Raw genomic sequence first — 418,115 nt, forward strand, 5'->3', positions numbered from 1 at the left:
GCCGTCGCCATCGTTTCACTCGACGACCACAAAAGCCTGCAACTGACGACCAACATCGTCGGCTGTGCGCCCGAATCGGCCTTCATCGGTCAGCGGGTACGTGTGGTTTTCGAAGCGATCGAGGATGTTCACTTACCTCTGTTCACGCCTGTCTGAGAGAGCCCGCATGCAAGAAGAACACGCCGAAAGTCTCGCTTCGATCCGCGAACAGGCCAGGCGCCTGCTAAAGGATCAAGCCACCCCGGAACACTTGAAGTCGCTCCTGGATACACCCGCCAGTTTCGATCGACACTTGTGGGGCCATGCCGTCGACCAGGGTTGGCCGAGTGTCGCGGTAATCGAGCAATCGGGGGGATTGGGTCTGGGCTGGAGCGGCCTTGGCGTGCTTTGTGAAGAAACCGGGCGCCTGACCGCGTCATTGCCGCTGATTGGCAACGCCGTGGCTGCCCATGCCCTGCAGTTCGCCAAAGGCGACTGGAGTACCTTGATCGAAGCTTTGGCCAACGGAGGCAAGATCGCCTGCCTGGCCTTGGCGGATCCAGAGGACAGCGGCTTGGCGACAAGCCCGTCATTGTTGGCAAGCAACGGCATATTGCAAGGCGAAAAGGCCCTGGCCGCCTTTGCCAGCGTTGCCGATATTGCACTGGTTCAGGCGCAAGGCGAACAGGGCAATGCGCTCTATCTGGTCGATCTTGCACATCCCGGTGTCACCCGCCATACATTCAATACCCTCGACAACGCCCGTGCCGCGGCTGTCCTGCAGTTCAAGCAGGTCCCGGCCACACGACTAGGCGGTCTCGACCTCATTCTGGATATCGCCAGCCTGGCGGCCCTCGCCTGCACCAGCGAGCAGATCGGCGGCGCCCAGGCCAGCCTGGATCTGGCCTGTGAATATGCCCGCGAACGCCGCGCCTTTGGCCAACAGATCGGTAGCTTCCAGGGGATCAAGCACAAGCTCGCCGAAGCTTACTGCTTGCTGGAAATCGCCAAGGGCTGCACCAATGACGCACTCAATGCTTGGGAAAACAGCCTGGTAGAGAGTCGCCAATTGAGCGCAGCAGCACGTATCGCAGCAACCAAAGCCTACGACTACATCGCCCAGGAAGGACTGCATATCCACGGCGGCATGGGTATGACATGGGAAGCCATGCCTCATCACCACTACCGTCGCTCACGCACGCTCGCCCTGGAACTGGGCAGCATCCACTACTGGCGTGAATGTCTGCTGAACGAAATCGGGCTGGAAACGGCGAATCATGGATAACGGCGGACCCATCATGAGCAATACACTCGAACGCTATCGCGAACGCGCCAGATCCTGGCTGGCAGAGCACGCCCCTCTTTACGCTGGACAAGCAAGGCGCGGGCTGAGCTTCAAAGAGGACCTGGACCTGGCTCGCGCCTGGCAAGCCCTCAAGGCCGAGCACGGCTACGCCTGCATCACCCTGCCAACGGAGGTCGGTGGCGCAGGTGGCAGCGAACTGGAAAAAGTCGTCTTCAGCGAAGAAGAGATGCGTTATGACCTGCCACTGGTCTACTTCAGCATCAGCCTGAACAACCCCCTACCGATTTTCCTGCGCTACGCCCCGTCCTATTGGACCGAGCGTCTGGCCAGGCCCACTGTCCGTGGCGAGTTGATCTGGTGTCAGCTATTTTCCGAACCTTCGGCAGGTTCGGACCTGGCGTCACTACGCTTGAAGGCTGTTGCGGTGGAAGGCGGCTGGCGCCTGAGCGGGCAAAAGGTCTGGACCAGCTGGGCACAAATCGCCGATTGGGGAGTGATCGTCGCCCGCACCGATCCGAGTCTGCCCAAGCACGCCGGGCTGACCTACTTCTTTGTCGATATGAAATCCCCTGGCGTGAGTGTCGTGCCGATTCGACGTCTGGGCGAGGAAAGCGACCTTAACGAAGTGTTCTTCGATGATGTTTTCGTTCCCGACGATCAACGCTTGGGTGAAATCAATGGTGGTTTCAAGGTCGCAGTCGAAACGCTGATGATCGAACGCTACTCGGTCACCGACGAATCCGGCTACGCCCCCAGCCTGGAGAAATTCATCGCATTGGCCGAGCAGTCGAAAATCAATGGCAAGCGCTCGCTTGATGACGCTGAGATCCGCGCCAGCATCGCCGATGTATTCGTCCAGCGCCAAGGCCTGCGCGCCATCCATCGCCAAGCCCTGGAGGCATTTGCCAAGGGCGAGGCTCCGGGTCCTGAGGGCGCCATGCGCAAATTGCTGTTGGGGCGCACCCGTCAATCCTTGAGTCGGATGGCGATGAACATCCAGGGACCGAACAGCCTGGTCCTGAATGAAGACTCTCAGGCGAAGACCGACTTCACCAGTGCCTGGCTCGACCCCAGTTTGCGTATTGCCGGCGGTACCGACGAGTTACTGCTCAACACCTTGGCCGAGCGTGTGCTTGGCCTGCCGCAGGATTCACGGCCAGACAAGGGCCAGCCTTTTAACGCCAACAAATAAACGCCCCGGGCGGCCTTGGTCGCCCGCCACCGAAGGATCTCGCTCATGCATTTCACTCTCGATCAGGAAGACGAGCGCTTCCGTCAGGAAGTCCGTGCCTTCCTCAAGGCCAAGCTGCCCCAGGATCTGGCTGAACGCAATCGCCGGGGTTACCACCCCTTGCGTGAAGACACCCGCCAGTGGACCAAGATCCTTCACGCCCAGGGCTGGTCCGGCGCCAATTGGCCGACATCCTGGGGCGGCACCGGATGGTCGCCCGTGCGTCAGTTCATTTTCGAAGAGGAAAGCATCCTGGCCGGTGCGCCAGCGGTCGATACCGCTGGATTCAAGATGATCGGCCCGGTAATCATGACCTTTGCCAACGACACCATGAAGGCACAGTACGGCCCACGGATCCTCAGTGGCGACGTCTTTTGGGGCCAGGGTTTTTCCGAGCCCAATGCTGGATCGGATTTGGGCTCATTGACGACGCGTGCCGAACGCGACGGCGATGAATATGTCATCAACGGGCAGAAAATCTGGACCTCGTTCGTTGAAACCGCGGACATGATTTTCATCCTCGCCAAGACCGATCCGCAGGCTCGTCAGCGGGGTATTTCGATGATTCTTGTCGACCGCCAGGCGCCGGGCGTGACCATTCGCCCGATCTATGACATCGGTGAAAGCCACAGCCTCAACGAAGTCTTCTTCGATGACGTACGGGTACCGGTCAGCAATCTGGTCGGTGAGGAAGGCATGGGGTGGACCTACGCCAAATTCCTGCTGGAAAACGAGCGCGCGTTCAGTGCCGAATGGCCACGCAACAATGCCCACCTGGCCCGACTACGGACTTTGCTCAATACACCGCAGCACGATGGTCGGCGATTGATCGACCGACCTGGCTTTGCCAGTCGCCTGGCACAACTGAATACTGACTTGCTGGCACTGCGCTGGTTGAGTCTGCGCGCCCTGCACGAAAAAGCAGGAGGCCATGTTCGTTTGCCGGTGGGCTCGCTGCTGAAAATCCGCGGTTCGGAACTCCTGCAAAAAATCGGCGAGCTGCAAGTCGAAGCCCTCGGCAGCCACGCCAGCTATGTCTACCCCGACCCATTGGGCGACGCCCAGCGCCAGCGAACCTGGCCACCGGGCCCAAACACGGCGCCCGGAATCATGGCGGATTATTTCTACCGTCGCGCCACCACTATTTACGGTGGGGCAAATGAAGTTCAACGCACGATTATCGCCCGTTCGTTCCTGGAGCTCTGAGCATGGATTTTCAACTCAATGAAGAGCAAAACATGCTCAAAGACAGCGTTCGCCGGTTCATGGAGGACAATTGCTCCTTCGAACAGCGCGGTGCAACCGTCGATAACGGCGCCTTCGATGGCGGTCATTGGCTTCAGTTGGCCGAACTCGGCCTCCTGGCCCTGGGCCTGCCGGAAGATCTGGGTGGAATGAACTGCTCAGCCATCGAAAGTGCCTTGGTGATGGAAGAGCTCGGCCGTGTGCTGTGCGTCGAACCTTACTGGGCAGTGGCCATCCAGGCGGCGCAAACTCTGCTGGCCAGCAACGACCCGAAAGCTCGTGCGGTGCTGCAGGCCATGGGTGAAGGTATGGCACTGCCTGTGCTGGCCCACGAAGAAGCACCGGCACGCGGAGAGTTAGCCTATGTCAAGACCCGCGCCTTCGAGACCGGGCAAGGTCGCTGGCGGTTGAACGGGGAAAAAATAGCGGTGATCGGTGGCAATATCGCCGAGCTGTTCATCGTTTCGGTACGTACCTCTGGTGCGGCAGGGGATCGCGACGGCATCACACTGTTTTTGCTCGACGCAAATACGCCTGGCATCGCCAAACATAATGTTCGCCTGATCGATAACCGTTGGGCCAGCCACCTGGTGCTCACTAACGTTGAGGTCACCCAAGCCCAGGTTCTGGGCAAGGTCGGCGACGGCTACGCAGCGTTGAGCCACGCCAACGCGCACGCCATGGTAGGGCTGTTCGCCGAAGCGGTGGGTGTGATGGAACAGTCGCTGTGGATCACCCGTGACTATCTGAAAATTCGCAAACAGTTCGGCCAGACGCTCTCGAACTTCCAGAGTCTGCAGCACCGCATGAGCGAAATGCTCATCGAACTGGAACTCTCGCGCAGCATGCTGCACCTGGCATTGGCCAGCCTCGATCTCGATGCAGCACAGCGCGACCGGGCACTGTCGGCAGTCAAGGCGCACATCGGTAAAAGCGGTCAATTCGTTTGCGGCCAGGCCATTCAGTTGCATGGCGGCATTGGGGTGACCGAGGAGTACGTCATCGGTCACTACTTCAAACGCATGACACTGATCAACGCAGCGCTCGGCACCAGCATGCATCACTACGAGTTGCTGGCAGAAGCAGAGCGCGCGGCCTGAGGGGTTTCGCCCTGCCCTGTTCGCCATAAAAATCCGGACTCTGCATAAGGCTCCGGATTTTTCAACGCTGCTTCATACGCCCCAAGGGGCACCCATGACAACAAACACACCGCTATAACAAAAACCAAGAGGACCGTGTGATGTTGAACCTATCCATGAAACCGACCGGTTGGTTCCAGATCGGCTGGAGCGATGAACTGGCTCCAGGCTCAGTCAAGCCGATGAAATACCTTGGGCATGACCTGGTGGCATTCCGTAGCGAAGCAGGCGAGCTTGCCGTACTCGATGCCCACTGCCACCACATGGGTGCGCATTTGGGTTATGGCGGCAAAGTCAAAGGCGACTGCATCGCCTGCCCTTACCATGGCTGGCAGTGGAACACCAAAGGTGAGAACGCCTTGATTCCCTATCAGGACCATCCCATTCGCAAAAAGCTGCGCAAGTGGGACGTGGTCGAACAGCACGGCATCATGTTCCTGTGGCACGATCCGGCCAGTGGTCCACCCCGCGACGGCTGGTTGCCCGACGTATTCGATCACCCCGAACACCCGGCAGATCCCGCCGATTATTACCCGTGCTATCCCCATGCCGTGGTCTTCGCGCCTGAAGAGCCCATCCATCCGCAACTGATTACCGAAAACGCTGCCGATACCATGCACTTCCGCTTTGCCCACAATGCCCCCGAAGACCCGGTCCTGCTGGCCTTCGATACCAGCACGGCGATCTGGAAGTCGACCATGGGCTTTCGCTCAAAAGTCACCAAGGAAGTCGCGATGCTGTTGCATGCGCGCAATGCCGGGGTCGGTCTGAACTTCTCAATATTCGATCATCCGGTACTGGCGCGCCGCCTGGTGCTGTCATGCACGCCCGTCGACGATGAAAAATCAGACCTGCGCGTGAGCTACTACTTCCGGCGCGATCCAAAGTCTCCTGAGCACATGCCTGAATCCGTTCGACAAATGGCACGGCATACCCGCGTTCTTTTCGAAGAGGACGCGGTGATCTGGAGACACCAGAAGTTTGTGCAAAGGCCGATCTATGCCAGACAGGACGTCGCGGGTTATACCGCGCTGCGGACCTGGTGCGAGCAGTTCTATGAGGCGACAGGCAGTAACCAGGGACCGCTGAAAGTCCTGGAAGACACTGGCGAACCGGTCAACTGCAGTCTGCTGTGACATCGCGCAAGGCGTTGCTCTGAGTCCTGGCGAAATCAGTTGTTTCGCCGGGTTCCTTGCGGGATTTCCCCGCAGAAAATATCGACGTTGCCATCGGACGGCGCGGTTCTCACGACGATCGAGTATTCGCCTGACAGTAGTTCTGACAGGGCGACAGGCACGCTTCTTGAGTAGGTCCAGCCGCGTACTGCGGCACGCTCGGTATTGACCTGATCATTCACCGAGAATGCGATTGGCCCCGGCTGCTGGCAGCTGCCTTTATAGATGAAGGTGTAGAGACGCAAGGGCAGAGAAACGCCACCTGGAATGCCACTGATGATAAAGCTCAATCCCGTTTGTGTGCCCCGGCTTGCCAGTGTCACGTTGGCAATCTGACCGGCGTTGCGTTGAGTGGCGAGCAAAGGAACGGTCATCACTTGCTCGGTTGACGTGGTGCAAGCACAGAGGGAGGCAGCGATCATGAAGACTGCCAATGGGTTTGTGACGTTCATCATTCACTCCGTCGACCCTATCAATGGTGCCGCTGGCCAATGGTCGCCTTTGAGCCTGGGCAGGACGCAAAAGCCTGGAATCCAGCACGGATTCCAGGCTTTCCTTTCAAGTCGCGTCAGAGGTCAAGGGTAGACTTCAAACAGCCCTGCCGCGCCCATACCGCCCCCCACGCACATACTCACCACGACGAAGCGTACGCCGCGTCGACGCCCTTCCAGCAAGGCACTGCCCACCAGGCGCGAACCGGTCATGCCGAACGGATGACCAAGGCCGATGCCACCGCCATTGACGTTGAATATTTCCGGATCGATACCCAAGTGGTCGCGGCAATACAAGGCCTGGCAGGCAAATGCCTCATTCAACTCCCAGAGGCCGACATCGCCGATGGTCAAACCATGTTTACCCAGCAGCTTCGGAATGGCTGTTACCGGGCCAATACCCATTTCTTCCGGTGCACAGCCAGTGACGATCAATCCGCGATAGGCACCCAGCGGATTCAACCCGCGTTGTTCAGCAACACGCGCTTCCATCAGCAAGCAGGCCGAGGCACCGTCGGACAGCTGACTGGCGTTGCCAGCGGTAATACTGCCACCCTCCATGACTGGCTTGAGTGCCGCCAGACCTTCGACGGTTGTGCTCGCACGCAGGCACTCGTCTTCGCTGAACAGGAAACGCTTGTAACTGATCTCCCCGCTCTGTTTGTCGACCAGCTTTTGCGAGACCTGTAGGGGTGCGATTTCTTCGGCAAAGACGCCCCTGGCCTGGGCCGCGACGGCGCGCTGCATGGCCTGCAGGGAAAATTCATCTTGGGCCTGACGGGAAATACCGTACTGCCGAGCGACATATTCGGCGGTCTCGATCATCGGCATGTAGGCAGAGGGTACCCGCTCCACCAGATCCAGATCCTTGTCGCGTATCGCCCACTCAAGGTAGCTGGGCGTCAATGCGCTGACATTTTCTGAGCCGCCGCCAATGACGATGTCCATGCCATCGACCAGGATCTGCTTGGCGGCCATGCCGATAGCCATCAATCCCGAGGCACACTGCCGATCGACGGTAGCGCCGGCGACACCGACGCCAAAGCCGGCCCGCAACGCCGCTGCGCGAGCCAGGTTGCGCCCTGCGGTCCCGGCCCCCATGGCTGCGCCAATGATCACATCCTCGACCTCAGTGGGATCAACCGCTGCACGCAAGGTGCTATGCAACAAGGCATGCGCTGTCAGGCTCGGCGACTTGATGTCGTTCAGAGCACCTCGATGGGCCTTGCCGATCGGTGTGCGTGCAGTGGAAACAATGACCGCTTCTCTCATGATGTAATCCGGTTGTTCACGGTGGCTCGGGCCTCAGGTGCGAGGGGCACTGGGCAGTTTCAGGACAGCCTTGGCCAGAATGTCGCGCTGGACCTCATTGGCGCCGGCATAGATCGATACGGGTCGCGCCATCATCAACGGCCAGTGCAAATCGGTGAGCAGCGAGCCGATCTGTACGTCGCCAACGATGCCGCCAAAATCACCGGCGATTTCCGCGCAAAATTCAGTGATGCGTTGCAACAGCTCCGAGATGTAAACCTTGAGCATCGAAACCTCCGGCCCCGGTTGTTCATCGGCTTCGGCGATGCGATCGCAGATTTGCGCATAAAACAGTCGGTAGTCATGCAGGTCTGCTTGCAAACAAGCCAGTCGATCGAGCACGCCACGGTCATTGGCCAGGCCCAGTTCCGTCACAAGCCGCCCAGCCAGTTCCAGCGCACTCCCAGCCATTGCCGCGCTGCCCAGCCAGATCCGTTCATGGCCCAACAACGCTTTGGCCAGGCTCCAGCCCTGATGCAGTTCACCCAGCAGGTTGCTGGCCGGAACGCGAACGTTGTCGAAGAACACTTCGCAGAACTCGTCTTCGCCTGCAATGTTGGCGATCGGCCGGACGCTGACGCCCGGAGCACTCAGGTCGATCAACAGAAAACTGATGCCCTGCTGTTTCTTCTCAAACTTGCCAGTGCGCACCAACGCATAGATATGGCTGCATTCAGCGGCGTGAGTGGTCCAGATTTTCTGTCCATTGACGACGAACTCATCGCCGTCGAGATCTGCGCGGGTACGCAGGCTGGCCAGGTCGGAACCGGCGCCTGGCTCGGAGTAGCCCTGGCACCACATATCGTCGCAGGCCAGGATCCTTGGCAGGATGCGTGCACGTTGCTCCTCGGTGCCACCTTTGATGATGGTCGGACCGAGTTGGGTTTCACCGTTGTCGATAATCCGCCCGACACCCGCGCGTTCCATCTCCTGCTGGTAAATCAGCTGCTTACGAAAGGAAATGCCCATGCCACCGTATTCACGAGGCCAGGCAGGCGCACGCCAGCCGTGATCGTTGAGCAAGCGCAGCCAGCCGGTCAGGTCGTCGCCGCGCAGGCGCAGGAATGGCCGGCGATCGTTCTGCCGCAAATGTTCGGGGTAAAACTCCGTCAGCCAGACCCGCAGGCGCGCCCGAAACTCCTCGTCGCTCCACTCCCGAGGATCACTGGAGCTCGACGCTTCGAAGGGCGCCAGCGTCGCTTCAATCGGGTTTTCGTCAGTGAGCTTCGCAAATTGACGGCGGTGATCCCAGACCGCCCCTAACCAGGCCGATCCGAACATCGCTGCCCGCAAGTACAGACCGATGTCCACTTCCTCGGCAAAGCCCATTGCGCCATGCAGTTGCACAGCTTGCTTGCCGGTCAGGATGGCGGCTTGAGCACATCGCGCCTTGGCGGCACTGATAGCGGCCTGACTGGCCTGCGTCAGAGGTGCCTGCTCATGGCAGGTCAGCGCATGCTGCAAACTGGCCTTCGCCAGCGTCTGTTCGATGCTCAGGTCAACGCAGCGATGTTGAATGCTCTGGAAGGTGCCCAGCGGGCGTTCGAACTGCACCCGTTGGCTGACGAAATCCAGCGTCTGTTGCAGGCAACCCGCCGCCTGCCCCGCCAATTCCGCCGACAAGGCAATACGCCCACCTGCCAGGCTGAGTTGCAGGGCATTGAGCGCCGGCTGGCCCCTGAGCAGTGCCTGTTCAAAGAGCACAGGCGCCTGATCGAAGTCGACATGGTACTGAGCCCCGATGCCTGCCGCGAAGGCTTCAACACGAACGCCTGGGGCATTCGCAGCAACGGCGACGATCACCGGTTGGCCGTGTTCGAGGGCAGACACCAGCAAGACTGACTGCTGTTCAGCCCCCAGCACAAAGACCTTGCGCCCGCTGAGCCGGCCTTGATCGACCCGGCACTCGATCAGGTCCGGATCCATCTGCCCGGCCTGTTCTTGCCAGGCCAGGGCCAGCAGGCGTTCGCCACTGACCTGCCAGGCGGCCAATTGCTCGGTGGCGGGGCCATTTTCAGCCTGCGTGAGCAACAGTGACGGCATTACGCAACATCCCACAAAGGGCTCGGCGAACAAGCGCTCCCCCATCACCTCGCACAGGACTGTCGCCTCACGCAAGCCCAGGCCACTGCCACCCAGTGCCTCCGGAAGCAGCAAACCGGTCCAGCCTAACGCTGCGATGTCGTGCCATAGCGATGATTCCACCGGTCGCGCCCGGCCTATCCAGCCCCGCAAGCGCGATGGGCTGTGCGATCCTGTCAAAAAGTCATCGGCCGATTGGCGCAGCATGGCTGACAGCGATTGATCCGCAATTACTCCCATCAGAGACTCCTGAACGTTTAAATCAATTAACTAACGTTATGTCAGTTTTCATTCTATACTCAGCCGGTGTCAACCACTATTTCAACCTGCCCGTCGTGGCCAATCTGTCAGAGAGGAATTCATGCCTAGAGGATTTGAAGCTGGAAAACGCCCTGCGCTGCTCATCAGCGAATGCCAACGAGGTGTCGTCGACCCGGAACTGTCTGACTTTCCAGGGCTTGCAGAGCAGGTACAGCAACGCGGCGTGCTACCGCGCATCGCTCGCCTGGCGGAGGCGTTCAGGGCCGCCGGACTGCCGGTGTTGCACCTTCATGTAGCGCATCGTCCGGGTTATATCGACCTGCCACGCACCAGCGTGATCATTGCCCGCTCGACCAAGCAAAACCGAATGATTGTTGGTTCAGAGGATGTGAAGTCAGTTCCGGAAGTGGCACCTCACGACACGGACATCGTGCATGCACGCAGCTTCAGCCTGGTGGGTTTTCACGGCACCGACCTGGATTCGATCCTGCGTAACATGGGGGTGACGACTATTGTGCCGGTCGGTGTTTCGACCAACGTCGCCATTTCGGGCCTGTCATTGTGCGGATCAGACCTGGGTTATCAGGTCGTGGTACCCGAGGACTGCATCGCCGGTGCCACACCGCAAAGCCACGACTTTATCGTCAACAACCTGCTGCCGCTCTACAGCACGTTGAGCGACAGCGAGTCGGTCATTGCGGCGCTCAGTGAGCGTATTGCTCACGCAGGACGTGCTTGAGAATTTTGTTCAAGGTTTGATTGCGCGGCAGTTGCTCAACGATTTCCAGTTGCTCGGGAATCTTCTGCCGCATCACCTGGGCCCGCATGAAGAAATCGACCATCTCCTCGAACTGCAATGCCGCAACACCCGGCTTCAGTTCGACGACGGCGCAGACACGCTCACCCCGCAGTTCATCCGGCAAGCCGATGACCGCTACCGCTGCCACCTTGGGATGGGTGAACAGCAGGTCTTCGATTTCCTTGGCCGAAATGTTCTCACCCTTGCGGATAATCACATCCTTGAGCCGGCCGGTCAGAACGATACGACCGTCGGCCCGGCGCATGCCCAGGTCGCCGGTGCGAAAAAAGCCGTCGTCATCGAATGACACCACGTTCAATGCAGGGTCGGTATAGCCTTTGAACACCGCCTTACCGCGCACCCGTACTTCGCCCGATTCACCCTCCCCTGCCAGGATGCCGTCAGAGCGGATAATCCGTAATTCGATGTCTTGCATGGGTATGCCGTCGGCATTGGCCAACTGCTCGTCCGTATCGGACTCAAAGCCTGCGCAAATCAACGGGACTTCGGTCATACCGTAGTTATGAATCAGACCGCACCCTATCTCATCGCGGACCTGGTAATAGAGTTCTGGCGGTTTGGGAGCTCCCCCACCGCAGAGCACGCGCATCCCGGGCAATAAAGGTGTTTGAGCATTGCGCCTTTGTTCAGCAAGCAATAGCTGGTAATGGGCTGTGCTGCCGCCAGCGAGTGTCACGGCATATCGGCGATAGATTTCAGCAGCTTCCTCGGCCTGGAAGCGGTCGAGCAACACAGCGCTCATGCCCGAGGCCAGTAGCATGGTGGTGTACATCGCACCGCCAATGTGCGCGTACGGAAAAGCGACGCTGCCGACATCGGCGGCACTGACGCTCATTGAGCGGGCCAGGTTCCGGCCACCGATCATCAAGCTTTCATCCGTGTGACAAGCGCCCTTGGGTTGTGAGGTAGTGCCCGAGGTGTAATAGACCCAGCGCACGGCCTGACCGTCGCTGGGTGGTGGCGGCAGTCTTGACGCCCGCCCACGTGGCAGATGATTGCCCATGACAATCACCTGCGGCGGCCGCTCGAGCTGCTGGCACAGGCGTTCGGCCATCGCCGCAAAATCACGCTCGCCGTCACCGGGAACCAGCAAGAACTCCGAACGATTTCCCTCGAGAACGCCATGAACCTCGCGCTCACCGTACAACGAGATAATCGGGTTTTGCAGAGCGCCCAGGCGCGCCAGGGCCAAGGCGGTCATAACGGCCGGCAAGCCTGTGGGCAACATCCAGGTGACCCGACTGCCGGCACTGATACCGAGCTCGTAAAAGCCCGCGGCCAAGCGCTCGGCAATATCCAGTACCTGGGCAAAGGTCATGTGCAAGTGTTTGCGACCATCGATCAACATGGGGGCTTGCGGCGTCAGCTCCGCACGCCGTTCCAGCAATTGCCACAGGGTCGGGGCGTGCAACAGGGTCATGGGCTTTCAACTCCAGCTAATTACCAGGCACTGCGATGGCTGCCGCCATCGACAGGGATAAGGCAACCATTCATGTAACCCGCCCGGGCGGAGCACAAGTACACCGCCAGCGAAGCGATCTCCTGAGGATCGCCCGCGCGGCCAACGGGAATGCTCTTGGTCAGGCGCTGGAGCAGCGCGTCGGCGGCCATACCGCGCTCCTTGGCCATGCGCCCCACTTCTTCGAGCATGGTGGTCGTTGCGATCCAACCGGTGGCGAGCGTGTTGACGGTGATGCCGTCGACGGCGAACTCATCGGCCAGGGATTTGTTCAAGGTGACGACCGCTGCACGTGCGGTGGTTGCAGCCATCAGGTTCAAGCCTGGCGCCGGCTCCTTGGCCGCGGCGGTACCGATGGTCAACAAACGTCCCCAGCGCTGCTCACGCATATGCGGAACAGTCGCTCGCGCCAGATGCACGACACTCATGACCAGGTTCTGAAAGGCATTGAGAAATGCATCGGCATTCCCATCAAGAAAATCGCTGGGCTCTCCACCGTGCACATTGGTGATGACGATGTCTGGCGAGCCAAAGGTCTGCCGTGTCACCCCCACTGCTCGTTGCACATCGCCAAGCCGGGTCAGGTCAGCCATCACGCCACTGGCAATGCCACCGGCATCACGCAACGCTGCCACCGTTTGCTCGATTGCATCACTGTTGCGGGCGGCAACCATGACCTTGCACCCTTCAGCGGCAAGCAGTTCAGAGCAGGCGCGTCCGATGCCTTTACTGCCTCCGGAAACAAACGCGACTTTTCCTTCCAGACCAAGATTCATCAGTAGACTCCAGCTCATCCGCAGGTTGTTAAAAGGTGCGCGTAAGCACGGAGCAGATAAATCTGCTCCGTGCTTAGCTGGGTTTCAGGCTGTGGTGCGGAGTTTGACGGCGAGTTTGTCTGCGTCGTCCGGCGATTCCAGAATCGCCATCGGGTCATCGATCTCTGCGTTTTCTTCTACCTTTTCCCGGTCGGCATCGTCCGCGGGTGTACGTAACAGGAAGTAGGACAACGCCGGGATCAGGACCAATGCACCGACCATGTTCCAGAGGAACATGAAGCTGAGCAGAATCCCCATGTCGGCCTGGAACTTGATCGGAGACCAGATCCATGGAATCACCCCGGCCGCCATTGTCAGGCCGACCAGGCCCACGATCCGCCCGACGAAATCCAGCGATCCCTCATACGAGCGCGCGAGTGTCATGCCGTGCCGTTGCAAGCCCAGTTGCACGCTGAGCAGGTACAACGCGTAGTCGACACCGACGCCCACCCCAACCGCGATGACCGGCAAGGTCGCCACCTTGATGCCGATGTTCAGCATCACCATCAGCGCCTCACAGAGGATAGAAGTGATGATCAATGGGATCAGTGCCACAACGACCGCTCGCCAGTTGCGGAATGTGATGAAACACAGCAATGCCACAGCACCGTAAAGCACCAGGTGCAAGGTCCAGAAACTGCGCTTGACCACAATGTTGGTTGTCGCCTCGATGCCTGCGCTACCCGCTGCCAGCAGAAACGTGCGCGACTCGGTGCTGTACTGAGCGCTGTAGGCTTCCACTTCCTTGACCACACGCTCCAGCGTCGCCGCCTTGTGGTCTGACAGATAAGCAATCACCGGAGTGATCACGCAGAAGCGATCGACCAGCTCCGGGCGGTCGGTGGCAAACATGTTGAACGCCTGTGTGCGGTTGCTGGCGTTACGTGGGATGGTCTGCCATTTGGGGTTGCCTTCGAACAGCCCGGAGGTCGTCAGGCGAATACCATCGGCCGGCGAAAACGTGGTCTGCACACCAGGCAACTCGCGCAAGCGGGCACTCAGCCGATCAGCTTCAGTGAGCGAGGCGAACTCGGTGCAACCGTTTGCCGGGGTTTTCAGCATGACCACGAACTGGTCGGTGGACAGGCCATAGTTCTGCGTCACGAAAGCCACATCGCGGTTATAGCGCGACTCGGGACGCAACTCAGGCGCACCCGGGTTGAGATCACCAAACTGCACATGGTGGCCGATCATCAACCCTCCCCCCGCCAACACGACCGCCCCTGCAACAGCGAACATGGCGGGACGGCGCTGCGTCAAACGGATCAGACCCACACGCAGTCGTTGCATCGGGCTATGGCCTGACTCCACCTGTTCAGACGTCTGAATGCTGCGTTTGGCTGCCTGATCGCTGACGCCGAAATACGATAGCAGCACAGGGATCAGAAACAGCTTGGTGAAAATCAGGATCGCCACGCCCAGACTGGTGGTCAGGGCCATGTCACGGATCACAGGAATGTCGATGATGATCAATACGGCAAAGCCGACGATATTGACCAGCAACGCTGTCAAGCCAGCCATGAACAGTCGACGGAATGTATAGCGGGCAGCCACGTACTTGTGAGTCCCGCGCCCCACATCCTGCATGATGCCGTTCATCTTCTGCGCACCATGGGACAGGCCGATGGCAAAAATCAGGAACGGTACCAGGATCGAATAAGGGTCCAGCACATAGCCCAGCACGCTGAGCAAACCCAATAGCCAAACCACGCCAAGCAAGGCGCAAAACACCAGTAACAGCGTGCTGCGCAGGCATCGGGTATAGAAGAGCACCAGAGCGGTAGCAATCAATACCGAGAAACCGAAGTACGCCATGACCGAATACAAGCCGTCGATCAAGTCGCCGACGATCTTGGCGAAACCGATGATGTGCACCTTGATCGTATCGGTTTCCAGGGAGCGCACCTGCGCTTCCAGTTGCCGGGATAACTGCGCGTAATCGAGTGGCTTGCCGGTTTCGGGATTGATGTCGAGCAAGGGCACAAAAATCATCGACGACTTGAGGTTGTTGGCCACATAGCTGCCGACAATACCCGCGCGGTTAATGTTTTCACGCAAGCGGTCCATCGATTGCGGGCTGCCGTCCCAGCGGTCGGGAATGACCGGGCCGCCGCGATAGCCCTCCTCGGTGACTTCAGTCCAGCGCAGGCTGCTGGTCCACAAGCTGCGCATCCAGCCCTGGTCAACACCCGACATCAGGTAGACGGCGTCGTTGACCTTCTGCAAGGCGAGCAGGTAATCCTTGTCGAAGATGTCGCCCTGAGTGTTCTCGACCACGATACGGGTCGCATTGCCCATGCCGCGCAGTGCATCCCTGTGTTCCAGATAATTCTGGATATAGGGGTGGGACTGCGGAATCATTTTTTCGAAACTGGTGTTGACCGGAAGCTTGAGCGCACTCCAGCCAAAGAACAGCGTCAGCACTGCGCAAAACAGGATCACGCTGATGCGATGATTGAATACCAGCCGTTCGAGCCAATTGCCGCTGTTCTTGTCGAAGTCGGCAGGGTCCGCGATGACGGGCATTTGCAGCGCTTTCAAATCAACCATATTTGCCTCTGAAAAGACTGGAGCCGTCGGCACCTATTGCACAGTGACTTCCCGCACCCCGGAAAAACCAACGCTGACGGCTTTGCCATTCTTGAGCCCGGTCAGACTGGTAAACCGTCCGGGACGCGACACCGTCAAGGGTTTGAAGCTGCTCACCGCGATATCACTGATAACGACTTTGCCATCGACCCCGGCCAGCAGAAAACGGCCGTCAGGCAGACTCTGCACATCGCTGAGCGCCACATTGATTCCAGTGGGCAAGGGTTGCCACGTGGTGCCGCCATCCATGGATTTGAATGCCGTGCCCCGCAGGCCTGCGGCAACGAGCGTTGTCGGTGTCACCTTGATGCTGAAAAAACTGCCTGTGTAGCCGGTTTCCAGACGCTCGAAACGTTGCGCCCGAGGATCCAGCCTAAAGACAACACCACGCTCAGAGGCGATATAAATCTGCTCACCGCTTCCAGAAATCGCCATGTAATGCAGGAACTCGGGATTGTCGGAGTGCTCCATCCAGGACTCCCACGTTTTGCCTCCATCGTGGGTGGCGAGCAGAGTGCCAAAGGTCCCTACGGCTAAGCCGTTGTTCTCGTCGGAGAACCAGACGCCCATCAGCGCCTGTTCCGGACCGTCCTGATAATTGAGTTTGACCCCTTCCTGAAAGCTGGCGGCTGACTCGTCACCGGCAGCGGCCAATTTGTCAAAGTGCTCGGTCAACATCTTGCTCGCAGCCACGCCATCGAATTGCTTGACCCAATTAACCCCGCCATCGCTGCTATGCAGGATCACACCATCATGGCCGACCGCCCAGCCTTGCTTTGCCGTTGGGAAATGAACGCCCAACAGATCGCTTGAGACGGGTGAAGAGGCCTGGGTCCAGCTGGCACCGGCATCGTCGGAAACAATGATCAGGCCGCGCGCTCCCACCGCGATCAATCGCTCGCCCGCGGTGGTCACACTATTGAGATGGGCACCGATCAGATTGCCGACAGTCGACGCAGGGCGATCCAGTGGATCGGTGAAGTCGGTTTTGGCATTCACCGGGTTCGACAACCCTGTGACCAGGGCTGCCGCCAGCACGAACATATAACGCACAGTTGCCATTTCATCCTCACAGCACTACTGAGCCAGGTGGGTTCGAAGAGCCGAGCACCAGGTGCTCGACTCTTCCCGGGTTTCAGCGTACGCCGGAGCCGGACAATGCCCCCGATGAGAAGTAGTTGGCTGGGTAAGGATCTACCTTGTAGAAACCGGTCATTTTCGGTGCACCCATCAGCGAGCCGTTGGAGTACACGTTCTTGGTCATGTCATAGAGCACGTACTGACCATTGCGATAACCGGGTTTCTCGTACTGTTGAACCGCAGGCTGGTACATCAAGTGGTGAACTTTGCCGGCCTGATCCTCAGCGACGTAAGTCAGGATGCTCCAGCTGTCTTCGTCCAGATAGAAACGCTTGACCTTCTGTACATGGCGCTCGCCAGGTTTGAGCGTTGCTTCCACTTCCCACACACGGTGCAGCTCCCAGCGCAGGTAGTCGGGGTTCAAGTGCTTGGGCGTGTTGATCGCTACAGGATCGGCCGCCCAGGTTCTGTAGGCGTTGTACGGTACGTACATCTCGCGCCGGCCCACCAGCTTGAAGTCGAACTTGTCCATCTTGCCGTCGAAGCCGTTGATCTCATCGAACAACAGCACGCCACCGCTGGAAGTACTGACCGTGTCGTACTTGAACTCAGGCGCCAAGCGTACACGACGCTGCCCAGGCACATAGCTCCATGCCATGTTGTCCCGTTCGGAAGTGTTCAGGAAGGCATGACGCATCTGTTTGACGCCCGCAGATGCGGCCGGTGACATGGTACTGGCGATCAATGCCCAGAACGGCTGATTGTCCGGGACCGTGTCGATGGTGTTATCCCAGAAAAGGTTACGGTTCTCGATCTTCTGAACGTTGGTCAGCGTTACGCCACCATTGTTATCGATCAGGTAAGCCGCCTGAGTACCTTCGGAATAGGGCAGCTCAAACTTGACGCTGGCGTTCCACATGGCCTCGTAACCGTTCTTGGGAATCGGGAACGGATACTGGGCATGGGCGTTGATCAGGCCAGGTGCGGAACCGGCCAGTTGCGGATTCTTCACCCGCGAAATGGTGTTGTCGTAGACCCATTTCGGATAACAGGCCGTTCGATGAGTTGGGTAAATATCCAAGCGGTAACTGTCTGGATAGCGCTTGAACAGCTCTTGTGTACCCACGTCGAGCTTGTCTTTGTATTGCGCCATGTTGGCTGCCGTGATGCTCAACACCGGCTTTTCATTGGCGAACGGGTCGACATACGGCGAGCCGCCCTTGTCACCCATGATCGGCTTGTAGCCGGCGGGCGCCGTGCACAAGCCACCTTCCCAGGAGGGAATGGTGCCATTGGCGTTACCGGCCTTGATTGCGCCCAGCGGCGTAAGGCTGGTGCCCAGTTGTTTGATCTCTTCATCGGTCGGTGCGGCCAAAACCTGGCCTGCAAATAGAAGGCTTGCTGCCCCCCATACCATCATATTCTTGTAGTTCATTGATCAACCCTCACATCAGGCAGGTAAAGGGACGCAAATCAAAAAGTTGTTTTGTACGTGAACGACAGCCAGCCATGGTCGTTCTGCACCGCCGCGCCATTCGTGTAGTCACTGGTGACGTAGCCGCGAGCCGGATTGTTTTTGTAATCGGCATGCGAGTCTATCCATTTGAGGGTGAAGTTGTGCAAGTTCATCCACTTGCCACTGATACCCACGGAGTAGTTGTAGGCACCTTCGCTAGTACCACCCAGCGTCGGGCTATTGCCGTCAATGCCGTAGGCCCAGGTCACCGGCATCGACACATCCCAGCCCGGGAACAATTGCGGCCACTCAGGAGTGAAGCCAACTTGCGTACCGACCGAGTGGTCATCTGCACAGTTCTTGCTGTAAGCCGTCACGCAGCCATGGCCACGCCCGTTATAACGCGCATCATTTTCGGTGATTTTGTCCAGTTTGTTGTAAGTCAACTCAGCTTGAAGAGTGCCCCCCTCCCAAAGCGCGGTGCGAGGCAGCAGGTAGATGCCGTTAATCAATGCATGGTAACTGTCACCGCGCGCACCTTCGGCTTGGGAGTAACTGGCATCCCCTGTGGAAATCACGGTGTAACCCGCCACTGAGTTCAATGCTGTGTTCTTACGGTAGGACACTTCACCCGCAACACTGACCGTACCGAGGTTTTTGGTCAGACTCAGGCCGTACAGCTCGGTGTCACGAGCGTAGTTATAGCGAATAGCGTTGGGCACACCGGCGAAGCGGCCTGGCGCCACTTGTACGATACCGACCTGGGTAAAACTCCAAGGCAGTTTCTCACCGAACTTGCGGTAGTAGACCCCGGCGGTACCTTCCAGCCAGTAGGGGCTCCAGCGCAGGTTCACGCCGAAGTCACCGTGGCTGTCGGGCTCGATGTCATCACCGTTGGGAATTCTGAAGATTGCAGCAGGCGAACCGAGATCAGATCGTGCTCCATCAGCATTCGAGAAGTAGGTACCACCTGGCACCAGGCGAAACGGCTTCCAATCCAGCAGGTATTGCGCACCAAACGAAAGTTCGTCAGTGAGCTGGACATCAGTGGAAATTTGCTTGAGCGGCAGGAACAACTCTTTGGCTTCCGCACCAGGGCTGGTAGCAGCCTTGATGGTGTCAACCGGACCTTGGGAGTAAGCGATAGAGTTACCGAGGGTAAACAGCGATTCGCCCCAGTAGACGTTGTGCTGACCGGCCTTCAGGTTGACGCCAACGCTACCGAGTTGAAACCCGGTGAATGCAAAGGCATCAAGGAATTCACCGGATGGCCCGGCGATGTAGCGATTGGCATAACCGTTGTAGTGATTGTTGTTGTAGTTGCCACTACCTACCAGGTTCGGATTGGGCTCTGCACTGTCCTGATAAGCATCGTCATACCAGCCAGCAGCACTGACGCGGAAACCATGCTTCTGCTTCCACGCGACATCCAGTTCGGTGAGCAGGTCAACACGATTGGTGACCATGTCGCCTTTATCGAACTTGTGCTCCGTATCGTCGTAGAACGGCGATTTATCAAAATCGTCATTGCGCCCTTCCATCCGCCAGCCGGCGTTGTAGCGAACGGTATTATCCCAACGGACGCTAACGTCAGGGTTGCCGGTTTCGACTTCAAACGCCAACGCTTCGTTGCCAGCAGCTGCCCCCAGCAGCAACGCAATTGAACAAGACACATAGACCGGTTTAATGGAACTGACACTTCGACCGCTAACGCTGCGTTTTGTGGTTGTTTTCACTGCCTGCCTCTCCGATTCGAATCGGTTTCTTATTTTCGGCTATGACCCCCTGCAACTGGGGGTCTAGACACTGGGCACGAAGACCAAACTGACTGCAGCAAGGGCGAGCGCAAATAGAGCATTTGGCCTTGACGCTGTCAATGACGATCCTTCAGAACCGCTGAGTCACAAGCTAACAGATCGTCAGCTATTGGCAAGACGTTTTCTGCTGATTTTTTTTGTTACCTATTTTTTTACTTATTTATCAATCTGTTAATGAAACAAAAGACCTTCACCCAAGAGCCAGTTCATTACTGAATGACAGTTAAACATCAGTGCAATGCCGCCCGTCATATGAGCGAATCGCGACGATATAGTCCAAATGGACGACTGATTTTTCCCGGATTCACGCGCCCTCCTCCCCCATCAGTCAGATGCAACACAATAACCACTGGCATTCGAAAAATAACTGATATATCGTCAGCTTTACTGCATAACAATAAACCAGCGGCTTTTTCATGCGACCACGCCACCCCCCCCTCCGGGCAGGTGTGCGGCAAGCAAAAAAGCCAGGAGCCAGCTGATGTCCACCGCACCCTATCCGCATCTTTTCGAACCCATACGCTTGCGTAATCTAGACATTCCCAACCGCACGGTGATGGCGCCGATGTCGACTAATCTGGCCGGGCATGATGGCCAGGTAACGCCACAGCAGATCGCCTTCTATCGCGAACGCGCTGAAGGCGGCACGGGCATGATCGTGGTGGAGTTTTGTTGTGTGGATGCAGCCAGTGGTCGCTCCGAGCACCGCCAGCTGACGCTGGAAACACCGGCGTTTGTTGCCGGGCATCAGCGCCTGGTGGAAGCCATCACCGGCGCCGGTTCAGTGGCGTGCCTGCAATTGCAGCATGGCGGCCAGGGTGCCAAACGCGAGCTGGTGACCGATGGCATGCCTTGGGCGCCCAGCGATATCGCCTCGCGATCCGACCCTTCACGCCTGGTCGCCCGCGGCATGACCGAAGAGCAAATCGAACACCTGATCGAATGCTTCGGCCGCAGTGCGGAACTGGGTGTTCTGGCCGGTTATCAAGCCTTTGAGCTGCACGGTGCCCATGGCTACCTGCTGACATCCTTTCTGTCGCCCTACAGCAACCATCGTGAAGATGCCTGGGGTGGCGATGAAGAACGGCGCCTGAACTTCTCCCGGCGCGTGATCGCACGGGTGCGCCAGAGTATCGGTGACCGCCCGTTGATCTATCGGCTCTCGGCAGACGAGTTCACCCCCAAGGGTCTCGATATCGACGACATGGTGCGTATCGCACCGAAACTGGTGGCTGCCGGCGTCGATGCACTGCATGTGTCCATGGGATTGGGCTGGACGAGTTTTGACAAAGTCATCGAACCCATGTCGACCCCCGAAGGCTGGCGCCTGCCCTATTCGCGGCGCATCCGCGAAGCGGTCAATGTACCGGTCATCAGTGTCGGGCAGATTCGCTGGCCGCAAACGGCGGAAAACGCCATTCGTGACGGTGACGCCGACATGATCGCCCTGGGCCGCCCGCTGCTGGCCGATCCCGAGTGGGCCAACAAAGCACGGCGTGATGCTGCTTTGGATATACGTCCCTGCACCTCGTGCAATTATTGCGTCGCCATCAGCTCCGGCGCCCACGGCACCATAGGCTGCGCCGAGAACCCCCGCAGCGGTCATGAACTCGACCGCTTGCCTGACGCCGGCAACCTTCGCGGCCAGCGCGCAGTCGTCGTCGGCGGTGGCCCTGGCGGCATGGCCGCCGCATTGATGCTGCAACAAGCAGGTTTCGCCACCGAGCTCCATGAGAGCCGCGAGGAACTCGGCGGCGGCCTGATCGCCTCGGCCGCACCGCCGTTCAAGGACAAGCTGACCTGGTACTTGAATTACCTGATTCGCCAGCTCGATAAAAGCGCCGTGAAGGTTCACCTGAACAGTCATGTCGATGCCAGCACCCTGTCCGGACCGGGCGCACCCGCCATCGTGTTGCTGGCAATCGGCGGCAGAGCCCTGCGCCTGCCAATCAAGGGGATCGACTCAAGCCATGTACGCGACGCTTATGAGTTGCTGATGGGCCACACGCAAAACTTCCCCGCTGTCGACGATACCTTGCCATTGCTGGTCTATGGCGGCGGCGAGACGGGCTGTGAAACTGCCGAGCTTTTAAGTGAAAAAGGCTATGCCGTGGTACTGGTCAGCCGTTCGCCGGCCAAACAACTCGCGCGTTCGGCCGAGGTGATCTATCGCGGCGTGCTCAATACGCGTCTGGCCAGCAACCCACGTATCCGCATCATCGATAACAGCAGCATTGTCGCCATTGCCGAAGACGGCCGCGTGCAATTGCAACACAACGACGGTGAACACAGCGAATTGCAGACCCTCGGCGTACTGATCGCCCAGGGACGCAGGCCCGATGACACCTTGCTCAATCACTTGCTCGAGGCGGGTCTCGCCGTAGCGACCATCGGCGATGCGCGCAAGGGCGGACGAATCGGCGATGCCGTGCACGATGCCTATCAGACCGTACTCGGTCTGTGCGCCAGCGATGCGCCGATGCGTCCGCTGGCGTGCTGATGCTCAGTCGAACTGAATCTTGCCCAAGGAAACCATCATGCAACTGACGCTCTCCCCCGAGGATCTGGCCTTTCGCGAGTCGGTCCGGGCCTTTCTCAAGGACAAACTGACCGATGACGTGATTCGTCGCAGCCGCACCGGTATGCATCCACCGAACGAAGATGACCGGCGCTGGTGGAACCGGGTGCTCAACGAGCAAGGTTGGGCCGCACCGCATTGGCCGGTCGAATACGGTGGAACCGGCTGGAGCCATCTGCAGACGCACATCTTCGAGTACGAATGCAAACTGGCCGGCGCCCCGGAGCTGCGCTGGCAAGGCCTGCGCCTGCTCGCCCCGGTGCTCTATACATACGGCAGCGAGCAACAAAAGGCGCGCTACCTGCCACCGATCCTCAATGGTGATGAAATGTGGGCGCAGGGTTTCTCTGAGCCGGGTGCCGGCTCCGACCTTGCCGCACTCAAGACCAAGGGCGTGCTCGAGGGCGATCACTACGTGGTTAACGGCCAGAAACTCTGGACCACTGAAGGTCAGTACTGCGAGCAAGGCTTCTTTCTTGTACGTACGGAAAACAGTGACCGCCCGCAAAAGGGCATTTCGATGATGATCATCGACATGAAGTCACCTGGCGTCACGGTGCGGCAGATCCCGATGATCAACGGTGAAGGTTCAACCTGCGAAGTGTTCCTCGACAACGTCCGGGTCCCGAGGGAAAACATTATCGGTGAAGTCAATCAGGCTTGGTCCCAGGCCAAGTTCCTGCTCTCCAACGAACGCACCTCCAGCGCCGACATCTATAAGGCCCGCGCTGACCTTGAGCGCATCCGCCTGATTGCCGGCGCAGAGCACAAGAATGGCGTGCCGCTGCTGCAGGATCCCGAATTCGTGCGGCGTTTCACCGGAGTGCGCCTGGAGGTTGAAGCACTGGAATGGTCAGTGCTGCGCGTGCTGCATGAAGCCCCCAGCCACCACCCCATTGCCGCCTGCGCGTCGGTGCTGAAAGTGCGCGGTTCGTCCCTGCAACAGAAACTCACCGAGCTGATGAGCGACGCGTTGGGTCAGCGCAGCCTGCGGGTCTACAGCCGCGACGAGGCGTTTGCCGACCCGACGGGCGATCCGCTGTGGCCAGGCCATGTTCCCGGCGTCACCGCTGACCTCATGTACTTGCGCGCCTGCACCATTTTTGGCGGCGCCATGGAAGTACAAAAGAACATCATTGCCAAACTGGCTTTCGGGTTTTGACCATGAATTTCGAACTCACTGATGAACACAAGCTGCTGGCCGAAAGTGCCGAGCGCTACATGCGCGAACGTTATGTATTCGAAGAGCGTCGCCACACCGTGACCAGCGGTGCCCATTTCTCGCGCAAACACTGGCAGCACTTCGCCGAAATGGGCTGGCTGGCGCTGGACATCGCCGAAGCGGACGGTGGCGTGGGCGCCAGCAGTTTCGAGCTGACGCAGGTGATGGAACCCCTGGGGCATGGCTTGCTGCTCGAACCGGTGGTCGACTCCGCTGTGCTCTGCGCACGCATCCTGGGCACAAGTGACAATACCGGCGAACGCCAGCGCCTGCTTGAATCGATTGCCAGCGGTGAAACCGTGATGGCCCTCGCCCATCAGGAACAAGACGCTCGCAATGAATACCAGGTGCAACTGCGAAGTAGTGCCCGACGTGTCGCCGATGGCTGGGCCTTGAATGGCCAAAAGCACCGCGTATTCCATGGCGGCGTAGCGGACAGCCTTCTGGTGAGCGCCATCCTTGAAGACAGCAACGAAGCGGCGCTGTTCGTGGTCGACCGTGCGGCGGTCGGGATGACGGCCAACACCTACGAGCTGATCGACGGCAGTCGCGCCGCGGATATGCATTTGCAAGACGTACAGGTCACCGACGCGAACCTGTTATTGCGCGGCGAGGCCGTGCAGCAAGCCATTGAAGCCGGGCTCGACCGCGCCATCCTGGCGTTGTGCGCTGCCAGCGTTGGCTCCATGGAAGCGGTCATGGCCATGACCGCTGACTACCTCAAGACACGCGTGCAATACGGCAAGCCTCTTGCGCAATTCCAGGCCCTGCAACATCGCATGGCGGAGATGTTCGTGGAAACCGACCAGGCCAGGTCCATGTTGTTCAGCGCGATCAATGCGTTTGATTCAGGGGATGTCGAGACCCGGCGCCAGGCAGTGTCCGGTGCCAAGGTATTTATCGCCCGCGCCCACTATTTCGTTGCCAGCCAAGGCATTCAGTTGCATGGAGGCATCGGCACCACCGATGAGTACGCGGTCGGCCATCACTACAAGGCAGCCGTACTTTTTGAAAAGCGTTTTGGCGACAGCGACTTCCACCTGACTCGCGCCGCCGGCAACCTGCAACAACCCGTCGGAGGGGCTTTGTATGCGTGATTATCTGCCACTGTCTTTCGCCGATGACCTGGAGCAACGCGCTCGCTTTTATCGCAATGACCCGGCTTATATTCTGGGCGAGAAACGCATCAGCCACGGCGAGCTGCTGTCCAGCGCGAAACTGATCGGCTCGGCCTTGTACAGCGCAGGGTTGCAGCATCAGGATCGAGTCGGGATCCTCTCGATGAATTCAATTGAGTTCGGCGAAATCATGGCTGCCACCCAGTGGGCCGGCTATATCCTCGCACCGGTCAATTTCCGGTTGGCCCCGGCAGAGATCGCCGGCATTGTCTGTGATGGCTCGCCTCGGCTGTTCTTTTTCGAAGCACAGTACCTGCCGATCATGGAGCAGTTGCGCCATGAATTGCCGTCGGTGGAGACCTTTGTCTGCATCGACGGCGAGAGCGACTGGGCAATCGGCTATGAAGACTTCATCGCCACTGGCGATCCGCTCGGCCCGCCGATCCGCGCCACCGAAGAAGACATCTGCTGCCTGATCTACACCAGCGGTACCACCGGAAAACCCAAAGGCGTGATCTGGGGCCACCGCGAGTATCGGCAGTTGGTCCAGGTCGATACCTGGTTGATCGACATGCAGCAACCGGACGTCACTTTGATCGTTATGCCCATGTTTCATTTGGGCGGCATGGTCATCAGCCTGTCCCAGCACGTTCGTGGCGGCGCAGCCTTTCTTCAGCGTCAGTTCGAGCCTCTGGATGTGCTCAAGGCTATCGAGAAGGAGCGTTTGAGCATCCTGTTGCTGGCACCGACCATGGTACAGATGGTGCTCGAGCATCCGTACGTGAGCCAGGCCGACCTCTCCAGCGTACGCACCATCATTTACTCCGCAGCCCCCATGCCGGTGCCGGTACTGAAAAAAGCCATCGATGTGTTCAACGGCTGCAACTTCGTCAACCTGTTCGGCCAGAGTGAAATCTGCATGTTCTCGCTGTCGTCGGCCCAACATCGACCCGATGGCACTGAGCAGGAGCGCAAGCGCCTGGGCTCGGTGGGCAAGCCCTACCCCAACCTGCTGGCCAAGGTGGTCGATGAGGACGGTAACGAGTGCCTGCCAAACCAGCCGGGGGAAATCCTCGCCAAGAGCAGCGCGATGTTCCGTGGTTACTGGAACAACAATGCCGCCACCCTGCAAACCCTGCGTGATGGTTGGTGCCATACCGGTGACATGGGGCGCTTCGATGAGGATGGTTTCCTGTACCTGGTCGACCGCAAGAAAGACATGATCATTACCGGTGGCGAAAACGTCTATTCACGGGAAGTCGAAGAAGCCTTGCTGCAACACGCTGCGGTATCCGAATGTGCCGTGATTGGCATTCCCGATGCCAAATGGGGTGAAAGCGTCTGTGCGGTCATCACTTTCAAACAGGGAGAAAGCACCAGCGAGGACGTCCTTATCGAGCACACGCGGACATTGATCGCCAGTTACAAGAAACCGAAGAAAATCATTGTGGTCGATGCGCTGCCCAAGCTGGTCACCGGCAAGGTCAACAAGATCGAACTGCGCAAGCTCTACGCACAACCGAACTGAACCCGGGCGAGGTTGCCATGAACTTGAACGTATCCGAAGAGCAGCAAATGTTGCTCAACTCCGTCACCCGCCTTTTCAGCGTTGAGTCCAGCCCTGCACGCGTGCGCGCAGCAGAAGCCAGTGGGTTCGACGCTGACTTGTGGCAGCAACTGGTGGATTTCGGTATTACAACCATGCGCATTCCGGCATCCGCCAGTGGTTCAGACATGGGACTGCTGGAGGCACTGCTGGTTGCCGAGGAAGCCGGACGCCATCTGGTCTCGGTGCCTCTGGCCGAATCGCTGCCAGCGGCGCGCCTGCTGGCACAGCTCGACAGCCCGGCCGCAACAGCGCTGCTCAATCAGGCCAAACAGGGCGAACTGATCACACTCGCCCCGCAGCCCTACTGCGCGGGGCGATCCATTGCCCTGCCGGGTGCCAATGCCGCTATTGCCGTGCTTGTTCGTCAGGGCGATGCCATTCTGGCCCTGACGGGGCTGGCGGCAAAATCGCCAAGCGCCAATCTTGGGGCCGATAGCCTGCAGATACTGACCGCCGATGACGACACGGTCGAGAGCTACATAGTCGCCAGCGGTATCGAGTCCTGCCGCGCATTCGAGCAAGCCGTGGAAGAGTGGAAATTGCTCAAGGCGGCCATGCTGATGGGCCTTGCCCATCAGGCATTGAAATTGGCCGCTGCTTATTCATGCGAACGCCAGCAGTTCGGGCGAGCTATCGGTGGTTTTCAGGGTATCGCCCATCCATTGGCCGACGCCCTGACCGAAATCGAGGGCGGCCAACTGCTGGTACGACATGCGGTCTGGAGCATCGCGCGGCAGCAACCCGATGCGGCCGCATTGGTCTCGATGGCCTGGTGGTGGGCAACGCAATCCGTCGGGCGTGCGGTGGCCCGTGCCCTGCATACTTTCGGTGGCTACGGCGTTTCACTGGAATACGACGTGCAACTGTATTACCGCCGGGCGAAAGCCTGGGGGATGCTCAATGGCGACCCGCAGCTTGAACTGGACAGGGTTGCCGCACGCTTGTGGAGTGACGGTCACACCGTCGCCCTGCCAGACGTCGGTGAGGTCAATCTGGAATTCGGCCACGGGCCGCAGGCTGCACTGTTCGCCGAAGAGGTTCGAGCGTTTTTCCGCACCCATCTGACCGAAGAATTGAAAGCTCACGCCCATCATTCGGTCGATGGCTACCATGCCGGCTTTAACCGCATGCTGGCCGACGCAGGGCTGCTGTTTCCTCATTGGCCTATCGAATTCGGTGGCCGGGGCAAGAACGCTTTTGACATGGCCGCCTTGCAGGAAGTGTTCGAAACGCACAACTGGCAGCGCATCACCACCCCGATCACCAACCAGGTAGCGCAGATCGTCATGCGCTTCGCCAGCGACGAAGTCAAAACAGAAGCCCTGCCCCGCTTTGCCAGTGGCGAAGCGTTGGCTTGCCTGGGCTTCAGCGAGCCTTCGTGCGGCTCCGACGTTTTCGCTGCGAAGACGCGTGCCACGCGCACCTTTGATGGCAACTGGGTCATCAACGGGCAGAAGATGTTCACTACCGCCGCCAACCTTGCGGACTATGTTTTCCTGCTGGTGCGGACCAACCCCGATGTGCCCAAGCATGCAGGCCTGACGCTGTTCCTGGTGCCGATGGACTTGCCGGGCATCGAAGTCCATCCGGTGCATACCCTGCAGGATGAGCGCACCAACATTACCTACTTGAGCGAAGTTGTCGTCGCCGATCGCTATCGGATCGGTGAAATCGACGGTGGCACCGCTGTCATGGCCGCGACCCTGGAGCTGGAGCACGGCGGTGATCAGTACCGCATCAGTTTCGAAAACATGTACAAGCATGCGCTGGCCTGGGCGCATTCGACTCAGCGTGATGGCCACCCCATGTTGGCAAATGCCGATGTACAACGCCGACTGGCACGTGTGGCGGTACACACGACCATTGCCCGCGACCTGTGCTACCGGACCATTTGGGGCGTACAGGAGCAAGTGCCTGGCCGCGCCGCCTTCGGACCGATGTCGAAACTGTTTTCCACTGAACAATACCAGCGTGATGCCCTCGACTTGATGGACCTCTGCGCACCCGACACCCTGCTGCAATCAAACACCGGGCTAGGGCATGTGGAGCTGGGTTATCGGCAGTCGATCGGCATGACGATCTACGGCGGTACCAGCGAGATCCATCGCAGCCTGATTGCCGAACAGGCACTCGGCATGCCGCGCTCCAGGACCTGAGGATCCACAGATGCCGCGCTTGCAGCTTGAGCTTCCGGAAGAATCTTTCTGCTTCAGCACAACGTTCAGGGTGCGCATGAGCGAAATCAATGCTGGAAATCACGTGGGCAACGACAGGCTGATTTCCTTGATTTCGGATGCGCGTACGCTGTTCCTGTGCCACTACGGCATGCCACCCGAGGATGTCGCTAACAGTCGCCACGGTACGCTGATCACCGATCTGGCAACCATTTACAAGGCGCCCGCTTATTTCAATGATCAATTGCTTATAGAAGTGGGGGTGACGGACCTGAACACCTATGGAGGGGATTTTATCTATCGCATTACACGCAAGCACGACGCGCGCGTGATTGCACTGGCAAAGAATGGCTTCGTTTTCTTCGATTTTGTCGCTTCGAAAGTCGTGGAAGTACCTACTGAGTTCAAGGAGCGCTTCAGTACTCACTTACAACATTGACCCCTACTACAGCGAGGTCGCAGGTCTGTGCAACCTGCGACCTCGCCATTTTCAAACCCCTCTGAAATTGGGTGGGCGCTTGCCCATGAACGCCTCGACTGCTTCGCGATGGTCCTGGGTCAGGTACAACGCCGCCTGGTTATCCATCTCGTAGCCCAGCGCCTCATCAAGAGTGCCCATGCCACGAGACAATGCAGAGCGTACCAGCGCCACAGAAAGCGGCGCGTGAGCAGTAAAGCTTTGCGCCAGGCTGACTGCCGTAGGCAACAAATCATCGTCTTCGGACACCAGAGTATCGATTATCCCTAGCTTCAATCCTTCCTCGGCTTCGACCACCGCTGCGCTATAGAACAACCGTCGCGCCTGCGCCACACCAATGCGCTGTGGAAGACTCCAGAGCAATCCAAGGTCCGGAACCAACCCTACCTTGGCAAAGGAAGAAACGAACTTGGCGCTTGGCGCTGCCACGACATAGTCGGCTGCGGCGGCCAATGAAAACCCGGCGCCCGCGGCATAACCTTGCACCGCGGCGATCACCGGTTTGTTGCCAGAAACCATCGCCTTGACCACCCGGTGCCCGAGCACCATCCGTCCACGACCGACGGGTAGCGGACGCTCGGCCGACATGCCGGAAACATCGCCACCGGAACAAAAATGCCCATTGGCGCCGTTGATCACAATGGCCCGGCACTCGACGTCTTCGTTAAGTGCCTCGAGACAATCGGCGAGAACAGTGAGCAAATCACGGGACAAGGCGTTTCGAGTCTTGGCATTGTTCAACGTCACAACCGCCACGGTACCGTGGCGTTCCAGCAAAACCAGGTCATTCATAGTTGGCTCCATTGGCAAGAAGGCCGCGCAATAGCGCGATCAGCGCGAGAGGCTGGTCGATCATCATGTGATGGTGGGCACCGGGTATTCCGAACGGACCGCGCCCATCGGGAAGGTCCGCCACGATGCGCTCGGCCATGACCCTGGACACGATCGCGCTGTGCTCGCCATAGACGAAATCCACCGGTCGGTTGACCCTGGGCAGCAAGCTCGCTGCCAACTCCTCCTGCGCGACCCCGGAGGGCATCATCGGGTCGAACTTCCAGCACAGGCCCTGTTCATGCTCGGCCAATGAATGCCGGGCGATGTGATCGACGATGTACGGCAAGGCAACAGGCTGCTCCGGCAACAGGCGATAACGCCCCAGCGCCGTCGCCTGGTCCGGGTAAAAACGTCGTGGTGCAGGCTTGACTGGATCGAAAGGCGGGATGTCCTCGGGATAAACCACCAGGGCATCGAGAATGATCAACCGCTGGAAGAGATCAGGGCGGTCGGCACAGGCACGCAGCACCCGCGCTCCCCCGTAGCTGTGACCTACGGCAATGACCGGCCCCAGTCCAGCCTGTTCGATAAAGCCGACGATATCGGCCGCCGCGATCTGAAACGGGTAATCCGAACGATGACCGCTGTCCCCCATCCCGGACAGATCGAGGGCGACAACCCGATAGTGTTCGGCGAAGAACGGCGCTATGCAGTCCCACCAATGGGCATGCGCACGCAGACCATGCACAAACAGCAGCACCGGCTTGTCAGCATTGAGTGGCGACCAGCTCAGGTAATGAAGCGAGATACCCTCGACGCTGACGCGATGTGATTGTCCCGCCTGGGCGATAGCCCGGCTAAACCAGCTGGGCACCTCCTGGGCGCGGCGACCTAAGGCAGCCTGGGCGAAAGAGGCGCTCAGCATGATCGATCAACGCTGATTGAATTTAGGTGTGCGCTTCTCACGGAAGGCCGCAATGGCCTCGACATGATCCTTGCTCGCCGAGGAAACGTTTTCGTAAGCCATACCCACGTCCATCATGCTCGCCGCCATCTGGCGCAGCGGTACGTTGATGGTCGATTTGCTCCAGCGCAGAGACTGTACCGGCATGGCAGCGAGTTTATCGGCGTAGGCGTCGACGTAGGCATCCAGTTCGGCAGCTGGCATGGCGGCGTTGACCATACCAAACTCGACGCCCTGTTTAGCGGTGAACTTCTCACCCGTGAACAGGTAGTGCTTGGCGCGGGCATAGCCCATCAGGTACGGCCACATGATCTGCCCACCGTCGCCGCTGATCAGACCGACGTTGTTGTGCGGATCGCCAAAGCGTGCGGTCTCGGCGGCGAAGACCACATCGCAGAACACTGCAACGGTAGCGCCCAGGCCAATCGCATCGCCGTTGACCTTGGCAATGATCGGCTTGTCGCACTCCAGCATGCCGTTGACGATGCGCTTGGCTTCGCGAACGCAACGATAGAACTCGGTCGGGTTGTCATGCAGCCATTGCATGTACTCGATATCGCCACCGGCACTGAAGGCACGGCCCGCGCCGGAGACAACAATGATGTCGCTTTCAGTATCTTCAACCAAGTCGTAGAACAACCAGGACAGCTCGGTGTGCGACACGCCGGCGAAGCTGTTGAGCTTTTCTGGCTGGTTGAAAGTCACGTTCAGAACACGGCCACGACGTTCGAAAGCAATCGTCTTATAGTCAGCGAAATTCATCATCACCCTCCAAGGGCCTTTTGTTGTTAAACTCATCGAAAGCTGACATTTGGTCAGTTATGTGTAGAATGTATAGCACCAGAATCAGTGACGCAAGCCCAAAAAAGCCAAGAAAAATACAATAACCAACTGACATTCATTTTTAGGAGCTTCCCATGCGGATATTTGCGGCAACTTCGCGCTATGTTCAGGGCAATGCGGCACTCGATGAATTGGGCCGCCATTGCGCAGTGCTGGGCAGGAGTGCCCTGGTGATCACCGACGCCGACATGGCCCGGTTGCTGGGCGACCGCGTGCTGGCGAGCTTCAAGGCAGCCGACGTTGCTTGTGCCCTTGAAGTTTTTCCGGGGGAGATCACCCATGCCGCCATTACCGCTCTGGCTCAGGACAGTTTGCGGTTCGGTGCCGACATGGTGGTGGGTCTGGGTGGCGGCAAGGCTCTGGACACCGCCAAGGGTGTCGCCTTGAAGCTGGGTTTGCGCAGCATCAGTGTGCCGACCATCGCATCGAACGATGGCCCAGCCAGTGCCGCCATTGCCGTGTACGACGATGAACACATCATGCAGGACATCCTCCATTTGCCACGCAACCCGGACCTGGTGCTGGTCGACACAGGCGTCATCGCCAATGCCCCGGCACGTTTTCTGCGTGCCGGAATTGGCGATGCCATTTCAAAGAAGTTCGAAGCCCAGGCTTGCGCCTCCGCCGGTGCCCTTACCCTGCTGGGCACCCCGGCATCGCTGACTGGCCTGATGGCCGCCGATGCCTGCTACAGCATCATTCGCAAACACGCCGCCGCGGCGTTGCGCGCCGTCGAAGCCAAGCAGGTCAACGATGATCTGGAGGCACTGGTCGAAGCCACGGTACTGCTCAGCACGATCAGTTTCGAGAACGGTGGCTTGTCGGTTTCCCACGCCATTGCTCGCGGCTTCTCTTATTTGCAGCGAGCCAAGGGCACACTGCATGGCGACCACGTTGCCTACGGCTTGCTCGTTCAATTGGTGCTGGAAAATCGCCCGCTGGCGTTCATAGAAGAGCTGATCGGTTTCTATCATGAGATCGGGCTGCCGACGCTGTTGCAAGACTTTGGCCTGCTGCAGCCGAGCGATAAAGAGATTCGCGAGCTGGCCGAGAAGTCCATGGTCAGTCCGAGTGCCGCGCGATTCTCCCCCCCAGTCGATGCCAATCAATTGGAGGCAGCTATCAAGCGCGTAGAGCAACTGGGCGGATAATTTCCTGAATTCCAGGCAGCAAAAAGGGGAGCCTGGGCTCCCCTTTTTGCTGCCTGGAACTTTTTGCTGCCTGGAACTTTTTGCTGCCTGGAACTTTTTGCTGCCCGGAACTCTTTGTTGCCTGGAGCTTAGGAAAAACGCGCGAGCAATTCAGCCATGCCCGGGGATGGAATCATTTTTGCCGGGTTGTAGAACGGCGACAGCACCTTGACCAAGCGCTTCTTGCTGGCCTTGGAAATTTTCGCCTTCAGCAGCTTCTGGCGCTCGATGGATGCCGAGCGTTGTTCCTCGGTCATGCCTTCGCGATCTTTGTCAGTCAAGTAAGCCGCCACTCGCGCGGTGTGCGAACCAATGTGCTTGACCGCATAGCCGAAGGCCCAGACTCGATACAGCCAGGCGAACAGGCCATTGCCATACAGCGCCTTATAGGCCTGGAAGCACACTTCCCGGTGTTCGAACTCTTCTGCCAGGTGCCATTTCCACAAGTCCACCGCCTCTTGGTCGGCGCCTTCGAGGTACTCGTTCAGTTCTTCGAAAAAGACCTGTCCGGCCGACGAACCCATGGCCTCGAAACCTTCGCAATAGGCGACATTGAAGCGCAGTGATTTTGTGTCGAGGAAACGCTGGTAATCCTCCTTGTAAGGTTTCTCCAGGGCCTGCATGCCTTCGTAACCTGACTTGTAGAGCATCTTGTTGAAAGCCACGTGCTGCTTGCAGTGCTGCACTTCCTGCTTGTTGAAAATCTCGATGCTCTCGCGCAACTTAGGATGGCTTTCGCCAAGGGCATCCTTGACGCGCATCATGACTTTGACCAGAAACGGTTCGATATGTGCAGGTACCGTGGAAAACGCATTGTAGCTCTGGGCAAATTCATGGACCGGTGCCCAATGGGGTCGAATACTGGAAAAATCGAAGTTGGGTAGACGGACTTTCATCGCCACGGTTCCTCTTATTGTTATTGATTGTGCTCAAGTCGGGCCGCAGGTACCCAACTGCAAGAATAATAAATGACTGTTTGTCAGTTGTATTCCTATCCAGGCTCCGCGTCAATCGCCACGGAGCCCCTCGGACTAACGGCGGGCCACCACGGATGCGCCCCAGCGGCGGATATCTTCGACGAAATCCTTGGGTACCTCCATCGCCGCAAAATGCCCGCCTTCAGGCAATGACGTCATGTCAGCCAGGTTGTAGACCAACTCGATCCGGCTGCGTGGCGCCACAGGCGTCAGCGCGTCACCCGAGTACTCGGCGAACGTCGTCGGGGTTTCACAGCGAACACCAGCAGGCAGTAGCGTGAAACCATCCTTGACCACGCCGGGGTAATACCAGAGCGCACTGGTGAAGCTGCCGGTCATCACATACAGCACGATGTTGCTCAGCAGAGTGTCCAGGTCGAAGACCTGTTCGAAGCTGCGCTGACGCAAATCCGCCCAGTCATGAAAGCGCTCCAGTATCCAGGCTGCCTGGCCCATTGGATTGTCCGCGGCGGCCCAGGCAATCGACTGTGGCTTGCTCATCTGTACTGCTGCATAACCGCTGTAGGCCCGCTGGGCGGCTTCGGCCTGGCGCTGCCAATTGAGCTCAGCGTCGTCTCGCGGTGGTGTCAGCGAGCGAAAGCCCAGCATGTTCAGATGAATCGCTTCGACATGCTTGCCATGGTCCAGGCCAAGCCAGGATGTGACGATGGAGCCCCAATCGCCGCCTTGAGCCAGATAGCGCGGGTAGCCCAGTACCTCAGTCATCAGTTTGTTCCACAGGTTCGCCGTCTGACGCTGACTGAAGACGCCAGGTGGTTTGCCGCTGAAACCGAAGCCCGGCAGGCTTGGGATAACCAGGTCGAAGGCCTGGTCGGCAGTGCCGCCATGGCGTGACGGGAACGCCAGCGGCTCAATGACGTCCCAGAATTCCAGGTGCGAGCCCGGCCAGCCATGGGTCAACAGCAATGGCCGACGCCCTTCGGCTTCGCCTTTGACATGGACGAAATGCACGTCCAGGCCGTCGATCTCGGCGATGAATTGTGGGTAACGATTGAGCCGGTCCTGGCAGGCCTGCCAGTTGAACGATTCAAGCCAGTGGCGTTGCAGTCGATGCAAAAACTCACTGTCACAGCCCAGCGTCCAGCCGCTACCGGCAGGCGCCGGGGGTAATCTACAATCCTCGACCTTGCGCATCACCCTCGTGATTTCGGCATCGGTCCATTGCACTTCGAAGGCTTTCATATCAGCTCCAGGTCCAGTTGGGATCGCGCTTTTCCATTTGGGCACGGCGCGCTTCGGTGGAATCGTTGTAGCGCGTCACCCGGCCCGTGTAATCCTGCTCGATACGATAACCTTCCTTGAGCCCCAGGTCCTCGACCCGTGTCAGCGATTCCTTGCCCAGACGCAAGCCGATTGGACTGTTGCGAGCGATACTGGCGGCCAGGCCCAGGGCTGCGTCCATCAATTTCTCCGGTGCGACGACCTCCTCGACAGCACCCAATCGATAGAACTCTTGTGCCGGAACCGCCTCGCCCGTGAAAAACATCTTGCGCGTCTTGAACGGCCCGACCAGCCGTTGGAGGTGCCGTGCACCACCGAGCACTCCGACCTTGATTTCCGGAACGGAGAAGGTGGCGTTCTCTGACGCGATAATCAGATCGCAGCACGCCACCAGCACCAACCCGGCACCAATGGCCTTGCCATTGACCGCCGCGATGACCGGCAGCGGACAATCGAGAATGGACCAGAAGCATTCGCGTACGACCGCTCCCGGATCGAGCAAATCAAGGGTGGTGTCGCCTTCGGCGGGTGTTCGGGCATGCCGCCGTGCTGAGTCATTGAGGTCGATCCCGGCACAAAACAGCCGGTCGCCGGGTGCAGTCAACACAATCACACTGGCTTCGGTGGACCGTGCCAAGGCATTGAAAGTGGCGGTCAGCTCACGGATGGCTACCGAATCGAGCGCATTGACCGGTGCACGGTCAAGGGTCACGACAGCGACCCGATCTCGGATTTCGGTGTGCACATGCTGCATTGGCGTGCCTGTGACAGTCGTGCTCATGAAGGGCTATCTCCAGTGGATCAAAGAGTTTCAGCTGTGCCGAGGATCAACGTGGCTTGGCTGGAAAGCGTGCCGCCGTTGGCGTGTGCCAGCGCCAAACGGGCATTGGCGACCTGACGCTGGCCAGCCTCACCCCGTAGCTGCATGCAGGATTCGACAATGGTGAACAACCCGTACATGCCAGGATGGCAGCACGACAAACCACCGCCATTGGTGTTGACCGGCAATGAACCACCCGGGGCGATGTTGCCACCCGACACGAAGTGACCGCCCTCGCCTTTCGGGCAAAACCCGAGGTCTTCGAGAAACAGCAGGGTATTGATGGTGAAGGCGTCATACAGCTGCACCACGTCGATATCCGCCGGGGTGACACCGGCCAGTGCGTAGGCACGCTGGCCCGATTCACGCGCAGCCGTCACGGTAAGGTCCTGCGACTGGTCGACACCCGAATACCAGGTCGCCGCTGCACCACCGAGCAGGTACACCGGACGCGCCTGCAGGTCACGGGCGCGGTCGGAGCGAGTCAGCACAATCGCCGCCGCACCGTCGGTAACCAGGCAGCAGTCACGCACGCTCAACGGATCGGAAACCATCCGCGCTTTCAAGCAGTCTTCGATGGTCAATTCATCCCTGACAAACGCATCCGGGTTGAGTTGGGCCCACTTGCGCGCCGCCACGGCGACCTCGGCCAGATGCTCACGGGTCGTGCCGTACTGGTGCATGTGGCGCGCGGCAGCCAGTGCATAGGACGAAAGCGGCGTCAGCGGCTTGTATGGCTTCTCGTAAGGTGAAGGCAAGCGCATTGAAACGAGCCCGCCAGACGCCGTGCGTTGGTTACTGCCGTAAATGATCAATGCCGTGTCGCAATAACCGCTTTCGAGCATCAGGGTGGCGGCGATCACATGGGAATGAAAGGCCGAGCCCCCGGTGCGGTTGTTTTCTGTAAAGCGTGGCTGGATGCCGAGGTATTCCGCCGCGCTCAAACCTGACAATGCGTCATCTGGTGTGCAGACGAACAGTGCATCGACCTCCTGCAGGCTGACGTTGGCATCCTTGAGTGCCAGGACGGCGGCCTTGGCTGCCAGGTCCAGCGATCGCATGCCCGGAGACTCGCCCATGCCGTAGGTGGCAGCGCCGACGATTGCCACCTGCCCTCGAGGAAAACGCTCCATTGCTGCACTCCGTTTCGGTCCGGTCGTTACCGGCGATTGGTCTGGACTTCGAATTAATAACTAACATAGTATCAGCTATGAAGACAAATTAGCCTAAGCTGCAGAGCGCTGCAATAGCGCTCGGAATATTCCGAAAACCGCCCATTGAAAGGACCGCTACCCATGAGCGAAACCCCACAGCATCAAACCAATGAATCCACGGGGCGCCCCGCCTGGTTTGAGTGGGCGTTGGACAATCCGGGGCGCTCACATGTCATAGAAGCCAACGGGAGCCGCCTGCACCTGCTGTCCTGGAACTTCGAAGCGCGCGACAAGCCCGTGGTGCTGTTCGTTCACGGCTTTCGTGGGCACGCGCACTGGTGGGATTTCATTGCCCCCTTCTTCGCCGACCAATACCGGGTCATCGCCCTGGACCTGTCAGGGATGGGCGACAGCGCCCACCGGGCCAGCTACGGCCCACATACCTTGGCCGAAGATGTCATTGCCGTCGCCGAGTGGCTGGACACGCCGCGCTTGATTGCAATCGGCCACAGCTACGGTGGCTCCCGCGTGCTACGCGCCTGTGCCGATCGTCCGGAGCTGTTCGAGCGACTGATCATCATTGACAGCTACGTGGTGTTTTCCGATCAGGAAGCGGTCAAGGAGCCCGCGAAGATTCGCGGTGACCGTGAATACCCGGACATTGAAACCGCCGTTGCACGTTTCCGGCTGCTACCGCAGCAGCCCGACGCAATGCCCTGCCTGGTCGAACATGTGGCCAGGCATTCAGTGCGCGCGACGGCCACCGGCGTGCGCTGGAAGTTCGACGCCAATCTGCCACCCGGTGGCGCACGCGAAGCCGACGGCGAGCAGCTCTTGTCCAGGATCAAGCGTCCCGTCGCGTACGTGTTCGGTGAACGCAGTGTCGTCGTTTCCCCAGCCATGGCTCACCGCATCGTCAACCACCTCACGGATGCCCGCGGCCCCATCGCCATACCCGACGGGCACCACCACTTGATGTTCGACCAGCCCATCGCATTGATCAGCACGCTGCGCGCGCTGCTTGCCTAACCCCTGCTTTTTGTCAGCCCGAGGACCCGAACCATGGCCATCGATTACCACAAGCTGCTGGATCTGCAGATCCCCGATACACAGCAGAGTTACACCCACAAGGACAGCATTCTTTACGCCCTGAGCCTGGGTTACGGCAGCGATCCGCTGGACGCCCATCAGCTGCCCCTGGTGTATGAGGCCGAGTTGCGAGCAGTACCCACAATGGGCGTGGTGCTCGCACACCCCGGCTATTGGCCGCGCACCCTGGACACAGGGCTTGATTGGGTGCGCATCGTGCATGCTGAGCAAGGCCTGGTCTTGCACAAACCATTGCCCGCTCAAGCCCGGGTTATCGGCAAATCCCGGGTCGCCGACATCATCGACAAGGGTGCGGACAAGGGCGCGCTGATCACCTACGAGCGACGCATTCTGGAGGCCGACAGTGGCGAGCCGCTGTGCACCATCAGCCAGACCATGCTGGCACGCGGCGACGGCGGTTTCGGTGGTCCGCAACGCAGTGCCCCAGCGCCCCACACCGTGCCTGAGCGTGCCCCCGAACACATCATCGATCTGGTGACGGCCGAAAACATGGCGCTGCTTTATCGCTTGAATGGCGACTGGAACCCTTTGCACGCCGATCCACAGGTGGCCGCCAAAGCCGGTTTTCAAAAGCCGATTTTGCATGGACTGGCGACCTGGGGTCTGGCGGGGCGCGCGATCATGCAAGCGGTGTGTGCATTCGATGGTCGCCAGATTGGGTCCATCTTCGGGCGCTTCACCGCCCCGGCCTACCCCGGTGAAACCTTCCGCACGGAGATCTGGGTCGATGGCCCGGTCATCTCCTTCCGGGTTCGCAGCATTGAACGCGATGTAGTGGTCATCAATAACGGTCGAGCCGAACTCAGAGGCTGAAACCAATAACAACAAAGGAGCACCTCATGACACCCAATGACATTCGCCTGGACGGTAAAGTCGCCCTGATTACCGCTGGCGCCAATGGTATCGGCGCCGGCATTGCCGTGAACCTGGCCCGCTTCGGCGCCCGCGTGGCCATCGCCGATATCGACCGCGCGAGCGGCGAGCAGTTGGTGCAAACCATCGAGAAAGAAGGCGGCCGGGCGCTGTTCCTGGAAACCGACGTCAACCACACGGAGCAGGTCACTGCCGCCGTGGCACGAACCGCCGAGCATTTCGGCCGCCTCGATATTTTGGTCAATAACGCCGGTGGCGTGCGCAATAGCAGTTTTCTGGAGCAAAGCGAGCGAAGCTGGCGGCGTCATATCGACTTCAATTTCATCAGCATGCTGACAGCCACCCAAGCAGCCGCGAAGGTGATGGTGGAAGCCGGCCAGGGCGGCACCATTATCAATATCGCCAGCAGCGAAGGCTTGCGCGCGGCGCCGGGGTTTGCCGTGTACGCCGCTTGCAAGGCCGGCATGATCAGTTTCAGCCGTTCGATGGCATTGGAGCTTTCCGGGCATGGCATTCGCGTGCATGCATTGGCGCCGGACATGATCATGACCGAGGGTCTGAGGCCCTATATGGAGGCCGGCGGCGAAGCAGGCAAAGCCGCCCGCGATCGTTACATCCCGCTTGGGCGCACCGGATCGACCGATGAGTTGGCTGGCGTTGTGGTGTTTCTGGTGTCGAACATGGCGTCCTATGTCACCGGCTTGACCGTGCCGGTGGATGGCGGTGCCATCGCCTCCAGTGGCTGGACCCGGTCGCCCACCACCGGCGAATGGAACCTCTACCACGCTTGAGCAGCAGCCGAAGGCTTGCGGTAAGTAATCCGCAAGCCTTCGGGCACCGGTTACTCGCTGGACAACAACACGGCCCCGGCCAATGGGCCGCCGCCATTACTCGCCACCGCCAGGTGCGGTTGACCCGGTACTTGCCGGGCCCCGCCTTCGCCGCGCAACTGGACCACGGCCTCATGCACATGGCCGAGCCCATGAAGACGTCCGGCCGACAGTTGGCCGCCGTGGGTGGCCATTGGCAACTGGCCGTCCAAGGCAATACGGTGACCGCCTTCGACGAACGCCGCCGCCTCACCGCGCCCACAGAAACCCAGCCCCTCCAGCCACAGCAGACTGAGAAAACTGAAGCCGTCATACAGCGCGGCAACCTTCACGTCGGCAGGCTTGTAGTCGGTACGCTGCCAAAGCCGCCGACCTGCCTCTTCGGCGCAATAGCGCGTCAGATCGCCCATCTGATCCCAAGCGTCACGGCCGGTGAACGGGCCGCAGATTGATTCGATGTTGACCGGCCGCGAGCGCAAGTCCGGCGCCGTATCACGGTGAGAAACGATCACCACCGTCGAACCATCCACCGGCACGTCGCAGTCGTACAGGCAAAGCGGCGTCGACACCATGCGCGATGCCAGATACTGCTCCATGCTCAGCGGCTCGCGATAGACCGCCTTGGGATTAAGCGCCGCATTGCGTCGGGCATTGAGCGCAACCGCCGCCAGCTGCTCGCGGGTCGCGCCAAACTCATGGAAGTAACGGCTGGCAACCAGCCCCACCCAGTTGGCCGCCGACGCCGCCTGAAACGGCACCTGGAATTCGCCAAAGCCCGATACACGCCCTTCTCCTCCTACGGAGCTTGAGCGCACGCCCGTGGCCAGCGCGCTGGATTCGGTGACGGTGCGAAAACAGATGACGTGCCTGGCCTGACCCGAACCGACTGCCATGCAGGCATTGATCAAGGCGCTCATCTGCGTCGCTTCGTTACCGGCACTGTACCAACCCAGCTCCAGCCCCAGCGATTCCTTGACCTGACCAATAGACACCGGGGAAAAAGCCGGCATATCGGCACGGTAGCCCGGCCAGCTGGCAACACCGTCGATGTCCTTGCGGTCCAGGCCGGCATCCTCAAGGGCCGCCAATATGGCTTCCAGCGTCAGGTCCAGGCCACTACGTCCCAGCCTGCGACCCACTGCCGATTGCCCGATGCCGGAGATGATCGCTTGGCGCTCTGGAGCCGTGGTCATGAAAATTCCTCTAGTTTTTGATCTCGAGTCACCGCCGCTCTCCGTTTCGGATTTGGCGATATGCAATTGTCGGGGTCTTGAGTATTGACCCACCTGCAACACTGCGGCAGACTCTAAAAAATGTCAAACAGTCAGTTATTGGAATTTGCGGGTGTTACGCAGGTCTGGAACTGGCGCTAAGATAGCGGGAAATCTCTGCTCTCGTCCCGAGCGTGGAGAGGCACCTACAAAAACAATATTCGAGGTGAAGATCCATGGCAGCACGTGAACCCGGCTGGAGCACTGACCAGCTAGACACCATCAACGCCGTCTTGCAGCGCGCTACCGAGAAATATGGTGACCGCCAGTTCATGGATTTTCTGGGCGACACCTACAGCTTTGCCGATATCAACCAGACCGCCTGTCGCCTGGCCAATGGCTTGAGCAAACTTGGGGTCAAGAAAGGCCAGACCGTGGTCACGCTGCTGGATAACTCCGCCGACGCTGTCTTTATCTGGTTTGCCATCAATAAACTCGGTGCCGTCAGTGTGCCGGTCAACACGGCACTCAAGGGTGAGTTCCTGCGTCATCAAGTGGGCGACGCCGCCGCCAACGTGGTCATCGCCGAAAGCGATTACGCCGATCGGGTCGCGGCCATTGCTGACAGGCTGCCTGAGCTCACCACCCTGGTTCACCGCGGTGCCGTACCGACCGTAAGCATCAAGCAGACACTGCTGGCCTGGAATGACCTGCTCAGCGACGACGCCAGCGAGCCGGACGTGCAGGTCATGCCCCATGACCTCGCCATGCTGATCTACACCGGCGGCACCACCGGCCCTTCCAAGGGTTGCATGGTCAGCCACAACTATACCTGCAGCCTGGCGCGTCAAATGCTGGTGATTACCAATCGCCAGGAAGACACCATTACCTGGTCGCCGCTGCCACTGTTCCACCTCAATGCGGTGGCCACCACGGTCGTTGCCAACATGATGGTCGGTGCCCGGATCGCCATTTACCCGCGCTTCTCGGTGTCCAATTTCTGGCCGCAGATCCTACGTACCGGCGCCAACGATGTGCAATTGCTCGCCGCGATGATGCCCATGCTGGCAGGCGCGCCGGACAACGAATCCAGCCTGCGCTGCCGCGGCCAGGTCAAGGCCGTCTGGGGGGCGCCGTTCCCAGAGGCTGTGCAGCAACAGTGGAAGGAACGATTCGGTGTCACCCACACCGTCTGCGGCGGCTTTGGTCTTACCGAGTGCTCGCTGCCGAGCATTCTGCCGTTCGGTACGGTTGGCAAGCCGGGCAGTTCCGGCCTGCGCAACACCGAAGACTTCGACGTGCGCATCGTTGACGACAACGATGTCGAGCTGCCGCCAAACACCCCAGGCGAGATCATTGTTCGCCCACGCAAGCCCAACGTCATGTTCGACGGCTACTGGAAGCGTCCGGAAGACACGCTCAAGGTCATGCGCAACATGTGGTTCCACACCGGCGATATCGGCAAGTTCGACGAGGATGACTTCTTCTATTTCGTCGATCGCAAGAAAGACTATCTGCGTCGTCGCGGCGAGAACATCTCCAGCTTCGAAGTGGAAAGTGCCTTCCTGCAGCACGAAACCGTTGATGAGGTCGCCGCGCACGCCGTGCTCTCAGACCTGGGCGAGGATGAATTGAAGGTCACCATTACCCTCAAGCCAGGCAACGCGCTCAGCGAGGAAGAGCTGTGCCGCTGGGCCGCCGACCAGATGCCCTACTACGCGGTGCCCCGCTACATCGAGTACCGCTCGGCGCTACCGAAAAGCCCGCTGGGACGCATCTACAAGTTCCAGCTGCGCGATGAAGGCGTGACGGCAACCACGTGGGACCGGGAAAAGTCCGGCCTGAAACTGGCCAAACGCTAAATGACGGCGGCCAAGGAGTTTGCCATGCAACCTACACCTGTCTGGTTCACCGGCGGTGCCGGCAATCGCCTGGCCGCTGATGTTTCCGGACCGGAGGACGGCCCACCGATCTTGCTGTTGCACGGTGGTGGCCAGACCCGCCACTCCTGGTCACGGGCACATCGGACACTGGCCAGCGCGGGGTACCGGGTAATCTCCCTGGATGCCAGAGGACACGGGCAATCGGACTGGATCGAAAACGGCGACTACGGCCCGCAATCCCAAGTCGAGGATCTGCTTTCGGTCATCGACACCTTGGGAGCGGCGCCTGCGCTGGTGGGTGCGTCGATGGGCGGGGTCAACTCATTGCTCGCCTGTGCATCGGACCCGAGGCTGGCCTCGTGCCTGATTCTGGTCGATGTCACCCCGCGCCTGGAACTTGAAGGAATCGAACATATCTTCCAGTTCATGACCGGTAATGCCGATGGATTCGGCTCGCTGGCAGAGGCGGCTCAGGTCGTCAGTGCCTACAATCCTCATCGCAAGCAAACGAGCGATACCCGCGGGCTGGAGAAGAATCTCCGACTGCGTGATGACGGGCGTTGGTACTGGCACTGGGACCCGCGTTTCATGGCCGGAGATCATCGTCAGAAGGTTGCCCGCATAGCCCAACGGATGCAGGACGCCGCTGGCAAAATCAATATTCCAACCCTGCTGGTGCGCGGACAACAAAGCGATGTGGTCAGCCCTCAGGGCGCACAAGAATTGCAGGCGATGATTCCTCATATGACTTTCGTCGACGTGGAAGGCGCAGGTCATATGGTGGCTGGCGACAAGAACGACCTGTTCAATGCCGCCATTATCGAGTTCCTCCAACGCCACTACCCGGCACACTAGAAGAGGGCAGCGCGCATCACTTCAAGGGCCGTCGCGGGCCCTTTTTTTTGATCAGCGAAACGCAAAGTGCGTGGCGTGTGGCGCCGGCAGATCGAGGATGGAGCGACAGCCGGGTGCCGCTGCCACGACCCCCGGCACAAAGTTGACCGCCCGCGCGGCGTTCAGCGCTGCAGCGTGGTCCGTCCCATCTTCACCCGCCTGAGCCGAGAGCTCACAGCAGATGCGGGGTAACCCCTCAATCTCAACCCGCCAGTTGGGTTCGTCCGCCCGCTGCCGCCAGCCCGGGCCGAGCGCCAGACGGGCAACCTGCTCGTTCACGATCTCAAGGAAAGGACGACCGTCGCAATAGGCGGTGAAGGTCCATCTCACCCCGGCCGGGGTTCCAGCAGCGATGTGCAGTCCACTGGCCTGGAGCACCATGTCCTCCGGGGCCAGCGCGTATTCCTTGTTGGTGATTTTCACATCATCCAATACCAGCCCCAGGCCGTCGGCCACCATGCGAGCGGATTGACGCATGCCCCACAGCCATAGGTTGTCCACCATGGCGCCGCTCGTTTGCTGCTGCACGGGAATGCCGAATCCGCAACCCTGACTCAATTGCACGGCGGACGGATAGTGGGCGTTGTAGCCACGCTGCCAGGCCCGGATCAACGTGACCCGGCCGGCGTAGCCGGAAACGAACAAGGGCAACACATCACTGATCAAACCGGGGATATTGCCCCCGGCAACCAGCGTGGTGTTACCCGCCTGGCAAGCGTCTTCCAGTGCCGCCAGTTCCGGTTCTCCCTGCAGGTACCATCCGCCAATACCGGAATACACATTGATACCGCGGCGCAGGAAACGCTCCACAATATCGGGGCTCCACGATTTACCGTGCCATAACGCGCAATCGGCCGGCACGGCGAGCAGCTTTTCCAGATTGCATGTCGCCGTAATGCCCATGGCCCCGATGCCGCTCAGAAGACCTGCATCGACGCCCTCCTTCTTTTCGTCATGGACGAGCACACCGGCAAGCTCCATCCCGGGATGCCCCTTGAGAAGGCGGATGATTTGACGGCCGACGCCGCCGGTATAACAGACGATAACCCGAAGTTTTTTCACCGCGATACGCTCCAGAGCCCTCAGGCGCAAGTGACATGGCAAAGGGGGTGAACAACCTGACTCAATCGCGCTCGCCCATCAGGCAATCCTGTGCAATCGATGCCAGTAATTGTCGCTGCTGGTCATAGATCCGCACATTGGACAAGGCACGCCCCGATCGCAGGCTGGGGCTGTCACAGACGAACAGCAGCCACTGATCGGCGCGGCAAGGACGATGAAACCAGAGGGAATGGTTGAGGCTGGCGATAAACAGACGGTCGCGCGCCTCGATCAGGGCGACATGGTGCAAAATCGCCGCGCTGTTGACCCAAAAATCACTGAGATAGGCCAGGCCAGCCGCCTGCATTGCGTCATCTTCGGGCAAGCGTTCGTGCAGCTTTACCCAAAAGACCAGGTTCGGCTCACTGGAAGGCTGGCACAGGTAGCGCTGCGGTTCGACGATGCGCAATTGCGCGCAGCTTTTTTCAAACCGTCCCCAGTCCGCCCGGCCGCCGTGACGCAACTGAGTCATCATGGGCAGTTCTTCAGGGTCTGGTACTTGCGGCGGCGCTTGGACATGAAAGAAGCCTTCAATGGGAACCTGAAAGCTGACCTGAGCATCGATCACACGCCGCGTCTGTTGCATCCCACTGACATGAAAGCTGGCAAAGCGTTTGCCCTCCTGCAGCGGCGTCACCTGATAGGTAATCGGCAGCGTCGGCAGCGCACCTTGCAAAAACAGGCAATGCAGCATCGCTGGCTGCTTGTCCGGGCAACAGTGCCGGGCCGCCAGAAACGCCTGCGCCAACAGTTGCCCACCAAAAACGCGGCCATTGAGGTTGGCATCGTGAACGTCACCGGTAAAAACCAGTGGACCTTGTTCAGTGAGACACAGCAGGTCCGCCAATACCTGCTGATTCCAGAGCCGGGCTTGCGCAACATCAGACAGGTTCATCGGATTTCCCGGCAGGTTGTCAGAGAATGGAAACCGGACGCTTGATGTATTTGAACGTACCGGAGGCGGTGGCGAGCAACTCACCCGCTTCATTGCGCACCTCAGCGTCGCAGAACGCCAGTGAGCGGCTGCTCGATCGCAGGAAACCCTGCGCATTCAGAATGTCACCCGCCACCCCGCCGGGGCGCATGAAGCTGCTCTTCATCTCCACGGTGACGCAATGCTGGTCGCGCCCGGAAGCGAAGGTGCTGCAGGCCATGACAACATCCATCAGGGTCATGATCAGCCCACCGTGAGCGCTGCCACCGCCGTTCATGTGGAAACCCTTGAGCCGGACCTGAAGTCGCGCGCCCTCCTCGTACATCTGCGGCGCCCCGAGAATTTCCAGGTGCTGCATCAAGGGATCAATACCCTGGTCCGCCATGAGATTGGCCAGGAAAGCTGCACCGTCTGCCATAGGTTTATCCTGTGCTTCAAAGCGAGGTTCGAGAAACGGGTTGGCCCATGGCCAATGGCTCGCCTGCAGGTGAACGCTCAGGCGTCGCCATGCCGTCGAAGCGCGGATAGCGACCCAGCGTCAGCAACAGCACCGAACACAGCGGGAAAGCCAGGACGCAATAGGTCAGCATCGAGTCGTAGGTGCCGGTGCGGGAAAACAGAATTGCAAAGCCAAAGGGTGCGAGGGTGCTGCCCAGGCCAATGACGCCCATGTGCAGGCTGTAGACCCTGGCGTAGTCGCGCATGCCGAAATAACGCGCCATCAGGAAAGCCGCGATGTCCATTTCCGCACCGGCACCGAGCCCCACCAGAATCGAGCCGAGCATCAGAATGTGCATGTCGCTCTGGGTCATGAAAATCAGGCAACCAAAGGCCGGGGTCAGCAACACCACGAAGGCCACGCCCGGTGCCCATAACCGATCGATCAAGTAACCGACCACGACCCGGCCGAGTACCAGGGAAACGCCATAAATGCTGAACACACTGGCCGCATCCGCCGCCGAAAGCCCTTTGTCGCGCAGCATGGGCACGGTATTGATCACCATGCCGATCATCGCCGTCACCGCCAGCAGCAGCGCAAAGTTACAGACCCAGAAGCGCCGTGACCGCGCGGCTTGACGCAACTCCATGCCCGGCAACTTGACCGCTTCGACATCAGCGCCGACAGCCACGGCCATTTGCTTGATCAGCGGCGCCGCGGTGGACAGCCAGCACAGCGACAGCGGCAACGTCACCAACAACGGCAACAGACCCAGCACCCAATAGCCCGCGCGCCAGCCCCATTGCCCGATCGCCCAGCTCAACACCGGCGGCAGTACCAATGCCGCGAGCCCGGTACCGGAGAGAATGATTGCCAGGGCCAGGCCCCGGTTAAGGTCAAACCACAGGTTAACCAACTGCGTCCAGGTCACCTGCATGGTCCCAAGCCCGGCAAATGCTAACAGCGCGTAACCGCCGTACAGCTGCCAGATGGAGCCAGTGTTGAAGGTCATCAACGCATAGCCCAGTGCCAAGGCCACCAGCGAACACAAGGTCACCGGACGAATGCCGTAGCGTTTGAACAACCAGCCTGTGATCTGGATGGAGATCACCGAGCTTGCGAACAAAAAGGAAATGGCCGGCTGTATCTCGCCCCGAGTCCAGCCAAAGGCTTCCTGCAAGGGCACGATCATGGAACCGAAGGCATACAGCGGCGCGACGCTGACGGAAGTGCCAATGCCGATCAGGGCGAGGATGAGCACCCTCCACCCCAAGCGAAACTCGGCAAAATTGATGGCCAGGGACGTTCCAGGCTTTTCAGATGAGCGAGACATGCAGACACTCCATCAGCTTTTTTTTCAGTTTTTCAGCTAGCAAGAGCTCAAAGATCGAGAGACATTCAGCGAATATCGCGCTGCCCATTTCAACCTTTAGAGCCCAATAACTGACTTATTGTTATTTTTACTGATCATCACCTTGCCTTCAACGCTTGTCAAATGTCACGTTGGCCTTGACCCGATCCCAGGTCGCAGCCGTTACCCCTTCATCGCGCAACTCATACTTCAGAATCCGCCCGACCGGGCTGCGCGGCACTTCAGTGCGAAACTCGATGTAGCGCGGCACCGCATAGTAGGGCACGCGGTCGATGGCCCAGCGACACAGCTCCTCCTCCGTCACGCTACTGCCGGGACGCAGTACCGCGGTGACCTTGACTTCATCCTCGGACAACTCGGAAAACACGGCATGGACCGCGACATCCTCGATCTGCGGATGCGCCGCGAAGGTTTTTTCCATCTCATAACTGGAGATGTTTTCCCCGCCACGGCGCATGTAATCCTTCTTGCGGTCGAGGAAAAAGAAGAAGCCTTCTTCGTCGATCATGCCGATGTCGCCCGTGTGGAACCACATGTTGCGCATGACTTTGAGTGTGTCGGCAGGACGATTCCAATAGCCCTCGAACATCACGTGTGGCTTGAGTGGACGCACAATCAGCTCGCCCGGGGTGCCATAGGGCAACTCGACATCGTTGTCATCGACCACGCGAATATCGAAGGAGTCGCAACGCTTGCCGGCACAGTTGGGCTTGTAAGGATCACCGAACGGCAGCATGGTCACGATGGCGCACTCGGTCAGGCCAAAACCTGCCCCACCTACGGCGTGCCGAACGCCGAAGCGCTCACGCCAGCGTTGCTGCAACTCAGGTGGAAATGGCGCGCCGTAGACCTTGTCCAGTTGCCCGTAGCAACGCTTCATCGCGTCGTTGTCAGGCGCACCCGCCAGCAGCGGAACCATTGAAGCCAGCAGGTTCGCCTCATTGGCGCCGCTGCGCTCGATATCCGGCCAGAAACCCGACACCGAGAAACGTGGATAGACCACCGCGCGCGCGCCAATCATCAAGTTGCACAACACCGTGGTCACCGTGGCATTGAGGTGAAACAGCGGTAGCGGCGTCCAGGTAATCGACTCTTGCGTGCGACCCAGGCAGATGATCATCTGCCGCGCTTCGTTACAGGCGTAGTTGTGGCTGATCATGCAGCCCTTGGACGGCCCGGTGGTACCGCCGGTGTAGATCAGCATGGTCAGATCGCCCGGTGCGACCTTGACGTCAGGATCATGGGTATCGTCGCTGCGCAGACTTTCCAGGGCGACGATCTGCTTGTCGCCAAGGCATTCAGCGGGCGCTTCACCGCGATGGACAAGGACGCGCAAGTCCGGCAACTGATCGGCAATCAGGCCAACACGTTCGGCATAAACGGTTTCGGCGATGACCACCGCTGCATTGGCGTCGGCAATCTGATGACGAAGAAATTCACCTTTGAACGCAGTGTTCACCGGCACGCTGATGGCACCCAGTTTGTTCAGGGCGAACCACATCAACACCGCATCGCAGTTGTTGTCGAGAATCGTCACGACCGTCTGGCCCTTGACCACACCCAGCGTAGCCAGGCCATTGGCGAGACGACAGGCCTCACGCTGGATGTCGTTGAAGGTCAGCACCTGCCCCAGAACATCAAGGAACGGTTTATCTCCGAATTCGCGGGCTGCACGACGGACCACATCGTTGACCGTATCGGACTCGCCCGCAGACCACCCTGGCAGTGCTTGCGGATTCTGGATTGAAGGCAAAAGGGTCATGCTTGTGAGCTCCGGTAATGGGGTGAGCAATCGCGTGTCAGCCGCTTCCAGCGCTGGCCGGCAAGTTCGAGAGAGTTTTCGTGGGTCAGCACGTAAAAGCGTTTTTCATGAATGGCGATCAACAACTGGATTGCCACCTGGTCGGCCGTCACCGATGCGCTGTGCAAGGCTTTTTGCGCGTGCTCATGAAAGGCTTTCGCTGCTGCGCCGGGAGGCGCGGCCCGGGATTCGACATGGTCACCGCCTGGCCCGGTCAAACCCGTGGGCACCAGCCCTGGGCACAGCACTGAAACGGCGATATCAGCACCCAGACTCTTGAGTTCCAGATCCAGGGATTCCGAGAGTGCGACAAGTGCCGCCTTGGCTGCGGCGTAAGGGCTGATGAAAGGCAAGGCCATCAAGCCCCCCATGGAAGCGGTGTTGACGATATGCCCCTCCCTGCCCTGCTCGAGCATCATCGGCACAAAACTGTGCAAGCCGTTGACCACCCCAAGCAGATTGACGTCCAGTACCCGCCGCCAGTTCGCCAGGTCATGCTCCCAACTGCAGCGAGGCAAGTCCCCGGTTATTCCTGCGTTATTGCACAGCAGATCAACGCCACCTTCTGCCCTGACCCGCTCAGCCAGCTCAGCCATCGAACCCGGGTCGCTGACATCGGTGGGCACTGCCGTTACCTGCCCTGCATCGAAGCTTTGCACGGCTGCCTCGAGTCTCTCTCCCGGTAAATCCGCGAGTACCACATGCATGCCTTCGGCCACAAACAACCGCGCCATGGCCAAGCCCAGGCCACTGGCAGCGCCCGTCACTACGGCCCTTCTGTTAGCAAGTTCCAACATGAAGCTCACTCCCTATTCGAGCCAGGTCTCAGCGTACGGGCACCGTTCCGCCGTCCACACTCAGGGTTTGCCCGGTGATGAACCGAGCGCCGTCACCGGCGAGAAAAACCATGACAGGTGCCAGATCGCGATCTGCATTACCCAGCTTGCCGCCCAGCGGAATGATCGACGCCAGATGCCGATCATGGGCAGTCAGTTCTCCGGGCGTCATCTTGGCGCGATGGGCGTCGTACATCGGCGTCCAGATCATCGGCGCCACCGCATTGACCGTGATCCCGTAACGCGCCCACTCCTGCGCCACTGTGCGCGTCCAGGCAAGTACTGCGCCCTTGGAGGCCGCATAGTGAGCCGCCCCAGGCATGCCGGTCAGGCCGGCGGCCGAACCAAAGTTGATGATGCGCCCGCCACGCTCGCGCATATGCTCGAAGGCCGCCTGGTTGGTGTGGAGGGTGCCGCGCACATTGACGTCAAAGATCAGGTCCCAATGCTTCTGGCCGATATCCTCGGCCGGTGCAGTGCGTTCGACACCGGCGATGTTGGCCATGGCATCGAGCCCGCCCATGAGGCCAACGGCAGCCTCGAATACCGCGGCGACCTCGCCGCGGTTGGCGATGTCGCAGTGATAAAAGGTGACGGCACCCGGGAATTGCTCATTGACCTGAGCGGCGGCTTGCTCGCCTTCGGCGTCCAGTACATCCAGGGACGCGACCTTTGCACCCTGGGCGGCATAAGCGCGCACGACGCTGGCACCAATGCCACGCGCGCCGCCCGTGACGATAATTTTCTTACCTTGGAGCTGCATGTTCCTGCCTCTTGTTGTTATTCAGGTGTTATGCGCAGTTGCAAGCGGACCGCCTAGGGCAGCCCGCCGTCCACCTTGATCAAAGAGCCGGTCGTATAACTGGAGTAAGGGCTTGCCAGGTAAAGCGCCGTGGTGATGATTTCTTCCGGTTTGCCTGGTCGGCCAAGGGCATTGGCGCAGGTTTCGCGCATCTCTTCAGTCCAGGCCTTGGAAATGTCAGTGAGGAACGGTCCCGCCGAAATGGTGTTGACCCGTACCTTGGGACCATATTCCTGCGCCAGCCCTACGGTCATGGCGTTCAACGCAGCCTTGGCCCCCGCATACGGCACGATCTGTGGTGATGGACGCAGGCCACCGGTGCTGCTGACATTAATGATCGAACCGCCCTTGCCTGCGGCCATACGCTGGGCAACCAATGCACCGAGGCGAAAGGGTCCCTTGAAGTTCAGGCTGACGACCTTGTCAAACAGCTCCTCGGTGACCTCATGTGAAGGCACGGCCGGCGACATGCCGGCATTGTTGACCAACACGTCGAGGTAACCGAATTCGGCATAGGCGACGTCGACCAGGCGCTCGACTTCCTGCCATTTGCCAACGTGACAGGCCACCGCCAGCGCGCGCCGGCCCAGCGCCCGCACTTGCTCGGCAACGGCCTCGCAGGCATCGAGCTTGCGACTGGCAATGATCACATCGGCACCCGCCCTGGCGAACGCCAAAACCATCTGGTAACCCAGGCCTCGGCTACCGCCCGTGACCAGCACGACTTTGCCGGTCAGGTCGAACAACGACTCGTGGTTAGTTGAATCGGTCATTGCAAATTCACCGTCTTAATTGTTCAGGATGTGCGCGTAGCGGGCCCGCGCTGCCGCGATCTTCGGCGGCAGGTGTTCGCTGGGGAACATGCCTTCAGCGGGTTTGTAGCGACGCAGCAGCTCACGGGCCACGGTCACCCGGTGGACCTCGGTGGGGCCGTCAGCCAGGCCGAATGTCGGCACATTCATCCACATGTAGGCCAAGGGTGTTTCGTAGGTCGCGCCCAGGGAGCCGTGAAGGTGCAGCGCTCGCTGAACGATGTCGTGATAGATCTTGGCCATACCGACCTTGACCATGGCGATGTGAGCGCGAGCCTGGCGCGGATCGCCATGGCTGCGATCGATGATCCAGGCGGTCTTCATGACCAGCAGGCGAAATTGCTCAAGCTCGATCTGGCTGTCGGCAATCATCGTCTGCACGGTCCCCATATCGGCCAGCAGCGTGCCTTGGGTACGCCGACTGAGCGCCCGTTCACACATCATGTCCAAGGCCCGCTGGCACTGCCCGACGATCCGCATGGCGTGATGCACCCGACCACCACCGAGGCGCGCCTGCGCCACCGCAAAGCCACCGCCCTGCTCGCCCAGCATGTGATCGAGCGGTACGCGCACGTTGTTGTAATGCAGATAGCCCTCAGTCGCCTCATCCATTTCCAGGCGCTCGCCCATGTAAGGCGCATTGCGGATGATCTCCAGGCCTTCGGTCTCCCGAGGCACGATGAACATCGACATGCGCTTCTGGATAGGGGCCTCGGGGTCGGTCACTGCCAGCACCAACACGAATTCGGCATATCGTGCGTTGGAGGAGAACCATTTCTCACCGTTGATGACCCAATGGCCACCCTCACGCACAGCCGTGGTGGTGAACACCCGTGGGTCTGCACCACCCTGCGGCTCGGTCATGGAAAAGCAGGAAACGATATCGCCATCGAGCAGCGGCTGCAGGTAGCGTTCCTTTTGCTGCGGGGTGCCGAACATGGCAAGAATTTCAGCGTTGCCGGTGTCCGGTGCGGCGGTGCCGAACACGGTTGGCGCCCACAAGGAGCGCCCCAGACGCTCGTTCATCAAGGCCAGAGCGACCTGGCCGTAGCCTTCTCCACCCAGCTCCTCACCGAGGTGACAGGCCCAAAGTTTCTGGCGTTTGACCTCGTCCTGCAGCGGTTTGAGAATGGCCCGTGAGGCTTCGTGGCGAGTGTTGTAAACCACACTCACCGATGGAAACAGCACGTCCAGCGGTTCCACTTCCTCGACCAGAAAACGGTCGATCCAATCCAGCTTTTTTTGGAACTCAGGGTCGGTCGAAAAATCCCACATGGTATTTCCCCAGACAGCGTTTTAATGGACCGCTCAGGCGGCAGAGATGAGTTGGCGAGCCTTGGCCATCAGCCAGGTGGCGTAGTTGTGCAGGTAGTCGCCCATTTCCTTCGGCGCCTTGCCGACCAGGGAGCGCGCGTAGGTGCCTTCGAGCAGGCAGGCGAGCTTGTAGCAGGCCAACACGAAGAACCACGCCAGGCTGGACAGATCGCGACCGGTCAGTTCGCCATACAGTGCAATCAGTTCACTGCGGGACATGAACCCATCCCAAGGCTCAACCACCGGCTTGCTGCCAGCGCCCGGAATCTGTGGGTCGCCCGGTTCACGCCAGGATGTCAACACCCAGGCAAGATCCAGCAGCGGGTCGCCAAGGGTCGACAGCTCCCAGTCGATCAGGCCGCTGATGCGCGGTGACTCTAGAGAAAACATCACGTTGGGCCACTGATAGTCGCCATGGATGATGCCGATGCGGCCATCTTGCGGGACGTTGTCCGCGAGCCAGCGACCCACTTCATCGACGCTGGGCAAGCCACTTTGCTGATAGCCGGGGGTATCGCGATAACCATCGAGCTGCGAGCGCCAGCGATCGACTTGGCGACCATGCCAGTTCTCGGGACGGCCGAAGTCCGCGAGCCCGGCCTGCTGATAGTCCACCTGACTCAGCGACGCCGCCGCACGAACGAAGGCTTCACCCATCTGGTAGCGCCAACTCGCATCGGTGGCATAGCGGCCTTGCAATTGACCGGCCGGAGAGAAGCCTTCAAGCGGCTCCATGAGGAAGAAGTTCACGCCCATCATCGAGCTGTCGGTACAGACAGCCAAGAGCGCCGGATGAGGGACGTCGCTGCCCGCCAGCGCCTTGAGCACCCGGGCTTCTCGCAACATGGTTTCATTGCTGTTGGCACGCAGATGTCGAGGTGGACGGCGCAGCACCATTTGCCGGGTGCCGCGGTTGAGCATGAACAGATTGTTCTGCGAGCCGCCGGTCAGCTGGCGGACTTCGGTGATCGGGCCGTCGCCGGGCAGGCCTGCGTCGTCAAGCCACGGCTGCAACACGGACCAATCGAGCAAACCGTCGAAATCGGGAAGTGTCGGCTTCATACGAGGCGACCTCCCCCGCTGCGGTTCGGTTCAGCCCCTGGCAAGCGCCGATCATATCGGCCCTGCATGCGTAACGAAGTCTCCATCATCCGCTTTCCCCATCGTTATTGTTGTTCGGTCACTCCTTGCGCAGCGGCGTTCTTGTCCTGCTCAAGGTTTCGGCGCACTTGTCTCAACACTTCCAGCGTCTGATCCAGAGCCGCCACATCCAGGCCCTGGGAAATACGCTCGGTCCACTCGGCACTTTCCTGGTTCACCTGTGCATACACCTGACGACCCAGTGGGGTGGCAACCAACTGCTTGGACGTTTTGTGATGCGGGTTTTCCTCGTAGCTCACATACCCTTCTGCGGCCAGCACGTCAGCCAATCGCTGAATGGCTTGACGCGTGTAACCCAGACTGCGGGCAATCCGTGCAACGGTGGGTGGCTCGACCGCCAACACCACCGAGGCCAACACGAAGGTCTGGCCAGGGCCGCCCAATACTGATGGACGCTTGACGCTCATGACCCGGCCATGCAGACGCAAGACCTCATCCACCAATTCTCCGAGACGACCACCGACCTCGCTATGAACCGAATGATCGAAGGTCGGCGCAGGCCTTTCCTCGGCTTTCTTGCTAGCCATACTGACACCTCACTTCCAAACTGACAACATGCTGTCGTTTTATTTTATCTGATTTAGTCAAATACAACACCGTGTATGAGCCTCATCGTCAGCGCACGACTCTACAGACACAACAAGGGGGAGCAAGCTCCCCCTGGGTAAATCGTGTTGAACACTCAGACTCCGCAGGCCGTATAGCCCCCATCAATCGGCAAGAGTGCCCCGGTAATGAACGAGGCAGCCGGAGAACAGAGGAACACAATGCCCTGCGCAATTTCCTCCGGTTGCCCCCAGCGCCCCAAGGGTGTGCGCCCCAGCACCCGGGTATTTCGCTCGACATCAGCCGACATGCCACGGGTCATCGGCGTGTCGGTCCAGCCTGGCGCTACCGCATTGACGCGAATGCCTTCCTTGCCCCACGCCACAGCCAGGCTCTTGCTCAACTGCACGACACCGCCTTTGCTCGAGGCATAGGCAGGTGCTGTCGGACTACCGAAGGAGCTCATCACTGACCCCAGATTGACGATGCAACCGGCGCTGGCCGCCAGCAGATCCCGTGCGGCGTAACAGCAACGCATGGTGCCGAACAGGTTGATCTCCAGAGTACGCAGGAAACCTTCTTCGGTGAACTCACTGGCACCGCGGCCGATGCCTGCGGAGTTGATCAGAATGTCGAGCCGGGAAAGCCCGGAAAAATACGCTGTGACAGCAGCGGAGTCGGCGACATCGAGCACGGCGAAATCGACAGCGGCCAGCCCGCTGTCATCCTGGCAGGACTGGACCTCCGCCAGAGACACACCGGTCGCCTTAACCGTACATCCAGCCTCCAGCAGTCTGCGAACAGTCGCAAGGCCAATACCACTTGTACCGCCGACTACCAGGGCCGTTTTATTGTGCAAATCAGTCGCCATAACCGCTCCTACTCAAGTCCCTTGGGCATCCCTCTGACACCCGACAACAACAAGATGACATAGAGTCAGTTTATAGCGCTACATCCACAGCATTTGAACGACACCATGAAAACCCAGCAAAACACTAGGATTAACCTAGATAATGGTGCTTTTTAAGAGGAAGCTTGACGCAGAAAAATAACTGACATATGGTCATCTTTACCAAAACAACACGCCTGCAACCCGAGGTCAGCATGCCAACCGTCAACTACCCGATCTACGACGTAGACCGTCATTTTTACGAGCCACCGGAAGCATTCCTGCGCCATCTGCCCAAGCAGTTCCGCAAAGAGTTCCAGTACGTGCAGATCAATGGCCGCACCAAACTGGCGGTTGGCGGCGTATTGAGCGACTACATCCCTAACCCTACTTTCGATGTGGTCGCCGCACCCGGCTCCCATGAAATGTGGTATCGCGGTGAAAACCCGGAAGGTCTGTCACTGCGTGAGTTCGGTGGCGACCCAGTACCTTCCCATCCCGCCTTCTTCAACGGTGAAGCGCATCTGAAGGTCATGGATGAGCAGGGTATTCATGCCGGCTTGTTTATTCCGACACTCGGTTCGGTCATTGAAGAACGCCTGTCACACAAACCGGACGCCATTGCCGCCCTGTTCCATTCGTCCAACCAATGGTTGGCCGAGGAATGCGGTTTTGCCCGTGAGAACCGCCTGTTTCCGGTACCGATGATCAACCTCATCGATGTCGATAAAGCCGTACAGGAACTGGAATTCGTCCTTGCTGCCGGGGCACGGGTAGTCGGCGTTCGTCCGGCACCCGTGGCAGGTTTGACCGGTGGCCGGTCGATGGGCTTCACCGAGTTCGACCCCTTCTGGGCTCGCGTCAACGAAGCGAAGATTTTCGTCATGCTGCACGTTTCCGACTCCGGCTACGACAAGATCAATAGCTGGTGGACGGCGGGTGGCAAGGGTGAATTCAGGCCGTTCGAGAAAGAACCATTCGGCGAAGTGCTGGACTGGATGGGTCGTGCCATCTCCGACACCTTGGCGGCTTTGATCTGCCATGGCGTTTTCGATCGCTTCCCTGATGTGCGCGTGGCGTCGTTGGAAAACGGCACCTCCTGGCTGGAGCCACTGCTGGGACGCCTGGCACACATCTACAAGAAGATGCCGAAGTCGTTCAAACGCGATCCAGTGGAAACCTTCCGCCGTCATGTGTTCGTTTCACCGTTCTATGAAGATCCAGTGGACAAGCTCATCGATTTGATCGGCGTCGAACGCGTACTGTTCGGCAGCGACTGGCCGCACCCGGAAGGCCTCACCCACCCGCGGGACTTCTTCAAAGACATCGACATGCTTGATGAAGCACAGACCCAACGCGTCATGAGCACCAACCTCAAGGGTTTGCTTGAGGGTGTTCGGGACTGATACCGAATGCGGAAACCAAAAAAGGCATGAGCATCCCTCATGCCTTTTTTATTGACCAAAGGAAGCCTTGGCGACTTTCCCTTTAGCTTTGCCGCAATCTGAAGCCCCACCGGTTGTATCGGTGTTTTCCAGCACGCTTCATCACCATGATCGGCAAATGCGGCCTATTGTTGTCGGTGACGACAGGTAGCAATCGACCCATTGCGGTCGGTGGGCAACACCAACACTTCCAGTGTCGTCAACGGCACTACAAGTCCCGAGCCCAAGTCTGGCTGACGAGGTCTTTTCCGAAGCTGTGTACCTGTTCTTCTTCGACCAGTTGAAAACCTGCTTTCTGGTATAGCTTTCGGGCATCGCAAAGCACGCTGGTTGTCCAGAGGATCATGCTCTTGTAGCCCACGTGCCGCGCAAATCGGAGACTCTCTTCCAGCAACCGATTGCCGATTCCCATGCCTCTGGCACTCGCATCCACATACAGCATCCGCAGCTTGGCGGTCGTCTCATCATGTCTGACGACAAAGACCGAACCGATGACCATGCCATCTTTTTCCGCGATCCAGCACCGTTCGCAAGACTGATCGAACTCACGCAGGTATTTGGCGACGATTTCCGCCACCAGCGCTTCGAATTCCGTATTCCAACCGTATTCGCGGGCATAGAGTTGGGCTTGCTGCTGAACGACAATGCCCATGTCACCCGCTCGTGGATCGCGCAGAAGGTAGGAAGGATCCCTGTCGCCCAATTGCGTCTGTATCCGTCTCATGGCTTGGATCAATTGCTCTTGCTGTGGCTCAGGCAAGCCTTGCAGCATCACCACGACTTCTTCACGAGCGGCTTGCTCCAGCGAGGCCAGCACGGTACGACCTGGATCGGTGAGCTGGATTTGAGATGCTCGGGCATCGGTTGCCGAGCGAGTCCTGCTGATCAATCCTTTTTTCTCGAATCCGCCGATGACTCGACTGAGATAGCCAGCATCCAGGCCAAGCATATGGCAGAGGTCTGAACTCTTCAGGCCAGCACTGGCGCCCAATTCATAAAGGATGCGTGCCTCGGTCAAGGAAAATTCGGCTTGAAGCAGGTGCTCTTGCAGTGCGCCGATCTGCCGGGTGTAGAAACGGTTAAAGCGGCGGACTGTGTCAGCACGCTCCATGATGGTTGCGATCATGAAAACCTCAATATAGTTGCTTTTGGCAATTATATTATTGACTCAGGCAACCATGTCAATCCTGCGATGGTCAGGTGCAACGGCAGTTTACGGTTAAGACGTATTGGGTCTGACCGTCTGCTTTTGGCCGATTTCTGGCTGTGTCCTCTTCCGCCACGACCCATCAAACCCTATCCACCCGGTCATACCGTGCTACCAAATTGCCGCAACGACTACAGCAATCGAAATCACCCATTATCCGAGACCCCCACCACTCGCATTGCGCCCCTCAAATCCGAAACGCCCCAATCTCCTTCCGCAAAGCATTCACCAACCCATGTAAATCCTGACTCGCCTGCTCCGCCCGAATAACGCCTCTAGAGGTCTGCTCGCCCACCTGACTGATGTCGACAAGACTCTTGTCGATCTCCATCGAAACCTGGGTCTGTTGTTCCGCCGCAACGGCTATCAGCTGACTCTGCTCAACGATCAGCCCTGTAGCCCGGACGATGTTCTCCAGCGTCTGTTGCACTTCATCGGCTTGGGTGACTGTAGTTCCTGCAGTCTTGTGGCTGTTGCTCATGGCTTTGACTGTCTCGGCTACCCGGCTGTGCAAGTTGCCGATCATCTGCTCGATCTCCAGTGTCGATTGCTGCGTACGTCGCGCAAGCGTGCGCACTTCGTCGGCGACCACCGCAAATCCCCGGCCCTGCTCGCCGGCGCGGGCGGCTTCAATGGCCGCGTTGAGTGCGAGCAGATTGGTTTGTTCAGCGATATTGCGGATCACCTCCAGGACCTGGCCTATCGCCTCGCTGTCAGCCGCCAATTGATGAATCAAGTGCATCGCCCCATCGATTTCCCCCGCCAATCGCTGGATTGCACCGACCTGCTCTCGCACCCTTAGACGGCCCTGTTCGGTTTCCCGGTTCACCTCTCGGGCGCTGCTGACCGCACTTTCCGCGTTGCGTGCGACTTGGCGTGCAGTCACCGCCAGCTGGTTCATGGCTGTGGCAACGACTTCCAGTTGCTCACGTTGCCCGGTTACCTCACGCGCGCTGGAGCGGGCAACCGATTGCACCAGATCGCTCTGTTGGCCGACCTGCAAGACCACGCCATCGACTTGCCTGATCAGGTGCTGGATCTGTCCAACCGTACCGTTGAACACCGTACCGAGCGCTGCCAATTCGTCCTTGCCCAGGACCTCGAAATGAACAGTCATGTCGCCTTGAGCGACTTTGCCCATCACCCGACTCAAGTCATCCAGGATTCCGCGCGTCGCCAAATAAAAAGCACCGTACAAGTAGGTGATCAACAACAGAATGGCGAGTGACGCCACCGACAACAGGATCATTTCGCCGCGGGCCTGTCCAAGCCGCTGTTGCAATGACTGGGTGAGCGATGCCAGTGCTGCATCGTTCAGCCCTTGAACCTTGTCACTCAAGCCGGTCATCTGATCGAAATAGGCAGGCCACTGCTGCATTGGCTCCGCCGCATTGAGGATTTGCTCATCGAGTAGTTGCTTGCCTCTTTCGATGCTTTGCAACCCGACCTGCAGCGCGGGTGCAAGCGAACGTGCAATGTGCGCGTCAAAAACCTGGAATTTCTGCGCACTTTCGACACCGACTCGATCCATCCCCACCATCAATTGCTCCAGGGCAACGCTATCGGCGGCACTTGGGTAGCCTTGGCCCAAGGTGATCGAGCCCAGTGTCCGGGCATTGTTCAGCAGCGCCGACAGCCTTGGCACTTGAACTGCGATCAGGGTACTGAGCTGACGCACGCGCGGCTCATCGTTCTGGCTCAGCCCCGCCTGCTCGACAATACTTTCCAGCAGAAGCGCACCTTGCGCCGCCAACTGACCGCTCAATTCCGAGCGGGGGGCTGCGCCTTCGGTTTTGCGCAAGGTTTGCAGCCCCTGGACCAACGCTGTGAGTTGACGCTCAATCGTCGGCGAACCAAGGCCAGAAATGTCCAGCCGGCTGATTGTGGAGACGGCAGCCTCTTCAGCCCGTTCGATCCGCTGGGTGATATCGCTTTTCTTTTCCACCTGGCTCACCCGCTGCCGGATCTGGGCCAGATCCTTGAGCAGGTCAAGCTGTTGCTGCAATTGCACAGACTCGCGAACCGCCGCCAGGCTGCCGAGTACCGCTGCACTGACCCGCCACTGGTGGTAGGCAATGCCGACCAGGTACGTATTGGCCCCCAACAGAGGCACGAAGAATAAAACACTGATCAGGCTGAATTTCATGGCGAACCCCAGACGGTTCATCAGCCAGATTCCCGGATAGAACAAAGCCTTCATGCTGCACTCCTTCCCTTATTGTTTTTATAGGTTCAGCGCACCAGGCGCTCACCGATGAAATGCGAAACCTTCGGTGGGCCATCGCCACAGTGAAAGGCTCTGACTTTCGCCTCAGCCTGCTGGTCGGCAAGGGTGGTTCGGGTTTGCTGACGCAGATAGTCCGACCATGAATCGACAATGAATCGCTCGAGGTAGTGATCGGGATGGTCCAGTTCCCGGTAGATCCGCCAAAAGCTGGCGCCATCCCGGCGACGCTGGGCACCGATACGGTTGATCTGACGGAGGAATTCTTCGCGACTCTGCGCACTGACCTGATAGGCGATCTGCACCGCGACCGGTCCCTCGCCTGGCTCGAGACCGACAAAATTGAAAGCCGGCAGCTCTGCGCTCGACGGGGTGACTTCGTCGTCGTTACCGAGCCACGCCGGGTAGCGCCACATCACCAGCATCGACAGTGCCACCCCCATGGCTGCGAGCATCAACGCTGTGCGACTGTCGAAGTGACTGGCCGCCGCCCCCCACAACGCGCCGCCGATGGCCAGGGAGCCCTGAAACACCAGCATGTAGATCGCCACTGCGCGAGCGCGAATCCACGGTGCAACTGAAGACTGGATGGCGACCAGGTTGCTGGTACCGACAGCGAGCCAGCCGATGCCGGCGAAAAACAGCGCCACACACTGCACTGCCGTGCTGGACGCCAGCGCCACCAACAGACAATTGAGCGCATACAACAATGCGGCCAGCGCCAGCATCAGATTCAGCGACATCCGGGCGCGCACCATGGGCATCAGAAAAGCCCCTACCATGGTGCCCACGCCAAGACTGCCCAACAGCACGCCATAGTTCCCGGCGCCGCCCGACTCGCTGGCGACCACCGGCAACAGCGCCCACAGGCCGCTGGCTGCACCGACAAAGGCAAAGGTGCGCAAGCATTGCTCACGCATCACCGCCGAGTGCCGCACGTAGCGCAACGTGCCGCGCAACCCGGCCCAAAGCGTTTCGGGTGGCAGGCTTGTATCACGGGACGGTACTTTCATGCTGATCACCACCAGCAACGACCCCAGCAACAGCAGCCCACAAATGGCAAACACACTGACCACATTCGACATGGCTACCACGCTGCCGGCCAGCGCTGGGCCAACCGCACGCGCTGAACTGTAGGACAACGACGAAAGCGCCAGCGCCGAAGCCATGTAGGGTCGTGGCACGGACTCGGCTTGTGTGGTGTACCAAGCCGGCCCTTGCAGCGCAAAACCAATACCGAAACAAAACGTCAGCCCCAGCAACAGCCAGGGCGTGACCAGGCCCAGGGCACTGCAGGTGATCAAGGTGGCAGCCGTGCAAAACATCCCTAGCTGGGTGACCAGCAGATAACGACGTCGATTGAAAATATCGGCGAACACACCACCTGGCAGCCCAAAGAAAAACGCTGGCAGGCTGATTGCCGTCTGCACCAGCGCCACCAACATCGGTGAGCTGGTCAGCGACACCATCAGCCAGGCAGCGCCTACGTTCTGCATCCAGATCGCCAGGTTCATCGCCAACGCGCCCAGCCACAAGGCGCGGAACGAGGCAAATCGCAGCGGCGCCCATAACGAATTCAAACTGTCTGTCATCGAAGCCTCGCCTTCTCTGATGCAGTCCTTGCGCTTGACTGGCGAAAGGAATGACCGCATATTAAAAACTAACTGTTTGACAGTTTTATACCAGATAGGACAACAAGAATCGACAATCCAGTGCCATACACCGTCAATTACTGACACTGTGGCAGTTTAGTGATCATGGAGCAGGCTTTCGATGACGACTATTCGCCCCGACGCCGACTTTCAGGAATTTCTGAAGCAAGGCCAATTCATGCTCCAGCGCAGCCGCTCGAGCCAACGCTGCTTTTTTTATCCTCGGGTGCTTGAGCCGCGAACCGGCAATACCGACCTGGAATGGGTGCAAGCCAGCGGGCTTGGCACCGTCTACTCAGCGACGGTTATCCGCCCCAAGCCTCCCGCACAGCCCTACAACGTGTCCCTGGTCGACCTTGATGAAGGTCCGCGAATGATGACGCGCATTGAAGGCATGCCCGCCGAACAGGTCACGATCGGCCTGCGTGTCAAGGCGCGCATCGTCGAGGAAGTTGACCAGTTTTTTGTCGTTTTCGACCCACACCACCACTAGGCGATAGATCATGAAAAATCCGATGTCACTTGCCGGTCGCACGATTGTCGTGACCGGTGCCGGTCAGGGAATCGGCCTGGGCATTGCACGCCTGGCCATCGAATTGGGTGCCAACGTCGCAGCTGTCGACCTCAATGCCGATGCCCTGCACAGCGCTGCCCATGAGCTGGGCGAGCACTATCTGCCACTGGCGGGCAGTGTCAGTGACCAGGCCTTCGTACAGTCGGCCGTGGAACAGGCTGTCAGCCACTTCGGGGCCGTCCACGGTCTGGTCAACAACGCCGGCATTGGCCGGCCGGCCATGATCGAAAAGATGACGCTGGAGCAATGGCAACAGGTGATCGATGTGCACCTGACAGGCTCGTTTTTCTTCACCCAGGCGGTCGGCCAGCATCTATTGCAACGCGCTCGGGCGGGCGACAGCGCGCCGGGCTCGATCGTGTTTATCTCGTCCGATGCCGGGCGCCGCGGCAGCCTCGGCCAGATCAACTATTCGGCGGCCAAGTCCGGCATGTTCGGCATGGCCATGACAGCTGCACGGGAATGGGCAAAACACGGCATCCGCGCAAACGCGGTGTGTTTCGGCATGGTGGAAACCGCCATGACCGAGAAGGTGCGTACCGATCCGAAGTTTCTCGAAACCTACCTGGCGCAGATTGCACTGGGTCGCTTCGCCTCTCCTGAAGAAGTTTCAGTCCCTGTCTGCTTCCTGCTGTCCGAAGCGGCTTCCTATATCACCGGCCAGGTCCTTTCGGTCAATGGCGGGTACACCATAGCGGTATGACTATGCACAATATTGCCAAAGAAGCACTTGCAGGCCTGCGCGTACTCGACATGACCCGGGTCATTGCCGGCCCTTATGCCGGACAGATACTCGCCGACCTCGGCGCCGACGTCCTCAAGGTCGAACGCCAGGGCGAAGGCGACGATATCCGTCGCATCGGCCCGCCATGGATCAAGGGCACCGAGAACGAACCCCACCAGGAGTCCACCTACAGCCAATCGGTCAACCGCAATAAGCGCTCGATCAGCGTCAATTTCGCTGAGCGCGAAGGCGCCGAGCTATTGCGCCAGCTGGCGGCCAAATCGGACATCCTGCTGGAGAACTACCGGACCGGCACCCTGGCCAAATACGGCCTGAGCTATGAAGAGCTGCGCGAGATCAACCCGCGCCTGATTTACTGCTCTATCACCGGTTTCGGTCAGACCGGCCCCTACGCCAACCGGTCTGGTTATGACTACCTGATCCAGGCCATGGCCGGGGTGATGTCGGTGACCGGTCACCGCGACGAACACGCCGGCGATGGCCCCATGCGAGTCGGTGTTCCAGTGGCGGATATCTGCGCCGGCCTCTACGCCGCCATCGGCGTACTGGCCGCGGTCAATCACCGCCATGAGAGCGGTGAGGGCCAGCACATCGATGTGTCGCTGTTCGACTCCCAGGTCGCCGCACTGCTCAACACCTTTTCTGCCTGGTTCAACGGTGGCAAGGAGCTGGGCCGCACGGGTAACGATCACCCAAGCGCATCGCCTTATGGTGTTTACGCGGTGGATGACGGCTTTATCCTGGTCGCGACCTTCAATGACCGCGAATTCGCCCGGCTAGCCGCCGCTGTGGACCGCTCCGAGTGGATCGAAGACCCCCGCTTTGCCCGCAACGGTGCGCGTGTCGCCAATCGCCAGGAACTGTCGGCGCTGCTTACCGAGGCGTTGCGTGGCCGTGGCAAGGATGAGTGGATCGCCCACCTCAATGCCGCCACCGTGTCCTGCGGACCGATCAACAGCATGGCCGACCTTGAGCGCGACCCGCATGCCATTGAGCGCGAAATGATCGTACCGCTGGAACACCCGGTCAATGGCACGATTCGTACCGCGGCAAGCCCGATGCGGTTTTCCTCGACGCCGGTTCAATACAAGTCGGCGCCACCGACTATCGGCGAACACACCAGTGAAATTCTCGGTGACTGGCTGGGGATGAACCCGGCGCACATCGAAGAACTGCGTCAACGCAACGTCATCTGAGGGATCTGTCATGACATCAACCTTCAGTTTCAAACCCTTGCAGCTGCCTGCCGCCCTGGAGCCTTTACGCCAGGAAGTCCGGTCTTTTCTGCAGGACAGCGCCAGCCAATGGTCGGGCTGGAAGATCGGTCACTCCTGGACGGGGTTCGACCGCGAATTCAGCCTAGAAGTCGGTCGCCGCGGCTGGATCGGCATGACCTGGCCAAAAGCCTACGGCGGCCACGAGCGCTCCGGCCTGGAGCGATACGTGGTGGTCGAGGAAATGCTCGCTGCAGGCGCGCCGCTGGGTGCGCACTGGTTCGGCGACCGACAGAGCGGCCCCCTGCTCTTGCGCCTGGGCAGTGAAGAACAGCGTCGCCGCTTCATTCCACTCATCGTCAAAGGCCAGGCCTCGTTTTGCATTGGCCTGAGCGAACCCGACTCGGGCTCGGACCTGGCTTCGCTACGATCGCGCGCTACCCGTGTCGCCGGTGGCTGGCGACTTAATGGCCGCAAGGTCTGGACCACCAACGCACACCTGTGCGACTTCATGATCGGGCTGTTCCGCACGGGTGCCAGTGCTGACGCGGAGCGCCACAAAGGCCTTTCTCAGTTCCTGATCGACATGCGCTCATCCGGCATCGAAGTACGCCCCATTCACGATCTGACAGGCGAAGCGCACTTCAATGAAGTCGTCTTCGACGATGTCTTCGTTCCCGACGATATGCTGGTGGGGCAAGAAGGTGACGGCTGGAGCCAGGCCACGGCGGAGCTGGCTTTCGAACGCAGCCAACCGGATCGCTATATGAGCAGCTTTCCTCTGCTGCCCTTGACCATCGAAGCCCTGCATGGCGACCACAAGGCCGACCGTCTGGCGGCACGAAAACTGGGAGAGGCCTACGCGGAATTGACGGTGTTGCGCGAGATGTCGCTGTCCATCCTTGGCCAACTTCAGGATGGCCACTCCCCTGCCAAGGAAGCCGCCCTGGTCAAGGACCTGGGCAATACCCATGAGCAACGAATCCCGGAGCTCGTGCGCGAATTGCTCGACACGCCATCCACCCTTGTCAGGGGTAACAAGTTGAGTGAATTGCAGGGTTTCCTCGTACAGAACGTGCCGAGCTTCTCCCTGCGTGGCGGAACACGCGAAATTTTGCGCGGCATCATTGCCAAGGGGCTTGGACTGCGATGAGTGACGACATGAACATCAGCGAAATGCTCGCAGAACAAGTGAACCGACTCTTCACTGACCGTATCGATCGCCAGACCTGGGTCGATGCTGAAGATGGTCGCCCGGCGACAGTCCTCTGGGCCGAGATCGAGCAGTTGGGCATCCCCCTCGCCATGTGTCAGGAACAGCATGGCGGCGCCGGCCTGAGCTGGACCGAGAGTGAACCGATGTTGCGTCTGTGTGGCACCCATGCGGTTCCTTTGCCCGTCGGGGAAACGGCCATCGCAGCGTGGGCGCTTTCCTGTGCCGGACTGCAAGTGCCTGAAGGTCCCATGGCGGTATCGACCAGCGTGTATCAACTGGATGGGCAAGATCGCTTGCTGGGTCGTGACCCGCAATTAAGCTGGTTGCCGCAGGTCGAGCATGTCGTATTGCTCGCCGAGCGCGAAGGCGACCTGTACCTATGCCTGGTTAGAGCCAGTGAAGGTGAGCAGCAAATAGTCGAAACCCTCGACCGCCTTCCCTGCGCGCAATGGAACCTGAGCAACACGCGTCCCGAACAGTTTGCAGCCGCACCGCCAATACTTGGAACGAGCACGCTGCAACCGCTGATCGCTGTGCTCAGAAGCATTCAGATGGCCGGAGCTTTGGCTAAGGTGCTGGAGTTCTGTGTGGACTATGCCAACACCCGTGTGCAGTTCGGCAAACCGATCGGTAAGTTCCAGGCCATTCAGCACATGATTGCCGAGCTCGCCTCCCAAGCAGCGGCAGCCCAGGTTGCTGGCCTGTACGCGGCACGCATGATCGATGCAGGTAATCCGTTCCAGGCGGCGGCAGTGGCCAAGGCACTGGTTGGAAAGGCCGCAGGACGCGCTGCCGCCATGGCCCACCAGGTGTTTGGTGCCATTGGCGTGACCGACGAGCACAGCCTTCACTACTACACCCGACGCCTGTGGCAATGGCGCGCGGATGCCGGTAGCGAACACTACTGGGCAGAACGTCTGGGCCAACAGATTTTGGCTCGTGACGGTGCGGCCTTGTGGAGCAGGCTGACCCAACCGATGGAACAGTCTGCCTAGCATCAGGATGTTGTCGGCCTTGCTTGCAGGGCCGACACGCTCTCAGTTTCTTCGTATCACTTCTGGCTTCTGATCAACTGCAAAAACTCTTGGCGAGTGTTGGCACATTCGCGCAACTGTCCGAGCATGACCGAGGTCGTCATCATTGAGTTCTGCTTTTCCACGCCGCGCATCATCATGCACAGGTGCTTGGCTTCAATCACCACGGCGACACCGACGGCATTGGTGACTTGCTGGACCGCTTCGGCAATCTGCCGAGTCAGGTTTTCCTGAATCTGCAGGCGGCGCGCAAACATATCGACGATGCGGGCAATCTTCGACAAGCCCAATACCTTGCCGGACGGAATGTAGGCCACATGCGCCTTGCCAATGAACGGCAGTAGATGGTGCTCGCACAACGAGTACAGCTCGATATCCTTGACGATCACCATTTCATCGTTGTCCGACTCGAACAGCGCACCGTTGACGAGTTCTTCGACGGTTTTCTGGTAACCATTACACAAATACTGCATGGCCTTGGCCGCACGTTTTGGGGTGTCCAGCAACCCTTCACGTTCGACATTTTCACCAAGCCCCTGAAGGATGGCCTGATAGTGCTGCGACAACTGCTCGCTCATATCGCCCTCACGAAACCACGCCGGCCAACACCTGCGCAGACAAATCAATCGACTGGAAGAAAGCGGGCTCGTTTAGCAAATCAAACGAGCCCTTGGGCCTGGAGCGCTGCAGATCAGATCCTTTTCAGAATGGTGACGACGCAGGCGCCGCCCAACCCGACGTTGTGCTGCAGCCCCAGGCGTGCGCCAGGTACCTGGCGATCACCCGCCAACCCGCGTAAATGCCAGGACACTTCAGCAATTTGTGCCAGGCCCGTCGCCCCCAATGGATGCCCCTTGGACAACAGTCCGCCGGATGGGTTGGTGACCACCTTGCCCCCATAGGTGTTGTCGCCATCGAGAACGAAGCGTTCGCTGCCGCCTTCGGCGCACAAGCCCAGCGCCTCGTAGCTGATGATCTCATTGGATGAGAAGCAGTCATGCAGCTCGACCAGATCCAGGTCCTGCGGCCCGACACCTGCTTGCGCATAGGCTTGCTGAGCAGCCCGCGAGGTCATGCCGGCACCGACCACTTGGATCATGCTGCCGGACTCGTAGCTTTGCGGTCCGTCGGTGGTCAGGCTCATGCCGGCGATCTCCACGCAATTGGCCAGGCCATGTTTGCGTGCATAGGCTTCGGACACCACCACTGTCGCTGCGGCGCCGCAGGTCGGCGGACAGCACATCAGGCGCGTCAATGGACCAAAAATGGCTGGCGAACCCATGACCTGCTCCAGGGTCAGCGGGTCAGTGAACAGTGCGTAAGGGTTGCGCCCGGCATGGCTGCGGGCCTTGACCGAAACCCGACCGAACAGCTCGGCAGTCACGTTGTATTTTTCCATGTACTCGGCACCCGCCCCACCGAAGTACTGAGGCCCAGTGGGCGCCAGCTCGTCCCAGCCACGGATGCGTCGAGTGGCCTCATCGATACGCACAGTGATTGGCGTGCGGGCAGCGGCGTCACTGCCAGCCAGGGCACCGGGATTCATTTGTTCGAAACCAACGGCCAAGGCAACATCGACAACCCCGCTCATGACCGCCTGACGCGCCAGAAACAAGGCCGAAGAGCCGCTGGCACAGGCGTTGTTGACGTTGATCACCGGAATCTGCGTCAACCCCGCATGGTATAGCGCCGTCTGCCCAGAGCAGGTGTCACCGGAAACGAAACCGGCATACGCCTGCTGTACCTGACCATATTCAATACCGGCATCCTTGAGGGCACTGGCAATCGCCTGTGCGCCCATGACGTCATACATTTCACTCTTGCCTGGCTTGGTGAACTTGACCATGCCAACACCGGCGACCAGAACTTTATTGCTCATGCTGTTCTCCACAGGACGATGCGCGTCCGAGATGAGTTGATCGGTGCTTGCTTAACGAGCGAAATCCATGATGGTCAGGGCAGTTTCCGAGCGGAAAACCTTGTCCTCTTCAGCGGCCAGACGCTGGGCACTGAACTGCGGATCGACGCCACCACCACGAATGCCTTCAGCCGACACCAGCTTCAGTTCTCGCACGCTCTGACCAGAAGCAAACAGGCAATGCCCGGTGCGCTGACCGGATAGCTCACTGACCATGTAAAGCACCACCTGGGCCACATGCTCGGGCGCCAACTGAGCCTTGCTGATTTCGTCCATCAATGGCGCGGTCAGCGCGGAAACCGCGGCCGGTGCGAGCGTCCAGACCCGCACGCCGAATTTGGCAGCCTCGATCGCCAGCACATTGGAGAAGCCCCAGGCACCACATTTGGACGCTGCGTAGTTGGCCTGGCCAAAATTGCCAACCAGCCCGGACGTGGAAGAGGTGTTGACGATGACCCCGCCACCGTTCTCCTTCATCCAGCCAAATACCGGTTGAGTGACGGCGTACATGCTCTTGAGGTTGACCGCGATGACTGCATCCCAATCCGCTTCGCTCAACTTGAGGAACGATTTGTCGCGAAGGATCCCGGCGTTGTTGATCAGGATATCGGCGCGTCCGAAATGCTCCAGTGCGGTTGCGCACAAGGTCTGACCGCCTTCGACGGTCGAGATGTCCTGGGTGTGGGCGACTGCCTGACCACCGCTATCGCGTATCCCCTGCGCCACTGACTCGGCAATATAGGCACCGTTTTCGTCACGCCCCAGGTCATTGACCACAATGGCCGCGCCCTCGGCGGCTAGCAACGTTGCATAGGCAGCACCCAGCCCGCGCCCGGCACCGGTGATGATTGCGACTTTCCCACTCAATAAAGCCATTGTCTGTCTCCAAAACGTTCTTGTTATGAGCGAGGCCTCGGACACCCAACTGAACCTCAGTCACTAATTTATGACGAATGGCCTGTTTTTAGCGGCCCCACATGAATACTACACCGCATAACTGACTATTTGACAGTTTTAATGTTAAAGGCAATGCTATGGCTCAGCAACCACCCTGGCCGAGGAATAAAACGTGTCTCTCGATTACCAACGTATAAAAAACTGGTCCATTCCAGAGGCCAGACAAACCTACAGCGAACGCGACACCATCCTTTATGCATTGGGTGTCGGTGCCGCTACCTGCAACCCTCTCGCCGCCGAGGACCTGCAGTACGTCTACGAGCCTGGCTTGAAGGCGTTGCCGACCATGGCCAGCATCCTGGCCGGCGGCGCATCCTGGCTGGCCGATCCGGAAACCGGAATTGACCTGAGCAAGGTCCTGCATGGCGAACAGTTCCTGACCCTGCATCAGCCCCTTCCCGCTCACGGTGAAGTGATCGGCCGTGACCAGGTCGACGAAATTTTCGACAAGGGTGCTGACAAGGGTGCGGTGATGTACATGTCGCGGCGCATCTACTGCGCGCGCACTGAAACGCTACTGGCGACCTCGAAGTGGTCGACCTTCATGCGTGGCAACGGCGGCTTCGGTGGCTCGGCCGAAGGCCAGCCCAAGCCGCACCCAATCCCTACAGACCGGCCTTGCGATTTGAGCATCGAGCTGGAAAGCCGTCCTGAGCAGGCCGTGATTTATCGCCTGTCCGGAGATTTGAATCCCTTGCACATCGACCCGGCCTTTTCCGCCCTCGCCGGTTTCGACAAGCCGATCCTGCACGGCATGAGCAGCTATGGAATGGCTGGCAGGGCACTGATCAAGTTGCTTTGCGACAACGACCCCGCTCGACTGCGGGAGCTGAACCTGCGCTTCGCCGCACCTATGTATCCCGGTGAAACGTTGCGTATCGAAGCCTGGCGCGAAGGCCCTGGCCAGGCCTCTTTCAGAGTGATTGCTACACAGCGCGACATCACCATCCTCAACAACGGTTACGTTGAGTTCGACGCATGACTGACAACAGGAAAACCATCATGGAATACCAAGACATCAGCTACGAAATCATCGGCCACGTGGCCCGCATCAGTCATAACCGGCCAGGCAACGCCAACGCCGAATCGGAAAACTTGCTCGCCGAACTCGACCACGCTCTGGATCTGGCGAAAAAGGACGACAATGTCCGCGTGCTTATCATTGGCGCCATAGGCAAGCACTTTTCGGCCGGGCACGACTTGATGGATGGCATGGAAAAACGCGGCGAATTCTCGCCCGAGCAGCACTGGCTGTGGGAAAGCGAACACTACCTGGGCAACGCTCTGCGCATCTGGGACTTTCCAAAACCAACGATCGCTCAAGTACAAGGTGCCTGCATCGCCGGTGGTTTCATGGTCGCCAACATGTGCGACATCATGATCGCTGCCGACGACGCCTTCTTCAGCGACCCGGTCGCCCATAGCCTGGCTGCGGCCTCGGTGGAAACACTGGTCCATCCTTGGGTAATGGGCATTCGCAAAGCCAAGGAATTTCTGTTCACCGGGCAGAAAATCAGCGCAAGCGAAGCCAAGGAATGGGGCATGGTCAACCATGTGGTGCCACGCGCGGAACTTGAGCAATACACCATGAACATGGCCGAGCACATCGCCAAGGCACCCCCCATTGGCTTGCGCATGCTCAAGCGTTCGATCAATCGTTCGGCTGACATCATGGGTTTCCGCAATTCGATCATGGCGCACTTCGACACTCACATCCTCAGCACCTCGACCAACGAGCACTACGCCGTAGCCGCCGCTGGCATGCGCGCCTCGCTCGAAGCCGCCAAGAAAGCCCAATCCTGAGCCCCAACGGGCAGGCCTGCGGGCCTGCCCATCCGTGTCATCGCCTGGAGCAACCGTAGTGTCCCTTGATTATCAAACGCTAATGAACTGGCCGTTTGCGGCCTCCACTCGCACCTACGGCAGAGCTGACAGCATTCGCTTCGCCAAAGGTTTCGGTGCGGGCGTCGACCCCAGCTGGCAGGATATTGATAGCCGCTTTATCGATGACAACCCGGCATTGACTGGCCTGCCAATGAGTGCCGTAGCCTTGGCTGATGGTGAGTTCTGGCAGCAAGATCCGCGCAGCGGGATCGTCTGGCAGCAGATGGTGCATGCCCAGGAGAGCCTGCGTGTACATCGCCCTCTGCCGGTAGAAGGAAGCGTGGTACTGACCCAGAAGATTAAAGACGTGTTCGATCGAGGGGATAAAGGTGCCTTGATGGTACAGGAGCAACTGCTCAGCGATGAGCAGGGTAATCCGTTGGTGAGCATCGAAGTGACCACGGTATTACGTGGTAACGGCGGTTTTGGCGGCCAGCCGCAACCCTCACAGCGCCCAGAAGCCATTCCTGATCGCCGTCCTGATTGCACGCTGGAAATCCGCACCCCCGAGGGCGCCGACACCTTGTTCCGGTTATCGGCCGACATTGCGGTCGCCGCGCAGGCGCAAGCGGACACGCAGCAATACATGCTGCGCGGATTGGGCTGTTTTGGTTTGGCCGGGCGAGGTGCTTTGCTAATGGCCTGCGACAATGAACCCGATCGCCTGCGCGCCATTGGCGTGCGCTATGCCGGGCCGATGCTGACAAGTGAAACCATGCGCATCGACTTGTGGCACGTGCGCTCGGGTTTTGCGCTGTTCAAGATGCACGCCTGCGAACGCGATGCGCCGGTGCTGAGCCACGGCTTCATCGAGTTCGACCCAGCCTGAAATCAAGGCTGGGGTTCAGTCTCCTCCGGGGCCACAGCGTCTTCAGCTGTGGCTTTGGAAGCGCCATTTTTGGGTTTGGTCAGAGCTGCCGCCCTCATGCTGGCACTGTCGGTGGGTTGCCCGATCAGAGTCTGTACGACTATTCGAGCAATGGCCGCATTGACACGCTTGGCACCAAGCCCTCGCTCCATGACCACCGGGTCCAACGCCGCCAAGCGCTCCATTGCCGCATGCAATACAGTGGCCTCTGCATATGCGTCGCTTTTTTTGCGTCCGCCCATGGGTGGATTGACCGCAAGGATCAGCTTGGCAAAGCGTTCGATGAACGGGATATAGGTGTTCATTCGCAGCTCTTCGAAACGAGGGTCGCCACGGTCTGCTTCCAGGTTTCGATAACGCAACACCTCGCGATGACGGCTCCAGACCATGTTCAATGATTCGATAATACCCAGCGCTTCTTCCTCGTAACGCGCAGGGTTCCAAGGCTTTTCAAGCAAACGTGCTACTTCAGCCATCTCCTCGCCGGCATCAAGACTCAGCGCATACAGCACATCCTGCACATCATCGAAATACATATAAAAGCTTGCCGATGACGTACTCGCCGCCTTGGCAATGGCCACTGCGGTGATATCCGGCAGCGGGTGCGTATAGAGCAATCGGCGTGTGGCGGACATCAGCCGCTGCCGGGTTTCCAAGCCTTTGCGTCCGAGCGTCTGGCCCTGCTTGTTCATCGTGACGTCGTTTGCCATGGGTTGAGTCTCGCTCCATCAAATCGAAAAAATACGGGTATCGCTGATCCGAAAACAAAAAAGCTGCATCAACCGGTTCTTGGCTCCAATCGGCTCCAAAAAACAACAATCGAACAGCTATTGGTGAAAACTATACAAACTGGCCTGCGCACGCAACTGTTGTTTCCCTATCGATTCTCTACCGAAACGGCAAAACGACAGCTTGCCGTACAAAATCAATAACTGACATAATGCCAGTTATTATGATAGCGTCACCCAGCCAAGCCGATACACAACCCAAATCGGAAACCGCACTCAAAACGCAGGAGACGGGCATGCCATCCATGGTTCAAGACAAAGTCGTCGTTATCACCGGAGCCGGTAGCGGTATCGGCCGCGAATATGCTCTCGCTTTTGCCGCGGAGGGCGCGCGGGTGGTCGTCAATGATCTGGGGCGCACCCCGGATGGCGGCAGCGCTGCCGAGGCAGTCGCCGAAGAAATACGCCAGGCGGGTGGTGAAGCCGTGGCCAGCATTGAGAGCGTAGCCCAGTGGGACTCCGCACACCGCATCGTCGAATGTGCACTGGATCAGTTCGGTCGAATCGATACGGTCATCAACAACGCCGGCATTGTGCGCGACCGCTTCTTCTTCAAGATGAGCCTTGAAGAATGGCAGGCGGTGGTCGACGTGCACCTCAATGGCTCGTTCTACGTCGCCCGTGCCGCCGCCCCCTATTTCAAGGAGCAGGCCAGCGGTAGCTACATCCATATGACCTCCACCAGTGGCCTGATCGGCAACCCCGGACAAGCCAACTACGCAGCAGCCAAAATGGCCGTGGTCGGGCTCTCCAAAAGCATCGCACTGGACATGAAGCGCTACAACGTGCGTTCGAACTGCATCGCCCCCTGGGCGTGGACCGCCATGACCGCTTCAGTGCCGACCGACACCCCCGAAGCCGCTGCGCGCATGGAAAAACTCAAACTCATGGAGCCGCGCAAGATTGCCCCGTTGGCCGTGTACCTGGCGAGCGACGCGGGGGCCGGTGTTTCCGGGCAGATTTTCGGTGTGCGCGCTAACGAGATTTATCTGTTCTCGCAATCCCGGGTCATCCGCTCGGTGCATCGCAGCGAGGGCTGGACCGCAGAAACCATCGCCGAGCACGCGATACCGGCCATGCAGACCTCCTTTTATGCGAACACGCCATCACCAGAGCTGACTACCTGGGATCCGATCTGATCCCTCGTTCCCGACTTTGCAACCAGACACGAGATAACAAGATGAGCGAACCAGAAACCATTGGCATTGGCTTTCCCTGGGAAGACCTCCCGGTAGGGCGCACTTTCAAAACACTCGGGCGTACCGTGACCGAGGCCGACATTGTCAACTTCATTTCTGCGACCGGGATGCTCGAAGTGTTGTTCACCAACGTCGAGTTCCTCAAGGAGGCCGGATTCAATGGCCGCCTGGTACCGGGTGGGCAAGTGTTCTGCTTCGCGGAGGGGCTTCTTTTCCAGACCGCCCTGCAAGGTGTTGGCGTGGCTTTTCTGCACACGGAGCTGGATATCAAAGGGCCGACCTTTGCCGGCGACACTCTGCATGTTGAGGTCGAAGTCATTGAATCCAGGGCAAGTAAAGGCAAGCCTGGCATGGGGCTGGTGCGCACCCGCAACCAAGTAGTCAAACAGGACGGCACCGTAGTGATGGTGTATACGCCGCTGCGCCTGGTAAAGGGCCGCGCCAATCTGGCCGGCTGAACCCACTCAACGAGGCCACCCGATGAAACAAGTACGCTTGTATGGCATTCAAGATCTGCGAGTCGTCGACGTGCCGATGCCTGAGGCCGGTCCGCTCGATGTGATTGTAAAGGTCGCTATGTTTGGCATCTGCGGTAGCGATCTTGGCTTTGCCCGCGACGGTTACATTGGTCGACCGGGTGGTCAGCCCTTACCGCTGGGACATGAGCTGGTTGGCACCATTCACGCCGTCGGCAGTGATGTGCAAAATATCCAGCCAGGCCTGCGAGTGGTGGTAGACCCCATGAAGGGCTCGAGCCGCATTGGTACAGGGGACCCTGACCACGGCGGCTTTGCCGAGTACTTGCTGGTGCGAAATGCACGACTGGGCGAAACGCTGTTCCCCTTGACCGACTCGCTGGACTTCCAGCGTGCCGTACTGACCGAACCCATTGCTGTGGGCATGCATGGCCTGAACCAGGCTGGCGTCAACACTCAAGATCGTGCCGTTGTCTTTGGGGCAGGCCCGATTGGCCTAGGTGTAATAGCCGCATTGAAGTACCGCGGAGTGGCCAAAGTGGTTGCCGTGGACTTAACCGACGAGCGACTGGAGCGCGCCCGTCAACTGGGAGCGGACCATGTCATCAACCCCGGTCGTGCCGATTTGCAATCAACACTCCAGGAATACCTGGGCATGCGAACCGCCAAGCTCACTGGGCTACCCGTAGTCGATGCCTCGTTGTACATCGACTGTGCCGGGCATGGCCCGCTGCTGGAGCAAATGGTGGACATGGCCGGGGAAAAATCACGGATCGTGGTACTGGCGACGCACAAGAAGCCGGTTCAACTGAACATGATCCAGGTGATGATCAAGGAGCTCGTACTGATCGGCTCCCTCTCCTATCCCGATGAATTTCCGGAAGTCATCGAGATGCTCAGCGATTCACAGCTCGATATCACCCCAATGCTCAGCCACTCGTTCGATTTCGCTCAGTTCGCCGAAGCCTTTGCCATGGCCCAGGTCCCCGAACTGTCCGCCAAAGTCGTCGTCAGGGTGGCGTGACACTTAAACGACGACTCTCCATTTCCACGCGTTAAGAAGGTGCACGACGATCATGAAAAAGTGGCAATGTTTTTTTTGCAGTTACATCTACGACGAAGCACTCGGCGCGCCGGCCGAGGGCATTCCCGCCGGCACGCGTTGGGAAGATGTCTCCGAAGACTGGATTTGCCCGGAATGCGGCGCCACCAAAGAAGACTTCGCCATGCTGGAAATCGCCTGAAACAGGCCGTCGCCGGGAGACTGTAAATGAGCCAACCTGAATCCAGCTGCACCCTGATTGTCGGCAGCGGCCATGCCGGCTGCGAAGCGGCCATTTCGCTGCGCCAGAACGGTTACACCGGGCGCGTCGTTCTGATTGGCAATGAAGTCAGCCTGCCCTATCAGCGCCCTCCCCTGTCCAAAGGCTTTCTGGCCGGTACGGTCGATGATCAGGCCTTGCTCATTCGTCCCGCCGATGCTTATGAAAAGGCCAACATCGAGACGCGTCTCGGCGTTCAGGTGGTGAGCCTGAACGCCGCACAAAAGACCATTGAATTGTCCGATGGCAGCAGCCTGGGCTACAGCCATTTGATTCTCGCCACCGGCAGCCGGCCGAGACAACTTGCCATCCTGGACTCAGAGCGCCCCCTGGCAAACGTGCATTATTTGCGCACCCTCGCTCATGCGCAGCAGATGCGCGAGCAAATGCTCGAAGGCAAACGCCTGGTCATCATTGGTGGAGGTTACATTGGCCTGGAGGTCGCTGCCGTGGCGCTCAAGCGAGGGCTCAAGGTCAGTTTGATAGAAAGCATGGACCGGCTTCTGGCACGTGTAACAGCCCCGGATGTCTCCAGTTTCTATCAGCACGTTCATCAGGCTGAAGGGGCAAAACTGCACCTCAATGCCCAACTCGATCGTTTGAATCTCGACACCACGGGTGAACGGGTTGAATCGGTTCAACTCAGCGATGGCAGTGTGTTCCCCGCCGACCTGGTTTTGGTTGGGATCGGTGCCATTGCCAATACCGAGCTGGCCGAGCAAGCGGGACTAGAAATCGACAATGGCATTGTGGTCGATGAGTACACTTACACCAGCGACCCATTCATTCATGCCATTGGTGATTGCTGCAGTCATCCAAGCGAGCTCTACGGTCGCCGGCTGCGCCTGGAGTCTATTCCTAATGCCGTTGAGCAAGCCCGGACGGCGGCACTGGCGATCTGCGCCAAGCCCTTGCCCTATCGTTCGGTACCTTGGTTCTGGTCCGATCAGTACGACCTGAAACTGCAAACTGTCGGCTTGTCACAGGGTCACGACCAGACCTGCCTGCGCGGCTCACCGGCTTTGCGTTCGTTTGTTGTGTTCTACCTGCGCGAGGGCATGGTGATTGCCGCAGACTGCATCAATCGCCAATCGGAATTCGCCTTGATCAAGAAGCTCGTTCAGGGACGACAAAAACCCGACATCCCAAGCCTTGTCGACGATTCAATGTCACTCAAGGACATCCTCGCTCAAATGACTACCCCCGCCTGAGTAATGCAGGCCGCAGCGCCGGTTATCCGGCGCCGCTCTCTCACACCTTACGGCTTGTCCTGGTAGTAACCGACAGCGACCAGATACGAACCTACCCGGCGGAAAAACGCATGCTTGTTCTCGACCCGGTTGGTCAATGGATTTGTCCAAAGGTATTGATACTCTCCTGTCCCCTTGCGCTGAGATATGCGCAGAATGGGTGCCCCTAATGGCTGACCATGGGCGTCCTTGAGGGTACTGAAATCCACGCCCAGCAAACGCTTATTGAGGCCATGAGCAACAAAGCGCCGACTGTTCAGATCAATCACGTAAGGGTACAGATCATCCTGACGAAACGCCGGGTTCGCCTGATTGATGGCATCCAGCGTGGAAGCAGGGTTGGATGCGATGGCATCCGCAACCTTGTCGAGCATCAACCGGGCATTTTCCGCAGACTCCCGTGAAATGAAGTAGCCCACGGCGAAGAGTTTGTCATCGACGCGACGGTAGTAGACGACCTTGTTCTCGTCGCGGTCGCCACTCCAGTTTTTCCAGTGGTATTGAGCCTTCCGCACGCCCTGGCCTGACTCGGTCCGCAGGGCCTCGGAGAAAGCCGTCTTCAATTCTTTTGGCAAGACCTCACCGACGTTCTTCCCGATCAGATAACTGGACGGACCGCCACTTGCCAGCATTACGCCACTGGTATTGAGCACCAGCACATAACAGTTGTTATCAACAAAATCCCCCTGGCGACTGAAAGCCGCCATGGCACTTTCGTGATGCTCCTGATAATAAAGAACTGCACGCTCAAGCAGAGCCCTTGCCCCCTGACCATCGTCCTGAGGCTCTGCGGCCCCGGCCTGAACGGTTATCAGCAGAAATATCCAGCACGCTACCCACCTGCCCGCCCCTTGAAACAGTTTCATGCCCTGCACCTGCACCTGCACCGTTAGATAAAGTTACAAATTAACTGACATAGTATCATTTGCCCTGGGCAGCCATTCAACTTCCATGATGCACGGTGGTGCAGCTTGTCAGCGATAAAGTCATTAACTAACAATGTGTCGGTTATTGCTTGCCGAGACACGGCAAAAGCCTTAATGTTCTCCCAGCTAAAAACAAAAACCTGAAGCAGCCCGTGATGCTGGCCCTGCCTGGCCAGCGGCAGCATACGAAATGGAGACAGCAGCCAATGAAAGTCGATGACTTGATCCTGATTAGCGTTGACGACCACATCGTAGAGCCTCCCACCATGTTCGATCAGCACCTGACAGTGGAGCAAAAAGCCTTCGCTCCCAAAGTGCTCAAAGACAAGAATGGTGCGGACTACTGGCTCTTCGAAGGCCGTCGCGCTGGCAATATCGGATTGAATGCCGTGGTCGGGCGCAACCGCGAAGAATATGGCTGCGAGCCCATTTCATTCGAGCAAATGCGCAGAGGCGCATGGGATATCAAGGCGCGCATCGATGACATGAACGCCAACGGCCTGCTGGCTTCGTTGAACTTCCCTAGCGTCGTGACCTTCGATGGCAGTCTGTTCCACCAGTTCGATAACAAGAAAAACGCGTTGACCCTGCTCAAGGCCTACAACGACTGGCATATCGACGAATGGTGCGGCAGCTTCCCGGGACGCAACATTCCCAATGCCATTGTTCCGTACTGGGACATCAACGCTACCGTCGAGGAAATCAAGCGTGTGGTTGCCAAGGGCTGCCACGCCATCAGCTTCACCGACAACCCGTCCCTCAAAGGCCAGCCGAGCCTGCATGACGCCCACTGGGAGCCACTGTGGAAGGTCTGCGCGGAAAACAAGGTCGTCATCAATATTCATATCGGTTCCGGCGCCCAGGCTCCGCATGCCTCAATGGACACTCCGATCGACGCATGGATCATCACCATGCCGATTTCCATCGTCAATTCGGCGGCCGACTGGCTCCACCTCAAGGCCTTGCAGCGTTATCCGGACCTGAAGATCGCCTTGTCCGAAGGCGGCATTGGCTGGATTCCATACTTCCTGGAGCGCGCAGACTTCGTGCACGACCACCACCGCGCCTGGACCTATGCCGATTTCGGTGGCAAGAAGCCAAGCGAAGTGTTCCGCGAGCATTTCCTCACATGCTTTATCGATGACAAGTTCGGCCTGAAGAACCTCGAAGACATCGGCGAAGACAACGTGGCCTACGAGTGCGATTACCCGCACTCCGATACCGTCTGGCCAGAGTGCCCCGATCGCCTGATCGAAACAGTCTCCCACCTGCCGGCCAGCACCATCGACAAGATCACCCATGGCAACGCCATGCGTCTCTACAACTTCGATGCGTTCAGCCTGATGGGAGGTCGCAATAATTGCACCGCGGGCGCGCTGCGCGCTCAGGCAACCCACATTGACACCCGTCCGCAATCGTTCGGTGGCCCGGCGCCGCTGGCTGAAGGCGAAACCCGTCGCTGTGTGACCTCGGGCGACATCATCAAGATGTTCACCCAGGTATCCAAGGAAGACGGCAAAATCGAAGCGTGAAGCAAAAAACCCTCACGGCTAAGCCGTGAGGGGCATCCAACTCAATGATCGACATCGATCTGCGAATGAAAACCTGCGTTGATCAGGTTTTGATACTTGTTTAAATAATCGTAAGGGTAATGGGCAGCCGGCTTGCCTGACGCACCCAGTTCGGCCAGACACGCCGAGTCCAGATCAAACTCAAGACACCCCATATTGTCCACTAACTGAGCATGCGTCCTCACGCCCAACAGCGGAATGACATCCGGTTGTGCACGCAACCAGTTCAAGGCAACTTGCGCAGGAGTCCTGTCAATTTTCCTGGCGATTTTGCCTACGGCCTCGGCCATGACCAGCCCGCGCTCATCCAGTGATTTCATTGCCGCGACATCCAGACGCTTTCTCTCGCCCCCCGCTACTTCGGTGCTGTACTTGCCGCTTAGGATCCCGCTCGCCAATGGAGACCAGGCAGCCAGACTCAACCCTTCGCTGCGGCACATCGGCAACACTTCATGTTCGATCGAACGCTCGAGCAAGTTGTACTCGGCCTGCATGGCGATAAAGGGTGTCCAGCCGTTGGCACGCGCCAATGTATTGCATTTAGCCACAACCCAGGCGGGGGTGTTGGAAATACCGAGGTAAAGCACCTTGCCCTGTCTGACCAGGTCATCCAGAGCTCGCAGCATTTCCTCGATCGGCGTCAATGCGTCCCAAGCGTGAACCCAGAGCAAATCGATATAGTCGGTACCCAGTCGTCGCAAGCTTGCTTCGACCGAGCGGTGCAGGCTTTTACGATGATTGCCGCCGGCGTTGATGTCCTGGCCACCCGGAAGTGCCAGGGAATATTTGGTGGTTACCACCATTTGATCGCGATGGCCCTGCAACAATCGCCCCAGCATCTCTTCGCTGGCACCGCCTGCATAGATTTCATTGGCGGTATCAAGGAAGTTGCCGCCTTGATCGCGATAGTGCGAATAAAGCCTCGCCGCTTCGACCTCCTCCGTGCCCCATCCTTGGTTGCCGAATGTCATGGTACCCAGGCACAGCTCCGACACCCGCAGACCGGATCTTCCCAAAAGCTTGTAACGCATGATGCCTCCTTCAACGGTCAGCAAGGCGAGCTGACGCCCGCCTCGCTGCAAGTGGATCAGACCAGCTGTTCAAATTCCGGCACAGCTTCGAACAGATCTGCCACCAGGCCGTAATCGGCCACCTGGAAGATCGGCGCTTCTTCGTCCTTGTTGATCGCAACGATCACTTTGGAGTCTTTCATGCCGGCCAGGTGCTGGATCGCGCCGGAGATACCGACGGCGATGTACAGCTGAGGCGCAACGATCTTGCCGGTCTGACCGACCTGCATGTCGTTGGGTACGAAGCCTGCATCGACCGCAGCGCGCGAAGCACCCACGCCAGCGCCCAGCTTGTCGGCCAGGGCGTACAGGTGTTTGAAGTTGTCACCGTTCTGCATGCCACGGCCGCCAGAAACGACGATCTTGGCAGCGGTCAGTTCAGGACGATCGGACTTGGCCAATTCTTCGCCAACGAAGCTGGAGATGCCAGCGTCGCGTGCAGCAGCAACGGCTTCAACAGCGGCCGAACCACCGGTCGCGGCAACCGGGTCGAAACCGGTGGCACGCACGGTGATCACCTTGACCGCAGCGTTCGACTGAACGGTAGCGATGGCGTTACCGGCGTAGATCGGACGCTTGAAGGTGTCAGCGCTTTCTACCGAGATGATCTCGGAGATCTGGTCAACGTCCAATGCAGCGGCAACGCGCGGCAGGATGTTTTTGCCGTTGGAAGTAGCGGCAGCCAGGATGTGGCTGTAGCCCTTGCCCAACTCGGATACCAGAGGGGCAACGTTTTCCGGCAGCTGGTGAGCGTAAGCGGCGTTATCGGCCACCAACACTTTCGCCACGCCAGCCACTTGTGCAGCGGCTTCAGCCACGGCGCCAGCGCCCTGACCTGCAACCAGAACGTGGATGTCGCCGCCGATTTTGGCAGCGGCGGCAACGGTATTCAGCGTGGCCGGAGCCAGCACTTTGTTGTCGTGCTCGGCAATAACCAGAATTGTCATTTAGATCACCTTCGCTTCGTTTTTCAGTTTCTCGACCAGCTCAGCCACCGACTTGACCATGATGCCGGCACTACGGGAAGCCGGCGCTTCGACTTTCACGATCTTGTTGGTGGAGGCGGTGGAAACGCCCAAAGCGTCCGGAGTCAGCGTCTCGAGAGGCTTCTTCTTGGCTTTCATGATGTTTGGCAGAGACGCATAACGCGGCTCGTTCAAACGCAGGTCGGTGGTGACGATGGCCGGCAGTTTCAGGGAAACGGTCTGCGCGCCGCCGTCGATTTCGCGGGTCACGGTAACGCTGTCGCCGCTGATTTCGACTTTCGAAGCGAACGTGCCCTGACCGTAGCCGCTCAGTGCCGCGAGCATCTGGCCAGTCTGGTTGTTGTCGCTGTCGATGGCCTGCTTGCCAAGGATCACCAGCCGGGGCTGTTCCTTGTCGACAACGGCTTTCAACAGTTTGGCCACGGCCAGGGACGTCAGCTCTTCGGCGGATTCAACGAGGATTGCGCGGTCGGCACCCAGAGCCAGCGCGGTGCGCAGCTGCTCCTGAGCGGCGGACGGGCCTACGGAAACGACGACGACTTCAGTCGCGACGCCCTTCTCTTTAAGGCGTACGGCTTCTTCCACTGCGATTTCGCAGAATGGGTTCATCGACATCTTGACGTTGGCGAGGTCGACGCCGGAATTGTCCGCTTTGACGCGAACCTTGACGTTGTAATCGACCACTCGTTTGAGAGGGACCAGGATTTTCATGTGCATTCTCTATTTGGCGATAACAGGAAAAAAAGGCCGAAATGACCTGCACTCCACTCTTGTTCCCGCCTGAAAAAATGTCAACATCTAAGGCGCCAATAACTGACATTTTGTTATTTTTTTGATAAAAAGCCAGCTATAGTATGAACGTCACCCTTCGACTGAATCCTGGAGGTACACCCCATGCTTTACGCCTATCAACAATATTTGATGGCCTGTGAAAAAGCAGGCATGGCACCGAGATTCCTGAATGCAGAGCAAACAAATGGCCTGATTGAGCTGCTTCAGAACCCACCAGCATTTGAAGAGGCTGTGCTGGTCGACCTGTTTGCCAATAAGGTTTCGAGTGAAACGAAAGCCATGAAGCTGAAAAAGAGTTATCTCCAGGCAATTATCTCTGGCGAAATCTACTGCCCAATCATTGGAAAGCAACGGGCCAGCGAGATGCTGGAGCAATCGCCGGACGATGCCGAACTCATGTAAGGGATTTTCCAATGCCTCGCTTCAGACAGCGTGCCTCGGAGGAGCTTCAGGCTGGGGACAGCTTCACAGCTTCCCGCCGCTTTAACCTTGAAGACATCCAGCTTTTCACGAGATTTTCTCGGGACTATCAACCTGCATTTTTCGATGTGTGTTGTGCCGAGGCCGCTGTTTTTAAAGCACGTGTTTCCCATGAGTTGTTGACGGCCAGCCTGGTCACCGAAATCGGCAGGAAAATTGGCTGGGTAGGTGACCGCATCACCTTCCACTTCACGCAGCCGGCCTATACCGGGGACATGATCACCTGCCACTGGGTCATCAAGACTTTGAGCAATCAAGGCCGTGCAATCGCCAAAATCACGATGACCAACGAAGCGGGAGTGACAGTAATGGACGCCGAAGCCTGCGGGGTTGTTTCGTCGTTGGCCGGTCACAACAATAAGAAAGGGTTGTCTGCCCCAATATGAATATCCTTTACGACGAACGCGTTGATGGGGTTCTCCCCGCCACCGATAAACACGCGCTTTTGCAGGCATTGCGTGAGCAAATGCCCGACCTGGAAATCCTGCACTGCCAGGAAGAGCTCAAACCCTATGAGTGCGACGGTTTATCCGCCTACCGCACCACACCCATGCTGGTGGTGTTGCCTCGCGAAATCGAGCAGGTCGAAAAACTGCTGAAGATCTGCCATCAGCAGCGTGTTCCGGTGGTTCCTCGCGGAGCCGGCACAGGCCTGTCGGGCGGTGCACTGCCACTGGAAAAAGGCGTGCTGCTGGTAATGGCACGCTTCAACAAAATTCTTGAAATCGATCCCGCTGGGCGGTTTGCCCGCGTCCAGCCGGGAGTGCGCAACCTGGCGATCTCTCAGGCCGCCGCACCCCATGGTTTGTATTACGCCCCAGACCCCTCCTCGCAAATCGCCTGTTCCATCGGCGGCAACGTCGCGGAAAACGCTGGCGGTGTGCACTGCCTGAAATATGGCCTGACCGTGCACAACCTGCTGAAAGTGGAAATGCTCACGGTGGACGGCGAACGCCTGACCCTGGGCTGCAATGCCCTCGACTCGCCAGGTTTTGATCTGCTGGCACTGTTCACGGGCTCCGAAGGCATGCTCGGGGTGATCACGGAGGTGACCGTCAAGCTGCTACCCAAACCACAATCAGCCAAGGTGTTGCTGGCAGCATTTGACTCCGTGGAAAAAGCCGGTCGTGCAGTCGGCGATATCATTGCTGCCGGCATCATCCCCGGTGGCCTTGAGATGATGGATAACTTGGCCATTCGCGCCGCCGAGGACTTCATCCACGCCGGTTATCCAGTCGACGCCGAAGCCATCCTGCTGTGCGAACTTGACGGCGTCGAGGCCGATGTCGACGACGACTGCGAGCGCGTCCGACGAGTGCTGGAGCAAGCCGGTGCCACCGAAGTGCGCCAGGCCAAAGACGAAGCCGAACGCGTGCGCTTTTGGGCCGGACGCAAGAATGCCTTTCCCGCTGTCGGGCGCCTCTCGCCGGATTATTACTGCATGGATGGCACCATCCCGCGCCGCGAACTGCCCGGTGTTCTGCGGGCAATCGCCGAGTTGTCCGCCGAATACAATTTGCGCGTCGCCAACGTCTTCCACGCCGGCGACGGCAACATGCATCCGCTGATTCTGTTCGATGCCAACACGCCCGGAGAACTGGATCGCGCCGAAGCCCTGGGCGGCAAGATCCTCGAACTGTGCGTGAAGGTCGGTGGCAGCATCACCGGCGAACACGGTGTGGGCCGGGAGAAAATCAACCAGATGTGCGCACAGTTCAGCGGTGACGAATTGACTCTGTTCCACGCGGTCAAGGCGGCCTTCGACCCCAGCGGCCTGCTCAACCCCGGAAAGAACATTCCCACCTTGCATCGATGCGCCGAGTTCGGCGCCATGCATGTGCACATGGGGCAGTTACCCTTCCCTGAACTGGAGCGTTTCTAATGCCTGCTCAACACTCCAACGACGCTGGCGCAGAGCTTTTGCAACAGGTTGAACATGCCCTGCGCAACCATGTCCCGTTGCGCATTCAGGGAGGGAACAGCAAGGCTCATCTGGGTCGCGAGGTGCGCGGTCAACTGCTCGATACCCGCGCGCATCGCGGCATTGTGACCTACGACCCTACGGAATTGGTGATCACGGCACGCGCCGGCACGCCGTTGGCCGAATTGAACGCAACGCTGGACGCCGCCGGGCAAATGCTGCCGTGCGAACCACCGCACAGCGATGACGGTGCCACCCTTGGTGGCATGGTTGCGGCCGGCCTGTCGGGGCCACGCAGACCGTGGGCCGGCTCGGTTCGCGACTACGTGCTGGGAACCCGCGTCATTACCGGTCATGGCAAGCATCTGCGCTTCGGTGGCGAAGTGATGAAGAACGTGGCGGGCTACGATTTGTCGCGCTTGATGGCTGGCAGTTTTGGCTGCCTCGGACTGCTGACCGAAGTGTCCCTCAAGGTCCTGCCAAAGCCGCGACATAGCCTCAGCATCACCCTGGAAATGAACACCGAGCAGGCCCTGCTGAAACTGGCGCAGTGGGGGCAACAACCCATCCCCATCAGCGCGGCCAGCCATGACGGACAACGTTTGAATCTGCGTCTGGAGGGCGGCGAAGGCTCGGTAACGGCAGCGCATGATCGTTTGGGCGGCGAACTGCTCGACGCCGGTTACTGGAGCGAACTGAATGCCCAGCGCCTGGCATTTTTTGCCGATGACCGCCCGCTCTGGCGCCTGTCACTGCCGATCCACACCGGCCCATTGAGCCTGCCAGGCGAGCAACTGATCGATTGGGGCGGTGCCCAGCGCTGGCTGAAATCCAGCGCCGAAGCCGAGACCATCCGCGCCATTGCCAGTCAAGCTGGAGGACATGCCACCTGCCATGCAAATGCCGAGCAGCCATTCCAGCCACTGGCGGCACCGCTGCTGCGCTACCAGCAATCGCTCAAGTCACAACTGGACCCACAAGGGATTTTCAATCCAGGCCGAATGTACGCAGAGATCTGATCATGCAAACCACCTTGAGCGAAAAAGCCCAGCGTCTGGAGCGCGCCGAAGAAGCCGAAAGCATCTTGCGCAGTTGCGTACATTGCGGTTTCTGCAATGCCACCTGCCCGACTTACCAACTGTTGGGTGATGAACTGGATGGCCCGCGCGGGCGCATCTACCTGATCAAGCAAGTGCTGGAAGGCAACGAAGTCACGGCCAAGACCCAGCAACATCTGGACCGTTGCCTGTCATGCAGAAACTGCGAAACCACCTGCCCTTCCGGTGTCAATTATCACAATCTGCTGGACATCGGTCGTGCCGTGGTTGATCAGGCGGTGCCGCGCAGCACGGGTCAGCGCCTGTTGCGCCATGGCTTACGGTCCTTGTTGCCCAACCCGCTCCTGTTCAAGCCCTTGCTGAAAATCGGCAAAAGCTTGCGCCCTGTATTGCCTCAAACCGTACGGCTGAAATTGCCGCGACACATCACCCAGGCAAAACCCCGGCCGACGCGAACGCTCGCACGAACGATGTTAATGCTCGAAGGCTGCGTGCAGCCAAGCTTGTCCCCGAACACCAATGCTGCCACCGCGCGGGTTCTGGATCGCTTGGGCATCAGTATCACGCCAATCAGCCAGGCTGGATGCTGTGGCGCGGTTGACTACCACCTCGACGCGCAGCAAGCGGGGCTGGAGCGAGCCCGGCGCAATATCGACGCCTGGTGGCCGGCTATCGAAAGTGGTGCCGAGGCGATCGTGCAAACCGCCAGCGGCTGCGGTGCTTTTGTCAAGGAATATGGCCATCTGCTCAAGCATGATCCGGCGTATGCCCAGAAGGCGACCCGGATCAGTGCCATGAGCAAGGATCTGGTCGAGGTCCTGCAAGCGGAGCCTTTGGAACAACTTGGCGCTCGCAGCGAGCAACGCCTGGCCTTCCATTGTCCGTGCACACTGCAACATGCCCTCAAGCTCGGCGGCGCGGTCGAAAGCGTTCTGACTCGCCTGGGATTTCATCTCACCGCCGTGCCCGACAGCCATCTTTGTTGCGGCTCTGCGGGTACCTACTCAATCACTCAACCCACGCTGTCGCGTCAGCTGCGCGACAACAAGATGAAGGCGCTGGAGAGCGGCTCACCCGCCGTTATTGCCACCGCCAACATCGGCTGCCAAACCCACCTCGACAGTGCCGGCCGCACCCCGGTTCGGCACTGGATCGAAGTGGTGGAAGATGCCATTCACTCACAGGAAAACCCATGAACAGCAAAGCCGTATTGAGCCAGAACGAAGTCGGCCTGATCCTCGCTGCCGCGCGCAGCGAAGCCCAGCTCAACCAATGGAATGTCTGCATTGCCGTAGTGGATGATGGCGGTCATCCGTTGGCCCTTGAGCGCCTGGACGGTTGCGCGCCTATCGGTGCCTACATCGCCACGGAAAAGGCCCGGACTTCGGCCCTCGGTCGACGCGAGTCGAAAGGCTATGAAGAGATGGTCAACGGTGGGCGTAGCGCATTCCTCTCGGCGCCGCTGGTGACCTCCCTCGAAGGTGGCGTACCCATTGTTGTCGAGGGTCATGTAGTGGGCGCAGTCGGCGTTTCCGGCGTCAAGGCCGACCAGGATGCACAGATTGCCGCAGCCGGCGTCCGAGCCTTGAATTGAGAGAAGACCCCATGACTGATTACGAAAAAATTCACGGACTGCAGGTCGCGCCTGCCCTGCTGGCATTTATCGACGAAGAAGTCCTACCCGGTACCGGCGTCGACGCGGACACCTTTTGGAGCGGATTCTCCGACCTGGTCCTGGAACTGGCACCGGTCAACCGCGCCTTATTAGCTGAACGTGAGCGTTTGCAGCTGGAATTGGACATCTGGCATAAAGCCAATCCAGGCCCCATCACCGATATGCCGGCGTATCGCGCGTTCCTGTCCTCAATCGGCTACCTGCAACCACAACCTGCGCAAGTACAGGCCAGCACCACCAAAGTTGATCGCGAAATCAGCCAACAGGCAGGGCCGCAGCTGGTCGTGCCCGCCATCAACGCACGGTACGCCTTGAACGCAGCCAATGCGCGTTGGGGCTCCTTGTATGACGCCCTGTACGGCAGTGACGTGATCAGCAGCGACAACGGTGCCGAATCCGGCATGGGATACAACCCGGTGCGTGGCGCCAAAGTGGTGGCCTTTGCTAAAGCCTTCCTGGATGAAGCCTTGCCATTGCAATCAGGTTCACACGCCGACGCCACTTCGTACCGCATCTTAGGTGGTGCGTTGGCTGTCATGCTCAAAGGCGATCAGCACACCACGCTACGTCAGCCCGAAAAATTGGTGGGTTACCAAGGTACGGCCACCGCACCGACGGCCGTCGTTCTGCGCAACAATGGCTTGCACATCGAGATCCAGATCGATCCGACGAGCCCGATCGGGCGTAGCGACGCCGCTTCGGTGAAAGACCTGCTGATCGAATCGGCTTTGTCGACCATCATCGACTGCGAAGACTCCGTCGCGGCCGTCGATGCCGACGACAAGGTACGGGTATATCGCAACTGGCTGGGCCTGATGAAGGGCGATCTTTCAGAGACGCTGGAGAAGAACGGCAAAACCGTCACCCGCCGACTCAACGCGGACCGTGTATACACTGGCGTCGACGGTACTGCCTTCAAACTGCACGGCCGCGCCCTGCTGCTCATTCGCAACGTCGGACACTTGATGACCAACCCGGCCGTACTCTATGGGAATAACCGGGAGATTCCCGAAGGCATTCTGGACGGCATGGTCACCAGCCTGATCGCCCTGCACGATCTAAAGCGCCAAGGCAACTCGCGCACCGGCAGCGTCTACATCGTCAAACCGAAAATGCACGGGCCAGCCGAAGTTGCCTTCGCCGAGCGCTTGTTCAGCTGTATCGAAGACGTGTTGCAGCTGGAACGGCACACGCTGAAGATGGGCATCATGGACGAGGAGCGCCGCACCAGCGTCAATCTCAAGGCTTGCATTGCTGCGGCGGCGTCACGTGTCGCCTTTATCAATACGGGGTTTCTCGATCGCACTGGCGACGAGATGCACACCGCCATGGAAGCTGGCGCGATGCTGCGCAAAGGCGACATGAAAAGCAGCGCCTGGATACAGGCCTATGAGTACAACAATGTCCTAGTCGGCTTGAACTGCGGATTGCGCGGCCGGGCACAGATCGGTAAAGGCATGTGGGCCATGCCCGACTTGATGGCGGCCATGGTCGAGCAGAAAATCGCGCACCCGAAAGCAGGCGCGAACACTGCCTGGGTGCCGTCCCCAACTGCTGCGACTTTGCACGCCTTGCACTACCACAACGTCGACGTAGCGGCGATTCAACAAGAGCTCGAGGGGATTGACCTGGCAGCTGTTAGTGACGACCTGCTCAATGACCTGCTGACCGTGCCAGTTGCTGTTGACGCTAAATGGACGGCGGAGCAAATCCGCGAAGAAGTGGAAAACAACGCACAGGGTCTGCTTGGTTATGTGGTGCGCTGGGTCGAGCAAGGCGTGGGTTGCTCCAAAGTGCCAGATATCCATGATGTTGGTCTGATGGAAGACCGCGCCACACTCCGTATCTCCAGCCAGCACATCGCCAACTGGCTGCGTCATGGTGTGATTGACCAACAGCAGACGCTGAAGATCCTGCAGCGCATGGCGCATGTGGTGGATCAGCAAAATGCTGGCGATCCGCTGTATCGACCGATAGCTTCCGACTTCGAAGGCTCGGTAGCATTCCAGGCGGCTTGTGCGCTCGTGTTCGAAGGGTTGCACCAACCGAGTGGTTATACAGAGCCGCTTCTGCATCGCTTCCGTGCCGTATTTAAACAACAGAAATAAATGTTGACCGAATTCCCTTACCTTGTTGAAAAACAAAGCCCTGGAGGTTCGCGGCTCCAGGGCTTCTATTTTCGCCTCCATCCCTTAATGGTTTGACGAACGTAACCAAGACATTACCAGCGTCGTTTTGATATTTCACTACGACTTAGGTTAAACGTGTTTAGTAAGGAAGCATGGGAGAGAACCGCTGAACGATTTAGCCAATATCGGTCCTTCGTGACGGTCAGAGATCATTCAAAAACGTTCCCTGAAAGTTAATCCCTACCTGATGTTTGAGTACCTACTGGCGCAAGGCGCAGTCGCACATCTCGCAGTGAGCCTGGTTAGCTAGGAATGCGCCCCCGATTTTTCAAGGATCTCGGGTGCCGGCAGCGCTGCACAGCCTAGAGGTCATCGCCTAAAGGTCAATCGTTGAACCACGAGTTATAGATTAAGAACGGCTGTGGGAATACCCACGTTATTTTCGTCAACTTACTGCGCATCTGTATGACGCGAAGGTAAAAACGATATTTCTAAAGCATACGCAACTGCTTTCTTTGCATCTCTACGAAGTGTTTCTCGGAAAAGTAATTGCTTATCAAGTGGTACTGCAGCGCCCTGACCTGAATGCCTGTGTAGTATTGGATTCCTTTGATCTCGCAACCATTCAGCCTTGGCTTTAAGTTGATATTTGTTGAGGAAATCCAGTGACTTTAGTCCTCCCTTATTGAAAGCTGCCAAGCTTACCTCCACGACAGCTTGCGCAATCACGATTGTCGCAACCCAGGCACCTGCACAGAACACATGCTCAAGCTCTCGAATAAGCGTTTCAACCTGTGGGTGGCTGTTCCAATCTTCAGGGCCCAGATGAATTGATTCAAACATCCTGAATTGACCGTGCCGAGCCTGCCATTCTTGTGGGCGGGGGCATACACCCAATTGATCATATTTCGCGGTGCGATCCAAATCCGTGTAAATCATTTTTCACTTGGTCCTTAGTAAACTTCCCGCTCCGAAGGCGAGTTTGATCTCTTCTCGAGTAACCATTGTCCGTAGAGAGTTGCCCATCGAAGTCAGGTAGGAGCCTCCGATTACGTTTGTCCAGGCGGTGGGGAGGAACTCTCTATCTTTGATACGCTCTTGCGTGCGGGCGTCTTCCTGGCAGGAGTCTTCGACTGTGCTAGAAAAGACTCACAGCTAAGAATCAGCTCACGGCCATAAGCTCGCGAGGCGTCAAAGACTGCATTGCGATTTACCGCAAAGATCATGTATGCAGCGTGTGCTACCGCTACAATTAAAACCAACGTAGTTTTGCTACCCAATGGGGCTTCAATATCCCATGACATATGCCAAAGCATAAGTATGCAAATTGCTACCACTAAAACGTTAAGTAACAACGCAAAATGTTTGACACCGAGCAGGTTTCGGCGAAAGCCATATGTGACGTTCTCTCCGAATAAGATCGGAAAGACTTTCGAGTTGCGAGTATTTTGGCGAAGCCACACTCCGCACTGACCATAGAACACGTCTGCAGCGCTCTGATTTTCGTGCTCTTCTTCAGGACTAGGCATTGCCACCTTCAGCATTCCAGCGAGAAACTCTCGATATCGCTCTTTCGAGTGACTATCAATGGTCTGATCGTTTCGGCGAAACATGACGATCGATGGAATACCGCCTTGCTCTTCGTAGATTTTTGATTCTATTTTGCGACCGCGAGCACGTGAAAAATCCGCGATAGCGAATAGCATGACAAGTAGGCCCAGCGACGCAATCATGTTCGAAAGTCCGAATGTCTTCCACGAAATCATGAGTGCCAGCGCAGCGAGTGCCGGCGCCGCTGCAATAATGGCTGGGAACAACCTTGCACGAATAGAATAGGCGTCGAAGAACTTAAAAATCTCCATTAAAGACTCTCCACTTCGCTGGTAAATTCCTCCGCCACCGCCGGAACTGTATTGGGATGACCGGAGCCGTGGGAGTGAGAAATCCACTTAGTGCGGGTGGAGTAGACCTTGAAACCCCTACGCATGAAAGCGTTCGTCACCTGTGCTCGAGGGTAGTCGAGCTTATTTGACCCGACCGAGCAAAAAGCAGTACCGACCACGCTGCCTGGTGGTTGCTTGAGGCCAAGCCACCGGTCCAAAACTGAAGGCGTGACATTATGCCTGCTTCCATGGTGGGGCACTTGCACGAACTTGGGCCTGCTGAGACCAAGCTGAGTTCCATAGTCAGCAGCCTCCGCCAACCCGATGGGACCAACGTCAGCGGTAAGCAGAACGCCCTTGCCTTCGAGTACGGCATATTGCACGACGCAACTTTCATTGGACGCGGACGTCTCGGTGTTTCTCGCGAGCGTTTCGATATCCCAGCTTTCCAGCACCCTTTTTGCGCCTTCGATTAAAGACCGCAGTAAGCCGTATTCTTGTGAATCGGCCGCTTCGGCGGTGTACCTGTTGGGTGACTTGCCAAAATCGGGGATCGAATTGACGTACCGTTCTCTCGTTGGTGCTAGCACGGTAAACGCGCCGATTTGTGCACCTTGAAACACCTCGTGGATGTACGTCCCCTTTTCGACGGCAAGCCTCTCCAGCTCTACCAAATACGGATGCCTGTCCTTGATGTTGTCGATCAATCCTTGCAGGGTGAAATTACCGTGGAAGTGATGGAGGATTTGATTGGCATACAGCCAAGGCCTGTTCATCCAAAGATTTTTGACCTCAAGATGCTCCATCACACCAATCAGCCCAGTCGCATGATCATCATCAGCGTGCGAAAGCACCATGTGACTGATGTGATATCCCGGATAAAATGTATTGATATGCGTGCTGATGGTCTCAGCCGTCGCAGTGCGCCCTCCATCGATTACATGAAGGTAATAGCCGTTAACGTCATCACCGTAACGGATGATGATTGCGTCGCCGGAGCCTTCTCCCACCGGCAAAAAATCGATCTCATAGTTCATCATGCGGCGTCCTTATAGCGAACAATGAAGGAGATTTCGTTTCTGGCGACAATAACCATCAATGCTGGCAACCCCTCAACACTCATCTTGCGATGAACCGTATTCAGCAGAATTTGATCATCCTGACTTGAGCGTGCCGGAACTCCATCTGGGTGTGAATGCCACTCGCCTTGGTAGTCGACCACTCGGGCAGTTCTACGATGTACCTCTTCGAGTGCCTCCTGCTGCCCCTCTTCACCTCTGATGAAGTGCCTGGGACTGGATTGGCTATCGGGTGGCGTGGGCAGCACGTCAACGATGACGAGGGTCCTGGCCTTCAAATCGGTAACCCCTACGATGGAGCCACCAATTTCATTGGGAAGCGCGATGAGGCGTGCTTGCTTGAGCTTATCGATGAGCGCTGCATCGTATTTGATGGTCCAGCCGTTCGAGGTCGTGGTGCAAACCTCGGACAAAGAAACCTCGTGAGAGGCGACCGCGCCTGACTGCTCCTCATAAGTCCAGACGCAGAGACGCGCTTCAGGCTTTGCCACTGACCGGCGTAACTGACGCGAAAGAATGCCGGCGTGAACATGGATGCACTCATTGGACAGGCGCACCGAAATGTCCCGACAGCCGCCGCCCACCCATCGATCACCGAAATGGTTCGCTAGGTGCTCCCGCCCCCAGTCACTGCTGAGTATCGCCCGATAATATTGGCCTTCGATTCCGTCGACGCGCTGCTGTCGTGCCTGATCCTCGAGCATCATCACGCTTGAAAGCCCCGATGGCGTTAAAAACAGGCTCGCCGTACGTGGGGCGTCGGCCGTGCGAGCCAACTCACGGGGCACCTGAAAGGTCGTCGTCACATCTACAACCAGCTGGGCTTGTGACAGAGCACTGAGCACCTCTTCGTCCTGTGACAAGATGCTTTTTGCGACAGCCACTGGCGATGGTTCATTGGGGTAGATCCAGGATGCAAGGTCTCGCATAACATCGGCTTTAGCTAGGCCAATGTCACAGTCGGACGCTACATGGCGACTGAGGTTATGCGGCATCAGTCGATCTGGATCTACGAATGTCCAGTGCCCCCATTGTTGCCTAATCCAAAGGTCTGACAGTGCACTGCCAAGTGCGCCTACACCGGCCAAGACGCCATCGAACTGAGCGCTTTCCGGCGTCACCGCTGACAAGTCTTGCGCCATCTTGGTCGTAAGCGCCGCGCGTACCTCAACAGGCACTGGCGCCAGAGAGCGCCAGGCAGTTCCCCGCTGCCCACCCACCAGTGCGATGCGCATGCAATGCCCTTGCACATTGGGCAGACCTAGCATGTCAAATGCTTTAGCAAGGGCGAACAGAGAGGTGGTCATCATGAACCCCAAGACGTCCGTCCGTTCAGGCTCACCCTGCCTAGTACGGGGAATCCACAAGAGAATGAGGATGCCTTCGCCTATCCCCTCTGAAGGTGAAACTCCCTCAGAGATGGCTTCAAACACACTGTCGTAAAGTGGCTCTGACAGGTCACTGCCCCATATCTCCAGCTGTTCCTGTAATGCCCCGAGTGTGTCTGGCAATTCGACCACGGTGGTCGCGTCCACCGGCGGAACTGCGATGGAGACCACCCGTATAGCTTTGGATTGCGATGCCTGTGATGAAGGCACCGCACGCAGGATGACTGAATCACTTCCTCCGACCCTTCCGATGGTCAGCGTTTTTCCGCCAACGGCCGCGTACTCAGCGTAGTTCGAAGGCAGAATTAGCTGAAAGGGACTCATGTAGAAAAGCTGCTCCAGCGGCTGATCATCCCGGTGCAACTTCAACTGCGCTGAATCGCGCAGCCACCAAAACATCCGCGCAATGAAGCGCTCGGGTGTCCAACTTAGCTGTACCGCCGCCCAGTCGGCATCATACAAACACAGTGTCCGCGGACGCCCAGGTGCTCTTGGGTGCTGATGTGAATGCGCAGGAAAGTCCTTGCGTAAGGCATGAACCAAAATCGGAACGCGGTACTGGGGATTGATACCTATGGCAAGGCGTTCCTGCCGACGAATCCCAGCTGGATTGCCGGAGTCGACGGTGCCGTCACCCGCATTGATGATGATGTACTCCGTGCGAGACATTTTCGACGCTTCACATCGCAACTCGCGGACCTCAATGTAGGGGCTCGCGCAACAAGCTCTCAGCAGTGCAGCCGTCTCGGGGTAAAGCTCATGCTGCCGAGACGGCTCTAGCACTTCGCCAAGCACGAAATACTCGATCATTTCCCGCTACCGGCCCGGGGCACCACGGCCGCCGCGACCGAAGTAGTCGTGGCCCCAGCCAGTGCAGCAGCCACTGCGGCCAGCTTAACCTTCCCGCTGGACTCCACGGTGAACTCAAGAACGGCCTGGTCTTTGAGATCCCCGGTGCAGCCAAACCAGCCATCCACGTCATCCAGGATGTCCTTGTACTCCCGCTTCGCCCGGATGTTCGGTGGATCAATGTCATCATCGAGAATCGCTTTGCTGCTCGCAACGATGGTGGCGCCGTCGCGAGCTTGGCCGAGGGCATTGCGCGCGCCCTCGTTGAGCTTGGCTTTTTCCCCCTTCTCTGACCAGCTGTCATAGGACAGGGTGCGCCAGGAGCAATGGTGTGGCGCGAGCAGCAAGTCGTACTCAAGGGTTTCGGGGGTTGCCTCGAAGCGTTCCCACATGCGCTCCCAGATGAGCACCGCCGCATCGCCGCCCACCAAGAACCGAGTTTTAGTCGTGGCGTACGCCGATGGGGAGATTTCGATGTTCATGACAACGCTGGACTCGTTCTTGCTGAGCTGTTCTTCAAGAGCGGAGTCATCATCATGCGGCGCAGGAGCCAGCAGGTGCGCTTTGAAATATGCGGGATAGTCCTCACCATCAATGCGGCTGAATTTTTCGCCGGACTTGATGACGATGGGGCCGAGGCTATCCGTTTTGCCCTTGAGATCCTCGCCCATGATGAGGATGCGGTTGCCACTTCCCGCGCTTCGATAACTGCGCCAATACTCGACCCGACGGCGAGCCTCCTTGTCGAAAGCGGCTGCGTCGTCACACAACGTGTGACTGGACGAGCGGCGTCGGAAGATCAGCGGCGACGACCAGAGCTCCCGAATTAGGATGCGCTTGTCCTCTTGGGCCAGATTATCGTCAGGGTAGTTGGCGGGATTGCCCAGCCAGAAATGCTTGCTCAGCCCGCGGCAATGATCCTGGTCCGGGTGGCTCAGAAGAAAGGCATCCACAAACGGACGCTGATCCTTGTCAATGAGCAACCGCTTGCGAAGCGCACTCGCAACGTCAGGCGTTTCGTCGTCCGAATCATCGGCCGCTGCGCGAATATTGCTGTCAATGAGAATGGTCGTGACCCGTGTGTCAGCAAGCCGCACCAGGGACATGTCACCATTGCCGACTTGGAAAAACGTGATCTTCGCTGCCATAGATCCCTCCCCGGGTCGCAGTGCGAGCTTGAGAAAACCTTCACGTCAGTTAAGATACGTATAGAAAAACGACCCGTCTACATTTTATGCGAATATTTTTTATACCCATTAATCGCTTGGCTAAATACTCATGACGAATCCGACTGCACGCACCGGGCGCTGGGGGCAAGATAGACGCCTCGAATTCATTGACTTCAGACTATTCTGGGAGGGCCGGCTCAATCGCGCTGATTTGACGGCATTTTTCCGCATATCGGTTCCCCAGGCGTCGCTAGACCTTGCGGCCTATCAAGAGTTAGCGCCAGGCAACATGATCTATGACCGCACACAAAAGACCTACGTGGCGGCGCCTACATTTATGCCCGTGCTGACTAGCCCGAACAGCGGCCATTACCTCAACGAACTGCTGTGGCGGGAAATCGGAACCGTAGCCGCCAGCGATAGCTTCATCGGGTGGGTGCCGCCTGCCGCAAGCCTGCCGTCGCCCACCCGCCAGGTAGATGCGCAGATTCTCATCAGCCTGATCAGAGCGCTGCAGAAGGGTGAGGCGCTTACCGTCGACTACCGCTCGATGACTCATTTCGACGAGCCAACGTTGCGCACCATCCATCCAGCGTCATTTGCACACGATGGCTTCCGGTGGCATATCCGAGCCTTCTGCTTCACATCGCAGATCTTTAAGGATTTTGTTCTGGGACGAATTGCTGCAGTAGTGGATTCTCTTCCCCCACCCTCACCGGTCCCCGAAGACACAGAGTGGGAGACCTACATAGACGTAGTGATTGGGCCCAACCCCACTTACCCACCCAACAAGCGCAAAGCGATCGAGCACGACTACCAAATGGTGGATGGAGAAACCAAGATCCGAGCGCGCAAACCGCAACTCTATTACCTCAAGCGGCGCCTTAACCTGAACGACACCCCGGGCGCCCCTGTTGATGAGCAGCAACAGATCGTTTTGCTTCGTATCGAAAAACATTTGCCTGCTACAAAGCTGCAGTCTTAAGCCTGATAACGACACCGCAACTGTTTGCCCTCGGTTCATTGAATTCAGGAAAGCCATGAGACCTTCGCCGAAGAAACACTACCTTTATAGGCATTTCGATGCGACTGGCCGACTTCTATATATAGGGACTTCTCTCAATGCTGTTTCCAGGCTTTCCCAACACCGACGTACAGCGTCCTGGGCAGACGATATAGCTCGGATGGATATAGAAAAACATCTTTCGGAATGTCAGGCGAAAGCCGCGGAAGAGGCCGCAATCGGACAGGAAGCACCGCTGCACAATGTTAATCACCAAATGCCTGGGCGGGACTCAAGTGTTCCGCAAAAAGGTAAAACGCGAAAGCTCGTAACAGCTGAACGTTTGTTTGACGTCCGCAACGTTGGTTATTGCATTCGTGATACAGCGGCAATTCTCGCGCGCATTTCAATTGCTGCCAAGGAGGTGGCCATCGAAGGGGATTACCAGACGAGCACATTTTTAGGCGTCAGATTCACATTGCAAAACAACCTATTTGCTGAGGAGCAACGACTTGAGGAGTTGTTTAACGCTTTGCCACCGCGCCCGGCGCCTTCGAGGCATATTCTTTTGGTGAATACAGTCGATACGTTTCCGCCAAACATTGAAACAACCGAGTGCCGTATTTCTATCATTAGCCCGTGGTGGCTGACACGCCTCTGCACGGACCATCTTGGCAATCGTGAAGACTACGACTTGGCCTACCCAAGCGATATTGCGCCTTCACTTTCTGGCTACGCTAGGGTTATTCAGCATCTACTCAGCCTTGTCGAGGCCCGTTAGTAGCTCAAGCATGTGCCGTTGACATAGGAAATATCTAAGGGTCGATGGAGTTCGTGTGCCGCGTATAACAATAAATACCCACATCAAACGATATCCACCATTTCTTATGCACAGGTAGCCTGGATTCAACCCCATCGTTGGATGGGTCGCCAACTCACGCAAAAATATACCGTCGTGTCCGAGACGGGTTGACCACATCAGCGAAAGAACAGCCCAAACCAGCCGTATTTTTTTATCGTCCGCTTTCGGATATTTTTTGGATGTTTTGACGATGACGCCGGCGCTTTGGGTCGTTCTCTGCCGATCACGCCCACAAATCATGCTGATCACCTCATACAAACGACTGGTCAGCTCAAATGCCTACGGGGAGGCAACGGGAGTTCGATTTCGCAATTGCTGTTAACCACTTTTTGGCGTTGTTAACCTCAGTGGTTTACAGATCGAAAAAGCGGTTTACAGGCGTTAAAAAACCAAGCGAGCGATCGGGTCATGTCACAACCAATTTTGCAGGCCTGCCATCCTCAGCGCACCGGTCAACCGGCATACGACTGGCCTCCGACATCCCCCTCTAGGCATCAGTCACGACACTGCATCTGCGCCCTTCCCCCAGCACGAACACTTCAGCAGTGGGTGCGCTTAACGTCCCCATTATCGAGGTGAGCATCGGCCTAACTGCAGCGCCGCCGACCGCACCACCCACCCGCCGATACACCACCAACGGTTTGCCACTCCAGTGGTGGCGACTGGTCCGAAAAGCAAAACCGCGGCGCAGTGACTGCGCAGAGTATGCCCCGTCAGAAGCACCGCGGTGCAAAAAAAGCCAATCACAAACTACGCGAGAGACTATTCGCGTTGACTTGCCCTGCTGCTAGGCAACCCCATCGGTGAATGGCGCGAAACACTGGTGCTTGATTGAGGCCGCGGAGCACCAGCCCATGCTGACAAGCGTACACCGGGCAAAGCCGCTGTAGCGCGGGGAGCAGCAGGGTAGGCCACGATGGTCACGAACGGTCTTACTCCTGACACGTATCATTTCCAACGTTTGCCCTTCAAACCACGAAATATTCGCGACCTGCCAGCGCGCCATGGGAAACCGTCACCAACCGCATCAAGCCCGAAGCGGAAGCCGACTGTAGCCAGCCTGTTCCAGCAGCTTGCTCGTCTGCGCTATGTCCAGGCGCTGACGTTCAGGGTCCTCGAAGTCGGTATAAAACTCAGCACAGCCACCCACCACATTCCAAGCATGAATCTCAGTTGCGCCTTTACCGAGCATTTTCAGAAGTAGCTGTTTAAGGCTCCTCGCGGGCGTTAGATATTTTTTGTACGGATTGCCTTTGGCGATGTAGTCATCCCAATTCAGTCGTATGGGAAAGCGGAAGCCTTCCATGTGATCCGACAGGTCCAAAATAAGGTTGAAGGACAAAAAATCGATCCGGACTCCTGGTAACTCTTGGGCCAAGATTCTATTCAAAACATTGTCACGACCTTCATCAGTGTTATACAAACTGGTCCATGCGCCTTTTTTTGAAGATTGCACGACCACAATGTGCGCCCGTTGAATCATTTCGGAGTCGTCAATCACGATCGCGTATTCGGCGACGCAGGGTTGACGATCGTTGCCCGCATACACAATTTGCTTCACACCACCTCCATCATGAGCAACGACTGCGCTGACCTACTAACTTAAAAAAGCGATTAACTTGCTGCCGAACCGCGTCGTCTGTTTGGAAAAACAGCTTTCATGACTCAGCACCAGTTCCATTTGTTTTACGTCCACGAAACCCTTCTGATAAAGATCAGCCCATACGGTATCGAGGATTTCGCGATTACGCGTCAGCTCAGGCATGGCGTGCTCGACCACCTGGGACAGAGACACTGCGGTGCGATAGGGTTCAGCCCGATTGTTGTCTAGGAACCACTGATTCGGATTCTCAAAAAGTTTGAGTAACCTGATGTGGGAAACCGTGCACACATCTACAAAATGCAGAAAAATTTGTCGATAGTCATCGCTCGGACATCCGGGTAATGCAGAGTTGATGGCGGCATTGCGTAACGCCTCAAGCTTTTCTGCCTGATGGTTTCGCAGTGAGATGTTGCACACCTCCGCGACTGTGCTGATGAACGCTTCGTTTTCTTGAAGCCCCGCTTCGGTCACAATTCCTTGTGCAATGAGATCGTTTAACCCTTCCCCGATTTGCCGGATGACCTCGGCACGTCGTTTGCTCAGTGGCGCCTCGAATATGGAGTTGAAAAACTCCAAGGCAGGGCTGCCGATCATCGGAAGTGCGCCAATGGCCGCTCTGACTGCACGGTGCAGCTTTTCCTCGACGGGCTCTACCGCGGGCTCCATTCTTTCCAAATCAATAGGTTGCACCATGATCTGCCAACTTCCTTTTTGCATGCCGTGATAAATGCAGTAGCAAACCGCCACTATCGAGGCAGAGATAATACTCGCAAAGTACCTGCTTTCGAAAACTACCCTGAGCCCAGGCGCGTCGGTGCAACCGCATCGCTGGTGGATTCGCTGATGCCTCCCGCTCCCTCCCAACCAAATGCCTCGGTACTGCGGCCCGGGGCCCGCTATCCGCAGGGTTGCAAAAAAAGCTCAGGGATTGGAGCGTCTGGACTGCTCAAACCTGCCCATTCGCGCACTACGCCAGGATGATGGGGCCGTTCGCCTGCAATTAAGGTTGTGTAGCGGGGTGCGAAATCGATCGCGGTTCGGTGACTCACCTGAGCCAATACACCATCAACCACCCAACGGTGCCTACGCAGCGGCATGCGGCGCCGGATCAGTCGTTGAAAACCCTCTCGCGTGAATGCGATTCAGACAACCGTACATTGCAGCAAACCGAGACAACGGAAATGACGCTCTGTAACGGATTCCAGCATTCGTGAATCCGATTCTGGCTGTATCTGTAACACGGTATTATATTATGTAAGGATCTCACTCAGTGACACGACGCTGAGTCACTGGAGTCTGCGTTCCCTTCCTGACGCGATCCTGCCCGGTACTCCTCGCTGTCGCAAAAAATCGGGCCAGCCCTGAGCTGCGTACCGCCGGCGAGGCAAAAAGCACCGATGAACGGTCATGACCCGGGATAACCCCGAGTTATCCCGCGCTATTTTTCACCTAAAACAAGCGTTCGATTTTTTGCTTTGTACACTGTAATTACATGCAACGTATTACAGCGTGAAAAACAGGGGGAAGACATGGCCCGTACAGGCATCAACAAGCAGCTGGTGCAGCAAGCGAAAACGGCATTGCTGGCCCAAGGAAAGCGCCCCACCATCGACGCGCTACGCATCGCGCTGGGCAATACGGGATCCAAAAGCACGATTTCCCATTATCTCAAGGAACTCGACGAACCACCCAAGGCCACTCTGGAGCGCCTCACCGAACCGCTGGCGCAGTTAGTTCAAAGCTTGGGTGAACAACTGCAAGCCGAAGCGAATGAACAGCTGAGTAAGACGCAGGCTCAATTTTTATTGGAAACAACCCAACTGAACGCCCAGTTGCAACGTGCGCAACAGCACTTGGAGGACCAGCAACACAGCATCGATAAACTGACAGAGCGGCGGCTCACCGAGCAGCAACAGTGGCAAGAAGCAACAAGACGGATGGAACAACAGGCTCAGGAGTTGTCCCTCGCCCAACAAAACAACCATGAGTTAACCAGGATGTTGCAGGAGCAACACACCAAAATAGCGTTGCTTGAAAATGAACAGCAACATGCCAACTTAGCTTTTGAACAGTTCCGCCAAGCCCGCCAAGAGCTGCACGACGCCATTATTCAGCAACATGCAAAACAAATAACACTGCTAATGGAAGAGCGAAGGCAGCAAGCCGACTTGCTGTTGAGCTCACAAAAAGAACTGGTCAACCTTAATCGTGAAAATGCCCGACTCCTGCAACAACTACAGAAAATCCTATAATTATCCAATAGCGTAAAACTCTCCGCAGCAGTTCAATTGATTGCAGACCAGCCGTACAAAAATTATAAAAATGCAAAGTTCGGCCTCGGCAGAACCTGCCTGAGCAACTCCAAGCTTTATGCCCTGTACGTCTTAAAACCATTTTTTTCAGCAGCAATAATTCTCAAAAAGCTCAGCAACACTCATCGCCCACAATCCACGCGTGCACCCCGCAAATCGTTGAATGCGGCCCACGCCCTCCTTAAGCCCGGCAGTATCCCCTACCCGATGAGTGCCATCACACGTACCAAAAGTGTCGACACCTCATTGAAGATCACCTTCCAGAAATGTTCCGCCTGGCCCAATAACGTAATCAGATGCACCTATTATTCAACATAGGTTATTGAATTAATTACCTTAATACCGATTGTCACGTACCAGTAGACGATCTGTACCAAAGGTGTACGCTAGTTATTCTGGATTGAAGAGATTTCGCGAAAAAAAGAAATGAGCAACCCACCCTTTGTGTCGGTGGCTCAATTCAGGGCGATAGTATTTGGCTATCTCTCGATTTCGAAGACTGATGCCAGCCCCAAGCATGCCGGTACGAACCGCAGTGAGGCTGCGGCGAGCCCTAACACCCGAGGCTCATTGCCCTCAACCAACAGAGTGCCCGCTCTGCGGTGTTGCTCTGTCAACAATGATCGAGCGGGTTGCGACTACAACACAGTGCGTTCTCTAGCATTAAGGCGACGGCAAATCGCACACGGTTCGGAGTGCGAGAGATCTTCTGCTCAGTAAGAGGTTTACCCATGGGTACTTATCAACCACCTCGCCGACCGCTGCAAACAGCTTATTACGGAAAACACCTGATTTTTTTTCCGTCACGAAAAAATCAGCAAGCACTAGTCTGCCATAGCGCTCTGGAAGCGGACTATTGCGTATTATTAGAGTACGACACTGCAGTCATTCGCTACGAGTCTCAACCAGGGCCCTTTGAAGTCAACGTTGCCGGACGTCCGCGACAATACTCCCCTGATTTTTTCGTTGAGACTACGGAGTCGGCGTACTACACCGAGGTAAAAGCCGATTTTCATAAACTTTCATCGCGCGTGGGGTTAAAACTTGAAGCGGCGCAACAACAATTTCTGTGCCAAGGTGTTACCTTGGCGTTTGCGGATCTAGAAAGTATTCGACAGAATCCTAAACTGAGCAACTTAAGGTTCCTGTATCTTCATTCGTTCAATGTGGGCGACGATGAATACGGCGCCTGCCTTCGGTTTTTATCTAAACAGCCCTATCCAATTAGCCTACGACAGATCCTCAACCATCACGAAGGGGTGAGAGAACGCGCTATTTACCGAGCGATGTTCTGTCGGAGAATTGCGTTTGACTTTACTCGCCGTTTGTCTCTTGAAACCTCAATTGAAGAGACGGCTCATGCAAATCACTGAACCCAAAGTTGGCGCACAATACTCTCTCGACAATCACATTCTTGAAATCGTGTCCATCAACGATGGACTCATTTCACTTTGTTCACTCGCCCACCAGTACCATCGTTTCATTGATGTGACAATGTTTGCCAGCATGGAACAAAAGGGCAAGCTTTTGCTACACCAGCGCGCCGCCACCGACCTCAGCCTTTCCGCTCAATTCGCGTCACTCTCAGCCGATGATAAACAACGCTGTTTATACCGTCGAGCCTATGTGGACGGCAGCTTGCAGGAATTGAATGGGAGTTTGCCAAAGGCACAAGCAAAGTTGCTAATCGAGCGCATCGCCAAAAGAATCGGCGACAGTAAACCCCCAAGTGTTAGTACTGTTTGGAAATGGAAGAATAGATACTGCGCTAGCAATCAAAGCCTATTCTCACTGCTTAAAAAGAAACCGGGCTCACGCAAAAAGAGGATACAAGCCACAGTCGAAGAACTCATCCGGCACTACATCAATACTGTGTATTTGACCGAAGAGCGACCAACGCTAACCCACTGTTACCGTCTGCTCGTCGGGCACATAACGGCGGAAAACAGAGAGCGTCACCACTATGGCAAATCGCCAATGACTGCGCCTTCGTATACCACTTTCCGTCGAAGAGCGCTCAGTTTTGATAGGTTTCATGTGGCACACAAACGCCATGGCTTAAAAGCAGCAGAACGCATGGCCAAAGCCAGCGGCCACCTATATATCGACACTGATCCCTATGCATGCACCTTGTTTGACAGTCAAAAAATGGATGTGAATATTGTCGATAATAAAGGACAGCTAATCGGTAGGCCGACATTGTCCGCCCACATAAAACCCTCTACTCGAAGATGCCCTGGGTGGGATATTTCTATAGGCCCACCCTGCGCCGAAAAAATGATGAGTGCCACGATCCGAGCTATTGTGACCGACGGGAAAATGGCAACTATTTTCTCCGATCATGGAGCAGAAGTCTTCAACACGTGGACATTGACTGCATGCAATACCCTCGGCATTGTCACCGATTATGTACCGGTAGGCGACTACGATGCTAAATCTTTTATTGAAAGATTCTACGGTACCGTAAATACGGGATTTTGCCACAACCTACCGGGCACCACTAAAGGCAGCCCTAGAGAGCGGGGAGACTACCCATCGGCGCAGCGAGCCTGCTTAACACTCGAACAACTTAGAAGTGCATTTACCCTTTGGATTGATGCATATCACAGTTCTTGGCATGAGGAACTTTGTACAAGCCCTAATAAAAGGCACGAGGCCCTAGTAGCATCAACCCCACCGCCCGAGCAATTCAGCGAACTGGAACTAAAGAATCTCTGCCTAAGCAATTGGAACTTGCGAGTGGACCGAGGGATGGTCGAAAAATCGCGCCTCGCTTGGTATGGACCGGGGCTCTTCGAAGTGAGCGAACGACTGGCACCTAAGCAGCGCGCAATTGTGTATTTCAACCCCTGCGACCTCGGCACTGTTTGGGTGGCTCACCCCAATACTCCCGATGACTGGCATCCCGCAATTGCTACAAATCCGGATTATCAAAATGGCTTATCCCTGACAGATCATAACGCAGTTCGCAAAGCATTTATTAGTGAGCGGAAAAAATTCGACCATACAGTAGCCTGCCTCAAGCTTTACGAACTGAGCCAACGCATCCAGGAATACCAGAACGAAAACAAACTGAAAAAAACCTCTAGCTCAAAGAAAACTCCGTCTAGCCCACCTCTCACCCGCCCGGTAGCAGACCCATCAAACTTCCCCACTTACCAGATTGGGAGTACCTTGCATCATGAATCTGATGAATGAAGAAAAAATAAAAAAATTCAAAGCGTTCACTGTCGCTCACCCCCAATATTGCGAAGCACTAGACACTATCCATCGTTCAATGGAGGCCACACGACTCCGCGGCGAACCAACTTGTGTCATATTGTTGGGAGATCCAGGCACCGGAAAAACTCGAGTTTGTGATGACATCCTGGCTGAGCTAGGCCCTCCCACAAAAAAACATACAGACGACGGTGTCCACATTATCAATCCAGTGATTTATTGCCGTGTCCCTAACAATGCCACGATCAAAACACTGGTTACTCGCCTGCTCAATTGCTTCGAAACCTATACAAAATACCAATCCGTCGACGCTCTGGAATTTCGCCTATTTAACATACTTGATACATGCCAAACTGTTTTAATTATATTAGATGAATGGCAACACTTGCTAAGGGGCGGAACAGGACGTGCACTGCAAAGCGCAGCCGACTGGGTAAAAGTACTAACCGACATATACATGGGTGAAGTGATGCTTGTAGGCCCTCCTGCATGCGAGCTCGTAATCGATCAACATCAAGCCCTTGCCGACCGTTTCCCGTACCGCGCCAGGCTCTCGCCATTTTCTCTCGCAACCCCGGAAAGTTACAGTAACTACCTCAAACTGATCCGCGCATTTGCTATTCATCTAAAAGAGTCAGTGGGTTTCATCGAGATCCCGCCGCTCACGGACGAGAAACTACTACTTTCTTTTTATGCGGCCACCGGTGGCAACATGCGCGCCCTTAGGGTGCTTCTAAACGCCTCGCTGATAAATGCATTGAATCGAAACGATAACAATTTAACTATTTCTGACTTCTCGATGGCCGCCGGCCAAGTAAAACTCGCAACTCGACTTACCGAGCACAACCCATTTGAAAAAACATGCAGCGAGCTAAAAAAAATAATTACCACGAGTACGAAGAAAAAATGACTAAACTAATATTCGTACCGATACCTCATCCACAAGAAAGCAGTGTTTCTCTATTATTTCGCTGTGCAACGGCAAATGGATACGAAAATCTTAAATTTTTCAGCTCAGTCCTTGGGCTAAAACTCAAAAACATCGCGAACAGTCAATGGGAAAACTCAGAAGCTCATAAGCTACTTTCCGAGCATGAACTACTGGATCCACCGGATAAAGAATTATTCGAAGCAGCCTTCCACTCAAAACGCAGACTCGGAAGTCAAAGTTACATCGTCATTAATGGAGTTTCGTTTCCGGCTCCACTGCTTCGCCAACAACTAGCACTTTGCCCTAGCTGCATTCGCATCGGTCATCTAGAAATGATGCATACACTCAAGTTTTCGGATGTGTGCCCCATTCATGCAGAACGATACATCGCATCCTGCCCGAAATGCGACGCCCCCCTCGATTGGCTACTCTTGAAAAACTACCATTGCAGTTGCGGATTTGACCTCCGTCAATCAGTTTCCCAACCATCTGACAACAACACCAGCGAAGCAATTAGAGTAGCGATGCTCGAAAGTAACGAACATTTTTTCAAGCTATTATTGGCATCGATGTCTGCTTTCCGTTATTTGCGTTCATCCGATGAAAGTTTCAATTTTATGGAGGCTTGCGTTAAAATCGCATCCGGTACAAAAAACGATTTTTTTCAAGAAATGCGAAAGCTACAAGAATATTTCCCGAGCCTTCATCATCGAGCTTTGCTGGCACCATTTATCCTAAGCCCGGATGCAACCCTAAGCAAATTCGGTATCGAATATTTCTACAACAGCCATAAATCAAAACCGTTAAACCATGAACAAGACTGCAAGTGCAGCGAGCTATTATTTACAGACCCAGAACTTATTTACATATTTGGTACAATTTCAAATGTCACACAACTTAAAGCAGAAAAATTATGTATCAGAACAGATCTAAAAAGTTACCCAAGCGTACGCAGACCACTTTATAAATGCCCTAATATTTGTAACACCCTGATAAACCAAAACTACTGCGCATGGGACTTGGAGGATGTCTACGCAACACCAGAATCAAACTTCGAACTGCTTGATCATAAAAAAGCTGCAGCGCTTCTACATACCACCCCTCGAACTGTAAAATACTTGATCAGTTCGGGTTTATTAAAGGGCTTTAAATCAAAATACGTAGAATCACCAAAAACTACGCTATTATCAATTAGAGACTTTAACGAAAAATACATTCTCCGATCAGAAATCGCTGCCAGAAGCGGCTTGCGAAATGCTGAACTCAAGGCCCTCATCGACAACTTTATCCCAACCATTATTAAAACCACTTTATACGCCAACAAAATCATAATTTACCTCAGAAACCAAATCCCTTTGGAACTCATTTCTACGGTAGACAAACAGACTGTGGCTTTTGTAAAACCTCCTTTATCTGCTGACTCATTATTAACTTTTAAACAAACAGCCGAACTCTTAGCAATCTCCCGGACTGACATCAGCAGATTAATTGACTTAGGGATAATTCAGACAAAAAGTGTAATTAATCGCGACAAGATAAAAGGGCGCGAGCTTTGCACCGGAGAAAGCGTTCTAAGGGCTATCGCCTGGCGCAAAAAAAACCTTTCCGTATCTGAAGTCAGCAAAAAAGCAAACTGCAGTCCGCATCTGATTATTATTCGCTTCATACGCTCAGGATTTATAAGCTCTACATTACTCCGACACACCAGCATAATCAGCTTGCCCGACGCCAATCGTATAATTAAACACATAAAAAAATACACTACACTTCAGACGCTCGCAACAGAGTTCATGCGCAATACAGAGGCGATTATAAAAATAATAGAGCAGGGAGGCATGGTTCCACTTTCCAGAGATCATCCAGACTTCATTAATGGACAGGTGACTTTACTTCGCACAGAGGCACAAAGGGTAATGAAGCAATACACAGTGAAAAAACACAGCGCAACGTTAACCAACGAGCAAAAATTTTAAACCACACAACAGTTAAATTACTTTTGCGTCATATTAAAACTTCAACACACATGAGTTTAATTGAGCGAAGGGCTTCTTCGTTGCACGATCACTTTTCGCTCCGAAACTGCTTTTTTCAATATAATTGCTGGTCAATTGTCCGCTTACCTTTTCAGCGCTCGAATAACTTACCGAACTGTAAACCAGGCATGAATTCAAGCCTCAACCATTAATCTAGTCGGGATACTATGTCGCCTGAGATCCATGCGCCGGTTGTAATGTTATGAAAGCTGGTAATGCAATCGCCCAGACGCCCGCCCTAATTCCTTGTCAGCGTCCACACTGATCCTTTCAGAAAATCTCCCAGCCGCATCAAATAAACACTAAGATAGTGACAATTTCTCCATAACGCTTAATCTACATGCATTTATGAAAATTATTAATGTAATCATACTCATATTAAAGTGAGAACGAACCGCGAAACCACTAATAAACTTCTCAAGGAGCTCGCGAATTCAGCTTAAATCTTACTTAAACCTCTACCCCACATTACGGCTCGCCTTGCATGATAGCGAGCCCTAAAATGCTAACGGTCGGAATGCCGTCGTATACGATCTGATCCTCGCTCAACTCATAATCATCGAACCAGAGAAGATACAGTCCCAAACCAACTCAAACATACGCTATCCACGCACTCACAATCTCAGCCGAAAAACGAACCGGAGTGGATTCGCCCCCTCCCTCAGTGGATCCAGGAATCGCGTAAAGTGAAATTGCTCAACGGTTAAATATCCCTGGAAAGGATAACTAGGTACATAATCTCTCTCTAAATGAAAAAAAAATTTCAAAGGGTAAAAAAATCTAGTTCTAACCCATTGTTCCGCCGTACCCTCAATTCCATTTACAATGCAAATCCATGTTCGTATACCATATCGCCAAATAACTCCGAACGACCGCCGCCGTGACCCTACCCAAATTCAATGCTCCCGACTTGGGCAATGCCCCCTCGACATCGGAAATCATCACCCGACACCTGCGCGATGCCATCGTCGCCGGGCATTTCGCCGAGGATGAACCGATTCGCCAGGACGACATCGCCCGGCAGTTCAACGTCAGCAAGATCCCCGTGCGCGAAGCCCTCAAGCGTCTGGAAGCCGAAGGCCTGGTGATGTTCCAGCGCAATCGCGGGGCGATGGTCACGCGGGTGTCCGATGCGGAACTGGCGCAGATGTTCGAAGTGCGCATGTTGCTCGAAGACAAGGTGCTACGCCTGGCCATCCCGAACATGACCGAAGCCACCTTTGCCCGCGCCGAGAGCATCTGCCAGGAGTTCGTTGGCGAGGATGACGTGGGGCGCTGGGCAGAGCTGAACTGGGAACTGCACGCCTGCCTCTACGAACCGGCGCAACGGCCGTTTCTGGTGGGCCTGATCCGTTCGGTCAACGACAAGCTGGAGCGTTACCTGCGCATGCAGATGAGCCTGTCGGCCGGCAAGGAGCGCGCCGATCACGAACACCGGGAAATCATCGCTGCCTGCCGCGCTGGCGACGTCGACCGGGCGGTGAAGCTGCTCGACGAGCACATTGCCGGCGTCTGCAAGACCCTGTTCGAGCACCTGCCGCACCATCACTGACAGTCATTTGCACTGTGCCGATTTCGTCATCGGCACAGGATAAAACCATCAAGCCGCCCGCGCCCCGCACAAGCCACTCTTGCGTTCACTCATCTGAACGGACGTGGCCTTCATGAAACGCATCACTGTGATTGACTCCCACACCGGCGGCGAACCGACCCGTCTGGTGACCGCCGGTTTCCCCGACCTGGGCAACGGCAGCATGGCCGAACGTCGACAGCAGCTGGCTGAAAAACATGACCATTGGCGCGCCGCCTGCGTGCTCGAACCACGGGGCAGCGATGTGCTGGTCGGCGCATTGTTGTGCGAACCGGTCGACCCGAGTGCCTGCGCCGGGGTGATTTTTTTCAACAACACCGGCTACCTCGGCATGTGCGGCCACGGCACCATCGGCCTGGTGGCCTCGCTGGCGCATCTGGGCAAGATCGGCCCGGGCGTGCACAGCATCGAAACGCCGGTGGGCACGGTGCAGGCGACCCTGCATCCGGACCACTCCGTCAGCGTGCGCAACGTGCCGGCTTACCGCTATCGAAAGGCGGTGGCGTTGCAGGTACCGGGGATTGGTGAGGTGGTCGGTGACATCGCCTGGGGCGGCAACTGGTTTTTCCTCATTGCCGAGCACGGCCTGCGGGTCGCCGGCGACAACCTCGATGCACTGACTGCCTATACCTACGCGGTGCAGCAAGCCCTGGAAGATCAGGGCATTCGCGGTGAAGACGGCGGATTGATCGACCATGTCGAACTGTTCGCCGACGATGCCCAGGCCGACAGCCGCAACTTCGTGCTCTGCCCCGGCAAGGCCTACGACCGTTCACCGTGCGGCACCGGCACCAGCGCCAAACTGGCGTGCCTGGCAGCCGATGACAAATTGCAGCCGGGGCAGATCTGGCGTCAGGCGAGCGTGATCGGCAGCGAGTTCGAGGGCTCGTACGAACTGCAAGGCGAGCGCATCGTGCCGACGATTCGCGGCCGCGCCTTCATCAGCGCCGAGGCCAGCCTGATCATCGAACAGGACGACCCGTTCGCCTGGGGCATTCGCCCGTGACCCAGGGCCAGGCGGCCGATGTGATCGTGATCGGTGCCGGCATCATCGGCGCCGCTTGCGCCCAGGCCCTGGCCCGACGCGGCTTGCGCGTGCTGGTGCTGGACGCCGGCCTGCACGGCGCGACGGCAGCGGGCATGGGGCACTTGCTGGTGCTCGATGACAACCCGGCCGAGCTGGCCTTGAGTCAATATTCGCTGCAACGCTGGCGCGAACTGGGGCCGGACCTGCCCGAGGGTTGCGCGTACCGCAGTAACGGTACCTTGTGGCTGGCGGCCAATGCCGAAGAAATGGCCGTGGCCGAGAGCAAATACCTGAACCTTCAGGCCCAGGGCGTGGCCTGCGAACTGGTCGCCCACCGTGCCTTGCACAGCCGTGAGCCGGCATTACGCGAAGGCCTGGAAGGGGGTTTGCTGATTAACGGCGACGGCATTCTCTACGCCCCGGCGACGGCCCACTGGATGCTCGACAACGCCAACATCGAACAACGGCGGGCACGGGTCAGCGAAGTCGACGGCAACCGCGTGCGCCTCGAAGACGGCCAGTGGCTGCACGCCGAGGCGGTCATTCTGGCCAACGGCATACAGGCCACCGAGCTGTGCCCGGAATTGCCGATCGAACCGAAAAAAGGTCACCTGCTGATCACCGATCGCTACCCCGGCAAGGTCACCCACACGCTGGTGGAACTGGGCTATGTCACCAGTGCCCACAACGCCACGGGGCCGTCGACCGCCTGCAATATCCAGCCGCGACCGACCGGGCAATTGTTCATTGGCGCCTCGCGGCAATTCGGCACAACGGATCCTGAGGTCGAAGGCTGGATGTTGGCGAAAATGCTCAAGCGCGCAATCGAGTACATGCCCGGCCTGGCGCAGCTCAACGGCATCCGAGCCTGGACCGGCTTTCGCGCCGCCAGCCCCGACGGCCTGCCGCTGGTGGGCCAGCACCCGCAACGCAAGGGCCTGTGGCTGGCCGTCGGGCACGAAGGACTCGGGGTCACCACCGCCCCTGGCACGGCGGACTTGCTGGTTGCGCAATTGTTCGGCGAGACATCGCCACTGGCGGCGCAACCCTATCTACCGCAACGTTTTCTCGGAGAGGCCATCCATGCCTGATTTGATCCTGGACGGCTGCGCCCTGCGGGTGGCCGAGGGCACGACTGTCGCAGCCGCACTGGCCCTCGCCGGCGACGGTAGCAGCCGCACCTCGGTCAGCGGGCAGCGACGCGCACCGCTATGCGGCATGGGCATTTGCCAGGAGTGCCGGGTGACCATCAACGGCCGTCGCCGACTGGCCTGCCAGACCCTGTGCGAGAACGACATGCAGGTGCAGACCCGACCATGAATGAATACGCCGACCTGTTGATCATTGGCGCCGGCCCCGCCGGAATGAGCGCCGCCCTCGCCGCCGCTTCCAGTGGCGCGCGCATTGTCCTGCTCGACGACAACCCGCAGTCGGGGGGCAGATCTGGCGCGACGGGCCGCAAGCCAGCCTGCCGAATCAGGCGTGGCAAATGCGTGAGCGCCTGCACGCCTGCAGCAACATTCGCCACCATCCGGGCACTCGGGTGATCGCCCGTTCCGCGCCCAACCAGTTGCTGGTGGAAGACGCTGATCACGGCTGGTTGATCGATTACGACAAGCTGATTCTGTGCACCGGTGCCCGTGAATTGCTGCTGCCCTTCCCCGGCTGGACCTTGCCGGGCGTCACCGGGGCCGGAGGGCTTCAGGCGCTGATCAAGGGTGGTTTGCCGGTGCAGGGCGAACGCCTCGTGATCGCCGGTAGCGGGCCCCTGTTGCTGGCCAGCGCCGCCACTGCGAAACACAACGGTGCCCAGGTGCTGCGCATCGCCGAACAAGCTGCTTTGGGGGCCGTCATCCGGTTCGCCCTGCAACTGCCACGCTGGCCGGGCAAGTGGCTGCAGTCCTTTAGCCTGTTCGACCGCGAGTACCGCACGGGTACGCACGTCGTCGAGGCGTTGGGCAATCAACGGTTGGAGGCCGTGCGCTTGCGCCAGCAAGGCAAAATCGTCGAGCTGGCCTGTGATCGTCTGGCCTGTGGTTTCGGCCTGATTCCCAACACACAGCTTGGCCAGGCGCTGGGTTGCGAACTGGCCGGTTCGGCGCTCGCAGTCGATGCCTGGCAAGCGACGAGTGTGGCCAATCACTTTGCGGCCGGGGAATGCACCGGGTTTGGTGGCAGCGAACTGGCGTTGGTGGAAGGGGCTATCGCCGGGCACGCGGCTGTCGGTAACACCGTGGCGGCCCGACAGCTGTGGCCGCGTCGGGCGCGTTGGCAGGGTTTTGCCGGGGCGTTGAATCGTGCATTCGGGCTTGATCCGCAGCTCAAGACTTTGGCGCGGGAGGATACGCTGGTCTGTCGTTGTGAAGATGTGCCCTACTCCGCCATCGCCGGGCACACTGATTGGCGTGGTGCCAAGTTGGCCAGTCGATGCGGCATGGGAGCGTGTCAGGGGCGGGTTTGTGGGGGGCGTTGCAGTATTTGTTTGACTGGCAACCTTCGGCGCCGAGGCCGCCGTTCAGTCCGGCTCGAATTGAAACGTTGTTGTGTGTGGATGATGCGCCGCCGGTTTGAAGGTTTGATGGTGTTTTCTGTGGGAGCGAGCCTGCTCGCGATGGCGCCCTCCTTGTCGAGTACATATCCATTTTTTTGGTAACGGCCACTTAAGGTTCCGCCCTGACGGCGGGTTACTTGGAAAAGCGCCAAGTAACCAAGCGCTTTGATCCCCTGACGTACGGCCCTTCGCTTAGGCTCAGGGTTCCCTCGCTCCGGTATTCATCCGGGGGCATCGCCTCCGGTTTGCTGCGCTGCACCTCCTCTCGATGTGTGCGGCTGCGCCGCACGGCGCTGCGCGCCTTACCCCCGGATGAACACCTCCACTCGGCCTTCCGACGGGGCAGGTCAACATCAAAAGCGAGGCGGCCTACCGGCCGGCCTGTCAATTGAAGCGCACACATCCCCCTGTAGGAGCGAGCCTGCTCGCGATGGACGACGGGACACCGCGGGGTGTCAGGCGGCCAGCGTTATCGTTGACGACCATCGCGAGCAGGCTCGCTCCTACAGGGGATTGGGGTACATCTGGAAGACATTGGTCGGCTGACAGGCCGCCATCGCTGGCGAGCCAGCACCCACAGGTATGCGCCCATTTGGGGAACTGTGTAGGAGCTGTCGAGTGGAACGAGGCTGCGATCTTTTGATTTTGTTTTTAAAAGCAAGATCAAAAGATCGCAGCCTTCGGCAGCTCCTACACAAAAGCGCGCCGACAAGCAGGTCGAGTGTCAGCTCGCCTCGACGGCTTTTGATTTTGATCTGCCCCGTCGGAAGGCTGAGTGGAGGTGTTCATCCGGGGGTAAGGCGCGTAGCGCCGTGCGGCGAAGCCGCACACATCGAGAGGAGGTGCAGCGAAGCAAACCGGAGGCGATGCCCCCGGATGAATGCCGGAGCGAGGGAAGGCCGAGCCTAAGCGAGGCACCGTACGTCAGGGGATCAAGCGTTTGGTTACTTTGCGCTCTTCAAAGTAACCCGCCGTAAGGGCGGAACCATAAGCAGCCGTTACCGCAGCAACGGATATGTACTCAGTCAAACAAGCCAAGGTTCCGGCCAAGCCCGCAAGACTTTATGATCCCACTGTCCCCCCAAGGCCCCACCCCCATGTTCCCGTCACTCAACGCCTTCAAACCCTGTGACCTGCCCACCCTGCTCAGCAGCCTGCAGCCCATCGCAACGCTGCTCGATACCCTGTCGGACGTGGCGTTCTTCATCAAGGACACCCAGGCCCGCTACATCTTCGTCAACCAGACCCTGGCCTTGCGCTGCGGCTTCAAACGCAGCGAACAACTGCTGGGCCTGACCGCCGACCAGGTGTTCCCCGCACGCTTCGGCCCGCTGTACACCGAACAGGATCGCCGCGTGCTGTCCACCGGCCGCGAACTGTCCGATCAGCTGGAGCTGCACCTGTATCTGGGCAACCAGCCGGTCTGGTGCCTGACCCATAAACTCGCGCTGCAGGATGATCAAGGGCGCATCGTTGGCCTGGCCGGGATCTCGCGGGATCTGCAATTGCCCCAGTCCAATCACCCCGCTTTCCAGAAACTCGCCGCGGTGGACGCGCATATCCGGCGCTATTTCGCCCGGCCGATCAGCCTGGCCGAACTGACGGCGATTGCCGGGTTTTCCGTGGCGCAACTGGAGCGCCATTGCAAACGGGTGTTCCAGCTCACCCCACGGCAGATGATCCACAAGGCCCGCCTCGAAGAAGGCTCGCAGCTGTTGCTGGACACCGACCTGCCCATCACCGAAATCGCCCTGCGCTGCGGTTACACCGACCACAGTGCATTCAGCCGTCAGTTCCGCGCCCTCACCAGCCTGTCGCCCAGCCAGTACCGCGAAGGTCGTCGCTGAAATGTTCCGTTAAGGGGCGCTTCACACGCGCCCTGCTCCCTTCCGTAACACCCCGCGTTTCACGCCATCGCGCCTCTTCTTTTGTTGCCTTGCCCTGAACCGCCCTGACTCAAGGGCTGACGGGAATTTCAGCGGAAAAAGAAATATCGGCACGCTCATTGCTATCAACTAATATCGTATACGAAATCCTCAATACGATATCTAACAGCACTTTCCAACAACGAGGCCTCTATGAAAAACCCCGCATTTGCCGTAGCCCTCAGCGCTGTTCTCAGTACTTCCTTCATCGCCACCGCCCACGCCGACAAGCTCGACGACATCATCGGTTCGGGCAAGCTGCGCTGCGCCGTGACCCTGGACTTCCCGCCCATGGGCTTCCGTGATGCGAGCAACAGCCCGGCCGGTTTCGACGTGGACTATTGCAATGACCTGGCGAAGATCCTGGGCGTGGAGGCCGAAGTGGTGGAAACGCCGTTCCCCGACCGCATCCCGGCGCTGATTTCCGGGCGCGCCGACGTGATCGTTGCCTCCACCTCTGACACCCTCGAACGGGCCAAGACCGTTGGCCTGACCGTGCCTTACTTCGCCTTCCAGATGGTGGTGCTGACCCGCGACAACACCGGCATCAACAATTTCAGCGACCTCAAGGGCAAGGCCCTGGGCAACACCAGCGGCACCTTTGAAGCCATCGCCCTGGAAGCCGATGTGAAGAAATGGGGCAGCGGTTCATTCCGCGCTTATCAATCGCAAAACGACACGCTTCTGGCGGTGGCCCAGGGTCACATCGACGCCACGGTGGTGACCAATACCGTGGCCGCCGCAACGATCAAGTCGGGCAAATACAAAAACCTCAAAGTCGCCGGTAACGCGCCGTACACCATCGACTATGTGTCCCTGGGCGCCAAGCGCAGCGAGTACGGTCTGCTCAACTACCTCAACCTGTTCGTCAACCAGCAGGTGCGCAGCGGTCGCTACAACGAGTTGTTCACCAAATGGGTCGGCACCGAAATCCCGCCGACCGACCTGACCGTGCCGAAGGTCTACTACTGAGATGTCCGGCATGTCTGGATCCATGCTCACCGGTCGTAGCCTGGTGGCGGGCTGTGCCCAGGGTGAACTGTTGTTCGCCGATGTGGGCTTGAGCTTCTGGGGTGGCGTCGACTCCCGCAGTGGCGAGGTCATCGACCGTCACCATTGCCTGAGTGGCCAATACCTGGCCGGTCGTGTGCTGGCGATCCCCAGCGGTCGTGGCTCCTGTACCGGCAGCAGTGTGCTGATGGAACTGATCAGCAACGGTCATGCACCGGCCGCGCTGGTACTGGCCGAGGCCGATGAGATCCTGACCCTGGGCGTGCTGGTGGCACAGACCATTTTCGAGCGTTCCCTGCCGGTGCTGTGCATCGGCCGGGAGGCCTTCGCTGCCTTGCGCGGCGGGGCCTTTGCCCGTGTGGAAAATGCGTCGGTGCGGGTCTTCGATCGGGTGCCTGTCGATACCTGGCAGGCGGCCGACACGCCGCTGGATAGCAGCGACATCCCCCATCACATCGAGCTCAGTGAATTCGACCGCGCGCTACTCGATGGCGAACATGGCAAGGCCGCGCAGATGGCGATGCAGATCGTCCTGCGCATGGCGCAAATCCAGGGCGCGCCGCGTCTGGTGGATGTCACCCAGGCCCACATCGATGGCTGCATTTACACCGGCCCCGCGAGCCTGCGCTTTGCCGAACAACTGGTGCAGTGGGGCGCGAAGGTTCGCGTACCCACCACCCTCAATTCGATCTCCGTCGACCAGCGTCGCTGGCGCGAGTTGGGCATCGACCCGGCGCTCGGCGAACCGGCCAGTGCCTTGGGCGATGCCTACATGGCGATGGGCGCACAGCTGAGTTTCACCTGCGCGCCCTACTTGCTCGACAGCGCACCGAAGGCTGGCGAGCAGATCGTCTGGGCCGAATCTAACGCGGTGGTCTACGCCAACAGTGTGCTCGGCGCACGCACCCTCAAGTACCCGGACTACCTGGATATCTGCATCGCCCTGACCGGCCGTGCGCCCCTGATCGGCTGTCACCTGGACGCCCAACGCAAGGCGCAACTGCTGATTGAATTACCGCCGTTGAGTGATCTTGATGATGCTTTCTATCCCTTGCTCGGCTACCACATCGGCACCCTCACCGGCAGCCGGATCCCACTGGTATTGGGATTGGAAAAACAGCAGCCGGACCTCGACGACCTGAAAGCTTTCGGCGCAGCGTTTGCCACCACCTCCGCCGCGCCGCTGTTCCACATCGCCGGGGTCACTCCCGAAGCACTTGACCCCTCGAAAGTGCTGGAACCGGACACCGAATTGCCGGTGCAAAGGATCCACCTGGAGGACCTGTTGCTCAGTTGGCGCGAACTCAACAGCGCCCGGGACAACCGGGTGGATGCGGTCACGTTGGGCAACCCGCATTTCTCCCTCGGCGAATTCGCCCACCTGGCGCGCCTGTGCCGTGGCCGGCGCAAGCATCCGCAGGTGGTGCTCGCCATCACCTGCGGTCGTGCAGTGCTGGAACAGGCGCGCGCCGCCGGGCACCTCGACGAGATCGAAACCTTTGGCGCCACGCTGGTGACCGACACCTGCTGGTGCATGCTCGGCGAGCCGGTGATCCCGCCGGCCGCCACCACCTTGATGACCAACTCGGGCAAGTACGCCCATTACGCACCGGGACTGGTGGGGCGCAGCGTGCACTTCGCCAGCCTTGCCGAATGCGTCGATGCCGCCTGCACTGGCGTTGCCAGCGGGCGACTGCCGACCTGGTTGCACCCTGCCCTGCCGATGGAGACCCCTGCGAATGTTTGATTACACCTTCCAGTGGCGCGCGACCCTGCGCGCCTTGCCGGACATGCTCGCCGGCGCCTGGGTCACGTTCGAGACCGCCGCGCTGTCGATGATTTTCGGCGTGCTGATCGCCCTGGCGCTGACGGTCATGCGAGAAACCAAAAACCCGCTGTTGCGCGGCATCGGCAACGGCTGGGTGTCGATTGCCCGCAACACGCCGTCGCTGTTCCAGATCTACGTGCTGTATTTCGGCCTGGGCTCGATGGGCCTGCATGTCAGCTCGTGGTTCGCCCTGCTGGCCGGGATCACCTTCAACAACGCCGGCTACCTGGCGGAAAACTTTCGCGGCGGGCTCAAGGCCGTGCCCGGCACCCAGGTGCGGGCCGCGCGCTCGCTGGGCATGAGCGCCTTCCAGGCCTACCGGATGATCGTCGTCCCACAGCTGTTGCGGATCGTCTTTTACCCGTTGAGCAACCAGATGGTCTGGGCGGTACTGATGACCTCGCTGGGGGTGATTGTCGGGCTCAACAACGACCTCACGGGCGTGACCCAGGATTACAACGTCAAGACCTTCCGCTCCTTCGAATATTTCACCATCGCCGCGGTGCTGTACTACCTGATCGCCAAGGCCATCGTCGCGACGGCCCGGCTGATGGCCTGGCGGCTGTTCCGTTACTGAGGACGTGACCTATGTTTTCCACCAGCTTTTCCTGGAACGATCTGCTGTTCCTGCTCAACGGCGCCTGGGTCACGCTGCAACTGACCTGCTGGGCGATCCTGCTCGGCACGCTCGTGGGGCTGCTGTTCGGTTTGCTGCGCGCGCTGTTGCCACGACTGACCCTGCCGCTGGCCTGGGTGCTGGACGTGTTTCGCAGCGTGCCGCTGCTGATCCAGTTCGTGCTGTTCAACTCGCTCAAGAGCATCGTCGGCCTGAACATCAGCGCCTTCAGCGTCGGTTGCATCGTGCTCGGGGTGTACGCCGCCGCGTACTTCACCGAGATCGTGCGTGGCGGCGTGCTCTCGGTACCGCCCACCCTGCGCCGGGCCAGTCGATCGCTGGGCCTGAGTTTCTTCCAGGACCTGCGCTGGATCGTCCTGCCGATCGCCACCCGCGTGGCTTTCCCCGGCTGGCTGAACCTGGTCCTGGGTGTGATGAAAGACACTGCGCTGGTGATGTGGATCGGCATCGTCGAACTGCTGCGCGCCTCGCAAACCATCGTGACCCGCATTCAGGAACCGTTGCTGGTGCTGTGCGTGGCGGGCCTCATCTACTACGTCATGAGCCTGGTGGTCGCACGCCTCGGCGCTCGTCTGGAAAGAAGGTGGCAAGAAAATGATTGAGATCGAAAACGTACACAAATCCTTCGGCGACCTGGATGTGGTCAAGGGGGTCAGCCTGACGGTGGACAAGGGCGAAGTGGTCTCCATTATCGGCGGCTCCGGCTCAGGCAAGTCGACTCTGCTGATGTGCATCAACGGCCTGGAGCCGATCCAGAAAGGCAACATCCGCGTGGACGGCGTCGAGGTGCACCAGCGCGGCACCGACCTCAATCGCCTGCGGCAACGGATCGGCATCGTGTTCCAGCAGTGGAACGCCTTCCCGCACCTGACCGTGCTGGAAAACGTGATGTTGGCGCCGCGCAAGGTGCTGGGCAAGAGCAAGGCCGAGGCCGAGGAACTGGCGGTGCAACAACTGACCCACGTCGGACTTGGCGACAAGCTCAAGGTGTTCCCCGGCAAACTCTCCGGCGGCCAGCAACAGCGCATGGCCATCGCCCGCGCCCTGGCCATGTCACCGGACTACATGCTGTTCGACGAAGCCACCTCGGCCCTCGACCCGCAACTGGTCGGCGAAGTGCTGGACACCATGCGCATGCTCGCCGAAGACGGCATGACCATGGTGCTGGTGACCCACGAGATCCGCTTCGCCCGGGACGTGTCCGACCGCGTGGCGTTCTTTCGCAATGGCCTGGTGCACGAGATCGGCTCGCCGGATCAGGTGATTGGTAATCCGTTGCAGGCCGAGACGGCGGCGTTTTTGAAGTCGGTGAAATAACTGATGGCCCCATCGCGAGCAGGCTCGCTCCTACAGGGGATTTTCCGTGCACCAGAGATCCAGTGTGGGAGCGAGCCTGCTCGCAATGAGGCCCGCACAGACAACACAAGGAGGGAACAATGCGCTCATCGAAAGTAATCCACGTCGTCAGCTGCCACGCCGAAGGTGAAGTCGGCGATGTCATTGTCGGGGGTGTCGCCCCACCACCCGGCGCCACCGTGTGGGAACAATCGCGCTGGATCGCGCGGGACGAAACCCTGCGCAACTTCGTGCTCAACGAACCCCGTGGCGGGGTGTTCCGCCACGTCAACCTGCTGGTGCCGGCCAAGGACCCGCGGGCACAGATGGCCTGGATCATCATGGAACCGGCGGACACCCCGCCGATGTCCGGCTCCAATTCATTGTGCGTGGCCACCGTGCTGCTCGACACCGGCATCCTGCCGATGACCGAGCCGCAAACCCGGCTGGTGCTTGAAGCTCCCGGTGGCCTGATCGAGGCCGTGGCCGATTGTCGTGACGGCAAGGTCCAGCGGGTGGAAGTGAAGAACGTGCCCTCCTTCGCCGATCGCCTGGACGCGTGGATCGAAGTGGAAGGTCTGGGCTCGCTCAAGGTCGACACTGCCTATGGCGGCGACAGTTTCGTGATCGCCGACGCCAAGGGCCTGGGCTTTTCCATCCGCCCCGATGAGGCCGCCGATCTGGTGGCGGTCGGGCTGAAAATCACCCGCGCGGCCAATGAACAGTTGGGCTTCACCCATCCGCTGAACCCCGAGTGGTCGCACATCTCCTTCTGCCAGATTGCGGCGCCCGTCGAGTATGAAAACGGCATCGCCACCGGCGCCAATGCGGTGGTGATCCAACCGGGCAAGATCGACCGCTCGCCGACCGGCACGGGTTGCTCGGCGCGCATGGCGGTATTGCAGGCCAAGGGATTGATGCAGGTGGGTGAACGCTTCATTGGTCGTTCGATCATCGGTTCGGAGTTTCACTGCCGCATTGACTCGCTGACCGAAGTGGCCGGCCGCCCCGCCATCTACCCCTGCATTTCCGGCCGGGCCTGGATCACCGGCACTCACCAGTTGCTGCTCGATCCGAGCGATCCATGGCCACAAGGTTATCGACTGTCCGACACCTGGCCCGGAGCCTGAACACATCCGGTGTGAAGTTACGCTCGCGAACACCCAGACCAACGGCTGATAAAAACCCCGAAAACCCAAAAAAAGAACTCGCCAATTTTTGTCATTTTAAATATCGTATACGAAATACAATAAACAACCCCGGAGGCAACAATGAGCAAGCGTATTAACTGGAGTGGCGTCTTCCCCGCGGTCACCACTCAATTCAACGATGACTTTTCCATCAACCTGGACAAGACCCACCAGGTGATTTCCAACGTCATTCGTGACGGCGTCTCGGGCCTGGTGGTGTGCGGTTCGGTCGGCGAGAACACCTCGCTGACCGCCGAAGAAAAAATCGCCGTGACCGAAGTCGCGGTCGATGCCTCCCGTGGCCGGGTGCCGGTAATTTGCGGCGTGGCCGAGTTCACCAGCGTGCAAGCGGCCAAGGTGGCCAACGCCGTGCGCAAGGTCGGGGTTGATGGCGTGATGCTGATGCCGGCGCTGGTGTACGGCTCCAAGCCGTTTGAAACCGCCGAGCACTACCGCTACGTGGCGAAGAACGCCGACGTGCCGCTGATGGTCTACAACAACCCGCCGATCTATAAAAACGACGTCACCCCGGACATCCTGATTTCCCTGGCCGACTGCGACAACGTGGTGTGCTTCAAGGACTCCTCCGGTGACACCCGTCGCTTCATCGACGTGCGCAATGAAGTGGGTGATCGTTTCGTGCTGTTCGCGGGCCTGGACGACGTGGTGCTCGAAAGCATCGCCGTGGGCGCCGAAGGCTGGGTGTCGGGCATGTCCAACGTGTTCCCCAAGGAAGGCGAAACCATCTTCCGCCTGGCCAAGGCCGGACGCTTTGCCGAAGCCATGCCGATCTACGAATGGCTGATGCCGATCCTGCACCTCGATGCCCGTGCCGACCTGGTGCAGTGCATCAAGCTGTGCGAAGCCATCGCCGGTCGCGGCAGCGCGCTGACCCGCCCACCACGCCTGGCCCTGCCGGAAGCCGATCGGGTGTTCGTCGAGCAGATCATGGCCAAGGCCCTGGCCAACCGTCCGCAACTGCCGGACGTCGGTCTCTGAGTGATTGCCGGGCGGGTCTTCGCGGACCCGGCCCGGCTGCCTGTTTTTGCGCCTCTACAGGAAACGTCAGCATGTCCAACACTCAACACCCGCAAAGCGCAACCACACCCTCGGGACTCAAGCGTGTCGTGGCCGCCGCCATGGCTGGCACCGTCGCCGAATGGTATGAATTCTTCCTTTATGGCACCGCCTCGGCCCTGGTCTTCGGCCAGTTGTTCTTCCGCCAGACCGGCAGTGCCATCGACGGCATCATCGCCGCCTTCGCCCTGTATGCCGTGGGCTTTCTCGCCCGTCCTTTGGGTGGCCTGGTGTTCGGTCACTACGGCGACAAGTTCGGCCGCAAGCGCCTGCTGCAACTGAGCCTGGTGGTGGTCGGCATCACCACGTTCCTGATGGGCTGCCTGCCCGGCTTCAACCAGATCGGCTACGCCGCGCCGGTGTTGCTGGTGCTGCTGCGACTGATCCAGGGCTTCGCCTTCGGTGGCGAATGGGGCGGTGCGATTCTGCTGGTATCCGAGCATTGCCCGGACAACCGTCGCGGCTTCTGGGCCAGTTGGCCACAGGCCGGCGTACCGGCGGGCAATCTGGTGGCGACGGTGGCGTTGCTGCTGTTGTCGTCGAACCTGTCGGAGGAGCAATTCCTCGCCTGGGGCTGGCGCGTGGCGTTCTGGTTCTCGGCCGTGGTGGTCTTGATCGGCTACTGGATTCGCACCAGCGTCGATGACGCCCCCATCTTCAAACAGGCCCAGGCCCGTCAATCACAGGTGCGCGAGCAACAACTGGGGGTGGTCGAAGTGCTGCGCCATCACTGGCGCTCGGTGCTGGTGGGGATCGGCGCGCGGTTTGCAGAGAACATCCTCTACTACACCGTCGTCACCTTCTCGATCACCTACCTCAAGCTGGTGGTGAACAAGGACACCTCGGAAATCCTGCTGCTGATGTTCGGCGCCCACCTGCTGCACTTCTTCATGATTCCGCTGATGGGGTATCTGTCGGATCTGGTCGGGCGCAAGCCGGTGTATCTGGTCGGCGCGGTGCTCACGGCGTTCTGGGGCTTCGTCGGCTTTCCCATGATGGACACCGGCAACGCCTGGCTGATCATGGCCGCCATCACCCTGGGCCTGGCCATCGAGTCCATGACCTATGCGCCCTACTCGGCGCTGATGGCCGAAATGTTCCCGACCCATGTGCGCTACACCGCGTTATCACTGTGCTACCAGGTGGCGCCGATTTTCGCCGGCTCACTCGCGCCGCTGATTGCGATCACCCTGCTCAACAAGTACCACAGCTCGACACCGATCGCGCTCTACCTGGTCGGCGCTTCGCTGATCTCCATCGTCGCCGTCGGCCTGACCCGGGAAACCCGTGGCAAGTCGCTGCATCAGGTCGACAGCGAAGCCGCCGCCCGCGTCGCCGCGCAAACCGGTGCCGAGCCGATTGCCGCGCGCCGTGGCGATTCGCTGGCCTGACCTGCGTCCCTGCAGACACCGACATGTCGGCGCCTGCAGGCCTCCCGCCTCTTCATATTCCGTCAGGAGTTTTTCATGCCCGAGATCATCGGACACAACTACATTGGCGGCGCGCGCAGCGCTGCTGGCACGGTCGCCCTTCGTAGCTTTGATGCCGTCAGCGGTGAAGCGCTGCCCTGGTCGTTCACGCAGGCAACGATGGGAGAAGTCGACGCTGCGGCCCTCGCCGCCGCAGACGCCTATCCGATATTCCGCGCCCTTGCGGCCAGTCGCCGTGCCGAGTTTCTCGAGGCCATCGCCACGCAACTGGAGGCGCTGGACGACGGCTTCGTGACTCTTGTGACCCGCGAGACCGCACTGCCCAACACGCGCATCCAGGGTGAACGCGCACGCACCGCCAACCAGATGCGCCTGTTTGCCCAGGTGCTGCGTCGCGGTGATTTTTATGGCGCGCGCATCGACCGCGCCCTGCCCGAGCGCCAGCCGCTGCCACGGGTGGATCTGCGTCAATACCGGATTGGCGTCGGGCCGGTGGCGGTGTTCGGTGCGAGCAACTTTCCGCTGGCTTTCTCCACCGCCGGTGGCGATACCGCCGCCGCGCTGGCCGCTAGTTGCCCGGTGGTGTTCAAGGCGCACAGCGGGCACATGGCGACTGCCGAGCAGGTGGCCGATGCGATCATCCGCGCCGCCGAGCAAACCGGCATGCCCAAGGGCGTGTTCAACATGATCTACGGTGCGGGCGTTGGCGAAGCCTTGGTCAAGCATCCGGCGATTCAGGCCGTGGGTTTTACCGGTTCGCTCAAGGGTGGTCGCGCGTTGTGCGACATGGCCGCCGCGAGGCCGCAGCCGATCCCGGTGTTTGCGGAGATGAGCAGCATCAATCCGGTGGTGGTGTTGCCCGAAGCGTTGCAGCTGCGTGGCGAGAAAATTGCCGGCGAACTCACCGCCTCCGTGGTGCTCGGCTGTGGCCAGTTCTGTACCAATCCGGGCCTGGTGATTGGCATTCGCTCGCCCGCCTTCAATGCGTTTACTGAATCGCTGAGCGCACTGATGGCCGACCAACCGGCACAGACCATGCTCAATCGCGGCACGCTCGCCAGCTATGCCAAGGGCGTGCAGGCCTTGCGCGCGCAACCGGGCGTCGAGCATCTGGCCGGACGCGAGCAACAAGGCACGCAGGCGCAACCGCAACTGTTCAAGGCCGACGTCAGCCTGCTGTTTGAGGGCAATCCGCTGTTGCAGGAAGAAGTGTTCGGACCGGCGACGGTGCTGGTGGAGGTCGCCGACGAGGCCGAGCTGTATCGGGCGCTGCACAGCCTGCACGGGCAACTCACCGCGACGCTGATCGCCGAGGCCGGGGACCTGCAACAACACGCCGGACTGCTGCCGCTGCTGGAACAGAAAGTCGGCCGGGTGCTGTTCAATGGCTACCCCACCGGCGTCGAAGTCTGCGATGCCATGGTGCATGGCGGGCCTTATCCGGCGACGTCCGATGCCCGTGGCACGTCGGTCGGCAGCCTGGCCATCGAGCGCTTCCTGCGCCCGGTGTGTTACCAGAACTGCCCTGATGCGCTGTTGCCCGATCCGTTGAAAAATGCCAATCCGCTGGGCATTTCGCGGTTGGTGGATGGCGTGAGCCAGCGCGATCCGCTGTAATGAAAAAGCCACCGATTAGTCGGTGGCTTTTTTTGCCGGCAGGCTTATCCCAGCAAAGCTTTCAGGTCGTTGTACAAGGCCTCGGGAATCTGAACCCCCTCCTCCAGACTGCGCACCCGCGCCTCGTAGCGCCGCTGCGATGGCAACCGCGCGCCCTGCCCTTGAATGCTCTCGAACAGCACTTCGGCACGGGCCAGGTGGTGCTCGCTGGCATCACCGAGAAAACGCTTGGGATCGAAGGCGATGATCAGCTCGCCATGGTAAGGCGATGACTTGCTGCCGGCATCGAAGGCCAATGATTCGGCGCTGGTCAGGTCGCCGATCAACGGCCCGGCGATCAGCTCCACCATTGCCGCCAGCGCCGAGCCCTTGTGCCCGCCGAACGTCAGCATCGCGCCGGCATCGAGCACCACGTTGGCATCGGTGCTTGGCTGCCCCTGCGCGTCCACGCCCCAGCCCTCGGGAATCGCCTTGCCAGCACGCCGGTGCAGTTCGATATCACCCCGTGCAATCGCGCTGGTGGCGAAGTCGAACACAAACGGGTCCTTGCCCGGACGCGGCCAGCCGAACGCAATGGGATTGGTGCCGAACACCGGCTTGTGGCCACCGGCGGGCGCGACCCAGGCATGACTGGGATTACACGCCAATGCTACGAGGCCGGCTTCGGTCAGTTGCTCGATCTCCACCCACAATGCAGAGAAATGCACGCAACGGTTGATCGCCAGCGCGGCGATCCCATTGGTCCGGGTTTTCTGCATCAGCAATGGCAGCCCGGCCTGGAACGCCAGTTGCGAGAAGCCGCCCTTGGCATCGACACGCACAATCGACGGCGCTTGATCGATCACCAGCGGCTCGGCATCGGCCGACACTTTGCCGGCCCTGAGCGAGTTCACGCAGCCCAGCACCCGGTACAAGCCGTGGGAGGCGCACCCGTCGCGTTCGCCGGCAATCACCGTGGCGGTGACGACCTGGGCGTGGGCAAGGTTGAAACCGTTGTGCAGCAGGATCGATTCGGCCAGCTCGCGAGCTTCGGCCAGGGTCAGTCGGATCATATTCCACTCCTTGAACAGACCCTGCAGACTGGCGCACGCCACGGGTTTTGGCTTGATCGCTTTAGGCCGGTGCGATGACGAATTCGGCACACCCTCCTTGTTGCGGGCAGACAGTTCTTCGTGCGACCCGGCCCCGCGCAAAACGTTAAAAAAAATCAAAAAAATCACGTTTATCTAGCCCCGGGCCGTGGTTTTACCGTAGCCTCGATGCCATTGCGAATGCCGAATCATGAATCCTGCACAAGGCTGTCGACTGCTTTCCCATGCGTAAATTTCTGTACCTGACGTTCTCCATGGCGTTGATCGCCGCCCTGACGACCTACGCCATGTGGGCCGCGGACCGCCCGGCGGGCCATTACCTGTCCGACCTGCGGATCGACCTGGCGATCGATCAAGGCACACCCGCCGACCGAGGCAACCTGCTGGGCATCCAGCCCGAACTGTTTCCCACCGACTATCAAAGCCCCGAGCGCCTGCATCGCAAACTCGCGGCCTATCTGCAAAAGGCCCAGGAACAAGGTCTGTTGAACGACAAGACCATCGTCGTCCTGCCCGAGCACATCGGCACCTGGCTGATGGTCAGTGGCGAAAAGGATGAGCTGTACCAGGCCACCACCCTCAAGGAAGCCATGAACTGGCTGGCGGTGAGCAATCCGTTGAAGTTCGTCCGTGCACTGATCAGCGCCGAAGGCGGCAGTCGCCTGGATGACGCTCACCTGCGCATGAAGGCCAAGGGCATGGCCAAGCAATATCAGGCGTTGTTCGGCGGCCTGGCCAAGGAATTTCGCGTGACCCTGGTGGCCGGCTCCATCGTGTTGCCTGAGCCGAGCATCATCGACGGCACCCTGAAAATCGGCCGGGGGGCGCTGTTCAACAGCAGCGTTGTGTTCGGTCGCGACGGCATACCGCTTGGCCAACCTCAGCGGCAGATGCACCCGGTGTTCGAACAGCAGGATGCGATCAAGGCCAATGGCGAGCACATTCTCAGTGTCGTCGACACACCGGCCGGACGCCTGGGCGTGTTGATCGGCAACGACAGCTGGTACCCGGACAACTACCGCAAGCTCGACGAGCAACAGGCACGGATCGTCGCGGTCCCGGCGTACGTGTCCGGCCGTGGTACCTGGGATCAACCCTGGCGCGGCTATACCGGCTCATCGACACCCGGCTCCGTCAGCCTCAAGGCCGGCGAGCTCAGTGAAGGCCAGGCCTGGCATCGCCTGACCCTGACCAGCCAGGCACCTTCGAGTCAGGCGGTCGCCGGCATGAGCGTATTTCTGCGTGGGCAATTCTGGGATCAGGGCAGCGCCGGTCAAAGCTTTCTCACCAGCAACGGTCAGCATTTCGCCGACGGCAACGCCCGTGGTGCGCGCCTGCTGAACCTCTGGTTGTAAACCATGAAACCGCAGCCGATGCGCCTGGGCGATCTTTCCGTCGGCTTCGTTCACAGCCTGGCTGACGCGGTACGCAGTCATGGCCTGGACCCGCAACCGTTGCTAGAACAATACGGGCTTGATGCGGCCCGCCTCAGTGAGGCCGGTGCGCGGCTGTCGATTCCGCGCTACATGCGCCTGGGCCACAGTGCCATTGCGTTGACCAACGACCCGGCGCTCGGCTTGCGCATGGGGCAGCTCAGTCGCCTGAGCCAGGCCGGTCTGGCGGGCGTCACCGCCGCCCAGGCACCGACGGTGCGCGAGGCGGCGCGCTGTCTGATTCGCTTCGAGGCGCTGTACGGCTCCAACTATCGCGGCCAATCGAGCTTTCACGAAGATGCTCAGGGCGCCTGGCTGCGCTTCTATTCCATCAGCCCGTACAACAGCTATAACCGCTTCGTGGTGGACTCGATCATCGCCGGCTGGCTGAACCAGTTGTCCAGTGTCAGCGGCGTTGAGTTGCGCGCCGAGCGTATTGAAATCGAGTTTGAGCAACCCGACTATCACGCGGCCTACAACACTATTGGCGATTGCCCGATTCATTTCAGCGCCGAGCACAATCAACTGCGCCTGAGCCTGGCCAGCCTCGCTCAGCGCAATGCACAGCATTGCCCGAGCACCTGGCGGCACTTGCTGCAAATTTGTGAACGGGAACTGGAACAACTGACGCGCACCCGCAGCCTGCGTGAACGTATCACTCAGATGCTGGGGCCGTTGCTCAATGGTGGTCGGGAACCCGACCTGGAAGAAGTGGCGGCTCGCTTGAAGCTGCCCGTCTGGACGCTTCGCCGCAAACTGGCCGAAGAAGGCACGCAGTATCGCGCGATTCTCAATGACACTCGTCGCGACCTGGCCATGACCTACATTCGCGATACGGAATTGGCGTTCGGTGAAATTGCCTACCTGCTGGGGTTTGCCTCAGCCGAAGCCTTTCAACGCGCGTTTAAACGCTGGATGGACCAGACACCGGGCGAGTTTCGCCGCAGTCACAGGCAATCCGCCTGAAGCATTACAGCTCGGTGGCGTCTTCGGCTGGCTCCAGTGGATCCAGTTCGAATGCCTGATACTCGAGCAGTTCTTCTTGATAGTCGTCCATTTTGAATCCCCCACCGCTCGTTTAAATAGTCTGAATGATTGACCAGCGTTTTGAGCATAAAGTGCCCCCGTGAAAGAAAAATGACGCGGGTACGACGCTTCGTCGCTACTGTTTAAAACGTAGCAGGCGGTCGAAAATTTATCGAAGGATTTTTTCGAAACAAACCGCAGGACTGCGGGTTGATTGATGCGGGTCAAATATTTGCGTTTGTTCGGGACCGGCGAGCGTTCGACCGGTCCCGTTATGCCATCACTGGCCAGTGATCGGCATGGCCTGGATCGGCTCCGACGGGGGCGGAATATCGGACGGGTTGGCGGGCGGCGTGATCTTTTCCGCGACAGGTGTCGGCTCTGCGTTCGGAGTCGCGGTAATCGGTGCGGCTTCAGGCGGTGGCACGACAGGCTCGGATGCTGTTGGCGTGGCTTCGGACGTTGCTTGCGCAGCTGGAGCTGGCTGTGCCGCGGCTTCCGGGGCCAGCGATGCAGGAGCAGGAGCGGCTTGCGGCTCCGGTACGCCCAGATCGGCTTTCGGTTTATCGGGAATATGCGCCGCGTCTTTCACTTCCTTGGGCAGGAACACTTCCACCAGCGCGAAGAAACGCTCGTAGAACTTGGTCGACGAGACGGTTTCGCTGGCGACCTTGACCATCGAATCATCCGACGAACCGATCGGCATCGAGACCGACCCGAGCACGCCTACACCGAGACTGGCAGAGTTGTTGGTCTTCTTCAGCGCGTACTGGTCCTGCAGGGCGTTGGCGAACACTGTGGCGTGATGTCCGGCGCTGCCGTCTTCGGCGCAGACCACGCTGAAGCTGATTTCCATGTGGGTTTCGCCGGTCTGCTGGAAGCTCTTGTGCCCGCTGACCAGTTTTGGATCACTGCTGGTGATGATGTAGCCCTGGCTCAGCAACGCCCTGCGAGCGGCTTCACAGCTCTGGGTATCGGTGACAGGGTAATTGCGGGAGAAGGTTCCGGAATCGTCGAAGTTCTCATGCTCGTAGATGGCGGTTTTCTTCGACGAGCACCCGGCGGCAGCGGCCAGCACCAGCGCCAACCCGGCAACACGCATGGGAAATGATTTAAACATTGAACATCCTGATGAAAACGGTTCGGGGCGTATTGTGCAACAGATCGATGCTTAGCGTCGCATCGATTGTGTCTTAAACCAGTTACAGGAGTGTTGACCCCGTTATTCGGGAAACATCCCTCGCGTCTGTCGGACCCACGGCAATAAAAAACCCCGGCTGGTTGGCCGGGGTTCTTGTGTCACGCGAGATTTCAACCTGACATCAGTAACGCTTGATGTCCGCCTCGGCTTCCAACTGCTTGCGGTAAGCCGCAAAGTCTTGCTGGCCAACGCGCGAAGCGAGGAAGCGACGGTATTGAGCCTTCTCTTCTTCAGTCGGCGCGGCGGCTTCGTTGACGCCGTTCAGACGAACGATCATCAGGCTGCCATCAGGCAAAGTCACGCTGGTGAATGTCGGCTTGTCCTTGGCAGCAGGCTTGGGCATGCGGAACAGCGCCTGCAGCACAGTTGGGTCAACCCCTTCCTGAGCGCGGGTCGCTGCTTCCGTGACCTTCCAGTTCTGACCATCAACCGCTGCGTTCAGTGCAGTCTTGCCATCGCGCAGGCTGGCAATCAGCTCGTCAGCCTTGGTCTTGGCGGCAGCACTGGCGTGCTCCTTGGCCAACTGCTCGCGGATCGGACCTGCCACGCTTTCCAGCGGCAGTTGCGCAGGCTTGAGGTGCTCCTTGGCGCGCAATACCACGACGGTCTCCGGATCCAGCTCGATGGCGGTGCTGTTGGCACCCTCATCCAGCACTTCCGGGCTGAACGCCGCGGTGATCACGGCACGGTTGGCCGTAATGCCTTCACCACCGTCACGACCGAACGGCTTGGAGGTATGAACGGTCAGCTTCAGGTCTTGCGCCGGCTGGGCCAGATCGGAGGCTTCGAACGAGGCGTCTTCCAGTTGCTTGGTCGCTTCGACGAAACGCTGCTCGACCTGCTGGGTCTTCATTTCGCGGGTCAGCTTGTCTTTCAGGCTGGCGAAAGTCGGCACTTCAGGCGCTTCCACACCCAACAGCTTGATCAGGTGGAAACCGAAGTCAGTGCGAACCGGTGCGGAAACCTGATCCTTGGCCAACGAATACAGGGCTTTTTCGAACGCCGGGTCATAGACGCCAGGGCCTGCGTAGCCGAGGTCACCACCGTTGTTCGCCGAACCCGGATCCTGGGAGAACTCCTTGGCCAGCGCCTCGAAAGTCTCGCCTTTGGCCAGACGGGCCTGGATGTCTTCGATCTTGGCCTTGGCTTGCGCTTCGGTGGTCTTGTCGTTCACTTCGATCAGAATGTGCGCAGCCCGGCGTTGCTCGGACAGGTTCGCGATTTCTTTCTGATACGCCGCCTGCAGGTCTTCATCTTTCACGCTGACCTGATCGAAGAAGGAGGCCTTCTTCAGCTCCAGATAATCGATGACCACCTGATCCGGGGTCATGAATTCCTTGGCGTGTTCGTCGTAATAGGCTTTGACTTCATCGTCGGTCAGCTTCACCGCTGCCGGGTCGGCCTTGATGGTCAGGGAAGCGAAATCGCGGGTCTGTTTTTCCAGACGGGCGAAAGCCAGAACCTGTGCATCGGTGACAAAACCGCTACCCGCCAGACCGGCGCGCAGTTGGCCGATCAGCATTTCCTGAGCCAGCATCTGGCGGAACTGCATACGGCTGTAGCCGAGTTGACGAATCACCTGGTCGAAACGCTCGGGACTGAACTTGCCATCCACCTGGAACTCAGGCGTTTGCAGGATGACCTGGTCCAGAGCCGCTTCGGAGAAAGCGAATTTGGAGCTTTCTGCGCCTTGCAGCAGCAGCTTGCGATCGATCAGACCCTTGAGTGCCGATTCGCGCAGCATCTTTTCATCGAGCAAGGAAGCATCGAAATCCTTGCCCAGCTGTTGCATGAGTTGGCGGCGTTGCATATCGACCGCCTGGCTCAACTCGTTCTGGCTGATATCATCGCCATTGACCTTCGCCGCTTCATTCTTGTGCGTCGTGGCTTTGAAAATGGCGTCGAAACCGGTCAAAGCCATCAGTACAACGATGACTCCGATAATGGTCTTGGCAATCCAGCCTTGTGAATTGTCCCTGATGTTCTGCAGCATGCGTCCCCCAAAAACGGTTGAACTTCAAAAATTAGGCAACCGTGGAGCGTGGGTAGAATCCGGATAGAAGAAAGGCGCATCCGAGGATGCGCCTTCTCGTAACTGGCGGAGCGGACCGTTGGCTCGAACCTGCGAACCTCGGCATCTCGGACCGGCGACCTGCCGACTGGACTACCGCTCCGCTGCCAGGTCAGGCATGACCCCGACCCGGACAGGCAAAAAACTGAATCGAACTTAGTTGACAGCTTCTTTCAGTGCTTTACCGGCTTTGAAACCTGGTTTTTTGGCTGCTGCGATTTCCAGCGTCTTACCGGTCTGTGGGTTACGACCAATGCGAGCAGGACGATCAGTTACGGAGAAAGTACCGAAACCAACCAGAACAACGGAGTCGCCAGCCTTGAGAGCGCCAGTGACGGATTCGATTACAGCGTCCAGCGCACGGCCAGCAGCAGCTTTCGGGATATCAGCGGATGCAGCGATAGCATCAATCAGTTCCGACTTGTTCACTCTAAGTCCCCTTATATCTATTTGAGTATGATTCTAAGTTTTTTTGGTGAAAGCAAAAACGAGTGCTGAATGGCCTACAGACACTTAAGAGCCGCTTTATAACAAGGGCTCTAAAAAACTGTCAACAAGCCTCCCAGGCAAATACGTACTAATGCGTGCTAATTCTTTCCTTGGAATCGGACTCGCGTTTTTCATCCTTCGCGACAATCTCCGGAGCCACATCCGGCAAGGGCTCCGGCGCGTATTGCAGCGCAATTTGCAGGACCTCGTCAATCCATTTAACCGGTTTAATCTGGAGATCCTGCTTGATATTGTCAGGAATTTCCTTCAGATCGCGAACATTCTCTTCGGGAATGATCACAGTCTTGATTCCACCGCGATGAGCAGCGAGCAGTTTTTCCTTCAAGCCACCAATTGCCAATACTTGACCACGCAGAGTGATTTCACCCGTCATGGCTACATCCGCACGCACTGGAATACCGGTCAATGCCGAGACCAGTGCCGTGCACATGCCTACACCCGCGCTAGGACCGTCTTTCGGCGTTGCCCCTTCCGGCATGTGGATGTGCGTGTCGCGCTTCTCGTGGAAGTCCAGGGGAATCCCCAGGCTCTTCGCGCGACTACGCACGACGGTCTGGGCTGCGGTGATCGACTCGACCATCACGTCACCCAGAGAACCGGTCTTGATCAACTGACCCTTGCCCGGTACGACAGCGGCCTCGATGGTCAGCAACTCACCACCCACCTGAGTCCAGGCCAGACCGGTAACCTGACCAATCTGGTCCTGTTGCTCTGCCAGGCCGTAACGGAACTTGCGCACGCCCAGGTAGTGCTCCAGATCGTCCGCGGTGACCTTCACCGAGAAGCGTTTTTCCAGGGCATGCTCCTTGACCGCCTTGCGGCAGACCTTGGCAATCTGGCGCTCGAGGCCACGCACACCGGCTTCGCGGGTGTAGTAGCGAATGATGTCGCGGATCGCTTCCTCGTCGAATTCCAGCTCGCCTTTTTTCAGACCGTTAGCCTGAATCTGCTTGGGAGAGAGGTATTTGACGGCAATGTTGATCTTCTCGTCTTCGGTGTAGCCAGGCAGACGAATCACTTCCATCCGGTCCAGCAGCGCCGGTGGAATGTTCATGGAGTTGGAGGTGCAGAGGAACATCACATCCGACAGGTCGTAGTCGACTTCCAGGTAGTGATCGTTGAAGTTGTGGTTCTGTTCCGGATCGAGCACTTCCAGCAACGCCGACGCCGGGTCACCGCGCATGTCGCTGCCCATCTTGTCGATTTCATCGAGCAGGAACAGCGGGTTGCGGACACCCACCTTTGTCATCTTTTGAATCAATCTTCCTGGCATCGACCCGATGTAAGTACGGCGATGTCCACGAATTTCCGCCTCATCACGCACGCCGCCCAGAGCCATACGCACGAATTTGCGGTTGGTGGCGTGTGCAATCGACTCCGCCAGGGAAGTTTTACCCACCCCTGGTGGGCCTACGAGGCACAACACCGGACCACGAATCTTCTTCACGCGCTTTTGGACGGCGAGGTATTCGAGAATCCGCTCTTTGACTTCTTCCAGGCCATAGTGGTCGGCGTCGAGAATGTCTTCCGCCCGCGTCAAATCCAGGCGAACCTTGCTCTGAGCCTTCCAGGGCACCTGAACCAGCCAGTCGATGTAGGAACGCACCACGGTCGCTTCTGCGGACATCGGTGACATTTGCTTGAGCTTGTTCAGCTCGGCAGTAGCCTTGGCCAGAGCATCTTTCGGCAGGCCGGCGGCATCGATACGCTTTTTCAGCTCTTCGACTTCGTTGTGCCCTTCGTCGCTGTCACCGAGCTCTTTCTGGATGGCCTTCATTTGCTCATTCAGGTAGTACTCGCGCTGACTGCGCTCCATTTGCTTCTTGACGCGACCACGAATGCGTTTTTCGACCTGAAGCAGATCGATCTCGGCATCCAGCAATGCCAGCACGTGTTCGACACGGGCCGACAAATCGATGATTTCGAGAATTTCCTGCTTCTGCTCGATTTTCAGCGCCATATGCGCGGCCATGGTGTCTACCAGACGCCCAGGTTCGTCGATGCTGTTAAGCGACGACAGGACCTCGGCCGGGACTTTCTTGCCCAGTTGCACATATTGCTCAAATTGCGACAGCAGACTGCGCACAAACACTTCCGACTCGCGCTCGGGCGCGTCGACTTCGTCGATCAGCGAGACTTCGGCACGGCAATGGCCATCCACTTCGCTGAAGCGTTCAACGGTGCCCCGCTGTTCGCCTTCGACCAGAACCTTGACCGTGCCATCAGGCAGCTTTAGCAGCTGCAGAACGGTAGCAATCGTACCCACGCGATACAGTGCGTCTTCACCGGGATCATCGTCTGCAGGGTTTCTCTGGGCCAGCAGAAGGATCTGCTTGTCGCCCGTCATCGCGGCCTCGAGGGCTTCGATGGATTTCTCGCGCCCCACGAACAGCGGGATAACCATGTGCGGATAAACCACGACATCACGCAATGGCAGGAGAGGCAATTCGATGGTTGACTTCATGATTTCGCCTCTACGGCGGCCCTAGGGCCGGAAACAGATGGAATTAAGCGTGAAACCAAGATGGGGGCTAGTTTCAAAAAAAACAAGCGGATAAAAAAACGACTTGAAAGATTGTCCGGTCACGGCCCGAACCTGGAGCCGCTTCAGAAAACTGTCGACCGCCTCAGCGCCCTCAAAGGCAGCTTGGTGCCCATAAAAGCAAAGGGGCCCGAAGGCCCCTTCTTTGTACCGACTGCGCGACGCTTAAGCGTCTGGCGCGGCCTTGGCAGGTTTCTCATTGTTCTCGTAGATGAACAATGGTTGAGACTTGCCTTCTATAACGCTTTCATCGATCACTACTTTACTCACATCGGATTGCGATGGGATTTCATACATAGTGTCGAGCAATACACCTTCGAGAATCGAGCGCAGACCACGGGCACCGGTTTTGCGTTCCAGAGCGCGCTTGGCAACTGACTTCAGTGCGTCGGAACGGAATTCCAGGTCCACACCTTCCATCTCGAACAACTTGGCATATTGCTTGGTCAGAGCATTTTTCGGCTCGGTGAGAATCTGCATCAATGCAGCTTCATCAAGCTCGTCAAGCGTGGCAAGTACCGGCAGACGACCGACGAATTCCGGGATCAGACCGAACTTGACCAGATCGTCAGGCTCGACTTCACGCAGGGATTCGCCAACTTTCTTGCCTTCTTCCTTGCTGCGCACTTCCGCGTTGAAACCGATGCCACCCTTGGTGGAACGGTTTTGGATGACCTTCTCCAGACCGGAGAATGCACCACCGCAGATGAACAGGATGTTACGGGTGTCAACCTGAAGGAACTCCTGCTGCGGATGCTTGCGGCCACCTTGCGGCGGAACGGAAGCAACCGTGCCTTCGATCAACTTGAGCAGAGCCTGCTGCACGCCCTCACCGGAAACGTCCCGGGTGATGGACGGGTTGTCAGACTTGCGCGAGATCTTGTCGATTTCGTCGATGTAGACAATGCCCATCTGGGCCTTTTCCACGTCGTAGTCACATTTCTGCAGCAGCTTCTGAATAATGTTCTCGACATCTTCACCCACGTAACCGGCCTCGGTGAGGGTGGTTGCGTCGGCGATCGTGAACGGAACGTTCAGCAGGCGGGCCAGAGTCTCGGCCAGCAGGGTTTTACCCGAGCCAGTCGGGCCGATCAGCAAGATATTGCTTTTGCCGAGTTCGACGTCGTCAGCCTTTTTGTCACGCTGGTTCAGGCGCTTGTAGTGGTTGTACACCGCTACGGCCAGAACCTTTTTGGCACGCTCCTGACCAATCACGTATTGATCAAGGATGCCGCTGATTTCTTTAGGCGAAGGCAATTTATGCGCGCTGCTCTCGGCCTGTGCTTCCTGCACCTCCTCACGGATGATGTCATTGCACAGGTCGACGCACTCGTCGCAGATAAAGACCGAGGGGCCGGCAATCAATTTGCGTACTTCATGCTGGCTTTTGCCACAGAAGGAGCAATAGAGCAGCTTGCCGTTGTCCTCGCCGTTGCGGGTGTCAGTCATTCGTTCGATCCAAATCCGATAGGCTTGCAACACAAGATGAAGGCTATTGCGGGCTTTTTCAAGCCCGCCGGTGATCAGACAAGCCGACCAGCCTTATTTTGAGCCGCTTATTTTAAGCTGGGCGCTGGGTGATCACTTCATCGATCAGGCCGTATTCACGAGCGGCTTCCGCACTCATGAAGTTGTCGCGGTTGGTATCGCGCTCGATTTCTTCAAGGGTGCGCCCGCTGTGCTTGGCCATCAGCGTGTTGAGACGCTCACGGATGAAGAGGATTTCCTTGGCGTGGATTTCGATATCCGAAGCCTGGCCCTGGAAACCGCCCAGCGGCTGGTGAATCATCACTCGGGAGTTCGGCAGGCAGAAACGCTTGCCAGGTGCACCGGCAGTCAGCAGAAACGCGCCCATGCTGCACGCCTGACCGATGCAAGTGGTCGACACGTTGGGCTTGATGAACTGCATGGTGTCGTAGATCGACATGCCGGCGGTCACCGAACCGCCTGGGGAGTTGATGTAGAGGTGGATGTCCTTGTCCGGGTTTTCCGCTTCAAGGAACAGCAACTGCGCACAGATCAGGTTGGCCATGTAGTCCTCTACAGGGCCCACCAGAAAGATCACTCGCTCCTTGAGAAGGCGCGAATAGATGTCGTAGGCGCGTTCGCCACGAGCAGACTGCTCGACAACCATCGGGACCAGGCCGCCTGCGGCCTGGATATCAGAGTTCTGCTGAATATACGAATTACGGAACATGCTCTGCAGTCACTCCCAAAATAGTTAGGTCTTGAAAACGCATAAGCCAGCACGAATGCTGGCTTATGGTGTGTACTTCTTAACGCAGGAACAATCAGTCGGCTTTTGGAGCTTCTACCGGCTTGACCGCTTCTTCGTAAGAGACCGATTTGTCGGTCACGCTAGCTTTCTGCAGAACAGTATCCACAACTTGCTCTTCCAGCACAACCGAACGGACTTCGTTCAGTTGCTGGTCGTTCTTGTAGTACCAGGAGACGACTTGCTCAGGCTCTTGGTAGGCCGAAGCCATTTCCTGAATCATTTCGCGAACGCGGGTTTCGTCAGGCTTGAGATCGAATTGCTTGACCACTTCAGCCACGATCAGACCCAGTACCACGCGGCGCTTGGCTTGCTCTTCGAACAGCTCGGCCGGCAGTTGGTCAGGCTTGATGTTGCCACCGAACTGCTGAACAGCCTGCACGCGCAGACGGTCAACTTCGTTGGACAGCAGAGCCTTTGGCACTTCGATCGGGTTGGTGGCCAGCAGACCGTCCATTACCTGATTCTTGACCTTGGACTTGATGGCCTGACGCAGTTCGCGCTCCATGTTCTTGCGAACTTCGGCGCGGAAACCATCGATACCGCTTTCCTTGATGCCGAATTGAGCAAAGAACTCTTCGTTCAGCTCTGGCAGTTTTGGCTCGGAAACGCTGTTCACGGTGACGGTGAACTCAGCGGTTTTGCCAGCCAGGTCCAGGTTCTGATAGTCCTCTGGGAAAGTCAGGTTCAGAACGCGCTCTTCACCGGCTTTAGCGCCGACCAGGCCATCTTCGAAGCCAGGGATCATGCGGCCGGAACCCAGAACCAGCTGGGTACCTTTGGCGGAACCGCCAGCGAATACTTCGCCGTCAACCTTGCCAACGAAATCGATGTTCAGTTGGTCTTCGTTCTGAGCGGCACGATCAGCCACTTCGAAACGGGTGTTCTGCTTGCGCAGGATGTCCAGCATCTTGTCCAGATCGGCATCAGTCACGTCAGCGCTCAGGCGCTCTACGTTGATACCGTCGAAACCGGCAACGGTGAACTCAGGGAACACTTCGAATACGGCTACGTATTCCAGGTCCTTGCCCGCTTCCAGGGATTTTGGCTCGATCGATGGCGAACCAGCCGGGTTCAGCTTTTGCTCAACCACTGCTTCGTAGAAGGAAGACTGGATCACGTCGCCTACAGCTTCCTGGCGAGCTTCAGCGCCGAAACGACGCTTGATTTCGCTCATTGGCACTTTGCCTGGACGGAAGCCAGCAATCTTGGCCTTTTGGGCAGTCTGCTGCAGACGCTTGTTGACCTGAGTCTCGATGCGCTCAGCCGGCACGGTGATGCTCATGCGGCGCTCAAGAGCAGAAGTATTTTCAACAGAAACTTGCATGGATATTCCTCGTTGCACAGACGTTGGCCGGCCGTTTCCGACCCCAGAATCAAGGGCATGCATTCTAGAGGGTCAAACTCAAGAAGTCACCCTACTGAAAACGGGTAAAAACGCAGCAGGCAATTTATAGGTGCGAATGCACGGATGCACCTCGCCCCGATGGCAAATACAGCCAATCATGCCAGGGCTCTGCGCCAACCTTTCTATATATAGAAGCGGTCGCCAACCATCTCCCTGGCAGCCGGACTTGCGAGCAAGCCGGCGGACAGCGCGGCATCATCGAGAAACATAAATACGACGAAATGCCCCGCCCTGCGACCCCGGAACCAGCAGTCGCCGAAACTCGAACCACTGAAACAAAAAAGGCGCCAGACTGTTAAATCTGGCGCCTTTCGGAATATGGGGTGGACGATGGGGATCGAACCCACGACAACGGGAGTCACAATCCCGTGCTCTACCAACTGAGCTACGCCCACCATATTGCGTGCCAAAGAAGCCAAACAACTTCTTTGTTAAACCCCCACCATGCCGATTGGCATGCATGAAGCTTTATTTGGTGCGGATGAAGAGACTCGAACTCTTACGCCTCGCGGCGCTGGAACCTAAATCCAGTGTGTCTACCAATTCCACCACATCCGCGGCTTGAAGCTTTAAAACAAAGGCGCCAGACCGTTAAATCTGGCGCCTTTCGAAATATGGGGTGGACGATGGGGATCGAACCCACGACAACGGGAGTCACAATCCCGTGCTCTACCAACTGAGCTACGCCCACCATATCGCGCTACTTGTGCCAAAGCTGCCTAATGGCGCACCCGGCAGGACTCGAACCTGCGACCATCCGCTTAGAAGGCGGATGCTCTATCCAGCTGAGCTACGGGCGCCTTATTAATCTGTACCCTTGAAGGACTACAAACTAAATGCTTTCCAGCCTCGCAAAACCTTGATTTCGCTTGACCTTCTTAACCAGTGCTAGGCTGTGCCCGACAAGTGCGACGAATAGTATAGAGCCACCTGTAGGTCGTCAAATCCTTTTTGAAAAAAATTCATTTAATTAAAGGAGTTAGGGGAATTTGCAGACCAAGCGCCTTTGCCCTCACCGCATGACATGCGAGAATGCGCACTCTTTTTTTCCCCTCTCGATGGTTAATCACGCGCAATGACTGCACAACTAATCGACGGCAAATCGATCGCCGCCAGCCTGCGCCAGCAGATCGCCCAACGCGTTAACGAGCGTCGCCAGCAAGGTCTGCGCACGCCAGGCCTCGCGGTGATCCTGGTCGGCAGCGATCCTGCCTCTCAGGTTTATGTCTCGCACAAGCGTAAAGACTGTGAAGAGGTCGGCTTCCTCTCCCAAGCTTATGACCTGCCTTCCGACACCACTCAAGAAGCGCTGGCCGATCTGATCGATCGCCTCAATGACGACCCGGCAATCGACGGTGTTCTGTTGCAGCTTCCCCTCCCCGAACACCTGGATGCCTCGAAACTGCTCGAGCGCATTCGCCCGGACAAGGACGTCGACGGTTTCCACCCTTATAACGTCGGTCGCCTGGCCCAGCGTATCCCGCTGCTGCGCCCTTGCACCCCCAAAGGCATCATGACCCTGCTGGAAAGCACCGGTGTCGACCTGTACGGGATGGATGCGGTCGTTGTCGGCGCCTCCAACATTGTCGGCCGGCCGATGGCGATGGAACTGTTGCTGGCCGGTTGCACCGTGACCGTCACTCACCGCTTCACCAAGGATCTGGCCGGTCATGTCGGCCGTGCCGACCTGGTCGTCGTGGCGGCCGGCAAACCTGGCCTGGTCAAGGGCGAGTGGATCAAGGAAGGCGCGATCGTGATCGACGTCGGCATCAACCGTCAGGACGACGGCAAACTCGTCGGCGACGTCATTTACGAAACCGCCCTGCCCCGCGCCAGCTGGATCACCCCGGTGCCAGGTGGCGTAGGCCCGATGACCCGTGCCTGCCTGCTGGAAAACACGCTGTACGCCGCCGAAACCCTGCACAGCTGAAAGCTTTAACGCAGATACGCAGCGACACAGAAAACCCCGCCATTGGCGGGGTTCTTTTTTGCCCGCGCAACAACAATGACCATCCGCCGGAAAATGACTTTTTTTTCATGTTCCCAAGGACTTTTAAATCCCCCTCGAACAACCATCGACAGTTATTCAGCCATACTCCAGAATGTCGCGCTTTTACGAAATAGCCCGTTACATAACGGCGTATCAACACTTTATGAGTCTGCCAGCGTGAAAATCCGTCTTTCCATCCTGAGCCTAGTTTTTGCACTTACAGGGACTTTCATCACGCCACTTGCCATCGCCGGTGAAACCACCGCCGCGCCTCGAGATACCTCGAAGCTCAAGCTCGCTTCCGGCAGTACGTTGCTGCTGGATATGCAGACCAACAAAGTCATCTACGCCAACAACCCCGACGTGGTTGTTCCTATCGCTTCGGTCAGCAAACTGATGACCGGCCTGGTGGTGGTTGAAGCCAACCAGAACATGGATGAGTACATCAACATCGATATCAGCAACACCCCGGAAATGAAGGGTGTGTTTTCCCGGGTCAAGCTCAAGAGCGAAATGCCCCGCCGCGAAATGCTGCTGATTGCCCTGATGTCCTCGGAAAACCGCGCGGCAGCGAGCCTCGCGCACCATTACCCGGGTGGTTACGCCGCGTTCATCGCCGCGATGAATGCCAAGGCCAAGGCGCTGGGCATGACCAACACCCATTTCGTCGAGCCGACCGGCCTTTCGCCGCGCAACGTCTCCACCGCTCGCGACCTGAGCAAGCTGCTGATCGCCGCGCACAAGCATCCGCTGCTGACACAGTTGAGCACCACCAAGGAAAAGACCGTGTCGTTCCGCAAGCCCAACTACAGCCTGGGCTTTCGCAACACCGACCACCTGGTCAATAAAGACAACTGGAACATCGAGCTGACGAAAACCGGCTTCACCAATGAAGCCGGCCACTGCCTGGTCCTGGTGACACACATGGGCGACCGCAAGGTGGCGATGGTCATTCTCGACGCCTATGGCAAGTACACCCACTTCGCCGACGCCACGCGCCTGCGCAACTGGGTCGAAACCGGCAAGAGCGCCGACGTGCCATCCGTTGCCATGCAGTACAAATCGGACAAGAACCTCAAGCATCGCCAGAGTGGCGTTGTCGAAGCTTCAAAGTAACAAGAGCTTCCAAGTAATAAAGCAACCGCCAATAAAAAACCCCGACATGTCGGGGTTTTTTATTGGGTCAGTCAATCATTGGGCAACGGCATCTGGTCATCATCGGGAATACCATCGCCCTTGCTCGGATCATTCCAACCGTGCGAATGCTCTGTGGGTGCCACCGCGGGCCGGGCCAGCGGATCACGCAGCGGGCTGTCCGGATCCATCACTGGATCGACACTCCCCTCAGGCGTCGTCGGAACATTCTCCGGACGCTTGTCGTTGAAACTCGAATCGGTAGACATACGCACCTCCATGGGATCTGGCACCTTGTACATCAGATACCTTATGTGCCCGGCGGTGCGTCTCAGATGACGAACGGGCCTACTTCGCGCCCAAGGCCTGTTTCGCTTTCGCCGCCGCCTGCTCCTGGCCAGCCTGGGCTAGCTCATTGGCCGCCTTGAGCCACCGCTGTTGGTCGACCTGGGCAGGAACCTGCGTCGGCGCCTGAATCAGCACCGCCCATCCCCCGGCATCCTTGAACGCCGATTCGAACGAACTGAAGCTCATCAGCACTCGCTGCTCCATTCCCGCACGCAGCAGCACGGTCTGCTTCTGGCGGTTATACCCGGACAGGATCGCGTAACGAGGTTCAGCCCAAAGCGCCGAGCCCTCGGTAAAACGCACCATCACCGGATAACCCGCCGCGACCTGGGTCAACAGGGCCGGCAAATTGCTGTCCAGGGGATAGACCATCATTCCGTATTCCCGGGCCAGGTTCTGCATGTTTTGCTGCAACTGAGCCTCGCCACCCGGCAGATGCAGGGGTTTGTCCAACAGCCCCGGCGTGATCACCACGCCCTGCTGGGACAACATGCTGGCCAGCACCTGCGGCCCACTTTGATTGGCCACGCCGCGATAGAACCGGCCGCTGAGTTCGACCCGCTCCGGCAAACGCTTGATCTGCGGCGAAACGCTCCCCGCACAACCGGCCAAACCAGCGACGCAACCGACGATGACCGCCGCTGAAAGAATTCGAGAAATTGCCCGCACCATGATCACTCTCTTGTTCAATTGCCCGGCAATCCGCTTCCCGGCCTGGCTGTGGATCATAGGACGCCCTGCGGCATCGGTATAGCCTTAACCCGCAGTCGCAGGCTTTCGATAGAGCGAACTGGTTGGTCACTGTCGACCTTCGGTCAATAGCCTGAAACACGGTAGCGGCTAGACTGTCACTTGCAAGCTGTGTATGCCCGCCGCAGGGCAAAGAGGAGGCATCGATGAGCCTGACAATGACGATCGTGATGTTGATTTCCGGCTGGCTGGCCGTTGCCACCGCCATGTTGTGGGGCGTTCTGCGAATTGCCCGCCGCCACCATCACCCTGTTCAACCGGCAAAAACCTCCAAAGCCCCTGCCCGTCCCGCCAACGCCCACTGACATCCAAAACCAGAACGCCTGCCCCCTCTGTAGGAGCGAGCCTGCTCGCGATGGCGTCGGCACATCCAACATCGATGTGACTGATCCAACGCTATCGCGAGCAGGCTCGCTCCTACAGGAGGAGCAGGCGTCTATCAGGCCTCAGCAGTCAGGCGCTTCTGCTTGGCCCTGCGGGACATCATGTTCAACACTTCAATCGCCGCCGAGAACGCCATCGCCGCATAGACGTAGCCTTTCGGTACGTGGGCGCCGAAGCCTTCGGCGATCAGCGTCATGCCGATCATGATCAAGAAGCCCAGGGCCAGCATCACCACGGTCGGGTTGTCGTTGATGAACTTGGCCAAGGGATCAGCCGCCAGCAACATGACCAACACCGACACCACCACCGCGATAATCATGATCGGCAAATGCTCGGTCATGCCGACGGCGGTAATGATGCTGTCGATGGAAAACACCATGTCCAGCATCAGAATCTGACCGATCGCGGCGGCAAAGCCCAAGGTCACGGTCGAGGTCTTCGACGTCGGATCTTCCGGCGCCGGGTCCATGCTGTGATGGATCTCGGTCGTGGCCTTCCACAACAGGAACAGGCCACCGGCGATCAGGATCATGTCCTTCCACGAGAACGCCTGGCCGAGAATTTCGATCACCGGCTCTGTCAACTGCACGATAAACGCGATGGTGCTCAACAGGCCCAGACGCAGGATCAGCGCCATGCCGATACCGATTCGCCGTGCCTTCTGCCGGTGCTGCTCGGGCAGTTTGTTGGTCAGGATCGAGATGAAGATCAGGTTATCGATGCCGAGCACGATCTCCATCACCACCAGGGTGGCCAGGGCGATCCACGCGGTGGGGCTGGCGGCTAGCTGTAAAAGGTATTCCATGGGTCAGTCCTGACTCGCTGTAGACGGTTTAGATTTCCTGGGAAGAAGACGGTTTTTTTTCCGCGTCTTTTTCCGTCGACTCTTTTTTGCCGGTCAAGCCACCGGTGGCATCACTGAGTGCTTGCTCGGCGGCCTTGTGGGTGTCGTCGATGGCTTGCTTGGCGCTCTCGGCAGCCTTGCCCATCAGTTGCTGAGCACTCTTTTCGGCCTGATCACAACCGGCCAGGACCAGTAAAGACGCAATCAGCAATGCCGTGGTTTTAACCTTCATGGTGTTTTCCTCGATAGAACAAACGGGCCGTTGCGATGGCCCATTGATAGCGACGCATTCTAGGGAGATGAACACTTCAGGAAAATTCGTATTTTCAGCGGTTATACTTCGGTTTTTACGAATCCGTAACATGGAATTTCACCCGCATGCTCAATTACCGACAACTGCACTATTTCTGGGTGGTGGCCAAAACAGGCAGCATCGTGCGCGCCTGCGAGCAACTGAACCTGACGCCCCAGACCATCAGCGGGCAGATATCGCTGCTCGAACAAACCTACGGCATCGAGCTGTTCCGCCGGGTCGGCCGGCAACTGGAGCTCACCGAAGCCGGTCGCCAGACCCTGCCCTACGCCGAACAAATGTTTCAGTTGGGTGGTGAACTGGAATTGATGCTGCGCGCACAACCCAACGAACAGCAGATTCTCTTTCGGGTTGGCGTGGCCGACGTGGTGCCCAAGTCCATCGTCTATCGCCTGATCGCCCCGACCATGGAATTGAGCGAACCCCTGCGCATCACCTGCCGCGAAGACAAGCTCGAACGCCTGCTGGCCGACCTGGCCATTCAGCGCCTGGACCTGGTGATTTCCGACAGCCCCATGCCTTCGCACCTGGACATCAAGGGCTACAGCCAGAAACTCGGCGAATGCGGGATCAGCTTCTTTGCCACCGCAGAGCTGGCGGCGCGTTACGGGCAGGATTTCCCCCGCAGCCTGCACGGCGCACCCTTGCTGATTCCCGGGGCGGAAACCGTGGTGCGCAGCCGCTTGCAACGCTGGTTCGCCGAACAGCAGATCCAGCCGCAGATTGTCGGCGAGTTCGATGACAGTGCCTTGATGCAGGCCTTCGGCCAATCCGGCAGCGGGATCTTCATCGGCCCCAGCGTGATTGCCGACGAAGTGAAACGCCAGATGGGCGTGGAGGTGATCGGCCAGACCGACGCGGTGAGCGAGTCGTTCTACGCCATCTCGGTGGAACGCAAGGTCAAGCACCCCGGCATTGTCGCCATTACCGAAGGTGCCCGACGCGAGCTGTTTACAGCGCTGTGAGGGCTTCGCGCGGCTTGAAGGTCATCAACGCGATGGCCAGGAGGATCGAGGCCAGGATCAAGCCGGCGGCGGCGAATCCCAGGCCTTGCAGGCCGACGCTGTCGATCACCCGACCGCCGATCATCGCGCCCAGGCCGATCCCCAGATTGGCCCCGGCAATGTTCAGCGACGCCGCGAATGCAGGCGCTTCCGGCGCCGCCTTCATCAGGCGCACATGGCTGACCAGGAACAGCGCCGCCTGGGTAATCCCCCAGATGCCCATCGCCGCTGCCAACCCGTAAGGCGAATGGATGTTCGGCACCAGCGCCACCAGACCGGCGATCATGAAGGCGCAGAACATCATCGAAGCCACCAGCGGATGCCGGTCCACCGCGCGACCACCCAGCGAGTTGCCGATCAACCCCACTGCGCCGAAGCCCATCAGGCACCAGCCGACCACCGTGCCGTCGAGACCGGCCAGGCGCTCGAGAATGTCCGCCAGATAGGTGTAAGCGGTGAACATGCCGCTGAACACGATGATCGACAGCAGCACATGCCCCACCATCAACGGGCTGCGCAGGATCTTGAACTGCGAACGGAAGCTGACCTGATGCTGGTGCAGGTTGGTCTTCGGCAAGTAGATAAACAGCAACAGCGCCTTGGCAAAGGCGATGACGGCAAGAATGGCGAACGCACTGCGCCAGCCGAACGCGTCGGAAATCAGCGTGCCCACCGGAATGCCGAACACCGTGGCGCAGACGATGCCGAAGCCGATCTTGGCAATGGCGCGGCCGGCGTACTCCGGGCCGACGATGTCCACCGCCGTCTCGCTGGCCAACGCCCAGAACACCGGCAAGCCCAGGGCCGGGATCAACCGCGCAAACGCCATCACCCAGATATTCGGCGCCAACGCGGCGAGCGTATTGGCCAGGCCGAACATGATCAGCACCGAGATAAACAGCTTGCGCCGCTCGAAACGGGCGAAGAACGCGGTCAGGAACGGCCCGAATGCGGCAACGGTGAAGGCGAACAGGGTCACCAGCAAGCCCGCTTGCGGGATGCTGACGTCAAGGTCGCGGGCAATGGCCGGCAACAGGCCGACGATGATGAACTCCGTGGTCAGCACCGTGAAACCGGCGGCCGACAACAGAAAAACGGGCAACAACATGCACAACTCCAGAAAAACGACGACACCAGCGAAAACCCGAAGGCTCACTGGAAGATGAAAATGAGGATGGCGAAGCTTAACAGAGTGTGTCCGCACAGGGTTGCACGAACCTGCAAATCGCGTTTAACCGGTGGGTGGCAGATCGTCACAGCACTGAAGGATCAGGACGACGCTATGCTAAAGTCCGCGCCCCGCGGTACGTACCCCCTGTTCATCAGCCATGGTTTGGCATTGATGTCGCGATATCCCGCACCAAATAAAATCCGAGATGCCGTTTTATGAGCGATTCATCCCCTTCTCCATTGCAACGCCTCAATCGCCTGAGCCTGGTCACGCAGATTCTCATCGGCCTGATCGCCGGCATTGCCCTGGCCCTGATCGCGCCTGAAGTGGCGAAGTCCACAGCCTTCGTCGGCAAGGTCTTCGTTTCGGCGCTGAAGGCCGTCGCACCGATTCTGGTGTTCGTCCTGGTCATGGCGTCCATCGCCAGCCACCAGCAAGGCCAGCAAACCCACATCCGGCCGATCCTGTTCCTGTACCTGCTCGGCACCTTCGCCGCCGCCGTGGTGGCGGTGGTTGCCAGCATGCTGTTCCCCTCGAGCCTGGTGCTGTCGACCCAGGACGTCGCCGTGAGCGCACCGGGTGGCATCGGTGAAGTGCTGCAAAGCCTGTTGCTCAGCATCGTCGATAACCCGGTCAGTGCGCTGATGAACGCCAACTTCATCGGCATTCTGGCGTGGGCGATCGGCCTGGGCATCGCCCTGCGCCATGCCGGCAAAGCCACACGCGGGGTGCTGGACGACCTGTCCAATGGCGTAACCGGGATCGTGCGCATGGTGATTCGTTTCGCACCGCTGGGCATTTTCGGCCTCGTGGCCTCGACCCTCGCCACCTCCGGCTTCGGCGCCCTGATCGGCTACGCCCATCTGCTGGCGGTGTTGCTGGGCTGCATGCTGTTCGTCGCACTGGTGATGAACCCGGCGATCGTGTTCTGGAAACTGCGCCGCAACCCGTACCCACTGACCTTGATGTGCCTGCGTGAAAGCGGCATCACCGCGTTCTTCACCCGCAGCTCGGCGGCGAACATCCCGGTCAACCTCGAACTGAGCAAGCGTCTGGGCCTGCACGAGGACACCTACTCGGTGTCGATCCCGCTGGGGGCAACCATCAACATGGCCGGTGCGTCGATCACCATCACCGTGCTGACGTTGGCCGCCGTGCACACCCTGGGCATCGCCGTGGACATTCCGACGGCCATTCTTCTGAGCGTCGTCGCAGCGGTTTGCGCCTGTGGCGCCTCGGGCGTGGCCGGTGGCTCGCTGCTGCTGATCCCGCTGGCGTGCAGCCTGTTCGGCATCCCCAGCGAAATCGCCATGCAGGTGGTGGCGGTGGGTTTCATCATTGGCGTGCTGCAGGACTCGGCGGAAACCGCGCTGAATTCGTCCACCGATGTACTGTTCACCGCCGCGGCGTGCCTGGGCGAAGAAGCAAAAGCCGAACGCCTGTCCTGATCCAAATCCCTCTCCTGTAGGAGCGAGCCTGCTCGCGATGGTGTGTCAGTCAACACGTACCATGCTGACACTCCATCGCGAGCAGGCTCGCTCCTACAGAAATGCAAAGGCCCGCCACGGCTTGCACCGTGGCGGGCTTTTTTGTCACCGGACGGTTTAGAACGCGCCCATGTAATCACGCTTGCCCACTTCCACGCCGTTGTGACGCAGCAGCGCATAAGCGGTAGTGACGTGGAAGAAGAACTGCGGCAGGCCGTAGCTCAACAGGTAAGCCTGACCAGAGAAGCGCTTCTCTTTAGGCGTGCCCGGACGGGTGACGATTTCGATGCCTTCCTGGCCATTGATCTGCTCCGGCTTGATCTCGCCGATGTAAGCCAGAACCTTGGTCAGCAGCGCCTGCAGCTCGGCGAAGGTGGTTTCGGTGTCGTCGTACTTCGGTACTTCGACTTCGGCCAGACGCGAAGAAACGCCCTTGGCGAAATCGACAGCGATCTGCACCTGACGCACCAGCGGGAACATGTCCGGGAACAGGCGCGCTTGCAGGAAAACACTCGGCTCAATGTTTTTGGCGGTGGCGTGGGCTTCGGCCTTTTTCAACACATCGCTCAGGGCAGTGAGCATTTGTTTGAAAACAGGTACCGAAGCGTCGTACAGGGAAATGGTCATGGCAGGTCTCGTCTGGTGACAGGTAAATGATCTTCTGGATCTTCTGTAGGAGCGAGCATGCTCGCGATGAACGATCAGACACCGCAGGCATTCAGACAGCCCGCGTTATCGTTGACGACCATCGCGAGCATGCTCGCTCCTACAGGGGGGAACGCCGATTATAGCCATGCGCGACCGTTCCGAGACGTAAAACAATTTTCAGCTGCCGTACACCTTCGCCGCCGGAACAGCCTGCGCGATCAGTTGTGCCACTGCCCCGCCCATCTCATCCACCGCCCATCGACCTTCGCGATCAAGCTGCGGCCCACGACGCCAGCCATCGGCAATCGACAACTTGCCACCCTCGATTTCGAACATCTGCCCGGTGACATCGGAAGAACCCTCGGACCCCAACCACACCACCAACGGCGCAACGTTTTCCGGGGCGAAGTAATCGAACCCTTCCTCCGGTTTCTTCATGGTCTCGGCGAACACTTGCTCGGTCATCCCGGTACGCGCCGCCGGGGCCAATGCGTTGACGGTAATCCCGTAACGGCGCAGCTCGGCAGCCTGCACCAACGTCAAAGAGGCAATCCCACCCTTGGCCGCCGCATAGTTGGACTGGCCAATGGAACCCTGCAGCCCCGCGCCGGAACTGGTGTTGATGATGCGCGCATCGACCTTCGCCCCACCTTTGGCCTGTTCGCGCCAGTACTTCACCGCATGGCTGGCAATGCAGAAATGCCCCTTCAGATGCACCGCCACCACAGCATCCCAGTCAGCTTCGGTGAGGCTGGCGAACATTCGGTCGCGGCAGATGCCGGCGTTATTGACCACCACGTGCAGGCCGCCGAAGGTTTCGATCGCCTGACGCACGATCAACCCGGCCGAATCGTAGCGGGTGATGTCATCGCTGTTGGCCACGGCGCTGCCGCCCTGCCCGAGGATCTCACCGACCACCGCCAGGGCCGCTTCGCGATTGATGTCGTTGACCACCACTTTCGCGCCCTCGGCGGCGAACGCCAGCGCATAGGCCCGGCCCAAGCCACCGCCGGCACCGGTGATGATCACGACGCGGTTTTCACAGATTTTCATGTTGCTATCCCTTCATGTTCGACTGGTTCCCTGTAGGAGCGAGCCAGCTCGCGATGGCGGCGGCACATCCAACATCCATATGTCAGACATACCGTCATCGCGAGCAGGCTCGCTCCTACAGGGTTCATGTGCATCCCGAAATCGGGTCCGCTTACAGGCGCTCAATAATCGTCACATTCGCCTGCCCACCACCTTCACACATGGTCTGCAAACCGTACCGCCCCCCGCTGCGCTCCAGCTCATGCAACAGGCTGCACATCAAGCGGGTACCGGTGGCGCCCAGCGGATGACCGAGGGCAATCGCCCCGCCGTTGACGTTGGTCCGCTCATGGGGATACCCCGTTTCCTTGAGCCAGGCCATGGCCACCGAGGCGAAGGCCTCGTTGATCTCCACGCGGTCGATGTCTTCAAGCTTCATCCCTGCACGCTTCAACGCATAAGCGGTGGCCGGAATCGGCGCGGTCAGCATCCAGATCGGGTCTTCCGCGCGCACGCTGATGTGGTGGATCCGTGCCCGTGGTGTCAGGCCGTAGCGCTTGAGCGCCGCCTCGGAGACGATCAGCATCGCACTGGCCGCATCGCAGGTCTGGCTGGACACCGCCGCCGTCACCCGGTCGCAACCGAACAGGTATTCCAGCTCGGCCATTTTTTCCAGGCTGGTCTGGCGCGGGGTTTCGTCATGACGCAAACCGGCCAGCGGCACGATCTCGCGGTTGAAATTGCCCTGGGCGATGGCCCGCAAGGCCCGCTCATGGGACTCCAGCGAATAGGCTTCCAGCTGGGCACGGGACAGGTCCCACTTCTCGGCGATCATCTGCGCCGAACGAAACTGCGTCGGTGGTTGCGCGCCATAACGACGCACCCAGCCTTCGGAGCCGCTGAACGGGTCGGTGAAACCCAGCGGTTCGGCGGCAATCATCGCCGAGGAAATCGGGATCTGGGTCATGGTCTGCACGCCACCGGCCACCACCACATCCTGGGTGCCGCTCATCACCGCCTGGGCGGCAAAGTGCACCGCTTGCTGGGACGAGCCGCACTGGCGGTCGATGGTGGTGCCGGGCACCGCTTGCGACAGGCCGGCGGCCAGCCAACTGGTGCGGGCGATGTCCCCGGCCAGCGGGCCGATGGTGTCAACGCAACCGAAGATCACATCGTCGTAATCCTCGTCGGGAATGTCATTGCGCTCGACCAGCGCGCGCAACACATGGGCGCCCAGATCAGCAGCGTGAATATGGCTCAGACCACCCTTGCGCCGCCCGGTGGGCGTGCGCAGGGCGTCGACTATGTAGGCTTCAGGCATGGTCTACCTCGGTAAAAAATTGAAATCCGGCACGGTCGGTTTTTTGTGGGAGCAAGGCTTGCCCGCGATGGCGTCCGTGAGATCGCTATCGCGGGCAAGCCTTGCTCCCACAGTGTTTTTGCATCGGCTCAGAAAGTACTGCCGGCACCCAACACCGGACTGCCCTCAAACAACGCCCCGCGAATCCGCCCCTTGTGCAACCCGCGATCCCCCCACACCTTGTCCAGCGCCCAGGCGCGTTTCATGAACAGGTGCAGGTCAACCTCCCAGGTGTACCCCATGGCCCCATGAGCCTGGATGCTGTTCTTCGCCGCAAGCATCGCCGCTTCCGCCGTCGCCAGCTTGGCGTGGGACACCAGCACGTCCTGCCCCGGTTGCTGCTCGGCCACCGCATACGCCGCGCGATACAACGGCCCCTTGGCGAACTCGATCTGCACCGCGACATTGGCCATCAGATGCTTGACCGCTTGGAACGACCCCACCGGCTTGCCGAACTGCTTGCGCTCGAAGGTGTAGTCAACGGCGAGGTCGACCATGCGCTTGGCCAGCCCCAACAACTGCGCGGCACTGGCCAATGCCCCACGATTGAACGCCTCAGCCAACAAGCGCCGGCCCTGTTCACCACTGGCCACGCAGGTCGCCGCCGTCGGCGTCCATTGCACCTGGAACAACTGGCGACTGGGGTCCACCGACTCGTTACGGATCAGTTCCACGGCGTTGCGCTCCAGCGCATGCACCTCGTCGCCATGGGCGAGCAGCAGCAAATCGGCGACATGGGCATCGCTGACCAGCGGGTTGCCCGGCTCGGCAACCGCCAGTCGCGCCCTGCCCTCGGCCACCCGGCCCAGCCAGTCTTGTTTGAGCGCGGCATGACGCTCATCGAGGGCGGCGAGCAGCGGCACGCCCACCAGCATGGTTTCCACCAGAGGCTCGGGCAGGCCGGCGTACCCGCACTCCTGGGCGATCAGGATGAAGTCCAGTTCATTAAGACCCATGCCCTCCTGCGCCTCGGGCACGGTCAGGGCGGTCAGGCCCAGCTCCACCAGTTGTGCCCACAGTTCGTCGCTGCGGCCGTTGTCGCCTTGCCACAGTTCACGAATACGCTCCGGCGTCACTTCGTTGATCAGAAAGCTGCGCACGTTGTCCTGAAACAGCAGTTGGTCGCGACTGAAACTAAAGTCCATGGTCTATTCCTCAGGCGCGCGGCATGCCGAGCATGCGTTCGGCAATGATGTTGCGCTGGATCTCGTTGGTGCCGGCGTAGATCGGCCCCGCCTGGGCAAACAGGAAGCCGTCCAGCCAGTGGCCGACATCGCCCGCCGCCGGTGCCTCGGGCAGCAGCTCGCCGCGCAGCCCGAGAATGCTCATGGCGGTGTCGTGCATGCGCTGATCCAGTTCCGACCAGAAGATCTTGTTGGTCGAGGATTCCGGGCCGATCTTGCCGCCCTGCACCAGTTGCGAAGCGGTCATGTAGGTGTTCAGGGTGTAGGCCTCGGCGTCCAGCCAGGCACGCATCACCGCCTCGCCGATAGCCGGGTCGCGGTCGGCGTATTCACGGTTGGCCTGATACAGCTGCACCAGCCGCCGCGCGGTTTCCTGAAAACGCGCCGGAGAGCGCAGCAACAAGCCACGCTCGAAACCGGCGGTGGACATCGCCACATGCCAGCCCATGCCCTCGCCGCCCAGGGCGTTTTCCACCGGCACCTTGACGTCATCGAAGAAGATTTCGGCGAAGCCCGGCAAGCCGTTGAGCTGTGGGATCGGCCGCACGGTGATGCCCGGCGTGTCCAGCGGCAGCAGGATGAAGGTCAGACCGTGATGGCGCTGGGACTGCGGATCGGTGCGGAAAATACCGAATGCCCAGTCGGCCCAGACCGCGCGGGTCGACCAGGTCTTCTGGCCATTGATCACGTAGTGGTCGCCCACCCGCTCGGCCCGGGAGCGTATCGCCGCCATGTCCGACCCGGCACCCGGCTCGGACCAGGCCTGGGCCCAGACGTCTTCACCGGTGGCCATGCGCGGCAGAAAGCGCGCCTTCTGCTCCTGGCTGCCGTACTCCATCAAGGTCGGGCCGAGCAGGAAGATGCCGTTCTGATTGACCCGCGCCGGAGCGCCGGAACGGTAGTACTCCTCTTCGAAAATCAGCCACTCGATCAGGTCGCAACCGCGCCCGCCGAGTTCGGTCGGCCAGGTGACCATGCCCCAACGGCCTTCGTTGAGTCTGGCCTCCCAGGCGCGGTGCTCGGCAAAGCCCTGTTCGGTGTCGAACGATTGCAGCGGTTCACGCGGTACGTTGGCCTCCAGCCAGGCTCGCGCTTCGGCGCGAAAGGCCTGCTGGGCCGGGGTGTATGTCAGGTCCATGAGGGTGCCCTTAGCCGTTGAATCGGGCATCGCGTTTCTCGACGAACGAGTCGCGTGCTTCCTGAGAGTCCAGCGAGCGATAGGCTTCAAGGGTGAAGCCCTGCTCCCAGCGGTATTTGTCTTCCAGATTGCCGTCTTCGATGCCGGTCAGCGCTTCCTTGGCCAGGCTGATCATGCCCGGGCTCTTGGCGGCGATGCTGCGGGCGATCTTCAGGGCCGTCTCGCGCAAGTCCTCGCGCTTGACCACCTGCTCCACCGCGCCCAGGCGCCAGGCTTCAGCCGCGCTGATCGGCTCGCCGGTGAAGTACATGTGCCGCACTTTCTGCACCGGGAACAGGCGCTGCAAATGCGCGCCGCCGCCCATGGCGCCGCGATCCACTTCCGGTACGCCGAAGGTGGCGCACTCGGACGCGACGATAATGTCGGCCGCACCGCAGATGCCGATGCCACCGCCGAGCACGAAGCCGTGCACCGCGACAATCACCGGTTTCGGATTGCGATGGATGGCCTTGAAGCTGTCGTAGTTGCCCTTGTTCACCGCGACGATCAGGTTGCCGTCGGCGGCCAGTTCCTTGATGTCGACCCCGGCGCAGAAGCCCCGGCCTTCGGCGCGAATCACGATCACCCGCACGTCTGGATGGCGACCGAGGTTTTCAATCTCGCTGGCGATGTCGGCCCAGCCCTGGCTGTTGAAGGCGTTGACCGGAGGCCGGTCGAACACCAGTTCGGCAATGCCGTTATCGATGCTGACGCTAAATGGTTTCATGGCTTTTTTCCTTCACGACACACGGCGGCACAGCTCGCCCAGGCGCGCTTCGGCGTCCTGGACGATCTGCTCAATCAATTGGGCGCAGCTGGGCAGGCTGTCGATGGCGGCGGCGATTTGCCCGGCGGGCAACACGCCAGCGGCCGGTTGCCCGTCGACCATGGCTTTCTGGATCACCATCGGCGCGTTAGCGGCCATGATGCTTTGCGCGGCGCTCAGCTCACCGGCGCCGCGCATCTTCAGGGCGCTGCCGAGCAGTTGCAGCAGGCTGGTGCCGGTGTGACGGCGATACGCCAGGCCACTGCGCACCGCCAGCAACAGGCGCTTGAGCCCGCCGCTGTGTTCCAGCTGGTCGAGCAATTCGTTGCGGATCATTCGTTGCGGCATGCCGTCGATGGCGCGGCTGATGATGATCGCCGCCGGGTCTTTCACCGCGAGATAACGCGCCAACGTCGCCCGTGGCACCGGACTGTCGGCGCACATCAAGAATCGCGTGCCCATGGCAATGCCTTCGGCGCCATAGGCCAGGGCCGAGACCAATCCCTTGCCATCCTTGAAGCCACCGGCTGCCACCACGGGCACCGACACTGCATTGACCACCTGATCGAGCAGCATCAAGGTCGGCACCGAGCCGGTATGCCCGCCGCCCTCGCCACCCTGCACGGTCACCGCATCGGCGCCCATTTCCACGGCCTTCTGCGCGTGTTTCAAGGCACCGACCGTGGGCATGCACACCACGCCGGCATCCTTCAGACGGCTGATCATCTGCTTGCCGGGCGAGCGGCTGTAGCTGACGGCCCGAACCTTGTGGCGCAACACCAGTTCGACGATCTCGCCGGCGTTGGCCTGGTACATGTGGAAGTTCACGCCGAACGGCTGCTCGGTCAGGCGCTTGGTTTCGAGGATCGCGGCTTCCATTTTCTGCGGTTCGATGGTCGCCCCGGCGAGAAAACCGAAGCCCCCGGCGTTGCCCGTGGCTGCCACCAGTTTCGGGTCGGCGACCCAGCCCATGGCGGTCTGGATGATCGGGTAGCGGCAGCCCAACAATTCGGTCAAACGGGTATTCAACGAGATCGCCATGTTCACGCCTCACCCGTCTTGCGCTGGGAGCTGGCCATGGCCCTGGCGTCGTAGCCGCCGAGGCGATCGCCGGACACCAGTTCGTTGTGGGCATGGGCGAAATGGTGCAGGCCAAAGACCATGTCCATGGTCGCGCGCTTGCCCATCAGGTCCTCGGCGTTGTTCACCGCCTGCTTGCTCAGTTGCAGGCCCAGGCGTGGCATCTGCGCGATGCGCCCGGCGATGTCGAGGGTCTGTTGTTCCAGCTCATCGCGCGGAACCACCCGATTGAGCATGCCCATTTGATAGGCCCGTGGCGCCGGCATGCGCTCACCGAGGAACAGAAACTCCTTGGCAATGCGCGGATTGAGTTCATGCACATGGGCGAAATACTCGACACCCGGAATGCCCATGCGCACCACCGGGTCGGCGAAGTACGCGTCCTCGCTGGCGACGATCAGGTCGCACACCCAGGCCAGCATCAACCCACCGGCAATGCACGCGCCCTGGACCATGGCGATGGTCGGCTTGGGCATCTCGCGCCAGCGCCGGCACATGCCCAGGTAAACCTCCTGCTCGCGGGCATAGAGAAACTCGCCGCCCGGCTTGTTCACATGGTCGTACCACAGGCTGGCGCGGTCGAAGCTCTGGTCGACGTCGCGCCCCGGCGTTCCGATGTCATGCCCGGCGGAGAAATGCTTGCCGGCGCCGCGCAGCACAATGACCTTCACTTCATCGTCATCGCAGGCCCGGCGAAAGGCCGCGTCCAGCGCGTAGGTCATCTGCGAGTTCTGCGCGTTGTGGTATTCGGGGCGATTCATGGTGACCAGCGCCACCGCGCCGCGCACCTCGTAGAGCACCACCTCGGCCTGGTTCTTATCGTTATCTTCAGCCATCACTTGTCTCCGCAACGCGTTGCTCAGCGTTGGCCTGGCGGGTTGTCTTTGAGTTGCAGGGCGCGCAGGTTGTGCGGGTCCAGGCGCTGGATCAGTTGCTGTTGTTCGGCCGTCGGTGCGGCGGTGGTCGGGCAGTCCTGCTGCACGTGCAGCTCGAAACCGGTATTGTCCTGCACCTGTTCCACGGTCACGCCGGGGTGCAGCGAGCGAATGCGCATCTGGTGTTGCGGGCCCTGGAAATCCAGAACGCACAGATCGGTGATGATCAGGCGAATATCGATCTCATCCAGCGACCAGCCCCGCGCCAGTCGCGCCGGGTTGTAGCCCACCGAGGCGACCATATCGACCTCACCTTCGACGAACACCCGGCGGTTGTGGCTCGGTACGCAAAAGGAGTTGGCGTGGCTGATGGAGTTACCGGGAAAGCCGCGCACCCCGAGCATCTGCGCCTTGGGCTTGGCGTAGTCGCCGATGCAGGAAATGTTCGCCTGGCCGAAGCGGTCGATCTGGGTCGGGCCCACCAGCGCATGGCGCTTGCCGCCCCAGACGTTGTCGAAAATCCGCGAGAAACCCATCCAGCTGTCGCGCTTGGGCTCGTAGCCGTTGCGCGCGCCCAGCGGTACCGGTTCCGCGACCATGTAGGCTTCGGAGTCGGTCATCAGCAGTTGCGGGTTGCTGGTCAGCATCGCCAGCGAGGCCGCCAGGCGCGGGATCACGCCGATGCCGGTGGCCAATACTTCGCCGTCTTCGCGCCAGGCTTCGGAGGCGGCGCAAATCATCAACTCGGCGAGGCTATAAGTAGTCGTGTTCATCGCAAGGCTTCCTCAGAAAATCGGCAACGGCAGTTCACGGATCGCAGCCAGGCCGCCGACCTTTTCCAGATACTGCTCGTGGGTGCACTCGACGTAGTCGCGCACGTAGCCCTGCCAACCGTCCGCTGCCTGGACCGTGGCGTTGTAGGCCTTGAAGTGGGCCACGTCGAAACCGTACAGCGGCGCACAGGACGACGGATGCGCCCCGCCCGGCACGTGGGCCACGGCGGTGGTCAGGATGCGTTCCCAGAACACTTGATGGGCTTGCGTCGGGTCGCGATGGAAATAATCGCTGTCCACCAGCTCATCGCACGTGACGTAGCTGTGGGTCGCGGCGCGCACGAACAGGTCGTCCATGTAGTGATCGGGACCCGAGATCTGGCACACACCGCGAGCATCGGCGCGGTCGACATGCACCAGCGCCGCGTCGAGCTTGAGCGCGGGCATGGCCACCCAGTCCTTGCCGTCGGCATAGGGCGAGGCAATCAATTTGATTTGCGGGTTATGGCGCAGCACATCGGTGCCCAGCCCTACCGCCGTCGGAATGAAGGGCACGTTCATCGCCGCTGCCCTCAATCCGAGCAGGAGCATGCCTTCATCGATCTCCATCACTTCCAGCGCCGCCTCCTGGCGGGCCTTGCGGAAATACGGCTCCAGCGGAATGAAGTCCAGCGAGACGAAAGCGAAGATCAGCTTCTTGATCTTGCCAGCGGCGCAGAGCATGCCGACGTCAGCGCCACCATAGGCGACCACCGTCAAATCCTTGAGGTCCGAACGCAGAATCTCGCGAATCAACGCCATCGGTTTACGGCGCGGGCCCCAGCCACCGATGCCGATGGTCATGCCGTTACGCAGTTGGCCGACGATCTCGGCCGTGGTCATTTGCTTGTTCAAGGTCATGTTCCTCATTGGCGACCGACGCTGAAGTCGTGGCCCCAGTGGCTGACCACGGTGCTTTCGAACGGCGTGTGGCGGTCCCAGTCGACCACCAGGCCGTCGCAGCCGTACTCCAGGTCAAACCCGGACGGGGTCTTGATATAGAAAGAGATCATCTGGTCGTTGGTGTGCTGGCCGAGGGTCGCCGACAGCTTCACGCCATTGGCGTGCACGCGGTCCAGGGCGCGACCGACTTCGTCCAGCGCGTTGACCTCAACCATCATGTGCACGCAGCCGTGGGGCATCGGGCACTCGAAAATCGCCAGGGAGTGGTGGCGGCCGTTGTTGCAGTGCAAAAAGTGAATGCGCTTTTGCGGCTCCGCCGGGTCCGGGGTGAAGCGCACTTTCATCAGGTCCGACAGACCGAAGCCCATCACCTGTTCGTAGAAGTCGCGGCAACGGTCGAAGGCTGGCGCCGGCAACACCACATGACCCATGCCCAGCTCGTTGGTGACAAACCCCTTGACCCCGACCGGCGAGACGAAACGGGCGAAGTCCTGCAACGGGCCCCAGAACAGCTCGTGGCGATTGCCATCCGGATCGCTGAAGTGCACCAGCTCCTGGACCTTGCGCAGCTCGGCTTCGGCGGCAGTGCCACGCGTGACTTGCACGTCGGCTTGCTGCAGCTCACTGATCGCCTGCTCCAGCGCCGCCTTGCCGGCCACTTCCCAGCCGCAGGCACCGAACGTGTCCTGCGTGCTTTTCTCGACCAGCAGGCGGTAATGACGCTCGTCCATCTTCAGGTACAGGCGCTCATCGTCGCCAGCCACCATCATGCCCAGCACCTGGCTTGCGTAATGACGCCATTGCGCCAGGTCGCTGGACAACAGGGTGACGTAACCCAGACCACGGATATCCATGGATGCACTCCTCGATTCACTCAAGACCTGCCGCCCTTCGGCGGCTGCCGGGGGAGACTTTATGTAGGCCTATTCAAGCGGGTTCGGCGAGGGGCAACATCGTCCAATGGGACTAGCGGAAAACAATGGTCTGGCACACAAAAACCACTGTAGGAGCGAGCCTGCTCGCGATGGAAGATCAGACACCACGGGGCATCAGACAGCCCGCGTCATCGTTGACGACCATCGCGAGCATGCTCGCTCCTACAGGGGGCGTGTTTCGGGCAAAAAAACGGGCCAGAAAGGCCCGTTTGAGAAAGCTATGAAATCTACCTTCTTTTACATTCTTCAAGCTCGTTCTGGCTTTTCAACGTGGTCATTACACCTAACCTGTATTTGCAATATTGGATGACCAACTGCCGCTCCCTTTCGCTTAGCTCATCCAATTTTTTGTCATCTGATTCGTACGCGAAGATGTTTTCAAACTTCATCTGAAGAGTGGGGCTTTTCTTGATGAAGAAAACCTTTTCCGGGTAAGCGTCTTCCATCTTTTCGTAAAAGCCGATGTAGAGGTAAGCGAAGAGTACGACCGGAAAAAAAAGCAGCAGCGATTTCATAGTGAAGATGGTCGCAATAGTTGGGTTTTGAATTGAGGACAGCAGAATAAACGGCCACAAGATCCGTCAGTCAAGGCGCAGAAATGCCTGTAGGAATACTTTCACCTTGCCGCAGAACCTGTAGGAGCGAGCCTGCTCGCGATGGACGACCAGACGCTACGGGGCATCAGGCATCCCGCGTCATCGTTGACGACCATCGCGAGCAGGCTCGCTCCCACAGGTTTTGTATTTGCAGTTATTCGGGTGGGTGTAGCTGATCCAGCGCGCGGTTCACCGAGAGTTCGCCGAGCATGATGATTTGGGCGATGCCCAGCAGGAAGTTGCGGTTGGGGCCTTCGGTGCGGTCGGCCAGGTCCAGGGTCATGACGTGGGCCGAGGCCAGGGATTCGCAGGCGTCGCCGAGCAGGGTGTGGGCATCGAGTTCGGGGTTGAGGGTGTACATCGTGGAAGGTTTGCGCGGTCTGGCGCGGATGTCGGCGTATGAGGGGGTGTGTTCGGTTTCGGGGGGATTCGGTGAAGGTTTGACCATGATTCGTCTCCAGAAATTGGAGCTGTCATCCACTTGCGACTAAACAAGGAGGGTGGCAGCTGTACGCAGGTTAGTCGACCGGGGAGACACGAAACCGGCGCGCCCGAGAGCGCCCTGCGCACAGCTACCATCAAGCGCAGGTCTGAGATGACCTGACTTTATGGAGCGCATGTACGCGTCGTGTAACCACGGGCGACTAAACCCGATCACTGATGAGCAGTGACGCGAATCAAGTTACCGAGGGGGTCCGGGGCGCACAAGCCGGCGGATTCTGGCGTAGCTGTAGGCAGTGCCGCAAGATTTTGTAGCTTTCATCAAGTAACACTGACAACTTTTAAACAACCCAAAAACCTGTGGGAGCCAGCCTGCCCGCGAAGGCAGTCTGTCAGTCAACATCCACTCTGAATGTGCCGCCCTCTTCGCTGGCAAGCCAGCTCCCACAGGTTTCTGTGGCGGATACAAATCCCGCATACATCACAAAACCTGTAGGAGCGAGCCTGCTCGCGATGGAAGATCAGACACCGCGGGGTATCAGACCGCCCGTGTCATCGTTGACGACCATCGCGAGCAGGCTCGCTCCCACAGGGATCACTCAGCCCTTACGGAAGTGAGGAATCACTTTCTCGCCAATGTTCTTCAGGGTCTCCAGCTGCGCCCACTGTGGCACGGTGCCCATCTGGCAGATGAACAGGATCTCATCGGCGCCGGCATCGATCAGGCGTTGCACGTAGCCGATGCAATCCTCGACGGTGCCGTAGGCGTGGTTGGGGTTCATCATGGCCATGGTCGGGTCGGAGAAGTCGACGCTGACTTCCTCGGAGGCGAAGCGCGACTTGATCACGCTCTGGCCGTTGCCGTCGACGAAGGTGTCGTCCTTCCACTTCTGCGGATCCGGACGCTCGCCGCCGCCGTACCAGTAGCCCAGGGACTCCATGAAATAACGCTGGCCACGGATACCGATGCGACGGGCCTCGGCGTTGTCGTCCAGCACAATGGCCGGGCACAGGGCGGCGATGTGACGGTTAGGACGGAAACCTACTTGATGCTTCACATCACGGTTGTCCCAGGCCTGGTGGTAAACCTCGACCTTCTTGGCGATTTCTTCCGGGCCACCAAAGCCCAGCACCAATGCCCCCATGCCGCGACCGCCGGCGTTTTTCAGCGATTCGGTGTTGGTGCACGCCAGGTACATCGGCGGGTGCGGATCCTGGTACGGCTTTGGATGGATCGGGCGCTTGGGAATCTGCACGAAGTCGCCCTGATGCTCGATCTCGTCGAACACGAACATCTTCGGGATCAGGTACATCATCTCGTCGATCTGCGGCTGCAAGGTCGCCAGGTCATAGCCGAAGGTGCCGGCCTCTTGCTGGGTACCGCCCTTGCCCACGCCAAAGTGCACGCGGCCCTTGGACAACAGGTCGAGGGTAGCGATGCGCTCGGCCACCTTGACCGGATGGTTCATCGCCGGCGGCAGGCAAACCACGCCGTGGCCGATGCCGATGCGCTCGGTCTTGCCGGCAACGAAGGCCAGCATGGTTTCCGGGGCGGACATGTGCGAGTAGTTGCTCAGCGCCGTGTGTTCCACGCACCAGAAGGTGTCGAAACCGAGCTTGTCAGCCAGCACCGCCTGCTCGACGGTGTCTTCGAAAATCTTGCGGTCGCCTTCGCGGCTGGAGTCCACCGTCTGGGCTTCGTAAATCAGGGAGAATTTCATGGTTGATCCTTGTGCTTATTTGGATGCGCAGTCGGCGCCAGAGACCTGTGCCTTGCCGCCAATGCTCGGGCATTGGCGGTGCGCTTGAATCACGCAAACGGACTAGCCGCCTTGTGCAAAAGCGGCGGGCGCGTCAAAGGAAAAAGTCGCTGCTGTCCTGGCCCATACTCACCCCGCCGAGGTTCCAGGCGTACTTGGCCGGGCTGTTGGCAACGTGGGCGCGACCGGTGTGGATATCGCGGAACGCACGGTTGATCGGGTGGCTGCGGAAGATTGTCGACGCGCCGCTGTTGAACATCAGCTCCCCGACGGCCTTGGCGCACTTGTCGGCCACCAGCGCCGAGTCGTAACGCATCTTCACCCGCTCGGGCATGCTCAACGGCTGATCCTTCTGGGCCCGCTCCAGCATCAGGGCGAAGTTGCGATGCAGCACCGTCTTGCACTCGTCGACACACACCATGGCACTGGCCAGCGCCGCTTGCGCGGCCGGGTCCTGGACCATCTTGCGTCCGTCGTTGACCCCGACTCGCGCACGGTTGTGCTCGACGAACTGATCCACCGCACCCTGCAGGGCGCCGATGGCGGAAGACGACACGGCACGCACGAAGATCTGCCCGAATGGCAGGCGGAACAACGGTGCAGTGTTCACCGCATTACCCGGACTGTTCTGCATGAAACCGTCGAGCGCGCGATGGGTGCGGTACTCGGGCACGAAGGCGTTCTCCACCACAATGTCGTGGGAACCGGTGGCTTCCAGACCCATGACGTTCCAGTTATCGACAATCCGGTAATCGGCACGCGGCACCAGGAAGGTCCGATAATCCGGCGCACCACCGGCCTCTTCCGGCGGCACCAGCGCACCAAGGAACACCCATTCGCAATGCTTGCTGCCGGAAGAAAAACCCCAGCGCCCGCTCAATTTGAACCCGCCCTCGACCCGCTCGACCTTGCCCACCGGCATGTAGGACGAGGAGATCAACACGCTGGAGTCATCACCCCAGACATCCTGCGCGGCGCGGTCATCGAACAGTGCCAGTTGCCAGTTATGAATCGCCACCACTCCCAGCACCCAGGCCGACGACATGCAGCCTTCGGCCAGGGTCATCTGCACATCGAAAAAATCCTTGGGCTCCAGCTCATAACCCTCCCAGCGCGAGGGCTGGAGAATGCGGAAAAAGCCGGCGTCGTGGAAATCCTTCAAGGTCTCTTCAGGCAACACACCGGCCTGCGCGGCACTCAATGCGCGTTCACGCAGGATCGGCACCAACTCACGGGCACGTTGGCTCAGACGCTGGCGAATCAGGTCTTGGTTGAGCATTGTTATTGTCCTCCTTTGTCCACCCCGTCCGCCGGGGCGCGCGTGCAGCGGGGCGGATGTAGCGCCCCTACCCTGGCATTCAAACAACGCGCGATCGGGTGGGCATCCCTCAAACGGACCATGCGCACGGTGGCAGCCTGGCGGCCGGCGCTTTTTTTGATTGGGTACATATCCGTTTCTTGGGTGATGGCTGCTTATGGTTCCGCCCTTACGGCGGGTTACTTTGAAGAGCGCAAAGTAACCAAACGCTTGATCCCCTGACGTACGGTGCCTCGCCCAGGCTCGGCATTCCCTCGCTTCGGTATTCCGACGGGGCAGATCAAAATCAAGATCAAAAGCCAAAGCAGATCGCGGTCCCCTGTAGGAGCGAGCCTGCTCGCGATGAACGACGGGACACCGCGGGGTTTCAGGAAGCCAGCGTTATCGTTGACGACCATCGCGAGCAGGCTCGCTCCTACAGGGGGATAGAGGTACATCTGGAAGACATTGGTCGGCTGTCAGGCCGCCATCGCGGGCAAGCCTTGCTCCTACAGGGGAAGGCGTGCACCCGCCCCGCTCCGCCCCTCACCACTCAACAGGCCGAGCGTTAGCTCGCCTGCAAGCTTTTGATCTTGATCCACCCGCCCCTTCGGCAGGCTGAGTGGAGGCGTTTATCCGGGGGTAGGCGCGTAGCGCCGTGCGGCGCAGCCGCACACATCGAGAGGAGGTGCAGCGCAGCAAACCGGAGGCGATGCCCCCGGATGAATGCCGGAGCGAAGGGATCCCGAGCCTCAGCGAGGGACCGGACGCCGGGGCGAGCGTTTTTTTGCTTACTTTTTTGAGGCGTTTGTCAAAAAAGTGAGTCGCCGTAAGGGCGAAACCATAAGTCGCCGTTACCGAAGAAATGGATATACACACCACCCAACCCCAGCCTGGTCGGCCCAGAGGCCGCCAAGGCCCAGCGACCAACTAGTCCCCTCGGACGATGCCCCTGATGTACACCAGCGCAAGAATTCATCAAACCCCAAAGCCCAACCAAAAGGCCCAGCGCGATGAACGACATCAACCTCAAAGCCGACATGCTCCAGGCCATGCGTCGCCTGGCCAAGTCAGTCACCATCATCAGCACCAGCAACGGCTCCGAACGTTTCGCCATGGCCGCCACGGCCGTCGACTCGCTGAGCACCGAACCACCGTCGCTGCTGATCTGCGTCAACAAGACCGCCTCGCCCCACGCCGCCCTGGCCACCGGCGCGGACTTCTGCGTGAACATCCTCGGTGTCGAACAACAGGACCTGGCGCACCTGTGCAGCGGCGCGATCAAGGGCGAGGCCCGTTTCGACCGGGGCAACTGGCTGACCAGCCCCGGCGGTATTCCGTACCTGGGTGACGCGCAGTCGGCGATCCTCTGCCGCCAGGACGGCCACTTCAGCTACGGCACCCACACCGTGTTCATCGGGCGCATCCTGCAGATTCATACCAGCGAGCAAATCACCCCGCTGGTCTACCTCGACGGCAACTACACCACCACCGCCAAGCCCACCCCCTCCTTCGCTGTCGCCGGCTGAGGTCCGGGCATGAAGGGCGTGACAGGGTTGACGGCGTTGCGAGTGACCAACGCCGACCAAGTGAGCTGGAATGATCGCTGCGATCTGCTGATTGTCGGCTTCGGCGGCGCCGGCGCCTGTGCCGCCATCGAAGCGAACAGTCGCGGGCTGGCAGTGCTGGCCGTCGATCGTTTCGAGGGCGGCGGCGCCACGGCACTCAGTGGTGGCGTGGTGTATGCCGGCGGTGGCACGCCCTATCAGCGTCAGGCCGGCTATGAAGACACCAGCCAAGCCATGTTCGACTACCTGCGCCAGGAAGTCGGCGACGCCGTCAGCCCCGAAACCCTCAAGGATTTCTGCGCAGGCAGCACCGAACAGCTGGCCTGGCTGGAGCGTCAGGGCGCAGCCTTCGAAGCCAGCGTGCCACCGCATAAAACATCGTACCCGAGCGACCAGTACTACCTCTACTACTCCGGCAACGAAGCCGTGCCCGCCTATGCCGCCCATGCCAAACCGGCACCGCGCGGCCACCGCACCAAGGGCTCGGGCATGTCCGGGGCCAGCCTGTTCGCCGCGCTCAAGGGCAGCGCCCTGCGACAGGGCGCCCGCCTGCGCAGCCAGTGCGAAGTGCGACGGCTGGTGCTCGATCTCAATGACCGGGTCATCGGCGTCGAAGCCTGGCAATTGCCAGCGGGCAGCGCCGCCGCGAAGCAGCACGCACGCCTGTCACGCTGGGCCAGCGCCATTCATATGTACGCGCCGGCCCTGGCCGACCGCTTGCGCGCCCGTCAGCTACGTATCGAACAGCACAGCGCCGAACGCCTGCTGATCCGCGCCGAACAGGCCGTGCTGCTGAGCAGCGGCGGTTTCATTTTCAATCGTGAGTTGGTGCGCCAACACGCACCGCAATACCTCGCCGGCTTGCCGCTGGGCGCCACCGGTTGCAACGGCAGCGGCATCGCCCTCGGCCAAAGCGCCGGTGGTGGCGTGGCGCGCATGGACAAGATCAGTGCCTGGCGCTTCATCAACCCGCCACTGGCCTGGGCCCGAGGGTTGATCGTCAATGCCCGGGGCGAGCGTTACGCCAACGAAGAAATCTACGGTGCGACCCTCGGCCACGCCATGGTCGAGGAACAGAACGGCCGCGCCATCCTGATTCTCAATCGGGCGCTGGTTAAAGAAGCACTCCGTCAGGTCGGCCCGGGCAAAGTCTGGAATTTCCAACGCCTGCCGGTGTTGCTCAATCTGCTGTTCAACGCCAAACGCAGTAGCAGCCTTGCCGGCCTGGCCAAGCGCTGCAATCTGCCGCCCGAGCTGCTGCGCCAGAGCGTCGAGCGCTACAGCCGCGCGGCCCGGGGCGAAGTCGCCGATGAATTCGGCAAATCCGCAGCCATGCTCGCCAACCTCGAACAAGGTCCGTGGTACGCCCTCGACCTGTCCTTCGCCAGCAAGCTGTTTCCCTGCCCGGTCATCACCCTGGGCGGGCTGAAAGTCTGCGAGGGCAGCGGCCGGGTACTCGATCACGCCGGCCAGCCCATTGCCGGCCTGTACAGCGCCGGACGCAACGCCGTCGGGGTCGCTTCCAACCTGTATGTCTCCGGCCTGTCGCTGGCCGACTGCATCTATTCCGGTCGCCGGGCTGCGGCCCACGTGGCCAATCAAGCCGCACTTCAAACCACACGCTCAGGAGAACAACAATGCAACGTGTAGAAGGCAAAGTCTGCATCATCACCGGCGCCGCCAGCGGCATCGGTCGCGAAGACGCCCTGCTGCTGGCCCGTGAAGGCGCCAAGGTGGTGCTGACCGACCTCAACGAGGAAGCCGGCCGCCAGGTGGCCGCCGAAATCGGCGCCAACGCCCTGTTCATCCGTCACGACATCGCCAGCGAAAGCGACTGGCAGCACGTGGTGAAAACCACGGTCGAACACTTCGGCCGCCTCGACGTACTGGTCAACAACGCCGCCATCCTCGCCCTGGGCAGCATCGAAGACACCACCCTGGAACTGTGGCAGAAGGTGCAGAAAATCAACGGCGACGGCTACTTCCTGGGCTGCAAGTACGCGATCCAGGCGATGAAGGAAACCGGTGGCGGTTCGATCATCAACATGTCATCGGTGGCGGCGTTGGGCGCGATGCCGATGTTCTGCGCCTACTCGGCGTCCAAGGGCGCGGTGGCGGCGATGACCCGATCGATTGCCCTGCACTGCAAACAGCAGGGTTACCGCATCCGCTGCAACAGCGTGCACCCGGACGGCGTCAACACTCCGATGACCCAGGCCCTGGCCGGTGGTCAGGCGATCCCGCAGGAAGCGCTGGACCAGGACCCGATGAACCGCATGGCCGCGCCACGGGACATTGCCAACGTGGTGCTGTTCCTGGCCACGGATGAGTCGCGCTTCGTCAACGGCGCCGAGATCCGCGTCGACAACGCGCAGTTGATCAGCGGGCTCTGAGGTCGAGGTGAACATGGGCACGCAAGAACAGAACCTGACACCGGCCGAATCGTCGACGGGCAGCTATTCATTGCAAGTGAGCGCGGTGATCGACGAGACCGTCGACGCGCGTTCGCTGGTGCTGGATATTCCGCCGGCGCTGCGGGAACGCTTTCGCTACAAACCGGGCCAGTTCCTGAGTTTTCGCGTGCCCCTGGGCGGCAAACTGTTGACCCGCTGCTACTCCATGGCCAGCTCGCCGCTGGCGGACGCGCTGCCCAAGGTCACGGTCAAGCGGGTCGAGGGTGGCCGGGTGTCGAACTGGATGAACGACGTGCAGGCCGGCGACTGGCTGGAAGTGCTGCCACCGGCCGGGCATTTCTGCCTGGACGAGCGGCACTCGGCGGACACCGGCAAGCCGCTGGTGCTGTTCGGTGGTGGCTCCGGGATCACCCCGGTGTTTTCCATACTGAAGTCGGTGCTGCATGACAGCCGGCGACCGATCACCCTGATCTACGCCAACCGCGATGAAGCCTCGGTGATTTTCAAGGACGAGCTGCGGCAGTTGATCAAGGCGCATCCTGATCAACTGCACGTGGTGCATGTCCTGGATTCGGTGCAGGGTTTCCTCAACGACGCGCAGGTCCGTCATCTGCTGCGCGGCCTGGCCGGCGGTGAGTATTTCATCTGCGGGCCGGGGCCGTTCATGGACACGGTTGAGCGCACGTTGCTGGCACTCGGTGAAACACCGGAAAACATCCACGTCGAACGCTTCGTCTCCCCGCCCGACCCCGACGAGTTGCTGGCCGAAGAAGCCGTGGCCCGTGCCGCCGCCATGGACTCGCACTGCGAAGCGCTGATCGTCGAACTCGACGGCCAGCAACACGAAATCCCCTGCAAACCCGGCGACACCCTGCTGCAAAGCTGCAAGGCCGCCGGGCTGGATGTACCGTCGTCGTGCGAAGAAGGCTTTTGCGGCGCCTGCATGTGCGTGGTCCAGGAAGGCCAGACCGTGCTTGCGCGCAACGACGTCCTCAGCGCAAGAGAACTGGAAGAAGGCTGGACCCTGGCCTGCCAAAGCCGCCCGACCGGCGCCCGGGTACGCCTGAAATTCCCGGATTGAACCCCGTTGCCCATCTGATCGTTCCCACGCTCTGCGTGGGAATGCAGCCCGTGACGCTCCGCGTCACTGGACGCGGAGCGTCCTTTGAGGCATTCCCACGCAGAGCGTGGGAACGATCAATTGAGACCCTCCACCCTGTAGAGCGAGCATGCTCGCGATGGTCCCCAACGATAACGCTGGCAGCCTGAGACCCCGCGGTGTCCCGTCGTCCATCGCGAGCATGCTCGCTCCTACAGGGCTCTAGTCTCAACGGACGATCATCCCGGCCCGGTCTGCGGTTAGACTCGGCCCCAGCATTAGCCCCACAACAATAAAGAGGTGCAGTTATGGCTCGTTTGCAGAACAAGGTCGCGGTGGTTACCGGCGGCGCTTCGGGGATCGGCCTGGCCTGCGTGCGCCGTTTCGCCGACGAAGGCGCGCAAGTGATCGGCCTGGACATCGGCAGCGCGCCGGCGGATTTCCCCGGCCTGTTCATGACCCTGGATGTGCGCGACGAGGCACAGGTGCAGCAGGTCATGCAGGAAGTCGTCAGCCGCTTCGGGCGCATCGACGTGCTGGTCAATGCCGCCGGCGTGGCCGATCAGGGCAGCGTGACCCAGACCACCACCGCGAACTGGCAACGGGTGATGGACATCAACCTGACCGGCAGCATGCTCACCAGCAAATACGCCTTGGCACCGATGGTCGAGCAGCGCAGCGGATCGATCATCAACGTCGGTTCGATCTTCGGCCTGCAAGGTTGCGACGGCAACGTGGCGTACAACGTGTCCAAGGGCGGCATCAACCAGCTGACCCGATCGATGGCCATCGACTACGGCTACGCCAATATCCGCGTCAACGGCCTGTGCCCCGGCCTGATCGAAACACCGATGACCAGCATGGTCCGCGACAAAGACGCGTTCCACGCCTTCTTCGCCTCGCAGCACATGCTCAGCCGCTCCGGGCAACCGGAAGAAGTGGCCAACGTCGCGCTGTTCCTCGCGTCCGACGAAGCGTCCTTTGTCAGCGGCCAGATGATCGCCGTGGACGGTGGTTTCTCCGCCGGTCGCCGTTTCGCCCCGCCTGCCGCGTAACCCGTCATCCGGCCGGGCGCCCTGCCCGGCCCACTCCCTTTTCCATACTTGTCTTCAAACCGGGGAGGCCCCATGCCGCCTGTCGCTACCGCTCTGACCTTCGCTCAATTGTTCGCCAACACGGCCCAGACCTACGGCGACCACCCCGCCATCGAGGACGCCGGCCGCGTCATCAGTTACCGGGAACTCGACCAGCTGCGTCGGCAAGCCGCCCGCGCCCTGCTGGCGCTGGACGTCCAGGTCGGCGACCGGGTGGCGATCTGGGCGCCCAACGTATGGGAATGGATCGTCGCTGCCGGAGCGCTGCAGAGCGTCGGCGCGGCGCTGGTGCCGCTCAATACCCGCATGAAGGGCAGCGAGGCCGGCTTCATCCTGCGCGAGAGCGGCGCCTGTGTGCTGTTCACCATTGGCGAATTCCTCGGCGTGGACTATCCCGGCATGCTGGTGGCCGAAGACCTGCCAAACCTGCGCCACATCGTCAGCCTGCGCAGTGCGGGAGCGGGCACCCTGAGCTGGGAGCGGTTCATGGACCTGGCCACCGACGTGCCGCAACTGGCCCTGCGCAGCCGCGAGCAGAGCGTCGGCCCGCAAACTCTGTCCGATGTGTTGTTCACCTCGGGCACCACCGGCAAACCCAAGGGCGTGATGACCAGTCACGGCCAGAACCTGCGCATCGTGCGCGACTGGAGCGAGATCGTCGGCCTGCGTGAAGGCGACCGCTACCTGATCGTCAACCCGTTCTTCCATTCCTTCGGCTACAAGGCTGGCTGGCTGGCGGCGCTGATGCGCGGCTGCACGATCCTGCCGCAGCAGGTGTTCGATGTGCAGGCGGTGCTCGAATGCGTGCAGCACGAACGCATCACGGTACTGCCCGGACCGCCGACGCTGTATCAGTCTTTGCTGGCCCATCCGCAGCGTGATGATTTCGACTTGAGTTCCTTGCGGGTGGCGGTGACCGGCGCGGCGGCCATCCCGGTGGAAATGATCCAGCGCATGGGCGACGAACTGGGCTTCGGCACCATCGTCACCGCCTATGGCCTCACCGAGGTCTGCGGTTTCGCCACGATTTGCCGTTCCGGTGATAGTGCGCAAACGGTCGCCAACACCAGCGGCCGGGCGATGCCGGGGGTGGAAGTTCGTTGCGTCGGCAGCAACGGCCGCTCTCAGCCCGCCAATGTCCCCGGTGAAATCCAGGTGCGCGGCTACAACCTGATGCAGGGCTACTTCAACAATCCCCAGGCCAGCCAGGAAGTACTCGACGCTGACGGCTGGCTGCACACCGGTGATATCGGCCTGCTCGATGAACAGGGATACCTGCGCATCACCGACCGTCTCAAGGACATGTTCATCACCGGTGGCTTCAACGTGTACCCGGCGGAAATCGAGCAGTGCCTGTTGACCTATCCGGGTGTTGCCCAGGCGGCGGTGATCGGCATTCCCGACGAGCGCATGGGCGAAGTGGCCATGGCCTTCCTGCTGCCGGCACCGGGCATCGAAATCGAACAGACCCGCTTCCTCGCCTGGTGCCGGGAGCAGATGGCCAACTACAAGGTGCCGCGTCGGGTGCAGGTGCTGGACAGCATGCCGCTGAACGCGGCGGGTAAGGTCACCAAGAATGTGTTGCGCGAGTGGGCGCTGATGCCCGCCGGCTAACCGCGTTTCTGTAGGAGCGAGCCTGCTCGCGATGGCGTCAGATCAGTCAGCATTGCTGTGGCTGACACTCCGCTATCGCGAGCAGGCTCGCTCCTACAGGGGGTTGGTGTGTGGGGCTTGAATCAGACCACCCGCGCCGGATGCTGCCGACGTGGCTCGCCAAGCAAGGCGCGATGGGACGGTGGCTGGCGGCCTTCGGCTTCGCTGATGCCATAGCCGCGGGCGATCTCGGCGGTGATCAGGGTTTGCCCCGAGAGCGTCATCAACTGCGGATCATTGAGCAACGCGTGAATCACCCGGCCATTGAACTGCGGGGTCTCGGCATCGGCCAGGAACGCCTGGTACTGCTCACCATGCTGCTCACCGGCGATCTTCGTACGCTCGGTCATTTGCGGCCCCAGCCACAACGACAACGCCGCCACGCCCTGCCCTTCGAAATCCACCGCCATGTCCGCCGCCAGCTTGTCGACCCCGGCCTTCTGCGCGCCGTACGCCGGCCCGTGCATGTAGCAGACGGCACCGAAGGACGAGGTAAAACAGATCAGCCCTTGCCCGCTGCGCAACAGCAACGGCGCCGCGTGATAGCTGGCGATGTACGCCGAACGCAGGCCGACATCAATAATCCCCACCAGCCCCAGCGGCTTGGCCCAGAACGGGCCGGGCTCGATCAGTTGGTCATGGATGAACGCCGCGTTGTTCACCAACAGGTCCAGACGCCCGCATTCCCGCTCGACCCGGTCGAACAAGGCACGCACCTGAGCATCATCAGCATGGTCGCAAACCACCGCGACACCCCGCCCACCGGCCGCTGTAATTGCAGCCGCCGTGTCCTCCAGCGAACCGCGCAAGGCATGCCCATACAAATTCGATCCACCCTGCTCCGGGGCACGACCGGTGACATACACCGTCATGCCCGCCGCGCCCAACGCCAGGGCAATGCCCCGGCCGACCCCACGACTGGCGCCCGTCACCACCGCCACTTGTTGACCGTTCATTCGACGCTCCCGAACAAGGTTTTCGCCGAAGCGGTTTCGCTCTGGCCTTTGATGTGATTGGCCGCCAGATAGCCAAAAGTCATGGCCGGACCGATGGTCGAACCGGCGCCCGGATAGGTGCGACCCATCATCGACGCGGCGCTGTTGCCAATGGCGTACAGGCCCTCGATCGGCTGGCCGTCTTCATGCAGCACACGAGCATGCACGTCGGTGAGCAAACCACCCTTGGTGCCGATGTCCCCGGCGTCGATGCGCACGGCATAGAACGGACCCTTGAGCAACGGTGCCAGGCACGGGTTGGGCTGCACGTTCGGGTCGCCGTAATAGCGATCGAACAGCGACTCGCCCTTGTGAAAGTCCTCATCGACGCCCCGCACTGCCATGCCGTTGAAACGCTGCACGGTGCGCGTGAGCCCTGCGGCATCGACGCCAATTGTCTGCGCCAGTTCTTCAAGGCTATCGGCCTTGTGGAAGTAATCGCGCAGGTGCTCGGGCAACTGCCAATCGCGCTGGGCATAACCCGGCAGCAATGCGCCGCAGGGGTATTTGCGGCGGAACTCGGCGTCGAACACCATCCAGCACGGCACACTCGCGGCACCGTCATGATTGTTGGCGTACATGGCGTAGACGATATCTGTGTAGGGCGCGGCTTCATTGACGAAACGCTCCCCCGCCGCGTTGACCATCACGCAGCCCGGAAGCGTGCGCTCAACAAACAGGGCCCGCTGTTTTTCCTCACCGCGCACGTGGGTGGTGGGCGCCCACCAGCTGTGTTCCATCAGCGCGGTTTGGGCACCGATGGCCTGGCCTGCGCGAATGCCATCGCCGGTGTTGTGCGGCGGGGTGGCACTCCAGGTGGCTTGCGATGGCTGCGGCAGGTATTGCTCGCGCATCGCCTGGTTACGCTCGAAACCACCGGCAGCGATGATCACGCCGTAGCGTGCCTTGACGTTGAGCATCTGCCCGTTTCGATTGACCCGCGCACCGCCGACCCGATCGCCGACCAGCAGCAGCTCTTCCAGCGCACAGTTCAACCACAGCGACTTGCCGCGATCCTGCAACGAACAGCGCAAGGCGCCGATCAAGGCATTGCCCAGCGTCAAGTAGCGGTCACGCTTCGACAGGCGCCGGCCCGCCCGGTCGCGCCAGTAGCGCCACATCACCCGCAGGGTCAGGCGCAGCCAGCCGGGACCACGGCACAGCAGCACCTGCGCCTCTTTCATGGTCATCGCCATGCGCCCCATCATCAGGGTGCCGGGGGATGGCGGGCGCATGCGCAGGAATTCTTCACCGAGTTCGGCGGCGTCGAAGGGTTGCGGGTCCATGGAGCGATAACCCGGTTTGCCGCCCTCGACTTCCGGGTAGTAGTCGGCGTAACGCGGCTGTGCCTCGAAGCGCACGCGAGTGTGGCGTTCGAGGTATTCGACCATTTTCCGGCCATGCTCGACGTAGACCTCGATGCGTCCGTCATCGATTTCGCCATGGGTCACGGCGCGGATATAGGCAATCGCTTCGGCCGCCGAATCGCTGCCACCGAGGGCCTTGATCCGGTGATTGTCGGGAATCCAGATCCCACCGCCGGACACCGCCGAGGTGCCGCCGTACTCGCCGCTTTTCTCGATCAGCAGCGCATTCAGGCCCAGGTCGTGGGCACGCAACGCGGCGGTCATGCCCCCTGCTCCCGAGCCGACCACCAGCACATCACAACATTCGTCCCACTTGATCCCGGCAGCGTTCATGCGATCACCCTTGTTCAGCGCCCATCAGGCAGAAACCGCCGCTGCCGGGTCTTCGCCCGGTGCAGTCGGTCTCGGGATTGTTCGCCGCCCGCGCCGGGGGATCATCGTCCGATGGGACTAAGCAAGGCTGCTTGACACCCCTACCCCTGTGGGAGCTGGCTTGCCAGCGATGGCGGCCTGGCAGCCGACCATGCGCTTTCAGGTGTACATATCCATTTCTTTGGTAACGGCCACTTAAGGTTCCGCCCTTACGGCGGGTTACTTGGAAAAGCGCCAAGTAACCAAGCGCTTTTATCCCCTGACGTACGGCCCTTCGCTTAGGCTCAGGGTTCCCTCGCTCCGGTATTCATCCGGGGGCATCGCCTCCGGTTTGCTGCGCTGCACCTCCTCTCGATGTGTGCGGCTTCGCCGCACGGCGCTACGCGCCTACCCCCCGGATGAACACCTCCACTCGGCCTTCCGACGGGGCAGATCAAAATCAAGATCAAAAGCCAAAGCAGATCGCGGTCCCCTGTAGGAGCGAGCCTGCTCGCGATGGACGCCAGAACACCGCGGGGTGTCAGGCTGCCAGCGTTATCGTTGACGAACATCGCGAGCAGGCTCGCTCCTACAGGGGATTGGGGTACATCTGGAAGACATTGGTCGGCTGTCAGGCCGCCATCGCGGGCAAGCCTTGCTCCTACAGGGGACGGTGTACACCTGACCCGCTCTTCACCACTCAACAGGCCGAGCGTTAGCTCGCCTGCCGCTTTTGATCTTGATCCACCCGCCCCTTCGGGAGGCTGAGTGGAGGCGTTTATCCGGGGGTAAGGCGCGTAGCGCCGTGCGGCGCAGCCGCACACATCGAGAGGAGGTGCAGCGAAGCAAACCGGAGGCGATGCCCCCGGATGAATGCCGGAGCGAAGGAACCCCGAGCCTTGGCGAGGGGCCGGACGCCGGGGCGAGCCTTTTTTTGCTTATCTTTTTTTTGGCGTTTGAAAAAAAAGTAAGTCGCCGTAGGGGCGAAACCGCCAGCCGCCGTTACCGAAGAAATGGATATACACACAACCCAACCCCAGCCTGGTCGGCCCAAAGGCCGCCAAGACCCAGCACAAATCGCTTAGTCCGCTTGGACGATGTTGCGCGCAAGTCGTGACTCCATAGTCGCCCCCAGCACCCAATCACCCCAGAAATGCAGGTCGGGAATGTCCCGGCCTGGGCATGAGGACGACATGATAAAAACAATAATCGCCCCACAATCGCTGCACCCGCGCACCCGGCTGGCCCTGCTGTTGCTGGCAGGCGGGTTGAGCACCCAGGTCAACGCCATGAAGTTCCAACCCAGCGATGACCTGAGCGTAGACTGGGACACCACGCTGACCTACAGCCTGGCGTGGCGGACCGAGTCTCGCGATCACAAGCTGTCGGGCATTAACAATCCCAATGGCAACGACGGCGACAACGCCTTCGACCGCAACAGCCTGATCAACAACCGCGCCGGCTTTCTCACCGAAGCCAACATCCAGTGGCGCGACGATTACGGTGTGTTCCTGCGCGGCACCGGTTTCTACGACAACGTCTACGACCGTGGCAACGACAACGACACCGGTACCTCCAACTGCTTCGCCGGTGGCCATTGCAGCCGCCCGGATCGCTTCTCCCAGGACACCATCGATCAGCACCGCGACGAACTGCGCATGCTCGATTACTACGCCTATGGCACCTGGGACCTGAGCGGGCACAACCTCAATGCGCGCCTGGGCAACCAGGTGGTGAGCTGGGGTGAAAGCCTGTTCTATCCGGGGATTTCCGCCGCGCAAAGCCCGGTGGACGCGACCAAGGCCACCACCCCGGGCGTTGAGGTCAAGGAAATCCTGCTGCCGGTCGGCCAACTGTTCACTCAGTTCAGCCTGACCGACAGCCTGGATGTGCAGGCCTACTACCAATACAAGTGGGAGAAGACCGAGCTGTTCGGCGTGGGCAGCTATTTCTCCACCACCGACTTCATCGACGAGGGCGGCTTCAACGACGCCACCGGCTTCCTCACCCGTCTGGGCGACGACAAGCCGAGCAACAGCGGCCAGTACGGTCTGGCGTTTACCTACGCCGCCGAGTCGCTGAACAACACCGAGTTCGGCATCTACTACTCGCGCTACCACGACAAGACCCCGTCCCTGGACTTCCAGTCAGACCTGGGTCACTACCGCGCCGTGTACTTCGACAACATCGACCAGTACGGCGCCAGCTTCTCCACGGTGCTGGGCGATGTGAGCTGGGCCGGTGAGGTCAGCTACCGCGACGGCGCGCCGGTGATGGTCAACAACGGTTTCTCCAGCCCCGTGCGTGGCGAAGTCCTGCAGGCGCAGACCTCGGCGATCTACGTGGTGGGCCCGACCGCCTTTGCCGACAACACCACCCTGACCGGCGAGCTGGTCTACAACACCGTGCTCGACAACGACAAGTCCGCCCCGATCACCCTGGCTCCCGGCTTCACCCTGCCGGGCACCGACAGCCTGGTCTACGACCGCGATGCCTGGGGCTACACGGTGCAGGTCAACCTTGATTACAACAACGTGTTCAGCGGCTGGGACATGTCGGTGCCCGTGACCTACAGCACCGCCGCGCAACACGACAGTGCCCTGGTGGGCTCGATCAACGCCGGTCAAGGCGACGACCGCGCGAGCATCGGCAGCTCGTGGCGCTACCTGGGCAACTTCACCGTCGAGGCGCGCTACAACGCCTACCTGGGCAACGCCAACAACAGCCCGTTGGCCGACCGCGACAACGTCGCGCTCAACTTCAAGTACCGGTTCTGATTCCCCAATCGGAGGAGCACAGCATGTCCAGATTCACCCAAACCCTATTGTCCACGGCGCTGACCGTCGGCCTGCTCGGCAGCGGCCTGGCCCACGCCAAGGTCAGCGAACAGGAAGCCGCCCGCCTGGGCCAGGACCTGACCCCGATGGGCGCCGAGAAAGCCGGCAACGCCGACGGCAGCATCCCGGCCTGGAGCGGCAAATGGCTCGGCCTGCCACCGGGTCTGAAATTCGACGGCCCGGGCAGCCCGTACCCGGACCCGTACGCCTCGGAAAAGCCACTGTTCGTGATCGATGCCAAGAACATGGACAAGTACGCCGCCAACCTCACCGATGGCCAGAAGGCGCTGCTCAAGCGTTATCCCGAGACCTTCAAGATCCCGGTGTACCCGAGCCATCGCGACTTCCGCGTCGATCCGAAACTGGTGGAGGCGGTGAAGAAAAACGCGGTCACCGCCGAACTGGACAACGACAACAACGACACCAAGAACGCCTGGGCCGGCTCGCCCTTCCCGATCCCGAAAAACGGCAGCGAGCTGATGTTCAACCACACCCTCGCCGGCCGTGCCGCCGCCGAGGAAGCCAACTACCGCCAGGCCGTGGTGTACTCCAACAAGGAACGGGTGATCGAAGAGGTCAACTACAAGATCTTCTCACTCTGGTCCGACCCGAACAAAACCCTGGAGTCGTCCAACGGCATTCTCACCAACTTCCTGATCACCACCCTGGAACCGGTGCGCAAGAAAGGCGAGATCGTCGTCGGCCACGAGTTCATCAACCCCACCGCCTCGCCACGGCAGGCCTGGCAGTACAGCCCGGGCCAGCGTCGGGTACGCCGCGCGCCGACCGTGGGCTACGACTCGCCGACCGGTGCCGGTGGTTTCCGGGTGTATGACGAAGACCGCTTGTTCAACGGTGCGCCGGATCGCTACAACTGGACCATCGTCGGCAAGAAGGAAATCTACATCCCGTACCACAACTACAAGATCGACGACCCGAGCGTGAGCACCGAGCAGATCCTCGACACCACCGGCCACGTCGATCCGCAATACATGCGTTATGAAAAACATCGGGTCTGGGTGCTGCAGGCGACCCTCAAGGAAGGCGCCCGCCATGTGTACGCCAAGCGCGTGCTGTACCTGGACGAAGACACCTGGGCCGCGACCCTGGCGGACAACTACGACAGCCGTGGGCAACTGTGGCGCACCAACATGCAGACCTCGATCTACGCCTACGAGATGCAGCGTTACCACGCACGACTGGGGATCTACCATGACCTGATCGCGGGTTCCTATCTGGTGGACCGGATGTTGATCGATCAGAAACCGGCGAAGCTCAACGCCACCAACTTCACCGATGACGAATTCACCCCCGGCAACCTGCGCAAACTCGGCACCCGCTAAAAGCCGCCGCGCCCCGACCGATGCATTCGGTCGGGGCTTTTTTATTTCTACGGATCCAAGGACCTTTCTTATGAACAAACTGCTCACTGCCGCCCTCGCCGTGGCCGGCGTCGGCCTGTCGCTACAGGCCAATGCCCTGAACATCCTGCTGACCAACGACGATGGCTGCCGCGCACCGGGCATCGACGCGATGTACCGCGCCCTGACGGCCGCCGGGCACAAGGTGACGCTGGTTGGCCCGTTGAATGACAGCAGTGGCATCAGTGCCGCCAGCGCGGTGGTGCCGGGCCAGGCCCTGGCGGTGACCGAACTGGCACCGGGCAGATTCTGCGTCGGGCCACCCGAAGGTTATGTCGCGCCAGTCGGCAAGACCTCGGCGATTGGCACGCCGGTGGATGCGGTGAATGTGGGCCTCGATGTGATCCTCAAGGACACCCCGCCGGACCTGGTGGTGTCGGGAAGCAACTTCGGTGAAAACGTCGGCCCGCTGACACAGATGTCTGGCACCCTCAACGCGGCGGTGCGGGCGATGTTCAAGGGGGTGCCGGCGGTGGCGGTGTCCACGGCCATCGACATGGACCTGATCATGCGTGACCAGCAGGCGGGGTATCGCAAAACGTTGGGAGCGATGGACGATACGGCACGGTTTGCAGTGAAGGTCATTGAACAAGCGCGCCTTGCCGGTATTGCGGCGAAACAGGCCTGTGGCAAAAACAAACATCAATGCGGCATGAACGTGCTCGGCCTGCCGGGCGCCAACGGCCTGAACCTCAACTACCCGCCCCTGCCACCGAGCGAAGTCAAAGGTGTGAGTTTTACCCCGATCGGCAACTGGGACCGGGTTAATTTCACTTCGCAACGCGGCGCAGACGGCACTGTCCACGTCAACCTGGTGGCCCCCTCAACCCCAACTCCCGCCCAGCAAAAAGCCGACGCCTACCAGCTGTGGCAAGGCCATGCGGTAATCACCGTGATCGACGGCAACATGACTGCACCCGAGGCGGTGCAGGACCAAGCGAAGAAAATGCTGCACAACATCAAACCCTGAGCCCTACCTGAAATCTGCCAACCACCAACATCACTGTGGGAGCGAGCCTGCTCGCGATGAGGCCGGCACATTCAACATCCATGTCGCCAATCAGACCGCCATCGCGAGCAGGCTCGCTCCCACAGTTGATCTGCGGCGAACCCAAGCCCCGGCAACACCCCAGTTCCCTTGTAGGAGCGAGCCTGCTCGCGATGAGGCCGGCACATTCAACATCCATGTCGCCAATCAGACCGCCATCGCGAGCAGGCTCGCTCCCACAGTTGATCTGCGGCGAACCCAAGCCCCGGCAACACCACAATTCCCTTGTAGGAGCGAGCCTGCTCGCGATGAGGCCGGTACATCCAACATCAATGTCGCCTGCCAGCCCGCCATCGCGAGCAAGCTCGCTCCCACTGTTGATCTGCGGCGAACCCAAGCCCCGGCAACACCACAATTCCCTTGTAGGAGCGAGCCTGCTCGCGATGAGGCCGGCACATTCAACATCCATGTCGCCAATCAGACCGCCATCGCGAGCAGGCTCGCTCCCACAGTTGATCTGCGGCGAACCCAAGCCCCGGCAACACCACAATTCCCTTGTAGGAGCGAGCCTGCTCGCGATGAGGCCGGTACATCCAACATCAATGTCGCCTGCCAGCTCGCTCCCACTGTTGATCTGCGGCGAACCCAAGCCCCGGCAACACCACAATTCCCTTGTGGGAGCGAGCCTGCTCGCGATGAGGCCGGCACATCCAACATCAATATCGCCTGCCAGCCCGCCATCGCGAGCAGGCTCGCTCCCACAGGAAGGTCCGTGGTCGTACATAAATTCTGCCAACCACCCCATACCCTGTGGGAGCAAGGCTTGCCCGCGATGAGGCCGGCACATTCAACATCCATGTCACCTGACACTCCGCCATCGCGGGCAAGCCTTGCTCCTACAGGGTATCGGGGGCTTCAGACCGGGGATTGGAAGGGGATGAATTCGGTGACTTCCAGATCGAATCCGGACACCGCCTTGTAGGGCACCGGCGAGCTCATCAGGCGCATCTTGCGTACATTCTGGTCGCGCAGGATCTGCGCGCCGATGCCCAGGGTGCGTTGCGGGAACTGCGGGGCACGGGGTTTGCCGCCGCTGCTTTGGCGCAGTTGTTCGAGCACGCCGTCGGCGGTTTCCTTTTGTGCCAGCAACACCAGCACGCCATTTCCAGCCGCTGCGATGCTCGCCAGCGAACGCTCCAGCGTCCATTGCTGTGCCCCGCCTTCGCTTTCGCAGCCCAGGGCGTCACGCAGGGTTTCGATGCTTTGCACCCGCACGAGAGTCGGCTGCGTGCTGTCGATCCGGCCCTTGACCAGTGCCAGGTGCAGGGCGCCTTGATAGGTGTCCTGATAGGTCGTCACGCGAAACTCGCCGTGGCGGGTATGCAACGGATACTCGTCGCCACGCTCGATCGTGCCTTCATGCAGGATGCGGTAATGAATCAGATCGGCCACGCTGCCGATGCGCAATCCATGTCGACGGGCAAACTCGTGCAGCTCGACACCCCGAGCCAGTTCGCCCTCTTCGTTGAGTATCCCCACCAGCGTCGCCGCCGGCTGCAGGCCTGCAAGCCGAGTGAGATCGCACGCCGCCTCCACATGCCCGGCACGCTGCATCACCCCGCCCGGCAGCGCCTGCACCGGAAAGATATGCCCCGGCTGCACCAGGTCCGCCGGACCGCTGGCCGGGTCGACCGCCACCTGGATCGAACGCGCTCGATCTGCCGCCGAAATCCCGGTGGACACCCCGGTCGCCGCTTCGATGGAGCGGGTAAACCCCACCCCATGCCGGGCCCGGGAATTGGGCACCATCAGGTCCAGCCCCAGCGCGCGGCAACGCTGCTCGGTCAGGGCCAGGCAGATCAAGCCCCGGGCCTGCACCGCCATGAACGTGACCGCGTCGGCCCCGGCATGCTCGGCGGCCATCAACAATGAACCTTCACCGTTGTTTTCGTCATCGGTGATCACCACCATCTGCCCAGCGGCAATGGCCTCGATCAGCCGTGGCACGCTGTCGAAACTCACTTGCGCCGCGCCGTTCAATTGAGTGCCCTGCGCAAGTCGGCCGCCGCGTCGGACAAGGCCTGAGCCGCCTTCTCGACAAAGGGCGCCATGCTGATAAAACCATGCACCATGCCCTCGCAACGCTGCACGCGCACCGCGATCCCCTCCGCCAGCAAACGCCGGGCGAAGGCCTCGCCCTCGTCGCGCAAGGGATCGAATTCAGCAGTGATCAACGTCGTTGGCGGCAACCCCGCCAGTGACTCGGCACGCAGCGGAGAAGCCAAGGGATCATCACCCTGCCCGGTGTCCTGCAAATACTGCTGCCAGAACCAGTACATCATCGCGCTGCTGAGCAAATAGCCCTCGGCGAATGCCTCATAGGACGGGGTGTCGCAATGGGCATCGGTGACCGGATAGAACAAACACTGATGACTGATCTTCGGTCCCTGCCGCTGCGCCGCCAATTGACTGACCGCCAACGCCAGGTTGCCACCGGCACTGTCCCCGGCCAACGCCAGGCGACTGCCATCGACACCCAGGGCGGCAGCGTTGTCCACCAGCCAGCAGGTGGCGGCATAACAATCGAGCGGCGCTGCCGGGAAGTGATGTTCCGGGGCCAGCCGATAAGCCACCGACACCACCACCGCCTCGGCCTGACGCGCCAATGAACGGCAGAGGTTGTCGTGGGTATCGAGATTGCCCATGACAAAACCGCCACCGTGGAAAAACACCAGCAGCGGCAGGTCGTTATCCTCCGACGGCCGATACAGCCGCGCATCCAGTTCACCAGCCGCGCCGGTCACCCGCAGGTCACGCACCTCGATCATCGGATCGCCGGGGACAGGCGGCATCAGGTTGTCGTTGAACTCTCGGTACTGGGCGGCATCGACCTGGCTGAAATCGGGCTCCGGCAAGTCGCGAAACTGCTGGAGCACCGCAGCGATCTGCTTATCGAGCGGCATGGGCATCGTCCTCTACATCGGTCATTTGAAACTGTGGGTTGGTCTCTTGCAGGATGCTGTGCACCCGCCGCTCAAGCGCCGGTTTGAAACCCTTGTGGGGCAGGATCCAGAAGCGCTTCTGCTCGATGGCGGCAAACACCTGCGTCGCCAATTCAGCCGGTGTCATGCCCTGGCGAATGGTGCTATCGAGCAACTGGTTGAATGACGAGCCGGCGGTATTCGCGACCTGATCCGAAGCCATGATTTCACTGGCCACGGGTCCGGGACACAGCACCGAAACCGATACCTGCGAACCGAGCATGGCCAGCTCGTAATGCAGGGTTTCAGTGAGTGCGACCACCGCCTGCTTGGTCACGTTGTAGGGCGCCATCAGCGGGCTGCTGACGATCCCGGCCAGCGAGGCGGTGTTGACCACATGGGTCACCCGGCCCTGGCTGAGCAACAGCGGCATGAAGGTGCGGATGCCGTTGATCACTCCGCCCAGATTGACGTCGAGCATCCGTTGCCATTGCGCATCGCTGATTTCCCAACTGAAGCCGGTCTGCATCACGCCCGCGTTGTTGAACAGCAGATCCACCCCGCCAAATGCCTCGACGGCGCGGTCGCGCAAACGCTCCACTTGTTGCACATCGCCCACATCGGTGACACAGGCAATCGCCCTGCCGCCATCGCGGTTCAATTGCTCGCACAGGGCGTCAAGGCCCGCCGCATCCCGATCCGCCAGCACCAGGCGCATGCCCAGCCCCGCCGCGTGTTGCGCCAGGCCGCGACCGATGCCGCTGGCGGCCCCGGTGATCACCGCCACCGGCCCTTGTTCATTACTCATCGCCAACTCCTGCCATGGGTCCAATGGCACCAGTAGAGCGGGCCGGGGTTTGTCGGCCATCGTCCATTCAGACGATGCCGGCTTTTACAGGGGCGGCAGAATCCGTTACATGCGCCAAACCCGTGATCCCTTGGGAGAATAATAAGATGAGTACCCTGCACCGCATCGAAGCCAAACTGCTGGAAGACCGCTACGCCCGTGGCTGGCATTGCCTGGGCCTGGCCGCGCAATACCGCGACGGCAAACCCCATCGCCTGGAGGTGTTCGGCACGAAGTTGGTGGCCTTCCAGGGTGAAGACGGCGAACTGCACATCCTCGATGGCTACTGCCCGCACATGGGCGCCGACCTCAGCACCGGCTGCGTCGAAGGCAACTCGATCCGCTGCCCGTTCCATGCCTGGCGCTGGGGCGCCGATGGCGTATGCGATGACATTCCCTATGCCAAGCGCATCCCGCCACGGGCCAAGATCAAAAGCTGGCCGATCATGGAAGAAAACAATCTGCTGTTCGTCTGGAACGACCCGGAAGGCAACCCGCCGCTGCCCGAGCAACGCATTCCGCGCATCGAGGCCTGCTTCAGCGACGAATGGGCCGCCTGGGAAGTCGCCGAATTGCAGATCGGCACCAACTGCCGCGAGCTGATCGACAACATCGCCGACATGGCGCACTTCGGCACGGTGCATGGCGCGCCGGTGGACGAGTTCATCAACGTCTTCGAAGGCCACCTGGCCACCCAGATCATGAAGGCCCGCAGCGAGCGCCTGTCCGGTGACAGCGTGTTGAGCACCGAGGCCACCTACTTCGGCCCGGCCTACCAGATCACCGACATGACCGGCGCGATGAACGGCCAGCCGATCCATTCGATCCTGCTCAACTGCCACGTGCCCATCGACCTGGACAGCTTCACCCTGCGCTACGGCGTGCTGGTGAAGAAGATCCCGGGCTTGAGCGAAGAACAGAACCAGGCGATGGCCAAGGCCTACGTGCAGCAGGCCCAGGCCGCCTTCTACGAAGACGTGGCGATCTGGCACAGCAAGACCCGTGTCGACAACCCGCTGCTGTGCGACGGTGACGGCCCGGTCTATCAGTTGCGCCGCTGGTACGAGCAGTTCTACACCGACGTCGCCGCGTTGCCGGCGGATGTGGCCGAGCACAAGCAATATGTCGTGCGCGCTTGCGAACGGGCTTAAGCAGCGGCCCTTCGCGCTCCAGAGACCTGATCGGCAGCCGCCCGTCAGGCTCCGGGCCCCAGCGTTGCAAGGAGTCGATCACGGCGCTTATTCTCGGCCACCGCCAACGCTAATAATAAAAATGGTTTTACCTATGCAACAAAGTCTCTGCCTCGACACGTTCAGCGATCTGATCGGCAATCTTTATCAGGGTCCGCTGGAAACCATTCCATGGGCGACCTTTCTCAATCAGCTCAACGTGTACCTGCAAAGCAAGTACGTGACCTTCATCCTGCGTCCGCCCAGCGCCCACGTGGACGGCCTGATGGTCAACACAACCGGCACCTCGACCGAGGCGACCGCGTCGTACAACACGCATTTTTTCAGCCTCGACCCGTTCGTCGACCTGCCCAACCGACAAGTGGTGACCCTGGCCGAGTTCGTCTCCAATGCCGACTGGCAGCAGTCGGAGTTCTACAAGAACTTCCTCGAACCGGTGGATGTGTTCCACATTCTCGGCGCCGACATCAACACCGTCGACGGCGCCCAGTGCCGGATCCGCATCAGCCGCGGGCGTGACGACAAGCCCTTCGGCAACGAAGAAAAGGCCTTGCTCACGCACTTCATTCCGCACCTGGAACGCTCGATCAAGATCCACATGCAGCTCAACCGCATCGAGGCCGAACGCAACCTCTACGCCGGCGCGGTGAACCAGATGGCCGTGGGCACGATCATCCTCGATGAGTCGGGCAAGGTGCTGCAGACCAATCAGGTCGCCGACCGGCTGATTCAGGAAAAGGACGGCCTCAAGCTGGTCAACGATGGTTTGCAGGTCGGTACGGCCCGCGATACCCAAGAGTTCCGGCGTCTGGTCAAGCAGTCGTTGCTGTCGCAGAAAAGCAGCAACCCGTCGGTGGTCGAGGCCATGCGCGTGCAGCGGCCATCGGGCAAGGCGGATCTGGGGATCATTGTGCGCTCGGTGCCGTTGACCGACTGGAGCGAAGGCAAGCAGTGCCCGACGGTGGCGATTTTCATCAGCGACCCCGAGCAGCAATCCACCGCGCCCCAGGAGATCGTCCGGGCACTGTTCGACTTCACCCCGGCGGAAACCCAACTGGCGATGCTGCTGGCCAACGGTTTGACCCTGGACGAAGCCTCGGAAGAGCTGGGCATCAGCCGCAACACCTCGCGGGCGCATTTGCGCTCGACCTTCTCCAAGACCGGCGTGACCCGCCAGACCATGCTGGTGCGTTTGATTCTGCGCAGCGTGGCGACCCTCGGTTAACCACCGTCATTGCCGCCCTCGTCCGCTTGGACGATGGCGGCCGCTTTTGTACGGCGCACAGTGTGGTCATCCCAAACGGGGGCCTGACCCATGCGCAACTGTCCAACCATCCTCAAGACCGAACTGCTGGCCGAAAGCGGCCACTTCCAGATCGAAGCCCTGCACCTGCAATTCAGCAATGGCCAGCGGCGGGTCTACGAACGCCTGCGCGGTACCGGGTATCGCTCAGTGATGGTGGTGGCGATGCCGGATCCTGCGCATGTGCTGCTGGTGCGCGAGTATGCGGTGGGCGTGGAGAAAACCATTCTTGGCCTGCCCAAGGGAGGCGCCGAACCCGATGAAGATTACCTGCAGGCCGCGCAACGCGAACTGGGCGAAGAAGTCGGGATGCGCGCCGCACGGCTCACCGAACTGGGTGAATTGACGTTGGCACCTGGACACTTGTGCCATCGCTACCGGGTAGTGCTGGCCGAACACCTGAGCCCCTGCCAACTGCAAGGCGACGAACCCGAAGCCCTGGAATGCCTGCGGGTGCCCCTGGCCGAAATCCCCGCCCTCGTCGCCAGCGGAGAACTCCACGAAGCCCGGGCGATTGCGGCGCTGTTCATGGCCATGGGAGCCCTTGCCCACCGCGCCTGACACACATCCCCTGTAGGAGCGAGCCTGCTCGCGATGAGGCAGGAACATTCAGCATCTCTTTCGCCTGACAAACCGCCATCGCGAGCAGGCTCGCTCCTACAGGTTCAGCGGGTGTACACAAAATCTGCGGTCCACAAAAAACCCTGTAGGAGCAAGGCTTGCCCGCGATGAGGCCAGCACATCCAACACCTGTGGTGCCTGACACTCAGCCATCGCGGGCAAGCCTTGCTCCTACAGGTTGTGTCCTGGGCTAGTCCATTCGGACGAAGCCATTATCACTCCCCCGCCCTACCCTGCCTCTACAACAATAAAACCGTACCGAGGCTGTCATGCGTAAAGCCACTTGCGCCCTGTTCATCATCGTCTGCGCCGGCAGTTCCGCCAGCCTGTGCCAACTGTTCAAGAACGAAGCTTATCGACCGGCCACGGCGTATTTCAGCTGTTCGAGCAACGCGATCAACTGCTACCCGCCGCTGGTGCGCAATCTGCTGCCCTGAATCACGGACATAAAAAAACCACCGACTCATCGGTGGTTTTTTCATTGGTCCAGGAATCAGGTCGGCAACACACCCCGCGCCCGGGACAGGGTCAGCGCCAGGTCTTCAATCATGTCTTCCTGACCACCCACGGTACCGCGACGCCCCAGTTCCACCAGCAGCTCACGGGCGGCGATGCCGTATTTCTGCTCGGCACGCTTGGCGAACAGCAGGAAGGAACTGTAGACCCCGGCATACCCCAGGGTCAGCGCATCGCGGTCCAGGCGAATCGGCTGGTCCATCATCGGCACCACCAGGTCTTCGGCCACGTCCATGATTCGGTACAGATCCACACCACTGTTGACGCCCATGCGCTCCAGCACCGCCACGAACACTTCCAGCGGCGTGTTACCCGCCCCCGCGCCAAGGCCCGCCACCGAACCGTCGATACGCGCCGCACCCGCCTCGATCGCGGCCAGGGAGTTGGCGATGGCCATGCCCATGTTGTGATGGCCGTGGAAACCGACTTCGGTCCCGGCATTCAATCCGGCGCGCAAGGCACCGATTTTCTGCGTCACTTCATCGGGCAGCATGTAGCCCGCCGAGTCGGTGCAGTAGATACAGTTGGCGCCGTAGCTTTCCATCAAGCGCGCCTGCTCCAGCAGTTTCTCCGCGCTGACCATGTGCGCCATCATCAAAAAGCCCACGGTGTCCAGGCCCATCTTCGCCGACATGCCGATGTGCTGGCCGGAGACGTCCGCCTCGGTGCAGTGGGTGGCCACGCGAATGGTCGAGACGCCATGCTCATGGGCCATTTTCAGATGATCGAGAGTACCGATCCCCGGCAACAACAACGCCGAGACCTTGGCCTGCTGCATCTTCGGGATCACCGCGGCGAAATACTCTTCGTCGCTGTGGGCCGGGAAGCCGTAGTTCAGCGACGCGCCACCCAGGCCATCGCCGTGGGTGATTTCGATCAACGGCACACCGGCCGCATCCAGCCCCGTGGCCACGGCGACCATTTGTTCGATGCTGATCTGATGCTGTTTGGCGTGCATGCCGTCGCGCAGGCTCATGTCGTGCAGACGGACGCGCTTACCTTGCAAATTCATCGGGATTCTCCACTCAACGGACAGGCAATTGCAGGGTGCCCTTGTGGGCTTCTTCGGCGAACATCTCGGCGGTGCGCAGACCGGCGGCGGTCATGATGTCGAGGTTGCCGGCGGACTTGGGCAGGAAATCCCCCAGGCCTTCGACCTCAATGAAAATCGACACCTTGCGCCCGTCGAACACCGGCCCGTTGATCAGCTTGTAGCCGGGCACATAGCGCTGCACTTCGCGGACCATCTCCAGCACCGAGGTGCGGATCGCGTCCTGGTTCGGCTCGTCGTCGGTCAGGCAGTGGATGGTGTCGCGCATCATCAACGGCGGCTCGGCCGGGTTGATGACGATGATTGCCTTGCCGCGCCGGGCACCGCCGATCTGCTCCACCGCCCCCGCCGTGGTGCGGGTGAACTCGTCGATGTTCTGCCGGGTGCCGGGGCCGACGGAGCCGGACGACACCGTGGCAACGATCTCGCCATAGGCCACCGGTTGCACCCGCGACACCGCCGCCACCATCGGGATAGTTGCCTGGCCACCGCAGGTGACCATGTTGACGTTCATCGCCAGGCTCGACGCGTGTTGCTTGAGGTTGACCGGCGGCACGCAGAACGGGCCGATGGCCGCCGGCGTGAGGTCGACCATGATCACCCCGAGCTCGTTGAGCTTGCGGCTGTTTTCGGCATGCACATAGGCCGAAGTGGCATCGAAGGCAATGCGAATGTCGTCGTCCAGTACATGAGGCAACAAGCCGTCGACGCCCTCGGCGGTGGTCTTCACGCCCATCTCGCGAGCGCGCTTGAGGCCTTCCGATTGCGGGTCGACGCCGACCATCCACACCGGTTCGATCCACTCCGATCGATACATTTTCATCAGCAAGTCGGTGCCGATGTTGCCCGGGCCGATAATGGCCGCTCTGAGTTTCTTGCTCATCCGGTTAAACCCCATAGGTCAGGCGCAGAAAGACACCCGGGCGCTGCCCAGGCCATCGATGGTCAATTCGAAACGGTCGCCGGCGCGGGCCGGTTCCAGTGGCACCAGCGAGCCCGAGAGAATGATTTCCCCGGCCTTGAACGGAATGCCAAAGGCCCCCAGGGTGTTGGCTAGCCACGCCACCGCCGTCAACGGATTGCCCTGCACCGCCGAGCCCAGGCCTTCGCTCAGTGGCTCACCGTTCTTGAACACACGCATGCGCAGGTTGGGCAAATCCAGGCCCCGTGGATCAACCTGACTGTCACCCAACACGAACACGCCGCAGGAAGCGTTGTCGGCGACGGTGTCCTGAATGCGGATGCGCCACGCGTGAATCCGCGAGTCGACGATCTCGAAGCACGGCATCACGTATTCGGTGGCGTCCAGCACATCGGCTTCGGTGATGCCGGGGCCGACCAGATCGCGCTTGAGCTTGAAGGCGATTTCGCCCTCGGCGCGGGGCTGGATCAGCTTGTTGGCGGACAGGGAAATTTGCGCGTCGTTGGCAAAGGACATCTGCCGGGTGATGAAGCCGAAGTCCGGCTGATGCACGTTGAGCATCTGCTGCACCGCTGCCGAGGTGACGCCGATCTTCTTGCCGACGATCTGGTCACCGGCGGCGACGCGACGCTCAATGGCGTACAGGGAAATGTGGTAGGCGTCCTCAATGCTGATCGCCGGCCAACGCTCGGTCAGCGGCGCCAGTGTGGAGCCGCTTTGCAGCGCCTGGTAAAGCTCTTCGCCGAATTCACGGCGCAATTGCACGCTCATGGGCGGGCCTCCTGAAGGAATGCCAGGCACTGGCGATTGAACAATTCACGGTGCTCGACCTGCACCCAATGCCCGCATTCGCTGAGCATCACGAAGCGGATGCGCGAGCAGTGTTCGAGCATGGTTTGCGCCCCCGAGGATGGGCAGAATTTGTCGTTCATGCCCCAGAAGCCGAGGATCGGGCATTGCAACTCGGCCAGGCGCGAGGTCATGTTCGGCACTTGCATGGTCGACAGCACGCACACCGGTTGCTGTTGCACCACGGCCACCCGTTCGTTGACCGTTTCGTCGCTGATCAGCGAGGCGTCGAACAGTTGCAGTGCCAACAGGCGGCGCATGCCCGTTGCATCGTTGAGTTCACCCTTGGCGAAGGCGGCGCCCATTTTCTGGATGCCTTCCATTTGCAGGTAGTACTGCTCCTTTTCCATCAGTCCGCCGGGGGCCATCAACACCAGACGGCTGACCCGCTGCGGCTGGTCGAGGGCCAGCTTGATCGCGATCGCGCCGCCCAGGGAATTGCCCACCAGTACGCAACGCGGGATATTCAGGGCGTCGAGCAGACCGCTCAGGGCGCTGACGAAAAAGTCGAGGGTGTAGAGGGTGTCGGGCTTGTCCGAGGCGCCATAGCCCGGCAGGTCCGGGACGATCACCCGATGGCCGGCTTCGGCGAACACCGGGTAGTTCTGCTTGAAGTTGCTGTGGCCGCTGGCGCCCGGCCCGCTGCCGTGGATGAAAATCACCGGCTCGCCGGCGCCACCGGTATCCAGATAGTGCAGCTGCAAACCTTCCGGCAGCGTAACGAAGTGCCCCTGCGCTGAAGCGCCCATAAGGTGTCCTCCCGGCCTGTTGTTGTCGCCGGATTATTCCGGGGGCCCGGGCCGTCAACATCGTCCGACAGGACTACAACCCCTCCCCTGTGGATGTACGCGAAACCTGCAAACGATCAAAAACACTGTAGGAGCGAGCCTGCTCGCGATGGTCGTTAACGATGACGCTGGTTGCCTGACACCCCGTGGGGTTCTTGAGTCCATCGCGAGCAGGCTCGCTCCTACAGTGTGTGGGGGGGCTGGCCACGACTCCTAGTCTCAACGGACGTTGGCCGGCGGGTGCCGCAGACCTAGCATCGACGGCATTTCCGAGCGATACAACGAGGCTTTCCCATGCTTGATCCGATGGACTTTCGCGGCAAAGTGGTACTGGTCACCGGTGGTGGCAAAGGGGTGGGTCGCGGGATCAGCCAATGCTTTCTGGACCGGGGCGCCGAGGTGGTGATCTGCGGTCGCGAAGCCCCGGCTTCGCTGCCCGCCAGCGGCGAACGAGAGGCGCTGTTCGTGCCTTGCGACCTGCGGGATATCGAGCAGTCCGGGCGCTTGATCGACAGCATCGTCGAACGCTTCGGCCGCCTCGATGTACTGGTCAACAATGCCGGCGGCTCGCCGAATGCCGAGGCCGCCACCGTCTCGCCGCGTTTCAGCGAATCGATCATCCGCCTGAACCTGATCGCCCCGCTCAACCTCTGCCAGCAGGCCAACCGGGTGATGCAGGCCCAAACCGACGGCGGCGCAATCATCAACATCTGCAGCGTCAGCGCCACCCGCCCTTCTCCCGGCACCGCGGCCTATGGCGCGGCCAAGGCCGGGTTGCTCAACCTGACCACCTCGCTGGCGGTGGAATGGGCACCGAAGGTGCGGGTCAATGCGGTGACTGCCGGGCTGATTCTCACCGAGCAGGCGTCCATGCATTATGGCGACGGGGAAGGCATTGCGCGGGTGGCCGCGACCATCCCCTTGCAACGCCTGGCCAATCCCGAGGACATCGGCGACACCTGCCTGTACCTGGCCTCGTCGTTGGCGCGTTATGTCAGCGGCGCGGACATTGCCGTGCATGGTGGCGGCGAACGACCTGCGTTTCTCGATGCCGCGCAAACCCACTCATAACAGGAGAACCGACATGCCCGCGATTGCCAGTCACAGCGTCTTGCTTGACCTCGCACCACACGCCGCATGGGCGAAGCTGAGCGACCTGAGCCTGGCCCCGCACTATGTGCCGGGGCTGACCGGTTGCCAGTTCCATCCCGGCCCGCAACAAGGCCTCGGCGCCAGCCGCCGGGTATTGCGCAAGGGCGGTCAGTACCTGGATGAAAGCGTGGTGCAGTGGCGCGAAGGCGTGGGGTTCGAGTTGCGGTTGCACAAGGGCGGCAGTGATTCGCCCTTTCCGTTTCGCAAGGCGAGTTTCAGCTACGGGCTACAACCGGAAGGCAACGCAACGCGCATCACCCTGCAAATGCACTACAGCCTGCGCGGTGGCAGGCTGATGGAGAGAATGCTGGGCAAGGCGTTCGACAAGGTGGTGCGGGAGATTGCCGAGAATCTCAAGGCTTACTACGAAACGGGTCAAACCCAGAACGCAGATTTCAAACCCACCGCAACCCTGTAGGAGCGAGCCTGCTCGCGATGGTCGTTAACGATAACGCGGGGATTCAGGATAACCGCGGCGTTCTTTAGACCATCGCGAGCAGGCTCGCTCCTACAGTCGATCGTTCCCACGCTCTGCGTGGGAATGCAGCCCGGGACGCTCTGCGTCCCAAATCAAAAGCCGAACGCGGAGCGTCCGTTGAGGCATTCCCACGCGGAGCGTGGGAACGATCAGGTCAGGCGCGAGGGCCGATGTTGACCTCGCTCCAATAGGCCTTCATCGAACGGATCCTGCCAGTGCCATCAAACTCCATCACATCAATCACATGCAGCGAACACGGCTGCCCGCCCCACTCCATGTCGACCCGGAACGGCATCGCGCCGCAGCCGTTGGCGGTGGCGCGAACGGGGCCTGTGCGGGTCGCCGAGACTTTCATCGCGCCCAGCCCCTGACGGTAGAAACGCTCGATGGCGTCAATCCCTTGCAAGGGCGCCTGGCCCACCGGGTCTTCGACGGTGGCGTCCTCGGCATACAACGCGAGGATGCCGTCGATATCACCGGCATCCACCAATTCCACATAGCGCGCCATGGTCGCCTGGATCTGTTCTGCGCCGATCATTCAGACCACCTCGAACAGTGCAGCCGCGCCCATGCCGCCGCCGATGCACATGCTCACCACCACGTAGCGCACACCGCGACGCTGGCCTTCGATCAACGCGTGACCGACCATGCGCGCCCCGGACATGCCGAACGGATGACCGATGGCAATCGCCCCGCCATTGACGTTCAGGCGCTCGGCAGGAATGCCCAGGGTGTCGCGGCAATACAGCACCTGGCAGGCGAAGGCCTCGTTCAGCTCCCACAGGCCGATGTGCTCCATGGTCAGGCCATGGCGCTTGAGTAATTTCGGGATGGCGTACACCGGACCGATGCCCATCTCGTCGGAGTTACAGCCGGCGACCGCCATGCCGCGATAGATACCCAAGGGTTCCAGGCCACGCTTCTCGGCCATCTTCGCGCTCATCAACACCGAGGCCGATGCGCCGTCCGACAGCTGCGAAGCGTTGCCGGCAGTGATGAAGCGGCCCTTGTCGCTCCACTGGCCGCCCGGCCATACCGGCTCCAGAGCGCTCAAGCTTTCCAGCGTGGTATCGACGCGGTTGCACTCGTCACGCTGCAAAGTCACCAGTTCATAACGGGTTTCACCGGTGGCCTTGTCGACGATCGCCTGACGACTGGTCAGCGCCGCCAGCTCGCGGTCGAAGCGCCCGGCGCTCTGGGCCTGGGCCGTGCGCAGCTGGCTCTGGTAGCTGTACTCGTCCAGTGCCTCGCGGGAAATACCGTAGCGCTCGGAGACGATCTCGGCGGTTTCGATCATCGGGATGTACGCACGCGGGTCCAGGTCGATCACCGAACTCGACTGGTTGCGGAACAGGTTCTTGTGCTTGTTCTGCACCAGGGAAATCGACTCCAGGCCACCGGCCACGGCGATGTCGATTTCGTCGCACATGATGCCCTTGGCGGCCATGGCGATGCTCATCAGGCCCGACGAGCACTGGCGCTCCACCGCCATTCCAGCCACGGAAGTGGGCAAGCCACCGGCAATCGCGCACAGCCGCCCCAGGTTGTAGGACTGGGTGCCCTGCTGGGCCGCGGCACCGATGATCACATCGTCCACTTCACCCGGTTCGATACCGGCCCGGCGCACGGCTTCACGCACTACGTGACCACCCAGTTGCGGCGCTTCGGTGTCGTTGAACGCACCGCGAAAAGCCTTGCCGATGGGCGTGCGAGCGGTGGAAACGATGACGGCTTCTTTCATGCTGAATTCCTTGAGTGTTCTGTAGGGGGCTCAAGCCGGGTAATAGCGGCTGATGGTGTCGACCACGCAGCCGGGACGCTCCTCGCCTTCGATCTCGACGCTGACGCGGATGGTCGCCTGCACGCCGCCTTTCACTTCCTCGACCGCGACCAATTGCGCACTGCCTCGCACCCGCGAACCAACACGGACCACGGCAGGAAAGCGCACTCGCTCGCAACCGTAATTGACGCCCATGGCCAAACCACGGACTTCGACGATCTGCGGCAAAAACAGATTGACCAGCGACAGACTCAGGTAGCCGTGGGCAATGCAGGTGCCAAACGGCCCGCTGGCCGCCTTGACCGGATCGACGTGAATCCACTGATGATCGCCGGTGGCGTCGGCAAACAGATCGATCCGCCCCTGATCCACCAACAGCCACTCGCTGACCCCAAGCGCCTCGCCGACCGCATCGAACAGGGCCATCGGCGTCTCGAAAATACGTGCCATGTTCAAGCCCTCTGACTGGACACCGACAACACTTCGCCGGTCATGTAGGAGCTGTAGTCACTGGCCAGGAACATCATCACGTTGGCCACTTCCCAGACCTCGGCGGCACGGCCGAAGGCCTCGTTGGCCGCCAGTTGGTCGAGTACCGCCTGAGGCGCGGATTTGCGCAGGAAATCGTGCAGGGCAATGCTCGGGCTGACCGCGTTGATGCGGATGCCATGCTCGGCGGCTTCGACTGCCGCGCAACGGGTCAGCGCCATGACCCCGGCCTTGGCGGCGGCGTAGTGCGCCTGCTCTTTCTGCGCGCGCCAGCCCAGTACCGAGGCGTTGTTGACGATGACCCCGGCGCGGCGCTCCATCATCTTCGGCAGCATGGCGCGGGTCATGCGCATGGTGCCGGTGAGTGTCACGTCGAGGACGCGGTTCCATTCTTCGTCGGACATCTCCACCAACAGCCGCGAGCCACCCAGGCCGGCGTTGTTGATCAGCACGTCGACGCCTTGCAGGTCGCGCTCGGCGCTGGCGATCAGTTGCTGCACCTGGGCTTCGTCGGTGACGTTGCACACCTGGCCAAACACCTGCTCAAGCCCGGTGCTCTGGCGGATTTTCAGCACCGCTTCGGCCAACCGGCCTTCGTGGATATCGCTGATCATCAGCGCGCGGCAACCTTCTTCGGCGGCGCGCACGGCGGCGGAAAAACCGATCCCGGCGCCCGCCGCCGCAGTGATCAGCACTGACTTGCCGCGCAGCAGGCCGCGCCCTTCAACATATTGAGGTACAGACATGACTTACTCCTTTCAGGCGCGCGCACGCGGTTCCTTGGGCATGCCCAAGGCGCGTTCGGCGATGATGTTGCGCTGGATTTCGTTGCTGCCGCCGTAGAGGGTGTCGGCGCGGCTGAACAGGTACAGCGACTGCAAACGGGTCAGTTGGTAAGGCGCGGCTTCGAGCAATTCGGCTTCGGCGCCGAGCACGTCCATCGCCAACTTGCCCAGGCTGGCGTGCCAGGTGGACCAGAACAACTTGTAGATGGTCGCCTCCTTGCGCAGCGAGCCGTCCTGGCTGCCCGAGAGCATGCGCAGCGAGTTGTAGCGCATGATCCGCAGCCCGCTCCAGGCTTCGGCCAGGCGCTGACGCAGGATCGGGTCGCGATCCGCACCGTTGGACTTGGCGATGGCGATGATTTCGTTCAGCTCGTTCTGAAACTGCATCTGCTGGCCGAGGGTCGACACGCCGCGTTCGAAACCGAGCAACGCCATGGCGATCTTCCAGCCGTCGCCCGGCGCGCCGATGATGTTGGCAGCGTCGGTGCGGGCGTCGTCGAAGAACACTTCGTTGAACTCCGAGGTGCCAGTCAGTTGCTCGATGGGGCGCACGGTGATTTCAGCCTGGGCCATCGGCACCAGCAGGAACGACAGGCCACGATGGCCGACGCTGCCCGGCTCGGTGCGGGCGATGACAAAGCACCAGTCCGACTCGTGGGCCAGGGAGGTCCAGACTTTCTGGCCGTTGATCACCCACTGTCCGGTCGCTTCATCCAGCGCGGCACGGGTCTTGACGTTGGCCAGATCGGAACCGGCACCCGGCTCGGAATAACCCTGGCACCAGAACTCTGTACCGCTGACGATTCCCGGCAAAAAGCGCTGTTGCTGCTCGGGCGTACCGAACGCGGCGATGGTCGGGCCGGCCAAGCCTTCACCGATGTGCCCCATGCGACCGGGGCCGCCGGCGCGGGCGTACTCTTCGTGGAAAATCACCTGGCGGGTGATCGACAGGCCGCGCCCGCCGTGCTCCGGCGCCCAGCCGACGCAGGTGAAGCCGCCCTCGGCGAGTTTGCGTTCCCAGGCTTTGCGCTCCTCGGGAAACATGTGCTCGTCGCCAGGGCCGCCGCGAAAACGCAGGGGCTCGAATTCGCCACAGAGGTTGGTGCTCATCCAGTCGGCGACTTCCTGGCGGAAGCGCTCGTCCTGTTCGCTGAAACTGATTTTCATGGCTGCTCCCCGAGAATCAATGCGGCAATGCGCTCGCGATGCCAGGCCGGTAGCCCGAGGAAGCTTTCGCTGGCGCGGGCGCGCTTGAAGTAGAGGTGCGGGTCGTATTCCCAGGTGAAACCGACGCCGCCGTGCAACTGGATCGATTCGGCGGCGCAGGAAAAATAGCTCTCCGAGCACTGCGCCTTGGCCAGCGCCGCCGCCAGCGGCAGCTCTGCGGCGACCTGCGCATCACCTGAAGGATCGAGGGCTTCCTGAGCAACGCACGCTGCGTAATAGCTGGCCGAACGCGCGCATTCGACTTGCAGCATCATGTCGGCGGCGCGGTGTTTGAGGGCCTGGAAACTGGCGATGGGACGGCCGAACTGCTGGCGTTCCTGCATGTAGGCCACGCTGAGGTCGAGCACCTGTTGCGCGCCGCCGGTCTGCTCGGCGGCAAGGCCGATGCAGGCCAGTTGCAGGACTTTTTCCAGCAACGGCCAGCCGGCGCTAAATTCGCCCAACAGGCAGCCGGCGTCGAGGTACAGACCCTTGAGCTGAATCCGTGCCTGACGCCGGGTCTGGTCCATGGTCGGCAATAGCTGACGCTCGATGCCGGCAAGGTGCGCGTCCACGGCGAACAGGCTGATTCCCACCTCGCCGGTGGTGCCCGGGGTGCGCGCGGCAATGATCAAGAGGTCGGCGCCGTGACCATCGAGGACATGCTTGAGGGTGCCGTCGAGGATAAAGCCTTCCCCCTCGGCGACCACGGTGGCCTGCACATCCTCGGCGGCCCAGCCGTTGGCACTGCTGAAGGCCAGGGTCGCGGTCAGGCTGCCGTCGGCAATCTGTGGCAACCAGCGTTGTTTCTGTTGCTCGGTGCCAGCCAGCAACAACGCCGGGGTGGCCATGCAGGCGGTGGCAAAGAATGGCGAGCACAGCAAGCGCCGGCCCATCTGTTCCAGCAGGATCGCCAGTTCGACAAAACCCAGGCCGAGACCGCCGTAGGCTTCGGGGATATGGATCGCCGGCCAGTACATGTCCTGGCACAGCCGCTGCCAGAGGGCTTCATCGAAACCCCGCTCACTGACCATGGCCGCGCGCACGGCGGCCGAGTCCGAGACATCGGCGAGGAAGCCCTCGGCCGATGCGCGGATCATTTCCTGTTCGTCGCTGAATGCAAACTCCATCGCGGCGCCTTCTGCTCGTTTGGCGGGGCGCGCGTGGCGCAGCACCCCTTTGAGCATGAAGTTTGGCGCCGGTGGAAGGCGGCAGAATCGTTAGCCTTGCCTAGTCCGAACGGGCGATGTGCAACCGCTTAGCGGCACGCATCGCCCATGTGCACCAGCAATGCTGAACGACCGGGCTTGAGGTACGGGCTGATTTGCCCGACCTTGCACGCGTCCAGGCCTTGCAGTGGCGGGTCGAGGGGTTCCTGCACGAACAGCAGGCCTGTCGGGCGGGAGCCGGCTTGCAACTGCGCATCGGTCAGGGCTGACACCGGCCGGCCCATGTAATAGACCAGGCGGATGTCCGGCTCGCCGACCGTGTAGGCCTTCTGGCCCGGCTGCCCGTTGGCCAGCGTGGCGACCTGCTCCAGCCCATCCACACGGTGCGACAGCACCCGCGCTTCGACGAACATGTAGAACACCACGAACCCGGCAAGCATCACGCAAGGCACGACGGTCAGGACAGTGCGCCAGCGACCCTTCATGTCATCGAGCAGCGCCGACCAGTGCATGGCCAGCAGCAACGCCATGGACGGGTAAATCGGCAGCAGGTACTTGCCGTGTTTTTCGGTGAACAGGGAAAACACCAGCAATGGCAGCAGGCTGCAACACAGCAGCATGGCGGCCTCGCGGCGCGCGCGGATCATGGCCCAGAACCGGCGCGGCTGGACAAACGCGATCAGCCAGAACGGAAAGAAGTCACCGGCCAGGTACAACAGATAGGCGTACCAGGGCTCGGCGCCCTGACCGTCGATCTTTTTCACAATGTCTTCGTTGATGATCGAGGCCCAGATCCCCCAGCCCTGGTTCAACGACACCGCGACGTACCAGGAACTGCCCAGCGCCAGGGCGATCAGCCAGCCCCAGCCGTCACACAGATAAGCCTTGGCCCGCGCATCCCGATAAATCAGCGCGTAGAGCAGCACCGGCGCGGTGACCCACAGCAGGCAGACCGGGCCTTTGGTCAGCAGTGCGCAACCGATGAGCGCGTAGCTGAGCCGACTCCAGACACGCCCGCCTTCCTGGAAAATGAACCGCCAGGCCGCCAGCAGCGCACCGAAGCACAGCAGGGTCAGCAGCATCTCGATTTCCGAACGACGGGCGAACAGGCTGAACCCACCGTTGGCTGCCAGGAACACCACGGCGAACAAACCGGCCTGACGCCCCGCCTGCCGCACACCCCACTGATAAGTGACAACGCAGCACAAGGCCGCCGCCAGCGCCGACGGCAAGCGCATGCTCCATTCGGACAGGCTGCCCACCACGGCCGTCGAGACGAGACCGGCCCAATAGAAAAACGGCGGTTTGGACAGGTACAAATCGCCGTTCATGTAGGGCAGCAACCAACTGCCCGCTTCATGCATCTCGCGCACCGTGACCGCCCGGCGTGCCTCGTTGACACTGAGGAACGGCACGCTGCCCAGCCCCCAGAAAAACAGCAGGGCAATGGCGAAGACAGCGAGCAACGTGATCGTGCGGGTCGACAATTGACTCGGGCTCCACCTCATCAGGGTTTCTCCACTTGTGCGACTTGGGTGTTTTTCGATTTGCTGAACCGATAGAACAGGTTGGGCTCGCTGACGACATACAGCTCGCCGTCGCTGTCCATGGTCATCCCCTCGCCCTGCGGCACGGACTTTTTAAGATCACCGGCCTCGTGGCGCAAGGAAAGAATGCTGACGAAATTCCCCTGCTCATCGAGTTCGGTGATGTTGGCGGACTCATCGCTGAGGATCAAAAGATGGCCGGTCTTCGGATCGTAATAGCCCTCGGACAGGTCGCGGCTGTAGACACTATGATCGATCCAGGACGTCAGGTCCTGGATGCGGATCTGCAGCGGGCCGCCGATCGAAGACAGCATGCCGGTGACCGAGTACAACTGGCGTGGGTCGCGCTCCTTGATGGCGAACACCCGATCATTGGCCGCGTCGTAGGTCACGCCCTCGAAGCCTTTGTTGTTATTGCTGAGGTTCACGCCGATGGCGACGAACTGCGCCTGCTCCACATGAATCGGCCCCGGGGTGTCCGGCAAGGTGACGATGTCCAGTTGCTGCAATCGCTCGTCGGCAATCACCACCCGTCCACCACCGATGTAGGCGATACCTTCAGTGTCTTCGAAACCGATCAGCGGGTAGCGGTCGAGCAGATCACCGTCGCGGTTCATCACCAGAATCGCCATGGGACCGCCATTGGTAATCCCCAGCAGGCGATCCTTGTCGAAATCGTAGGCGATGCCCGACAGGTTGGTGATGCCCTCAAGGGGCTTGGCCTGGATGACGGGCCTGTAGTCCGGCAGCCAGATGTTCTTGTCAGGAGCCTTATTGCCGACCCACTTGTTGTGCAAGTGCCCGTACAGCTGCTTGTGCACCACAAACCGGGCGCCCGTGGCGAACATCAGTACCACGGCAATAACGACAGTGAGTAATACCGCTTTCCTTGCTTTGCTCATGCTTTTTTCCGGTCCCAATCGAAGCGATAGACGTGGGCTGGCTGGCCTGGATGGCACTGGCCGTTATCGGCGTCGACGCCGACGATGGACCACTCGGCGCGGGATGTTTCCCCCAGTTCATGGGCGGCCTCGGGCTTGAAGCACTGACCGAGCAATTCGTCCGGGACCAGCGCATAGGCCTTGGGGTTGTCGCGCAGCCATTGCGCCGCCTGCTCCACCGTGGAGTCGGCCATGCCGAAATGCACGATCGGCTGGCGGGCGAAAAGCCAGTGGCCCTCGCGCCAGTTGACCAGCACCAGGTCGGCGCCGTGGGTCAGGGTGTTGGCCTGGTCCATGATTGCTTCATGGGGATTGGCACCGTCACTGACCGGTTCGATGAAGCCACGGGCGAACCAAAGCACGAACCAGCCCGCCACCAGCGCCGGAAACACTCGCCGCAGGCGCGGGCGCTGCTTGAACCAGCGCCGCAACAGCCACGGGATCAGCGGCGCGGCAGCCAGTACCAGCCCTGGCAGCGCCGGGTAGATGTACAACTTGCGTTTGCCGGCACTGATGCAGAAAAACAGCACCACCAGCGCTACCCAACCGAGCAGCACCAGCACGCGGCCATCGCGCTTTTTCAGCTGGCGGCGCCAGGCTGGCACCAGCCATGGCAGAGCCAGCACCAGCGGCAGCCAGTACTGCGGAATGACGTTGGTGAAGAAGTACCAGAACGGTTCACGGTGATCCCAGGACGCGGCGTAGCGCCCGGCGGTCTGGCGCAGGAGGATTTCCCGGGCGTAGGCGATTTCGTCGGCGCCACCGTTGAGCACGATGGACAGGGCCAGCGGCAACAGCCAGATCGCAATACCAGCCAGCATCACCAGCAAACCGAGCCACCACTTACGCACCTGGCCGGGCATTGCCACCACCCCCGACCAGCCCTTGCGCACGGCATAGGCATACGGGATCAGCAGCAACGCCGGCAGAAAGCCCACACCCTTGGTGATCACGCCGATGCCCATGGCCGCGCAGCCGACATAGAACCAGCGCCACGCCGGCCCAATCAGCAAGTGCCGCGCCAGGCCGTACAGGCCCACGCTGGTGAACAGGATCAGGAAACTGTCGATCTGCCCGGTGCGCAGGATGCTGTAGGTCTGGTAGGTCGCCAGAAACAGCAGCGCGGCGATGCGCCCGATGCGCTGGGTCCACAGGCGCCGCCCCAGGTCATAGACCACGGCCGTGACCGTCGCCGCCGAAATCATGCCCGGCAGGTACAGGGCCAGGTTGGGCTTGCCGGTGAGCCAGGCGAAAAACGCCACCGTCCACATGAAGATCGGCGGCTTGTCGCCGTAGATTTCCCCGGCGCGATGGGGAATCAGCCAGGAGCCGTGATGCAGCATTTCCAGGGCGACGCCAAGGAAACGTTCCTCATCGACGTTCTGTGCCTGACGCAGCCCCAGGCCCGCACCGACCAACAGCAAGGCGAGCAAAGCCAGGCCCAGGCATTCGATGCCGGGCGAGAGTGATCGACGCATGGCCTATTCCTTGAGCTTTTTGCTTTTGGCAATCAATTGCAGGTTGCGCAAATACACGATCGAGCCAAAGGCCTGGCCGGCGATGAACACCGGGTCCTCACGATAGATCGCGTACGCCAGCAGCAAGGTGCTGCCGACGATGCTCAGGTACCAGAAATTGGTGGGAATCACGCTGCGCTTTTTGTATTCGCTGTACAGCCACTGCAGGACGAAACGCCCGGTAAAGGCGATCTGGCCGAGAAATCCGACCATCAGCCAGAGGGCTTCACGGGTCATGCTCATCCTTCGATCTCCTGTGCCGTGGTGTTCAGGCGCGTGCGCTTGATCAGCCACCAGACGCCCATCAGGTCGAGAATGCCCACCAGGGCGCGGTCGAGGTTGCCGTACTTGGAGACCCCGGCGGTACGCGCTCGGTGGTTGACCGGATGGACGATCATGCGGCCGTTGTGGCGCTGGATCAGCGCCGGGATGTAGCGATGCATGTGGTCGAAGTACGGCAGGCGCAGAAACGCCGCGCGCTCGATCAGCTTCAGGCCGCAACCGGTGTCCGGGGTGGCGTCCTTGAGCAGGCGGCTACGCAGGTTGTTGGCGAACCGCGAGGCCCAGCGCTTGCTCGCGGTGTCCTGGCGGTTGACCCGGTGCCCGGCCACCAGCTGCACGTCGGCATTGGCCCGATCGCTGCGCACCAGCGCCAGCATGCCGGGGATGTCCGCCGGATCGTTCTGGCCGTCGCCGTCGAGGGTCGCCAGCCATTGCCCGCGAGCCTCCTGCGCGGCGTGGTACAGCGAGGTGCTCTGCCCCAGCGAACGCTCGTGGTGCAGGATGCGCAAGGTACTCAGGCCGTTGTTTCTGATCTGCCGCAGTTCCTGCAGGGTCGCATCGGTGCTGCCATCGTCGACCACGATGATTTCATAGGCTTCATCGGTCAGGGCCAGGCGAATTTCCTCCAGCAAAGGCTTGAGGTTGTTCGCTTCGTTCTTGGCCGGAATCAGTACCGATACAAAAATGTCCTGGTTCAAGGGGTTCTCTCGTTTTCTTGAATTTTTGTTGTCAGAGGTGGGCGTTTCATCGCTGATAAAACTGCCGATACCACTTCACGAACTCTGCCACGCCGGTTTGCAGCGTCACTTGCGGGCGAAAATCGATCCACTGCGCCAATGCCGAGACGTCGGCCCAGGTCCTGACCACATCGCCGGCCTGCAGCGGCATGTAATTGCGCACAGCTTGTGTATCGAGTGCCGACTCCAGGCACTCGACGAATTCCAGCAACGCCACCGGCTCGCCACGCCCGATGTTGAACAGGCGATGGACTCCCTCTGCCGGGGTGTCCGGTACAGGTGGACGGGTGCGCAGACGGGCGATGCCTTCGACGATGTCGTCGATGTAGGTAAAGTCCCGCGCCATCTGGCCCTGATTGTAGACGTCGATGGGCAAGCCCTTGAGGATGCCCTCGGTGAACTTGAACAGCGCCATGTCCGGCCGGCCCCAAGGGCCATAGACGGTGAAGAAACGCAGGCCGCTAGCCTTGAGGCCGTACAGATGGCAGTAACTGTCGGCCAGCAGCTCATTGGCGCGCTTGGTGGCCGCGTACAGCGAAACCGGGTGTTCGACGGGGTCTTCGACACTGAACGGCAGTTTGCTGTTGCTGCCATAAACCGAACTGCTGGAAGCGTAGATCAGGTGCTCGGGACGATGATGACGGCAGGCTTCCAGCACATTGAGGAAACCCACCAGGTTCGATTGTGCATAAACATCGGGGTTGTCCAACGAGTAACGCACGCCGGCCTGGGCGGCCAGGTGCACCACTTCGCTGAACCGATGCTCGCGGAATAACTCCAGCAACGCCTGCTTGTCGACAAGATCGATTTTTGCGAAGCGAAAACCCGGCAAGGACTCGAGTTCCTTGAGCCGCGCCTGCTTGAGCGTTACGTCGTAGTAATCGTTGAGGTTATCGATCCCGACCACGTCGTGGCCGTCCCGGCACAACCGCCGGGCCACGTGAAAACCGATGAAACCGGCAGCGCCGGTGACCAGAACAGTCATGCTCCCTGCACCTCGTCCAGCACAACGTGCCGGGCCAAAAACAACGTCAGCCCCATGCCTTGCCTCGTATCCCAAAAATAAAGTCGGTGACGTTGTCCGATGCGCAAGACATGCGGCATCCCGTGATGAAAAGCTGCCGAGCGCAGCCCGCCGCATACGGTGCCCGGCCAAATGTTAAAAATTTGTTAACAATTCGTTCAGGCTTCGTTCAGGTTTGCAGCGCAAACGGTCACGTAATGCAACGATTTGTATTGCCATTGCCGCGCGCCAATCTAAAGTGCACCCACGACAGCGAAAATCCTGAATCCGCTAAGGACGCAGAACCATGAGCACCGAGCAAGAAACGACCATCGACGAACCGCGCCTGAACAGCACCGAAATCCGCATTCTGGGTTCGTTGATCGAAAAACAGGCCACCAGTCCGGAAACCTATCCACTGACGCTCAATGCGCTGGTGATTGCCTGCAACCAGAAAACCAGCCGGGAACCGGTGATGAACCTGACCCCGGGCCAAGTCGGCCAGAGCCTGCGCGCCCTTGAGGGACGCGGTTTCGCCAAGCTGGTGATGGGCAGCCGCGCCGACCGCTGGGAGCACAAGGTCGACAAGGCGCTGGAACTGGTGCCGGCCCAGGTGATCCTGACCGGGTTGATGTTTTTGCGCGGCCCGCAGACGGTCAATGAACTGCTGACGCGCAGCGGGCGCATGCATGAATTTGAAGACACCGAACAGGTGGTGCATCAGCTGGAACGCTTGATCGCCCGAGGCCTGGCGGTGCTGATTCCGCGTCAGGCGGGCCAGCGTGAAGACCGCTATACCCACGCCCTGGGCGATCCGGCGGATATCGAAGCGATTCTCGCCGCGCGGCACAATCCGGTGGAGCGCAGTGGTGGCGGTGGTGTTTCGCTGGAGCGGATTGAAGAGCTGGAGGCGCGGATTGCGGCGCTGGAGGAGCGGTTGGCGCGGTTGGAATAAGCAGGCAACACGGGATCCAATGTAGGAGCGAGCCTGCTCGCGATGGCGGTCTGTCAGTCACATCAACTTTGCCTGTGCCGCCGTCTTCGCGAGCAGGCTCGCTCCTACAATGGGCTTTTGGGTGTGGCTTACTCACCCTCCCAATAATCCACCCCGTCCCCCTGCCGGGCCACGGCGACGAACCCCGTGGCATTCCCTTCGGCATCGACCTTGAAATCATCCATCACCGCATACTTTCCTGAATCCGGGTATTCGCAGATCTCCGGCGACTGCTGGGTGCTGACCGCCAGGTAGCGCAGCTCGGCGTTGCTGGTATTGATGATCTGGTGCGCCTGTTCCGGGCCGCCCGGCGGGCAGGCGATCACGTCACCGGCGCGGATCGCAAAGCGCTCGCTCCCCAGGCGCACCTCGCCCTCCCCGGCCACCACGTAGAACATTTCTTCGTTCACCCGGTGACTGTGGAACGGACTGCCGCGCATCCCCGGTTCCAGCGCATACAGGCGATAACCGAGCTTCTGTGCGCCCAGTTGCTGGCCAATGCGCGCCTGGCGCTGTTGATAACGACCGGCGGTATCCCCGGTCGGGGCGAACGCGTCGGGCAAGGGTTCGAGTACGACTTGATCCAGATTGAGAATCGGGGGATGCATGGGAACCTCTGCTTGTCATCTCGGAAAAGAGTCGCCCCCATCGCGGGCAAGCCTTGCTCCTACAGGATCTGGTCTGACACAAATCCTGTAGGAGCAAGGCTTGCCCGCGATGAGGCCGGTACAGTCAGCCAATAACCCGAAGATCAACCCCGGGCAAACGCCACCGCCGCCTGAAACTGTTCCTGCGTCGGCCGTACGCCGGTGTACAGCACAAACTGCTCCAGCGCCTGGATCGCAATCACTTCCAGCCCGGTAATGACCTTTTTCCCTTCGGCACGACCTCGCACGATCATTGGTGTTTCCGAGGGAATTGCTACTACATCGAAGATGATGTCCGCAGCTTTGATCACATCGGCCTCGAACGCCAGTTGACCGGCCTCCGGTCCGCCGTCCATGCCCACCGGGGTCACGTTGACCAGCATCTGCGGGCGCCTTGTACCGAGTTCCGCCTGCCATTCGTAGCCCAGTGAATCGGCCAGGGCGCGGCCCGCCGCTTCGTTTCGAGCCACGATCAGGCCGTTTTGGTAGCCACCGTCACGCAAGGCGCTGGCCACGGCCTTGCCCATGCCGCCACTGCCGCGCAGGGCGAAGGTGGTGTCCTTGGGCACCGCGTGGGTTTCCAGCAATTGGGCGATGGCGATGTAGTCGGTGTTGTAGGCCTTGAGATGGCCGTCGGTGTTGACGATGGTGTTGATCGATTGAATGGCGGCAGCCGAGGCGTCCAGCTCGTCGACCAGCGGGATGCAGGCTTCCTTGAACGGCATCGACACGCCGCAGCCGCGAATGCCCAGGGCGCGAATGCCGCCCACGGCGCCCGGCAGATCCTTGCTGCTGAACGCCTTGTAGTAGAAGTTCAGGCCCAGTTGTTCATACAGGTGATTGTGGAACCGCAGGCCGAAGTTGCCGGGGCGACCGGAGAGCGACATGCACAGTTGGGTGTCTCTGTTGGGGTTCATCTGCATGTAAATCTCCTTGCCATGCACTTTCGGATGGACGGGATTAGCCAGCCCATCCTGTTCTGTTCGATCATATTCCCGTGCCCGCAGGCCGGATCGAATGCCGGTCAGCGAGCCGGTACAGACCTTACACAAAATTTACCTAACGGCTGTGCTGATTTTCTGAAATACGTTGTCTTAGATGTATCCCCGTGGCAATTCCCGGATCTATTGCAGACCCGGGCGCCGGGTCGAAGAACCGAGGAATTATCATGATCCGTAAAGTCCCCACAGTTGCTCTGCTGATCGGTGCTCTGGCTATCACAGGGCAGGCGCAAGCCCATGGTGGTGGTAATGACGCGGCGGTATTTGGAGCGATCGTCGGGACAGCCATCGTCGGCTCGGCCCTGATCAATGCCAATCGGCCTGTGTATGTCGCGCCACAACCGGTCTATGCCCAACCGGTCTACGCCCCGCCGCCACCGGTCTATTACGCACCTCCACCGCCACCAGTCTATTACCAGCCGGCCCCGGTGTACGTGCAACAACCGATCTACTACCGCCCGGCGCCGGTCTACTACGGACCGCCCCGGGGTTATTACTACGGCCATGGTCACGGTTATGGTCGCTGGTAACAGGCTCGAGAAGCCCCGCCGGACGCGGGGCTTTTTATTGCCCGCGATTTGATTCAAAACACCATTTTCCTGTAGGAGCGAGCCTGCTCGCGATGGACTTCAGAACACCGCGGGGTGTCAGGCTGCCCGCGTTATCGTTGACGACCATCGCGAGCAGGCTCGCTCCTACAGGGGGGGTGGGTTAGCCGTTCGTCGGCGGAGGTCTGGATAAATCGCGTCGGTGTCGCTATCGGGACAGTCGCGGCCGTTCAAGCGGGCAAAATGCGCAAAACAGACATATTTCTGTCACGTCAGAGCCCCAAGCTGGAACCTGTCCGCCAACAACAGGTGTTAACAACAAGGACGCCCCCATGCCCACGCAGAACCCGCACCGCATTGTCGGTCTGTGCACCTCGAGCAAGGTGTACAACACCCTCACCGAGCTCAAGCAACTGGAAGGCCATCGCTGCGCCAAGTTCCTTTCGCTGCTGACCCAGAACCTGGTGCAAAAAGGCCTGCTCAACGAACGGGAAGTGGTGCATATGCTCGATCAGGTGGTTGACTGACGGTCTATTGGCCTCAATGGCGTCAATGACCACTATCGAAAACGGTGATTGTCGGAAAATTTGCCACGCTCGTAAGGTATCTCCATAGATTGATGGAGGTCCCAAAATGTCCCAAGTTCAGATCATGTCCGTTATCGGCAGTGCCGTTCCCGCCACTCTCAGAGCGTCCGGGCTGCTTGCCTGCTGGTATCTGGTGCTCGATGGCGAGCCCGTCAGCGGCCCGCTCACCTCGCTGCCGGCGGCCCAGGCCATGTCGCAACGCTATTCCCAGGACCATTCCGGCAAACTCAGCGCCTAAGGCAGCTGAATGCGCGGTTTGGTCTCGAGGAAAATGTCCCAGCTGGACATGAACAGCGCCGCGATCAACGGGCCGATAACGAACCCATTGAGCCCGAACACCGCCAGGCCGCCCAAGGTCGAGATCAGGATCAGGTAATCCGGCATCTTCGTGTCCTTGCCCACCAGGATCGGGCGCAGCACGTTATCCACCAGGCCGATCACGAACACCCCGAACAACCCCAGCACCACGCCTTGCCAGATCGCACCGGTGAACAGGAAAAACGCCGCCACCGGCGCCCAGACAATGCCCGCCCCGACCGCTGGCAACAGCGACAGAAACGCCATCAACACCGCCCAAAGCAATGCGCTGGGGATGTCCAGCAACCAGAAAATCAGGCCGCCCAGCGCCCCCTGGGTGATTGCCACCAGCAGGTTGCCTTTGACCGTGGCCCGCACTACCCGGTTGAACTTGAGCTGCAGCCGACGCTTCTGCTGTTCTTCCAGCGGCACCGCGGCGCGCACCTTGCGTGCCAGTTCTGCACCGTCGCGCAGAAAAAAGAACAACAGGTACAGCATGATGAAAAACCCGACGATGAAGTCGAACGTCCCCTGGCCGAACACGAAGGCCTGAGTTGCCAGCGCCTGGCCCTCGGTCATCGCGCTCTTGACGATTTTCTCGCGCATGCCCTCCAGCCCGCCCAGCCCGAAGCGATCCATCAGATGCTGGAAGTACGGCGGCAAGCTGTGCTTGATCTGCGCGACATAGCCGGCGATGTCCAGTTCGCCGCTTTCGATGCGCTGGTACACCGCCGCGCCTTCCTGAACCAGCAGGACGCTGATGATGATAACCGGCAGGATCGCGATCACCAGGCAGATGCTCAAAGTCAGCAGAGAAGTGAGGTTGCGCTGCCAACCCAGCTTGAGCTGCAACCGGCGCTGCATCGGTGCGAAGAGAATGCCGAGGATCACCGCCCAGAACACCGCGCCGTAAAACGGCAACAGGATCCAGATGAACGCAATGCTCACCACGCCCAGCAGGATCGTCAGCGATTTGTTCTGTACGCTTTCTTCGTTCATGTCCGATCCAGGCCAGTGTCGGGGCGCGAAGGTGCACCCTGATGCTTAGGCCACAATGGCTCGCGCGAGTGCCATCGATTTGTGCATCAAGCATAGATCCAGATCAATAAACCTCCGGGGCAAGGCGTATACCCTGCGCAGCTTTTACGATCACTGCCGCCATGACCCTCATTGCCCCCGAATTGCTCGCCCCTGCCGGCACCCTGAAAAACATGCGTTATGCCTTCGCCTATGGCGCCGATGCGGTGTACGCCGGTCAGCCGCGCTACAGCCTGCGGGTGCGCAACAACGAATTTGACCACGCCAACCTGGCCCTCGGCATTGCCGAGGCGCAGGCCCAGGGCAAGCGCTTCTACGTGGTGGTCAACATTGCCCCGCACAACGCCAAGCTCAAGACCTTCCTCAAGGATCTGGCGCCGGTCATCGCCATGGCGCCCGATGCGCTGATCATGTCCGACCCCGGCCTGATCATGCTGGTGCGCCGGCATTACCCGCAGACGCCGATCCACTTGTCGGTGCAGGCCAACACGGTGAACTGGGCGAGCGTCGAGTTCTGGCAGCAACAGGGCCTGAGCCGGATCATCCTCTCGCGGGAACTGTCGCTTGAGGAAATCGCCGAGATCCGCCAACAGGTCCCGGCGATGGAACTGGAGGTGTTCGTCCATGGCGCGCTATGCATGGCCTATTCCGGTCGCTGCCTGCTGTCGGGCTACATCAACAAGCGCGATGCCAACCAGGGCAGTTGCACCAACGCCTGTCGCTGGAAGTATTCGGCGCAGGAAGCCACCCAAGACCTGACCGGCGAGATCGTCCAGCAGTTTCAGCCGGAGCCGACCCTGGGCATCGGCGCGCCTACCGAACAGGTGTTCCTGTTGCAGGAAGCCAATCGCCCCGGCGAGCTGATGCCGGCCTTCGAAGATGAACACGGCACCTACATCATGAACGCCAAGGACCTGCGCGCCGTGCAGCATGTCGAGCGTCTGACGCAGATGGGCGTGCATTCCCTGAAGATCGAAGGCCGTACCAAATCGCACTTTTATTGCGCGCGCACCACTCAGGTTTATCGCCGGGCAATCGACGACGCGGTGGCCGGTCGCGCGTTTGACCGCAACCTCATGACCGACCTCGAATCCCTCGCCCAGCGCGGCTACACCGAGGGCTTCCTGCGCCGGCACGTGCACGACGAATATCAGAATTACCAGCACGGCAGCTCGGTGTCGGAGCGGCAACAGTTCGTCGGCGAACTGACCGGTGCGCGTTGGGATCGACTGGCGGAAGTGAAGGTGAAAAACCGATTTGCCCTGGGCGACCACATGGAATTGATGACGCCCAAGGGCAACTTTCACTTCGATCTGCATCAATTGCAGAACGTCAAAGGTGAACCGATAGAGGTGGCGCCGGGGGATGGGCATACGGTGTATCTGCCGATTCCGGATGCGGTGGATCTGGAGTTTGGGTTGTTGATGCGGGATGTAAGCGGTATTTGAAAATGCGGCGTTGTTCTTGATCGTTCCCACGCTCCGCGTGGGAATGCCTCAAGGGACGCTCTGCGTCCAGTGACGCGGAGCGTCACGGGCTGCATTCCCACGCAGAGCGTGGGAACGATCTAAATCAAAAGATCGCAGCCTTCGGCAGCTCCTACAGGGGTTATGCGAATTCTTCGCGCAACATCGCCACAAAGGCTTCCCGCGCCGGGTGCACCCCGGCGTTTTCGTGCCAGTAGAACAGGTTGTCGATGGCCGTCAGCTCGGGGAATTCGTAGCCGACACAGCCCGCCCCCTTGGCGTATTGATCGAACACGCCCTTGGGCACCAGCGCCACGCCGGCCCCGGCACTGACGCAACCGACAATCGCGCCATAACTGGCCAGGCTGACAATCGGCAGCGCCTGCCCCTGACGCAGTAACCAATGCTCCAGCGCCGCCCGATACGGACACCCTTGGGGCCACATGAACACGGTCTTGTCCTGCAAATCCGTCATGTCGCGCACCGGCCCCAGCGAGGTCGAGGCGATCAATAGCAGATCCTCGCGGTACATCGGCGTGCGCTTGAGGTGCGAGCGCTCGACGTCCACCGCCACAATTGCGCCGTCGAGGCGATGGCTCAGGGTGTCATCGAGCAACTGGCCCCAGGTGCCGGTGGTCAGCTCCAGCGCCACCGCCGGGTAACGCTTGTGGAATTTCGCCAGCAGGCGCGGCAGGCGACCGGTGGCCGACGACTCGATAGCGCCAATGCGCAACGGCCCGGACGGTTCGGCGGACGGGTCCACCGCGCGCTTGGCTTCGGCGGTCAGGGCGAGGATTTTCGAGGCGTAGGCCAGAAACGTCTGGCCCGACGGACTGATGCGCAACCCGCGCCCTTCACGCAGAAACAGCGCGACACCCAATTCCGTCTCCAGCGACTTGATCCGCGCCGTGATGTTCGACGGCACGCAGTGCAGCAGTTCAGCCGCGCGGGCAATGCTGCCGACCTCGGCGACGGTCTTGAACATGCGTATCTGGGCCAGCTCCATATTCATCACTCTAAGTGAACGATTCGCGCAGTATAAGTCAGTTGTGGCGAATGATCAGGCTTCGGATACTCCGTGCATCTGCCATCCGGTGCACGCCCATGAACGTCCTGACGCCCTCCCCCGTTTCACCCGTAAAAATCATTCTGGCCATGGCGTTTGTCGTGGTGTGCTGGGGCTATTCCCCGAGCGGCATCCATATTGGCTTGCTGGCCTACGACCCGGTGCATCTGGCGTTGGCGCGCTTTCTGCTGGCGTCGCTGTTCATGGCGGTGGTGGCGCTGTTCAAGGGCATTCGCTTGCCCAACCTGCGCGATGTGCCGCTGTTGATGGCGCTGGGGTTCTTTGCGGTGAGCCTGCATCACGTGGCAATCAACTTCGGCCAGCAGGGCGTCAGCGCCGGCGCCTCCAGCGTGCTGGCGCAGACGACGCCGCTGTTCAGTACCTTGCTGGCGCGGTTTGTGTTCAAGGATCGCGTCAGTCTGTGGCGCTGGGGTTGCGTGATCCTCGGCTTGATCGGCGTGTTGATTGTGGTGGCGGGAGACCATGGCCTGGGCAGCATCGATGCCCACGGCTTGTTGATCCTGTTGGCGGCGTTGTCCTGGAGCCTGTACTTCGCCTTGCAGAAACATCACGGCGCGAAGTACGACGGGTTGACACTGGTTTGCTACACGGTGTGGTCCGGCACGGCCTTGCTGCTGGTTTTCCTGCCTGGCCTGGTGGAGCAAGTGGTGAACGCGTCATTGCGCGCGCAATTCGCGGTCATCGCATTGGGGATTTTCCCCAGTGCGCTGGCGTATCTGGCGTGGGCCTATGTGCTGGCCCATGTGGACTTGAGCCGGGCGACGATGACGCTGTACCTGGTGCCGCCGGTGGCGATGGTGATTGCATCCGCGACGCTGGGGGAGCGACCGACCTTGATGGTGGCGGTGGGTGGCGTGGTGGTGTTGATCAGTGTGCTGGCGTTGAATCTGGAGCGCAGGCCGGTGGTTCGGGTGGCGCGCGCCTGATCAGTGATTGGTGTTGTGGCATCTGGCCTCATCGCGGGCAAGCCCGCTCCCACAGGTTTCGAGTCGGATCAAAGTTATGTGATCAACACAAAACCTGTGGGAGCCGAGCTTGCTCGCGATGGCGGTGTGTCAGTTAACAAATAGCTGCCTGACACACCGCCATCGCGAGCAAGCTAAGCTCCTACAGGGGATAGGCGGTGTTGCCGCGATCAGGAAGCCGAAAACCGGTCCCGACTATTGCTCAGATGCAACCACATCGCCGCCCGCGCCGCGTCCGGGTCCTGGCGCTTGATGGCGTTAAGGATCGCCTCATGTTCGAGGTTCGCCAGTTGCCCGAGCTTGCTCAGGTCCACCGCACCTCGTTCAGCCGCATTGACCCGAGTCCGCGGAATCATCGCGCTGCCCAGGTGTTGCATGATTTCGGTGAAGCACAGGTTGCCGGTGGCTTCGGCAATCAACAGGTGAAAACGCCGATCAGCCTCGACGCAACTGTCGTTGTTGGCCAGCAGGCTTTGATAGTCGTCCAGCGCCTGGCGCATCTGCGCCAGTTGCTGATCCGTTCGGCGCACCGCCGCCAGCGCCGCCGCCTGGGTTTCCAGACCCATGCGCAACTCCAGAATGCTGCGCACCCCCAGCGCGGTATCGACATTCAGTCGCAACCCCTGCTCCGGCGCGCGCTCCAGCACAAAGGTGCCGATGCCGTGACGCGTCTCCACCAACCCCGAGGCCTGCAACTTGGAGATCGCCTCGCGCACCACCGTGCGACTGACCCCGTGCTCCTGAACGATGCTGTTCTCCGACGGCAGCTTGTCGCCGGGCAGCATCTGCCCGAGCAGGATGCGCTCGGTGAGTTTGGTCACCAGGTCATGGGCCAGATTGTGGCTGCGCTTGCGGGCGGGCAGGTCGAGGTCTTCTTGCATGGCAAATATCCGGAGGCGGTGCTGGCGCAATCGTAGCACTGCACCCGTCCTGATTCTCGAAAAACAACACTCAACTTGTATGACAACACTCAACAAGTGAAGCAAAAACACTCAATCTTGTAGCCCGCACAAACCATAAATCGAATAACAAACCTGCTAATCATGGCGATCTTGTTGACTGATGAAAGTTGCACTGCGAAAAAACGTAGTTGTATGATGTCTATCAACAACGCACCACCCGCCTCACCCCGCATAAAAATAATCAGTGGGAGAAAACGCAGTGAAAACATCCATCTCCGCAATGGACGACGGTGCCGGTTCGGCCCTGCAATCCGCGATCTCGAAAGTCAAACGCCACGTCTTGCCGCTGTTCGTCATCATGTTCATAGTCAATTACATTGACCGGGTGAACATCGGCTTCGTCCGCGCCCACATGGAACACGACCTGGGCATCGGCGCTGCCGCCTACGGCCTCGGTGCCGGCCTGTTCTTCATCGGTTACGCGCTGTTCGAAGTACCCTCCAACATCCTGCTGCAAAAGGTCGGCGCCCGAATCTGGCTGACTCGCATCATGCTGACCTGGGGCCTGGTGGCCGCCGGCATGGCCTTCATCCAGAACGAAACCCACTTCTACATCCTGCGATTTCTGCTGGGCGTGGCTGAAGCCGGGTTCTTCCCCGGGGTGATCTACTACTTCACCCGCTGGCTGCCCGGCGCGGAACGCGGCAAGGCCATCGCGATTTTCCTCAGCGGTTCGGCGTTCGCCTCACTGATTTCCGGCCCACTGTCCGGCCTGCTCCTGCAGATCGAGGGCCTGGGCCTGCACGGCTGGCAATGGATGTACTTCATCGAGGGCATGTTCTCGGTGGGTCTGTGCTTCTTCGTCTGGTTCTGGCTGGACTCCAAACCCCACGACGCCAAATGGCTGAGCCGCGACGAGCAGGACGCGCTGGTCAAGGCCATCGACGACGAACAACGGGCCCGCGAAGCCGCGTCGCCGGTCAAGGCGTCACTGGGCACGCTGCTCAAGGACCGGCAGATCATCCTCTTCTGCGTGATCTACTTCTTCATCCAGCTGACCATCTACGCCGCGACTTTCTGGCTGCCGAGCATCATCAAGAAGATGGGCGAGCTGAGTGACTTCCAAGTCGGGATGTTCAACTCAATTCCGTGGCTGCTGTCGATTGTCGGCATGTACGCCTTTGCTTCGCTGTCGGCCAAGTGGAAGCACCAGCAAGCCTGGGTCGCCGTGGCCCTGCTGATTGCCGCCGCCGGGATGTTCATGTCCACCACGGGCGGGCCGATCTTCGCCTTCGTCGCGATCTGCTTTGCCGCACTGGGTTTCAAATCGGCGTCATCGTGCTTCTGGCCGATTCCCCAGGCGTATCTGGATGCACGGATCGCCGCCGGCGTCATCGCGCTGATCAACTCGGTGGGCAACCTCGGCGGCTTCGTCGCGCCCACCACCTTCGGCCTGCTGGAAGAGCGTACCGGCTCGATCCAGGGCGGGCTGTATGGCCTGGCCGTGACCTCGATCATCGCCGCGATCATCGTCTTCGCCGCCCGCAACAAACCCAAGACCGCACCCGCCCTTGCAGCGACTGCCCCTGCAACCCATCACGCCTGAATACTGCTTTTGAGAAGGACAAGAACATGACCGCGCACGAAACCGCCAAAGCCCCGATCATCACCAGCATGGAAGTCGTCCCGGTGGCCGGCCACGACGGCATGCTGCTCAACCTGAGCGGCGCCCACGGCCCGTTCTTCACCCGCAACATCGTGATCCTCAAGGACAACGCCGGCCACACCGGCGTTGGCGAAGTCCCGGGCGGCGAGCGCATTCGCCAGACCCTCGAAGACGCCCGCAGCCTGGTGGTCGGCAGCCCGATCGGCACCTACCAGAAGATCCTCAACCAGGTACGCCAAACCTTCGCCGAGCGCGATGCCGGCGGCCGTGGTCTGCAGACCTTCGACCTGCGCATCACCATCCACGCGGTGACAGGCCTTGAGGCCGCCCTGCTCGACCTGCTCGGCCAGCATCTGGAAGTGCCGGTCGCCGCCCTGCTCGGTGAAGGCCAGCAGCGCGATGAAGTGAAAATGCTTGGCTACCTGTTCTACGTCGGCGACCGCCACCAGACCGACCTCGCCTACCGCAGCGAGCCGGACGCCGACAACGACTGGTTCCGCGTACGGCACGAAAAAGCCATGAGCGCCGAAGCCGTGGTGCGCCTCGCTGAAGCGGCGCACGCCAAATACGGCTTCAAGGACTTCAAGCTCAAGGGCGGCGTACTCAGCGGCGATGCCGAAATCGAAGCGGTCACCGCGTTGGCCGAACGCTTCCCCGATGCGCGCATCACCCTCGACCCGAACGGCGCCTGGTCACTCAAGGAAGCCATCCGTTTGTGTCGTGACCAGCACAATGTGCTGGCCTACGCCGAAGACCCCTGCGGCGCGGAAAACGGTTACTCGGGTCGCGAAGTCATGGCCGAGTTCCGCCGTGCCACGGGCCTGAAAACCGCGACCAACATGATCGCCACCGACTGGCGGGAAATGGGTCACGCGATCCAGTTGCAATCGGTCGATATCCCGCTGGCCGACCCGCACTTCTGGACCATGCAGGGCTCGGTACGCGTGGCGCAGATGTGCCACGAATGGGGCCTGACCTGGGGTTCGCACTCCAACAACCACTTCGACATTTCCCTGGCAATGTTCACCCACGTCGCGGCCGCCGCGCCGGGCGACATCACCGCCATCGACACCCACTGGATCTGGCAGGACGGCCAGCGCCTGACCAAGGCGCCGTTGCAGATTGTCGACGGGTGTGTGCAGGTGCCGCAGAAGCCGGGGCTGGGTGTGGAGTTGGACATGGATCAACTGGCCAGGGCCCATGAGTTGTACAAGGGCATGGGGCTGGGCGCGCGGGATGACAGCGTGGCGATGCAGTTTTTGATTCCGGGCTGGACGTTCGATAACAAGCGGCCGTGCCTGGTGCGTTGATCAGAAAACACCACATCCCCCTGTAGGAGCGAGCCTGCTCGCGATAGCGACCTGCCAGTCAACATCCGTGTTGAATGTGGAATCGCATCGCGAGCAGGCTCGCTCCTACAGGGAATGTGTTCGTCAGTTCGATTGTGCCGCTTGCAGCAGCCACTCCTTGAACGCCACCATCGCCGACGTTTCAACCCGCGACTGCAATCGGGTCAGCCAGTAGCTACCGGTGGTGATATGAACCGGGAATGGCTGCTCGATCACCCCCGCCGCCAATTGCCGCGAGAACATCAACAGCGGCGCCAGTGCCACGCCCGCGCCTTGCAGGGCCGCCTCCATCATCGCCAGTGACGAGTCGAACACAATGCTCCTCGGTGACACCGCCACACTCGACAGGCCCGCCACCTGGAACCAATCGGGCCACTCGTCCGTGCGGTAGGAGCGCAGCAGCGTGTGTTGCAGAAGATCGGCAGGCGACTTCAATTGGCGGGCGATCTGCGGCACGCATAGCACTGACAGCGGCGCCTCGATCAATCGCACGGCCTCGATGCCATGCCAGGCACCGGCGCCAAAACGAATGGCGTAATCCAGCCCTTCAGCCGCCACGTCCACTCGGTTGTTATTGGTCGACAAGCGCAAATCGATGTACGGATGTTTCGCCTGAAAGTCATCCAGTCGCGGCAACAACCACCCCACCGCGAACGTACCCACCGCCCCGACCGTCAGCACTTCGCGAAAATGCCCGCCCTGAAAACACTCCAGGGTTTCAGCGATACGGTCGAAACTCTCACGCAGAACCGGCAGCAGGGTTTCCCCTTCGCGAGTCAGCATCAGCCCGCGAGGCAAGCGCTTGAACAGGGTCACCCCCAACTGCGACTCCAGGCTTTTGACCTGATGGCTCACCGCCGCCTGGGTGACACACAGCTCCACCGCCGCCCGGGTAAAACTCAAGTGCCGTGCGGAGGCCTCGAAGGCGCGTAAGGCATTGAGCGGTAGTTGAGGACGGATCATGCCCACTCCATAATTTTTCTAATGGCTCGTGCAAAATATCATCGGTTGTTCAGCTTCAGAAGACTGCATAGATTTGCCTTCGCCCAGCGGCCAGCCCCCCTGCCCCTTCATGGAAGTGCTTACGTCATGCCTCAAATCAATCTGAACAAACTCACGGTTTGCAGTGCTTTCCTGCTGTTACTCGGTGCCAGCCAATGCATGGCGGACGACCGCCTGCAAGGCATCGTCGATGCCGCCATGAAACCGGTGATGCAACAACAGCAGATCCCCGGCGTGGCGATTGCCATTACCGTCAATGGCCAACCGCATTACTTTAATTACGGTGTCGCCTCGAAGGAAACCGGCACAGCCGTCAGCGAAAACACCCTGTTCGAAATCGGCTCGGTGAGCAAAACCTTCACCGCCACCCTCGCCGCTTACGCACAAGCCAGCGACAAACTGAACCTGTCGGACAAGGCCAGCCAGGTCCTGCCCGCCTTGCGCGGCACTGCGTTCGACAACATCAGCGTGCTGCAACTGGGCACCTACACAGCCGGCGGACTGCCGCTGCAATTCCCCGACGAGTTCGATGCGCCGGACAAGATGCTCGGCTACTTCCAGCACTGGAAACCGACCTATGCCCCTGGCAGCCATCGCCTGTACTCCAACCCGAGCCTGGGACTGTTCGGCTACCTGGCCGCGCAAAGCCTGGGCGTGCCGTTCGATGAAGCCATGGAAAATACCCTGCTGCCCAAGCTCGGCCTGAAACACACTTTCATCAAGGTACCGCAGGATCAGACGGGCCTTTACGCACAGGGCTACAACAAGGACGACAAACCGGTACGGGTAAGCCCGGGCGCCCTGGACTCGGAGGCGTACGGGGTGAAAACCAGCGCGGCGGACATGATCCGCTACGTCCAGGCGAACATGCAGCCGGCGAAGCTGGAAAACACCCTGCAGCAGGCCATCGCCTCTACTCACACCGGTTACTACAAAGTTGGCGGCATGACCCAGGGTCTGGGCTGGGAGTTCTATCCGTATCCGGTCAAGCTCGACACTTTGCTGGCAGGCAACTCTTCGGAGATGGCCATGCAGGCACATGAGGTCCAGTGGCTGAACCCGCCACAATCACCTCGGCAGGACGCCCTGTTCAACAAGACCGGTTCCACTGGCGGATTCGGTGCCTACGTCGCCTACGTTCCCGCGAAAGACATCGGGATCGTGATTCTGGCCAACAAGAACTATCCGAATCCGGAGCGGGTGAAAGTGGCTGATGCGATCCTCAGTGCACTGACCAAGTAGCCTGAAAACCCTCACCTGTGGGAGCGAGCCTGCTCGCGATAGCGGTCTGACTGTCGACGCAGATATCGAATGTGATGGCCTCATCGCGAGCAGGCTCGCTCCCACGATGTTGTACGGCAACACACAAACGTTGTGCGCTTGCCAAAAAGCCAAGCGCCACACCTGTGCCCTCGCCCCTTTCGCACGTTCGTGCAAACCGCGTACGATCGCGCCCTTTTTAATCCACCCCGCCACGCATCGCCCCCTGAAAGCCCCCTTTCGGTCCAGGGACTATGCTGAAACAGGGCATGAGGGCTGATCCATGAAAGTGCTGTTGGTCGATGACCACGCGGTAGTGCGCATGGCGATCGGGATGATTCTGGCCCGTGAAGGACATGAGATCGTCGGTGAGTGCGATAACGGCGTGGACGCCTTGAGCAAGGCGTTCGAGCTCAAGCCCGATGCGATCGTGCTCGACCTCGATATTCCGCAGCTCGACGGCATGGCGGTGATCGACCGGTTGCGCATCGGCGGCAGCGCGGCTCATGTGCTGGTGCACACCGGGCTGAAAAGCCAGGCTTACGCCGCACAGTGCATGCGCGCCGGTGCGGCGGCATTTCTGTCAAAAATCGACGATCCGGCGGAGATCGCCAGCGCCCTAAAGGCCGTGGCCGGCGGCAAGACCTGGTTTCCCATCGGCACGTTCAGTTCGGTGCGCAAAAGCGATTTCGCCAAGGACGAGACACAACTGCTCAGCGGCGTTTCGCGGCGCGAACTCAAAGTGTTGCACGGCCTGGCGCTGGGCAAGAGCAACAAGGAAATCGCCGATGACATGCTGCTGAGCAACAAGACGGTCAGCACCTACAAAACCCGCCTGATGCAGAAACTCAACGCGTCGACGCTGTTGGAGCTGATTGAATTCGCCAAGCGCAATGACCTGGTCTGAATCATCATGAGCCTCGCACGGATCTTGCTGGCTGCGCTCATGCTTGTCTCATTGCAGGCCCCCGCCGAACCGCTGTCGCTGGTCAGCCGTGCCACCGACAGCAGCATCAGCCTGACGCTCAATACGACGCAACGCCAATGGCTGGCACACAACGCGGTGCTGCGGGTGGGTGTGTATCTGCCCGACCGGCCTCCGCTGGACATGACAGCCAACAAGAACGATTACGAAGGTTTGTCCGCCGACTACCTCGATGTGCTGGCCCGGGGTTTAGGGGTACGGCTGCAGATCGAACGCTACGCCAGCCAGGCGCAGGCCCTGGCCGCTCTTCAACACAATGAAATCGATCTGGTGCCACGGATCAACCGCCTGGAGGAGAGCGATAGCGATCTGCTGCTCAGTGCTCCTTATGCCTACGACCAGGCAGTATTGGTCAGCCGATTCGGCACCCACTGGCCCAATGACCGGCCGCCAACGGGCACCACGGTGCTGTTCGACCCGGACTGGATTGCGCAGCAGCGCGTGGCTGCGCTGTTCCCAGAGCTGACGGTGAAGGCAGTGCAGTCGACCATGCAAGGGCTCGGCCTTGTGGCCTATCGCGAAGGCACCGTGCTGCTGACCGACGCAATATCCGCGCAGTACACGTTGGAGCGTAATTATCAACAGAGCCTGAAACAGACGATTCAGCGTGACTCCGAAGGGCTGGGTTTCTGCTTTGCCACAAGAGGTCAGGACGACCAGCTGCGCACCTTGCTTAACAACGCCCTTTCGAAGATTTCCCCCCAGGAACGCACGATGATCAGCCGGCGCTGGGGTATCGGCGACAATCCGAAGCTCGGTTACAGCCGCCTGCAATTGACCACCTCGGAACAGCAGTGGATCAAGGATCATCCCTACATCGATGTGCTGGCCAACGATCTCTACTCGCCTTTCAGTTTCTTCAATGCCGAAGGGCAACTACGGGGCATGGCCGCAGATGTGCTGGAATCGATCAACGATCGCACGGGGCTGGTGTTCCGTCCGGTCAAGATCACCTCAGTCGACGCCATGACCAGCCGCGTGCAGCGTGACCCGGCGAGCATCATTGGCGCGCTGACCTACAGCGAGCGCCGCGAGGCCAGCCTCGCCTTCTCCCGGCCCTACGTGATGAACCCCTTCGTGCTGGCAACACGAATCCAGCCGGATCACACCGGCCTGGACGGCCTCAAGGGCAAGCGCGTGGCGATCATCAAAGGCTCGGCCGCCGCCAATTGGCTGGAGCGTGAGTGGCCGGACATTCAACGGGTGGAAGTCGACGCTCCCATCGAATCCTATGAGTTGCTCGCCGAGGGCGGCGTAGAAGGCGTCATTCAGCCGCAACTGGGCGCTACTTACCTGATCGACCGGTTTTTCCGTGGCCGCCTGCAAATCGATTCGTTGATCGGTGCCCAGCCTGCGCTGATCGGTTTCGCGACCGGACATCAAAACACCGAGCTGATCTCGATTCTCAACAAGGCCTTGCTCGACATCAGCCCCGATCAGCTGACCGAACTGGCCACCCGCTGGCAAGACCCGCAGGAGAGCGAGGGAGGCTGGAATGCCTACAAAAGCTGGTTCTACAAGGCGCTGCTGGGGCTGGTAGTGGTGGTTCTGGTGTTCCTGGCGTGGAACCTGGGGCTGCGCCGGCAAATCGCCGAACGCTTGAAAGCCCAGAAAGCCTTGAACGACCAACTGGTGTTCATGAAGGTCCTGGTGGACGGTACGCCGCATCCGATTTACGTGCGCGATCGCCAGGGCCTGCTGCTGACCTGCAATCGCGCCTACCTGCAAGTCATGGAAGTCGAACTCGATCAGGTCCTGAACAAAGGACTGATCGAAGCGAACATTCTGCCCGTGGAGGTGGCACACAGTTACAAGCGCATCCACCGCGCCACCCTTGCCAGTGGCGAACCGTCCTTCGACAACTTCGCGATGACGGTCAAGGACAAGACCTATCACATCTACCACTGGGCCCTGCCCTATCGCGACTCCGACGGCACCATGACCGGTGTCATCGGTGGCTGGATCGACCTCACCGAACAGCAACACCTGCAACACGCCTTGCACCAGGCCAAGGACCTGGCTGAAGCAGCCAATCGCGGCAAAAGCCACTTTCTGGCGGTGATGAGCCACGAGATCCGCACGCCGATGAGCGCGCTGATCGGTGTGCTCGAACTGTTGCGTGACCAGCATCCCGACAGTGAGCTGATCGATATCGCGCAGAAATCCGCCGGCGGCATGATGGAGCTGATCGGCGAGATTCTCGACCTGTCGAAAATCGAGTCCGGCAAGTTGGAACTGCGCAGCGGCGCCTGCCATCCCGAGCGTCTGATCAACACGGTGATCCAGGGTTTCGCCAGCCTTGCCCGGCAGAAAGACGTGGAGCTGACCTTCATCAACAGCGGCCCGGACATCGCCGTGGCGTTGGACTCGCTGCGATTGCGGCAGATCGTGTCGAACCTGATCAGCAACGCGATCAAGTTCACGCCCAAGGGCAAGGTCAGTGTTGAACTGTACCTTGCACCCGAAAACGAACCGACCTCGTTGCACCTTCGCGTGCAGGACACCGGCATCGGTATGAACGAGCAACAGCGCCAGCGCCTGTTCCAACCCTACACACAGTTCGACGCCAACGATACCGAAGTGCAGATTGGCACTGGTTTGGGTCTGGCCATCTGTCAGCAACTGACGCAATTGATGGGTGGGCAACTGACCTGTGTCAGTGAGCCGGGGCTCGGTTCCTGTTTCACGTTGACCCTCGACATTGTCGCCATGGCCGACGACGAGGCTACGCCATCAGCCGAAGCCGGACAGGTCGCAAGCCTGCCAGAGCGCAGCATCCTGATCGTCGAGGATCACGAGTTCAATCGCATGGTGTTGCAACGGCAACTGGAATCCCTGGGCATGCGGGTACGCTGCGCACAGAACGGCGTTGAAGGGCTGAGCGTGTGGGAGCAGCAACCCTTCGATTACGTCATTACCGACAGCAACATGCCGCAGATGAGTGGCGAGCAGATGACCCGTCGCCTGAGAGAGATCGAAGCCCGTGAAGGACGCGCGAGCACCCACGTGGTGGGTTTGACCGCCAACGCGCAACCCGAGGAAATCCAGCGCTGCCTTGATGCGGGCATGAACGACTGCCTGTTCAAGCCAGTGACCCGTACTGCCCTCGAATGCTATTTGCGTCAGGCCGAACAACCGACTCAGGACACGATCGCCTGCTTCGACATTGGCAAGATCCGCGACATCACCGCAGGCGACCCGGCCATGACCCGGCAACTGCTGGCCACGGTGCTGCGCACCAATCAGGAAGACTTCGACGCGTTGCAGCAATCGCTCGCGGCGGGCGATCTGGCAGCGGTGAAGCGCCGTTGCCACAAGATCCTCGGCAGTGCGCGAATCATCCACGCAACGCCCTTGATCAACGTGTGCGAACAGCTCGAATCGGGGTGTGAAACGAACGCGCCGAGCGAGGAGTTGAACCAATTGGTTGACGCCTTCACCCAAAAAATGACCCGTCTTCAAGACAGTATTCGCACCCACATCAGTGCCTAATTTTGTAGGACGTTTCCCACAATAGATTAGGAAACGGCCGCGTTACCCCTACCGCCTGCACGTGGAAAATTCGCGTCACTTCCCCATGCTTCCGGTGGTTTCAAATGCTCAAGGTTGATTTGCGATTCTCGCGTGTTTCTGTTTCAAGCGCCTTGTTGCTGCTGTGCGCGATGCCTGGCAAGTCGTTCGCGGACAGCTGCGACACACTCACTTGCGAGACATCCACGCAAACCAATCTGTTGCTGAACAACGGCACCACAGTGAACGTCGGTACGGGTGGTACCGTCATCGATAGCAACGTAAGCGGCGGCACGCTCAATGTCTGGGACGCAGGCCAGGCAGTCAGGAGCGAGGTGTCAAACGACGGATGGCTGAAGCTGTACGACACGTCTTCGGCCTACGACTCCGTCGTGAATAGTGGCCAGATGGTTGTCCTGGGCTCGGCCACAGCCTTTGGCACCACAGTCAACAGTGGTTTTCTTGATGTAGCGCAGAACGGCTCGGCCACCGACACCCGGCTCAACGGCGGCCAGATGTTCGTGTACATGCAAGGCCAGGCCCGCAACACCAGCGTCAACAACAGCCAGATGAGCGTCTATCAGGACGGCAGTGCCGAACACACGACCGTCAATGACGGTGGCCTGTTGTCGGCTCTGGATCGTGCGGTCATCACCGACACCGTGGTCAATCAGGGTGGGCAACTGGATATCGAAGCAGACACCATCGTCCATGACACCACCGTCAGTCAGGGTGGCCTGATGGTCATGGCCGATCAGGCCGTCGCCAGTGAAACCCGGATCAATCAGGGAGGCTTGTTGCAACTCAAGGGCGACGCGGTCCTTGGCTTCAACACCCATGTCGATGGTCAGGTCAATTTCGCTGCCCCGACCATCGACGGCTTCCACACCCTGACCATCAAAGGTCCGCTGACCGGTAACGGCAGTTTTCTGATGAACACTGACCTGGCGGCCCTGCAAGGCGACCTGTTGAAGGTACAAGGACCGATCAGCGACCTGCACACGCTGGTGGTGGCCGACTCGGGTAACGCCCCAAGCGGCGCATTGCAAAAACTGATGCTGGTGGACGGCAATGGCGGCAGCGGTGGTTTCAGTCTCTATGGCCAGACCGTGGATGCCGGTGCTTATCGTTATCAGTTGCAGCGTCAGGGTGACGATTGGTATCTGGCCAATCTCGTCGGAGTCGACGTGCCAGATCAGCAGAAAGAAATACAAAAACCGTCTGACGCTACTGATCCAGATACGCCAGCTTTTCCTGTGGCTCCTGCTGAGCCCGACAATCCGCAGCAACCCACCCATCGTCCGCAGGCCGACACCCTGAGCAAGGGCGCCAACGCGGCGGTGGGCAACCAGGCCGCCGCCGCGGCTCTGGTCGGGGCGCAGATGAACGCCACCACCGGGCACTTTGGCGGCCTGCGTTCGGGCAAGGACAACGGAGGCCTGTGGACCCGTGCCTACGGCACCGAACAACTCCTGGACACCGGCGCCAGCCGCGCCTTCCAGCAACAGGTGAACGGCATGGAAATCGGTGCCGATAAAGCCCTGCCCTTCGCTGACGGCACCCTTTACGTGGGTGGACTGGTCGGTCAGGGCCGGGGACGCCAGGACTTCGGCGAGGCCAGCAAAGGCACGATCGACAGCATCACCCTCGGCGGTTACGCCAGCTATCTGGACCGCAGCGGCCTGTATGTCGACGGCGCCTTGAAGTACAGCCGCCTGGACAATGAAATCAACATCACCAGCAACCTCGGCCGCAAGGTCAAGGCCCATTACAAGAACCACGCGGTCAGCGCCGACGTGCAAGTGGGCAAGCACATCGACCTGGGCCAGGGCTGGTTCGTCGAGCCGCAAGCCGGGGTTCAAGTGGCACGCATCGGCAAGGGCAGCTACACCGCCAGCAACGGCCTGGGTGTCGAACAGGAGGCCATGACGTCGGTACAAAGCCGCGTCGGCGGCATGTTCGGGCGGGATCTGCAGCTGGATAACGGGGTGAAGGTCAAGCCCTACGCCAAGGCCACCTGGATCACCGAGCATGCCGGTGACAGCCGGGTGAAGGTCAGCGGTGCGAAACTCGACAGCCGCTTGCCGGGATCACGGGCTGAAATCGGTGGCGGGGTGATGCTAGCCACGGCCGAGAAGCACAACGTTTACGTTGAAGGCAGCTACACCAAGGGCAGTGATATCGAACAGCCTTGGGCGGTGACTGTGGGTTATCGCTACAACTGGTAATCGAAGACGGGTGCAAAACAAATGTAGGAGCGAGCCTGCTCGCGATGGCGGTGTAACAGGCGAAACAATCGTCGGCTATCAGAACCTCATCGCGAGCAGGCTCGCTCCTACAGGGTGAGTCACTGGCTGATCAATCATCCGGCTGCTCAGGCGGTTTGGCAGGCTTGGCCGGTTTCGCCGGCTTGGCATTCTTGCCGCCCTTGGCCGCAGGCGCCGCGACTTCGGCAGCCACCGGTGGCGGCGTGGGTGCAACCATTTCCTTCTCTGCCGCCGGCAAGGCATCGATGGTGGCGAAGATTTTCTTCAGGTCCACCGTCTTCGATTCTTCCCCGGAGCTTTCGAGTTTCTTCTCGCCGTCCTTGCCAATCAGAATCACTTTCGGCAATGCCCCGGCCCCCATTTTCAACGAGCGGATCAAGGCCATGGTGTCCTGTTGCCCCAGATCCTTGCCGTCGAGCTGCCCCGACATGTTCAGCACGCTGTAGACCTTGATGTTGCGATCCACCACACCCTGTTTGTTGGCCGGATCTTCCAGCGCCTTTTTCAGGCTCACCCAGACCGGATCCACGGTGCTTGAGGCGATGACAACCAAGGGGCGGTACAGGCCTTTATTGACGTCCAACGGTGAATCGCCATCGTTGGCGAACAGCGGGCCAGCGAAAGCCAGCAGAGTAGCCAGGGTCAGTGACCTGATGAGCATGCGCATCTCCTTTTGATATCCACGCTCTAATGATTGCGCATTGCGGCGTTCGTTCCGGGTGACGCTTCGCAATTGTTTCCAGTCTTGTCCCAAGCTTAGGTCAGGGCGGTTATTGCGCAACAGGCAGGCGCCATCCCGACCGTTGAAAAGGTCCATGGGAAGTCTGTGGTGAGGCGAGAGGATAGAGGGTGAATCGCGATGATCCGGACGGCCATCGGCTGCAAATATTCACCCGCGAATGAAGCGAGAGTTTGAAGCTGAAATCAGAACGCCAGCTTGTACCCGATCAATACCAGCATGGTCGCCAGGCAAGGACGCAACAGTTCATCGGAGATACGCCCGGTCAAGTGGCTGCCCAGGTAAATCCCCGGCAACGAACCCACCAGCAGGTAACCCAGTACATGCCAGTCCATGTTGCCCATGCTCGCGTGGCCGAGGCCGGCGACCAGGGTCAGGGGCACGGCGTGGGCGATTTCCGTGCCCACCAGGCGGCGGGTCGGCAGCAGCGGATAGAGAATGAACAAGGCCACGGTGCCCAAGGCACCGGCACCGATGGAGGTCAGGGCGACCATGGTGCCGAGCACCAGGCCGGTGATCACGGTCAGGGCATTGAGGCGCGAACCGCTGGGGTTGTAGTTGCCGCCGGCGCGCTTGTGGGCGAAGTCGAGCAGGCGTTTCTTGAACAGGATTGCCAGCGCCGTGGCAAACAGGACGAAGCCCAGGGCCTGCTTGATGATCGCGTTCATCGCATCCGGCGCTTCGTGCAGGGTGCTGAGGAACCACAGGGTCAAGGCCACTGCCGGCACGCTGCCCAGGGTCAGCCAACCGGTGATTTTCCAGTCGATGTTGTTGTTCTTCTTGTGAACCAGCACACCGCTGGACTTGGTGATGGCGGCGTACAGCAGATCGGTGCCGACCGCCGTTGCCGGGTTGATGCCGAATGCCAGGAGGATCGGGGTCATCAACGACCCGCCACCCACGCCGGTCATGCCGACGATAAAGCCGACAACCAGGCCGGCCACGATCAACCCGATGTTCACTAAATCCATTGATACGTCCACAAAGATCGCAGGGGAAATCCGGACGGCAGCATAACGGCAATTCTTATAACCAGCTATATCGATACGATCTATCTTTATGCCAATAACACTGAGCACCCTTGTAGGAGCGAGCCTGCTCGCGATGGCGGCGGGTCAGGTCAGCAAATCAAGCGCCTGACACGACGCCATCGCGAGCAGGCTCGCTCCTACAGGGGATTTGCGGTGTGTTCACTGCACGGGAAGGAAGTTGAGGAACAACAGGCTCTGCGCATAATTCAGGCCGATGCGCCGGTAACGCTCGTCGAGCATCTGGGTCAGCAGGTCAAGTCGCGCGACGATCTTGCCGAACTCCACGGCGAAGCTCAGGTTGCTGCCCTCCTCCGAGATTTCATTGGAGAACAACATGGGCTGGCCATCCTTGTTCTGGCGCTGGCTGAGGATCCAGGTGGCGATTTCGATATTGCGCGCGGCGTTGCTGACGAAGGTCGGGTTGATCGCGTCCGTCATGTAGAACTCCAGCCGGTTGCCGTGGGCGGTGACCAGCATGCTGCCGATGGCATAGATGAACGCCCCGACCCGGTCACCTAGGAACTCCGGGCTCATGGCGAAGCGCAACGCCGCCAGGTCTTTCTTGCCACCCAGGGCCGGTAACGGTTGCTGCTGTTCGATCGCCATGCGTACCTGCTTGCCGGCGGTGCGGGCATCGAGGAAACCGGATTTTTTCAGCTCCTCGGGATTGCGCAGGTAGAGCTTGTTCATCAGCAGGTAAAGGCTGTCGAGGTTGTCGCGCATGGTCAGGGTGGCCATGCGATCGACACTGGTCTGCAGAAATTCCCGGGGGTTTCCTTCGCGAATCTGGCTGAACAGATCGTTGCCCGGCTGGTGGCTGCAACCACTGGCGCAGAGCAGCAACAGCCCGGCCAGCAGGCGAACTCGGGTAAAAACAGAGGGCAACACTCGAACCATAAGGGATTGGGCTGGCACATTCCTGTGCGGCGGGATTCGCCGCAACGGCTATGGATAGAGCCGGTCAATTGGAAAAAGTGCGGTTTGGGCAGGGATCAATCGATCACCGGCTGGAACGGAACCCAACCGACTATCCTGTTGCCAACCGCCATAACGATCAGAAGGAGTCATACATGCGCATCGAACAACTGGCCGGCCTCCAGGTACCGGTCATCGGCCAGGGCACCTGGCAAATGGGCGAGGACCGAGCGCGCCACCAGGAAGAAGTCGCCGCCCTGCGCCTGGGCATCGAACTGGGCATGACCCTGATCGACACCGCCGAGATGTACGCCGAAGGCGGCGCCGAGCACGTGGTGGCTGATGCCATCGACGGCCAGCGCGACAAGGTGTTCCTGGTCAGCAAGGTCTACCCGCACAACGCCAGCCGCCAAGGCATTCCCCAAGCCTGCGAACGCAGCCTGCGGCGGCTCAATACCGACTACATTGATCTATACCTGCTGCACTGGCGCGGGCAGTACCCGCTGGAAGAAACCGTCGAAGCGTTCGAGCGCCTGCGAGACGCGGGCAAGATTGGCCGCTGGGGCGTGTCGAATTTCGATGTCGATGATATGCAGGAGCTGGGCGATCCGGATTGCGCCACCAATCAGGTGCTCTACAACCTGGAGTCGCGGGGGATAGAATTTGATCTGCTGCCCTGGTGTCAGCAGCGTGCAATGCCCGTCATGGCCTACTGCCCGATTGGCCAGGGCGGACAGATGCTCGGCAACACCACACTCAGGCAAGTGGCCGAGCGACAGGGCGCGACATCCGCTCAGGTCGCACTGGCCTGGCTGCTGCGACAAAAGGGCGTGATCGCCATCCCCAAGGCAACCACCCCCGAGCACGTGCGACTCAACGCCCAGGCGGCCGTGCTGCAACTTGACGCCGGGGATCTGGAGGCGCTGGACCAGGCGTTTCACGCGCCCAAACGCAAGCAGCGGTTGGCCATGGTCTGAGCCAGCGCCTTGAAAGCATGAGTGTCAGAGGGCTTCGTCATGAGAAGCACCGATCAGCAAGATGCCTTTAACCTGCAGCGCTTCATTCTGGCGCAGGACCCGGTGTTCGACCGGGTCCAGGCCGAACTGGACGCCGGCCACAAGCGCAGTCACTGGATGTGGTTCGTCTTCCCGCAGTTCGCCGGGCTGGGTGACAGTGACATGTCCAAACGCTACGCGATCCGTTCCCGGGAAGAAGCGCTGGCCTACCTTGAACATCCCCTGCTGGGTGCCCGGTTGCGCATCTGCACCCAGGAAGTGCTGAACATCCAGCAGCGCTCCGTGGCGGCGATCTTCGGCCATCCGGATGACCTGAAGTTTCACTCGTCGATGACCCTGTTCTCCCAGGTCGCGCCTGAAGACAGCCTGTTTCATCAAGCCCTGAACCAGTACTTCCACGGCATCCTGGATGACTGGACCCTGTCGCTGCTGGACTCAAAACAGGCCCAGTTGCCCCCCAATCAGGGTTGAGAAGTCATCGTCGACAAACGGCAGGATCGCATCCGCCACCGGTTGCAGCTGTTTGCTGATGTAGTGGTCGTAGTCGATGGGCGCGCTGCGGATCTCCAGCGGCTCGGGGCCGGCGACGGTGATCACGTAGCTGATCCAGCCGCCGTTCTGGTATTGCCGGGGCCGGCCTTGCAGGTCGTTGTAATCGTCGGCGATCCGCGCCGCGCGCACGTGGGGCGGGACGTTGCGCTGGTAATCGTCGAGGGTGCGGCGCAGGCGCTTGCGGTAGATCAGGCGGTCGTCGAATTCCCCCGCCAGGGTCTGGCGCACGTAGTCGCGCACATAGTCCTGATACGGCTTTCGATGAAAGATCAGCGAATACAGCTCCTGCTGGAACTGCCGGGCCAGAAGCGACCAGTCGGTACGCACGGTTTCCAGGCCCTTGTAGACCATCTCGTCGCTGCCGTCGGCACGGGTGACCAGCCCGGCATAACGCTTTTTGCTGCCCTCCTCCGCGCCGCGAATGGTCGGCATCAGAAAGCGCTTGTAGTGGGTTTCGTACTGCAACTCCAGCGCGCTTTCCAGACCGTATTGCTGGCGCACATGTTCGCGCCACCACTGATTGACATGGTCCACCAGTGCCTGGCCGATCTGTGCGGCTTCCTGCTGGCCGTGGGCGCGACGCAGCCAGACGAAGGTCGAGTCGGTGTCGCCGTAGATCACCGTATGCCCCTGTTCCTCGATCAACTGGCGGGTGCGCAGCATGATCTCGTGGCCGCGCAGGGTGATGGACGACGCCAGGCGCGTATCGAAGAAGCGGCAACCGCTGGAACCCAGCACGCCGTAGAAGGCATTCATGATGATTTTCAATGCCTGGGACAGCGGCGCGTTGTGCTCGCGTTTGGCGACTTCCCTGCCCTCGGCGACCCGGGCGACGATGGCCGGCAGGCAATGCCGGGTGCGGGAGAACCGCGCGCCGCGAAAGCCCGGCACCGAGTCGGCGTCGTCAGGGTGCTTGAGCCCTTCGATCAGGCCCACCGGGTCGATGAGGAAGGTGCGGATGATCGACGGGTAGAGGCTCTTGTAGTCGAACACCAGCACCGATTCGTACAGGCCCGGTTGCGAATCCATGACAAAGCCACCGGGGCTGGCCTGCGGTGGTTTGCCGCCCAGGTTGGGGGCGACGAAACCCTGGCGATGCATCAAGGGCATGTAAAGGTGGGTGAACGCCGCCACCGAGCCGCCCATGCGGTCCACCGGCAAACCGGTGACGCTGGCGCGCTCCAGCAGGAATTTCAGCAGTTCGGTCTTGGCGAAGATCCGCGTGACCAGTTCGCAGTCCTTGAGGTTGTATTTGGCCAGCGCCGGTTTGTCCTCGGCGAACATGCGGTTGATTTCGTCCATGCGCTGGTACGGGTTGTCGATGGACTTGCCCTCCCCCAGCAAGGTTTGCGCAACGTTTTCCAGGCTGAACGAAGGGAAACTCCAGGTGGCCGAACGCAGGGCTTCGATGCCGTCGATGATCAGCCGGCCGGCGGCGCTGGCAAAGTAGTGGTTACCGTTGCCGTGTTCACGCCACTGCATTTCCTCGCCTTCGCGCCCGAGTTTCAGCGGCACGGCCAGGCGCCGGCCGTGTTCGTGCAGCACCCGCAGGTCGAACTGCACGAGGTTCCAGCCGATGATGGCGTCGGGGTCATGCCGGGCAAACCAGTCGTTGAGTTTTTTCAGCAGTACAGTGCGCGACTCGCAGTACTCGAGCTGGAAATCTACCGCGCTGTCGTCGCCATTGGCCGGGCCGAGCATGTACACCTGACGCTCGCCGCAGCCCTCCAGGGCGATGGAGTACAGATCGCCTTGGGCGGTGGTTTCGATGTCCAGGGAGACCAGCCTGAGGTTCGGCCGGTAGTCGGGGTCGGGTTTCATCTGTGCGTCGAGCAACAGGCCCTCCGTCCCCGGCGTACCGCCAAAGCGTACCGGTGCGGTGATGAAACGCTCCATCAGGTAGCGTTCCGGCGGGCGCACGTCGGCTTCGTACACCTCGACGCCAGCCCGGCGCAGGGTGGTTTCCAGGCGCATCAACTGGCCATGCTGCCGGCAATACAGGCCGAGTACCGGGCGATGCTCGAAATCCTGCAGGGCCAGGGGCTTGAGTTCGACGTGCTTTTCGTCCCGCAACAAAACCTCGGCCTGCTCGCGCTGGCTGGCCGGGATGAACGCCACAGACGGCTGATGAGGCAGGCGCAGGCGTCGGGGGCCGCTGTCGGTCGCCAGCCAGAACTCGACTTCCGTCCCCGCCGGGGTATCGCGCCAATGCCGGGTCAGGACAAAGCCCTGGGGTAAATCCACCACTGCGAACCTCAACAGTTATTCAAGATGTTGATTCTACGCGTTGAACGAGCAGTGGATGCGATCTCTGTGGGAGCGAGCCTGCTCGCGATGGGGACTGAACATTCGACATTCGCGTTGGCTGACCGGACGCCATCGCGAGCAGGCTCGCTCCTACAGGTCCGAGGTGTACCAAAAATCGCTCACCGAATAAAAAACCGCCCAATGACGTTTTTTGTGCGTTATCTGCCGCTTTCGCCCTTGCCCTGAACGCCCGGGTCTACGATTCTTCAGGAACAACGACAAACCTCCCGGGAAACCGCCATGAAAACCGTCGCGCAGCTGCTCAAGTTGAAAGATCAGAAGAACCAGACCGTGCACCTGATCGATCCTGATCACATGGTGCTCGAAGCGCTGATGAAGATGGCCGAGAAGAACGTCGGCGCCTTGCTGGTGGTGAAAGATGATGAAGTGCTGGGGATCATCAGTGAACGGGACTACGCGCGCAAACTGGTGCTGCACGGGCGCTCGTCGGTGGGCACGCCGGTGCGCGACATCATGGTCTCGCCGGTGATCACCGTGGACACCCACCAGACGGTCGATACCTGCCTTGGCATCATGTCCGAAAGGCGCCTGCGTCACCTGCCGGTGGTGGAGAACGGCAAATTGATCGGCCTGCTGTCCATCGGCGACCTGGTCAAGGAAGCCCTCGCCGAACAGGCCGCGCTGATCAATCAGTTGGAGCAGTACATTCGCGGGGAATGACTTGAACCCTCTGTAGGAGCGAGCCTGCTCGCGATGGACGCAAGAACGCCGCGGGGAATCAGGATGCCCGCGTTATCGTTGACTTCCATCGCGAGCAGGCTCGCTCCTACAGGGACCATCAAGCAGGCCAATGCCGCTCAAACACCGGCGCCAGTGTCGGATGGCGGTCGATGCGTTCCAGCCAGGCGGAAAACCCCGGCCGGGTGCGACGCAAATGCTCCCGGCTCCCCGCCCACCGCGAGATCACCGCCGCCAGGATGTCCAGTGCGCCGGGGGTGTCGTCATCCAGATACAGCTCCGCCGAAAACTCATCGGCAAAGACCTCCCAGCTCCGATGCAAGCGCGTGCGCCCGCCAGCGATCAGGTTTTGCCGCGAGGCTTCATCGGCGTTCGCCAGCCAGCGTTCCGGATAGTCGATGACGCCGATGGCGGCATAGGCATTGGTCACGATGTAGATCATGCCGCGTATGGCCTGGTCGCGGTCCACCGGGTTGTCCGGCAACAGTCTCGAGGCGGGAAACGCCAGCCCCAGGTGAATCAGGATCGCCGCGCTCTCGGTCAGGATGCTGCCGTCCGGCAGGCGCAGGGTCGGGATCTGCTTGAGCGGGTTGAGCTGGCTCAGTTCCAGGGCGGCTTCGGCAGAGGACTCGACATCGATGAAGCGAAAGGCAACCTTGCACAGCACCAGCGCCGCCTCGATCGCCGCGGCGCCGGAGTTTTGATAACCGTAGAGCTGATACATACACCTCTCCTTGCGATGGCTCGCGCCAGCTATCCAGTGTAGAAGCCGCCGCCGATAACGCCGTGGCCGCCCGACGACTGCATCATCAGGCAGACCGTGGGAATTTGTGTTTTCAACCAATCCCCTGTAGGAGCGAGCCTGCTCGCGATGGACTCAAGGACGCCGCGTTTATCCAGATATCCCGCGTTATCGTTGACGACCATCGCGAGCAGGCTCGCTCCTACAGGGGGGCATCATCACAGTCACGAGCGGTAGTCCGCTGGCCCTATCAATGCCGTCGATGTTCGCAATCACCTCAATCAAGTTCTGTTAAATACCCTGCGGCGTAACAATGGCTCCACACCAACCAGAACACCCCCGGAGCACACGATCATGAAACGCCAAACCATCCTCAGCATCGTTTTCTCGGTTTTCGCAGTGAACGCTTTCGCCGCCACTTCCGCTCAACCTGTTGTCGCTGAAGGCGGCTCGGATCGTCTGATCGAAAGCCGCGTGGCAGAAGGCGGTTCCGATCGCCTGCAACAGAATCGTGTGGCCGAAGGTGGCTCGGATCGCCTGCTGGAAAAACGTAACGCAGTCGCTGCCGATGGTTCGGATCGTTTGAAAGGTAATGAAGTTGCCGCTGACGGCTCTGATCGCCTGAAAGGCAACGAAGTGGCTGCCGATGGCTCCGACCGCCTGCAAGGCAACACCGTGGCCGCCGATGGCTCCGATCACCTGAAAGGCAACGAAGTCGCCGCTGATGGCTCTGACCGCCTGCAAGGCAACACCGTCGCCTAAGACACTCGCTTCACAGCAACACCCACAGAAAAGCCCGGCCTGATCAGCCGGGCTTTTCTGTGGGAGCGAGCCTGCTCGCGATGACGGCGTGTCAGGCGCCGTTGATGTTGAATGTGCCGGCCTCATCGCGAGCAGGCTCGCTCCCACAGGGGATGTGTACTTCTGCAGGTGCTGCCAAAGGCTGCGATCTTTTGACTTCAATCCGCCCGCGCCATACACCGCTGATAACGCTCATCAACCCGCTTGGCAAACCACGCCGTGGTCAGCTTGCGGGTAATTTTCGGGCTTTGCAGCACAATCCCGGGCAGGACCGCACGGGGCAATGGCCGACCCTCAGCCTTGTCGGCCAGGGCGAAGACCCGCTGGTAGAGGTCGCTGTTCTCGAACGCCAGAGTATTGCCCTCCTCCAACTGGTCCCTGATCGTCGTATTGCGCATGTCCAGTTGCTTGCCCAGGGTGCGCACGGCCCGCTCCGTGGAGCCTGGCAGGAGCGCGCCGTAATTCACCAGATCGCCATCCAGCGCCAGCGGCACCCCCGAGGCCCGGCTCACGGCGTTCTGGAACGCGGCATTGCGGCTGGCGTACCAGCCGGCGTTGAAATCGGCAAAGCGATACAGCGGTTGCGGGTAATTCACCGGATAACCGAGCAAATATGCGATGCCGAAGTACATGCCGCCACGGCGGGTAAAGACTTCGTGGCGAATCGTGCCGTCCACCGGATAGGGATAGTTCTTTGCCTGTTTCTCGGCGAAGTCGATGCTGACCTGCATCGGCCCGCCGGTGTGCACCGGGTTGAAGCCGCCGAACAAGGTCTGGCCCATCGGCACCATGCCGATGAAGTCGTCGAATATCCCGCTCAGTTCCTTTTCACTGCGCGCCGCATTCAGCCGGTCGCTGTAGCTTTTGCCATTGGGTGAACGCACCTGCAGCGCGCCACTGACCAACAGCGCAGGAATGTGCGCCTTGGCGGCCCGGCGGTCGATCTCGTCACGGGCGATCTTGCCCAGACCGGGCACGGCGGGATCGGCCTGGAAGGTCGACTCCTGCTCCGTGACGGCCAGCACCGCACACAGATTCTGCGTGGTCGGCGCAATGTCCTGCGCGGCAAAGGCGACCTGGATATCCGTGGCCCAGCCCTGGCGATCAGTGGCTTTGGCCGGCAACAGGCGCAGGATCTCGGCCTTGACCTCAGCGGGGCTGCGTTGCGCAGGTTCCTGGGTCCGCTGACTGCCGCAACCGGCCAGCACCAGCAACGCGGCGATGCTCAGGGTCAATCGATGGGCTTGCATGGGGCTCCTTGTCGTGCGATGCGCCGGATCAACCATAAGGCCGATGGCAGGGTAATGGCTATGACCTTGGCCCATTTCCGCCGTTCCTCTGTCCTACTGCTCTTCTGTAGGAGCGAGCATGCTCGCGATGGTCGTGAACGATAACGCGGGCATCCTGATTCCCCGCGGTGTTCTTGCGTCCATCGCGAGCATGCTCGCTCCTACAGTCACAGTCACGGTGTCAATTCCGTTTGGCGGTCGGTGTGGCTCCCCTGCGCGCCTGAACCATACTTGCAGCACTCGCAAATGGAGGAAGCAGGACCATGCACCGTAGCGACGTGTTGATCATCGGCGCCGGCCCGACCGGGCTGGTGCTGGCGCTGTGGCTGAGCAAGCTGGGCATTCGCGTGCGGATCATCGACAGGACGTCCACCCCCGGCACCACCTCCCGGGCCCTGGCCGTGCAAGCGCGTACGCTGGAGCTGTATCGCCAGCTCGACCTCGCCGATGCGGTCGTGCAATACGGCCATCGCGTGGCCGCCGCCAATTTCTGGGTCAAGGGCAAGTCCGTGTCACGCTTGCCCTTGACCCGCGTCGGTGAAGGCCTGACGCCCTACGCGTTCATGCAGATATTTCCCCAGGATGCGCACGAGCGGCTGCTGATCGAACGCCTGGAAGCCTTCGGCATCAGCGTAGAGCGCAACACCGAACTGCTGGGTTTCGAGGAGGCCGGCGATGGCATCACCGCTACATTGCTGCTGCCGGACGGTACGCAGGAGACCTGCCAGGCCTGTTACCTGGCCGGTTGTGACGGTGCCCGCTCAATCGTCCGCAAGACCCTGGACACCGGATTCCCCGGTGGCACTTACCAACAGATTTTCTACGTGGCCGATGTGCTGGCCAGTGGACCGGCATCCAATGGCGAACTTCATGTGGACCTGGATGAGGCGGACTTCCTCGCCGTGTTCCCGCTGGATGGTCAGGGACGCGCACGCTTGATCGGCACGGTCCGCGACGAACGCGCCGAACACCTGAAAACCCTGCGATTCGAAGACGTCAGCAGCCGTGCCATTGAAAACATGCAGGTCAACATCGAGCAGGTGAACTGGTTCTCGACCTACCGCGTGCATCATCGGGTGGCGGATCACTTTCGCACCGGGCGCGCTTTTTTGGTGGGCGACGCCGCCCATGTCCACAGCCCCGCCGGGGGACAGGGCATGAACACCGGGATCGGCGATGCAATCAACCTGGCATGGAAACTGGCGGCGGTTCTGAGCGGTGGTGCCAAGGCCGAATTGCTCGCCAGCTACGAAATCGAACGCATGGCTTTTGCCCGCAAACTGGTGACCACCACGGACCGGGTCTTCACCTTCGCCACCGCCGAGGGCCGCCTGGCCGACCTGCTGCGCACGCGCCTGGCGCCGTTTCTGCTGCCGAAAATGGCCTCGTTCGAAACCTCGCGGGAATTCCTCTTCCGCACGGTCTCGCAGATCACCCTGAACTACCGTGGCATGCCCTTGAGCACGGGCGTCGCCGGGCATGTACATGGCGGCGACCGCCTGCCCTGGGCGCACGATGGCGAGGGGGATAATTACGAATCGCTCAAGTGCCCGGGCTGGCAGGTGCATGTGTACGGCGATACCAGCGACGAGATGATCGCCTGGTGCAACGAGCACCATTTGCCGCTGCACGTGTTCGACTGGCGCCCGGCGTTCGAGACCGCAGGTTTGGGGCGCAACGGCTTTTATCTGTTGCGCCCGGATACCTATGTGGCGATTGCCGACAACAGTTCGGACCCGAAGGTGATCGAACGGTATTTCCGGGATCACGGGATACGGCCGTTTTTTGGCCGGGCTTGAGACCAAAAAAATCCCCTGTAGGAGCGAGCCTGCTCGCGATAGCGGTCTGACATTCAACATTTCTGTTGTCTGATACACCGTCATCGCGAGCAGGCTCGCTCCTACAGGGGTTCTATGGTGTTTTTTAGATCCCGGCCAGCGCCAGGTCCATCGCAAAGTAAGTGAAGATCAGATCCGCCCCCGCCCGCTTGATCGCCCCGAGACTCTCGCGCACCACGCGATCTTCATCGATGGCGCCGGCCTGGGCGGCGAATTTGATCATCGCGTACTCGCCGCTGACCTGATACGCCGACAGCGGCAGGCGCGAGGCTTCGCGGATGTCGCGGATGATGTCCAGGTAGGCGCCGGCCGGCTTGACCATCAGCGCATCGGCGCCTTCCTGTTCGTCCAGCAGCGATTCGCGCACCGCTTCGCGGCGGTTCATCGGGTTCATCTGATAGCTTTTGCGATCGCCCTTGAGCGCGCTGCCGCCGGCTTCGCGGAACGGGCCGTAGAGCGCCGAGGCGAATTTGGTCGAATAGGCCATGATCGCGGTCTGGGTGAAGCCGGCCTGATCCAGCGCCCGGCGAATGGCCTGGACCTGTCCGTCCATGGCGGCGGAAGGCGCAATCACATCGGCACCGGCACGGGCGGCCGCCACTGCCTGTCGGCCCAGATTGATCAGGGTCTGGTCGTTGTCGACTTCGTGGTTGTGCAGCACGCCGCAATGGCCGTGGTCGGTGTACTCACAGAAACAGGTGTCGGACATGACGATCATTTCCGGCACCGCGTCCTTGGCGATCCGCGACATGCGCGACACCAGGCCGTTTTCTCGCCAGGTGTCGCTGCCGTTGCCGTCCAGATGATGGGACACACCGAACGTCATCACCGACTTGATCCCAGCCCGGGCATAACGCTCGATTTCGCCGGCCAGTTTCGACTCGGGAATGCGCATCACCCCGGGCATGCTTTTGATCGGCACGAAATCGTCGATTTCTTCTTCGACAAAAATCGGCAGGACCAGGTCGTTCAGGCTGAACTCGGTTTCCTGGAACAGGCTGCGCAGGCTCGCATTGCGGCGCAGACGGCGTGGACGTGCTTCGGGGAACTGGCTGGACATGGGTATTCCTGAAAAATCGGGGGTATGAACATAACCCTGTAGGAGCGAGCCTGCTCGCGATGGAGGCAAGAACACCGCGGGGCATCAGGGTGCCCGCGTTATCGTTGACGTCCATTGCGAGCAGGCTCGCTCCTACAGGTTTTACGGTGTGTCAGGCGGAGACGGGTTTCGGGATTTCCAACCCACGCTTCACCGCCGGCCGCGCCAGGAACTGCTCCAGCACCCGGGTGACGTTCGGGAAGTTCTGGATCCCCACCAAGTCACCCGCCTCATAGAAGCCGATCAGGTTGCGCACCCACGGGAAGATCGCGATGTCGGCGATGGTGTAGTGCTCGCCCATGACCCAGTCACGGCCTTCCAGGCGCTTGTTGAGCACGCCGAGCAGGCGTTTGCTTTCTTCGACGTAGCGATCGCGGGGACGCTTGTCCTCGTAATCCTTGCCGGCGAATTTGTTGAAGAAGCCGAGCTGGCCGAACATCGGGCCGATTCCGCCCATCTGGAACATCAGCCACTGGATGGTCTCGTAGCGCGCAGCGGCGTCCTGCGGCAACAGTTGCCCGGTCTTCTCGGCCAGGTAAATCAGGATCGCGCCGGACTCGAACAGCGGCAGCGGCCGGTCACCCGGGCCGTGGGGATCGAGGATCGCCGGGATCTTGTTGTTGGGGCTCAACGACAGGAACTCGGGGGTCATCTGATCGTTGGTGTCGAACGCCACGCGGTGCGGTTCGTACGGCAGTCCGATCTCTTCAAGCATGATCGAGACCTTGACACCGTTGGGGGTCGGCAGGGAATACAGCTGAATCCACTCCGGATTGTTGGCCGGCCATTTCTGGGTGATGGGGAATGCAGACAGATCGGTCATGGGCAAGTCCACGGCAAAGTGAGAATGGCGATCATAATGCAGAAAACGCCAGGTGCGACCCCCGGCACCATCAATCTCGATGATGGTGTAGATCGAAAGAGATCACTGGCCTTGCGCCCACATCAATGTACTTTGGCCATCAATTCGCAACATGTTGCCGATAACCTCGCGACTACCCGTTCAAGGTTACTGGCAAATGGCTTCTCTCCATGGCCGGAATCGAACCAATGGGTTTGAAGGGACTCTGAGCACTAACCCTTTGAAAACGGACCGGTTTCACGACATGGAAAACACCCGGCGCGCAACAGTCGCGGTGTAAAGGTTTGTCAGCCTCAACCCCTATGCTGAAGAACCCTATTTTCCATGACGAATTTCCTGAAACTCGCCAATCGCTTCAAGCATCGCGCCTACATCTTTTTGCCTGCCCTGCTGGCGGCCAGCGCGCTGTTCATGTTGCTGGAATCCCGGGTCAGCGCCGCCCCAGTGGACGGCACGCAAACACTGGTCTTCTTGCGCCACGCGGAAAAGCCCGCCGGTGGCCTGGGCCAGCTCAATTGCCAGGGGCTGAACCGCGCCATTGACCTGGCGACCCTGCTCCCGGAAAAGTTCGGCAAGGCCAATTACGTCTTCGCCGCCAACCCGACCCGCAATGTCGAGGAAGGCGAGCTGGATAACTCCTACAGCTACATCCGCCCCCTGATGACCATCAGCCCCAGCGCGATCAAGCTCGGCCTGCCGGTGAACATTGAATTCTCGGCCAACGACACCAGCGACCTGGCCGCTGAACTGCTCCACGACAAGTACCACAACGCGGTGATCTACACCGCCTGGTCCCATGGCTACCTGCCGGAACTGATCAACAAGGTCGCCGGCGAAGCGGTTGGAAAGAAGCAGACGATCACCGAGGATTGGGAGTCGAACGACTACGATTCGCTGTACGTGCTGACCCTGACCTGGCACAACGGCAAGGCCAGCCTGCAGAGCCACAGCTACAAGCAGGGGCTGGATAACGGGCCGGTGACTTGTCCGACCTGAGTTTTGTGGTGCCTGTGAGGGCCCCATCGCGGGCAAGCCTTGCTCCTACAGATAGGTGTTGTTCACCAATTATGTGAACGACACCTATCTGTAGGAGCAAGGCTTGCCCGCGATGAGGCCGGTAAATCCTCCATCAACCTCGCTGATTCACTCGCTCGCGCAAATACTCGATCACCGCCCCCCGCTCCCCCGCAAACTCCACCCGCGCGCCCTTCTTCTCGCGCTGAAACACATACATCGGGTCGTAATACTCAACCAGCAGCCCCTCGATCCAGCCCCGGTGCAAGTCCACCGCGCCGCTGCGCCCCTGCTCGGCCAGCGCCTCTTCCATCAACAGCAGCATCCGCCCATGCCGCTCGCCGCCCAGGCGTTTGTACAGCTTGTTGAGACTGTCCAGCATGCGCTCGCTGAACAGTGCGAAGCCTTCGTCGCCATGCACCCGGATGAACTCGGCACACAGGTCCACCACGTAGTCGCGCAGAATCCGCTCGATGCGCCCTTGCAGGCTGTCTTCGAGCCAGACCATCGGAAACGCTTGCATGCCCTGGTACAGCGGCAACGGCAAGGCGCAACTGCCAATGGCACGATTTTCGTCTTCAAGCACAAACTGTTCGAGGCCTTGGGCGCGTTTTTTCAGCAGGTCCACCGCCAGGCGATTCTCGAAGTCGATGTTGGAAGGCTGGCCGGTGGCGCGCTTGCCGAAACTGGAGCCCCGGTGATTGGCGTGGCCCTCAAGGTCCAGGCCGTTGTCCAACTGGGTCAGCACGTCGGTCTTGCCGGTGCCGGTCATGCCGCCCAGCAGCACGAAGTCGCATTGGGTAACCGCCTGCTCGAGGGTATTCAACAGAAAGGTGCGCATCGCCTTGTAGCCGCCGCCCACTCGCGGATAGTCGATGCCGGCTTCGCTCTTGAGCCATTGCTGGACGATCTGCGAACGCAGGCCGCCGCGAAAACAGTACAGATACCCATCGGGATGGGCCCGGGCGAAATCCGCCCAGGCCTGGATGCGTTCGGCCTTGATGTGGCCGGACACCAATTGATGCCCCAGTTCGATCGCGGCCTGCTGGCCTTGCTGCTTGTAGCAGGTGCCGACGCGTTGGCGCTCTTGATCGTTCATCAGCGGCAGGTTGACCACGCCGGGAAACGCGCCCTTGGCAAATTCAATCGGCGCACGGGCGTCCATCATCGGCCGGTCGTTGAGAAAGATGTCGCGGTAATCGGTGCAATCGACAGACATCAAGACACCTCGACCGCGTGGCTCTGTCGTTCCACCAGTTCACCGATGGGCTCCAGTGCCAGCCCCAGGTCACGGGCCAGGGCGAGGAACTCGTCGTTGCCTTCGGCGGTGACGGCGATCAGCAGGCCGCCGCTGGTCTGCGGGTCGCACAGCACACGCTTGTGCAGCTCCTGCAGGCGCCCGATCTTGCTGGCATAGCTGTCGAAATTGCGCAGCGTCCCGCCGGGGATGCAGCCCTGTTCGAGGTAGTACTCGACACTTGGCAGACGAGGCACCTGGTCGTAGCGGATCCGCGCGGTCAAGCCGCTGCCATCAGCCATTTCCACCAGATGTCCGAGCAGACCGAAACCGGTGACGTCGGTCATCGCGGTCACGCCAGCGAGCTTGCCGAAGCGGCTGCCGGGCTTGTTCAGGGTGCACATCCAGTCGCGGGCCAGGCCGATGTCGGCGTTGCGCAATTTGCCCTTCTTCTCGGCGGTGGTGAGGATGCCGATGCCCAGGGGCTTGGTCAGGTATAGCAGGCATCCGGCGGTGGCGGTGTCGTTGCGCTTCATGTGGCGCTTTTCCACCAGCCCGGTCACGGCCAGGCCGAAGATCGGTTCCGGTGCGTCGATGGAGTGCCCGCCCGCCAGGGGAATGCCCGCCTCGTCGCACACCGCTCGACCGCCGCGAATCACCTCGCGGGCGATCTCCGGGGCCAGCACATTGACCGGCCAGCCGAGGATCGCAATCGCCATCAACGGATCACCGCCCATGGCGTAGATATCACTGATGGCATTGGTGGCGGCGATACGGCCGAAATCGAAGGGATCGTCGACGATCGGCATGAAAAAGTCGGTGGTCGAGACCACGCCGCGTTCTTCATCGATCGAGTAGACCGCCGCGTCGTCGCGCGAGGCGTTGCCGACCCAGAGTTTCGGGTCCAGGTTCTGCGCGCCGCTGCCGGCCAGAATCACTTCCAGCACCTGGGGGGAAATCTTGCAGCCGCAACCAGCACCATGGCTGTATTGGGTCAGGCGGATCGGTTCGCTCATTGGGGGCACCTCGCTTAATCAATGGTGCCGATTCTAGCAGAGGGCATTTTTCCCTGTAGGAGCGAGCCTGCTCGCGATGGGCGTGAACGATAACGCGGGCATCCTGATTCCCCGTGGTGTTCTTGCGTCCATCGCGAGCAGGCTCGCTCCTACAACTACACGATCAGAAACCCATGCTGAAACTGATCGTCATCGCATGGTCTTCGTTCTTGCTCGATACCTGCCCCGAATAACCGATGCCCAGTTTCGCACTCGGGCTGACCTGGAAGTCCACGCCCGCTTCGAGCAGGGCGCTGTCTTCGGCAATCGGTACGCCCTGGGTGCTGAACGACGCGCCACCGTCGATGAAGGTCAGGTCGGCGTCGGGCTTGGTGTCGCCGAAGGCATGCCGCCAGCCGACGGCCGCGCGCGGGGTGAATTGCCCGCCGTTATCGAGAGTGATGACCTTGCCGGCACGCAGGCCCAGGGTGGAAAAGGTGATGTCCTGATCGGCATCAGCCTTCAAGCGCCCGATGCCACCTTTTTCGTGGGCGGTATCGCTGTCGTAGTTGACGTAGGCCAGGCCGGCGAACGGTTCCAGGGCAACACCACCGGCTTCGACGGTGTAGCCGACTTCACCGAACACCTGGGCACTGCGGGCGTCGTAGTGGGCTTTGAGGCGATCGTTGTAGGTGCCGACGCTGACGTCGCGCTTGGTCTCGATGTCATGCCAGCTGTAGGCCGCACCGAGGCGCACCGCCAGGGCATCGAACTGCGAGTTCAGATACGCCGCCAGGTGATAGCTCTCCACCGTGGCGTCCGAACGCCGGTCATGGGCATCGATGTCGCTGCGGGTGTAGCCGGCGGCCATGCCCACGCGCCATTGGTCATCGAGCTGCTTGTCGGTGCCGAGCATGAAGCCGCTGAGGTTGCGATCCAGGCTGGCGCTGTTGCTGTCGCCGTCCGAGTCGCCCCAGGCGCCAAGCGCACGAATCCAGCCGACCATTTCCCCATGGCAACCGTTGCTGCTCAGCTGGTTGTCGCTGGGTGCCAGGGCGCGGCGTGGATCGCTCGAACCACTGCAGGACGGTTGGCGCATGCGATCGTTGACCGCGTCGCGGATGTAGCGCGAGTCCTCGAGAATGGTGCTGGCGGTACTGGCGTGGATTTCCCCGGACAGGCTGTCATAGGCGGCGCGAGCACCGGCGATGTCGAGGCCGAGGATCTGCCTGCGCAGCTCTAGACCCTGCGGACCGTTGCGGTCCAGGGCCGACGCCGTGCCACGCTGGTTGCCGGTGGCGGCGATATCGGTGAACGCGTACTCGTTGCGGTTGACCGCCAGGGACACCTGGTTGGGGTCATACACCAGTTCGGTGTCGTAGAACGCATAGGTCGGCAGGTTGGTGCTGCTGAAGGTGCCGTTGACGCCGCCACCGGCGGTGATCAGCGAGTACACGGCGCTGCCGGTCAAGGGCACCTGATTGTTCACTTGCAGGCCGCCGCCAAGGCTGGCGGAACCGCCAACCACCAGCGGCGTGGCGTCCGGCGAGCTGACGGTCAGGGCCAGCACGCCGTCGGCGGCGTTGGTCAGGTTGCCGGCCACGCTCAGGTTGCCCACCGCCGCGCCCGACGACACCACTCCGTGGTTGACCACCGAGCCGACGCTACCGTTACCACTGAGGGCCGCGCCATTGGCCACGGTCACCTGCCCGGCCAGCGAGGACGGCGCCAGGCGGCTGCCGACCTGCAACACGCCCTGATCCACCGCCACGGTGCCGCTGAACGGCTGGATGTCGGTCAACAACAAGGTGCCGCCGCCGCGTTTGGCCATCGCCCCGGTGCCGCTGAGCACCCCGTTGAACTGGCCATCGACGTTCTGCTGGAACACCAGCAAGGCGTTGTCGAGGATATTGCCCTGCAGGCTGGTGGTATTGCCGACCAGCGTACCGCCGCTGACCGTGGTGCCACCGCTGTAGGTGTTGGCGCCGCTGAGGATCAGGGTGCCCGAATCGAGTTTCTCGATGCCGCCACTGCCCACCAGCGGCACGCTGATTTCGGTGCTCACCCCGGCATTGACCCGCACCGGTGCCAGGCTGCCGTCGGGACCATTGACCGGCGTCAGCGTGCCGCCCGCGCCGGGCACCAGGCTGTAGCCGTTGTCGAGGAATTGCAGGCCGGTGAAGTTTTGGTTGCCTACCACTGTCACCGTACCGCCCTGCCCGCCAAACACCGCGAACTGCCCGTTCCCGGCCAGCGCCTGGGTGCCGGTCGGGTCGGTCCAGACGGTGCCCGGCCCCCAGACGCCGCTGCCGCCACCGATGGTGCCGTCAGGGTTGGTGTTGCCGCCATTCCAGAACTGCACTTCACCCGGCGCGCCTTGCACCAGCAGGTTGATCTGGTTGGCCAATGCGGTTTGCAGGGTCAGGTTGGCCGCCGATACCGGCAGGCTGCCATAGACCAGGCCGTTGTCGGTCAGGCTGCCGCCATAGCGGAACAGTTGATAGACCCCGGTGCCGAAGCCGCCGGCGTTGCTGATGTTCAGCGTGCCGTCGAGGGTCAGGTTACCGGCGACGTTGACCACGGTGGTGGAACTGGCCGCCGAACCGAGGCTGAAGTCCAGGTTGCTGCCCGAGGACAACGCCAGGGAACCCACCGACAGCGGCGATGCACTGCCGCCACCGAGCAAGGTCGCACCGCTGGCCAGTTGCACCGCACCGCCGAGCTGGCCGCTGCCGCCGAGCTTCGCCCCGCTGGCGACATTGACGCTGGCGCTGTTCAGCAGTCCGTTGACGGTCAGCGTACCGGCCTGCACGTCGGTGTTGCCGGTGAAGGTGTTGTTGCCGGTCAGCAGTAGCGCGCCGGTGCCGGTTTTGTTCAGGCTGCCGGCACCGGTGAGGTTGCCGGTGTATCTGCCATCGCTGTTCTGTTCGAAGGTCAGGGCTGCGTTGTTGACGATGGCGCCTTGCAGGCTGCTGGTGTCGCCGCGAGTGCTGCCGTCGTTGAGCGTGGTGCCGCCGTTGTAGGTGTTGGCGCCACTGAGCACCAGTTCTCCTGCGCCGTTTTTCACCAGACTGCCGGCGCCGCTGATGGCGCCGATCAGGGTGGTGTCCTGAGTGCCGGCGAGGGTCAGTTGCGCGCCGAGGTTGATGGCGTTGGCCAGTTGCAGCGCGGAGGTACTGTCGAGGGTGCCGTTGCCGAGCACACTGAGCGCGCCACTGCTGATCGCGCTGTTGTTGCCCAGCGTCAGTGTTCCGCCGGAGAGCTGGGTGCCGCCGCTGTAGCTGTTGTTGCCATCGAGTGTCAGGTTGGCCGCGCCGGTCTTGATCAGGCTGCCGCCGCCACTGATGTCACCATCCAGGGTCAGCGCATTGGAGCCGGCGATGGTGAGCCCGCCATTGAGCACCACATCGTTGGCCAGGTTGACCGCCGTGTTGCTGTCCAGCGCCGTGCCGTTGGCGGCGGTCAACACACCGGTGCCCAGTGCCGCGTCGTTACCGAGCACAATTTTCCCGCCATTGAGCGCGGTGCCGCCGGTGTAGCCGTTGGCGGCGTTGAGCACCAAGGTGCCGGTGTCGTATTTACCCAGCGTACCGGTACCGTTGAGTGCAACATCCAGGGTCGCGGTGACATTCGGGTCGACCCGCGCGGTGGCATTACCCAACGAACCATTGACCAGATTCAGCGAGCCCGAGGTGCCGTCCTGCAGGCTGTAGCCATCGGTGACGAACTGCAGGCCGGTGATGCTTTGCGCACCATCGACCGTCACGGTGCCCGCCGTGCCCTGGAACACCGCAAAGCTGTTGCTCCAGCCCTGGTTGGTGGTGCCGTTGACGTCCGTCCAGTTGGTGAGGCCGCTTCCCCAGGTGCCGCTGCCACCATCGACCGAACCGTTGGCGACCGATTGGCTGCCATCCCAGAACTGCACGGTGACGCCCGGCACGGTGACCAGCAGATTGATCTGGTTGGCCAGCGCGGTTTGCAGGGTCAGATCGCCCGGGCTGACGCTACCCGGTACGGTGCCGATCAGCATGCCGTTGTCGGTCAGGCCGCCGGTGTAGTTGATCAACCGATACACGCCACTGCCGAAACCGCCGATGTCGCTGACGTTGAGGGTGCCGTCGAGGGTCAGGTTGCCGCCGACGTTGACCAGCGCATTGCCGCCACCGGAGACCGGTGTGCCGAGGCCGACGTCGAAGTTGGAGTTGCCGTTGAACACCAGCGAATTCACCGACAGGGTGCTGCCGGTGGCGCCGGCCAGATGGCCGCCATCCGCCACGGTCACCGCCCCGCCGAGCGAGCCGTCGCCGGTCAGGGTGCCGCCGCTGTTGACCAGCACACTGGCGCTGTCCAGCGAGCCGCTGACGTTCAAGGTCCCGGCGTTGACCGTGGTGTTGCCGGTCAGGCTGTTGAGGCCGGTCAGGGTCAGTGTACCGGTGCCGAGTTTGCTCAGTTCGCCGGTGCCGGTGAGCACACCGTCAAAGATGCTGCTGGCATTGTTGCCGCCGATGCTCAGGGTGTTGCCGCCGCCGATCAGCGCAGTACCGCTGCCGGTCAGGCTGGCGAGGCTGCCGGAGCCGCCGAGATTGAGGGTTGCGGCATTGCCGAGGTTGACCCCTGCGTTGTTGCCCAATGCCGAGTTGCCCAGGGTCGTGAGGCTGCCGGACTGCACGTCGAAGGTGCCGCTGAAGGTGTTGTTGCCGGTCAGCGTCAGGTCTGCCAGACCGTTCTTGGTCAGGGTGCCCGCCCCGGCGATCACGCCGGCCAGGGTCAGGTTGTTATTACCGGCCACGCTCAGGTCGGCATTGACGTTGATGTTGTTGGCCAGCACCAGCGGCGCGCTGGTGTCGAGGGTCGAGTCGCCGGCCACGGTCAACGCGCCGGAACCCAGACTGGCCGAGGTGCCGAGGGTCAGTGTGCCGTCATTGAGGGTGGTGCCGCCGGAGAAGGTGTTGATGCCGTTGAGGGTCAGGTTGGAGGCGCCATCCTTGATCAGCCCGCCAGTGCCGCTGACCACGCCACTGAGCGCCACGTCGCTGCTGCCGGCATTGGTCAAGTTGGCGTTGAGCACCACATTGTTGCCCAGCGACACCGAAGTGTTGCTGTCCAGCGACGAGGCACCGGCCACGGTCAGGTTACCCAGGCCCAGGGCGCCGTTGCTGCCGGCGGTCAGGCTGCCGGCATTGAGGGTAATGCCCCCGAGGAAGTTGTTGGCGCCGCTCAAGGTCAGGTTGGCCGCGCCGTTTTTGCTCAGGCTGCCGGCGCCATTGATAGCCCCGCTCAATGTCAGGTCGTCGCTGCCGACGATGCCGAGATTGCCCGCCAGATTGATGGCGTTGCCCACACTGACGGCGCTGTCGGCATCCAGCGTGGTGCCGTTCGCCGCGTTCAGGGTGGCCGAGCCCAGCGCGCTGTTCGACGCCAGAATCAACCCGCCGGCATTCAGCGCCACCGGTCCGAGGAAGCTGTTATTGCCAACGAGGGTCAAGTTGGCCGAGCCGTTCTTGATCAGCCCGCCGGTGCCGTCGATCACGCCGTTGAGGGTCAACGCATTGCTGCCCAGCACCGTGAGGTTGCCGTTGAGCGTGGCGTTGTTGTCCAGGGTCACCGCCGTGTTGCTGTCCAGTTGTGTGCCGGCGTTGGCAATCAGGGTACCGGTACCCAGTGCGGTATTGCTGCCCACCACCAGGGTGCCGCCATCGAGCTGGGTGTCGCCGGTGTAGCTGTTGGCGCCGTTGAGCACCAGGGTGCCGGCGTCGAGTTTGTTGAGGATGCCGCTGCCGTCGATGTTCACGCCGACCGTGGCGGTCACGCCCGGATCGACCCGCATCGCCGTAGTGCCACCGCTGCCATTGACGGCAGTCAGCAACCCCGAGGTACCGTTGACCACGTTGTAGCCATCGGTGAGGAACTGCATCCCGGTGAACAGTTGTGTGCCGTTGACCGACACCGTGCCGGCCGTGCCCTGGAACACCGCGAAGTCGCCGGCCCAGGTCTGGTTCACGGTGCCGCTGGAATTGGTCCAGTTGGTGCCGCCGGCACTCCAGGTGCCGGTGCCGCCATCCACGGTGCCATTGGCGATCGTCTGGCTGCCGTCCCAGAAACGCAGGTTGGTGTTGGGTGCCGACACCACCAGGTTGACCTGGTTGCCAAGGGTCTGCACGAGGATGTCGCCGAGGCCGTAACCCACCGGCACGCCGGCCACGGTCAGGCCGTTGTCGGTCAGTGCACCGATGTAGTTGAACAGGCGATAGACACCGACACCGAAACCGCCGGCATCGGTGACGTTGAGATTACCGTCGAGGGTCAGGTTGCCGCCGATGTTCATCAGCGAGCTGGTCGATGGCGTTGCGAGGTTTGCGTCGACGTTGCTGTTGGCGGTGAGGATCAGCGACGAGGTGGACAAGGTATTGCCCGAGGACAACGCCAGATGACCACCGTTGTTGATGGTGATGACGCCAAGCGCCGAACCGGTGCCAGTGAGGGTCGCACCGTTGTTGACGTTGAGCTGGGTACTGGCCAGCGAACCGGTGAGATTCAGCGTACCGGCGTTGACATTGGTGTTGCCGGTAAGGCCGTTGCTGCCGGTGAGGTTCAGGGTCCCGGTACCGACTTTGGTCAGCGCACCGCTGCCACCGAGGTCGCCGTCAAAGGTGCTGGTGTTGCTCAGGCCGCCCACGGTCAGGGTGTTGCCGCCGGCGATCTGTACACTGCCGCTGCCGCTCAGCCCGTTGAGGCTGGCGCTGCTGTTGAGATAGAGATTCGCACCGGCGCTGATGTTGGCGCCGGAGGTGTTGCCCAGCGCACCGCTGCTCACGGTGGTGACGCTGCCGGAGGCGATGTTCAGCGCACCGGTGAAGGTGTTGTTGCCGCTGAGCGTCAGATCGCCGAAGCCGTCCTTGGTCAGACTGCCGGCGCCATCGATCACGCCGCTGAGGTTCAGGGTGTTGCTGCCGGCCAGGGTCAGGCCGGCGTTGAGGGTGATGTTGTTGCCGATGCTCATGCCGGTGCTGGTGTCCAGCGTCGAAGCGCCACCGACGGTCAGGCCGCCACTGCCCAATGCTGCGGCCGAGCCCAGTGTCAGCGTACCCGCGTTGAGCGTACTGCCACCGCTGTAAGTATTGGTGCCGTTGACGGTCAAGTTGGCCGCGCCGTTCTTGATCAACTGGCCGGCGCCGCTGATCACGCCGCCGAGGGTCAGGTCCTGGGTGCCGCCGACGCTCAGCGCCGCATTGAGCACGACGGCGTTGGCCAGGCTGACCAGCGGCGAACTACTGTCGAGCGTTGCCGCGCCGCCGACGGTCAAGGCGCCGGTGCCCAGTGCCGAGCTGTTGCCGACGGTCAGGCTGCCAGCGTTGAGGGTGGTGCCGCCGACGTAGGTATTGGTGCCATTCAGATTCAGATTGGCCGCGCCGTTTTTCACCAGGCTGCCGGCCCCGGCGACCGTTCCGGTGAGGGTCAGATCCGCGCTGCCGCCGATGTTCATGGCCCCGGCGAGGTTGACTTGATTGCCCAGGGTGACGGCGGTGTTGGTATCCAGCGTGGTGCCCGCCGCTGCGTTCAAACTACCGCTGCCGATCGCGGTATTACTGCCGACAATCAATTTGCCGACGTTCAGCGCTGTATTGCCGAAGTAGGTGTTGGCGCCATTGAGGATCAGGTCGGCGGGGCCGCTTTTGGTCAGGCCGCCGACACCGGAGACCACGCCCGCGAGGGTCAGCGCGTTGCTGCCGCCGATGGTCACGTTGCCGCCGAGGTTGACGTTGTTGGCCAGGCTGGCCGCGGTGCTGGCGTCCAGTGTGGTGTTGTTGCCGGCGTTGAGGATGCCAGTGCCGAGGGCGGTGTTGGAGCCGACGACCAGTGTCCCGGCGTTCAGCGATGTAGCACCGGTATAAGTGTTGTTGCCGGTCAGGGTCAGGGTCGAAGAACCGGTCTTGATCAGGTTGCTGCCGCCGCTGATCACGCCGCCTAGGGTCAGCGGGTTGGCGCCGCCGGCGGTGAGGTTGGCGTTGAGCGCAATCGCGTTGTTCAGCGTCACGTTGGCGCTGCTGTTGAGCGTTGCGCCCGCCCCGCCCACGGTCAGCGTGCCGGTACCGAGTGCCGCGCCGTTGCCGACGGTCAGGCTGCCGGCGTTGAGCGCGGTGCCGCCGGTGAAGGTGTTGGCGCCGTTGAGGGTCAGGTTGGCCGTGCCGTTCTTGATCAACTGGCTGGCGCCGCTGAGCACGCCGCCCAGGATCATGCCGTTGCTGCCGCCGATGGCCAGGTTGCCGTTGAGGGCGACGTTATTGTTCAGGATGACCGAGGTGTTGCTGTCGAGGGTCGCGGCATTCGCCACGGTCAGGTTGCCGCTGCCCAGTGCGGCGGCGTTGCCAACGGTCAGGGTCCCGGCGTTCAGGGTGGTGCCACCGCTGAAGGTGTTGGCGCCGTTGAGAATCAGGTTGGCGGCCCCGTTCTTGGTCAGCCCGCCGCTGCCGCTGACCACGCCGCCCAAGGTCAGGTTGGCGTTGCCGGCGACATTCAGGTTGCCGCCGAGGGCGACGGCGTTGCCCAGCGCCACCGCGGTGCTCGCGTCGAGGGTGGTGCCCGCCGCCGTGGTCAGTGCGCCGGTACCCAGCGCGGTGTTGGAGCCGACGATCAGCGTCCCGCTGTTCAGCGCGGTGCCGCCGGAGAAGGTGTTGTTGCCACTGAGGGTCAGGTTCGCCGTGCCACCCTTGAGCAGGTTGCCGGCGCCGCTGATGACGCCGCTCAGGCCCAAGGCCTGAGTGCCGCCAATGGTCAGCCCGCCTGCCAGCGCGACCGCGTTGGCCAGGGTCACCGCCGTGGTCGCATCCAGCGTGGTGCCGGCCGCCGCGTTCAATGCGCCCGTGCCGAGGGCGGTGTTGCTGCCGACGAACAAGCTGCCGCCGTTGAGCGCGGTGGTGCCGCTGTTGGTGTTGTTGCCGGTGAGGGTCAGGCTGGCGCTGCCGCTTTTGTTGATCGCGCCGGTGCCGGACACGATGCCGGCCAGGGTCAGGGCATTGCTGCCGAGCACGTTCAACGCACCGGTGATGCCGACGTTGTTGGCCAGGGTCACGTTGCCTGTGCTGTCGAGGCTGGTGCCGTTGCTGGTGTTGAGCACACCGGTGCCCAAGGCGTTGTTGTTGCCGACGCGCAAGGTGCCGGCGCTGAGGCTGGTGATCCCGGTGTAGGTGTTGATGCCATTGAGGGTCAGACTGCCGCTGCCGGTTTTGGTCAGGTTGGCGGCGCCGCTGATCACCCCGCCCAGGGTCAGCGCACCGGTGCCGGTCGCGGTCAGGGTGCTGTTGAGGGTGATCGCGTTAGCCAGCGAAATCGGCGCCGTCGCCGAAATGCTCGAAGAGCCGCCAACGGTGATGCCGCCGCTGCTGAACGCCTGGTTGTTGCCCACCAGCACGGTGCCGCCGTTGAGCACGGTGTTGCCGTAGTAAGTGTTGATGCCATTGAGATTGATCTGGCCGCTGCCGATCTTGGTCAGGCCGCCGGTGCCAGAGATCACCCCGTTGAGGGTCATGCCATTGATGCCCTGCAGGGTCAGGCCAGTCCCGCCCAGATTGATCTGGTTGGCCAGCGTCAAACCGGCATTGCTGGCCTGAAGTATCCCGCCATTGGACGTCAGCACACCGCTGCCGAACGCCGCGTTGTCGTTGAACTGCGCGACACCGCCATTGAGCGTGGTCGCGCCACTGACCAGCGGTCCCTGCAAGGTCCAGGTGCCGCTGTTGAGGGTCAGGTTGTTGAAGTTGACGTAGGTCGCGCTGGAAGCCGTGCCGGTCCCGGTGGTGCCGCCACCGAGGCCGATCGGGTTTTGCAGGATCAGCGTGTTGGTGCCCGCCGCACCGCCATCGATCGTCCCGGTCGGAGCGAAGGTCAGGTTGATGCCGATCAGCCCGCCGAGGCCAATACTGACTTGCACGCCATCACCGACGTTAACGGTGGAACCGGTGATCGCGTAGAAGGTGTTGGTGCTGCCCGCCCCCATCGACACGCCGCCGGTGATGTTGCCGGCGTTGGTGAAGGTGTTGCCCGCCACCGAGGTTTCGAACGCGACCCGGCCGTTGATCGTGCCGCTGGCACTGTTGGTCATGTTGACTTGCGAACCGCCATACACCCCGACCACTGGCGTATCGGCCAGGGTGATCCCGCCGACCGACAACCCGGTGGAGGTGATGGTGCCGTCGTTGGTGATGGTCGTGGTGCCCGACACCGAGTTGTTCACGCCAATCCCCAGACCGTCGATGCTGGTCAGGTTGAGGCCGAGCAACATGCCGGTGCCGCGAATGATCCCCGTGGTGTTGTTGGCAATGCTGATGGTGCTGGTGGCGCCGGTGCCGATGAACGCAGCCCCACTGAGTATCGACACCAGCCCCAGCAGCGCAGGGTCGAGGGTGCCGGAGTTGTTCAGGTTGATGTTGGCCCCGGTCAGGTTGATCACCTTGCCGCCCAGGGTGGCGTTCATCTGCGCGCCGTTGGTGACGTTGACCGTCAGGCCGCTGGAGGCACTGCTGTAGTCATTGAGAAACAGCGGCAGGGTCGGCACGCCGGAGCAGGTAATGGTCGAGCCGGCGGCGGAACAGGTGGCCAGTGCCTGTGGACTGAGCGCACCGAAGGCAAGCCCGAGACTCAATTGCACGGCAAGGGAAAGCGGGGAAATACGCGAAACCAGGGCAATACCGAACCTTGCGTCCACAGGAGCTCCTTTCGTGGCATGACCACTTCAATCCATGAAGGGTGTGCAGCAATAACGGTGACTTGTTGATGCTGGATTCGAAACTGCTACGACCCATAAACCGTTTCATTCCTGACACACGGTAGTGGAGGGTCTGTGATGGGGCACGCATTAAATGGTGCTAATACTTTTGTTAGGGAGGGCTCAAGGTCTAGTGTTTGCGGGGGTTTCATGTGGGAGCGAGCCTGCTCGCGATGGCGGTCTGACCGTCAACATTGATGTTGAATGGGCTGACCTCATCGCGAGCAGGCTCGCTCCTACAGGGGTAGGTGGCACCAGGGTATCAAGGCACCAGAATGACCTTGTCGCCACTGCCCTGGTTCACCTCGGCATAGCGTTCCAGCCCTTCGGCCAGGGGCGATTCGAACAAGCCTTGCGGCAGCGGCAACAGATCCTGATCGAAGAACTGGCCGAACTGATCGAGCATCGCCGCACAGGCCTGCACGCCATACAGCAACGAATTGATCCCCACCACCGAACCGCCCTTGCGATACAGCGCCAGGGCCGGCAGTTGCACCATGCCATCCACCGGCGCGGCGATGATGGCGATGCGGCCGAAGGTGGCCAGCGCCGCGACGGACGCCGGCAGCCAGAAGCCGGTGGTGTCGAAAATCACGTCGGCACCGCCGTTGAACACCGCATTGACCTGAGCGCCGAGGTCTTCAGGCTTGTCCAGTTGCAGAGTCTGATACCCCTGATCCTGCAAGGCCTTGACCTGCTCGGGCCGGCGCGCCGCCGCCAGCACTTGGGCGCCGCGCACTTTCGCCAGGGCCAGCGCGGCACTGCCCACCGCCCCGCCGCCGATCACCAGCAAACGGGTTTGCGCGGTCACCAGGCTGCGCTCCAGCGCGTCCCACGCCGTGGTGTAGGGCACGCCGAGGCTGGCGGCCTGGGCGAAGCTCAAATGCGTGGGTTTCAGGGCCACGCCATTGGCCGGCAGCTTGACGAATTGTGCATGGGAACCATCGGCAAAAAAGCCCAGCTCACGACCGGTGCCCCAGACCTGCTGACCGAGCAACGATTGCGGACCTTCGACGACGATGCCTGCAAAATCGCGACCGGGAATCCGTGGCAAGGTGGTGTAGGGAAAGCGTCCCAGCACGTTCTTCACATCGCTGGGGTTGAGGCCCGCGGCCTTGATTTCCACCAGCACTTCATCGGCGCCGGGAACGGGGGTGGGCACATCGACGTAGCGCAGGGCCGAAAGATCGCCGGTTTTATCGAACTGCAGTGCTTTCATGAGGTTTTCCATCCAATCGACAAAGGGGTTCAGGAGATCCAGCCAGCGACCAGCTGCCGGCCCATCGGCCAGAGTTTTTCGCCAGCGAGCATGCCGAGCAGGCCGATCAGCGCGACGGCCGGTGGCGCGGGGGAACGAAAATCCAGGGCGCCGTACAGCAGGCCGACGCCAAGACCGATGACCAGCGAAATGAAGTAGCTCATGGCAGACTCCGTGGGCAGTTGAGAGATGCCGCCAGTCTAGGGAGCGATGAATCCGGGCACCGGCCAAGTGCTTCTGAATTTCGGCCAAAACACCCCGGACACCCCGAACACCCCGCCCCCTGTAGGAGCGAGCCTGCTCGCGATGGGCGTGAACGATAACGCGTGCTTCCTGATTTAACGCGGCGCGCTTGAGTCCATCGCGAGCAGGCTCGCTCCTACAGGGTCTGATTCGCGGGAAATTGTGAGGGGGCGACGCCCAATTCCCGGCGGAACATGTCGCTGAAGCTGCTGGGGGAATAGCCCAGTTCCCGGGCAATCGTGCTGACCGGCACACCCTGGATCAACTCGGCCGCCGCGGTGGCCAGTTGCACCTGCCGCCGCCATTCGGCAAAGCCCATGCCCAGTCCCTCCTTGAACAACCGCGCCAGGGTGCGCACGCTGGCGCCGGCGTTTTCCGCGTGTTGCTCGAATGGAATGTCCAACGATGGCTGGTCCATGACCGCCTGGCATAGGTTCATCAAGCGCCGGTCGGAGTTGTCCGGCAAGGGAATCTTCATCTGCGAACGCCGGGCCCGCTTGAGCTCCAGCAACGCCAGAGCGACCAAAGCCTCGTAGTATGCCGGCGCCCCGTCATCGCCCTGCTCCACCAGGCTGACAATCAACTCGCGCAGCAACCCGCCCACTTCAATCACCTGCACGCTGTTGTCGAGGGTGGCCGCCAGCGCGGGTCGCAGGTAGATATTGCGCATCTGCAGGTCCGAGACCACGCGAATCCCGTGGGGTACACCGGGCGGCAGCCACACCGCCCGCTGCGGCGGCACCACCAGCGCCTCGAAGGGCGTCTCGACCCACATCACCCCGCTCATCGCATACAGCAACTGCCCCCAGACGTGCTCATGCGGCTCGATGAACAGCCCGCGCGGATAGGTACGCGCCAGCGGTTGCACGGGCACGTCGGTATCACTCAAGTCAGGCGGGGCGGCAAGGGCCATGGTCAATGATCATTGGGGGATGGGAGGACGTTCCATGGTAACCAGTGGTTACATCCACTGCCAGTGATCGGATCCGCCTGACAATCCGAATGAATTTTTGCCAGGGCATGGGATCCGTTTATGTACAACAGGGAGGATCAGGGGCCATATGAACAACGCAAAACTCTTCGTCATCGAGTACACCCTCCATGGCGAACCCAAGTCGTTCATCATTCGACTGGACAAGATGGACAACGCCGAGGCCTGGCATTGGGCAAGCTGCGACGCGGGCATCGGCCGGATCCCGCGCTTCGGCCGGGAGAAGGTGCAAAAGACCAGCAAGCCGGTGGCAGAGAAGTTCGGCGTGGAAAACGTCAAATGGCGGCCGGCAAATTGAACTGACTTCAACCCTGTAGGAGCTGTCGAGTGCAACGAGGCTGCGATCTTTTGATTTTGAAAGATCGCAGCCTCGTTGCACTCGGCAGTTCCTACAGGGTTACAGGGTTCAAGCCCGGTCAGTGGGCGCACTTGCAGCCCTGATGGGCACACTCTTCACCGTGCTCATGGTGCTTGGCGCAGGCTTCACAGCAGTAGTGCTTGCCGTGACGCACAACCGGATGCTCGCCGAGCTTGCAGTTGCATTTGGGACAGTCGCATTTACGGTCATCGGTCATGACGCTGACTCCTTTCGTGGTGGTCGTCGGGGCAGAACAAACAACCCGTTTAACCATTGTAGGAGCAAAGCTTGCTCGCGATGACGTACTGACATCCGACACTGATGTCGACTGATACATCGCCATCGCGAGCAAGCTTTGCTCCTACAGGTGATCGGGTATATCAGGCCTGACGGGAGCTGCTGCGATACATGAACACCAACGCCAACCCCAGTAGCACCATCGCCACCACCCGACTCCCTGACAACTCGATCGCCGGATTGCCCAGCCAGCCGAAATTGTCGATCAGCATGCCCATCCCCAACTGCCCGACAATCACCGCCACGGTCGCCACCGCCGTCCCGACACGCGGCACCGCGCCGACCATCACCATCATGTAGACGACGCCAAACAGCGCACCGCTGAGTTGCCATTTCGGCACGTCCAGCAGACTGAGCGCATGGGCCGGTTCGAAAAACAGGATCAGCAACCCGGTGCTCACCGCCCCCACCACGAACGTCAGCAAACTGCTGCGCAATACACCGACCGTTTCCCCCAGGCGCCCGTTGATCGCCGCCTGCACACTCAGCACCGCACCGGCGGCCACCACCACTGCCAACAAAATAATCAGGCTCATCATTACCCCCGGGCGATCAGAACAAGTGCCGCGACAATCAGCAGCAAGGCCAGCCAGCGTTCAGCGTTGACCTTCTTGCGGGTCGCGCCGAACCAGCCGAAATGGTCGATCAGCACACTTTTGCCGACCTGCCCCGAGAGGATCGCGATCATGGTCATGGCAATGCCGATGTGCGGTGTGGCCAGTGTCAGCACCACCACATAGATCGGCCCGAGAAACCCGCCGATCAGTTGCCAGCGCGGCAACTCGCTCAAGGCCGGTCCCCGTTGCGGGCCGCTGAACAGCAACAGCAGAAACAGGATCGCCGAGCCCACGCCGAAGATGCTCAAGGTCGCCCACAGATGCCCGACCTGCACACCCAGCGGACCGAGCAACCCGGCCTCCACGGAAAGGCCCATGCCCGCCAGGATCACCAGCGGCAGCAGTAACAGCCGCTGGCCCGGTTGGGTCGCGGCGATTTCGATTGAAGAAGATTGCATAGAGGAATACCTGCCCAATATCAGATAAAAAACACCCTCACTTGTAGGAGCAAAGCTTGCTCGCGATGGCGGTGTATCAGGCGCCATCGTCTGTGTCAGACACACCGTCATCGCGAGCAAGCTTTGCTCCTACAAGGCGGGTGGGGGCATTATCCGGTGGCGCTCCTTTGCGATAAACGGGATCATCCTGACAACACTTTTGCGTAACTCGCACAGCAGGACTCACCATGCACGGCCTCAACGAACTGGGATTCAAGGCGCTTCGCCTGTTTGTCGCGGTGCTCGACCACGGCAGTTTTTCCGAAGTCGCCCGCCGCGAAGGGCTGGCGCCCTCTTCGATCTCGCGTCAGATCCAGTTGATGGAACAGGCCCTGAGCCAGCAATTGCTCTACCGCCACACCCGCGCCGTCACCCCCACCGAAGCCGGGCGCATGCTCGGGCATCACGCCCGATTGGTGCTGGTGCAACTGGAAGAAGCCGAACAGGCCTTGCAGGAACAGCAAAGCGAACCCAGTGGCCTGGTGCGGATCAACGCGCCGGTGGTGTTCGGCCAACGGCACCTGACACCCTGGCTGGGGAAGTTGTGCGCGCGCTACCCGAAGCTGCAACTGGATATCCAGCAGACCGACAGCTACATCGACCCGCTGCAGGAAGGCGCGGACCTGCTGTTTCGCATCGGTCCGCTGCCCGATTCGAGCATGCAGGCACGGATCCTCGCGCCCCATCGCTTTCAGGTGGCGGCGAGCCCTGCCTACCTTGAACGGCGTGGCGTACCGCAGCATCCAGATGACCTGGCGGCCCATGACTGCCTGGCCTACAAGGGCGTGACCGGCCTGCAACGCTGGTACTTCCGCCAAGGCCGGCAGCCGTGGACGCCGTATTCGGTGAAAGGTCCGATTACCGGCAACCACGCCGATACCCTGACCCAGGCCGCCGAACAGGGCCTGGGGCTGGTGATGTTTCCGTCATGGCTGATTGGCGAATCGGTGCGCAGCGGCACGCTGGTGCCGGTGCTCGGAGATTTTCAGGTGTCCAACAGCTTTGAGCCGCAGCAGATCACCGTGCTCTGGCCGGGCAGCCGGCGTCTATCGGTGAAGGTGAGGACGGTGATTGATTTCTTTATGGAGTGTTTTGGCGAGGTGCCTTATTGGGACAGGCAATGACACCCTAACGATATCTGTAGGAGCAAAGCTTGCTCGCGATGGCGGTGTGTCAGTCGACATCAATGTTGGATGTCAGTACGTCATCGCGAGCAAGCTTTGCTCCTACAGGGGCGGCTTAGATACGGAATTGACCCACCAGCCCGCCCAATCGCTGCCCAAGATCCGCCAGACTGCGCGAAGTTTGCGCGCCCTGCTGGGTCTCATCGGCCACGTTGTCCACCGCCACCGCAATCTGATGCACGCTGCGGTTGATCTCTTCGGCCACGGCGGTCTGTTCTTCGGCGGCGCTGGCGATCTGGGCGTTCATCGAATTGATGGTGGCGATCAGTTGCGCCATGGTGTCGAGCGAAGCGCCGGCTTCGTTGGCCTGGGCCGAGGTGCCGTCGCCGGCTTCGCTGGAACGGCGCATGGCTTCCACCGCCGACCGGGTGCCCGCCTGCAGGCGGTCGATCATGCCCTGGATTTCCTGGGTGCTGATTTGCGTGCGGCTGGCCAGCGCCCGCACTTCATCGGCCACCACCGCAAAACCACGCCCGGCCTCACCGGCGCGGGCCGCTTCGATCGCGGCATTGAGGGCCAACAGGTTGGTCTGCTCGGCAATCGAACGAATCACCCCGAGCACGCTGACAATCGACGACACGTCCTTTTGCAGGCTGTCCAGCGATACACCGCTGCTGCGAATGTCGTCCACCAACGCATGAATCTTCTCGATGCTGCCGGCCACCACGCGCTTGGCGGCCTGACCTTCTTCATCGGTCTGCTGGGCGGCGACCGCCGCGTTTTGCGCGCTCTTGGCCACTTCCTGGGCGGCGGCGGACATTTCATTGATCGCCGTGGCGACCTGATCGGTTTCGTGGCGCTGACGCTCCATGGCCTGGTCCGAACGCTGGGCCTGGTCGGAGACCTGACGCACCAGAGACGTCAGTTGGGTGGTCATTTCGCTGATCTGGCGCACCAGGCCGTGGATCTTGTCGACGAAGCGGTTGAAGGAACCTGCCAGTTCGCCCAGTTCATCCTGGCTGGTGATGGTCAGGCGACGGGTCAGGTCGCCCTCGCCCGCCGCGATGTCGTCGAGGTTGGCTTTCATCAGGTTCAGCGGACGCAGGATGGTGTTGGCCAGCAACATCCCCGCCGCCGCGATTAACAACAGCACCACCAGCGCCACGCCGACGATGCTCAGCACCACGCCCTGCATGCGTTGCTGCACCTGGGCCTGGACGGCGGCCACTTGCGCCTCGATGCCGTCCAGATTGACCGAGGTGCCGACCGCCATGTCCCACTTCGCCAGGTATTCGGTGTAGCCGAGTTTCGGCACCAGCACCTGCGCATTGCCCGGCAGCGGCGAGCTGTATTGCAGGTAGTGGGTGCCGTCCTTGGCGACTTTCACCAGGTCACGGTTGACGTAGACGCCGTTCGGGTCGCGATTGTCCTTGAAGCTCTTGCCCACGCCCTCCGGGTCGTTGGCCTTGAACAGGCGCACGGTCTCGGAGTCGTAGCCGAAGAAGTAGCCTTCCTTGCCGTACTTGATGTTCGACAGCAGCTTGATCGCCTGGGCCCGCGCGGTGTTGTCGCCCTGGGCAGCGGCGTCGTACAGCGGCTTGATGGTGGTCATCGCCACGGCCACGTAGCTTTGCAGGGTGGCCTTGGCATCGCTGAGCAGGCGCTCGCGGGTCTGCTCGACCTCGTGGCGGGCCTGGCCTTGCAGGATGAACAGGGTGGTCAGGCTGATGACCAGCGCAAAGAGCAGCACCGGGAGGACGGCAAGGGACAGGACTTTGGCCTTCAGGCTCATGCGCATGACGTTCACTCTTTTGATTTTATTGGCGTGGGTAAAGGCTTTAACGGCACGTCAGGTCAAAAGTTGAACACCCAAAAAAAGATCGCAGCCTTCGGCAGCTTCTACAGGGTTGGTGTAGGAGCTGCCGAAGGCTGCGATCTTTTGATTTGATCGTTCCCACGCTCTGCGTGGGAATGCAGCCGGGGACGTTCCGCGTCCCAAAGCGTGACGCAGAGCGTCACAGGAGGCGTTCCCACGCGGAGCGTGGGAACGATCAAACCGGGATTACAAAACCATCGCGGCAATCCAGCCAAAAGCGAGCAACGGCAGGTTGTAGTGCAGGAACGTCGGCACCACGGTGTCCCAGATGTGGTGATGCTGGCCGTCGATGTTCAGGCCGGAGGTCGGGCCCAGGGTCGAGTCCGAGGCGGGTGAGCCCGCGTCGCCCAGGGCGCCGGCAGTGCCGACGATGCACACGATGGCGAGCGGGCTGAAGCCCAGTTGCACGCACAGCGGCACGAAAATCACCGCCAGGATCGGCACCGTGGAAAATGACGAACCGATGCCCATGGTCACCAGCAGCCCCACCAGCAACATCATCAGCGCGCCGATGGCCTTACTGTGGTCAATCCATGCGGCAGAGGCTTCGACCAGCGTCTGCACTTCCCCGGTGGCCTTGATCACTTCGCCGAACCCGGAAGCGGCGATCATGATGAAGCCGATCATCGCCATCATCTTCATGCCTTCGGTGAACAAGTCGTCGGTGTCACGCCACTTGACGATGCCCGACAGCGAAAAGATCAGGAAACCGGCCAGCGCGCCGATGATCATCGAGTCCAGCAGCAACTGGATGATGAACGCCGCCGCGATGGCGAGAAGCGCCACCATCAGGCTCAACGGGTTGTATTGCACGGCGACCTGTTCGACCTGCTCGATCTTCGCCAGGTCATAGACGCGCCTCTTGCGGTAGCTGATGAATGCCACCCCAAGCCCCACCAGCATGCCCAGCGCCGGGATGCCCATGGCGTGGGTGACGTTGATGCCGCTGACGTCCACACCGCTGCGAGCGACGTTGGCCAGCAGGATTTCATTGAGGAAGATGTTGCCGAAGCCCACCGGCAGGAACATGTACGGGGTGATCAGGCCGAAGGTGATCACACAGGCGATCAGCCGGCGGTCCAGTTGCAAGCGGGTCAGCACATATAAAAGCGGCGGCACCAGCAGCGGTATAAAGGCGATATGTATCGGCAGGATGTTCTGCGAAGCGATGGCCACCACCCACAGCAGGCCGATCAGCAGCCATTTGACCGAACCGCCACCCGTGGCGTGCTGGCGATCCACCAGTGCCAGCGCCTTGTCCGCCAGAGCGTGGGCCAGGCCGGACTTGGCAATGGCCACGGCGAAAGCACCGAGCAACGCGTAGGACAACGCCACCGTGGCCCCGCCACCCAGGCCGTTGTTGAAGGCCTTGAGCGTCGCCTCGATGCCCAGGCCACCGGTCAACCCGCCCACCAGCGCGCCGACGATCAGCGCGATGACCACGTGCACGCGGGACAGGCTGAGGATCAGCATGATGCCGACCGCGGCAATCACTGCATTCATTTCATTACCTCAAGACAAACGAAAAGACTCCGTCCGGCAGTCTGCGAAGCGCCGCCAGCGGATTAAGGAATGGGTTTTATTAGAGGGCGCGCACTGTGCCGCAGAGTCACCCCCGTGTCAAAGCGCGCGGGCCTTGTGGATATGTAACTGCATATGATCGCCGTTTTTCTGTGGGAGCAAGGCTTGCCCGCGATGGCGATTTCGAGGACGCCATCGCGGGCAAGCCTTGCTCCCACAAAAAGCGGTTCAACCCTTAAGAAAGCCTGGTCCCGGCCGCTACAGTGCAAAGCCCCAGATATTTATCGAATAAGGACGTTTCCATGTCGCTCAGACAACTTTCCATCCAATGGAAAATCACCCTGCTGGCCGGCCTTTGCCTGGCGGGTATCGTGACCTTGCTGGTGGGGCTTTCGCTGTATCGCATGGAGCACAGCTCTGCGCTGGTGAAAGCCTCGAGCATGGAAATGCTGACGGAAGCGGCCCAGGCGCGGATCGAGTCCCAGGGCGAAAACCAGGCGCTGAACATTCGCCAGCAGTTCATGGATGCCTATCAATACGGCCATGGCTTTTCCCGGCAGGTGCTGTTCCTGCGCGATCAGGCCGAAAAACGCTTTCTCGACGCCTTCGACCTGCGCGAAGACCTGACCCGTCAGGTCCGCTCGGCATTGCAGGCCAACCCGGAACTGCTCGGCCTGTCCCTGGTGTTCGAACCCAACGCGCTGGACGGCAAGGACGAACTGTTCGCCGGCCAGAGCGAGATCGGCAGCAATGAAAAGGGCCGCTTCGCCCTGTACTGGTCGCAACCGACGCCGGGCAAGCTGACCGCCATGCCGCTGCCGGAGAAAGACATCGCCGACACCAGCACCGGCCCCAGTGGCGAAGCGGCCAACGCCTGGTTCACCTGCCCGCGCGCCACCCTCAAGCCCTGTGTGATCGAGCCGTACTTCTATGTGATCGACGGCCAGAACGTGTTGATGACCAGCATCGTTTTCCCGCTGATGGTCAACGGCAAGGTCATCGCGTCACTGTCGGTGGACATCAACCTCAACAGCCTGCAAGCGCTCAGCCAGAGCGCCAGCAAGAGGCTCTACGACGGCCAGTCCAGCGTCAGCATCGTCAGCCCCGCCGGCCTGCTCGCCGGCTACAGCCCGGATGCCGGCAAGCTCAGCCAGCGCCTGGAAGCGGTAGACAGTCGCTCCGGTGCGGAGCTGATGCGCATGCTCGCCAGCATCAGCCAGACCACCAGCCTGCACAGCGACCAGCAGCTCAAGGTGCTCGCGCCATTCCAGCCGATTCCCGGCGGCAAGGCCTGGGGCGTGCTGCTCGACGTGCCGGAGAAAGTCCTTGTCGGCCCCGCCGAAGCGTTGAAAAAACAACTGGATGAAAGCAACACCGCGGGCTCCCTGACCGAACTCGGCCTCGGCGTGCTGGCCGCGTTGATCGGCCTGCTGCTGGTGTGGCTGATGGCGCGCAGCGTGACCAAGCCGATTCTGGGCGTGGCGCATATGCTCGAAGACATTGCCAGCGGCGAAGGTGACCTGACCCGCCGCCTGGCCTATGACAAACGGGATGAACTGGGCCAACTGGCCGGCTGGTTCAACCGTTTCCTCGACAAGCTGCAACCGATCATCGCCGAGGTCAAACGCTCGGTGCAGGACGCCCGCAGCACCGCCGACCAGTCTTCCGCCATCGCCACCCAGACCAGCGCCGGCATGGAACAGCAGTATCGTCAGGTGGATCAGGTGGCCACCGCTTCCCATGAAATGAGCGCCACCGCCCAGGACGTCGCCCGCAGCGCAGCGCAAGCGGCACAGGCCGCGCGGGATGCCGATCAGGCGACCCGTCAGGGCCTGACCGTGATCGACCGTACCACCACCAGCATCGATAACCTGGCCGCCGACATGAGCGCGGCGATGACCCAGGTCGAAGGCCTGGCCGCCAACAGCGAGAAAATCGGTTCGGTGCTGGAAGTGATCCGCGCCATCGCCGAACAGACCAACCTGCTGGCCCTCAACGCCGCCATCGAAGCAGCCCGTGCCGGCGAGGCCGGGCGCGGTTTTGCCGTGGTGGCCGATGAGGTGCGCAACCTGGCGCGGCGCACCCAGGAATCGGTGGAGGAAACCCGGCTGGTGATCGAACAACTGCAAAGCGGCACTCAGGACGTGGTGGGGTCGATGGGCAACAGCCATCGCCAGGCCCAGGGCAGCGTCGAGCAGGTCGGCCAGGCCGTGACCGCCCTGCGCCAGATCGGCGAGGCGGTGACGGTGATCAGCGACATGAACCTGCAGATCGCCAGCGCCGCCGAAGAACAGAGCGCGGTGGCCGAGGAGATCAACAACAACGTGGCGACCATCCGCGATGTGACCGAGTCGCTGTCGGGTCAGGCCCATGAATCGGCGCGGGTGAGCCAGTCGCTCAATAGCCTGGCGAACCAGCAGCAGAGTTTGATGGATCAGTTTCGGGTGTAAGCCCTTCCCGCCACCTGACACCCATCCCCTGTAGGAGCAAAGCTTGCTCGCGATAGCGGTGTACCAGTCGACATCAATGTTGGATGTCCGCACGTAATCGCGAGCAAGCTTTGCTCCCACAGGTTGTGTGTCACCAATAATGCCGGTGTTCGCCATCGCCATGATGGCGAGTGGATATCTGTCCAAAGCCGATTATGCTTTCAGAGACCTTGCAGCGATGCGAGGCCGTCAGCTTGTGTCCAGGCTTCGCGCAGTCCCCAGGGCCAGAGTGCGGCAACAATTGAGAGGTGCTCCGGCCGAAAACAAGAAAAACGGAGAAATCTCATGGCGACAATCAGCGGCACTACCATGGGCAGCGCGCCCAACCACGGGGTCACCCGGGACGAGCGAAAGGTGATTTTCGCGTCCTCCCTGGGCACCGTGTTCGAATGGTACGACTTCTATCTGTACGGCTCCCTCGCCGCGATCATTGCCAAGCACTTCTTCGCCGGCGTCAACGAAACCACCTCCTTCATCTTCGCCCTGCTCGCGTTCGCCGCCGGCTTCGCCGTGCGACCCTTCGGCGCCATCGTGTTCGGCCGCCTGGGCGACATGATCGGACGCAAGCACACCTTCCTCATCACCATTGTGATCATGGGTGTGTCCACGGCGGTGGTGGGCTTCTTGCCCGGATACGCCACCATTGGCGTCGCGGCGCCGATCATCCTGATCACCCTGCGCCTGCTGCAAGGTTTGGCCCTGGGCGGCGAATACGGCGGCGCGGCGACCTATGTGGCCGAACATGCGCCCAAGGGCAAACGGGGTTACTTCACCTCGTGGATCCAGACCACCGCGACCCTTGGCCTGTTTCTGTCGCTGCTGGTGATTCTCGCCTGCCGTACCGCGCTGGGCACCGAGGCCTTCGAAGCCTGGGGCTGGCGGATTCCATTCCTGCTGTCGATCCTGCTGCTGATTGTCTCGGTGTACATCCGCCTGCAACTGAACGAGTCGCCGGTGTTCATGAAAATGAAGGCCGAAGGCAAGGCGTCCAAGGCGCCGCTGACTGAATCCTTCGCCCGCTGGGACAACCTCAAGATCGTGATCATGGCCCTGCTCGGCGGCACCGCCGGTCAGGCGGTGGTGTGGTACACCGGGCAGTTCTACGCGCTGTTTTTCCTGCTGCAGACGCTGAAGATCGACCCGCAGACCGCCAACCTGCTGATCGCCGGCTCGCTGTTGATCGGCACGCCGTTCTTCGTGATTTTCGGCAGTCTGTCCGACCGCATCGGGCGCAAGCCGATCATCATGGCCGGCTGCATTCTCGCGGCGCTGACCTACTTCCCGATCTTCCACGCGCTGACCCAGTACGGTAACCCCGACGTGTTCATCGCCCAGGAGAAGAATCCGGTCAAGGTGATTGCCGATCCCGGCCAGTGCTCGTTCCAGTTCGACCCGGTGGGCAAGGCCAAATTCACCAGTTCCTGCGACCTGGCCAAGACCATCCTCGCCAAGCGCGCCATCCCCTATGAAAACGTGAAGGCCGAGCCCGGCACCGTGGCGCAGGTGCGTATCGGCGACAAGGTCGTGGAAAGCTTCGAAGGCACCGGCATGCCGGCGGCGGACTTCAAGACCAAGAACGATGCCTTCACCGCCACCCTCGCCACCGGCCTCAAGGACGCCGGCTACCCCGAGAAGGCCGACCCGGCCAAGACCAACTACCCGATGGTGTTGTTGTTCCTGACGATCCTGGTGATCTACGTGACCATGGTCTACGGCCCGATCGCCGCCTGGCTGGTGGAACTGTTCCCGGCGCGCATCCGCTACACCTCGATGTCACTGCCCTACCACATCGGCAACGGCTGGTTCGGCGGCTTCCTGCCGACCGTGGCCTTCGCCATGGTCGCGGCCACGGGGGATATCTATTACGGGCTGTGGTACCCGATCGTGATTGCGGTGATGACGGCGATCCTGGGGATTTTCTTCATGCCGGAAACCAAGGATCGGGAGATTCATCACACCTGAGGCAGACACGCACTATCCACTGTAGGAGCGAGCCTGCTCGCGATGGCGGAGGCACATTCACAATCAATGTGACTGTCAGACCGCTATCGCGAGCAGGCTCGCTCCTACAGGGGTTGCGGTGTTGGATCAGGTGCGTTTCGGCAGTTCGATCCGTACTTTCAAGCCGCCCCACTCGCTCTCCTGCAAGCTCAGCGTGCCGCCCCAGGTATCGACGATATCCCGCACGATCCCCAACCCCAGCCCATGCCCGTCGGTCTGCTCATCCAGCCGGGTACCACGGCTGAATACCTGATCGCGGCGATTTTCGGGAATACCCGGCCCGTCATCCTCGACACTCAGCTCGAACCCTTGCGCGGTCTCGATCACGCTCAGGCGCACTTCGGCATCCGCCCATTTGCAGGCGTTGTCCAGCAGGTTGCCGAGCAGTTCCAGCAAATCCTCACGATCCCACGGCAATTGCAGGCCGGCCGGGCAGCGATAGCTCAGCTCCAGGTGGTCGCCATGGATCATGTTCAAGGTCGCCAGCAACCCCGGCAGTTCGGCGTCGCAGTCAAACAACGCACCCGGCAACGCATCGCCGGACAACCGCGCGCGATTGAGTTCGCGGTTGAGCCGCTGCTGGACTTGCTCCAGTTGTGCCTTGAGGATCTTGCGCAGCTGCGGATGCGCGTCGAGCTGCTCGCTCGAAGCCAGGCTCAACAGCACCGCCAACGGGGTTTTCAGGGCGTGGCCGAGGTTGCCCAGGGCATTGCGCGAACGCTTGAGGCTGTCTTCGGTGTGGGTCAGCAAATGGTTGATCTGCGCCACCAGCGGCTCCAGTTCCACCGGCACCCGGTCATCGAGTTGCGAACGCTGGCCCTGTTGCAACTGGGCGATCTGTTCGCGGGCCTTTTCCAGTGGGCGCAAGGCGCGCCGCACGGTGAGCCGTTGCAGCAGCAGGATCAGCAACAACCCCGCCAGTCCCAGCCCCAGGCCGACCTGCCGCATGCGCTGGAAACTCTCGCGCACGGGGGTGTAGTCCTGGGCCACGCTGATGGAAATCGACTGGCCCATGCGTCGATAGTCGGAACGCAGCACCAGCAATTGCTGGCCTTCTGGGCCCAATTGCAGGTTGCTGTGCAACCCTGGTCGCTCCATTTGCGGCAGTTCCTGGTCCCACAACGAGCGGGAGCGCCAATGGCTGTCGGCAAAGTCGATGCGGAAGTAATGACCGGAAAACGGTCGCTGATAAGCCGGCGCCAGGTGTCGCTCGTCCAGCTGCAAGCCCTGGGGGCCGCGCACCAGTGCGACCAGCAGGTTTTCGCTGTCGTTGCGCAGCCCGGCTTCGAGGTAGCGTTGCAGGCCCATTTCGAACAGCCAAAGGCTGGTTTGCGCCAGGATCAGGCCGACCACCACCATCACGCTGATCAGGCCCAGGCTCAAACGGCGCTGGATCGACCTCACTGGGCTTGCCCGCCGAACAGGTAACCCTGGCCACGACGGGTTTCGATCACGCTGCGCCCCAGCTTGCGGCGCAGGTGATTGACGTGGACTTCCAGCACGTTGGAATCGCGCTCGGTTTCGCCGTCGTAGAGGTGCTCGGCGAGGTGGCTTTTGGAGAGGATCTGCTGCGGGTGCAGCATGAAATAGCGCAGCAGGCGAAATTCCGCGGCGGTCAGCTGAACGTCCGCGCCATCGCGAACCACGCATTGGCGCCCCTCGTCCAGGTGCAGCCCGGCGGCCTGGAGGGTGGGCTGGTTGACCTGGCCATGGGAACGGCGCAACAGCGCCTGAATGCGCAGGTGCAGTTCTTCGGGGTGAAACGGCTTGGCCAGGTAATCGTCGGCGCCGGCCTTGAGCCCTTCGATGCGCTCGGCCCAGGAATCGCGGGCCGTCAGGATCAGCACCGGCGTCCCCAGCCCGCCGGCGCGCCACTGCGCCAGCACCTCAAGCCCCGGCAACCCCGGCAGGCCGAGGTCGAGGATGATCAGGTCGTAGGGTTCGCTGCTGCCCTGATACACCGCGTCGCGACCGTCGGCCAGCCAGTCCACGGCATACCCCTGGCGATTGAGGCCGGCCAACAATTCGTCGGCCAGGGGTACGTGGTCTTCCACCAGGAGCAAGCGCATCGGTCAATCTTCCTTGTCTTTGAGCAGCCGGCCGGTGGCGGCATCGAGGTCGAGTTCACGGACCACGCCTTCGGTGGTCAGCAACTCGACTTCATAAATGTAGACGTCGTGTTTCTCTTCGAGCTCGACTTCCAGCAGCCTGGCACCCGGATACCGGTCCAGCGCGTGATGCAGCACTTGTTCCAGCGGCAGGATCACGCCCTGCTGGCGCAGGCGCAGGGCTTCGTCCTGGTCGAGGTCGCGGGCCAGCGTGACCGGACAGAACGTCACAAGCGCCAGGGTGCAGGCGGTTGAAAGAAGCAAAAACGATTTCATTAATTATCCTGATGATCCTTGCGCAACAGCCCGTCGGCCGCGTCCAGCTCAAGCTCCCACTCCACACCCTGCAGGTCGGTCAACTCGATCCGGTACAGGTAAACCCCATACCGTTTTTTCAATTCGGTTTCGGTGATCCGCGACCCCGGGTGCCGGGCCAGAGCCACCGCCTCGACCCGCTCGATGGGCACAATGGTACCAGCCTCGACCAATGGTCGGGCTTCGTCGGAGCGCAGGTCCCGGGTGTGGCCGAGGTTGGCGGTCAAGCCGAAAAGGGTGAACACGATGAACAGGGTGGCCAGGATTTTCATGGGCAGAGTCCGGACTTCTGGTTATTTCCGTGGACGCCACCTTAGCGATCGCAACTTAATTGAAACTGAATGGCCATCATTGGAAACACTGCAATCCCTGTTACCTCCAACATTCATATGACTGATACACCCCTATCGCGAGCAAGCTTTGCTCCTACAGGGGGCCGTGCGGCTTATAATCCCCCGCTCGCCAGACACTGAGACCGCAATGACCGCCATCCACATCAAATTCCCTTCCCTGACCCTCAAGGCCGGCCCGCGGGCCTTTGCGCGCATCCGTGAGCAAGGCCTGAGCGCCGCGGACGTCGGCACGCTGCCCGGTGCCGCCGGTGGCCCCAAGGCGCTGGGAATCCAGGGGCTGGACCTGGCGCTGTTCGGCCAGTGGCTGCCGTCGGCGCCACGGGAACGCTCGCTGATTGGCGCCTCGGTCGGTTCCTGGCGCTTCGCCAGCGCCTGTCTGCCGGACGCCGCCGAGGGCATCCAGCGCTTGGGCAAGCTGTATACCGAACAAAACTTCGACAAAGGCGTGACCATGGCGCAGATCAGCCAGAGTTCGCGACGCATGCTCGATGACCTGCTCGATGGCCGTGACGCCGCCCTGCTCGCCAACGCCCATTACCGCCTGAACATCATGGTGGTCAAAAGCCACGGCCTGCTCGCGCACGATCATCGTGGCCGCCTGGGCCTGGGCCTGTCGTCGGTGATCGCCGATAACCTGCGCGGTCGCGCCCGGCTGTCGCGGCACTTCGAGCGGCTGATCATCCACGACCCGCGCCTGGCGCCGCCGGTCGACGCGCTGACCGACTTTCCCTCGCGCTTCGTCGCCCTGAACGCCGGCAACCTGCGCCAGGCCCTGCTCGCCTCGGGCTCGATCCCCATGGTGATGGAAGGCGTGCGCGACCTGCCGGGTGCCGGTGCTGGCACCTTCCGCGATGGCGGCCTGCTGGACTATCACCTCGATCTGCCTTACAGCGGCAACGACATCGTGCTCTACCCGCACTTCACCGACCGGGTGATTCCGGGCTGGTTCGACAAAACCCTGCCCTGGCGCCGCGCCTGCCCCGCGCGCCTGCAGAATGTGTTGCTGCTGGCGCCGTCGAAGGAATACCTGGCGCGCCTGCCCTACGGCAAACTGCCGGACCGCAACGACTTCAAGCGCTTCATGGGCGACGCCCCGAGCCGGCAGAAATACTGGCGCACGACGATGGATGAAAGCCGCCGGCTGGGCGATGAATTTCTCGAACTGGCCGCCAACGGTCGCCTCGGCGAACGCTTGCTGACCCTTTAGTCAGGACAAACTGTTAAACTCGCCGCCAGTCAAAAATGCCCCAGCGTCGCCGCGGCGATCGCCACCTCAACAGAGCTGAAAACACTGTGGAAATCTTCAAGGAATTTACGTTCGAATCCGCCCACCGCCTGCCTCACGTTCCGGACGGCCACAAGTGCGGCCGCCTGCACGGTCACTCGTTCAAGGTGGCGCTTCACCTGAGTGGCGATCTCGACCCGCACACCGGCTGGATCCGCGACTTCTCCGAGATCAAGGCAATCTTCAAGCCGCTGTACGAGCGTCTGGACCACAACTACCTGAACGACATTCCGGGCCTCGAAAACCCGACCAGCGAAGTACTGGCCAAGTTCATCTGGAACGAGATGAAACCGTTGCTGCCGGAACTGAGCGCTATCCGCATTCACGAGACCTGCACCAGCGGTTGCATCTATCGCGGCGAATAAACACACCGCTCCCCTGTAGGAGCAAAGCTTGCTCGCGATGGTGTGTCAGTTGACAGCAATGCAACTGACACACCATCGCGAGCAAGCTTTGCTCCTACATGGGGAATGCGTTTTGTCAGGTAAAAAAAGAACAGCCTTCATAGGCTGTTTTTTTATGCCTATGCTTTTTGGCTTCCATCGCCAAAAGGACATGCCCATGGCTGACTGGTCGCTGCCTCAGACTTATCGCTTCAACGGTCACGCAGTACGCTTCGCCGTAAGAGGCGACGGTCCGCCGTTGGTGTTCGTGCACGGCACGCCCTTCTCTTCCTACGTCTGGCACCGCATCGCACCGCATTTCATCACCACCCATCGCGTGCATTACTTCGATCTGTTGGGTTACGGGCAGTCGGAAAAAATCGATGGCGATGTTTCCCTCGGCGTGCAGAACGAACTGCTGGCGCAGTTGCTGGAACACTGGGGCCTGGACTGCCCTGACGTGGTGGCCCACGACTTCGGCGGGGCTACCGTCCTGCGCTCGCACCTGCTCAATGGCCGCAACTACCGCAGCCTGACCCTGATCGACCCGGTCGCGTTGTCACCCTGGGGCTCGCCGTTCGTGCAGCATGTACGCCAGCATGAAGCGGCTTTCAGTGGCCTGCCCGACTACATCCAGCGGGCCATCGTGCCGACCTATATTCGCGGGGCGATCCACCGACCAATCCCCGACGACGAACTCGCCCCCTACGTACAGCCATGGCTGGGGGATCCGGGGCAAGCGGCGTTCTACCGGCAGATCGCGCAAATGGACGAGCGCTATACCCGCGAAGTCGAAGCGCTGTATCCGACCCTTCGCTGCCCGGTGCAGATCCTGTGGGGCGAAGATGATCAGTGGATCCCCATCGAACGCGGACGCGCGCTGCACCGGATGATTCCCGGTTCGCAATTCCACGCTATCGCCAATGCCGGGCATCTGGTTCAGGAGGATGCGCCAGAGGCCATCGTCGCCGCGTTGCTGCGGTTTCTACCCCTGCACAAATCCCCCTGACCAAACCCAACCCACTGTAGGAGCGAGCCTGCTCGCGATAGCGGCAGGACAGTCAAGTAGATGTTGGATGTGATGCCGCCATCGCGAGCAGGCTCGCTCCTACATTTGAACGACGCACTGGCAAGGACCGCCGCTGCCAAGCTAACTTAGAGGTATCGAATACACATTCTGAAAAGGACCCTCCCGATGCTCATCATCAACGCCCGGCTGCGTAATCAGGAAGGTCTGCACGAGCTGCACCTGGAAAACGGCCTGATCCGCAACATCACCCGGCAAACCGAAGCCCCGACCCTGGGCCCTGATGACCTGGACGCCGGTGGCAATCTGGTGGTGCCGCCCTTCGTCGAGCCGCACATTCACCTCGACGCCACCCTGACCGCCGGCGAGCCGCGTTGGAACATGAGCGGCACCCTGTTCGAGGGCATCGAATGCTGGGGCGAGCGCAAAGTCACCATCACCGAGGAAGACACCAAAAACAGGGCGAAGAAGACCATCCAGAATCTCGCCGCCCACGGCATCCAGCATGTGCGCACCCACGTCGATGTGACCGACCCGCAGTTGACCGCCCTGAAGGCGATGCTCGAAGTGCGCGAGGAAAGCCGTCATCTGGTCGACATGCAAATCGTCGCGTTTCCCCAGGAAGGTATCGAGTCCTACCGCAATGGCCGGGAGTTGATGAAAGAGGCGATCCGCATGGGCGCGGACGTGGTCGGCGGCATTCCGCATTTCGAGTACACCCGCGACCAGGGCGTCAGTTCGGTGAAGTTCCTGATGGACCTGGCCGAGCGCACCGGCTGCCTGGTGGATGTGCATTGCGATGAAACCGACGACCCGCACTCACGCTTTCTCGAGGTGCTGGCCGAGGAAGCGCGCAGCCGCGACATGGGTTCGCGGGTCACCGCCAGCCACACCACGGCCATGGGCTCCTACGACAACGCCTACTGCGCAAAACTGTTCCGCCTGCTCGGGCATTCGGGCATCAGTTTTGTTTCCTGCCCCACCGAAAGCATTCACCTGCAAGGGCGCTTTGACAACTTCCCCAAACGCCGGGGCGTGACCCGGGTCAACGAGTTGCTCGAAGCGGGCATGAACGTGTGTTTTGGCCAGGACTCGATCGTCGACCCGTGGTATCCGCTGGGTAACGGCAACATCCTGCGGGTCCTTGAAGCCGGCCTGCATATTTGCCATATGCTGGGCTATCGCAACCTGCAAAGCGCGCTGGACCTGGTCACCGACAACAGCGCCAAAGCCATGGCCCTGGGTGATCGTTACGGCCTTGTCGCGGGTCGGCCGGCGAATCTGCTGATTCTGTCGGCGGAGAGTGACTACGAGGTGATCCGCAGCCAGGGGTTGCCGCTGTACTCGATTCGTGGCGGCAAGGTGTTGATGAAGCGGACGATGCCGGTGGTGGAGTTCGGTGGTCTGAGCTGAAATCTGCAGTGACCGGACTGGCCCCTTCGCGAGCAGGCTCGCTCCCACATTGGTGATGTGCCGTACACAGATCCCTTGTGGGAGCGAGCCTGCTCGCGAAGGCTATTTCGAAATCACTCGACAAATCGAGCCGTACCAAACAGGCTGACCCGCCTCAATTCCCCCCGCTCTTCCTCCAACAAAACCGGCGCCGTCCCACCCGGCATCACCACCCTCACCTCCCCGGCCTTCACCCAGCCCACCCGCCACGCCGCACAGGCCACCGCGGTGGCGCTGGTTCCTGATGAAGCCGTCGGACCTTCACCCCGTTCAAACACCCGCGCAATCACCCGTTGCCCGGCTTCGTGCGTCGCCCATTGCAAATTGATCCCCGCCGGACACGGCCGGCCGGCCCCCGCCGGCATGGCATAGGCAATGCGGGTCAAGCCTTCGCCCAACACCGGCTCGCGCATCTGCTCATTGCTCGGCAGCGCGTCGATGCTATCGACCAGCGTCACGCAATGGGGATTACCCACCCGGGCGAACTGGCTGCGCGACCAGAGGTCATTGAGTGCCGACAAGGGTTGCACATGGCTGAGTTCGCGACCGTTCATCAGCACCGTTTCAACACCCACGGCGCTGACCGCCGACGGCCCGAACCCAGGGCGACCAAGGTCGAGCCAGAACCCGTTCACACCCTCGACCTGCGCCGCCTTCACCGAGGTTTCCCCCGGCGATGGCACATCGGCCTTGTCATGATGAACCCTGAGCACACAGGCCTCATCCTCGGTCAAAAGCCCCAGATCACTCAGCGCCTGGGAGAAAATCGTCAGGCCGTTGCCACTGCGCTCGGCCAGGGTGCCGTCGGTGTTGACGATCAACAGATCAAAGGGCGGCGACGACTGGAACGGGCCGACCAACAGACCATCGCTGCGATGTTCCTTGCTGCCGGGCGGTTGCGTGCCCGGTGCCCACGAGCAGCAGGCTTCAATGGCAGCCAGCGCCCAGCCCTCGCGGTTTTGAGCGGCAGCGCTGGCCTGATCGGGTAACGCGATGCCCTGTTGGCGCAATTCTTCCGGCGCCGCGACCATATAGATATTGCCCCGTGCATCGTACATCCGCGCCATGGCGCCTCCCCGCTGTCCTGTTCGAAAGGCCTCAACATATCGCGAAACACATCATGGCTGTGCAAGGATGTCAGCTTTCTGGAACGCACAAACGCCAGGTCCGTGATCGAACCCACACCGCTCGATCACGGTCCCAACGGGACGCGAAGTTTTATGCCAAGGATCGATATGACCAACCTCAACACCCAGACCTCATTCGTGCCCGGGCGCCTGGAGCAGATGTCCACGCGCGTCGCCTTTTTCATCGCCGGCGCAGGTATTGCCGCATGGGCGCCGCTGGTGCCGTACGCCAAGGCCCGCGCCGGGCTGGATGAAGGCACCCTCGGCCTGTTGCTGCTGTGCCTTGGCGTGGGTTCGATCCTGGCGATGCCCCTGGCCGGGATCCTCGCCACGCGCTTCGGCTGCCGCAAGGTGGCAACCGGCGGCACCCTGCTGATCTGCATCGCCCTGCCGTTGCTGGCGACGGTGTCGTCGGCGCCGGCGCTGATCGCGGCGCTGTTCATCTTTGGTGCCGGCCTGGGCACGGTGGATTCGACGGTGAACCTGCAAGCGGTGATCGTCGAGCGGGCCAGCGGCAAGAACATGATGTCGGGCTTCCATGGCATGTTCAGCCTCGGCGGGATCGTCGGCGCGGCCGGTGTCAGTGGCTTGCTTGGCCTCGGGCTGTCGCCGCTGGGCGCCATGCTGGTGGTGATCGTCCTGCTGCTGATCGCGCTGGCGAAGGCGGCGCCGCATCTGTTGCCCTACGCCAGCGAAAGTTCGGGACCGGCGTTCGCCGTCCCCCACGGCATCGTGCTGTTCATCGGCGGCATGTGCTTCATCGTGTTCCTCGCCGAAGGGGCGGCGCTGGACTGGAGCGCGGTGTTTTTGGCGCAGGAACGCGGGATCGACACGGCCTATGCCGGCTTGGGCTATGCGGCGTTTGCGCTGACCATGACGGCGGGACGCCTGACCGGTGATTCGATCGTGCGCCGATTGGGTGCGACGCGGGTGATGGTCTTCGGTGGCCTGTTGGCGGCGTTCGGCCTATGCCTGGCGACCTTCGTCCCAAGCTGGCAAGCGGCGCTGGTGGGCTATGCCCTGCTGGGTGCCGGTTGTTCGAACATCGTTCCGGTGCTGTATACGGCGGTGGGCAAGCAGACGGTCATGCCGGAAAGCATCGCCGTGCCGGCCATTACCACCCTGGGTTATGCGGGGATTCTCGCCGGGCCCGCGGTGATAGGGTTCGTCGCCCATGCCGCGAGTTTGAGTTTTGCCTTTGGGTTGATGGCGGTGTTGCTGATCGCGGTGGCGATTGGCGGGAAAGTATTGAAGGTGTAGGAGCGAGCCTGCTCGCGATGGTGGTCAACGATAACGCTGGCAGCCTGACTCCCCGCGGTGTCCTTGCGTCCATCGCGAGCAGGCTCGCTCCTACAGTGGGTCCGTGTCGAACACAAATCTGCCCGCGATGGGGTCACCTCGGTCTGTCAGAACCCAACGCTGGCCTGCACGAAGAACGTGCGCGGCGCACCCACGTACATGCCCGAGTTGTTGTCGCTGGAACGGGTGAAGTACTGCTTGTCGAAGATGTTCTTCACCCCGGCGCCGACTTTCAGGTTCGACACCGAAGGCCCGAAGTCATAGCCGCTGCGCACGTTCCAGGTGACATAACCCGGAATGTCGCCGTACTGGCCATCAGCAGTACCTTGCGTGATGTAGTTGTTGCTGAAGCTGCCGTCGGCGTTGACCGCCACACCCGGCGAGCGCTGTTGGGACTGGGCAAACGCGTCGACGTTGTACGTCCAGCGGTTGATGTCGTAACGCAGGCCGACCGTCGCCACCTGACGCGAGTAGAACGGCAGGTCACGGCCCTTGAAGTCCGGAATGTCCCCTTCATACACGGCGCGGGTGTAAGTGAACCCGGCGTTGGCGGTCAGGCCTTCCAGGCGCGGATCCAGTGCCGCCATGTCGTAGTGCACCGAGGTCTCGATACCCCGGTGGGTGGTCGCGCCGAGGTTGGTCCAGCCGGCATCGTTGCTGATGTACTGCAACTCTTTATCGAAGTCGATGTAGAACAGCGTCACTTCACCGCCCCACACGTCATCGTTGTAGCGCGTGCCGATCTCGTAGGTCTTGGCCTTTTCCGGCTCCAGGCCGTTGGCCGTTTCGTTACCCACGCCGCCCTGGCCGAGCTGGAAGTACTGCAACGCACCGAACGAAGTCTCGTAGTTGGCGAACAGCTTCCACGCTTCGGACATGTGATACATCACGCTCAACGCCGGCAGCGGCTCGTTGCTCTCGATGCTGCGGCGTTTTTCCGGCACCGGCTTGCCGGCGGTGTCGAGCACCGGGCGGTCGTGCCATTCGGTCTGGATATGTTCGAAACGCACCCCCGGGGTGATGGTCCAGTTGCCGACATCGATCTTGTTGTCGATGTAGGCCGCGTGAGCTTCAGTGCCACCAGTACGGTCCTGGTACACGTGGCCGTCCGAGGTCTTGGTCACCACCGGCTCGTTGGCGCCGTTCAAAGCCAGGCGGCTGGCTTGCTCGTGCATGCCTTCCTTGAGGTAGCGATAACCGACACTGACTTCCTGGGTGGTTGGACCCACGTCGAACACATGGGACACCCGCGGTTCGATGCCGTAGGTGTAGTAGGTACGCGGGAACGAGCCGAGGGTCTTCTGGTCGCGGGCGGCGATGTTGCTGCCACGGAAGCTGTCGGTGTAGTAGGTCAGCACTTCGGCCTGGGTACGGTCGTCGAGCTGGCGGATCCACTTGAACGACACGTCCTTGCGGCGGCCGCTGAAGTTGTCGTTGTTGCGGTCGGACTGGAACGGATCGGCGTCGTACTGCGCCTGGGTCAAACCGCCGGGCATGTCGGCGCTGGCGTCGTAGTAGTGAAAGTTCAGGCTGAAATCGTCGACGTCGGTGGGCGCCCAGTGAGTCTTGAGGAGCACGTCGTCGATGTCGTTGCCGTTATTACGTTCGCGGTAACCGTTGCCGTTCACCCCGGAATACAACAGCGCCACGCCGATACCGTTGTCGGCGGTGCCGCCCATGAACGCGGTGTCGATGTGCTTCCAGCCACCGTGCTGGGACGTCTCCAGAGTGGTGCCGATTTCAGCCGAGGCTTTTTCCGGGATGGCCCGGGTCACGAAGTTGATCACCCCACCCACGTTCTGCGGCCCATAACGCACGGAACCGGCACCGCGCACCACGTCGATGCTGTCGAGGTTGCCGGAGGAAATCGGTGCCATGGACAGTTGAGGCTGGCCGTACGGGGCGAAGGCTGCCGGCACGCCATCGATCAGGATGGTGGAGCGTGGCGACAGGCGCGAGGTCAGGCCACGCACGCCGACGTTGAGGGAAATATCACTGCCGCCGGTGCCGTTGGCGTCCTGCACCTGCACACCCGGTACGCGCTTGAGCACATCGCCGACGTTCATCGCGCCCTGCTCGACCATCGCCTCGCGACGGATCACGGTCCGCGCGCCAGGGTGGTTCTGGACCAGCGCGGCATCGGCATCGTCGAGCCAGTCGCCGACCACCTTGATGTCGGTCGCGCCCAGTTCCAGCGCACCACCGGCCGCCTGGGTCGGCGCCGGCATCAGGGTCACCGAACCTTCATCGATCGAGTACTGCAGGCCGCTGCCTTGCAGCAATTGACGCAGCGCTTCTTCCGGCGAAAGATTGCCGTCCACCGCCGGAGCTTGCTTGCCGGCCACCAGGTCAGGGCTGAAAAACACCTGCAACGAGGTTTGCTGGCCCAGCTGAGTCAAGGCCTGGCCCAAGGGTTGCGCCTGGATATGAATGGCGTCGGCGGCGAATACTTGAGGCATCGCGACGTTGACCGCCAGCGCGAGCGCCAGCGGCAACCAAGGGAAGGTTGGGGTAAGAGCGGTGGATTTTTTCACGTCGAACGTATTCCTGTGGATCGCAAGAGTGTGCGCTTGTTAATGCAAACCAGTTGCAGTTGAACAGGAAGACGATGAACTCGAAAAAAACCTGAATTTTATTTTGAAATTATTTCCTGGCTGCCGTCATCGAGGGTGCGCACGGCCACCGGCAGGATGCTCGGCAGGGCCTTGAGCAGCGCATCGGTGTTGTCGGACTTGAACACGCTGGTCAGGCGCAGATTGCCCACTGCCGCGCTGGCGACCTTCAGTGGCTTGTCCCGATAACGCGACACCTGCTCGGCGACATCGCTCAGGCTGGCGTTGTTGAACACCAGTTTGCCGCTGCGCCAGGCCGTCATCTCGGCGGGATTGACCGCATAGGCCGCCGCGACCTTGCCCTGGGCATCGACATGGGTACCCAGGCCCGCGGTCAGGCTGATGAAATCATTGTCGGGTGCCGAGCGAGCCTGGACTTTCACCGTGCCCTGCTCCACCACCACCCGCGTGTCGGCGCTGCCCCGGCGTACATCGAAGCGCGTGCCGGTGACCGTAACCTTGCCATTGCCGGCCTCGACCACGAACGGTCGGCTGCTGTCGTGCTGAACGCTGAACATCGCCTCGCCTTCGCTCAGTTCGATGCCGCGTCGGTTCTTGTCAAAGCGCACCTGAATCCGGCTGCGGCTGTCCAGATCGATGGTCGAACCGTCCGGCAGGGCCACCTGGCGGCGTTCGCCCAGGGCGGTGGAAAACTCGGCCGTGTAAGGCGAGGGATGATTCAGGCCGCTGAAAAGCCCGAGGCCAAGCGCCACCGCCACCACACTGGCTGCCACCGCATAGCGCAGGACTGGCCGGCGTTTGGGGCGCACCGGCGCCTCTTCGCACAGCGCCAGCAGACGCGCCGACGGCACCAGGTCAGCGGCTTTCCAGACGTTCTGCAGGCATTCGAATTCGGTTCGGTGTTGGGGGTGTTCGTCCAGCCAGGTTTCAAATTGGCGATACACGTCGACATCGACCGCAGCTTCCTGCAAACGCACAAACCACCGCGCCGCGTCATCGCGAACTGCTGTTTGCCCGCACGCACAATCACGAGTATCCATCATGGAAGTTCCTGTTTGGCCGGGGATGAAAAGGTATGAAAGACCTGCCTTCGGTGGCGTCCGGGAAAAGCACTGCACGTCATTATTGCAGCCCTTCCAGGCGGTCCCGCAGATGCCGCAGGGTGCGGATCATATACTTTTCCACCATATTCTTGGTCAGTCCCAGGCGTTCGGCGATTTCCGCCTGGGTCAGGCCTTCGATCTTCTGCCAGACAAACACCTTGCGGCAGTTGATCGGAAGCTCGGTGAGCGCCTGCTCGATGGAATCAGCCAACTGGATCGCATGCATGTAATGCTCCGGGTCGCCGGAAGACGACACACTGAGATCGATCGCCTCAGACTCCATGGCGCCCCGCCGTTCCTCTCGCCGATCCTCACGCCTATAAGCATCCACCGCGATATTGCGCGCGGTCTGGTGCAGATAAGCCCGCGGTTGCGCAACCGCCGCCGAATCGGATTCGAGCACGCGCACAAAAGTGTCGTGAGCCAGATCCTCGGCCTGCGAGCGATTTCTCAGGCGACGGGTCCAGGTCCCGACCAACTCTTCGTAGTGTTCGAAAAAGCCGTGTCTGCGGGGCAACTTGAGGGTCATTGCGGCGTGCTGTTTAAACGGGGCGTGAATAGTAATGCTTCGTATTAACTTGAAGCAATGACTTCCCGTCGCCCCTCCCCGTAGGAGCGAGCCTGCTCGCGATGGACGACAGAACACCGCGGGGTGCCAGACTGCCAGCGTTATCGTTGACGACCATCGCGAGCAGGCTCGCTCCTACAGGAACCCTGAGGCGCCAGCTACGCCTCGGCGAGGCTTTCCTTCTTCTCCAGCCAGTCGATCATCAATTCACCCCAGGCGATGTCCGCTTGCAGCGCCTCTTTGGCCTTGGTCGAATCCCGGGTACGCAGCCCCTCCAGCACGTCGAAATGCTTGTGCTTGGCACTTGCCAGTTCACGCTTGGGCACCTCGGCGTGGAAGCGGCTCAGCAGCGGCCCCATGATGACCCACATGTTTTCCAGGGTTTTGGACACCACCGGCATGCGCGCGGCGGAGATCAGGCCGAAGTGGAATTCGCGGTTGAGCAAGGCAGCCTGTTTGTAATCGACCGACACCGCCTTCTGGAAGGCGTCCTGGATGGCCTCGAGCTTTTCCAGCTCCGGTTGGGTGATGCGCTGGGCCGCCACACCGGCGGCTTCGCCTTCGAGCAGATGGCGGATCAACTGGATCTCGCGTAGCTGGCTGACCGTCAATTCGGGGACATAAATCGATGTCGCGGCCTTCATGTCCAGGGCGTGGTCGCTGACCAGCCGGAAGATCGCCTCGCGCACGGGAGTGATCGATACGCCGAATTCCTCGGCCAGTGTACTGATGCGCAACCGGTCGCCTGGCTGGTACTGGCCGTCCATCAATGCGGTGCGAATGATGGAATACACCCGTTCGCTCAGGTTGCCTTTATCAATGGGCTTATGCACGTTCACTGTGACTCGATCTCCGGGATCAATGAGGTAGGCCGGCCCGGCGCAAGAGCAGCGCTGCAGGCCTGAAGCACGAATAACGCATCATACATCGTCTGTTTTTCACTGCCACTGCGTGGGTTTGGCAATGCTCCCCTGTCATCTCGCATTAGCGGTTGACGCAGGCGGATGACAAAGATATATCATGCATCAACTCAAAAATCACCCAGGAGCACCTTCATGCCTATCAGCGGTAAAACACGGGTCGTGGTCCATTTGACCTACCCCGCCAAACATCTGCGTACCCCGGAATTCTTCAATCCCTTGCTGGAGCGCCTCGGTCATGACGGCGTGCTGGTGCCCTGGGAAGTCTCGCCCGCCAACCTGGTCACGGCGTGGGAAGGGTTGCGCGGCATTGAAAACCTGGCAGGGGTGATCGTCACCGTGCCGCACAAGCTGGAGGTGGCGAAATTGTGTGACGAGCTCAAGGGCACCGCCGCGCTGCTGAACGTGTGCAACGTAGCCAAACGCCTGCCTGACGGGCGCTTCACCGGGCGCATGTTCGACGGTGATGGCTTCGTTGCCGGGCTGAAAAAACAGGGCCATGACCTGCACGCTAAACGCGTGCTGCTGCTCGGCGCCGGTGGCGCGGCCACCGGCATCGCCCACGCCCTGCTGGCCGAAGACATCCGGGAACTGCAGATCAGCAATCGCACGCCGGCCAAGGCGCAAGAGCTGGTCGATGAGCTGCGGCAACTGTTCCCGGCCCGCCGGATCAACGCCGGCCCCGCCGACGCCAGCGGTTTCGATGTGGTGATCAACGGCACCGCGCTGGGCCTCAAGGCCGATGATCCCCTGCCGTTGCCGGTCGACACCCTGGCACCCGGCACGGTGGTCGGCGAAGTGGTGATGAATCCGGACATCACACCCTTGCTCAGTGCCGCCGCCGAACGCGGCTGCGTGATTCACAAAGGTGCCCACATGATCACCGGCCAGATCGACTTGCTCGCCGAATTTCTGTTTGCCCAATGCGGCGCTTGATGTGCCCTTACCCCTCTCTTTTGACCTGCCTGGAGGAAACACCATGAAAAAAACCGCCATCGTCACCGGTGGAGGCTCGGGCATCGGCCTGGCCACCGCGCAACGCCTGCTCGCCGACGGCCATGAAGTGTTCACCATCGGCCTGGGTGAACCCGAGCAACGGGTGCAAGGCATTCATTACCAGGAACTCGACGTCACCAACGATGAGGCCGTGAACAGCTTCTTCGCCCGATTCGAGCGCGTCGATGCGCTGGTCAACGCCGCCGGCATCATCGACCACCACCGCGAGTGGGAACTCGAAGGCTTCAACCGGGTGATGGACGTCAACCTGTCCGCCGTGCTGCGCATCACCAACGCCGCCCTGCCCGGCCTGAAAGCCGCTCGCGGTGCGGTCGTGAACTTCGCGTCGATGTGGGGCATCTTCGGCTCGGCCAAGACCCCGGCCTATGCGTCGAGCAAAGCCGCCATCAGTGAATTGACCCGCTGCATGGCCGTGGCCTGGGCCACCGATGGCGTGCGCGCCAATGCCGTGGCGCCGGGCTGGATCCTGACCAATCTGTCGCGCCAGGCGTTTGAGGATCCAGTGCGTTCGCAAGGAATCATGGCGCGCATTCCCATGAAAGCCTGGGGTGCGCCTGAAGACGTGGCCAACGTGATCGCCTTCCTGGTCTCGGAAAACGCGCGCTACGTCACCGGCACGACACTGCCGGTGGACGGCGGATACTCCATCGCCTGAAGTCGCTGGTCGATTGAGCGCTTGACCGTTTAAAAACATGATATATCATGCATCACAACAAGACCGAGCACTCGGCAACCTGCCGCCGATGCCCGAATAACAAAAAAGCAGTGAGATGAGGTGCGCAATGAATCTGGTTTTCGGCTCCCCCGGACGATACATACAGGGCACGCAAGTGCTCGCTCAGGCAGGTACTTTTCTGGCGCACTGCGGACGCAAGGCGGTGGTGGTCATCGATAGTCATGTCCTGGGCCTGATCCGCTCGCGACTCGATGACACCTGCGCCCAGGCAGACGTCGAGCTGCACTACATCACCTTCGATGGCGAAATCACCGCCGACGGCATCGCCGGCCTGCGCAATGCCGCCGCAGCGTTTGATTTCGACATGGTCCTGGCCGTCGGTGGCGGCAAGTGCATCGACGCCGGCAAAGCCCTTGCCCACAGCTCGGGGCGTGCCCTGATCACCATGCCCACCGTGGCCTCCAACGATGCGCCGACCTCGAAAAACTACGTGGTCTACGACGCCCATCATCAACTGAGTGAAGTCGGCCACCTGCTGGCCAGCCCACGCTACGTGCTGGTGGACACCGGCCTGATTGCCCAGGCGCCACGCCAGTTCCTGCTGGCCGGCATCGCTGACGCCCTGACCAAGAAATTCGAAGCCGAGCAGTGCTTCAACTCCGCCGGCGTGAACATGTTCGGCGCCCGTCCGGCACTGTCCGGCCTGGTCCTGGCGCGCGAGTGCTATCAGGTCATTCGCCAACACGCCGAGGCTGGATTGGCCCTGGCCGGCAGCGGGCAGGTGACACCGGCCTTCGATCAACTGATCGAAGCCGTGCTGTTGATGAGCGGCCTGGGGTTCGAAAGCGGTGGCCTGTCCATTGCCCACGCCATGACCCGCGGCCTGTCGAAAATCCCCGGTGCCCGGCAACAGGTGCACGGCTGGCAAGTGGCGTACGGCTTGCTGGTGCAGCTGGTACTGGAGGACCGCGACGCCGAGCTCATGGGCGACCTGCTGGGCTTCTATCAACGCCTCGGGCTGCCGCGCAACCTGGCCGAACTCGGTGTCACCGGCATCGATGACGCGCTGCTGATGCAAGTGGCCGAGCCCACGCTCAAGGCTCCGCATGCACGCAATTTCGTCTCGGTGTCGGGCGGTCCGCTGACCTGCAACGAACTGATCGGTGCCATGCGCGCCCTCGAAGACCGGTTCCACTGATCCACAGTTAGAAACCGGTGAAAAACCGTTGAACGCCCGACCACCCGGTTGAAGTTCAACCTCCACCCGAGACTCAACGTCAAAAAATTCATGCCTGTGACTGGAGGTAGAGATGTCTACGCCCCGCAAAACCCTCGAACAGTGGAAAGCCAGCAATTTCGTGCCGTCCGCCGAGACCGTCAGGAAGCTCAAGGACCGGGCGAAATTCGTTCGCCTGGAAACCATCCGCCTGATCGAAATCGCCAAGACCGGCCACTACACCTCGGTGTTTTCCGCCGCCGAACTGTTCTCCGCGCTGTATTACGACGTGATGACGATCCGTCCCGAGGAGCCGAAATGGCCGGGCCGCGACCGTTTCCTGATGGGCAAGGGCCACGCTGCCGTGGGGCAGTTCCCGATCCTCGCCGACCTGGGGATTTTCCCCAAGGAGTGGCTCGATGAGTACACCCGCCTGGGCAGCCCTCTGGGCGATCACCCTGACATGCGCAAAGTGCCCGGCATCGATTTCTCTTCCGGCTCCATCGGCCATGCCCTCTCCGGCGGCCTGGGCATGTGCCTGGCCCAGCGCTTCACCGGCGAAGTCTATGACGTGTTCGTCATGCTCGGTGACGGCGAAATGCAGGAAGGCCAGGTCTGGGAAGCAGCTATGAGCGCGGCCCACCACAACGCCAAACACCTGATCGCCATCGTCGACCGCAATGGTTTCCAGCTGGATGGCCAGGTGGATGACGTGATCGGCATCGAACCGCTGGACGAAAAATGGCGGGCCTTCGGCTGGGAAGTGCACGTCATCGACGGCCACGACATCACCCAAGTGACCGAAACCCTGCGCCGGGTGAAAGCCGACGAACGCCGCGAAAAACCGGTGTGCATCATCGCCAAGACGGTCAAGGGCAAAGGCGTTTCCTACATGGAAACCGAACCCGGCTGGCACCTCGGTTACCTGGACCCTGAAGACGCCAAACGCGCTATCGCTGAAATTGAAGCCATGGAGATCTGAACATGAATGCCCCTCTTTCCCCCAATTCCTGGCAGTACCGTGGCCTCAACGCCGTCAACCCGGGCCTGGCGTACCTGTCCGATGGCTTGATCGAACTGACCAAGGCCGGCTATCCGGTGATGGCCGGCTCCGCCGACCTGCAGTATTCCAACGGCTTGAACAAGTTCGCCAGCCAGCACCCCGAGCGCTACCTGCAATTCGGTATCTCGGAACAGAACATGGTCACCGCCGCGGCCGGCCTGGCCACCTGTGGGGTGATGCCGTTCGTGGCGACCTTCGCCTCGTTCCTCGGCCTGTTGTGCTGTGAACAGATCCGCATGGACGTCGCCTATTCGGCGCAACCGGTACGCCTGATCGGCCACCACACCGGCATTTCCCTGGGCTTCTACGGCACCTCGCACCACGCCACCGAAGACATCGCCACCATGCGTTCGATCGCCGACCTGGCGGTGGTGTCCCCCGCCGACGGCCCGCAACTGGTGGCCGCGATCAGGGCCTCGGCCACCTACGACAAGCCGGTGTATTTCCGCATCGGCCGTGGTCGCGATCCGATCGTTTACCAGGACGATGTGGTCTTCGAATTCGGCAAGGCCCATGAACACATCGAAGGCGAAGAGTTGACCATCATCGCCTGCGGCATCACCGTGCACGCGGCCCTGGCGGCCGCTCGCAAGATGAACGCCGAGGGGCGTTCGGTGGGGGTGATCGACATGGCCTCGATCAAGCCGATCGACCGTGACGCCATCCTGCGCGCCGCCGCCCGCAGCAAACGCATGATGACCGTCGAAGAGCACAACGTGCTCGGTGGCCTGGGCGCGGCGGTGGCCGAAGTGCTGGCGGATGAAGGTGTCGGGGTCAAGCTCAAGCGCCACGGCATCTACGACGAATACAGCCTGATCGCCCCGCCGACGCACCTGTACGAACACTACAAGCTCGACGCGGCCGGGATCGAGGAAGTGGCGCTGGCGCACATGAACGCCTGACCCCTGCCCCCTCTGTAGGAGCGAGCCTGCTCGCGATAGCGTCGGGCCAGATGACATTGATTGCGACTGACACGCCGCCATCGCGAGCAGGCTCGCTCCTACAGTTTGAATTTCGTTTGACTGGAGAAAGTGCTTTCACGGATTCACCCCACCACATCCCGTGGTCCATGCAACATCTCGGAGCCAACAATGAATAACATCACCGAGACCATGTCCGACTTCACCACCGGACAGGCCAAGACAACCCACACATCGCTGCGCAAAAAGTCTTTGATGGCCACCGGCGTCGGCAACCTGCTGGAGTGGTTCGACTGGACGATCTACACCGTCGCATCGGTGTACATCGCCGCGGCGCTCTTCGATAAAAGCAACGCCACCTCTGCCCTGCTCAATACCCTGGCGGTGTTTGCCGCCGGTTTCCTGCTGCGACCCATCGGCGGAATTTTCTTCGGCATCCTCGCCGACAAACTCGGCCGGCGCGCGGTGTTGCTCAGCACCATGCTGCTGATGGCCGGTGCCAGCCTGCTGATTGCCTTCATCCCTTCCTATGAATCCATCGGCAGTTGGGCTTCGGCGCTGCTGCTGCTGGCCAGGCTGGTGCAAGGCTTCGCCCATGGCGGCGAGACCACCACGTCCTACGCCTACATCGCCGAAATCGCCCCGCCGAAACGTCGTGGCCTGTGGTCCAGCACGGTGTTTCTCGCGGTGGGCTCGGGGTCGTTGCTGGCGACCTTCTACATGGCGCTGCTGACCTCGGTACTGTCGGTGAGCGAAATGCAGGAATGGGGCTGGCGCATCCCGTTCGCCACCGGCGGCCTGCTGGCGGTATTCGCCCTGTGGTTGCGGCGCAATATGATGGAAAGCGAACACAGCCCCAGCGCTGGCGAAGGTTCGACGGAACCGGCCTGGAGTCGTGGCAAGATCATTGCGCACGGCGTGCGCCTGTTCCTGTATGAAGCCGGGGCCACGCTGACTTACTACACCTGGGTCACTTCGGCCTCGATCTACGCCATCAGCGTCAAGGGCATGGACCCGCGCAGCGCCTTCACCATGAGTTGCATCGCCCAGGTGATCTACCTGGTGTTCCTGCCGATCTCCGGCTGGATCTCCGATCAATGGGGTCGCAAGATTTCCGCGCTGATTTCCCTGCTCGGGATTGCCGCCACACTGTTCCCGCTGTGGGGGCTGATTTCCAGCGAACCCTGGACACTGATGGTGGCGCAGACTGCGGGCCTGCTGCTGGTGGGCTTCATCACCGGCTGCAAACCGGCTTCGATCTCCGAACAGATCCCGACCCGCTATCGCACCCGGATGTTCGGCGTGTGCATTTCCCTGGGCGTCGCGGTATTCGGCGGCACGGCCTCCTACCTGACCACCTGGCTGTACTCGGAAAACATCGGCTGGATGTTCAACATCTACCTGATCGTGGTCGCCATCATCGCCAGTGCCGTGGTGCTGATGTGGAAGAACAACCATGGGGTGGCGATCGACAAAGTCTGAAGCCACCCCGGCCCCTGTGGGCGCTGCCGCAGGCTGCGCCTACACAGGAGGTTTGCGTTCATCTTTGATCGCGCGGCTGAACCGTTCAGCGGAAATGTTGCTTCAGGCACGAATCCGAAGGATTCTGGCAGCCATTCCAATGCATACACTCATCACCTGTAGCAAAGTGCTGGCATGCCTGACACCGGATTTTCCGAAGGAACCCAGAATGTTCTCCGCCCTGAAATCAAAAAATAAAAAACCACTGGCCCGGCTCGCGCTGGCGATCTCCCTGGCCACCTTCGGCCTGCCGTTCTGGGCGGGCAATGCCCAGGCCCACGGCGGTCACGCGGAAATGGTGCCGTTGCAAGCGGGCCTCGAGGAATTCGGCGCCTCGGTGAAATGGGACGACTACGCCAACGTCTTCACCATTGCCAAGGACGGGGTCTACCTGAAGGTCAAGCCGAACAGCAAAGTGGCCATGCTCAACGGCAAGCGCATCGAGCTGACCGTGCCGGTGGTGTTCAAGGACAAGACCGCGTTCATGTCCAAGGACTTCATCAACCAGGTGTTCCAGTCCGGACTGGACACCACCTTCGTCGTGGAAACCCGCCCCAACCCGCTCAACCCCTTGAGTGCGGACGAAATCACCACGGCGGTGGACATCGTCAAGAAATCCGAAAACTACAAGCCGGGTTTCCGCTTCACCGAAGTCTCGGTGAAGGAGCCGCCGAAGGACCAGATGTGGAACTTCGTCTTCACCGGGCAGAACGTCGCCCAGCCACGTGAAGCCTCCATCGTGGTGCTGGACGGCAAGCACGTGATCGAAGCGCTGGTGGACCTGGACAGCAAGCAACTGAAATCCTGGAAACCGATCGAAGGTGCCCACGGCATGGTGCTGCTGGACGACTTCGCCACCGTGCAGAGCGCAGTCGAGACCAGCCCGGAATACGCCCAGGCCCTGGCCAAGCGCGGCATCAACGATGTGAAGAAAGTGGTCGCCACGCCGTTGACCGTCGGCTACTTCGACGGCAAGGACGGCCTGGCCCAGGACAAGCGCCTGCTGAAGATCGTCAGCTACCTGGATGTCGGCGACGGCAACTACTGGGCGCATCCGATCGAAGGCCTGGTGGCGATTGTCGATCTGGAACAGAAGAAGCTGATCAAGATCGAAGACGAAGCGCTGATTCCGGTGCCGATGAAACCCACCCCCTATGACGGGCGCGGGCGCAAGGGCGTGGCGGTCAAGCCGCTGGAAATCACCGAGCCCGAGGGCAAGAACTACACCATTAGCGGCAACAGCATTCACTGGCAGAACTGGGACTTCCACGTGCGCCTCGATTCGCGCGTCGGCCCGATCCTGTCCACCGTCACCTACGACGACAAGGGCAAGAAACGCAAGATCATGTACGAAGGCTCACTGGGCGGCATGATCGTGCCTTACGGCGATCCGGACGTCGGCTGGTACTTCAAGGCTTACCTGGATTCCGGCGACTACGGCATGGGCACCCTGACCTCGCCGATCGCCCGTGGCAAAGACGCCCCGGAAAACGCCGTGCTGCTGGACGCGACCATCGCCGACTACACCGGCGCGCCGACCAAAATCCCCCATGCCATGGCGGTGTTCGAGCGCTATGCCGGCCCCGAGTACAAGCATCAGGAAATGGGCCAGCCCAACCTGAGCACTGAGCGTCGTGAACTGGTGGTGCGCTGGATCAGCACCGTCGGCAACTACGACTACATCTTCGACTGGGTCTTCCAGCAGAACGGCACCATCGGCATCGACGCCGGCGCCACCGGCATCGAAGCGGTCAAGGGCGTGAAGTCCAAGACCATGCATGAAGAAACCGCCAAGGAAGACACACGCTACGGCACCCTGCTCGACCACAACATCGTCGGCACCACGCACCAGCACATTTATAACTTCCGTCTGGACATGGACGTGGACGGCGAAAGCAACTCGCTGGTCGAAGTGAACCCGGTGGTGCTGCCCAACGACCGTGGCGGCCCGCGCACCAGCACCATGCAGACCGAAACCAAGGTGGTCAGCACCGAGCAACAGGCCGCGCAGAAATTCGACCCGTCGACCGTGCGCCTGCTGACCAACTTCAGCAAGGAAAACAAGGTCGGCAACCCGGTGTCCTACCAGTTGATTCCGTATGCCGGCGGCACGCACCCGGTGGCCAAGGGCGCCAACTTCGGCAACGACGAATGGCTGTACCACCGCCTGAGCTTCATGGACAAGCAACTGTGGGTGACCCAGTACAACCCTGAAGAGAAGTACCCGGAAGGCAAGTACCCGAACCGTTCGGACAAGGACACGGGCCTGGGGCAGTTCACCCAGGACAACCACTCCATCGAGAACACCGACGATGTGGTCTGGCTGACCACCGGCACCACCCACATCGCCCGTGCCGAAGAGTGGCCGATCATGCCGACCGAATGGGTGCATGTGCTGCTCAAGCCGTGGAACTTCTTCGATGAAACCCCGACGTTGAACCTCAACGCCCCGAAATAACGCTGAACCTGTAGGAGCAAAGCTTGCTCGCGATGGCGACAGTCCAGTCAACAAAGATGGTGACTGATACACCGCCATCGCGAGCAAGCTTTGCTCCCACAGGGTATGAGGTTGTACAAAAAAACTGTGGGAGCGAGCCTGCTCGCGATGGCGGTGGATCAGATGACAATGATGTCGACTGACACTCAGCAATCGCGAGCAGGCTCGCTCCTACAGGGGATGGTGGATCATTGGGTAACTACAATCTTCCCGATCATCTGCGGATGCAGCGCACAAAAATACTCATACTCCCCCGGTGTGTTGAACACCCAGGAATAGCTGTCCCCGGTATCCAGCGCCCCCGAGCGAAACACCTTGTGCGTCTCCGCCACCGTGTGCGGAATCTCATCGTCATTCACCCAGGTCACCTTGGTCCCCACGGGCACGGTCATGTCCTTGGGCCCGTACATGAACTCCTTGATATCGACCTTCATCTCCTGAGCCCACACTGGCATCGCCAGCATCAGGCCAATCACGGCCAACAGTCGCATTTTCATCCGCTCACCCTCCCCTAAACCAGTGTCGAATCGATCAGCGCCAACGGATGCTCGCCCTGGGTCGCCCGCACATCCGTGACGCCCAGGTAATTGCGCAATTGATCCGCCGCCACCGTCATCGGCCCCGGCGACGGCGCCGTGCCGGGTGCCGGTTGTGGATAAGCCGTACCGCGCGCCGTGTGGAAGGTGATATTGCCCTCGACCTTCTGGATGACCTGGTGGATATGCCCGTTCAACACCGTCACCGAACCGTACTTGCGCAGCAGCGCAATCGCCTGATCGCCGTCCTCGGTGCCCCAGCCCCAGGGCTGGTAAATCGTCCATAACGGAATGTGGGTGAACACCACGATCGGCGTACTGCTGCTCACCGCGCGCAAGTCGTCGGCCAGCCAGGCCAGTTGCTCGGCGCCAAGGTTCGCTTCACGGCCGGCCTGAAAATTGAAGACGTTCACCAGGGCAATGAAGTGCACGCCATGGTCATCGAAGCTGTACCAGCCGTTGCCCTTTGTGCCCTTGCCGTAACGCTCCAGATAGAGCTTGCCGCCGCCCTCGTCGAGGGTGTCGTGCTCGCCCGGCACGTAGTGCACGGTGGCCGGCAGGCCCTTGAGCAGTTGCGCGGCGGTGTCGAACTCTTCGGCCTTGGACAGGTGGGTGATGTCGCCGGTGTGCAGGATCAACGACGGCCGTTTCGGCAGCGCGATGACCTTGTCGATGGCCACCTGCAAGGTCTTCACCGGCTCCGGGTTGGCCTCCTTGTTGAAGCCGATGTGCGAGTCGCTGATCTGCACGAAATGGAAGGTGCTGGCCAATGCCTTGGGGTCTGAGACCTGACCGGCCTCATCCAGGGCGAACGCTCGGGGAATACCGCCGCTCAAGGCCCAGATCACACCGGCCCCGGCCCAAGCCGAGCATTTGAGGAGCGTGCGGCGATCCGGGTTCAAGGGGCCGTCGACGCGTCGTTGGGATTTTGAATGCATGTCCATCGGTATTTCCTCGCATGCGAACTACAGTGATGCAGCAGTAGTGATGCAACTGACACGAGGTAAAACCTTGTGGGACGGGTCTTTATTCCCTGTGGAAAAAAACATTTTTTCCCGGGAATAAATCGCGGCGTGGCGCAGTTATAGAGGTGGGACAGTGCGGAAACCACTATGAAGCCATTCGAGGAACTGTTTGCGCCCCACCTGGACGCGGCCTACAACCTTGCGCGCTGGCTCACGGGCAACGACAGCGCCGCCCACGATGTCGTGCAGGAAAGCGCCCTGCGCGCCTTCCGGTTCGCACAACGCTTTGCCGGCGGCAACGCCAAGGCCTGGTTTCTGACCATCGTGCGCAACGAAAGCTACACCTGGCTCAAGGCCACGGCCGGGCGCCATTGGGTTTCCCTGGACGACGAAACGGCCGATGACGAGCAGACACCAAGCCACAGCCAGACCCCGGAACTGTTGGCGATCCACAGCGAAAACGCGGCGCTGATCCAGCAGGCGCTGTGCGCCCTGCCCCCGGGGTTTCGCGAGGTGATCGTGCTGAAGGAGCTCGAAGAAATGCCCTACAAGGACATCGCCCTGGTGGTCGACATCCCCATCGGCACGGTCATGTCGAGGCTGGCCAGGGCCCGCGCCATGCTCAAGCTCGAACTACTGAAGTTGCACGATCATGAATGAACTCGACTGCACGGTTTGCCAGACGCTGATACAGGGCTATCTGGACAAGGAACTCGATCCGCCGACGACGACGAAAGTGGCCGGGCATCTGGCCGAGTGCGCCGCGTGTGCGCACGTGCATGATCAGGCGAAGTTGTTGGTGACAGGCGTGAAGCAGAGTGCGCTGTATTACCGGGCGCCGGCGTCGCTGGCCGCCAGTGTATTCCCCGCCGAGTCGCCCAAACCCGGCTTCATCGAGCGCTGGCGAAGCTGGTTCGCACCGGCGTTTTCGGTGGCGACACTGGCCCTGGCGGTGATGCTCTTCGTGGCAACGCCGGGCAGCGAACAGCCATTGATGGATGAGGCGGTGTCCAGTCACGTGCGCTCGTTGATGGGCGAACATTTGAATGACGTGGTGTCGTCCGACCGCCACACCGTCAAGCCCTGGTTCACCGGCAAGCTGGACTTCTCACCGCCGGTGTTCGACTACAAGGAACAGGGTTTCCCCTTGCTGGGCGGGCGCCTGGATTACCTGCAACACCAGACCACCGCGGCCCTGAGTTACGGGCGCAACAAGCACATCATCAATGTGTTCATCCTGCCCACGACCGAGGCCGACAAACCAGCGCAGAGTGAATCGATTCGTGGTTTCAACGTGGTGTCGTGGCAACAGGGCCACATGCGCTATGTGCTGGTTTCGGATGTGGAGAAAAGCGAGCTGGAGGTGCTGGGCCAGTTGCTCAAGAATGGTGCCTGAATTAGACACCTATCCCCTGTAGGAGCGAGCCTGCTCGCGATGGCGGTGGGTCAGGAAAATTGGTGTTGAATGTATCGACGCCATCGCGAGCAGGCTCGCTCCTACAGGGGTTATGTGTCGTTCAGCGGGACTCAAGCATGCTGCTTGCGATACTCCCCCGGCGCAATGCCGAAGCGGGATTTGAAGGCTGTGGAAAAGTAGCTCGAATCGGAGAAGCCCCACGAATACCCCAGCACCGACAGCTTCTGTTCCTTGCCTGACTGACGCAGCGACTCGGCGCACAGGTCCAGGCGACGGTTCTTGATGTAGCGCGCCACCACCAGGCCTTTCTTGGCAAACATCCGGTACAGGCCACGGGTCGACATGCCGACTTCCCGCGCCAGCCATTCCGGGCACAGTTCTTCGGAGCGGATGTGCTGGTCGATGAAACTCAGGGTCTTGCGGAAGGTGCGCTCGTGCAGGTCGGTGCAGTCGTCGGTCTGGCTGATGGCCGGACGCAACAGGCTGACCAGTGCTTCCAGGGTCGCCTCGCTCTCCTGGCGGCTCATGTCCGGTTGGCGCGTGGCTTCGAGGATCAGGCTGTGGGAGAGCATGGCGATGGGCGAGTTGCCGGCGATCCGGTGGCCGCACCTGACCTGGTTGAAGCGCAGGGTCTGCTCCACCAGTTGGTAAGGCAGGATCAGCGACAACTGTCGGGAATTGTCGCTGTAGGTGAAATCGCTGGGGCGCGATGCGTCGATCAGGGTGATGTCACCGGCCGACAGCAGCACTTTGTCGTCGCCCTGCGCCATGCCCGCCGTGCCATCGAGCTGGAATACCGCGAAATACTTGCCGCCCTCGGCCGCCGCCACCTGCTGCGGCGTGCGGTACAAGCGCGCCTGGCAGGCATCGACGAAGCTGAGCTTCAAGGCATCGCTGCGGTATTCCCGGATCTGGCCGGCGAAACCGGCACCCAGGGGTTTGGCGTTGAAGGCGCCACAGATCTGGTTGATCTGATGGATCCATTGATCGAACCCATCCTGGCGCTGTGCGGTTGTTGAAATCATGGCAGGCCTCTCACGCAGGCTTTGTTTTTATTGTCTACGTCAACACTCGGGTTCTCCTGAACAGCGACACTCCCTGACCGGCGACGGGTTACTTCAACCCGCCAAAACGTCGGTAAAAACTCTCGCCCACGTCCGGCAACGGGCCGTCGGCGGTTTCCAGAGCACTGTTCAGCCATTCCTCGGCCTTGGCGTAGATCAGGCGATAAATGTTGCGGCACAACTGCCGGGCCGCTCGACCTTCCCAGTCGCCGGGCAACAGTTCGTCCGGCAATTGCGGATCACGCAGCAGCAGCTTGCGGTACTCGTGAATCAGCAGAATCCGTGCCAGGAAGCAGTCGGCCGGTTGCAGGTTTTCCTGCTCGCGCAGCGACTGCCAGAGCGGGCGGAACAGCTGAATGAACTCGCTGTAATGGGTCGCCAGTTCTTCGATGTTCCAGCTCTCGCGCACTTGCAGGCGCAGGGCCTTGGAGGCCAGCACGTCCTGGGCGGTGGTTTCGAAAACGATGGTTTCTTCCTGGGCGCCAAGGTCGATCAGGGTCGCGTTGACGTCGGTGCGGTCGCTGCGCGGGCAGGCCAGCACCACCGGCGAAATCGCACCAAAACCTTGCCACTCCAGCTCTTCACGCACCTGCTTGCGCTTGTCCTGGGTCAACTGCGAGAGCATCACCAGGCACCAGGAACCGTCCCAGGCCGGCATGGTGGTGCTGTAGACCCGCTTGAAGGCCTTGTCGAAACGGCGACGACCGGTGCCGGTCAGGCTGTAGTAGCTGCGACGGCCGACTTTCTCGGCGGTCAGCCAGCCTTCCTTGGTCAAACGGAAAATCGAGGTGCGGATCAGCCGCTCGTTGATGCCGATCGGTTCGAGCAATTGAATCAGGCTGCCCAGCCACACGGTCCCGCCATGGGGTTCGATGGCATCACCGTACAACGTGATGATCAGGGAACTGGCGCGGATCGGCGTCTGTTCCTGGAAGCGCGTAATCAGATGGTTCAAAGGTGTCAGGGACGACATGGGCGTACCGGGCTGAAAAAAAGAAAAGGAATATACCGAAACTCTGCCTGCTAATTGCACCTCCCTCTGTAGGAGCGAGCATGCTCGCGAAAAACTTCCGGACAATACGAGCATTCAGACAGCCCGCGTCATCGTTGACGTCCATCGCGAGCAGGCTCGCTCCTACAGGGGGGATCAACTGCCTTTAGGCCGCAGGCCACGATCACTCATCCGCGGCCGATCCGCTTCCGGCGCCGGCAACGGTTCGCACTCCTGCATCTGTGTAAGGCACCGCTTGGCCAGCTCCTGATACTCACGGGTGCCCGCCTGTTTCCACGCCACTTCCTGATCGCTGAGGGTGCGCTTGACGATGGCCGGCGCGCCCATCACCAGCGACTGCTCGGGGCATTCGAAACCGGCCTTGACGAACGCGGCTGCTGAAACAAAGGAACGTTCACCGATACGCGCGTTGTCCATCACCACCGCATTCATGCCCACCAGCGCGTCGGCACCGATCCGGCAACCGTGCAGTACCGCGCCATGGCCGATATGGCCATTGCGCTCAACCACCGTGTCGCTGTCGGGGAAGCCGTGCATCACGCAGGTGTCCTGCAGGTTGGCGCCCTCTTCCAGGACGATCCGCCCGAAGTCACCGCGCAGACTCGCCAACGGCCCCACATAGCAATGCGGGCCGACGATCACGTCACCGATCAGCACCGCCGTCGGGTGCACATAAGCAGTGGGGTCGATCACCGGGGTCAGGCCATCGAGGCTGTAGCAGGTCATGGCAGCTTCCTTCACAAAGCGATGCGTTTATTGACTCAATTTGTATCACATCGCTTTTACCAGCACAAAGACAAAAAAGCGTATCACTTGAAAAGCCCTTGATCCGCCCACCATTTCAACCGCTCTAGAACGCCACAAAAGCCAATATATTCGGGGTAAAAACCCTTGCAACCCATCCCTGCAAGCGGTCCATGGAAAACCACAAATCCGACAATAGGACACATCAAATCAATTTTTGTATTGCATTTGCGTATCACGTTGCGAGTATACTCCGACAAAACCGGCCCCCACGACCGGATCCAATAACAAGCCGGCACTACCGCCGTGCGTACACCCTGAGGGCAACCGCCGTGCCTCAAACCCTGACCGTCGAAACACTCGACACTGGCGTGCGCCTGATTACCCTGCAGCGCCCGCAAGCGCTCAATGCCCTGAACACCCAATTACTGGGCGAACTGGCCGACGAACTCGCCATCGCCCAGGCCGATGCCGACACCCGCGCCGTGGTCATCACCGGCAGCCGCAAGGCCTTCGCCGCCGGCGCCGATATCAAGGAAATGGCCGAGCGCGACCTGGTCGGTATCCTCGACGACCCACGCCAGGCCTCGTGGCAGGCCATCACCCGCTTCAGCAAACCACTGATCGCTGCCGTAAACGGCTTCGCCCTCGGCGGTGGCTGTGAACTGGCGATGCACGCCGACATCATCATTGCCGGTGAAGACGCCCGCTTCGGCCAGCCGGAAATCAACCTCGGGATCATGCCCGGCGCCGGTGGCACCCAGCGCCTGCTGCGCGCCGTCGGCAAATCCATGGCCATGCAGATGGTGCTGACCGGCGAGCCGATCGACGCCCGCCAGGCCCAGCGCGCCGGCCTGGTCAGCGAAATCACGCAACCGGAATTCACCGTCGAACGCGCCCTTGAAGTCGCCCGCCAGATTGCCGCCAAGGCCCCGCTGGCGGTGCGCCTGGCCAAGGAAGCGCTGCTCAAGGCCATGGACACCGACCTTGCCAGCGGCCTGCGCTTCGAGCGCCACGCCTTCACCGTGCTGGCCGGCACCCGCGATCGCAATGAAGGCATCGCGGCGTTCCAGGAAAAGCGCAAACCGACCTTCACCGGCCAGTAATCCGGCCGCAGAACACCGAATTCGAACGACCTCCCAGAGAGCGCCAAGACCATGAATTTCGAACACATCCTGTTTTCCATCGACGCTGGCGTCGCCCTGCTGAGCCTCAATCGCCCGGACCAACTGAACAGCTTCAACACTCAGATGCACGGCGAAGTGAAGGAAGCGCTGAAACAGGTACGGCAGAACCCGGACGTGCGCGTCCTGCTGCTGACCGGTGAAGGCCGTGGCTTCTGCGCAGGCCAGGATCTGAGCGACCGCAACGTCGCGCCGGGCGCCGCCGTGCCGGACCTGGGCGAGTCCATCGAGAAGTTCTACAACCCGATGATCCGCCAACTGCGCGACCTGCCGATGCCGGTCATCTGCGCAGTCAATGGCGTGGCCGCCGGTGCCGGCGCCAACATTCCCCTGGCCTGCGACCTGGTACTGGCCGCGCGTTCGGCCAGCTTCATCCAGGCCTTCTGCAAGATCGGCCTGATCCCTGATTCCGGTGGCACCTGGACCCTGCCGCGTCTGGTGGGCATGGCCCGCGCCAAGGCCCTGGCCCTGCTCGGCAACCGCCTGACCGCCGAACAGGCGGAACAATGGGGCCTGATCTACCGCTGCGTGGAAGACGCCGAACTGCGCGACGAAGCGCTGAAGCTGGCGCAACACCTGGCCACCCAGCCGACCTACGGCCTGGCCCTGATCAAGCGCAGCCTGAACGCCAGCATGAGCAACAGCTTCGACGAGCAGCTGGAGCTGGAACGCGACCTGCAACGCCTGGCCGGACGCAGCGAGGACTACCGCGAAGGCGTGAGCGCCTTCATGGAAAAACGCACCCCAAGCTTCAAGGGACGCTGAGTGATGACCGCACTGAATAAAACTGAACGCGTTGCCGTGATTGGCGCCGGCGCCATGGGTGCCGGCATTGCCCAGGTCGCGGCGCAGGCCGGCCATCCGGTAGTGCTGCTGGACAACCGTCCGGGCGCCGCCGCACAAGCCATCGAAGGCATTGACAAGCAACTGGGCAAACGCGTCGAGAGCGGCAAGCTGTCCGCCGAATCGCGCAGCGCCACCGTCGCTCGCCTGCAAGCGGTGGAAGCCATCGAAGCCCTCGCCGATTGCGACTTGATCATCGAAGCCATCGTCGAGAACCTCGAGGTCAAGCGCGCGCTGTTCGCCCAGCTGGAAGACATCTGCGGCGAGCACTGCATCCTGGCCAGCAACACCTCGTCGCTGTCGATCACCAGCATCGCCGCGAAGCTCAAACGCCCGCAACGCCTGCTCGGTCTGCACTTCTTCAACCCGGCGCCGGTCATGGCGCTGGTGGAAATCGTCTCGGGCCTTGCCAGCGATCCGGCCCTCGCCGAATGCCTGTACGACACCGCCAAGGCCTGGGGCAAAAAACCGGTACACACCCGCTCCACCCCCGGTTTCATCGTCAACCGCGTGGCCCGTCCGTTCTACGCCGAAAGCCTGCGCCTGTTGCAGGAAGGCGCCGCCGATTGCCCGACGCTGGATGCGCTGATGCGTGAGGCCGGTGGCTTTGCCATGGGCGCCTTCGAGCTGACTGACCTGATCGGTCATGACGTCAACTACGCCGTGACCTGCTCGGTGTTCGACGCCTACTACCAGGACACCCGCTTCCAGCCGTCGCTGATCCAGAAGGAACTGGTGGACGGCGGTCGTTTCGGTCGCAAGAGCGGACAGGGCTTCTACAGCTACGCCCAGGGCGCCGAACGCCCGCAAGCCGCTGAAATCACCAGCAGCGCCAGCGTCGAAGCCTGTGTGGTCGAAGGCGATCTGGGCTTTGCCCAAGGCTTGCTGCCACGCCTGCGCGAACAAGGTATCAACGTCATCCAGCGCGATGGCCGTGGCCTGTTGCGGGTCGGTGACGCGGTGCTGGCCCTGAGCGACGGCCGCATGGCCTGCCAGCGCGCCAAAGAAGACGGCCTGCGCAACCTGATCCTGCTGGATCTGGCCGGCGATTACGCCACGGCCAAACGCATCGCCATCAGCTTTGCTGCGGGCATCGATCCGCTGGCCCTCGAACAAGGCGTCGCCCTGCTGCAACAGGCCGGCCTGAAAGTCAGCCTGCTCAGCGACAGCCCGGCCCTGGCCGTACTGCGCACCGTGGCGATGCTCGCCAACGAAGCCGCCGACGCCCTGCTGCAAGGCGTGGCCTCGGCCGCCGACATCGATCTGGCCATGCGCGCCGGGGTCAACTACCCGCAAGGCCCGCTGGCCTGGGCCGATGCCGTTGGCCTGCCGCACATCCTGGCCGTGCTGGACAACCTGCAAGCCGCCTACGGCGAAGAACGCTACCGGCCATCGCTGCTGCTGCGTCGCCGCGTAGCCGAAGGGAGAAACTTCCATGACTAACCATGAAGCGATGACCCTGGCGAGTGAATGTGCGCAGTCGCTGTTCCAGCGCGACGCCGCCAGCCAGGCCATGGGCATGCGTTTGCTGTCCGCCGGCCCCGGCACCGCTCGCGTGGGCATGACCGTGCGTGCGGACATGGTCCAGGGCCACGGCACCTGCCACGGCGGCTACCTGTTCGCCCTCGCCGACTCGGCCTTCGCCTTTGCCTGCAACAGCTACAACGAAGCCACCGTGGCCATCGGCTGCAGCATCGACTACGTCGCCCCGGCGCGCCTGGGCGACACCTTGAGTGCCGACTGCATCGAGCAAAGCCGCTCGGGCCGCACCGGCAACTACGACGTACGCATTGAAAACCAGCAGGGCCAGTTGATCGCCCTGTTCCACGGCAAATCCTACAAAGTGCGCGGCCCGGTGCTGGCGCAGGAGACTCCGAATGAATGACGCCCTGATTATCGACGCGGTACGCACGCCCATCGGCCGCTACGCCGGCGTTCTGAGCAGCGTGCGCGCCGACGACCTCGGCGCGGTGCCGCTGCGCGAACTGCAACGCCGCCACCCGCAAGTGAACTGGAGCCAGGTCGACGACGTGATCTACGGCTGCGCCAACCAGGCCGGCGAAGACAACCGCAACGTGGCGCGCATGTCAGCGCTGCTGGCCGGCTTGCCGGTCAGCGTACCGGGCACCACCCTCAACCGCCTGTGCGGTTCCGGGCTGGACGCGGTCGGTACCGCAGCGCGGGCGATTCGCAGTGGCGAAGCCGGCCTGATGCTGGTCGGTGGCGTGGAATCGATGTCCCGCGCACCGCTGGTGATGGGCAAGGCCGAGCAGGCGTTTTCCCGTCAGGCGGAAATCTTCGACACCACCATCGGTTGGCGCTTCGTCAACCCGCTGATGAAAAAAGGCTTCGGCATTGATTCGATGCCGGAAACCGCGGAAAACGTCGCCGCCCAGTTCAACATCTCCCGCGCTGATCAGGACGCCTTCGCCCTGCGCAGCCAGCAACGCGCTGCTGCCGCCCAGGCCAATGGACGTCTGGCCAAGGAAATCGTCGCCGTGGAAATCCCGCAGCGCAAAGGCCCGGCCAAGATCGTCGAGCAGGATGAACATCCGCGTGGCGACACCACCCTGGAGCAGTTGGCCAAACTCGGCACGCCGTTCCGCGAAGGCGGCAGCATCACCGCCGGCAACGCCTCGGGCGTCAACGACGGGGCCTGCGCCCTGCTGCTGGCCAGCCCGGAAGCCGCCAAGCGCCATGGCCTGACCGCCCGTGGCCGCGTGGTGGCGATGGCTACCGCCGGTGTCGAGCCACGGATCATGGGCATCGGCCCGGTACCAGCGACCCGCAAGGTGCTGGAACTGGCCAACCTGAGCCTGGCGGACATGGACATCATCGAACTCAATGAAGCCTTCGCCGCCCAGGGTCTGGCGGTGCTGCGCGAACTGGGCTTGAGCGACACCGATCCACGGGTCAACCCCAACGGCGGCGCCATCGCCCTGGGCCACCCGCTGGGCATGAGTGGTGCGCGCCTGGTGACCACTGCCCTGCACGAGCTGGAAGAACGCAATGGCCGCTACGCCCTGTGCACCATGTGCATCGGCGTGGGCCAGGGGATCGCGCTGATCATCGAGCGTCTATCCCACTAAAGAACCGCGATTCCCAAGGACACCAGAGGTATCCTTGGGGCATGCACTCAAAGCCCCGCCGAGAAGGGGCTTGAACACAAAAACAATTCGAGTGAAACCATGAACATGCCAATTTCCCAATCCACGCTCGATCCTGTACTGGACCCGCTGGAAACCGCCAGCATCGACGAATTGCGTTCGCATCAGTTGGACCGCATGCGCTGGAGCCTGAACCACGCCTACAACAACGTGCCGATGTACCGTCAGCGCTTCGATGAGCAGGGCGTACACCCGGACGACATCAAGTCCCTGGAGGACCTGGCGAAGTTCCCGTTCACCACCAAGTCCGACCTGCGCGACAACTACCCCTACGGCATGTTCGCCGTGCCGATGAACGAGATCGTGCGCCTGCACGCCTCCAGCGGCACCACCGGCAAACCGACCGTGGTCGGCTACACCCAGAACGACATCGACACCTGGGCCAACGTGGTGGCTCGTTCGATTCGCGCAGCCGGTGGCCGTCGCGGTGACAAGGTGCACATCTCCTACGGCTACGGCCTGTTCACCGGCGGTCTGGGCGCGCACTACGGCGCCGAACGCCTGGGTTGCACCGTGATCCCGATGTCCGGTGGCCAGACCGAGAAACAAGTGCAGTTGATCAAGGATTTCCAGCCGGACATCATCATGGTCACGCCGTCCTACATGCTCAACATCGCCGATGAAATCGAGCGCCAGGGCATCGACCCGCACAAACTGGCCCTGCGCCTGGGCATCTTCGGCGCCGAGCCGTGGACCGCCGAACTGCGCAGCGCCATCGAAGCGCGCATGGGCATCACCGCCCTGGACATCTATGGCCTCTCGGAAATCATGGGCCCGGGTGTCGCCATGGAATGCGCCGAGACCAAAGACGGCCCGACCATCTGGGAAGACCACTTCTACCCGGAAATCATCGACCCGATCACCGGCGAAGTACTGCCGGACGGCCAGATGGGCGAACTGGTGTTCACCTCTCTGAGCAAAGAAGCCCTGCCGATGATCCGCTACCGCACCCGCGACCTGACGCGCCTGCTGCCGGGCACCGCGCGCCCGATGCGCCGCATCGACAAGATCACCGGACGCAGCGACGACATGCTGATCATCCGCGGCGTCAACGTGTTCCCGACGCAGATCGAGGAGCAGGTGCTGAAAATCAAGCAACTGGCCGAGTGCTACGAGATCCACCTGCACCGCAACGGCAACCTGGACAGCGTCGACGTGCACGTGGAGCTCAAGGCCGAGCACCAGCACATGACCGACGACCAGCAGAAAGCCGTGTGCGGCGAGCTGAGCAAGCACATCAAGACCTACATCGGGATCAGTACGCGCATCGTGTTGCAGCCTTTCCACTCGATCAAGCGATCCGAGGGCAAGGCCTGCCACGTCGTGGACAAACGCCCTAAAGCATGACTGCTGCACCTTTTGAGCCCCGCTGATGCGGGGTTTTTTTTGCCTGCGCAACCCTGTAGGAGCGAGCCTGCTCGCGATGGTCGTCAACGATAACGCTGGCTGCCTGATACCCCGCGGCGATCTCAAGTTCATCGCGAGCAGGCTCGCTCCTACAGTTGGATGGCGCGTATTCGCGGTATCGAGTCGACTGACTGGCCGAACTGAACGCCACCCATCGCCCGCACCACAAAACTGTCAACTCTGACAGTAGCCAAGGACCGCCGCCGGGGTTGTAGTGCGCTGACAACCGATCACTCCGCAAAGGAGTCATCCATGCCTGGTACCAACCCGCCTACGCCCGCCAACATCGAAGCGGCTGCATTGCCCGACTTTGTCCGCTCACGCATCGAGACCCACACGGTCGATCGCGTCCAGCAGCGATGGGCTGGTCAGCATCTGCTGCACGGCGCCACCCCTGGCCCCGATGCGCTGCACCTGTCGAGCAACGACTACCTTTGCCTGGCGACGGAGTATTCGCTGATCGAAGCTCAAGCCCGGGCGATGCTGCAGACGCGGCATCAACTTCTAATGTCTGCCGTTTTTCTTCACGGCGACACGCCCGTGTCCAGGCTGGAGCAACGCCTGGCCCATTTCATGGGTGCACAGGACAGCATCCTTTGCCAGTCAGGCTGGGCGGCCAATACGGGATTGCTGCAAGCCATCGCCAACAAGGACATTCCCGTCTATCTGGACATCCTTGCGCACATGTCCCTATGGCAGGGCGCACACGCAGCGGGGGCGCGCGCCATCGCGTTTGCGCATAACGACGCCGCCCATGCGCAACGGCAGATAAGAAAACATGGGCGCGGCGTCATTGCGGTGGATGCGGTCTACAGCACCAATGGCAGCCTGTGCCCGCTGGGGGATTTCGCCGAGGTTGCCCAACGTCATGACTGTGTGCTGGTGGTCGACGAATCCCACTCCCTCGGCACCCACGGGCCGCAGGGGGCCGGGCTGGTCGCGCAGTGTCGCCTGTCCGACCATGTGCATTTCCAGACGGCCAGCCTGGCCAAGGCCTTGGCCGGTCGTGCCGGTCTGATTACCTGCCCGACCTGCTTCAAGGATTACTTCGCCATGGAGTCTTACCCGGCGATTTTCAGTTCCAGCCTGCTCGATCACGAGTTGACGTGGTTTGAACAGGCCGTGGGTTTCGTGCAACACGCTGATGAGCGCCGCAGCAGACTGCGCTCGATGACGCATCGGGTCAGATCCGCATTGACGGAGTTGGGTTATGACGTCAGCGCCGGGACCGAACAGATCATCGCCCTGGAACCCGGGTTCGAGTTGCTGACCCTGCGCCTGCGTGATGCCCTGCAGGCACGTGGCATATTCGGCTCGGTGTTCTGCGCACCGGCCACCGGCCTCAACCGTTCATTGATGCGACTGTCACTCAATAGCGGGCTGACAGACGAAGATGTCGACCGCCTCATCAAGGCCTGCGCCGACATCCGCGGGGAAGTAAGGCTAAACCTGTGGAGACGCGCCTGATCCGCCTCTCTGTAGGAGCGAGCCCTGCTCGCGATGGTCGTCAACGATAACGCTGGCTGCCTGATACCCCACGGCGCTCTCGGGTTCATCGCGAGCAGGCTCGCTCCTACAGGGGTACGCGGAGGATTGGCGGTCTCGTGCAGGAGTTGTCCCGGAGGAGTGCCCGCCTGCCCTCATCAGGATTTCGCCACCTGGGGATCACGCGAAAGAGCCCTGGCAATGGATCGTCTGGCACAGTCCTTTGCATCTATCTTGTCGATATGGGCCTCCAGCGCCTCGACTTCTCGCGCCTTGCGCCTTTTGTCACTTGGGCCCAACGCAAACCAGAAAATCAATGGCAGCAGAAGACCTCCCCACCAAACACCGAACATCAGCGTTACCAACGATGACGGAACGAACAGCACCGCCGATACCACCCAGAACCAATGCGGCGTCTTGAACAATTCCTTGTAGATATCTTCAAGTGGATTCAGGTCGTAGTATTGCGAACGATCGTGATTGCGCAGGCGTAACGGCCACCAGAAATCATTGCCTGGGCTGTCCGCACCGATCAAGGAAACCTCATGACCTTCACTCATCTGGAACGGCTCGAATAAACACTCCAGGCGAAATTCCTTACCTGTCGACGCCTTGATCCAGACCTCGCCATTGGACTGATTGCTGAGCACTACCCCGTGCACGATCCAGAAATTCAGTCGGGTGCCCGCGAAGATGTAGTTGCTCATTTCGAACCCTTGCGCGACAAAGCCCTGCGCACGCCATTGCTGTCCAGCACGGGGTTTGGCGCCTCGACCGGAGCTTGCACGGGCGCTTGTTGCACCGGCGCCGCCACCTGCACTTCGACAGGCAGTTCGAACTGCATCGAGATCGTTTGAACCTGTGCTTCGGACAGGTTAATGCCCGAGGCCTTGAGCATGGCTTCAAACGGGTTGACTTGCGGTTGAACAGGGTTGGCCATCTGAGGGCTCAGCTTGTCGAGGAAGGCATTCAAGTCGCTGATAAGCCGCCGCCTGCGCTTCGAGGCCTGATAGCACTGATAAAAGATGTACAGAATGAACACCACCAGGCCCAGCGCCGGTGAAGCAAAGCCGACGCCGAACAACAGGGCGAAGGCAATCCACAACGAGCTCCACTTGAAGTCCACCAGCGCCAATTCCTGATTCAGCGCTGCAGCGTCACGCACCACCCAGCGTTTGGCCGCCGAATGGTTATGCAGCACTGCAGGTACAGGTGCCTTGCCGTCCTTGCGCAGCGCGCTGAACAACGACACCTGCTGACCTGCACGCAGGGGAATATCCACCCCGCGCAACTTCACATCGTGCTCGACGCCGTCCGCGGTCCTGATCCAGAACTCGTGGTTGATGATCGACTCCGAACTGACCCGCACCGGTTGCCCGTTGGCGCCGACACTGCCCGCAGTTGCGCCGCCACCTGTCGTGGTGATCCGGGTTTCGCTCATCTTTTCGCTGCCCAGCACCTCACCGCTCAACACAGTGAACGCGACCTTCTTATCGCCATGGGTGAATTCGTGCATTTCGACTCCTTGAGAGGCCCGCCGGCTGGCGTTGCAAAGGGAAAGATCCATCTGCGGCGGATGCTACTAAGGTGCCACCAGCGTGTCCAGAAACCCCAACTCGCCCTCCCATACGTCGGAAGCGATACACAAAAACAATACGACACTATATTTTCTGTTTGATATTAATTTCTGTATCGCTTATAAAGTTCTCCATGCCCTCGAAATGCCCCTGAACAAAAAAGAGGCCGGAGACCGAAATGTACGCACAGCTTGTAGAAACCGGAGTCAAGCGCATCAAGGACCTGTCGGAAATGTCCGATCAGGAACGCGCCTTCCAGGAAAAAATCGATTCAGAAATCAAGATCGAAGCCAAGAACTGGATGCCAGATGCCTACCGGCAGACCCTGATCCGGCAGATTTCCCAGCACGCTCACTCCGAAATCGTCGGCATGCTGCCCGAAGGCAACTGGGTCACCCGCGCGCCAACGCTCAAACGCAAGCTGCAATTGATGGCCAAGATCCAGGACGAAGCCGGCCACGGCCTGTACCTGTACAGCGCCATGGAAACCCTGGGCGCCGATCGCGATACAGAAATCGACAAGCTGCACAGCGGTAAAGCCAAGTATTCGAGCATCTTCAACTACCCGACGCTGAACTGGGCCGACATGGGCGCGGTGGGCTGGCTGGTGGATGGTGCGGCGATCGTCAACCAGGTGGTGCTGCAGCGCACCTCCTACGGCCCGTACTCGCGGGCGATGATCCGTATCTGCAAGGAAGAGAGCTTCCACCAGCGCCAGGGCTACGAAATCCTGCTGACCATGATGCGTCACGGTACCCAGGCGCAGAAGGACATGGTTCAGGACGCGATCAACCGCCTGTGGTGGCCGTCGCTGATGATGTTCGGCCCGAGCGACGAACACTCGCCGAACAGCGCGCAATCCATGGCCTGGAAAATCAAGCGCCAGAGCAACGACGAACTGCGCCAGCGCTTCATCGACCAGACCATCCCGCAGCTTGAGCTGTTGGGCTGCACCTGCCCCGACCCTGACCTGAAGTGGAATGCAGAAACCGGCCACTACGACTTCGGCCAGATCCAGTGGGACGAATTCTACGAAGTGCTCAAGGGCAACGGCCCGTGCAACACCGAACGCGTCGCCACCCGCCGCAAGGCGATTGAAGACGGTGCCTGGGTCCGCGAAGCCGCTGTCGCCCACGCCCGCAAAAAACAAAACAAGAACGCCGCCTGATCCGGCCACCTGATGTGGAGTAACTGAAATGTCCGAGTGGACCCTCTTCGAAGTCTTCGTGCGCAGCAAGCACGGCCTGAACCACAAGCACGTCGGCAGCGTCCATGCCGCCGATACCACCATGGCCATCGAGAACGCGCGCGAGCTCTACACCCGTCGCAGCGAAGGCGTGAGCCTGTGGGTCGTGCCTTCGGCGCTGATCACCGCTTCGTCGCCGGATGAAAAAGACCCGCTGTTCGACCCGTCGGACGACAAGGTTTACCGCCACGCCAGCTTCTACGAGCTGCCGGCCGAAGTCGGGCACATGTGAGATCGACCATGACGAACAAGACCGATCTGATCGAATACCTGCTGCGCCTGGGCGACAGCGCCCTGATTCAGGGCCAGCGCCTGTGCCAGTGGTGCGGCAAGGCCCCGGCACTGGAAGAAGAGCTGGCGCTGATGAACGTCGGCCTCGACCTGGTGGGCCAGGCCCGCAACTGGCTGGACTATGCCGCCGAGCTGCTGGACGACGGCCGTGACGCCGATGACCTGGCGTTCCGCCGCGACGAGCGTGCCTACCGCAACCTGCTGCTGGTGGAACAACCCAACGGCGACTTCGCGGTGACCATGCTCAAGCAGTTCCTGTACGACGCCTGGCATCTGGAAGTCCTCAAGGGCTTGAGCCAGTCCAGCGATGAGCGCATCGCCGGGATCGCCGCCAAGGCCGTGAAGGAAGTCACCTACCACCTGCGCCGCTCCGGCGAATGGGTCGAGCGCATGGGCGACGGCACCGAGGAAAGCCATAAGCGCATGCTCGCGGCCATCCCGGAAGTCTGGCGTTTCACCGTGGAACTGATCGCCGCCGATGACAGCGAACAGCGCCTATGCGAAGCCGGCATCACCCCGGACATCGCCACGGTCGCTAGCGCATGGCAAGCCAAGGTTGAACAAATCTTCGCCAGCGCCACCCTGCCCGTCCCTGCCGCGCCAAGCTATTTCTACCTGAATGCGCGCAAGGGCCTGCACACCGAACACCTGGGCATCCTGCTGGCCGAAATGCAGTTCCTGCCACGAGCGTACCCCGATGCAACCTGGTGATCTGATCGCCAGCGACCAAGGCGCCCGGCCGGCACAACCGACCGACCTGGCTGCCGCCTGGGCGGTCCTGTCCGAGGTCATGGACCCGGAAGTGCCGGTGGTCAGCGTCGTGGACCTGGGGATCGTGCGCGATCTGGACTGGCAGGCCGGTCACTTGCACGTGGTGGTCACGCCGACCTACTCCGGCTGCCCGGCCACCGAAGTGATCGAAAGCGATATTCGCGACGCACTGGAGCTGGCCGGTTTTCGCGCACCGAACCTGGAGCGCCGCCTGACGCCGGCCTGGACCACCGACTGGATCAGCGCCAGCGGCCGCGAGCGCCTGCGGGCCTACGGCATCGCGCCGCCCGACGGCAGCACCAGCAAGCGCAGCCTGCTCGGTGAGAGCCCGGTGATCGCCTGCCCGCAATGCGGCAGCGTGCACACCGAGGTGCTCAGCGAGTTCGGCTCCACCGCGTGCAAGGCGCTGTACCGCTGCATCGATTGCCGGGAACCGTTCGACTATTTCAAGTGCATCTGAGCGGCGAGCCGCCGTCCAGCTGGAGAACAACAATGAGCAAATTTCACAGCCTGACCATCAAGGACGTGCGCACCGAGACCCGTGACGCGGTGTCCATCGCCTTCGAGATTCCGCAAGACCTGCAAGATAGCTTCCACTTCACCCAGGGTCAGCACCTGGTGATGCGCACCCAGCTGGACGGCGAAGAAGTGCGTCGCTCCTACTCGATCTGCACCGGCGTCAACGACGGTGAACTGCGCGTAGCCATCAAGCGCGTGGCCGGCGGGCGTTTTTCCGCCTACGCCAACGAACAACTCAAAGCCGGGCAAACCCTGGAAGTCATGCCACCAGCCGGCCACTTCAGCGTCGAACTCGACCCGGCTCGCCATGGCCAATACTTGGCGGTCGCCGCCGGCAGCGGCATCACGCCGATCCTGTCGATCATCAAGACCACCCTGGAAACCGAGCCCCACAGCCGCGTCACCCTGCTGTACGGCAACCGTTCCAGCTCCGGCGCGCTGTTCCGCGAACAGCTGGAAGACCTGAAGAACCGTTACCTGCAACGCCTGAACCTGATCTTCGTGTTCAGCCGCGAGCAGCAGGACGTCGACCTGTACAACGGCCGGATCAACGCCGAGAAATGCGAGCAACTGTTCAGCCGCTGGCTCGACGTGAAAGCCCTCGACGCCGCCTTCATCTGCGGCCCGCAGGAAATGACCGAGACCGTGCGCGACAGCCTGAAAGCCAAGGGCATGGACCCTGCGCGCATTCACTTCGAACTGTTCGCCGCCGCCGGCAGCCAGCAGAAACGCGAAGCCCGTGAAGCGGCTCGCCAGGTGGATTCGGCGGTCAGCCACATCACCGTGATCAGCGACGGCCGCGCCCTGGGCTTCGACCTGCCGCGCAACAGCCAGAGCATCCTCGACGCCGGCAACGCCATCGGCGCCGAACTGCCCTACTCGTGCAAGGCCGGCGTGTGCTCGACCTGCAAATGCAAGGTCATCGAAGGCGAAGTGGAAATGGACACCAACCACGCCCTGGAAGACTACGAAGTGGCGGCCGGCTACGTCCTGTCGTGCCAGGCCTTCCCGGTCACCGACAAGGTGGTGCTGGACTTCGACCAGCTCTGAAACTTATCCACAAGAACAACGCAAAACCCTGTAGGAGCGAGCCTGCTCGCGATAGCGGTGGATCAGTCACCGGAGATGTCGAAGGTGACGGCCTCATCGCGAGCAGGCTCGCTCCCACAGTGGTCACGCGGTGTTTTCACAATTTTTGAGAGTCAATGCCATGTCCCACGCCCCTACCCTGCAAAGCTTCATCGCCGGCCGCTGGATCGGCCAGCAAGGCGCGCAAGTCCTGCGCAGCGCCATCGACGGCCATGAAATCTTCCGCACCCATGAAGAGCGTCCGGACTTCGCCGAAGCCATCGAACACGGTCGCCGCCAAGGCGTCAGCGGCCTGATGGCGCTGGACTTCCAGCAACGCGCCCAGCGCCTCAAGGCCCTGGCCCTGTACCTGGCCGAGCGCAAGGAACAGCTCTACGCGATTTCCCACCACAGCGGCGCCACCCGTGCCGACAGCTGGATCGACATCGAAGGCGGTAACAGCACGCTGTTCACCTACGCCAGCCTGGGCTCGCGCGAGCTGCCGTCGGGCAACGTGGTCCACGAAGGCCCGGCCATGCAGCTGAGCAAGATGGGCTCCTTCGCCGGTACCCACATCCTGGTACCGCGCGGCGGCGTCGCCGTGCACATCAACGCCTTCAACTTCCCGATCTGGGGCATGTTGGAAAAGTTCGCGCCGAGCTTCCTCGCCGGCATGCCGTGCATCGTCAAGCCCGCCAGCGCCACCAGCTACCTGACCGAAGCCGTGGTGCGCCTGATGGACGAATCCGGCCTGCTGCCAGCGGGCAGCCTGCAACTGATCATCGGTGGCACCGGTGACCTGCTGGACCGCCTGCAAGGCCAGGACGTGGTGACCTTCACCGGTTCCGCCGACACCGCGGCCAAGCTGCGCGTAAACCCGAACCTGATTCGCAACTCGGTGCCGTTCACTGCCGAAGCCGACTCGCTGAACTGCGCGATCCTCGCTCCGGACGTCACCCCGGACGACGAAGAATTCGAGCTGTTCATCAAGGAAGTGGCCAAGGAAATGACCACCAAGGCCGGGCAGAAATGCACCGCCATCCGCCGCGCCATCGTGCCGGCCAAGCACATTGATGCCGTGGCCACGCGTCTGCGTGATCGCCTGGCCAAAGTCGTGGTTGGCGATCCGTCGGTGGAAGGCGTGCGCATGGGTGCACTGGCTTCCCACGATCAACAGAAAGACGTGGCCGAGCGCCTGGAAATGCTGTTGCAGAGCAGCGACCTGCTGTTCGGTGCCCGTGACGGCTTCGAGCCGCGCGGCGTGAACGTCGACAAGGGCGCGTTCTTCGCCCCGACCCTGTTGCAGGCCCGCGATCCGCACGCCGAAGGCGGCGCTCACGACATCGAAGCGTTCGGCCCGGTCAGCACCCTGATGGCCTACGACGACATCGACGAAGCCCTGGCCCTGGCCGCACGCGGCAAAGGCAGCCTGGTGGCCAGCCTGGTGACCAAGGATCCACAAATCGCCGCCAAGGCCGTTCCAGTCGCCGCAGCCCTGCACGGTCGTCTGCTGGTGCTGGACCGCAACTGCGCCGGTGAATCCACCGGTCACGGCTCGCCACTGCCACAACTCAAGCACGGCGGTCCGGGTCGTGCCGGTGGCGGTGAAGAACTCGGCGGCCTGCGTGCGGTGAAACACTACCTGCAACGCGCGGCGGTCCAGGGCTCGCCAACCATGCTGGCAGCGGTCACCGGTGAATACGTGCGTGGCGCCAAGGTCATCGAAACCGAAGTGCACCCGTTCCGTCGCTACTTCCAGGACCTGCAGATCGGCGAGTCGCTGCTGACCCACCGTCGCACCGTCACCGAGGCGGACCTGGTGAACTTCGGCTGCCTGTCGGGCGACCACTTCTACATGCACTTCGACGACATCGCGGCCAAGGAATCGCAATTCGGCAAGCGCATCGCCCACGGCTACTTCGTACTGTCGGCCGCGGCGGGCCTGTTTGTATCCCCTGGCGTCGGCCCGGTGCTGGCCAACTATGGCCTCGACACCCTGCGCTTCATCAACCCGGTGGGCATCGGCGACACCATCCAGGCGCGCCTGACCTGCAAACGCAAGATCGACCAGGGCAAGAAGAGCCCACAGGGCGTTCCGCAAGGGGTGGTGGCGTGGGATGTGGAAGTCACCAACCAGCTGGGTGAGCTGGTGGCCAGCTATGACATCTTGACGCTGGTGGTGAAGCGCGAGGATTGATCCGCGCTTCTGGTTGACCACAGTTCTTGTGGTCAACCCAAAAACCTGTAGGAGCGAGCCTGCTCGCGATGGCGGTGTGTCAGTCAGTGATGATGTCGACTGACACACCGCTATCGCGAGCAGGCTCGCTCCTACAGGGGTGCGATCTTTTGGCTTTCAGTGCCCGCGCAACCACTCGATGAACAGCGCAAACAACTCCGACTGCGACCCCACTTCCAGCTTCAAATACAGGTTCTTGCGGTGCATGCGCACGGTTTCCGGGGAGATGTTCATCTGGCTGGCGGTGGATTTCACCGAGTGGCCCCGCAGGACCATGTGCGCCACTTCCCGTTCGCGCTCGGTGAGCAGGTCACTACCGAACTGTTCGAACGCGGACTGCACCCGATGCTTGAGGTCATCAGCCGACTTCTGCTCGCTATCGCACTGAATCGCACTATTGCGCAGCATGCCCCGACGGCTGAATTCGCTGACGAACTCGCGCACCAGCGGTTCGACCGCGCGTAGTAGATTCAACTGGTCGACTCGCAGGCATTCACCACCGAAACCTTGATAGAGACTGACGGAAATTTTGGTGTCGTTGCCGGTGTCGACGATGTAGTAGCTGTCTTCCGAACAGCCGGCATTCAGGTAGTAAGTCTTGTAGTAGTCGCTGTCGAAAAAGTTGTCCGGCGCGATTTCTTCCAGGTGATAGAAGCCTTGCGCCAACCCCTGCTCCACCGCGAAACAGAACGGGTCGAGCAGATAGCCCCCGGAAAAATAGCGGTCGAGAATCGAGACCTGATATTGCTCGGCAATCCCGCGCTGATGCAGCAATTGCGGCGGACGGTCCTTGCGCTCCAGGCTGATCATCATCGATTCGATGGACACCAGCTGCGCCAACGCCGACGCCAAATATTGCAGGGCGTCGGGCTCGTCGATATGGGCGAATGCCTCGCGCATTCCCCCATGCCATTTGTGCAATGCCCCGAAGGGCATCGCGATCAGCGTTTCGTCGTTTGGTCTGCTCATGACCCGCAGTCTAGCGGCAGAGCACGGCCTTGGTAACAGCCTGACGGACAAAGTCATTGGCCGGCGTACTGGCCGCTCGCAGAAAGCTCGGCCGCCACTTCCAGGATGCACTCGCGCAGGATCTCGACGATCTCGTCCACCTGTGCATAAGTCAGGATCAACGGTGGCGACATCACGTTCAGGTGCATGATCGGCCGCACCAACAGTCCTTTGGCCTGAGCCCGCGAATGGATCTTCTCGCCGATGTTGATCTCGTCGGCAAACAACGCCTTGGTGCGCTTGTCGGCGACGAATTCAACGCAGGCCATCAGTTTCAGGCAGCGCACATCCCCCACCAGCGGCAGGTCCCGCAGGGTAGCCAGGCGTTGTTCCAGGTAACCGCCGACATCCTCGACATGGGCCAGCAGGTTTTCCCGCTCGATGATCTCGATGTTCTTCAGCGCCGCCGTGCAGCACACCGGATGACCACTGTAGGTGAAACCGTGGGTGAAGCAGCGGCCCGTGCCCGGTTCGGCAATCACCTTCCAGATGCGATCGGAGAAGATGCAGGCGCCCAGCGGCAGATAGGCCGAGGTCAGGCCCTTGGCGGTGGTGATGATGTCCGGCTGCACGTCGAACACGTCCTTGGAGGCGAAGAACTTGCCCAGGCGCCCGAACGAGGTCACCACCTCATCGGCGACAAACAGGATGTCGTAGCGCTGGCACACTTCCCACATGCGCTTGAGGTAACCCTTGGGCGGAATGATCACCCCGCCCGAACCCATCACCGGTTCGGCGAAGAAGCCGGCCACCTTGTCCGCGCCAATCGAGAGGATCTTGTCTTCGAACTCCTTGACCAGGAATTCGAGGAACTGCGCCTCATCCATGCCTTCCGGCGCGCGGTAAGGGTTGGGGTTGTACACGTGGTGGATCAGCGGGTTGGCGTAGTCGAATTCCGGCACCCGGTCGGCGGCCTTGTTGCCGATGGACATGGTCAGGGTGGTGGAGCCGTGATAGGCGTTGAAACGGGCGATGACGTGCTTCTTCTCCGTCTTGCCACGGCAGTTCTGGTAGTACTGGATCAGCCGGTAGGCGGTGTCGACCGCGGTGGAGCCACCGGTGGTGAGGAACACGTGATCAAGATCGCCCGGCGCCAGGCTGGCGAGCTTTTCGCACAGCTGGATCGCCACGTTGTTCGACATGTCGGAAAACGGATTCGAATACGCCAGTTGCCGTACCTGATCGGCAATGGCCTCGGCCATTTCCTCACGCCCCAAACCGATGTTGGTGCACCACATGCCGCCCACGGCATCGAGGAAACGGTTGCCCTGGGTGTCGTAGATGTAGGCGCCGTCACCGGCGACGATATTCAGCGAGCCCTGTTCGGCGTGCTCGTCGAACATGTGGTAGCCGTGCATGTGGTGGGCCTTGTCGGCCTTGACCAGTGCGGCTTCTTCAGCCTGCGAGAACACTTTCTTGATCGGGGTAGCCTTGATTGGAGTAGCCATACACAAACCTCAAACTGAACAATTGGACGATCAGATCCCGCTCTTCACCGTGCTCCACACCCGCGTAATGGCGCGCATGTCTTTCGCGTCCTGGGTTTTCTGCGGGAAGAGCCGTTGACGCACGTCTTCATCGGGATAGATCGCCGGGTTATCTCGCACACTGGCATTGAGCAGGGGCGTGGCCGCCGCGTTGCTGTTGGCGTAGTTGATGTAATCGCTCACATCGGCCATCACCTGGGGTTGCATCAGGTAGTCGAGAAACTTGTGGGCGTTGGCCACGTGGGGCGCGTCCGCCGGGATGTACATGTTGTCGAACCAGATCAGCGAGCCTTCCTTGGGAATGAAATAGGCCAGGTTGATCTGCTTCTTCGCCTCTTCGGCACGGGCCATGGCGGTGGCGTAGTCGCCGGACCAGGTCATGGCCATGCACACATCGCCGTTGGGCAAGCTGGTCAGGTAGTTGACCGAGTCGAATTTGCGGATGTAAGGCCGCACCGACAGCAGCACATCCTGAGCGGCCTTGAGGTCTTCTGGCGCGGCGCTTCGCGGGTCACGACCCAGATATTTCAGCGCCAGCGGAATCACTTCGGTGGGCGCATCGAGCAGGGTGACGCCGCAGTCGGCGAATTTGGAGACGATCTTCGGATCGAAAATCATCGCCAGCGAACCGATCGGCGCGTCCGGCATGCGTTCCTTGATCTTGTCGACGTTGTAGGTCACGCCGTTGCTGCCCCAGGTATAGGGCGCCGAGTACGTGGTGCCCGGGTCGAAGCCTTGCAGGTCCTGCAGGACTTTCGGGTCCAGATTGTTCCAGCTCGGCAGCAACTTCTTGTCCAGCGGCTGGAACACCTTGGCCTTGATCAGCGGTGGCGCCAGCGAGGCATTCAACACGATCAGGTCGTAGCCGGAGTGGCCCGTCAGCAGTTTGGCCTGCACCGTCTCATAGGCGTCGAAGGTGTCATAAATGACTTTGATGCCGGTTTCTTTCTCGAAATTCGCCAGCGTCTTCTCGCCGATGTAGTCCGCCCAGTTGTAGAGCCGCAGCGTTTTGCTGTCGTCCACTTGTGCGGCCTGGGCATTGATGGCCAACGAAACAACAAACAGACTGGAAATCACCTTCAGTGTCTTGCGCATTGCACATTCACCTTATCGAGCGAGTTCGGCTCTGGATGAGCGGATGAACCTACTATTGGGCGATTCGCGGGGTGAAGCCATACCCCGAATGGGTGTGTCGGTCTGCGACATGGCAAAAAGCATCAGGGCGGTTGACCCGTTTTGTCATAGCGGCGAGGTTTGCCCGGCGCTTAAAGTGGCCGCCAAACCGACCCTGCAGGCGCCTTCGATGACCGACCTGATCAAACAACACCTGAGCGATGGCGTACTGACGCTGACCATCGACCGTCCGGACAAGCTCAATGCCCTGACCAACGCGATGTACACGCGCGTGGCCGACCTGCTGTTCGCCGCTGACGAAAACCCGGACATCGGGGTCATCATCCTCACCGGCGGCCCGAACTGTTTTACCAGTGGCAACGATCTGGTGGACTTCCTGCAAGAGCCGCCGACCCATCTGGACAGCCCGGCCTTCCGCCTGATGCGCGCCGTGACCCACCTGACAAAGCCGCTGATTGCCGCTGTGTGCGGCGCGGCCATCGGCATCGGCACCACCCTGCTGCTGCATTGCGATCAGGTGCTGGTGACGCGCAACGCCAAGCTGCGCATGCCGTTCGTCAACATTGGCCTGTGCCCGGAGTTCGGCGCCAGCCTGCTTTTCCCGCGCCTGCTCGGTCAGGCCCGTGCCGCACGTCTGCTGCTACTGGGCGAAGGCTTCAGTGGCGATGAAGCGCTGGCATGGGGCCTGGCCAACGAGGCCTTCGACGATGGCGAACAATGCCTGGCTGCGGCGGAAAAAATCGCCCGACGCTTGTTGGCGATGCCCCGGCAAGCCTTGCTTGAATCGCGCCAATTGATGAAGCAGGCCGGCATGGCCGAACTGCAAGCCACCCTGCGTGAAGAAAACCAGTTGTTCATTCAGCGCCTCAACAGCACTGAAGCCAAAACCGCCTTGAACGCACTGCTCAATCGCAGTACAGATAAGTAAATCCCGAAAGGAAACCCGTCATGAACACCCCGGAAATCTTCGTCGTCAGCGCCGCCCGTACCGCCATCGGTTCCTTCGGTGGCTCGCTCAAGGACGTGCCGCCAGTCGATCTGGCGACCACCGCGATCAAGTCCGCCCTGGAGCGCGCCGCCGTCGACCCGGCGCTGGTCGGTCATTTGGTGATGGGCAATGTGATCCCTACCGAAACTCGCGATGCCTACCTCTCCCGCGTTGCCGCGATGAACGCCGGCATCCCGAAGGAAACCCCGGCCTATAACGTCAACCGCCTGTGCGGTTCCGGCCTGCAAGCGATCGTCAGCGCCGCGCAAACCCTGCTGCTGGGCGACGCCGAAATCGCCATCGGCGCCGGTGCCGAGTCCATGAGCCGTGGCCCGTACCTGATGCCGGCCGCCCGCTGGGGTGCGCGCATGGGCAACATCCAGGCCATCGACTACATGCTGGGCATCCTGCATGACCCGTTCCAGACCATCCACATGGGCGTCACCGCCGAGAACGTCGCCGCGCGCAACGGCATCACCCGCGAAATGCAGGACGCCCTGGCCCTGGAAGACCAGAAACGCGCCGCCCACGCGATTGCCAACGGCTACTTCGTTGATCAGATCGCCACCGTTGAAATCCAGGATCGCAAAGGCACCAAGCTGTTCAACGTCGATGAACATCCGCGCGCTACTTCCCTTGAGCAACTGGCGGCCATGAAGCCGGCGTTCAAGAAAGACGGTTCGGTCACCGCCGGCAACGCCTCGGGCCTGAACGACGGCGCGGCCGCGCTGGTCATGGCCACCGGCAACGCCGTGCAGGCCAACAACCTGCGCCCGATGGCGCGCCTGGTCAGCTACGCCCATGCTGGCGTCGAGCCGGAACTGATGGGCCTGGGCCCGATCCCGGCCACCCGCCTGGCCCTCAAGCGCGCAGGCCTGACCGTTGCAGACATGGACGTGATCGAAGCCAACATCGCCTTCGCCGCCCAAGCCTGTGCCGTCAGCCAGGAACTGGATCTGGACCCGGCCAAGGTCAACCCGAACGGCTCCGGCATCGCCCTGGGTCACCCGGTGGGTGCGACCGGCGCGATCATCGCCACCAAGGCCATCCACGAACTGCACCGTACCGGCGGGCGCTATGCGCTGGTGACCATGTGCATTGGTGGTGGTCAGGGGATTGCGGCGATTTTCGAACGCGCTTGATAGACAGATAAACCTGTAGGAGCGAGCCTGCTCGCGAATGCGGTGGGTCATTCAGCATAAATGTTGACTGACCCGGCCCTATCGCGAGCAGGCTCGCTCCTACATTTGGACTGACTTCCGACCTTGATCCGCCCCATAAAAAAACGGGCAAACGAGGTGCGGCTCGCCTGCCCGTGAAAGGGAAAATCGTGCTACTGCTGTCGGCGATTCAACTGCCTTGCGGCACCAATCGCGAACCCTGGCGAGTCACCTGCTGACCCGCCTCGAAATGGGCATTGGGTGAACGAACCGTACTGACTTCACCCCGCGCATCCTTCACTTCGTACGCGGTCTGCGACAGACCCGTCGCCTGCTGTACCGAGCCACCGGCGAAGAAGCCGGCACCGGCTCCCACCAACGCACCCACCGGACCGCCAACGGCACCCACCATCAAACCGGTCAGGGCACCGTAGCCTTTGCCGGCAGTGGTATCGGGTACTTCGCGTATGACTTGATCGGCCATGCAGAGCGGGGAAAGCAAGAAACTGAATGTGAAGCCAAGAGCAATGGAGCGGGTCATGGGATTCTCCTGCTTCGGGTTTATTGCCTTGGGTAATTCATGAAGCGTGCCAATCTATAAATTCTTAAATATCAATTAGTTATTTCTAGAATAGTCAAATTGACAGCGAGTCATTCTGACAAAAATGAAGTCATATTGACCCGGATCAAGATCAAAAGATCGCAGCCTTCGGCAGCTCCTGCAGGTGGAACGCGGGCATATCTGCGCTTGATGTTTTCATCACGCAACTGGTCGCTTTCCATCAATCCCCCCACTTCCTCGCCCCCTAGATTAGGACCCACAACAGCAAGCCGTACCGTGCGGCGCCAGGCACCGAGGAGATCGTTCCCATGCAAAATATCCACACCCTCAAGGCTCACAGCTCGATCGACGGCTGGGATCATCAGGACCCGGAAGAAGCCTTCACCCTGCCTTCGCGTTACTTCTACGACGAGACCCTGTTCAAGGCCGAGCGCGACAATATTTTCATGCACGCCTGGCATGTGGCCGGGCACGTCAGCGAGTTCGCCGAGCCGGGGCAGTATGTGGTGACGGATCTGTTCGACCAGAGCGTGGTGGTGGCGAAGAATCGGCAGGGGCAGATTCATGCGTTCCATAACGTTTGCCAGCACCGCGGCAATCGCCTGCTCGAAGAGCGTCGCGGCACCACCGGGGGCGTGGTGCGCTGCGCCTATCACTCCTGGTGCTACGAAATGGACGGCAGCCTGCGCAGCGCGCCCCGCTGCGAGAAGATGAAGAACTTCGAGTTGCAGCAGTTCAACATTCCGCAGATCCGCACCGAGGAAATGGGCGGCTTCATCTACTTCAACCTCGACCCGAAAGCCCCGTCGCTGCGGGATTTGTTCCCCGGTGCCGACGAGGAAATGCGCCGGGTGTTCCCGGACCTGGCCAACATGCGCCTGATCGAGGAGCAGGACGTGATCGTGCCGGCCAACTGGAAGGTAATCATGGACAACTCCATCGAGGGTTATCACTTCAAGCTGTCGGGGCCGTGCCATATCGACCTGGCCCGACTCATCGACTTCAAGGGCTATCAGTTGACCAAACGCGACAACTGGTGGACCTACATCGCCCCGGCCAATCTCACGGTGACCGAAGCCTACGGCGTGCCGCTGCGCAAGGACCTGAACCCGGACGAATGCTTCTTCAACATCGGCATGTGGCCGAACAACACCTTCTACACCTTCCCGTTCTCGGAATTTCTGGGCTCGTTCATCATGATTCCGCTGGACGCCGAACGCTCGCTGCTGCGCTTTGGTTACTACTCCAGCAACGCCGAGACCGCGAAGGTCAGCGAGCAATGCATGAAGTGGATGAACGAGGATTTGGGGCCGGAAGACATCGCCCTGAACATCTCGGTGCAGAAAGGTTTGCGCTCACTGGGTTATGACCAGGGCCGCTACATGATCGATGCCCAGCGCAGCAATGAAAGCGAGCATCTGGTGCATCACTTCCATCGGTTGGTGTTTAACGGGATTCATGGGAATTCCGCGATCTGAACCAACCCAAAATCCCTGTAGGAGCGAGCCTGCTCGCGATAGCGGTGGGTCAGGCACATCGATGTTGAATGTATCGACGCCATCGCGAGCAGGCTCGCTCCTACAGGGGATTTGTGATGTGACCCTTCATTTATGGAGCAAAACGAACCATGGCCAACCATGAGTTTGATTACCTGATCGTGGGCGCGGGGTCGGCCGGCTGCGTGTTGGCCAATCGCCTCGGCGAAGACCCGGCCACGCAAATCCTGCTGCTCGAAGCCGGCCCTGCGGACAAGAGCTGGACCATCGACATGCCGTCCGCCGTCGGGCTGGTGGTCGGTGGCACGCGTTACAACTGGAGCTACAGCTCCGAGCCGGAACCGTACCTGGACGGCCGCCGCATCGGCACGCCGCGCGGCCGGACCCTGGGCGGTTCGTCGTCGATCAACGGCATGGTCTACATCCGTGGCCATGCCCGGGATTACGACGCCTGGGCCAAACAGGGCTGCACCGGCTGGAGCTATCTGGACGTGCTGCCTTACTTCAAGCGGGCGCAGACCCATGCCGGCGGCGAAGACGATTACCGGGGGGCGGCCGGGCACTTGCACGTCACCCCGGGCGACGTGCAGACACCGCTGTGCGCGGCATTCCTGAAGGCCGGCGCCGAGGCCGGTTATGGCTTGAGCGACGACCTCAATGGCTATCGCCAGGAAGCCTTCGGCCCGGTCGATCGCACCACCCGCAACGGTCGGCGCTGGAGCACCTCGCGCGGTTATCTGAGCGAAGCGCTGGGCCGGGGCAACGTGCGGGTGAGCACCGATGCCCTGGCCTTGCGCATCCTGTTCAAAGGCCAGCGCGCCATCGGCATCGAATACGAGCAGAACGGAAAAACCCATCAGGCCTTCGCCCGACGCGAAGTGCTGCTGACCGCCGGGGCGATCAACTCGCCGCAACTGTTGTTGCTGTCGGGCATCGGTCCGGCTTCTGAACTGCGCGATCTGGGCATCACGGTCAAACAAGACCTGCCCGGTGTCGGCCGCCGTCTCAACGACCACCCCGACACCGTGGTGCAGTACCTGTGCAAGAAACCGGTGTCGCTGTATCCCTGGACCACCGCGCCGGGCAAATGGTGGATCGGCGCACGCTGGTTCGCCACTCACGACGGGTTGGCTGCGAGCAATCATTTCGAAGCCGGCGCGTTCATCCGCTCCCGGGCCGGGGTCGAACATCCCGACCTGCAATTGACCTTCATGCCGCTGGCGGTGAAACCCGGCAGTGTCGATCTGGTGCCCAACCATGCGTTCCAGATCCACATCGATCTGATGCGCCCCACCAGCCTGGGCAGCGTCACGCTCAACAGCGCCGACCCCCGGCAGCCGCCGCGCATCCTGTTCAATTACCTGAAAACCGAGCAGGATCGAGCGGACATGCGCGCCGGTGCCCGGCTGGTGCGCGAGATCATCGAACAATCGGCCATGGCCGCGTTCAAGGGCGAGGAACTGGTGCCCGGCCCGCAGGCGCAAAGTGACGAAGCGCTGGATGCCTGGGCCCGGCAGGTCACGGAAACCGGCTACCATGCCAGCGGTACGTGCAAGATGGGCCCGGCGAGCGACACCGAAGCGGTGGTCGACCCGCAATTGCGCGTGCATGGCCTGGACGGTTTGCGGGTGGTGGACGCCTCGATCATGCCGGTGATTGTCAGCGGCAACACCAACGCCCCGACGGTGATGATCGCGGAAAAGGCCAGCGATATGATTCGCGGCAGGTCGCCCCTGCCACGCAGTCAGGCAGCGGTATGGACTCACCCGCAATGGCAGACACGGCAACGATAGAGATCACATATGAGTAATCAGTCGTTCGATGATGCAAACGCCCGTTTCACCTGGCGGCGCGACGATGTCGCGCCGTTGCGCGTGGCGGTCTTGCTGTTGCCGTCGTTCTCCAACTTCGGTCTGGCCGCGGTGCTGGAGCCGTTGGCCATTGCCAACTGGCTGACCCAGCGCCAGCTGTTCCAGTGGTCGCTGTTGTCCCTGGACGGCGAACCGGTGCAGGCCAGCAACGGTCTGACCACCGTCGCCAATGACGGTTTGAAGGCCGACCAGGGTTTCGATGCCTGTCTGGTGATCGCCAGTTTCGATGTGCACAAACACAGCCGGAACGTGGCGCTCAAGAGCTGGCTGCGTAAACAGGCACTGTTTGGCGCGGTGTTGATGGGCGTGGAAACCGGCACCGAACTGCTGGCGGCCGCCGGCGTGCTCGATGGCTACGAAGCCGCCGTGCACTGGGACAACCTGCAAGGCTTTCAGGAAAGTTATCCACGGGTCCACGCCAAGCCGCAGCTCTACACCCTGGAACGCCAGCGCCTGACCTGCGCCGGCGCCACCACCACTCTGGACATGCTGCTGGGCTGGATCGGCCAGAGCATCGACAGCGAACTGGCCCGGGAAATCGGCATGCATCTGTTGATGGGCCAGGTGCGGGCTCCGGCGGACAGCCAGCTCGACGGCGACCTGACCAACACCGGGCTATACGGCAACAAGATTCGCCGGGCGGTGCAGTTGATGGAGCAGGCGCTGGAGGAACCGCTGGATTGCGAGGCGATTGCAGGGCAAGTCGGGCTGTCACGCCGGCAACTGGAGCGTCAGTTCAAGCATCAGACCGGCCTGTCGCCGCTCAAGTATTACCTGACCCTGCGGCTGGCCCGGGCCCACAGCCTGCTGCAACAGACCCGCATGACCGTGGCGCAGGTGGCGGCCTGTTCCGGTTTCGGCTCGCTGGAACATTTCTCCCGCACCTACCGCGCCCGTTTCGGCTGCCCGCCCAGCGAAGACCGCAGCCAGGTCTGGACCGCTCCGGTGATGCGCCAGCCGCTGCGCAAGGTACAACGGCCGGCCCTGTAGGAGCTGGCGAAGCCTGCGCCTACAGGGATGTGGTGGTTCAGTCTCGATAATCTGGCTCTTCCTCATCGAGAATGCCCATCAGCGCATTGAAATGCTTGTCGGCAAAGCCCTGATAGTCGAGCCATTGCCGGCAGGTCTTGCGCGCGATGGCGTCGCTGGTAATCCGCAGTTCGCGACCGGTGGACAGTGCGGTGATGTAGGTTTCGCAAGCCCGCTCGAAGTAATACAGATCGTCGAATGCCTGGGCGATGCTCGGCGCCGCCACCAGCACGCCGTGATTGCCCATCAACAGGATCGGCTTGTCCCCCAGCAGACGGCTGACTCGTTCGGCCTCGTCCCCAAGGCCCATGCCGTCGAACCCTTCATCGATCATCACCCGTTCGAAAAAACGCATGCAGTTCTGCTCGATCGGTGGTAGCCGCGAATCCGCGAGGCAAGCCAACGCCGTCGCATATTTCGAATGGGTGTGCAGGATGCACCGGGCATGGGGCTGGTTACGGTGCAAGGCGCTGTGCAGGGCCCAGGCGGTGATGTCAGGCGCGTCCGGGCGGTCGAGGCTGGCGGGATCATCGGCGTTGACCAGCAGCAAGTCGCTGGCCCGGATCCGCGAGAAGTGCTTGCCGTAGGGGTTGATCAAGAACTCCCGGCCGTCTCCCGACACCGCCACGCTGAAGTGATTGGCGATGGACTCATGCAGGTTCAACCGCGCGGCCCAGCGAAACGCGCAGGCCAGGCGGATTCTCAGTTGCTCAACGGATTGGCTCATCCCGTACTCCACAGAGGTTGATCGGATGCCTGGCAGTGTAGAGAGGCGGCCTGCGCCTGCTTGACGGGAAACGACACCGCCTGCCGTTATTGCGCAGCCTTTTGATCGTGAGAAAGCGGCGCGCTTATGCCGCGTTTCATCAAGAGCCTTGCGATGGGCACCGCCATAGTGACGACCACGACCCACTTGGCTGGAGACGCCCATGCTGCAGATTCGTTTGTTCATCGCGGGGAATTGGCAAGCGCCACAGGTGCCGCAGTACCGCGATGTGATCAACCCCGCCACCGAGGAAGTATTGGCGCAGGTGGCCGTCGCCGATGCCAGCGACGCACAACGAGCAATCAGCGCCGCACGACAGGCCTTCGACGACGGCCCCTGGCCGACAATGGCGGTGACCGAACGCGCGCAACTGCTGCAGAAAATCGCCAGCCTGATCGAACAGGACGCCGAACACCTGGCGCGCCTGGAAACCCTGAACGCCGGCAAGACCCTGGGCGAGAGCCTCGGTGATATCGGCAACGTGGTCGCGACCTTCCGCTACTACGCCGCTCTGCTGGAAAGCGAAAGCGCCAGCGTCAACAGCCATGCGCCGGCCCATGTGATCAGCTTCAACCAGCGTGAACCGGTGGGCGTGTGCGCCCTGATCGCCCCCTGGAACTACCCGCTGCTGCAAGCGGTGTGGAAAATCGCCCCGGCTCTGGCCGCCGGCAATACCGTGGTGTTCAAGCCCAGCAGCCTGACCCCGATGACGGCCCATCGCCTGACCGCCCTGCTGGCGCAAGCCGGTGTGCCCGACGGCGTGTTCAACCTGTTGTGTGGCGATGGGGATGTGGGTGAAGTGCTTGCCGCCAGCCATGAGGTGGATCTGGTGTCGCTGACCGGTGGCGCCGTGGCCGGCGGCAAGGTGATGCGCGCGGCCAGCGGCAACTTCAAGCGCGTGGCCCTGGAACTGGGCGGCAAGAATCCGAACATCGTGTTTGCCGATGCCGATTTCGAGGTGGCGCTGGACCAGGCGCTGAACGCGGTGTTTTTCAACGCCGGGCAAATCTGCTCGGCCGGCTCGCGGCTGTTGCTTGAAGACAGCATTCATGACCGCTTCGTCGAGGCCTTGCAGCAGCGGATCGCGAAGATTCGCCTGGGCAATGGCCTCGACCAGTCGACTCAAATGGGTCCGCTGATCAGCGCCGGTCATCGCGACCAGATCCTGACGATGATTGCCGGCGCCGTCGAACAGGGCGCGACCTTGCTGGCCGGCGGGACGATCCCGGCGCAGTTCGACCGCGGTTTCTGGCTGTCGCCCACCCTGCTCGGCAACGTCACCGCCGACATGCGTATCGCCCGGGAAGAAATCTTCGGCCCGGTGATCACCGTCGAGCGTTTTCGCGACGAAGCCCAGTCACTGCGCCTGGCCAACGACACACCGTTCGGCCTGGCAGCCGGGGTGTGGACCCGGGACATCGGCAAGGCCCACCGCATGGCCCGGCGCCTGCGGGTCGGCACCCTGTGGATCAACGACTACAACGCCGCCTTTCCGCAGGCGCCCTGGGGTGGCTACAAGTCCAGCGGGATCGGCCGCGAGCTGTCCCGGGCGGGGCTGGATGAGTTCACCGAACTCAAGCACATCTACCTCAATACCGAACCTGCGGCGTTGAACTGGTTTGGTGTCTAGCCGTCATGAAAAGGTTTTGCTGCACCTAAAACAAAAAGATCACCCCAAACCGCTGCCGACGTTTACCTTGAGGAGTCGATCCATGAAAGCCTTGCTCTTGCTTGCATCCCTCAGTATCCCGTTGCTCACCCACGCCGCCGAACCGGAGTCCTGCGCCACGGTGAGGTTCTCCGATGTCGGCTGGACCGACATCACCGTCACCACCGCCGTGGCCAGCGAAGTGCTGGAATCGTTGGGCTACAAAACCAAGACCACGTTGCTGTCGATCCCGGTGACCTACCGCGCCCTGTCGTCCGGCAAGGAACTGGACGTGTTCCTCGGCAACTGGATGCCCACCACCGAAAACGACATCAAGCCGTACCGCGACGCCGGCACCGTGGAAACCGTGCGCGCCAACCTGCAAGGCGCCAAATACACCCTGGCGGTGCCCCAGTACGTGTACGACGCCGGGCTGCATGACTTCGCCGACATCGCCAAATTCAAGGACAAACTCAACGGCCAGCTCTACGGCATTGAACCGGGCAACGACGGCAACCGGCTGATCCAGACCATGATCGACAAGGACGCCTTCGGCCTGAAGGACTTCAAGATCGTCGAATCCAGCGAAGCGGCCATGCTCTCGCAACTCAAGCGCACCACGCGCAAGAACGAATGGATGGTGTTCCTGGCCTGGGAACCGCACCCGATGAACACCCGCAACAAAATGAAGTACCTCAGCGGCGGCGACGAATACTTCGGCCCCAACTATGGCCAGGCCACGGTCTACACCAACGTGCGCAAGGGCTACCTCAGCGAATGCAGCAACGTCGGCAAGCTGCTGCAGAACATGGAGTTCAGCCTGGCGATGGAGAACCAGTTGATGGATGCGGTGTTGAACCAGAATCAGAAACCACGGGCGGCGGCGAAGGCGTGGTTGAAAGCCAACCCTGCGGTGCTGGAAGCCTGGCTTTCCGGGGTGAGTAGCCGCGATGGCAAGGATGGTTTGGCGATGGCCAGTGCGCGATTGGCCGCCCAATAACTGACACCACCAATCCCCTGTAGGAGCGAGCCTGCTCGCGATGGCGTCCTTCCAGTCAATAAAGTACTGACTGATAAACCGCTATCGCGAGCAGGCTCGCTCCTACAGGTGTTCTTCAGCGATCACCCCCTCTCATTCCCCTGCGATACCACCTGACGACCGGCAGCAAAAATAAATTGCCACTAAATATGACATGCGTCATATTACGTACGTAATTAAATGCCGTTTCCTACAGGAAATCCCCATGACCAGCATGCCCTCCGTTGAGCCCGACCTGGCGGTCCCCGTGACCACCCCCAAGCCTCCCCTGCTCAAACGCCTGCTTTTGCCCACCGTCGGCATCGCTGCCCTGGTGCTGGCCGGTGTGTATGGCGCCCATTGGTGGACCATTGCCCGCTTCATCGAGGAAACCGACGATGCCTACATCGGTGGCGACGTGACGGTGATTGGACCCAAGGTCGCCGGCTACATCGACGAAGTGCTGGTGACCGACAACCAGAAGGTCAAGGCCGGCGATGTGCTGATCCGCCTCGATTCCCGGGATTACCGCGCCACCCTGGCCAAGGCCGAAGGCGCGGTGGCGGCGCAGGAAGCCCTGCTGGCCAACCTCGACGCCACCGAACAACTGCAACAGGCCGTCATCGGCCAGGCCCGCGCCGGCATCGATGCCGCCGGTGCCGAAACCGCCCGCTCCCGGGATGACGATGCGCGCTACAAAAAGCTGGTCAGCACCAATGCGGTCTCGGTGGAAAGCGCGCAAAGGGCCAACGCCACCTTCAAGACAGCTTCAGCATTAAGCGCCCGCGCCCAGGCAGAACTGGTGGCGGCGCAACGCCAACTGAACGTGATTGCCACCCAGAAACAACAGGCTCGCGCCGCGTTGATTCAAGCCAAAGCCGAACGCGATCTGGCGCAACTGAACGTCGGCTACACCGAACTGCGCGCGCCGGTCGATGGCGTGATCGGCAATCGCCGCGCGCGGGTCGGCGCCTACGCCCAGGCCGGTTCGCAAATGCTCTCGGTGGTACCCACCAGCGGCTTGTGGGTCGATGCCAACTTCAAGGAAGACCAACTGGCGCGCATGGTGCCGGGGCAACGCGTGGTGATTCATGCCGACGTGCTTTCGGGCCAGGCCTTCCACGGCCATCTCGACAGCCTGGCGCCGGCCAGCGGCGCGCAGTTCAGCGTACTGCCACCGGAGAACGCCACCGGCAACTTCACCAAGATCGTGCAGCGGGTACCGGTGCGCATTCACCTGGACCCGGCCGACAGCGTGCTCGGTCACCTGCGTCCGGGCCTGTCGGTCACTGCTGAAGTGGACACCCGTGAAGCGCCGGACGCGCCTGCCGTGGCCAGCGCACCATGAGCCGCGCCCTCGCCGTCCCGGCGCAACCGTTCAATGCCGCCGACATGGCCACGGCGACCAAAGTCTTCGCCTTCGCCACCATGTGTATCGGCATGTTCATTGCGCTGCTGGACATCCAGATCGTCTCGGCTTCGCTGCGGGACATTGGCGGCGGGCTGTCCGCCGGCACCGACGAAACCGCCTGGGTGCAAACCAGCTACCTGATCGCCGAAATCATCGTGATCCCGCTGTCCGGCTGGCTGTCCCGGGTGTTCTCTACGCGCTGGCTGTTTTGCGCATCGGCGGTGGGTTTCACCCTGACCAGCCTGCTGTGCGGCCTGGCCTGGAACATCCAGAGCATGATTGCCTTTCGCGCTCTGCAAGGGTTTCTCGGCGGCTCGATGATCCCGATGGTGTTCACCACGGCCTTCGTGTTCTTCAGCGGCAAACAACGGGTCATCGCCGCCGCCACCATCGGCGCGGTGGCCTCGCTGGCACCAACGCTGGGGCCGGTCATTGGTGGCTGGATCACCGATATTTCGTCCTGGCACTGGCTGTTCTACATCAACCTGGTGCCGGGCATTTTCGTCGCCGTGGCAGTGCCGATGCTGGTGAAGATCGACCAGCCGGAACTGTCGCTGCTCAAGGGCGCCGACTATATAAGCATGGTGTTTCTGGCGCTGTTCCTCGGTTGCCTGGAATACACCCTGGAAGAAGGCCCGCGCTGGAACTGGTTCAGTGACAGCACGATCCTGACCACCGCGTGGATCAGTGGCCTGGCGGGCCTGGCCTTCATCGGCCGCAGCCTGCACGTGGCCAACCCGATCGTCGATCTGCGCGCCCTGAAAGACCGCAACTTCGCCCTCGGCTGTTTCTTCTCGTTCGTCACCGGGATCGGCCTGTTCGCCACCATCTACCTGACGCCGCTGTTTCTCGGCCGGGTGCGTGGTTATGGCGCACTGGACATTGGCCTGGCGGTTTTCTCCACGGGCGTGTTCCAGCTCATGGCGATTCCGCTGTACGCCTTTCTGGCCAACCGCATCGACCTGCGCTGGATCATGATGACCGGCCTTGGGCTGTTCGCCCTGTCGATGTGGGATTTCAGCCCGATCACCCACGACTGGGGCGCCAGGGAATTGATGTTGCCGCAAGCCTTTCGCGGGATTGCGCAGCAATTGGCGGTACCGCCAGCGGTGACCCTGACGCTCGGTGGGCTGGCACCGGCACGGCTGAAACACGCTTCAGGGTTATTCAACTTGATGAGAAACCTGGGCGGCGCCATCGGCATCGCGGCCTGCGCGACCATCCTCAATGACCGCACCAACCTGCACTTCACCCGCCTGGCGGAAAACCTCAACAGCACCAACGAGGCGATGAACCAGTGGCTGGCCCAGGTCGGCAACAACTTCGCCGCCCTCGGCCAGAGCGGCGACGTCGGTGTCACCGCCAGCCTGCATCAGCTGTGGCAGCTGACCTTCCGCGAAGCGCAGACCCAGACCTACGGCGATGCGTTCCTGATGATCATGGTCTGCTTCATCATCGCCACGGCGATGGTGCCCTTGATGCGCAAGGTGCAACCACCGGCGGCGCCGAGTGCGGATGCTCACTGATAGCAAATCTGAAACTTCACCCGCCCCTGTAGGAGCGAGCCTGCTCGCGATGGCGTCCGTCCAGTCGACAAAGAGTTGACTGAGAAACCGCTATCGCGAGCAGGCTCGCTCCTACAGTTAATGGGGGCTATCAGGCCTGCGGGGTTTTGCGGAAGCCAACAGCCAAACGGTTCCAACTGTTGATGGTGCTGATCGCCACGGTCAGGTCGACCATTTCCTTTGGCGAGAACTGTGCGGCGACTGCTGCGTAGTCTTCATCCGGGGCGTGGGTCAGGCTCAGTTGGGTCAGGGTTTCGGTCCACAGCAATGCGGCGCGTTCACGGTCGGTGAAGAACGGCGCTTCGCGCCAGGCGGTCACGGCGAACAGGCGGCGGGTGGTTTCGCCGGCCTTGAGGGCGTCGGCGGTGTGCATGTCGATGCAGAAGGCGCAGCCGTTGATTTGCGAGGCACGCAGCTTGACCAGTTCGATCAGGGGCTTTTCCAGCGGCAGCTTGGAGACGGCGGTTTCCAGGGCAATCATGGCTTTGAGGGCGTCAGGGGAAGCGGTGTAGAAGTCGATGCGCGGTTGCATTTGGCAGCTCCAGGGCAAGTGGTTGGTGTGTTTCTACGTTAGCCCCGGCGGCGATTTACACAAATATCCAATCTTCGCGAAGACGAGTAGGCCACTGCAAAACATTGTGAAAAAAGTGCGAAATGAGAATTGCCAGCAATCACTGATGGCCACTAGAATGCGATCAATTCTTAATTACACTCACGCAGGATGCACGAGTCGAGTGAGTCGAGTATCTGCCCGCCATGTCGTCCGCCAACCAGCCTCTGAACCAGCAAGTCCATAACCTCTATAGCGAACACCACGGGTGGCTGCAGGGATGGTTGCACCGCAAACTGGGCAACCGCTGCGATGCCGCCGACCTGGCCCACGATACGTTCCTGCGCCTGTTGACGCGCCAGGTGGCCAAGCCGCTGGGCAGCGAACCGCGGGCGCTGCTGACGCACATTGCCAAGGGGCTGGTGATCGATCGCTGGCGCCGCCAGGACATCGAGCGGGCCTACCTGGAAACCATCGCCCATCTACCAATGGCCGAAGTGCCGTCGCCGGAAACCCGCCTGCTGATCCTCGAAACCCTGTGGCGCATCGAGGCGTTGCTGCGCGAACTGCCGGCGGCGACCCGCGATACGTTCCTGCTCTCGCAGATCGAAGGCCTGACCTACGCGCAGATCGCCACCCGCCTGAATGTCTCGCTGATCACCATCAAGCGCCACATGCGCGCGGCGTTCATTGCCTGTTTGAGCGTTGCCTGATGAAGAGCGTCGCCTGATGAATTCGTCGATGATCAACCCCGAGATTCTCGGTGAAGCCGCCGACTGGCTGGTGCAGTTGCATTCCGGCACCGCCACCGCCGCCGACCACCAGGCCATCGCCCAGTGGCGCAATCGCAGCCGTGAACACGCCCAGGCCTGGCAACGGGCCGAAGTGTTGCTCGGTGAATTTCGCAGTGTGCCGGCGAACCTGGCGATCCAGACCTTGCAACGGGCTGCGCGCAAGGATGGCCTCACCCGTCGGCAAACCCTGACCCGCGTAGGCCTGCTTTTGCTGGCCGGTCCCCTGGGCTTCGCTTCGCAGCACCTGCCGTGGGAGCAGTGGAGCGCCGATCAGCGCACTGCCGTGGGCGAGCAGCAAAGCCTGCAATTGCCCGATGGCAGCCAGTTGCTGCTCAACACCGACAGCGCGGTGAACATTGCCTTCAACGCCAGTGAGCGGCGCGTGCTGTTGCTCGACGGCGAGGTGCTGATCCGTACCGCGACAGACCTGGGCGCACGCCCCTTTATCGTCGAAACGCCCCAGGGCACCGCCCGCTTGCTGGACACCCGGCTTTGCGTGCGGACCGAGGGCGATCGCAGCCATGTGTCCGTCCTCGAAGGGCAAGCAGTGATCACCCCGCAGTTGCTGCAACAGAGTTCAACCCTGAGCGCCGGCCAGCGCCAGAGCTTCAGCCGCAACCGCCTGGACATCGTGGAATCCTTCGACAGCGCTGCCGTGGCCTGGGACAAAGGCATGCTGCTGGCCAACAACATGCGCCTGGACCAGTTGCTCGGCGAGTTGAGCCGCTACCGCCCCGGCGTGCTGCGCTGCCATCCGGATGTGGCGGCGCTGCGGGTCTCGGGCGCGTTTTCCCTGCGTGATACCGACGCCAGCCTGCGCCTGCTCGGCGATACCTTGCCGTTGAACATCAGCCGGATGACCCGTTACTGGTTGTCGGTGGAACCGAGGGTTTGAACTTCACGTTTTGCAGCGCTGCTTATGCCGTCATCGCGGGCAAGCCCGCTCCCACAGGGATTTGTGTCCTGCACAAAATACAGGGCACACCGGAAACCTGTAGGAGCAAGGCTTGCCCGCGATCCGCGCAGCGGCCATCCAATAAAGCCCTCACCCCGCCCGCTTGAGCAACCACTGGAAAAACCCTGTCTTGCGCACCACCACCGGCACTTCCTCGGTCAGCGCCTGCACCTTGTGCAAGCGGAAATCCAGCAGGGTTTTCATCGCGTCGTTGATGTCCTGACGGGCATCCAGGCAAGGTTTGAGATAACCCTCTTCGATGCGATACAGCGTGCAAAAGGTCTTGGCGCTAAATTCCGCCTTGGAGGAACTGTCGGTCAGGATCCCTGCTTCGCCGATCACTTCCCCCGGCCCCATGCGCCCGGTTTCGATGAGCGAACCGTGCAGGTTCAACGTCACCGAGACTACGCCGGACTCGATGATGAACAAGTGATGGCTGACCTCCCCCGCCGCCAGGATCGTCTCGCCGGCACGGAAGTTTTGCAGGTTCATGTTCTGGCTGAAGGTTTCCTTCTCTTCCTGGCGCAAGGTCGAGAAGATCGGCGAACTTTCCAGCAGTGCCCGTGGCCGTGAGATGTCGTTTTGCGGATTGGGCTCCACGTTCGACAACAGGTTGACCCCGGCGGCCTGCAAGTGCCGATAGGCCAGATCGTACAGTTGGTTGCGCACTGAGCGCTTTTCGCTCATCGCGGCGACAAAACCGCTGATTTCATATTCCGCACCGGCGGCGCTGGAGCTTTTGAGCGCCACTTTCGGCCCGGGCGAACTCAACATCGTGCGGCAGCCCTGCATCGCCCGCTCCAGGGCATCGATCACGGTTTGCGGCCGTACATGGGGGCTGACCTGCAAACAGACCGACAGGCCGAACATGTCGCTGGGCCGACTGAAGTTGGTGATCTTGGCCTTGGCGGCCAGGGAGTTGGGAATCACGATCATGCTGCCCTGGGACGTCTGCAGCCGCGTGGCCCGCCAATCGATGTCGATGACCCGGCCTTCGGTGCCGTCGATGGCGATCCAGTCATCCAGTTGATAGGGCTTGGTGGTGTTGAGGACGATCCCGGAAAACACGTCGCTGAGGGTGCTCTGCAGCGCCAGGCCGACGATGATCGCCAGGGCGCCGGACGTGGCCAGCACGCCCTTGACCGGCAGGTTGAGCACGTAGGCCATGGACGCGATCACCGCGACCAGGAAAATCACCGCGCCGAGCAAATCCTGCAACAGGCGCCCGGTGTGCCCTACCCGCTGCATCATCACCGCGCCGATCAGCACGGTCAGGGTCCGTGCAGCGAACAGCCACCAGCCGATTTGCAAGCCGGTGGCCGCCAGGTTCAATGGCACGTTATCGACCCAGGGGGCGGGCTCCATGGGGCTGAGGCCTTCGTTGAACAGCAGCAGGCTGTACAGCGAGAAAATCACCAGCCGTACCAGGATTTTCCAGTTGTGATGGCTGGCCCCGACAAAGCGCCACAACACCAGGTCGATCACGAGCAGGATCAGGGCACAGACCAGCGGATGTTCGGCGAGCAACGACAGCATCAAGCAACTCCGGCACGGGACGATGGACAAAAGATCTCACACATTGGCCCACAGTGTAGGAGCAATTGATTTGGCTGGAATCACACGATCGTTTGGCCAACGAAAAAACCCTGTGGGAGTGAGCCTGCTCGCGATAGCTGTGTGTCAGACAACAACGATGTTGAATGTCAGACCGCTATCGCGAGCAGGCTCGCTCCTACAGTGGACCTGCGTTGGGATTAACCGTGCATCCGGCCAAAACGCCCCGACTGGTAGTCCGCGAAGGCCTGGTGGATTTCCTGCTCGGTGTTCATCACGAACGGACCATGGCCGACGATGGGCTCGTCGATCGGTTCGCCGCTGAGCAGCAACACCACCGCATCTTCGCTGGCCTCCAGTGTCAGTCGTTCGCCGTCGCGCTCGAACAGCGCCAACTGACCCGGACGCGCCGACTCCACCCCATTGATCTCAACCGAACCGCGCAGAACCACCAGCGCCGTGTTGCGTCCTGCATGCAGATCCAGGCTGAGCAATTTGCCGGCATTGAGGCGCAGATCCCAGACATCGATCGGCGTGAAAGTGCGCGCCGGCCCCCGCTGGCCGTCGAACTCACCGGCGATCAGACGCAGACTGCCGGCGTTGTCTTGCAGGGCAATGCGCGGGATATCGCGATCCACAATGCCCTGGTAACCGGCATCGGCCATCTTGTCCTTGGCGGGCAGGTTGACCCACAGCTGGACCATTTCCAGGGTGCCGCCGCTTCTGGCGAAGGCTTCGGAATGAAACTCTTCATGAATAATCCCTGAGGCGGCGGTCATCCATTGCACATCGCCGGGCCCGATCTTGCCGCCGCTGCCGGTGGAATCGCGATGTTCCACTTCACCGTCGTAGACGATGGTCACGGTTTCGAACCCACGGTGCGGGTGCTGGCCCACGCCCCGGCGTTCGGTAGTCGGGGTGAATTGCGCGGGGCCGGCGTGATCCAGCAGCAGGAACGGGCTGATGTGCTTGCCCAGGTTGTCGTAGGAAAACAGTGTGCGAACCGGAAAACCGTCGCCGACCCAATGCCCACGAGGGCTGGTGTAGATACCGATGATGTTTTTCATGGGGTCTCCAAAATCATGAGTGAAGCCATGAACAGAGCTTAAAACAGAGGGTAATACAGCACTAGACAGCAAAAATCGGCTTGATTGTCCTATACAGGGAACGATGATCACGGGTGGCGCGAATTTTATTTCGAGCATAATATCGACCGACATTACACTTGTAATATTTTATCACACGCGAGGCCCCGAACATGCAAAGCCCCAACCGCGACGCCACACTCGCCCAATGGATCGCCCAGGAACAGGCCATGCGCGAGCGCCTGGCCGGGCCCGGCAGTTTGTCCCTGGCCGAAGTCAGCGCCCTGTCCCCCATGGAATTTTTCGATGGCATCGGCAACGGTGAACTGCCCTCGCCGCCTATCGGCACCTTGATGGATTTCATCCCGATCGAGTGGTCCGCCGGACTGTTCATCTTCCAGGGCACACCGGATGCACGACATTACAACCCGTTGGGCACGGTGCATGGCGGCTATGCCGCGACACTGCTGGATTCCTGCATGGGTTGCGCGATTCACACGCAGCTGAAAAAGGGCCAAGGCTATACCACCCTGGATCTGCGCATCAGTTATGTGCGGGCGTTGAACAGCGCCAGCGGACCGATACGGGCCGAGGGCAAGGTTGTGCACCTGGGGCGTTCGACGGCGCTGGCCGAGGGGCGGATTTATGATGTGGATGGTCGGCTGTATGCGACCGGGACTACCACCTGCATGATTCTTGAGCCACGGGGGTAAGGCCAGGGATCGAGTTGACCCCATCGCGGGCAAGCCTTGCTCCCACAAGTCCGAGGGGACGAATATTTCGCGAACACCCCGGACCTGTGGGAGCAAGGCTTGCCCGCGATGGCGTCAGACCAGACACCCTCAATATTCCAGACCGCCCCAGGATTCTTGACCTGCGGTAAACATTGCTTTGCCCATCCAGCGGTTTTTCTCATGCAGCCCGGCACCGATACTGCCGCCCATTCCCACTGCAACCTCTGGAGTCATCAATGTCTATTCCCGCCTTCGGCCTGGGTACCTTTCGCCTGCAAGGCCAGGTGGTGATCGATTCGGTCAGCACCGGCCTGGAACTGGGCTACCGCGCCATCGACACCGCGCAAATCTATGAGAACGAAGCCGAGGTCGGTGAGGCCATCGCTGCCAGCGGCATTGCCCGCGAGGAGTTGTTCATCACCAGCAAGATCTGGGTCGCCAATTTTGCCGGCGATCGCTTGATCGAGAGCTTGAAAGAAAGCCTTGTCAAACTGCGCACCGATTACCTGGACCTGACCCTGATCCACTGGCCGTCGCCGCAGGATCAGGTGCCGGTCGCCGAATTCATGGGCGCCCTGCTCGAAGCCAAACGCCTGGGCCTGACCCGGCAGATCGGCGTGTCGAACTTCACCGTCGACCTGATGAAACAGGCCATCGCCGCCGTCGGTGCCGAGAACATCGCCACCAATCAGATCGAACTGCATCCGTTCCTGCAAAACCGCAAGGTGGTGGAGTTCGCCCGCAGCCAGGGTATCCACATCACCTCGTACATGACCCTGGCCTACGGTGAAGTGCTCAAGGACCCGATCATCGCGCAAATCGCCGACCGCCTGCAGGCCACCCCGGCACAGGTGACCCTGGCCTGGGCCATGCAGTCGGGATACGCAGTGATTCCTTCGTCGACCAAACGCGCCAACCTGGCCAGCAACCTCAAGGCCTGCGCCTTGAAGTTGAGCGAGGCCGACATGGCGCTGATCGCCAATCTCGATCGCGGTCATCGCCTGACCAGCCCTGAAGGCATCGCGCCGATCTGGGATTAACCGACGTCAGCACCCTGCCCCAGAGTGTGATCCAGGCGGGTCATCGCTTGCTGCAACTGATCGACGGCAGCGTCGATCAGCGCGTCTTCGTCCTGACGGCAGGCCTGCTCCAGGTGTTCGCAACACGTCACCACATTCTGCGCCCGGACCATCTGCGCCCCGCCCTTGATGCGGTGCGCCAGGTCCTGCAAGCCGTGGCGATTGCCTTCGGCATGAACCTGCAGCAAACGCTCACGGTCCTCGCGGTTGCTCACCAACAGGTCGTGCAACAGCTGGCTGATCAGCTCATCATCGGCCCCGGTGAAGTGCCGCAACCCGCTCAAATCGATTTCGGCAATGGCCGGCGACTCGCTCGCTTGCCCTGGAAACTTCGCCGCCAGCCAAGCGCTCAGGTCGACCAGGCGAATCGGCTTGAACAGGCAATCGTCCATGCCGGCCTCAAGGCAACGTCTTTTCTCCTCAGATTGTGCGTTGGCGGTAAAGCCCAGAATCATCGTGGGCTGCGCCCGGTCAAAGCGCTCCTCCTCACGGATCGCCATCGCCAGTTCGTAGCCACTGAGCACCGGCATGTTGCAATCGGTGACGACCAGATCGAAGACCTGCGCGCGCCATTGTTCGAAGCCTCGCCCGCCATCCGGCGCGACCTCCACCCGGTGCCCCAGGTAAGCGAGCTGCCGTGAAAGCAACAGGCGATTGGCCGGGTAATCGTCGACCACCAGAATATTCAATTGACGAGCCTTGAGCGGTGACTCGTCCGGCGCCGGATCAACCTCGGCAAGCGCCGCCAGTGACATCAGCTCCAGCGCTATCTCCACACGCGTTCCGCGCCCCAATTCACTGTTGAGCCTGAGCGAACCGCCCATCATTTCGCACAGGGTACGGCTGATCGCCAGTCCCAGGCCTGAACCTTGTCGGCCTGACTGTGGATTATTGCCGGCCTGCACAAAGGGGCTGAACAGGCGCTGCTGGTCGAAGACGCTGATACCGATACCACTGTCTTCGATGTCCAGGCTGACCGCGACCCGATCCAGCGGCGCACGCGTCACCCGCAGCTTCAGACTGACTTCGCCGTGTTCAGTGAACTTGATGGCATTACTCAACAAATTCGACAGCACCTGCTTGAAACGCGTGGGGTCGATCAGCACCTCGCAGTCGCTCTGCTCATCCACCTCGACCCGCCACTGCAGGTTTTTCTGCCGTGCCAGGCCTTCGAATACCCGGCTCACCGACAGCACCAGCGCTTGCAGATTGGCCCGTTCCGGTGCCAGTGACAGGTGCCCGGACTCGATCCGCGCGATATCGAGAATATCGCCGATCAAACCCAGTAACTGTTGCCCGGCATTGGACGCCACCTCGATGGCCCCACGGTCGGTCACGCCCTCATCGGCGCGTTTGAGCGCCAGCTCCAGCATGCCGATCAGCGCGTTCATCGGCGTGCGAATCTCATGGCTCATGGTCGCCAGGAAAGTGGTCTTGGCCCGATTGGCATCGTCGGCGGCGTCCTTGGCCTCCTGCAATTGCGCAAGCCATTGCTGGCGTTGACGGATCTGTCGCCGCTGCCAGGCCATCGCGCCCAAGGCCAGCGTCAACAGGACGCCGGCAGCGACGAACCCCTGCAAAATCGCCTGCCGATGACGCAGCCAATAGCGTTGCTCCACCATCAGGTCATTACGCCAAGGCAACGTCAGCTCTTCGATTTCTTCAGGGGGTATGCTCAACAACGCCTTGTCGAGGATCGAGTGCAACTCCGTGGCTGAGCGATTGGTCGCCAGGGTACTGCGCGCCGGATCGATGCCCACCGTACTGCTCACTTGCAGACGATCGCGGTACTGCCGGGAAATCAGGTATCGGGCACTGATCAGCGAATTGATGCTGCCGTCGGCCTTGCCCTGGGCGACCATTTCCATGGCATCGGCTGACAAGGGCGCATCCAGGCAGCGGATCAGCGGGAAATGCTGTCGCACGAATTCGCCGGCGATATTGCCCTGGGTCAGGGCCAGGGTTTTTCCGCTCATTTCATCGAGGACCTTGGGGCTGTCCGCTGCCATGCGGGTCACCAGCACCGATGGGCTGGTCAGGAAGGGTCGGGTAAACAGCAGGTCCTCTTCGCGCCGGGAACTCAAGCCGATGCCAGCCAGCACATCAATCTCACCGCTCTTGATGGCCTTGACCATCTCGCCCACGGACGACAGGGCGCGGATGTCGAATTGCAGCCCGGTGCGCAGGCTGATTTTCGCCAGCACATCGACGCCGATGCCGCGAAACCGGCCATCACCGTCGATGAAGGTGATCGGCGCGATATTGTCGTTGATCGCCACCCTGACCCGGGGGTGCTGATCGAGCCAGCGTTGCTCGGCCACGCTCAATTGCAGTGATTGCGTGCCGGGCATCGACACATCGCCCGCCCCCCAGCGCCGCAGGATGTTCATCTGTTCATTGGCCGGTATCACCGCCAGTGCCTGATTGACGATGCGCAACAGTGGGTTGTTTTCGCCGGCCATGGCAAAGGCGAAACGCCCCGACTCCATGAGCGAAAAGTCGGCCAACTGAACGTTGTTGAGGTAATTCTTGCGAATCAGGTAGTGGGCGCTGATCGCATCGCCCAGATAGATGTCGGCCTGACCGAACGCCACCGCTCCCACCGCCGCCAGCGTCGAGGGAAACAGTTCGACCCGGGCCTGGGAGTAGAATTGCTGGACTTTCTGTTCAGGCAAGTAGTGGTAGAGCATCGCCAGGCGTTTGCCGGCCAGTGCAGGGTCCGGCAGCCAAGTAGAGTCAGTGCGGGTCACCAGCACCGGTTGATCGACCGCGTAGGCGCTGGACATCTGCAACTGCGAGTCCTGGGCCTCATAACTGTTGGCCGTGCCCAGCAGGTCCACCGTTCCCTGTTTGAGCGCCTGGACCGCTTCCTCTCGCGAACCGTAGCGCTGAATATCGATCTCGACGCGCAACAATTGCGCCAGCAGGCCGACATAATCGGCGGTCACCCCCTCCAGTGTCTTGCCGGTGGTGGTGATGTCGAAAGGTGGGTAATCCGGGGCCGAGACGGCCAGCGTCAGGCGACCCTTTTGCCGCAGCCAGCGCCAATCGTTCGCGGATAGCCTGACGCTGTAACCGTCCACGCTTGAACGGCCCAGCAAGCCCAGTGCCTGCGACTGAGCGCCGGCATTCATTGGCCAGAGACAGAGTAATGGCAGCAGGACCAGGCAGCACAGGTGTCGAAGGCTATTCATTCAGATCAGATGATTACGCAGGGCAAGATCACGCAGGTGCACCGAAGACTCCACGTTGAGCTTTTCGACCAGCCTGGTTTTGTAGGTACTGACGGTCTTGTGGCTCAAGTGCAGGACGGCGGCGATCTCCTTGTTGCTGATACCCCGCGCCAGGTGCTGGAAGATGGTCAGTTCACGGTCCGACAACTGATCGATCATCTCTTTTTCACTGCGCTGCAACGGGTTCATCAACACCGAACTGGAGGGGAGCTGGGCGAAGTAGGTGTAGCCGGCCATCACGGCATGAATGGCTTTTTGCAGATGCTCAAGGTTATTGGTCTTGGCGACATAGGCTGACGCCCCCGCCCGCATGCATCGATCCTGATAGAACAACGGCTCCTGAGAGGTGAAGACCACCACCCGAATGCCCATGTGGCCCGCCTTGATCCGCGCCAGCACCTCCAGCCCGTCGAGCGATGGCAGGTTCAAATCCAATACCACCAAATTCGGTTTGTGCTCTCGGATCATGGGCAAGACTTCGTTCCCGCTGTCAACTTCATGTATGCGCTGAAATCCCTCCTGTTTGAGTACGATTTTGAGGGCACCGCGAATTACCGGGTGATCGTCCACAATGAGCACTGTACTCATGGCAACTCCCTGGGCAAATACAGGACGAGCGGGCAAGGCCCGGATTAGACGCAGCGGCTGCGCATAGACTCTTGCACGGATCAGCGGTCTGGAATACCTGACAGAAATGACAGTCCCGACAAATGGTCACCCGGGGTCGACGTGGCTATCAGCCCCTGAATCATCCCCTCCAGCAACATGGCATCGGGCAGTTCGGCGTGACTCACCTGAACCTTTCGCGGCTTTTGCGTGGGGATGGCGGGCAGTCGCGCCCTTTGGCCGTCATAGATCAACACGCATCTGAGCCGGTCGTTGTCGAGGCAAAAATCCAGCAAATTCAGCTTGCCGCCCGCCAAGGCAGCGTTGACCACCAGCAAATCGAAGGGCTCGCTGGCGTATTCCACCAGGACCAGGAGTTCTTCCAGGCTTTGCACGGGCGCCACCCCGAAGTGACCGAGCTGATTGAAACTGCGCTCGATTCGCAGCCGATTGAAGTGCTGTTCGTCCGCGATCAGGATGCGTAATGACGTGGGCAATATGGCTTCCCCGGCGAGTCCGATTGATGAGGCGCGCAAGGCTACGGAAGAGCTCCTGGGCTTTCTGTAGGACTTTTCCGAAATACCAACCCCCATCGGATACGCGGTCCCCTGTAGGAGCGAGCCTGCTCGCGAAAAACGCCCGGACAACGCGGTCATTCAGACAACCCGCGTTATCGTTGACCTCCATCGCGAGCAGGCTCGCTCCTACAAAGGGTTATTGCCAGCCAAACCGCCGAATGTAGAACCCCTTCACCGCCTGGGTCAGGCCCATGTACGCCAGCAAAATCAGCGGCAAGAACACAAAGTACAAAGACGGCAGCGCCTGCAGTTTGAAGTAGTGCGCCAACGGTCCCATCGGCAGGAAAATCCCCACGGCCATGATGATCCCGGTCATCACCATCAACGGCGTCGCCGCGCGGCTTTGCAGGAACGGCACTTTCGGCGTGCGGATCATGTGCACGATCAGCGTCTGGGTCAGCAGGCCGACCATGAACCAGCCGGACTGGAACAGGGTCTGGTGGTCCGGGGTGTTGGCGTCGAACACGTACCACATCAGGGCGAAGGTGGTGATGTCGAACACCGAGCTGATCGGCCCGAAGAACAGCATGAACCGCCCGACATCCGCCGGTTGCCAGCGTTGCGGTTTTTTCAGCAGGTCGGCGTCGACGTTGTCGAACGGGATCGCGATCTGCGAAATGTCGTAGAGCAGGTTCTGCACCAGCAGGTGCATCGGCAGCATCGGCAGGAACGGAATGAACGCGCTGGCCACCAGCACCGAGAACACGTTGCCGAAGTTGGAACTGGCGGTCATCTTGATGTACTTGAGCATGTTGGCGAAGGTCCGCCGCCCTTCCAGCACGCCCTCCTCCAGCACCATCAGGCTCTTCTCCAGCAGGATGATGTCCGCCGCTTCCTTGGCGATGTCCACCGCGCTGTCCACCGAAATACCGATGTCGGCGGTGCGCAGCGCCGGCGCGTCGTTGATCCCGTCGCCCATGAATCCGACCACATGCCCGTTGCCCTTGAGCAGGCGCACGATGCGTTCCTTGTGCGACGGCGTCAGTTTGGCGAAGACGTTGGTGTGCTCCACCGCCACCGCCAGTTCGGCATCGCTCATGCGCTCGATGTCGTTGCCCAGCAGCAAACCCTGTTGTTCCAGCCCGACTTCGCGGCAAATCTTCGCGGTCACCAGTTCGTTGTCACCGGTCAGCACCTTCACCGCCACGCCGTGTTCGGCCAAGGCCTTGAGCGCCGGTGCGGTGCTCTCCTTGGGTGGATCGAGGAACGCCACGTAGCCGATCAGCGTCAGTTGCTGCTCATCGGCCAGGCTGTAGGCATCGCGCCCTTCGATCATCGGCCGTGCGGCTACCGCCACCACCCGCAGACCTTCGGCATTGAAAGTGGCCGTGACCTGGCGAATCCGCGCCAGCAACGCTTCATTCAACGGCTCATCCACTTCACCGTGACGCACCCGGGTGCACACCGCCAGCACCTCTTCCACCGCCCCCTTGCAGATCAGCAGATGCGGTTGTTCACGCTCGGCCACCACCACCGACATGCGCCGGCGCGTGAAGTCGAACGGGATCTCGTCGACCTTGCGAAACGCCGTGCCCACCTTCAACTCGCGATAGATTTCCACGTGTTCGAGCACCGCCACGTCCAGCAGATTTTTCAGGCCGGTCTGGTAGTAGCTGTTGAGGTAGGCCATCTCCAGCACGTCGTCGGAATCGTTGCCCCAGACATCGACATTGCGCGCCAGGAAGATCTTGTCCTGGGTCAGGGTGCCGGTCTTGTCGGTGCACAGCACATCCATGGCGCCGAAGTTCTGGATCGCGTCCAGGCGCTTGACGATGACCTTCTTGCGCGACAGGAACACCGCGCCCTTGGCCAGGGTCGAGGTGACGATCATCGGCAGCATTTCCGGGGTCAGGCCCACGGCAATCGACAGCGCAAACAACAGCGCCTGCATCCAGTCGCCCTTGGTGAAGCCGTTGATGAACAACACCAGCGGCGCCATGACGAACATGAAGCGGATCAACAGCCAGCTGACTTTGTTGACCCCGTTCTGGAACGAGGTGGGTTCGCGATCGGTGGCGCCGACCCGTTGCGCCAGGGCGCCGAAATACGTGTTGTTGCCCGTGGTGAGAATCAGCGCCATGGCGGTGCCAGAGACCACGTTGGTGCCCATGAACAGAATGTTGTCCAGGTCCAGGGGATTGAGGGTCTCGTGGTCTTGCTGACGGGGAAACTTCTCCACCGGCATCGATTCACCGGTCATCGCCGCCTGGCTGACAAACAGGTCCTTGGCGCTGAGTACCCGGCAATCGGCGGGGATCATGTCGCCCGCCGACAACACGATCAGATCCCCCGGCACCAGTTCCTTGATCGGCAACTCGATTCGCCGGGCACTGCTGTTTTCCAGATCGCGGCGCAGCACGGTCGCGGTGTTGCTCACCATGGCCTTGAGCGCGTCGGCGGCCTGGTTGGATTTGCTCTCCTGCCAGAAGCGCAGCAAGGTCGAGAGAACAACCATGGAGAAAATCACGATGGCCGCCTTCAGGTCTTCGGTCAGCCAGGAGATGACGGCCAGCAAGGTCAGCAGCAAGTTGAACGGGTTCTTGTAGCAGTGCCACAGGTGAACCCACCACGGCAGCGGTTGCTCGTGCTCGACCTCATTGAGGCCGAATTGCTCGCGCAGCGCTGCCGCCTCCTCTTCGTTCAAGCCATCGGTGTGACTGCCGAGTTTGCCCAGCAGCTCGCCCGTGTCACTGGTGGCCGCGCTGACCAGCGTCTGCGCCAAGGTGGGCGGTACCTCGCGACTGACGCTGGTATCGGTGAAGTTTTCCAGCAGCGCCAGGCGACGGAAGTGCCGGGCGATGTGGCGGGTGCGCAGGAATCCGGCGAAGAATTCCTTGAGCAGGGTCAGGTTCATGGCAGTTCCCCCAGGGTCAGCCGGGAAACCGTCGAGCAGGCGTGTCGGTGCGCCGCGATGACGACAAGGAGTCGAACATCACGCACGGTTCAGCGTCGATGAGAGGACGTCGGGACACAGGCCACAAATGGCCGTGATCGGGAAGCCGCTGCTCGCTTTACGGCGAGACAACGGCACAAAAGGAGAGCGCGTTATCTGGCCGAATGTATGCCGGTTATCGAAACCGGCCGACTACTGTCACTCGAACAAGTACCCACTGTGGGTCTCCGCTATTGATGAAAACGCGCGAAGCTTACGCCCCGGTATTTGCAGAGTAAACGCGTTACAAAAGTTTGCAGGGGGAATCGCGGGGTTCTTCAGGATGGGTTCAGGATTCGAAATTTGTGATGCCTTTCAGGGCCTCTTCGCGAGCGGGCTCGCTCCCATAGGGGATCTTCAGTGAACACGGAATTTGTGTGCAACTGAGATCCATTGTGGGAGCGAGCCTGCTCGCGAAGGCGTCAGGTCAACCAACATCATCATTGACGGATCTACCGCATTCGCGGGCAAGCCCGCTCCCACAGGTAGGGTGTGATATTCGGGATTGGGGTCAGGCGTAGGCCGCCTTCGCATGTCGCCGATGGTGAACTTCAAGCTGATCCTTGATTAGCTTGAGCACCTTGGCCTCGTGCTCATGAATGAAGAAATGCCCGCCACCGAGCATGTCCACGGAAAAGCTGCCTCGGGTTTCCTCGCTCCAGCCGATCAACTGCTCGGTGGTGGCCCGGTCGGCCTTGCCGCCGAGCACATGCACCGGGCAGTTGAGCAACGGGCGCTGCACGGGTTCGAAGCGCCCGCATAACTGGAAGTCGGCGCGCAGGATCGGCAGGGTCAGGCTCATCAATTCCTGGTTGGCCAGCACTTCCTCGCTGGTGCCATTGAGCGTGCGCAGTTGCTCGATCAGTTCGGCGTCGGTTTTGGGCTGGGCAAAACCGCGGTCGTAATCCTCGCGCATCGTGGGTGCTGCGGTGCCGGAAGCGAACAGCGCCACCGGTTCCGGGCAGCCCAGCGAGCGAAACGCATGGGCCATCTCGCAAGCCAGCAAGGCACCGAGGCTGTGGCCGAACAAGGCGTACGGAGCCTTCAGGGTTTGTTTGTGTTCCTGTGCCAGTTGCAGCGCCAGCCGGCGCATGTCGGTGTGCAGCGGCTCGCCGAACCGCGCCCCTCGCCCCGGCAGCTCCACCGGCTGCAGTTTCAGCCAGTGCGGCAGTTTGTTGCGCCAGCGGCTGTAAACCATGGCGCTCGCGCCAGAATAAGGCAGGCACAGCAATGTCAGCTGGGTCACCGGGCGTTCCTCGAAGTTTGTCTGTAGGGGAACGGATGGGCGATGCAGAAATTTAGTCAGATGCAAAACCCCTGTAGGAGCGAGCCTGCTCGCGATAGCGGTGTGTCAGTCAATATTTATGTGGCTGACACTCCATCGCGAGCAGGCTCGCTCCTACAGTTGGATCATCATTTCAAGTGGCGATAGCTTTGAATGGCTGAGCCCAACACCACCCCCCCCGCCGCAATCGCCACCCAAAACCCGCTACGCGCCCCGAACGCATCCACCATCCACCCGGAACTGGCCGCACCGATCGCCACGCCGATGCTCAACCCGGTGACCAGCCAGGTCAGGCCTTCGGTGAGCTTGGCCGGCGGGACGATCTGCTCCACCAGCGCCATGGCGACAATCAGGGTTGGGGCAAAGAACAGCCCGGCGACGAACACCGCCAGCGACAAGCCGAGAATGTTCACCGCCAAGAGCAACGGCAAGGTCGTCACCGCCGTCGCCACCCCGCCGTAAAGGAACAAGCGCGGCAGCGGCACTTTCGAGCGCAGCGCGCCGAAGGCCAGTCCCGCCAGGCAGGAACCGATGGCATACACCGACAACACGATGCTCGCCGCAGCCGGTTGCCCCTGCTGCTGGGCGAAGGCCACGCTGACCACATCCACAACACCGACGATGGTGCCCATGGCGATCATCAACAGCATCAGCAACTGGATGTCCAGCGAGCGGATTATCGAGCCCTTGTGATGTTCTTCGTGAGGGTGAATCGCCGGTTCGGTACTGCGTTGCAGCACAAACGCGGTGACGCCGATGGCCAGCATCAGCAACGCTGCCAGCGGCCCGGCCTCGGGGAACGCCACCACGCACAGGCCCACCGATAAAGGCGGACCGACGATGAAACAGACCTCATCGAGCACCGACTCCAGCGCATAGGCGGTCTGCAATTGCGGCTGGCCGCGATACAACTCGGTCCAGCGCGCCCGCACCATCGCCGACATGCTCGGCATGCAGCCGGCGATGGCGGCGAACACGAACAGCGTCCAGTGCGGGGCCTGCAAACGGGTGCAGAGCAACACCATCAGCAGCGCCCCGCCGCCGATCAGCGCCGACACGGGGAGGATCCGGCGCTGGCCAAAACGGTCCACCAGTCGCGACACCTGCGGCGCACAAAACGCCGTGGCCAGGGCAAAGGTCGCCGCCACCGCGCCCGCCAGACCGTAGCCACCCTGCAACTGCGAGAGCATGGTGATCAGGCCGATACCGGTCATGGAAATCGGCATGCGCGCGATCATCCCGGCCAGGACGAAGGCGCGGCTGCCGGGGGCGTTGAACAGTTCGCGGTAGGGGTTTGCCATGGGGGCTGGCCTCAACAAAGGGCCTGCAAGTTGCCATAAGGCTAATGGTGGGGAAAGCAGCAAATTGTTGGGTGAATGTGAAGGCCCCTTCGCGAGCAGGCTCGCTCCTACAGGGTCGGGTGTACACCATCCATTGTAGGAGCGAGCCTGCTCGCGATGAGGCCGGCGAAACCACCTCTGGTATCCAGACAAATGAACTACTGGCCGTCCAATCCAGTCCTCTGATCAGGTTCCAGTTCCCGGAGTTTTACCGACAATGGCCGACCACCCCGAACGCCAAAGCCCCATCGACGCCCACGGCATCATCGGCGACATGCGCAGCGCCGCCCTGGTCAATGACAAAGGCAGTGTGGATTTCTTCTGCTGGCCGGAATTCGACAGCCCGTCGATTTTCTGTTCGCTGCTGGACACCCCCGAGGCCGGCATCTTCCAGCTGTCTCCGGATCTGCCCGACGCCCGCCGCGAGCAAATCTACCTGCCCGACACCAACGTGTTGCTGACCCGCTGGCTCAGCGACCGCGCCGTGGTGGAAATCACCGATCTGCTGCCCATTGGCGACACCGAGGACGACTTGCCGCTGCTTATGCGCCGGGTGCGGGTGGTCAGTGGCAAGGCGAGTTTTCATCTGCATTGCGCCGTGCGCCATGACTACGCCCGCGCCGACACCCGTGCCCGTGCGGACAAGAACGGCGTGGTCTTTGAAGCCACAGACCAACCGTCATTGCGCTTGTCTTCGGACCAACCCATAAAGATCAACGGCAGCGCCGCTGTCGCCCGGTTCACCCTCGAACAGGACCAGACCGCCGAGTTCCTGCTCGGCGCCATCGACGACCCGCGCTTCAAGGAAGGCGCCGCGGATTTGTGCCTGGAACGCACCCTGAAGTTTTGGCGCGACTGGATCGGCCAGTCCAACTATCGCGGGCGCTGGCGAGAAATGGTCAACCGCTCGGCACTGGCGATGAAGCTTTTGACCTCGCGCAAACACGGCGCGATCCTCGCCGCCGCCACCTTCGGCCTGCCGGAAACCGTCGGCGGCTCACGCAACTGGGACTATCGCTACACCTGGATCCGCGACGCCTCGTTCACCGTCTACGCCTTCATGCGCCTGGGCTTCACCGAAGAGGCCAACGCCTACATGCGCTGGCTGCGCGGCCGGGTCAGCGACTGTCATGGCCAATCGATGAAGCTCAACATCCTCTACGGCATCGATGGCCGCCAGGAACTGCCGGAAATCGAACTCACCCATCTGTCCGGCCACGGTGGCGCGCAACCGGTGCGCATCGGCAACCTGGCGTATGCGCAAGTGCAGCTCGACATCTTCGGCGAGCTGATGGATGCGGTGTACCTGGTCAACAAATACGGCGAAGCCATTTCCCATGAAGGCTGGAAACACACGGTGGAAGTGGTCGATCAGGTCTGCGAAACCTGGGAACAGGAAGACGTCGGCATCTGGGAAATGCGCGGCGAGCAACACCACTTCCTGCACTCGCGACTAATGTGCTGGGTGGCACTGGACCGCGCGATCCGCCTGGCCTCGAAACGCTCCCTGCCCGCCCCGTTCGCCCGCTGGGACCAGACCCGCCAGGCGATCTACGCCGACATCTGGGACAACTTCTGGGATGACCAGCGCGGGCATTTCGTCCAGCACATCGGCGGCACCGGCCTGGACGGCTCGATGCTGCTGATGCCACTGGTGCGCTTCGTCAGCGCCAAGGACCCGCGCTGGCTCGCCACCCTCGATGCCATCGAAAAAAGCCTGGTACGCGATGGCATGGTCTACCGCTATTGCAACGAACACACCCACATCGACGGCCTGCCCGGCACCGAAGGCGCCTTCGCCGCGTGCTCCTTCTGGTACGTCGAATGCCTGGCCCGCGCGGGCCGGGTGGAAAAGGCGCATCTGGAGTTCGAGCAGTTGCTGCGGTATGCCAATCCGTTGGGGCTGTATGCCGAGGAATTCGACAGTCACGGGCGGCACATGGGCAATACGCCGCAAGCACTGACGCATCTGGCGTTGATCAGTGCGGCGTGTTTTCTGGATCGGAAGTTGAGTGGGGAGAAGGGGTTTTGGCAGCCGTGAGCCAGCTTCTTGCAGGAGTCAAAGTCCTACATTTTTTAAACAAAACATCCGGAAATACCCGGTTGCCAGTTGTTACATCCCCACCTAACATCCGGTCCAACGGGCACAGCGGAGCTGTCCAACCAAACCCGAATTCAAGGAACCGGAATGACCCAACGCATCCACCGCAGCATCGACCTCCCCCTTCGCACCGGCCTCAGCCGTGATCAATTGTGGGAAGACCACGACAAGGGCCTGATCAAGTGCTGGGAAGTCGGCCGTCAGCGCGCCGCCCGCTTCCCTGACCTCGCCAGGCAATGCCTGGCCGGTGAACTGCCGGTGCTGGGCTGGAAAGGTGGTGTCAGTCGCAGTCTAAAAAAACTCGAGAAATACGGATCCCTCAAGTACCTCGCTCAATGGCAGGGCCTGCGCGGGGAGGATCTGGCTGTGGATTTGGGTGAAGAGCGGGCGCTGACTTGCTCACGCACGGGGATGGTGGTGACGTTCACGCCGGATCGGGCGAAGTATTTCAATCAAGTGGCGGAAGCGTAAGTCGCCGAACAATCGGATCGTCGCCCGAAGCCACACTCAAGGCACTGCTGGATCTGCTTCAGCACTGACCGAAAACCGCTCCCGATAAGCCTGCGGTGTCACGCCCATGGCTCGCAGGAAACTGCGGCGCAACGTCTCTTCACTGCCAAACCCGCATTGCACCGCGACCCGCTTGATCGGCACGCCGGTGTCGCTGAGCAGGCGGCGTGCGGTTTCGACGCGGATCAGTTCGATGGCCCGGGCCGGGGTCTGGCCGGTGTCGGCGCGGTAGTGACGCACGAAGCTGCGTTCGCTCATGCCGGCTTGCAGGGCCAGGGTCGGGATGCCGAGGTCCTTGGTGAGGTTTTCGCTGATCCAGGCGTGAAGTTCGTCGAAACGATTGCCTTCGTGCTGTAAGGACAGGGTCACGCTGAATTGTGACTGGCCACCGGGACGCTTGAGGAACACCACCAGTTGCCGGGCGACTTCCAGGGCCATGCTGCGGCCGAGGTCTTCTTCGACCATTGCCAGTGCCAGATCGATGCCGGCGGTGACCCCGGCGGAGGTCCAGACCGGGCCGTCGTTGATGAAGATGGGATTGGGTTCGACCTGCAATTGCGGGTGCTGCTGCGCCAGTTGCTCGCAGCGGGTCCAGTGGGTCACCACGCGCCGGCCATCGAGCCAGCCGCTGGCCGCCAGCAAGAATGCCCCGGTGCACACCGAGGCCACCCGCCGGCATAACACCCCATGTTCGCGCACCCACGCCACCAGCGCCGGGTCTTGCGCCGCCGCATACACACCCCAGCCTCCGGCGATGATCAGGGTGTCGCTACCCTGCTCCGGCAAGGGCTCGGCCAGCATTACCAACCCTGCCGACGACATCACCGCCCCGCCGCTGCTGGCGATCACCGTTGGTGCATAGGGTGCGGGCAAGCCTTGTTGGCGGGCGATGTCGTTGGCCGAGGCGAACACCTGCAAGGGCCCTGTGACATCGAGCAATTGCACGTTGGTGAATGCCAGCACATGAATGGTCTTGGTCATTTTGGCGTAATTCGTGGGGTGATTGGCGTATGCGCCAAATCCTGAGCGCCTAAAGTGAACTTGTCCACTCACTTTCGGAGCAAAACACCATGACCTTGCAGATCGGCTTTCTGTTGTTTCCACAGGTGCAGCAACTCGACCTCACCGGCCCTTACGATGTGTTGGCGTCGTTGCCGGATGTGAAGGTGCATCTGGTCTGGAAGGATCTGGTGCCCGTCACGGCCAGTACCGGCCTGGTGCTGAAGCCGACCACTACTTTCGATGATTGCCCGAAGCTGGATGTGATTTGCGTGCCCGGCGGCAGCGGGGTCGGGCCGCTGATGGAAGATGACGAAACCCTGGCGTTTCTCAAGGCCCAGGCCGCGACGGCGCGTTATGTCACCTCGGTGTGCACTGGAGCGCTGGTACTGGGCGCAGCGGGTTTGCTCAAGGGTAAACGCGCGACCACGCACTGGGCCTATCACGAGTTGCTGGCGCCTTTGGGGGCGATTGCGGTGAAGGACCGGGTGGTGCGTGACGGCAATCTGCTGACCGGGGGTGGTATCACGGCGGGTATCGACTTTGCCCTGACCCTGGCCGCCGAGCTGTTCGACCGGGACACCGCCGAGCTGGTGCAATTGCAGTTGGAATACGCGCCGGCTCCGCCGTTTCAGGCGGGCAGTCCGGAAACGGCGCCGGCCGGGGTTCTGCGGGAGGCTCGTGAGCGGGCTGCGGGTTCGTTGAAATTGCGCGGGGAAATCACCCAACGTGCCGCAGCGAAACTGGAACGCTAACCCCTGTAGGAGCGAGCCTGCTCGCGATGGACGCCAGAACACCGCGGGGTGTCAGACTGCCAGCGTTATCGTTAACGACCATCGCGAGCAGGCTCGCTCCTACAGGGTTGGTGTTCGAGTTTCGAGCGCCCATAAAAAAACCCGCCGAAGCGGGTTTCTTCCAGGACCATTACGACTCCCTGTCGTGTGCTATCCATGCTAATGGCCGATCATCCATGATCATGAGCACTCCCTGTGCTCACTGGATGGGGCCAGAATACGCATCGGATCCAATTTGTAACAGAAGATATAATTGCCATCACGTGTAAGACATTCGCTATAGCGCTTCTTCCGAAAAACCCCGGATGCATCAGGCACTCAGGCTGCAGGCCGCCAGTTTCGCGACCTGCAGCTGGCTCTCTGCTGCCGCGAGGTCATCGTCTTCAAGGAACCAGGCCGCCGACAAACCGGCAAAGGCCAGTACCCATTGCAACAGGCGGCGCCGTTCAAGCCCGGAGGCTTCGGCGACCACTTCGATCTGTCGCTGGAAGCGCCGGGGATCGGTGGCCGTGGGCAGGTCGGGATTACAGATCAGGTTGGCGTAATCGAAGCCACGCTCGCCGATCACCCGTTTGGGGTCGATGGCCAGCCAGCCGCGAGGGCCGAAATCCAGCACGTTGTCGTGATGCATGTCGCCGTGCAGCACCACCTCGTCCTGCGGGTCGGCCAGCAAGGCTTCGGCGGTTGCCAGGCTCAGGGAATAGGCTGCGCCCTTCTGCCCGGCGGCCACTCGCAGCGAAGCGAACCAGGGTTTCAGGGGAACCAGCGGCGGTGGAGGTGTCGGCCTGGGGGCATGCAGGTGTGCCAGCGTCGCGCACAGAATCCGGCTGGCCTCGTCGTCTTGCCCGTTGAGGGCCATGTGCATCAGCGAGCACTTGCCCATGGCCCGTTCCAGCAGCAGACCGTCGCCATGGTGCGCGTAAACCCGGGCACTGCCGTCGCCGTCCCACCAGGTCATCAACAGGTTGCCGAATTTCTCCTCGGCATCGACGGCAATTTTCAGCATGGCCGGCACATCGCCCCGGCGCACCGGCAGCAAATGGCTGCCGGGGGTGAAGATGGGTTCACCGTCCGGCACCAATGCCCAGCGCTGCAGCCAGGGGTCGAAGGTACTGCTTTCACTCATTCTCGCGCTCGCGGGCCTTGGCGCTTTCAGCGAGAAAGTGCTCGAGTCGGCCCAGTTGCTCTTCCCAGCCACGGCTGTCCATGTAATACGCCTCCTTCTGGCGTATGTCGGGAATGTGCGCGAAACCTGACTCGGAGACCTTGAGCAGGGTGCCGCCCGTGGTGTCTTCCAGTTCGAATTTGACCAGCGTGGTCGGTTCCTGGGAGTAGTCGATCTTGGGATTGACCGCATAGGGGTGCCAGCGGAAGGAAAACAGCTGCTGCGGCTCAACCCGCTCCACCAGCACGTTCCACAACACGTGTTCGTAACCGGGGTACGTGACCTGCCCCTGGGTCCACTCGCCGGCGATGAACCGCCTGTCCTCGAGCGCCACGCCGAACCACTGACCGAACGCCTCCGCGTCAACCAGAGCACGCCAGACATGGGAGCGCGGCGATTTGAGTATTATTTTGCGCTCAAAACTATTGGGTACTGGTTTCATACGTCACCTCCTGTACTGAACAACAGTAGGCCTGTAAGACCACATGTCCAGCCCGAAAGTTGTATGAATGGGGTGTCAGTTGTCGTAATCGTGACCTTTGCGTCGTTGCCGGCTTCACTACACTGCCTCTGGACATCACCTTTACAGCGAGTTCCCCCATGCATGTACGCAATTTTCTGGCCCTGACACCCTTCCTGTTCACCCCGCTGGCTCATGCCCTGGACTGCGACAACGCCGCCGATCAGACGACGATGAATCAGTGTGCGGCGCAGCAGCAGGCCGCAGCAGACAAGGAGTTGAACGCGCTGTATCAGCAGATCACCACGCGGCTCAAGGGCAATCCCGATGGCAAGAAACTGCTGCTCAAGGCGCAGCGGTCATGGCTGGCGTTTCGCGATGCCGAGTGCGAGTTCTCGGCGTCCGGGGTGAGTGGTGGCAGTGTTTATCCGCTGATTTATGGCAATTGCGTGACGCAATTGACCAAGGCGCGGGTGGAGACGTTCAAGACTTACCTGAAGTGCCAGGAGGGGGATTTGGGGTGTCCGGTGCCGGGGGTTTGAATCTTCAGTGTTTTTGAGGGCCTCATCGCGGGCAAGCCCGCTCCCACAGGGGATTTGTGATCGACACAAAACCATTGTAGGAGCGAGCCTGCTCGCGATGGCGTCAGTGCAGGCGCCGCAGATTACCGAACAAACACCTGCGCCGTGGTAATCGCCATGTCCCCGCCCGGCATTTTGATGCTACCGATCTGTTTCAGGCTGTCAACATCGAAGATCGCCACGTCGTTGAAGGTCCCCGCCAGATAGATCTTGTTGCCGTCCTTGTTGAAGGAAATGCAGTAGTAGGAGTGATCCAGCGTCGCCGCCTGCAGCAGTTTCTTCTCCTTGATGTCGTACTTGGCCAGGCGGTTGAGCACGCCGTACATCAGGTTCGGGTCTTTGGGCGAGCGCATGCCGCTGAAGTAGATTTCCGTCAGCGGGCCGAAGTCGGTGGTTTCGGTTTTGCCGGTCTTCAAGTCAACGCTGAACAGCCCGTACAGGTAATCGGCGGTAGCCGGATCCTGTTTCTTGTCCTTGAACTTCGCGGTGGTGTAGAGCAGCGAGAAGTCATGGCGATAGGTCTGCTGGTTCCACACGTAGAGCACGTCGGGCGCGGCGTAGTTGGCGCGTTTCCAGTGCCGGCTGGGGATCAGCACGTCGAACTTGCCGGTCTGCACGTTGACCTTGTAGATATCCGCCCCCGCCACATACAGGGTGCCGTCGTCACCGCTCTGCATGATGGTCAGCTGGCGCGGCGCCGGGAAGCTGCGCACCGGTTTGGCATCCATGCCGGCGTCGGTCTTGTACACATCGAGGCGCGGCTGCTGCACTTCATAATGGTCGTTCATCATCAGCGTCGGGTTGGCGATGGTGAACAGTTCCTTGCCATCGTGGCTGAGGGTGAAGGCGAACATCGACCGCGCTTTCTCCCCCGGCTTCTGGGTGATGCTGGCGTGGAACACCTGCTTGCAGTTGTCCAGTTCGACGCCGTAGACATCCGCGTAGTGATTGTTCAGCACGTAGGCGGTCTTGCGATCCGGCGACAGTTGCACGGTGCCGGGGCCGAAGGCGTCCGGCATCTTGCAGGTCTTGAACACGCTGTCGGTGGCCAGGTCGATCACGTTCAGGTTGTTCGGGTAGTTGGTGGTCAACATGTACTCGTGACCGTCTTGCAACGCGGTGTTTTCATCGGCCAGAACCGAGAGCGAGCAGGTGCTCAGAACCGCGAACGCGGCCAGGCCGCAGGCTTTCAAATTACGCATGCTGGAATCCTTCTTGTGTCAGATCACTTGTCTTTCGGGAAGACAGTGCCGAGGTTTCGCCAGTTGTCGTTGGACGCCTGCGCATCCTTGTTCCAGTCCGGGTAGGTGCTCATCATGTCCGGCACCTGGGCCGGCCACCAGCAAGGGTCGGAGCAGCCATACAAGTCGGCCTCCATCGGCTGGCACAGCGACGACACACCGCCGAACGCATCGATTTCCCAGCCCGGGTCGGTGGTCGAGGCGCAGCCCGCCACGGAGCTCATGGCCACCACTTCTTCAATGCGGTTCTCGTCCGCGGCCTGATCCAGCTTCAACGCTTTGTTATTGATTGCCTTGAGATGTTTCATATCAGTGAGCCTTGCGCGGAGTGATGTAGCTGCTGATGAACGCAGGGTTATTGGCCATGATCCGGGTGTAGACCTCAATGCCGAAGTCGACCCAGTCACGCATCAGTTCGCAGTAGTGATAAGTCGGGTGCGTCGGATCGCCGTAGCGGGCGTAGCTCTCGTGGTAGCAGCCGCCGGAGCACAGGTTGCGGATCTGGCAGTCGTTGCAGCCGGTGTTGGTGCGGTCCAGACGCTGGGACAGGAAGTCGTTCAACTCCATCTGTTTCACGCCGCTGTGGACGTTGCCGAAGGTCGGCATCGATGAGCCGGTGAAGCGATGGCACAGGTTCAACTCGCCCTTGTGATCCACCGCCAGCATCTTCAGGCCCGCGCCACACGGCAGGGCTTTTTTATGGCCTTCGTGGATGTCGGTGATCAACTGGTGCAGGTTGGAAAAACCGATGTTGCGGTGCTCCAGCGCGGCTTCCAGATAGCGCCGGCCGAGGGCCTTCATGTTGGCGAACACCTGCACCAGTTCATCGCTGGTGAGGTTGAAGCTGCTGATGTCGCCGGAGGTCACCGGGGCGAAACCGACTTCGGCGAAACCCAGCTCGTTGAACAGGTGATCCCAGATGGTTTCCACGTCGGTCACGCCGGTGGTCAGGGTCACCCGCGCGCCGACCGGACGACTGTTGTAGCGCGACAGCAGCATCTCGGCCTTGCGCCGCACCACATCGTAGGTGCCCTGCCCGCCCACGGTGATGCGGTTGCGGTCGTGCACGGTCTTCGGCCCGTCGATACTCACCGACAGCCCGAAACGGTGGGCGTTGAGGTAGTCCACGGTTTCTTCGGTGAGCAGCGTGGCGTTGGTGGTCATGACGAATTCGACGAACTTGCCCGCCTCGCTGAAGCGCTTCTCGCAGTAGTCGACCATGTACTCGATCAGCTTGCGGTTGCTCAGCGGCTCGCCGCCGAAGAACACCACGGTGAAACGTTCTTCGTCCGGGGATTCCTTGAGCAGCATCTCCACCGAGGCGATAGCGGTTTCCACGTCCATCTTCTTGCCGGCCGACGGCTTGTCGAGGTCTTCCTTGTAGCAGTAGGTGCAGCTCAGGTTGCAACCGGTGTTGACGTTGAGCACCACGGTGTTGATCGCAGTGCGCTCGACGCGCTTGGTGGCGATGTCCGGGGTCAGCGGCGAGCCGTCGCTGACCAGTTCCAGGGCCATCAGCTCGCGCAGGGTCTCGGTGATTTCCTCGCCGTTGAAACGCGCGGCCAGGCGCTGGATCAGGTCGTCCGAGGAACAGCCGGGGCCACGCAAGGTGTCGATGATGGTGCCCGTCAGTTCATCGCTGGCAAACAGCGAACTGCTGGGGATGTGGAACAGCATGCGGTCGGCATCGACCTGCACTTCGTGCAGGTTGCGTTCGACCAGATTCAAAATTGCGCCCATGGCAAACCTCCTTTGCAGGCCCCGCTTGGCGGGGCTTGCGGTCATTCCGAAAAGTGTCTGGATCTGTTCAGCGATCAAACAACTTATGGAATGGGTGGGTTGTTCCAGCGTTGCACGGTCACGATCATGTGGCCTTCGCCGGTCAGGGATTTCCCTGCGTCGTCGACGGCGGCGATCACCTTGAGGTTGCCGGCATTGTTGGTGGACATTTTGCGCGCCGGGTTCGGCCCGGCATCGCCCGGGGTGAACACGCCCGCGTCGGCCTGCATGGTGCCGGCGAACTTGACGTCTTCGTCTTCCTTGGCGCGGTCGTCGAAGGCCTCGACCTTCCACTGCGCCGGGAACACGCCAATGCGATACGGCTTGCCATCGGCGCCCTTGCCCCAGGCTTCGGCGTCGAAACGGCCCTGGACTTTCGGCGTCGAACCACCGCCCTCGCCGATCCGCGCCACCGAGAACTCAGGCACCACTTTGACTTGGGCGATGGTGTTGTAGACCGACAGGTTCGGGCCTTTCAACGCGCCGACGCTGACCGCGTGCAAGCCCGGCTGGGCACTGGCGGACGCCTTGAGTTTGACTTTGATCTGCTCCGGGCTCTGGGAAATGACTTCCACCACTTCCAGGCCTTTGCCGAAGTTTGGCTTGCCGGTCAGGCCACTGCCGATCAGGGTCACTTCGGTTTCGCTGCCGGCCTTCACGTAGCCCGGTTGCACCGCCAGCAAACGCTGGGAACCCTGCTTGGCGGCGACGAAGTCCAGACCGCGTTCGTCATGCTCGGCCTCGAACATCCGGCCCTGCATCGCATTGCCCTGGGCGGCGAACACCTGGCGCATGGTCACGCCATCAATGGTCACGTTGCCGCGCCATTCGTAGCCGGTATAGACGATCGCGCTGCCGTCGCCATTGAACGGAGAACCGTCGGCGTATTGGCCTTTGACGCTGACCTTGAAGGTGTCCTTGCCGTCGGTGGTCACGCTCATCACACCAGCCAGTTCACCCTTGCCCGGCATGTGACCGCTGAAGCTCCAGTCACCCACCAGCGCCTCGCTTTTCGGCGCGGTGCTCAGCCATTTCTTCCAGGCCGGGTTGTCCAGCGGATAACGCTTGGCCAGCAGCGGCACCATTTCCTTGCGAGCGATATCGAACCAGTCGCGATCGCGGGCCAGGGCCTGGTATTCCAGCGACGGCCATTGGCCGAGGTGGAAGTTCACCAGACGCTCCCACTCCTGGGCCGGACGCCGCTGCAGGGCAACCCGCGCGCCGGAGTGGCAACGGCCGCACATCTGGCTGTGCTTGTCGTCGAACTGCTCGACGGTGTTGAGCCGGCGTTCCATGGCGTAGCGCACGCCATCGGTCTCGCTCGGCGCCAGGCCCTGGGTGTCGGCCAGGTACTTGACCACCGTCCGGCGGTCTTCATCGCTGATCTGCAAACCGTGCATGGTCTGCATGCGGGCGATGCTCATCAGCCAGCCTTCCGGCGTCTTGCGCTGGTGGCTGATGCGACTGAGGGCGTTATTGGCTTCGGGGGTGTGACAGCCCTGACAGGTTTCCTTGAGGATGGTCTGGGCGTCGCGGGCTGCCAGGCTGTAAGGCGAATGCAGCGCCACACAAGCGGCCACGGCCAACAGACTGGCACTCAGGCCTGATCGGAGTTTTCTCTTCATCAACGTCGAACCTCGCACGGTGCTTTCTTATTTTTGTTGCTGATCGTTTTTTTGGTTTCTGCCGTCGGTGGGTGAGCACTGACGGAGGCAAGAGAAACGTCTGCGATGAGCAATACACGGAGCGTGCCAGCTTATGAATACTTCGTTGAATCAATGAGTTGAGGGCAGTGATCGGGGTTTTGACGTGAACGTAAACGGCGTTCCACGTTTTATTTCGCGACAACTGTTTCACTCTGAGACGAGCATAGGTGAGGGTTGGTTAGGGGGGATGACCACCTATCATTTTGCGCAGTTTGTGGGGGTTGGGGATTCCTGTGGGAGCTGGCTTGCCAGCGATGGCGGCCTGACAGCCGGCCTGGTTTTTGTTGACGGTGTACATATCCATTTTTTTGGTAACGGCCACTTAAGGTTCCGCCCTGACGGCGGGTTACTTTGAAGAGCGCAAAGTAACCAAACGCTCTATCCCCTGACGTACGGCCCTTCGCTTAGGCTCAGGGTTCCCTCGCTCCGGTATTCATCCGGGGGCATCGCCTCCGGTTTGCTGCGCTGCACCTCCTCTCGATGTGTGCGGCTTCGCCGCACGGCGCTGCGCGCCCTCCCCCCGGATGAACACCTCCACTCGGCCTTCCGACGGGGCAGGTCAACATCAAAAGCGAGGCGGCCTACCGGCCGGCCTGTCAATTGAAGCGCACACATCTCCCTGTGGGAGCGAGCCTGCTCGCGATGGACGACAAGACACCGCGGGGTGTCAGGCTGCCAGCGTTATCGTTGACGACCATCGCGAGCAGGCTCGCTCCTACAGGGGATTGAGGTACATCTGAAAGACATTGGTTGGCTGTCAGGCCGCCATCGCTGGCAAGCCAGCTCCCACAGATATGTGCGGACTTGTAGGAGCTGTCGAGTGAAACGAGGCTGCGATCTTTTGATTTTCAAAAACAAGATCAAAAGATCGCAGCCTTCGGCAGCTCCTACACGGGACCACGCCAAACCAGGTCGAGTGTCAGCTCGCCTCGGCGGTTTTTGATTTTGACCTGCCCCGTCGGGAGGCCGAGTGGAGGCGTTTATCCGGGGGGCAGGCGCGTAGCGCCGTGCGGCGAAGCCGCACACATCGAGAGGAGGTGCAGCGCAGCAAACCGGAGGCGATGCCTCCGGATGAATGCCGGAGCGAGGGTATGCCGAGCCCAGGCGAGGCACCGTACGTCAGGGGATCAAGCGTTTGGTTACTTTGCGCTCTTCAAAGTAACCCGCCGTAAGGGCGGAACCATAAGCAGCCATCACCAAAAAAACGGATATACACACATCCCAAAGAGAAAAACCCAACCACCCCGAGGCTGAAACGAATGTCTCACCCACGTCTCAGATTGCGACAATCAACCCCGCCTCAAATCCCCCCGTCCCCCACCGAACCCCACAAAACAAGGCCACAAGCCAAACTGGCACAGCCATTGCGAAAGACCTCGCCACACGAACAAGACGAGGTTTCAACATGTCGCTCCCAAACCTGCTTCCCGCCACTTCGGCATTTATCCAGCGCGCCCCGCGCATGCTCATTGGCGGTGACTGGGTCGAGGCCGCCGACGGCCAGACCATGAACCTGCACAACCCGGCCACCGGTGAAGTGCTGTGCGTGGTGCCCAAGGCCACGCCTGAGGATGTCGACCGCGCCGTGCTGGCCGCCCGCCAGGCGTTCGATGATTCGGCCTGGACCCGCACCCGTCCCCGTGAGCGGCAGAACCTGCTGTGGAAACTCGCCGACCTGATGCAGCGCGATGCCGAGTTGCTGGCGCAGCTGGAATGCCTGAACAACGGCAAGAGCGCCGCCGTCGCCCAGGTGATGGACGTGCAGTTGTCCATCGACTTCCTGCGTTACATGGCCGGCTGGGCGACCAAGATCGAAGGCTCCACGGTCGATGTCTCGGCGCCGCTGATGCCCAACGATCAGTTCCACAGTTTCATCCGTCGCGAAGCGGTGGGCGTGGTCGGCGCCATCGTCGCCTGGAACTTCCCGCTACTGCTGGCCTGCTGGAAACTCGGCCCGGCGCTGGCCACCGGCTGCACCGTGGTGCTCAAGCCCGCTGACGAAACCCCGCTGACCGCACTGAAACTCGCCGAGCTGGTGCTGGAAGCGGGCTACCCCGAAGGCGTGTTCAACGTGGTCACTGGCACTGGTATTACCGCAGGCTCTGCCCTGACCCACAACCCGCTGGTGGACAAGCTGACCTTCACCGGCTCCACCGCCGTGGGCAAGCAGATCGGCAAGATCGCCATGGACTCCATGACCCGCGTCACCCTGGAATTGGGCGGCAAATCGCCGACCATCGTCATGGCCGATGCCGACCTGCAAAGCGCCGCCGCCGGCGCTGCCAGTGCGATCTTCTTCAACCAGGGCCAGGTCTGCTGCGCGGGTTCGCGCCTTTATGTGCAGCGCAAGCATTTCGACAATGTGGTGGCGGACATCGCGGGGATCGCCAATGCGATGAAACTCGGCAACGGCCTGGACCCGAGCGTGGAAATGGGCCCGCTGATTTCCGCGCGCCAGCAGGAACGGGTCTACGGCTACATCGAGAAGGGCCGCGAAAGCGGCGCGACCATCGCTTGCGGTGGCGAACAGTTCGGGCCGGGCTTCTTCGTCAAGCCGACGGTGATCGTCGATGTCGACCAGAAGCATTCGCTGGTGCAGGAAGAAATCTTCGGCCCGGTACTGGTGGCGATTCCGTTCGATGACGAAGCCGAGGCCCTGCGCCTGGCCAACGACAGTCCGTACGGTTTGGGTGCGAGCATCTGGTCCAATGATTTGGCGGCGGTGCACCGGATGATTCCACGGATCAAGTCCGGTTCGGTGTGGGTCAATTGCCACAGCGCGCTGGACCCGGCGCTGCCGTTTGGCGGGTACAAGATGTCGGGGGTTGGGCGGGAGATGGGGTATGCGGCGATTGAGCATTACACGGAGCTGAAGTCGGTGTTGATCAAGCTGTAATTGGCGGCGTCCTTTCGGACGCCATCGCGGGCAAGCCTTGCTCCCACAGGTTTGTGTCGTTCATGACAAACGACGCGGACCTGTGGGAGCAAGGCTTGCCCGCGATGAGGTCGGCACTGTCACCGCAACTGTCAAGGCTTGTACCCCTGCCCCAACAACCAACTACGAACCATCCGCCCTTGCTCCACCGTCAACCCTGCGAACACCTGCTCCGCCGGCTCACGGCACATCAACCGCCGCACCAACGGCGCCAGCTCCACCCCCTGCACATGCCAGATCCCCAACGGCTGATCCGCCGTGATCACCACCTCGGCCTCATCGACAAACCCGTCACGCAATACCGGCGCCCGCTCGATGCGCAGCGCATCGAAATCCGCCTCGGCATGGGCCGCTGCGCCATCCGGCCATTGCCGCCGCGCCTGCCAGAACGGCTGATCAAGCCAGCGTTGTTCATCGGCATAAAAATCCCGACCAATGCGCGCAAACCGCAAAAACAACTGCTCCACCCGCTGCCGGTGGAATCTCTGGGCCAGCGCCGCCCGCTCGGGTTTGTGCAGCAAGGTGTTGATCACCGTCGGCGCCTGCAACGCCGAAGACAGCGATTGAAAGATGCCGTTGCCCGACAACGGGTCCACCGCCATCGCCGCGTCACCCACCCGAATCCAGTTATCCCCGCACACCTGCGGGCTGAGGATTGCGGTGCTGCTACGGGCGTGCAGTTGCAGGTCGACTTCAGACTCGCCAGCGAAAAAATCCTGGGCGAGCGCCGATGCCTGACGGCGTTGACGACAGTAGTCGAGTAACTGCGCCTTGCCCGGCAATTCGGCGCTGGCCACGTCCACCGTCCATTGCCAGTAGCACTGGCCGTCGGCCCGGCGCGCCATCCACGCCCAGCCGTCTTCGAGGCTTTCCACGGCGCTGGCGGTGGTGCCCGGCGGGCCTTGCCAGCGATTGAGCAGGCTGACCGTTTCTGGTCCGCGCAGACCTTTGCCGAGGGCCGGCGCCTGACGACCACGGGCTTCCACCAGAAAATCCGCGACCAGCACCGGACGCCCGTCGATCTCGATGCGATGTCCGGTTTCACAGGCCTGCACCGAAAGCACCCGGCCTTCGATCAGCTCCACGCCTGCCACGCTTAACGCTTCGCGCAAGCCACGATCGAAAGTCGGACGATCCAGCAGATATTCGACATTCTGCGCATGCTGCTGGCCGTTCCAGTTGACCTGCCGTTGAGACGGCAACAACGCTTGAGCCAGCGCCTGCTGCAAACCGGCCCCGCGCAATGCCTCCAACACTCGTTGGGACACGCCTTCCAGCGCGGCGAACCGGCGCCACTCGCTGACCAGCGTGACCGCATAACCAAGCCGTCGCAGCCCCAATGCCACCGCCGCGCCCGCCGGCCCGGCGCCAAGAATCACAATCGTGGTCATGGCCCGAAGCGCCGTTCAGGGCCACGGTAGCGAGCGTGATGCCGCAGGTATTCGATGACCTGTTCGTTGCTCGCCTCGGGCTGCTCCACCAGAAACGCGGCGATGTGTCCGCTCAACGCAGCACACCCGAGGCTGGCCCCGGACTGCCCCGGATAGGTGCCATGCACACAAGCGGCGAAATCCGCCTGGGCGCTGTTGAGCCACGACCATTCGAGTTCAGCGCAGCGCGCATCGCCGGTGACACGCAGCACCTGTGGATAATTCGCCGGGTACACGCCTTCGCCCTGGGCCGGGCTCGATGCGCAGAGCAAGACACCGCGCTCCACTGCCGCCGCACAAGCGGCACGCAACAGGCTGCGATCCTGCCGCAGACCAATGCTCAAATTGATCAAACGCACATCCTGCACCACCAGCCAGTCAATCGCCGAGGCGATCTGCAACGCACTGGTGACGCCACGCTGGTCGAACACCTGCGCCACGCAAAACAGCGCCGAGGGCGCGCGACGGCTGATGGCTTCGATCACCGCGCTGCCGTGGCCCAGCGGATCGTCGCGCAGGTCGCTTTCGGCAAGGCCGTCTTCCACCAGCGAGAAGCGCCGCCCGGCGATCACCTGCACCCGCTGCGCCGCCGAGTGGCCGCTGTCCACCACGCCAATAAGTAACTCAGGCTTCATGCAGCACCGTTTTCGAAATCAGCACGCCGTCGAGCAATTCAAAACGCAGGTCGGCATCGGCCAGGGTCGAAGGGCGATGACTGATGAGGATCCGCGTGCGCCCGGCAAACAGGCGGTCGATGGCCTCGATCACTTCGCGCTCGGTGGCTTCATCCACCGCCGAGGTGGCTTCGTCGAGCACCAGAATCAACGGGTCTTGCAACAGCGCGCGAGCAATGGCGATGCGTTGTTTCTGCCCGCCGGACAACTGCTGGCCACGCTCGCCCAGCGGGCTGTCGAGGCCTTCGGGCAAAGAGGCGATCAGGCTGTCGAGTTGCGCCAGGCGCGCCACTTCGGTGATCGCTTCGCGGCTGGCATCCGGCACCGCGTAGGCCAAGTTGTCGGCGAGGCTGCCGCGAAACAGCACGATGTCCTGGCTGACCACGGCGATGCGCCGACGCAGCTGGAACAGGTCCAGTTCGCGCACATCCACTTCACCCAACAGCACCCGTCCGGACTGCGGGTCGTGGTGGCGTTGCAGCAGGTCGATCAGGGTCGACTTGCCGACGCCGGAGCCGCCGCTCAGGGCGACTTTCAATCCGTAGGGAATCCGCGCCTCGATGCCGCGCAGGGTGGTCGAACGACCGGGATGGCTGAAGTGCACATCGTCGAAGCGCAGCTCACCCGAGGCAGGCATCGGCTTGGGCGAATCGGGGGTGAGCACGGTCGGCTGTTCGCCACGCAACTCCATCACCCGACCCAGGCTGACAGTCATGCGCTGGATCGCCACATAGAGCCCGAGCAGGCTCTGCACTGGCCCGACCGCCATGCCCAGATAGGTGGAAAACGCGATCAGCGCGCCCAGTTGCCAGGTGCCCTGCACCACCCAGTAACCGCCGATGAGAAAGGCACAGGCCCGGGACAACGACGTCAGGGTGCCCGGCACGGCCTGGGTGAAAAACTCGGTGACTTGCAGGCGCAGCAACTGGCTCATGTAGCCCTGGCCCAATCGCTCAAGCCGTTGCGCTTCGCGCTGTTGCTGGCCGGCGGACTGGATGAATTTCATCACTGGCAGCGTCTCGACCATGAACGACGACATGTCCGCCGAGCGCTCGCGCAACTGCCGCACATCGCGCTCGACCTTGCGCCGCATCCAGCGCAGCCAGAGCACATCGAGGGGAATCAGCACCAGCGCCAGCAGCGAGAGTTTCCAGGACAGGGTCAGCAGCATCGCCACCGCCACCACCAGGCCGATCACGCTGGACACCGCCGAGAACAGCGAGTCCACGGCAAAGCGCTGGATCTCCGCGACGTCGCCATCCAGGCGCGACATCAAATCGCCGATACGTCGCTGGCCGTAGAAGCTCGGCGACAGGGTCTGCAAGTGCCGGTAGAGGTCGTCGCGCAAGGCAAACAGCATGCGCCCGGACAGGCGCGTGTGCAGGTAGCGGTTGATCCCCGACAGCGCCGTGCCCAGCAGCCCGGCGACGATCATCAACCCGGCGATCAGCACCAGCATCGGGAAATTGCGCGCCAGCAGGCCATCGTCGATCAGCAGCTTGGTCAGCCACGGTTGCACCAGCACCAGCGCCGAGGCGCAGACCGACAGCCCGAGCAACCCGGCAATCGCCAGCCGATGGGGCCGCACAAAACTGTAGAGCCAGTGCAGCGACGCTTGCAGGGCGTCGGGGTTCTGGCTGTCGATCAGCCGAACGATCAGGCGGCGCATCACGAGCGCAACTGTTTGAGCTTGCGATACAGGGTCGCGCGACTGATGCCCAGGGCGTCGGCGGCGGCCGAGACGTTGCCCTGATGGTTGTCCAGAGACTGGCGAATCATCTCCAGCTCGTTTTCGCGGATGCTTCCAGCCTGGGGACGCTCAGTGGCGGTCAGCTCGTCGAGCATGCTGTCGGGCAAGTGATCCAGTGTCAGCACGGTTTCCCCCGGTTCGCGCATGGCCAGTGCCGTGCGCAGGACCATCTCCAGCTGGCGGATGTTGCCCGGCCAGTGGTAGTTGCCGAGCAGGCGGCCGAGGTCGTCATGCAGCACCACCGACGGCGCATCCAGCCGGGCCAACAGACGGCCGACCAGCGCCGGGAAATCCTCGCGCTCACGCAGGGCCGGCAGCATCACGCTGATGCCGTTGACGCGGTAGAACAGGTCTTCGCGAAAGTGTTTTTCCTCCACCAGACGCTTGAGGTCGCGGTGGGTGGCGCAGATCAGCGCGACGTCGATGTCCTGTTCTTCGCCGGCGCCCAGCGGCGCCACCTTGCGGTCCTGCAACACCCGCAACAGCCGGGCTTGCAGGGCCAGCGGCATGTCGCCGATTTCATCGAGGAACAGCGTGCCGCCGTGGGCCTGTTGCAGACGGCCGACCATGCCGCCCCGGCGCGAACCGGTGAACGCGCCTTCGCGGTAGCCGAACAGTTCGGACTCGATCAGGCCTTCGGGGATCGCCGCGCAGTTCACCGCGACGAAGGGTTTGTCGCAGCGACTGCCGGCCATGTGCAGGGCCCGGGCGATGACTTCCTTGCCGGTGCCGGTTTCCCCCAGCAGCAACACCGGCAGCTGGTTGGCGAGGCCCTGGCGGGCCATGCGCAATGCACGGGCATAACGTTCGTTGCTGCCAGCCAGGGATTCGAGGTCCGGTTGTGCTGCCTTGGCGGGTTTGGCCGGGGTGCGCACTGGCGTCCCGACGTTGAGGGTTCGCTGCGGCGCGCGCAGGGTCTTGTAGAAGAACTCGCCCTTGGCGGTCTGAAGACTGCCGGCGCCGCCCTGATGCAGGCGTGCCAGCAATTGCAGGCCATCGACCCCGAGAAACTCTTCGCAACGCCGGCCAACCAGCGCCGAGCGTTCGGCGTGCAACAACTGGCAGGCCTGGGCACTGACCGCGAGGATCTGCCCGCCGAGGCTGACCGCCAGCAGGCCCTGCCACGGGGATTCGAGGTATTGGCGACGGCTGTGGAAGGCGAGGACGATTTCGTCCGGGTAGCTGGCGTTGAACACCCGGCTTTCGATCTGGCTGACCGCCATGGCCAGCAGCGCGGTGCTGTCATGGGCGCGACCCAGCGGGCCTTCGCGGGTCAGGTCGAGTACGCCGAGGATCTCGCCCTGCGGGCAGTGGATCGGCACCGAAGTGCAGGAAAAATCACTGAGGCGATCCAGGTAATGTTCGCCGCAATCGATCAAGGTCGGCCGGGCTTCCACCAGCGCGGTGCCCAGGGCGTTGGTGCCGCGCACGGCTTCGCTCCAGCAGGCACCGAGGGTGATGTCTTGCAGGCCGCTGCCCTTGAGGCGGTCGGCGCGGCCTTCGACGGCGAGGATGGTGGCGTCGGAGTTGGCGAGGATGATCAGCCCTTCCTTGCCCTGGCGTTCGGCCAGGTAATCGATGGAGGGCAACGCGGCGTCGATCAGCAGGCGGTTGCTCGCCAGCAGCACATCCAGACTGGCGCCCGATTCCAGCGCCAGCTCGTGCTTGGCATTGAAATGCACGCCGTGGCTGAGGCTGCGTCGCCACGAAGCATCGATTTCCGCGCGCAGCACGCCGTCCGGCACTTCGCCTTCCTGGTGCAGCTTTTCCCGGGCCAGCCGGGCTTCGCGGTGCAATTTGGGGGAGTTTGTTTTTATTAGCGTCATCAAGCGCTCCGGGTCGTCCGCCCTGCGCCGTTACTTTTTATGTCGGCGCTGTGGAGCCATGTTTACGTTAACGTCAGGGCGATGGCAAGTGCCTTACGGCGCTTGTGTTCCGGCAGATGGACCGTGTCATCGTTCATCGCGAGCAAGCTTTGCTCCCACAGTATGGAGTGGGTCACACAGTTGCATTCAACCTCGCCCCTGTGGGAGCAAGGCTTGCCCGCGATGGCGTCGTCACAGGCAACATCGAAATCAGCGCTGCCACACCTCGGGATTCACAAAAAACGCCCGCGCATTGTCCTCCAGGCTCTCCAGGTGATACCCGCCCTCCTGCACGATCAGGCACGGCAAGCCGAGGCTGCGGATCCGCTCGCCGAGCGTGGCGAAGCCTTCGCGGGTCACCGCCACCTTGCTCTGCGGGTCCAGTTCATAAATGTCGAAACCCAGGGACAGCACCAGCACCTCGGCGCCGAAGTCGGTCACGGCCTGCAAGGCAATATCCAGTTGCCCGAGGAAATCCGCCTCGCTGGCTCCATGGGCCATCGGCAGGTTGAGGTTGAAGCCCTCGCCCGCGCCGACGCCGCGCTCATCGTTGAAGCCGGCGACCCCCGGATAGAAGTTGGTCGGATCGCCGTGCACCGAGACGTAGAGCACGTCATCGCGGTCGTAGAAAATTTCCTGGATGCCCTGGCCGTGGTGCATGTCGGTGTCCAGCACCGCCACCTTGGCGAATTTGTCGCGCAGCACCTGCGCCGCCACCGCCGCGTTGTTCACATAGCAGAAGCCCCCCGCCGCTTCGGCCCGGGCGTGGTGACCCGGTGGGCGGCACAGGGCATAGGCGGCGGGTTCGCCATCCAATAAAGCCTTGGCGCCGGCGATTGCGCTCTGCGCCGACCAATAGGCCGAACGCCAGGTCTGTTCGCCTACCGGGCAGCTGCCGTCGGCAAGATAGCGCGCGGCCTGGGCGAGGATGCCGCGCAGGGCGTTGGGTTCGCGCACGAAGATGTTCGACATCACCTCGTCGCCCCAGTCTTCGGGGATTTCTTTCCAGCGCTGGTGGGCTTCCTGCAGGAAGGCCAGGTAGGGGCCGCCGTGAACGGCCAGCAGCGGATCGAGCCCGGCATCGGCGGGTTGCTCTACGGTGAAGCCCAAGGAATGGGACGCTTGCACCAGGCGTTGTGCGCGTTCCGGCACTTCCTGGGGGGTGCGCATCTGGCCGCGGGAGTAGTAGCTGCGTGGGTGATGGAGCAATTGTTCGGGGTGGAAAAAACTGCGCATGGGGGGAGTACCTGTCAGTTAACTTCGATCTCAAAACAGAGCGCTATTCCCCTGTAGGAGCGAGCCTGCTCGCGAAAGCGGCGTGTCAAACACTATTGATGTCGACTGACACGGCCTCATCGCGAGCAGGCTCGCTCCTACAGGGGGGAGTGGTTACTCAACTCTTGAGGCGCGGGCCAGTACGGCGTTGAGCAGCACATCGGTGCCCTGGCGCACGTCTTCGGGCAGCACGTCTTCGGCTTCGTTATGGCTCAGGCCGCCCACACAGGGGATGAACACCATGGCCGTCGGGCAGTACCGCGCCAGGAGGATCGCGTCATGCCCGGCGCCGCTGACGATCGATTGTTGAGCGTAGCCGAGCCCGTCCACCGCCTGCTGCACCGCCGCCACACATTCAGGATCGAACGGTGTGGCCGGGCTGATCCAGTGCGGGGTGATGGTCAGGTTCAAGCCGCGACCATCGGCAATCGCCTGCAGTCGCGCACGCACCTGTTCTTCCATGGCCGCGATGGCGTCGTCGCGGTGATGGCGCAGGTCGACGGTGAAGTTCACCAGCCCCGGAATGGTGTTGCGCGAGGACTTGTTGATGCTCAGTTCGCCCACGGTGGTCAGACCTTCGGGGGCGAAATCCGCCGCCAGGCCTTCGATGGCCTGGATCATCCGCGCCACGCCATACAGGGCATCCTTGCGCAGCGGCATCGGCGTGGTACCGGCGTGGGCGGCCATGCCCTCGACCCGCACGTCGAGCCAGCGGATCGCCTGGCCGCCGCTGACCACGCCGATGCTCTTGGCGTTGTCTTCCAGGATCGGCCCCTGTTCGATGTGCGCCTCGAAATAGGCATCCACCGCGCCGCCCAGCGGACGCTCGCCGGCATAACCGGTGCGCTGCAATTCGTCGGCGACACTGATGCCGTTCACATCCCGCACCGCCAGCGCCGCGTCCAGATCCATGATCCCGGTGAACACCGCCGAGCCGAACATCGCCGGGGTGAAGCGCGCGCCTTCTTCGTTGGTCCACACCGCCACTTCCAGCGGCTTGCGGGTCTGGATGCCCAGGTCGTTGAGGCAGCGCACCACTTCCAGGCCGGCGAGCACACCGTAAACGCCATCGAAGCGTCCGCCTTCGGGCTGGGTGTCGAGGTGGCTGCCCATCATCACCGGCGCGGCGTCCGGATCGGTGCCGGCGCGGCGGGCGAACAGGTTGCCGATGGCATCCACGCTCAGGGTCATGCCGGCTTCGCGGCACCAGTGGGCAAACAGTTCACGACCGGCCTTGTCTTCATCGCTGAGGGCCAGGCGGCAGCTGCCACCACGAGCGGTGGCGCCGATTTCGGCCATGGCCATCAGGCTCGCCCAGAGGCGTTCGCCATTAATCTTCAACATGGGTTTCTCCAGGAAATTGCGGTTCAGGCACGGGCCAGTTCGACGCGTTCGGCGTTGGCATGGCGACGGGCAAGGGACAGGACGCAGACAAGTGAGGTCGCGGCGATCAGGCTGTAGAACACCGCCATCGGCCACCACTGCCCGGCGAATTTATGCGCGAGCATCGTGCCGATCAGCGGTGTCAAACCACCGGCCACCGCGCCGCAAATCTGATACGCCAGGGAGATCGCGGTGTAGCGCACCCGGGTCTCGAACATGCCGCTGACGTAGCCGGCGATCACCGCATAGAACGACGCCATGCACACCACCGCCAGGGCAATGCCGAGGATGATCAGCGGCGCCTGGGCCGAGCTCACCAGCACGAACATCGGGTACGGCGAAGCCATGGCCAGCAGTGACACCAGGCACAGGAAACGGGTCGCGCCGATTTTCTCGGCGATCCACGCCGCCAGCGGCTGGATGCAGAACTGGATGATGGCAACGAAGAACAGGCATTCGAGGATCAGCGAACGCGGCAGTGCCAGTTGCTGGGTGGTGTAGGCGATCATGAAGGTGTTGGTGAAATAGACGCCGGCGATGCCCAGGGTGTTGGCGCCGATGCACAGCAGCAACGGACGCCATGCAGTGCGCAACACTTCCATGACCGGCGCCTGTTCCTTGCGCAGCTTTTTGCTGGCCTGCTCGCGGCTGGCGAGAAATTCCGGCGACTCATTGACCCCCAGGCGAATTGCCAGGCCCACCAGCAACAACAGGGAACTGGCGAGAAACGGCAAGCGCCAGCCCCAGCTCATCAGGTCTTCTTCCGGCAAACGGGTAACGGCGCTGAAGGCCAGCAGCGACAGGATCAAACCGGCCGGGCTGCCCAGTTGCGCGAACGAGGCGAAGAAATTGCGTCGGCCTTTCGGCGCGTGCTCGCCGGCCATCAACACCGCCCCGCCCCACTCGCCACCGACGGCGATGCCCTGGACGACGCGCAGCAGGATCAACAGCACCGGGGCCACGACGCCGATTTGCGCGTAGGTCGGCAGCAAACCGATGCAGACGGTGACCACGCCCATCATCAGCAGCGTGATGATCAATGACTTCTTGCGCCCGATGCGGTCGCCGATGTGGCCGAAGACAATCCCGCCCAGTGGTCGCGCAAAAAAGCCCACGGCGAAGGTGCCGAACGCGGCCATGGTGCTGAACAGCGGATCGTCGGAGGGAAAGAACAGCGCACCGAACACCAGCGCGGCGGCGGTGGCGTAGATGTAAAAGTCGTACCACTCGATCATCGTGCCGATAAAGGCAGCGGCTGCCGCACGGCGCGGCTGGGACGAAGCTTGAGGCTTCATGGGTCGGGCTCCTTGAATTGTTTTTCTGGCAGGAGAGAAACGGAAAATCCGGGCGCTCTGGCGGCGCCGGTCTGGGGAGGATTTTTCGGCCCGAGGCCATGATTAGTCAATTTTCTATTTGTTATTCAGAGTATTAGGAGGATTTATAATCAAGTCTTTCAGAATATTTCCAGATTTAGATAGCTCACTAATCACAAGCTAAACTATCATGAGCTAACTATCCGGCAATTGGCTCTGACATGACTGACACATTGACCCTGGGCTTTGCCCTGCACGACAGCGCCCGGCTGATGCGTAAACGCTTCGAACAACGGGCGCGGCATGTGGGCCTGACCCGCTCGCAGTGGCAGGTGCTGGCGATGCTCTCGAACCATGAAGGCATCCATCAAAAAGGCCTCGCGGATTTGCTGGAGCTGGAGTCGATCACCCTCGTGCGCCTGCTGGACAAGATGGCCGAGCGCGGGCTGGTGGAGCGCCGTCGTCATCCCACGGATCGGCGCCTGTCGCTGCTGTTTTTGACGGAGCAGGCCCACCCGCTGTTGCAGCTCATGCGTGAGATGGGCAAGGCCACCCGGCTGGAAGCCACGGATGGATTTTCTGAAGAAGAGCAGCAACTGCTGCTGCAGATGATGAAGCGGATGAGGTCCAACCTGATCCAGGCGTGCAACCTTCCCGTCGACGAGGAGTAACGTCGTCATGACTGATCAACGTCTCAAGTCTCCTGCCCCGGTGAAGCCGGCGGCGCCAAGACTGGAAACCCCTGCCTCGACCGAGCCCCGTCAACCCGACCTCGCGCAGACCGGCAACGGGCAAAGCCCTGCATCCCCTGCCCGCCCGAAACGCCAGCAACTGCGCATGGCACTCTTTGCCTTGCTGCCCATCGCGCTGCTGGTCGGCGGTTACCTGTATGTCACCGGCGGACAAATCATTTCCACCGACAATGCCTACATCCAGGCCGATCACGTGGGCGTTTCGACCGACGTTTCGGGCCTGGTCGCGACCGTCGATGTCAAAGACAATCAGCGCGTCAGCAAAGGTCAGGTGCTGTTCACCCTCAAGCCCGAGCCTTTCCGGATTGCGTTGGCCAGTGCCCAGGCGCAGCTGGGCAACGTGCGCAATCAGATCCTCAACCTCAAGGCCAATTACAGTCAGGCGCTGGCGGAGATCGATCAGGCGCAGATCGATCTGGCGTACTACCAGACCGGTTTCCAGCGCCAGCAAACCCTGCTCAGCGTTTCGGCGGTGTCGAAAACCAATTACGACGACGCCAAGCACGCACTGGACAGCACCCGGCAAAAAATCGCCGTGGCCAAGGCCACCGCGCAAATGGTTCTGGCGCAGCTGGGTGGGAACATCGACACCCCGGTCGAACGGCAGTCTGCCTATCTGCAGGCCCAGGCCGCCGTCGACGAAGCACAACGCAACCTCGACAACTCCGTGGTCCGGGCCTCGTTCGACGGGATCGTGACCAACGTCGACTCGCTGCAGGTCGGCTCCTACCTGCAACCGCCACAGTCGGGTATCAGCCTGGTGTCGGACGATCACCTGTGGGTTGCCGCATCGCCCAAGGAAACCGAGTTGACTCACCTGCTGCCCGGTCAACCGGTGAAGATCAGCGTCGACACTTACCCCGGTGTCGAGTGGCACGGCACCGTCGAGAGCATCAGCCCGGCCTCGGGTTCGAGTTTCTCGCTGCTGCCGGCGCAAAACACCACGGGCAACTGGGTCAAGGTGGTGCAACGGATCCCCGTGCGCATCAGCATCGACGATGCCCATGACAAACCGCCGCTGCGCACCGGCATGAGTGTGCAAACGCAGATCGATACCGGCGCGGCCCGTGGCCTGCCGTTCTCGGGGTTGCTGGCCGGCAAGACCACCGCCCATGAGTAACGAGCCGGCGACAGAATCGGTGGCGCATCGCGGGATGATCACCGCCTGCGTGGTGCTGGCGGTGATCATGCAAGCGCTCGACACCACCATCGCCAACGTCGCCCTGCCCTACATGCAGGGCAGCATCTCGGCCAGCTCGGACCAGATCAACTGGGTTCTGACGTCGTACATTGTCGCCGCCGCCGTCATGACCCCACCCTCGGCTTTCCTGGCCCGGCGCTTCGGGCGCAAGCGCGTGTTGATCTGGGCCATTATCGGCTTCGTCGTCTCCTCGATGCTGTGCGGTTTGGCGCAGTCGCTGGAAGAAATCATCCTCGCCCGCTTGCTACAAGGCCTTGCGGGCGCTGCCCTGGTGCCGTTGTCCCAGGGCATCCTGCTGGATATCTACAGCCTCAAGGAGCGCGGCTCGGCCATGGCGCTGTTCGGGGTGTCGGTCATGGTCGGTCCGGTGCTGGGCCCGATGCTCGGCGGCTGGCTGACCGAGAATTTCAGCTGGCGCTGGGTGTTCTTCATCAACCTGCCCATTGGCCTGCTGGCGCTGGCCGGGATCATCTACTACGTCAGTGAAACCACGACTGACACCCAGTCGCGCCTTGACTGGCTGGGCTTTGGCTCACTGAGCGTGGGCATCATGGCCCTGCAATTGTTCCTCGACCGCGGCGAGCAACTGGGCTGGTTCGCCTCCGGTGAAATCCTCATCGAAGCCATCGTCGCCGGTGCCGCGCTGTATGTGTTTTTGGTCCACACCTTCACCAGCGACGCCCCCTTCATCAGCCCCAAACTGTTCAAGGATCGAAACTTTTCGATCAGCGTGATCTTCATTTTCATCGTCGGCATCACCTACCTGGCCTCGCTGGCCTTGATGACCCCTTACCTGCAAACCCTGATGGGCTATCCGGTGCTCACCGCCGGCATGGTCATGGGCCCGCGCGGGCTGGGAACGATGTTGACCATGTTCCTTGCCGGGCGATTGCTGGGCAAAGTCGATACCCGTCTGTTGCTGCTGACGGGCCTGGGATTGTCGGCGCTGTCGATGTGGCTGATGACCGGCTGGACACCGGATGTGTCGATGCAAACCGTCATCTATGCCGGCTTCATTCAAGGCACCAGCCTGGGCCTGCTGTTCGTGCCCCTGACCACCGTGGCCTTCGCCACCCTGCCCGCCTCCCTGCGCGCCGAAGGCACCGGGCTTTACAGCCTCTCGCGCAACGTCGGCTCCAGCGTCGGCATTTCCATCGTGACGGTGCTGCTGACCCAGAACATCCAGGCCAACCATGAGCAGATCGGCGCGTACATCACCCCCTTCAACCGGGCCTTCGAGGCCTGGCCGATCAAGAGCTACCTGGACCCGATGCTCGCCTCCGGGCGCGCAACGCTCGACGCGATGGTCACGGTGCAGGCGAGCTGGATCGCCTACATCGATGACTTCAAGCTGTTGATGGTGCTGTCACTGGCGGTCATGCCGCTGTTGCTGATCATCAAGCCGCCGAAGATGCAGGCCAGTGAAGAGCCTGCGCCGGTCATGGAGTAGTTCGAAGGCAGCAGGGCTGGTCTGTTCGTACGAAAGCTGCTGCCTTTTTCGAATCACCTCGTCATGACCATCGCCATTGCGGTTCTGCCAGGTGCCTGACGAAGAAATCAGACAGCGCCTTGATCTTCACGGGACGCGTGCGGGCCGACGGGGTCACGAAATAAAGCCCGCCACGCATCATGTGCCACTGCGGCAACAAGGCGACCAGCCGCCCATCCGCCAAGTATTCGCTGGCAATGAACTCGGGAAGTTCGGCAATGGCCACCCCATCCAGCAAGGCCGGTAACAGGGCGTCTGCGTTGGTCACCCGCAGCGGGCCGTTGGGGACGACGTCTTCTTCAGTGCCGTCGTCATGGGTAAAGCGCCAGACCTGGCTGCGTGACCGATACGCATAGCTGAGGCAACGGCGGGCTGCCAGCTCACGAGGATGGCTGGGATGTCCGTGCTCCTCCAGGTAGCCAGGGGAAGCCACAAGGTATTGGGTGACCGCGCATATCCGCCGAGCCACCAGCGACGAGTCGGGCAATACCGCGATCCGCAAGGCCGCGTCGAAGCCCTCTGCAATGAGGTCGACCGAGGCATCGGACAGGTGAAGGTCTATCGACAACTCGGGATACTGACGCATCAATTGCGGCATCAGCGGCGCGACCCAACGCAGGCCGAAAGACATCGGCACCGCCAGGCGCACCTGGCCCCGGGGCTCTACGGATAACTCCTGGGCTTCGCTCTCCACCTCTTCGGCTTGCCGATAAATCTCACCCGCCTTGGCGACCATGCTCGCGCCAAACTCGGTCAGCGCCAGTTGCCGGGAGGTGCGGTTGAACAATCGGCCGCCCAAGCGCTCTTCGAGTCGAGCGACGGCACGCGACACGGTGGGCACAGAGACCCCCATGACCCGCGCAGCCGCCGCGAACGAACCTTCTTCTGCAACCTTGGCAAACATCGCCAACCCTTCGAAATCCGGAAGTCTGCTCATTTCATTTCTGCAACGATTTATTGCAGACAATTCTATTTTGAAAACAATCGGCCGTCGATAAGCTTCTCCCACACCGCAACTCAACCACTGGCAACACTTCAATCAAAACTGGAGAAACATCATGGCTAACAAACTCGAAGGCAAAATCGCACTGGTCACCGGCGGTACCACTGGCATCGGCCTGGCCACCGCCAAACGCTTCGCCGAGGAAGGTGCTCACGTCTATATCACTGGCCGGCGCCAGGCTGAACTCGACGCGGCCGTAGCAACCGTCGGCAACGCCACCGGCGTTCGGGTCGACTCCACCAAGCTTGACCAGCTGGACGCGCTGTACAGCCAGATCGGTGCTGCCCACGGTCGCATCGACGTGCTCTTCGCCAACGCCGGTGGCGGCTCAATGGTCCCGCTGGGCGAAATCAGCGAACAGCACTACGACGACACCTTCGACCGCAACGTCAAAGGCGTTCTGTTCACCGTACAAAAAGCTCTGCCGCTGTTGGCTAAAAAGGCTTCAGTAATCCTCACCGGTTCCACCGCCGGCAGTGCAGGCACCGCGGCGTTCAGTGTCTATGCCGCGTCCAAGGCCGCCGTGCGTTCCTTTGCTCGTAACTGGATTCTCGATCTGAAGGATCGTCAGGTGCGGATCAACACCATCAGCCCCGGCGCAACCCGCACCCCGGGCCTGGTCGATCTGGCCGGCCCGGATGCCGCCCAGCAACAAGGGTTGCTGGACTACCTGGCCTCGCTCATCCCCATGGGCCGCGTCGGCGAAGCCGAGGAAATCGCCAGCGCCGCATTGTTCCTGGCATCGGATGACGCCAGCTTCGTCAACGGCATCGAACTGTTTGTCGATGGTGGTCAGCAGCAGGTCTGAGGGGTCATGTGGGCGGCGTCTTGTGCCGCCCACCTACCCGGCGAGGAGGATATCGATGGGGTTACTAACGAGCGTTACTGCGTGGGCCGGCCAGTGCCCAGATAATCAGGCCGACTACCGGGAGAAATGCGACCAGCGCCACCCATAGAACTTTCTTCACGGTTTCTGCATTGCTTTTCACCACATTGATGATCGCCCAGATGTCCAGAGCAAAAATGACGAAGGCGATAACGTCGTACAAGATCGAACCCATGGAAACACTCCAGCCTGATGAGGTTGCCTCTCAGGATAGCTGCTCCCCTGATACAAAGCGCACCGCAAACAGCATCGGCCTTGCGGTCAGGTGCGCAGGTGATTGGAGTCAGAACGGCAAGACAAGCCACGCAGATAAATGAATCGCCCCGTGTTTCGTGATCATGTGACCGGCAGCTTTGGGTCGCCAGCTATCGCTCGAGCCTCCAGCTGAAGCGACCAGCCGACGGGCTCAACGATCGAGCCTGGTAATTTTTGAACCCTGTAGCCCCAGCCCGGCCATCAAGCCCTTTTGATCAAAGATGAACGCATAAACATCAGACTGTGCCGTTGAAGTAGTCAGCGACTTGGCCACGCCTGAATCTACGACCACGATGCTTGGGCCCACGCCGACCTCGAAGCCATTAACACTTTTCAGATCGTTCATCGCTGAATAGGTCATGAAGAACATCACGTAGCCAAATTTCTGCGCGCCCGCCTGAAGACCGTATGAGGCGGCAGTGGTCGAGAAGTATCCCGTGACTTTGCCGTTCTCGATCAATTCGCCTTCGCCATGATGTGCGCCGACGATGAGACCCGCTTTCAGCACTTCCGGGAAAACGAGGATACCCTTGGCTTTTTGCGCCAGGACACGCGCTTGCGGCGTACTGCTATATAAACTCTTTAACGCCGCCTTTGCGTCCTGATCCATCTGAGCGTTTGCAGCCTTCGCAGCCTTCGCACTAGAGGCGGAAGTCGATTGATCCGTTTGGCACCCCGCAACGATCGCGAAGATAGAAACGAATGCCATTATTTGAAGGTGTTTGATCATGAGGAATGCTCTTTCTCTGCCCCGTCGCTGATGAACCTGCGTGACGACAGCCGTTGCTGATTAACGCCTGACAGGTCCGGCCCTTATTGCGTCGTGCTTACAAACAACTGGACTGTAGCCCTGCCAGGCGTTTGGTCAAATACGATGCGATGAACGCTTCGGATCGGCCCGGCAACCCCCAATGGATCGCAATGGTTTCAGATAGCTTGCGCCCTCTCTACGGCATCGTGCCAACGGAACACAATCCACCTATCGCAGCAGTGATGCGCTGGTACATCACTGCTAATCTTCGCGCCACGTTCGCCAGACATTAAGGGATGGAGGCGAAAATAGAAGCCCCGGAGCCGCGAACCTTCGGGGCTTTGCTTTTTCTGCGTGGTGCTGCGCTCCTCTCATGGTCGAGGATCCGCGATGGCTATCGATCACGTATTGGAGGGTGATTGTGGCGTGTCGGGATTGAGTTGCTGGCGCCTGAACTGTCCGGGTGGCTGGCCGTGTATCTGCCGAAAACGTCGGGAGAAGTAAGCTTCGTCAGCAAAACCACACAACCTTGCCACCTCTCCCACGGGTCGTGTTCCATTGAGCAAGTAATTGCGCGCCGCGTGCATCCTGCGTTCGAGCACCAGTTCGGTGAAGGTCTTGCCGATTTCCTTGCGCAACCAGTGCGTCAGATACGTCGGAGACAGGTAAGTCGCAGCAGCCACTTTTATCAGGCTCAGATCCGGGTCGGCGATATTTTTGCGCAAGTATTCGGACATGCGACCCAACGCGTCGCGTCGGCTGACTTCGGCGGCATTCTCCTCGGCCAACCGCTTGAGCGGCTCGGCATGCAAGGCACAGACGCTGCCCACCAACTGCAACAACAAGCCTTTGAGCATCTCGCGGGTGCCAAACTGGCGGTTCTCATCAAGAGCCCGCATCTGTTCAATCAAGGCACAAACCTTGGCGAAGTCCTCATCGCCCAGAATGAAATCCAGATGCTCCTGAAAGCGAAACGGTGACAGCTCCGGCGCCAACAAAATCGAGACCTCTTCCAGATCCATCGGGTCGCATTGCAAATGCGGAAGCAGAAAGGTCTGGGAAAAATTGATCACCATGAAATTGCTCTGCGCCGGATGCGGAATCACATGCACCCGATGCGGCAGGATGAAGGCCAGGGTATTGCGTGGAAACGGACGCACGACATTGCCGATGTGCTGCACAGTATCGCCACCGAGGTTGACCTGGATCTGGAAATATTCGTGGCGATGCGGACTGGTTTCGGCGCTGCGTCCCGTTTTGTCGCGGATGTAAAAGTCTGTCAGTTCGCTGCGTTGCTGCATGACATAGGTGGGTACTCGATTGGGTGACGACATCTCCCGGGGATCCTCGGCAGGCACATGGGTAGGTGGTCGCGCACCACGAAGCTGCAAGCGACATCGATGATTTTGAAGGCACAACCGACAGATTTACAAGATGTCATACGATGACTAGAGTCTGAGCAGAAACCAAGTGGATCCCGGTCAGAGAGATCACCTGTCCAAAAAGCGTATCGCACACAAACAAAATTTTTCTATTTAAAACAATGCATTGGAAATTAAGCGAAGGAAAAAACGAGGATTTTTGAGATTCATTTTTTTTGGACAGGTTTATCAAACGCGGTGTCCATCGGAAAAAATGATCTAACACCAGGATTGATTTTGCATAGTTGTACGACCACTGTGACTACCAATGCAGCCAACCTCTATCAAAAACAATCAAAGGTGCGCACGTCATGAATCTGAATCTCTCCTTGTTGCCCCCCGACCCAAGCGACTTCTCCCCCACGCCCCCTGCAAGACGTATTTGAACGTCTGATATCGGCCACCTGCGCCTCCCATTTCAGTAGCGAATGCTTGCTCCGACATCGAGAGCAACGGCTTCGGCTGCTCGAAAACATCTCGACTCTACTAACAATAACGAGGTCTATTCATGTCGAATGCCCATACCTCCCAGACCACCGCAACGTCGACGATTGCCGGCGCGCGGGATGCCGTTTTACCTCAACGACTGCCATCACGCCGGCGCTGGTTCATGCTGTCACTGTTGCTGATAGCGACGATCATCAACTACATCGACCGGGTCAACATTTCGATTGCGGCACCGTTCCTGGCCAAGGACCTGGGCCTGGACAAAATCGAAATGGGCCTGATTTTTTCCGCCTTTGCCTGGACTTACGCGCTCGCTTTGGTGCCGGCAGGATTCATTGCCGACCGCTTCGGCTCCCGGTTCACCTATGGGGTGTCACTGATCAGTTGGTCGACCGTCACCGTGTGCCAAGGCTTGGCCACGGGGTTCGCTTCACTGTTCGGGCTACGCCTGGCCGTCGGTGCAATGGAAGCGCCGGCGTTTCCGGCCAACAGCCGTGCGGTGACCGTGTGGTTCCCTGCGCGCGAACGGGGCTTGGCCAGCAGCATCTACGTCTGCGGCCAGTATTTGGGAACTGCACTGTTTACCGGCGCGCTCCTATGGCTGGCCACCACCTATGACTGGCGCCATGTTTTCTACAGCACCGGAGCACTCGGCATTGTTTTCGGCGTGGTATGGCTGTGCGTGTACCGCGATCCGCTCAACTGCAAGAAAGTCAGCAAGGAGGAACTGAAGTACATCGAAGCCGGCGGTGGACTGGTCAAGAGCAGCCAGGAACGCACACGCTTCAACTGGCGGCAAATCGCCGAGCTGTTCAGTTATCGGCAAATCTGGGCGATCTGCATCGGCAAGTTCGCCAGCACTTCGGCACTGTATTTCTTTCTCACCTGGTTCCCTACCTATCTGATCGAGGAGCGTCACCTGACCATGATCAAGGCCGGGATCTTTGCCGTGCTGCCATTCGTGGGTGCGACGGTCGGCATTTTGCTCGCCGGCATCATCTCCGACTTGCTGATACGCCGGGGCTATTCAATGTCCTTCGCTCGCAAGTTGCCGCTGGTCGTCGGATCGATGTTGGGGATGTCGATCGTCCTTGTGAATTTCACCGATTCGAATGAGATCTGCATTGCCGTGCTGAGCATTGCCTTCTTTGCCCAGGGTATCGCCTCGTCCTCGTGGGCGGCGGTGTCAGAAGTGGCGCCCAAGGAACTGATTGGACTGACCGGCGGGATTACCAGCCTGGCAGCCAACATTGGCGGCATCGTTACGCCGATTGTGATTGGCGCGATCGTTCACACGACGGGCTCGTTTGCCTGGGCCTTCTGGTTCATTGGCGGCGTGGCTCTGATTGGCACCCTGTCCTATTCACTGCTGCTGGGTCGCTTGTACCGCATCGAACTCAAGACGCGCTGAATCAAGAAAACCGTATTTCTCCAACACGAGGCGGCTTTCGTCCAACTCCAACAAAGATTGCCGCCGTAGGCTGACGCTTCAATCAGGACTATCACCAGGATGAACATGACCGAGTACGTCTTTACCCCGGACCTGCCTGTAACCCTACCGGTTGCCGGAAGCCAGCAACGCTTTCCCGTCGGCCGCGTGTTTTGCGTCGGTCGCAATTACCCCTGGCCAGACACACAAGGCCAGTCCCGCCAGCCGCCAGTGTTCTTCATGAAACCGGCCAGTAGCGTGGTCGATGCCATCGGCGAAGTGGCGTTCCCGCCGATGACCGAAGAGTTCGTCCACGAAATCGAATTGGTCGTGGCTATCGGTGAAGGCGGAGCCAACATTCCCGAGAGCCAGGCGTTGGCCTATGTCTGGGGCTATGCAACCGGTCTTGACCTGACTCGACGCGATGTCCAGCGCGAGGCCAAGAGCAATGGTTTGCCGTGGGAAGGCGCCAAGGTGTTCGACGGCGCCGCACCGATGACCGCCATCGTCCCGATCACCCGTGCAGGGCATCCCGATGGCGAGTTGTGGCTGAACGTCAACGGCCAGGAGCGCCAGCGCGCCAGCCTCGACAGCCAGATCTGGTCGGTGAGCGAAATCATCAGCCGAATCTCCCAGTCGGTTCCACTCAGAGCCGGAGATCTGATCATGACCGGTAGCCCGGCAGGTGTCGGCCTGCTTCAACCTGGCGACTTGATCAACGCCGGAATCGACGGCATCGGCCAACTTGAAATGCGCGTCAGTCAGCGACCTTGAGCCTGCCACACACCCTGACGATTTGAGAAAAGGAGATAACAACATGTCCAACACCCATCCCTTGAAAGTGGCCCTGGTGACAGGCGCCGGTAGCGGAATCGGTCGCGCCGTGGCGCTCGGCCTGATGGCTGACGGGTACACGCTGGTATTGGCCGGGCGCCGTCCGGAACCCTTGCAGGCATTGGTCGATCTGGCAGCCACTGAAGGCCGCGAGGCGTTGGCGGTACCTACCGATGTACGCGACCCGGCCAGTGTCGATGCATTGTTTGCAACCATCGCCGAGGTGTACGGCCGCCTGGATGTCGTGTTCAACAACGCGGGGGTCAATGCCCCTGCCGTACCGCTGGATGAACTGACATTCGAGCAGTGGCGAAACGTGATCGACACCAACCTCAACGGCGTATTCCTCTGCGCTCGTGGTGCTTTCGGCCTGATGCGCCGACAACAGCCACAGGGCGGTCGCATCATCAACAACGGTTCGATTTCGGCCCATACCCCAAGGCCCTTCAGCAGCGCCTACACCGCCAGCAAACATGCGGTGCTGGGGCTGACCAAATCCCTGGCCCTGGACGGGCGAGAGTTCAACATTGCCTGCAGTCAGATCGACATCGGCAACGCCCTGACCGAAATGTCGGTACGCATGACCAAAGGCGTACGCCAGGCCAATGGCACCATCGCGGTCGAGCCGATGGTGGACGTCAAACATGTGGCCGATGCCGTGCGTTACATCGCCGGTCTGCCGCTGTCGGCCAACGTCCTGAACATGACCGTCATGGCCACCGCCATGCCTTTTGCCGGTCGCGGTTGAGCCGGCCTTTTTATCCAGTTACGCGAGGTTTATATGAAGCCAGAAGTCTTGCAACTCAGCCCGATCCTGATCCCTGAAATCAATGCTCGGCTCAATGAGCTGTTTACGATCAGACGTTATTTCGAGCAGGCCGACAAAGCGGCTTATGTGCAGGAACACGGCGTCAACATTCGCGGCGTCATCACGGGTGGGCACACCGGGATCAGCCAGGCGCTCATGGCGCAACTGCCCAATCTGGAAGTGGTGGCGGTCAATGGGGTTGGCACCGATGCGGTCGACCTCGCTTATGCCAGGGATCGCGGGATCCGCGTGACCGCGACCATCGGTGCGCTGACTGAAGACGTCGCCGACCTGGCGATCGGGTTATTGATTGCCGTCTGCCGTGGGCTTTGCACCAGTGATCGTTATGTACGCTCGGGCCAGTGGCCCCACAGCGCGACACCGTTGGCTCCCTTGCCCTTGGCTCGTCAGGTCTCCGGCATGCGCATCGGCATCGTCGGTATGGGCCGGGTCGGCCGCGCGGTGGCGACCCGTGCTGCGGCGTTCGGTTGCCCGATCAGCTACACCGACCTGCAGCCAATGAGCGATGTGAACCACACGTTCATCGCCGATCTCCAGCAATTGGCTCGCGACAGTGATGCACTGATTCTCGCGGCCGCCGCTGACAAGGCTGAAGCCATTATCGATGCCGGGGTGCTGCAGGCCCTGGGCAAGGGTGGATACCTGATCAACGTGGCCCGAGGCAAACTCGTCAACGAAACCGATCTGGTTGCGGCACTCGCCAGCGGGGAAATCGCGGGCGCAGCGCTGGATGTGTTTGTCGATGAACCGAATGTCCCCCAGGCACTGTTCGACAATGAGCAAGTGGTACTGCAGCCGCACCGTGCCAGCGCGACGCTGCAGACCCGTACGCGCATGGGTGAAATGGTGGTGACGAGCCTGCTGGATAGCTTTGCCGGGAAGAAAACGCCGGGGTGTGTGACTGACTGAAGCGTCATCTGCGAGGGGGATAAATACCGCGCAAGGTTCTGTCGCGGTGCGGTGCTCGGCTGCCTGCGCTCGTCTTGACACTACGACAAGCGCAGGGTGTCAGACACGCCGAACAGGGCTGCTTTTTCTTCTGCCATGTTAAGCAACGCATCGACGACAATCCTCACTTTCGGCTGGATGTAACGCGTACGCGGCCAAATGACGTGTATGGGCATTGTTGCTCCTGCGTAGTTGTCCAGGACAGTGACCAATGCCCCGCTGCGCAGGTGTTCCGAAACCAGCCATGTCGGCAACTGACAAAGCCCGCAACCCTCCAGCGTCGCGCGCAACATCATTTCACCGTCGCCAAACTCATGCCGCACTCGTACCTCCTGCTCTTCTGTCCCGCCTTTTGAGTTCTTCATCAACCATGCCATGCGCAGCCCTTTGCGCCAGCCGATGATGCAGTCGCGCTCCAGCAAATCGGACTTGCGCAAAATCGGTGGGCATTGATTCAAGTAGTCGGGCGCCGCGCAGATCACCAGATGCTGGTCACCGAGTCGGCGCGCCACCAGCTCTGGATCATCCTTCAGATCTCCGATTCGAACCGCCAGATCGATGCCATCGCTGATCATATCGACCGTCCGCTCACCGAAGGTCAGCGTCAGATCAAGCTGCGAATATTTCCGTGCCAGGGAAATCAGCATCGGCGCGATGTGTCGTCGACCAAAAGCGGCAGGAAGATCGATTCGCAGGCGCCCCCTTGGCTCGGCACTCCCTGAAGAGAGACGGCTTTCAATGTCCGAAAGCTCATCCATCACCTGCAGACAACTGGCCAGATAAGCCTCCCCTTCACTGGTCAGGCTCAGCTTGCGCGTCGTGCGATGCAGCAGCTTGATACCCAGGCGCTTTTCCAGGCGGGTCACACTCTTGCCCACGGCGGAACTGGTGACGCCCAGCTGCAATGCCGCCGCCGTGAAACTCCCCAGCTGAGCCGCGAGTGTAAATTCGGGGATGCCATCAAATTGAAAAGAATCCATAACCGGTTCCGCTGAGGTAGACACTTGATTCTATCCCGGGAGGATCAACTGATTAAATTCTTCAGTGATTTTTAGAATTTTCAAGCTGAATTAGAGTGGACCTCACCTTTAAATGACCTGCCACTCGAGGCCACCTTGAACGCCGATTTGAACCGACTGCTCACGCTTGAAGCGATCAGAAACCTGCGCCTGCGCTATTGCCACCACCTCGACGCCAACCGGATGGATGCACTCGCACAGTTGTTTACCAAAGATGCCATTTGCCAGGTCGACCGCGGCTGCTGGAAGGGTCGTGAAGCCATCCAGAACGGGTTGACCCAAGCCTTCTCGGCATTCGATGTGCAGCAACGCGGGGGGTATCCGTTCATTCACGCGGTGTCGAACCACTGGATCGAGATCCTCGATGAGAACCGCGCCGAAGGTCGTTGCTACCTGATCGATTTCGCCACCCAAAGGGCTGCGGGCGAGAACCCGTTGCTGCTCCTGGGCCTGTATGCCGACGAATACCGGCGTGTGGACGGTCAATGGCTGATCAGCCGCACCCGTCTTGATGTCGTGTGGCCGGAACCCGATGTCGGCGGCGGCGATCCTGGCAACGGGATGGTTCTGCCCTGCTGATCCGCCTTCCCTCACCATCACCCACAGAGTTTCAGATGAACACATTATTCAAATCCTACGATCTGGCCGGCACCGAGTTGGCCAACCGCGTGGTCATGGCCCCCATGACCCGGGCAGAGCCCTTACCGACATTCCGGATGAACACACTGTTCTCTACTACTCCCAACGCGCCTCTGCCGGCCTGATCATCAGCGAAGGCATTCCGATTTCCCGCGAAGGTTGTGGCTACTTGTTCAACCCTGGTCTCTATACCGATCAACAAGCTCAAGCTTGGCGCCGTGTGACGGAGGCCGTCCACGCCAAAGACGGACGAATCTTCGCGCAGCTGTGGCATGTCGGGCGCGTGTCCCATGTATCAATTCAACCGGGCAATGGCGCGCCGGTGTCATCCGTCGCCAGCGTCGCCGCCAACTCAAACGCCTATGCGTGGGTTGAAAAAGACAAGCCCGGCCCCGTGCAAGCAAGCGCCTCCAGAGCATTGAGCGAGGCCGAGTTACATCGGGTCACCGCTGACTTTGTCAGCGCCGCGCGCCGAGCGATAGACGCGGGGTTTGATGGCATCGAATTGCACGGCGCCAATGGCTATCTGTTCGAACAATTCCTTAACGGCGCATTGAATGACCGCCAGGACGCTTACGGCGGCTCCATCGCCAATCGTCAACGTTTCCTGCTCGAAACGCTGGATGCCTTGGCCGCCGAAATCGGCAGTGCCCGGGTAGGCGTGCGCCTGTCGCCGTTTGGTCGCATGTTCGACATGCACCCCTATGCCGAAGAAACCGACACCTGGCTGAGCCTGGCGTCGGCACTCAATGATCGTGGCCTGGCGTACGTGCATTTGAGTGATCAACTCACGATTGGCGCAGAAGCTATTCCGGAGGGTTTCGCCATTCGTTTTCGCCAGGCTTATCAAGGCACTCTGATTGCTGCAGGAGGCTTTGATCGGGAGCTGGCAGAGGCGGCTCTGCAGGCGGGTGATCTGGATCTGATTGCCTTTGGTCGCCCCTTCATTGCCAACCCCGACCTCGTCGAACGGATGCGAAATGGCTGGCCAATCGCTGAGGGAGATCGATCTACGTTTTACGGCATCGACGGTAACCCAACCAAAGGCTATACCGACTATCCCGCCTACGTCGCAACGGTGGCGAACTAAATAATCCGGACGTTGGGGCAACTCACCTTGCAGTCTCCCCGACGTTCTATCCGCGTGCCCTGTCTGCTACGCAGAAGGGTGTCATCGTTCAAAAGAAAATCTCCAACACACATCACTCCGTCGGAAAACGCTCCAGCCTACGGGCAAAGGTCTCGCCGCCAATGATGGCCAATTGATACACTCGTACCATGACCCATCTGATCCTCCTCGAACAAGACCCCGTACAGGCCCTGGCACTCAGTGAGTTGCTCGGGCAAAACGGCTACATCACCACGACCGTGCACAGCCTGGCAGCGTTCGAGCAATGCTTCGACGCTCAGCTTCATCCCATGGCGATCGTTGATCCGAATTTGCCTGACGGGGACGGACTGAAGTTGATCCGCCGTTTGCGCCAGGCCGGGCAGCGGCTGGGCATCGTGGTCTTGAGCGAGCGGACCGACGTTTCCAGCAAAGTCGCGGCCTTGAGTCACGGCGCCGACCACTTCCTGGGCAAGGGTTGCGATCTGGATGAGTTGGTGGCGGTGCTGGAATCGCTGCGCTGGCGCTTGGATCTTGGCCGCAGCGAAGAGCGTTGGCTGCTCGAACCCGGGCCCCGGCGCTTGCAGGTTCCGGGTAGCGGGCCGGTGCGCCTGTCCCAGCAGGATCTGTTGGTCTTGCGCTGCCTGATGAGCCAGGCCGGCAGCAATGTCAGCCGTCAGAGTGTGATCGAGGCGCTGGACCAGGATTACCTGAGTTATGACCAGCGCCGCCTCGATTCGCAGATGCGCCGGCTGCGGCGCAATATCGAGGAATGTTCGGGCCAGACGCTGCCGATCAAGACCTTGCGCAACGTCGGTTTCTGTTTCTACGCCCCCGCCAGCATCCAGGCTTAATCGCCCCACATGCGCATCAGGCGCTGCACGCATTCGGTGGTTTGCAGCGCCAGCGCCTGGTATTGCGCGTCCTGGCTCAGGTGCTGGGGCACGGCGCTCAGTTTGCCGAGGATTTCCCGGTGTTCGGCGCTGCGGATGCGGCTCTGAATCCAGCCGGCCGCCGCGTGACGTACGCCCTGGGTCACCGGTCGTACTTCGTGCAGGCAGTCATTGGGATAAAGCAGCAGGCTCCCGGCGGCGAGCTTGAAGCTGAAATTCTGCGATTGATGGTTGATGACCAGTTCGCCGCCTTCATAACCGACCGGATCTTCCAGAAACAGCGTCCAGGAAATATCCGCACGCAGCTCCCCCATGAATGCACCGTCGACATGCAGGCCATAGGTCATGCCGGGCTCATAGCGGTTGATCAGCGGGCGTCCGACATGTCTGGGGATGGCGAAGGCCTGCAGCGCCGGTTGTTCCTGCAGTGCGCGGGTGATGCGCTCGAGCAGCGCGCCGTGCACCTGTTGATCCAGTTGCAAGTTGTGCTTGGCCTCGCGGGCCATGCCGTTGGCGGTGATCTTGCCGTCGCTGAAAGGCCCCTGGGCAATCGCCTGGCGGATGTCTGCCATTAATTGCGCTGGCAAGGCGTTCTCGATGATCAGGTAATGCACGTGTGGGCTCCCGGCGCAGGTTCGCGCGCATCCTACCAGCGGCCGGCAACGACCTGTACTGGCGCTCAGATTTGCTCAGTCTCGTTTGCTGACTCTTCGGTAGATTTGCGCGATCTGTCAAACAGGGCCCATAGAGGCCACGCGGGAGTGAAATGAACAAGGCTTTTCGTATTATCTGGAGCCACACGCGCCAAGCGTTCGTAGTGGTCGACGAACTGGCCGGCGCCTGTGGAAAACGCAGCGCCGGGCGTCTGTTGCTGGCCGGCGCGGGGGCTGGTTTGCTGACGGTGGCCACGCCGGCACTGGCGGTTGCACCCTGCTCCACCGTTACGGCGGGAGAGACCCGTACCACGACCTGTTCGCTTCCAGGCCCGGGCCTGACTGTCGCTTCGGGTGGGACGATCAATGTCAGTTCGGGCCCTGGCGTGAATATCATCTACATCGGCACCAACACCGGCCTGACCAACAGCGGCACCATCCATGGTACCGATGGCGTCAGCCTGTACACGGGCTCCATCGGTAGCGGTATCACCAACACCGCCGGCGGCACGATCTCGGGCAATAATTCGGGCAATGGTTCGGGCATCGTCGTCATGGAAGGTGGGAATGTTGGCGGCGGCATCAATAATGCCGGCAGCATCACCGGCGACTTCGGTATCCGGATGCTCCAGTCCGAGCTCGGCCCAGTCCCGACCATCAGCGGGCTGGACAATAGCGGCATCATCAGTGGTAACCAGGCGGGCTTCAGCGCCAACCAGTCCGTGATCAACGGCAATTTCATCAACCGCGCATCGGGTTCCATCACCGGTAACTCGGCGCTGACCCTGAGCGTCAGCTCGGTCGTCGGTGATATCCACAACAGCGGCACCCTCGCCGGTACGTCCAATGGCGTGAAGCTCAGCGGGTCCGCGGTCCACAACATCATCAACGACGCGGGTGCCACGATCAGCGCCAGCAACGGCCCCGCCATTCTGATCACCAACAGTTCGGACATCACCTCCATCGTCAACAGCGGCACTATCAGCGGCAGTACCTATGCCATCGATGCCGGCAACAACGTCGAAGGCGGGTTGAGCACAATCTTCATCGACGGCAACGACACTGCCCGCTTTGTCGGCGCGGTCAAAGCCCCGGACACCGATGTGGTTCTGCGCCAGAACGCCACCTACACCCTGCGCGGTGGCGAAGCCTTCACCATCGACACCTTCCACAACGACGGCGTGCTCGGCGTGGCGGCCAATGCCGGCACCACGGCGACCATTCACGGCAACTACATCCAGGGTGGCGCGGGTGCGTTGAAAATCGGCGCGACCGGCGACGCCTCCTACGGCAAGCTGGTGGTGGACGGGACCGCGACGCTGTCTGACGATGCCCGCATCATCGTCGACGTCACCCCGGCCGATACCCGCTTCAACACCTCGCGACTGGCCAACGTCTTGAGCGCCGGGACGCTGAACAGCAACGGCACCTTCGCCGTCAGCGACAACTCGTTGCTGTTCGACTTCGGCGCGGTGAAAAACGGCAACGCCGTCGACCTGACCTTGGTCGCGGCGGCTGTAACCCCGCCGGTTGTCGTGACTCCACCGGATGTCGAGCCGCCGGCAAGCGGCCCGAGTGCCGAACAAGTGGTCAATCACCTGGGCAACACCCCGGCCCGCCCGGCAGCCCGTGCACTGGACCAGGCTTTCGCACAGAACCCGTCCGGCGAACTGGCCAGCCATTTCGTCAGCCTGACCACCGAACAGCAAGTGTCCGATGCGGTGACGCAGAGCCTGCCGCTGCTGACCGGTGGCATCAACAGCGCCACCAGCAGCACTCTGTCGGGAATCAACCGGGTGATCCAGGCTCGTCAGGGCAGCAACAGCGGTCTGTCTTCCGGTGACGAGCCGGTCGCGCAGGACAACGCGTGGATCAAGACCTTCGGCTCCTGGGCTGATCAAAACGACCGCAGCGGGGTCTCCGGTTTCGACGCCGACACCCAGGGCCTGGCCATTGGTGTCGATGGTGCATTTACCGAGCAGACGCGCCTGGGCATCGCCTTTGCCTACGCGAAAACCAACGTCGACAGTGACTCGCGCATCGCTCCACAGGACGCGCAGATCGATACCTTCCAGTTGATCGGCTACGGCAGCTACGCCCTGACCCCGGACACCGAGCTGAACTTCCAGGTCGATGCCGGCCAGAACCGCAACGAAGGCAAGCGTCACATGCCCTTCGCCGACGCGACCGCCAAGGCTGACTACGACAGCTACAGCGCCCACGCCGGCGTAGGCCTGGGGCACACGCTGCGCTTCTCAGAGACGGTGACGTTCGTGCCGTCGGTACGTGCCGACTACACCTGGATCGGCGACGAGGCCTACCACGAGAAAGGTGCTGGCGCGCTGAACCTGGACGTGGACAGCCGTGATGCCGAGGAGCTGATCTTCAGTGTCGATGGCAAGCTCAATTACAACCTGAGCAGCCACACCGTCCTGAGTGCCAACCTGGGTGCCGGTTACGACGTGATCAACGAGCAGACGTCGATTTCGTCCGCCTACGCCGGCTCTCCAACCGGGGTATTCACCACCCGAGGCCTGGATCCGAGCCCGTGGCTGGGACGCGCCGGCCTGGGCCTGAGCCATACCCTGGACAACGGCACCGAAGTCAGCCTGCGCTACGACGCCGAGTCGCGCAGCGATTACCTCAATCAGGGCGCGTCGATCAAGGCGCGTTGGGCGTTCTAAAACCTTGCCTGGATAGCCCGGCATGGATGTCGGGTTGTCGCACACCTTGTAGGAGCAAAGCTTGCTCGCGATGGCGGTGTATCAGGCAGCACTTGATTGGCTGATCTGTCGTCATCGCGAGCAAGCTTTGCTCCTACAGGGGTATGTGTTTATTGGAGTTTTGGCCAAAGCTGCGGCCAGTCCTGCGCCCAGCAGCATGAGTGGGTGTAGCCGGGGATGATTCTGACGCTGACCGGGCTTGCCTTGGGGTAGGCGGCGACGAAGCGCGTCGTCAACGCCGGGGGGATCACGCTGTCGTTTGCGCCGCTCAGGTGCAGTTGCGGGATCCTGGCCAATTTCTCCAATTGATCGACCGGGTTGAGGGAGCCGTCCAGCGTGCTGACGTGGTGATATTCGGTCCACGCCGCCGGGTCGAGATTGCCGGCCACGGTGATGATGTTTCGCACGTCGTCGCGCCGCGCGGCGAGCAACAGCGCCAACGCACCTCCGCCGGAATAGCCGACAAAAGTCAGGTGCCGTGCACCGGCCTGTGCTTTCAACTTGTCCACAGCCTGATCGAGACTGGCGACCACCTCTTCGGCGAAACGCGCCTTCGTCCAATAACGTTGGTGACAGTGGTCCGGATCTGCAACGTACTGACAGGGCCGCGCCAGGTAGGTCGCGTTCCCCGACGGTTGTGCCAGGGCCATGCGCAAGGCAACCGGGTTCACCGGTGTCGGATCGCTGGACGGCTGGCTGCCGTTGACCCAGGCAAAACCATCGCCTTCGAGATACACCGTCAGGTGCTCGCCTTTATCAAAGGTATCGGGAATGAACGCTTGCAGGTTGAACGTTGAGGTCGCGATATCTATGCCGTGCCAATGCCGTGCGCCCACCTGCGCAACAGCCGCCTGACGGCGCTCCCCTGGAGTCGGGACAGACACGCAGGCCGCCAGCAACAGCATGGCCGCAGCACACAGCGCGCGGGGCGCATGACGCCGGAGCATCGGCAATGTCCGGCTGAGAAGCGGGCTGGAGAAAGGGTCGGACATGCCTGAAGTCTGTGTCTGTTCGGAAGCCGACACTATCTATCGTTGCGCTCTTTTGAATGCAAGAAAAAAAGGGAGGGCATCCAATGCCCTCCCCCCTTCTTCACACATCTGTTGCGACAGTGCTGGTCAGGTCCTCACGTTGCCAGGATGAAGTCCGTGGCATTCACGGTTGTGGCATCGCCCACACCGACCAAACGGATGGTGTCCGTCGCTCCCGCGAAGCCGATCAAGGTATCGGCACCGACGTCGGTGATGGTGACGTTGGCCGCGAAGGTCGCCGCGGTGATGTTGAGCCCGGTGATGTCGAGGCGATCCTGGCCTCCTGCCGGGTTGGCGTCGAAGCCGATCAGTTGATCGGTGCCGAAGCCCGCCGAGAACACGAAGATATCGTTGCCGGTGCTGGCAACCATCGTGTCGTTCCCGGCACCACCGGTGACTCTATCGTTACCGGCTCCGCCGTCGATGAAGTCATTGCCGATGCCACCCAGCAAGGTGTCGTCGCCGACGCCGCCGAGCAACGTATCGTTGCCGGCCCCGCCGTCGAGCAGATCGACACCGGCACCACCATCCAGGTTGTCATTACCCAGACCGCCCAGCAGCGTGTCGTTGCCGGCATCACCGTTCAAGGCATCGTCCCCGTCACCGCCGTCGAGGCTGTCATCGCCCGCGCCGCCGTTCAGGGTATCCAGGCCAAGACCACCCAACAGCTGGTCGCTGCCGCCGTCGCCGTTGAGGGTGTCGTTGCCGCCATTGCCGGTGAGGATGTCGTCGCCGCCACCGCCACTGAGGTTGTCATTGCCAGCCCCTGAGGTGATGACGTTGTTCAACCCGTTGCCGCTGCCGACGAAGTTGCCGGCGCCGGTGTAGGTCAGGTTCTCGACATTCGCGGTCAGCGAGTAATTGCCCAGCGTCGTCTGCACGGTATCGGTACCGTTATTCGCCGATTCGACCACCACATCGGCGGCGTTGTCGACGACGTAGGTATCGTTGCCGGCCAGGCCCACCATCCGGTCGGCACCCGCGCCGCCGTTGAGCAGGTCGTTGCCGACCCCGCCGGTGAGGGTGTTGGCCAGCGCATTACCGGTGCCGGTGAAATTGCCGGTGCCGGTATAGGTCAGGTTCTCGACGTTGGCACCGAGCAGGTAGCTCGTCAGGCTGGTTTCCACCAGATCGGTACCGCCATTGAGCGCCTCGACAACCGTGTCACCGACGTTGTCGACCACGAAGGTGTCGTTGCCGGCACCGCCGTTCATGGCATCCGCGCCAAGCCCGCCGTTGAGGGTGTCGTTGCCATCCTCGCCATTGAGGATGTCGTTGTCGTCGCCACCGTTGAGGGTGTCGGCGCCGGCACCACCAAACAGTTGGTCACTGCCGGCCAGTCCATTGAGCACGTCGTTGCCACCCAGGCCATTGAGTATGTCGTTGCCACCGCCACCCGTGAGGGTGTTGGCCCCATTGGTGCCGGTCAGGATCACACCGGCCGGTACCACGACCGCCGCCGTTGCCGCCGAGGTCAGTGTTTCCAGGGTGCCGAAGCCGTCGGTGTAGCGCACGATCACCCGCAGTTGCTGGTTACCCTGCGCCGAACCCGGGGTGAAGGTCGCATTGGTGGCGCCAGTGATGTTGGTGAAGGTGCCGCCGGTGCCTTGCTGCCATTGGTAGCTGAAGGTTCCGAGGCCATCGACATCGGCAATGCCAGTGGTCACGGCGGTCAGTACCTGGCCTTGATCCGGCGTGGTATCGCTGATCAGCGGCAGGCCTGTTGGCGCATCGTTGACGTTGGCCACCGGATTGGTTGCATCCGATGGAACGCTTTCATGCACGCCAAAGTTATCCACATAGCTGACCACCACCCGCACCTGCGTACCGACCTGAGCCTGGCCCAGCGTGAGCGTGGTACCGGTGGCACCGGGGATGTTGACGAACGTCACCCCGTTGGTCATCTGCCACTGGAAGGTGAACTGCGGATTACTCAGGCCATCGACGTCGACGATGGTGGCCGGGTTAACGGTCAACACCTGGTTCTGCGCCGCCAGTCCCGTTACGGTTGGTGGTGCGGACGCCGCGCTGTTGGGCCTGGAGTCAACGATCTCCAGCGTGCCCTTGGCATCCTGATACACCGCGCGCACGCGGATGTTCAGGCCCGCCACATCATCTGCCACCCGGTAGGTGGTGCCGATCGCCCGTGAGACCTCGCCAGCGGCGATGAAGGTGATGTCTTCGTAGACCCCGGTACCGGGGATGTTTTCCACCTGCCAGTAGTAGGCCACGGGACCGGTCACCGCACCGGTCGGATTGGCCGCCGTGACGTTGTCCGCGTCATGCACCGCCAGATTGCTGACCCGCAACAGCTGGCCGGCGACCGGCGTATCGTCGCGCACGCCGGTGGCATCATCGAGGATCGCCAAGTTACCGGTCGGGCCGGCGTTGACGGCGGTGCCGACGCCAGAGGCCACCGCACGGTCGGCGAATTGCAGCCGTTCGACGCCCGTCAGGCGATCCGTGCCATCGCGTCCGACTATGTTGTCGGTGACGATGACCGTGTTGCCCTGCAGGGTAACGGTGTAGTCATCCCTGTTACCGGAGAACAACGCCGTGTCGTAGCGGTCGTTACCGGTCAGGATCTCCCGCACGATCACCAGTTGGCCAGGGTTGTAGGTGCCGTTGAGCATCAGCGGCACCATCGGCTCCATGCTGTTGAACGAGGCGATTTCCGGACCGGTGCCATCGATGTTCTGCCGCACGCTGATTCGCACGTTCAGCCACTTGTCACCGTCGATGATGTCGTCACCGCCGCGACCTTCGATCAGGTCGCTGCCGCTGCCACCGAGGATGATGTTGCCACCGTCGTAGAACGTCGCGCCGGCAGGCAGCAGGTTCGACAGGCCGTTGATCAGGCTGATGTTGGTCAGCACACTGCCGGTGGCACCCGCGGTAGGCAACGACGTTGCATCTTCGTTGTCGCCACGCAGGAAGTCACCGTGGGCCGATCCCGACAAGCCTTCCATGATGTCGAACCGCACCAGCGCCGAAGCGCCTGAACCGGGCACCTTCGGTACGTCGAAGAAGCGGTCGGTGTAGTCGATGGTCACGCCCTGGGCGAGGTCCTTGAAGGTCGCCCAGTCATAGCCGGAGCCGCCGATATAGCGGTCACCGAAGCCGAGGCTGCCGACCATGATGTCGTCGCCGCCTTCACCGTTGAACTTGTCGTTCTCGTTGCCGCCGATGAAGACATCGTTGCCGATGATCGGGTCGTTGCCCAACGGATCGAAGTTGTCGCCAGGAGCACCGTCAGAGGTGCCCTTCTCGATCCAGTCGTCGCCTTCGTTACCCATGTCCTGTTCGTTGGCCTTGCTGCCCAGGATGAAGTCATTGCCCTGGCCGCCAATGGCTTCGGAGGCGTCCTCACCGGTGACGATGAAGTCGTTGCCGAACCCGCCAATGATCAGGTTGATGCCGTTGCCGCCGTGCAGCACGTCGTTGCCGTCGCCGCCCTGGATATTATCGTCGCCACCCTTGTCGGTGATGATGTCGTCGCCGGCACCGCCACGCAGCTGGTCGTTGCCGTCACCGCCTTCGATGCGATCGTTGCCGGCATCGCCCCACACCGTGTCGTCGCCTCCACCGGAGACGAGGATGTCGGCACCGTTGGTGCCGCCCAGCACGATGTGCTCATCGCCCGTGTACTGGATGTAGTTGGTGTCCGGCCCTGCGGTCAGCGGGTTGTTGCGGATCACGCCAGTCGGATCGGCGTTGCCCAGGTCTTCGTTGAACTGCTTGCTCTGGTCCACTTCCAGATAGAACGCCGGATCCGAGAACACCAGGCCCGGCAAGTGGGTGGCCGAGGTGTTGGCCATGATCAGCTTGGCGAACGAGTTGCTTTCCAGTTCGGCATTGATCGACAGGCCGGCGGTACGTTCCAGATAGTAGAAGCGGTCGCCGTCCTGCAGTTTTTCCAGCTGGTTCTCGAACACGAAGTTGAAGGTCGTGCCGAGCATGCCGCCGAACGGGGTTTTCTCTTCGGCCAGGCCACCGATCCACATGTCGATGGCATCGACACCGGTGATCGTCACACCCTTGAGGTCGTCGGCCGTTCCCAGCACACCATCCTTGCCGGCCCGGGTCACGTTGGCCCAGGCGCCAGTGCCATTGAGGAAGTCCAGGCGATCGGCCGGTTCATTGACGCCACCATCACCAAACACCAGCATGATCGCGGCAGCACGTTTGCCTTCCAGCGTGGTCGCCCCGGTGATGGTGCTGTGTGTGCCGTAGGCCGCGATGAAGTTGATCAACGACTCCGGATGCTTGAGGTGCTGCACCAGGTCCACCCAACTGGTGTACGGCTTGAGTTGGGTATCACCGGTCTGGCCGTAGATGTCGCGGCGGAACGCGTTGAGCGAAGGAATCCCCACGTCGCGGCCACGGGCGATGTTGATCGCCGGCAGATCCAGTGGCAGGCCCAACAGGTTGTTGCGCAGTGCCTCGGTGACGAACTCGTCGATTTCGTTACCGGCCTGGCGCGTCACCCCGCGCACGATGGCACTGGTCGCGTCCTCTGGCGTCACGCCACTGGCGGCATACGCCAGCGGGTTGAGGAACGCCGCGATCAAGCCCAGCTGCTGATCGGGATCGGCGCTGTTCGGATCGCCTATGGTGTTGAAGTTGATGTCGAAGCGATCGACGGTCTCGGTCAGCATCGAGTGGCCAAACCGGTACACGGTATGGGCGAACTCGGCGACGATCGAGGCATCGAGGTCGACGTCATAGACCTGGGTCGGTGCGAAGAACAGGTCGACGTTGGGCTGGATGGTCCGCGCAAACTCCTCGAACACCAGGTGTTGGTACTGCATCTCGGTGCCGAACTTGGCGGCCTGGAACAAGCGCTCGCCATTCCACACCAGCGCATCGATATCGGCCTGGGTGACCGGCAACGAAGTCACCGGATTGAGCAGCCACTCATTGAGGAAGACCAGGTCGTGCGAATCGAGCACGGTGTCCTTCGTCTGAGCGACCAGCCGGTTGTGCTCGGAGTGGAAGATCGCATGCACCGCGGTCAGGCCGATGTTCTCGTTGACCCGGCCGTCGCCGGCGATGTAGTGCGCGTCGAGCAGTTCGTTGTCGTACGTTGTGTTGTTCCCGGTCGGGCCAACCGGCTGATCATTGCCAACTTCAGTGTCGCCATCGGGCCGCAGAAGCCCGCCGGAGATGACCGGCACGGCGTTGTGGGCGATGTCGTTGAGGAAGGCATGACCGGTGCGCATTGCATTGGTGAGGTTGACCGGATTGTTTGGATTGCCTTCGACCAGGGTCGTGCCGTCGTCGGCGGTGCCGAAAATGCCGTCTATCCCGACGGTGCGCATGACAACTTGCGGGAAGCCGTTCGGCCCTTTGAGGAAGTTGCCATAGGCGTCAGTCGCCAGCAGCGGACCGCTATCGATATCGGCGTCGGTGAGGTTGATGCCGAGAACGTCACGAGCCTGCGCCTTGACCACTTTCCAGGTGGCCATGCCGCCGATTTCGGTGTCATCCCCGGTACCAAACTTGCCATCGCCCCCCAGGTCACGGTTGGTGATCAGATTACCAGTCGCTATAGGGCCGTGTTCGCCCATCACGTATCCGCGCAAGAACACCTGATGCGACGGATGCGAGCTGTAGGTCTGGTTCTGGTCCACGAACGGCGTGGTGGTGTTGGTGTGCTCATGGATGTCGTCGGCCGTGCCGAGAACGCCGTCGGGCCCTGGCTGGTTGGTCGCGCGGGTCAACACCATGAAGTTGGCGTTGCCACCTGGCACATACAACGGATCATCCGGTTGCAGCGGGATGAAGATGGTGCCAGAGCCGCCTTTGGTGACCAGGTCCAGACCATGATCGAAGAACTGCCCGAAGAAGGTCATCCAGGCGTTGAACGGTGCGGACAGCCCCGCATCCGCCGTGGTGTTCTCGAACAGGTACACGTCGCGGTCGTCGGCGGTGCCGAACTGACCATCAAGGCCTGGGCTGGCGACGATCCGTACGCCGTCCTTGAGCACGTCGTCGTTACCCGGTTGCCCGGCCGGTATGCCGAAGTTGAGCACCCCGTCCGCACCCGGGTCATAAGCCGTGGCATAGGCTGCCGGGTTGTGCGAGGTCTGGTCGACGATCAGGTTGCTGATGGTGCGTGGCTGCGAATCGAACACACTGCCACTGGTCTGTTGATAAGACGATCCCGGTATCGCAGGTGAACCTGGGCCGAAGAAGCCCGCAGGCGCACCCTCCGCCGGATTGAAGACCGGATCGCTGATGCGCGGGAAGACGTTGTCGGCGGCACCGAACTCGGTGTGGTTGTTGCCGTTGAGGTTCATCAGGTTGTTGTTCGACCCATCCACCGTGCGCAGGCCCAGCGGCGCGCGGATGTTCGGGATCAACGAGAGGATGTCCGCACCCGCCGCATCCGCCTCGGCAATCTTGATCTGGTCGAGGATGAAGTTGAGGTCGGAGCGCACCATGTGCAGCCCCGCGCCACCTGCACTGGCGTCGACCACCGGTGTCGGTGCCGTTGGCACGACCGGTGCGCCGGGTGCTACCACGGCAGTCGGTTGAGAGAACACCACTTCAGTGGTGCCATGGGCATCCTGATAGATCGCCTTGACCCGCAGCGACAACCCGGCGAGATCAGGAGAGACCTTGAACGACGTGCCGTCGGCGCTCTGGAACGCCAGGTCACCGGCCGGCAGCAGGATGATGTCTTCGAACACGCCACTGCCCGGGTTGGCCTCGAACTGCCAGTAGTAGGACACCGACGAGTTGTTGAGATTGCCCGTTGGATTGCCTACCCCGACGTTGTTGCCATCGGTCACCCCGGCGACGCTGACGGTCAGCATGTCGCCCACCGTTATCGGACTGGCCGGGGTTGAATCGGTGATGGTCGGTCTGCCAACCGGTTGCTGATTCAGCCCTTCAATCAGTACTCGCTGGCCATCGGCGAATTGCAGGCGTTCGATATGCAGCAGGGTATCGGTGCCGTCGCGACCGGCAACGGTATCTGCCACCGTCCACACATCGTCCGTCACATCATTGAGCGTACCGCGGTTGTCACGCGTCACCACATATTCGGCCTGAGCCCCGGAGAAAATCGCGGTGTCAAAGGCCGCCCCGCCTGTCGAGGTGCCGGGCAGGATTTCCCGCACGGCCTTGAGCTGACCGGGGTTATAGGTGCCGTTGAGCATGAGCGAGATCATGCTTTCCATGCTGTCGAACGAGGCGATCTCGGGACCTGTATGGTTGACATCGCCAGGTGCATAGACCGCAATCCTGACGTTGAGCCACTTGTCGCCGTCGATCAGGTCATCGCCACCACGACCCTCGATCAGGTCGCTACCATTGCCACCGAGCAGAATGTTGCCCGTGGCAAAACCGGTGGTGGGCAAACCGGCATCGGCCAGCAACTGTTGCAGGCCGCGAATCAACGCCACATTGGTCAGCGCACTGCCCGTGGCGCCGCCGTGGTTGAGGATGGTGACCGCATCGACATCATCGCCCTTGAGCACGTCGGCGAATTTCGAACCGGACACCCCTTCGACCTCGGCAAAGCGGTCGAGGATCGAGGCCGGCGAGGCGCCGACCGGATTGAACACCCCGGCGTTCTGGTTTGGCGCGTTGCCGTGTGGCTGGGCCAGCGCGGCCAGGCTCAGGTCGACGGTCACGCCGACCTTGTCATTTTTGTAGGTCACCCAGTCGTAACCGGACATGCCGTCCATCTTGTCCTGGGCATCGCTGCCGACAAAGATGTCGTCGCCACCCTCGCCGATCATTTCGTCGAAGCCACCACCGCCGACGAAGATGTCGTTGCCGATCACGTCGTCAGTGAGCAAGGGCGCGGCGTTATCGCCAGGTGCACCGTCCTGGGTGCCTTTCTCGATCCAGTCGTCACCTTCGTTACCGGTCGGTGGCAGGTTGGTCTTGGCACCGAGGATGAAGTCGTCACCCTTGCCACCGAAGGTGGTGGTGATGTCTTCGGTGGTGACGATGAAGTCCTGGCCGTCGCCACCGAGGATCAGGTTGCCCGCCGCCAGCATGCTGCCGGCGATGATCACGTCGTTGCCGGCATTGCCTTCCAGGCGGTTGTCGCCGAACGCGTCGGTGATGATGTCATCGCCGTCGCCGCCCAGTACCGCATCGTTACCCGCACCGCCTTCGAGGCGGTCGTTGCCGGCGTCGCCATACAGCGTGTCATCGCCGTCGCCGGAAATGATGATGTCATTGCCGGCGGTGCCGCCGAGCACCACATGGTCTTCCCCGGTGTAGTGCAGGAAGTTGGTATCGGCACCGGGGGTGTCGGGGTTGTCGCGGATCACCAGCGGCACGATTTCCACGCCGTTGATTTCCAGGCCGCCCGTTGGATCGGCGCGACCGTCGGCGCCCAGGCCGGTGAACTGTTTGGTCGGGTCCACTTCAAGGGTGAAGGTCGGTGTCAGGAACACGGTGTTCGACAGGTGGACCACGTCGGTGTTGAGCATGATCAACTTGGCGAAGGAGTTGTTCTCCAGCTCGGCGCCGAAGTCCAGGCCCGCGGTACGGGACAGGTAGTAGAACCGGTCGCCGTTCTGCAGCGCCTCCATCTGGGTTTCGAACACGAAGTTGAAGGTCGAACCGAGCATGCCGCCGAACGGCATTTTTTCCTCGGCCAGGCCACCGACCCACAAGTCGATATCGTCGACGCCGGTGGTGGTGATGCCACCGACCATAGCGTAGGTGCCCGTACTGTTGAGGAAGGCCAGGCGATCCGCGGTATCGGCGGTGAAGATTCGCTCGTTGGCCGTCCCGGCATTGATCACCGCACTGCCGCCCAGCACCAGGGCTGCGGCCACTGCTCGCCGCTCGGCGACAGTATCGATATCAGCCGCGGTCAATGCCCCGTGTTTGCCATAGGCGGCGATGAAGTTGATCAGCGACTCGGGGTGCTTGAGGTGTTCCGCCAGGTCAACCCAGCTGATGTAGGGCTTGAGTTGGCTGTCGCCGGTCGCCGCATAGAACTCACGGCGCGCCTCGTTCAACGTCGGGATGCCGGTGTCGCGACCACGGGCCAGGTTCAGGGCCGGCAGGTCCAGGGGCAGGCCGAGCAGGTTGTTGCGCAGTGCCTCGGTGACGAACTCGTCGATCTCGTTGCCGACCTGACGGGTCGCACCGCGAATGATGGCTCCGGCGGCTTCGTCCGCGGTCGCCCCGCTGCCAGCGAACGCCAACGGGTTGAGGAAGGCGGCGATCAGGCCCAGCTGCGAATCGGGGTTGTTCGGATCGGTGAGCAGCGGGTTGAACTCGGGGTCGAAGCGATCGACGGTCTCGGTCAGCATCGAGTGACCGAAGCGGTACACCACGTGGGCGAACTCGGCGAGGATGGCCGGATTGATCGAGGTGTCATAGCCGTTGGGCGCAAGGAACTCGTCGATCTGCGGTTGGATGGTGCGACCGAACTCTTCGAACACCAGGTGCTGGTACTGCATCTCGGTGCCGAACTTGGCGGCCTGGAACAGGCGTTCGCCGTCCCAATTCAGCGCGGCGATGCCGGCGGGTGTCGTTGGAATGGCGGTGACATCGTCGATCAGCCATTCATTGAGGAAGGCCACGTCGCCGGCAGCCAGCAGGGTGTCCTTGGTTTGCTGGACCAGGCGGTTGTGCTCGGAATGGAACACGTGGTGCACGGTGGTCAGGCCGATGTTTTCGTTGGCCCGGCCGTCACCGGCAATGTAGTGGGCGTCGAGCAGTTCGTTGTCATAGGTCAGGTTATTGCCCGCCCCATCAGTATCCTGGCTATTGCCGACCAGCGCATCGCCATCCGCCTGCAGGACCCCACCAACGATGACCGGTGCGGCATTGTGGGCAATATCGTCGAGGAAGCCATGCCCGGTGCTCACGGCGTTGGCCAGGCTGATCGGTGCGAGCAGGTTGCCTTCGACGAGGAAGTCATCCGCGGTGCCGCCGATACCGTCCGCGCCTTTCATCACCACCTGCGGCATACCGCCGGGGCCGCGGATGAAGTTGCCGTACTCGTCGGTGGCCAGCAATGGCACGTTATGCACATCGGCGTCGGTCAGGTTGATACCCAAAATGTCCCGGGCCTGCGCCTTGACCACGGCCCAGGTGGCCATGCCGCCATTTTCGCCGTCGCCATCATCGGCCGTGCCGAACTTACCGTCGGGCCCTAGATCGCGGTTGGTAATCAGGCGCCCGGTTGCAACGGGATCGCCTGCCGCGTTGAGCACGTACTCGCGCAGGAATACCTGATGCGAGGGGTGCGAGCTGTAGGTCTGGCTCTGGTCCACGAAAGGCGAGGTGGTGTTTGTTTGCCCACGAATGTCGTCGGCCGTGCCGACAACGCCATCCGCTCCCGGCAAGTTGGTCGCGCGTGACAGCACCATGAAGTTGGTCGGACTGCCCGGCACGAACAACGGATCGTCCGGCTGCAGCGGAACGAACACGATGGCGGTGGCGCTCTTGGTGACCAGGTCCAGGCCGTGGTCGAAGAACTGGCCGAAGAAGGTCATCCACGAGTTGAAGCTGGCGGTCAGGCCGACGTCCGGCGACTGGTTGGGGATCAGGAACACCGGTTTGTCGTCAGCGGTGCCGAACACACCATCCAGGCCCGGGCTCATCACCGCGGGAGCGCCGCCGTTGGCCGCGACGGCTGCCGGGTTATTGGCGGTCTGGTCGACGATCAGGTTACTGATGATCCGTGGCATCGGGTCGACGACGTTGCCGGTCCCCGCATAGGCCGCGTTCTGGTACTGCGGATCGAGCAGGCGCAGGAAGGAGTTGTCCGAGGCGCCAAACTCGCTTTGCCCGTTGACCAGGTTGTTGTAGCTGCCATCAACCGTCCGAAGGCCCCATGGCACCTGACTGTTGGGCAGCAGATCAGTGAGGTCTTCGCCTCGGGCATGTGCCTCCGCGATGAAGATCTGCTTGAGGATGAATTCAAGGTCCGCCTTGCTGAAGTTGGCCATTTTGCTTGCCCTCGCTGTATCCGGAAAAAGGTCAAGGGACGAAAAAACGTCCCGTGCCCGGTCGGTGCCGGCTTGTTTTATTGTCGTGATCAATTTTCAGGCGACAGCTGTCGCGGGAAAGCCCTTGATGGACACCCGGAATACACGCCTGGAATTCGTGAAAAAGAAGCGTTCGCTGAGCGATCAGGCGCAGCGAACCCGAGCCCTGGGCGGGCCATGGAAACGGGAAGTAAAGGCGAACCTGCTGAAAAGCCCCTTCACTCTGCGAACGAACGAAATGATCGACATGTTCTGCTCCCGCGGAAAAATCACCTCGCCTTGCATTGCCAAACAGATGACAGGCTTCGGGCGGATGGCTCTCCCAACACCTAAGACTAAAGTTCTATACGAAAAGCTTGTCAATTCCATGACGCAAAAACTGACGACCGGCATCAAACCAGCCAACTGGCTGTTTTTGAAAGACATATAGAAAGTTGAGAGCGACGTTAGAGCGAAAAGATATTTCAGACTGTGACACCGGAACTACGCTCCAGCTTATGGGAGCACCGCAGTCATTTCGGAGTTTCGCCGCCAGAGCGACCCGGATGAGAAGGAATCAATTTTGACATCTGTCAGCTGTTGCCACGGCAAGGGCAAGCAGCTTTTTGATGAGGGGTGAGCCACATGCAAAAGCAGTCGAGCCCTCGCTCCGAAATTGCAGATGCGCTCTTTCGCTTGCGCCGCAGTTTTTACTCGCTGGCGGCGTTCAGTGGCGTCATCAACGTCATGATGCTGACACCGGCCGTGTACATGTTGCAGGTCTACGACCGGGCCCTGGTCAGTCGCAACGTCACGACGCTGACGATGCTGACCGTGCTGGTGATCGGTCTGTTCCTGCTGATGTCGACCCTGGAAATGGTCCGCACCCGCGTGCTGATCCGCGTCGGCAATTGCCTGGACATGGAACTCAACCGGCGTATCTTCACCGCCGCCTTCGAGCGCAACCTCAGCCGCGCCGGCGGTAACCCGGCCCAGGCCCTGCAAGACCTGTCGCAGGTTCGCCAGTTTCTCACCGGCAATTCCCTGTTCGCTTTCTTCGATGCACCGTGGACGCCCATCTACCTGCTGGTGGCCTACCTGATCCACCCGCTGCTCGGGCTGCTGACGATGATCGGCTCGATGATTCTGGTGGGCCTGGCCTGGCTCACCGAAAAAGCCACGCAGAAACCCCTGGCCGAAGCCAACCAGGCGGCCCTCTCTTCGTCCCTGTACGCCAACAACAACCTGCGCAATGCCGAGGTCATCGAGGCCATGGGCATGCTGCCGTCGATCAGCAAGCGCTGGTACCAAAGCCATTTGCGCATTCTGGAAATGCAGACCCTGGCGTCCGATCGCGCGGCGCTGATCAGCAGCACCGGACGCTTCGTGCGGATCACCTTGCAGTCGCTGATCCTCGGTGCCGGGGCGCTGCTGGCGATCGAAGGCAAGATCACCCCGGGGATGATGATTGCCTGTTCGATCCTCACCGGCCGCGCGCTGGGTCCGGTGGAACAGGTCATCGCCTCGTGGAAGCAATTGCTCGGCTGCCGCTCGGCCTGGGGCCGACTCAACGAAATGCTCTTCGAGTATCCGCGCCGGCCACCGAGCATGTCGTTGCAGCGCCCGCAGGGTATGGTCGCGGTGGAGAATGTGTTTGCCGGCGCCCCCGGTACCAACACCACCATTCTGCGCGGTGTCAGTGTCAGCTTGGTGCCGGGCGAAAGCCTTGGCGTGATCGGCCCCTCCGCCTCGGGCAAGTCCACTCTCGCCCGCCTGCTGGTGGGCGTGTGGCCGGCACAGGCCGGCAAGGTGCGCCTGGACGGCGCGGACATTTTCAACTGGAACAAGGGCGAGCTGGGTCCGTGGCTCGGATACCTGCCACAGGATGTGGAACTGTTCGAGGGCACCATAGCCGACAACATCGCGCGCTTCGGTGAAGTGGACAGCGACGCGGTCATCCGTGCCGCCAAGACCACCGGCGTGCACGAGATGATCCTGCGTTTTCCACAGGGTTATGACACGCGCCTGAGCACCGATGGCAGCCCGCTGTCCGGTGGACAAAAGCAACGCATCGCCCTGGCCCGCGCCCTGTATGGCGAACCCAATCTGATCGTGCTGGACGAGCCGAACGCCAACCTCGATGACGTCGGTGAAAAGGCCCTGATCGACGCATTGGCCGAACTCAAGAACCGTGGCGCCACCGTCATTCTGATTTCCCACCGCCCCAATGTGCTCTGCGCCGTCGACAAGGTGCTGATGCTGCGTGATGGCGGTGTGCAGATGCTCGGTACCCGCGACGAAGTATTCACCGCGTTGCGCAAGGCCAGTGTCATGCCTGCCGCCGCGCCGACTCCGCTGGCCTCGGCCAAGGCACGGGAGTGACCGATCATGCAGATGAGCCAACACACCGAGATGATTCCCTCCGACACCAAGCCACTGGTGGATCTGGACGCGGCGCGGCCAGCGTTCTGGGGCATGTGGCTGGTGATCGCCGGCTTTGGCGGGTTCCTGCTGTGGTCATGGCTGGCGCCGCTGGATGCCGGGGTGGTCGCGACCGGCACGGTCAAGGTCACCAGTAACCGCAAGGCGGTGCAACATCTCACCGGTGGCACCGTGGATGCGATCCTCGTTCGCGAAGGCGATGTGGTGAAAAAGGGTCAGGAAGTGGTGCGCCTCGACTCGCTGCGGGCCATCGCCGAACAGGGTGCGATCAGCGCGCAATACATCGTCAGCAAGACCGTGGAAAACCGCCTGGAAGCGGAACGCGACGATCGCGACGAGGTGGTGTACGACCCCGAGCTGCTCAGCCGCTTCAAGGGTGACCATCGCCTGGACGCCGCCATGGACTTGCAACAGCGTCTGCTGGACACAAGGCGCGCCGGTCTCGCCGGCGAAATCAGCATCCTCAAGGAAAACCTCGCGGCGTCGGCGGTGCAGCTCAAGGGCTTGCAGCAGGTGTATGGCGCCCGCGCTTCGCAGATCAACTTTCTCAACCAGGAACTGCAAGGCACCCGCGTGCTGGCCGCCGAAGGTTACGTGCCGCGCAACCGCCTGCTGGAGCTTGAGCGCAACAATGCCGACCTCTCGGCCAACCAGGCCGAGAACCTCAATAACATCGCTCGCGTGCGCAGCCAAACCACCGAAATCAAGCTGCGCATCCTGCAGCGCCAGCACGACTATCTCAAGGAAGTCGAATCGCAACTGACCGACACCGCCAAGGAAAACACCACCCTGGCCGACCGCTTGCGCGCGCTGGACTATGAGGTGACCCACACGGTGATTCGCTCGCCCATCGACGGCATGGTCCAGTCCCTGAGCATTGCCACCGTCGGCGGGATCATCCAGCCGGGCTTCAAGATCATGGAAATCGTGCCCATGAACGAACCGCTGCAGGTCGACGCAATGATTCCCGTGCAGGCCATCGACAAGATGGTCCCCGGCCTGGATGTGGACATCTCCTTCCCGGCCTTCAACCATGCCCGCACGCCGAACATTCCCGGGCGGGTGAAGACCGTTTCCGCCGACCGCCTGATGGACGAGGAAAGCAAGCAACCCTTCTATCTGGCACAGGTGGAAGTCACACCCGATGGCATGAACCTGCTGGGCAGCAATCACATTCGCCCCGGCATGCCCGCCAGCGTCACCATCAAGACTGGCGAGCGCAACTTGATGAGCTATCTGCTCAAACCGATGCTCGAACGTGTGGACAGCTCCTTCAAGGAACAATGAAATGGACCGTCATTGCCTGCTCTTGTGCCTGCTGGGACTGTCCGTACCAGCGGGTGCCATGGACCTCAAGCAAGCCTGGGACCTGTTGCAGTACCAGGGGCCCATCTACCAGGCCGCCGTGCATGAAAAACAAGCCGGTGCGGAAAACCGCGCGATCGGCACCGCCGGCCTGCTGCCGCAGATCAATGCCTCGGCCTACAACAACAAGGTCAATGGCTCGCAGCGCCAGAACGGCAACACCAATGATCTGGACTACGACTCCCGGGGCGCCAACGTGCGCTTGCGCCAACCGCTGTTCAACAAACAGAAAATGGCCGAGTACCGTCAGGGTCAGCAACGCGCCGACTATAGCGTCGCGGTGTTCGACGCCAAGAGTCAGGACGCCGCGGTGCGTTTGGCGCAAAGCTATTTCGACGTGCTCCTGGCCAGCGAAACCATCACCCTGGCCAAGTCCAAGCTCAGTGCTTTCGAAGAGCAACTGGCCTCGGCCAAGCGGCGCCAGGAACTGGGGGCCGGCACCGTCACCGACATCGACGAGTCGGCGGCGCGCCGCGACCTCGCGGACGCCGAGCTGATCGAAGCGCAGGACAACCTGATCAACGCCCGTCGCAAGCTGGAGGAATACATCGGTGAAACCCCCGAATCGCTGAACACCTTGCAGCCGGGCTTCGATACCCCGCCGCTGATGCCGAGCAACCTGCAGGACTGGCTGGTCAAGGCCCAGGCCGACAGCCCACTGATCCACGCGCGTCGCTACAGTCAGAACCTGGCCGATGAAGAAGTGAAGCGCGCCAAGGCCGGGCACTGGCCGACACTGGATTTCATCGCCGGCTACACCGCCGGCGAAAGCCAGTCACTCTCGGAGTTGAATCAACGCAACCACTATGGCTCGATCGGGCTGGAGGTGAATTTCCCGCTGTACGCCGGTGGCGGTGTCAGCGCGCTGACGCGTCAGGCCACCGCCAACAGCTACAAGGCCCAGGACGAACTCGACGCGACCCGCCAGGAAGTCATCTCCGGCACCACCCGTGAATATGCCGGTGTGCAAAGTGGCGCCAAGCGGGTTCGCGCCCTGGAGAAGGCCGTACAGTCCAACGAACGCTCACTGGCCTCGGCGCGCAAGGGCTTCAAGGAAGGCGGCACCAGCACCAACTCGGACGTGCTCAATGCCGAAGAACTGTTGTTCGTGGCAAGGCACGATCTGTTCGAGGCCAAGTTGCGCTACCTGATGTCGCGCCTGCGCCTGGCCTCGTCGGTGGGCAGCCTGGGCGATGACGATATCGATCAGGTCAACGCCTACCTCGGCCCGGAATTGCTGGTGACCAATTGAGCCAACCCGTTTGCATTCTGTGCGGCTCTGCCGACAATGCTAGGATCCGCCGTGATCCGATCCCTCTCTTCGATGAATGCCTATGCAACGCCTGCTCAATGACCGCCTGGACTGGAACCTGCTGCGCACCTTTCGTGTGATCGGCCAGGAGCTGAGCATCAGCCGCGCCGCCGCCCGCCTGCACCTGACCCAACCGGCGGTGAGCCAGGCGCTCAAGCGCCTGGAGGAACAACTGGGGCGGCAACTGATCGCTCGCCGCGGGCCACGATTTGCCCTGACCGAGGCCGGTGAGCAGATTTTCGCGTTGGCCGGCGAGATCTACGGGCAGATGTCCCAGGTCAGCAACGCACTGGAACAGCCGGCCGACGAAGTGATCGGCAAGGTGCGCCTGCTGATCATCAGCCGGATCTTCTCCGAGCGCTTCGATGACTTTCTCGCCGACTTTCACCGCCAGCATCCGCGGGTCGATCTGGAAGTCGAAGTGATGCGCAGCTCCGACATCGTCAGCGCCCTTCAGGAAAAAACCGCGACCCTGGGCCTGAGCCTCAACCGCCGCCCGCAACCGCGCCTGGAACAACGGTTGTTCCTGCGTCAGCGCTATGCGTTTTTCTGCGGCAAGCACCATGCAATGTTCGGCCAGAAGAACGTCGCCGAAGGGGATTTGCACAAGGAGAATTTCGTCAGCTTCACCAGCGACCAGATCGGCGGCATGCTCTCGCCGCTGACGATTTTTCGCGATCAGCAGGGCTTCAGCGGACGCATCGTCGCCTCATCGCCGAGCCTTGAGGAAGTCCGGCGACTGGTGATCGCCGGCTTCGGTATCGGTTGTTTGCCCGAGCACGTGGTGGCGGCCGACGTCGACGCCGGATTGCTCTGGCGCTTGCCGCCCCACGAGGGGATTGCCGATGTGGACATTCATTTGCTGTGGAACCGCGAGCAGCGCATGAGCCGTGCCGAGACGATCTTTCTTGAAAGCCTGCAGCAACGGCTGACGGATTAGGCGGCGGGTTATTTGTTGCCCGAATTCGATGTTTTTGTTGAATGGGCTGGCCTCATCGCGAGCAAGCTTTGCTCCCACAGTTGAACTGTATTCCCCTGTAGGAGCGAGCCTGCTCGCGATGGACTCGAGAACACCGCATTTATCCGGCTAACACGCGTAATCGTTAACGACCATCGCGAGCAGGCTCGCTCCTACAGGGTGGGTGGTGTGTTGGTTCAATATCCCAATAGGCGGTCGGCGCAGTTGAGTAACGGCTCGCCGGCATTCAGGCGACGGAAGTTTTCCGCGACCTGTTCGGCGATGCAGTCATGGGACGCCGCCGAGGCCATGTGCGGGGTGATGGTGACGCCGGGCATGGTCCAGAGGGGATGGTCGCTGGGCAGTGGTTCCTGCTCGAAGACATCCAGCAAGGCGCCGCGCAGTTGTCCTCGCTTGAGTGCCTGTTCGAGGTCGTCGATATTCAGGTGCCCGCCGCGTCCACAGTTGACCAGTGCCGCGCCGTTGGCCAGTCGCTCGAAGGTGGCGCTGCCGAGGATGCCTCGGGTTTCACGGGTCAGCGGCAGCAGATTGATCAGCAACTCCACGCCGTCAAGGAACGGGTGCAGGTTGTGCGCACCAGCAAAGGTCTGCACACCCGACAGGTCCTTGCTGCTGCGTGCCCAGCCGCGCACGTCGTAACCGGCGGCGGCCAGGTCCTGGGCGATGGCGCTGCCCAGCGAGCCGAGCCCCATCACACCGACCTTGTATTGCCCTGCTTCCCGTTGCAGCGGTCGCTCCCAGTGCTGATTACGTTGTTGCGAAAGCACCTGATCAAAACCACGGTGATAGTGAATCACCGCCCAGCGCACATACTCGGTCATGCCCTGACGATGGCCGGGGTCGACCACGCGGCAGATCGGCAAATTCGGGCACGATGGGTCATGGTCCAGATGATCGATACCGGCCGCCACCGAGTGAATCACCTGCAGGTTGGGCAAGGCTTCGAGGCTGCCCGGCAGTGGAAACCAGCAGGCCGCCATCTGTGCATTGACTGCTTGTGGATCATCGGCCAACACCGTCGTCAGTTGCGGTGCACTGCGGGCGAACGCGGCCTGCAACTGCTTGAGCAGCAAGGTGTCGCGTGACAGCAGAACCACGGTACTCATGATTCATAGGACTCGCGCTGGGACTCGATCAGGGTCAAGGCGGCCTCCCAGGCCAGGTCGATGATGTTGTCCTGTTCGTCACGGTCAAACTGTTCGGCGGTGTGCGCGCAGACTTCCGGTGACGGGTAATGCAGTTCCGAACCACCGGCCAGTGCCTGGACCTGAGCCTGGCAGGCACGCTCCAGGAAGTGGATTTCCTGAAACGCCTGGGCCACGCCCGAGCCACCGACCAGCAAGCCGTGATTGCGCAGGATCATCGCCCGGTGCGGACCGAGGTCGGCGATCAGACGCTCACGCTCATCCAGCGACAAGGCGATGCCTTCATAGGTGTGATAGGCCAGCTTGCCGTAGAACTTCAGCGCGTGTTGAGTGATCGGCAACAGGCCTTGTTTCTGCGCCGCGACCGCCATGCCGGCAGCGGTGTGGGTGTGGATAACGCAGTTGAGATCCGGGCGTGCCATGTGGATCGCCGAGTGAATCACGAAGCCCGCGGCGTTGACCCGGTGCCCTGCGTACTCCGGGTCCACCACGCGCCCTTCCTGATCGATGCGCACCAGATCCGAGGCACGCATGCGGTCGAAAATCACGCCGTAGCGGTTGATCAGAAAATGATGCTCCGGCCCTGGTATGCGCAGGGTGATGTGGGTGTCGATCAGGTCGGTCATGCGAAAGTGCGCGACCAGGCGATACAGCGCCGCCAGTTCACAACGGGCTTGCCATTCAATCGGATCGATATGGGCGGGTTTACTCACGAATACACCTCTTTGACAGCGTGGGTGACGACCGGGTTGGCGCGCAGGCGGGCCAGGCCGCAAACACCGATCAGGGACAGGGCCGAGAGCAGGGTGAAGAACACCGCCAGCGGCAACCATTGTCCGGAAAACTTGCTGGCCAGCAGCGTGCCGATCAGCGGCGTGGTGCCACCGGCCACGGCGCAGGCCAGTTGGTAAGCGATGGAGATGCCCGAGTAGCGCAGGTGCACCGGGAAGGCCTGGGTCATGTAGCCGGCGATCACCGCGTACAGCGCCGAGAGGATCACCACGGCCATGGCTATGCCGAGGGTCATCAGCAGAATGTTTTGCGTGCCCACCAGCAGGAACATCGGGTACGGGGTGACCATGCACAGCAGGGCGACGATCTTGAGGAAGCGGTCTTCACCGATGCGTTCGGCCAGGAGCGCCGAGACCGGCTGCGAGAGCAGCTGGATGATAGTCACCAGGAACAGGCAATCGAGAATCGTCGAGCGCGCGATGCCTTGGTACTGGGTGACGTAGGTGATCATGAAGGTGTTGGTGAAGAAGAACCCGGCTGAGCCGATGGTCACGGCTGCGGCGGCGAACAGAATCTGTCGCCAGCAGGTGCGGATCACGTCCATGACCGGGTACTTCGCGGTCTCGTTGTTGTCCTGGGCCTTGGCGAATTCCGGCGATTCGTGAACCCCGGAGCGGATCAGCAGCCCGACCATCATCAACACCCCGCTGAAAAGGAACGGCAAGCGCCAACCCCAGGAGAGGAACTCCTCCGGCTCGAGGGCGGTGACCAGGCGGAAGGCGATCAGGGCCAACAGCAGACCGGCAGGACTGCCCAGTTGGGCGAAGGATGCGTAGAAGGTCTTGCGTTTGGCGGGCGCGTGCTCGCTGGCCATCAGCACCGCCCCGCCCCACTCGCCGCCAACGGAAATGCCCTGGATCACACGCAGCACGATCAGGCCGACCGGTGCCCAGATGCCGACACTGGCATAGCTGGGCAACAGGCCAATGCCCGCCGTGGCGATGCCCATCAGGGCCATGGTCACCAGCAGCATTTTCTTGCGACCGAGACGATCCCCCAGATGCCCGAACACCATCCCGGCCATGGGGCGGGCGATGAAGCCGACGGCGAAGCTGCCGAAGGCCGCCAGGGTGCTCATCACCGGGTCGCTGCTGGGGAAAAACACTTGCCCAAGCACCAGCGCGGCGGCGGTGGCGTAGATGTAGAAATCGTAGAACTCGATGGTCGTGCCAATGAAGGCAGCGGCCGCGGCTCGGCGCGGTTGGGGTGTGGTGTGCATGCAAGGACCCTGTGTACTTATAGTTTTGGGCAGGTGTTAAGGCCGGTACGGGGGCGCTCTGTGGCGCTTGTGGGCTTTATCGCTTCCATGCCAGGATTAGTCAATTTTCAAATCCTTATCTTTACTATTAGCCCTGCTACTACATGGATTTTTATGTCTTCCACCTCTAACCCTTGGGTCGGCCGGCGCTTTCTGAATGACCGGCTCGACTGGAACCTGTTGCGTACCTATCTGGTGATTGGCCAGGAAGGCAGCATGAGCCGCGCCGCCGCGCGGTTGCACATCACGCAGTCGGCGGTCAGCCAGGCTTTGAAACGCCTTGAGGAGCAGCTGGAGTGCGTGTTGATTGCCCGTAGTGGGCGGCGCTTTGACCTGACGGAAACCGGCGAGGAAGTGCTGCGTATTGCGGCGGATATCTACGGGGATATTTCGCGTTTGGGCACGGTGGTGGAGAGTCGCCATGATGACGTGGTGGGCAAGATTCGCATCCTCACGGTCAGTGGTGTGCAGGCGCGGCATTACGATGAATTCCTCGCCGACTTCCATGAAACCCATCCGAAGATCGAGCTGGAAGTCGAGGTGATGGGCAGTTCGAACATCATCAGTTCGCTGCTGCAAAAGACCGCGACCATTGGTGTCGGCTTGTGCCGGTTGCCGCAACCTCGCCTGGAGCAAAGGGTGCTGTTTCGCGAGACCTATGCCTATTTTTGCGGTCAGCGTCATCGGCTGTTCGGGCAGGAAAATTTGACGCTGGACGAATTGGCGGCGGAGAACTTTGTCAGCTTCACCAGCGATCAGTTGGGCGGCAATCTTTCCCCCCTGACATTGTTTCGCGACCAGCAAGGCTTCACCGGCAAGATCGTCGCGTCATCCACCAGTTTCGAAGAAATTTACCGACTGATCTGTGCCGGTTACGGCATTGGCTGTCTGCCGACGCACCTGGTGCGCCGGGATGTCGAACAGGGGCTGCTCTGGCCATTGCCGCCGGAAAACGGGGTGGTGGATTTCGATATCCAGCTGCTTTGGAATCGCGAGCAGAAGATGAGCCAGGCCGAGACGGTGTTTCTGGAAAGCTTCCAGCACATGCTCAGTATTCGTGAGCCTGTGCTGTGAAGCACGCTTTTGGGAAAAAGTGGGGGTTAAACGTGGGGATCGCCCGGCGCCTTGGTTGGAGCGGCGTATTGCGGTTTCAGGTGGCCGTCCTGGTCGAGTAGCCAGGCGTCCATGATCTGACGTACCACGGGACCGGCGACGCGACCGCCGGCCTCGCCGTTTTCGATCATCACGGAAATCGCGATCTTTGGATGTTCCGCCGGAGCGAAGCCGACGAACAAGGCGTTGTCGCGGTTGCGCTCGCGGGTCTTCTCGCGGTTGTAGCGCTCGCCCTGTTTGATCGCCACAACCTGCGCGGTGCCGCTCTTGCCGGCGATGCGGTACTGCGCCCCCGCCGCTGCGGCCCGGGCAATGCCACGGGCATCGTGCATCACCATCTGCATGCCGTGGTTGACCTGCTCCCAGTCGCGGGGATCCTTGAGCAGGATGTTCGGCATTGGGTGCTTGTCCACCGGCGCTACGCCATCCACGGTCTGGGCCAGGTGCGGACGGTTCCACACGCCTTTGTTGGCGATCAGTGCCGTGGCCTGGGCCAGCTGCAGCGGCGTGACCTGCATGTAGCCCTGACCGATACCCAGAATCACCGTTTCACCCGGGAACCACGCCTGACGGCGCGTGGCGCGCTTCCAGGCCTGGGATGGCATCAGGCCGGGGGATTCTTCGTACATGTCCAGGGAGACTTTCTCACCCAGGCCGAACATCGCCATGTAGTCATGCAGGCGATCGATGCCGAGCTTGTGGGCCAGGTCGTAGAAATAGGTGTCGTTGGAGCGCATGATCGCCGCGTCCATGTCTACCCAGCCATCACCGCTGTGGTTCCAATTGCGGTACTTGTGATCGTAATCGGGAAGTTGGTAGTAACCCGGGTCGAAAACGCGGGTCTGCGGCGTGACGATGCCCGCGTCCAGCCCGGCAATGGCGACTTCCGGCTTGATGGTCGAGCCTGGGGCGTAGAGCCCGCGCAGCACGCGGTTGAACAGTGGCCGGTCGATGGATTCGCGCAGTGCGGAATATTCCTTGGAACTGATCCCGGTGACGAACAGGTTCGGGTCGAAACTCGGGTTGCTGACCATGGCCAGCACTTCGCCCGTCGACGGATCGAGGGCGACCACCGAGCCGCGACGGTCGCCCAAGGCTTGCTCGGCGGCTTGCTGAAGCTTGACGTCGAGGCTCAATACGATGTTTTTGCCGGGAACGGGGTCCGTGTGTTTCAACACTCGCAGCACACGCCCCTGGGCATTGGTTTCGACTTCCTCATAACCGACGTGGCCGTGCAGTTCTGATTCGTAGAACTTTTCGATGCCGGTCTTGCCGATCGATTGGGTGCCTCGGTACTCCACCGAATCCAGGGCTTTGGACTCTTTCTCGTTGATGCGCCCGACATAGCCGACCGAATGAGCAAAGTGCTCGCCCAACGGATAGTGGCGAACGAACTGCGGTTCGACATCGAGGCCTGGCAAACGGAACTCGTTGACCGCCAGTACAGCGATCTGTTCTTCCGTCAACTCGTAGAACAGCGTCACCGGCACGAACGGGTGCCGGGCCTGTTTCATGGCCTTGTCGAACAGGGTGCGATCTTCAGCTGGCAGGTGCAGCAGGTTGACCACCTCGTCCAGCTCTTGCTTGACGTCCGAGGCTCGTTCGCGGGTAAGGGTCAGGTTGTAGCTGGGGCGGTTGTCGGCGAGTACCACGCCATTGCGGTCGTAGATCAGTCCACGGGTGGGTGTGATCGGCAGGACGTGGACGCGGTTGTTTTCGGAAATCGTGGAGTGATAGTCGAACTCGACCACCTGCAGGACGTACATGCGCACCACCAGTGCGCAGGTAATGGCGACAACGAACAAGGCGCAGGCCATCAGTCTTTTGTTGACCAGGCGCGTCTCTTTTTCGTGGTCTTTGATCGGTATCGCTTCGGGCATTTCTTTGGCAACTCTTTGAAAAGACGGTGCCGATCCGTGGGCCGCAAAACAGTCCTTAAAAAAGGAGTTGCACCCTATCAAAAACCGGCGGGTCCATTGAGGGCGATTTCCTCTAACGGCGGTTGTGCAGGGTGAAGAGTTTTTCATCTGGCTGATGGACTCGTGCGTTTCACTCAAGATTGATATTCCCATTGATGCATTTTTCCGAGTGATCGGGCTGTGGATACTCGGCGCATGTTTTATTGGGAGTCTTGTCATGCATTCACGATTTCAACGATTACTGGGTTCGAACGGGTTTTCTATCGGACTGGAACTGCCGCTTGATAACGACTGGTCCAGTGATGGCCAGCGGCGACGGGTGGCCGAGAATCGTCCCTTTGGTGTGCCCGACCTGAAGCAGCACGCGGCCATGGCGCGCCTGGCGGACCAATCCGGATTCCGCGCCTTGTGGGTTCGCGATGTGCCGGTTTACGACCCTCATTTCGGCGATGCCGCGCAGGTGTTCGAGACTTTTTCGTATCTGGGATATCTGGCCGGGATTACCAACAACATCATGCTGGGTACAGCGGCGGTTGTGCTTCCGCTGCGTCAGCCCTGGTTGACCTTGAAGTCGGCCAATTCTGTCGATGAATTGAGTGATGGGCGCCTGCTTCTGGGCGTGGCCAGTGGTGACCGTCCGATGGAGTATCCGTTATTTGGCGTGGATTACGATCACCGCGGGGAAATATTCCGTGAGACCGTCGAGTTGTTGCGCAGCCAGGGTGAGGAGCGCCTGCCACAAGGTGCGCGTCTGCTTCCTGAACGCGAGCAACCGGCACCTTTGCTGGTGGCGGGTCTTGGCCAGCAATCGCCGGCATGGATTGGGCAGCACATGGATGGTTGGCTCGCCTATCCGGGCACGCCGGAGGAACATCGTCGCCGAGTGGGGTTATGGCGCGAAGTGGGCGGCAACAAGCCTTACGTCAGCTTTGTGCATCTGGATCTGGCGGCCAATCCCCATGCACCGATGCGTCGTATTCATTTCGGTGGCAATCTCGGGCGCCTGGCTCTGATTGACGAACTCCAGGCACTGCGTGAGGCAGGTGTGCAGCATGTGGGCCTGCATCTGCGTCGTAGCGAGCGGCCGGTTGCACAGATTATTGAAGAGATTGCAGAACACGTGCTACCAAAGTTTCACTGAGGATTGTGATGCGCAGGGACAGCCATCGGGCTGTCCTTTTCGGCACGCCACTTTTCCGCGCGCAAAAACAAAACCCCAACTGCTTTCGCAATTGGGGTTTCGGAATTTAATCTTGACGATGACCTACTCTCACATGGGGAAACCCCACACTACCATCGGCGATGCATCGTTTCACTTCTGAGTTCGGGATGGGATCAGGTGGTTCCAATGCTCTATGGTCGTCAAGAAATTCTTGAGCTGACGCGTCTTTCGACGTTCCAGCGAATCGGGTATGTGACAGCTGTCGGTGTTTGCGAGTTGCGCGAACTTTCGGTTCATTGCGTCTTCACACACCGCAATCTGGCCTTTCGACGCAAATTGCTTGGGTGTTATATGGTCAAGCCTCACGGGCAATTAGTATTGGTTAGCTCAACGCCTCACAGCGCTTACACACCCAACCTATCAACGTCGTAGTCTTCGACGGCCCTTCAGGGAACTCAAGGTTCCAGTGAGATCTCATCTTGAGGCAAGTTTCCCGCTTAGATGCTTTCAGCGGTTATCTTTTCCGAACATAGCTACCCGGCAATGCCACTGGCGTGACAACCGGAACACCAGAGGTTCGTCCACTCCGGTCCTCTCGTACTAGGAGCAGCCCCTCTCAAATCTCAAACGTCCACGGCAGATAGGGACCGAACTGTCTCACGACGTTCTAAACCCAGCTCGCGTACCACTTTAAATGGCGAACAGCCATACCCTTGGGACCGGCTTCAGCCCCAGGATGTGATGAGCCGACATCGAGGTGCCAAACACCGCCGTCGATATGAACTCTTGGGCGGTATCAGCCTGTTATCCCCGGAGTACCTTTTATCCGTTGAGCGATGGCCCTTCCATACAGAACCACCGGATCACTAAGACCTACTTTCGTACCTGCTCGACGTGTCTGTCTCGCAGTCAAGCGCGCTTTTGCCTTTATACTCTACGACCGATTTCCGACCGGTCTGAGCGCACCTTCGTACTCCTCCGTTACTCTTTAGGAGGAGACCGCCCCAGTCAAACTACCCACCATACACTGTCCTCGATCCGGATAACGGACCTGAGTTAGAACCTCAAAGTTGCCAGGGTGGTATTTCAAGGATGGCTCCACGCGAACTGGCGTCCACGCTTCAAAGCCTCCCACCTATCCTACACAAGCAAATTCAAAGTCCAGTGCAAAGCTATAGTAAAGGTTCACGGGGTCTTTCCGTCTAGCCGCGGATACACTGCATCTTCACAGCGATTTCAATTTCACTGAGTCTCGGGTGGAGACAGCGCCGCCATCGTTACGCCATTCGTGCAGGTCGGAACTTACCCGACAAGGAATTTCGCTACCTTAGGACCGTTATAGTTACGGCCGCCGTTTACCGGGGCTTCGATCAAGAGCTTCGCGTTAGCTAACCCCATCAATTAACCTTCCGGCACCGGGCAGGCGTCACACCCTATACGTCCACTTTCGTGTTTGCAGAGTGCTGTGTTTTTAATAAACAGTCGCAGCGGCCTGGTATCTTCGACCGGCGTGGGCTTACGCAGCAAGTGCTTCACCCTCACCGGCGCACCTTCTCCCGAAGTTACGGTGCCATTTTGCCTAGTTCCTTCACCCGAGTTCTCTCAAGCGCCTTGGTATTCTCTACCCAACCACCTGTGTCGGTTTGGGGTACGGTTCCTGGTTATCTGAAGCTTAGAAGCTTTTCTTGGAAGCATGGCATCAACCACTTCGTCACCCAAAGGGTAACTCGTCATCAGCTCTCGGCCTTAAGATCCCGGATTTACCTAAGATCTCAGCCTACCACCTTAAACTTGGACAACCAACGCCAAGCTGGCCTAGCCTTCTCCGTCCCTCCATCGCAATAACCAGAAGTACAGGAATATTAACCTGTTTTCCATCGACTACGCTTTTCAGCCTCGCCTTAGGGACCGACTAACCCTGCGTCGATTAACGTTGCGCAGGAAACCTTGGTCTTTCGGCGTGGGTGTTTTTCACACCCATTGTCGTTACTCATGTCAGCATTCGCACTTCTGATACCTCCAGCAAGCTTCTCAACTCACCTTCACAGGCTTACAGAACGCTCCTCTACCGCATCACCTAAGTGATACCCGTAGCTTCGGTGTATGGTTTGAGCCCCGTTACATCTTCCGCGCAGGCCGACTCGACTAGTGAGCTATTACGCTTTCTTTAAAGGGTGGCTGCTTCTAAGCCAACCTCCTAGCTGTCTAAGCCTTCCCACATCGTTTCCCACTTAACCATAACTTTGGGACCTTAGCTGACGGTCTGGGTTGTTTCCCTTTTCACGACGGACGTTAGCACCCGCCGTGTGTCTCCCATGCTCGGCACTTGTAGGTATTCGGAGTTTGCATCGGTTTGGTAAGTCGGGATGACCCCCTAGCCGAAACAGTGCTCTACCCCCTACAGTGATACATGAGGCGCTACCTAAATAGCTTTCGAGGAGAACCAGCTATCTCCGAGCTTGATTAGCCTTTCACTCCGATCCACAGGTCATCCGCTAACTTTTCAACGGTAGTCGGTTCGGTCCTCCAGTCAGTGTTACCTAACCTTCAACCTGCCCATGGATAGATCGCCCGGTTTCGGGTCTATACCCAGCGACTAAACGCCCTATTAAGACTCGCTTTCGCTACGCCTCCCCTATTCGGTTAAGCTCGCCACTGAATATAAGTCGCTGACCCATTATACAAAAGGTACGCAGTCACAGAACAAAGTCTGCTCCCACTGCTTGTACGCATACGGTTTCAGGATCTATTTCACTCCCCTCTCCGGGGTTCTTTTCGCCTTTCCCTCACGGTACTAGTTCACTATCGGTCAGTCAGTAGTATTTAGCCTTGGAGGATGGTCCCCCCATATTCAGACAAAGTTTCTCGTGCTCCGTCCTACTCGATTTCATGACTAAGAGATTTTCGCGTACAGGGCTATCACCCACTATGGCCGCACTTTCCAGAGCGTTCCGCTAATCTCAAAGCCACTTAAGGGCTAGTCCCCGTTCGCTCGCCACTACTAAGGGAATCTCGGTTGATTTCTTTTCCTCAGGGTACTTAGATGTTTCAGTTCCCCTGGTTCGCCTCTTGCACCTATGTATTCAGTACAAGATAACCATCTTATGATGGCTGGGTTCCCCCATTCAGACATCTCCGGATCAAAGTCTGTTTGCCGACTCCCCGAAGCTTTTCGCAGGCTACCACGTCTTTCATCGCCTCTGACTGCCAAGGCATCCACCGTATGCGCTTCTTCACTTGACCATATAACCCCAAGCAATCTGGTTATACTGTGAAGACGACATTCGCCGAAAATTCGCAAAACTCTTAAGAGTCACTCACAAATTTTACCTTAGCCTGATCACCACCAGTGAAAGTGGATCTCAGTCTATCTTTCTATCACATACCCAAATTTTTAAAGAACGAACTAGTCAAAGACTAGAAATCAACATTCACCATCACTCGATGGAATGCTCATTTCTAAGCTCTTACTTCAGAAGCAGTAGTGGTGGAGCCAAGCGGGATCGAACCGCTGACCTCCTGCGTGCAAGGCAGGCGCTCTCCCAGCTGAGCTATGGCCCCGTATTTCTACAGGCGTTTCCCACACAAAATTGGTGGGTCTGGGCAGATTCGAACTGCCGACCTCACCCTTATCAGGGGTGCGCTCTAACCAACTGAGCTACAGACCCAATTTCGGGCTGCTTCTTTCGTCTTCTTCAATGAATCAAGCAATTCGTGTGGGAGCTCATGGAGCAGCTGAGTCGTCGATTAAGGAGGTGATCCAGCCGCAG

At 60.7% G+C, this 418,115-nt stretch carries 347 protein-coding genes, 6 tRNA genes, 3 rRNA genes and 6 pseudogenes (2 of these 362 cut by a window edge); 173 read left to right on the forward strand and 189 right to left on the reverse strand.

What is annotated here, in order from left to right; translation table 11 throughout:
• The 6 genes from DKY63_RS09125 to DKY63_RS09150 form a co-directional block, all read left to right on the forward strand.
• Positions 1–156, forward strand: partial view of a Zn-ribbon domain-containing OB-fold protein gene (locus DKY63_RS09125; RefSeq protein ID WP_090469127.1) — the final stretch only. Its footprint begins 252 nt before the window's first position; 156 of the gene's 408 nt are visible here — the last part of the coding sequence; its start codon lies off the left edge, out of view; the stop codon is at positions 154–156.
• 10 nt (positions 157–166) lie between these two features.
• Positions 167–1,264, forward strand: coding sequence for an acyl-CoA dehydrogenase family protein (locus DKY63_RS09130; protein ID WP_162634887.1), 1,098 nt, complete (start codon positions 167–169; stop codon positions 1,262–1,264).
• Between the two features lie 13 nt (positions 1,265–1,277).
• Positions 1,278–2,477 carry an acyl-CoA dehydrogenase family protein gene (locus tag DKY63_RS09135; protein ID WP_239499389.1) on the forward strand — a complete coding sequence of 400 codons (1,200 nt, stop codon included), beginning with the start codon at positions 1,278–1,280 and terminating at the stop codon, positions 2,475–2,477.
• A gap of 45 nt (positions 2,478–2,522) precedes the next feature.
• Complete coding sequence (locus tag DKY63_RS09140) at positions 2,523–3,722, forward strand: acyl-CoA dehydrogenase family protein (RefSeq protein ID WP_110963818.1); 1,200 nt, start codon at positions 2,523–2,525, stop codon at positions 3,720–3,722.
• Between the two features lie 2 nt (positions 3,723–3,724).
• Complete coding sequence (locus DKY63_RS09145) at positions 3,725–4,861, forward strand: acyl-CoA dehydrogenase family protein (protein WP_110963819.1); 1,137 nt, start codon at positions 3,725–3,727, stop codon at positions 4,859–4,861.
• A gap of 140 nt (positions 4,862–5,001) precedes the next feature.
• On the forward strand, positions 5,002–6,036 hold the full coding sequence (locus DKY63_RS09150; RefSeq protein ID WP_110963820.1) for a Rieske 2Fe-2S domain-containing protein: 1,035 nt from the start codon (positions 5,002–5,004) through the stop codon (positions 6,034–6,036).
• A gap of 35 nt (positions 6,037–6,071) precedes the next feature.
• Here the strand turns inward: DKY63_RS09150 and DKY63_RS09155 are convergent, their stop codons facing one another.
• From DKY63_RS09155 to DKY63_RS32935, 3 genes are all read right to left on the reverse strand, one after another.
• Positions 6,072–6,527 (reverse strand): hypothetical protein, encoded by a 456-nt coding sequence (locus tag DKY63_RS09155; RefSeq protein WP_110963821.1) that lies wholly within the window; start codon positions 6,525–6,527, stop codon positions 6,072–6,074.
• Positions 6,528–6,650: 123 nt separating this feature from the next.
• On the reverse strand, positions 6,651–7,838 hold the full coding sequence (locus tag DKY63_RS09160; protein ID WP_110963822.1) for an acetyl-CoA C-acyltransferase: 1,188 nt from the start codon (positions 7,836–7,838) through the stop codon (positions 6,651–6,653).
• Between the two features lie 33 nt (positions 7,839–7,871).
• Positions 7,872–10,199 (reverse strand): acyl-CoA dehydrogenase, encoded by a 2,328-nt coding sequence (locus DKY63_RS32935; RefSeq protein ID WP_096511894.1) that lies wholly within the window; start codon positions 10,197–10,199, stop codon positions 7,872–7,874.
• Between the two features lie 121 nt (positions 10,200–10,320).
• Here DKY63_RS32935 and DKY63_RS09170 point away from each other — a divergent pair, with 121 nt between their 5' ends.
• Positions 10,321–10,959, forward strand: a complete 639-nt coding sequence (locus tag DKY63_RS09170; protein ID WP_110963823.1) for a cysteine hydrolase family protein — start codon at positions 10,321–10,323, stop codon at positions 10,957–10,959.
• Here DKY63_RS09170 and DKY63_RS09175 read toward each other — a convergent pair.
• From DKY63_RS09175 to DKY63_RS09200, 6 genes are all read right to left on the reverse strand, one after another.
• Positions 10,925–12,460: a class I adenylate-forming enzyme family protein gene (locus DKY63_RS09175; RefSeq protein WP_110963824.1), complete on the reverse strand. Its 1,536-nt coding sequence runs from the start codon at positions 12,458–12,460 to the stop codon at positions 10,925–10,927. The two genes, DKY63_RS09170 and DKY63_RS09175, sit on opposite strands and share 35 nt — an antisense overlap.
• A 20-nt stretch (positions 12,461–12,480) precedes the next feature.
• Positions 12,481–13,275, reverse strand: a complete 795-nt coding sequence (locus DKY63_RS09180; protein ID WP_110963825.1) for an SDR family oxidoreductase — start codon at positions 13,273–13,275, stop codon at positions 12,481–12,483.
• Positions 13,276–13,359: 84 nt separating this feature from the next.
• Positions 13,360–15,864 (reverse strand): efflux RND transporter permease subunit, encoded by a 2,505-nt coding sequence (locus DKY63_RS09185; RefSeq protein ID WP_110963826.1) that lies wholly within the window; start codon positions 15,862–15,864, stop codon positions 13,360–13,362.
• Between the two features lie 33 nt (positions 15,865–15,897).
• On the reverse strand, positions 15,898–16,965 hold the full coding sequence (locus DKY63_RS09190) for a WD40/YVTN/BNR-like repeat-containing protein (protein WP_110963827.1): 1,068 nt from the start codon (positions 16,963–16,965) through the stop codon (positions 15,898–15,900).
• Between the two features lie 73 nt (positions 16,966–17,038).
• Positions 17,039–18,418 (reverse strand): DUF1329 domain-containing protein, encoded by a 1,380-nt coding sequence (locus DKY63_RS09195; RefSeq protein ID WP_096511900.1) that lies wholly within the window; start codon positions 18,416–18,418, stop codon positions 17,039–17,041.
• Between the two features lie 38 nt (positions 18,419–18,456).
• A complete protein-coding gene (locus DKY63_RS09200) occupies positions 18,457–20,175 on the reverse strand; it encodes a DUF1302 domain-containing protein (protein WP_239499390.1) in 1,719 nt (572 codons plus the stop codon).
• Between the two features lie 562 nt (positions 20,176–20,737).
• Here DKY63_RS09200 and DKY63_RS09205 point away from each other — a divergent pair.
• Genes DKY63_RS09205 through DKY63_RS09230 form a run of 6 tightly spaced genes read left to right on the forward strand, consistent with a single transcriptional unit; the run spans position 20,738 to position 29,396 of the window.
• A complete protein-coding gene (locus tag DKY63_RS09205) occupies positions 20,738–22,756 on the forward strand; it encodes an FAD-dependent oxidoreductase (RefSeq protein WP_110963828.1) in 2,019 nt (672 codons plus the stop codon).
• A gap of 37 nt (positions 22,757–22,793) precedes the next feature.
• Positions 22,794–23,996 carry an acyl-CoA dehydrogenase family protein gene (locus tag DKY63_RS09210; protein ID WP_096511902.1) on the forward strand — a complete coding sequence of 401 codons (1,203 nt, stop codon included), beginning with the start codon at positions 22,794–22,796 and terminating at the stop codon, positions 23,994–23,996.
• Between the two features lie 2 nt (positions 23,997–23,998).
• Positions 23,999–25,153, forward strand: a complete 1,155-nt coding sequence (locus DKY63_RS09215; protein WP_110963829.1) for an acyl-CoA dehydrogenase family protein — start codon at positions 23,999–24,001, stop codon at positions 25,151–25,153.
• Positions 25,146–26,702 (forward strand): class I adenylate-forming enzyme family protein, encoded by a 1,557-nt coding sequence (locus tag DKY63_RS09220; RefSeq protein ID WP_110963830.1) that lies wholly within the window; start codon positions 25,146–25,148, stop codon positions 26,700–26,702. The genes DKY63_RS09215 and DKY63_RS09220 overlap by 8 nt, the downstream gene beginning before the upstream one ends.
• Before the next feature lie 17 nt (positions 26,703–26,719).
• Positions 26,720–28,939 (forward strand): acyl-CoA dehydrogenase, encoded by a 2,220-nt coding sequence (locus tag DKY63_RS09225; protein WP_110963831.1) that lies wholly within the window; start codon positions 26,720–26,722, stop codon positions 28,937–28,939.
• A gap of 10 nt (positions 28,940–28,949) precedes the next feature.
• Complete coding sequence (locus DKY63_RS09230) at positions 28,950–29,396, forward strand: acyl-CoA thioesterase (protein WP_096511906.1); 447 nt, start codon at positions 28,950–28,952, stop codon at positions 29,394–29,396.
• 51 nt (positions 29,397–29,447) lie between these two features.
• Here the strand turns inward: DKY63_RS09230 and DKY63_RS09235 are convergent, their stop codons facing one another.
• From DKY63_RS09235 to DKY63_RS09245, 3 genes are read right to left on the reverse strand one after another with little or no spacing between them, the layout of a single operon-like run.
• Positions 29,448–30,227, reverse strand: a complete 780-nt coding sequence (locus DKY63_RS09235) for an enoyl-CoA hydratase/isomerase family protein (protein ID WP_110963832.1) — start codon at positions 30,225–30,227, stop codon at positions 29,448–29,450.
• On the reverse strand, positions 30,220–31,134 hold the full coding sequence (locus DKY63_RS09240; protein WP_096511908.1) for an alpha/beta fold hydrolase: 915 nt from the start codon (positions 31,132–31,134) through the stop codon (positions 30,220–30,222). The genes DKY63_RS09235 and DKY63_RS09240 overlap by 8 nt, the downstream gene beginning before the upstream one ends.
• 6 nt (positions 31,135–31,140) lie before the next feature.
• Positions 31,141–31,935 (reverse strand): enoyl-CoA hydratase/isomerase family protein, encoded by a 795-nt coding sequence (locus DKY63_RS09245; RefSeq protein ID WP_090469057.1) that lies wholly within the window; start codon positions 31,933–31,935, stop codon positions 31,141–31,143.
• Between the two features lie 155 nt (positions 31,936–32,090).
• On the opposite strand from DKY63_RS09245, the gene DKY63_RS09250 reads away from it, so the two are divergent.
• On the forward strand, positions 32,091–33,167 hold the full coding sequence (locus DKY63_RS09250) for a glycerol dehydrogenase (RefSeq protein ID WP_110963833.1): 1,077 nt from the start codon (positions 32,091–32,093) through the stop codon (positions 33,165–33,167).
• Positions 33,168–33,295: 128 nt separating this feature from the next.
• Here the strand turns inward: DKY63_RS09250 and DKY63_RS09255 are convergent, their stop codons facing one another.
• The 4 genes from DKY63_RS09255 to DKY63_RS09270 form a co-directional block, all read right to left on the reverse strand.
• The gene (locus tag DKY63_RS09255; RefSeq protein ID WP_110963834.1) at positions 33,296–34,102 is read right to left on the reverse strand and encodes a metal-dependent hydrolase; all 807 of its coding nucleotides are present in this window, start codon (positions 34,100–34,102) and stop codon (positions 33,296–33,298) included.
• A gap of 135 nt (positions 34,103–34,237) precedes the next feature.
• Positions 34,238–35,386, reverse strand: coding sequence for an epoxide hydrolase family protein (locus DKY63_RS09260; RefSeq protein ID WP_096511911.1), 1,149 nt, complete (start codon positions 35,384–35,386; stop codon positions 34,238–34,240).
• Between the two features lies 1 nt (position 35,387).
• Positions 35,388–36,206 (reverse strand): enoyl-CoA hydratase-related protein, encoded by an 819-nt coding sequence (locus DKY63_RS09265; RefSeq protein ID WP_239499391.1) that lies wholly within the window; start codon positions 36,204–36,206, stop codon positions 35,388–35,390.
• Positions 36,207–36,226: 20 nt separating this feature from the next.
• A complete protein-coding gene (locus DKY63_RS09270) occupies positions 36,227–37,378 on the reverse strand; it encodes a thiolase (RefSeq protein WP_090469042.1) in 1,152 nt (383 codons plus the stop codon).
• Between the two features lie 162 nt (positions 37,379–37,540).
• Between DKY63_RS09270 and DKY63_RS09275 the strand changes: the two genes are divergently transcribed.
• The 3 genes from DKY63_RS09275 to DKY63_RS09285 are packed head-to-tail and all read left to right on the forward strand — an operon-like array spanning position 37,541 to position 40,173.
• Positions 37,541–38,428: an alpha/beta fold hydrolase gene (locus DKY63_RS09275; protein WP_110963835.1), complete on the forward strand. Its 888-nt coding sequence runs from the start codon at positions 37,541–37,543 to the stop codon at positions 38,426–38,428.
• 33 nt (positions 38,429–38,461) lie between these two features.
• Entirely contained in the window at positions 38,462–39,322 is an 861-nt protein-coding gene (locus tag DKY63_RS09280) for a MaoC/PaaZ C-terminal domain-containing protein (protein ID WP_110963836.1), read from the forward strand.
• Between the two features lie 26 nt (positions 39,323–39,348).
• Entirely contained in the window at positions 39,349–40,173 is an 825-nt protein-coding gene (locus DKY63_RS09285) for an SDR family NAD(P)-dependent oxidoreductase (protein ID WP_110963837.1), read from the forward strand.
• Positions 40,174–40,223: 50 nt separating this feature from the next.
• On the opposite strand, the gene DKY63_RS09290 is transcribed toward DKY63_RS09285, so the two are convergent.
• Positions 40,224–41,405 carry a thiolase family protein gene (locus DKY63_RS09290; RefSeq protein WP_110963838.1) on the reverse strand — a complete coding sequence of 394 codons (1,182 nt, stop codon included), beginning with the start codon at positions 41,403–41,405 and terminating at the stop codon, positions 40,224–40,226.
• Positions 41,406–41,659: 254 nt separating this feature from the next.
• Here DKY63_RS09290 and DKY63_RS09295 point away from each other — a divergent pair, with 254 nt between their 5' ends.
• Together DKY63_RS09295 and DKY63_RS09300 are read left to right on the forward strand one after the other, a co-directional pair.
• A complete protein-coding gene (locus tag DKY63_RS09295; protein WP_110963839.1) occupies positions 41,660–43,285 on the forward strand; it encodes an AMP-binding protein in 1,626 nt (541 codons plus the stop codon).
• Positions 43,286–43,309: 24 nt separating this feature from the next.
• Complete coding sequence (locus DKY63_RS09300; RefSeq protein WP_096515424.1) at positions 43,310–44,161, forward strand: alpha/beta fold hydrolase; 852 nt, start codon at positions 43,310–43,312, stop codon at positions 44,159–44,161.
• Positions 44,162–44,212: 51 nt separating this feature from the next.
• Here DKY63_RS09300 and DKY63_RS09305 read toward each other — a convergent pair whose 3' ends face one another.
• The 12 genes from DKY63_RS09305 to DKY63_RS09360 form a co-directional block, all read right to left on the reverse strand.
• Positions 44,213–45,262 carry a dihydrodipicolinate reductase gene (locus tag DKY63_RS09305; RefSeq protein WP_204354315.1) on the reverse strand — a complete coding sequence of 350 codons (1,050 nt, stop codon included), beginning with the start codon at positions 45,260–45,262 and terminating at the stop codon, positions 44,213–44,215.
• A 61-nt stretch (positions 45,263–45,323) separates the two neighbouring features.
• On the reverse strand, positions 45,324–46,289 hold the full coding sequence (locus tag DKY63_RS09310) for an acyl-CoA thioesterase (protein ID WP_110963840.1): 966 nt from the start codon (positions 46,287–46,289) through the stop codon (positions 45,324–45,326).
• Positions 46,216–46,653 (reverse strand): PaaI family thioesterase, encoded by a 438-nt coding sequence (locus DKY63_RS09315; protein ID WP_110963841.1) that lies wholly within the window; start codon positions 46,651–46,653, stop codon positions 46,216–46,218. The genes DKY63_RS09310 and DKY63_RS09315 overlap by 74 nt, the downstream gene beginning before the upstream one ends.
• Before the next feature lie 16 nt (positions 46,654–46,669).
• Positions 46,670–48,007 carry an MFS transporter gene (locus tag DKY63_RS09320; protein WP_110963842.1) on the reverse strand — a complete coding sequence of 446 codons (1,338 nt, stop codon included), beginning with the start codon at positions 48,005–48,007 and terminating at the stop codon, positions 46,670–46,672.
• Between the two features lie 148 nt (positions 48,008–48,155).
• Complete coding sequence (locus DKY63_RS09325; protein WP_110963843.1) at positions 48,156–49,808, reverse strand: AMP-binding protein; 1,653 nt, start codon at positions 49,806–49,808, stop codon at positions 48,156–48,158.
• A complete protein-coding gene (locus DKY63_RS09330; protein ID WP_110963844.1) occupies positions 49,805–50,644 on the reverse strand; it encodes an SDR family NAD(P)-dependent oxidoreductase in 840 nt (279 codons plus the stop codon). The genes DKY63_RS09325 and DKY63_RS09330 overlap by 4 nt, the downstream gene beginning before the upstream one ends.
• Positions 50,645–50,672: 28 nt before the next feature.
• Positions 50,673–51,446, reverse strand: coding sequence for an SDR family NAD(P)-dependent oxidoreductase (locus DKY63_RS09335; RefSeq protein WP_110963845.1), 774 nt, complete (start codon positions 51,444–51,446; stop codon positions 50,673–50,675).
• 53 nt (positions 51,447–51,499) lie between these two features.
• Positions 51,500–52,258: an SDR family NAD(P)-dependent oxidoreductase gene (locus DKY63_RS09340; protein WP_096511924.1), complete on the reverse strand. Its 759-nt coding sequence runs from the start codon at positions 52,256–52,258 to the stop codon at positions 51,500–51,502.
• Positions 52,259–52,273: 15 nt separating this feature from the next.
• Positions 52,274–53,572, reverse strand: a complete 1,299-nt coding sequence (locus tag DKY63_RS09345) for an acyl-CoA dehydrogenase family protein (RefSeq protein ID WP_110963846.1) — start codon at positions 53,570–53,572, stop codon at positions 52,274–52,276.
• Positions 53,573–53,605: 33 nt separating this feature from the next.
• Positions 53,606–54,673 (reverse strand): phosphotransferase family protein, encoded by a 1,068-nt coding sequence (locus DKY63_RS09350; RefSeq protein WP_096511926.1) that lies wholly within the window; start codon positions 54,671–54,673, stop codon positions 53,606–53,608.
• 104 nt (positions 54,674–54,777) lie between these two features.
• On the reverse strand, positions 54,778–55,299 hold the full coding sequence (locus DKY63_RS09355) for a MarR family winged helix-turn-helix transcriptional regulator (RefSeq protein ID WP_096511927.1): 522 nt from the start codon (positions 55,297–55,299) through the stop codon (positions 54,778–54,780).
• Positions 55,300–55,454: 155 nt separating this feature from the next.
• Positions 55,455–56,189 (reverse strand): SDR family NAD(P)-dependent oxidoreductase, encoded by a 735-nt coding sequence (locus DKY63_RS09360; RefSeq protein WP_110963847.1) that lies wholly within the window; start codon positions 56,187–56,189, stop codon positions 55,455–55,457.
• A gap of 233 nt (positions 56,190–56,422) precedes the next feature.
• Here DKY63_RS09360 and DKY63_RS09365 point away from each other — a divergent pair, with 233 nt between their 5' ends.
• Positions 56,423–57,613 (forward strand): amidohydrolase family protein, encoded by a 1,191-nt coding sequence (locus tag DKY63_RS09365; protein ID WP_110967892.1) that lies wholly within the window; start codon positions 56,423–56,425, stop codon positions 57,611–57,613.
• Between the two features lie 247 nt (positions 57,614–57,860).
• Here the strand turns inward: DKY63_RS09365 and DKY63_RS09370 are convergent, their stop codons facing one another.
• From DKY63_RS09370 to DKY63_RS09380, 4 genes and pseudogenes are all read right to left on the reverse strand, one after another.
• Positions 57,861–58,778, reverse strand: a complete 918-nt coding sequence (locus DKY63_RS09370; RefSeq protein WP_110963848.1) for a bifunctional helix-turn-helix transcriptional regulator/GNAT family N-acetyltransferase — start codon at positions 58,776–58,778, stop codon at positions 57,861–57,863.
• Positions 58,779–59,046: 268 nt separating this feature from the next.
• Positions 59,047–59,760 carry a methyl-accepting chemotaxis protein gene (locus tag DKY63_RS33045; RefSeq protein ID WP_430523150.1) on the reverse strand — a complete coding sequence of 238 codons (714 nt, stop codon included), beginning with the start codon at positions 59,758–59,760 and terminating at the stop codon, positions 59,047–59,049.
• Between the two features lie 144 nt (positions 59,761–59,904).
• Positions 59,905–61,059 (reverse strand): annotated as a pseudogene (locus tag DKY63_RS33050) (HAMP domain-containing protein); the annotation flags it as partial.
• Between the two features lie 32 nt (positions 61,060–61,091).
• The gene (locus tag DKY63_RS09380; protein ID WP_162634889.1) at positions 61,092–62,675 is read right to left on the reverse strand and encodes an MFS transporter; all 1,584 of its coding nucleotides are present in this window, start codon (positions 62,673–62,675) and stop codon (positions 61,092–61,094) included.
• 181 nt (positions 62,676–62,856) lie between these two features.
• On the opposite strand from DKY63_RS09380, the gene DKY63_RS09385 reads away from it, so the two are divergent.
• Genes DKY63_RS09385 through DKY63_RS09405 form a run of 5 tightly spaced genes read left to right on the forward strand, consistent with a single transcriptional unit; the run spans position 62,857 to position 67,479 of the window.
• Positions 62,857–63,228: a Zn-ribbon domain-containing OB-fold protein gene (locus tag DKY63_RS09385; protein ID WP_090468964.1), complete on the forward strand. Its 372-nt coding sequence runs from the start codon at positions 62,857–62,859 to the stop codon at positions 63,226–63,228.
• Between the two features lie 10 nt (positions 63,229–63,238).
• Positions 63,239–64,012, forward strand: a complete 774-nt coding sequence (locus DKY63_RS09390; protein ID WP_090468961.1) for an SDR family NAD(P)-dependent oxidoreductase — start codon at positions 63,239–63,241, stop codon at positions 64,010–64,012.
• Positions 64,009–65,250 (forward strand): CaiB/BaiF CoA transferase family protein, encoded by a 1,242-nt coding sequence (locus DKY63_RS09395; RefSeq protein ID WP_110963851.1) that lies wholly within the window; start codon positions 64,009–64,011, stop codon positions 65,248–65,250. The genes DKY63_RS09390 and DKY63_RS09395 overlap by 4 nt, the downstream gene beginning before the upstream one ends.
• A 10-nt stretch (positions 65,251–65,260) precedes the next feature.
• Positions 65,261–66,421, forward strand: a complete 1,161-nt coding sequence (locus DKY63_RS09400) for an acyl-CoA dehydrogenase family protein (RefSeq protein WP_110963852.1) — start codon at positions 65,261–65,263, stop codon at positions 66,419–66,421.
• Positions 66,422–66,429: 8 nt separating this feature from the next.
• Entirely contained in the window at positions 66,430–67,479 is a 1,050-nt protein-coding gene (locus DKY63_RS09405; protein WP_162634890.1) for an acyl-CoA dehydrogenase, read from the forward strand.
• Positions 67,480–67,535: 56 nt separating this feature from the next.
• Here DKY63_RS09405 and folE read toward each other — a convergent pair whose 3' ends face one another.
• From folE to DKY63_RS09420, 3 genes are all read right to left on the reverse strand, one after another.
• Positions 67,536–68,096: a GTP cyclohydrolase I FolE gene (gene folE / locus DKY63_RS09410; protein WP_110963854.1), complete on the reverse strand. Its 561-nt coding sequence runs from the start codon at positions 68,094–68,096 to the stop codon at positions 67,536–67,538.
• A gap of 113 nt (positions 68,097–68,209) precedes the next feature.
• Positions 68,210–69,397, reverse strand: coding sequence for a lipid-transfer protein (locus tag DKY63_RS09415; RefSeq protein WP_110963855.1), 1,188 nt, complete (start codon positions 69,395–69,397; stop codon positions 68,210–68,212).
• Positions 69,398–69,448: 51 nt separating this feature from the next.
• Positions 69,449–70,312 carry an SDR family NAD(P)-dependent oxidoreductase gene (locus DKY63_RS09420; protein ID WP_110963856.1) on the reverse strand — a complete coding sequence of 288 codons (864 nt, stop codon included), beginning with the start codon at positions 70,310–70,312 and terminating at the stop codon, positions 69,449–69,451.
• A 193-nt stretch (positions 70,313–70,505) separates the two neighbouring features.
• Between DKY63_RS09420 and DKY63_RS09425 the strand changes: the two genes are divergently transcribed.
• Genes DKY63_RS09425 through DKY63_RS09435 form a run of 3 tightly spaced genes read left to right on the forward strand, consistent with a single transcriptional unit; the run spans position 70,506 to position 73,106 of the window.
• Positions 70,506–71,375, forward strand: coding sequence for a MaoC/PaaZ C-terminal domain-containing protein (locus DKY63_RS09425; protein WP_110963857.1), 870 nt, complete (start codon positions 70,506–70,508; stop codon positions 71,373–71,375).
• 20 nt (positions 71,376–71,395) lie between these two features.
• Positions 71,396–72,196, forward strand: a complete 801-nt coding sequence (locus tag DKY63_RS09430; protein WP_110963858.1) for an enoyl-CoA hydratase — start codon at positions 71,396–71,398, stop codon at positions 72,194–72,196.
• Between the two features lie 58 nt (positions 72,197–72,254).
• Positions 72,255–73,106: a MaoC family dehydratase N-terminal domain-containing protein gene (locus DKY63_RS09435; protein ID WP_162634891.1), complete on the forward strand. Its 852-nt coding sequence runs from the start codon at positions 72,255–72,257 to the stop codon at positions 73,104–73,106.
• Between the two features lie 2 nt (positions 73,107–73,108).
• Here the strand turns inward: DKY63_RS09435 and DKY63_RS09440 are convergent, their stop codons facing one another.
• Positions 73,109–73,855: a TetR family transcriptional regulator gene (locus DKY63_RS09440; RefSeq protein ID WP_110963860.1), complete on the reverse strand. Its 747-nt coding sequence runs from the start codon at positions 73,853–73,855 to the stop codon at positions 73,109–73,111.
• Between the two features lie 314 nt (positions 73,856–74,169).
• Here DKY63_RS09440 and DKY63_RS09445 point away from each other — a divergent pair, with 314 nt between their 5' ends.
• The 5 genes from DKY63_RS09445 to DKY63_RS09465 are packed head-to-tail and all read left to right on the forward strand — an operon-like array spanning position 74,170 to position 78,141.
• Complete coding sequence (locus DKY63_RS09445) at positions 74,170–75,072, forward strand: SDR family NAD(P)-dependent oxidoreductase (protein WP_172901610.1); 903 nt, start codon at positions 74,170–74,172, stop codon at positions 75,070–75,072.
• A 41-nt stretch (positions 75,073–75,113) separates the two neighbouring features.
• Entirely contained in the window at positions 75,114–75,590 is a 477-nt protein-coding gene (locus tag DKY63_RS09450; protein WP_096511942.1) for a MaoC family dehydratase, read from the forward strand.
• A gap of 22 nt (positions 75,591–75,612) precedes the next feature.
• Positions 75,613–76,632, forward strand: a complete 1,020-nt coding sequence (locus DKY63_RS09455) for a zinc-dependent alcohol dehydrogenase (RefSeq protein WP_096511943.1) — start codon at positions 75,613–75,615, stop codon at positions 76,630–76,632.
• A 52-nt stretch (positions 76,633–76,684) separates the two neighbouring features.
• Positions 76,685–76,852 (forward strand): rubredoxin, encoded by a 168-nt coding sequence (locus tag DKY63_RS09460; RefSeq protein ID WP_090468934.1) that lies wholly within the window; start codon positions 76,685–76,687, stop codon positions 76,850–76,852.
• 26 nt (positions 76,853–76,878) lie between these two features.
• Positions 76,879–78,141 (forward strand): NAD(P)/FAD-dependent oxidoreductase, encoded by a 1,263-nt coding sequence (locus DKY63_RS09465; protein WP_096511944.1) that lies wholly within the window; start codon positions 76,879–76,881, stop codon positions 78,139–78,141.
• Between the two features lie 47 nt (positions 78,142–78,188).
• Here DKY63_RS09465 and DKY63_RS09470 read toward each other — a convergent pair whose 3' ends face one another.
• The gene (locus DKY63_RS09470; RefSeq protein WP_096511945.1) at positions 78,189–79,046 is read right to left on the reverse strand and encodes a cache domain-containing protein; all 858 of its coding nucleotides are present in this window, start codon (positions 79,044–79,046) and stop codon (positions 78,189–78,191) included.
• 266 nt (positions 79,047–79,312) lie between these two features.
• Here DKY63_RS09470 and DKY63_RS09480 point away from each other — a divergent pair, with 266 nt between their 5' ends.
• Positions 79,313–80,638 carry an amidohydrolase family protein gene (locus DKY63_RS09480; RefSeq protein ID WP_096511946.1) on the forward strand — a complete coding sequence of 442 codons (1,326 nt, stop codon included), beginning with the start codon at positions 79,313–79,315 and terminating at the stop codon, positions 80,636–80,638.
• 41 nt (positions 80,639–80,679) lie between these two features.
• On the opposite strand, the gene DKY63_RS09485 is transcribed toward DKY63_RS09480, so the two are convergent.
• Genes DKY63_RS09485 through DKY63_RS09495 form a run of 3 tightly spaced genes read right to left on the reverse strand, consistent with a single transcriptional unit; the run spans position 80,680 to position 83,444 of the window.
• Positions 80,680–81,708 (reverse strand): aldo/keto reductase, encoded by a 1,029-nt coding sequence (locus DKY63_RS09485; protein WP_096511947.1) that lies wholly within the window; start codon positions 81,706–81,708, stop codon positions 80,680–80,682.
• Between the two features lie 56 nt (positions 81,709–81,764).
• Positions 81,765–82,694: an electron transfer flavoprotein subunit alpha/FixB family protein gene (locus DKY63_RS09490; protein WP_096511948.1), complete on the reverse strand. Its 930-nt coding sequence runs from the start codon at positions 82,692–82,694 to the stop codon at positions 81,765–81,767.
• Positions 82,695–83,444, reverse strand: a complete 750-nt coding sequence (locus tag DKY63_RS09495) for an electron transfer flavoprotein subunit beta/FixA family protein (protein ID WP_096511949.1) — start codon at positions 83,442–83,444, stop codon at positions 82,695–82,697.
• A 183-nt stretch (positions 83,445–83,627) separates the two neighbouring features.
• Between DKY63_RS09495 and DKY63_RS09500 the strand changes: the two genes are divergently transcribed.
• The 7 genes from DKY63_RS09500 to DKY63_RS09530 are packed head-to-tail and all read left to right on the forward strand — an operon-like array spanning position 83,628 to position 90,767.
• Positions 83,628–83,927, forward strand: coding sequence for a hypothetical protein (locus tag DKY63_RS09500; RefSeq protein ID WP_096511950.1), 300 nt, complete (start codon positions 83,628–83,630; stop codon positions 83,925–83,927).
• A gap of 11 nt (positions 83,928–83,938) precedes the next feature.
• Entirely contained in the window at positions 83,939–84,391 is a 453-nt protein-coding gene (locus tag DKY63_RS09505; RefSeq protein ID WP_096511951.1) for a MaoC/PaaZ C-terminal domain-containing protein, read from the forward strand.
• Positions 84,388–85,887 carry a glycolate oxidase subunit GlcD gene (gene glcD, locus DKY63_RS09510; RefSeq protein ID WP_096511952.1) on the forward strand — a complete coding sequence of 500 codons (1,500 nt, stop codon included), beginning with the start codon at positions 84,388–84,390 and terminating at the stop codon, positions 85,885–85,887. The genes DKY63_RS09505 and glcD overlap by 4 nt, the downstream gene beginning before the upstream one ends.
• A complete protein-coding gene (gene glcE / locus DKY63_RS09515) occupies positions 85,887–86,945 on the forward strand; it encodes a glycolate oxidase subunit GlcE (protein WP_110963862.1) in 1,059 nt (352 codons plus the stop codon). Before glcD ends, glcE begins: the two co-directional genes overlap by 1 nt.
• 2 nt (positions 86,946–86,947) lie before the next feature.
• The gene (glcF, locus tag DKY63_RS09520; protein WP_110963863.1) at positions 86,948–88,180 is read left to right on the forward strand and encodes a glycolate oxidase subunit GlcF; all 1,233 of its coding nucleotides are present in this window, start codon (positions 86,948–86,950) and stop codon (positions 88,178–88,180) included.
• Positions 88,177–88,578, forward strand: a complete 402-nt coding sequence (locus DKY63_RS09525; RefSeq protein ID WP_110963864.1) for a heme-binding protein — start codon at positions 88,177–88,179, stop codon at positions 88,576–88,578. The genes glcF and DKY63_RS09525 overlap by 4 nt, the downstream gene beginning before the upstream one ends.
• A gap of 11 nt (positions 88,579–88,589) precedes the next feature.
• Positions 88,590–90,767, forward strand: coding sequence for a malate synthase G (locus DKY63_RS09530; protein ID WP_096511956.1), 2,178 nt, complete (start codon positions 88,590–88,592; stop codon positions 90,765–90,767).
• Between the two features lie 471 nt (positions 90,768–91,238).
• Here DKY63_RS09530 and DKY63_RS32155 read toward each other — a convergent pair whose 3' ends face one another.
• The 5 genes from DKY63_RS32155 to DKY63_RS09550 form a co-directional block, all read right to left on the reverse strand.
• Positions 91,239–91,727 carry a hypothetical protein gene (locus DKY63_RS32155; protein WP_157755716.1) on the reverse strand — a complete coding sequence of 163 codons (489 nt, stop codon included), beginning with the start codon at positions 91,725–91,727 and terminating at the stop codon, positions 91,239–91,241.
• Positions 91,728–91,837: 110 nt separating this feature from the next.
• Entirely contained in the window at positions 91,838–92,650 is an 813-nt protein-coding gene (locus DKY63_RS09535; RefSeq protein ID WP_204354316.1) for a hypothetical protein, read from the reverse strand.
• Positions 92,650–93,708, reverse strand: a complete 1,059-nt coding sequence (locus DKY63_RS09540) for a ComEC/Rec2 family competence protein (RefSeq protein ID WP_157755717.1) — start codon at positions 93,706–93,708, stop codon at positions 92,650–92,652. Before DKY63_RS09540 ends, DKY63_RS09535 begins: the two co-directional genes overlap by 1 nt.
• On the reverse strand, positions 93,708–95,948 hold the full coding sequence (locus DKY63_RS09545; RefSeq protein ID WP_110963865.1) for a ThiF family adenylyltransferase: 2,241 nt from the start codon (positions 95,946–95,948) through the stop codon (positions 93,708–93,710). Before DKY63_RS09545 ends, DKY63_RS09540 begins: the two co-directional genes overlap by 1 nt.
• Positions 95,945–97,135: a metallohydrolase gene (locus DKY63_RS09550; protein WP_096511959.1), complete on the reverse strand. Its 1,191-nt coding sequence runs from the start codon at positions 97,133–97,135 to the stop codon at positions 95,945–95,947. Before DKY63_RS09550 ends, DKY63_RS09545 begins: the two co-directional genes overlap by 4 nt.
• A gap of 130 nt (positions 97,136–97,265) precedes the next feature.
• On the opposite strand from DKY63_RS09550, the gene DKY63_RS09555 reads away from it, so the two are divergent.
• The gene (locus DKY63_RS09555; RefSeq protein ID WP_096511960.1) at positions 97,266–98,141 is read left to right on the forward strand and encodes a WYL domain-containing protein; all 876 of its coding nucleotides are present in this window, start codon (positions 97,266–97,268) and stop codon (positions 98,139–98,141) included.
• 199 nt (positions 98,142–98,340) lie between these two features.
• Positions 98,341–98,940 (forward strand): hypothetical protein, encoded by a 600-nt coding sequence (locus DKY63_RS09560; protein ID WP_096511961.1) that lies wholly within the window; start codon positions 98,341–98,343, stop codon positions 98,938–98,940.
• A gap of 1,108 nt (positions 98,941–100,048) precedes the next feature.
• Here the strand turns inward: DKY63_RS09560 and DKY63_RS09565 are convergent.
• Both DKY63_RS09565 and DKY63_RS09570 read right to left on the reverse strand, forming a co-directional pair.
• Positions 100,049–100,582 (reverse strand): hypothetical protein, encoded by a 534-nt coding sequence (locus DKY63_RS09565; RefSeq protein ID WP_096511962.1) that lies wholly within the window; start codon positions 100,580–100,582, stop codon positions 100,049–100,051.
• Between the two features lie 36 nt (positions 100,583–100,618).
• Positions 100,619–101,317, reverse strand: a complete 699-nt coding sequence (locus tag DKY63_RS09570; protein WP_239499393.1) for a hypothetical protein — start codon at positions 101,315–101,317, stop codon at positions 100,619–100,621.
• An 836-nt stretch (positions 101,318–102,153) separates the two neighbouring features.
• Here DKY63_RS09570 and DKY63_RS09575 point away from each other — a divergent pair.
• The 20 genes and pseudogenes from DKY63_RS09575 to DKY63_RS09665 all read left to right on the forward strand — a co-directional run bounded on the left by DKY63_RS09575 (position 102,154) and on the right by DKY63_RS09665 (position 126,338).
• Positions 102,154–102,876, forward strand: coding sequence for a DNA-binding protein (locus DKY63_RS09575; RefSeq protein WP_096511963.1), 723 nt, complete (start codon positions 102,154–102,156; stop codon positions 102,874–102,876).
• A gap of 791 nt (positions 102,877–103,667) precedes the next feature.
• Positions 103,668–104,309 carry a hypothetical protein gene (locus DKY63_RS32160; RefSeq protein ID WP_157755718.1) on the forward strand — a complete coding sequence of 214 codons (642 nt, stop codon included), beginning with the start codon at positions 103,668–103,670 and terminating at the stop codon, positions 104,307–104,309.
• Positions 104,296–106,134, forward strand: coding sequence for a helix-turn-helix domain-containing protein (locus DKY63_RS09580; RefSeq protein ID WP_110963866.1), 1,839 nt, complete (start codon positions 104,296–104,298; stop codon positions 106,132–106,134). Before DKY63_RS32160 ends, DKY63_RS09580 begins: the two co-directional genes overlap by 14 nt.
• Positions 106,118–107,065 carry a TniB family NTP-binding protein gene (locus DKY63_RS09585; protein ID WP_096511964.1) on the forward strand — a complete coding sequence of 316 codons (948 nt, stop codon included), beginning with the start codon at positions 106,118–106,120 and terminating at the stop codon, positions 107,063–107,065. The genes DKY63_RS09580 and DKY63_RS09585 overlap by 17 nt, the downstream gene beginning before the upstream one ends.
• On the forward strand, positions 107,062–109,059 hold the full coding sequence (locus DKY63_RS32165; protein WP_157755719.1) for a TniQ family protein: 1,998 nt from the start codon (positions 107,062–107,064) through the stop codon (positions 109,057–109,059). The genes DKY63_RS09585 and DKY63_RS32165 overlap by 4 nt, the downstream gene beginning before the upstream one ends.
• Before the next feature lie 940 nt (positions 109,060–109,999).
• Entirely contained in the window at positions 110,000–110,671 is a 672-nt protein-coding gene (locus DKY63_RS09595) for a GntR family transcriptional regulator (RefSeq protein ID WP_110963867.1), read from the forward strand.
• 112 nt (positions 110,672–110,783) lie between these two features.
• Positions 110,784–111,716 (forward strand): 4-hydroxyproline epimerase, encoded by a 933-nt coding sequence (locus tag DKY63_RS09600; RefSeq protein ID WP_110963868.1) that lies wholly within the window; start codon positions 110,784–110,786, stop codon positions 111,714–111,716.
• A complete protein-coding gene (locus DKY63_RS09605) occupies positions 111,713–112,828 on the forward strand; it encodes an NAD(P)/FAD-dependent oxidoreductase (protein ID WP_110963869.1) in 1,116 nt (371 codons plus the stop codon). The genes DKY63_RS09600 and DKY63_RS09605 overlap by 4 nt, the downstream gene beginning before the upstream one ends.
• Positions 112,821–113,057, forward strand: coding sequence for a 2Fe-2S iron-sulfur cluster-binding protein (locus tag DKY63_RS09610; protein WP_110963870.1), 237 nt, complete (start codon positions 112,821–112,823; stop codon positions 113,055–113,057). Before DKY63_RS09605 ends, DKY63_RS09610 begins: the two co-directional genes overlap by 8 nt.
• Positions 113,054–114,308: pseudogene (locus DKY63_RS09615) on the forward strand (FAD-dependent oxidoreductase). The gene DKY63_RS09610 and the pseudogene DKY63_RS09615 overlap by 4 nt, the downstream one beginning before the upstream one ends.
• Before the next feature lie 1,077 nt (positions 114,309–115,385).
• A complete protein-coding gene (locus tag DKY63_RS09620) occupies positions 115,386–116,135 on the forward strand; it encodes an AraC family transcriptional regulator (RefSeq protein WP_110963871.1) in 750 nt (249 codons plus the stop codon).
• A gap of 231 nt (positions 116,136–116,366) precedes the next feature.
• The gene (locus tag DKY63_RS09625) at positions 116,367–117,185 is read left to right on the forward strand and encodes a transporter substrate-binding domain-containing protein (protein WP_110963872.1); all 819 of its coding nucleotides are present in this window, start codon (positions 116,367–116,369) and stop codon (positions 117,183–117,185) included.
• A gap of 10 nt (positions 117,186–117,195) precedes the next feature.
• Positions 117,196–118,971, forward strand: a complete 1,776-nt coding sequence (locus DKY63_RS09630) for an aconitase X (protein ID WP_110967894.1) — start codon at positions 117,196–117,198, stop codon at positions 118,969–118,971.
• Entirely contained in the window at positions 118,964–119,629 is a 666-nt protein-coding gene (locus DKY63_RS09635; RefSeq protein WP_110963873.1) for an amino acid ABC transporter permease, read from the forward strand. Before DKY63_RS09630 ends, DKY63_RS09635 begins: the two co-directional genes overlap by 8 nt.
• 11 nt (positions 119,630–119,640) lie before the next feature.
• Positions 119,641–120,291, forward strand: coding sequence for an amino acid ABC transporter permease (locus DKY63_RS09640; protein ID WP_110963874.1), 651 nt, complete (start codon positions 119,641–119,643; stop codon positions 120,289–120,291).
• The gene (locus tag DKY63_RS09645) at positions 120,284–121,006 is read left to right on the forward strand and encodes an amino acid ABC transporter ATP-binding protein (protein ID WP_110963875.1); all 723 of its coding nucleotides are present in this window, start codon (positions 120,284–120,286) and stop codon (positions 121,004–121,006) included. The genes DKY63_RS09640 and DKY63_RS09645 overlap by 8 nt, the downstream gene beginning before the upstream one ends.
• A gap of 119 nt (positions 121,007–121,125) precedes the next feature.
• Positions 121,126–122,154, forward strand: coding sequence for a trans-3-hydroxy-L-proline dehydratase (locus DKY63_RS09650; RefSeq protein WP_110963876.1), 1,029 nt, complete (start codon positions 121,126–121,128; stop codon positions 122,152–122,154).
• Positions 122,155–122,295: 141 nt separating this feature from the next.
• On the forward strand, positions 122,296–123,213 hold the full coding sequence (locus tag DKY63_RS09655; protein WP_007944309.1) for a dihydrodipicolinate synthase family protein: 918 nt from the start codon (positions 122,296–122,298) through the stop codon (positions 123,211–123,213).
• A 71-nt stretch (positions 123,214–123,284) separates the two neighbouring features.
• Positions 123,285–124,682, forward strand: a complete 1,398-nt coding sequence (gene abaF / locus DKY63_RS09660; RefSeq protein WP_110963877.1) for a fosfomycin efflux MFS transporter AbaF — start codon at positions 123,285–123,287, stop codon at positions 124,680–124,682.
• Positions 124,683–124,757: 75 nt separating this feature from the next.
• A complete protein-coding gene (locus DKY63_RS09665) occupies positions 124,758–126,338 on the forward strand; it encodes an aldehyde dehydrogenase (NADP(+)) (protein ID WP_110963878.1) in 1,581 nt (526 codons plus the stop codon).
• Between the two features lie 44 nt (positions 126,339–126,382).
• On the opposite strand, the gene DKY63_RS09670 is transcribed toward DKY63_RS09665, so the two are convergent.
• A complete protein-coding gene (locus tag DKY63_RS09670; RefSeq protein ID WP_110963879.1) occupies positions 126,383–127,390 on the reverse strand; it encodes an Ldh family oxidoreductase in 1,008 nt (335 codons plus the stop codon).
• A gap of 263 nt (positions 127,391–127,653) precedes the next feature.
• Here DKY63_RS09670 and DKY63_RS09675 point away from each other — a divergent pair, with 263 nt between their 5' ends.
• Positions 127,654–128,784 (forward strand): nitrilase-related carbon-nitrogen hydrolase, encoded by a 1,131-nt coding sequence (locus tag DKY63_RS09675; RefSeq protein WP_110963880.1) that lies wholly within the window; start codon positions 127,654–127,656, stop codon positions 128,782–128,784.
• Between the two features lie 3 nt (positions 128,785–128,787).
• The gene (locus DKY63_RS09680; RefSeq protein ID WP_110963881.1) at positions 128,788–129,828 is read left to right on the forward strand and encodes an AraC family transcriptional regulator; all 1,041 of its coding nucleotides are present in this window, start codon (positions 128,788–128,790) and stop codon (positions 129,826–129,828) included.
• A gap of 340 nt (positions 129,829–130,168) precedes the next feature.
• Here the strand turns inward: DKY63_RS09680 and DKY63_RS09685 are convergent, their stop codons facing one another.
• From DKY63_RS09685 to DKY63_RS09735, 11 genes are all read right to left on the reverse strand, one after another.
• Positions 130,169–131,008: a DUF2242 domain-containing protein gene (locus tag DKY63_RS09685; protein ID WP_110963882.1), complete on the reverse strand. Its 840-nt coding sequence runs from the start codon at positions 131,006–131,008 to the stop codon at positions 130,169–130,171.
• A 202-nt stretch (positions 131,009–131,210) separates the two neighbouring features.
• A complete protein-coding gene (locus DKY63_RS09690; RefSeq protein ID WP_110963883.1) occupies positions 131,211–133,082 on the reverse strand; it encodes a SurA N-terminal domain-containing protein in 1,872 nt (623 codons plus the stop codon).
• Positions 133,083–133,316: 234 nt separating this feature from the next.
• Entirely contained in the window at positions 133,317–133,589 is a 273-nt protein-coding gene (locus DKY63_RS09695; RefSeq protein WP_002552737.1) for an HU family DNA-binding protein, read from the reverse strand.
• A gap of 148 nt (positions 133,590–133,737) precedes the next feature.
• A complete protein-coding gene (lon, locus tag DKY63_RS09700) occupies positions 133,738–136,134 on the reverse strand; it encodes an endopeptidase La (protein ID WP_110963884.1) in 2,397 nt (798 codons plus the stop codon).
• A 243-nt stretch (positions 136,135–136,377) separates the two neighbouring features.
• Positions 136,378–137,661: an ATP-dependent Clp protease ATP-binding subunit ClpX gene (clpX, locus tag DKY63_RS09705; protein WP_110963885.1), complete on the reverse strand. Its 1,284-nt coding sequence runs from the start codon at positions 137,659–137,661 to the stop codon at positions 136,378–136,380.
• A gap of 112 nt (positions 137,662–137,773) precedes the next feature.
• Complete coding sequence (gene clpP, locus DKY63_RS09710) at positions 137,774–138,409, reverse strand: ATP-dependent Clp endopeptidase proteolytic subunit ClpP (RefSeq protein WP_017339698.1); 636 nt, start codon at positions 138,407–138,409, stop codon at positions 137,774–137,776.
• Positions 138,410–138,503: 94 nt separating this feature from the next.
• Complete coding sequence (gene tig / locus DKY63_RS09715) at positions 138,504–139,814, reverse strand: trigger factor (RefSeq protein WP_110963886.1); 1,311 nt, start codon at positions 139,812–139,814, stop codon at positions 138,504–138,506.
• A 400-nt stretch (positions 139,815–140,214) separates the two neighbouring features.
• Positions 140,215–140,290 (reverse strand) — tRNA-His (locus DKY63_RS09720).
• Positions 140,291–140,368: 78 nt separating this feature from the next.
• Positions 140,369–140,453, reverse strand: a tRNA-Leu gene (locus DKY63_RS09725).
• Positions 140,454–140,510: 57 nt separating this feature from the next.
• Positions 140,511–140,586, reverse strand: a tRNA-His gene (locus DKY63_RS09730).
• 32 nt (positions 140,587–140,618) lie between these two features.
• Positions 140,619–140,695: transfer RNA gene (locus DKY63_RS09735), tRNA-Arg, on the reverse strand.
• Between the two features lie 275 nt (positions 140,696–140,970).
• On the opposite strand from DKY63_RS09735, the gene folD reads away from it, so the two are divergent.
• Both folD and pbpG read left to right on the forward strand, forming a co-directional pair.
• The gene (folD, locus tag DKY63_RS09740) at positions 140,971–141,825 is read left to right on the forward strand and encodes a bifunctional methylenetetrahydrofolate dehydrogenase/methenyltetrahydrofolate cyclohydrolase FolD (RefSeq protein ID WP_110963887.1); all 855 of its coding nucleotides are present in this window, start codon (positions 140,971–140,973) and stop codon (positions 141,823–141,825) included.
• A gap of 237 nt (positions 141,826–142,062) precedes the next feature.
• Complete coding sequence (gene pbpG, locus DKY63_RS09745) at positions 142,063–143,001, forward strand: D-alanyl-D-alanine endopeptidase (protein ID WP_110963888.1); 939 nt, start codon at positions 142,063–142,065, stop codon at positions 142,999–143,001.
• Positions 143,002–143,072: 71 nt separating this feature from the next.
• Here the strand turns inward: pbpG and DKY63_RS09750 are convergent, their stop codons facing one another.
• Together DKY63_RS09750 and DKY63_RS09755 are read right to left on the reverse strand one after the other, a co-directional pair.
• The gene (locus DKY63_RS09750) at positions 143,073–143,288 is read right to left on the reverse strand and encodes a hypothetical protein (RefSeq protein ID WP_110963889.1); all 216 of its coding nucleotides are present in this window, start codon (positions 143,286–143,288) and stop codon (positions 143,073–143,075) included.
• A 79-nt stretch (positions 143,289–143,367) separates the two neighbouring features.
• The gene (locus DKY63_RS09755; RefSeq protein WP_110963890.1) at positions 143,368–144,096 is read right to left on the reverse strand and encodes a peptidase C39 family protein; all 729 of its coding nucleotides are present in this window, start codon (positions 144,094–144,096) and stop codon (positions 143,368–143,370) included.
• Positions 144,097–144,263: 167 nt separating this feature from the next.
• Here DKY63_RS09755 and DKY63_RS32375 point away from each other — a divergent pair, with 167 nt between their 5' ends.
• The gene (locus DKY63_RS32375) at positions 144,264–144,422 is read left to right on the forward strand and encodes a hypothetical protein (protein WP_204354317.1); all 159 of its coding nucleotides are present in this window, start codon (positions 144,264–144,266) and stop codon (positions 144,420–144,422) included.
• A gap of 134 nt (positions 144,423–144,556) precedes the next feature.
• On the opposite strand, the gene DKY63_RS09760 is transcribed toward DKY63_RS32375, so the two are convergent.
• Positions 144,557–145,306 carry a TerC family protein gene (locus DKY63_RS09760; protein ID WP_110963891.1) on the reverse strand — a complete coding sequence of 250 codons (750 nt, stop codon included), beginning with the start codon at positions 145,304–145,306 and terminating at the stop codon, positions 144,557–144,559.
• Positions 145,307–145,334: 28 nt separating this feature from the next.
• Complete coding sequence (locus DKY63_RS09765) at positions 145,335–145,577, reverse strand: hypothetical protein (RefSeq protein ID WP_110963892.1); 243 nt, start codon at positions 145,575–145,577, stop codon at positions 145,335–145,337.
• 146 nt (positions 145,578–145,723) lie between these two features.
• Here DKY63_RS09765 and nhaR point away from each other — a divergent pair, with 146 nt between their 5' ends.
• Positions 145,724–146,623 (forward strand): transcriptional activator NhaR, encoded by a 900-nt coding sequence (nhaR, locus tag DKY63_RS09770; protein WP_110963893.1) that lies wholly within the window; start codon positions 145,724–145,726, stop codon positions 146,621–146,623.
• On the opposite strand, the gene DKY63_RS09775 is transcribed toward nhaR, so the two are convergent.
• A complete protein-coding gene (locus DKY63_RS09775) occupies positions 146,610–147,770 on the reverse strand; it encodes an MFS transporter (protein ID WP_110963894.1) in 1,161 nt (386 codons plus the stop codon). The two genes, nhaR and DKY63_RS09775, sit on opposite strands and share 14 nt — an antisense overlap.
• Before the next feature lie 278 nt (positions 147,771–148,048).
• On the opposite strand from DKY63_RS09775, the gene sstT reads away from it, so the two are divergent.
• On the forward strand, positions 148,049–149,281 hold the full coding sequence (gene sstT, locus DKY63_RS09780) for a serine/threonine transporter SstT (RefSeq protein ID WP_110963895.1): 1,233 nt from the start codon (positions 148,049–148,051) through the stop codon (positions 149,279–149,281).
• A gap of 156 nt (positions 149,282–149,437) precedes the next feature.
• On the opposite strand, the gene DKY63_RS09785 is transcribed toward sstT, so the two are convergent.
• The 14 genes from DKY63_RS09785 to DKY63_RS09860 form a co-directional block, all read right to left on the reverse strand.
• A complete protein-coding gene (locus DKY63_RS09785) occupies positions 149,438–149,947 on the reverse strand; it encodes a DUF1993 domain-containing protein (protein ID WP_110963896.1) in 510 nt (169 codons plus the stop codon).
• 198 nt (positions 149,948–150,145) lie between these two features.
• Positions 150,146–151,021, reverse strand: a complete 876-nt coding sequence (locus DKY63_RS09790) for an SDR family oxidoreductase (protein ID WP_110963897.1) — start codon at positions 151,019–151,021, stop codon at positions 150,146–150,148.
• A gap of 151 nt (positions 151,022–151,172) precedes the next feature.
• Positions 151,173–152,321 carry an acetyl-CoA C-acetyltransferase gene (locus tag DKY63_RS09795; RefSeq protein ID WP_110963898.1) on the reverse strand — a complete coding sequence of 383 codons (1,149 nt, stop codon included), beginning with the start codon at positions 152,319–152,321 and terminating at the stop codon, positions 151,173–151,175.
• A 128-nt stretch (positions 152,322–152,449) separates the two neighbouring features.
• Complete coding sequence (locus tag DKY63_RS09800; protein WP_110963899.1) at positions 152,450–153,505, reverse strand: acyl-CoA dehydrogenase family protein; 1,056 nt, start codon at positions 153,503–153,505, stop codon at positions 152,450–152,452.
• Positions 153,506–153,515: 10 nt separating this feature from the next.
• A complete protein-coding gene (locus tag DKY63_RS09805; RefSeq protein WP_110963900.1) occupies positions 153,516–154,682 on the reverse strand; it encodes an acyl-CoA dehydrogenase family protein in 1,167 nt (388 codons plus the stop codon).
• A gap of 10 nt (positions 154,683–154,692) precedes the next feature.
• Positions 154,693–155,448, reverse strand: a complete 756-nt coding sequence (locus tag DKY63_RS09810) for an enoyl-CoA hydratase family protein (protein ID WP_110963901.1) — start codon at positions 155,446–155,448, stop codon at positions 154,693–154,695.
• A gap of 12 nt (positions 155,449–155,460) precedes the next feature.
• Positions 155,461–156,528: an NAD(P)H-dependent flavin oxidoreductase gene (locus DKY63_RS09815; protein WP_110963902.1), complete on the reverse strand. Its 1,068-nt coding sequence runs from the start codon at positions 156,526–156,528 to the stop codon at positions 155,461–155,463.
• Positions 156,529–156,530: 2 nt separating this feature from the next.
• Complete coding sequence (locus DKY63_RS09820) at positions 156,531–157,403, reverse strand: enoyl-CoA hydratase (RefSeq protein ID WP_110963903.1); 873 nt, start codon at positions 157,401–157,403, stop codon at positions 156,531–156,533.
• A 23-nt stretch (positions 157,404–157,426) separates the two neighbouring features.
• Entirely contained in the window at positions 157,427–158,215 is a 789-nt protein-coding gene (locus tag DKY63_RS09825) for a CoA-transferase subunit beta (protein WP_110963904.1), read from the reverse strand.
• Between the two features lie 12 nt (positions 158,216–158,227).
• Complete coding sequence (locus DKY63_RS09830; RefSeq protein ID WP_110967895.1) at positions 158,228–159,109, reverse strand: CoA transferase subunit A; 882 nt, start codon at positions 159,107–159,109, stop codon at positions 158,228–158,230.
• Between the two features lie 11 nt (positions 159,110–159,120).
• Positions 159,121–160,011 (reverse strand): VOC family protein, encoded by an 891-nt coding sequence (locus DKY63_RS09835; protein ID WP_110963905.1) that lies wholly within the window; start codon positions 160,009–160,011, stop codon positions 159,121–159,123.
• Between the two features lie 831 nt (positions 160,012–160,842).
• Entirely contained in the window at positions 160,843–161,136 is a 294-nt protein-coding gene (locus DKY63_RS09845; protein ID WP_110963906.1) for a DUF6124 family protein, read from the reverse strand.
• A 592-nt stretch (positions 161,137–161,728) separates the two neighbouring features.
• Positions 161,729–162,850, reverse strand: coding sequence for an LLM class flavin-dependent oxidoreductase (locus DKY63_RS09855; protein ID WP_110963907.1), 1,122 nt, complete (start codon positions 162,848–162,850; stop codon positions 161,729–161,731).
• A gap of 133 nt (positions 162,851–162,983) precedes the next feature.
• Positions 162,984–164,168 (reverse strand): flavin-dependent monooxygenase, encoded by a 1,185-nt coding sequence (locus DKY63_RS09860; protein WP_110963908.1) that lies wholly within the window; start codon positions 164,166–164,168, stop codon positions 162,984–162,986.
• A gap of 1,031 nt (positions 164,169–165,199) precedes the next feature.
• Here DKY63_RS09860 and DKY63_RS09870 point away from each other — a divergent pair.
• From DKY63_RS09870 to DKY63_RS09895, 6 genes are all read left to right on the forward strand, one after another.
• Entirely contained in the window at positions 165,200–165,715 is a 516-nt protein-coding gene (locus DKY63_RS09870) for a flavin reductase family protein (protein ID WP_110963909.1), read from the forward strand.
• Positions 165,716–165,724: 9 nt separating this feature from the next.
• Entirely contained in the window at positions 165,725–167,404 is a 1,680-nt protein-coding gene (locus tag DKY63_RS09875; protein ID WP_110963910.1) for an FAD-binding protein, read from the forward strand.
• Entirely contained in the window at positions 167,392–168,147 is a 756-nt protein-coding gene (locus DKY63_RS09880; protein ID WP_110963911.1) for a glucose 1-dehydrogenase, read from the forward strand. The genes DKY63_RS09875 and DKY63_RS09880 overlap by 13 nt, the downstream gene beginning before the upstream one ends.
• A gap of 13 nt (positions 168,148–168,160) precedes the next feature.
• The gene (locus DKY63_RS09885; RefSeq protein WP_110963912.1) at positions 168,161–169,249 is read left to right on the forward strand and encodes a ferredoxin--NADP reductase; all 1,089 of its coding nucleotides are present in this window, start codon (positions 168,161–168,163) and stop codon (positions 169,247–169,249) included.
• Between the two features lie 326 nt (positions 169,250–169,575).
• On the forward strand, positions 169,576–170,322 hold the full coding sequence (locus DKY63_RS09890; RefSeq protein WP_110963913.1) for an SDR family NAD(P)-dependent oxidoreductase: 747 nt from the start codon (positions 169,576–169,578) through the stop codon (positions 170,320–170,322).
• Between the two features lie 72 nt (positions 170,323–170,394).
• Positions 170,395–171,975 (forward strand): FadD3 family acyl-CoA ligase, encoded by a 1,581-nt coding sequence (locus DKY63_RS09895; protein WP_110963914.1) that lies wholly within the window; start codon positions 170,395–170,397, stop codon positions 171,973–171,975.
• Positions 171,976–172,097: 122 nt separating this feature from the next.
• On the opposite strand, the gene DKY63_RS09900 is transcribed toward DKY63_RS09895, so the two are convergent.
• Together DKY63_RS09900 and DKY63_RS09905 are read right to left on the reverse strand one after the other, a co-directional pair.
• Positions 172,098–172,970: an SDR family NAD(P)-dependent oxidoreductase gene (locus tag DKY63_RS09900; protein WP_110963915.1), complete on the reverse strand. Its 873-nt coding sequence runs from the start codon at positions 172,968–172,970 to the stop codon at positions 172,098–172,100.
• Positions 172,967–174,709 (reverse strand): FAD-binding protein, encoded by a 1,743-nt coding sequence (locus tag DKY63_RS09905; protein ID WP_110963916.1) that lies wholly within the window; start codon positions 174,707–174,709, stop codon positions 172,967–172,969. Before DKY63_RS09905 ends, DKY63_RS09900 begins: the two co-directional genes overlap by 4 nt.
• Before the next feature lie 1,211 nt (positions 174,710–175,920).
• Between DKY63_RS09905 and DKY63_RS09915 the strand changes: the two genes are divergently transcribed.
• The 3 genes from DKY63_RS09915 to surE all read left to right on the forward strand — a co-directional run bounded on the left by DKY63_RS09915 (position 175,921) and on the right by surE (position 179,955).
• Positions 175,921–177,504 (forward strand): DUF1302 domain-containing protein, encoded by a 1,584-nt coding sequence (locus tag DKY63_RS09915; protein ID WP_110963918.1) that lies wholly within the window; start codon positions 175,921–175,923, stop codon positions 177,502–177,504.
• Between the two features lie 23 nt (positions 177,505–177,527).
• The gene (locus DKY63_RS09920) at positions 177,528–178,907 is read left to right on the forward strand and encodes a DUF1329 domain-containing protein (protein WP_110963919.1); all 1,380 of its coding nucleotides are present in this window, start codon (positions 177,528–177,530) and stop codon (positions 178,905–178,907) included.
• 70 nt (positions 178,908–178,977) lie between these two features.
• Positions 178,978–179,955 (forward strand): 5'/3'-nucleotidase SurE, encoded by a 978-nt coding sequence (surE, locus tag DKY63_RS09925; protein ID WP_110963920.1) that lies wholly within the window; start codon positions 178,978–178,980, stop codon positions 179,953–179,955.
• A gap of 933 nt (positions 179,956–180,888) precedes the next feature.
• Here surE and DKY63_RS09950 read toward each other — a convergent pair.
• From DKY63_RS09950 to DKY63_RS09960, 3 genes are read right to left on the reverse strand one after another with little or no spacing between them, the layout of a single operon-like run.
• Positions 180,889–181,995 carry a 3,4-dihydroxy-2-butanone-4-phosphate synthase gene (locus DKY63_RS09950; RefSeq protein WP_275428111.1) on the reverse strand — a complete coding sequence of 369 codons (1,107 nt, stop codon included), beginning with the start codon at positions 181,993–181,995 and terminating at the stop codon, positions 180,889–180,891.
• A gap of 14 nt (positions 181,996–182,009) precedes the next feature.
• Complete coding sequence (locus DKY63_RS09955) at positions 182,010–182,936, reverse strand: alpha/beta hydrolase (protein ID WP_110963922.1); 927 nt, start codon at positions 182,934–182,936, stop codon at positions 182,010–182,012.
• Positions 182,923–183,762, reverse strand: coding sequence for an SDR family NAD(P)-dependent oxidoreductase (locus tag DKY63_RS09960; RefSeq protein ID WP_110963923.1), 840 nt, complete (start codon positions 183,760–183,762; stop codon positions 182,923–182,925). Before DKY63_RS09960 ends, DKY63_RS09955 begins: the two co-directional genes overlap by 14 nt.
• A 146-nt stretch (positions 183,763–183,908) precedes the next feature.
• Between DKY63_RS09960 and DKY63_RS09965 the strand changes: the two genes are divergently transcribed.
• From DKY63_RS09965 to DKY63_RS32380, 4 genes are all read left to right on the forward strand, one after another.
• Positions 183,909–184,952, forward strand: coding sequence for a Rieske 2Fe-2S domain-containing protein (locus tag DKY63_RS09965; RefSeq protein WP_110963924.1), 1,044 nt, complete (start codon positions 183,909–183,911; stop codon positions 184,950–184,952).
• A gap of 133 nt (positions 184,953–185,085) precedes the next feature.
• Positions 185,086–186,216 carry a helix-turn-helix transcriptional regulator gene (locus DKY63_RS09970; RefSeq protein WP_110963925.1) on the forward strand — a complete coding sequence of 377 codons (1,131 nt, stop codon included), beginning with the start codon at positions 185,086–185,088 and terminating at the stop codon, positions 186,214–186,216.
• A 90-nt stretch (positions 186,217–186,306) separates the two neighbouring features.
• Entirely contained in the window at positions 186,307–186,855 is a 549-nt protein-coding gene (gene nudE / locus DKY63_RS09975) for an ADP compounds hydrolase NudE (protein ID WP_110963926.1), read from the forward strand.
• Positions 186,856–187,184: 329 nt separating this feature from the next.
• Positions 187,185–187,352 (forward strand): hypothetical protein, encoded by a 168-nt coding sequence (locus DKY63_RS32380; protein WP_204354318.1) that lies wholly within the window; start codon positions 187,185–187,187, stop codon positions 187,350–187,352.
• 56 nt (positions 187,353–187,408) lie between these two features.
• Here the strand turns inward: DKY63_RS32380 and dmpG are convergent, their stop codons facing one another.
• From dmpG to DKY63_RS09995, 4 genes are read right to left on the reverse strand one after another with little or no spacing between them, the layout of a single operon-like run.
• Positions 187,409–188,443 carry a 4-hydroxy-2-oxovalerate aldolase gene (dmpG, locus tag DKY63_RS09980; protein ID WP_110963927.1) on the reverse strand — a complete coding sequence of 345 codons (1,035 nt, stop codon included), beginning with the start codon at positions 188,441–188,443 and terminating at the stop codon, positions 187,409–187,411.
• A 13-nt stretch (positions 188,444–188,456) separates the two neighbouring features.
• Positions 188,457–189,365, reverse strand: a complete 909-nt coding sequence (locus DKY63_RS09985) for an acetaldehyde dehydrogenase (acetylating) (protein WP_110963928.1) — start codon at positions 189,363–189,365, stop codon at positions 188,457–188,459.
• Between the two features lie 18 nt (positions 189,366–189,383).
• A complete protein-coding gene (locus tag DKY63_RS09990) occupies positions 189,384–190,175 on the reverse strand; it encodes a fumarylacetoacetate hydrolase family protein (RefSeq protein ID WP_110963929.1) in 792 nt (263 codons plus the stop codon).
• A complete protein-coding gene (locus DKY63_RS09995; protein ID WP_110963930.1) occupies positions 190,172–191,002 on the reverse strand; it encodes an alpha/beta fold hydrolase in 831 nt (276 codons plus the stop codon). The genes DKY63_RS09990 and DKY63_RS09995 overlap by 4 nt, the downstream gene beginning before the upstream one ends.
• 333 nt (positions 191,003–191,335) lie before the next feature.
• Here DKY63_RS09995 and DKY63_RS10000 point away from each other — a divergent pair, with 333 nt between their 5' ends.
• Both DKY63_RS10000 and DKY63_RS10005 read left to right on the forward strand, forming a co-directional pair.
• Entirely contained in the window at positions 191,336–192,112 is a 777-nt protein-coding gene (locus DKY63_RS10000) for an SDR family oxidoreductase (RefSeq protein ID WP_110963931.1), read from the forward strand.
• Positions 192,113–192,125: 13 nt separating this feature from the next.
• Entirely contained in the window at positions 192,126–192,611 is a 486-nt protein-coding gene (locus tag DKY63_RS10005) for an SRPBCC family protein (RefSeq protein ID WP_110963932.1), read from the forward strand.
• A gap of 214 nt (positions 192,612–192,825) precedes the next feature.
• Here DKY63_RS10005 and DKY63_RS10015 read toward each other — a convergent pair whose 3' ends face one another.
• The 12 genes from DKY63_RS10015 to DKY63_RS10070 form a co-directional block, all read right to left on the reverse strand.
• Positions 192,826–193,209, reverse strand: coding sequence for a steroid Delta-isomerase (locus DKY63_RS10015; protein ID WP_110963933.1), 384 nt, complete (start codon positions 193,207–193,209; stop codon positions 192,826–192,828).
• Positions 193,210–194,412 carry an acetyl-CoA C-acyltransferase gene (locus DKY63_RS10020; protein ID WP_110963934.1) on the reverse strand — a complete coding sequence of 401 codons (1,203 nt, stop codon included), beginning with the start codon at positions 194,410–194,412 and terminating at the stop codon, positions 193,210–193,212.
• Positions 194,413–194,442: 30 nt separating this feature from the next.
• Positions 194,443–194,901, reverse strand: a complete 459-nt coding sequence (locus tag DKY63_RS10025; protein WP_110963935.1) for a MaoC family dehydratase — start codon at positions 194,899–194,901, stop codon at positions 194,443–194,445.
• 2 nt (positions 194,902–194,903) lie between these two features.
• Positions 194,904–195,686 (reverse strand): SDR family oxidoreductase, encoded by a 783-nt coding sequence (locus tag DKY63_RS10030; RefSeq protein ID WP_110963936.1) that lies wholly within the window; start codon positions 195,684–195,686, stop codon positions 194,904–194,906.
• A 12-nt stretch (positions 195,687–195,698) separates the two neighbouring features.
• Entirely contained in the window at positions 195,699–196,892 is a 1,194-nt protein-coding gene (locus DKY63_RS10035) for an acyl-CoA dehydrogenase family protein (protein ID WP_110963937.1), read from the reverse strand.
• Positions 196,889–198,061: an acyl-CoA dehydrogenase family protein gene (locus DKY63_RS10040; protein WP_110967898.1), complete on the reverse strand. Its 1,173-nt coding sequence runs from the start codon at positions 198,059–198,061 to the stop codon at positions 196,889–196,891. The genes DKY63_RS10035 and DKY63_RS10040 overlap by 4 nt, the downstream gene beginning before the upstream one ends.
• Before the next feature lie 128 nt (positions 198,062–198,189).
• Positions 198,190–199,608, reverse strand: coding sequence for an ArnT family glycosyltransferase (locus tag DKY63_RS10045; RefSeq protein WP_110963938.1), 1,419 nt, complete (start codon positions 199,606–199,608; stop codon positions 198,190–198,192).
• Positions 199,608–200,549 (reverse strand): SdiA-regulated domain-containing protein, encoded by a 942-nt coding sequence (locus tag DKY63_RS10050; RefSeq protein WP_110963939.1) that lies wholly within the window; start codon positions 200,547–200,549, stop codon positions 199,608–199,610. The genes DKY63_RS10045 and DKY63_RS10050 overlap by 1 nt, the downstream gene beginning before the upstream one ends.
• The gene (locus tag DKY63_RS10055; RefSeq protein ID WP_110963940.1) at positions 200,546–202,066 is read right to left on the reverse strand and encodes an ArnT family glycosyltransferase; all 1,521 of its coding nucleotides are present in this window, start codon (positions 202,064–202,066) and stop codon (positions 200,546–200,548) included. Before DKY63_RS10055 ends, DKY63_RS10050 begins: the two co-directional genes overlap by 4 nt.
• A gap of 3 nt (positions 202,067–202,069) precedes the next feature.
• Positions 202,070–202,348 carry a lipid-A-disaccharide synthase N-terminal domain-containing protein gene (locus DKY63_RS10060; protein WP_110963941.1) on the reverse strand — a complete coding sequence of 93 codons (279 nt, stop codon included), beginning with the start codon at positions 202,346–202,348 and terminating at the stop codon, positions 202,070–202,072.
• Positions 202,345–203,085, reverse strand: coding sequence for a glycosyltransferase family 2 protein (locus DKY63_RS10065; protein WP_110963942.1), 741 nt, complete (start codon positions 203,083–203,085; stop codon positions 202,345–202,347). The genes DKY63_RS10060 and DKY63_RS10065 overlap by 4 nt, the downstream gene beginning before the upstream one ends.
• A 46-nt stretch (positions 203,086–203,131) precedes the next feature.
• Positions 203,132–204,109, reverse strand: a complete 978-nt coding sequence (locus tag DKY63_RS10070; RefSeq protein WP_110963943.1) for an SDR family NAD(P)-dependent oxidoreductase — start codon at positions 204,107–204,109, stop codon at positions 203,132–203,134.
• A 325-nt stretch (positions 204,110–204,434) separates the two neighbouring features.
• On the opposite strand from DKY63_RS10070, the gene DKY63_RS10075 reads away from it, so the two are divergent.
• Complete coding sequence (locus DKY63_RS10075) at positions 204,435–205,082, forward strand: YceH family protein (RefSeq protein WP_110963944.1); 648 nt, start codon at positions 204,435–204,437, stop codon at positions 205,080–205,082.
• 128 nt (positions 205,083–205,210) lie between these two features.
• On the opposite strand, the gene DKY63_RS10080 is transcribed toward DKY63_RS10075, so the two are convergent.
• Positions 205,211–205,729, reverse strand: a complete 519-nt coding sequence (locus DKY63_RS10080) for a cupin domain-containing protein (RefSeq protein WP_110963945.1) — start codon at positions 205,727–205,729, stop codon at positions 205,211–205,213.
• 143 nt (positions 205,730–205,872) lie between these two features.
• The gene (locus DKY63_RS10085; protein ID WP_110963946.1) at positions 205,873–206,691 is read right to left on the reverse strand and encodes a shikimate 5-dehydrogenase; all 819 of its coding nucleotides are present in this window, start codon (positions 206,689–206,691) and stop codon (positions 205,873–205,875) included.
• 245 nt (positions 206,692–206,936) lie between these two features.
• Here DKY63_RS10085 and DKY63_RS10090 point away from each other — a divergent pair, with 245 nt between their 5' ends.
• The 3 genes from DKY63_RS10090 (at position 206,937) to DKY63_RS10100 (ending at position 208,142) form a co-directional block, all read left to right on the forward strand.
• Positions 206,937–207,299: a hypothetical protein gene (locus DKY63_RS10090; protein WP_110963947.1), complete on the forward strand. Its 363-nt coding sequence runs from the start codon at positions 206,937–206,939 to the stop codon at positions 207,297–207,299.
• 350 nt (positions 207,300–207,649) lie between these two features.
• The gene (locus DKY63_RS10095; RefSeq protein ID WP_110963948.1) at positions 207,650–207,844 is read left to right on the forward strand and encodes a hypothetical protein; all 195 of its coding nucleotides are present in this window, start codon (positions 207,650–207,652) and stop codon (positions 207,842–207,844) included.
• A 106-nt stretch (positions 207,845–207,950) separates the two neighbouring features.
• Entirely contained in the window at positions 207,951–208,142 is a 192-nt protein-coding gene (locus DKY63_RS10100; protein WP_110963949.1) for a hypothetical protein, read from the forward strand.
• Here the strand turns inward: DKY63_RS10100 and DKY63_RS10105 are convergent.
• Positions 208,139–209,200, reverse strand: coding sequence for an AI-2E family transporter (locus tag DKY63_RS10105; protein ID WP_110963950.1), 1,062 nt, complete (start codon positions 209,198–209,200; stop codon positions 208,139–208,141). The two genes, DKY63_RS10100 and DKY63_RS10105, sit on opposite strands and share 4 nt — an antisense overlap.
• Positions 209,201–209,361: 161 nt before the next feature.
• On the opposite strand from DKY63_RS10105, the gene yegQ reads away from it, so the two are divergent.
• A complete protein-coding gene (yegQ, locus tag DKY63_RS10110; protein ID WP_110963951.1) occupies positions 209,362–210,687 on the forward strand; it encodes a tRNA 5-hydroxyuridine modification protein YegQ in 1,326 nt (441 codons plus the stop codon).
• A gap of 160 nt (positions 210,688–210,847) precedes the next feature.
• Here the strand turns inward: yegQ and DKY63_RS10115 are convergent, their stop codons facing one another.
• Positions 210,848–211,711 (reverse strand): LysR family transcriptional regulator, encoded by an 864-nt coding sequence (locus tag DKY63_RS10115; RefSeq protein ID WP_110963952.1) that lies wholly within the window; start codon positions 211,709–211,711, stop codon positions 210,848–210,850.
• 98 nt (positions 211,712–211,809) lie between these two features.
• Here DKY63_RS10115 and DKY63_RS10120 point away from each other — a divergent pair, with 98 nt between their 5' ends.
• Positions 211,810–212,718 carry a DMT family transporter gene (locus DKY63_RS10120; protein ID WP_110963953.1) on the forward strand — a complete coding sequence of 303 codons (909 nt, stop codon included), beginning with the start codon at positions 211,810–211,812 and terminating at the stop codon, positions 212,716–212,718.
• A gap of 209 nt (positions 212,719–212,927) precedes the next feature.
• Here DKY63_RS10120 and DKY63_RS10125 read toward each other — a convergent pair whose 3' ends face one another.
• On the reverse strand, positions 212,928–213,638 hold the full coding sequence (locus DKY63_RS10125) for a FadR/GntR family transcriptional regulator (protein ID WP_110963954.1): 711 nt from the start codon (positions 213,636–213,638) through the stop codon (positions 212,928–212,930).
• 280 nt (positions 213,639–213,918) lie between these two features.
• On the opposite strand from DKY63_RS10125, the gene DKY63_RS10130 reads away from it, so the two are divergent.
• Both DKY63_RS10130 and gudD read left to right on the forward strand, forming a co-directional pair.
• Positions 213,919–215,265: an MFS transporter gene (locus DKY63_RS10130; RefSeq protein ID WP_110963955.1), complete on the forward strand. Its 1,347-nt coding sequence runs from the start codon at positions 213,919–213,921 to the stop codon at positions 215,263–215,265.
• A 26-nt stretch (positions 215,266–215,291) separates the two neighbouring features.
• A complete protein-coding gene (gene gudD / locus DKY63_RS10135; protein ID WP_110963956.1) occupies positions 215,292–216,635 on the forward strand; it encodes a glucarate dehydratase in 1,344 nt (447 codons plus the stop codon).
• Positions 216,636–216,758: 123 nt separating this feature from the next.
• Here the strand turns inward: gudD and DKY63_RS10140 are convergent, their stop codons facing one another.
• Positions 216,759–217,637 carry a LysR family transcriptional regulator gene (locus tag DKY63_RS10140; RefSeq protein ID WP_110963957.1) on the reverse strand — a complete coding sequence of 293 codons (879 nt, stop codon included), beginning with the start codon at positions 217,635–217,637 and terminating at the stop codon, positions 216,759–216,761.
• Positions 217,638–217,835: 198 nt separating this feature from the next.
• On the opposite strand from DKY63_RS10140, the gene ampC reads away from it, so the two are divergent.
• The 4 genes from ampC to DKY63_RS10165 all read left to right on the forward strand — a co-directional run bounded on the left by ampC (position 217,836) and on the right by DKY63_RS10165 (position 225,659).
• The gene (gene ampC / locus DKY63_RS10145) at positions 217,836–218,918 is read left to right on the forward strand and encodes a class C beta-lactamase (protein ID WP_430523151.1); all 1,083 of its coding nucleotides are present in this window, start codon (positions 217,836–217,838) and stop codon (positions 218,916–218,918) included.
• 301 nt (positions 218,919–219,219) lie between these two features.
• Positions 219,220–219,843 (forward strand): response regulator transcription factor, encoded by a 624-nt coding sequence (locus tag DKY63_RS10155; protein WP_110963959.1) that lies wholly within the window; start codon positions 219,220–219,222, stop codon positions 219,841–219,843.
• A 39-nt stretch (positions 219,844–219,882) separates the two neighbouring features.
• Positions 219,883–223,413 carry a transporter substrate-binding domain-containing protein gene (locus DKY63_RS10160; RefSeq protein ID WP_239499394.1) on the forward strand — a complete coding sequence of 1,177 codons (3,531 nt, stop codon included), beginning with the start codon at positions 219,883–219,885 and terminating at the stop codon, positions 223,411–223,413.
• A gap of 104 nt (positions 223,414–223,517) precedes the next feature.
• A complete protein-coding gene (locus DKY63_RS10165) occupies positions 223,518–225,659 on the forward strand; it encodes an autotransporter outer membrane beta-barrel domain-containing protein (RefSeq protein WP_110963961.1) in 2,142 nt (713 codons plus the stop codon).
• 130 nt (positions 225,660–225,789) lie between these two features.
• Here the strand turns inward: DKY63_RS10165 and DKY63_RS10170 are convergent, their stop codons facing one another.
• From DKY63_RS10170 to DKY63_RS10180, 3 genes are all read right to left on the reverse strand, one after another.
• Positions 225,790–226,359, reverse strand: coding sequence for a DUF4174 domain-containing protein (locus DKY63_RS10170; protein WP_110963962.1), 570 nt, complete (start codon positions 226,357–226,359; stop codon positions 225,790–225,792).
• 263 nt (positions 226,360–226,622) lie between these two features.
• Positions 226,623–227,408, reverse strand: coding sequence for a sulfite exporter TauE/SafE family protein (locus tag DKY63_RS10175; RefSeq protein WP_110963963.1), 786 nt, complete (start codon positions 227,406–227,408; stop codon positions 226,623–226,625).
• Between the two features lie 219 nt (positions 227,409–227,627).
• Positions 227,628–228,365, reverse strand: a complete 738-nt coding sequence (locus tag DKY63_RS10180; protein WP_110963964.1) for a hypothetical protein — start codon at positions 228,363–228,365, stop codon at positions 227,628–227,630.
• Positions 228,366–228,538: 173 nt separating this feature from the next.
• Here DKY63_RS10180 and DKY63_RS10185 point away from each other — a divergent pair, with 173 nt between their 5' ends.
• The gene (locus tag DKY63_RS10185) at positions 228,539–229,360 is read left to right on the forward strand and encodes an aldo/keto reductase (RefSeq protein WP_110963965.1); all 822 of its coding nucleotides are present in this window, start codon (positions 228,539–228,541) and stop codon (positions 229,358–229,360) included.
• 39 nt (positions 229,361–229,399) lie between these two features.
• Positions 229,400–229,870 carry a DUF1810 domain-containing protein gene (locus tag DKY63_RS10190; RefSeq protein ID WP_110963966.1) on the forward strand — a complete coding sequence of 157 codons (471 nt, stop codon included), beginning with the start codon at positions 229,400–229,402 and terminating at the stop codon, positions 229,868–229,870.
• Here the strand turns inward: DKY63_RS10190 and DKY63_RS10195 are convergent.
• Positions 229,835–232,195 carry a DNA polymerase II gene (locus DKY63_RS10195; protein ID WP_162634892.1) on the reverse strand — a complete coding sequence of 787 codons (2,361 nt, stop codon included), beginning with the start codon at positions 232,193–232,195 and terminating at the stop codon, positions 229,835–229,837. The two genes, DKY63_RS10190 and DKY63_RS10195, sit on opposite strands and share 36 nt — an antisense overlap.
• Before the next feature lie 303 nt (positions 232,196–232,498).
• On the opposite strand from DKY63_RS10195, the gene DKY63_RS10200 reads away from it, so the two are divergent.
• Entirely contained in the window at positions 232,499–232,939 is a 441-nt protein-coding gene (locus tag DKY63_RS10200) for a CBS domain-containing protein (RefSeq protein ID WP_110963968.1), read from the forward strand.
• A gap of 118 nt (positions 232,940–233,057) precedes the next feature.
• On the opposite strand, the gene DKY63_RS10205 is transcribed toward DKY63_RS10200, so the two are convergent.
• Both DKY63_RS10205 and DKY63_RS32170 read right to left on the reverse strand, forming a co-directional pair.
• Positions 233,058–233,681, reverse strand: a complete 624-nt coding sequence (locus tag DKY63_RS10205) for a glutathione S-transferase family protein (RefSeq protein WP_110963969.1) — start codon at positions 233,679–233,681, stop codon at positions 233,058–233,060.
• A gap of 29 nt (positions 233,682–233,710) precedes the next feature.
• Complete coding sequence (locus tag DKY63_RS32170) at positions 233,711–233,884, reverse strand: hypothetical protein (RefSeq protein WP_162634893.1); 174 nt, start codon at positions 233,882–233,884, stop codon at positions 233,711–233,713.
• A gap of 169 nt (positions 233,885–234,053) precedes the next feature.
• On the opposite strand from DKY63_RS32170, the gene DKY63_RS10210 reads away from it, so the two are divergent.
• Complete coding sequence (locus DKY63_RS10210) at positions 234,054–234,461, forward strand: hypothetical protein (RefSeq protein WP_110963970.1); 408 nt, start codon at positions 234,054–234,056, stop codon at positions 234,459–234,461.
• A gap of 197 nt (positions 234,462–234,658) precedes the next feature.
• On the opposite strand, the gene DKY63_RS10220 is transcribed toward DKY63_RS10210, so the two are convergent.
• A complete protein-coding gene (locus DKY63_RS10220; RefSeq protein ID WP_110963971.1) occupies positions 234,659–235,750 on the reverse strand; it encodes a DUF1615 domain-containing protein in 1,092 nt (363 codons plus the stop codon).
• Between the two features lie 302 nt (positions 235,751–236,052).
• Here DKY63_RS10220 and DKY63_RS10230 point away from each other — a divergent pair, with 302 nt between their 5' ends.
• Positions 236,053–237,588, forward strand: coding sequence for an FAD-dependent oxidoreductase (locus DKY63_RS10230; RefSeq protein ID WP_110963973.1), 1,536 nt, complete (start codon positions 236,053–236,055; stop codon positions 237,586–237,588).
• Positions 237,589–237,712: 124 nt separating this feature from the next.
• Here DKY63_RS10230 and hemB read toward each other — a convergent pair whose 3' ends face one another.
• Entirely contained in the window at positions 237,713–238,687 is a 975-nt protein-coding gene (hemB, locus tag DKY63_RS10235) for a porphobilinogen synthase (protein WP_110963974.1), read from the reverse strand.
• Positions 238,688–238,838: 151 nt separating this feature from the next.
• Entirely contained in the window at positions 238,839–239,549 is a 711-nt protein-coding gene (locus tag DKY63_RS10240; RefSeq protein ID WP_110963975.1) for a glutathione binding-like protein, read from the reverse strand.
• Positions 239,550–239,912: 363 nt separating this feature from the next.
• On the opposite strand from DKY63_RS10240, the gene DKY63_RS10245 reads away from it, so the two are divergent.
• On the forward strand, positions 239,913–240,584 hold the full coding sequence (locus DKY63_RS10245) for a histidine phosphatase family protein (RefSeq protein ID WP_110963976.1): 672 nt from the start codon (positions 239,913–239,915) through the stop codon (positions 240,582–240,584).
• Positions 240,585–240,717: 133 nt separating this feature from the next.
• On the opposite strand, the gene mnmH is transcribed toward DKY63_RS10245, so the two are convergent.
• The 6 genes from mnmH to DKY63_RS10275 form a co-directional block, all read right to left on the reverse strand.
• Positions 240,718–241,821 (reverse strand): tRNA 2-selenouridine(34) synthase MnmH, encoded by a 1,104-nt coding sequence (gene mnmH, locus DKY63_RS10250; protein WP_110963977.1) that lies wholly within the window; start codon positions 241,819–241,821, stop codon positions 240,718–240,720.
• On the reverse strand, positions 241,821–242,855 hold the full coding sequence (gene selD / locus DKY63_RS10255; protein ID WP_110963978.1) for a selenide, water dikinase SelD: 1,035 nt from the start codon (positions 242,853–242,855) through the stop codon (positions 241,821–241,823). Before selD ends, mnmH begins: the two co-directional genes overlap by 1 nt.
• 163 nt (positions 242,856–243,018) lie before the next feature.
• Complete coding sequence (locus tag DKY63_RS10260; RefSeq protein ID WP_110963979.1) at positions 243,019–253,536, reverse strand: autotransporter-associated beta strand repeat-containing protein; 10,518 nt, start codon at positions 253,534–253,536, stop codon at positions 243,019–243,021.
• 322 nt (positions 253,537–253,858) lie between these two features.
• Complete coding sequence (locus DKY63_RS10265; protein WP_110963980.1) at positions 253,859–254,815, reverse strand: quinone oxidoreductase family protein; 957 nt, start codon at positions 254,813–254,815, stop codon at positions 253,859–253,861.
• A gap of 29 nt (positions 254,816–254,844) precedes the next feature.
• Positions 254,845–255,018 (reverse strand): DUF1427 family protein, encoded by a 174-nt coding sequence (locus DKY63_RS10270; RefSeq protein WP_110963981.1) that lies wholly within the window; start codon positions 255,016–255,018, stop codon positions 254,845–254,847.
• Positions 255,019–255,233: 215 nt separating this feature from the next.
• On the reverse strand, positions 255,234–256,010 hold the full coding sequence (locus DKY63_RS10275; RefSeq protein ID WP_110963982.1) for an AraC family transcriptional regulator: 777 nt from the start codon (positions 256,008–256,010) through the stop codon (positions 255,234–255,236).
• A 148-nt stretch (positions 256,011–256,158) separates the two neighbouring features.
• Here DKY63_RS10275 and DKY63_RS10280 point away from each other — a divergent pair, with 148 nt between their 5' ends.
• Positions 256,159–256,386, forward strand: coding sequence for a DUF6555 family protein (locus DKY63_RS10280; RefSeq protein ID WP_110963983.1), 228 nt, complete (start codon positions 256,159–256,161; stop codon positions 256,384–256,386).
• Positions 256,387–256,504: 118 nt separating this feature from the next.
• On the opposite strand, the gene DKY63_RS10285 is transcribed toward DKY63_RS10280, so the two are convergent.
• The 3 genes from DKY63_RS10285 to DKY63_RS10295 form a co-directional block, all read right to left on the reverse strand.
• Positions 256,505–256,663 carry a metallothionein gene (locus DKY63_RS10285; protein WP_110963984.1) on the reverse strand — a complete coding sequence of 53 codons (159 nt, stop codon included), beginning with the start codon at positions 256,661–256,663 and terminating at the stop codon, positions 256,505–256,507.
• Positions 256,664–256,826: 163 nt separating this feature from the next.
• Entirely contained in the window at positions 256,827–257,282 is a 456-nt protein-coding gene (locus DKY63_RS10290; RefSeq protein WP_204354319.1) for a DMT family transporter, read from the reverse strand.
• Positions 257,282–257,758 (reverse strand): DMT family transporter, encoded by a 477-nt coding sequence (locus tag DKY63_RS10295; protein WP_110963986.1) that lies wholly within the window; start codon positions 257,756–257,758, stop codon positions 257,282–257,284. Before DKY63_RS10295 ends, DKY63_RS10290 begins: the two co-directional genes overlap by 1 nt.
• Before the next feature lie 227 nt (positions 257,759–257,985).
• Here DKY63_RS10295 and DKY63_RS10300 point away from each other — a divergent pair, with 227 nt between their 5' ends.
• Positions 257,986–258,921 (forward strand): LysR family transcriptional regulator, encoded by a 936-nt coding sequence (locus tag DKY63_RS10300; protein ID WP_110963987.1) that lies wholly within the window; start codon positions 257,986–257,988, stop codon positions 258,919–258,921.
• Positions 258,922–259,036: 115 nt separating this feature from the next.
• On the opposite strand, the gene DKY63_RS10305 is transcribed toward DKY63_RS10300, so the two are convergent.
• On the reverse strand, positions 259,037–260,719 hold the full coding sequence (locus tag DKY63_RS10305) for a methyl-accepting chemotaxis protein (RefSeq protein WP_110963988.1): 1,683 nt from the start codon (positions 260,717–260,719) through the stop codon (positions 259,037–259,039).
• Positions 260,720–260,983: 264 nt separating this feature from the next.
• A complete protein-coding gene (locus tag DKY63_RS10315; RefSeq protein ID WP_110963990.1) occupies positions 260,984–262,300 on the reverse strand; it encodes a Na+/H+ antiporter family protein in 1,317 nt (438 codons plus the stop codon).
• A gap of 539 nt (positions 262,301–262,839) precedes the next feature.
• On the opposite strand from DKY63_RS10315, the pseudogene DKY63_RS33055 reads away from it, so the two are divergent.
• The 3 genes and pseudogenes from DKY63_RS33055 to DKY63_RS10325 all read left to right on the forward strand — a co-directional run.
• A pseudogene (locus DKY63_RS33055) lies at positions 262,840–263,910 on the forward strand (HAMP domain-containing protein); the annotation flags it as partial.
• A gap of 345 nt (positions 263,911–264,255) precedes the next feature.
• Positions 264,256–264,768, forward strand: a pseudogene (locus DKY63_RS33060) (methyl-accepting chemotaxis protein); the annotation flags it as partial.
• A gap of 324 nt (positions 264,769–265,092) precedes the next feature.
• On the forward strand, positions 265,093–266,769 hold the full coding sequence (locus DKY63_RS10325; protein WP_110963992.1) for an MFS transporter: 1,677 nt from the start codon (positions 265,093–265,095) through the stop codon (positions 266,767–266,769).
• Between the two features lie 126 nt (positions 266,770–266,895).
• Here DKY63_RS10325 and DKY63_RS10330 read toward each other — a convergent pair whose 3' ends face one another.
• The 4 genes from DKY63_RS10330 to DKY63_RS10345 are packed head-to-tail and all read right to left on the reverse strand — an operon-like array spanning position 266,896 to position 269,503.
• Positions 266,896–268,212, reverse strand: a complete 1,317-nt coding sequence (locus DKY63_RS10330) for a sensor histidine kinase (protein WP_110963993.1) — start codon at positions 268,210–268,212, stop codon at positions 266,896–266,898.
• Positions 268,209–268,877, reverse strand: a complete 669-nt coding sequence (locus tag DKY63_RS10335) for a response regulator transcription factor (protein ID WP_110963994.1) — start codon at positions 268,875–268,877, stop codon at positions 268,209–268,211. Before DKY63_RS10335 ends, DKY63_RS10330 begins: the two co-directional genes overlap by 4 nt.
• Positions 268,878–268,880: 3 nt before the next feature.
• The gene (locus DKY63_RS10340; RefSeq protein WP_110963995.1) at positions 268,881–269,192 is read right to left on the reverse strand and encodes a PepSY domain-containing protein; all 312 of its coding nucleotides are present in this window, start codon (positions 269,190–269,192) and stop codon (positions 268,881–268,883) included.
• Entirely contained in the window at positions 269,192–269,503 is a 312-nt protein-coding gene (locus DKY63_RS10345) for a PepSY domain-containing protein (RefSeq protein ID WP_110963996.1), read from the reverse strand. The genes DKY63_RS10340 and DKY63_RS10345 overlap by 1 nt, the downstream gene beginning before the upstream one ends.
• A 208-nt stretch (positions 269,504–269,711) precedes the next feature.
• On the opposite strand from DKY63_RS10345, the gene DKY63_RS10350 reads away from it, so the two are divergent.
• From DKY63_RS10350 to codA, 4 genes are all read left to right on the forward strand, one after another.
• Positions 269,712–270,791 (forward strand): patatin-like phospholipase family protein, encoded by a 1,080-nt coding sequence (locus tag DKY63_RS10350; RefSeq protein ID WP_110963997.1) that lies wholly within the window; start codon positions 269,712–269,714, stop codon positions 270,789–270,791.
• A gap of 86 nt (positions 270,792–270,877) precedes the next feature.
• Positions 270,878–271,234, forward strand: coding sequence for a 6-carboxytetrahydropterin synthase QueD (queD, locus tag DKY63_RS10355; RefSeq protein ID WP_007915588.1), 357 nt, complete (start codon positions 270,878–270,880; stop codon positions 271,232–271,234).
• Positions 271,235–271,430: 196 nt separating this feature from the next.
• Entirely contained in the window at positions 271,431–272,261 is an 831-nt protein-coding gene (locus tag DKY63_RS10360; RefSeq protein WP_110963999.1) for an alpha/beta fold hydrolase, read from the forward strand.
• 186 nt (positions 272,262–272,447) lie between these two features.
• Positions 272,448–273,692 carry a cytosine deaminase gene (codA, locus tag DKY63_RS10365; RefSeq protein WP_110964000.1) on the forward strand — a complete coding sequence of 415 codons (1,245 nt, stop codon included), beginning with the start codon at positions 272,448–272,450 and terminating at the stop codon, positions 273,690–273,692.
• A gap of 113 nt (positions 273,693–273,805) precedes the next feature.
• On the opposite strand, the gene DKY63_RS10370 is transcribed toward codA, so the two are convergent.
• On the reverse strand, positions 273,806–274,798 hold the full coding sequence (locus DKY63_RS10370) for a diaminopimelate epimerase (RefSeq protein WP_110964001.1): 993 nt from the start codon (positions 274,796–274,798) through the stop codon (positions 273,806–273,808).
• Positions 274,799–274,966: 168 nt separating this feature from the next.
• Between DKY63_RS10370 and DKY63_RS10375 the strand changes: the two genes are divergently transcribed.
• Positions 274,967–276,118, forward strand: a complete 1,152-nt coding sequence (locus DKY63_RS10375) for an MFS transporter (RefSeq protein WP_110964002.1) — start codon at positions 274,967–274,969, stop codon at positions 276,116–276,118.
• Positions 276,119–276,264: 146 nt separating this feature from the next.
• Here the strand turns inward: DKY63_RS10375 and DKY63_RS10380 are convergent, their stop codons facing one another.
• The 4 genes from DKY63_RS10380 to DKY63_RS10395 form a co-directional block, all read right to left on the reverse strand.
• Positions 276,265–278,691, reverse strand: coding sequence for a TonB-dependent siderophore receptor (locus DKY63_RS10380; RefSeq protein WP_110964003.1), 2,427 nt, complete (start codon positions 278,689–278,691; stop codon positions 276,265–276,267).
• 98 nt (positions 278,692–278,789) lie between these two features.
• Entirely contained in the window at positions 278,790–279,773 is a 984-nt protein-coding gene (locus tag DKY63_RS10385; protein ID WP_110964004.1) for a FecR family protein, read from the reverse strand.
• Positions 279,774–279,852: 79 nt separating this feature from the next.
• Positions 279,853–280,362, reverse strand: a complete 510-nt coding sequence (locus DKY63_RS10390) for a sigma-70 family RNA polymerase sigma factor (protein ID WP_110964005.1) — start codon at positions 280,360–280,362, stop codon at positions 279,853–279,855.
• 197 nt (positions 280,363–280,559) lie between these two features.
• Positions 280,560–281,234, reverse strand: a complete 675-nt coding sequence (locus tag DKY63_RS10395) for a GntR family transcriptional regulator (RefSeq protein WP_239499395.1) — start codon at positions 281,232–281,234, stop codon at positions 280,560–280,562.
• 222 nt (positions 281,235–281,456) lie between these two features.
• Between DKY63_RS10395 and DKY63_RS10400 the strand changes: the two genes are divergently transcribed.
• The 7 genes from DKY63_RS10400 (at position 281,457) to tynA (ending at position 290,192) form a co-directional block, all read left to right on the forward strand.
• Positions 281,457–282,257: a shikimate dehydrogenase family protein gene (locus tag DKY63_RS10400; RefSeq protein WP_110964007.1), complete on the forward strand. Its 801-nt coding sequence runs from the start codon at positions 281,457–281,459 to the stop codon at positions 282,255–282,257.
• A gap of 43 nt (positions 282,258–282,300) precedes the next feature.
• The gene (locus DKY63_RS10405) at positions 282,301–282,993 is read left to right on the forward strand and encodes an SDR family NAD(P)-dependent oxidoreductase (RefSeq protein ID WP_110964008.1); all 693 of its coding nucleotides are present in this window, start codon (positions 282,301–282,303) and stop codon (positions 282,991–282,993) included.
• Between the two features lie 127 nt (positions 282,994–283,120).
• Positions 283,121–284,212: a glycerol dehydrogenase gene (locus tag DKY63_RS10410; protein WP_110964009.1), complete on the forward strand. Its 1,092-nt coding sequence runs from the start codon at positions 283,121–283,123 to the stop codon at positions 284,210–284,212.
• 112 nt (positions 284,213–284,324) lie between these two features.
• Positions 284,325–285,212, forward strand: coding sequence for a transketolase (locus tag DKY63_RS10415; RefSeq protein ID WP_110964010.1), 888 nt, complete (start codon positions 284,325–284,327; stop codon positions 285,210–285,212).
• A gap of 2 nt (positions 285,213–285,214) precedes the next feature.
• The gene (locus tag DKY63_RS10420) at positions 285,215–286,195 is read left to right on the forward strand and encodes a transketolase family protein (RefSeq protein ID WP_110964011.1); all 981 of its coding nucleotides are present in this window, start codon (positions 285,215–285,217) and stop codon (positions 286,193–286,195) included.
• A 189-nt stretch (positions 286,196–286,384) separates the two neighbouring features.
• Positions 286,385–287,695 (forward strand): MFS transporter, encoded by a 1,311-nt coding sequence (locus DKY63_RS10425; RefSeq protein ID WP_204354320.1) that lies wholly within the window; start codon positions 286,385–286,387, stop codon positions 287,693–287,695.
• Between the two features lie 208 nt (positions 287,696–287,903).
• Complete coding sequence (tynA, locus tag DKY63_RS10430; RefSeq protein WP_110964012.1) at positions 287,904–290,192, forward strand: primary-amine oxidase; 2,289 nt, start codon at positions 287,904–287,906, stop codon at positions 290,190–290,192.
• 227 nt (positions 290,193–290,419) lie between these two features.
• Here the strand turns inward: tynA and DKY63_RS10440 are convergent, their stop codons facing one another.
• Positions 290,420–290,728 carry a cupredoxin domain-containing protein gene (locus DKY63_RS10440; protein ID WP_110964014.1) on the reverse strand — a complete coding sequence of 103 codons (309 nt, stop codon included), beginning with the start codon at positions 290,726–290,728 and terminating at the stop codon, positions 290,420–290,422.
• A 14-nt stretch (positions 290,729–290,742) separates the two neighbouring features.
• Positions 290,743–291,711 (reverse strand): metallophosphoesterase family protein, encoded by a 969-nt coding sequence (locus tag DKY63_RS10445; protein ID WP_110964015.1) that lies wholly within the window; start codon positions 291,709–291,711, stop codon positions 290,743–290,745.
• 168 nt (positions 291,712–291,879) lie between these two features.
• Here DKY63_RS10445 and DKY63_RS10450 point away from each other — a divergent pair, with 168 nt between their 5' ends.
• Together DKY63_RS10450 and DKY63_RS10455 are read left to right on the forward strand one after the other, a co-directional pair.
• Entirely contained in the window at positions 291,880–292,392 is a 513-nt protein-coding gene (locus DKY63_RS10450; protein WP_110964016.1) for a sigma-70 family RNA polymerase sigma factor, read from the forward strand.
• Positions 292,385–293,128, forward strand: a complete 744-nt coding sequence (locus DKY63_RS10455) for an anti-sigma factor family protein (protein WP_110964017.1) — start codon at positions 292,385–292,387, stop codon at positions 293,126–293,128. The genes DKY63_RS10450 and DKY63_RS10455 overlap by 8 nt, the downstream gene beginning before the upstream one ends.
• Positions 293,129–293,259: 131 nt before the next feature.
• Here the strand turns inward: DKY63_RS10455 and feaR are convergent, their stop codons facing one another.
• The 3 genes from feaR to paaY all read right to left on the reverse strand — a co-directional run bounded on the left by feaR (position 293,260) and on the right by paaY (position 295,951).
• Complete coding sequence (gene feaR / locus DKY63_RS10460; protein WP_110964018.1) at positions 293,260–294,174, reverse strand: transcriptional regulator FeaR; 915 nt, start codon at positions 294,172–294,174, stop codon at positions 293,260–293,262.
• Positions 294,175–294,262: 88 nt separating this feature from the next.
• Positions 294,263–295,186: a phenylacetic acid degradation operon negative regulatory protein PaaX gene (gene paaX, locus DKY63_RS10465; RefSeq protein WP_110964019.1), complete on the reverse strand. Its 924-nt coding sequence runs from the start codon at positions 295,184–295,186 to the stop codon at positions 294,263–294,265.
• Positions 295,187–295,360: 174 nt separating this feature from the next.
• Positions 295,361–295,951, reverse strand: coding sequence for a phenylacetic acid degradation protein PaaY (gene paaY, locus DKY63_RS10475; protein WP_110964021.1), 591 nt, complete (start codon positions 295,949–295,951; stop codon positions 295,361–295,363).
• Between the two features lie 350 nt (positions 295,952–296,301).
• On the opposite strand from paaY, the gene paaF reads away from it, so the two are divergent.
• The 7 genes from paaF to cqsA all read left to right on the forward strand — a co-directional run bounded on the left by paaF (position 296,302) and on the right by cqsA (position 304,037).
• The gene (gene paaF / locus DKY63_RS10480) at positions 296,302–297,075 is read left to right on the forward strand and encodes a 2,3-dehydroadipyl-CoA hydratase PaaF (RefSeq protein ID WP_110964022.1); all 774 of its coding nucleotides are present in this window, start codon (positions 296,302–296,304) and stop codon (positions 297,073–297,075) included.
• A 51-nt stretch (positions 297,076–297,126) separates the two neighbouring features.
• Positions 297,127–297,918, forward strand: a complete 792-nt coding sequence (gene paaG, locus DKY63_RS10485; RefSeq protein WP_110964023.1) for a 2-(1,2-epoxy-1,2-dihydrophenyl)acetyl-CoA isomerase PaaG — start codon at positions 297,127–297,129, stop codon at positions 297,916–297,918.
• A gap of 3 nt (positions 297,919–297,921) precedes the next feature.
• On the forward strand, positions 297,922–299,439 hold the full coding sequence (gene paaH, locus DKY63_RS10490; protein ID WP_110964024.1) for a 3-hydroxyacyl-CoA dehydrogenase PaaH: 1,518 nt from the start codon (positions 297,922–297,924) through the stop codon (positions 299,437–299,439).
• Complete coding sequence (gene paaI, locus DKY63_RS10495; protein ID WP_110964025.1) at positions 299,432–299,881, forward strand: hydroxyphenylacetyl-CoA thioesterase PaaI; 450 nt, start codon at positions 299,432–299,434, stop codon at positions 299,879–299,881. The genes paaH and paaI overlap by 8 nt, the downstream gene beginning before the upstream one ends.
• On the forward strand, positions 299,874–301,085 hold the full coding sequence (gene pcaF, locus DKY63_RS10500) for a 3-oxoadipyl-CoA thiolase (protein WP_110964026.1): 1,212 nt from the start codon (positions 299,874–299,876) through the stop codon (positions 301,083–301,085). The genes paaI and pcaF overlap by 8 nt, the downstream gene beginning before the upstream one ends.
• Before the next feature lie 99 nt (positions 301,086–301,184).
• Entirely contained in the window at positions 301,185–302,510 is a 1,326-nt protein-coding gene (gene paaK, locus DKY63_RS10505) for a phenylacetate--CoA ligase PaaK (RefSeq protein WP_110964027.1), read from the forward strand.
• A gap of 312 nt (positions 302,511–302,822) precedes the next feature.
• Positions 302,823–304,037, forward strand: a complete 1,215-nt coding sequence (cqsA, locus tag DKY63_RS10515) for an alpha-hydroxyketone-type quorum-sensing autoinducer synthase (protein ID WP_110964029.1) — start codon at positions 302,823–302,825, stop codon at positions 304,035–304,037.
• Positions 304,038–304,213: 176 nt separating this feature from the next.
• Here the strand turns inward: cqsA and DKY63_RS32175 are convergent, their stop codons facing one another.
• A complete protein-coding gene (locus DKY63_RS32175; RefSeq protein WP_162634894.1) occupies positions 304,214–304,762 on the reverse strand; it encodes a hypothetical protein in 549 nt (182 codons plus the stop codon).
• Positions 304,759–305,571: a hypothetical protein gene (locus tag DKY63_RS10525; RefSeq protein ID WP_110964031.1), complete on the reverse strand. Its 813-nt coding sequence runs from the start codon at positions 305,569–305,571 to the stop codon at positions 304,759–304,761. Before DKY63_RS10525 ends, DKY63_RS32175 begins: the two co-directional genes overlap by 4 nt.
• Before the next feature lie 239 nt (positions 305,572–305,810).
• On the opposite strand from DKY63_RS10525, the gene paaA reads away from it, so the two are divergent.
• The 6 genes from paaA to paaZ all read left to right on the forward strand — a co-directional run bounded on the left by paaA (position 305,811) and on the right by paaZ (position 311,724).
• Positions 305,811–306,800 (forward strand): 1,2-phenylacetyl-CoA epoxidase subunit PaaA, encoded by a 990-nt coding sequence (gene paaA, locus DKY63_RS10530; protein ID WP_110964032.1) that lies wholly within the window; start codon positions 305,811–305,813, stop codon positions 306,798–306,800.
• A gap of 28 nt (positions 306,801–306,828) precedes the next feature.
• Positions 306,829–307,110 carry a 1,2-phenylacetyl-CoA epoxidase subunit PaaB gene (gene paaB, locus DKY63_RS10535; protein WP_007943393.1) on the forward strand — a complete coding sequence of 94 codons (282 nt, stop codon included), beginning with the start codon at positions 306,829–306,831 and terminating at the stop codon, positions 307,108–307,110.
• Between the two features lie 8 nt (positions 307,111–307,118).
• Entirely contained in the window at positions 307,119–307,880 is a 762-nt protein-coding gene (gene paaC, locus DKY63_RS10540) for a 1,2-phenylacetyl-CoA epoxidase subunit PaaC (RefSeq protein ID WP_110964033.1), read from the forward strand.
• Positions 307,867–308,400: a 1,2-phenylacetyl-CoA epoxidase subunit PaaD gene (gene paaD, locus DKY63_RS10545; RefSeq protein ID WP_110964034.1), complete on the forward strand. Its 534-nt coding sequence runs from the start codon at positions 307,867–307,869 to the stop codon at positions 308,398–308,400. The genes paaC and paaD overlap by 14 nt, the downstream gene beginning before the upstream one ends.
• A 32-nt stretch (positions 308,401–308,432) precedes the next feature.
• Positions 308,433–309,509, forward strand: a complete 1,077-nt coding sequence (paaE, locus tag DKY63_RS10550; RefSeq protein WP_110964035.1) for a 1,2-phenylacetyl-CoA epoxidase subunit PaaE — start codon at positions 308,433–308,435, stop codon at positions 309,507–309,509.
• 160 nt (positions 309,510–309,669) lie between these two features.
• Entirely contained in the window at positions 309,670–311,724 is a 2,055-nt protein-coding gene (paaZ, locus tag DKY63_RS10560) for a phenylacetic acid degradation bifunctional protein PaaZ (protein WP_110964037.1), read from the forward strand.
• Positions 311,725–311,880: 156 nt separating this feature from the next.
• On the opposite strand, the gene DKY63_RS10565 is transcribed toward paaZ, so the two are convergent.
• The 3 genes from DKY63_RS10565 to DKY63_RS10575 are packed head-to-tail and all read right to left on the reverse strand — an operon-like array spanning position 311,881 to position 315,353.
• Positions 311,881–312,732 (reverse strand): helix-turn-helix domain-containing protein, encoded by an 852-nt coding sequence (locus DKY63_RS10565; protein WP_204354321.1) that lies wholly within the window; start codon positions 312,730–312,732, stop codon positions 311,881–311,883.
• A 53-nt stretch (positions 312,733–312,785) separates the two neighbouring features.
• The gene (locus tag DKY63_RS10570; RefSeq protein ID WP_110964039.1) at positions 312,786–314,219 is read right to left on the reverse strand and encodes an aminotransferase; all 1,434 of its coding nucleotides are present in this window, start codon (positions 314,217–314,219) and stop codon (positions 312,786–312,788) included.
• A gap of 30 nt (positions 314,220–314,249) precedes the next feature.
• Positions 314,250–315,353 (reverse strand): polyamine ABC transporter substrate-binding protein, encoded by a 1,104-nt coding sequence (locus DKY63_RS10575; RefSeq protein WP_110964040.1) that lies wholly within the window; start codon positions 315,351–315,353, stop codon positions 314,250–314,252.
• Positions 315,354–315,561: 208 nt separating this feature from the next.
• On the opposite strand from DKY63_RS10575, the gene DKY63_RS10580 reads away from it, so the two are divergent.
• Both DKY63_RS10580 and DKY63_RS10585 read left to right on the forward strand, forming a co-directional pair.
• Complete coding sequence (locus DKY63_RS10580; protein WP_110967900.1) at positions 315,562–316,320, forward strand: enoyl-CoA hydratase; 759 nt, start codon at positions 315,562–315,564, stop codon at positions 316,318–316,320.
• Between the two features lie 20 nt (positions 316,321–316,340).
• On the forward strand, positions 316,341–317,522 hold the full coding sequence (locus tag DKY63_RS10585; RefSeq protein WP_110964041.1) for an acetyl-CoA C-acyltransferase family protein: 1,182 nt from the start codon (positions 316,341–316,343) through the stop codon (positions 317,520–317,522).
• A 208-nt stretch (positions 317,523–317,730) separates the two neighbouring features.
• Here the strand turns inward: DKY63_RS10585 and DKY63_RS10595 are convergent, their stop codons facing one another.
• Positions 317,731–318,081, reverse strand: coding sequence for a hypothetical protein (locus DKY63_RS10595; protein WP_110964043.1), 351 nt, complete (start codon positions 318,079–318,081; stop codon positions 317,731–317,733).
• A gap of 110 nt (positions 318,082–318,191) precedes the next feature.
• Positions 318,192–318,323 carry a hypothetical protein gene (locus tag DKY63_RS32880; RefSeq protein WP_275428112.1) on the reverse strand — a complete coding sequence of 44 codons (132 nt, stop codon included), beginning with the start codon at positions 318,321–318,323 and terminating at the stop codon, positions 318,192–318,194.
• A gap of 87 nt (positions 318,324–318,410) precedes the next feature.
• On the opposite strand from DKY63_RS32880, the gene DKY63_RS10600 reads away from it, so the two are divergent.
• The 3 genes from DKY63_RS10600 to DKY63_RS10610 all read left to right on the forward strand — a co-directional run bounded on the left by DKY63_RS10600 (position 318,411) and on the right by DKY63_RS10610 (position 322,459).
• Positions 318,411–319,580: an aromatic ring-hydroxylating oxygenase subunit alpha gene (locus tag DKY63_RS10600; RefSeq protein ID WP_110964044.1), complete on the forward strand. Its 1,170-nt coding sequence runs from the start codon at positions 318,411–318,413 to the stop codon at positions 319,578–319,580.
• A gap of 149 nt (positions 319,581–319,729) precedes the next feature.
• Positions 319,730–321,391 carry a choline dehydrogenase gene (locus tag DKY63_RS10605; protein WP_110964045.1) on the forward strand — a complete coding sequence of 554 codons (1,662 nt, stop codon included), beginning with the start codon at positions 319,730–319,732 and terminating at the stop codon, positions 321,389–321,391.
• Positions 321,392–321,400: 9 nt separating this feature from the next.
• Entirely contained in the window at positions 321,401–322,459 is a 1,059-nt protein-coding gene (locus DKY63_RS10610; RefSeq protein ID WP_110964046.1) for a GlxA family transcriptional regulator, read from the forward strand.
• A gap of 37 nt (positions 322,460–322,496) precedes the next feature.
• On the opposite strand, the gene DKY63_RS10615 is transcribed toward DKY63_RS10610, so the two are convergent.
• The gene (locus DKY63_RS10615; RefSeq protein WP_110964047.1) at positions 322,497–323,225 is read right to left on the reverse strand and encodes a class II aldolase and adducin N-terminal domain-containing protein; all 729 of its coding nucleotides are present in this window, start codon (positions 323,223–323,225) and stop codon (positions 322,497–322,499) included.
• A 202-nt stretch (positions 323,226–323,427) separates the two neighbouring features.
• On the opposite strand from DKY63_RS10615, the gene DKY63_RS10620 reads away from it, so the two are divergent.
• From DKY63_RS10620 to DKY63_RS10635, 4 genes are all read left to right on the forward strand, one after another.
• Positions 323,428–324,894 carry an aldehyde dehydrogenase family protein gene (locus DKY63_RS10620; RefSeq protein ID WP_110964048.1) on the forward strand — a complete coding sequence of 489 codons (1,467 nt, stop codon included), beginning with the start codon at positions 323,428–323,430 and terminating at the stop codon, positions 324,892–324,894.
• An 82-nt stretch (positions 324,895–324,976) separates the two neighbouring features.
• Complete coding sequence (locus tag DKY63_RS10625; RefSeq protein WP_110964049.1) at positions 324,977–325,912, forward strand: choline ABC transporter substrate-binding protein; 936 nt, start codon at positions 324,977–324,979, stop codon at positions 325,910–325,912.
• Between the two features lie 244 nt (positions 325,913–326,156).
• Positions 326,157–327,278, forward strand: a complete 1,122-nt coding sequence (locus DKY63_RS10630) for an HlyD family secretion protein (RefSeq protein ID WP_110964050.1) — start codon at positions 326,157–326,159, stop codon at positions 327,276–327,278.
• Positions 327,275–328,867, forward strand: a complete 1,593-nt coding sequence (locus DKY63_RS10635; RefSeq protein ID WP_110964051.1) for a DHA2 family efflux MFS transporter permease subunit — start codon at positions 327,275–327,277, stop codon at positions 328,865–328,867. Before DKY63_RS10630 ends, DKY63_RS10635 begins: the two co-directional genes overlap by 4 nt.
• Positions 328,868–328,997: 130 nt before the next feature.
• Here the strand turns inward: DKY63_RS10635 and DKY63_RS10640 are convergent, their stop codons facing one another.
• Complete coding sequence (locus DKY63_RS10640) at positions 328,998–329,438, reverse strand: carboxymuconolactone decarboxylase family protein (protein ID WP_110964052.1); 441 nt, start codon at positions 329,436–329,438, stop codon at positions 328,998–329,000.
• Positions 329,439–329,662: 224 nt separating this feature from the next.
• On the opposite strand from DKY63_RS10640, the gene DKY63_RS10645 reads away from it, so the two are divergent.
• Both DKY63_RS10645 and DKY63_RS10650 read left to right on the forward strand, forming a co-directional pair.
• Complete coding sequence (locus tag DKY63_RS10645) at positions 329,663–330,169, forward strand: sigma-70 family RNA polymerase sigma factor (protein ID WP_110964053.1); 507 nt, start codon at positions 329,663–329,665, stop codon at positions 330,167–330,169.
• Between the two features lie 16 nt (positions 330,170–330,185).
• A complete protein-coding gene (locus DKY63_RS10650) occupies positions 330,186–331,145 on the forward strand; it encodes a FecR domain-containing protein (RefSeq protein WP_110964054.1) in 960 nt (319 codons plus the stop codon).
• 150 nt (positions 331,146–331,295) lie between these two features.
• Here the strand turns inward: DKY63_RS10650 and DKY63_RS10655 are convergent, their stop codons facing one another.
• Positions 331,296–332,741 (reverse strand): mechanosensitive ion channel family protein, encoded by a 1,446-nt coding sequence (locus DKY63_RS10655; RefSeq protein ID WP_110964055.1) that lies wholly within the window; start codon positions 332,739–332,741, stop codon positions 331,296–331,298.
• A gap of 218 nt (positions 332,742–332,959) precedes the next feature.
• Entirely contained in the window at positions 332,960–333,826 is an 867-nt protein-coding gene (locus tag DKY63_RS10660) for a pirin family protein (protein WP_110964056.1), read from the reverse strand.
• A 191-nt stretch (positions 333,827–334,017) separates the two neighbouring features.
• On the opposite strand from DKY63_RS10660, the gene DKY63_RS10665 reads away from it, so the two are divergent.
• The gene (locus DKY63_RS10665) at positions 334,018–334,557 is read left to right on the forward strand and encodes a PaaI family thioesterase (RefSeq protein ID WP_110964057.1); all 540 of its coding nucleotides are present in this window, start codon (positions 334,018–334,020) and stop codon (positions 334,555–334,557) included.
• A 129-nt stretch (positions 334,558–334,686) separates the two neighbouring features.
• On the opposite strand, the gene DKY63_RS32885 is transcribed toward DKY63_RS10665, so the two are convergent.
• A complete protein-coding gene (locus DKY63_RS32885) occupies positions 334,687–334,812 on the reverse strand; it encodes a hypothetical protein (protein ID WP_275428113.1) in 126 nt (41 codons plus the stop codon).
• A gap of 2 nt (positions 334,813–334,814) precedes the next feature.
• Here DKY63_RS32885 and dkgB point away from each other — a divergent pair, with 2 nt between their 5' ends.
• Positions 334,815–335,618: a 2,5-didehydrogluconate reductase DkgB gene (gene dkgB / locus DKY63_RS10670; RefSeq protein ID WP_110964058.1), complete on the forward strand. Its 804-nt coding sequence runs from the start codon at positions 334,815–334,817 to the stop codon at positions 335,616–335,618.
• Here dkgB and DKY63_RS10675 read toward each other — a convergent pair.
• From DKY63_RS10675 to mgtA, 4 genes are all read right to left on the reverse strand, one after another.
• Positions 335,615–338,851, reverse strand: coding sequence for a transporter substrate-binding domain-containing protein (locus DKY63_RS10675; RefSeq protein WP_110964059.1), 3,237 nt, complete (start codon positions 338,849–338,851; stop codon positions 335,615–335,617). The genes dkgB and DKY63_RS10675 overlap by 4 nt on opposite strands.
• Complete coding sequence (locus DKY63_RS10680; RefSeq protein WP_110964060.1) at positions 338,852–339,478, reverse strand: response regulator transcription factor; 627 nt, start codon at positions 339,476–339,478, stop codon at positions 338,852–338,854.
• Between the two features lie 80 nt (positions 339,479–339,558).
• The gene (locus tag DKY63_RS10685; protein WP_343327511.1) at positions 339,559–340,152 is read right to left on the reverse strand and encodes a hypothetical protein; all 594 of its coding nucleotides are present in this window, start codon (positions 340,150–340,152) and stop codon (positions 339,559–339,561) included.
• A gap of 58 nt (positions 340,153–340,210) precedes the next feature.
• A complete protein-coding gene (gene mgtA / locus DKY63_RS10690; protein WP_110964061.1) occupies positions 340,211–342,928 on the reverse strand; it encodes a magnesium-translocating P-type ATPase in 2,718 nt (905 codons plus the stop codon).
• 431 nt (positions 342,929–343,359) lie between these two features.
• On the opposite strand from mgtA, the pseudogene DKY63_RS32670 reads away from it, so the two are divergent.
• A pseudogene (locus DKY63_RS32670) lies at positions 343,360–343,494 on the forward strand (metal ABC transporter ATP-binding protein); the annotation flags it as partial.
• 23 nt (positions 343,495–343,517) lie between these two features.
• On the opposite strand, the gene DKY63_RS10700 reads toward DKY63_RS32670, so the two are convergent.
• Both DKY63_RS10700 and DKY63_RS10705 read right to left on the reverse strand, forming a co-directional pair.
• Positions 343,518–344,252, reverse strand: coding sequence for a thioesterase II family protein (locus DKY63_RS10700; protein ID WP_110964062.1), 735 nt, complete (start codon positions 344,250–344,252; stop codon positions 343,518–343,520).
• 167 nt (positions 344,253–344,419) lie between these two features.
• Positions 344,420–345,592, reverse strand: a complete 1,173-nt coding sequence (locus tag DKY63_RS10705) for an MFS transporter (protein WP_110964063.1) — start codon at positions 345,590–345,592, stop codon at positions 344,420–344,422.
• A 256-nt stretch (positions 345,593–345,848) separates the two neighbouring features.
• Between DKY63_RS10705 and DKY63_RS10710 the strand changes: the two genes are divergently transcribed.
• Both DKY63_RS10710 and DKY63_RS10715 read left to right on the forward strand, forming a co-directional pair.
• Positions 345,849–347,672, forward strand: a complete 1,824-nt coding sequence (locus DKY63_RS10710) for a glycoside hydrolase family 15 protein (protein ID WP_110964064.1) — start codon at positions 345,849–345,851, stop codon at positions 347,670–347,672.
• A 147-nt stretch (positions 347,673–347,819) separates the two neighbouring features.
• Positions 347,820–348,203, forward strand: coding sequence for a hypothetical protein (locus DKY63_RS10715; protein WP_110964065.1), 384 nt, complete (start codon positions 347,820–347,822; stop codon positions 348,201–348,203).
• Between the two features lie 36 nt (positions 348,204–348,239).
• On the opposite strand, the gene DKY63_RS10720 is transcribed toward DKY63_RS10715, so the two are convergent.
• Positions 348,240–349,223, reverse strand: a complete 984-nt coding sequence (locus DKY63_RS10720; protein ID WP_110964066.1) for a GlxA family transcriptional regulator — start codon at positions 349,221–349,223, stop codon at positions 348,240–348,242.
• An 89-nt stretch (positions 349,224–349,312) separates the two neighbouring features.
• On the opposite strand from DKY63_RS10720, the gene inhA reads away from it, so the two are divergent.
• Complete coding sequence (gene inhA / locus DKY63_RS10725) at positions 349,313–349,996, forward strand: isonitrile hydratase (protein WP_110964067.1); 684 nt, start codon at positions 349,313–349,315, stop codon at positions 349,994–349,996.
• Between the two features lie 349 nt (positions 349,997–350,345).
• Here inhA and DKY63_RS10730 read toward each other — a convergent pair whose 3' ends face one another.
• Both DKY63_RS10730 and DKY63_RS10735 read right to left on the reverse strand, forming a co-directional pair.
• Positions 350,346–351,161, reverse strand: a complete 816-nt coding sequence (locus DKY63_RS10730) for an aminoglycoside phosphotransferase family protein (protein ID WP_110964068.1) — start codon at positions 351,159–351,161, stop codon at positions 350,346–350,348.
• Complete coding sequence (locus DKY63_RS10735) at positions 351,154–351,642, reverse strand: SRPBCC family protein (RefSeq protein WP_110964069.1); 489 nt, start codon at positions 351,640–351,642, stop codon at positions 351,154–351,156. The genes DKY63_RS10730 and DKY63_RS10735 overlap by 8 nt, the downstream gene beginning before the upstream one ends.
• 158 nt (positions 351,643–351,800) lie before the next feature.
• Between DKY63_RS10735 and DKY63_RS10740 the strand changes: the two genes are divergently transcribed.
• Positions 351,801–352,202, forward strand: coding sequence for a lysozyme inhibitor LprI family protein (locus DKY63_RS10740; RefSeq protein WP_110964070.1), 402 nt, complete (start codon positions 351,801–351,803; stop codon positions 352,200–352,202).
• Between the two features lie 122 nt (positions 352,203–352,324).
• Here the strand turns inward: DKY63_RS10740 and peaD are convergent, their stop codons facing one another.
• From peaD to peaA, 4 genes are all read right to left on the reverse strand, one after another.
• A complete protein-coding gene (gene peaD, locus DKY63_RS10750; RefSeq protein WP_110964072.1) occupies positions 352,325–353,443 on the reverse strand; it encodes a quinohemoprotein amine dehydrogenase subunit beta in 1,119 nt (372 codons plus the stop codon).
• A 23-nt stretch (positions 353,444–353,466) separates the two neighbouring features.
• Positions 353,467–353,790, reverse strand: a complete 324-nt coding sequence (gene qhpC, locus DKY63_RS10755) for a quinohemoprotein amine dehydrogenase subunit gamma (protein WP_008016081.1) — start codon at positions 353,788–353,790, stop codon at positions 353,467–353,469.
• Between the two features lies 1 nt (position 353,791).
• Complete coding sequence (gene peaB / locus DKY63_RS10760; RefSeq protein ID WP_110964073.1) at positions 353,792–355,222, reverse strand: quinohemoprotein amine dehydrogenase maturation protein; 1,431 nt, start codon at positions 355,220–355,222, stop codon at positions 353,792–353,794.
• Positions 355,223–355,305: 83 nt separating this feature from the next.
• Complete coding sequence (gene peaA / locus DKY63_RS10765; protein ID WP_110964074.1) at positions 355,306–356,886, reverse strand: quinohemoprotein amine dehydrogenase subunit alpha; 1,581 nt, start codon at positions 356,884–356,886, stop codon at positions 355,306–355,308.
• A gap of 1,486 nt (positions 356,887–358,372) precedes the next feature.
• Between peaA and DKY63_RS10770 the strand changes: the two genes are divergently transcribed.
• Positions 358,373–359,863, forward strand: coding sequence for an aldehyde dehydrogenase family protein (locus DKY63_RS10770; RefSeq protein ID WP_110964075.1), 1,491 nt, complete (start codon positions 358,373–358,375; stop codon positions 359,861–359,863).
• 131 nt (positions 359,864–359,994) lie between these two features.
• On the opposite strand, the gene qhpG is transcribed toward DKY63_RS10770, so the two are convergent.
• From qhpG to DKY63_RS10805, 7 genes are all read right to left on the reverse strand, one after another.
• Positions 359,995–361,293 (reverse strand): flavin-dependent monooxygenase QhpG, encoded by a 1,299-nt coding sequence (qhpG, locus tag DKY63_RS10775; protein WP_110964076.1) that lies wholly within the window; start codon positions 361,291–361,293, stop codon positions 359,995–359,997.
• Positions 361,290–361,967 (reverse strand): subtilisin-like serine protease QhpE, encoded by a 678-nt coding sequence (qhpE, locus tag DKY63_RS10780; protein ID WP_110964077.1) that lies wholly within the window; start codon positions 361,965–361,967, stop codon positions 361,290–361,292. The genes qhpG and qhpE overlap by 4 nt, the downstream gene beginning before the upstream one ends.
• Positions 361,957–363,675: an ABC transporter ATP-binding protein gene (locus tag DKY63_RS10785; protein WP_110964078.1), complete on the reverse strand. Its 1,719-nt coding sequence runs from the start codon at positions 363,673–363,675 to the stop codon at positions 361,957–361,959. The genes qhpE and DKY63_RS10785 overlap by 11 nt, the downstream gene beginning before the upstream one ends.
• Complete coding sequence (locus tag DKY63_RS10790; protein WP_110964079.1) at positions 363,675–365,582, reverse strand: sigma-54-dependent Fis family transcriptional regulator; 1,908 nt, start codon at positions 365,580–365,582, stop codon at positions 363,675–363,677. Before DKY63_RS10790 ends, DKY63_RS10785 begins: the two co-directional genes overlap by 1 nt.
• A gap of 249 nt (positions 365,583–365,831) precedes the next feature.
• Complete coding sequence (locus DKY63_RS10795) at positions 365,832–366,857, reverse strand: histone deacetylase family protein (RefSeq protein ID WP_110964080.1); 1,026 nt, start codon at positions 366,855–366,857, stop codon at positions 365,832–365,834.
• A 153-nt stretch (positions 366,858–367,010) separates the two neighbouring features.
• Positions 367,011–368,240: a Zn-dependent hydrolase gene (locus DKY63_RS10800; RefSeq protein WP_110964081.1), complete on the reverse strand. Its 1,230-nt coding sequence runs from the start codon at positions 368,238–368,240 to the stop codon at positions 367,011–367,013.
• Between the two features lie 23 nt (positions 368,241–368,263).
• The gene (locus tag DKY63_RS10805) at positions 368,264–369,574 is read right to left on the reverse strand and encodes an MFS transporter (RefSeq protein WP_110964082.1); all 1,311 of its coding nucleotides are present in this window, start codon (positions 369,572–369,574) and stop codon (positions 368,264–368,266) included.
• A 239-nt stretch (positions 369,575–369,813) separates the two neighbouring features.
• Between DKY63_RS10805 and DKY63_RS10810 the strand changes: the two genes are divergently transcribed.
• From DKY63_RS10810 to DKY63_RS10820, 3 genes are read left to right on the forward strand one after another with little or no spacing between them, the layout of a single operon-like run.
• The gene (locus DKY63_RS10810) at positions 369,814–370,263 is read left to right on the forward strand and encodes a MarR family winged helix-turn-helix transcriptional regulator (protein ID WP_110964083.1); all 450 of its coding nucleotides are present in this window, start codon (positions 369,814–369,816) and stop codon (positions 370,261–370,263) included.
• Between the two features lie 7 nt (positions 370,264–370,270).
• Positions 370,271–371,464 carry an HlyD family secretion protein gene (locus DKY63_RS10815; RefSeq protein WP_110964084.1) on the forward strand — a complete coding sequence of 398 codons (1,194 nt, stop codon included), beginning with the start codon at positions 370,271–370,273 and terminating at the stop codon, positions 371,462–371,464.
• Positions 371,457–372,995, forward strand: coding sequence for a DHA2 family efflux MFS transporter permease subunit (locus DKY63_RS10820; RefSeq protein WP_110964085.1), 1,539 nt, complete (start codon positions 371,457–371,459; stop codon positions 372,993–372,995). The genes DKY63_RS10815 and DKY63_RS10820 overlap by 8 nt, the downstream gene beginning before the upstream one ends.
• A 61-nt stretch (positions 372,996–373,056) precedes the next feature.
• Here the strand turns inward: DKY63_RS10820 and DKY63_RS10825 are convergent, their stop codons facing one another.
• On the reverse strand, positions 373,057–373,971 hold the full coding sequence (locus DKY63_RS10825) for a LysR family transcriptional regulator (protein ID WP_110964086.1): 915 nt from the start codon (positions 373,969–373,971) through the stop codon (positions 373,057–373,059).
• Positions 373,972–374,092: 121 nt separating this feature from the next.
• Between DKY63_RS10825 and DKY63_RS10830 the strand changes: the two genes are divergently transcribed.
• Positions 374,093–374,845 carry an SDR family NAD(P)-dependent oxidoreductase gene (locus DKY63_RS10830; RefSeq protein WP_110964087.1) on the forward strand — a complete coding sequence of 251 codons (753 nt, stop codon included), beginning with the start codon at positions 374,093–374,095 and terminating at the stop codon, positions 374,843–374,845.
• A 64-nt stretch (positions 374,846–374,909) separates the two neighbouring features.
• On the opposite strand, the gene DKY63_RS10835 is transcribed toward DKY63_RS10830, so the two are convergent.
• From DKY63_RS10835 to DKY63_RS10845, 3 genes are all read right to left on the reverse strand, one after another.
• Positions 374,910–375,098, reverse strand: coding sequence for a PLD nuclease N-terminal domain-containing protein (locus tag DKY63_RS10835; protein WP_110964088.1), 189 nt, complete (start codon positions 375,096–375,098; stop codon positions 374,910–374,912).
• A gap of 231 nt (positions 375,099–375,329) precedes the next feature.
• Positions 375,330–375,908, reverse strand: a complete 579-nt coding sequence (locus DKY63_RS10840; protein ID WP_110964089.1) for a YSC84-related protein — start codon at positions 375,906–375,908, stop codon at positions 375,330–375,332.
• Between the two features lie 422 nt (positions 375,909–376,330).
• Entirely contained in the window at positions 376,331–377,263 is a 933-nt protein-coding gene (locus DKY63_RS10845) for a helix-turn-helix transcriptional regulator (protein WP_110964090.1), read from the reverse strand.
• A 595-nt stretch (positions 377,264–377,858) separates the two neighbouring features.
• Between DKY63_RS10845 and DKY63_RS10850 the strand changes: the two genes are divergently transcribed.
• From DKY63_RS10850 to DKY63_RS10865, 4 genes are all read left to right on the forward strand, one after another.
• On the forward strand, positions 377,859–379,208 hold the full coding sequence (locus DKY63_RS10850) for an MFS transporter (RefSeq protein WP_110964091.1): 1,350 nt from the start codon (positions 377,859–377,861) through the stop codon (positions 379,206–379,208).
• A gap of 99 nt (positions 379,209–379,307) precedes the next feature.
• Positions 379,308–380,000 carry a fumarylacetoacetate hydrolase family protein gene (locus tag DKY63_RS10855; RefSeq protein WP_110964092.1) on the forward strand — a complete coding sequence of 231 codons (693 nt, stop codon included), beginning with the start codon at positions 379,308–379,310 and terminating at the stop codon, positions 379,998–380,000.
• 43 nt (positions 380,001–380,043) lie between these two features.
• A complete protein-coding gene (locus tag DKY63_RS10860) occupies positions 380,044–380,808 on the forward strand; it encodes an SDR family oxidoreductase (protein WP_110964093.1) in 765 nt (254 codons plus the stop codon).
• Positions 380,809–380,841: 33 nt separating this feature from the next.
• On the forward strand, positions 380,842–381,798 hold the full coding sequence (locus tag DKY63_RS10865) for a 2-hydroxyacid dehydrogenase (RefSeq protein ID WP_110964094.1): 957 nt from the start codon (positions 380,842–380,844) through the stop codon (positions 381,796–381,798).
• A gap of 80 nt (positions 381,799–381,878) precedes the next feature.
• Here DKY63_RS10865 and DKY63_RS10870 read toward each other — a convergent pair whose 3' ends face one another.
• On the reverse strand, positions 381,879–382,817 hold the full coding sequence (locus DKY63_RS10870) for a LysR substrate-binding domain-containing protein (RefSeq protein ID WP_110964095.1): 939 nt from the start codon (positions 382,815–382,817) through the stop codon (positions 381,879–381,881).
• Positions 382,818–382,952: 135 nt separating this feature from the next.
• Here DKY63_RS10870 and DKY63_RS10875 point away from each other — a divergent pair, with 135 nt between their 5' ends.
• The 3 genes and pseudogenes from DKY63_RS10875 to DKY63_RS10885 all read left to right on the forward strand — a co-directional run bounded on the left by DKY63_RS10875 (position 382,953) and on the right by DKY63_RS10885 (position 385,457).
• Positions 382,953–383,435 (forward strand): nuclear transport factor 2 family protein, encoded by a 483-nt coding sequence (locus DKY63_RS10875; RefSeq protein WP_110964096.1) that lies wholly within the window; start codon positions 382,953–382,955, stop codon positions 383,433–383,435.
• A 35-nt stretch (positions 383,436–383,470) separates the two neighbouring features.
• Positions 383,471–384,585 (forward strand): annotated as a pseudogene (locus DKY63_RS10880) (alkene reductase).
• A 188-nt stretch (positions 384,586–384,773) separates the two neighbouring features.
• A complete protein-coding gene (locus tag DKY63_RS10885; RefSeq protein ID WP_110964097.1) occupies positions 384,774–385,457 on the forward strand; it encodes a response regulator transcription factor in 684 nt (227 codons plus the stop codon).
• Here the strand turns inward: DKY63_RS10885 and DKY63_RS10890 are convergent.
• Positions 385,454–386,110 (reverse strand): Fe2+-dependent dioxygenase, encoded by a 657-nt coding sequence (locus DKY63_RS10890; RefSeq protein ID WP_110964098.1) that lies wholly within the window; start codon positions 386,108–386,110, stop codon positions 385,454–385,456. The two genes, DKY63_RS10885 and DKY63_RS10890, sit on opposite strands and share 4 nt — an antisense overlap.
• 152 nt (positions 386,111–386,262) lie before the next feature.
• Between DKY63_RS10890 and DKY63_RS10895 the strand changes: the two genes are divergently transcribed.
• On the forward strand, positions 386,263–388,833 hold the full coding sequence (locus DKY63_RS10895) for an autotransporter domain-containing protein (RefSeq protein ID WP_110967901.1): 2,571 nt from the start codon (positions 386,263–386,265) through the stop codon (positions 388,831–388,833).
• Between the two features lie 149 nt (positions 388,834–388,982).
• Here the strand turns inward: DKY63_RS10895 and DKY63_RS10900 are convergent, their stop codons facing one another.
• Positions 388,983–389,864, reverse strand: coding sequence for an alpha/beta fold hydrolase (locus DKY63_RS10900; protein WP_239499396.1), 882 nt, complete (start codon positions 389,862–389,864; stop codon positions 388,983–388,985).
• Between the two features lie 134 nt (positions 389,865–389,998).
• Complete coding sequence (locus tag DKY63_RS10905; RefSeq protein ID WP_110964099.1) at positions 389,999–400,840, reverse strand: peroxidase family protein; 10,842 nt, start codon at positions 400,838–400,840, stop codon at positions 389,999–390,001.
• Here DKY63_RS10905 and DKY63_RS10910 point away from each other — a divergent pair.
• The 5 genes from DKY63_RS10910 (at position 400,824) to DKY63_RS10930 (ending at position 406,917) form a co-directional block, all read left to right on the forward strand.
• Positions 400,824–401,309, forward strand: a complete 486-nt coding sequence (locus DKY63_RS10910; RefSeq protein WP_162634895.1) for a hypothetical protein — start codon at positions 400,824–400,826, stop codon at positions 401,307–401,309. The genes DKY63_RS10905 and DKY63_RS10910 overlap by 17 nt on opposite strands.
• A gap of 194 nt (positions 401,310–401,503) precedes the next feature.
• Positions 401,504–403,240: a type I secretion system permease/ATPase gene (locus DKY63_RS10915; RefSeq protein WP_110964101.1), complete on the forward strand. Its 1,737-nt coding sequence runs from the start codon at positions 401,504–401,506 to the stop codon at positions 403,238–403,240.
• A 6-nt stretch (positions 403,241–403,246) separates the two neighbouring features.
• Positions 403,247–404,587, forward strand: coding sequence for an HlyD family type I secretion periplasmic adaptor subunit (locus tag DKY63_RS10920; protein WP_110964102.1), 1,341 nt, complete (start codon positions 403,247–403,249; stop codon positions 404,585–404,587).
• A gap of 1 nt (position 404,588) precedes the next feature.
• On the forward strand, positions 404,589–405,917 hold the full coding sequence (locus tag DKY63_RS10925) for a TolC family outer membrane protein (protein WP_110964103.1): 1,329 nt from the start codon (positions 404,589–404,591) through the stop codon (positions 405,915–405,917).
• 82 nt (positions 405,918–405,999) lie between these two features.
• Complete coding sequence (locus tag DKY63_RS10930; protein WP_110964104.1) at positions 406,000–406,917, forward strand: LysR family transcriptional regulator; 918 nt, start codon at positions 406,000–406,002, stop codon at positions 406,915–406,917.
• 215 nt (positions 406,918–407,132) lie between these two features.
• Here DKY63_RS10930 and DKY63_RS10935 read toward each other — a convergent pair whose 3' ends face one another.
• From DKY63_RS10935 to DKY63_RS10945, 3 genes are read right to left on the reverse strand one after another with little or no spacing between them, the layout of a single operon-like run.
• Positions 407,133–408,062: a 2-hydroxyacid dehydrogenase gene (locus DKY63_RS10935; protein WP_110964105.1), complete on the reverse strand. Its 930-nt coding sequence runs from the start codon at positions 408,060–408,062 to the stop codon at positions 407,133–407,135.
• The gene (locus DKY63_RS10940) at positions 408,059–408,814 is read right to left on the reverse strand and encodes a class II aldolase/adducin family protein (protein WP_110964106.1); all 756 of its coding nucleotides are present in this window, start codon (positions 408,812–408,814) and stop codon (positions 408,059–408,061) included. Before DKY63_RS10940 ends, DKY63_RS10935 begins: the two co-directional genes overlap by 4 nt.
• Positions 408,811–410,112, reverse strand: coding sequence for an MFS transporter (locus DKY63_RS10945; RefSeq protein WP_110964107.1), 1,302 nt, complete (start codon positions 410,110–410,112; stop codon positions 408,811–408,813). Before DKY63_RS10945 ends, DKY63_RS10940 begins: the two co-directional genes overlap by 4 nt.
• 153 nt (positions 410,113–410,265) lie before the next feature.
• Here DKY63_RS10945 and DKY63_RS10950 point away from each other — a divergent pair, with 153 nt between their 5' ends.
• Positions 410,266–411,225 (forward strand): LysR family transcriptional regulator, encoded by a 960-nt coding sequence (locus DKY63_RS10950; protein WP_110964108.1) that lies wholly within the window; start codon positions 410,266–410,268, stop codon positions 411,223–411,225.
• A gap of 26 nt (positions 411,226–411,251) precedes the next feature.
• Here the strand turns inward: DKY63_RS10950 and mrdA are convergent, their stop codons facing one another.
• Positions 411,252–413,144, reverse strand: coding sequence for a penicillin-binding protein 2 (gene mrdA / locus DKY63_RS10955; RefSeq protein WP_110964109.1), 1,893 nt, complete (start codon positions 413,142–413,144; stop codon positions 411,252–411,254).
• A gap of 256 nt (positions 413,145–413,400) precedes the next feature.
• Between mrdA and DKY63_RS10960 the strand changes: the two genes are divergently transcribed.
• A complete protein-coding gene (locus DKY63_RS10960; RefSeq protein WP_110964110.1) occupies positions 413,401–414,324 on the forward strand; it encodes a TIGR03571 family LLM class oxidoreductase in 924 nt (307 codons plus the stop codon).
• Positions 414,325–414,434: 110 nt separating this feature from the next.
• On the opposite strand, the gene rrf is transcribed toward DKY63_RS10960, so the two are convergent.
• The 5 genes from rrf to DKY63_RS10985 all read right to left on the reverse strand — a co-directional run.
• Positions 414,435–414,550, reverse strand: a 5S ribosomal RNA gene (rrf, locus tag DKY63_RS10965).
• A gap of 146 nt (positions 414,551–414,696) precedes the next feature.
• Positions 414,697–417,588 (reverse strand): 23S ribosomal RNA (locus tag DKY63_RS10970).
• Positions 417,589–417,830: 242 nt separating this feature from the next.
• Positions 417,831–417,906: transfer RNA gene (locus DKY63_RS10975), tRNA-Ala, on the reverse strand.
• A 30-nt stretch (positions 417,907–417,936) separates the two neighbouring features.
• Positions 417,937–418,013: transfer RNA gene (locus DKY63_RS10980), tRNA-Ile, on the reverse strand.
• A gap of 80 nt (positions 418,014–418,093) precedes the next feature.
• Positions 418,094–418,115: ribosomal RNA gene (locus DKY63_RS10985) — 16S ribosomal RNA — on the reverse strand; it runs 1,515 nt beyond the window's last position.
• Together the 16S, 23S and 5S rRNA genes with 2 tRNA genes alongside form the textbook arrangement of a ribosomal RNA operon.

Origin of the sequence: Pseudomonas putida (genome assembly GCF_003228315.1) — a bacterium.
Taxonomy (GTDB): domain Bacteria; phylum Pseudomonadota; class Gammaproteobacteria; order Pseudomonadales; family Pseudomonadaceae; genus Aquipseudomonas; species Aquipseudomonas putida_S.

Excerpts from the sequence above, each read along its gene's own strand:
- DKY63_RS09505 (WP_096511951.1), top strand. The coding sequence starts at position 83,939 with ATGCCTCGCTTCAGACAGCGTGCCTCGGAGGAGCTTCAGGCTGGGGAC.
- DKY63_RS09400 (WP_110963852.1), top strand. The coding sequence starts at position 65,261 with ATGACATCAACCTTCAGTTTCAAACCCTTGCAGCTGCCTGCCGCCCTG.
- DKY63_RS10575 (WP_110964040.1), bottom strand. The coding sequence starts at position 315,353 with ATGCGCAAGACACTGAAGGTGATTTCCAGTCTGTTTGTTGTTTCGTTG.
- peaA (WP_110964074.1), bottom strand. The coding sequence starts at position 356,886 with ATGAAGAGAAAACTCCGATCAGGCCTGAGTGCCAGTCTGTTGGCCGTG.
- ampC (WP_430523151.1), top strand. The coding sequence starts at position 217,836 with ATGGCGGACGACCGCCTGCAAGGCATCGTCGATGCCGCCATGAAACCG.
- folD (WP_110963887.1), top strand. The coding sequence starts at position 140,971 with ATGACTGCACAACTAATCGACGGCAAATCGATCGCCGCCAGCCTGCGC.
- DKY63_RS10390 (WP_110964005.1), bottom strand. The coding sequence starts at position 280,362 with ATGACCCTCAAGTTGCCCCGCAGACACGGCTTTTTCGAACACTACGAA.
- DKY63_RS09350 (WP_096511926.1), bottom strand. The coding sequence starts at position 54,673 with ATGAAGCCGACACTTCCCGATTTCGACGGTTTGCTCGATTGGTCCGTG.
- DKY63_RS10800 (WP_110964081.1), bottom strand. The coding sequence starts at position 368,240 with ATGTTGAAGATTAATGGCGAACGCCTCTGGGCGAGCCTGATGGCCATG.
- DKY63_RS10605 (WP_110964045.1), top strand. The coding sequence starts at position 319,730 with ATGGCCAACCATGAGTTTGATTACCTGATCGTGGGCGCGGGGTCGGCC.
- paaD (WP_110964034.1), top strand. The coding sequence starts at position 307,867 with ATGCAACCTGGTGATCTGATCGCCAGCGACCAAGGCGCCCGGCCGGCA.
- paaY (WP_110964021.1), bottom strand. The coding sequence starts at position 295,951 with ATGACCTGCTACAGCCTCGATGGCCTGACCCCGGTGATCGACCCCACT.
- DKY63_RS10265 (WP_110963980.1), bottom strand. The coding sequence starts at position 254,815 with ATGAAAGCACTGCAGTTCGATAAAACCGGCGATCTTTCGGCCCTGCGC.
- DKY63_RS09385 (WP_090468964.1), top strand. The coding sequence starts at position 62,857 with ATGACGACTATTCGCCCCGACGCCGACTTTCAGGAATTTCTGAAGCAA.
- DKY63_RS10115 (WP_110963952.1), bottom strand. The coding sequence starts at position 211,711 with ATGGAGCTGGCCCAGATACGCATGTTCAAGACCGTCGCCGAGGTCGGC.
- paaG (WP_110964023.1), top strand. The coding sequence starts at position 297,127 with ATGAATTTCGAACACATCCTGTTTTCCATCGACGCTGGCGTCGCCCTG.
- yegQ (WP_110963951.1), top strand. The coding sequence starts at position 209,362 with ATGACCCTCATTGCCCCCGAATTGCTCGCCCCTGCCGGCACCCTGAAA.
- DKY63_RS10720 (WP_110964066.1), bottom strand. The coding sequence starts at position 349,223 with ATGACCAAGACCATTCATGTGCTGGCATTCACCAACGTGCAATTGCTC.
- DKY63_RS10180 (WP_110963964.1), bottom strand. The coding sequence starts at position 228,365 with ATGGTTCGAGTGTTGCCCTCTGTTTTTACCCGAGTTCGCCTGCTGGCC.
- DKY63_RS09490 (WP_096511948.1), bottom strand. The coding sequence starts at position 82,694 with ATGACAATTCTGGTTATTGCCGAGCACGACAACAAAGTGCTGGCTCCG.
- DKY63_RS09580 (WP_110963866.1), top strand. The coding sequence starts at position 104,296 with ATGCAAATCACTGAACCCAAAGTTGGCGCACAATACTCTCTCGACAAT.
- DKY63_RS09680 (WP_110963881.1), top strand. The coding sequence starts at position 128,788 with ATGAAACCGCAGCCGATGCGCCTGGGCGATCTTTCCGTCGGCTTCGTT.
- DKY63_RS10585 (WP_110964041.1), top strand. The coding sequence starts at position 316,341 with ATGAACACCCCGGAAATCTTCGTCGTCAGCGCCGCCCGTACCGCCATC.
- DKY63_RS10165 (WP_110963961.1), top strand. The coding sequence starts at position 223,518 with ATGCTCAAGGTTGATTTGCGATTCTCGCGTGTTTCTGTTTCAAGCGCC.
- paaH (WP_110964024.1), top strand. The coding sequence starts at position 297,922 with ATGACCGCACTGAATAAAACTGAACGCGTTGCCGTGATTGGCGCCGGC.
- DKY63_RS09555 (WP_096511960.1), top strand. The coding sequence starts at position 97,266 with ATGACGAATCCGACTGCACGCACCGGGCGCTGGGGGCAAGATAGACGC.
- DKY63_RS09630 (WP_110967894.1), top strand. The coding sequence starts at position 117,196 with ATGTCTGGATCCATGCTCACCGGTCGTAGCCTGGTGGCGGGCTGTGCC.
- DKY63_RS10610 (WP_110964046.1), top strand. The coding sequence starts at position 321,401 with ATGAGTAATCAGTCGTTCGATGATGCAAACGCCCGTTTCACCTGGCGG.
- DKY63_RS09855 (WP_110963907.1), bottom strand. The coding sequence starts at position 162,850 with ATGAAATTCTCCCTGATTTACGAAGCCCAGACGGTGGACTCCAGCCGC.
- DKY63_RS10820 (WP_110964085.1), top strand. The coding sequence starts at position 371,457 with ATGAGTAACGAGCCGGCGACAGAATCGGTGGCGCATCGCGGGATGATC.
- DKY63_RS09205 (WP_110963828.1), top strand. The coding sequence starts at position 20,738 with ATGTCCACCGCACCCTATCCGCATCTTTTCGAACCCATACGCTTGCGT.
- DKY63_RS10640 (WP_110964052.1), bottom strand. The coding sequence starts at position 329,438 with ATGCAACCGCGCATCGACTTCTACACCGCTTCCCCTGACGCCCTCAAA.
- DKY63_RS10960 (WP_110964110.1), top strand. The coding sequence starts at position 413,401 with ATGCATTCACGATTTCAACGATTACTGGGTTCGAACGGGTTTTCTATC.
- DKY63_RS10385 (WP_110964004.1), bottom strand. The coding sequence starts at position 279,773 with ATGATGGATACTCGTGATTGTGCGTGCGGGCAAACAGCAGTTCGCGAT.
- DKY63_RS09685 (WP_110963882.1), bottom strand. The coding sequence starts at position 131,008 with ATGTTTAAATCATTTCCCATGCGTGTTGCCGGGTTGGCGCTGGTGCTG.
- DKY63_RS10450 (WP_110964016.1), top strand. The coding sequence starts at position 291,880 with ATGAAGCCATTCGAGGAACTGTTTGCGCCCCACCTGGACGCGGCCTAC.
- DKY63_RS09915 (WP_110963918.1), top strand. The coding sequence starts at position 175,921 with ATGATAAAAACAATAATCGCCCCACAATCGCTGCACCCGCGCACCCGG.
- DKY63_RS09180 (WP_110963825.1), bottom strand. The coding sequence starts at position 13,275 with ATGAATCTTGGTCTGGAAGGAAAAGTCGCGTTTGTTTCCGGAGGCAGT.
- DKY63_RS10850 (WP_110964091.1), top strand. The coding sequence starts at position 377,859 with ATGTCGAATGCCCATACCTCCCAGACCACCGCAACGTCGACGATTGCC.
- DKY63_RS09320 (WP_110963842.1), bottom strand. The coding sequence starts at position 48,007 with ATGTCTCGCTCATCTGAAAAGCCTGGAACGTCCCTGGCCATCAATTTT.
- DKY63_RS09525 (WP_110963864.1), top strand. The coding sequence starts at position 88,177 with ATGAACAGCAAAGCCGTATTGAGCCAGAACGAAGTCGGCCTGATCCTC.
- peaD (WP_110964072.1), bottom strand. The coding sequence starts at position 353,443 with ATGCGTAATTTGAAAGCCTGCGGCCTGGCCGCGTTCGCGGTTCTGAGC.
- DKY63_RS09445 (WP_172901610.1), top strand. The coding sequence starts at position 74,170 with ATGCCATCCATGGTTCAAGACAAAGTCGTCGTTATCACCGGAGCCGGT.
- clpP (WP_017339698.1), bottom strand. The coding sequence starts at position 138,409 with ATGTTCCGTAATTCGTATATTCAGCAGAACTCTGATATCCAGGCCGCA.
- DKY63_RS09405 (WP_162634890.1), top strand. The coding sequence starts at position 66,430 with ATGAACATCAGCGAAATGCTCGCAGAACAAGTGAACCGACTCTTCACT.
- DKY63_RS10870 (WP_110964095.1), bottom strand. The coding sequence starts at position 382,817 with ATGGATTCTTTTCAATTTGATGGCATCCCCGAATTTACACTCGCGGCT.
- DKY63_RS10280 (WP_110963983.1), top strand. The coding sequence starts at position 256,159 with ATGAACAACGCAAAACTCTTCGTCATCGAGTACACCCTCCATGGCGAA.
- DKY63_RS09210 (WP_096511902.1), top strand. The coding sequence starts at position 22,794 with ATGCAACTGACGCTCTCCCCCGAGGATCTGGCCTTTCGCGAGTCGGTC.
- DKY63_RS10340 (WP_110963995.1), bottom strand. The coding sequence starts at position 269,192 with ATGAAATCGTTTTTGCTTCTTTCAACCGCCTGCACCCTGGCGCTTGTG.
- DKY63_RS10615 (WP_110964047.1), bottom strand. The coding sequence starts at position 323,225 with ATGAGCCAATCCGTTGAGCAACTGAGAATCCGCCTGGCCTGCGCGTTT.
- DKY63_RS10950 (WP_110964108.1), top strand. The coding sequence starts at position 410,266 with ATGTCTTCCACCTCTAACCCTTGGGTCGGCCGGCGCTTTCTGAATGAC.
- DKY63_RS10300 (WP_110963987.1), top strand. The coding sequence starts at position 257,986 with ATGCACGGCCTCAACGAACTGGGATTCAAGGCGCTTCGCCTGTTTGTC.
- DKY63_RS10635 (WP_110964051.1), top strand. The coding sequence starts at position 327,275 with ATGAGCCGCGCCCTCGCCGTCCCGGCGCAACCGTTCAATGCCGCCGAC.
- DKY63_RS10595 (WP_110964043.1), bottom strand. The coding sequence starts at position 318,081 with ATGACCCGCTCCATTGCTCTTGGCTTCACATTCAGTTTCTTGCTTTCC.
- DKY63_RS10645 (WP_110964053.1), top strand. The coding sequence starts at position 329,663 with ATGTCGTCCGCCAACCAGCCTCTGAACCAGCAAGTCCATAACCTCTAT.
- DKY63_RS10140 (WP_110963957.1), bottom strand. The coding sequence starts at position 217,637 with ATGATCCGTCCTCAACTACCGCTCAATGCCTTACGCGCCTTCGAGGCC.
- qhpE (WP_110964077.1), bottom strand. The coding sequence starts at position 361,967 with ATGAAGCCTGAGTTACTTATTGGCGTGGTGGACAGCGGCCACTCGGCG.
- DKY63_RS09785 (WP_110963896.1), bottom strand. The coding sequence starts at position 149,947 with ATGACCATTTCCCTGTACGACGCTTCGGTACCTGTTTTCAAACAAATG.
- DKY63_RS09600 (WP_110963868.1), top strand. The coding sequence starts at position 110,784 with ATGAAACGCATCACTGTGATTGACTCCCACACCGGCGGCGAACCGACC.
- DKY63_RS09750 (WP_110963889.1), bottom strand. The coding sequence starts at position 143,288 with ATGTCTACCGATTCGAGTTTCAACGACAAGCGTCCGGAGAATGTTCCG.
- DKY63_RS10625 (WP_110964049.1), top strand. The coding sequence starts at position 324,977 with ATGAAAGCCTTGCTCTTGCTTGCATCCCTCAGTATCCCGTTGCTCACC.
- DKY63_RS09560 (WP_096511961.1), top strand. The coding sequence starts at position 98,341 with ATGGATATAGAAAAACATCTTTCGGAATGTCAGGCGAAAGCCGCGGAA.
- DKY63_RS32160 (WP_157755718.1), top strand. The coding sequence starts at position 103,668 with ATGGGTACTTATCAACCACCTCGCCGACCGCTGCAAACAGCTTATTAC.
- paaX (WP_110964019.1), bottom strand. The coding sequence starts at position 295,186 with ATGTCGTCCCTGACACCTTTGAACCATCTGATTACGCGCTTCCAGGAA.
- DKY63_RS09650 (WP_110963876.1), top strand. The coding sequence starts at position 121,126 with ATGCGCTCATCGAAAGTAATCCACGTCGTCAGCTGCCACGCCGAAGGT.
- DKY63_RS10860 (WP_110964093.1), top strand. The coding sequence starts at position 380,044 with ATGTCCAACACCCATCCCTTGAAAGTGGCCCTGGTGACAGGCGCCGGT.
- DKY63_RS09250 (WP_110963833.1), top strand. The coding sequence starts at position 32,091 with ATGCGGATATTTGCGGCAACTTCGCGCTATGTTCAGGGCAATGCGGCA.
- DKY63_RS09645 (WP_110963875.1), top strand. The coding sequence starts at position 120,284 with ATGATTGAGATCGAAAACGTACACAAATCCTTCGGCGACCTGGATGTG.
- DKY63_RS10920 (WP_110964102.1), top strand. The coding sequence starts at position 403,247 with ATGCAGATGAGCCAACACACCGAGATGATTCCCTCCGACACCAAGCCA.
- surE (WP_110963920.1), top strand. The coding sequence starts at position 178,978 with ATGAACAAACTGCTCACTGCCGCCCTCGCCGTGGCCGGCGTCGGCCTG.
- paaZ (WP_110964037.1), top strand. The coding sequence starts at position 309,670 with ATGTCCCACGCCCCTACCCTGCAAAGCTTCATCGCCGGCCGCTGGATC.
- DKY63_RS10345 (WP_110963996.1), bottom strand. The coding sequence starts at position 269,503 with ATGAAAATCCTGGCCACCCTGTTCATCGTGTTCACCCTTTTCGGCTTG.
- DKY63_RS10440 (WP_110964014.1), bottom strand. The coding sequence starts at position 290,728 with ATGAAAATGCGACTGTTGGCCGTGATTGGCCTGATGCTGGCGATGCCA.
- DKY63_RS09990 (WP_110963929.1), bottom strand. The coding sequence starts at position 190,175 with ATGAGCGTGCAATTGCGCCGTGAATTCGGCGAAGAGCTTTACCAGGCG.
- DKY63_RS09460 (WP_090468934.1), top strand. The coding sequence starts at position 76,685 with ATGAAAAAGTGGCAATGTTTTTTTTGCAGTTACATCTACGACGAAGCA.
- DKY63_RS09225 (WP_110963831.1), top strand. The coding sequence starts at position 26,720 with ATGAACTTGAACGTATCCGAAGAGCAGCAAATGTTGCTCAACTCCGTC.
- DKY63_RS09285 (WP_110963837.1), top strand. The coding sequence starts at position 39,349 with ATGACACCCAATGACATTCGCCTGGACGGTAAAGTCGCCCTGATTACC.
- DKY63_RS09260 (WP_096511911.1), bottom strand. The coding sequence starts at position 35,386 with ATGAAAGCCTTCGAAGTGCAATGGACCGATGCCGAAATCACGAGGGTG.
- selD (WP_110963978.1), bottom strand. The coding sequence starts at position 242,855 with ATGAGCGAACCGATCCGCCTGACCCAATACAGCCATGGTGCTGGTTGC.
- DKY63_RS09880 (WP_110963911.1), top strand. The coding sequence starts at position 167,392 with ATGCAACGTGTAGAAGGCAAAGTCTGCATCATCACCGGCGCCGCCAGC.
- DKY63_RS09170 (WP_110963823.1), top strand. The coding sequence starts at position 10,321 with ATGCCTAGAGGATTTGAAGCTGGAAAACGCCCTGCGCTGCTCATCAGC.
- DKY63_RS10070 (WP_110963943.1), bottom strand. The coding sequence starts at position 204,109 with ATGACTGTTCTGGTCACCGGCGCTGCCGGTTTCATCGGTTTTCACGTG.
- DKY63_RS10160 (WP_239499394.1), top strand. The coding sequence starts at position 219,883 with ATGCTTGTCTCATTGCAGGCCCCCGCCGAACCGCTGTCGCTGGTCAGC.
- nudE (WP_110963926.1), top strand. The coding sequence starts at position 186,307 with ATGCGCAACTGTCCAACCATCCTCAAGACCGAACTGCTGGCCGAAAGC.
- DKY63_RS10025 (WP_110963935.1), bottom strand. The coding sequence starts at position 194,901 with ATGGCACGTATTTTCGAGACGCCGATGGCCCTGTTCGATGCGGTCGGC.
- DKY63_RS09815 (WP_110963902.1), bottom strand. The coding sequence starts at position 156,528 with ATGGCGATCTCGTTGAATACCCGTTTGACCGAATTGTTGGGCTGCCGC.
- DKY63_RS10100 (WP_110963949.1), top strand. The coding sequence starts at position 207,951 with ATGTCCCAAGTTCAGATCATGTCCGTTATCGGCAGTGCCGTTCCCGCC.
- DKY63_RS10420 (WP_110964011.1), top strand. The coding sequence starts at position 285,215 with ATGAATGCCCCTCTTTCCCCCAATTCCTGGCAGTACCGTGGCCTCAAC.
- DKY63_RS09765 (WP_110963892.1), bottom strand. The coding sequence starts at position 145,577 with ATGAAGGTTAAAACCACGGCATTGCTGATTGCGTCTTTACTGGTCCTG.
- DKY63_RS10770 (WP_110964075.1), top strand. The coding sequence starts at position 358,373 with ATGTCGCTCCCAAACCTGCTTCCCGCCACTTCGGCATTTATCCAGCGC.
- DKY63_RS10665 (WP_110964057.1), top strand. The coding sequence starts at position 334,018 with ATGCAAAGCCCCAACCGCGACGCCACACTCGCCCAATGGATCGCCCAG.
- DKY63_RS10815 (WP_110964084.1), top strand. The coding sequence starts at position 370,271 with ATGACTGATCAACGTCTCAAGTCTCCTGCCCCGGTGAAGCCGGCGGCG.
- DKY63_RS10175 (WP_110963963.1), bottom strand. The coding sequence starts at position 227,408 with ATGGATTTAGTGAACATCGGGTTGATCGTGGCCGGCCTGGTTGTCGGC.
- DKY63_RS09890 (WP_110963913.1), top strand. The coding sequence starts at position 169,576 with ATGGCTCGTTTGCAGAACAAGGTCGCGGTGGTTACCGGCGGCGCTTCG.
- DKY63_RS10200 (WP_110963968.1), top strand. The coding sequence starts at position 232,499 with ATGAAAACCGTCGCGCAGCTGCTCAAGTTGAAAGATCAGAAGAACCAG.
- DKY63_RS10000 (WP_110963931.1), top strand. The coding sequence starts at position 191,336 with ATGCTTGATCCGATGGACTTTCGCGGCAAAGTGGTACTGGTCACCGGT.
- feaR (WP_110964018.1), bottom strand. The coding sequence starts at position 294,174 with ATGATTTCAACAACCGCACAGCGCCAGGATGGGTTCGATCAATGGATC.
- DKY63_RS09550 (WP_096511959.1), bottom strand. The coding sequence starts at position 97,135 with ATGGCAGCGAAGATCACGTTTTTCCAAGTCGGCAATGGTGACATGTCC.
- DKY63_RS09575 (WP_096511963.1), top strand. The coding sequence starts at position 102,154 with ATGGCCCGTACAGGCATCAACAAGCAGCTGGTGCAGCAAGCGAAAACG.
- DKY63_RS10795 (WP_110964080.1), bottom strand. The coding sequence starts at position 366,857 with ATGCGCAGTTTTTTCCACCCCGAACAATTGCTCCATCACCCACGCAGC.
- DKY63_RS09480 (WP_096511946.1), top strand. The coding sequence starts at position 79,313 with ATGAAAGTCGATGACTTGATCCTGATTAGCGTTGACGACCACATCGTA.
- DKY63_RS10035 (WP_110963937.1), bottom strand. The coding sequence starts at position 196,892 with ATGAAAATCAGTTTCAGCGAACAGGACGAGCGCTTCCGCCAGGAAGTC.
- DKY63_RS10290 (WP_204354319.1), bottom strand. The coding sequence starts at position 257,282 with ATGATGAGCCTGATTATTTTGTTGGCAGTGGTGGTGGCCGCCGGTGCG.
- DKY63_RS10190 (WP_110963966.1), top strand. The coding sequence starts at position 229,400 with ATGAGAAGCACCGATCAGCAAGATGCCTTTAACCTGCAGCGCTTCATT.
- DKY63_RS10125 (WP_110963954.1), bottom strand. The coding sequence starts at position 213,638 with ATGCAAGAAGACCTCGACCTGCCCGCCCGCAAGCGCAGCCACAATCTG.
- DKY63_RS09430 (WP_110963858.1), top strand. The coding sequence starts at position 71,396 with ATGGAATACCAAGACATCAGCTACGAAATCATCGGCCACGTGGCCCGC.
- DKY63_RS09440 (WP_110963860.1), bottom strand. The coding sequence starts at position 73,855 with ATGGCAAACGACGTCACGATGAACAAGCAGGGCCAGACGCTCGGACGC.
- DKY63_RS09835 (WP_110963905.1), bottom strand. The coding sequence starts at position 160,011 with ATGGATATCCGTGGTCTGGGTTACGTCACCCTGTTGTCCAGCGACCTG.
- lon (WP_110963884.1), bottom strand. The coding sequence starts at position 136,134 with ATGAAGTCAACCATCGAATTGCCTCTCCTGCCATTGCGTGATGTCGTG.
- DKY63_RS10085 (WP_110963946.1), bottom strand. The coding sequence starts at position 206,691 with ATGCAGATGAACCCCAACAGAGACACCCAACTGTGCATGTCGCTCTCC.
- DKY63_RS10810 (WP_110964083.1), top strand. The coding sequence starts at position 369,814 with ATGACTGACACATTGACCCTGGGCTTTGCCCTGCACGACAGCGCCCGG.
- DKY63_RS09775 (WP_110963894.1), bottom strand. The coding sequence starts at position 147,770 with ATGTTGTTGCCCGTTTTTCTGTTGTCGGCCGCCGGTTTCACGGTGCTG.
- DKY63_RS10370 (WP_110964001.1), bottom strand. The coding sequence starts at position 274,798 with ATGGCGCGGATGTACGATGCACGGGGCAATATCTATATGGTCGCGGCG.
- paaB (WP_007943393.1), top strand. The coding sequence starts at position 306,829 with ATGTCCGAGTGGACCCTCTTCGAAGTCTTCGTGCGCAGCAAGCACGGC.
- DKY63_RS32885 (WP_275428113.1), bottom strand. The coding sequence starts at position 334,812 with ATGACTCCAGAGGTTGCAGTGGGAATGGGCGGCAGTATCGGTGCCGGG.
- DKY63_RS32380 (WP_204354318.1), top strand. The coding sequence starts at position 187,185 with ATGCGTAAAGCCACTTGCGCCCTGTTCATCATCGTCTGCGCCGGCAGT.
- DKY63_RS09870 (WP_110963909.1), top strand. The coding sequence starts at position 165,200 with ATGAACGACATCAACCTCAAAGCCGACATGCTCCAGGCCATGCGTCGC.
- DKY63_RS10020 (WP_110963934.1), bottom strand. The coding sequence starts at position 194,412 with ATGAAAGAAGCCGTCATCGTTTCCACCGCTCGCACGCCCATCGGCAAG.
- DKY63_RS10630 (WP_110964050.1), top strand. The coding sequence starts at position 326,157 with ATGACCAGCATGCCCTCCGTTGAGCCCGACCTGGCGGTCCCCGTGACC.
- DKY63_RS32155 (WP_157755716.1), bottom strand. The coding sequence starts at position 91,727 with ATGATTTACACGGATTTGGATCGCACCGCGAAATATGATCAATTGGGT.
- DKY63_RS09470 (WP_096511945.1), bottom strand. The coding sequence starts at position 79,046 with ATGAAACTGTTTCAAGGGGCGGGCAGGTGGGTAGCGTGCTGGATATTT.
- mnmH (WP_110963977.1), bottom strand. The coding sequence starts at position 241,821 with ATGTCTGTCGATTGCACCGATTACCGCGACATCTTTCTCAACGACCGG.
- DKY63_RS09275 (WP_110963835.1), top strand. The coding sequence starts at position 37,541 with ATGAGCGAAACCCCACAGCATCAAACCAATGAATCCACGGGGCGCCCC.
- DKY63_RS10060 (WP_110963941.1), bottom strand. The coding sequence starts at position 202,348 with ATGAGCATGACCCGTGAAGCCCTCTGGCTGATGGTCGGATTTCTCGGC.
- DKY63_RS09825 (WP_110963904.1), bottom strand. The coding sequence starts at position 158,215 with ATGAACACGACTACTTATAGCCTCGCCGAGTTGATGATTTGCGCCGCC.
- DKY63_RS09760 (WP_110963891.1), bottom strand. The coding sequence starts at position 145,306 with ATGGAATACCTTTTACAGCTAGCCGCCAGCCCCACCGCGTGGATCGCC.
- peaB (WP_110964073.1), bottom strand. The coding sequence starts at position 355,222 with ATGGGCGCAATTTTGAATCTGGTCGAACGCAACCTGCACGAAGTGCAG.
- DKY63_RS09280 (WP_110963836.1), top strand. The coding sequence starts at position 38,462 with ATGGCCATCGATTACCACAAGCTGCTGGATCTGCAGATCCCCGATACA.
- DKY63_RS10425 (WP_204354320.1), top strand. The coding sequence starts at position 286,385 with ATGAATAACATCACCGAGACCATGTCCGACTTCACCACCGGACAGGCC.
- DKY63_RS10375 (WP_110964002.1), top strand. The coding sequence starts at position 274,967 with ATGACCAACCTCAACACCCAGACCTCATTCGTGCCCGGGCGCCTGGAG.
- DKY63_RS10055 (WP_110963940.1), bottom strand. The coding sequence starts at position 202,066 with ATGCGTCGATCACTCTCGCCCGGCATCGAATGCCTGGGCCTGGCTTTG.
- gudD (WP_110963956.1), top strand. The coding sequence starts at position 215,292 with ATGACCGCGCACGAAACCGCCAAAGCCCCGATCATCACCAGCATGGAA.
- DKY63_RS09240 (WP_096511908.1), bottom strand. The coding sequence starts at position 31,134 with ATGCTGAGCGCCTCTTTCGCCCAGGCTGCCTTAGGTCGCCGCGCCCAG.
- DKY63_RS10415 (WP_110964010.1), top strand. The coding sequence starts at position 284,325 with ATGTCTACGCCCCGCAAAACCCTCGAACAGTGGAAAGCCAGCAATTTC.
- DKY63_RS10730 (WP_110964068.1), bottom strand. The coding sequence starts at position 351,161 with ATGAGTGAAAGCAGTACCTTCGACCCCTGGCTGCAGCGCTGGGCATTG.
- DKY63_RS10015 (WP_110963933.1), bottom strand. The coding sequence starts at position 193,209 with ATGATCGGCGCAGAACAGATCCAGGCGACCATGGCGCGCTATGTGGAA.
- DKY63_RS09330 (WP_110963844.1), bottom strand. The coding sequence starts at position 50,644 with ATGTTGGAACTTGCTAACAGAAGGGCCGTAGTGACGGGCGCTGCCAGT.
- DKY63_RS09175 (WP_110963824.1), bottom strand. The coding sequence starts at position 12,460 with ATGACCCTGTTGCACGCCCCGACCCTGTGGCAATTGCTGGAACGGCGT.
- DKY63_RS09845 (WP_110963906.1), bottom strand. The coding sequence starts at position 161,136 with ATGGTCAAACCTTCACCGAATCCCCCCGAAACCGAACACACCCCCTCA.
- DKY63_RS09625 (WP_110963872.1), top strand. The coding sequence starts at position 116,367 with ATGAAAAACCCCGCATTTGCCGTAGCCCTCAGCGCTGTTCTCAGTACT.
- DKY63_RS09265 (WP_239499391.1), bottom strand. The coding sequence starts at position 36,206 with ATGAGCACGACTGTCACAGGCACGCCAATGCAGCATGTGCACACCGAA.
- DKY63_RS09985 (WP_110963928.1), bottom strand. The coding sequence starts at position 189,365 with ATGAGCAAGAAACTCAGAGCGGCCATTATCGGCCCGGGCAACATCGGC.
- glcD (WP_096511952.1), top strand. The coding sequence starts at position 84,388 with ATGAATATCCTTTACGACGAACGCGTTGATGGGGTTCTCCCCGCCACC.
- DKY63_RS10835 (WP_110964088.1), bottom strand. The coding sequence starts at position 375,098 with ATGGGTTCGATCTTGTACGACGTTATCGCCTTCGTCATTTTTGCTCTG.
- paaI (WP_110964025.1), top strand. The coding sequence starts at position 299,432 with ATGACTAACCATGAAGCGATGACCCTGGCGAGTGAATGTGCGCAGTCG.
- DKY63_RS10865 (WP_110964094.1), top strand. The coding sequence starts at position 380,842 with ATGAAGCCAGAAGTCTTGCAACTCAGCCCGATCCTGATCCCTGAAATC.
- DKY63_RS09215 (WP_110963829.1), top strand. The coding sequence starts at position 23,999 with ATGAATTTCGAACTCACTGATGAACACAAGCTGCTGGCCGAAAGTGCC.
- DKY63_RS10885 (WP_110964097.1), top strand. The coding sequence starts at position 384,774 with ATGACCCATCTGATCCTCCTCGAACAAGACCCCGTACAGGCCCTGGCA.
- DKY63_RS10570 (WP_110964039.1), bottom strand. The coding sequence starts at position 314,219 with ATGGCTACTCCAATCAAGGCTACCCCGATCAAGAAAGTGTTCTCGCAG.
- DKY63_RS09310 (WP_110963840.1), bottom strand. The coding sequence starts at position 46,289 with ATGAAGCGGGTGAGTTGCTCGCCACCGCCTCCGGTACGTTCAAATACA.
- DKY63_RS09450 (WP_096511942.1), top strand. The coding sequence starts at position 75,114 with ATGAGCGAACCAGAAACCATTGGCATTGGCTTTCCCTGGGAAGACCTC.
- DKY63_RS10455 (WP_110964017.1), top strand. The coding sequence starts at position 292,385 with ATGAATGAACTCGACTGCACGGTTTGCCAGACGCTGATACAGGGCTAT.
- DKY63_RS10185 (WP_110963965.1), top strand. The coding sequence starts at position 228,539 with ATGCGCATCGAACAACTGGCCGGCCTCCAGGTACCGGTCATCGGCCAG.
- DKY63_RS10095 (WP_110963948.1), top strand. The coding sequence starts at position 207,650 with ATGCCCACGCAGAACCCGCACCGCATTGTCGGTCTGTGCACCTCGAGC.
- dkgB (WP_110964058.1), top strand. The coding sequence starts at position 334,815 with ATGTCTATTCCCGCCTTCGGCCTGGGTACCTTTCGCCTGCAAGGCCAG.
- DKY63_RS10675 (WP_110964059.1), bottom strand. The coding sequence starts at position 338,851 with ATGAATAGCCTTCGACACCTGTGCTGCCTGGTCCTGCTGCCATTACTC.
- DKY63_RS10325 (WP_110963992.1), top strand. The coding sequence starts at position 265,093 with ATGGCGACAATCAGCGGCACTACCATGGGCAGCGCGCCCAACCACGGG.
- DKY63_RS09885 (WP_110963912.1), top strand. The coding sequence starts at position 168,161 with ATGGGCACGCAAGAACAGAACCTGACACCGGCCGAATCGTCGACGGGC.
- abaF (WP_110963877.1), top strand. The coding sequence starts at position 123,285 with ATGTCCAACACTCAACACCCGCAAAGCGCAACCACACCCTCGGGACTC.
- DKY63_RS32165 (WP_157755719.1), top strand. The coding sequence starts at position 107,062 with ATGACTAAACTAATATTCGTACCGATACCTCATCCACAAGAAAGCAGT.
- DKY63_RS09670 (WP_110963879.1), bottom strand. The coding sequence starts at position 127,390 with ATGATCCGACTGACCCTGGCCGAAGCTCGCGAGCTGGCCGAATCGATC.
- DKY63_RS32170 (WP_162634893.1), bottom strand. The coding sequence starts at position 233,884 with ATGGTCGTCAACGATAACGCGGGATATCTGGATAAACGCGGCGTCCTT.
- DKY63_RS09485 (WP_096511947.1), bottom strand. The coding sequence starts at position 81,708 with ATGCGTTACAAGCTTTTGGGAAGATCCGGTCTGCGGGTGTCGGAGCTG.
- DKY63_RS09755 (WP_110963890.1), bottom strand. The coding sequence starts at position 144,096 with ATGATCCACAGCCAGGCCGGGAAGCGGATTGCCGGGCAATTGAACAAG.
- DKY63_RS09380 (WP_162634889.1), bottom strand. The coding sequence starts at position 62,675 with ATGACAGACAGTTTGAATTCGTTATGGGCGCCGCTGCGATTTGCCTCG.
- DKY63_RS09190 (WP_110963827.1), bottom strand. The coding sequence starts at position 16,965 with ATGGCAACTGTGCGTTATATGTTCGTGCTGGCGGCAGCCCTGGTCACA.
- DKY63_RS09315 (WP_110963841.1), bottom strand. The coding sequence starts at position 46,653 with ATGGCAGACGGTGCAGCTTTCCTGGCCAATCTCATGGCGGACCAGGGT.
- paaE (WP_110964035.1), top strand. The coding sequence starts at position 308,433 with ATGAGCAAATTTCACAGCCTGACCATCAAGGACGTGCGCACCGAGACC.
- glcE (WP_110963862.1), top strand. The coding sequence starts at position 85,887 with ATGCCTGCTCAACACTCCAACGACGCTGGCGCAGAGCTTTTGCAACAG.
- DKY63_RS09390 (WP_090468961.1), top strand. The coding sequence starts at position 63,239 with ATGAAAAATCCGATGTCACTTGCCGGTCGCACGATTGTCGTGACCGGT.
- DKY63_RS09230 (WP_096511906.1), top strand. The coding sequence starts at position 28,950 with ATGCCGCGCTTGCAGCTTGAGCTTCCGGAAGAATCTTTCTGCTTCAGC.
- DKY63_RS10075 (WP_110963944.1), top strand. The coding sequence starts at position 204,435 with ATGAGCACCGAGCAAGAAACGACCATCGACGAACCGCGCCTGAACAGC.
- DKY63_RS09235 (WP_110963832.1), bottom strand. The coding sequence starts at position 30,227 with ATGAATGACCTGGTTTTGCTGGAACGCCACGGTACCGTGGCGGTTGTG.
- DKY63_RS09530 (WP_096511956.1), top strand. The coding sequence starts at position 88,590 with ATGACTGATTACGAAAAAATTCACGGACTGCAGGTCGCGCCTGCCCTG.
- DKY63_RS09970 (WP_110963925.1), top strand. The coding sequence starts at position 185,086 with ATGCAACAAAGTCTCTGCCTCGACACGTTCAGCGATCTGATCGGCAAT.
- qhpC (WP_008016081.1), bottom strand. The coding sequence starts at position 353,790 with ATGAAACATCTCAAGGCAATCAATAACAAAGCGTTGAAGCTGGATCAG.
- DKY63_RS10445 (WP_110964015.1), bottom strand. The coding sequence starts at position 291,711 with ATGGACATGCATTCAAAATCCCAACGACGCGTCGACGGCCCCTTGAAC.
- DKY63_RS10565 (WP_204354321.1), bottom strand. The coding sequence starts at position 312,732 with ATGAGCAGACCAAACGACGAAACGCTGATCGCGATGCCCTTCGGGGCA.
- DKY63_RS10170 (WP_110963962.1), bottom strand. The coding sequence starts at position 226,359 with ATGCTCATCAGGTCACTGACCCTGGCTACTCTGCTGGCTTTCGCTGGC.
- DKY63_RS10785 (WP_110964078.1), bottom strand. The coding sequence starts at position 363,675 with ATGCGCCGCCTGATCGTTCGGCTGATCGACAGCCAGAACCCCGACGCC.
- DKY63_RS09150 (WP_110963820.1), top strand. The coding sequence starts at position 5,002 with ATGTTGAACCTATCCATGAAACCGACCGGTTGGTTCCAGATCGGCTGG.
- DKY63_RS10925 (WP_110964103.1), top strand. The coding sequence starts at position 404,589 with ATGGACCGTCATTGCCTGCTCTTGTGCCTGCTGGGACTGTCCGTACCA.
- DKY63_RS10620 (WP_110964048.1), top strand. The coding sequence starts at position 323,428 with ATGCTGCAGATTCGTTTGTTCATCGCGGGGAATTGGCAAGCGCCACAG.
- DKY63_RS09635 (WP_110963873.1), top strand. The coding sequence starts at position 118,964 with ATGTTTGATTACACCTTCCAGTGGCGCGCGACCCTGCGCGCCTTGCCG.
- DKY63_RS09545 (WP_110963865.1), bottom strand. The coding sequence starts at position 95,948 with ATGATCGAGTATTTCGTGCTTGGCGAAGTGCTAGAGCCGTCTCGGCAG.
- DKY63_RS09185 (WP_110963826.1), bottom strand. The coding sequence starts at position 15,864 with ATGGTTGATTTGAAAGCGCTGCAAATGCCCGTCATCGCGGACCCTGCC.
- DKY63_RS10855 (WP_110964092.1), top strand. The coding sequence starts at position 379,308 with ATGAACATGACCGAGTACGTCTTTACCCCGGACCTGCCTGTAACCCTA.
- DKY63_RS10220 (WP_110963971.1), bottom strand. The coding sequence starts at position 235,750 with ATGCAAGCCCATCGATTGACCCTGAGCATCGCCGCGTTGCTGGTGCTG.
- DKY63_RS10705 (WP_110964063.1), bottom strand. The coding sequence starts at position 345,592 with ATGGCAAACCCCTACCGCGAACTGTTCAACGCCCCCGGCAGCCGCGCC.
- DKY63_RS10045 (WP_110963938.1), bottom strand. The coding sequence starts at position 199,608 with ATGAGGTGGAGCCCGAGTCAATTGTCGACCCGCACGATCACGTTGCTC.
- DKY63_RS09955 (WP_110963922.1), bottom strand. The coding sequence starts at position 182,936 with ATGCCGCTCGATAAGCAGATCGCTGCGGTGCTCCAGCAGTTTCGCGAC.
- DKY63_RS10845 (WP_110964090.1), bottom strand. The coding sequence starts at position 377,263 with ATGTCGTCACCCAATCGAGTACCCACCTATGTCATGCAGCAACGCAGC.
- DKY63_RS09135 (WP_239499389.1), top strand. The coding sequence starts at position 1,278 with ATGAGCAATACACTCGAACGCTATCGCGAACGCGCCAGATCCTGGCTG.
- DKY63_RS09640 (WP_110963874.1), top strand. The coding sequence starts at position 119,641 with ATGTTTTCCACCAGCTTTTCCTGGAACGATCTGCTGTTCCTGCTCAAC.
- DKY63_RS09245 (WP_090469057.1), bottom strand. The coding sequence starts at position 31,935 with ATGAATTTCGCTGACTATAAGACGATTGCTTTCGAACGTCGTGGCCGT.
- DKY63_RS10405 (WP_110964008.1), top strand. The coding sequence starts at position 282,301 with ATGAAAAAAACCGCCATCGTCACCGGTGGAGGCTCGGGCATCGGCCTG.
- DKY63_RS10915 (WP_110964101.1), top strand. The coding sequence starts at position 401,504 with ATGCAAAAGCAGTCGAGCCCTCGCTCCGAAATTGCAGATGCGCTCTTT.
- DKY63_RS10580 (WP_110967900.1), top strand. The coding sequence starts at position 315,562 with ATGACCGACCTGATCAAACAACACCTGAGCGATGGCGTACTGACGCTG.
- cqsA (WP_110964029.1), top strand. The coding sequence starts at position 302,823 with ATGCCTGGTACCAACCCGCCTACGCCCGCCAACATCGAAGCGGCTGCA.
- mrdA (WP_110964109.1), bottom strand. The coding sequence starts at position 413,144 with ATGCCCGAAGCGATACCGATCAAAGACCACGAAAAAGAGACGCGCCTG.
- DKY63_RS09160 (WP_110963822.1), bottom strand. The coding sequence starts at position 7,838 with ATGAGAGAAGCGGTCATTGTTTCCACTGCACGCACACCGATCGGCAAG.
- DKY63_RS09195 (WP_096511900.1), bottom strand. The coding sequence starts at position 18,418 with ATGAACTACAAGAATATGATGGTATGGGGGGCAGCAAGCCTTCTATTT.
- dmpG (WP_110963927.1), bottom strand. The coding sequence starts at position 188,443 with ATGAATTTGCAAGGTAAGCGCGTCCGTCTGCACGACATGAGCCTGCGC.
- DKY63_RS10030 (WP_110963936.1), bottom strand. The coding sequence starts at position 195,686 with ATGTCTGTACCTCAATATGTTGAAGGGCGCGGCCTGCTGCGCGGCAAG.
- glcF (WP_110963863.1), top strand. The coding sequence starts at position 86,948 with ATGCAAACCACCTTGAGCGAAAAAGCCCAGCGTCTGGAGCGCGCCGAA.
- DKY63_RS10825 (WP_110964086.1), bottom strand. The coding sequence starts at position 373,971 with ATGAGCAGACTTCCGGATTTCGAAGGGTTGGCGATGTTTGCCAAGGTT.
- sstT (WP_110963895.1), top strand. The coding sequence starts at position 148,049 with ATGAGCGATTCATCCCCTTCTCCATTGCAACGCCTCAATCGCCTGAGC.
- DKY63_RS10735 (WP_110964069.1), bottom strand. The coding sequence starts at position 351,642 with ATGAAACCAGTACCCAATAGTTTTGAGCGCAAAATAATACTCAAATCG.
- DKY63_RS09570 (WP_239499393.1), bottom strand. The coding sequence starts at position 101,317 with ATGGTGCAACCTATTGATTTGGAAAGAATGGAGCCCGCGGTAGAGCCC.
- tig (WP_110963886.1), bottom strand. The coding sequence starts at position 139,814 with ATGCAAGTTTCTGTTGAAAATACTTCTGCTCTTGAGCGCCGCATGAGC.
- pcaF (WP_110964026.1), top strand. The coding sequence starts at position 299,874 with ATGAATGACGCCCTGATTATCGACGCGGTACGCACGCCCATCGGCCGC.
- DKY63_RS09355 (WP_096511927.1), bottom strand. The coding sequence starts at position 55,299 with ATGGCTAGCAAGAAAGCCGAGGAAAGGCCTGCGCCGACCTTCGATCAT.
- DKY63_RS09455 (WP_096511943.1), top strand. The coding sequence starts at position 75,613 with ATGAAACAAGTACGCTTGTATGGCATTCAAGATCTGCGAGTCGTCGAC.
- DKY63_RS10840 (WP_110964089.1), bottom strand. The coding sequence starts at position 375,908 with ATGATCAAACACCTTCAAATAATGGCATTCGTTTCTATCTTCGCGATC.
- DKY63_RS10315 (WP_110963990.1), bottom strand. The coding sequence starts at position 262,300 with ATGAATGCAGTGATTGCCGCGGTCGGCATCATGCTGATCCTCAGCCTG.
- DKY63_RS09875 (WP_110963910.1), top strand. The coding sequence starts at position 165,725 with ATGAAGGGCGTGACAGGGTTGACGGCGTTGCGAGTGACCAACGCCGAC.
- DKY63_RS10410 (WP_110964009.1), top strand. The coding sequence starts at position 283,121 with ATGAATCTGGTTTTCGGCTCCCCCGGACGATACATACAGGGCACGCAA.
- DKY63_RS09960 (WP_110963923.1), bottom strand. The coding sequence starts at position 183,762 with ATGAGTAATGAACAAGGGCCGGTGGCGGTGATCACCGGGGCCGCCAGC.
- paaK (WP_110964027.1), top strand. The coding sequence starts at position 301,185 with ATGAACATGCCAATTTCCCAATCCACGCTCGATCCTGTACTGGACCCG.
- DKY63_RS09995 (WP_110963930.1), bottom strand. The coding sequence starts at position 191,002 with ATGGGCGCTTCAGCGCAGGGGCACTTCGTTACGCTGCCGGAAGGTTTG.
- DKY63_RS10830 (WP_110964087.1), top strand. The coding sequence starts at position 374,093 with ATGGCTAACAAACTCGAAGGCAAAATCGCACTGGTCACCGGCGGTACC.
- DKY63_RS10270 (WP_110963981.1), bottom strand. The coding sequence starts at position 255,018 with ATGAGCTACTTCATTTCGCTGGTCATCGGTCTTGGCGTCGGCCTGCTG.
- DKY63_RS09300 (WP_096515424.1), top strand. The coding sequence starts at position 43,310 with ATGCAACCTACACCTGTCTGGTTCACCGGCGGTGCCGGCAATCGCCTG.
- DKY63_RS09805 (WP_110963900.1), bottom strand. The coding sequence starts at position 154,682 with ATGGACCTGACATACACCCCGGCCCAGCAGGCCTTTCGCGCCGAAGCG.
- DKY63_RS09370 (WP_110963848.1), bottom strand. The coding sequence starts at position 58,778 with ATGATCGCAACCATCATGGAGCGTGCTGACACAGTCCGCCGCTTTAAC.
- DKY63_RS09140 (WP_110963818.1), top strand. The coding sequence starts at position 2,523 with ATGCATTTCACTCTCGATCAGGAAGACGAGCGCTTCCGTCAGGAAGTC.
- DKY63_RS09495 (WP_096511949.1), bottom strand. The coding sequence starts at position 83,444 with ATGAAAATCCTGGTCCCTCTCAAACGAGTGGTCGATTACAACGTCAAG.
- DKY63_RS10350 (WP_110963997.1), top strand. The coding sequence starts at position 269,712 with ATGACCGCCATCCACATCAAATTCCCTTCCCTGACCCTCAAGGCCGGC.
- DKY63_RS10335 (WP_110963994.1), bottom strand. The coding sequence starts at position 268,877 with ATGCGCTTGCTCCTGGTGGAAGACCACGTACCCCTGGCCGACGAATTG.
- DKY63_RS10050 (WP_110963939.1), bottom strand. The coding sequence starts at position 200,549 with ATGAGCAAAGCAAGGAAAGCGGTATTACTCACTGTCGTTATTGCCGTG.
- DKY63_RS32880 (WP_275428112.1), bottom strand. The coding sequence starts at position 318,323 with ATGGAAAGCGACCAGTTGCGTGATGAAAACATCAAGCGCAGATATGCC.
- DKY63_RS09585 (WP_096511964.1), top strand. The coding sequence starts at position 106,118 with ATGAATCTGATGAATGAAGAAAAAATAAAAAAATTCAAAGCGTTCACT.
- DKY63_RS09500 (WP_096511950.1), top strand. The coding sequence starts at position 83,628 with ATGCTTTACGCCTATCAACAATATTTGATGGCCTGTGAAAAAGCAGGC.
- DKY63_RS10120 (WP_110963953.1), top strand. The coding sequence starts at position 211,810 with ATGAACGTCCTGACGCCCTCCCCCGTTTCACCCGTAAAAATCATTCTG.
- tynA (WP_110964012.1), top strand. The coding sequence starts at position 287,904 with ATGTTCTCCGCCCTGAAATCAAAAAATAAAAAACCACTGGCCCGGCTC.
- DKY63_RS10805 (WP_110964082.1), bottom strand. The coding sequence starts at position 369,574 with ATGAAGCCTCAAGCTTCGTCCCAGCCGCGCCGTGCGGCAGCCGCTGCC.
- DKY63_RS10005 (WP_110963932.1), top strand. The coding sequence starts at position 192,126 with ATGCCCGCGATTGCCAGTCACAGCGTCTTGCTTGACCTCGCACCACAC.
- DKY63_RS09900 (WP_110963915.1), bottom strand. The coding sequence starts at position 172,970 with ATGAACGGTCAACAAGTGGCGGTGGTGACGGGCGCCAGTCGTGGGGTC.
- DKY63_RS09860 (WP_110963908.1), bottom strand. The coding sequence starts at position 164,168 with ATGCTCAACCAAGACCTGATTCGCCAGCGTCTGAGCCAACGTGCCCGT.
- DKY63_RS10650 (WP_110964054.1), top strand. The coding sequence starts at position 330,186 with ATGAATTCGTCGATGATCAACCCCGAGATTCTCGGTGAAGCCGCCGAC.
- DKY63_RS10660 (WP_110964056.1), bottom strand. The coding sequence starts at position 333,826 with ATGAAAAACATCATCGGTATCTACACCAGCCCTCGTGGGCATTGGGTC.
- DKY63_RS10710 (WP_110964064.1), top strand. The coding sequence starts at position 345,849 with ATGGCCGACCACCCCGAACGCCAAAGCCCCATCGACGCCCACGGCATC.
- DKY63_RS10905 (WP_110964099.1), bottom strand. The coding sequence starts at position 400,840 with ATGGCCAACTTCAGCAAGGCGGACCTTGAATTCATCCTCAAGCAGATC.
- paaA (WP_110964032.1), top strand. The coding sequence starts at position 305,811 with ATGTACGCACAGCTTGTAGAAACCGGAGTCAAGCGCATCAAGGACCTG.
- codA (WP_110964000.1), top strand. The coding sequence starts at position 272,448 with ATGCTCATCATCAACGCCCGGCTGCGTAATCAGGAAGGTCTGCACGAG.
- DKY63_RS09675 (WP_110963880.1), top strand. The coding sequence starts at position 127,654 with ATGCGTAAATTTCTGTACCTGACGTTCTCCATGGCGTTGATCGCCGCC.
- DKY63_RS09415 (WP_110963855.1), bottom strand. The coding sequence starts at position 69,397 with ATGAGCAATAAAGTTCTGGTCGCCGGTGTTGGCATGGTCAAGTTCACC.
- DKY63_RS10205 (WP_110963969.1), bottom strand. The coding sequence starts at position 233,681 with ATGTATCAGCTCTACGGTTATCAAAACTCCGGCGCCGCGGCGATCGAG.
- DKY63_RS10105 (WP_110963950.1), bottom strand. The coding sequence starts at position 209,200 with ATGAACGAAGAAAGCGTACAGAACAAATCGCTGACGATCCTGCTGGGC.
- DKY63_RS32175 (WP_162634894.1), bottom strand. The coding sequence starts at position 304,762 with ATGAGCAACTACATCTTCGCGGGCACCCGACTGAATTTCTGGATCGTG.
- DKY63_RS10895 (WP_110967901.1), top strand. The coding sequence starts at position 386,263 with ATGAACAAGGCTTTTCGTATTATCTGGAGCCACACGCGCCAAGCGTTC.
- DKY63_RS10525 (WP_110964031.1), bottom strand. The coding sequence starts at position 305,571 with ATGCACGAATTCACCCATGGCGATAAGAAGGTCGCGTTCACTGTGTTG.
- DKY63_RS10040 (WP_110967898.1), bottom strand. The coding sequence starts at position 198,061 with ATGGAGTTTGCATTCAGCGACGAACAGGAAATGATCCGCGCATCGGCC.
- DKY63_RS10685 (WP_343327511.1), bottom strand. The coding sequence starts at position 340,152 with ATGACCGCGTTGTCCGGGCGTTTTTCGCGAGCAGGCTCGCTCCTACAG.
- DKY63_RS10935 (WP_110964105.1), bottom strand. The coding sequence starts at position 408,062 with ATGAGTACCGTGGTTCTGCTGTCACGCGACACCTTGCTGCTCAAGCAG.
- DKY63_RS10600 (WP_110964044.1), top strand. The coding sequence starts at position 318,411 with ATGCAAAATATCCACACCCTCAAGGCTCACAGCTCGATCGACGGCTGG.
- DKY63_RS10155 (WP_110963959.1), top strand. The coding sequence starts at position 219,220 with ATGAAAGTGCTGTTGGTCGATGACCACGCGGTAGTGCGCATGGCGATC.
- DKY63_RS10790 (WP_110964079.1), bottom strand. The coding sequence starts at position 365,582 with ATGACGCTAATAAAAACAAACTCCCCCAAATTGCACCGCGAAGCCCGG.
- DKY63_RS33045 (WP_430523150.1), bottom strand. The coding sequence starts at position 59,760 with ATGAACCAGCTGGCGGTGACTGCACGCCAAGTCGCACGCAACGCGGAA.
- DKY63_RS09335 (WP_110963845.1), bottom strand. The coding sequence starts at position 51,446 with ATGCAGCTCCAAGGTAAGAAAATTATCGTCACGGGCGGCGCGCGTGGC.
- DKY63_RS10275 (WP_110963982.1), bottom strand. The coding sequence starts at position 256,010 with ATGGCCCTTGCCGCCCCGCCTGACTTGAGTGATACCGACGTGCCCGTG.
- DKY63_RS09420 (WP_110963856.1), bottom strand. The coding sequence starts at position 70,312 with ATGGCTTTATTGAGTGGGAAAGTCGCAATCATCACCGGTGCCGGGCGC.
- DKY63_RS10740 (WP_110964070.1), top strand. The coding sequence starts at position 351,801 with ATGCATGTACGCAATTTTCTGGCCCTGACACCCTTCCTGTTCACCCCG.
- DKY63_RS09255 (WP_110963834.1), bottom strand. The coding sequence starts at position 34,102 with ATGAAAGTCCGTCTACCCAACTTCGATTTTTCCAGTATTCGACCCCAT.
- DKY63_RS10360 (WP_110963999.1), top strand. The coding sequence starts at position 271,431 with ATGGCTGACTGGTCGCTGCCTCAGACTTATCGCTTCAACGGTCACGCA.
- DKY63_RS09345 (WP_110963846.1), bottom strand. The coding sequence starts at position 53,572 with ATGTGGGATTTTTCGACCGACCCTGAGTTCCAAAAAAAGCTGGATTGG.
- DKY63_RS10945 (WP_110964107.1), bottom strand. The coding sequence starts at position 410,112 with ATGCACACCACACCCCAACCGCGCCGAGCCGCGGCCGCTGCCTTCATT.
- mgtA (WP_110964061.1), bottom strand. The coding sequence starts at position 342,928 with ATGAACCTGACCCTGCTCAAGGAATTCTTCGCCGGATTCCTGCGCACC.
- DKY63_RS10230 (WP_110963973.1), top strand. The coding sequence starts at position 236,053 with ATGCACCGTAGCGACGTGTTGATCATCGGCGCCGGCCCGACCGGGCTG.
- DKY63_RS09795 (WP_110963898.1), bottom strand. The coding sequence starts at position 152,321 with ATGCCTGAAGCCTACATAGTCGACGCCCTGCGCACGCCCACCGGGCGG.
- DKY63_RS09325 (WP_110963843.1), bottom strand. The coding sequence starts at position 49,808 with ATGACCCTTTTGCCTTCAATCCAGAATCCGCAAGCACTGCCAGGGTGG.
- DKY63_RS32935 (WP_096511894.1), bottom strand. The coding sequence starts at position 10,199 with ATGGGAGTAATTGCGGATCAATCGCTGTCAGCCATGCTGCGCCAATCG.
- hemB (WP_110963974.1), bottom strand. The coding sequence starts at position 238,687 with ATGTCCAGCCAGTTCCCCGAAGCACGTCCACGCCGTCTGCGCCGCAAT.
- DKY63_RS10715 (WP_110964065.1), top strand. The coding sequence starts at position 347,820 with ATGACCCAACGCATCCACCGCAGCATCGACCTCCCCCTTCGCACCGGC.
- DKY63_RS09365 (WP_110967892.1), top strand. The coding sequence starts at position 56,423 with ATGCCAACCGTCAACTACCCGATCTACGACGTAGACCGTCATTTTTAC.
- DKY63_RS09790 (WP_110963897.1), bottom strand. The coding sequence starts at position 151,021 with ATGAAAATCTGTGAAAACCGCGTCGTGATCATCACCGGTGCCGGCGGT.
- DKY63_RS09360 (WP_110963847.1), bottom strand. The coding sequence starts at position 56,189 with ATGGCGACTGATTTGCACAATAAAACGGCCCTGGTAGTCGGCGGTACA.
- inhA (WP_110964067.1), top strand. The coding sequence starts at position 349,313 with ATGACCTTGCAGATCGGCTTTCTGTTGTTTCCACAGGTGCAGCAACTC.
- DKY63_RS09340 (WP_096511924.1), bottom strand. The coding sequence starts at position 52,258 with ATGACCGATTCAACTAACCACGAGTCGTTGTTCGACCTGACCGGCAAA.
- DKY63_RS10400 (WP_110964007.1), top strand. The coding sequence starts at position 281,457 with ATGCCTATCAGCGGTAAAACACGGGTCGTGGTCCATTTGACCTACCCC.
- DKY63_RS09535 (WP_204354316.1), bottom strand. The coding sequence starts at position 92,650 with ATGGAGATTTTTAAGTTCTTCGACGCCTATTCTATTCGTGCAAGGTTG.
- DKY63_RS09395 (WP_110963851.1), top strand. The coding sequence starts at position 64,009 with ATGACTATGCACAATATTGCCAAAGAAGCACTTGCAGGCCTGCGCGTA.
- paaC (WP_110964033.1), top strand. The coding sequence starts at position 307,119 with ATGACGAACAAGACCGATCTGATCGAATACCTGCTGCGCCTGGGCGAC.
- DKY63_RS09655 (WP_007944309.1), top strand. The coding sequence starts at position 122,296 with ATGAGCAAGCGTATTAACTGGAGTGGCGTCTTCCCCGCGGTCACCACT.
- DKY63_RS09610 (WP_110963870.1), top strand. The coding sequence starts at position 112,821 with ATGCCTGATTTGATCCTGGACGGCTGCGCCCTGCGGGTGGCCGAGGGC.
- DKY63_RS10295 (WP_110963986.1), bottom strand. The coding sequence starts at position 257,758 with ATGCAATCTTCTTCAATCGAAATCGCCGCGACCCAACCGGGCCAGCGG.
- DKY63_RS10210 (WP_110963970.1), top strand. The coding sequence starts at position 234,054 with ATGAAACGCCAAACCATCCTCAGCATCGTTTTCTCGGTTTTCGCAGTG.
- DKY63_RS10090 (WP_110963947.1), top strand. The coding sequence starts at position 206,937 with ATGATCCGTAAAGTCCCCACAGTTGCTCTGCTGATCGGTGCTCTGGCT.
- DKY63_RS09270 (WP_090469042.1), bottom strand. The coding sequence starts at position 37,378 with ATGGAGCGTTTTCCTCGAGGGCAGGTGGCAATCGTCGGCGCTGCCACC.
- DKY63_RS09920 (WP_110963919.1), top strand. The coding sequence starts at position 177,528 with ATGTCCAGATTCACCCAAACCCTATTGTCCACGGCGCTGACCGTCGGC.
- DKY63_RS32375 (WP_204354317.1), top strand. The coding sequence starts at position 144,264 with ATGAGCCTGACAATGACGATCGTGATGTTGATTTCCGGCTGGCTGGCC.
- clpX (WP_110963885.1), bottom strand. The coding sequence starts at position 137,661 with ATGACTGACACCCGCAACGGCGAGGACAACGGCAAGCTGCTCTATTGC.
- DKY63_RS09665 (WP_110963878.1), top strand. The coding sequence starts at position 124,758 with ATGCCCGAGATCATCGGACACAACTACATTGGCGGCGCGCGCAGCGCT.
- DKY63_RS09800 (WP_110963899.1), bottom strand. The coding sequence starts at position 153,505 with ATGGACTTTAGTTTCAGTCGCGACCAACTGCTGTTTCAGGACAACGTG.
- nhaR (WP_110963893.1), top strand. The coding sequence starts at position 145,724 with ATGCTCAATTACCGACAACTGCACTATTTCTGGGTGGTGGCCAAAACA.
- DKY63_RS09690 (WP_110963883.1), bottom strand. The coding sequence starts at position 133,082 with ATGCTGCAGAACATCAGGGACAATTCACAAGGCTGGATTGCCAAGACC.
- qhpG (WP_110964076.1), bottom strand. The coding sequence starts at position 361,293 with ATGACCACGATTGTGATTCTTGGCGCCGGGCCGGCGGGCGCGGCGGTG.
- DKY63_RS09540 (WP_157755717.1), bottom strand. The coding sequence starts at position 93,708 with ATGAACTATGAGATCGATTTTTTGCCGGTGGGAGAAGGCTCCGGCGAC.
- DKY63_RS09220 (WP_110963830.1), top strand. The coding sequence starts at position 25,146 with ATGCGTGATTATCTGCCACTGTCTTTCGCCGATGACCTGGAGCAACGC.
- DKY63_RS10655 (WP_110964055.1), bottom strand. The coding sequence starts at position 332,741 with ATGCTGTCGTTGCTCGCCGAACATCCGCTGGTCTGTGCCCTGATCCTG.
- DKY63_RS10680 (WP_110964060.1), bottom strand. The coding sequence starts at position 339,478 with ATGAGTACAGTGCTCATTGTGGACGATCACCCGGTAATTCGCGGTGCC.
- DKY63_RS10285 (WP_110963984.1), bottom strand. The coding sequence starts at position 256,663 with ATGACCGATGACCGTAAATGCGACTGTCCCAAATGCAACTGCAAGCTC.
- DKY63_RS09820 (WP_110963903.1), bottom strand. The coding sequence starts at position 157,403 with ATGGCTGAAGATAACGATAAGAACCAGGCCGAGGTGGTGCTCTACGAG.
- DKY63_RS10900 (WP_239499396.1), bottom strand. The coding sequence starts at position 389,864 with ATGTCCGACCCTTTCTCCAGCCCGCTTCTCAGCCGGACATTGCCGATG.
- DKY63_RS10930 (WP_110964104.1), top strand. The coding sequence starts at position 406,000 with ATGCAACGCCTGCTCAATGACCGCCTGGACTGGAACCTGCTGCGCACC.
- DKY63_RS09295 (WP_110963839.1), top strand. The coding sequence starts at position 41,660 with ATGGCAGCACGTGAACCCGGCTGGAGCACTGACCAGCTAGACACCATC.
- DKY63_RS09895 (WP_110963914.1), top strand. The coding sequence starts at position 170,395 with ATGCCGCCTGTCGCTACCGCTCTGACCTTCGCTCAATTGTTCGCCAAC.
- DKY63_RS10240 (WP_110963975.1), bottom strand. The coding sequence starts at position 239,549 with ATGACCGATCTGTCTGCATTCCCCATCACCCAGAAATGGCCGGCCAAC.
- DKY63_RS09130 (WP_162634887.1), top strand. The coding sequence starts at position 167 with ATGCAAGAAGAACACGCCGAAAGTCTCGCTTCGATCCGCGAACAGGCC.
- DKY63_RS10245 (WP_110963976.1), top strand. The coding sequence starts at position 239,913 with ATGACGAATTTCCTGAAACTCGCCAATCGCTTCAAGCATCGCGCCTAC.
- DKY63_RS09905 (WP_110963916.1), bottom strand. The coding sequence starts at position 174,709 with ATGAACGCTGCCGGGATCAAGTGGGACGAATGTTGTGATGTGCTGGTG.
- DKY63_RS09290 (WP_110963838.1), bottom strand. The coding sequence starts at position 41,405 with ATGACCACGGCTCCAGAGCGCCAAGCGATCATCTCCGGCATCGGGCAA.
- DKY63_RS09620 (WP_110963871.1), top strand. The coding sequence starts at position 115,386 with ATGTTCCCGTCACTCAACGCCTTCAAACCCTGTGACCTGCCCACCCTG.
- DKY63_RS09810 (WP_110963901.1), bottom strand. The coding sequence starts at position 155,448 with ATGAAACCATTTAGCGTCAGCATCGATAACGGCATTGCCGAACTGGTG.
- folE (WP_110963854.1), bottom strand. The coding sequence starts at position 68,096 with ATGAGCGAGCAGTTGTCGCAGCACTATCAGGCCATCCTTCAGGGGCTT.
- DKY63_RS09155 (WP_110963821.1), bottom strand. The coding sequence starts at position 6,527 with ATGAACGTCACAAACCCATTGGCAGTCTTCATGATCGCTGCCTCCCTC.
- DKY63_RS10305 (WP_110963988.1), bottom strand. The coding sequence starts at position 260,719 with ATGCGCATGAGCCTGAAGGCCAAAGTCCTGTCCCTTGCCGTCCTCCCG.
- DKY63_RS09145 (WP_110963819.1), top strand. The coding sequence starts at position 3,725 with ATGGATTTTCAACTCAATGAAGAGCAAAACATGCTCAAAGACAGCGTT.
- DKY63_RS09965 (WP_110963924.1), top strand. The coding sequence starts at position 183,909 with ATGAGTACCCTGCACCGCATCGAAGCCAAACTGCTGGAAGACCGCTAC.
- DKY63_RS09465 (WP_096511944.1), top strand. The coding sequence starts at position 76,879 with ATGAGCCAACCTGAATCCAGCTGCACCCTGATTGTCGGCAGCGGCCAT.
- DKY63_RS10080 (WP_110963945.1), bottom strand. The coding sequence starts at position 205,729 with ATGCATCCCCCGATTCTCAATCTGGATCAAGTCGTACTCGAACCCTTG.